Annotated in this window: 399 protein-coding genes, 5 tRNA genes, 1 other RNA gene, 4 pseudogenes and 2 other annotated features (1 of these 411 only partly in view); of the genes and pseudogenes, 50 read left to right on the top strand and 359 right to left on the bottom strand. The window is 49.7% G+C overall.

From position 1 onward, the window contains the following. From JFN88_RS18995 to JFN88_RS18955, 9 genes are all read right to left on the bottom strand, one after another. Positions 1 to 592, bottom strand: the 5' portion of a protein-coding gene (locus tag JFN88_RS18995) for a PHP domain-containing protein (protein WP_199020849.1). The gene continues 263 nt to the left of window position 1, outside the view; 592 of the gene's 855 nt are visible here — the first part of the coding sequence; its start codon is at positions 590 to 592; its stop codon lies off the left edge, out of view. Beyond that, positions 583 to 1,494 (bottom strand): selenium metabolism-associated LysR family transcriptional regulator, encoded by a 912-nt coding sequence (locus JFN88_RS18990; RefSeq protein WP_199020848.1) that lies wholly within the window; start codon positions 1,492 to 1,494, stop codon positions 583 to 585. Before JFN88_RS18990 ends, JFN88_RS18995 begins: the two co-directional genes overlap by 10 nt. Before the next feature lie 197 nt (positions 1,495 to 1,691). Next, entirely contained in the window at positions 1,692 to 2,129 is a 438-nt protein-coding gene (locus JFN88_RS18985) for a hypothetical protein (RefSeq protein WP_199020847.1), read from the bottom strand. A 343-nt stretch (positions 2,130 to 2,472) separates the two neighbouring features. After that, the gene (locus tag JFN88_RS18980; RefSeq protein ID WP_199020846.1) at positions 2,473 to 2,736 is read right to left on the bottom strand and encodes a YlbG family protein; all 264 of its coding nucleotides are present in this window, start codon (positions 2,734 to 2,736) and stop codon (positions 2,473 to 2,475) included. A gap of 40 nt (positions 2,737 to 2,776) precedes the next feature. Then, entirely contained in the window at positions 2,777 to 3,271 is a 495-nt protein-coding gene (locus JFN88_RS18975; RefSeq protein ID WP_199020845.1) for a YlbF/YmcA family competence regulator, read from the bottom strand. Between the two features lie 77 nt (positions 3,272 to 3,348). Further along, positions 3,349 to 5,334, bottom strand: a complete 1,986-nt coding sequence (locus tag JFN88_RS18970; protein ID WP_199020844.1) for a helicase-associated domain-containing protein — start codon at positions 5,332 to 5,334, stop codon at positions 3,349 to 3,351. Continuing rightward, the gene (locus JFN88_RS18965) at positions 5,331 to 7,019 is read right to left on the bottom strand and encodes a DNA repair helicase XPB (protein WP_199020843.1); all 1,689 of its coding nucleotides are present in this window, start codon (positions 7,017 to 7,019) and stop codon (positions 5,331 to 5,333) included. The genes JFN88_RS18970 and JFN88_RS18965 overlap by 4 nt, the downstream gene beginning before the upstream one ends. A gap of 200 nt (positions 7,020 to 7,219) precedes the next feature. Further along, positions 7,220 to 7,657, bottom strand: a complete 438-nt coding sequence (locus JFN88_RS18960) for a CBS domain-containing protein (RefSeq protein ID WP_199020842.1) — start codon at positions 7,655 to 7,657, stop codon at positions 7,220 to 7,222. A 104-nt stretch (positions 7,658 to 7,761) separates the two neighbouring features. Next, the gene (locus JFN88_RS18955; protein ID WP_199020841.1) at positions 7,762 to 8,949 is read right to left on the bottom strand and encodes a M20 metallopeptidase family protein; all 1,188 of its coding nucleotides are present in this window, start codon (positions 8,947 to 8,949) and stop codon (positions 7,762 to 7,764) included. Between the two features lie 247 nt (positions 8,950 to 9,196). Between JFN88_RS18955 and JFN88_RS18950 the strand changes: the two genes are divergently transcribed. Continuing rightward, positions 9,197 to 9,541, top strand: a complete 345-nt coding sequence (locus JFN88_RS18950) for a YugN family protein (RefSeq protein ID WP_199020840.1) — start codon at positions 9,197 to 9,199, stop codon at positions 9,539 to 9,541. Between the two features lie 16 nt (positions 9,542 to 9,557). Beyond that, complete coding sequence (gene ftsW / locus JFN88_RS18945) at positions 9,558 to 10,703, top strand: putative lipid II flippase FtsW (RefSeq protein ID WP_199020839.1); 1,146 nt, start codon at positions 9,558 to 9,560, stop codon at positions 10,701 to 10,703. Positions 10,704 to 10,876: 173 nt separating this feature from the next. On the opposite strand, the gene JFN88_RS18940 is transcribed toward ftsW, so the two are convergent. Next, positions 10,877 to 11,260: an Asp23/Gls24 family envelope stress response protein gene (locus JFN88_RS18940; protein ID WP_199020838.1), complete on the bottom strand. Its 384-nt coding sequence runs from the start codon at positions 11,258 to 11,260 to the stop codon at positions 10,877 to 10,879. Positions 11,261 to 11,481: 221 nt separating this feature from the next. On the opposite strand from JFN88_RS18940, the gene cax reads away from it, so the two are divergent. After that, positions 11,482 to 12,540, top strand: coding sequence for a calcium/proton exchanger (cax, locus tag JFN88_RS18935; protein ID WP_199020837.1), 1,059 nt, complete (start codon positions 11,482 to 11,484; stop codon positions 12,538 to 12,540). A gap of 40 nt (positions 12,541 to 12,580) precedes the next feature. Here cax and JFN88_RS18930 read toward each other — a convergent pair whose 3' ends face one another. The 4 genes from JFN88_RS18930 to JFN88_RS18915 form a co-directional block, all read right to left on the bottom strand. Further along, positions 12,581 to 12,874: an Fpa/YlaN family protein gene (locus JFN88_RS18930; protein ID WP_199020836.1), complete on the bottom strand. Its 294-nt coding sequence runs from the start codon at positions 12,872 to 12,874 to the stop codon at positions 12,581 to 12,583. Positions 12,875 to 13,015: 141 nt separating this feature from the next. Beyond that, positions 13,016 to 13,258, bottom strand: coding sequence for an HPr family phosphocarrier protein (locus JFN88_RS18925; RefSeq protein WP_199020835.1), 243 nt, complete (start codon positions 13,256 to 13,258; stop codon positions 13,016 to 13,018). A 95-nt stretch (positions 13,259 to 13,353) separates the two neighbouring features. After that, positions 13,354 to 14,469 carry an aminopeptidase gene (locus tag JFN88_RS18920; RefSeq protein WP_199020834.1) on the bottom strand — a complete coding sequence of 372 codons (1,116 nt, stop codon included), beginning with the start codon at positions 14,467 to 14,469 and terminating at the stop codon, positions 13,354 to 13,356. 78 nt (positions 14,470 to 14,547) lie between these two features. Beyond that, a complete protein-coding gene (locus JFN88_RS18915) occupies positions 14,548 to 16,494 on the bottom strand; it encodes a sensor domain-containing diguanylate cyclase (RefSeq protein ID WP_199020833.1) in 1,947 nt (648 codons plus the stop codon). 434 nt (positions 16,495 to 16,928) lie between these two features. Between JFN88_RS18915 and rpsD the strand changes: the two genes are divergently transcribed. Beyond that, positions 16,929 to 17,528, top strand: coding sequence for a 30S ribosomal protein S4 (gene rpsD / locus JFN88_RS18910; RefSeq protein WP_199020832.1), 600 nt, complete (start codon positions 16,929 to 16,931; stop codon positions 17,526 to 17,528). 334 nt (positions 17,529 to 17,862) lie between these two features. Here rpsD and JFN88_RS18905 read toward each other — a convergent pair whose 3' ends face one another. Together JFN88_RS18905 and JFN88_RS18900 are read right to left on the bottom strand one after the other, a co-directional pair. Continuing rightward, a complete protein-coding gene (locus tag JFN88_RS18905; protein WP_199020831.1) occupies positions 17,863 to 18,555 on the bottom strand; it encodes a response regulator in 693 nt (230 codons plus the stop codon). Continuing rightward, entirely contained in the window at positions 18,533 to 20,146 is a 1,614-nt protein-coding gene (locus JFN88_RS18900; RefSeq protein ID WP_199020830.1) for an ATP-binding protein, read from the bottom strand. Before JFN88_RS18900 ends, JFN88_RS18905 begins: the two co-directional genes overlap by 23 nt. Positions 20,147 to 20,410: 264 nt before the next feature. Here JFN88_RS18900 and JFN88_RS18895 point away from each other — a divergent pair, with 264 nt between their 5' ends. The 5 genes from JFN88_RS18895 (at position 20,411) to JFN88_RS18875 (ending at position 25,236) form a co-directional block, all read left to right on the top strand. Next, a complete protein-coding gene (locus tag JFN88_RS18895) occupies positions 20,411 to 21,409 on the top strand; it encodes a Bug family tripartite tricarboxylate transporter substrate binding protein (RefSeq protein ID WP_199021319.1) in 999 nt (332 codons plus the stop codon). Between the two features lie 64 nt (positions 21,410 to 21,473). After that, positions 21,474 to 21,926: a tripartite tricarboxylate transporter TctB family protein gene (locus tag JFN88_RS18890; RefSeq protein WP_199020829.1), complete on the top strand. Its 453-nt coding sequence runs from the start codon at positions 21,474 to 21,476 to the stop codon at positions 21,924 to 21,926. A gap of 20 nt (positions 21,927 to 21,946) precedes the next feature. Further along, on the top strand, positions 21,947 to 23,473 hold the full coding sequence (locus JFN88_RS18885; RefSeq protein WP_199020828.1) for a tripartite tricarboxylate transporter permease: 1,527 nt from the start codon (positions 21,947 to 21,949) through the stop codon (positions 23,471 to 23,473). 49 nt (positions 23,474 to 23,522) lie between these two features. Further along, positions 23,523 to 24,944, top strand: a complete 1,422-nt coding sequence (locus tag JFN88_RS18880; RefSeq protein ID WP_199020827.1) for an NAD-dependent malic enzyme — start codon at positions 23,523 to 23,525, stop codon at positions 24,942 to 24,944. Between the two features lie 43 nt (positions 24,945 to 24,987). Then, positions 24,988 to 25,236, top strand: a complete 249-nt coding sequence (locus tag JFN88_RS18875; protein ID WP_199020826.1) for an HPr family phosphocarrier protein — start codon at positions 24,988 to 24,990, stop codon at positions 25,234 to 25,236. Positions 25,237 to 25,457: 221 nt separating this feature from the next. On the opposite strand, the gene floT is transcribed toward JFN88_RS18875, so the two are convergent. Both floT and JFN88_RS18865 read right to left on the bottom strand, forming a co-directional pair. Beyond that, positions 25,458 to 27,008 carry a flotillin lipid rafts scaffold protein FloT gene (gene floT, locus JFN88_RS18870; RefSeq protein WP_199020825.1) on the bottom strand — a complete coding sequence of 517 codons (1,551 nt, stop codon included), beginning with the start codon at positions 27,006 to 27,008 and terminating at the stop codon, positions 25,458 to 25,460. Positions 27,009 to 27,046: 38 nt separating this feature from the next. Continuing rightward, entirely contained in the window at positions 27,047 to 27,577 is a 531-nt protein-coding gene (locus tag JFN88_RS18865) for an NfeD family membrane protein (protein ID WP_199020824.1), read from the bottom strand. A gap of 200 nt (positions 27,578 to 27,777) precedes the next feature. On the opposite strand from JFN88_RS18865, the gene JFN88_RS18860 reads away from it, so the two are divergent. After that, positions 27,778 to 30,927, top strand: coding sequence for a transglycosylase domain-containing protein (locus JFN88_RS18860; RefSeq protein WP_199020823.1), 3,150 nt, complete (start codon positions 27,778 to 27,780; stop codon positions 30,925 to 30,927). Positions 30,928 to 31,035: 108 nt separating this feature from the next. On the opposite strand, the gene acsA is transcribed toward JFN88_RS18860, so the two are convergent. Beyond that, positions 31,036 to 32,763 carry an acetate--CoA ligase gene (gene acsA, locus JFN88_RS18855; RefSeq protein ID WP_199020822.1) on the bottom strand — a complete coding sequence of 576 codons (1,728 nt, stop codon included), beginning with the start codon at positions 32,761 to 32,763 and terminating at the stop codon, positions 31,036 to 31,038. A 455-nt stretch (positions 32,764 to 33,218) separates the two neighbouring features. Between acsA and JFN88_RS18850 the strand changes: the two genes are divergently transcribed. Together JFN88_RS18850 and JFN88_RS18845 are read left to right on the top strand one after the other, a co-directional pair. Then, on the top strand, positions 33,219 to 33,851 hold the full coding sequence (locus JFN88_RS18850) for a GNAT family N-acetyltransferase (RefSeq protein WP_332908508.1): 633 nt from the start codon (positions 33,219 to 33,221) through the stop codon (positions 33,849 to 33,851). A 41-nt stretch (positions 33,852 to 33,892) separates the two neighbouring features. Then, a complete protein-coding gene (locus JFN88_RS18845) occupies positions 33,893 to 35,062 on the top strand; it encodes an acetoin utilization protein AcuC (RefSeq protein WP_199020821.1) in 1,170 nt (389 codons plus the stop codon). Positions 35,063 to 35,087: 25 nt separating this feature from the next. Here JFN88_RS18845 and JFN88_RS18840 read toward each other — a convergent pair whose 3' ends face one another. The 4 genes from JFN88_RS18840 to JFN88_RS18825 all read right to left on the bottom strand — a co-directional run bounded on the left by JFN88_RS18840 (position 35,088) and on the right by JFN88_RS18825 (position 38,216). Next, positions 35,088 to 35,795, bottom strand: a complete 708-nt coding sequence (locus JFN88_RS18840) for a 5'-methylthioadenosine/adenosylhomocysteine nucleosidase (protein WP_199020820.1) — start codon at positions 35,793 to 35,795, stop codon at positions 35,088 to 35,090. Positions 35,796 to 35,889: 94 nt separating this feature from the next. After that, positions 35,890 to 36,894: a catabolite control protein A gene (gene ccpA, locus JFN88_RS18835; protein ID WP_199020819.1), complete on the bottom strand. Its 1,005-nt coding sequence runs from the start codon at positions 36,892 to 36,894 to the stop codon at positions 35,890 to 35,892. 277 nt (positions 36,895 to 37,171) lie between these two features. Further along, positions 37,172 to 37,549 carry a hypothetical protein gene (locus tag JFN88_RS18830; RefSeq protein WP_332908507.1) on the bottom strand — a complete coding sequence of 126 codons (378 nt, stop codon included), beginning with the start codon at positions 37,547 to 37,549 and terminating at the stop codon, positions 37,172 to 37,174. Positions 37,550 to 37,784: 235 nt separating this feature from the next. After that, positions 37,785 to 38,216 carry a VanZ family protein gene (locus JFN88_RS18825; protein WP_199020817.1) on the bottom strand — a complete coding sequence of 144 codons (432 nt, stop codon included), beginning with the start codon at positions 38,214 to 38,216 and terminating at the stop codon, positions 37,785 to 37,787. A gap of 71 nt (positions 38,217 to 38,287) precedes the next feature. Between JFN88_RS18825 and JFN88_RS18820 the strand changes: the two genes are divergently transcribed. Next, entirely contained in the window at positions 38,288 to 38,812 is a 525-nt protein-coding gene (locus JFN88_RS18820; RefSeq protein WP_332908506.1) for a type 1 glutamine amidotransferase domain-containing protein, read from the top strand. Here the strand turns inward: JFN88_RS18820 and ptsP are convergent. The 8 genes from ptsP to JFN88_RS18780 all read right to left on the bottom strand — a co-directional run bounded on the left by ptsP (position 38,809) and on the right by JFN88_RS18780 (position 46,474). Continuing rightward, entirely contained in the window at positions 38,809 to 40,578 is a 1,770-nt protein-coding gene (gene ptsP, locus JFN88_RS18815) for a phosphoenolpyruvate--protein phosphotransferase (RefSeq protein ID WP_199020816.1), read from the bottom strand. The two genes, JFN88_RS18820 and ptsP, sit on opposite strands and share 4 nt — an antisense overlap. Beyond that, positions 40,575 to 42,461, bottom strand: a complete 1,887-nt coding sequence (locus tag JFN88_RS18810) for a glucose PTS transporter subunit IIA (RefSeq protein ID WP_199020815.1) — start codon at positions 42,459 to 42,461, stop codon at positions 40,575 to 40,577. The genes ptsP and JFN88_RS18810 overlap by 4 nt, the downstream gene beginning before the upstream one ends. 124 nt (positions 42,462 to 42,585) lie before the next feature. Beyond that, positions 42,586 to 43,254, bottom strand: a complete 669-nt coding sequence (locus tag JFN88_RS18805; protein ID WP_199020814.1) for a hypothetical protein — start codon at positions 43,252 to 43,254, stop codon at positions 42,586 to 42,588. A gap of 158 nt (positions 43,255 to 43,412) precedes the next feature. Further along, entirely contained in the window at positions 43,413 to 43,832 is a 420-nt protein-coding gene (locus JFN88_RS18800; RefSeq protein ID WP_199020813.1) for a CoA-binding protein, read from the bottom strand. Positions 43,833 to 43,851: 19 nt separating this feature from the next. Beyond that, complete coding sequence (gene aroA / locus JFN88_RS18795) at positions 43,852 to 45,165, bottom strand: 3-phosphoshikimate 1-carboxyvinyltransferase (RefSeq protein WP_199020812.1); 1,314 nt, start codon at positions 45,163 to 45,165, stop codon at positions 43,852 to 43,854. Between the two features lie 34 nt (positions 45,166 to 45,199). Continuing rightward, a complete protein-coding gene (locus tag JFN88_RS18790; protein ID WP_199020811.1) occupies positions 45,200 to 45,565 on the bottom strand; it encodes a fluoride efflux transporter FluC in 366 nt (121 codons plus the stop codon). Beyond that, positions 45,558 to 45,956, bottom strand: coding sequence for a fluoride efflux transporter CrcB (gene crcB, locus JFN88_RS18785; protein WP_199020810.1), 399 nt, complete (start codon positions 45,954 to 45,956; stop codon positions 45,558 to 45,560). The genes JFN88_RS18790 and crcB overlap by 8 nt, the downstream gene beginning before the upstream one ends. Continuing rightward, the gene (locus JFN88_RS18780; protein ID WP_233168055.1) at positions 45,953 to 46,474 is read right to left on the bottom strand and encodes a shikimate kinase; all 522 of its coding nucleotides are present in this window, start codon (positions 46,472 to 46,474) and stop codon (positions 45,953 to 45,955) included. Before JFN88_RS18780 ends, crcB begins: the two co-directional genes overlap by 4 nt. 243 nt (positions 46,475 to 46,717) lie before the next feature. On the opposite strand from JFN88_RS18780, the gene JFN88_RS18775 reads away from it, so the two are divergent. Then, a complete protein-coding gene (locus tag JFN88_RS18775; RefSeq protein WP_199020809.1) occupies positions 46,718 to 47,011 on the top strand; it encodes a hypothetical protein in 294 nt (97 codons plus the stop codon). Between the two features lie 10 nt (positions 47,012 to 47,021). Here the strand turns inward: JFN88_RS18775 and gnd are convergent, their stop codons facing one another. Together gnd and JFN88_RS18765 are read right to left on the bottom strand one after the other, a co-directional pair. Continuing rightward, on the bottom strand, positions 47,022 to 48,431 hold the full coding sequence (gnd, locus tag JFN88_RS18770; RefSeq protein ID WP_199020808.1) for an NADP-dependent phosphogluconate dehydrogenase: 1,410 nt from the start codon (positions 48,429 to 48,431) through the stop codon (positions 47,022 to 47,024). A gap of 178 nt (positions 48,432 to 48,609) precedes the next feature. Next, positions 48,610 to 49,206 (bottom strand): YkzI domain-containing protein, encoded by a 597-nt coding sequence (locus JFN88_RS18765; RefSeq protein WP_199020807.1) that lies wholly within the window; start codon positions 49,204 to 49,206, stop codon positions 48,610 to 48,612. A gap of 290 nt (positions 49,207 to 49,496) precedes the next feature. On the opposite strand from JFN88_RS18765, the gene JFN88_RS18760 reads away from it, so the two are divergent. Beyond that, on the top strand, positions 49,497 to 50,198 hold the full coding sequence (locus JFN88_RS18760) for a YktB family protein (RefSeq protein ID WP_199020806.1): 702 nt from the start codon (positions 49,497 to 49,499) through the stop codon (positions 50,196 to 50,198). 69 nt (positions 50,199 to 50,267) lie between these two features. Here JFN88_RS18760 and JFN88_RS18755 read toward each other — a convergent pair whose 3' ends face one another. After that, positions 50,268 to 51,446, bottom strand: a complete 1,179-nt coding sequence (locus JFN88_RS18755; RefSeq protein WP_199020805.1) for an MFS transporter — start codon at positions 51,444 to 51,446, stop codon at positions 50,268 to 50,270. Between the two features lie 147 nt (positions 51,447 to 51,593). Here JFN88_RS18755 and JFN88_RS18750 point away from each other — a divergent pair, with 147 nt between their 5' ends. After that, positions 51,594 to 53,063, top strand: a complete 1,470-nt coding sequence (locus JFN88_RS18750) for an aminotransferase class I/II-fold pyridoxal phosphate-dependent enzyme (protein WP_199020804.1) — start codon at positions 51,594 to 51,596, stop codon at positions 53,061 to 53,063. An 86-nt stretch (positions 53,064 to 53,149) separates the two neighbouring features. On the opposite strand, the gene nfsA is transcribed toward JFN88_RS18750, so the two are convergent. The 3 genes from nfsA to JFN88_RS18735 form a co-directional block, all read right to left on the bottom strand. After that, positions 53,150 to 53,902 carry an oxygen-insensitive NADPH nitroreductase gene (gene nfsA / locus JFN88_RS18745; RefSeq protein ID WP_199021315.1) on the bottom strand — a complete coding sequence of 251 codons (753 nt, stop codon included), beginning with the start codon at positions 53,900 to 53,902 and terminating at the stop codon, positions 53,150 to 53,152. A gap of 326 nt (positions 53,903 to 54,228) precedes the next feature. Next, positions 54,229 to 54,546, bottom strand: a complete 318-nt coding sequence (locus JFN88_RS18740) for a DUF1292 domain-containing protein (protein WP_199020803.1) — start codon at positions 54,544 to 54,546, stop codon at positions 54,229 to 54,231. A gap of 106 nt (positions 54,547 to 54,652) precedes the next feature. After that, complete coding sequence (locus JFN88_RS18735) at positions 54,653 to 55,219, bottom strand: stalk domain-containing protein (protein WP_199020802.1); 567 nt, start codon at positions 55,217 to 55,219, stop codon at positions 54,653 to 54,655. Between the two features lie 208 nt (positions 55,220 to 55,427). On the opposite strand from JFN88_RS18735, the gene JFN88_RS18730 reads away from it, so the two are divergent. Continuing rightward, positions 55,428 to 56,195 (top strand): MBL fold metallo-hydrolase, encoded by a 768-nt coding sequence (locus JFN88_RS18730; protein WP_233168053.1) that lies wholly within the window; start codon positions 55,428 to 55,430, stop codon positions 56,193 to 56,195. A 154-nt stretch (positions 56,196 to 56,349) separates the two neighbouring features. Here the strand turns inward: JFN88_RS18730 and JFN88_RS18725 are convergent, their stop codons facing one another. Continuing rightward, entirely contained in the window at positions 56,350 to 56,580 is a 231-nt protein-coding gene (locus tag JFN88_RS18725) for a DUF3892 domain-containing protein (protein ID WP_199021313.1), read from the bottom strand. Between the two features lie 401 nt (positions 56,581 to 56,981). Then, positions 56,982 to 57,239 carry a hypothetical protein gene (locus JFN88_RS18720; RefSeq protein ID WP_199020801.1) on the bottom strand — a complete coding sequence of 86 codons (258 nt, stop codon included), beginning with the start codon at positions 57,237 to 57,239 and terminating at the stop codon, positions 56,982 to 56,984. Between the two features lie 174 nt (positions 57,240 to 57,413). Between JFN88_RS18720 and JFN88_RS18715 the strand changes: the two genes are divergently transcribed. After that, positions 57,414 to 57,599, top strand: a complete 186-nt coding sequence (locus JFN88_RS18715; RefSeq protein WP_199020800.1) for a DUF2524 domain-containing protein — start codon at positions 57,414 to 57,416, stop codon at positions 57,597 to 57,599. A gap of 162 nt (positions 57,600 to 57,761) precedes the next feature. Here the strand turns inward: JFN88_RS18715 and JFN88_RS18710 are convergent, their stop codons facing one another. Beyond that, entirely contained in the window at positions 57,762 to 58,391 is a 630-nt protein-coding gene (locus tag JFN88_RS18710; RefSeq protein ID WP_233168051.1) for a YjgB family protein, read from the bottom strand. Positions 58,392 to 58,941: 550 nt separating this feature from the next. After that, positions 58,942 to 59,014: transfer RNA gene (locus tag JFN88_RS18705), tRNA-Val, on the bottom strand. Between the two features lie 336 nt (positions 59,015 to 59,350). On the opposite strand from JFN88_RS18705, the gene JFN88_RS18700 reads away from it, so the two are divergent. Then, positions 59,351 to 59,719 carry a hypothetical protein gene (locus JFN88_RS18700; RefSeq protein WP_199020799.1) on the top strand — a complete coding sequence of 123 codons (369 nt, stop codon included), beginning with the start codon at positions 59,351 to 59,353 and terminating at the stop codon, positions 59,717 to 59,719. A gap of 181 nt (positions 59,720 to 59,900) precedes the next feature. On the opposite strand, the gene JFN88_RS18695 is transcribed toward JFN88_RS18700, so the two are convergent. The 3 genes from JFN88_RS18695 to JFN88_RS18685 all read right to left on the bottom strand — a co-directional run bounded on the left by JFN88_RS18695 (position 59,901) and on the right by JFN88_RS18685 (position 62,782). Continuing rightward, positions 59,901 to 60,791, bottom strand: a complete 891-nt coding sequence (locus JFN88_RS18695) for a sugar phosphate isomerase/epimerase family protein (RefSeq protein ID WP_199020798.1) — start codon at positions 60,789 to 60,791, stop codon at positions 59,901 to 59,903. A 78-nt stretch (positions 60,792 to 60,869) separates the two neighbouring features. Continuing rightward, the gene (locus tag JFN88_RS18690; protein ID WP_199020797.1) at positions 60,870 to 61,727 is read right to left on the bottom strand and encodes a sugar phosphate isomerase/epimerase family protein; all 858 of its coding nucleotides are present in this window, start codon (positions 61,725 to 61,727) and stop codon (positions 60,870 to 60,872) included. Next, the gene (locus tag JFN88_RS18685; protein ID WP_199020796.1) at positions 61,724 to 62,782 is read right to left on the bottom strand and encodes a Gfo/Idh/MocA family protein; all 1,059 of its coding nucleotides are present in this window, start codon (positions 62,780 to 62,782) and stop codon (positions 61,724 to 61,726) included. The genes JFN88_RS18690 and JFN88_RS18685 overlap by 4 nt, the downstream gene beginning before the upstream one ends. Before the next feature lie 152 nt (positions 62,783 to 62,934). Between JFN88_RS18685 and JFN88_RS18680 the strand changes: the two genes are divergently transcribed. After that, positions 62,935 to 63,819, top strand: a complete 885-nt coding sequence (locus tag JFN88_RS18680) for an AraC family transcriptional regulator (RefSeq protein WP_233168049.1) — start codon at positions 62,935 to 62,937, stop codon at positions 63,817 to 63,819. A gap of 16 nt (positions 63,820 to 63,835) precedes the next feature. Here JFN88_RS18680 and JFN88_RS18675 read toward each other — a convergent pair whose 3' ends face one another. The 24 genes from JFN88_RS18675 to JFN88_RS18560 form a co-directional block, all read right to left on the bottom strand. Next, positions 63,836 to 65,602 (bottom strand): sensor histidine kinase, encoded by a 1,767-nt coding sequence (locus tag JFN88_RS18675; RefSeq protein WP_233168047.1) that lies wholly within the window; start codon positions 65,600 to 65,602, stop codon positions 63,836 to 63,838. Then, a complete protein-coding gene (locus JFN88_RS18670; RefSeq protein ID WP_332908521.1) occupies positions 65,599 to 67,206 on the bottom strand; it encodes a response regulator in 1,608 nt (535 codons plus the stop codon). The genes JFN88_RS18675 and JFN88_RS18670 overlap by 4 nt, the downstream gene beginning before the upstream one ends. Before the next feature lie 88 nt (positions 67,207 to 67,294). Beyond that, positions 67,295 to 68,986, bottom strand: a complete 1,692-nt coding sequence (locus JFN88_RS18665) for an extracellular solute-binding protein (protein ID WP_199020795.1) — start codon at positions 68,984 to 68,986, stop codon at positions 67,295 to 67,297. Between the two features lie 75 nt (positions 68,987 to 69,061). Then, positions 69,062 to 69,958, bottom strand: coding sequence for a carbohydrate ABC transporter permease (locus tag JFN88_RS18660; protein ID WP_199020794.1), 897 nt, complete (start codon positions 69,956 to 69,958; stop codon positions 69,062 to 69,064). Positions 69,959 to 69,992: 34 nt separating this feature from the next. After that, on the bottom strand, positions 69,993 to 70,970 hold the full coding sequence (locus JFN88_RS18655; protein ID WP_199020793.1) for an ABC transporter permease: 978 nt from the start codon (positions 70,968 to 70,970) through the stop codon (positions 69,993 to 69,995). Positions 70,971 to 71,178: 208 nt separating this feature from the next. Further along, the gene (locus tag JFN88_RS18650; protein ID WP_233168045.1) at positions 71,179 to 72,897 is read right to left on the bottom strand and encodes an extracellular solute-binding protein; all 1,719 of its coding nucleotides are present in this window, start codon (positions 72,895 to 72,897) and stop codon (positions 71,179 to 71,181) included. A gap of 652 nt (positions 72,898 to 73,549) precedes the next feature. Continuing rightward, on the bottom strand, positions 73,550 to 73,813 hold the full coding sequence (locus JFN88_RS18645) for a glutaredoxin domain-containing protein (protein ID WP_199020792.1): 264 nt from the start codon (positions 73,811 to 73,813) through the stop codon (positions 73,550 to 73,552). Further along, entirely contained in the window at positions 73,791 to 74,957 is a 1,167-nt protein-coding gene (locus tag JFN88_RS18640; protein WP_233168039.1) for a pyridoxal-phosphate-dependent aminotransferase family protein, read from the bottom strand. Before JFN88_RS18640 ends, JFN88_RS18645 begins: the two co-directional genes overlap by 23 nt. A gap of 23 nt (positions 74,958 to 74,980) precedes the next feature. Further along, complete coding sequence (locus tag JFN88_RS18635) at positions 74,981 to 75,382, bottom strand: YjbQ family protein (protein WP_199020791.1); 402 nt, start codon at positions 75,380 to 75,382, stop codon at positions 74,981 to 74,983. Continuing rightward, the gene (locus JFN88_RS18630; RefSeq protein ID WP_199020790.1) at positions 75,372 to 76,139 is read right to left on the bottom strand and encodes a metallophosphoesterase family protein; all 768 of its coding nucleotides are present in this window, start codon (positions 76,137 to 76,139) and stop codon (positions 75,372 to 75,374) included. The genes JFN88_RS18635 and JFN88_RS18630 overlap by 11 nt, the downstream gene beginning before the upstream one ends. Further along, positions 76,139 to 77,299 carry a nucleotidyltransferase domain-containing protein gene (locus JFN88_RS18625; protein ID WP_199020789.1) on the bottom strand — a complete coding sequence of 387 codons (1,161 nt, stop codon included), beginning with the start codon at positions 77,297 to 77,299 and terminating at the stop codon, positions 76,139 to 76,141. Before JFN88_RS18625 ends, JFN88_RS18630 begins: the two co-directional genes overlap by 1 nt. Before the next feature lie 209 nt (positions 77,300 to 77,508). Beyond that, positions 77,509 to 77,865 carry a Rieske (2Fe-2S) protein gene (locus tag JFN88_RS18620; RefSeq protein ID WP_199020788.1) on the bottom strand — a complete coding sequence of 119 codons (357 nt, stop codon included), beginning with the start codon at positions 77,863 to 77,865 and terminating at the stop codon, positions 77,509 to 77,511. Continuing rightward, the gene (locus JFN88_RS18615; RefSeq protein ID WP_199020787.1) at positions 77,865 to 79,001 is read right to left on the bottom strand and encodes an amidohydrolase family protein; all 1,137 of its coding nucleotides are present in this window, start codon (positions 78,999 to 79,001) and stop codon (positions 77,865 to 77,867) included. Before JFN88_RS18615 ends, JFN88_RS18620 begins: the two co-directional genes overlap by 1 nt. Continuing rightward, a complete protein-coding gene (locus JFN88_RS18610) occupies positions 78,994 to 80,064 on the bottom strand; it encodes a phosphoenolpyruvate carboxykinase (ATP) (RefSeq protein ID WP_199020786.1) in 1,071 nt (356 codons plus the stop codon). Before JFN88_RS18610 ends, JFN88_RS18615 begins: the two co-directional genes overlap by 8 nt. 37 nt (positions 80,065 to 80,101) lie before the next feature. After that, positions 80,102 to 81,361, bottom strand: coding sequence for a threonine synthase (gene thrC / locus JFN88_RS18605; protein WP_199020785.1), 1,260 nt, complete (start codon positions 81,359 to 81,361; stop codon positions 80,102 to 80,104). A 19-nt stretch (positions 81,362 to 81,380) separates the two neighbouring features. Then, positions 81,381 to 82,262: a phosphoenolpyruvate mutase gene (gene aepX / locus JFN88_RS18600; RefSeq protein ID WP_199020784.1), complete on the bottom strand. Its 882-nt coding sequence runs from the start codon at positions 82,260 to 82,262 to the stop codon at positions 81,381 to 81,383. Beyond that, a complete protein-coding gene (locus JFN88_RS18595; RefSeq protein WP_199020783.1) occupies positions 82,231 to 83,265 on the bottom strand; it encodes a hydroxymethylglutaryl-CoA lyase-like TIM-barrel protein in 1,035 nt (344 codons plus the stop codon). Before JFN88_RS18595 ends, aepX begins: the two co-directional genes overlap by 32 nt. After that, positions 83,246 to 83,815 carry a thiamine pyrophosphate-dependent enzyme gene (locus tag JFN88_RS18590; RefSeq protein ID WP_199020782.1) on the bottom strand — a complete coding sequence of 190 codons (570 nt, stop codon included), beginning with the start codon at positions 83,813 to 83,815 and terminating at the stop codon, positions 83,246 to 83,248. The genes JFN88_RS18595 and JFN88_RS18590 overlap by 20 nt, the downstream gene beginning before the upstream one ends. Before the next feature lie 11 nt (positions 83,816 to 83,826). Next, on the bottom strand, positions 83,827 to 84,336 hold the full coding sequence (locus tag JFN88_RS18585; protein ID WP_233168038.1) for a thiamine pyrophosphate-binding protein: 510 nt from the start codon (positions 84,334 to 84,336) through the stop codon (positions 83,827 to 83,829). Between the two features lie 57 nt (positions 84,337 to 84,393). Next, positions 84,394 to 85,185 carry an ABC transporter permease gene (locus JFN88_RS18580; RefSeq protein ID WP_199020781.1) on the bottom strand — a complete coding sequence of 264 codons (792 nt, stop codon included), beginning with the start codon at positions 85,183 to 85,185 and terminating at the stop codon, positions 84,394 to 84,396. Positions 85,186 to 85,211: 26 nt separating this feature from the next. Next, positions 85,212 to 86,003, bottom strand: coding sequence for an ABC transporter permease (locus JFN88_RS18575; protein ID WP_199020780.1), 792 nt, complete (start codon positions 86,001 to 86,003; stop codon positions 85,212 to 85,214). After that, the gene (locus JFN88_RS18570) at positions 86,003 to 87,031 is read right to left on the bottom strand and encodes an ABC transporter ATP-binding protein (protein WP_199020779.1); all 1,029 of its coding nucleotides are present in this window, start codon (positions 87,029 to 87,031) and stop codon (positions 86,003 to 86,005) included. The genes JFN88_RS18575 and JFN88_RS18570 overlap by 1 nt, the downstream gene beginning before the upstream one ends. Before the next feature lie 21 nt (positions 87,032 to 87,052). Further along, positions 87,053 to 88,606: a nucleotidyltransferase family protein gene (locus tag JFN88_RS18565; RefSeq protein ID WP_199020778.1), complete on the bottom strand. Its 1,554-nt coding sequence runs from the start codon at positions 88,604 to 88,606 to the stop codon at positions 87,053 to 87,055. A gap of 522 nt (positions 88,607 to 89,128) precedes the next feature. After that, a complete protein-coding gene (locus tag JFN88_RS18560) occupies positions 89,129 to 89,845 on the bottom strand; it encodes a glycoside hydrolase family 73 protein (protein ID WP_199020777.1) in 717 nt (238 codons plus the stop codon). 228 nt (positions 89,846 to 90,073) lie between these two features. On the opposite strand from JFN88_RS18560, the gene JFN88_RS18555 reads away from it, so the two are divergent. The 5 genes from JFN88_RS18555 (at position 90,074) to JFN88_RS18535 (ending at position 93,764) form a co-directional block, all read left to right on the top strand. After that, positions 90,074 to 90,991, top strand: a complete 918-nt coding sequence (locus JFN88_RS18555) for an S-layer homology domain-containing protein (RefSeq protein WP_199020776.1) — start codon at positions 90,074 to 90,076, stop codon at positions 90,989 to 90,991. A gap of 235 nt (positions 90,992 to 91,226) precedes the next feature. Further along, entirely contained in the window at positions 91,227 to 91,895 is a 669-nt protein-coding gene (locus tag JFN88_RS18550) for a PspA/IM30 family protein (protein ID WP_199020775.1), read from the top strand. Positions 91,896 to 92,039: 144 nt separating this feature from the next. Next, the gene (locus tag JFN88_RS18545) at positions 92,040 to 92,441 is read left to right on the top strand and encodes a DUF350 domain-containing protein (RefSeq protein WP_199020774.1); all 402 of its coding nucleotides are present in this window, start codon (positions 92,040 to 92,042) and stop codon (positions 92,439 to 92,441) included. A 20-nt stretch (positions 92,442 to 92,461) separates the two neighbouring features. Continuing rightward, positions 92,462 to 92,968: a DUF4178 domain-containing protein gene (locus JFN88_RS18540; protein WP_199020773.1), complete on the top strand. Its 507-nt coding sequence runs from the start codon at positions 92,462 to 92,464 to the stop codon at positions 92,966 to 92,968. Between the two features lie 19 nt (positions 92,969 to 92,987). Next, positions 92,988 to 93,764, top strand: coding sequence for a DUF4247 domain-containing protein (locus JFN88_RS18535; RefSeq protein ID WP_199020772.1), 777 nt, complete (start codon positions 92,988 to 92,990; stop codon positions 93,762 to 93,764). A 20-nt stretch (positions 93,765 to 93,784) separates the two neighbouring features. Here JFN88_RS18535 and JFN88_RS18530 read toward each other — a convergent pair whose 3' ends face one another. After that, the gene (locus tag JFN88_RS18530) at positions 93,785 to 94,456 is read right to left on the bottom strand and encodes a uracil-DNA glycosylase (RefSeq protein ID WP_199020771.1); all 672 of its coding nucleotides are present in this window, start codon (positions 94,454 to 94,456) and stop codon (positions 93,785 to 93,787) included. A 182-nt stretch (positions 94,457 to 94,638) separates the two neighbouring features. Here JFN88_RS18530 and JFN88_RS18525 point away from each other — a divergent pair, with 182 nt between their 5' ends. Then, the gene (locus tag JFN88_RS18525) at positions 94,639 to 94,899 is read left to right on the top strand and encodes a hypothetical protein (RefSeq protein ID WP_199020770.1); all 261 of its coding nucleotides are present in this window, start codon (positions 94,639 to 94,641) and stop codon (positions 94,897 to 94,899) included. 458 nt (positions 94,900 to 95,357) lie between these two features. On the opposite strand, the gene JFN88_RS18520 is transcribed toward JFN88_RS18525, so the two are convergent. The 29 genes from JFN88_RS18520 to lspA all read right to left on the bottom strand — a co-directional run bounded on the left by JFN88_RS18520 (position 95,358) and on the right by lspA (position 130,684). Continuing rightward, positions 95,358 to 96,056, bottom strand: coding sequence for a cupin-like domain-containing protein (locus JFN88_RS18520; protein ID WP_199020769.1), 699 nt, complete (start codon positions 96,054 to 96,056; stop codon positions 95,358 to 95,360). After that, positions 96,046 to 97,206 (bottom strand): TldD/PmbA family protein, encoded by a 1,161-nt coding sequence (locus tag JFN88_RS18515; RefSeq protein WP_199020768.1) that lies wholly within the window; start codon positions 97,204 to 97,206, stop codon positions 96,046 to 96,048. Before JFN88_RS18515 ends, JFN88_RS18520 begins: the two co-directional genes overlap by 11 nt. After that, a complete protein-coding gene (locus JFN88_RS18510; protein WP_199020767.1) occupies positions 97,200 to 98,456 on the bottom strand; it encodes a tetratricopeptide repeat protein in 1,257 nt (418 codons plus the stop codon). Before JFN88_RS18510 ends, JFN88_RS18515 begins: the two co-directional genes overlap by 7 nt. Further along, on the bottom strand, positions 98,449 to 99,270 hold the full coding sequence (locus tag JFN88_RS18505) for a hypothetical protein (protein ID WP_199020766.1): 822 nt from the start codon (positions 99,268 to 99,270) through the stop codon (positions 98,449 to 98,451). Before JFN88_RS18505 ends, JFN88_RS18510 begins: the two co-directional genes overlap by 8 nt. Continuing rightward, positions 99,255 to 100,217 carry a multinuclear nonheme iron-dependent oxidase gene (locus tag JFN88_RS18500; protein ID WP_199020765.1) on the bottom strand — a complete coding sequence of 321 codons (963 nt, stop codon included), beginning with the start codon at positions 100,215 to 100,217 and terminating at the stop codon, positions 99,255 to 99,257. The genes JFN88_RS18505 and JFN88_RS18500 overlap by 16 nt, the downstream gene beginning before the upstream one ends. A 9-nt stretch (positions 100,218 to 100,226) precedes the next feature. Beyond that, positions 100,227 to 102,131: a B12-binding domain-containing radical SAM protein gene (locus JFN88_RS18495; protein WP_199020764.1), complete on the bottom strand. Its 1,905-nt coding sequence runs from the start codon at positions 102,129 to 102,131 to the stop codon at positions 100,227 to 100,229. Positions 102,132 to 102,614: 483 nt separating this feature from the next. After that, a complete protein-coding gene (locus tag JFN88_RS24880) occupies positions 102,615 to 102,737 on the bottom strand; it encodes a hypothetical protein (RefSeq protein ID WP_269846578.1) in 123 nt (40 codons plus the stop codon). 93 nt (positions 102,738 to 102,830) lie between these two features. Then, positions 102,831 to 104,195 (bottom strand): MFS transporter, encoded by a 1,365-nt coding sequence (locus tag JFN88_RS18490; protein ID WP_199020763.1) that lies wholly within the window; start codon positions 104,193 to 104,195, stop codon positions 102,831 to 102,833. A gap of 412 nt (positions 104,196 to 104,607) precedes the next feature. Continuing rightward, positions 104,608 to 104,696, bottom strand: a tRNA-Leu gene (locus tag JFN88_RS18485). Positions 104,697 to 105,046: 350 nt separating this feature from the next. Further along, a tRNA-Ile gene (locus JFN88_RS18480) sits at positions 105,047 to 105,123 on the bottom strand. Positions 105,124 to 105,155: 32 nt separating this feature from the next. Continuing rightward, a tRNA-Met gene (locus tag JFN88_RS18475) sits at positions 105,156 to 105,232 on the bottom strand. A 118-nt stretch (positions 105,233 to 105,350) separates the two neighbouring features. After that, positions 105,351 to 105,515: a hypothetical protein gene (locus tag JFN88_RS18470; RefSeq protein ID WP_199020762.1), complete on the bottom strand. Its 165-nt coding sequence runs from the start codon at positions 105,513 to 105,515 to the stop codon at positions 105,351 to 105,353. Between the two features lie 211 nt (positions 105,516 to 105,726). Continuing rightward, entirely contained in the window at positions 105,727 to 107,193 is a 1,467-nt protein-coding gene (locus JFN88_RS18465) for an ABC transporter substrate-binding protein (RefSeq protein ID WP_199020761.1), read from the bottom strand. A gap of 137 nt (positions 107,194 to 107,330) precedes the next feature. Next, the gene (locus JFN88_RS18460; protein WP_199020760.1) at positions 107,331 to 108,836 is read right to left on the bottom strand and encodes an ABC transporter substrate-binding protein; all 1,506 of its coding nucleotides are present in this window, start codon (positions 108,834 to 108,836) and stop codon (positions 107,331 to 107,333) included. Positions 108,837 to 108,840: 4 nt separating this feature from the next. Then, positions 108,841 to 109,722: an ABC transporter ATP-binding protein gene (locus JFN88_RS18455; protein WP_199020759.1), complete on the bottom strand. Its 882-nt coding sequence runs from the start codon at positions 109,720 to 109,722 to the stop codon at positions 108,841 to 108,843. Positions 109,723 to 109,725: 3 nt separating this feature from the next. Further along, entirely contained in the window at positions 109,726 to 112,611 is a 2,886-nt protein-coding gene (locus JFN88_RS18450) for an ABC transporter permease (protein WP_199020758.1), read from the bottom strand. Between the two features lie 3 nt (positions 112,612 to 112,614). Then, the gene (locus JFN88_RS18445; RefSeq protein ID WP_199020757.1) at positions 112,615 to 113,739 is read right to left on the bottom strand and encodes an efflux RND transporter periplasmic adaptor subunit; all 1,125 of its coding nucleotides are present in this window, start codon (positions 113,737 to 113,739) and stop codon (positions 112,615 to 112,617) included. Next, positions 113,705 to 114,532, bottom strand: coding sequence for an ABC transporter ATP-binding protein (locus JFN88_RS18440; protein ID WP_199020756.1), 828 nt, complete (start codon positions 114,530 to 114,532; stop codon positions 113,705 to 113,707). Before JFN88_RS18440 ends, JFN88_RS18445 begins: the two co-directional genes overlap by 35 nt. 245 nt (positions 114,533 to 114,777) lie before the next feature. Beyond that, positions 114,778 to 115,425 (bottom strand): orotate phosphoribosyltransferase, encoded by a 648-nt coding sequence (pyrE, locus tag JFN88_RS18435; protein WP_269846577.1) that lies wholly within the window; start codon positions 115,423 to 115,425, stop codon positions 114,778 to 114,780. Beyond that, a complete protein-coding gene (gene pyrF / locus JFN88_RS18430) occupies positions 115,422 to 116,168 on the bottom strand; it encodes an orotidine-5'-phosphate decarboxylase (protein WP_199020755.1) in 747 nt (248 codons plus the stop codon). Before pyrF ends, pyrE begins: the two co-directional genes overlap by 4 nt. A gap of 104 nt (positions 116,169 to 116,272) precedes the next feature. Continuing rightward, a complete protein-coding gene (gene carB / locus JFN88_RS18425; RefSeq protein WP_199020754.1) occupies positions 116,273 to 119,491 on the bottom strand; it encodes a carbamoyl-phosphate synthase large subunit in 3,219 nt (1,072 codons plus the stop codon). Then, positions 119,478 to 120,623: a carbamoyl phosphate synthase small subunit gene (locus JFN88_RS18420; RefSeq protein ID WP_199020753.1), complete on the bottom strand. Its 1,146-nt coding sequence runs from the start codon at positions 120,621 to 120,623 to the stop codon at positions 119,478 to 119,480. Before JFN88_RS18420 ends, carB begins: the two co-directional genes overlap by 14 nt. Before the next feature lie 65 nt (positions 120,624 to 120,688). Continuing rightward, positions 120,689 to 121,966: a dihydroorotase gene (pyrC, locus tag JFN88_RS18415; RefSeq protein WP_199020752.1), complete on the bottom strand. Its 1,278-nt coding sequence runs from the start codon at positions 121,964 to 121,966 to the stop codon at positions 120,689 to 120,691. Positions 121,967 to 121,985: 19 nt separating this feature from the next. Next, positions 121,986 to 122,885, bottom strand: a complete 900-nt coding sequence (locus JFN88_RS18410; protein WP_199020751.1) for an aspartate carbamoyltransferase catalytic subunit — start codon at positions 122,883 to 122,885, stop codon at positions 121,986 to 121,988. After that, positions 122,882 to 123,457 carry a bifunctional pyr operon transcriptional regulator/uracil phosphoribosyltransferase PyrR gene (gene pyrR, locus JFN88_RS18405; protein ID WP_199020750.1) on the bottom strand — a complete coding sequence of 192 codons (576 nt, stop codon included), beginning with the start codon at positions 123,455 to 123,457 and terminating at the stop codon, positions 122,882 to 122,884. The genes JFN88_RS18410 and pyrR overlap by 4 nt, the downstream gene beginning before the upstream one ends. Positions 123,458 to 123,919: 462 nt before the next feature. Further along, a complete protein-coding gene (locus tag JFN88_RS18400; protein ID WP_199020749.1) occupies positions 123,920 to 127,402 on the bottom strand; it encodes an RICIN domain-containing protein in 3,483 nt (1,160 codons plus the stop codon). A 448-nt stretch (positions 127,403 to 127,850) separates the two neighbouring features. Continuing rightward, positions 127,851 to 129,086 (bottom strand): LL-diaminopimelate aminotransferase, encoded by a 1,236-nt coding sequence (locus JFN88_RS18395; RefSeq protein WP_199020748.1) that lies wholly within the window; start codon positions 129,084 to 129,086, stop codon positions 127,851 to 127,853. Between the two features lie 115 nt (positions 129,087 to 129,201). After that, on the bottom strand, positions 129,202 to 130,200 hold the full coding sequence (locus tag JFN88_RS18390; protein WP_233168032.1) for an RluA family pseudouridine synthase: 999 nt from the start codon (positions 130,198 to 130,200) through the stop codon (positions 129,202 to 129,204). After that, entirely contained in the window at positions 130,175 to 130,684 is a 510-nt protein-coding gene (gene lspA / locus JFN88_RS18385) for a signal peptidase II (protein ID WP_199020747.1), read from the bottom strand. Before lspA ends, JFN88_RS18390 begins: the two co-directional genes overlap by 26 nt. A gap of 226 nt (positions 130,685 to 130,910) precedes the next feature. On the opposite strand from lspA, the gene JFN88_RS18380 reads away from it, so the two are divergent. After that, positions 130,911 to 131,633 (top strand): TraR/DksA C4-type zinc finger protein, encoded by a 723-nt coding sequence (locus JFN88_RS18380; RefSeq protein WP_199020746.1) that lies wholly within the window; start codon positions 130,911 to 130,913, stop codon positions 131,631 to 131,633. Positions 131,634 to 131,704: 71 nt separating this feature from the next. Here JFN88_RS18380 and ileS read toward each other — a convergent pair whose 3' ends face one another. The 32 genes and pseudogenes from ileS to JFN88_RS18220 form a co-directional block, all read right to left on the bottom strand. Then, a complete protein-coding gene (gene ileS / locus JFN88_RS18375) occupies positions 131,705 to 134,800 on the bottom strand; it encodes an isoleucine--tRNA ligase (RefSeq protein ID WP_199021303.1) in 3,096 nt (1,031 codons plus the stop codon). Positions 134,801 to 134,890: 90 nt separating this feature from the next. Continuing rightward, positions 134,891 to 135,132, bottom strand: a binding site (T-box leader). A 56-nt stretch (positions 135,133 to 135,188) separates the two neighbouring features. Then, a complete protein-coding gene (locus JFN88_RS18370; protein WP_199020745.1) occupies positions 135,189 to 135,683 on the bottom strand; it encodes a DivIVA domain-containing protein in 495 nt (164 codons plus the stop codon). Positions 135,684 to 135,768: 85 nt separating this feature from the next. Then, positions 135,769 to 136,551, bottom strand: a complete 783-nt coding sequence (locus JFN88_RS18365) for a YlmH family RNA-binding protein (RefSeq protein ID WP_199020744.1) — start codon at positions 136,549 to 136,551, stop codon at positions 135,769 to 135,771. Then, positions 136,548 to 136,814, bottom strand: a complete 267-nt coding sequence (locus tag JFN88_RS18360; RefSeq protein WP_332908505.1) for a YggT family protein — start codon at positions 136,812 to 136,814, stop codon at positions 136,548 to 136,550. The genes JFN88_RS18365 and JFN88_RS18360 overlap by 4 nt, the downstream gene beginning before the upstream one ends. A gap of 11 nt (positions 136,815 to 136,825) precedes the next feature. Further along, a pseudogene (locus JFN88_RS18355) lies at positions 136,826 to 137,282 on the bottom strand (cell division protein SepF). A 2-nt stretch (positions 137,283 to 137,284) separates the two neighbouring features. Next, positions 137,285 to 138,007: a YggS family pyridoxal phosphate-dependent enzyme gene (locus JFN88_RS18350; RefSeq protein ID WP_199020742.1), complete on the bottom strand. Its 723-nt coding sequence runs from the start codon at positions 138,005 to 138,007 to the stop codon at positions 137,285 to 137,287. Beyond that, positions 138,004 to 138,867: a peptidoglycan editing factor PgeF gene (pgeF, locus tag JFN88_RS18345; protein ID WP_199020741.1), complete on the bottom strand. Its 864-nt coding sequence runs from the start codon at positions 138,865 to 138,867 to the stop codon at positions 138,004 to 138,006. The genes JFN88_RS18350 and pgeF overlap by 4 nt, the downstream gene beginning before the upstream one ends. Before the next feature lie 101 nt (positions 138,868 to 138,968). Continuing rightward, the gene (locus JFN88_RS18340; RefSeq protein WP_199020740.1) at positions 138,969 to 139,241 is read right to left on the bottom strand and encodes a YlmC/YmxH family sporulation protein; all 273 of its coding nucleotides are present in this window, start codon (positions 139,239 to 139,241) and stop codon (positions 138,969 to 138,971) included. A gap of 157 nt (positions 139,242 to 139,398) precedes the next feature. Continuing rightward, positions 139,399 to 140,184, bottom strand: coding sequence for an RNA polymerase sporulation sigma factor SigG (gene sigG / locus JFN88_RS18335; RefSeq protein ID WP_199020739.1), 786 nt, complete (start codon positions 140,182 to 140,184; stop codon positions 139,399 to 139,401). A gap of 64 nt (positions 140,185 to 140,248) precedes the next feature. Then, on the bottom strand, positions 140,249 to 140,971 hold the full coding sequence (sigE, locus tag JFN88_RS18330; protein ID WP_199020738.1) for an RNA polymerase sporulation sigma factor SigE: 723 nt from the start codon (positions 140,969 to 140,971) through the stop codon (positions 140,249 to 140,251). Between the two features lie 23 nt (positions 140,972 to 140,994). Then, positions 140,995 to 141,948 carry a sigma-E processing peptidase SpoIIGA gene (gene spoIIGA, locus JFN88_RS18325; RefSeq protein ID WP_332908504.1) on the bottom strand — a complete coding sequence of 318 codons (954 nt, stop codon included), beginning with the start codon at positions 141,946 to 141,948 and terminating at the stop codon, positions 140,995 to 140,997. 499 nt (positions 141,949 to 142,447) lie between these two features. Further along, positions 142,448 to 143,563, bottom strand: a complete 1,116-nt coding sequence (gene ftsZ / locus JFN88_RS18320) for a cell division protein FtsZ (RefSeq protein ID WP_199020737.1) — start codon at positions 143,561 to 143,563, stop codon at positions 142,448 to 142,450. Between the two features lie 16 nt (positions 143,564 to 143,579). Further along, positions 143,580 to 144,821, bottom strand: coding sequence for a cell division protein FtsA (gene ftsA, locus JFN88_RS18315; RefSeq protein WP_199020736.1), 1,242 nt, complete (start codon positions 144,819 to 144,821; stop codon positions 143,580 to 143,582). Positions 144,822 to 145,105: 284 nt separating this feature from the next. Beyond that, positions 145,106 to 145,879 carry a cell division protein FtsQ/DivIB gene (locus JFN88_RS18310; protein ID WP_199020735.1) on the bottom strand — a complete coding sequence of 258 codons (774 nt, stop codon included), beginning with the start codon at positions 145,877 to 145,879 and terminating at the stop codon, positions 145,106 to 145,108. Positions 145,880 to 146,017: 138 nt separating this feature from the next. Continuing rightward, positions 146,018 to 147,301 (bottom strand): UDP-N-acetylglucosamine 1-carboxyvinyltransferase, encoded by a 1,284-nt coding sequence (gene murA, locus JFN88_RS18305; protein ID WP_199020734.1) that lies wholly within the window; start codon positions 147,299 to 147,301, stop codon positions 146,018 to 146,020. A gap of 15 nt (positions 147,302 to 147,316) precedes the next feature. Further along, positions 147,317 to 148,222, bottom strand: a complete 906-nt coding sequence (gene murB, locus JFN88_RS18300) for a UDP-N-acetylmuramate dehydrogenase (RefSeq protein ID WP_199020733.1) — start codon at positions 148,220 to 148,222, stop codon at positions 147,317 to 147,319. Between the two features lie 152 nt (positions 148,223 to 148,374). Next, a complete protein-coding gene (gene murG / locus JFN88_RS18295) occupies positions 148,375 to 149,475 on the bottom strand; it encodes an undecaprenyldiphospho-muramoylpentapeptide beta-N-acetylglucosaminyltransferase (RefSeq protein ID WP_199020732.1) in 1,101 nt (366 codons plus the stop codon). Positions 149,476 to 149,482: 7 nt separating this feature from the next. Beyond that, complete coding sequence (spoVE, locus tag JFN88_RS18290; protein WP_199020731.1) at positions 149,483 to 150,580, bottom strand: stage V sporulation protein E; 1,098 nt, start codon at positions 150,578 to 150,580, stop codon at positions 149,483 to 149,485. Positions 150,581 to 150,626: 46 nt separating this feature from the next. Beyond that, a complete protein-coding gene (gene murD, locus JFN88_RS18285; RefSeq protein WP_199020730.1) occupies positions 150,627 to 152,054 on the bottom strand; it encodes a UDP-N-acetylmuramoyl-L-alanine--D-glutamate ligase in 1,428 nt (475 codons plus the stop codon). Positions 152,055 to 152,163: 109 nt separating this feature from the next. Next, complete coding sequence (gene mraY / locus JFN88_RS18280) at positions 152,164 to 153,126, bottom strand: phospho-N-acetylmuramoyl-pentapeptide-transferase (protein ID WP_199020729.1); 963 nt, start codon at positions 153,124 to 153,126, stop codon at positions 152,164 to 152,166. A gap of 4 nt (positions 153,127 to 153,130) precedes the next feature. Next, entirely contained in the window at positions 153,131 to 154,549 is a 1,419-nt protein-coding gene (locus JFN88_RS18275) for a UDP-N-acetylmuramoyl-tripeptide--D-alanyl-D-alanine ligase (RefSeq protein WP_199020728.1), read from the bottom strand. Beyond that, positions 154,546 to 156,033: a UDP-N-acetylmuramoyl-L-alanyl-D-glutamate--2,6-diaminopimelate ligase gene (locus tag JFN88_RS18270; protein WP_199020727.1), complete on the bottom strand. Its 1,488-nt coding sequence runs from the start codon at positions 156,031 to 156,033 to the stop codon at positions 154,546 to 154,548. The genes JFN88_RS18275 and JFN88_RS18270 overlap by 4 nt, the downstream gene beginning before the upstream one ends. 74 nt (positions 156,034 to 156,107) lie before the next feature. Beyond that, positions 156,108 to 158,048, bottom strand: coding sequence for a stage V sporulation protein D (locus tag JFN88_RS18265; RefSeq protein ID WP_199020726.1), 1,941 nt, complete (start codon positions 158,046 to 158,048; stop codon positions 156,108 to 156,110). A gap of 118 nt (positions 158,049 to 158,166) precedes the next feature. After that, the gene (locus JFN88_RS18260) at positions 158,167 to 160,467 is read right to left on the bottom strand and encodes a penicillin-binding transpeptidase domain-containing protein (RefSeq protein WP_199020725.1); all 2,301 of its coding nucleotides are present in this window, start codon (positions 160,465 to 160,467) and stop codon (positions 158,167 to 158,169) included. A 19-nt stretch (positions 160,468 to 160,486) separates the two neighbouring features. Beyond that, the gene (gene ftsL / locus JFN88_RS18255; RefSeq protein WP_199020724.1) at positions 160,487 to 160,849 is read right to left on the bottom strand and encodes a cell division protein FtsL; all 363 of its coding nucleotides are present in this window, start codon (positions 160,847 to 160,849) and stop codon (positions 160,487 to 160,489) included. Between the two features lie 54 nt (positions 160,850 to 160,903). Then, on the bottom strand, positions 160,904 to 161,854 hold the full coding sequence (rsmH, locus tag JFN88_RS18250) for a 16S rRNA (cytosine(1402)-N(4))-methyltransferase RsmH (RefSeq protein ID WP_199020723.1): 951 nt from the start codon (positions 161,852 to 161,854) through the stop codon (positions 160,904 to 160,906). Between the two features lie 21 nt (positions 161,855 to 161,875). After that, positions 161,876 to 162,313 (bottom strand): division/cell wall cluster transcriptional repressor MraZ, encoded by a 438-nt coding sequence (gene mraZ, locus JFN88_RS18245; protein WP_199021300.1) that lies wholly within the window; start codon positions 162,311 to 162,313, stop codon positions 161,876 to 161,878. Positions 162,314 to 162,552: 239 nt separating this feature from the next. Further along, entirely contained in the window at positions 162,553 to 163,818 is a 1,266-nt protein-coding gene (locus JFN88_RS18240; RefSeq protein WP_199020722.1) for an adenosylhomocysteinase, read from the bottom strand. Positions 163,819 to 163,865: 47 nt separating this feature from the next. Next, on the bottom strand, positions 163,866 to 165,527 hold the full coding sequence (gene bshC / locus JFN88_RS18235; RefSeq protein ID WP_199020721.1) for a bacillithiol biosynthesis cysteine-adding enzyme BshC: 1,662 nt from the start codon (positions 165,525 to 165,527) through the stop codon (positions 163,866 to 163,868). A gap of 132 nt (positions 165,528 to 165,659) precedes the next feature. Beyond that, positions 165,660 to 166,043 carry a DUF3397 domain-containing protein gene (locus JFN88_RS18230; RefSeq protein ID WP_199020720.1) on the bottom strand — a complete coding sequence of 128 codons (384 nt, stop codon included), beginning with the start codon at positions 166,041 to 166,043 and terminating at the stop codon, positions 165,660 to 165,662. A 53-nt stretch (positions 166,044 to 166,096) separates the two neighbouring features. Continuing rightward, entirely contained in the window at positions 166,097 to 167,047 is a 951-nt protein-coding gene (locus JFN88_RS18225) for a ketopantoate reductase family protein (RefSeq protein ID WP_199020719.1), read from the bottom strand. A gap of 255 nt (positions 167,048 to 167,302) precedes the next feature. After that, positions 167,303 to 167,950 (bottom strand): RsfA family transcriptional regulator, encoded by a 648-nt coding sequence (locus JFN88_RS18220; RefSeq protein WP_199020718.1) that lies wholly within the window; start codon positions 167,948 to 167,950, stop codon positions 167,303 to 167,305. 265 nt (positions 167,951 to 168,215) lie between these two features. Between JFN88_RS18220 and JFN88_RS18215 the strand changes: the two genes are divergently transcribed. After that, positions 168,216 to 168,452 (top strand): DUF2626 domain-containing protein, encoded by a 237-nt coding sequence (locus JFN88_RS18215; protein WP_199020717.1) that lies wholly within the window; start codon positions 168,216 to 168,218, stop codon positions 168,450 to 168,452. A gap of 127 nt (positions 168,453 to 168,579) precedes the next feature. Next, the gene (locus JFN88_RS18210) at positions 168,580 to 169,677 is read left to right on the top strand and encodes a coiled-coil domain-containing protein (protein ID WP_199020716.1); all 1,098 of its coding nucleotides are present in this window, start codon (positions 168,580 to 168,582) and stop codon (positions 169,675 to 169,677) included. A gap of 190 nt (positions 169,678 to 169,867) precedes the next feature. Here the strand turns inward: JFN88_RS18210 and JFN88_RS18205 are convergent, their stop codons facing one another. Continuing rightward, complete coding sequence (locus tag JFN88_RS18205) at positions 169,868 to 171,139, bottom strand: ABC transporter substrate-binding protein (protein ID WP_199020715.1); 1,272 nt, start codon at positions 171,137 to 171,139, stop codon at positions 169,868 to 169,870. 278 nt (positions 171,140 to 171,417) lie between these two features. After that, positions 171,418 to 172,755, bottom strand: coding sequence for a PhoH family protein (locus JFN88_RS18200; RefSeq protein ID WP_199020714.1), 1,338 nt, complete (start codon positions 172,753 to 172,755; stop codon positions 171,418 to 171,420). A 132-nt stretch (positions 172,756 to 172,887) separates the two neighbouring features. Between JFN88_RS18200 and JFN88_RS18195 the strand changes: the two genes are divergently transcribed. Then, complete coding sequence (locus JFN88_RS18195) at positions 172,888 to 173,424, top strand: YhcN/YlaJ family sporulation lipoprotein (protein ID WP_233168030.1); 537 nt, start codon at positions 172,888 to 172,890, stop codon at positions 173,422 to 173,424. 96 nt (positions 173,425 to 173,520) lie between these two features. Here the strand turns inward: JFN88_RS18195 and JFN88_RS18190 are convergent, their stop codons facing one another. The 13 genes from JFN88_RS18190 to JFN88_RS18135 all read right to left on the bottom strand — a co-directional run bounded on the left by JFN88_RS18190 (position 173,521) and on the right by JFN88_RS18135 (position 185,436). Then, positions 173,521 to 173,973 carry a pyridoxamine 5'-phosphate oxidase family protein gene (locus JFN88_RS18190; protein WP_199020712.1) on the bottom strand — a complete coding sequence of 151 codons (453 nt, stop codon included), beginning with the start codon at positions 173,971 to 173,973 and terminating at the stop codon, positions 173,521 to 173,523. 55 nt (positions 173,974 to 174,028) lie between these two features. After that, positions 174,029 to 175,090: an LCP family protein gene (locus tag JFN88_RS18185; RefSeq protein ID WP_199020711.1), complete on the bottom strand. Its 1,062-nt coding sequence runs from the start codon at positions 175,088 to 175,090 to the stop codon at positions 174,029 to 174,031. 198 nt (positions 175,091 to 175,288) lie between these two features. Beyond that, complete coding sequence (locus tag JFN88_RS18180; protein ID WP_199020710.1) at positions 175,289 to 175,594, bottom strand: YlaH-like family protein; 306 nt, start codon at positions 175,592 to 175,594, stop codon at positions 175,289 to 175,291. 23 nt (positions 175,595 to 175,617) lie between these two features. Beyond that, the gene (gene typA / locus JFN88_RS18175; RefSeq protein ID WP_199020709.1) at positions 175,618 to 177,456 is read right to left on the bottom strand and encodes a translational GTPase TypA; all 1,839 of its coding nucleotides are present in this window, start codon (positions 177,454 to 177,456) and stop codon (positions 175,618 to 175,620) included. 46 nt (positions 177,457 to 177,502) lie between these two features. Continuing rightward, a complete protein-coding gene (locus tag JFN88_RS18170) occupies positions 177,503 to 177,994 on the bottom strand; it encodes a hypothetical protein (protein WP_199020708.1) in 492 nt (163 codons plus the stop codon). 129 nt (positions 177,995 to 178,123) lie between these two features. Then, positions 178,124 to 178,786 carry a TerC family protein gene (locus tag JFN88_RS18165; protein WP_199020707.1) on the bottom strand — a complete coding sequence of 221 codons (663 nt, stop codon included), beginning with the start codon at positions 178,784 to 178,786 and terminating at the stop codon, positions 178,124 to 178,126. Positions 178,787 to 178,852: 66 nt separating this feature from the next. Then, positions 178,853 to 180,070, bottom strand: a complete 1,218-nt coding sequence (thiI, locus tag JFN88_RS18160; RefSeq protein ID WP_199021299.1) for a tRNA uracil 4-sulfurtransferase ThiI — start codon at positions 180,068 to 180,070, stop codon at positions 178,853 to 178,855. Positions 180,071 to 180,073: 3 nt separating this feature from the next. Further along, entirely contained in the window at positions 180,074 to 181,270 is a 1,197-nt protein-coding gene (locus tag JFN88_RS18155) for a cysteine desulfurase family protein (RefSeq protein ID WP_332908503.1), read from the bottom strand. Between the two features lie 146 nt (positions 181,271 to 181,416). After that, complete coding sequence (locus JFN88_RS18150) at positions 181,417 to 182,109, bottom strand: lytic transglycosylase domain-containing protein (protein ID WP_199020706.1); 693 nt, start codon at positions 182,107 to 182,109, stop codon at positions 181,417 to 181,419. Positions 182,110 to 182,187: 78 nt separating this feature from the next. Continuing rightward, positions 182,188 to 184,113: an FAD-dependent oxidoreductase gene (locus JFN88_RS18145; protein ID WP_233168025.1), complete on the bottom strand. Its 1,926-nt coding sequence runs from the start codon at positions 184,111 to 184,113 to the stop codon at positions 182,188 to 182,190. 170 nt (positions 184,114 to 184,283) lie between these two features. Further along, positions 184,284 to 184,661, bottom strand: coding sequence for a hypothetical protein (locus tag JFN88_RS24680; RefSeq protein WP_233168023.1), 378 nt, complete (start codon positions 184,659 to 184,661; stop codon positions 184,284 to 184,286). A gap of 5 nt (positions 184,662 to 184,666) precedes the next feature. After that, positions 184,667 to 184,879, bottom strand: coding sequence for a DUF1540 domain-containing protein (locus tag JFN88_RS18140; protein WP_199020704.1), 213 nt, complete (start codon positions 184,877 to 184,879; stop codon positions 184,667 to 184,669). Between the two features lie 53 nt (positions 184,880 to 184,932). Further along, a complete protein-coding gene (locus JFN88_RS18135) occupies positions 184,933 to 185,436 on the bottom strand; it encodes a YpuI family protein (RefSeq protein ID WP_199020703.1) in 504 nt (167 codons plus the stop codon). A gap of 183 nt (positions 185,437 to 185,619) precedes the next feature. On the opposite strand from JFN88_RS18135, the gene JFN88_RS18130 reads away from it, so the two are divergent. After that, entirely contained in the window at positions 185,620 to 187,524 is a 1,905-nt protein-coding gene (locus tag JFN88_RS18130) for a S8 family peptidase (RefSeq protein ID WP_199020702.1), read from the top strand. Positions 187,525 to 187,643: 119 nt separating this feature from the next. Here JFN88_RS18130 and rnpB read toward each other — a convergent pair. The 46 genes from rnpB to gpr all read right to left on the bottom strand — a co-directional run bounded on the left by rnpB (position 187,644) and on the right by gpr (position 238,104). Next, positions 187,644 to 188,052, bottom strand: an RNA gene (gene rnpB, locus JFN88_RS18125) — RNase P RNA component class A. 116 nt (positions 188,053 to 188,168) lie between these two features. Continuing rightward, entirely contained in the window at positions 188,169 to 189,284 is a 1,116-nt protein-coding gene (locus JFN88_RS18120; protein ID WP_199020701.1) for a Nif3-like dinuclear metal center hexameric protein, read from the bottom strand. Then, the gene (locus JFN88_RS18115) at positions 189,260 to 190,039 is read right to left on the bottom strand and encodes a tRNA (adenine(22)-N(1))-methyltransferase (protein WP_199020700.1); all 780 of its coding nucleotides are present in this window, start codon (positions 190,037 to 190,039) and stop codon (positions 189,260 to 189,262) included. Before JFN88_RS18115 ends, JFN88_RS18120 begins: the two co-directional genes overlap by 25 nt. Next, positions 190,040 to 190,867, bottom strand: a complete 828-nt coding sequence (locus JFN88_RS18110) for a hypothetical protein (protein ID WP_199020699.1) — start codon at positions 190,865 to 190,867, stop codon at positions 190,040 to 190,042. Between the two features lie 128 nt (positions 190,868 to 190,995). After that, entirely contained in the window at positions 190,996 to 192,117 is a 1,122-nt protein-coding gene (gene rpoD / locus JFN88_RS18105; RefSeq protein WP_199020698.1) for an RNA polymerase sigma factor RpoD, read from the bottom strand. Between the two features lie 18 nt (positions 192,118 to 192,135). Continuing rightward, positions 192,136 to 193,941, bottom strand: a complete 1,806-nt coding sequence (gene dnaG, locus JFN88_RS18100; protein ID WP_233168021.1) for a DNA primase — start codon at positions 193,939 to 193,941, stop codon at positions 192,136 to 192,138. Positions 193,942 to 194,110: 169 nt separating this feature from the next. After that, positions 194,111 to 194,581, bottom strand: a complete 471-nt coding sequence (locus tag JFN88_RS18095) for a YaiI/YqxD family protein (RefSeq protein ID WP_199020697.1) — start codon at positions 194,579 to 194,581, stop codon at positions 194,111 to 194,113. A gap of 125 nt (positions 194,582 to 194,706) precedes the next feature. Further along, positions 194,707 to 195,522 (bottom strand): pyruvate, water dikinase regulatory protein, encoded by an 816-nt coding sequence (locus tag JFN88_RS18090; protein ID WP_199020696.1) that lies wholly within the window; start codon positions 195,520 to 195,522, stop codon positions 194,707 to 194,709. Between the two features lie 21 nt (positions 195,523 to 195,543). After that, the gene (gene glyS / locus JFN88_RS18085; protein WP_199020695.1) at positions 195,544 to 197,625 is read right to left on the bottom strand and encodes a glycine--tRNA ligase subunit beta; all 2,082 of its coding nucleotides are present in this window, start codon (positions 197,623 to 197,625) and stop codon (positions 195,544 to 195,546) included. Then, on the bottom strand, positions 197,618 to 198,505 hold the full coding sequence (gene glyQ / locus JFN88_RS18080; RefSeq protein WP_199020694.1) for a glycine--tRNA ligase subunit alpha: 888 nt from the start codon (positions 198,503 to 198,505) through the stop codon (positions 197,618 to 197,620). Before glyQ ends, glyS begins: the two co-directional genes overlap by 8 nt. 346 nt (positions 198,506 to 198,851) lie before the next feature. Next, positions 198,852 to 199,604, bottom strand: a complete 753-nt coding sequence (recO, locus tag JFN88_RS18075) for a DNA repair protein RecO (RefSeq protein ID WP_199020693.1) — start codon at positions 199,602 to 199,604, stop codon at positions 198,852 to 198,854. Between the two features lie 67 nt (positions 199,605 to 199,671). Beyond that, positions 199,672 to 199,830, bottom strand: coding sequence for a YqzL family protein (locus JFN88_RS18070; protein WP_199020692.1), 159 nt, complete (start codon positions 199,828 to 199,830; stop codon positions 199,672 to 199,674). A gap of 132 nt (positions 199,831 to 199,962) precedes the next feature. After that, the gene (era, locus tag JFN88_RS18065) at positions 199,963 to 200,871 is read right to left on the bottom strand and encodes a GTPase Era (protein WP_199020691.1); all 909 of its coding nucleotides are present in this window, start codon (positions 200,869 to 200,871) and stop codon (positions 199,963 to 199,965) included. 108 nt (positions 200,872 to 200,979) lie between these two features. After that, the gene (locus JFN88_RS18060; protein WP_199020690.1) at positions 200,980 to 201,348 is read right to left on the bottom strand and encodes a diacylglycerol kinase; all 369 of its coding nucleotides are present in this window, start codon (positions 201,346 to 201,348) and stop codon (positions 200,980 to 200,982) included. Continuing rightward, the gene (ybeY, locus tag JFN88_RS18055) at positions 201,345 to 201,845 is read right to left on the bottom strand and encodes an rRNA maturation RNase YbeY (RefSeq protein WP_199020689.1); all 501 of its coding nucleotides are present in this window, start codon (positions 201,843 to 201,845) and stop codon (positions 201,345 to 201,347) included. Before ybeY ends, JFN88_RS18060 begins: the two co-directional genes overlap by 4 nt. Beyond that, entirely contained in the window at positions 201,842 to 204,094 is a 2,253-nt protein-coding gene (locus tag JFN88_RS18050) for an HD family phosphohydrolase (protein WP_199020688.1), read from the bottom strand. The genes ybeY and JFN88_RS18050 overlap by 4 nt, the downstream gene beginning before the upstream one ends. A gap of 23 nt (positions 204,095 to 204,117) precedes the next feature. Continuing rightward, a complete protein-coding gene (locus tag JFN88_RS18045) occupies positions 204,118 to 205,083 on the bottom strand; it encodes a PhoH family protein (protein ID WP_199020687.1) in 966 nt (321 codons plus the stop codon). A gap of 5 nt (positions 205,084 to 205,088) precedes the next feature. Further along, the gene (yqfD, locus tag JFN88_RS18040) at positions 205,089 to 206,282 is read right to left on the bottom strand and encodes a sporulation protein YqfD (RefSeq protein WP_199020686.1); all 1,194 of its coding nucleotides are present in this window, start codon (positions 206,280 to 206,282) and stop codon (positions 205,089 to 205,091) included. Continuing rightward, positions 206,279 to 206,575 carry a sporulation protein YqfC gene (yqfC, locus tag JFN88_RS18035; protein ID WP_199020685.1) on the bottom strand — a complete coding sequence of 99 codons (297 nt, stop codon included), beginning with the start codon at positions 206,573 to 206,575 and terminating at the stop codon, positions 206,279 to 206,281. The genes yqfD and yqfC overlap by 4 nt, the downstream gene beginning before the upstream one ends. A gap of 484 nt (positions 206,576 to 207,059) precedes the next feature. Beyond that, entirely contained in the window at positions 207,060 to 207,554 is a 495-nt protein-coding gene (locus tag JFN88_RS18030) for a YqfB family membrane protein (protein ID WP_199020684.1), read from the bottom strand. A gap of 18 nt (positions 207,555 to 207,572) precedes the next feature. Further along, a complete protein-coding gene (floA, locus tag JFN88_RS18025) occupies positions 207,573 to 208,547 on the bottom strand; it encodes a flotillin-like protein FloA (RefSeq protein WP_199021296.1) in 975 nt (324 codons plus the stop codon). Positions 208,548 to 208,594: 47 nt separating this feature from the next. Further along, positions 208,595 to 209,977 carry an NfeD family protein gene (locus JFN88_RS18020; protein ID WP_332908501.1) on the bottom strand — a complete coding sequence of 461 codons (1,383 nt, stop codon included), beginning with the start codon at positions 209,975 to 209,977 and terminating at the stop codon, positions 208,595 to 208,597. A 263-nt stretch (positions 209,978 to 210,240) separates the two neighbouring features. Beyond that, entirely contained in the window at positions 210,241 to 210,684 is a 444-nt protein-coding gene (locus tag JFN88_RS18015; RefSeq protein ID WP_199020683.1) for a GatB/YqeY domain-containing protein, read from the bottom strand. 15 nt (positions 210,685 to 210,699) lie between these two features. Next, positions 210,700 to 210,873, bottom strand: coding sequence for a 30S ribosomal protein S21 (rpsU, locus tag JFN88_RS18010; protein WP_005547957.1), 174 nt, complete (start codon positions 210,871 to 210,873; stop codon positions 210,700 to 210,702). An 83-nt stretch (positions 210,874 to 210,956) separates the two neighbouring features. Next, positions 210,957 to 211,310, bottom strand: coding sequence for a histidine triad nucleotide-binding protein (locus JFN88_RS18005; protein WP_199020682.1), 354 nt, complete (start codon positions 211,308 to 211,310; stop codon positions 210,957 to 210,959). 25 nt (positions 211,311 to 211,335) lie between these two features. Beyond that, positions 211,336 to 211,947 carry a hypothetical protein gene (locus JFN88_RS18000; protein ID WP_199020681.1) on the bottom strand — a complete coding sequence of 204 codons (612 nt, stop codon included), beginning with the start codon at positions 211,945 to 211,947 and terminating at the stop codon, positions 211,336 to 211,338. A gap of 53 nt (positions 211,948 to 212,000) precedes the next feature. After that, positions 212,001 to 215,852 (bottom strand): helicase-exonuclease AddAB subunit AddA, encoded by a 3,852-nt coding sequence (gene addA / locus JFN88_RS17995; protein WP_199020680.1) that lies wholly within the window; start codon positions 215,850 to 215,852, stop codon positions 212,001 to 212,003. After that, entirely contained in the window at positions 215,836 to 219,402 is a 3,567-nt protein-coding gene (gene addB / locus JFN88_RS17990) for a helicase-exonuclease AddAB subunit AddB (protein ID WP_199020679.1), read from the bottom strand. The genes addA and addB overlap by 17 nt, the downstream gene beginning before the upstream one ends. Before the next feature lie 299 nt (positions 219,403 to 219,701). Beyond that, complete coding sequence (locus JFN88_RS17985; protein WP_233168017.1) at positions 219,702 to 221,057, bottom strand: class I SAM-dependent rRNA methyltransferase; 1,356 nt, start codon at positions 221,055 to 221,057, stop codon at positions 219,702 to 219,704. 42 nt (positions 221,058 to 221,099) lie between these two features. After that, complete coding sequence (locus tag JFN88_RS17980) at positions 221,100 to 221,525, bottom strand: NUDIX hydrolase (protein WP_199020677.1); 426 nt, start codon at positions 221,523 to 221,525, stop codon at positions 221,100 to 221,102. A 342-nt stretch (positions 221,526 to 221,867) separates the two neighbouring features. Then, complete coding sequence (gene mtaB, locus JFN88_RS17975; protein WP_199020676.1) at positions 221,868 to 223,214, bottom strand: tRNA (N(6)-L-threonylcarbamoyladenosine(37)-C(2))-methylthiotransferase MtaB; 1,347 nt, start codon at positions 223,212 to 223,214, stop codon at positions 221,868 to 221,870. A 5-nt stretch (positions 223,215 to 223,219) separates the two neighbouring features. Next, positions 223,220 to 223,993, bottom strand: coding sequence for an RsmE family RNA methyltransferase (locus tag JFN88_RS17970; RefSeq protein WP_199020675.1), 774 nt, complete (start codon positions 223,991 to 223,993; stop codon positions 223,220 to 223,222). Positions 223,994 to 224,065: 72 nt separating this feature from the next. Continuing rightward, positions 224,066 to 224,782 carry a site-2 protease family protein gene (locus JFN88_RS17965; protein ID WP_199020674.1) on the bottom strand — a complete coding sequence of 239 codons (717 nt, stop codon included), beginning with the start codon at positions 224,780 to 224,782 and terminating at the stop codon, positions 224,066 to 224,068. 3 nt (positions 224,783 to 224,785) lie between these two features. Next, positions 224,786 to 225,772 (bottom strand): 50S ribosomal protein L11 methyltransferase, encoded by a 987-nt coding sequence (prmA, locus tag JFN88_RS17960; RefSeq protein ID WP_199020673.1) that lies wholly within the window; start codon positions 225,770 to 225,772, stop codon positions 224,786 to 224,788. Positions 225,773 to 226,025: 253 nt separating this feature from the next. Next, positions 226,026 to 226,238 carry a hypothetical protein gene (locus JFN88_RS17955; RefSeq protein ID WP_199020672.1) on the bottom strand — a complete coding sequence of 71 codons (213 nt, stop codon included), beginning with the start codon at positions 226,236 to 226,238 and terminating at the stop codon, positions 226,026 to 226,028. Beyond that, on the bottom strand, positions 226,235 to 226,381 hold the full coding sequence (locus tag JFN88_RS17950; RefSeq protein WP_199020671.1) for a YfhD family protein: 147 nt from the start codon (positions 226,379 to 226,381) through the stop codon (positions 226,235 to 226,237). The genes JFN88_RS17955 and JFN88_RS17950 overlap by 4 nt, the downstream gene beginning before the upstream one ends. A 160-nt stretch (positions 226,382 to 226,541) precedes the next feature. Beyond that, complete coding sequence (gene dnaJ, locus JFN88_RS17945) at positions 226,542 to 227,663, bottom strand: molecular chaperone DnaJ (RefSeq protein WP_199020670.1); 1,122 nt, start codon at positions 227,661 to 227,663, stop codon at positions 226,542 to 226,544. 116 nt (positions 227,664 to 227,779) lie between these two features. Next, positions 227,780 to 229,612 carry a molecular chaperone DnaK gene (gene dnaK / locus JFN88_RS17940; protein WP_199020669.1) on the bottom strand — a complete coding sequence of 611 codons (1,833 nt, stop codon included), beginning with the start codon at positions 229,610 to 229,612 and terminating at the stop codon, positions 227,780 to 227,782. Positions 229,613 to 229,642: 30 nt separating this feature from the next. Further along, complete coding sequence (gene grpE, locus JFN88_RS17935; protein ID WP_199020668.1) at positions 229,643 to 230,227, bottom strand: nucleotide exchange factor GrpE; 585 nt, start codon at positions 230,225 to 230,227, stop codon at positions 229,643 to 229,645. A gap of 57 nt (positions 230,228 to 230,284) precedes the next feature. Then, a complete protein-coding gene (gene hrcA / locus JFN88_RS17930) occupies positions 230,285 to 231,310 on the bottom strand; it encodes a heat-inducible transcriptional repressor HrcA (protein WP_199020667.1) in 1,026 nt (341 codons plus the stop codon). Positions 231,311 to 231,439: 129 nt separating this feature from the next. After that, a complete protein-coding gene (locus JFN88_RS17925; protein WP_233168015.1) occupies positions 231,440 to 231,928 on the bottom strand; it encodes an N-acetyltransferase in 489 nt (162 codons plus the stop codon). Between the two features lie 130 nt (positions 231,929 to 232,058). Beyond that, positions 232,059 to 233,210, bottom strand: a complete 1,152-nt coding sequence (gene hemW / locus JFN88_RS17920) for a radical SAM family heme chaperone HemW (RefSeq protein ID WP_199020666.1) — start codon at positions 233,208 to 233,210, stop codon at positions 232,059 to 232,061. Between the two features lie 93 nt (positions 233,211 to 233,303). Beyond that, entirely contained in the window at positions 233,304 to 235,118 is a 1,815-nt protein-coding gene (gene lepA, locus JFN88_RS17915) for a translation elongation factor 4 (RefSeq protein ID WP_199020665.1), read from the bottom strand. A gap of 82 nt (positions 235,119 to 235,200) precedes the next feature. Further along, on the bottom strand, positions 235,201 to 235,599 hold the full coding sequence (locus JFN88_RS17910; RefSeq protein WP_199020664.1) for a hypothetical protein: 399 nt from the start codon (positions 235,597 to 235,599) through the stop codon (positions 235,201 to 235,203). Between the two features lie 42 nt (positions 235,600 to 235,641). Next, positions 235,642 to 236,913 (bottom strand): stage II sporulation protein P, encoded by a 1,272-nt coding sequence (locus JFN88_RS17905; RefSeq protein WP_199020663.1) that lies wholly within the window; start codon positions 236,911 to 236,913, stop codon positions 235,642 to 235,644. A gap of 189 nt (positions 236,914 to 237,102) precedes the next feature. Beyond that, positions 237,103 to 238,104: a GPR endopeptidase gene (gene gpr / locus JFN88_RS17900; protein ID WP_199020662.1), complete on the bottom strand. Its 1,002-nt coding sequence runs from the start codon at positions 238,102 to 238,104 to the stop codon at positions 237,103 to 237,105. A 164-nt stretch (positions 238,105 to 238,268) separates the two neighbouring features. Between gpr and rpsT the strand changes: the two genes are divergently transcribed. After that, positions 238,269 to 238,541: a 30S ribosomal protein S20 gene (rpsT, locus tag JFN88_RS17895; protein ID WP_199020661.1), complete on the top strand. Its 273-nt coding sequence runs from the start codon at positions 238,269 to 238,271 to the stop codon at positions 238,539 to 238,541. A 392-nt stretch (positions 238,542 to 238,933) separates the two neighbouring features. Here the strand turns inward: rpsT and holA are convergent, their stop codons facing one another. From holA to JFN88_RS17860, 7 genes are all read right to left on the bottom strand, one after another. Continuing rightward, positions 238,934 to 239,950: a DNA polymerase III subunit delta gene (gene holA, locus JFN88_RS17890; protein WP_199020660.1), complete on the bottom strand. Its 1,017-nt coding sequence runs from the start codon at positions 239,948 to 239,950 to the stop codon at positions 238,934 to 238,936. A 216-nt stretch (positions 239,951 to 240,166) separates the two neighbouring features. Continuing rightward, positions 240,167 to 241,321: an anti-sigma factor family protein gene (locus tag JFN88_RS17885; protein ID WP_199020659.1), complete on the bottom strand. Its 1,155-nt coding sequence runs from the start codon at positions 241,319 to 241,321 to the stop codon at positions 240,167 to 240,169. Next, on the bottom strand, positions 241,318 to 241,866 hold the full coding sequence (locus JFN88_RS17880; protein ID WP_199020658.1) for an RNA polymerase sigma factor: 549 nt from the start codon (positions 241,864 to 241,866) through the stop codon (positions 241,318 to 241,320). The genes JFN88_RS17885 and JFN88_RS17880 overlap by 4 nt, the downstream gene beginning before the upstream one ends. 322 nt (positions 241,867 to 242,188) lie before the next feature. Then, positions 242,189 to 244,861, bottom strand: a complete 2,673-nt coding sequence (locus JFN88_RS17875; RefSeq protein ID WP_199020657.1) for a ComEC/Rec2 family competence protein — start codon at positions 244,859 to 244,861, stop codon at positions 242,189 to 242,191. Between the two features lie 171 nt (positions 244,862 to 245,032). After that, on the bottom strand, positions 245,033 to 245,557 hold the full coding sequence (locus JFN88_RS17870) for a deoxycytidylate deaminase (protein ID WP_199020656.1): 525 nt from the start codon (positions 245,555 to 245,557) through the stop codon (positions 245,033 to 245,035). A 59-nt stretch (positions 245,558 to 245,616) separates the two neighbouring features. Beyond that, entirely contained in the window at positions 245,617 to 246,909 is a 1,293-nt protein-coding gene (locus JFN88_RS17865) for a homocysteine synthase (RefSeq protein ID WP_199020655.1), read from the bottom strand. A 115-nt stretch (positions 246,910 to 247,024) separates the two neighbouring features. Beyond that, positions 247,025 to 247,597 (bottom strand): ComEA family DNA-binding protein, encoded by a 573-nt coding sequence (locus JFN88_RS17860; RefSeq protein ID WP_199020654.1) that lies wholly within the window; start codon positions 247,595 to 247,597, stop codon positions 247,025 to 247,027. A gap of 207 nt (positions 247,598 to 247,804) precedes the next feature. Between JFN88_RS17860 and comER the strand changes: the two genes are divergently transcribed. After that, the gene (comER, locus tag JFN88_RS17855) at positions 247,805 to 248,644 is read left to right on the top strand and encodes a late competence protein ComER (protein WP_199020653.1); all 840 of its coding nucleotides are present in this window, start codon (positions 247,805 to 247,807) and stop codon (positions 248,642 to 248,644) included. A gap of 137 nt (positions 248,645 to 248,781) precedes the next feature. Here the strand turns inward: comER and leuS are convergent, their stop codons facing one another. From leuS to JFN88_RS17760, 19 genes are all read right to left on the bottom strand, one after another. Beyond that, entirely contained in the window at positions 248,782 to 251,217 is a 2,436-nt protein-coding gene (gene leuS / locus JFN88_RS17850; protein WP_199020652.1) for a leucine--tRNA ligase, read from the bottom strand. Between the two features lie 460 nt (positions 251,218 to 251,677). After that, on the bottom strand, positions 251,678 to 252,463 hold the full coding sequence (locus JFN88_RS17845) for a class I SAM-dependent DNA methyltransferase (protein ID WP_199020651.1): 786 nt from the start codon (positions 252,461 to 252,463) through the stop codon (positions 251,678 to 251,680). Between the two features lie 12 nt (positions 252,464 to 252,475). Further along, positions 252,476 to 253,390, bottom strand: coding sequence for a CvfB family protein (locus JFN88_RS17840; RefSeq protein WP_199020650.1), 915 nt, complete (start codon positions 253,388 to 253,390; stop codon positions 252,476 to 252,478). Further along, a complete protein-coding gene (gene rsfS, locus JFN88_RS17835) occupies positions 253,387 to 253,710 on the bottom strand; it encodes a ribosome silencing factor (RefSeq protein ID WP_379168129.1) in 324 nt (107 codons plus the stop codon). Before rsfS ends, JFN88_RS17840 begins: the two co-directional genes overlap by 4 nt. Positions 253,711 to 253,754: 44 nt before the next feature. Further along, positions 253,755 to 254,342: a bis(5'-nucleosyl)-tetraphosphatase (symmetrical) YqeK gene (gene yqeK / locus JFN88_RS17830; protein ID WP_233168013.1), complete on the bottom strand. Its 588-nt coding sequence runs from the start codon at positions 254,340 to 254,342 to the stop codon at positions 253,755 to 253,757. Then, positions 254,332 to 254,919, bottom strand: a complete 588-nt coding sequence (gene nadD, locus JFN88_RS17825; protein WP_199021292.1) for a nicotinate-nucleotide adenylyltransferase — start codon at positions 254,917 to 254,919, stop codon at positions 254,332 to 254,334. The genes yqeK and nadD overlap by 11 nt, the downstream gene beginning before the upstream one ends. 35 nt (positions 254,920 to 254,954) lie before the next feature. Continuing rightward, entirely contained in the window at positions 254,955 to 255,245 is a 291-nt protein-coding gene (gene yhbY / locus JFN88_RS17820; RefSeq protein ID WP_199020648.1) for a ribosome assembly RNA-binding protein YhbY, read from the bottom strand. 82 nt (positions 255,246 to 255,327) lie between these two features. After that, complete coding sequence (aroE, locus tag JFN88_RS17815; protein ID WP_199020647.1) at positions 255,328 to 256,203, bottom strand: shikimate dehydrogenase; 876 nt, start codon at positions 256,201 to 256,203, stop codon at positions 255,328 to 255,330. Positions 256,204 to 256,230: 27 nt separating this feature from the next. Next, positions 256,231 to 257,379: a ribosome biogenesis GTPase YqeH gene (yqeH, locus tag JFN88_RS17810; RefSeq protein ID WP_199020646.1), complete on the bottom strand. Its 1,149-nt coding sequence runs from the start codon at positions 257,377 to 257,379 to the stop codon at positions 256,231 to 256,233. Continuing rightward, on the bottom strand, positions 257,355 to 257,879 hold the full coding sequence (locus JFN88_RS17805; RefSeq protein WP_199020645.1) for a YqeG family HAD IIIA-type phosphatase: 525 nt from the start codon (positions 257,877 to 257,879) through the stop codon (positions 257,355 to 257,357). Before JFN88_RS17805 ends, yqeH begins: the two co-directional genes overlap by 25 nt. A 126-nt stretch (positions 257,880 to 258,005) precedes the next feature. Continuing rightward, a complete protein-coding gene (locus JFN88_RS25025) occupies positions 258,006 to 260,240 on the bottom strand; it encodes a DUF4129 domain-containing transglutaminase family protein (protein ID WP_199020644.1) in 2,235 nt (744 codons plus the stop codon). Beyond that, positions 260,224 to 261,477, bottom strand: coding sequence for a DUF58 domain-containing protein (locus JFN88_RS17795; protein WP_199020643.1), 1,254 nt, complete (start codon positions 261,475 to 261,477; stop codon positions 260,224 to 260,226). The genes JFN88_RS25025 and JFN88_RS17795 overlap by 17 nt, the downstream gene beginning before the upstream one ends. Position 261,478: 1 nt before the next feature. Next, a complete protein-coding gene (locus JFN88_RS17790; protein WP_199020642.1) occupies positions 261,479 to 262,435 on the bottom strand; it encodes an AAA family ATPase in 957 nt (318 codons plus the stop codon). 195 nt (positions 262,436 to 262,630) lie between these two features. After that, on the bottom strand, positions 262,631 to 262,981 hold the full coding sequence (gene spoVAE / locus JFN88_RS17785; RefSeq protein ID WP_199020641.1) for a stage V sporulation protein AE: 351 nt from the start codon (positions 262,979 to 262,981) through the stop codon (positions 262,631 to 262,633). A 1-nt stretch (position 262,982) separates the two neighbouring features. Next, the gene (gene spoVAD / locus JFN88_RS17780) at positions 262,983 to 263,999 is read right to left on the bottom strand and encodes a stage V sporulation protein AD (RefSeq protein WP_199020640.1); all 1,017 of its coding nucleotides are present in this window, start codon (positions 263,997 to 263,999) and stop codon (positions 262,983 to 262,985) included. 1 nt (position 264,000) lies between these two features. After that, positions 264,001 to 264,495, bottom strand: a complete 495-nt coding sequence (gene spoVAC / locus JFN88_RS17775) for a stage V sporulation protein AC (protein ID WP_233168008.1) — start codon at positions 264,493 to 264,495, stop codon at positions 264,001 to 264,003. Positions 264,496 to 264,714: 219 nt separating this feature from the next. Continuing rightward, positions 264,715 to 265,056, bottom strand: a complete 342-nt coding sequence (locus tag JFN88_RS17770; RefSeq protein WP_199020639.1) for an ArsR/SmtB family transcription factor — start codon at positions 265,054 to 265,056, stop codon at positions 264,715 to 264,717. A gap of 148 nt (positions 265,057 to 265,204) precedes the next feature. Continuing rightward, positions 265,205 to 265,702, bottom strand: a complete 498-nt coding sequence (gene infC, locus JFN88_RS17765; RefSeq protein WP_199020638.1) for a translation initiation factor IF-3 — start codon at positions 265,700 to 265,702, stop codon at positions 265,205 to 265,207. A gap of 123 nt (positions 265,703 to 265,825) precedes the next feature. Beyond that, positions 265,826 to 266,548 carry a metallophosphoesterase family protein gene (locus JFN88_RS17760; RefSeq protein WP_199020637.1) on the bottom strand — a complete coding sequence of 241 codons (723 nt, stop codon included), beginning with the start codon at positions 266,546 to 266,548 and terminating at the stop codon, positions 265,826 to 265,828. Positions 266,549 to 267,010: 462 nt separating this feature from the next. Here JFN88_RS17760 and JFN88_RS17755 point away from each other — a divergent pair, with 462 nt between their 5' ends. Further along, positions 267,011 to 267,520, top strand: coding sequence for a hypothetical protein (locus JFN88_RS17755; protein ID WP_199020636.1), 510 nt, complete (start codon positions 267,011 to 267,013; stop codon positions 267,518 to 267,520). Positions 267,521 to 267,738: 218 nt separating this feature from the next. Here JFN88_RS17755 and JFN88_RS17750 read toward each other — a convergent pair whose 3' ends face one another. From JFN88_RS17750 to JFN88_RS17740, 3 genes are all read right to left on the bottom strand, one after another. Then, the gene (locus JFN88_RS17750) at positions 267,739 to 268,986 is read right to left on the bottom strand and encodes an ATP-binding protein (protein ID WP_199020635.1); all 1,248 of its coding nucleotides are present in this window, start codon (positions 268,984 to 268,986) and stop codon (positions 267,739 to 267,741) included. A gap of 553 nt (positions 268,987 to 269,539) precedes the next feature. Next, positions 269,540 to 270,535: a CgeB family protein gene (locus JFN88_RS17745; protein WP_199020634.1), complete on the bottom strand. Its 996-nt coding sequence runs from the start codon at positions 270,533 to 270,535 to the stop codon at positions 269,540 to 269,542. Further along, positions 270,532 to 271,731 (bottom strand): polysaccharide pyruvyl transferase family protein, encoded by a 1,200-nt coding sequence (locus tag JFN88_RS17740; RefSeq protein ID WP_199020633.1) that lies wholly within the window; start codon positions 271,729 to 271,731, stop codon positions 270,532 to 270,534. Before JFN88_RS17740 ends, JFN88_RS17745 begins: the two co-directional genes overlap by 4 nt. Before the next feature lie 248 nt (positions 271,732 to 271,979). On the opposite strand from JFN88_RS17740, the gene JFN88_RS17735 reads away from it, so the two are divergent. From JFN88_RS17735 to JFN88_RS17725, 3 genes are read left to right on the top strand one after another with little or no spacing between them, the layout of a single operon-like run. Further along, positions 271,980 to 272,552: a hypothetical protein gene (locus JFN88_RS17735; RefSeq protein ID WP_199020632.1), complete on the top strand. Its 573-nt coding sequence runs from the start codon at positions 271,980 to 271,982 to the stop codon at positions 272,550 to 272,552. A 15-nt stretch (positions 272,553 to 272,567) separates the two neighbouring features. Beyond that, on the top strand, positions 272,568 to 272,966 hold the full coding sequence (locus tag JFN88_RS17730) for a DUF2642 domain-containing protein (protein WP_199020631.1): 399 nt from the start codon (positions 272,568 to 272,570) through the stop codon (positions 272,964 to 272,966). Between the two features lie 13 nt (positions 272,967 to 272,979). Further along, positions 272,980 to 273,183, top strand: a complete 204-nt coding sequence (locus JFN88_RS17725; protein WP_199020630.1) for a hypothetical protein — start codon at positions 272,980 to 272,982, stop codon at positions 273,181 to 273,183. Between the two features lie 74 nt (positions 273,184 to 273,257). Here JFN88_RS17725 and JFN88_RS17720 read toward each other — a convergent pair whose 3' ends face one another. After that, positions 273,258 to 274,553: a glycosyltransferase family 2 protein gene (locus tag JFN88_RS17720; protein ID WP_199020629.1), complete on the bottom strand. Its 1,296-nt coding sequence runs from the start codon at positions 274,551 to 274,553 to the stop codon at positions 273,258 to 273,260. Positions 274,554 to 274,663: 110 nt separating this feature from the next. On the opposite strand from JFN88_RS17720, the gene JFN88_RS17715 reads away from it, so the two are divergent. Then, positions 274,664 to 275,674 carry a glycosyltransferase gene (locus JFN88_RS17715; RefSeq protein WP_199020628.1) on the top strand — a complete coding sequence of 337 codons (1,011 nt, stop codon included), beginning with the start codon at positions 274,664 to 274,666 and terminating at the stop codon, positions 275,672 to 275,674. An 11-nt stretch (positions 275,675 to 275,685) separates the two neighbouring features. Here the strand turns inward: JFN88_RS17715 and JFN88_RS17710 are convergent, their stop codons facing one another. The 24 genes and pseudogenes from JFN88_RS17710 to fabF all read right to left on the bottom strand — a co-directional run bounded on the left by JFN88_RS17710 (position 275,686) and on the right by fabF (position 317,791). Beyond that, positions 275,686 to 275,889, bottom strand: coding sequence for a hypothetical protein (locus JFN88_RS17710; protein ID WP_199020627.1), 204 nt, complete (start codon positions 275,887 to 275,889; stop codon positions 275,686 to 275,688). A gap of 84 nt (positions 275,890 to 275,973) precedes the next feature. Beyond that, entirely contained in the window at positions 275,974 to 277,509 is a 1,536-nt protein-coding gene (locus tag JFN88_RS17705; protein ID WP_199020626.1) for a 2-isopropylmalate synthase, read from the bottom strand. A 92-nt stretch (positions 277,510 to 277,601) separates the two neighbouring features. Next, positions 277,602 to 277,832 (bottom strand) — a binding site (T-box leader). Between the two features lie 102 nt (positions 277,833 to 277,934). After that, a complete protein-coding gene (locus tag JFN88_RS17700) occupies positions 277,935 to 278,768 on the bottom strand; it encodes a carbohydrate ABC transporter permease (RefSeq protein ID WP_199020625.1) in 834 nt (277 codons plus the stop codon). Positions 278,769 to 278,847: 79 nt separating this feature from the next. Next, positions 278,848 to 279,735, bottom strand: a complete 888-nt coding sequence (locus JFN88_RS17695; protein WP_199020624.1) for a carbohydrate ABC transporter permease — start codon at positions 279,733 to 279,735, stop codon at positions 278,848 to 278,850. 133 nt (positions 279,736 to 279,868) lie between these two features. Continuing rightward, positions 279,869 to 281,251 carry an ABC transporter substrate-binding protein gene (locus JFN88_RS17690; RefSeq protein WP_199020623.1) on the bottom strand — a complete coding sequence of 461 codons (1,383 nt, stop codon included), beginning with the start codon at positions 281,249 to 281,251 and terminating at the stop codon, positions 279,869 to 279,871. Between the two features lie 317 nt (positions 281,252 to 281,568). After that, a complete protein-coding gene (locus tag JFN88_RS17685) occupies positions 281,569 to 283,398 on the bottom strand; it encodes a UbiD family decarboxylase (protein ID WP_199020622.1) in 1,830 nt (609 codons plus the stop codon). 285 nt (positions 283,399 to 283,683) lie between these two features. Next, positions 283,684 to 285,324 carry a thiamine pyrophosphate-binding protein gene (locus tag JFN88_RS17680; protein WP_199020621.1) on the bottom strand — a complete coding sequence of 547 codons (1,641 nt, stop codon included), beginning with the start codon at positions 285,322 to 285,324 and terminating at the stop codon, positions 283,684 to 283,686. 110 nt (positions 285,325 to 285,434) lie between these two features. Then, a complete protein-coding gene (locus JFN88_RS17675; RefSeq protein WP_199020620.1) occupies positions 285,435 to 288,248 on the bottom strand; it encodes a bifunctional diguanylate cyclase/phosphodiesterase in 2,814 nt (937 codons plus the stop codon). A 772-nt stretch (positions 288,249 to 289,020) separates the two neighbouring features. Next, positions 289,021 to 290,184, bottom strand: coding sequence for a multiple monosaccharide ABC transporter permease (gene mmsB, locus JFN88_RS17670; protein WP_199020619.1), 1,164 nt, complete (start codon positions 290,182 to 290,184; stop codon positions 289,021 to 289,023). Continuing rightward, positions 290,168 to 291,718, bottom strand: a complete 1,551-nt coding sequence (gene mmsA, locus JFN88_RS17665) for a multiple monosaccharide ABC transporter ATP-binding protein (RefSeq protein ID WP_199020618.1) — start codon at positions 291,716 to 291,718, stop codon at positions 290,168 to 290,170. The genes mmsB and mmsA overlap by 17 nt, the downstream gene beginning before the upstream one ends. Positions 291,719 to 291,821: 103 nt before the next feature. Beyond that, positions 291,822 to 292,913, bottom strand: a complete 1,092-nt coding sequence (chvE, locus tag JFN88_RS17660) for a multiple monosaccharide ABC transporter substrate-binding protein (protein WP_269846576.1) — start codon at positions 292,911 to 292,913, stop codon at positions 291,822 to 291,824. Between the two features lie 202 nt (positions 292,914 to 293,115). Next, positions 293,116 to 300,273: a glycoside hydrolase family 2 TIM barrel-domain containing protein gene (locus JFN88_RS17655; RefSeq protein ID WP_199020617.1), complete on the bottom strand. Its 7,158-nt coding sequence runs from the start codon at positions 300,271 to 300,273 to the stop codon at positions 293,116 to 293,118. Positions 300,274 to 300,507: 234 nt separating this feature from the next. Next, positions 300,508 to 301,743 (bottom strand): response regulator, encoded by a 1,236-nt coding sequence (locus JFN88_RS17650; protein ID WP_233168006.1) that lies wholly within the window; start codon positions 301,741 to 301,743, stop codon positions 300,508 to 300,510. 35 nt (positions 301,744 to 301,778) lie between these two features. Further along, positions 301,779 to 303,584 (bottom strand): cache domain-containing sensor histidine kinase, encoded by a 1,806-nt coding sequence (locus JFN88_RS17645; protein ID WP_199020616.1) that lies wholly within the window; start codon positions 303,582 to 303,584, stop codon positions 301,779 to 301,781. 20 nt (positions 303,585 to 303,604) lie between these two features. Next, positions 303,605 to 304,615 carry a substrate-binding domain-containing protein gene (locus JFN88_RS17640; protein ID WP_199020615.1) on the bottom strand — a complete coding sequence of 337 codons (1,011 nt, stop codon included), beginning with the start codon at positions 304,613 to 304,615 and terminating at the stop codon, positions 303,605 to 303,607. A gap of 98 nt (positions 304,616 to 304,713) precedes the next feature. Beyond that, positions 304,714 to 304,800 (bottom strand): annotated as a pseudogene (locus JFN88_RS24670) (flagellar biosynthesis protein FliA); the annotation flags it as partial. 5 nt (positions 304,801 to 304,805) lie between these two features. After that, positions 304,806 to 305,444 (bottom strand): ATPase, encoded by a 639-nt coding sequence (locus JFN88_RS17635; RefSeq protein WP_199020614.1) that lies wholly within the window; start codon positions 305,442 to 305,444, stop codon positions 304,806 to 304,808. Beyond that, positions 305,437 to 305,616, bottom strand: a complete 180-nt coding sequence (locus tag JFN88_RS17630) for a hypothetical protein (protein ID WP_199021358.1) — start codon at positions 305,614 to 305,616, stop codon at positions 305,437 to 305,439. The genes JFN88_RS17635 and JFN88_RS17630 overlap by 8 nt, the downstream gene beginning before the upstream one ends. Before the next feature lie 449 nt (positions 305,617 to 306,065). Then, positions 306,066 to 306,767 (bottom strand): RNA polymerase sporulation sigma factor SigK, encoded by a 702-nt coding sequence (sigK, locus tag JFN88_RS17625; protein ID WP_199020613.1) that lies wholly within the window; start codon positions 306,765 to 306,767, stop codon positions 306,066 to 306,068. 162 nt (positions 306,768 to 306,929) lie between these two features. Continuing rightward, a complete protein-coding gene (locus JFN88_RS17620; protein WP_199020612.1) occupies positions 306,930 to 307,670 on the bottom strand; it encodes an NAD-dependent protein deacylase in 741 nt (246 codons plus the stop codon). A 228-nt stretch (positions 307,671 to 307,898) separates the two neighbouring features. After that, a complete protein-coding gene (locus tag JFN88_RS17615) occupies positions 307,899 to 313,172 on the bottom strand; it encodes a glycoside hydrolase family 78 protein (RefSeq protein WP_199020611.1) in 5,274 nt (1,757 codons plus the stop codon). 940 nt (positions 313,173 to 314,112) lie between these two features. After that, positions 314,113 to 315,048: a copper amine oxidase N-terminal domain-containing protein gene (locus tag JFN88_RS17610; RefSeq protein WP_199020610.1), complete on the bottom strand. Its 936-nt coding sequence runs from the start codon at positions 315,046 to 315,048 to the stop codon at positions 314,113 to 314,115. A 371-nt stretch (positions 315,049 to 315,419) separates the two neighbouring features. Further along, positions 315,420 to 316,112 carry a M24 family metallopeptidase gene (locus JFN88_RS17605; protein ID WP_199020609.1) on the bottom strand — a complete coding sequence of 231 codons (693 nt, stop codon included), beginning with the start codon at positions 316,110 to 316,112 and terminating at the stop codon, positions 315,420 to 315,422. A 443-nt stretch (positions 316,113 to 316,555) separates the two neighbouring features. Beyond that, positions 316,556 to 317,791 (bottom strand): beta-ketoacyl-ACP synthase II, encoded by a 1,236-nt coding sequence (fabF, locus tag JFN88_RS17600; protein WP_199020608.1) that lies wholly within the window; start codon positions 317,789 to 317,791, stop codon positions 316,556 to 316,558. Positions 317,792 to 317,933: 142 nt separating this feature from the next. Here fabF and JFN88_RS17595 point away from each other — a divergent pair, with 142 nt between their 5' ends. Continuing rightward, positions 317,934 to 318,791, top strand: coding sequence for a helix-turn-helix transcriptional regulator (locus JFN88_RS17595; protein WP_199020607.1), 858 nt, complete (start codon positions 317,934 to 317,936; stop codon positions 318,789 to 318,791). A gap of 153 nt (positions 318,792 to 318,944) precedes the next feature. On the opposite strand, the gene JFN88_RS17590 is transcribed toward JFN88_RS17595, so the two are convergent. The 3 genes from JFN88_RS17590 to JFN88_RS17580 all read right to left on the bottom strand — a co-directional run bounded on the left by JFN88_RS17590 (position 318,945) and on the right by JFN88_RS17580 (position 321,142). Next, positions 318,945 to 319,964 (bottom strand): HD-GYP domain-containing protein, encoded by a 1,020-nt coding sequence (locus tag JFN88_RS17590; protein WP_199020606.1) that lies wholly within the window; start codon positions 319,962 to 319,964, stop codon positions 318,945 to 318,947. A 359-nt stretch (positions 319,965 to 320,323) separates the two neighbouring features. Further along, complete coding sequence (locus JFN88_RS17585) at positions 320,324 to 320,668, bottom strand: helix-turn-helix domain-containing protein (protein WP_199020605.1); 345 nt, start codon at positions 320,666 to 320,668, stop codon at positions 320,324 to 320,326. A gap of 9 nt (positions 320,669 to 320,677) precedes the next feature. Continuing rightward, positions 320,678 to 321,142, bottom strand: a complete 465-nt coding sequence (locus JFN88_RS17580) for an AraC family ligand binding domain-containing protein (protein WP_199020604.1) — start codon at positions 321,140 to 321,142, stop codon at positions 320,678 to 320,680. A gap of 130 nt (positions 321,143 to 321,272) precedes the next feature. On the opposite strand from JFN88_RS17580, the gene JFN88_RS17575 reads away from it, so the two are divergent. Then, positions 321,273 to 323,204, top strand: coding sequence for a glutaminase domain-containing protein (locus JFN88_RS17575; protein WP_199020603.1), 1,932 nt, complete (start codon positions 321,273 to 321,275; stop codon positions 323,202 to 323,204). 170 nt (positions 323,205 to 323,374) lie between these two features. Here JFN88_RS17575 and JFN88_RS17570 read toward each other — a convergent pair whose 3' ends face one another. The 5 genes from JFN88_RS17570 to JFN88_RS17550 all read right to left on the bottom strand — a co-directional run bounded on the left by JFN88_RS17570 (position 323,375) and on the right by JFN88_RS17550 (position 328,574). After that, entirely contained in the window at positions 323,375 to 324,331 is a 957-nt protein-coding gene (locus JFN88_RS17570; protein ID WP_199020602.1) for a 3'-5' exoribonuclease YhaM family protein, read from the bottom strand. 137 nt (positions 324,332 to 324,468) lie between these two features. After that, positions 324,469 to 326,064 (bottom strand): MDR family MFS transporter, encoded by a 1,596-nt coding sequence (locus JFN88_RS17565; RefSeq protein WP_199020601.1) that lies wholly within the window; start codon positions 326,062 to 326,064, stop codon positions 324,469 to 324,471. 141 nt (positions 326,065 to 326,205) lie between these two features. Next, the gene (locus JFN88_RS17560; protein WP_199020600.1) at positions 326,206 to 326,688 is read right to left on the bottom strand and encodes a MarR family winged helix-turn-helix transcriptional regulator; all 483 of its coding nucleotides are present in this window, start codon (positions 326,686 to 326,688) and stop codon (positions 326,206 to 326,208) included. A 276-nt stretch (positions 326,689 to 326,964) separates the two neighbouring features. Further along, positions 326,965 to 327,426 carry a C40 family peptidase gene (locus JFN88_RS17555; RefSeq protein WP_199020599.1) on the bottom strand — a complete coding sequence of 154 codons (462 nt, stop codon included), beginning with the start codon at positions 327,424 to 327,426 and terminating at the stop codon, positions 326,965 to 326,967. 251 nt (positions 327,427 to 327,677) lie between these two features. Beyond that, positions 327,678 to 328,574, bottom strand: a complete 897-nt coding sequence (locus JFN88_RS17550; RefSeq protein WP_199020598.1) for an SDR family oxidoreductase — start codon at positions 328,572 to 328,574, stop codon at positions 327,678 to 327,680. A 144-nt stretch (positions 328,575 to 328,718) separates the two neighbouring features. Here JFN88_RS17550 and JFN88_RS17545 point away from each other — a divergent pair, with 144 nt between their 5' ends. Further along, on the top strand, positions 328,719 to 329,057 hold the full coding sequence (locus JFN88_RS17545; RefSeq protein ID WP_199020597.1) for a winged helix-turn-helix transcriptional regulator: 339 nt from the start codon (positions 328,719 to 328,721) through the stop codon (positions 329,055 to 329,057). 43 nt (positions 329,058 to 329,100) lie between these two features. On the opposite strand, the gene JFN88_RS17540 is transcribed toward JFN88_RS17545, so the two are convergent. Next, positions 329,101 to 329,424 (bottom strand): urease subunit gamma, encoded by a 324-nt coding sequence (locus JFN88_RS17540; protein WP_199020596.1) that lies wholly within the window; start codon positions 329,422 to 329,424, stop codon positions 329,101 to 329,103. Between the two features lie 467 nt (positions 329,425 to 329,891). Between JFN88_RS17540 and ilvD the strand changes: the two genes are divergently transcribed. Then, positions 329,892 to 331,577, top strand: coding sequence for a dihydroxy-acid dehydratase (gene ilvD / locus JFN88_RS17535; RefSeq protein WP_199020595.1), 1,686 nt, complete (start codon positions 329,892 to 329,894; stop codon positions 331,575 to 331,577). A 148-nt stretch (positions 331,578 to 331,725) separates the two neighbouring features. On the opposite strand, the gene JFN88_RS17530 is transcribed toward ilvD, so the two are convergent. Beyond that, a complete protein-coding gene (locus JFN88_RS17530) occupies positions 331,726 to 333,138 on the bottom strand; it encodes a polysaccharide deacetylase family protein (RefSeq protein ID WP_199020594.1) in 1,413 nt (470 codons plus the stop codon). Between the two features lie 194 nt (positions 333,139 to 333,332). Here JFN88_RS17530 and JFN88_RS17525 point away from each other — a divergent pair, with 194 nt between their 5' ends. Beyond that, positions 333,333 to 334,466, top strand: coding sequence for an AI-2E family transporter (locus tag JFN88_RS17525; RefSeq protein ID WP_199020593.1), 1,134 nt, complete (start codon positions 333,333 to 333,335; stop codon positions 334,464 to 334,466). Here the strand turns inward: JFN88_RS17525 and JFN88_RS17520 are convergent. The 15 genes from JFN88_RS17520 to cymR form a co-directional block, all read right to left on the bottom strand. Next, positions 334,458 to 336,293 carry a peptidoglycan D,D-transpeptidase FtsI family protein gene (locus JFN88_RS17520; protein WP_233168004.1) on the bottom strand — a complete coding sequence of 612 codons (1,836 nt, stop codon included), beginning with the start codon at positions 336,291 to 336,293 and terminating at the stop codon, positions 334,458 to 334,460. The two genes, JFN88_RS17525 and JFN88_RS17520, sit on opposite strands and share 9 nt — an antisense overlap. A 274-nt stretch (positions 336,294 to 336,567) precedes the next feature. Further along, entirely contained in the window at positions 336,568 to 338,709 is a 2,142-nt protein-coding gene (locus tag JFN88_RS17515; protein WP_233168001.1) for a methyl-accepting chemotaxis protein, read from the bottom strand. 414 nt (positions 338,710 to 339,123) lie between these two features. Continuing rightward, positions 339,124 to 340,374, bottom strand: a complete 1,251-nt coding sequence (locus JFN88_RS17510; protein ID WP_199020592.1) for a peptidase U32 family protein — start codon at positions 340,372 to 340,374, stop codon at positions 339,124 to 339,126. A 24-nt stretch (positions 340,375 to 340,398) separates the two neighbouring features. Next, positions 340,399 to 341,343, bottom strand: a complete 945-nt coding sequence (locus JFN88_RS17505) for a peptidase U32 family protein (protein ID WP_199020591.1) — start codon at positions 341,341 to 341,343, stop codon at positions 340,399 to 340,401. Then, on the bottom strand, positions 341,340 to 342,431 hold the full coding sequence (mltG, locus tag JFN88_RS17500; RefSeq protein WP_332908499.1) for an endolytic transglycosylase MltG: 1,092 nt from the start codon (positions 342,429 to 342,431) through the stop codon (positions 341,340 to 341,342). Before mltG ends, JFN88_RS17505 begins: the two co-directional genes overlap by 4 nt. A 283-nt stretch (positions 342,432 to 342,714) precedes the next feature. Next, complete coding sequence (locus JFN88_RS17495) at positions 342,715 to 343,026, bottom strand: DUF1292 domain-containing protein (RefSeq protein ID WP_199020589.1); 312 nt, start codon at positions 343,024 to 343,026, stop codon at positions 342,715 to 342,717. Further along, complete coding sequence (locus JFN88_RS17490) at positions 343,026 to 343,325, bottom strand: DUF1292 domain-containing protein (protein ID WP_199020588.1); 300 nt, start codon at positions 343,323 to 343,325, stop codon at positions 343,026 to 343,028. The genes JFN88_RS17495 and JFN88_RS17490 overlap by 1 nt, the downstream gene beginning before the upstream one ends. Positions 343,326 to 343,333: 8 nt before the next feature. Continuing rightward, the gene (gene ruvX, locus JFN88_RS17485; RefSeq protein WP_199020587.1) at positions 343,334 to 343,750 is read right to left on the bottom strand and encodes a Holliday junction resolvase RuvX; all 417 of its coding nucleotides are present in this window, start codon (positions 343,748 to 343,750) and stop codon (positions 343,334 to 343,336) included. Between the two features lie 38 nt (positions 343,751 to 343,788). After that, positions 343,789 to 344,049 (bottom strand): IreB family regulatory phosphoprotein, encoded by a 261-nt coding sequence (locus JFN88_RS17480; protein ID WP_028561798.1) that lies wholly within the window; start codon positions 344,047 to 344,049, stop codon positions 343,789 to 343,791. 46 nt (positions 344,050 to 344,095) lie between these two features. Continuing rightward, complete coding sequence (gene alaS / locus JFN88_RS17475) at positions 344,096 to 346,729, bottom strand: alanine--tRNA ligase (protein WP_269846575.1); 2,634 nt, start codon at positions 346,727 to 346,729, stop codon at positions 344,096 to 344,098. A gap of 339 nt (positions 346,730 to 347,068) precedes the next feature. Then, positions 347,069 to 348,139, bottom strand: a complete 1,071-nt coding sequence (locus JFN88_RS17470; RefSeq protein ID WP_199020585.1) for an AI-2E family transporter — start codon at positions 348,137 to 348,139, stop codon at positions 347,069 to 347,071. A 207-nt stretch (positions 348,140 to 348,346) separates the two neighbouring features. Next, entirely contained in the window at positions 348,347 to 348,538 is a 192-nt protein-coding gene (locus tag JFN88_RS17465; RefSeq protein ID WP_199020584.1) for a YrzR-like zinc ribbon domain, read from the bottom strand. 12 nt (positions 348,539 to 348,550) lie between these two features. Further along, positions 348,551 to 349,087, bottom strand: coding sequence for a PRC-barrel domain-containing protein (locus tag JFN88_RS17460; RefSeq protein ID WP_199020583.1), 537 nt, complete (start codon positions 349,085 to 349,087; stop codon positions 348,551 to 348,553). 14 nt (positions 349,088 to 349,101) lie between these two features. After that, on the bottom strand, positions 349,102 to 350,256 hold the full coding sequence (locus JFN88_RS17455) for a cysteine desulfurase family protein (protein WP_199020582.1): 1,155 nt from the start codon (positions 350,254 to 350,256) through the stop codon (positions 349,102 to 349,104). 201 nt (positions 350,257 to 350,457) lie between these two features. After that, positions 350,458 to 350,877 (bottom strand): cysteine metabolism transcriptional regulator CymR, encoded by a 420-nt coding sequence (gene cymR / locus JFN88_RS17450; protein WP_199020581.1) that lies wholly within the window; start codon positions 350,875 to 350,877, stop codon positions 350,458 to 350,460. 285 nt (positions 350,878 to 351,162) lie between these two features. Here cymR and mnmA point away from each other — a divergent pair, with 285 nt between their 5' ends. Further along, on the top strand, positions 351,163 to 352,287 hold the full coding sequence (mnmA, locus tag JFN88_RS17445; protein ID WP_199020580.1) for a tRNA 2-thiouridine(34) synthase MnmA: 1,125 nt from the start codon (positions 351,163 to 351,165) through the stop codon (positions 352,285 to 352,287). Between the two features lie 106 nt (positions 352,288 to 352,393). Here mnmA and JFN88_RS17440 read toward each other — a convergent pair whose 3' ends face one another. From JFN88_RS17440 to sbnA, 27 genes are all read right to left on the bottom strand, one after another. Further along, positions 352,394 to 353,752 (bottom strand): hemolysin family protein, encoded by a 1,359-nt coding sequence (locus JFN88_RS17440; RefSeq protein WP_379167587.1) that lies wholly within the window; start codon positions 353,750 to 353,752, stop codon positions 352,394 to 352,396. A gap of 270 nt (positions 353,753 to 354,022) precedes the next feature. Then, complete coding sequence (locus JFN88_RS17435) at positions 354,023 to 355,354, bottom strand: replication-associated recombination protein A (RefSeq protein WP_199020579.1); 1,332 nt, start codon at positions 355,352 to 355,354, stop codon at positions 354,023 to 354,025. A gap of 269 nt (positions 355,355 to 355,623) precedes the next feature. Continuing rightward, positions 355,624 to 357,180: a glycoside hydrolase family 76 protein gene (locus JFN88_RS17430; protein ID WP_199020578.1), complete on the bottom strand. Its 1,557-nt coding sequence runs from the start codon at positions 357,178 to 357,180 to the stop codon at positions 355,624 to 355,626. A gap of 22 nt (positions 357,181 to 357,202) precedes the next feature. Further along, positions 357,203 to 357,559, bottom strand: coding sequence for a hypothetical protein (locus JFN88_RS24665; protein WP_233167999.1), 357 nt, complete (start codon positions 357,557 to 357,559; stop codon positions 357,203 to 357,205). Positions 357,560 to 357,571: 12 nt separating this feature from the next. Next, on the bottom strand, positions 357,572 to 357,886 hold the full coding sequence (locus JFN88_RS24660) for a glycoside hydrolase family 76 protein (RefSeq protein WP_332908498.1): 315 nt from the start codon (positions 357,884 to 357,886) through the stop codon (positions 357,572 to 357,574). Positions 357,887 to 357,989: 103 nt separating this feature from the next. Further along, a complete protein-coding gene (locus JFN88_RS17420) occupies positions 357,990 to 359,051 on the bottom strand; it encodes a glycoside hydrolase family 76 protein (protein ID WP_199020577.1) in 1,062 nt (353 codons plus the stop codon). A 22-nt stretch (positions 359,052 to 359,073) separates the two neighbouring features. Next, a complete protein-coding gene (locus tag JFN88_RS17415; protein WP_199020576.1) occupies positions 359,074 to 359,970 on the bottom strand; it encodes a carbohydrate ABC transporter permease in 897 nt (298 codons plus the stop codon). A gap of 15 nt (positions 359,971 to 359,985) precedes the next feature. Continuing rightward, positions 359,986 to 360,834 carry a carbohydrate ABC transporter permease gene (locus JFN88_RS17410; protein WP_199021285.1) on the bottom strand — a complete coding sequence of 283 codons (849 nt, stop codon included), beginning with the start codon at positions 360,832 to 360,834 and terminating at the stop codon, positions 359,986 to 359,988. A gap of 63 nt (positions 360,835 to 360,897) precedes the next feature. Beyond that, a complete protein-coding gene (locus JFN88_RS17405) occupies positions 360,898 to 362,184 on the bottom strand; it encodes a glycoside hydrolase family 125 protein (protein WP_199020575.1) in 1,287 nt (428 codons plus the stop codon). A 139-nt stretch (positions 362,185 to 362,323) separates the two neighbouring features. Beyond that, positions 362,324 to 363,622 (bottom strand): ABC transporter substrate-binding protein, encoded by a 1,299-nt coding sequence (locus JFN88_RS17400; RefSeq protein WP_199020574.1) that lies wholly within the window; start codon positions 363,620 to 363,622, stop codon positions 362,324 to 362,326. Positions 363,623 to 363,781: 159 nt separating this feature from the next. Next, complete coding sequence (locus tag JFN88_RS17395) at positions 363,782 to 364,897, bottom strand: GntR family transcriptional regulator (RefSeq protein WP_199020573.1); 1,116 nt, start codon at positions 364,895 to 364,897, stop codon at positions 363,782 to 363,784. Between the two features lie 78 nt (positions 364,898 to 364,975). Next, positions 364,976 to 366,304 carry a sodium-dependent transporter gene (locus JFN88_RS17390; RefSeq protein ID WP_233167998.1) on the bottom strand — a complete coding sequence of 443 codons (1,329 nt, stop codon included), beginning with the start codon at positions 366,302 to 366,304 and terminating at the stop codon, positions 364,976 to 364,978. Between the two features lie 220 nt (positions 366,305 to 366,524). Then, the gene (locus JFN88_RS17385) at positions 366,525 to 367,280 is read right to left on the bottom strand and encodes a tRNA threonylcarbamoyladenosine dehydratase (RefSeq protein WP_199020571.1); all 756 of its coding nucleotides are present in this window, start codon (positions 367,278 to 367,280) and stop codon (positions 366,525 to 366,527) included. A 97-nt stretch (positions 367,281 to 367,377) separates the two neighbouring features. Continuing rightward, complete coding sequence (aspS, locus tag JFN88_RS17380; RefSeq protein ID WP_199020570.1) at positions 367,378 to 369,180, bottom strand: aspartate--tRNA ligase; 1,803 nt, start codon at positions 369,178 to 369,180, stop codon at positions 367,378 to 367,380. A 3-nt stretch (positions 369,181 to 369,183) separates the two neighbouring features. Then, positions 369,184 to 370,449 (bottom strand): histidine--tRNA ligase, encoded by a 1,266-nt coding sequence (gene hisS, locus JFN88_RS17375; RefSeq protein WP_199020569.1) that lies wholly within the window; start codon positions 370,447 to 370,449, stop codon positions 369,184 to 369,186. A 1,096-nt stretch (positions 370,450 to 371,545) separates the two neighbouring features. Next, on the bottom strand, positions 371,546 to 371,992 hold the full coding sequence (gene dtd, locus JFN88_RS17370; protein WP_199020568.1) for a D-aminoacyl-tRNA deacylase: 447 nt from the start codon (positions 371,990 to 371,992) through the stop codon (positions 371,546 to 371,548). A gap of 12 nt (positions 371,993 to 372,004) precedes the next feature. Then, positions 372,005 to 374,188, bottom strand: a complete 2,184-nt coding sequence (locus tag JFN88_RS17365; RefSeq protein WP_199020567.1) for a RelA/SpoT family protein — start codon at positions 374,186 to 374,188, stop codon at positions 372,005 to 372,007. Positions 374,189 to 374,507: 319 nt separating this feature from the next. Beyond that, positions 374,508 to 375,020: an adenine phosphoribosyltransferase gene (locus JFN88_RS17360; RefSeq protein WP_199021284.1), complete on the bottom strand. Its 513-nt coding sequence runs from the start codon at positions 375,018 to 375,020 to the stop codon at positions 374,508 to 374,510. Between the two features lie 216 nt (positions 375,021 to 375,236). After that, on the bottom strand, positions 375,237 to 376,802 hold the full coding sequence (locus JFN88_RS17355; protein ID WP_199020566.1) for an AraC family transcriptional regulator: 1,566 nt from the start codon (positions 376,800 to 376,802) through the stop codon (positions 375,237 to 375,239). A 46-nt stretch (positions 376,803 to 376,848) separates the two neighbouring features. Further along, complete coding sequence (locus tag JFN88_RS17350; protein WP_199020565.1) at positions 376,849 to 377,814, bottom strand: FecCD family ABC transporter permease; 966 nt, start codon at positions 377,812 to 377,814, stop codon at positions 376,849 to 376,851. Between the two features lie 35 nt (positions 377,815 to 377,849). Continuing rightward, a complete protein-coding gene (locus JFN88_RS17345; RefSeq protein WP_233167996.1) occupies positions 377,850 to 378,839 on the bottom strand; it encodes a FecCD family ABC transporter permease in 990 nt (329 codons plus the stop codon). Positions 378,840 to 378,930: 91 nt separating this feature from the next. Further along, positions 378,931 to 379,929, bottom strand: coding sequence for an ABC transporter substrate-binding protein (locus JFN88_RS17340; RefSeq protein WP_199020564.1), 999 nt, complete (start codon positions 379,927 to 379,929; stop codon positions 378,931 to 378,933). 135 nt (positions 379,930 to 380,064) lie between these two features. Then, a complete protein-coding gene (locus JFN88_RS17335) occupies positions 380,065 to 381,939 on the bottom strand; it encodes an IucA/IucC family protein (protein ID WP_199020563.1) in 1,875 nt (624 codons plus the stop codon). After that, positions 381,932 to 383,752, bottom strand: coding sequence for an IucA/IucC family protein (locus tag JFN88_RS17330; RefSeq protein ID WP_199020562.1), 1,821 nt, complete (start codon positions 383,750 to 383,752; stop codon positions 381,932 to 381,934). Before JFN88_RS17330 ends, JFN88_RS17335 begins: the two co-directional genes overlap by 8 nt. Before the next feature lie 48 nt (positions 383,753 to 383,800). Then, complete coding sequence (locus JFN88_RS17325; protein ID WP_199020561.1) at positions 383,801 to 385,042, bottom strand: type III PLP-dependent enzyme; 1,242 nt, start codon at positions 385,040 to 385,042, stop codon at positions 383,801 to 383,803. Beyond that, the gene (gene sbnB, locus JFN88_RS17320) at positions 385,033 to 386,046 is read right to left on the bottom strand and encodes a 2,3-diaminopropionate biosynthesis protein SbnB (RefSeq protein ID WP_199020560.1); all 1,014 of its coding nucleotides are present in this window, start codon (positions 386,044 to 386,046) and stop codon (positions 385,033 to 385,035) included. The genes JFN88_RS17325 and sbnB overlap by 10 nt, the downstream gene beginning before the upstream one ends. A 48-nt stretch (positions 386,047 to 386,094) precedes the next feature. Continuing rightward, positions 386,095 to 387,087 (bottom strand): 2,3-diaminopropionate biosynthesis protein SbnA, encoded by a 993-nt coding sequence (gene sbnA / locus JFN88_RS17315; protein ID WP_233167993.1) that lies wholly within the window; start codon positions 387,085 to 387,087, stop codon positions 386,095 to 386,097. Positions 387,088 to 387,315: 228 nt separating this feature from the next. Between sbnA and JFN88_RS17310 the strand changes: the two genes are divergently transcribed. Both JFN88_RS17310 and JFN88_RS17305 read left to right on the top strand, forming a co-directional pair. Beyond that, the gene (locus tag JFN88_RS17310) at positions 387,316 to 388,548 is read left to right on the top strand and encodes an MFS transporter (RefSeq protein ID WP_199020559.1); all 1,233 of its coding nucleotides are present in this window, start codon (positions 387,316 to 387,318) and stop codon (positions 388,546 to 388,548) included. Between the two features lie 24 nt (positions 388,549 to 388,572). Beyond that, positions 388,573 to 390,354, top strand: a complete 1,782-nt coding sequence (locus tag JFN88_RS17305; RefSeq protein WP_199020558.1) for an IucA/IucC family protein — start codon at positions 388,573 to 388,575, stop codon at positions 390,352 to 390,354. A 139-nt stretch (positions 390,355 to 390,493) separates the two neighbouring features. On the opposite strand, the gene recJ is transcribed toward JFN88_RS17305, so the two are convergent. The 5 genes from recJ to JFN88_RS17280 all read right to left on the bottom strand — a co-directional run bounded on the left by recJ (position 390,494) and on the right by JFN88_RS17280 (position 396,409). Then, on the bottom strand, positions 390,494 to 392,893 hold the full coding sequence (gene recJ / locus JFN88_RS17300; RefSeq protein ID WP_199020557.1) for a single-stranded-DNA-specific exonuclease RecJ: 2,400 nt from the start codon (positions 392,891 to 392,893) through the stop codon (positions 390,494 to 390,496). Positions 392,894 to 392,983: 90 nt separating this feature from the next. Further along, positions 392,984 to 393,886 (bottom strand): cation diffusion facilitator family transporter, encoded by a 903-nt coding sequence (locus JFN88_RS17295; protein ID WP_199020556.1) that lies wholly within the window; start codon positions 393,884 to 393,886, stop codon positions 392,984 to 392,986. Between the two features lie 21 nt (positions 393,887 to 393,907). Next, positions 393,908 to 394,816, bottom strand: coding sequence for a protein translocase subunit SecF (secF, locus tag JFN88_RS17290; protein ID WP_199020555.1), 909 nt, complete (start codon positions 394,814 to 394,816; stop codon positions 393,908 to 393,910). After that, a complete protein-coding gene (secD, locus tag JFN88_RS17285; RefSeq protein WP_199020554.1) occupies positions 394,806 to 396,071 on the bottom strand; it encodes a protein translocase subunit SecD in 1,266 nt (421 codons plus the stop codon). The genes secF and secD overlap by 11 nt, the downstream gene beginning before the upstream one ends. Positions 396,072 to 396,154: 83 nt before the next feature. Next, positions 396,155 to 396,409: a post-transcriptional regulator gene (locus JFN88_RS17280; protein WP_199020553.1), complete on the bottom strand. Its 255-nt coding sequence runs from the start codon at positions 396,407 to 396,409 to the stop codon at positions 396,155 to 396,157. 165 nt (positions 396,410 to 396,574) lie between these two features. Between JFN88_RS17280 and spoVB the strand changes: the two genes are divergently transcribed. Beyond that, complete coding sequence (gene spoVB / locus JFN88_RS17275; RefSeq protein WP_199020552.1) at positions 396,575 to 398,134, top strand: stage V sporulation protein B; 1,560 nt, start codon at positions 396,575 to 396,577, stop codon at positions 398,132 to 398,134. 14 nt (positions 398,135 to 398,148) lie between these two features. Here spoVB and JFN88_RS17270 read toward each other — a convergent pair whose 3' ends face one another. Next, positions 398,149 to 398,844, bottom strand: coding sequence for a DUF421 domain-containing protein (locus JFN88_RS17270; protein ID WP_199020551.1), 696 nt, complete (start codon positions 398,842 to 398,844; stop codon positions 398,149 to 398,151). Positions 398,845 to 399,012: 168 nt separating this feature from the next. Here JFN88_RS17270 and JFN88_RS17265 point away from each other — a divergent pair, with 168 nt between their 5' ends. Both JFN88_RS17265 and JFN88_RS17260 read left to right on the top strand, forming a co-directional pair. Next, positions 399,013 to 399,408 carry a TIGR04086 family membrane protein gene (locus JFN88_RS17265; RefSeq protein ID WP_233167990.1) on the top strand — a complete coding sequence of 132 codons (396 nt, stop codon included), beginning with the start codon at positions 399,013 to 399,015 and terminating at the stop codon, positions 399,406 to 399,408. Between the two features lie 177 nt (positions 399,409 to 399,585). Further along, positions 399,586 to 400,458, top strand: a complete 873-nt coding sequence (locus tag JFN88_RS17260) for a phosphatase PAP2 family protein (RefSeq protein WP_199020550.1) — start codon at positions 399,586 to 399,588, stop codon at positions 400,456 to 400,458. Between the two features lie 57 nt (positions 400,459 to 400,515). Here JFN88_RS17260 and JFN88_RS17255 read toward each other — a convergent pair whose 3' ends face one another. From JFN88_RS17255 to JFN88_RS16995, 55 genes and pseudogenes are all read right to left on the bottom strand, one after another. Then, positions 400,516 to 401,391 carry an alpha/beta fold hydrolase gene (locus JFN88_RS17255; RefSeq protein ID WP_199020549.1) on the bottom strand — a complete coding sequence of 292 codons (876 nt, stop codon included), beginning with the start codon at positions 401,389 to 401,391 and terminating at the stop codon, positions 400,516 to 400,518. 324 nt (positions 401,392 to 401,715) lie between these two features. After that, positions 401,716 to 402,024: a preprotein translocase subunit YajC gene (gene yajC / locus JFN88_RS17250; RefSeq protein ID WP_199020548.1), complete on the bottom strand. Its 309-nt coding sequence runs from the start codon at positions 402,022 to 402,024 to the stop codon at positions 401,716 to 401,718. Between the two features lie 15 nt (positions 402,025 to 402,039). Beyond that, on the bottom strand, positions 402,040 to 403,173 hold the full coding sequence (gene tgt / locus JFN88_RS17245; RefSeq protein ID WP_199020547.1) for a tRNA guanosine(34) transglycosylase Tgt: 1,134 nt from the start codon (positions 403,171 to 403,173) through the stop codon (positions 402,040 to 402,042). Between the two features lie 21 nt (positions 403,174 to 403,194). Beyond that, a complete protein-coding gene (gene queA, locus JFN88_RS17240; protein WP_199020546.1) occupies positions 403,195 to 404,241 on the bottom strand; it encodes a tRNA preQ1(34) S-adenosylmethionine ribosyltransferase-isomerase QueA in 1,047 nt (348 codons plus the stop codon). Between the two features lie 9 nt (positions 404,242 to 404,250). Beyond that, entirely contained in the window at positions 404,251 to 406,338 is a 2,088-nt protein-coding gene (locus tag JFN88_RS17235) for a SpoIID/LytB domain-containing protein (RefSeq protein WP_199020545.1), read from the bottom strand. A gap of 46 nt (positions 406,339 to 406,384) precedes the next feature. After that, positions 406,385 to 407,413, bottom strand: a complete 1,029-nt coding sequence (ruvB, locus tag JFN88_RS17230) for a Holliday junction branch migration DNA helicase RuvB (protein WP_199020544.1) — start codon at positions 407,411 to 407,413, stop codon at positions 406,385 to 406,387. A 16-nt stretch (positions 407,414 to 407,429) separates the two neighbouring features. Next, positions 407,430 to 408,038 carry a Holliday junction branch migration protein RuvA gene (gene ruvA, locus JFN88_RS17225; protein WP_199020543.1) on the bottom strand — a complete coding sequence of 203 codons (609 nt, stop codon included), beginning with the start codon at positions 408,036 to 408,038 and terminating at the stop codon, positions 407,430 to 407,432. After that, positions 408,035 to 408,538: a crossover junction endodeoxyribonuclease RuvC gene (gene ruvC, locus JFN88_RS17220; protein WP_199020542.1), complete on the bottom strand. Its 504-nt coding sequence runs from the start codon at positions 408,536 to 408,538 to the stop codon at positions 408,035 to 408,037. Before ruvC ends, ruvA begins: the two co-directional genes overlap by 4 nt. A 132-nt stretch (positions 408,539 to 408,670) precedes the next feature. After that, complete coding sequence (locus JFN88_RS17215) at positions 408,671 to 409,315, bottom strand: BofC C-terminal domain-containing protein (protein WP_199020541.1); 645 nt, start codon at positions 409,313 to 409,315, stop codon at positions 408,671 to 408,673. Positions 409,316 to 409,472: 157 nt separating this feature from the next. Beyond that, on the bottom strand, positions 409,473 to 411,335 hold the full coding sequence (locus tag JFN88_RS17210) for a LysM peptidoglycan-binding domain-containing protein (protein WP_199020540.1): 1,863 nt from the start codon (positions 411,333 to 411,335) through the stop codon (positions 409,473 to 409,475). A 231-nt stretch (positions 411,336 to 411,566) separates the two neighbouring features. Further along, positions 411,567 to 412,430, bottom strand: a complete 864-nt coding sequence (pheA, locus tag JFN88_RS17205; RefSeq protein ID WP_199020539.1) for a prephenate dehydratase — start codon at positions 412,428 to 412,430, stop codon at positions 411,567 to 411,569. Further along, the gene (gene thrB, locus JFN88_RS17200; RefSeq protein ID WP_199020538.1) at positions 412,427 to 413,404 is read right to left on the bottom strand and encodes a homoserine kinase; all 978 of its coding nucleotides are present in this window, start codon (positions 413,402 to 413,404) and stop codon (positions 412,427 to 412,429) included. Before thrB ends, pheA begins: the two co-directional genes overlap by 4 nt. A 46-nt stretch (positions 413,405 to 413,450) precedes the next feature. Beyond that, entirely contained in the window at positions 413,451 to 414,737 is a 1,287-nt protein-coding gene (locus tag JFN88_RS17195) for a homoserine dehydrogenase (RefSeq protein ID WP_199020537.1), read from the bottom strand. Between the two features lie 23 nt (positions 414,738 to 414,760). After that, positions 414,761 to 415,198 (bottom strand): ACT domain-containing protein, encoded by a 438-nt coding sequence (locus tag JFN88_RS17190; RefSeq protein ID WP_199020536.1) that lies wholly within the window; start codon positions 415,196 to 415,198, stop codon positions 414,761 to 414,763. Positions 415,199 to 415,369: 171 nt separating this feature from the next. Further along, on the bottom strand, positions 415,370 to 416,695 hold the full coding sequence (gene obgE / locus JFN88_RS17185) for a GTPase ObgE (RefSeq protein ID WP_199020535.1): 1,326 nt from the start codon (positions 416,693 to 416,695) through the stop codon (positions 415,370 to 415,372). 28 nt (positions 416,696 to 416,723) lie between these two features. Continuing rightward, positions 416,724 to 417,464, bottom strand: a complete 741-nt coding sequence (locus JFN88_RS17180; RefSeq protein WP_199020534.1) for a Spo0B domain-containing protein — start codon at positions 417,462 to 417,464, stop codon at positions 416,724 to 416,726. Between the two features lie 268 nt (positions 417,465 to 417,732). Further along, a complete protein-coding gene (rpmA, locus tag JFN88_RS17175) occupies positions 417,733 to 418,044 on the bottom strand; it encodes a 50S ribosomal protein L27 (RefSeq protein WP_199020533.1) in 312 nt (103 codons plus the stop codon). Positions 418,045 to 418,060: 16 nt separating this feature from the next. Continuing rightward, the gene (locus JFN88_RS17170; RefSeq protein ID WP_199020532.1) at positions 418,061 to 418,396 is read right to left on the bottom strand and encodes a ribosomal-processing cysteine protease Prp; all 336 of its coding nucleotides are present in this window, start codon (positions 418,394 to 418,396) and stop codon (positions 418,061 to 418,063) included. Positions 418,397 to 418,408: 12 nt separating this feature from the next. Continuing rightward, a complete protein-coding gene (gene rplU, locus JFN88_RS17165) occupies positions 418,409 to 418,720 on the bottom strand; it encodes a 50S ribosomal protein L21 (protein ID WP_199020531.1) in 312 nt (103 codons plus the stop codon). Between the two features lie 166 nt (positions 418,721 to 418,886). After that, positions 418,887 to 420,128 carry an Rne/Rng family ribonuclease gene (locus JFN88_RS17160; RefSeq protein ID WP_199020530.1) on the bottom strand — a complete coding sequence of 414 codons (1,242 nt, stop codon included), beginning with the start codon at positions 420,126 to 420,128 and terminating at the stop codon, positions 418,887 to 418,889. A 40-nt stretch (positions 420,129 to 420,168) separates the two neighbouring features. Beyond that, on the bottom strand, positions 420,169 to 421,047 hold the full coding sequence (locus JFN88_RS17155; RefSeq protein ID WP_233167988.1) for a M50 family metallopeptidase: 879 nt from the start codon (positions 421,045 to 421,047) through the stop codon (positions 420,169 to 420,171). Beyond that, positions 421,040 to 422,044, bottom strand: coding sequence for a M23 family metallopeptidase (locus JFN88_RS17150; RefSeq protein WP_199020529.1), 1,005 nt, complete (start codon positions 422,042 to 422,044; stop codon positions 421,040 to 421,042). Before JFN88_RS17150 ends, JFN88_RS17155 begins: the two co-directional genes overlap by 8 nt. 264 nt (positions 422,045 to 422,308) lie before the next feature. Continuing rightward, complete coding sequence (locus JFN88_RS17145) at positions 422,309 to 423,457, bottom strand: FtsW/RodA/SpoVE family cell cycle protein (RefSeq protein WP_199020528.1); 1,149 nt, start codon at positions 423,455 to 423,457, stop codon at positions 422,309 to 422,311. Between the two features lie 7 nt (positions 423,458 to 423,464). Next, complete coding sequence (gene minD, locus JFN88_RS17140; RefSeq protein WP_199020527.1) at positions 423,465 to 424,256, bottom strand: septum site-determining protein MinD; 792 nt, start codon at positions 424,254 to 424,256, stop codon at positions 423,465 to 423,467. A 3-nt stretch (positions 424,257 to 424,259) separates the two neighbouring features. Then, positions 424,260 to 424,922, bottom strand: coding sequence for a septum site-determining protein MinC (locus tag JFN88_RS17135; protein WP_199020526.1), 663 nt, complete (start codon positions 424,920 to 424,922; stop codon positions 424,260 to 424,262). Between the two features lie 138 nt (positions 424,923 to 425,060). Next, entirely contained in the window at positions 425,061 to 425,597 is a 537-nt protein-coding gene (gene mreD / locus JFN88_RS17130; protein WP_199020525.1) for a rod shape-determining protein MreD, read from the bottom strand. Continuing rightward, a complete protein-coding gene (gene mreC / locus JFN88_RS17125) occupies positions 425,594 to 426,460 on the bottom strand; it encodes a rod shape-determining protein MreC (protein WP_199020524.1) in 867 nt (288 codons plus the stop codon). Before mreC ends, mreD begins: the two co-directional genes overlap by 4 nt. Positions 426,461 to 426,746: 286 nt before the next feature. Further along, on the bottom strand, positions 426,747 to 427,781 hold the full coding sequence (locus tag JFN88_RS17120; protein WP_199021279.1) for a rod shape-determining protein: 1,035 nt from the start codon (positions 427,779 to 427,781) through the stop codon (positions 426,747 to 426,749). Positions 427,782 to 427,825: 44 nt separating this feature from the next. Further along, positions 427,826 to 428,515 carry a RadC family protein gene (radC, locus tag JFN88_RS17115; RefSeq protein ID WP_199020523.1) on the bottom strand — a complete coding sequence of 230 codons (690 nt, stop codon included), beginning with the start codon at positions 428,513 to 428,515 and terminating at the stop codon, positions 427,826 to 427,828. A gap of 27 nt (positions 428,516 to 428,542) precedes the next feature. Beyond that, positions 428,543 to 429,151, bottom strand: a complete 609-nt coding sequence (locus tag JFN88_RS17110; protein WP_199020522.1) for a Maf family protein — start codon at positions 429,149 to 429,151, stop codon at positions 428,543 to 428,545. A gap of 60 nt (positions 429,152 to 429,211) precedes the next feature. After that, the gene (locus tag JFN88_RS17105; RefSeq protein ID WP_199020521.1) at positions 429,212 to 429,454 is read right to left on the bottom strand and encodes a DUF4321 domain-containing protein; all 243 of its coding nucleotides are present in this window, start codon (positions 429,452 to 429,454) and stop codon (positions 429,212 to 429,214) included. A gap of 62 nt (positions 429,455 to 429,516) precedes the next feature. Next, on the bottom strand, positions 429,517 to 430,773 hold the full coding sequence (locus tag JFN88_RS17100) for an SPOR domain-containing protein (RefSeq protein ID WP_199020520.1): 1,257 nt from the start codon (positions 430,771 to 430,773) through the stop codon (positions 429,517 to 429,519). 236 nt (positions 430,774 to 431,009) lie between these two features. Further along, a complete protein-coding gene (gene murC, locus JFN88_RS17095) occupies positions 431,010 to 432,398 on the bottom strand; it encodes a UDP-N-acetylmuramate--L-alanine ligase (RefSeq protein ID WP_199020519.1) in 1,389 nt (462 codons plus the stop codon). A 7-nt stretch (positions 432,399 to 432,405) separates the two neighbouring features. Beyond that, complete coding sequence (locus tag JFN88_RS17090; protein WP_199020518.1) at positions 432,406 to 433,743, bottom strand: bifunctional folylpolyglutamate synthase/dihydrofolate synthase; 1,338 nt, start codon at positions 433,741 to 433,743, stop codon at positions 432,406 to 432,408. 22 nt (positions 433,744 to 433,765) lie between these two features. Next, positions 433,766 to 436,426, bottom strand: coding sequence for a valine--tRNA ligase (locus JFN88_RS17085; protein WP_199020517.1), 2,661 nt, complete (start codon positions 436,424 to 436,426; stop codon positions 433,766 to 433,768). 394 nt (positions 436,427 to 436,820) lie between these two features. Continuing rightward, positions 436,821 to 436,955, bottom strand: coding sequence for a hypothetical protein (locus JFN88_RS24875; protein WP_269846572.1), 135 nt, complete (start codon positions 436,953 to 436,955; stop codon positions 436,821 to 436,823). A gap of 14 nt (positions 436,956 to 436,969) precedes the next feature. Then, the gene (locus JFN88_RS25020) at positions 436,970 to 438,385 is read right to left on the bottom strand and encodes a LysM peptidoglycan-binding domain-containing protein (protein WP_199020516.1); all 1,416 of its coding nucleotides are present in this window, start codon (positions 438,383 to 438,385) and stop codon (positions 436,970 to 436,972) included. Positions 438,386 to 438,459: 74 nt separating this feature from the next. Next, a complete protein-coding gene (locus JFN88_RS17075) occupies positions 438,460 to 439,419 on the bottom strand; it encodes an RluA family pseudouridine synthase (RefSeq protein ID WP_199020515.1) in 960 nt (319 codons plus the stop codon). A gap of 16 nt (positions 439,420 to 439,435) precedes the next feature. Further along, positions 439,436 to 440,743, bottom strand: coding sequence for a glutamate-1-semialdehyde 2,1-aminomutase (hemL, locus tag JFN88_RS17070; protein ID WP_199020514.1), 1,308 nt, complete (start codon positions 440,741 to 440,743; stop codon positions 439,436 to 439,438). An 18-nt stretch (positions 440,744 to 440,761) separates the two neighbouring features. Then, complete coding sequence (hemB, locus tag JFN88_RS17065; RefSeq protein ID WP_199020513.1) at positions 440,762 to 441,751, bottom strand: porphobilinogen synthase; 990 nt, start codon at positions 441,749 to 441,751, stop codon at positions 440,762 to 440,764. 12 nt (positions 441,752 to 441,763) lie between these two features. After that, positions 441,764 to 443,323, bottom strand: a complete 1,560-nt coding sequence (gene cobA, locus JFN88_RS17060; protein WP_199020512.1) for a uroporphyrinogen-III C-methyltransferase — start codon at positions 443,321 to 443,323, stop codon at positions 441,764 to 441,766. Then, positions 443,320 to 444,255, bottom strand: a complete 936-nt coding sequence (gene hemC / locus JFN88_RS17055) for a hydroxymethylbilane synthase (RefSeq protein WP_199020511.1) — start codon at positions 444,253 to 444,255, stop codon at positions 443,320 to 443,322. The genes cobA and hemC overlap by 4 nt, the downstream gene beginning before the upstream one ends. Then, positions 444,224 to 444,907, bottom strand: a complete 684-nt coding sequence (locus tag JFN88_RS17050) for a precorrin-2 dehydrogenase/sirohydrochlorin ferrochelatase family protein (protein WP_199020510.1) — start codon at positions 444,905 to 444,907, stop codon at positions 444,224 to 444,226. Before JFN88_RS17050 ends, hemC begins: the two co-directional genes overlap by 32 nt. A gap of 41 nt (positions 444,908 to 444,948) precedes the next feature. Beyond that, entirely contained in the window at positions 444,949 to 445,773 is an 825-nt protein-coding gene (locus JFN88_RS17045) for a cytochrome C assembly family protein (protein ID WP_199020509.1), read from the bottom strand. Between the two features lie 40 nt (positions 445,774 to 445,813). Beyond that, positions 445,814 to 447,223 (bottom strand): glutamyl-tRNA reductase, encoded by a 1,410-nt coding sequence (gene hemA / locus JFN88_RS17040; protein ID WP_199020508.1) that lies wholly within the window; start codon positions 447,221 to 447,223, stop codon positions 445,814 to 445,816. Positions 447,224 to 447,702: 479 nt separating this feature from the next. Next, positions 447,703 to 447,780 (bottom strand): annotated as a pseudogene (locus JFN88_RS24650) (adenosylmethionine decarboxylase); the annotation flags it as partial. 470 nt (positions 447,781 to 448,250) lie between these two features. Next, on the bottom strand, positions 448,251 to 448,841 hold the full coding sequence (locus tag JFN88_RS17035) for a non-ribosomal peptide synthetase module (RefSeq protein WP_199020507.1): 591 nt from the start codon (positions 448,839 to 448,841) through the stop codon (positions 448,251 to 448,253). Positions 448,842 to 449,041: 200 nt separating this feature from the next. After that, positions 449,042 to 449,629 carry a ribosome biogenesis GTP-binding protein YihA/YsxC gene (gene yihA, locus JFN88_RS17030; RefSeq protein ID WP_199020506.1) on the bottom strand — a complete coding sequence of 196 codons (588 nt, stop codon included), beginning with the start codon at positions 449,627 to 449,629 and terminating at the stop codon, positions 449,042 to 449,044. Then, on the bottom strand, positions 449,626 to 451,992 hold the full coding sequence (gene lon / locus JFN88_RS17025) for an endopeptidase La (protein ID WP_199020505.1): 2,367 nt from the start codon (positions 451,990 to 451,992) through the stop codon (positions 449,626 to 449,628). The genes yihA and lon overlap by 4 nt, the downstream gene beginning before the upstream one ends. A 36-nt stretch (positions 451,993 to 452,028) precedes the next feature. Further along, the gene (lonB, locus tag JFN88_RS17020; RefSeq protein WP_379167522.1) at positions 452,029 to 453,741 is read right to left on the bottom strand and encodes an ATP-dependent protease LonB; all 1,713 of its coding nucleotides are present in this window, start codon (positions 453,739 to 453,741) and stop codon (positions 452,029 to 452,031) included. Between the two features lie 126 nt (positions 453,742 to 453,867). Beyond that, on the bottom strand, positions 453,868 to 454,986 hold the full coding sequence (gene ispG / locus JFN88_RS17015) for a flavodoxin-dependent (E)-4-hydroxy-3-methylbut-2-enyl-diphosphate synthase (protein ID WP_199020504.1): 1,119 nt from the start codon (positions 454,984 to 454,986) through the stop codon (positions 453,868 to 453,870). Between the two features lie 150 nt (positions 454,987 to 455,136). Beyond that, positions 455,137 to 456,393 carry an ATP-dependent protease ATP-binding subunit ClpX gene (gene clpX, locus JFN88_RS17010; RefSeq protein ID WP_199020503.1) on the bottom strand — a complete coding sequence of 419 codons (1,257 nt, stop codon included), beginning with the start codon at positions 456,391 to 456,393 and terminating at the stop codon, positions 455,137 to 455,139. A 24-nt stretch (positions 456,394 to 456,417) separates the two neighbouring features. After that, a complete protein-coding gene (gene clpP, locus JFN88_RS17005; RefSeq protein WP_199020502.1) occupies positions 456,418 to 457,005 on the bottom strand; it encodes an ATP-dependent Clp endopeptidase proteolytic subunit ClpP in 588 nt (195 codons plus the stop codon). Positions 457,006 to 457,271: 266 nt separating this feature from the next. Beyond that, the gene (gene tig, locus JFN88_RS17000; protein WP_199020501.1) at positions 457,272 to 458,573 is read right to left on the bottom strand and encodes a trigger factor; all 1,302 of its coding nucleotides are present in this window, start codon (positions 458,571 to 458,573) and stop codon (positions 457,272 to 457,274) included. A 207-nt stretch (positions 458,574 to 458,780) separates the two neighbouring features. After that, on the bottom strand, positions 458,781 to 459,725 hold the full coding sequence (locus JFN88_RS16995; RefSeq protein ID WP_332908497.1) for a hypothetical protein: 945 nt from the start codon (positions 459,723 to 459,725) through the stop codon (positions 458,781 to 458,783). Between the two features lie 239 nt (positions 459,726 to 459,964). Here JFN88_RS16995 and JFN88_RS16990 point away from each other — a divergent pair. Then, positions 459,965 to 460,038 (top strand) — tRNA-Arg (locus JFN88_RS16990). Positions 460,039 to 460,114: 76 nt separating this feature from the next. Here JFN88_RS16990 and JFN88_RS16985 read toward each other — a convergent pair. Beyond that, a pseudogene (locus JFN88_RS16985) lies at positions 460,115 to 461,373 on the bottom strand (collagen-like protein); the annotation flags it as partial.

Below are 461,373 nucleotides of genomic sequence, written 5' to 3'. Positions count from 1 at the left end.
CCGGATGGGCAATGACACTCGTACCGCCCGCTTCACGAATCCATTCCACCGCCTCGAAGGGCGATACTTTGGGCAGATTGGCGTAACCCGGCTTTCCGGAGCCAATCCATTGCTCGAACGCTTCAGAAATCGTTGAGACGACTCCCTTCCCCACCAGTACCGCGGCAATATGCGGCCTGCCGATGCTCTTGCGTCCTTCCATACGTCCGGCAGCCGCAATAACCTCATTCATTGTAATCGGAATGCCGTGCTTCCGCAGAGCTTCCACGATCTGTTCGTTGCGGCGTCCGCGTCCTGTGCCCAGCAGTTCTAGCCGCTGCTGCCATTTCGCATCCCGCCAATCGGCATAATAGCCGAGAATATGGATATCCTTGCCTGAAGCCGATGTGCTGATCTCAATGCCGGGGACTACCGTAATGTTCAATCTTGCTCCTTCAGCCAGCGCTTCCTCCACGCCGCCCATCGTATCATGGTCCGTGATAGCTACTGCCGCAAGTCCCTTCTCCGCTGCCAACTGCACGACCTCGGCCGGTGTTCTCGTTCCATCTGAAACTGTCGTATGCGCATGCAAATCCGCTCGGTCTATAGCCATTGCAACAGATCCCTCTCTCTCAGAAAAGTCAGAAAGGTAACAGCCGAAATCGGAAGGAGAGCGGATTTCAAATAGATGGAGTAGAACTGCCGCTTGAATCGCACATCGGCAATCGGCACTACCGAAATTAGTCCCAACGCAACTTCATGCTTAACCGATGACGCTGAAACAAAGGAAACGCCAAGTCCGGCCTCTACCGCCGATTTGACAGCCCCCGTGCTGCCAAGCTCCATGACGATTTTTAACGATGCCGGGTCAATGTCTCGACTGCGGAGCTCTTCTTCCATGACAAGTCTTGTTCCCGAGCCTTGCTCCCGGAGCACAAAGGGATATTCCAGCACATCGGCGATCTGGACAGTCTCCGCTTCAGCAAGCGGATGACCGGCGGGTACGATCAAATAAAGCTCGTCGCTCATTACCGCCTCCATATGCATATCCGGGTGATTGACAGGGGCCTCGATCAAGCCGAAGTTAAGCTGATGATTGAGAATATCCTCCATAATCTGCGCGGTATTCATGACCTTCATACTAATGGAGATTTGCGGATACTCCTGACCGAAAGGCCCAAGCAGCCGCGGCAGAATATATTCTCCAATTGTCAAGCTCGCGCCCAATTGCAGACGTCCCCTGAGCTGCTTGGTAAACTTGGACATCGAAGAATCCGTCTCCCGTATGAGTTCTATGCTGCGTTGGGCAAACGGCATAAGCGCCCTTCCTGACTCTGTCAGCTCAATCCTTTTGGTAGAGCGAAGCAGCAGCTTCGTGCCAAAATAGTCCTCTAGCGACTGCACCTGCATGGTTACCGCCGGTTGCGTCATATGCAGCGACTGGGCTGCTGCAGAGAAACTGCCCTTTTCCGCCACCGTGTAAAAAATGTGAAGCTGATGAAAATTTAACGCCATCACCCTGTCCCCCTTATGCAAACGCAGCTATGCCAATTTTCAGGTCCGCTGCCAAACTGTTTAACAGATGGAATACTGTTGTTCCCGAGCTTGACCTTCCGCACGCCCCTCTAGCGATTTGAAAAGCACGTACCTAAAAAGCGGTACGTGCTCGCTATGCTCTATATAGCCAAAACGCTGAATCTCTAAGACGGCCTCTACTTGCGCTTGCGGCTATTCTTGATCAAAGTCATCCGCCTAGAGTGGCGAAGCCAGGAATAGTAAGATTTCAGATCCCTTAACTCAATGGTTTCCGACATGCGCCCGAGGAACGTAACCACGATCATCTTGTGCAACGGATTGCCAATTAAATCGGTTTCACCTTCCAGTATAGCGAATTCGGCAACAAATACCAGATCTTCATCAATCAGGTAGACATCCTCTTCGTTCCTGTAATAGGGCTGAACCCGTCCTTGTTTCAAACTTTGCCAAATATAGTCGGCGATATCCTCGAAGCCTGTTTTCTCGCTTTCGATACGGTCTGCCCAACGGATCTTGGCATGGTTCGTGATGACGACATCTGCAACTTTTTTATCACCAAGCACGATATGAAATGACTCGTAAGTATTCCATCTTTCGGTCGTTTTGTCTTTCATCTCGAATCCACTCCTCCCCGGGATCAGCCCTGATTCTTAATAAAATTGTTACTACATATTCTACCATGCCTAAGCAAGATTTCAAATGAAAAAATAATAATTCTGCAATTGGAAACGGTTTTCATGGATTACACCCTAAAAATTACATTTTTTGATATAAAAAGAATAAAGTCAAGGTTGTCCAACCGTTGCAATCCATTGTAATTCAAGTGAAATCAACTGGAAGTGCTTTTAAAAAAACAACTTTTCGCATAGAAACAGAAGCCATTTTTTCATAAGAAAACGAATACATTCTTATATTTTTAGAAAACCTCCCGAACAGGTCGGGAGGCTTGCTCGACGTTTACAGGCTGTAAAACCGGGTTTTGTCCGGTACGTCCGAATTATATTCCGTTTTGATTTCATTGCGGTAAGAACGCTCAATCCGCTTAACGAAGGGCAGCCGCTGAATATTGCGCACCGTATCCTCAGCGCGGTCCGCATTCATGTACATGACGACATAGTGCATCTTCCTCGACATATAATAGACGTTCCCGTACTTATCCAGGGAACGGGCAGCTTTCAAATCATTCACCCAGATAATATAACCTGTCCGTTCTGAAAACACAGCTTCCCTCCGTTCTTGGTTTATTAGGTTAACTAAACGATTAGCCGCAGCCCCCGCTCCCGCAGCTGCAGGAGCCTCCTCCTCCACAGCCCGATCCGACAGATTCGTTGCCAGGCACCTTGATGGTATCCGACACCGAAGAGGCAATGAGATGCGAGATGTCATACAATAGCTGATCAACCGCAGCCTCCGCCTCCTTGAACCGTCTGACGCATTCATGACGATCCAGTTCCCCCTGCAACTGCTTGACCTTGTCCTTCGCCGCATGAAAATCAGGATGAAAGCGTCCGAAGCGCTCACATTCCGTAAAAAAGTCCTTGGCTTTCAGAAACTGCTTGGCAAGCTTCTGCACCTCTTCATCAGCAGCGACAATCGACTTCCAATATGAATAATCGGCAACATCTGCCGAACCAATAATCATGTCTCCGAGCTCGTAAGCGTTCAGAAGCAACCCTGCCATATCCAACGTAGCAACTTGTTCTCCATAGCCAAAAACATCGCTTGGTAAAACGGACGTCTTTTCGGCAGTCGGCATGTATGCACCCCTTCTCAATTATGAAATTGAACTACCCTCCTATCATACCACGAAACGGGATAAATAGAAGAGCCTATTCATTCCTCCGTTGCCGGAACGATGAGCCGCATCTCCTCCCACATCTCCGGGCGCAGCGATATTTCCGACGGCTCGGCCCCATCCTCTTGCTTCAGCCACCCGCTGATTCTCCAGCTTCCTTCCGCCTCATGGAGAGTTGAAGGAATAAAGGACAAAATGGAAGAATCGGAACGCAGCTCTACGGCTGTATGCAGCTCTAGCGCCCGCTCCAGTATTTCCCGCTTCGTAGACGAGTGGTAGGCTCTTAACTGACGCGTCCAGGACGACGGCAACTGCTTTAGGGCCTCATGTGCCTTTATCAGCAGCGGAACCTCGGTATGCAGTGTAAAATGCTTCAATCCCACAGGGTCATAGAACAATCCTGCCTGGGGCTTCGCTGTCTGGGAACGGGATTTGTTCCGGCTTTTGCCTGCGCGTTCCAACTGCTCGGACAACGGTGGTTTGACCGCACAGCAGCCAAGCTGGTCCAGCCCCTTCAGCAGAGTGTTCAGTTGCCGCAGTTCCACCACAAACGTCCGATCGCCAAGTTGCTCGACCAGCAGTTCCCGAAGTGACGGCTCGGAAGCAAGCTGCTGTGCAATTTCGCTTCCGGCGCAGCGAAGCAGCGTTGCCTGCTCAATCTGTACGCTTCCTGCCTGACGGGACCACTCCAGGATGAGAGCGGCTACATTTTCCGGCACATCATTCCCGGATGCATCCCGTAAAAATTGCAGCATTCCTTCCCCTGTCCAGCCTTGCTTCACCGCTTGTGCCGCCTTGGCCTTGGTCATGCGATACACCGTTACAACCCCGGCCTGCACAAACTCCGCAACTTCCTCCAGATGCCAGCGAACATAAAAAGGAACATCCTGGGCAGCAATGATCTCGCAATCCGGCTGGACATAGATCCGTCCCGGCTCCGCCTGAGGAACATTGGCGGCAAGTACCCGCCAGCGAAATACTTCAATTCCATCCTTCGTTCTCCCCTGCTCCAGCCAACCGCATGCCTGAAGAACGCGCAGGCAGCAAGCGAGGCCGGAGAGCATGGCTTGCTGCCTGTTTGAAGCTTGCATGTCTGCATTGGGACTGCTGATGGCAAGCTTGCTCAGCCATGCTGCGGCATCGCCTACCGCGTACCATTTGAAGGGGGCTACATGAAGCAGAGCAGCTGACGGAAAGGCCAAATTAAAGTCCGCAGTCATGTATCTGCTGACAAATAGTGCAGCAAGTTCCCTCTCCCTCACTATTTCGGGCAGATTCAACCACACCTCGCCCGTCTCCGCATTCCAAACATATCCGTCTTCATCCTCTAGCAGCAGATCGAGCGTCAATGCCAAATCAAGCAGAAGCGCAACCGGCTTAGGGTAGTCATCCCGGTAGGCGAATGCCGCTGTCCAGCCTTCCAGATCTCCTTCCTTCATGAACAGCCTGCCTGCCGTTTTGCTAATCACCTTCTTGGGGAGAACCCCCTTGGCATTGAAACGCATCCCTGCCATGACCAATGTCCGCAATCCGTCCAACAGTTTCATGCCTAGTGGAGCACAATCAGCACCCTGCCTATCCGTGATCTGACGTGCCTGCTCTCTGGCAAGCGGCACGGGACCGAACGGGAACAACGCATGTAGCCAGGCTGCAAAAGCATCTCCCGGCAGAAAGAACAGCTCGTCTCCCCATGATTTGCGCACTGCAAATACAATGCCCGCCTGCCTGAGCTCAATCAGCCCTTGCAACAGCTCGGCGCCAGACCAGCGACCCTGAATGGCTCCTGCCTTGCGCAGCCTTTCCTCGTCAAAGGGGAGCGGACCTAACTGGCGTAGCGCCAGTTCAAGCAGAGCGCGGGCTCTTGAAGACAGCTTTGCTGCCGCGGCTGCCAGCACACGGCTGTCAAGCTGCGCTTGACGCCAGCCAAGACCTTCAGAAGCAGCTTCTTCCCATGCCGGGTGGCTGGCAATGAAAGCATTCAGTTCCGATTCGCCGAATCGCAGTGCAATTTCTGCCGTTCTCATGTCACTGCCGCCTTTCCCGGTTCGGTATGGTTGCCCCACATTTCCAACTCATATGAATAGCCCTGCTCAATCATGAACATTTGCCGTTTGAGCGCGAATTCAGTCTCCTTCGTTCCTTCCGTCACCAAACTGTAAAACCGCGCCTCATTGCTCCCTGATTTTGGCCGCAGTATCCGCCCCGTCCGCTGCGCCTCCTCCTGCCTTGAGCCAAAGCTTCCTGAAACCTGAATCGCAACCGAGGCATCCGGAAGATTGACGGCGAAATTGGCAACCTTGGACACAATCAGTACCGACAGCTTCCCTTGCCTGAATTGCTCAAACAGCCGCTCTCTCTCATCATGAGGCGTGCTTCCGGTCAGCATCGGAATTCCGAGCCGGGAGGACAAATGTTCCAACTGATTCAAATACTGGCCGATAATTAAAATCTGCTGTCCGACATGGCGCTCCAACAATTCGCTAATGACATCAAGCTTAAGGGGATTTTCGCTGGCCAGACGCTGTTTGCCTCTTGGCTGTGCCTTGCAATACTTCTCCCGGCAGGCCTCGGCAAGCGGAATACGGATCTCTACACAGGACAAAGCCGCGATCCAGCCTTTGCTCTCCAGTGTTTTCCAGGGCAGGTCGAAGCGCTTGGGTCCGATCAGCGAGAATACATCCTCCTCCCGACCGTCTTCACGGATAAGCGTCGCAGTCAGCCCCATTCTGCGGGTAGCCTGGATTTCTGCAGTCATACGGAATACCGGGGCAGGCAGAAGATGGACCTCATCATAAATAATCAGACCCCAGTTCCGTTCGCTGAACAGCTTCATATGGACGTAATCTTCCTGCTTGGCGCTTCTATGGGTAATAATTTGGTACGTCGCGATTGTAACCGGGCGCACCTCGCGGAGTGCTCCGGCATATTCGCCGATATCCTCTTGCCTTAGGGTTGTTTTGTTCAATAATTCCTGCTTCCACTGTTTCACGGAGATGACATTGGACGTCAATATCAAAGCCGCGCACTTCAGCTTCGCAAGCGCCGCCAATCCCACAACGGTTTTTCCTGCCCCGCAGGGCAAAACCAATACGCCGCTGCCGCCGTGGACGCTGCCTTCCTTATAGAACAATTCCACCGCTTGCTGCTGGTAATCTCTTAACGCCAGTTCCCGGGTGCTGACCTGCAATTCTTCCCCGCTATGGTAACCTGCCAAATCCAGCACCGGATAGCCGATCCGAATCAGTTCCTGCTTGAGCCTGCCCCGGTGCGCGGGACGAATCTCCCACGCATGATCCGAGTCTTTGAGCAGCAGACTATCGCGAATTGCAGGCTTGGCAGCAAGCTCCGCCAATACGATGGCATCGCTTCCCACAAGCAGTATGGTTCCGCCCCGCTGCTCCAGCCGCAGCTGTCCGTAGCGCGCGAACCATTCCACAATGCCCGTTTCCACCTGAACAGGCAGCTCAAAGCGATTATGCCGCTCCAGCACATCCAATATGTCATTCTCCGACAGCCCTGCTGCCGCCGCATTCCATATCGATAGCGGAGTCACTCGATACGTATGCAAGTCCCCTGGCCGTTTAATCAAATCCGCAAATCCGGCCAGCTGCTCGGCAGCATGTTCTCCTTGCGGATGCCGCTTGTCCAGCAAAATTGTGAAATTCGGCTGTATCATGATTGCGCCTGATTGATGTGCCAACGTACTCATCCTTTCCTTTTGTCTTGCTCGTTCATATTTTCGTCCCTCCTAGTGTGGGATTACCCCGGCCATTTTATTCCAAATACGAAAGCACAGGCGCAATTGGGCGGCAAAAAAAAGCCGCCCCGGCAGTTCGGGACAGCTTTCTTCATCACATCTTCCATTATGATTCGCAACGATTACGCTGCTCGGCCAAAAGCCGAGCCGGATTAATGAACGGCTGATGGCTGGTTCTCCTGCTCGGAGATGTGGCTTAGCGCCTCGCCAGCGTTATCGGCAAAAATCTCGCGGATCGCCAGGTCGCCAATAGCAACTACGCCAAGCAATTCACCGTTCTCAACAACCGGCAAACGGCGAATTTGATTGCGCGCCATAATGCGGGCAGCCTCATCCACCGATGTCGATGGCGCAATGGTCTCAATGTCCGTTGTCAACACCTCGGTTACCGAGGTGGAGCCGGAATGCTTCTGGGCATAGCCGCGAACCACCAAATCGCGGTCAGTCACAACGCCAAGCAGCTTCCTGCCTTCCACAATTGGCACAAAACCGATATCATTGTTCTTCATCATGACCGCCAGCTCGTAAATGTTATCGTGCTGGGTTGCTGTAATGCAGTCCGTTGTCATAATTTCTTTTACCGTTCTCATCGCACAGTCCTCCATCGTTGATTTACATGTTTTTCGTACCCAACGATAGCGTGGCCTGCCTCAGTCTTTCTCATACAACCCATATATTTGAATGCCCATGGGATTTAAATCTGAGAACTTGCAAAATCCTCCGCCATGCCGATTAGCAGGTTGGCTGAAATCAGCATCGCATTCTCATCAATATCAAACAGTGGATGATGATGCGGATAGCGGGCCCCCTTCTCCGGGTTGCCTGCTCCTACGAACATAAAGCAGCCTCTGCGCTGCTGCAAGTAATAGGAGAAATCTTCTCCCGCCATAATCAGACCGGACTGCTGCACCTGCTCCTGCGGCAACAGTTTGCCTCCTACCTTGAAGAACCGGGCAATTTCATCCGCGTCGTTCACGACAGTCGGGTATCCTTCCCGATAATCCAGAACACCCTTTCCCCCATACATGGAACAGGTCTGCTGAATCATTTCCTCCATCCGCTGGCGAATCAGCTTCCGGGTGTCCGGATTGAATGTCCGCACCGTACCGCGCAAGTGTGCCGTTTCCGCAATAACATTCGTTGTGCTGCCCGCCTGGAAAGAACCAACCGAAATAACGGCGGGCTCCAGCGGATTGACATTGCGGCTGATAATTGTCTGCAACGCGCTTACCAGAGCACTCCCGATAATAATCGCATCAATGGTCTCGTGAGGCAGGCCCCCATGACCTCCCCGGCCTGTAATATCAATATAAAATTCATCCGGAGCTGCCATGAATGCCCCTGACTTTGACGCCACCATTCCGACTGGCAGCGGCGTCCACAGATGAACGCCATAGATTGCATCCACATTCTCAAGAACGCCTTCCCTGATCATCGGCAGCGCTCCCCCAGGCGTACTTTCCTCCGCCGGCTGGAAAATCAGCTTTCTCGCCCCTGCAAGGGCAGAACGGTGATCCATATAATACTTGGCTATCCCAAGCAATGTAGCGGTATGGGCATCATGCCCGCAAGCGTGCATCACGCCCGGAACAGTCGAGATATAGTCCACCTGCTTCTGGTCTTGGATAGGCAGTGCGTCAATATCCGCACGCAGAGCCACGACCGGTCCCGGCTTTTCCCCTTGAATCAGAACAGTTAACCCGTGCCCGCCTACGCCGACAACCGGCTCACATCCCATCGCCCGAAGCTGTTCTGCGATATAAAGCGAAGTTTGCTTTTCCTCATAGGATAGCTCTGGATGACGATGAAGGTATCTTCGCCAGCCGACCATTGCGGAATAGAGGCTTTGCATGTTTCTGACATCATTAAACGACTCGGTCATCACCGCAAGTCCCCCTTGCCATATTTACACTTGCCCGCCGGCTTCACAGCGCCAGCAAGCTCTACGGCTATTATTTTACCAGAAGACCGTTCTGAAACAAATGGGGAGTTTTCATATCGAACAGATCAATTATTCGCAATACTGTCACCATTGAAGGAAAACCGTGATTCGGGCAGGCTTGCACTGTCAAAGGAAACATACTATCATGATAAAAGAAAACGTTTTGTTATTTGGAGGGGGATTTTCCTTGATTATTGACAATAGCGGTCTGAATGGCGTGACCAGCGATCTGGCCCACCTTGATGAATCAGGCGAAAAGCTTGGATTCGTACGCTGGCAGTGGGATTATTATCGCGCTACATATGATTTGAAGCTGGAAGACAATGCGAATAAACAAGTGTATTTCCTACGCGTCAATACCCGCGCTGTGGAAGGCAAGCTGGAGCAGCCTTACGCCATCTTGCAAATTGAAGCGATTTATATCGGACGAGCTACTTTCCCGCACGGTCTGGAATATGAGTCTCCGGTTCCTCAGCAAATATTGAATATAGCAACGCAGCGTTTACAGGACCTGAAAAAACTTCTTGCGTAGCCTGGGGGTTAACCCGATGAAAAAAACGCAGGGCGCGATCCGGGGCAGACCGGATTTTCTGCTGTTGATCCTGACGCTTCTGCTGGTCGGCTTTGGGCTGGTGATGGTGTTCAGCGCCAGCTCCAATATTGCCGTGGTCTCGGATAGGTATAATCGGGATGCTTTTTACTTTGTCAAAAAACAGCTCCTGTTTGCCGCCGTAGGATCTGTAGTTTTATTTGCACTGATGAATATTTACTACGAAAAATTTAAAACGTGGTTTATTTTTTATTTTATCGGTGTCATGTTCCTGCTTGCGATCGTTCCTTTCGTAGGTAAAGAAATTAATGGCGCAAAAAGCTGGCTCGGATTTGCAGGGTTCGGCATTCAGCCTACGGAATTTGCCAAGCTGGCGATTATTTTATATCTCGGCAGGCTTATTTCAAAAAAAGGCGAAAAGTTTCGCGATTTCAAAAAAGGGCTGCTGCCGGTCATTGTTATTGTCGGATTTGTATCCGGTCTGATTATGCTTCAGCCGGATTTGGGATCTTGCATCATACTGGCGATATGTGCCGGGATTATGATTGTGGCGGGAGGCTCCAATCTAAAGCACTTGTTCTTTACCGGAGTAGCGTTAAGTGTCCTGGTTGCTTTGATGGTCGCCATATCTCTTGCCGCAGACCCGCAATTGGATAAATGGGGCTACCGGATCGCCCGCTTCACCTCCTTTATGAATCCTTTGGATGATATGCTCGGAACCGGTTATCATTTGTCGCACTCCCTATTCGCACTTGGACACGGCGGCCTTGTCGGAGCCGGCTTTGGACACGGGGTCCAGAAGCTGCATTATCTCCCCTATCCGTACAACGACTTTATCTTCGCCGTCATCGGTGAGGAGTTCGGATTTATCGGCAGCGTGCTCTTTCTAGCCTGTTATGTCGCTTTGATTTGGCGCGGACTGCTTGTTGCCATACGCTGTCCGGATACTTACGGAACAGTTGTAGGTGCCGGTATTATAGGGCTGATCAGTATTCAAGCCTTTATCAATATCGGCGGTGTCTCCGGTTTGATGCCGATTACGGGCGTCACCCTGCCGTTTATCAGCTACGGGGGGTCATCACTTCTTATCACCATGGCCAGCATCGGCATTTTGCTGAGCATTTCGCGTGAATCAACCTCTTAGGAATCGGTTAATCCGCGTAACCGATAGACGATATCTCTATTTCAAAAACAATAGCAGCCTGCGTCTGAATACGTCGGCTGCTATTGTTATGAGTGGGGAATATAACTCTGCAAAGCTAAAAACAGGACGCCAACAGTTTGTCCACTCAGCGCCCTGCCTCATACCCCATTTATTTATTTAACCCGAATTTGCTGAATTTCTTCTTGTTCTTCATCTTTGAACAAGACACCTTCTACTTTTACATTGACTTCCACAACATGAAGCCCCGTCATATTCTCTACCGCTTCACGGACATTGCCCTGGAGCACGCGACACACCTCTTGAATCGGAATTCCATATTGTACGATTATTCGCAAGTCTATAGCGGCTTCCAACTGTCCAACTTCGACCGAGACGCCCTTCTGAACATTTCTGCCGCTCAGACGCTTGGCCAAGCCTTCGGATATTCCTCCGGACATCGCAGCAACCCCCGGTGTTTCCAGAGCTGCAAGACCGGCTATAGTAGAAACTACGTCATCTGAAATTCTAATCAAACCTGTATTCAAGTCTTCGGTCATTTGGCTTCACTCCTCATCTTCCATATAATTTCATTGTACTGGATGAACTGAGTGGAAGCAAATCCTATCTTTATGCTGCCGCGCTATCTTTTATTCGCCTTTGTCTGATTCAGATGCGGGTAAAAGTTGATTGCTTAGGGCATAATACCCTCTGCTTATTCCGCAATTTCCGCCGAGGCGCATTATACAATTGGAAATCATACATAAAAGAGGTGGGCAACATGAAAAAGTACGGATTTTATAGCGTAATGGTAGCGATCTTTGCACTGAGTGCAATCAGCCATTACGGAGGGTGGAACGTGATGTGGCAATTTGCACTGTCAGCGCTCGCTATCCTGTTCGTTGCCGGTTTTCTGGGGAAAGCAACTGAAAGTGTCGCCCATTATGCCGGACAACGGCTTGGCGGATTTCTGAACGCGACATTCGGCAACGCGGCCGAACTGATTATTGCGATTTTCCTCGTCAAGGAGGGCCTGTTCGATATGGTCAAGGCCAGCCTTACCGGGGCGATTATCGGCAATCTGCTGCTTGTCCTCGGGCTTAGCGTGCTGTTGGGGGGACTCAAATACAAGCAACAGCATTTTAATATTCAAATTGCCGGTTATAACGCCACCCTGATGATTATGGCAGTCATTGGCCTGTTCGTACCCGCTGTATTCGTGAAAGCCGAGCATTTCTCCGTCGAAAAAGATCATCTGCTCAGCTTGTCCATTGCCGCAATTTTGATTGTATCCTATTTGCTATGGCTGATCTTCTCCATGATTACCCACAGATCGCTGCTCTCGGACGGGGAAGCCGCTGCAGATCACGGGGAAACTCCACCATGGTCCAGAGGCGTCTCGGTTCTGTTTCTTGTTCTGGCCACAATCATGGTAGCCCTCGTCAGCGAGTGGCTCGTCGGGACTCTGCATACATTCACATCGCGCTTTGGCCTATCGGAGCTGTTCGTGGGCGCCTTTGTAATTGCGATCATTGGCAATGCCGCCGAGCATAGTGCAGCCGTCATGATGGCGATGAAAAATAAAATCGGCGCTGCAGTCGAAATCGCCATCGGAAGCAGCCTGCAGATTGCGCTCTTCGTCGCTCCTGTACTGATCCTGGTCAGTACCTTGTTCGGCCAGACAATGGACATTCTGTTTACCCCGATCGAATTGACGGCAATCGCCGTTGCTGTCTTTATCGCCAAATCGATTTCCAAAGACGGAACGACGAACTGGTATGAAGGGGTACTGCTTCTCATGGTGTATATTATTCTCGGGATCGCTTTTTATTTGGTATAGACGAGATTTAAACAAAAAGAGTAGTCTCTCGGCAAAGAGACTACTCTTTTTCTTTAAGGTCCAACGCTTCATACAGATGCGCTAAGTTTCTTTCCAGCCTGCTTAAAATTTGCTTGCCTGCGAATTCCTCGATCAAGCCGGCGCGCACCGCAAAATCGACCTCACGGGAAAAGCCATACATTTGAGTATCCAGCACTTCCTCATATAAAGGGCACTTGCGGGTAGCAAGGTTCTCCATCTGAACCTCGATCAGCAATTCAATTTTATTGGCATCTTCCTCAAGAAGATGCAGCGCCCTTTGATGCATATGCACCATCACATTCGATGAAGACATCGTACTCCCCCTTGTGCGCATTAGTCGCCGTCTTCTACCTTTTATATTAGACGAAATCGTCCCAATACACAAGGTTAAAACAGAAAAGCACCCGCGACCGCGCTTTGCGGGCAGGGTGCTTCTAACTGTACGAGGGCCTTTCTAATCGGCGACTACTGCGATATTCAAATTGTGCTTTGCGAAGACTTCAGCCATAGCAACCTTGGCTTCATCCGCGTCAGGACCGTGAACATGAAGCTCATAGGAATGCCCGCTAACGAGCGTCGTGAACAGGCCTAGTATGCTTTTTACATCAATGTATTTATTCTCTGCTTGGAGAACGATGGAAGACCTGAAACGATTAGCTGTTTGGGAAATGTCTACGATTGCTGCGTTATTGGACATAAAAATCCCCTCCGAATATATTCTTTGAATCTTTCTACATGATACCGTGATTTGGCAATTCGTTCAATGGAATTTTGAACAAAAATGATTGGATGTTATGTCAAATTCTCAGGATTCAGCGGCTCCAGTTCCGGTATTGTAAAGCGGCCATCCTTGCGAATCAGCACATCGTCAAAATAAACCTCGCCGCCCCCGTATTCCGGACGCTGAATAAGCACCAGATCCCAGTGAACGGATGAACGATTGCCGTTATCTGTCTGTTCGTAGGCCTGACCCGGCGTAAAATGCAAGCTGCCGGCAATCTTTTCATCAAACAATGTGTCCTTCATCGGGTGAAGAATATGCGGGTTAAAGCCCAGGCTGAATTCCCCGATGTAACGTGCGCCCTCGTCAGTGTCCAGTATGTCATTCAAGCGCTTCGTATCATTGCTCTCAGCTTTCACAATTTGGCCCTTCTGAAAGGCAAACGAAATATTCTCAAATGTAACACCTGCATAAACACTAGGCGTGTTGTACGTAATGGTGCCTTCAACCGAATCGCGAACCGGCGCGCTGAACACCTCGCCGTCCGGAATATTGCGATGGCCCGAACAAAGCCTGGCCCCGATATTTTTAATCGAGAAGCTAATATCTGTACCCGGCGAAACGATGCGAACCTTGTCCGTCCGCTCCATTAATTCCTTGAGCGGCACCATCGCCTGCTCCATTTTGGCATAATCTAGATTACAAACGTTGAAGTAGAAATCCTCAAATGCCTCGGTGCTCACATTAGCCAGTTGGGCCATCGAGCTATTCGGATAGCGTAGAACAACCCATTTGGTCTTCTTAACACGTTGCTCCAGATGTACGCGATGAACATAAATCTGCTGGTACAAACGCATTTTATCCTCCGGTACACCGGCCAGCTCATTCACATTCTCCCCTGCGCGAATCCCGATATAGGCGTCCATCGCCCTCATCCGATTGAGATCCAATTCGGCCCACAACTCCAACTGCTCTTTGCTGCCATTTATCAGCAGCGAGCGAAGCACTGAACGATCGCTTGTCTCTACGAAAGGGTGCCCGCCGCGCTTGCCAACTTCTTCAATCAGACATTTCACCAGTTCCCGCTCCGAACCAATCATATTGATAAGGACATTCTCTCCAGGCTGGACATCAATGGAATATCCGACAAGATTCTCAGCGAGCTTCTTCAATCTAGGATCTCTCAAAACGCAAGTTCCTCCTAATTCATTCGATATCGTGATGCTGTTCCATCCTATCATGGATTACGCAACATTGCATCTTGCCTAGCCCACTTGCACATGGTTGCGCCCGCTCTTTTTAGCTTTGTAAAGTGCCATATCCGCCCGATAAAATAGCGCTTCCACGCTGACCTTGCCGTCTTCAAAATGCCATTCGGATACGCCGCATGATACCGTCACGCCAGGGTCCGTCTGCGAAGAGACCTGGGTGCGAATCCGCTCGGCAATCCGGTAAGCTTGCCCAGTCGTCACCGAGGGCAAATATACGGCGAGCTCTTCCCCGCCCCAGCGTGCGGCAATATCCGAATCTCGTATGACTGACCGGATAATGCTGCTTACCTGCGTTAGTATTTTATCTCCGATCTGGTGGCCATATGTATCATTGACCTCCTTGAAATGATCGATATCAACGAGAATCAGCGCCCCAAGCTCATCCTGCCGCTGTCTGGCCTGAATTTGCTCATCCAGAAAATGTCTGGCATGGAGTCCGGTCAAGTGATCGGTAATGGCCATGCGCCGCATTTCGGAATGAAGCGACGCGTTTGTGATCGCCAGCCCGATATGTGTTGCGAGAACCTGAAGAAGCTTATAATTGTCATAGGAGAAAAAATGCGGTCTGCGGTGTGTTAGCAAAATGACGCCCAGCACTTCGGCGTGTACAAGCATCGGTGTCGCTATGAGGGAATGTGAACCAGTCAGTGTCATAAATTTGGAGGATACTGCCGTGCGCTCGGAGTAATCGGATACAATCAGTGCTTCCTTGGTCTGCAAAATTTTCCCGCAGAACCCGTAATCTCCATTGAGCCGTTCATGGAGCAACTCCGGCTTATTGCTGGACAACACGATAAATTCATTGTCCTCTTTGCAATATTGCAGCATACAACAGTAATCCGCTTTAAAAATTTGCAGCAAATCCGTTGTTGTAAATTCAATGATATCTTTGAGCTGAAGCGATTGATTGAGCCGCCTCGTCAGCTCATTGATCAGTTGAAGCTCGTTGATTAGCTGATTGGACTGCTCATACAGCTTGGCATTTTCGAATGCCGTACCCGCAGTCTCGGCAAGCATCTCCATATCCGCAAGCTCATCCTCTTCCCATTCCATTCCAACAGTTGTCAACCTAAGCACACCATAAGTTGCCTGCTTGCCGGTAATCGGAACTGCAATCGTCATTCGTCCCTCTTCTTGTCTGAGAGCCGCTTCTCCACTCATAAATGCTACAGCGCATATATCATTCATATCATGCGTGAACGTCATCAGTTGGACGCGGGCATCGGCATGGGAATAGTCCTGCGACAACAGCAACTCCACATTCGAATGCGGATAAAGCAATTCAAGCGTATTCATAAATTCATTAAGCACAGCGACCACATGAATCTGGTCATGCAGCCGTTTGGTTGCCTGCAGCATCGCCTCGCGGCGCGCCGCCTCCTTCTCCGCCGCCACCTGCTCTCGGGTAAGATGCTGTATGTATAAATGCTCCAGATGGCGATGCAAACACGCCCGATAATGGAGCGCACAGCTATGCAAAACAGCCATATCGGAGGCCTCATTGGCCGGCTGAATAAAACCAAATACGGCTGCGCATCCCTGAGTCTGGTCCAGCATGATCGGAACAACGCTCAGACAAGCCTCATAAGCTTCGCCCTCGTACTCGAGGGACTGTAGCATCCGCTCTTGCTTTCCCGATTTGCAGGCTTCCAGCACGACAGGCAGCAGCAGCTTCGCCGTCGTCCATGAACGAGAATCCCACTGCGTATCCGCAGGCTCATGCACCAAGCAGCTTCCCTGCCCGTCAAACAGCATCAGAATTCCCTTTGGAACAGATTCATCTGCTTCCGACCGCCATAACCGAAAACCCTCCTCCAAGATGGCAGGCAAACCCGATTCCGGAAACGCGTTCCCGCTTGTCAGAAAGAACGACAGCTCATGCATCGACTGTTTCATTATTGAATTTGCATCATAATCATGCGGGCGTATCTCTTTCATCATACGCAGCACCCTGTTCCTTTCGTCTTATGCGATCTTCAAAACGGTACAGAGATTACGATCTAATTTATTCAATCATACTTCATTTTCATGAAATTTGCACTATTTTGAATGGTAAATAAAGGACTTTTGATTCACCAGAACCATTTAAATCATGCATTGAATGTCGAATATAATCGAATTTTTTTATAAGCAGGCTTCCCCTTGACATTACTCCCCCGTTTCCTATAAAATTTATAGTTGGATAAAGGGTAAACGGTTTTGTGTCACCCTCATGGCTGCTCCCACAGACAAGCCAGCGGCTGAAAAGCTTGTCTGAAGTCTATGGACTTAATCGTGTCCGATCCTTCCGCTGGAAGGGACGGCCGTTGGAAGCAGCCGGCGAAACAGAGAGCCCCTTTTCAAACATTCCATTTGAAGAAGGAGTTTTTACGAGTATGGCACGTTATACAGGACCTAAGTTTAAATTGAGCCGTCGTCTGGGTATCTCCCTGAGCGGTACAGGAAAAGAATTGAAGCGCCCGTTCCCTCCAGGTCAACATGGCCCGGGACAGCGTAAGAAACTGAGCGGATACGGCGTTCAATTGCAAGAGAAGCAAAAGCTTCGCCACATGTACGGCTTGAACGAAAAGCAGTTCCGCAATCTGTTCGACAAAGCGAACCAACTGAAAGGTATTGCCGGTGAAAACTTCATGTTCTTGCTGGAAAGCCGTCTGGACAACCTCGTGTACCGTCTGGGCTTCTCCAACTCCCGCGCAGGCGCACGTCAATTGGTTGCTCACGGACATATCACTGTTAACGGCAAAAAAGTGGACATCGCGTCCTACACTGTTGCTGTTGGCGATGTAATCGGATTGCGCGAGCGCAGCCGCAGCCTGAAAGCGATCAAAGAAGCGCTCGAAGGCCGCTCACACGTAGCAAGCTATCTGGAGTACAATGACGCAGCTCTGGAAGGCAAATATATTCGTTTGCCTGAGCGTGCTGAGCTGTCTCAAGACATCGACGAAAAACAAATCGTTGAGTTCTACAGCCGTTAATAATATTTGCTTAGAGCAGGCTATCGAAAAGATAGCCCGCTCTTTTTTTGGCTCAACCTAAAAATTAGTGGTTGATTATAGAGGAGATAGCAGCGAAGGGGCAGAGGAATTCTGGAGAAACGAACGTGGTCGCCTTTACAGCCCGATTCCCCCTGCTAACCTCTATCCTATACAGGAATCGGGCTTTAACAGCGATCGGAAGAATCCTCTGCCACGCAGCGTCCCCTCTACCTAGAAGTCAACCACTAATTTTGGTTTTGAGCCCCATTCTCTGAAATAAAAAGATCGCCTCGCATGGCCGTTTGGCTATGCTGGCGATCTTTATTCGTATAGGTCATGAAGTCGCCTTCCGGTATACCCTCTCCGGCCTGCCTACTGTGCCATAAGAGATATCGGCCGCCAGCACTCCCTTCTCGACGAAATACTCCAGATACCTGCGCGCTGTCGTACGGCTGAAGCCGCCATGCTTGCCCAGCTCTTCTGCCGTCCAGACACCGGCAGCCGATTCGATATAAACCATAATTTTTTCGCTCGTAATTTTGTCGATGCCCTTGGGCAAATACGTGTCCTTATCGGAGCGTTCTCCCGTTCCCCACAACAACTGGTCCACGCATTGCTGATCCATCTGCGTGTCGGATTCTTCGTATTGTCTCAGTTGCTCGCGATACTTGCGATAGGCCTTCAGCTTTTCCTGAAACCGCTCGAATACGACCGGCTTGATCATGAAGTCGTATACGCCGCCCCGTATGGCCTCCCGCACCGTATCGAACTCCTTCGCGGCGGTAATGATCATCACATCGGTATGCGGGTAATTCCTCTGGATATGCTGCAGCAAGTCCAGTCCCGACATGTCGGGAAAGTACAGATCAAGCAGCACCAAGTCCGGCATTAGAATATCAAGCTGTTCATGGGCCTGTGCTTTATCCGTCGCAATCCCGACCACCTCAAAGCCCTCTAGCTTCTCCACAAAACGCTGATTGATGCTAGCGATTCGCACATCATCCTCAATGATGACGACCCGTATCATAACTATCCCTCCTTGCCTTCGGAATGGAGACGGTGAATACCGCGCCGCCTTCTTCTGCATTGCGGTATGCGATCGATCCGTTCAATTGCTGTACCGCGCCGTGTACAATGGACAGGCCGAATCCCCTGTTTCCTTCTCCCTTCGTGGAGTAACCAACCTCGAACAAATGGCCCTCGCTGCTTGCAGGAATGCCTTCGCCGCTATCTGCCACCTCGATGCGAAGATCATCTCCTTTGTCACTAAGCCATACGCTGATCCAACGGTCTTCCGAACCCAATGCCGCCAAAGACGCTTCCATCGCATTGTCAATCAGATTGCCCATAATGGCTACCAGCAAGTTGCGGCTTATGGAATCCGGAATATCCTTGAAGGTACTGCCCCTGTTAATGTCGAGCCGCACCTTCAATTCGCTGGCGCGGTTGAACTTGCCGATTAGAATGCCTCCAATGATAGGATCAGGTATTTCCTGAAGAAGAAACTGGATCAAATTCTGATGAATATCCGTCTCATGCGTAATAAGGTCCATCGCTTCCTGATAAGACTCCAATTGAATAAGACCATAGATCGTATAGAGCTTATTCGAATATTCATGAGTTTGGGCACGAAGCGTCTCCGTATACTCCCTCACCTGCATCAGTTCATTCGTCAATCTCAGAAGCTCGGACTTGTTGCGGAAGCTCGATACCGCCCCGACGATGCGATGCTCATGATCGTAAATCGGCAGACGGTTTACGACGACGATATGATCATTGATAATCATCTCCTGATTTTTCTCCGCTTCTCCGGACTGTATCACCTCAAGCAGTCTTGTATCCGGGATGACATCCTGAATATGCCGTCCCGTGACCGATGTCTCTTCCAAAGGATCAATCATCATCGTCGCCGTATGATTGGCAAGCGTTACGATTCCTTCCCGATTGACTGCAATAATCCCTTCATGAATCGTCTCCAGGATCGCCCGTTTCTCCTGATAAAGCAAGCCGATTTCCTTGGGCTCCAGACCGTGCGTCAGCCTTTTCACACTGGAAGCGATCCATATCGCCCCACCGCAGCCTACCATCAAAGCAAGCGCGGCAAAAAAGAGAACTCGATTGCGATAGGACTGAGCAGACTCTTCAATATCCTTCATTAAAATGCCTACCGACACAATGCCGACAATTTCATTCCGATCGTTATAGATCGGTGTTTTGCCGCGCAGTGACGGCCCCATGGAACCGACAGCCTTCGAGATGATGCTCTTACCTTGAAGAACCTGTTCGTTATCGCCGCCCACCATCTCCTTCCCGATCCGATCGGGGACAGGGTGGGCGTAACGGATACCGTCGCGGTTGCCGATGACGATATATTCCGCATCGGTCTCCCGCCGAATTTCTTCCACGACCGGTTGGATAATGGCGGAGGGATCATCCGCCTCAAAGGCTTCCTGAATGACATCCATCTCAGCGACTACTTTGGCCAGCATAAGCGCCGAGGCGCCTATATCCTTCTCCAGTGTATCTACAAGCAATCGTTCAAAGCTGAAGGTCAAGGCAACAATAGTAGAGAACAGCAGAATACCGATGAGCAGGATCAGTCTCGTTTGTAATCGCATACATTTCCCTCCATACTATCAGACTGTCGCTTTGCTTTGTGTTTGATGTTCTTATTGTATGCTACAACGTCTCTGGAACAAAGTGCAAACCGCTGGAATTGCCGTAAATTTTATGAACAAAATTAACCAAATGAACCTTTTTCAACTTATAACGCAATTCTATTCAAGTTCAAAACACGGTGATAGTATGAAATCACTCCGATTTCAGTAAGCGTTTACAATATACTCTATTTCGGGACCCTATTAAGGAGGAAACTATCCATGATGAAACGGAACGTATTAAAAACAATAGCAGCAGCGCTCGTACTCACAGTCAGTTTAACAGCTTGCAGCACCGCCGGCGGCGGGGAATATCCGAAAAAACCCATTACTATAACGGCTCCTTCCGGTGCTGGCGGCGGATGGGACAAGACGGCCCGTTCTCTGGCCAAGGTGCTCTCGGAGACGAAGCTCATTGAGCAAACGATGACCGTCGAGAACAAGCCGGGCGGCGGAGGTACGGTATTTCTAGGGGAGTATGTGGCCAAAGACAGCAAGGACCCCTACAAATTGTTCGTAAGTTCCCCTCCGATTCTTATCAACAATCTGAAAAAAGAAGGCAACAGCCCGTATGGATACAAAGACGTCACGCCGCTGGCACAGATTACGAAGGATTTCGGCGCCATTGCGGTATCAGTTGACTCCAAGTACAACGATCTTCAGTCGCTGATTGATGCCATTAAAGCGGACCCCAAAGCTATAACACTCGCCGGCGGCTCCGCCCCCGGCTCCATGGACCATCTGGTCAGCGTGCTGCCGGCCTTCAAGTCCGGCATCGATCCGAAAACTGTCAAATATCTGTCCTACGATGGAGGAGGCGAGGCTATCGCTGCGCTGCTGGGCAATAACGCTGACGCCATCGGCACGGATATCTCGTCGCTCGGCAGTTACCTTAAAGCCGGCAAAATTAAAATTCTGGCCATCACATCAAACGAGCGGCTTGGCGGCGATTTCAAGGATGTGCCTACAATGAAGGAGCTTGGTCTGGATGCGGAATTCGTCATTTGGCGCGGTGTATTCGGTCCGAAAGGGCTGACCGAAGATCAGCTTGCCTTCTGGGATAAGACGTTGAAACAATTGTCCGAGAATGAAACATGGCAGAAGGAACTTGTGGCGAATGACTGGGCAAGCGAGTACCGCAATAGTGCTGACTTCAAGACTTTCCTGGAGCAGCAGGAGAAAAGCGTGCAAGAGTTGCTGACTGCATTAGGCATGCAGAAATAACTTCGATGAAGGAGAGGAGAGCTGATGTTCTCTTCCCTTCTTTATCCCTACAGGAGGTATCCCAATGAACAGAACGTTTGACCGCTATGCCAGCATCGTATTCCTGCTTCTTGGCATCGGCTTCATGTGGCAGAGCGCAAGCATCAGCGCCACCTCGTACGGAAGCACTGTCGGGCCTAATATATTCCCATTTGGACTGGGTCTCGCATTAGTCCTGCTCAGCATTCGTCTCTTCTACGAGGTGTTGAAAACCAAGCCTGCCGAGCACAAAAAGACCAAACTGGATTATAAAAGTTTCTTCATTATTTTTATTACCGCATTATTATATGCATTTTTTATCGAGTTTATTGGCTATATCATCGGTACCTTTGTCTTTCTGCTCGTAGCGTTCCAAACGATCGAGAGAGGCAAGTGGTTAAAATCGATTCTCATCGCCGGAGTATTCTCCGTTGGTGTCTATGTCATCTTTGTCGTCTTGTTGGAAGGCTCCATTCCGGGCCTCCCATCTTGGCTATGATAAGCATGGGAGGGATTTGAATGAACGTACTGGATTATTTGGCGGACGGATTTATGACCGCCTTGCAGTGGCATAACATTGTTTTTGCCTTTTTCGGCGTCTTGATCGGCACGGCAGTCGGCGTCCTGCCAGGCATCGGCCCCATGAGCGGCGTCGCTTTGCTCATCCCGGTCACCGCCTCAATGACAAGCGGCTTGCCGCCTGAAGCAGCCGCTACCAGCTCCATTATTCTGCTTGCGGGCGTCTATTATGGGGCCATGTATGGCGGCTCCACTACTTCAATTCTGCTCAATACGCCGGGCGAATCCTCCTCTGTCGTCACGACACTGGACGGCTATCAGATGGCGAAGCAAGGCAGAGCGGGCCCGGCTCTGGCCATCGCGGCTATCGGATCATTCATCGCTGGCCTCTTTGCCCTCGTAGCCCTGGTTGTGCTGGCTCAGCCATTGTCCAACGTCGCAATCAAATTTGGTCCGGCGGATTATTTCTCGCTGATGCTGCTCGGACTATGCGCCGTAAGCGGTCTTGCCGGGAAGTCCATTACGAAAGCGCTCATCATGACCGTATTCGGACTGCTGCTCGCCACCATCGGCATGGATACCGTATCCGGCGTGGCGCGCTTCACGTTCGGCATTCCGCTGCTGTATTCCGGCCTTGAATTTCTCACTATTGCTGTCGGCCTCTTCGCGCTTGGGGAAGTGTTCAAGACCATTCTGGAGAAGGACTACAACTCCGGACCCATCTCCAAGATCGGCCGCATCCTGCCTACTAAAAAAGACTTCAAAGATAGCGCGGCTCCAATCGCGCGCGGCTCTATTCTGGGATTCTTCATCGGTATTCTCCCAGGCGCAGGAGCGACGCTTGCTTCGTTCTTCAGCTATATTCTGGAGAAGAAAGTCAGCAAGAACCCTGAGACCTTCGGCAAAGGCAATATCGCCGGCGTTGCAGCGCCCGAATCGGCCAACAACGCCGCATCCGGCGGAGCCATGATTCCTCTGCTTACACTTGGCATTCCGGGCTCCGGTACGACCGCTATTTTGATGGGCGCACTCATCATGTACAACATCCAGCCAGGCCCATTGCTGTTCGAAGAGCATCCTCAGGTAGCTTGGGGGCTAATCGCAAGTATGCTCATCGGCAATTTGCTATTGCTGGCACTCAATATGCCACTGGTGAAAGTATTTGCCAAAGTCATTCAGACGCCGCCCAAATATCTCATTCCGATTATTGTTGCCATTTCGGTATTCGGCGTCTATGCGGTACAGGTCCAGGTCTTCGATCTGATCCTATTGCTGGTCTGCGGTGTCGCCGGCTTCCTGCTGGCCCGCAACGATTTCCCGCTCGCTCCGCTTGTACTCGGCCTCGTATTGGGACCGATGATTGAGAACAACATGCGCCGCGCGTTGACGACATCCAATGGCGATTTTATGATTTTTCTGCAAAAGCCGATGTCTCTCGCATTCCTGATTATTGCCGCGCTGTGGATTGTCGTGCCTATTCTTCTGAAGCGCAGAGGAAAAGAAGTCGTCGTGAACGAGGAAGGCTAACCGCCTGATCAACCAAATACAGATCTAATGACATGCCAAGGAGGCAGACATGAGCACACCTAAACTGGGCGGTAAAAGCGTCATTGCCCGCATTGAAATGAATATCGACGAAGCCAGCTTCGGCCAGGTAACAGCCGCCATCTTTGAGGCCGGAGGCGATATTGTCGCCATCGATGTCATTCAGACCAGCAGCCAAATGACGATCCGTGACGTTACCATCACCGTCATCGACACTATAGATATCGACATCATTACCGAGCGTATCCGCAACATGCCGGGCGTCCGCTTGCTCCATCTGTCAGACCGGACATTTCTGCTTCATCTCGGCGGCAAAATTGAGACCAAGCTGAAAACTCCGATTCAAAATCGCGACGATCTTTCCCGTGTCTACACCCCGGATGTCGCACGCGTATGCATGGCTATTCACGAGGAGCCTAACAAAGCGTTCACGTTGACCGTGAAGCGCAATAGCGTAGCAGTGATCTCCGACGGAAGCGCCGTTCTCGGTCTTGGCAACATCGGTCCTTATGCCGCAATGCCCGTTATGGAGGGCAAATCCATGCTGTTCAAGCAGTTGGCGGATGTCGACTCCTTCCCGGTTTGCCTGGATACGCAAGATACCGAAGAGATCATTGCTGTAATCAAAGCGATCGCCCCCGCATTCGGCGGCATCAATCTGGAGGATATCTCGTCGCCGCGCTGCTTCGAGATCGAGCAGCGGCTGCGCGAGGAGCTGAACATCCCTGTATTCCATGATGACCAGCATGGCACTGCCGTCGTCCTGTATGCCGCGCTGATCAATGCACTGAAGGTCGTCGGCAAATCCATCGAAGGCCTGAAGGTCGTCGTCTGCGGAATCGGCGCGGCGGGGGTCGCTTGCAGTAAAATCTTGCTGTCCGCAGGCGTGAAGAACATTATCGGCGTAGACCGATGCGGGGCGCTTACAGCAGACCAGACCTATGATAATGAGATTTGGCAGTGGTACTCCAGCCAAACTAATCCTGAGCGCCGTTCCGGCACGTTGCGCGAAGTGATTCAGGGAGCGGACGTTTTCATTGGCTTGTCCGCAGGCGGATTGCTGAAGAGAGAGGACGTGCTTAACATGGCAGAGCGGCCGATCGTCTTCGCTATGGCTAATCCGACACCGGAGATTTTGCCGGAAGAAGTCGAGGATATTGCAGGCGTCATCGCGACAGGACGCTCCGATTATCCGAACCAGATCAACAATGTGCTCTGCTTCCCAGGCATATTCCGCGGTGCGCTGGACTGCCGGGCAACCACAATCAATGAAGAGATGAAGCTGGCCGCAGCGGAAGCGATCGCCTCTGCGGTCTCTGACAAGGAGCGGAGCAAGCATTACATCATTCCAAGCGTATTCAATCAACAAGTTGTAAGCGGCATTCGCGATCTGGTTATCCAGGCGGCGATTCGCACTGGCGTAGCTCGCAGAATTCCGAGAGAATATCGTTAGCGGTTGAGCTGTATACCGATTCCATGTAACGGGAGGATTTCTGATGAAAAGCAGTATTCGATCCATCGTGGATATCAACATGATCGCCAATAAATTCACTTCCAGCATCGTACTCATTGTTGGTCCCGATCATTACATTGATGCGAAGAGCATCCTTGGCCTTAGCATGACGCTTTACCGCGACCGAGCCTATCATCTTCAAATCCATGGTCCCGACCAGGCCGAAGCCAAAGCTGCCATGCTCGACGTTTTCGCCAAGCATAATCTGAAAGTCGAGTTCCACGGGGAGTGAGTTAGCTGGTAGCAGGAAGCGAATCTCTGGAGAGACGGGTATGAATGTGAAGCTTGTACAATTCAGTAAAAAGCCTCCCCGCAATCCGCAATGTAAAAAATTAAAAATAAGAGCAGGCTATTGAAAAATAGCCCGCTCTTGTTTTTAAGTTTCCCACCCGCTGAAATCAGCCGTTAGCTTCGTCTGTAGAGCAGCATAGTTTCCAGCAGTCCAGCACTGGCTTACGCTTGGCCCTTGGCCTTGTCATCTTCCGCTATCGGGATAATTGTATCCGACTCCAAAGCCGCGGCGTGAAGCGGCTGCGCATTATAAGCGCTACCGGGCACAGCCTTTCTGGTCAATCCCTTGACCAGTTCCTCCAAATCAATACCTGATACGCTCTTCAGCATCTCCGGCGCTGTCGCCATCAGCGAGGTCACATAGTTGCTCACCCGCGCAGCTCCTTCACCATTGCCGGTGTCTACAACCGTCAGCTTGTCAATGCCCTTGATCGGCTCGGCAACTTTGCCGGCCAGTTCAGGCAGCATCTTCACAATAATATCGAGTACGGCCGCCTCTCCGAACTTCTCGAACGCCTGCGCCAGCTTCTCCTTCGCCTCTGCCTCAGCCAGACCGCGCAGTCGGATGACTTCAGCTTCCGCCGTACCTTTCGCCCGCTCGGCATCGGCCACCGCCAGACCGTCCAGCCGCTTCTGCTCAGCAAGGGCCCTGGCCTCTGCCTCGATCTTGTATTGCAGCGCGTCCGCCTCACGCAACTTCCGCGCCTTATCTGCTTCAGCAGCCTGCTCGACAGCGTAACGGTCGGCATCCGCTTTCTTTTTGACTTCCGCATCGTATTGCTTCTCGCGTCTTAGAATTTCCTTGGCTTCCAGGTCGATCTCTCTTTCTTTGCGTACCAGTTCAATCTTCATTTGCTCTTCAACCACGCTTTGCTGCGCACGAGCCTCATGAATCGAATATGCCTGGTCCGCTTCCGCTCTCGCAGTATCCTGCTCGCGTTTGAATGAGGCAACCTTCAACTCCTTGTCCTTGGAAGCCTCGGCGATATTGGTGTCGCGCAGCAGCTCCGCCTTCTGCCCTTCCTCCTCCGCCCGAGCCTTCTGAATACGGGCATCCCGGACCGCTTCCGCCTCCGCAATCTCGGCATCGCGCTTGACGACGGCGATTCGCGGTTTTCCAAGCGCATCCAAATATCCGTGCTTGTCCCGGAGGTCCTTGATTGTGAAGGATACAATCTGCAGTCCCATCTTCTTCAGGTCTTTCGCGGCCACACCTTGCACCTCCTGGGCAAAGCGGTCGCGGTTGCGATATACCTCTTCGACCGTCATGGAGCCTAGAATAGCCCGCAGATGCCCTTCAAGCACCTCTTGCGCTTCTCCTTTGAGCGCTTCCGTCGGTTTGCCCATGAATTGCTCGGCAGCCGTAGACACATCCTCGATCGCGCCGCCGATTTTAATAATCGCCACCCCATCAGCCATAACCGGAACTCCCTGCTCGGTATACACTTCCGGTGTCGATACGTCCAGCTTGTGGGACAGCAGAGAGAGGAATTCGGCCTTCTGGAAGACCGGCAGTATGAATGCGCCCCCTCCGCGTACAATTTTAATACGGCGTCCGCTGTCGTCCATCAGCGTATTCTTCGAACCAAGGAAGGAACCGGTGACGACCATCGCCTCATCCGGGCTTACCGTTTTGAAGCGGGCCCAAAAGGCAAGTCCCAGGACGACAATTACACCAATTACAATAGCGGGAATTACATAAGCATCTTGCATGAACATTTCTCCTCTCAGCAACACTAATTTCGGGCAAATTAAAGCTCGATTTTGGAAACTAGCAGCGTGCCTTCCTTTACGTCTACGACAACAACCTTGGACCCCATCGGAATCTCCTGGCCGTCAAAGCTCGCGGCTATTTGCCCGGCAACACCCGCAGCTCCGACATTTACGATAACCTCGCCGTATCCAGAGGAAGGGATCGGAACGAGCACCTCCCCTACTTTGCCGCCAAGCTCTTGAATGGAATATCCCGTCGAGTTCTCGCTATTCTCCATTGGCCTAACGTACAAAAAGTAGATTGCAATACCAAGAATAATGGCGATCATTGCGGCCATTATAATGACAACTGTCGTACCTAGCGCCGTATACCGGCTAAGCATCAGTCCCGCGCCTCCGAATATGGTCATTGCGCTAACCAGAGTCATCGGCTGCAGCCACGGCAAAGTATCTCCCGATAAAAAGTCGAGCGCTCCATCCAGCGCCTCACTAATTACGTCCCCGAAAATAACCGTGATCACAGCATAGAGAATTCCACCGGAGAGACAAGACCAGAAAAGAATCTCCACTCGCTTCCGCCCCCTTCCTGCTTTTTTACGATTCCTGCTTCATTACATTCATTATTACGACAATTTCCGTAACTAGTTTCAATAATATCTGCATGTTTTTCCATTGATAAGGAATCGATTACTTTGCTCAAGTGAAGTGCTGTCAATTGGCGATTTATGTTATAATAAGGAGGTTGATTTTAGAGGAGGAGTACATAGTAATGAATGATGACCGTCAAAAACCAACATCCGGGCGCAACGGCTGGCTAACCTTTGGTCTCGTCATGTGGATTACGGTGAAATGGCTTTTCATCTTCGGCCTGACTGCCGGATTGTTCGCAGGCGGCGCAGTGACCGGATATGTAGCCTCGCTAGTCAAGGAAGAGCCGCTTCGCCCACGGTCTGTTATTGAAGAGAAGATTAACGAGAACGTCATCACCGGCTTCGCTTACTTCAGTGACGGAACTCCGATCGGGCAGCTCAGAACCGAAGAGGACAGACGGCTGGTCGAGATAGACAGTGTCCCCAAACAGGTAATCGACGCCTTGCTTGCTGTAGAAGACAACAACTTTGAAAGTCATAAGGGCGTTGATCTTAACGGGCTTGGACGCGCCGTCAAGCAAAAGTTTCTGAATGAAGATACCCAGACCGGAGGCAGCACGCTGACACAGCAGCTTGCAAGACGCGTGTTTTTGAATCTGGATGTTACCGATGCAAGGAAGATCAAAGAGATTTTCCTGTCCTTGCGGATGGAACGATACTTGACGAAGCCGCAGATTTTGACTGCATATTTGAATAAAATGCCTTTCGGCAACGGGTCCAACGGTTATCAGGTATTTGGGATTAAAGCCGCATCCAAAGGTATCTTCAATATAACCGATCTTAATCAGCTGAATATTGCCCAATCCGCCTATTTGGCCGGACTGCCGCAGCTTCCTTCCGTCTACTCCGCTTTTAACGGCAAGGGAGAATTCAACGAGAAGGGCTTTAATCGTGCAATCGAGAGACAAAAGCGTGTACTGGCGCGCATGCTGGAGACCGGTCGGATTACCAATGCGCAATATAATGAAGCACTGAAATTCGAGGTAAAACCGTCCCTGGCCAAACCAGCCAAAAAAGCTTACTCCACTTATCCGTATCTGATGCTGGAGACCGAGCGCAAGGCTGCTGAGGTGCTGCTCCTTCAGAGCCGCAAGGATTTGACCAAAGAGGATCTTAACAAACCAGAAAACAAGGCACTGATTGAAGAGGCAAGGCTGCAGTTGCTGCATGGAGGGTACCGGGTCTATACGACAATCGATCGGAAAGCCTATAGCCTGATGAAGAATATTGCCGCAGACAAAGATAATTTTACGCCGGACTCTGCGGAGAAAGGCGTCGAGCAGATTGCAGCTATGATGATCAATCATAAAACAGGCGCCATTCTTTCAATGCTCGAAGGCCGGGATTTCTATCTGGAGCAGATGAACTACGCCACCCAGATGACTCGGCAGCCGGGATCGGCCATGAAGCCGATTGCCGCGTATCTTCCAGCACTCGACACCGGAAAAATTCAACCCGGCGGCATTATTGACGATGCGCCAATCGTATTGAAGGACGGCACCAAGGGCTTCCACATCCCGAAAAATGCCAACAACCGGTATGACGGCCTTGTGACGGCGCGGGATGCGCTGAACAGGTCGCTCAACCTTCCGGCGCTCAAGCTTTTCCTGGATGATGTAACCATTCCTAAAGCATGGGATTTCACGAAGAAGCTCGGTATTACGACTATTCAGGAAAGCGACTACCATGCTTCCACAGGCGTTATCGGCGGTCTGGCGATTGGAGTGTCGGTTGAGGAATTGACCAATGCTTACGGAGCGATCCCGAACCATGGGGTTTTCAATGACGCGTATATGATCGAGAAAATTACCGATTCGTCTGGCAAAACTGTTTACGAGCATAAGCTGCAGCCACAGCAAGTGTTTTCTGAGCAGACAGCATTTCTCATGACGGATATGTTGCGAACCGTTGTCAGTTCGCCTTCAGGCACAGGATACAGACTGACATCATGGTTCAAAAACTACAATAAAATTCCGATTGCCGGCAAAACCGGCTCCACCCAAAACTATGCAGATGTATGGTTTATGGGCTTTACACCGGATATTACGCTCGGCGTATGGGCCGGCTATGAAAAGCAGGCTCATGTGCTAACCAAAGGCGGCCGCGATCGGGCACGCACCATTTGGGCCAAAATTATGAACGATGTAACCGATGCAAAGCCGGAATGGTTCGCCAGCGACAAGTTCGAACAGCCGGACGGCATTGTTAAGGCAACGGTCTCGGGATATAGCGGCAAAAAGCCGACACAGCTGACGACTGCAGCCGGCAAACTTGTGACCGACTGGTTCAATAAGGAGTTCCTGCCGAAGGAAAATGATGATGCTATCTTAACCAAAGCCTTTATCCGGTACAATGGCGTCAATTATCTTCCGCAGCCAGAGACGCCGAAGGATTTTGTTCAGGAGCAGACGGTGATTGTACGCAAGAAGCCGCTTGATGAACTGATGGAAGAAATACAGGCGGCACAGGCGAAGATGCCTGAAAGCAGCCGAAAACCGCTTAGCTACTACTTGCCGCGCGATGCGAACAATGACGCTCCATCCAAGGTAGACCCACGGAAGGATGACGGCAAGGCGCCATCTGCTCCTACCGATGTCGTCGCTACAGTGGCAGGAAGCTCCGTCAATATTTCTTTTAAAAGTAGTCCGGAAGCGGATGTGGTAGGCTATCGCCTCTACCGCTCAACCGACAATCCGAATGGTTACCAAAATAGTGGAAGCGTCCTGCTAAGCGGTGAAGGCACAACCTTCGTCAGCTCTATGGCAGGAGCAAGCAGATACAACTATTATGTCACAGCCGTTGATGTAAGCGGCAAGGAATCCGTGCCAAGCTCAATCGTGTCTACTAGCGGAATTATCCCGGATAGCCCTAACGAGGGCACCGATGAGCCAGCCAATCCGGGAGACAATCAACCAGTTAACGAACCGGGCACCGAACCGGGCGATGGAACACCGCCTCGCAACAACAGTGAGTCCGGTCAACACCCCGACGACCAACCGGCGAAGGCGCCTTCGGTTCCAAAGGGTCTACATGCCGAAGCAACGGATCTCGGGTTCCGTATTACCTGGGAGGCCAATCCTTCCTCGGACAATGTAACCACATATAACGTCTACTACAGTGAGAACGGTAGAGGCAAATTTACCAAAATCGGCTCTACAAGCCAAAACCGGTTTGAATATGTTTCCCCTGCCGGCTCAGGGTCTTTCCGGATTACTGCCAGCAATGATTACGGCGAATCCGCCACCTCGGCAGTCGTGAAGCTCAACTAAACGCTTGAACACAAACCGGTTCCTATAAAGCCATAACAACATGAAGAAGCTCCTCGGAATCCAGATTCCGGGGAGCTTCTTGTTCATTGCAAGCCGTACTATTCCATATCAGTCCTCAATGGTCGACAAATCTCCTGTCGGAAGATTGAGTTCCCATGCTTTCAGAACGCGGCGCATAATTTTGCCGCTGCGAGTTTTGGGGAGCTTATCCTTGAACTCAATTTCCCGCGGAGCCGCATGCGCAGACAGCCCTTCTTTAACGAATTGGTAGATCTCCTTCTTGAGTTCTTCCGTTTCTGTGAAGCCCTCACGCAAGGAAATAAACGCTTTAATAATTTCCCCCCGGACCGGGTCCGGCTTGCCTATGACACCGGCCTCAGCTACTGCCGGATGCTCCACCAGTTTGCTCTCCACTTCGAATGGTCCTACGCGCTCCCCGGCTGTATTAATCACGTCGTCGATACGGCCCTGGAACCAGAAATAACCGTCCTCGTCCTGGTAAGCGGAATCCCCTGATACGTACCATTCCGGGATTCGGAAGTATTCCTCGTATTTGGAGGAGTTGTTCCAAATCTTGCGCATCATGGACGGCCATGGCGTACGAATCGCCAGATTGCCCATGCGGTAAGGCGGAAGCTTGTTGCCGCTGTCATCCAGAATCGCCGCCTCAACACCCGGCAGCGGCTTGCCCATGGAGCCCGGTTTAATGTCCATGCAAGGATAATTGCAGATTAGCTGGCCGCCAGTCTCGGTCATCCACCATGTATCATGAATCCGCTGATTATAGGCTTGCATCCCCCAACGGACGACCTCCGGATTAAGCGGCTCGCCAACGCTCAGCACATGCCGCAAGCTGCTCAAATCATAAGCGTGGGTAACATCGCTCCCGGCTCCCATCAGCATCCGGAATGCTGTCGGAGCGCTATACCAGACTGTAACGCCATATTTCTGAATGGTGCCGTACCAGTCCTGCGGACTAAATCTTCCGCCGCGCACAACATTGGTTGCGCCATGGAGCCAAGGCGCAAATATGCCGTATGAGGTGCCGGTTACCCAGCCCGGGTCAGCCGTACACCAGTACACATCGTTCTCCTTTAAATCCAGCACAACCTGCCCCGTATAATAATGCTGAATCATCGCATTATGGACGTGATAGACCCCCTTCGGCTTCCCGGTCGATCCGGAAGTGTAGTGGATAAGCAAACCGTCCTCGCGATCCAGCCACTCGATCTGCGTCTCCTCTGATGCAGCGGCCATCGCGGCATGATAAAATGTAATTCCCTCGCCTGCAAGCTCAGGGCCTTCGCCAACAACAATGATATGCTTCAGCGCCGGAAGATCTGAACGCGGGATACGGCCAATTTGCGAAGGTGTGGTAATGATGGCCACGGCCTCGCTGTCCAGGAGCCTGTCCTTAACAGCCGTTTCCATGAACGCTTCAAATAACGGGCCAACGATTGCGCCAATCTTGAGCGCGCCGAGCAGGCTGAAATACAGCTCCGGCGTGCGCGGCATAAAAATAAATACCCGGTCTCCCTTCCCGATACCCAATTGCCGCAGCACGTTAGAGAAGCGATTGGATTGCCGGCTCAGATCAGCAAACGTATACTGTTCATCCCGTGCCGCATCACTATAGTACAGGGCGATTTTATCTCCCCGTCCTTCCGCCACATGCCGGTCCACAGCTTCGTGAGCGATATTTACCTTGCCGGTCTGGCTCCAGGTGAATTGCTTCTCTACTTGCTCAAACTGAAAGCCTGAATACGTTTCCTCGTAGTTTCTCATGTTGGGATCCGATGCTGAAGCAGTCAAGCGTTCCTGATGAAGGTTTTCCATGAATACCATCCTCTCCTGATTCCCTCTGTTTTTGTCAACCGATAAGCCTTTATAGGTCCAATTCTTATAAGTCGGCTTACAGGTTTTTCACTGACCAGCTTGCTTCAAGACGACATAACAAAATGCATATCAGACTGCTGTGCTGCACAGTCAGCATCGCTATGCCCAGAATGCGGTATTTATGCTTGCATTTGCAGATAGGAATACGCTTTCAGAAATTATAAGCACAAAAGCCCGCACCCTGGAGGTCCGGAAGACTGACCCACGGTGAACATAGAAGCCAACTATACGCGGAAATAAGCGAATCGTGCTGCGAACAAATTGGTATACATTGACTTTTTGATTATATCACAGCCTTTTCAGCGCGGTCTATATGAGTCGAACGAATGCTTTACGCCGTCCTTCATTTTTGATACGCTTTCAATAGCGGCTATCAGCAGGAGAGGAGCATTACGGTGGAGCATCTTAAAATCGTACATGAGGTAAGAGTCCCCTTCCCGCAGGGCAGCCTCATTGTGGAAGGGCCCGTCCCGCCGGATCAGCTCAGTCATTATGAGATGCATACGGATCTGGACGCATTCAGGCGGCCGAAGGATCAACATGCAGCACTTGTCGAAATTGCCGAACTGGCAGAGGGCCGGATCATTATTACCCGGGACAAACAAACGATTGTCGGGTATGTAACCTTTCATTATCCCGATGAGATGGAGCGCTGGTCGGAAGGCGGCATGAAGGATCTGGTGGAACTCGGCGCCATCGAGGTTGCCAATGACTACCGGGCTTACGGTATCGGCAAACAAATGCTGCAGACGGCATTTGCCGACGAACAACTGGAAAATGCCATTGTGTTTGCAACCGAATATTACTGGCATTGGGATTTGGACGGGAGCGGCCTGAACGTATGGGAGTACCGATCCATGATGGAGAAGCTGATGAAATCGGTCGACATGGTTTGGTTCGCCACAGATGATCCTGAAATTTGTTCGCACCCTGCGAACTGTCTGATGGTTAGAGTGGGCTGTAAAGTGCCGCTCTCATCGATTGAGCGATTCGACCGTGTCCGCTTCAAACAGCGATTTATGTATTAATGCCGTTACGGGTTAATTGATCAAGGGAGGTTATTTTCAACATGCCTGCTAATGCAGTTCTTGTCCACAATCCGGAAGCGCTGCACTATCAATTTTATGAGGAGCATCCATTCAACCCGCTGCGGCTGACACTGACACTTGATTTGCTGAGGAAATGCGGCGCACTTGAGCAGCGGCAAATAATTAGACCGTCTGCCGCGAAGCTGGAGGAGCTGCTCAGAGTCCACAGAAAAGATTATGTCGAGACCATTTCTCGCCTGAGTGAGAACCCGCCTGCGGATCATTGGGTCGCACTGGCCGGACGATACGGACTTGATTTTGAAGATACGCCCTACTTCCCCGGTATGCACCATGTATCCTCAATCATTGCCGGCGGCTCCCTCTGTGCGGCGGAAACTGTCATGTCAGGCCAGAGCCTTCATGCGTTCCACATGGCCGGAGGGCTGCATCACGCCTTTCCTGAACGAGGCTCCGGCTTTTGCGTCTATAATGACACAGCCGTAGCTATTGCCCATGTCAGAGAAAAGTATCATGCGCGCGTGCTCTACATCGATACCGATGTCCACCACGGCGACGGCGTGCAGTGGATCTTTTATAATGATCCGGATGTATGCACCTATTCCATTCACGAGACCGGCAAATTCCTCTTTCCAGGCACAGGCTTTGTCTATGAGAAAGGAAGCGGCGAAGGTTTCGGGGCTTCCTTCAATGTGCCGATGGAGCCGTATACGGAAGATGAATCCTGGATTGAATCTTTTACCGATACAATTGAGAAGGTGACCGCAGCTTTCAAGCCGGATATTATTATTAGCCAGCACGGATGCGATGCCCATGCCTTGGACCCCCTTTCGCATATCCATTGCAGCATGAACATCTATCGGGAAATGCCAAAGATTATTCATCGGCTGGCGCATCAGTATGCAGGGGGACGCTGGGTCGCTGTCGGAGGCGGCGGCTATGACATCTGGCAGGTCGTTCCAAGAGCATGGTCGCTTGTATGGCTGGAAATGTCGGACCACGCCCTTGCCACTGCGATAGGGCCGCACAGCAGATTGCCGGAAGACTGGGTTCAGCACTGGTCGCAGCAGCATGACGAAGAACTGCCCGAGACCTGGCTGGATGATATGGCCTTGTGGAAGCCGATGCCAAGGCGCGCAGAAATTAGGCAAAAGAACAAGGAGATTGCCCGGATTGCGGTACAGGATTTATGAGTTCTTTTTTATTGCGCTTAGAACTCTATTCGGCTTTCAATCTGGCAACCATCGCTTCGATGATTTGATAGGAATGGTTGGAAGCCTTACCTGTGAATTCGGCAAAATTCACATGGGCAGAGCCGTCGGCTTTGTCGGACATGGAGCGGATGACGACATAGGGGATCGCGTTCAGCCAGCAAACTTGCGCGAGCGCAGCCCCTTCCATTTCCGTTGCGATTCCGCCAAGCTGCTCATACAGCTCTTTTACCGTCTCCCGGCTTGCAATGAATTGATCGCCGGATAAAATTTTCCCAGTGAACGAGCGGCCGTCGAACAATCGTCTGCTTAACTCTTGAGCCAGTTCAACGAGATCAGGGTCGGCGGCAAAATCCGAAATGTCCTGATACGGAATAACCCCACGGGCAAAGCCAAGCGGCGTGACATCCATATCATGCTGCATGCAGCTTGAGGAGATGACGATGTCGCCAATTTCCAGCCGAGGGTCAAGCGCGCCGGCAACACCAGTAAACAATACGCACTCGGCTCCAAGGCCGATCAGCACTTGCGTGCATACTGCAGCATTAACCTTCCCAACACCAGACTTCGCAAAAATGACAGCCTGCCCTTGAAGATTGCCTTGATAGAAGGTCATGCCTGCTTTTTCGGTGGTATGGTCAATCTCGGTATGCTTCAGCAGCAGTTCAATCTCTTCATTCATGGCGCCGATGATGCCAATTATTTGGTAAGCCAATTGTCATACATCTCCTTTCATTTATCGGGTAAGCGGAAAACAGCTTCGCCGTCCGGCGAAGCTGTTTTCGCATATACATGTCAGGCTATGGCGCTTACACCTGCTTGACGGATTGTCTCGTAATCAGTTCGTGAGGCAGAACGACTTTCGCTTGCTCGACGCTCTCCTTCTTCATCAGCTTCGTCAGCAGACGCATCGATACCGCACCGATATCGTACATAGGCTGCGCCACACTCGTCAACTGGGGTCTGACCATGGAAGCGGCACGGCTGTTGTCCACACTGATCACTGAAATATCATCCGGAACTTTAAGTCCAAAGTCCAGAATAGCGTGAATGGCCCCAATGGCCATCTCATCCGTAGCCGAGAATACCGCAGTTGGCTTGTCCGACAATTCAAGGAAATATTTCATCGCTTCAATCCCGGACTCGTATCGGTAGTTGCCGACACGAACCAGGGACTCGTTATAAGGCAACCCCGCCGCTTCAAGCGCTCTCCGATAGCCCTGAAACCGTGCAAAGCCATTGGCAGGGTCTTGCAGCGTGCCGCTAATCATCGCAATAGACGTATGCCCATTCGCAATCAATGATCTCACTGCATCAAACGCCGCCGCTTCGTGGTCGATATCTACGGAAGGGATGACTCCCTGCTCATCGGTTGTCGCGCATAGCACAATCGGAACATTGGCTGTCTTAAAAGCCTGCACATGCTCATCCGTTACTGCCCCGCCCATGAACAACAGTCCGTCGACCTGCTTCTCAAGCAGCGTATTGATGACACGAATCTCTTTCTCTTTGCGCTTGTCGGCATTGCAAAGAATGATATTGTAGTGGTACATATTCGCAATGTCTTCGATTCCGCGAGCAACCTCGGCGAATATCGAGTTCGAAATATCAGGAATAACCACACCCACGGTTGTCGTTTTCTTACTGGCCAAGCCTCTGGCTACAGCATTGGGACGATAGCCCAAACGCTCGATCGCCTCAAAAACTTTTTTGCGGGTTTGCGGTTTTACATTCGGATTATTGTTGACAACCCGGGAAACGGTCGCCATAGATACGCCAGCTTCCCTTGCTACATCATAAATAGTTACCGTCACGATCCTTCTCTCCAATAATTCATATTTTTGAAATACAATCTCATGGCCGAAATCATTGTTTAGAATTTTACATGTCATGAAAACCACAATTTGGGTTTCTGAAAATCCTTATTAAAATTATGATACGACAATTTATTACTTTTCGCAATGTTCGCCGAGATGTTCTTCCAAACAGGAGTACGCAGGTGTCAGATAACGGATGCGCGAACAGGCTCATTTTAGCATGGCCTTAGCATCCCTCCAAGAAAAAATAATCATACCTTTGAATCCCAAAATTCTATGTAAGAATGAAGCGCCGGCTAATTTGGGACAGGCGTTTCTGAATTTCATTCATCCAGGCTTCATCGCCCAGGGATTTGGCGACAATCAATAAATCCAGCAATTTGTTGATTCGGGCATCCAGATGCTCTTCAAGCATTTGCGATTGCAGACGCTTATCTTTGGCATACACCTCTACGAGCAAATCCGCCCATTCGTTCCATTCGTTAAACAAAAAACTCTGTTTATCCGGCTTGCTTCCAAGCTGACCGATGAGGCCCGTCAAATCAGGCTTTACACCGGGAGACACTTCGCTCCGGTTGCAGGCCGAACACGAAAAAATAGGCACATTATCGATTTCCACTTTGCCGGAGTAAACAACCGTGCGCAATTTCATGGTCATTAATTCTCCACAGGAACAACGTTTCTGCAAAATGGTCCACCCTTTCTCTTAATAGCAACATAAATAAAGCTGCGAGGTACGGCCGTCTTAACGACGGATTGGACCTGCTTAGGGAGCGCTTTGCTTGCGCAGCCCGTTAGGCAAATCATCCCGTATTTTTTGCGCTTAAATATGTGTATTCGACTTCTTTTGCATAAACTCCTTCCTCCGGCAGCATAGCAATTTTTAACTAGGGAGCGACTTTTCTCCACATCCGTCGGATGAAAGGAATCTTGATTGCCAGCATCGCAAGCGCTGCTCCGATGGCGTCATTGCGCAGATCCATCATATCAGGAGTCCGGTCATCAACAAAGAATTGGTGAAATTCATCCGTTACACCGTACAAAAAACAGAGAAAGACAATCAGCAGCTTCATTCGCCATGCATCCGCCTTGCTGCCAAAACCATAGTCCATAGCCAGCGCCAATACGAAGTAAGCAACAAAATGTCCCCAGTCAAAGCTCTCCATCCACGGCAAAATGTACTTAAAGATCGGAAGCACGGAGCCTAGTTGCTCACCAGTACGAGAAGATAGCCAAAAAATGACGCCCATCCAGATAAGAGCAGGGAGCCAGCGCAGCATCCGCCGCAGCCCGATCGGGCGATAATCTGTTTTGATCATTTGATTTATGAATTCTCCTTACGCTACAATGAATAAAGAAAACAGTATGTATGATGTGGGAGGGATTTCAAGTGAGTTTGCAAGGTAAAAACGTCATTTGCCTTTTGGATAATGACTTCGAAGATTTGGAATTATGGTATCCTGTTTATCGGGTTCGCGAAGAAGGAGCAACGGTGCTGTTTGCCGGTCCTGAAAAAGGAAAGAAGCATATCGGTAAATATGGCGTGCCTGCGGTAGCAGATTTGTCTTTTGACGAGTTGGACAGCAAATCGATCGACGGTCTGCTCGTTCCCGGCGGCTGGGCGCCGGATATGCTCCGCCGCTACCCGAAAGTTCTGCAGATTGTCCGGGAGCTGGATGCGGATCATAAACCGATCGGCCAGATTTGCCATGCCGGATGGGTACTGATTTCGGCAAAAATATTGAACGGACGCAAAGTCACCTCTACACCAGGCATCCGCGATGATATGGAAAACGCCGGCGCTACATGGCTGGACGAAGCGGTCGTTGTCGATGGAAATCTGATTTCCGCCCGCAGACCGCCGGACCTGCCTCCTTATGGCAAAGCGTTTGTGGATGCGCTCCGTGCCCGCTAATCCATTTGCGCCGGGCTGGCCGCTTGCGGGATTTGCTGTAGTTGATCCACATTTGCATTGAATGTCTCTAACTGATCATAAATTTCCTGACTCGTACGGCATTTCATAATATCGTCCAGCAAACGGCGGCTGTCTTCCTGATTCGTGCGGAGCAGCCGCTCTTTCACTTGCAAAATGGTATACGAGGACATGCTGAGCTCATCTACATCCAAACCAAGCCAGATCGGAAGCGCTCTGGCATCGCCTGCCAGCTCCCCGCATACTCCTACTGGTATTCCTTTTCGCTTGGCTGCGTCTACGGTTATCTTCAGCAAGCGCAGCACAGCCGGATGACATGGCTCATACAGATGTGCAATCTGCTCATTCATCCGGTCCACAGCAAGTGCAAATTGCACAAGATCATTCGTCCCGATGCTGAAAAAATCCACTTCGTCGGCCAGCAAATCCGCAATCAGGACTGCAGCCGGAACCTCTATCATAACGCCAACTTCGATATTTTCATTGAAGGGCAAGTTCTCCTGACGCAGCTCCTGCTTGGCTTCCTCAAGCACCTTTTTCGCCTTTTGCACCTCTTCAACCGATGAAATAAGCGGGAACATAAGCTTGACATGCCCGTAATGGGACGCTCGTAAAACAGCTCTTAACTGCGTCTTGAACAAATCCTGTCTGTCCAATGAGATTCGAATGGCCCTGTATCCAAGAAAAGGGTTATCCTCCTCCGGAATCTCAAAATAGTCCAGTTGCTTGTCGCCCCCGATATCCAAAGTTCTGATGATAACAGGGTGGGAATCGAGCTTCTGCGCGACTGCCTTGTACACTTCAAACTGCTCCTGCTCACTCGGAAAGCTGTGCCGGTCCATATATAGAAATTCTGTACGGAACAGACCGACCTCAACCGCTCCGGCCCGCAGCGCCACCTCAAGCTCTTTGAGCGAACTGATATTGGCCGCAAGCTCAATCGTCTTGCCGTCCGGCGTTACCGGCTTTACCCCGACAAAACGATGAAGCTTTTTCTTCTCCTCCAACTGACTGCTGCGGCGCATTTTGTATCTGTCCGTTACAAGCTTGGAAGGCCGCACGAGCATTTCGCCTTTGGCGCCGTCAATGATCAAAGAATCGCCAGTCTGAATGGGCTCTATCAGCTTGCCCTCTACTCCGACAACAAGCGGAATCCCAAGCGCCCTGGCCATAATTGCCGAATGCGAGGTGGTGCTGCCTGCCAGCGTCACGATGCCCAGCACATGGCTTGGGTTCAGATGTGCAAGCTGTGAGGGGGACAGCTCCTTAGCAACCAGAATGAAGGGCTGAGTGTCCGTAGGCAGTGTAATTTCCGGCGCGCCAAGCAGATGCTTAAGCAGACGATTGCCGACATCCTTGATATCAAGGGCTCGCTCCTTCATATATTCATCGTCGAGCAGATCAAACATCGTCACAAAATGATCGATCGCTTCCTTAACCGCTACCTCTGCAGCTTTGTATTGCCGCTGAATGATGCCCTGCACTTCATTCATGAAGATCGGGTCATCCAGAATAGCCAGATGCGCATCGAAAATATGAGATTCGGCAGTGCCGACTACCTCGCGGAGCTCGCCCTTCATTTGCTCGATTTCATCCTTAGAGGTTTTAATTCCTTCGTAGAGACGGTCAAATTCCTTCGCCAAATCGGTTACGTCTATTTTTTGTTCAGGCACGTCCCACTCCCAGTTCGGAAGCACAAAGGCTTTACCTATTGCGATTCCTGCTGAAGCCCCTATACCTTGAATCATCGTGAATCCTCCCCATTTTCTCTCTTGTTCAGAACAACTGACATAACCGATGCCTGACCTTTTTTGACCGCCTTAAACGGCCCGTAGCTCCAAGAACGCACAGCATCAGGATTGGATATCACCATTGGCGTCGCAAGCGACTTGCAATCTTGTCTGACCTTGTTCAAATCAAATTTGACAAGCAGCTGTCCAGGCTTCACCTCGTCCCCTTCTTTTACAAAGGCATGAAATCCTTTGCCCTTGAGCTGGGATGTATCAATCCCGATATGCAGCAGCACATCAAGCCCCTCCTGTGTCCGAATGCCAAGAGCGTGCATGGTCGGATAAACGTGGACTACTACTCCCTTAACAGGAGAAACCAACTCCCCGCGCTCCGGCATGAAGGCAACCCCCTGCCCAACAAGCTTGCCGGCGAAAATCGGGTCCGGAACTTCCTCCAGCGGAATCATCCGGCCTTGCATTGGCGAGCAGAACGACACCTGGGTTAGGTCGCGCTTCATTACTTTGACCATTTCCTCACGAATCAGCTCGGAATAGGTACCGAAGACGACTTGCACGTTGCCGCTGCCAAGCTTGATTACCCCGGCGGCGCCCAGATTGCGAAGCGCATTGATATCCAGGAGCTTGTCGTTATTCAGACGCAGGCGAAGTCGTGTGATACAGGCTTCCATCTGAACGATATTTTCCTTGCCACCGATCGCTTGCATAATAAGAGGAGCGCGGTACGGAATATCTCCCGCCCATTCATCAAGCTGAGAGCCTTCCTCGCGTCCCGGAGTAGGAATACGGAATCGTCGAATTGCCCAGCGAAACATGACGTAATAGAGTACGCCCAGCACAATACCGATAGGGATCAGCAGCCAGCCGCGGGTCGACAGATGCGCATTAATAACATAATCGATTGCCCCGGCGGAAAATGAAAAGCCATGCAAAATCCCGAGTTCATACGTAATCCACATGACGAGGCCTGAGAGAACAGCATGGACGATAAATAAATAAGGCGCGACAAATAAAAAAGCAAATTCCACCGGCTCGGTTACTCCTGTCAGGAAGGAGGCCAACGCTGCGGAAAAAAACGTCTTCTTGATCTTGGGCTTCAAATCCTCGCGAGCCTCATGAATAATAGCAAATGCAATTGCGGGCAACGCAAACATCATCGTCGGATACAAACCGGCCATAAATGCGCCCGCTGTCGGGTCGCCAGCAAAAAAACGCGGCAAATCACCGTAGACGGTAACGCCAGAGGCCGTCTCATAGCCGCCCACTTGAAACCAGAATACATGGCTGACTAAATGATGAAGTCCGAATACAACAAGAATACGAAGAACGAATCCGAATAAGAACACCCCGAAGCCGCCCGCTGATGCAACAATTTCTCCGAGATGCTCCAGACCGTTTTGAATCAGAGGCGCAATTCCGATCATTAAAATTGAAAACAGCACGGATACGCCGCTCACTACAATCGGCACGCTGCGCGGTCCGCCGAAAAAGTGGAGCCATTCCGGCAACCTGAGCTCCTTCAGCTTCCCATAGCAAAAACCTGCGAACAAGCCGATTAAGACGCCGATCAGAACAGTTGGGCGAATCGGAATATCGCTGTAGCTTCCCGTTATGCCCGTATATATAAACATTCCAGCCAACGCTGCCATTACAGCCGCACCGGCATTGTTGGACATGCCAGAGGCTACTCCGAGAGCAAATAGGTATGGGAGGAAAGAAAACAGCGCATCGCTGGCGGTCGCCAAGTAACCATTGAAAAAAGGAAGTCCGATTGCAGACCAAGGGAGCTGACTGAGACTTAAAAACAGAGCTGCAGCAGGAAGCACTGTCATCGGCAGCATTAACGCCCGACCGACCTGCTGTAAATTGCCCATAATATTCAATTCAAATCCCCCTCCAATCCACATCTGCGTAATAAATCACTATTATCGATGGTAAGCGTTTGTAAGCATTTTGTCAAAGAAAAACAGCGGACCGTTCAAGGTCCGCTGTCTCGCTATTATCGGATTAGAAACGGTTAAAACCGCCTTGTCCGTATTGCGCGTTAATGTTTTGGTTACCGCTTTGGTAGCCTAAGTGTGCCAGTACCGGCCCATCTTGTGCATTAGCGCCAGATGCATTCAAAACAGGGTTTTGCTGCGTTTGAGCATGCGCTTGCTGGTAGCCGCCCTGGTAGTTGTTTGCTTGGTAGCCGCCTTGGTAACCTGCTTGTGCTTGGTACCCGCCGCTATAGGAAGACCCGATGTTGTTGTTGTTTGCGGAATAACCGCCAAAATGGGCAATTACTGGCTGGGATTGGTATTGATTGTTGTAATTTTGCTGCAATTGTTGCGATTGCTGCGCATACGGCTGTTGGGCAATAAAGTTGGAACGGTGCAAAGCATCGTGACCAACTTGGTCACCCAAGTGCGAGAGAACCGGCTGGTATTGCGACTGTGCGCCAGCATAGCTGCGGTACCCGCTTTGGTTCTGTGCGCCATAGGATTGGCCAGCATAATTTTGCTGCTGGTTAGCCTGGTAACCGCCCAGGTGGGAAATTACAGGACCGGCATTGGATTGCGAACTGATTTGTCCGTGGTATTGGGACTGTACATAACCAGCAGGCTGATATTGATTTTGCTGATTGTAGGATTGATTTCCTGCCTGAAACCCTGGCTGATAAGACGAACCGTTCATGTCTTGTCCTCCTCAAAATAGCGGATAGTCTCCACGGCAGCCGAGCTTGGATACCATAGAGCCTCTCTTATTGTCTGAGAACAAGATTGTTTTTATTCTTACTTTTTATGACTTTTCAAAATCGTGGAATTGCCTTTTCGGCGCGTATAACCATCTGCTTATTTCGGCAGTAAAATAGAATCTTCTACCTTGATGCAGCGATCCATAATGACTTCAAGTCCGCCCTTGGACGCAATTTCTGCCGCTTCCTCACTATGGATGCCCAGTTGCAGCCACAGTATCTTCGCACCGATTTGTACCGCTTCTTCCGCTACAGGCGGACAATGCTCGCTGCGTCGGAATACATTCACAATGTCCACCTTAAAAGGAATATCCGCCAAGCTCGAATAACACGTTTCACCCAGTATTTCCTGTGCGTTTGGATTGACCGGAATGATGCGATAGCCTTTCTGCTGCATGGCTTCGGATACCATGTAAGATGTCCGGTCCGGTTTGTCGGACAAGCCAACCACAGCAATAACAGAAGTGTTTTGCAGCAGTTCCTTGATTTTCTCGCGTGAAGGATGTTCGTAAGCCATTATGATTCCTCCTTTAAGATCAAGATTGGGAAGTCTGTATGGATTGGGTCCATTCAACATTCGCGCCAAGAGCCTTGAGATGATCAAAATAGATTGGATAGGATTTGGCTACATGATGGGCATCCAGAATCCGGATTGGTTTTTGAGCCCGCAGGCCGACAATTGTGAGCGCCATAATCACTCTGTGGTCATAGTGAGCGTTGATCTCCACTCCGCCTTCTACACCTTCAGGACGGCCGTGGACAATAATCTCGGCCTGACGTTCCTCCACATTGGCACCTGCTTTGCGCAACTCATTCAAGTAGTCGGTAATTCGGTCGCATTCCTTGTAGCGCAAATTCTCTACATTATAGAATCGGGATGTGCCTTCAGCAAATACAGCAGCCGCTACCATCGCAAGTACCGCATCGGTTGCCGCATCGCCATCAAACTCGACAGCCTTGAGCTTTCCGTTGCCTTGAACATGAACGGTACCATTCGTGTGAGTAAGCGGCGTCTCCATCATTCGCAATACATCGACAATGGCACGCTCACCCTGCTTGCTGTTCTCCGCAAGGCGATGGAGCTTGACATCAGACCGGGTGACAGCAGCCGCGGCAAGCACAGCCGCAGAGCCCGGGTAGTCACCCTGTACACTATATTGCTGTGCTTTGTACTTCTGATTGCCGGCAACCTTGTAGTTCATCAGGTCTTCGCTCGCTTCAATAACGATGCCTGCCTGCTCCAGCACCTCCAGCGTTTGACCGATAACAACCTTGGATTTGAGATCATGCAGCACTTCAATCTCGCTATCCTCAGGAAGCAGCGGGGTCAGAAACAGCAGAGCGCTCAGGAACTGGGAGCTGACATTGCCGGATACCTGAATTTTACCGCCCTTTGGCGCGCCGCCGTGAATCGTAATCGGCAGTTTACCTTCGCGATGGTCAATTTTCACTCCCATTTGCCCAAGAGCCGTAATCAGGTCATCATGCGGACGTTTGCCTAATGAATCCGGATACGTATTCACGAAGGTAACTTCCGGGCAAAGGGAAGCGATCGCCATCAGAAAACGCAGCACCGCTCCGGCATTGCCTACATTAAGTTCATTGACATGACGCGGCTTGCTGCCAAAGCCTGTGATCGTAATTTTCTCGTCATCTTCTTCAATCACAGCTCCCAGATCGCGAAGACAGCGGCGCATGGCGTCACTGTCTTCGCTATGTGCCGGATAGTAGATTGTGCTTGTCCCTTCCGCCAATGCAGCGACGAGCAAATATCTTGTCGTATAGTTCTTCGAGGAAAGAGCCTGAAGCTCTCCCTTTAATTGAGGTGTCGGGGTAACCAGAACATCCATGAACAATCTTCTCCTTCGATATTAAGTATGATGATTACAGAGAATAGCTGATGATTACTCCTGCCCATCCAAGCAAAATCCCGCCGGCACAGGTTAGCAAGAGGTAGCGGGCCAACCTGGAATACTCGCGCTCCCTGGCCATCATCACGGATTGAACCATAAAGGTCGAATACGTCGTATAGCCGCCAAGAATTCCTGTCCCCGCAAATAAATAGAGCAATGGAATTTTCTCCTGAATCCCCAGCCCTATGAGCAGGCCAAGGATAAATGAGCCCGTCAAATTTATCGTCAAGGTCGCCCGGTCGCCGCGCGGCGTACGCTTCGCGTACCAAAGACCTACACCATATCTAAGCAGCGAGCCGATCGCTCCGCCGACCGCAGTAACTGCAAGTTCAAGCATCCGCTTTTCTCCTTCGTGCCGGCTGTGCCAGAAGCCTGTAACCTGATCCGGCTAATGTCAATCCGGCAATAAGCGATAGGATGAAATAGTTGAAAGCAGTCAGCAGATAGCCTTCCTGAATCAACTGAACCAGTTCAAGGCTGAAGGTTGAAAAAGTCGTATACGAGCCGATTATGCCGGTGCCTACAAGCTCTTTCCACAGCCTGGAAAGACCAGGTCGCCTATTGGCATAACCCAGCCATAAACCAAGCGCCAGACTGCCTGTCAAATTGCACAGCAGCGTAGCCCAAGGGAAAGCGCCGGGGCCTGACGGAACAAGCCAAAGGCTCATTCCAAACCGCAAGGACGCGCCAAGCGCGCCTCCGGCTGCAACGGCAAGCATGACTCTCATTGCCGCTGTTCCTTCATACCCAAAATCTGCGCCGCGACCTCCTCAGAGGTAAGCCGTGTCGTATCAACGGTATGATGGACAAAGTCATACGCATGTCTGCGCTCCTCCAGCAAGGCGGTAACCCGCTGCTCGACATTTCCTTGGAGAAGCGGCCTGGAGGTGTCGTTTTTCACCCGGTCCACAATTTTCTCCGCATCAGCAGTAAGAGCAATGACCCAGCCATGCTGCAGCATCGCTTTGCGGTTCTGCTCGCGCAGCACGGCCCCCCCTCCTGTAGCAATAATCTTGCCTCCGTCAGACTCCAGCACCTGGCTTAGAACCTGACCTTCCACCTCGCGGAAAGCCTCTTCTCCGAAGTCTGCGAACAGTTCGCGGATCGTCCGGCCCTGCTGACGTTCAATCTCCGCATCCAGATCGATGCACGGCAGCTGAAGTTGTCTGGCAAGCAGACGGCTGACCGAGGATTTGCCGGTCCCCATAAATCCGACCAGTACAATAGTTTCATTTGTTCTTGACAATCGGGTACACCTCTTATGAATAAGGTCAGCTTGCATCAATCGCTGGACCAGGGCTCACTGCATGAGGCAGTCAGCATTTCCGCAGCCCGGACCAGCCTACTTCCCCATCATATCACAATTTACGCCCCCAATCCTCACTATTTGGACAGGGACGGTATAAAAAAGGCAAATTTGCCGTATGGATATAATATCCATATTATGCCCATAAAGCAAACAAACGCAATGAAAGCAGGTGAATTCAAAATGCACCGTCTATCAGACGATGAGCTTGACCAGCAAAAAATTACCCGTTTCCTCGATCCTTCTCATCCGCTGTGCCGGTCGGATGTCATCTGGATTTTGGATTGGATCAAAAAAAAGGTGGCTGCCGATAAGCCAAGCATGCTTGGTCTATCGCAGCCACTATTGTGGAAAAGCTACTGCCGTTTCGCCGAAGCCTCCATGCTGCTCATACATTGCCAGCGGTTCAGCTACGATGAGACGGACCGGCTGAGGACACTGCTCGCCGAGGCTGTCAGCTCCATCCGCAGTTCCTGATCAGACCGGATTACTCCATCCAGTTGAAGTGGAATGAACCTTCTTTGTCCACCCGCTTGAACGTATGCGCGCCGAAGTAGTCACGCTGCGCTTGCAGCAAGTTAGCCGGCAGACGCTCTGTACGATAACTATCGTAATAGGCAAGGGCGCTTGCGAATGCAGGCACCGGGATACCGGCTGCAACAGCTGTTGATACAACTTCACGCCAAGCGCTTTGGTAGGACTCGACGATATTTTTGAAATAGTCATCCAGCAGCAAGTTGCGCAGCTCCGGATTTTTGTCGTATGCGTTTTTGATGTTTTGCAGGAAGCCTGCACGGATAATGCAGCCGCCACGGAAAATCATTGCGATATCGCCGTAACGCAGGTTCCAGTCATATTCTTCGGATGCTTCGCGCATTTGAGCGAAACCTTGTGCGTAAGAGCAGATTTTGCTCGCAAACAGCGCTTTGCGAACCGCTTCAATAAATGCAGCCTTGTCGCCTGTATAAGCTTGAGCTTCAGGCCCTTTCAGCAGCTTGCTCGCAGCAACGCGCTCTTCCTTCAAAGCAGACAGGAAACGGGAGAATACGGATTCTGTAATGATGGACAATGGAACGCCCAGATCGAGCGAGCTTTGGCTTGTCCATTTTCCGGTTCCCTTTTGACCTGCGGAATCCAAAATGACATCAACCATCGGCTTGCCGGTTTCCGGATCATACTTGGAGAAGATGTCAGCAGTAATTTCGATCAGATAGCTGTCAAGCTCCCCTTTGTTCCACTCGGTGAAAATTTCATGAAGCTCTGGCGTGTCCACGCCAAGAACGTTCTTCAGCAGGTCATAGGCTTCACAAATCAGCTGCATGTCGCCATACTCAATACCGTTGTGCACCATCTTCACGTAATGGCCAGCGCCATCCGGTCCGATATATGTACAGCAAGCATCGTCGCCGACTTTAGCGGAAATTGCAGTCAAAATAGGCTCAACCAGCTTGTAGGCCGACTCTTGTCCGCCCGGCATGATGGATGGGCCTTTGAGCGCGCCCTCTTCACCGCCGGATACCCCTGTGCCGATAAAGCGGAAGCCTTTGGCTTCAAGCTCTTTGCTGCGGCGCTGAGTATCAGGGAAGTAGGCATTTCCACCGTCGATAATGATATCGCCTTCTTCCAGATGAGGAACCAGCTGATTAATCGTATCGTCTGTGCCTTTGCCCGCTTGAACCATGATCAGGATCTTGCGCGGTGCTTCCAGAGAAGCGACGAACTCTTCAATCGTATACGTAGGGTGAAGCTGCTTGCCAGCGGCTTCCTTTATCAAATCATCCGTCTTCTCACGTGAACGGTTAAAAACAGATACAGTGAAACCTCTGCTCTCAATGTTAAGCGCCAAATTTTTTCCCATGACGGCGAGGCCAATTACGCCAATTTGCTGTTTAGACATGTGCTTCCTTCATCCCTTTACATTCTTATTTGCTTGCGCATTTGCACGAATAAGATTATTTTACTCTTTTTATGCCGGAATGAAAACTGTTTTCGTTGTTTTCTTTAAAATGAACAAGGATGCTCCCAGCCAATCGGCTGTCGGAAGCATCCTTGTCAGGTTATCCAGGGGTTCAAAGCTACAGTTCCAACTGCAGCATTTCAATACGCATCGCTGCCAGCCTGCCCTTGGAAGCGGCAATTCCTTCCTCATCCTGCCGAGCCAGCGCCTCGCTTAATACAGACAGCTCATAGTCCAACTCATAGCGTAATACCGGCACACGCTCCTCCGCTCTCTTGGAGCTGAATGCCTCTATGATCTCTTCTACCGTCACAAAAGGTTTACGTTGGTAAATGATTTTATGTTCCATTCCGCTTACCTCCACAAGTCGAATGATTTCACCAAACATAATGTTCTCGATGACAATCTGGCGGTCTTTAATGCGCTTGACAACGGCGTGGCCCCGGGTATCGTTAATTAATTTTTCCAGCAGTTCAGACAGCTTCTCATCTTTAATGGTGTAATCGCCTACAATTTTATAGCGGTTCTGAAGCCGCTGAAATTTAAGCTTCACCAGCTTGCGTCCTGTTCGGATCGAAATGAGAAATTGGGCCTCGGATTCGCTCCAGTAGAGTGAGTAGCCCTCCTGAATCAAATCGCGAATAAAATTCTGGATTTGCCGACGGTCGAAACGAAGCTCCAAGTTGCAATACTCCACTTCATGGCTTTTATTCACGGCAACCCCTCCCTGGCGGTTTGTATGTCTGCAATGACTAGTTGTGTATTATTGACGAAATGTTCTGACAATTTGTTCTTACTATTATCTTATACTTCATCATATGTTATGGCAACTTGGTTTATTGACTATTTTGACAGTTAATTTCGCTTGTCCCTCTGAAATCGGCACAAGGCTCCACTCTCCAAGGCGGTCATTTCCACAAGCAGCAGACCTGTCATTCCTTGCGGCAGCCAGCAGACACTATGCTATAATAGGCACAGCAAACTAACCCAGGGAGGATTCGAAACATGACCCCATCCAAAGTTCATCAGACGTTGCAGACTTTACATATAAGCGAAACGCCGCAAGAGAAGCAGCCGCAGGAAGCCCTCTTTGCCGGTTTTACACAGGAGGACTTTGACGTCTTCACAATTCCTGGCCTCGAGCCGCGCATGGAAGCTCTGATCCGTCTCGTCCGCCCAAAGCTGAATTTGCTCGGAGAGCGTCTGTCGCCTGAATTGTCCGTTCTCTGCGGCGAAGAGATGTTCCCGCATGTCGCCAAGCATGCAAGACGGACCATTAATCCGCCAAATGACACCTGGGTAGCCTTTGCCCATAATAAACGAGGGTACAAGGCGCATCCCCATTTCCAGATCGGCCTGTTTGAATCTCATTTGTTCATTCAGTTTGCAGTTATATATGAATGCAAGAACAAATCGATATTTGCAGATCATGCACAGAACAAGCTAAAGGAGATCATTGATCTTGTTCCTTCACATTATGTATGGTCAAGCGATCATATGATTCCTGAGGGAACACGGCATGGCGATCTGGGCAAGCAGGGACTGGAGACGCTGCTTGCCCGATTGAAAACCGTTAAGGCGGCCGAGGCGCTGTGCGGGCTTCAGCTAGACCGCAACGATCCGCTGCTGCGCGATGGCGAGAGGCTCATCCGCACGATCGAACAGACTTTCCAGACATTGCTGCCGCTTTATCGAATGGCCTTTTAGGCCGAGAAACGACACAACGGGATTGACTGCAAAGCCGGATAAAGGCTCTGCAATCAACCCCGTTGTTATTTAGCGGGCCTCCCCTGCGCCTGCTCTGCGGTCAGCGGCAACAAAGCCGGAAAGCAGCAGCAGCGCAGCCAGCGACAGCGCGCCGGCTACTAGATAAGGCAGCTTTAAATCCAGCACGAACAATGAAGTCGCTACCAGAGGACCGATAATTCGTCCAAGGCTGTCCATGGAGGAGCTAAGCCCTGAAGCAACCCCCTGTCCAACAGTCGTCTTTTGCGTAATGAGCGAGGTGACACAAGGACGGATCAAGGCGTTGCCGATTCCGAATATGGCCAAAAAGACAGTCGCTGTCCAAAGCGTGTGGGCGGTGACCAGCAGGAAAAAGCCTGCGGCTGACAGGAACAAGCCAGCTATAATGAATTTCGGCTCCGATCCCGGGCGTATATACCTCCTGACGACTCCGCCCTGTACGAGCGCTCCGACAATGCCGCAGACAAAGAACATCATTCCCACCTGCCCCGGCGTTACATCAAAGCGCTGCATACCGAACAATTGCAGCGTAGCCTCGAGACCGGCAAGCGTGACCGCTACAAAAAACGCCATTACGTACAAATAGCGTATCGAGCCTCTGAAAGCCTGCCAGCGCGATGGCCGCTTGTCTCCGACTGCCTGGCGCTTCTCCGGCGGAAGCGACTCCTTCAGCCGTGACAGGGCGAGCAAAAAGGTAATGAGCGCAAGAACAGCCGCTGCGAAAAACGGAGCCTGCAAGGAAATCTGGCTCAGCAAGCCGCCGACGCCTGGACCGATCGTGAAGCCCAACCCGATCGACATGCCCACCAGTCCCATGCCTTTCGTTCGTTCCTCCGGCGGAGTTACGTCTGCTACATAAGCAACAATGACTGAAGTTACGGCCCCTGAGAACAAGCCGCCAAGCACGCGCGAAGCATACATTAGAATGAGGCTATCCGAACCGATGCCAAATAAAATAAAGCTCGCTGCGAATCCGACGATGCCGGTCAATATAATCGGACGTCTGCCGATGCGATCCGACAACGCCCCCCAAACAGGCGAAAGCAAAAATGAAACCGCCGAATAAATGGACAGCATCAGTCCGGTATGTCGCTCCAGCAAGCCGGGGTCCGCCGCTTTAATCAGCTCCGGCATGACCGGAATAATAATCCCGAAGCCAATGAACGTCGTCATCAACATCAGCATCACGACAAATAGTGGTTTGTTCATCTGTATTCCCTCCATCGATAATCGTACCATAACTTGTCAACGCATGGAAATGAACAAATCCGTAACAAAATCTGCTTGCATTCCCTCCTGTTTTTGCTATACTCAACCTTGTTTGATTACTTTTATTTTGGAAGGCTGGGTGAATCATTGGACCATACGCAAACCCCGCTATTTAGCGCGTTGTGCAAACATGCGGAGCAGAAACCTGTACAATTTCACATCCCTGGACACAAAAAAGGCGCCGGCAGCGACCCGGAATTCCGGTCATTTATCGGCGACAATGCCCTGTCCATCGATTTAATAAATATAGCCCCATTGGATGATCTGCATCAGCCGACCGGTGTTATTGAGGAAGCACAGAAGCTTGCCGCCGATGCATTCGGCGCGGATTATACGTTCTTCTCGGTACAAGGGACAAGTGGTGCAATTATGACAATGATTTTGACGGTATGTTCACCGGGAGACAAGATCATCGTACCCCGTAATGTACACAAATCCGTCATGTCAGCGATCATATTCGCCGGCGCCCGTCCGGTCTTCATCTCCCCTGCCCGTGATGGCAATCTGGGGATTGACCACGGCATTACAACTCGCTCGGTTCGCCGGGCGCTGCAGCGCCATCCCGACGCCAAAGCGGTCCTTGTCATCAACCCGACCTACTACGGGATCTGCGCCAATCTGAAGGAAATTGTCGATCTCGTACACAGCTACGACATCCCGGTGCTCGTCGACGAAGCGCACGGCGTGTTGATTCACTTCCATGACAAGCTGCCGATGTCCGCGATGCAGGCCGGCGCTGATATGGCGGCAACCAGCGTACACAAGCTTGGCGGCTCGATGACGCAAAGTTCGATTTTGAATGTGCGCAGCGACAGAATTAATGCGCAGCGCGTCAAGACTATTATCAGTATGTTGACGACGACTTCCACGTCCTATATTCTGCTCAGTTCCCTGGATACGTCCAGACGCCATCTTGCGCTGAACGGCTACAAAATGGCGGAGGAAGCTATTGCCCTGAGCCAGTACGCCCGTGTCGAAATTAACAAGATTCCGGGACTGTACTGCTTTGGCGAGGATATTTTGGGCGATGAAGCAACCTACGACTATGACCCGACCAAAGTGTGCGTACATGTACGCCATCTGGGCATCACAGGTTACGAGGTGGAGAACTGGCTGCGGAATCATTATAATCTTGAAGTCGAGCTTAGCGATATGTACAATATCCTTTGTCTCATTACAACCGGGGATGACCGCAGTACGGTCGATATTTTGCTCACTGCCTTAAAAGAGATGTCTGAAGCATACTATCAGAAGAACGAGGCCAAGGAGTTGGTTGTGAAAATTCCGGAGATCCCGCAGCTCTCTCTTACCCCGCGCGATGCGTTCTATGCGGAAACCGAAGTCATTCCGTTCAAGGAATCTGCAGGGAGAATTATTGCCGAATTTATTTATGTGTACCCGCCGGGCATTCCGATTCTGCTCCCGGGTGAAGTTATTTCGCAGGAGAACATTGAGTATATTGTCGACCATGTGGAAGTGGGTCTTCCGGTAAAAGGTCCGGAGGATCGCAGCATTGAGTTCGTGAAGGTAATTGTTGAGGAAGAAGCGATATTCTAGCCCAGGCAAGTTGTTCCACTTCCTATTCGAATTGCAAGGGGCGGTTCCTGAAGTCACTTACGTTGACTAAAGGACCGCCCCTCCTATTATTTCAGTTCAAAACCTCTGCCTAGCAGGAAATCATGCATATGATCACGCTGGTTTTCTCTTTCAAATTTTCTCAGCATCTCCCGTGACCATGTCGTTTCCCGTTCACCGCCTGCTCCCCCGCCTTTGCGCGTAGCATAATAGTGGCTTGTAATCTCATCATAGGTGTGAATTCCTTTCTCCAGTGCGTCTTCACTGTAGGTCTCCTGGTGATACACAGCAGCAAGCGGAAAACGCGGGCGAATATCAGGCTCCTGATCCGGTACGCCGACGCACAGACCGAATACCGGGTAAACCAGTTGCGGCAGCTCGAGCAAATCCGTTACCTCTTGCGGATTATTACGGATTCCCCCGATGTAGACCGTCCCATACCCAAGTGATTCCGCGGCAACTGTTGCATTTTGAGCCGCCAACACGGCGTCTACCGTACTCAGGAGGAGCATCTCGACATTTTGCTTTAATTCTATATCCTCATGCAGTCGGACTGCTTTTCTGATTTTGTTCAAATCGGCGCACCATATGAGGAATACCGGGCTCTCCAGGATTTGCTTCTGGTTTCCGGAAAGTTCGGACAAGCGTTGCTTTCGCTGAGGGTCACGGACTGCCACTACGCTATAGGCCTGAATATTCGAGGAGCTTGCGGCGGCCTGGGCGGCCAAAATTATTTCCTGCAGGTGTGCCTCAGGAACATCAATATTCTTATACTTTCGAATAGAGCGGTGGTTTCTTAACAGTTGGATCGTCTCGTTCATCATCTTTTGCCTCCTAATTTGCCCTTGGAAGTAAAAAACCGGAGACACCAAATAAATTAGCGTCTCCGGTTTGGCCGGTCGTAAACTGTCCAAGTTATCCAAGTTTATTAATGAAGAAATGCTAAACTCAAATTATCATGGGAGCCAGTTGTTGTCAACTATTCACAAGGCAAGCCAGCTCGAAGCGAACTTTCTCCGGTGTAGCGAAATGCCAAGCGTAAGCAGCTTGGCATTTCTTTGATAGGCAAGAGCTTCGTTTCGCGGGTAAAATAAAAAACCGCCCTACCGATGTCCCGGATGGCGGCTACTTGCAGATTGTTATCGAATTACGCTTGAGATTCATTCTCTTGCAGGGCGATTTCCTCGTAAATTTTGGATACACGCTCCCACTCCTCATCGTCTTCGATACCTACGAGGAATGCTTCATCGTTCTCTTCTTCAATGCGGAAAATAATTCCGTCAGACTCCGGATTGTTGCGATCCAAAAGGACAGCATATACTTGCTCTTCGGATTCAAAGGTGAAAACCATCACCATTTCCCGTTCTACACCTTCATCATCGCTAACTAAAAATACATGCTCTTCGTGCTCATGCTCATGGTCATGACCACAGCCGCAATTGTCTCCATGTTGATGTTCGCTCATTGGTTAACCCCATTTCACATTTAAAAATCTTTCACCAACGTATCGTAACATTTTCATGAAAGATGGTCAAACCTCTTTCGTTTACTGAATAAACATTGCAAATTCGTTATTGAGCCGTAATTGTCTTCTCGGAAACGACTGTCCATTCATTAGAAGACACAGGCTTGATGTAGAAACGAATCAAGTACTTGCCCGCGGAGTCAAAATTGTACCGAAAATCTTCAGACCGGAACCAGAAATTATCAGGCTGCTTGCTTGGGTTGACGTCCTGGGCTTGAATAAGCTTCTCGTCCCCCGCAGGATCGGCAATTGCGACCTTAACCCCGTTAATATCCACCTTCAAATTGTCGATTTGAGAGAATACGCTAAATGTGACTCTGCCTTGCTTAACGTTGCCAAATGAATTTTGCCCTTGAAACAGGAACATATGTACATTCGGTTTATAGATGGAAGCCCGCTTGGCGGAATCATCCCATACAACTAATGCCTGCAAGGAAGAAGCAATCTGCCTGAGCGGCAAAAATGTACTTCCTTCCGAAAGCAGGCCAGACTCTTTGGATTCAATTCCGTTAACAAAAACTCTGACTTTCTGTGCAGTGGAGTCGGCGAACAACGCCGTACCGCCAAAAAGTGAAAGCGCCAGTGTAAGAACAACCAGCTTCTTGATCTTCATTATGCCATACCTCCTCCCGTTGTTGCTTGTAAGGTTATACTCTCCAATTTAGGCAAAGTTGCGCAAGTCCCGGCCACTTTTTTTGTTATGATAATCTTCCCTCATATTGAATTGTTTTTTGTAAATTCTAGTGATATAAGCACTTTTTTTTTGACCTGAAAAATGATAAATTGAATAGAAATCTGAATTTGCAGGGGGTCATTAACGTTTGAAACTTCAAATGCTCGGTACTGGGAGTGCTTTTGCCAAAACCTTTTACAACAACAATGCATTAGTCTATGCAAATGGTTATACACTACTGGTGGATTGCGGCATTACGGCCCCAGCTGCCTTGCATTCATTAGGAAAATCTCCCGATGAGATTCATGCACTGCTGGTTACTCATATTCATGCTGATCATGTGGGAGGGCTTGAGGAAATTGCGTTTCGAATGAAATTCCAGTATCAACGCAAACCGCTTCTCTATGTGCCTGAAGTGTTGGCGGTTCCTCTTTGGGAAAATGCGCTGAAAGGCGGGCTGTCACAAGATGAAGGACATACGCTGGAGGATTATTTTGATGTTCGGTTGATGGAGGAAGGGCACGAATACGAGCTTGCACCGGGCCTATGTGTAGAAATTATAGAAACGCCGCATATTCCAAACAAAGCCAGCTTCTCGCTTTATTTGAATCGGCACCTGTTCTACAGCGCCGATATGCGCTTCAATCCTGAGCTTCTGCACAGTCTTGTGGACCAACGCGGCTGCGATACCATTCTCCATGATTGCCAATTTATTAATCCTGGCGCGGTTCATGCCTGCCTCGATGATTTGGTGACCTTGCCGGAGTTCATCCAGCAACGTCTCTGGCTAATGCATTATGCGGACAATCAACCTGAATATATCGGAAAAACGGGGCAAATGCGTTTCATCGAGCAGCAGCGGCTGTATGATGATACCGAGCTTTCAAAATTGAATGTCGAATTCAACGAAGCGTAAATGACTTTGCCGCCCTTTGCCACAATGTTGGCGGTCAGGAGCTGGTTTTTGTGCAGAAAAACAAGCCACCTTTATCGTTCCTGGAGGACGGGTTACGTCCAGTTCAGGCGACAGGGTGGCTTATTTGTGACTTGCAATCGAGACTGGCAAGTGATCAGAAGCGCGGGAGTTGGTCCAGATTGTTCGTTGGATCTCCGTCTGCGTCACCGCGAATGTAGAATTCGCCGTCTCTTCCTTTGAAGCTGTTCACGCCCGCAATGCGTCCAGCCTGTACTTCTTGCAACGCTTCCTGATACTGCAACACGCGGCCGTTTGAGGTTTGAAAGGCGGTTAGGTCTCCGTCACCGTTCTTTTGTACGGCAACGAATCGCTCACGCTGGTCCAGACTTTGATTCGCATTTGCAGCCAAATCGGCATTGGAGGTAGATTGGTTATTGAAGCCAAGATTGGCATCATCCGCTACATTAGTATTGACACTGGAGTTGATATTCACCCCGGCATTGGTCACTGCATTTGCATTTTGGACGGCCTCGTTGTCTGCGTTGTTATTGAAATTGCTCGTTTCGCTGGATTGGTTCGAATTGAAGTTTTGGGTTTGGCCGTTGTTCAGGCTATTGCCCGGGCTGCTGTTCGGAGCATTGTTCGTCATGGTTGTTATCCTCGCTTTCCTGTTGTCTTCTGACATGTCTTCCGAATGACCTGATCGGTCATCCGGATAGTTTGCACGCTTAGTATGGAACATTTTGTATGAAACCATACATGCGGCTTATCAAGCTGTCTAAAGTATTACGGCTGTGTACGCAATCCCCCGCCGGGACGATAAGGCTCAATTGACGATCTGCCAAATGACTGACGGGGGAGCGGCTCCACTATTCCTGCCCGTGTATATACATCACTGGTAACCGATGGTCTTCCATACACATCCTGGATCACAAAAGCTGGTTCAGCCGGGGATGCATCCGTCATCCGAAAGAGAGAAAATGAAAAACTGGCGCAGCCTTCCAGAGACAAAACAGCAAGCAGCAGTACCAAAGGCTTCCACATCTTGCACGCACTCCTGTTCGACATAATTTCCTGCATATGGAGTATTATGGCCGCCGAAAACTTTTCTCAAACCTCAATTCTGGCACATGGGTCTGGCTGTATAACAGTATAGTTTTGATACAAATGCTTATACTATGAATTCCAACCCAGGCCCAAGTTCGAGGAGGAACACCGATGACTGAACGACTGGAGAGCAATTATAATTGCGCCAATGCATCCGAGGATTTGCATGAGCTTCAGCTTTTGCTAAATCAGCTTCCTGCTGGCGGGAAGCTGACACCGGAGCAGCAGGAAGAGGCAAACCGTCTGCATAATCTGATCCATTTTATCAAGAACAAATGCGATATTCCTAACGGGTAATGTCTTCACATGTTCATGTGAAGCGGAAATAAAGCATCCGTGCGGCAACTTACATCCAACAAAATACAGGCGGCGCTTCTTGGAGGAAGCCCGCCTGTTTGTTTTTTCTACCTTAACTGTTATTGTCTGTCGCTAACTGTTATTATCATCGCTCATGCGGGATTATTTCGCCGCTTTTTTCACCAGATTGATATGATCCAAATGAGCAGCGTCATTGAAAATAAATTCAAGCACATAGTCCCCGCGATTGTAGCTCCATTTGATCTGCGATTGTTTGCCGGTTTTGAAGCTTTTGGTCTTATCCGGTTTCCCCCAGTGCTGCTTCAGCATTTTCTCAGTAATGCCGCCAATGTTCGTCTGCCGCTCTACATTGGTGCCAAAGTAACGCAGCTCATGGATTTTGTTCTCTTTCTCTTTATAAGAAACCGCATAACCCGGATGCCCCATATTCGCAGTGTAAACATCAAAATCATTGGCATTCTTGCTGGGTGAATCCGGTTCACCGATTTTCTTTTCCACGTCCTTGCGGGTGCTCACCCCAACGGTCAAGCCGCTCACACCCCCAGGGAACTGACCTTTTAACGCCGGTTTATAAAAACTGTTCAAAGTCTGCAAAGCTTGGGACTCGTCTGTGTCTTTTGCAGTCGACTTGCTGATGGTTGTCATCTTGCTAACAGATGCGGCATTCACCTGGGCAATCCCACTCGTAATGCCTGCAACACCCAAAGCGGCAACTGATAGAAGCAATGCAATACGGGCAGATTTTCTAAGCGGTTGGTAAATTTTCATCATGTTTCCCTCCCGAAATCGCCTTAATTGTTGTTACACTATATTAGACGAATCGGAATGAATAAAGTTGATAGATTTAGTAAAATATTTGGCTCCAAGCGAGAAAATATAATGCAATCCTATAGAAGCTATATCATTTAAATGAATGAATGTGAGGCAAGGCCTGCGTGTGAAAGGTTCTTCCGATCGCTGTTGTTCCCGGTTTTCTTGAATAAACAGTAAATGAATGAGGAAATCCGGGAACAAAGGCGAACGCTTCGCTTCTCCAGAATCCTTTCACACTTCGGCTACCCCGCTTTCATTTCTTTAATTCAAAGTATGTAGACAACGAAAAAGGAAAATATCGGATGAATGTAGGACCCGGGAAATTCATGGGAGCTTCACATTCGCACCAGTTCGGGATATAAAGAATATGTAGATTTTTAAGTTCATCTTTACTTTATATAAAAGCAATATGGTGCCCGCAGGCCTCAACAACGAATGAGGTAAGATTGTACTTGAAATAAACAATTAAACAGCAAAAAACCCTTGATTTCTCAAGGGTTTTCTTCAATGATCTGTAGTGGGCTCGAACCACTGACCCCCACCCTGTCAAGATGGTGCTCTCCCAGCTGAGCTAACAGATCGTGTTAACAACAATTAATACTATATCAACAATTTAATTCAGAGTCAATACTTTCCTATATTTTTTATGCAGAATTAACACTCCAAACCCAAAGGACCCCTTGCCTCTAGCGAGTGAGGGAACATTGCGGGACAAGGGGTTCTTCCGATCACTGTTAAAGTGATACCATTCATTCTATGATAAAGATTTAAGAGTCAATCGAAAAAAGTGACTTTAGTCCTGTTTATTCAATTCGTGTATATTTGAGAGAAAATTCAATTCAAAGTAAGCATACGTTCAGAGCTTGTATAGATTTGTTTGATATGATAACAACATCTATATTCTCTGAGGTGAATACATGCGACATCAAATCGACCCAAAAACACAACTAAAGTACTATTTTCCTGTTAAAGAGCCGATTCTAACGCTAAATATTAATGAACTCAGACGAGCCGCCTACTCCGATGACAATAAAAAAACAGTATCCCTCATGATTGGCGCCCTTCGCAGGCGGCGTTATCTTACGATTGAGGATTTATTGAACACCACCTGGAAAGAATTGGGAAGCATTCGGAATTTCGGAATTACGTGTCAGCTGCTGCTTTTTGATTTTCTTGAGAGAATTTCGGAACATCCTGAATACCTGATTAGCCTTGATGCCTATGAGAGATCGAGAAAGCTCGAAGCTATTAAGGGGCGCTTACGGGAAATGGGTATGATTCTGTAAAAAAACAAGTCTCTATTTTCAATTGAAGAGACTGGTTTGTACTACGTGTTTTATGAAAAAGTGCTAGCTAGACTAGGAATTTCTGTATTGAAAATCCCGTACACGCAAAAGACGCCCCCACACCAGATTCAGTGTTTTTGGAAGCGTCTTTTGTGAAAGACTTTCTTTCCGAAAAGAACATCTACCCTCTAAACTGCTGCAAAAACTTTACTGCCAGTCCGATATCCGCCTCAGGGCTCGTACCGACCTCGCGCTCAATGGTCAGATAGCCCTTGTATCCGATATCATTCAGCGCCTGCAAATAGGCCGGCCAGTCAACGCCGCCTTCGCCCAGCGGCACCTCACGGAAAGCCGCGCCTGTCTCCGCCATGGCTGCAATCTTCTCATGATCGAGCTCCACCTCGTAGCCATAGAAGCCGTACACATCACGCGGATCAATATGGCCAAGCTTAACGCCATCCTTGGCGTGGGTATGAACAATATAATCCTTCAGGGCGTACACGCCCTGTACAGGATCATCCCCCGTCACCATAACCATATTCGCAGGGTCGAAGTTCACGGACACCCCTTTCGAGCCGAGACTGTCCAGGAAGGTTTTCAAATGCGCCGCGGTCTCCGGTCCGGTCTCAATCGCAAAATAGGCGTTCATATCGCTTGCAAAACGGCTCAATTCCTCACAAGCATAATGCATCGCCTCATAAATTTTGCTGTTCGGATCATCGGGAATAATCCCGATATGAGTCGTAATGATGTTCGTCCCAAGCTCCATCCCAAGCTCCATGATGCGCTTGGACTTGTCGATCTTGGCCCGATTTTGCGACGGGTCCTGGAAGCCATGGCCCCCCAAATCTCCAACCAAAGCAGAAATTTCAAGGCCAAGAGATGCGATATAGTCGCGCCACTCCTTTCGCGCGCCCGCGGATAAGCCCGCAGGGTCCAACTCGCCCTGGACCGCATAGATTTGCACCCCGTCTGCCCCAACCTTCTGCGCCTTCTGCAGCCCCTCTTTAACTCCCACCTGAAAGCTGTCTACAATAACACCGATTTTATTCGTAATTACAGGTACGCTCATCACCGTTTGCTCCCTTCCCAATGTAAACCCATGTTGCTAGTATAAATTGAATGAATAACTGATGAGTAGAAAAGCACGCTATACTTCCGCCCATACCCGCTTCACATAATCAAAGCCAAGCTTCGTTGCGACCTTGCAGTCTTCCAAGCCCTCAAATTCAATGGAGATGTAGCCGTCATAGCCGCCCGCCTTGACTGTACGGAGTACAGCCGGAATGTCGATATCCCCGTGTCCGACGATGGCGCCGCGCAACCAGTTGCCGCTCCCAGTAGGGAACCAGCCTTCGCCCGGATTGCGATGGGACGGACGATAGTAAAAGTCCTTCACATGAACCATCGACGCCAAGCTGATATTGTTGGCCACAGCCGCCACCGGATTCTCATCTGCGCACAGGAAGTTGCCGACATCGAGCGTCGTCCTGAAGTTATCGCGGTCCACTGCCCTTACCAGCGCCTGCACCCGGTCGCTATGCTGGACGAAGTAGCCATGATTCTCAACACTTGTCGTAATGCCAAGCGGCGCAGCGTAATCTGCAATCTCGCGGCAAGCCGCTGCCAACTGCGGCAACTGCTCGAGGAAATGTCCAATTGAGGTATTCTCTGTCCAGGCGACATCATGCCGTATGCGCTTGATTCCAAGCGCTGCTGCGACATCGACATCGCGCTTCACCTTCTCGATTTCCGCCTGATAGGCCTCCCCTTCAAGCCCGACGAAATTGGCGCCCACCGCATAGTTGGACAGCTCCAGACCTTTCTCTGCTGCCTGCTTCTTGATCGACTGAATCAATTCATCGTTATCGGTCAGCGTAAAGCCAAGCGGCACAATTTCTACATGTTCCGCTCCAATCTCGGCAATATAAGACAGAACGTCTTCAACGTTCATCTCACCGGTTGATAGCGCCTTGTACAGGCTGTACGTGCTTATTCCCAGCTTCATAGCTTAACCTCTTCTCCCCTGGCTGCCGATTCATAGATGCCGACTAATATTTTCATAATCTCGACGCCATCCTCAACCGGACTGATCGGTGTTTGGCCGTTCAGTATGCAATCGGCAAAGTGGTCGATTTCATTTCTGAAAGCGCCTTCGAAATCGAAGCCCTTATGATCCGTTTGCGGATAAATATTGAGGATCGTATCATGCTGCTCGGTGACAATGACCGTTTCCGGATCAATTTCAAAACCGCCTTTGTCCCCATAGAGCTTAACGCTTCCTTCATTCTCCTTGGCATGCAGCGTAAAGCTGACATCGACGAGGAGCGAAGCCCCGTTCTCGAATCGGATCAGAGCATTGGCCATATCTTCTACAGTGTTGGAACTGCCATCATAATCCGCCGCTTTATAAAAAGACAAATACTTTACATTGGAGCGGTTGCCGAGCTTCTTATACGTATTGGCACTAACCGATACCGGCTTGGGCCGTCCCATCATATACCAGCACAGGTCAATCACATGAACCCCGATATCGATCAGCGGGCCGCCGCCGGATCGTTCGATGTCCGAGAACCATCCTCCCGGGTTGCCGAGTCTTCGTATTGTCGTCGCTTTGGCATAATAGATATCCCCAAATTCACCCTGGTCCGCCAACGAGCGCAACAGTTGCGCATTCGTATCGTAGCGACGCACAAAGCCGACTTGAAGCAGCTTGTTGGAAGCTTTTACCGCCTCCTGCACCTCCAATGCTTCTTCAACTGTGCGGCAAAGCGGCTTCTCTACAAGCACATGCTTGCCTGCCTCCAGCGCGGCAATGCTGATTTGGGCATGCGTATTATTCCATGTACAGATGCTGACCGCCTGAACAACCGGATCGGCGAGCAAATCAAGGTAATTGGTATACACCTTCGATGCGCCGTATTCCTCTGCTGCCCTTTGCGCGCGTTCCTCGTTCAGATCACAGACCGCATAAATTTCCGTCTTCGGATTGCTCTGGTAAGCGTCCATATGAAAAGATGAGATGGAGCCTGTTCCGATCACGCCAATTTGTACAGGTTGCATGGTAGCCTCTCCTTTGTGAATGCTCCGTTTTTTTGTCCAACTTGTATACATACTTTCGTATTATTTCGTATTATAATGAAATCACACGAATAATCCATGAAAAGCCATGCGGTTCATTTGTACAATTGTGCTGACAAAGGAGGAAATGAGAGTTGGAATCCGATGAGTCCTTGCGTGAGCCTATGGATATGCCTGACCCGCATTTTCCGGTCAAGGTCCACCACAACCACTTTGAGCATCAAGGGGAGGTTTTGTTCCGCCATCACTGGCATGAACATCTCGAGTTTCTCTATTTTGTTTCCGGTGAAGCCCTTATTGAATGCGGCTCCAAGCCGATTGCCGCTAAGGCCGGAGAGCTGATTGTGGTCAACAGCAATGAGCTGCATTACGGTGTCAGCCTCTCGACAGATGTGAACTACTATGCGCTCATCGTCGATATTTCCCTGCTGTACAGTCACTTCGCTGGAGCAGCCGAGACGAAGTTCATCACCCCGATTACCCAGAACCGGCTGCTGCTGCACAACCATGTCAAAAACGACCCGTTGGCCTTCTCCAGCGTGCTCGCTATCGTAGATGAGCTGAACCACCGCGAATTCGGTTACGAACTGGCGATCAAATCCGGGCTGTATCAGCTGCTGACCCTTCTCGTAAGAAATCATCTGAATTCCGTCCTGAGTCGCAATGAATACGCCGAGCGCATCAAAAATGTCGAGCGCTTTGCCCCAGTCTTCCAATATATTGAGGACAATTACCAATCCGAGCTGTCAGTAGAGCTTCTGGCGGAAATTGCAGGCTTGAGCCGCTTTCACTTCAGCCGTCTGTTCAAGGAACTGAGCGGACGCACGATCACGGAGTATATTACCGCCGCCCGACTCGATAAAGCAGATGATCTGCTTCGCAACAGCAAGCTGACTGTCTCCGAGGTAGCCGCTGCTACAGGCTTCAACGATATTTATTATTTCAGCCGTACTTATAAAAAGCATCGCCATATCGCTCCTTCCGTCCTGCGCGGCGAAACGGCGACGATCCAAAAATGACCCGGCATCTGCCGGGTCATTCCATTGTCCGCCCTTCCATTCTGCTTACCGGAATTCGAATAAGCACCGTTGTCCCGATTCCGAGCCTGCTGTACATCTGGACACCGTAGGTCGGGCCATAATATAGCTTGATGCGCTGGTTGACATTGCGAATGCCGTATCCGGTGCTCGCACTCTCATCCGGGTCTTCCATCTGCTTGAGCAGATCTGCGTGAATCCCCACCCCGTCATCGATGACTTTGAAATAGATGCTATCCCGCTCGCGGTACGCCACGATCCGGATATGGATGCGGTCTGCACACCAGGCGTGCTCCAACACATTTTCGATAAACGGCTGAATGATCAGCTTGATAGTCGATTTGCCCAATATTTCTTCGTCAATATGGTAGCTGACGCTCATCCGATCCTCATATTTCGTCTTCTGGATGCTGATGTACGCCTTTGCTTGCTCCAGTTCTTCGGCAATCGTCAGAATTGTCCGGCCTTCGTTCAAGGATAGCCGATAAAATTTCGCTAAATCCATTACCATCCGCTGCAATTTGTCAAGTTCCCCGAACTTGGCCAGCCGATTAATAGAAGACAGCGTATTATAGAGAAAATGCGGGTTAATCTGGGCTTGCAGCATATCTAGCTCCGCTTCCTTTTTATCCAGATCGGCGACGTAGACTTTATGAATCAACTCCCCGATATTTTGTCCCATCTCGTTGAGCGCCAGCGATATCTGGCTGAATTCGTCCTGACCCTTGAAGAAAATCCGCTTCGTAAAATTACCCTCCTGGAAGGAATTGAGAACGGAGACGATTTTGCCTACTTTTCGGGAAAAATAATTGGACATCAGCGCCCCTGATACGAAATAAACGACTGTGAACACAAGACAAATCAGGAATGTAAGCAGCTTGACCTCCCTTACATTTTGCTCGAAAATATGATTGGGGATGACCGTAGATATCTTCCACTCAAATCCGGGAATATCATGCTCCAAAATCATGTAATCCTTGTAAAGGGATTTGTCCCAGGGCTGATCATACCGGTAACTAGCATCCCCCGAAGCTTTCACAATACGTTCATTTTCATCTATGATAAAAATCGTCGCCCCGTTGCCAATCTTCGTATAATCTACCGTCCCAAACAAATCCGAGAGCGGCACGCTCATTCGCATGAAGCCAATCTCCTGGATGGTGGTCGTCACTTGCACATTCAGCAGCCTCCGCAGCAAAGAGATCCTCTCAAAGCTAAAATCATCCTCAATTCGCTGCCAGACCATCGTCTGCCCGTATTTTTCCTCCGGATAGTTGCGGTACCATGGCTTGTCTTGAATTCTTGACAGATGAAACAGATCATAGCGGTTCTCATTGGAGCCAAGCGGGTCCTCGTCCTTAAAAATACGATAAACTTCCGGAAAATCCTCATTATGAAAATAAATCGAAAGCCACAGGCGCTGGCTTGTCGCTTCGATATAAGACGCAATTTTGGGCAGCAGATATTTGGTCGTTGCTTCGTACGATAACCAGCCTTGCTCGTAATTGCGAACATGCCGCGCAAGCGAATAATCATAATAGAACAGATCTGAAATCCGAATGATATCGTTGATTTTGTAGGATATGTTGTCGCTCATCTGGGTCAGCGTTCCCTGCACGCTGCTGTTGGTCTGCTCCCGGATGGAATTGAGATAGACGGCATTGGACAGATAACCGATCAGCAGCACAGGAATGACGATAAAAATACAATAGGACAGCATTAGCTTGTAGCCAAACGGCAGGTAACGGTATTTGGGCAACTTCATAGTTTTCTACGGTATTCCAGGGGCGTTTTAGCGTAGTAGTCCTTAAATTGCCGGCTGAAATAAGGAAGGTAGCGGTAACCGATCATATTGGCAATCTCATATACTTTCAGATTGGTATGGAGCAGCAAATCCCCTGCTTTTTCCATTCGGAGTGTTGTAATATAATCGCTGAAATTTGTATTCATCTCCTCCTTGAAAATTTGCCCCAGATAGTTCGGCGAGAACGAATACTGCTCCGCAATGTCCTTGAGCGAAATATTTTCATGCAGCCGCTGCTTCACATCATTGACAATATCCCGGACAAGCTTCCAGTTCTTCTTTTGTTTCTTCGAATGCAGTATTTCTGACAATTCATACACCTGGTACTGAAGCCAGGCATGAATCTCACCAATGGTTTCATACTGGAGCACAACATCCAGTGAATGGATATCTATATTGAGCAGTTGGAACAAATCTTCATTCATCTTCTGCAGATAGGCGTCCAGCTTCATCAGAAGAAAAATGGTGAAGTTCTGTATCGTATATTTGGACCGCATCGTTACTGCCAGTCCATAGAGCTTGTGAAGCTCATCATGTATGCGCACCAGATCATAATTCGTCATCGCCTCGAACAATGAATCGAGTTGGATATCGAGATTCTGAACATCTTTCATTCGTGCAGTTTGGGCCTGCTGATAATGAATAATGGAGCCCTTTCCGTTAAACATTTTATAATCAAGCGCAGCCTTCGCCTGACGATAGGACTCCTTGAGGAACAATACCCCTGTGACCTGATCTCCTACACCGAGAGTGACTGTGACTGGAGCTGGAGTCTCTGCAAATTCCCGGCTAAGCACCTCATGCAGATATTCGGGCTTTACAGCGGATTCAAGCAGCAGCCCAAGCCGCTTGTCGTTCAACCTGCAATATTGCTGAATACCAAGTCTGCGGCAGACAGAGGATAGCGTGTTCCAAAATACCCCCGACATCTTCGCTTCGTCCATGACGTCCTCGGCGCCGCGCTTGATCTTCCAATCATCCCGCTCGGCAATGACTACACGCACAGGCCAGTTCGTCTCATTCAGCTTGTACTCCTCCAGCAACACCTCCAGCGCCTCCGAATTCAAGACGCCTTCGAGCAGTTGAACCAGATACTCATTCTTAATCAGCGGTACCATTCGCCTATACTGCTGCTCTGTCTCCTGCCGCTTGCGCTGCTCATCAAGCTCATCGCGGAGCTTTTTCAGCGATTCAATCAGCTCGTTATCATCCATAGGTTTCAATACATAGCTGCAAGCATTCAAATAGAGCGCTTGCTTCACATAATGAAAGTCCTGATAGCCGCTGACAAAAATGATTTTCAGCTTTTCATTCGTATCCAGCGCTTTGCGTGCCAGTTCGAGACCTGACATATTTGGCATGTGAACGTCGGTGACCAAAATATCAACCGGCTGCCCCTCCAGCAATTCGCTTGCCGCAAACCCGCTGGATACCGCCGCCACGACCTCCATCCCCAGTTCTTCCCATGGAATGAATGTCTGCATTCCCTTCAAATCAAGTATTTCATCATCCACGAGCAGTACCTTATACATCAGCTTCAACTCCAGTTTCGTAATCGCTGGCATATCGGACAACTAGCAATAATTTTCCTCTCATTCAAAAGAAAGGGTATACTATTATATAGTATACCCTTTCCCTGCACAGGCACAATATTTACTTGTTTTCCAACAACGCTTTATTTCTATTCCACGCTTCCGTTCTGAACTCCAGAAGCTGGGAATAGCCGGAAGCTTCTGCATCCTTCTCCGCTTTGTCCAGAATTCTGTCGACATCCTCGTCGCTCTTCGCCATGACAGATTCTGCATACGCCTGGGTGAAGATATCATCAATACGCTGCTTGATAATGCCCAGATCGCTGTCCGGAGCCGGGTCCATATTTACAAACTCGGTTGCATTGGCTTGCGTCTTCCAAGTAATTTCGCTTTGGTAACGGGCAGCCCAGTTTTGCTTATCCGCAGGCAATGTGCTCTCGTACTTCATCTTCGCCGGATCGATGTAGCCGGTGTTGCCGTTCCACATGATCGGGTCTTGATCCTTTTGCAATTGCAGAACTTCTTCCGCGTCGTACTCCGGAGTAAAGTTCGGATACCCATCCGCATCGAAGCCCTTCCAGTTCTTGCCCTCAGGTCCGAAGAAGAGCAGAGATTGGCCTTCAGGACCCGTATACCAGTCGAGGAATGCAAAGATTTTTTCCGGGTCCTTCGCGGCTGTCGTAATGACGCTCACGTTCCAGCCAAGGCTTGTGTACGTGCCCGGGTAAATTTTATTTTTATCCAGCCCCTCTTTATGGATCGGCCAGATCATGAAGTAACCGGAGTTCGGGTCTTTCTTCACCATCTCCTGGTGGGCATTCATTGCAATAACAGTCGGGCTGGCGGAAGCGAATACAGCTACGCGGCCCTGCATGACTTTCTCCTCAATTTGGTCTATGGTTTGTGTAAACGCATCCTGGGAGATCAGACGCTCACGGTACAGCTTGGAAATATATTTCTGGGCCTCACGGAAAGTGTCATCCTTAAACACTGACGTTAACTGGCCGTCCTTCGGAATCGCCCGAAGTGCTGCATTCAGGTAGGAATACAATACATCTTCACCAAAAGCCGTGTACAGTACGCCAAGACCTTGCTGGTCTTTAGCCAAATGCGGCTCGTAAGGGGTAACGCTGTTGCCGTATTTTGCTTTGACAGCTACGAGATAATTATACAAGTCATCCGTTGTTTCCAGCTTCGGTGAACCGAGCTCTTCATAGATTTTCTTGTTGATGACATAACCGGCGTTGCCGTTCGGACGTCCCGTATACCAGTTCGGGAACTGATACAGCTTGCCGTCCTCCGAGCGCAGCATATTCAGGTCCTTGCCCATCCAGGTTTTCAGATTCGGATACTTATCGAGGTAATCGTCAAATGGAACCAGCATCCCCATATCGCGCAGACGCTCCACCTCAGCGCCGCGGTCCATCCAGATGACATCCGGCAGATCGTTCGACGCAATCATCGTACTCAGCTTCTGCTCGTGGTTGCCCCCCGCAGATACCGGCACAATGTTAAGCTTTTTGTTGTCTTTGAGCCATCTTCCAGCTACTGTACTATCCCATGCCGGTACGTCGTACCAGCTATAGTGGCCGTACATGCTGAATTCCAGCGGCTCGGAGCCAAACTCCCATTTTCCATCAGTACTTGTCTGCTCATCGTTTCCTTTATTATCTGAGGTCTTGTTGCCTTCTGTCTGTCCGGTAGCCGGCTGGTTCGTTGTTTTGCCCGTGTTGCTGCTGCATCCAGCCAGCACTGTTGCCAGCACGAGCATCACAGATGCAAGGAGAATCGAAAATCTTCTGGCCTTATTCATCTTCACTTACCCCTCTCTTTACTTTTTTTGTATGTCCAAAGCGATGAATCGCCTTAAACGTAAAGCGGGCGCTACCTACTCCTTCAGCGAGCCAATCAGCACGCCTTTCACAAAGTATTTCTGAACGAACGGATAGACAAGCACAATCGGTAATGTAGCTACCATCATTGTTGCCATAGTCAGCGATTTGGTCGTAATCGTCCGGGCGCTCTCGATCCGCGCTTGTGAAGCGGTATCCAGATTATTGGACATATCCGTTACAATGTTGGCGTTCAGAATTTGCCGGAGCATGGTCTGAATCGGGAGCAGCTTCTCGTTGTTAATGTAGATGCTGGCTATAAACCAGTCATTCCAGTGAGATACCGCGGTGAATAATGCCAATGTGGCAATGACAGGCCCGGACAAGGGGAGTACAATTCTGAACAGAATCCCCCAGTTGCTGCATCCGTCCACCTTGGCGGACTCCTCAAGCCCTGCCGGCAAGCCTCTAAAGAAGGTTCGAAATATAATCATGTTCCATACGCTGATTAGCGCCGGAATGATAAACACCCAGAATGTGTTCATCAGGCCAAGAGAACGGATTAACAGAAAGGTCGGAATCAAACCGCCGCCGAAATACATGGTAAAGATGAAATATACCATATAAACATTGCGTCCGATAAGCTCCCTCTTGGTCATGCCGTATGCCAGGATCGCTGTCATTAGTATCGCTGCGGCTGAACCAACCACTGTGCGCGCTACGGATATGACCATGCCGTTGACAAGTCGCTTGTCATTCAATACAATTTCGTAGTTTTCCAAAGTGAATACCCGCGGCCAAAATGTAACGCCTCCCTTGGATGTATCCAGCCCCAGATTAAAGGATATCACTAGCGCATTCCAGAACGGATACAGCGCGCTGAAGGACAACAAGATGAGAAAGGTATAGATGATAATGTGCATGATTCGGTCTCCGAATGCTAATCGCGTCACTGCAGTTCGCCTCCCCGTTGTTCAATTCTGCCTGCTACCACAGGCTGTTCCCCGATTTACGGGCAAGATAGTTCGCCATGGTCAGCAAACCAATGCTGATGACAGCCTTGAACAATCCTACCGCAGTTGCATATGAATAACGGAAGTTGGACAAGCCTACCCGGTATACATACGTATCAATAACATCTGATACCGGTCGCAGCACCGGATTTTCAGCGAGCAGGAGGATATCTTCGAAGCCAGCGCTAAGCAGGTTGCCGATAGCCAGTATCATGAAGATAACAATGACCGGCATAATCGTCGGAATCGTGATCAGATAAATTTGCTTGAATTTGCTCGCTCCGTCGATGTCGGCCGCCTCATACATGCTTTGGTCAACCCCCGCGATTGCTGCCAGGTAAACAATCGAGCCAAAGCCGATCTCCTTCCACACGTTAGCGGAGATGAGAATGGACCAGAAGTATTCCGGCATGGACATGAAGTTGACCGGATCATCAATGAGGTTGATCTTTTGCAGCAAAATATTGATGCTTCCGTTCTCCGTAGAGAGCATCGATCCGACCAGACCCGCTACGATAACCCAGGACATGAAGTGAGGCAAGTAAGTAATCGTCTGCACGACCCGCTTGAACATCATATGGCGGATTTCATTCAGCATTAGCGCCAGAATGATGGGAGCTGGAAAACCAATCAGAAACTTGAGCAAGCTGATGACAATCGTATTGCGCATGACGGTATAAAACTCCGGCGCATTGAAGAACATTGAGAAATGCTTGAATCCCACCCAGTTGTTCTCAAAGATTCGAGCGCCCGTATTGATCTTGTAGTCCATAAAACCGGTAAGCACTCCATACATCGGCAAATAGGCGAATACGAAGATGAGTATAATCCCGGGCCATACCATGAGTTGTATATCCCATTGCTTCAAAAAGCGCACAACGACATTTTTTTTGCGGCTGGGCTCCGGCTGTGTCGGCGCATGGATCTGCGGCTTAGTTGTTGCTTGCGGCATAGGCATCCTCCTGTAAGATATGGTGTGGCAACGCCCTCGTACGTAAGCCTTTGCCTTTCCAAATATTGATATCTTAATTTTATGTCAGATTTAAGGCCAATTCTATTTGCCAGATCAACAATAATTTATACTTTTCAACGAATTTTCGAGATTTTGTGTAATTTTTAATAACTCATTAATAACATAATAAGTTATGTTTATGTTATATCTAATTTCCAAGCAGCGCTTTATTTTGCTTCCATGCCTTGGTTCTGAATTCCAGAAGTTGTGAATAGCCGGCCGATTCGGCGTCCTTCCCGAATTTATCCAGAATGCTGTCCACTTCTTCATCACTCTTGGCCATAACAGATTGCGCGTAGGCCTGAGTGAAAATGTCATCCACACGTTGTTTGATTATTCCCAGATCACTATCCGGGTCCGGGTCAAGGTTCACAAACTCCGTCGCATTCGCCTGTGTTTTCCATGTAATTTCACTTTGGTAACGGGCAGCCCAGTTTTGCTTCTCCTTCGGCAATGTGCTCTCGTATTTCATCTTTGCCGGATCGATAAAGCCGGTGTTGCCGTTCCACATAATCGGGTCCTGATCCATTTGCAGCTTCGCCACTTCATCGGCGTCATATTCCGCCGTAAAGTTCGGGTACCCTTCCGCGTCGAAACCCTTCCAGTTTTCCCCTTCAGGCCCGAAGAACAGCAGAGACTGACCTTCAGGACCGGTATACCAATCGAGGAAGGCGAAAATTTTCTCCGGGTCCTTCGCCGCTGTCGTGATAACGCTAACATTCCAGCCAAGACTTGTGTACGTGCCCGGGTAAATTTTATCTTTATCCAGACCCTGCTTATGAATGGGCCAAATCATGAAATAACCGGCATCCGGGTCCTTCTTGGTCAGCTCCTGATGCCCATTCATAGCAATGAACGGACTTGCCCCGGCGAACACGGCGACACGCCCTTGCATCACCTTTTCTTCAATCTGGTCGAGCGTTTGCGTGAAGGCATCTTGAGAAATAAGCCGCTCCCGATAGAGCTTGGAAATATACTTCTGCGCTTCACGGAAAGTAGCATCGTGGAATACAGATGTCAAACTGCCGTCCTTAGGGACAGCTCGCAGGCTGGCGCTTAAATAGGAATAGAGTACATTTTCACCAAAGGCCGTGTACAGTACGCCCAGCCCCTGCAAATCCTTCGCAAGATGCGGCTCGAAAGGAACGACCGAATTGCCGTATTTCTGTTTGACCGCCACCAGATAACTATACAGATCATCCGTAGTTTCCAGCGTCGGCGAGCCTAGCTCTTCATAGATTTTCTTGTTAATGACATAGCCGGCGTTGCCGTTCGGACGTCCCGTATACCAGTTCGGGAACTGATACAGCTTGCCGTCCTTCGAACGCAGCATATTCAGATCCTTGCCCATCCAGGTTTTCAGATTCGGGTATTTATCCAGATAATCATCAAAAGGCACCAGCATCCCCATATCGCGCAGACGCTCCACCTCAGCACCACGGTCCATCCAGATGACATCCGGCAGATCGTTCGACGCGATCATCGTGCTTAGCTTCTGCTCATGGTTGCCACCTGCAGATACGGAGAGAATGTTTACTTGCTTGTTCTCTTTAATCCATCTTCCAGCCACTGTACTGTCCCAACCCGGAACGTCGTACCAACTGTAATGGCCATACATCCTGAATTCCAGCGGGTCGGAGCCAAGCTCCCATTTCCCCTCCGCTCCAGACTGTTCCGCGTTCCCGTTATCGCCTGACGGCTGGTTTCCACCTGTCTGTTCGCCGGAAGTTTGGTTTGTATTCGTTTTCAAATTCGTGTTAGCGCCGGAGTTGCTGCATCCGGTAAGCACTGTCGCAAGCATAAGAATGAAAGAAGCGATAATGACCGTCGTTCGTTTTACCTGTATTCCGCTTGCCTTATCATGCATTCTTGCACTACCCCTCTCTTTACAATTGTTTGTTTAAGCAGGATATGAGCATATGCAGCAGTGAATTGAAGACTTTATAATGGAACAATATATTTCCAGGAAGCGCTTCCAATTATAAATCTCCGTTATCTGGAAGTGTGATATTTTTATTGTATAAATTAGTCGCCGTCATTTCTATTGGTCAGATTAACAATAAATGATACTTTTCAACGATTCTTTAGTTTAAAGTATAATTCAGACCGTAAAGCACCCGGACGATTGTGGAATTGATAGGTGAGTTAATCTATATTCGTGTGGTTCCAGGTTATATTATTCAAGATAAATCCCGATATAAAACACAGCTGGACTCCTTATGAAAAGAATCCGGCTGTGTTTATCTATTTACAATTACATTTTCCATCCACTCCACAGGTCGTGCGTGACTTTGACTTTTTTTCTAAACAGTAACACGCCCATACCTACAACAACGATTGCCATAACGGCTAGCCAGATCGGATCAAGAACAAGTGAAGAGAACCCGATGATCGACGTGCCCCCAATTAAAGGCGGCAAAGTACAAGATAATGCCCATAGTCCAAGGTTACACCTCTTACTACAAGTCTGCTCTTTTTTGAACATTTCGTAGGAAATCGCAATATTCAAGTTTAGTTAGTTAATTGTGCTGTCGTAGGTTTTTTGCGTATTTCTCGTTTATATAATCTAGAATATGATTGTTTTCTTCCAGTTTACCAGGAATCAAATAACCCTCATCATCAATTGCCGGGATGAACGGCACACCCATTTTTTCAATGAGTTGTACCCGTTCTGATCGTTCCTTTGGGAGATTAATGTTGATATACGTCACCTGAAGTTCAGTTAAACGTTCCCGCACCGTCTTACAATACGGACAGGTTTCACGTTGATATAATTTCAACACCCGAAGCACCCCTTTGCATAATTGGTTGAATTGCTGCTGCACTGCTTCCTTTTGTAAAAGCTAACCCCATATCGGTTAAAGCGAGCTCGATTGCTCCAAAAACAGTAAAGAGGTCAAGAGAGTCAACTGAGCCAATATGTCCGACACGAAGCATTTTTCCCTTGAACTCTCCTTGCCCTCCTGTTATTGTCATCCCATATTGTGAACTTAAAATTTTGATTAATCGTGAAGTATCAAGACCCGGTGGAGCAATAGCCGTTGTGACTGTATTGCTGCGCCTTTTAGAATCAGCAACAAAAAGTTCAAATCCCAAGGCTTCAAGTCCCTTTTGAGTAGCTTCAGCAATCATTTGATGCCGTTGGTAACAGCTTTCTATTCCTTCTCTCATTAACATTTCAATCGATGTTCTCAAGGCAAAGATTAGAGAAACACCAGGACTTGACGGAGACATAGGATAGAATTTTTTAAATCGTTTAAAGGAGAAATAGTAAGTTTTAGGGTTTATATGCTCTAACCTAAGCCATGCTTTTTTGGAAATAGCTGCAAAGGCAAGTCCTGGGGGCATCATAAAGCCTTTATGAGATGCGGCAAGAGCAACATCAACTCCCCAAGCGTCCATTTGAAAATCATGCGAAAGCAAGCCACTGATGGCATCTACAACAACTAGAACATTTTTATCTCGAAAAAATTTACCTATTTCTTCCACGTTATTCGTAACACCAGTCGAGGTTTCACTGTATACGACGAGAATTCCCTTCACATCAAGGTTTTCATAATAAGCTTTTTCTATATCATGCATATCAACTGAGGTTCCCCAAGGAGAAACAATTTCAACAGTCTCTATTCCGTATACCCTGGCGATATCTGCGAATCTTTCACCAAAATATCCGTTAGAGACGACTAGAACCTTATCTTTCTCTTGAAAGCAATTGGCCACTGCCGCTTCCATGGCCCCCGTACCAGAAGAAAGCATAATAAATACTTCTTGTGTTGTGCCAAATAGAACCGGAAGTCTTTCATTTACTTCCTTCATGACTTCTTCCATATGAGGTGAGCGGTGGTGAATCAATTCCTGTGCCCCTGAGAGCAGTATTTCCTGGGGAACATACGTTGGTCCAGGGGTGGCCATGCGCTGTTTTTTCATAGTGATTATCGCTTTCCCTTCTATTAATTACTGATGAATATGGTACGAGGTGCTGGCTGCAGATCGAAATCAAATAATACGATACGGTGAGTATGTGACACTGCCAGTCTTGAATTTTTATATGGCACCAAAACACTGCTTCCCATGATAGATGACCATACATGGGCAAATCCATTTAAATCATTGGATGTGCGATAATGCGCGTAATCATGCTCTCTGGGAGAAATCCTCTCTAATGCTGCCAATAAATCCTCTACGGCCCCCTCTTCGTATCGCATGCTTATCAGGCCGACTGTACTGCCGACAGCAAGTACTTTGGCGATGCCTTCAGAGGTCTCAAATTTCGGCAAGACACTTGCTATTTGTTCTGTAATATCGTAATGAGCATTAAATCCCTCGGATGCTATCTGAATCTCAACTACCATGGGCTAACCATTCCTCTTTTTGGTTTATCTCATATGGATGAACACCTTCTCGAACTACTTTCTTCATGAGCTCTGCATTTGGATATGAAAGCTGCTGGTACAAGTCTGCCACCCGCTCTACATCATAATTTACCCGTTGAATACTGACCCCTAATTGGCCCGCGTATTCTTCCACGATGGCATATGAAGACTGTGTATAACCATCAAATGTATAGCCCACCCCACCTGGATTAATAATACATTTGCCATCGATGTACCGTAGCAATGGATGGTGGGTATGAGCATAAGCGTACACCGATGCCTGCTTCTTTAGCATGATTCTTTGTCTGAATACGTCAACTGAATCCGAAGGTAAAATGACCTCAAAAGGGTCCTCAGGTGTCCCGTGAAAGCAGTGAATTGATATTTCAGCAGAAAGAGACAGAGAACATTCGAGCGGAAGGGAATCCAGATAAATAAGCTCTTCTTCAGTTAACTGGTTTTTAGTCCATTGTCTTTCAAGATTCATGATCTTAAAATCAGAAGCAGGCACCTCCTCTTCTTTAATACCCCGGGTAATCCATTCATCCGTATTTCCTCTTAGCACCAATGCCGTCGTAGAGCGAAGCAGGTTCAGCACTTTCCGTGGCTCAGGGCCGCGGAAAATTAAATCACCCAGCACTACGATATCACTTATCCCTTTAGAGGAAATATCTTCAAGTACATTCTCTAGGGCAACTGCGTTTCCATGGATATCCGAGATAATGGCCAGTTTCATCAAACTGCACCACCCTGATTAGCAGCCGTCAGTTCCATTTTATCTGACACAAGTTCATCTTTATTACTTAGACTGAAAAACCGTTCAAAAAAAGATTTCTTCCACGTTTTCTCTTGTCCGCCTTCAGAGGTTACGTAGTGTCTCAATACTTCTTGCCCCGAGATCGACAAGTGATCCTGGATCATTTCAACAAAAGGATCATTAAAAATCATTTTTAAGTAGTATAAAGAGTAATAAATGGCTTCTTCAGCAGCAAGCTCCCTTGAACGTTTAGCCAACTCACTCCAATCCAACTGTTCTAAATGTGCTAAAATATATTCACGAACATCACAAAACTTAATTAAATTAATATCTTGGTCAATTTTAACCCATCTCTCATGGCTGGCTTCTTTAAATAAATGAATTGCTAAATGAATTAAGAAGTCGACTGTATTCAGGCAAACTGCTGGAGCATCATAAAGTTTGCTCTGAATTGCACGCTCCTGCAGACCATTCGATGCTATAAAGTTTCTGGTCAAGTCTACATCATAGGAAAAATCTACTCCAATATATTTTGAGAACCCGTTATCTACCCGCTTCATATGAGGATGTAAGTTTCCTGAACGGTCTTTCCACTGAATAACTTCTTCTTCGCTAACAAAAGCAATAGAATCGGAAGCCCAATCATAATGACCCGGTGTATACCCCATAGCTTGCAGCATTCCGGAAACAGCTTGACCTTGGTCTAATGAAATTAGAAAATCCAGGTCATTCGAAATACGAAGGCCTGCATCCTTATATATATTAGGAATAAGCCATGCACCCTTAAGCGGAATAATTTTCAAACCCGACTCGTTTGCCTTGTTTAAAACCATCCTTAATTCCTTGGCCATAAGTTCATTCTTCATTCGATTGCCATGGTACGCATGATTCATTACCTTTTTATATTCCAGCTTAATGGCTTTGTTACTGTCCAGGCGAATAAGATGTGGGGTTACAAGAGGCAGTACTTTATGTTTAATACATAACGCCATAAAATAATCTATAGCAATACCATCTTCCAGAATAGAACAAATTTGCTCTTCATGTTCTCTATTTAAATGAATTCTGGACGCTAAGACCATCAAACGCTGCTCACTTGAAAGAATCGACCATTCGTGATCTTCCGAATTCTGTTTCAAAAATGTTCTTCCCTTCTATATTTCATTTTCTTGTTGTAATTCATGATTATATAAATTGACCATGTTTAAGGCCCAATCCCGCGCTTTATTTAGAGACTTATCAAATCGGGCGATCCAGTCATCCGGATTTACAGAGAAGGATACTAAAAATTCGCTCTCCTTTTCGATCAGCACAAGTTTTGTTAGGCCGCTCCGTTCCATCATTTCCCCTATATCTCAAGTAGGAGACGACCATCAATTTGGGTAACATTATACGTCCGCAGTTTTACTTGTTTATAAGCCAGACATTCACCGGTCTGCACTCGAAACTCCAATCCGTGCCAAGGGCAGGTTACGATCTCCCCCTCTTCTGTCCAATGCAATTCCCAGGTCTTTTTGTCCCTGTAAAGGGTCCCGGAAACTTTCCCTTCGCATAACGGACCAATCTGATGGGGACAAATATTAGGCAACGCATGGTAAGAGCCCTTAATATTAAATATTCCGATAGTACGGCCTTTTACAGTAACTATCTTATGGGTTCCTAAGGGAATATCCTGAGCCGCGGCAACGTCAAAAATTCTTCCCATTAGCTCAGTATCCCCTTTTTATCATGAGAACGCATTCGTTTGCCTTGTCTGTCAATATCAAAGAATGCAAGTGCATTCTCCCCTAAAATTTTCCTTTTTACTTCTTTAGATAATCCGGAGTTCAAAATAGCGCGCGGATGGTCAAAATCATGATGCGGCCAATCCGATGCAAACATCGTTGTATTTTCACCTTCATAGAGTTCAATCACCTTGGCCAAGTCCCCTGGATTTTCCGGCTCTTCAATGGGTTGAGTTCCGTAATAAAAATTTTTAATATAATGACTAGGCGGCTTCTCCAGATGTTGAACATATCTTCGTCGTTCCATATACTCCTTGTCCAGCCGCATCGACATGTAGGGGACCCATGATATTCCACCCTCTATAAAACACATCTTCAAATTAGGATACCGGACTGGAACTCCCGTCTCGATAAGACGCAACATGTTAAACATTAATGACATAGAGTGTGCGAGGGCGTGACGTGCAAACTCTGTTTCAAATTGTTCCAGACCATTAAAGGGAAATGCTGTATTTAATGTCAATACAGAATGAAAAATGACTGGCAGGCCGGCTGCTTCCGCTGCTTCGAAGATAGGGTTATACATTTCATGTCCCCATAAAGTATGAAGGCCTCCGCAAGGCAGATAAACCCCTACAATCCCTTCTTCATCCTTGTATTTATTAATCTCTCTCGCGGCATCAACCGGATCCTGCGGGGCAGCAAGAAGCAAGCCTTTTAGCCCTTCTCTTTTGTCCGCCCACTGATCAACAAGGTATGCATTATAAGCCCTTGCTAAAGCAGCAGCATATTCACGCTGAGGGAACGTTGCAATTAAGAGAAGATTATCAGGGAAAATGATGGCGATATCTATACCGAGTTCCGTAAGCTCTTCCCGGAGCTGATCTGGCGTATTCACCGTTTTTTTATCAAATCCTCCCGGCCAAAAAGGACGATTGCCGGAAAATTGAGGAGCAAAACCTGGAATGTTTAAATATCGACGAGGGACATTAACTATCGCCTCAAGTGCCTTCCTCCAGGGCAAATCACAATAAGGGATCAAGTCCTCAGGCGTTTCATTAATGTGAACATCCGCATCAACAATAAAAAAATCTTCATACTGCCCTTTTTTAATCATGCGAAGGCACTCCTTCGTTTAAAGCGTCGAGGTTTGTTAATATGCCGGAACCTCTGATAGTAAATGCAGGCAACCTGGATGCAGCCTTTTTGCATTCGTCAATCATTCTATTTATGCCAAGTAAATCTTGAGGGACTATATAGTTATTCCATAGAACGGCATCACCGTTCTCACCAAAAATTCTCTCGATGTGTGGCAGCATACTAGCAACGTGATCATTTAAATGAGCTAGCTCACTAGCAGGAGCTGGCTCTAGTTTTGGATACAGAAAGCCCCCAACAAGACAAGTAAAACCAGCTGGTACAGAAGCAAATATAGTTTTGAAGATATCAGGAGGAATGGCTCTTTTATGATCTGTGGACCATAAGCTTTCCTGTGCGGCATGGATGTCTTCTGACAAATTCAGCTTGCCAATAAATTCTGGATACTTTGAGAGTGTGCCAAGACCCAAATGCGGGTAATCCGGCCATCCTGAAGCGTATAGCTGTCCATTCTCGACCCATAAAAAGGTTTTATCGCCACTCATAAATTGGTAGCCAAACTTGCTGACAATTTCTAGTAAAGTAGTAGATTTTCCTGCTCCCTTTGGTCCAATTATTAATGTAGCTCTTTCATCTTTGTAGGCACACGTCGCATGTAACACGACTACCCCATGATTCTCCTCATTTTTCAAAACCAAATCTCGGATAAGTTCAATGAATACTAACTCTTCTGCTTGTGGATTTTCACCTGGGCTTGCAATCAGGATCGTCCCATCATGCTTGTTCATCGCTATATAGGTATTTGTTTTCAGACATTTTAAATATTGAACTTCATTTGATACCACACATTTCGCACGAATAGTAAAGAATTCGGAAGCGCTTTTCCGGAGATACACGTCTTCCCCGGCAGAAAAATCTATATCTTTAAAAGAATCGGTGCTTTTTGTTACCGTAATACTTGCAAGAACGTCATCGTTAGCTCCGTGCTGTATATCAAAATGTGTATTAAAGAAATCAAATACAGAGTCAAGAGATAAGGGCTCCTCAATATAGAAGGAAAGTTTTGAATGAAGAAATGACATCGTATACGTCCTAACGTTTGCCAAAAGATACACCTCGCTATAAATGTTTAATGCTTTCTATATTTAATTTAGATTTAATAAGAGGATTCGCAAAAAGAGAGTTTTCCGTGCATTCTAAATGATATTGCCTTAACACCTCAGTATCCTTAAGTAAATTGCCCGTAAGAATACACACTGCTGTCTCGTCCCGATGAATTTGTCCGGATTCACAGAGTTTTTTGAGTCCGGCAACCGTAGAAGCTGATGCAGGCTCACATCCTATTCCACTTTGATCAATGACAGCCTTGGCATTAAGAATCTCATCATCAGTAACGGATACTGTAATCCCATTGGTTGCATTCAAAGTATTTCTTGCTTTTTTCCAGCTAGGCGGATTACCGATATTTAGTGCAGAAGCCACTGTTTTAGGCTGAAGTTCCGGTTGCAGTTCATTTTTATTCTTACTTATCATCTGATGAAAAGGGCTTGCTCCCTCCGCTTGAACGACTGCGACACGGGGCAGCCTATTGATGAATCCAAGTTCATACAAATCCCCAAGTCCTTTTCCTAGAGCAGATACGTTACTGAGCGCACCACCCGGAACTACAATCCAATCCGGCAATTCCCAACGGAGGTACTGTGCGATTTCATAAATAATACTTTTTTGCCCTTCAATGCGAAATGGGTTAATTGAATTGCAAATGTACAGGCCTAATTCTCCGCTATACTTTTCCAAAAAATCGATTCCTTGGTCATAGGTGCCTTCAAAAGCAATGACTTTAGCTCCATACGAAATGGTCTGCAATACTTTATTTAGCGAAATATTTTTATCTGGAACAAATACATATGACTGACTATTCGTGAGTGAACTATACATTGCGAGAGAGGAAGACGTATTGCCAGTTGAGGTACAGGTAAATTTATCAAGCCCCAGCGATTTGCCATGAGACACCGCAACTACCATGCCGTTATCTTTAAAGGAACCGCTTGGATTTTCGCTTTGTGATTTCAACCATATCTTTTTAATACCAACGTATTGATTGACTCTCTCTATATCATACAGACCTGTATTGCCTTCATTTTTTGTGATAAGGAACCTGTCTTCAAGTTCAGGAAAAATAAGTTCTTTGTAACGCCAAACCCCACTTGCATAGGGAGTCATTCTATCGGATAATCGTTGTTCAAATTTACGTTTCAAATACTCTGAATCCAAAAACTTAAAATCTTGTTCAATTTCTAAAAGTCCACCACAACTACAAGCGTACTTAAAATCACTTATAGAATACCGACTATCACAATCTATACAATGTAACTGCATCGCTCCGCTCCTTAAAGCCTTATTTAAAAGTGACTAAAGTTGAACTGTACTTGTCTTCCTGGCGCCTCATTTCAAACATGCCTTGGAGTTCAAATACTTCTTGCATTGTGGAAATATCGAGCTCCACACCTGCAGTATTGCCTTCTTTAAGGATCCGATCAAACGTTTCTTTCATCGCTTTAATTGAACTACGCAATCCGTGATTTGCATAAATAACCACCTGGATTCCATAATTAGTAATTTGATCTACATCAAGTGTAGGATATGTTGTTGGAACGATAACAATAGGAGCCGATCCGTTATAAGACTCAACAAAAGCGACAATTTCATGCGGGTCCTTTTGCTTGGAATGAATCAGTATTGCATCTGCACCAGCCTCTTCATAGGCATAAGCTCTATTCAGCGCCTCTTGTAAGCCCTGCCCTGCAATTAAAGCTTCAATTCTTGCTATGACTACAAAATTGGGATCCATTTGTGTATCTTTTGCAGCACGGATTTTCCCTGCAAACTCTTCAATTGGAGTCAGTTTTTGGGGCCCATCTACAAAACTGTTTAATTTGGGGAATTGCTTGTCCTCAATACAAATTCCTGCCATACCATTTCTCTCGTATTCCTTTACCATTCTTATTACGTTATTAACGTTTCCATATCCGGAATCACAGTCGCAAATAATAGGAATTGAGGTTGCCTGATTCATTGAAATCGCTGCTTGCAAGTTCTCTGTCATTGTTAAAATATTGGCATCCGGAACAGAATGAGTTGCTGATATTTCAAGTCCGCTTGCCCATATGGCATCAAAGCCTGCTTGTTCCGCAAGTTTGGCGCTCAATCCGTTGTGTGCCCCCATTACACGAATTAATTTTTTTGAATCAAGAAGTTCTCTCAGTGTTTTCGTTTTCATTCCAAATTCCCCCTATATGTTCTATGGCTTTATTTATATAAGAAACGTCTACCTTTGGCGGGCGCAACTTCCCAAGTTCTCGTGAAATTTCTAAAGGATGAACAGATGGAATTTCCTGAACTGACTGGATAATTTTATCGTAAAAATAATAATGGATGTTACTAATACCACAAATAATTTCAGGCGTAGAAATTTTCATCGGTTGATCCAGAACATGATTGAGCACATAGTCAGCCGTCTCAATCGCCGGTTGTACGACATAATTCGTTCCAAAGTGTCCCCAATGAGAAAGGGCACTAACAAATTGCTCTGTTGGTAAATTGCCTGCTCCTCTGGCCATGCCACAAAACGAGGTATCAATATAAGTTGCACCGGAACGTATTGCCTGAAGTGCATTAGCAAAAGCAAGTCCCAAATTATTATGACCGTGGAAGCCCACCGCACAGTGAGATGAATTTTTGATAACAGTAATGTATTCATCTATACATGTTGGCGTCATGGATCCAAATGAATCTGCCAAATAAAATACATCTGCCCCACACAGGGTTGCTTTTTGGGCGATTTTAGCTGCTTCTTGTGAATCAACATAACTTGCTGCCATTAGATTCATACTCACTTGAAAGCCGCGGTTTTTCAAAGAAGCAATATACGGATATACATCCTCTGCATTATGTGGATAGGAGGCAAGGCGTATCATAGAGACTGTACCTGTACCAAGGTCCATCAATTGATCTAACTGGCATACTGAGGGGACTACCATAACTGCAATTTTAGAATGAATCGTTTTGGGGAGTTGTTTCAAAAAATTAATCGTGCAGTCAGACGTTTTACCTTGAAAAGAGGATTTATTACTGCTTGATCCTCCTACATATCCCACTTCAATATAGTCAGCACGACACCCATCTAACCCTTCTATTATTTTTTGTATGGCTTGATCACTGAAATTCCAGTTGTTCAAGTTTCCTCCATCTCGAAGAGTACAGTCAATGAGATGAATACTCATGCTCTCCCCCCTTTAAAGCGACAGAAAAACGAGAAAGAATCTCTTGTGGAGTCCACTCTACCCGCTTTCCAATTTTTTCAGTACGAGGATCAATTTTAATATGAACAAGCAGTGGCCCCTCTGGTGGCAGTGCTTGCTGCCAATCCAAATGACTTTCAATTTTCACTCCGTGTTTATATCCCATAGAAAGCACAGCAGTTGTCATTCCGTCCATTCCAATAGTTCGTTGTCCTCCCGTGCTCTCATGCATGCCGTTATCAAGTACGACATGAACTAGATTGGATGGTTTTTGTTCTCCAATCATTGCCGCGGCACCTAGATTCATCAAAAAAGAACCATCACCATCCAAAATAAGGATTTGCTTCTCAGGATTAGTGACTGCAAGACCAAGTGCGACTGGTGCTGCAATCCCCATGGAACCTACCATATAAAAATGTTCACTTCGGTCCTTAATATTGTATAAATCTCTGCTAATATGCCCACAAGTACTGATCACATACGAGAACGGGAATCTTTCGAGCACGAGCCTGATTGCTTCATCTTTTCGCATTGTATCACTCCTTAAATCTCATCCTTGATAAGTAAGGCAACAGGTCTGCTCGTAGCCTCAATTAGCCCAACGGCCTCAAGAAGCGCCTGTTCAGGTTGATTTTCTGTAAGTTCAATGTGAGGGATTTCTACAGCATCGAGCAGATGTGTCAGTCTCGCCCCTATGATGTCGTGCTCTACTGCGTCATTCCCATAGGCCCCTCTCCAACTGACGATAAGAAGAATAGGAAGGTCATAAATCATATTAAAAGAGGTCAAAACGTTCAAACTGTATCCAAGTCCGGAATTTTGCATCAGAACAGCACTTTTGTGTCCTGAGATAACAAAACCTGATGCAACACCAACCGCAGAGTCCTCTCTTACTGCTGGTATATAACGAACTTGCGAATTTTCATCTTGCTCTAGTAATGAAAACAGTCCTTTCAGCAGGGAACAGGGCACTCCTGTAAAGTGACGATAACCGTTCTCTTTCAAGACAGACAGGATTACCTCTGACATTGTACGGACTATGGGTTGATTCAATGATATTCATCCTCTCTTCAATATTTTGCACTACAAAATATGCACCCGCAAAATTGTTTACCCCCCTGCCCCTTGATATTTATTAGCACCATACATCCAAAACCGGTAGGCCAGATATAAACTCAAAGGCCCGATTACAAGTGCCGTAATACCAAGAATCTTGTTTGTTAATAAACTATCCTCAAATATATAGAGGCTAGGATAATAATTAATCATCGCAAGAGGAATTATCCAGGTTAGAATAATTTGCAATAGCGTTCCATATACAGAAATGGGATAAGCAATAAACTCCTTCAACTTAAAGAAAATGGAGAATAAATATTGTACCCTGAGAAAAATAAAGGATAACGAACCAATTACAATTAATCCCGCCGCTTGTAAGAGCGAACCACTAATAATAGCAAGTAGCAGATAGATGGCTTTATATAGCGTCCAGGTTATATCTGCTTGGGATATTGACCATATGAGGACAACTGAGGAAATTAATATGTGAGCGATATACCCGATATTGAATAAATTTGCGAGAAAGTAAAGAAACGGGGATAACGGCTTGGTAAGATACATATCAAAATTTCCATTCACAATAATCTGATCAAGTCCGACCATTGGTGTATAAGTAAATGAAGCTCCTATTGCATAAGTAAGGAGATTTAAGCTATAGAGGAAGGCAATTTCCGTCCAGTCCCATCCTTGTATCGTATTGAAGTTTTGTAACAGCAACCATATAACCAAGTAATTGGCAGCATAACCTACAACTTGACCAACTACACCGATTGTAAATGCCCCTCGATACTCCATACGGGATTTAATAACTAATGTCACAAAGTATGAAAACAAACGAATGTTCATTAAATACCACCCTTAAATATATTGCCTTATCCGCCTTGTATCACTAATCTCCTGATCGCTCTCCACCAGAGAAGTTGAGCGACAAACCATAACATTAATGCCCACATCGTCCCCTTTCCTATAATCCATACAATCTCATCTATATTTATTTTTTCCATGTATATAGCCGCTGGTATAAATCCTAAAAACTGAAATGGTAACATCTCTGCAACGAATTTCCAACCGTCAGAAAAAAACCATAATGGCAAGAACGAACCCGAAAAGACAGTGATTAATGCAGTAACCATCCAATCTAACGCAAATGTTGTTAAAAACCAAAATGATACTAGGGCAACCAAGTAACCAATTAAAAATGAGATGACCAGAGCTAAAAATAAACTTATGATAAATGCCACAATGAAATAAGGATTTGTGGGGAAAGTAAGTCCGAATAAGAACCATGTGATTAAAATTGTCGGAACGACGGTAAAAATAACTTGAAATATTACATTACCTAGTTGATCCCAAAACAAGAGCAGCGGGTAGTTAATAGGTTTTAACAAATCTAATGTAATATTTCCAGTCTTTAATTTGTCATCTACAACATAAATTACCTTGTTCATTAAAATCATAGAGACAGATGTATTTATAAGAGAGTAGGTAATCATCGTTTCAATATTGATTCCATTCAAAGAACCTGTCCCGAGTAATGCTGTCCATATTGAAACTTGAATAAATACAATGGAAATATTTCCGAAAATTCTTAACCAGACTTCTGAACGATATGCTGTATTGCGAAAAAATGCTTTTTTGGTAATTTCGGAATAGGATCTCATCATTAATAAATCACACTCAACTTCTCTTGTTTGGTCATTTGAGTACTATTATCTTTCTCTAAACTTCGGTAGTACATCCGAATAATATCCTCAATGTTAGAATCCTGCAAAACAAAATCCTTGATCGGATATCTCTTTGAAAGATTTTGAACAAAGTCAATCGCAGAATCCAAACCCTTGTCGATTCTGAAAGTCTTTCTTATGCCAGAATCGTTAACTAACACAGCATTTTCTAATACCACAGCATCTCCTGGATCCACTACAAATTCTATAGTAATTATTTTACTGGCTGACAGATTGGACTTTAATTGCTCAACCGTTCCATCATAAATAAGTTCCCCCTTGTTTACGATCAACATCCTTCCGCATATTTCTTCAATATCCTTCATATCATGAGAAGTCAAGAAGATGGATATTTTACGTTCCCGATTCATTTGCCGAATAAAATTTCTGATGTTATCTTTAGCAATGACATCCAGTCCAATGGTCGGTTCATCTAAAAAAACGATATCCGGATTATGCAGCAGCGCCAGCCCGATTTCCGCTCTCATCCGTTGACCGAGACTTAGTTGTCTTACAGGGCGCGTAATGAATTCTTTAAGGTTCAATAAATCCAAAAAGATGTCCATATTTTTTTGATAATCTTTGTCTTGAATATTGTAAATTCGCCTATGCAGTTCAAAGGAATCTTCAACCGGGAGATCCCACCACAATTGACTCCTTTGGCCGAAAACAATACCGATTCTCTTTGCAATTTCTTGACGGCTCTTATGTGGGACAAGATGATTTACTGTGACTTTGCCTGAAGTCGGGACCAGTATCCCGGTAAGCATTTTAATCATTGTTGATTTACCAGCACCATTTGGACCCAAATATCCAATTGCTTCACCTTGCTCAATAGAAAATGAGATATTGTCAACCGCTTTTACAATTGTATGTTCTCTTGAAAATAAATTTTTTATTGTTCCAATAACGCCTGATGCACGGTTAAATTGTTTATATTCTTTTGAAAGACCCTCCACATAGATCATGAATACATCACCTCACCAATGTTAAACTCGAATTAATGTTGGAGAAAGCCAAAAGCTTTTGTCCGTGTAACCGTCGGAACTAATAACATGATATATTCCACCGTAAATTCTCTCTTTAATAATGATCTTGTACGCTAGTATGCCTTCACGAAAGCTTTTTTTAATTTCAGAAAGCGGGATTTGTACTCGTATCTCTAAATCTCCCGCCTGTTCAATGTTTCCACCATTGCATAAATTAGTCCGTATGACTCCATCCTGTTTAACGAATGAAAACGTATGTAAATCTAAAATATCGCTCTCTATGCAAGGGTCTACCGTATTCAATATAACTTCCCAATCATACTCTGATTGTCCGAGCTCCAGGGGTACATAAATGTTAAAGTTCAAATGGGTTGTATCCACTAGCGGAAGATAATAAAGCTTATAATCGTGTTTATTATTTTGTACATATAAGTATTCTTTGGGGGAAATGGATTCTGAGGTAAGTTCATTTGCATCATATGCGTTTCTTGCATTTTTGGAATGCTCTTCACTGTAGCATATCCTTTTTAAATTTTTGAAAATTTCTGCTTCGCGCTCTGCATTGCTTTTGAATAACCGTTCCTTTAAAGGAGCCTCCCATATTAATGGAAGTCTATTTTTATTTTTAGAATGATCCAATTTACCAGCAATATCTTGTGCTATAGGTTGTCCAAACAGACCATTAAGATCATCAAAAATAGGAATAATAATATCCGACATATTGAAACTGGACGCCTTTTGTAATACTTCGTCCCACTTTATCTTTTGGTTGTAATTTTTTATAAACAACCCTAACTCAAAATACTTCCCTAATTTGGGTCCACGATGGTACCAATTCGCATCTGTATAAATACTTTCAACTAAATGCAATAATGTATGTTCGAGGCTTAATGTCTTAATTTTACTCCCGTTAATGATCAGATACTCATTTTCATCCAAAAAGCGGTTAATATGCTTAGAAGTGATTGTAGTGTGTATATATCGTTGAAGCTCCAGGGTAATGTAATCATTGCCTACCTTTTTATAATATTCAAAGTATTCATGATGGTTCAAATCCTTTAATATTGGGTAAGGCAATATATCAGGGTTATTAAAATCCAAACTATAAATATCTTCCTTCCCGCACGCTTGAAAGTATCCTTTAGCTTTGAGTTCCCTGTCTATCTCCTCTACACTCGTTTCTCGAATAAGTGTATCTATATCCCCGGCCACACGGTAGTACGGGTCATTATAGAGGAGTTGTGACAAGATAATACCTTTCACAAAAATCATATCATTCCCTGTTTCCGAAAGAGCTGACATTTCTTGAATAATATCATGATTTTTTTTTCTTATATCCTCATTCTTTTTTTGAAACAAATTTCGATAAGAATCAGGAATATAATTAAGCAACTCATTGTAAGCCAAATGAAACATCCTTTGTTCAATCGACAAATTATATAATTTTTCCCAGTCTAAACTTTCCGATAGATACTCCTTATCAAATGCCTGGTCATTCAAATATTGAATAGTTATATTTAGCAACAATTCTCTTTCTATATGTTTGATGTCCATTAGCTCATTCACCTCTAATAAAATGACTTTATTTTCTGAAAATTTAGTTTAGGATAGCTGGAACACAAAAAAGCTAACTTCTCGTTCTGCTATCCGATGTTCATTCAAGTTCTGTGGCTTGACGCAGCGGTTGAGAGGTGAAACAATCGTATATAAGGCTTCAAGTAAAACCGAGAACATTATGCACAGGACCTTTTCCTAAATTGTAACGATAAAGGATAATATTAACTATATTCTATTTAATATAACCCATAGTTGCGAACCATTTCTAGTAGTTAAATCAACTAAAAATTATACAAATCAACGAAAGCCCATTTTTATACATAAATTATATTTTTATGAATTTCCCTGAAACTTCATACCTTCTATCAGCATTGTCATCACCAGTTTCATTTACGAATAGGTCTTGCTTTTGCCTCTCTCCTTCACTCCAGATAGGCTGAAACAAAAAAACTGCACCTCCAAATGTTATTGATATCTAACATTTGGAGGGCAATCCACTAGGGATAAGCTAGTGTACGGTCACTTTTTTCCGCCGTCCCCCGCCTGCTGCCGATACATGATCGTCAGAATCCGCCAGAAATCATTGCTCCCGGTCTTCGTATCGAAATAAGGGGCAAAGTATTCCGCCGCATCCTTCGCCCAGCTCGGGGCCTCGATATCCTCTATCCGCCCAAAACGGGCAAGCGCCGCCTCAATCCGTTTAACCCCGTCTTCAAGTCTCGCAAGTCTTTCGTCCTGCTCCAGGTCCTTCGCCACTTTGGCCGCCTCCTCTGCTGCTTGCTGGTCATACCGCTTCAAATTGTACGTTCCAATCAATTGAATCAGCTTGGCCGCATACTGCGGGTCCGTTGCATAACCCGAAGCCTGCAGCCCCTTGGCCTGTCCTTCCAAAGACGTACTGCTGCGCACTTGTTCATACCTCGCATTCTGAAATAGCAACTCCTGATCTTTATAAAAATCATAAACGCTATCATAGGCCCGGAATGCTGCTGTGATGTTGACCGTCACTCCGTTGTAAACCTCCCATGTTCCCTGGTTGACAACCTTTCCGCGCCAATACGCATTGGGAACGCCATTGCCCACCTTGTATCCGCCCAAATTATTCGTAGGCGGAATTTTGCCGCCAGTCTCCAGGATGTTCTGGGCCAGCCTGACTGACGGGAACAATGACGCCCCCTCTTTCCTGACCCGAATCGCAATTGGAGCGAGCAGCGCAATAAATTCCTCTCTTGTCACCGGACTCCCACCTCCTTGCCTAACCCGACTTGTCCGCCTGCACTATAATGTATGAAAACCAGACAAGCCGGCAACGGCAGTTGTCCAACGCTCCATGCCCTTTCTCGCTTAGCCCGCAGGGAAATAGGAAAATGCGACTTTGGTCATGCACAATTCGTGCAACCTTATTTTTCATAAACGCGTCTACAACAATAGCTGCAGCAAAATACAACAAAGAGGTGAACCAGAGTGAAAAGAAAAGTATTGATGGTCATGCTGGTAGCCCTCGCAGGCTTGATCGGCATTACACAGTCTGCCTGGGCCTTCAGCGATACGAAGGGAAGCTCTTACCGGGCGGAAATTGACGGACTCAAGAAACTGGGAATTATTAACGGAGACAAGCACAACAAGTTTAAACCCGGAGAGAACCTGACCAACGCTGAGGCTGTCGCATTAATTGTTAAAGGTCTGAAACTGAATATCGATACTATTCGTTTTATTAAAGCTCCGCTAGTTACAGATTATTACACTAAAGCCAAAGACAACACGTGGTACTCCCAGGCATTCATTATTGCACAGTATAACGGGCTGGAACTGCCTAAGGACATTGATCCCTCCGCAAAAATAAGCCGCGAGCAATTCGCCCATTATTTGTTGAAGGGAATTGAACACCATGGAGCGTACATGTTCCCGGCCATCTACATCAACATTCAAGATGAAAATGATATTGCCAAAGCATATAAAGACAGTATCCAGAAGGTACTAATTGCGAAGATTGCCGCCCTGGATAAAAAGGACAATTTCTATCCGAAAGCAACGATCAAGCGCGGGGAAGCTGCCGGATGGGTATACCGGGCCATTCAATTTGTAGACTCTACTCCTGCCGCACCTGAAAAGCCGGAAACGCCAGCCGACAATCTGAACCTGCGTCATGAAATAAAAGCGGTCAACAAAGAAGTGAATGAAATCAAAATTACAGGAACTGTCGGTCATCCTGGATATGGACTGCGCGTGTCGGACATTCATTTCAAGGATAAAGAGGCCATCATTGAGGTCGAACTGATCCAGCCTGATCCGGACCGCATGTACCCGCAGGTTATTACAGATGTAACCATTTCTACCTATGTAAGCAGCGGGTACAGCATTAAGCTTGTTGCGAAATCCTGATCAGCCTTCGGACATATCCACCAAAAATACAAACAAAAGCGACCCTGACCGGTCGCTTTTTTGGATTCACTCGGCGTATAATGATAGTGAGGCGTTTTTAGTTATATACCAGTAACTACCATCTGTTTAAGTCTGTTGAATCATTTTAAAATTAGATGTTGCGGTTTGAAACCACCGCTTGATCTTGCTCGTATTAATGGTTACAAACCAACAACCCCTTGAGGAGGAACCATCCATGTCAATTTTCAAAAGACTGCGTGATTTGACCTTGTCCAATGTATATGCATTGATCGAGAAAGCAGAGGATCCAATCAAGCTTACAGACCAATATATAAGAGATATGCAGGCAGATCTGGAGGATGCAGAGAAAGCGGTCGCTTCCCAGATTGCCCTGGAGAAGAAATTCAAGCTTCTGTATGAGGATCAAGCAGCGCTTGTAGAGAAGCGCAATGAACAGGCTCATCTGGCTGCGCAGGCGCAGAACATTGATCTCGCCCGCCGCGCGCTGGAAGAAAAGAAGGCTGCCGAGCAGAAAATGAATGAATACAAGGCCAGCTATGATCAAAACAAGGCATCCGCTGACAATCTCCGCGCCAAGCTGGAAGAGATGCGCAAGCAGCTCGTTGAGATGAAGAACAAGCGCGAGACACTGGTAGCCCGCTACAATGCGGCCAAAGCCCAGCAGGAAATCAACAAGGCAATGTCCGGATTCAATTCGGATTCCGCTACTTCCGGTCTGAAACGCATGGAGGAAAAAATGCTTCAAATGGAAGCCCAGGCCGAAGCCAGCAATGAACTGAACACCAAGGAGCGTTCGCTCGATGAAGAGTTTGCCGCGCTTGGCAAAGACAAAGCCGTTGAAGACGAGCTCGCCGCCCTGCTCAAACAGTACGAAAATAAATAATGTGCAACACCCGCGCATGTAAAGCACCGCCGCTTCGGTTCCTCAAAAGCTAACCGACCTTTGAACCGGGCGGCGTTTTTTTAATGCTTTCATATGGCTTTTAAGGTTAAAAACGTATAATCTTATCGATCTGGAGGCTAGATCATGTCATTGATTGATTTATTGCGAATTCCGGTTTGGACGGGGTTTGCAGCTGTCCTATTATTCATTATTATGCTGCTGGACTCGCTGTTTACCCGCTATAGCGATTTTCAGGAAATGAAGTCCGGGAATGTCGCGGTCACGACACGTTTTGTCATGAAGCTGCTGGCCCAGGCATTCATTTTATTCCAATCCATCACCAAGTCCAGCCTGATGTGGGAAGCGTTTCTGATTACGATCGTCTCCTTCGTTGTTTTACTTATTATGGAGTCGCTATTCCGATTCATTTTGGATAAAAGCATCGGCCTGCGGCTGGATCAAGGAATTCGTGAAGGCAAGATCGCTTACGCCCTACTCGCCGGATCGGTCCATATTGCCGGAGCTCTCATCATTGGTGCGATTTAATCAGGAGGTTGAAGCAAACGATGAGCTTATGGAAACGGGTTAAAAATCTAATAGCCAAGCCTGAGCCGGTACAGCAGGAGAAAAGCCCGCTCACCTTAGGCCCTGGAGATGTGTGCGAGGTTTCCCTCGTCACCTATGAGGTCATCGGGAGCGTACAGAATCGCCAGCGCAGTTCAGTCATGCTTACACTGCGCGACGGCGCGCTGATTCGGTATTTATCTATTGAAGAGCGGGAAAATACCGTCTACGCCCTCTATACCCCGATCGACGGACGGCTGGATAACATGCATGAAATCCCGACGGTTCTCGAGCTGGATGACTGCACCTATCATATGGAGGAACAGTACGAAGGCATGACTACAGCAAACGGCAAGACACCATTCCATACAGGCGGAGAACAGTCTGTCTGGCAGTATCAGGCCGATAACTTCAAGCTGCTGCGCATTGAATGGCAGGACGGAAGGTTTATGCTCTATGAGGGAGAGACTATCATCACGGCAGACGTGCGTGTCATTCGGGGACGTTAAAGAGAAAGGAGCGAGTAAGATGAAGTCACTCCTTCATGGCATCAAATATGCGCTAATCTTCAGCTTTTTGTTCCCACTGCTTGCCGGATGCTCGATCCAGGACAATATCCAGGAGCAGTATCCGCTGGAATCCGTGAACGGCTCCGGTTCTCAGACTTCCTATGTGTACCGGGCTGCAAACTCTACTGTACCGGAGACAGCCGATGCCCTGATCAAGCAGCGGAAGCCGCAGGAACAATCGCCGGCAGACAATGAGCGGATGTTTCTTGTCTATGATAAAGAAATCATTCATCTGCAGAGGGATTCCCAAAATTCTGAGGACACACTGGTTGAGGTAGATTCCAAGGAATATGTAAGGCAAAATTACAGTTCCAACTTCCTGCAAGGCTATCTGGTCGGAAGTTTGATCCGCGATTTATTCGATAACGGACGCTATAACGGCGGCGACTACCGAGGATATACATCAAAAGATATCTACAAGCCGCAGAAGGGCAGCTATCGCGCTCCAACGCAGGAAGATAAGAAGAAGGCTCCCCCTGTCACAGTAAATCGTACAGGCTCCATCTTCAAGCGTTCCAAAGACGCTGACACTTCCTTCGATCGCAAGACGCCGCCTGCCGCAACGAACCCTTCCAAGGGGAAAATTACACGCAATACCGATTCTTCCTCCGGCGGCCTGTTCTCCAAACCAAAGGTGGGCAAGCAGCCAGCCTCTTCCGGCAGTTGGCTCTCGAAGCCGAAGATCAGCAAACCGAAGGTCAAAATAGGCAGCGGCCGTGTTTTCCGGCGAAGGTAAACAAGACCACTTGCAAGCCGCTACTCAATCTGCCAATCGATCGGCTGGCTGCCGATCGATTGCAGAAAGGCATTCGCTCTGGAAAACGGACGGCTCCCGAAAAACCCCCGATGCGCGGCAAACGGGCTCGGATGAGCCGAAGCGATAATGCAATGCCGATTGCGATCAATACGAGCCGCTTTATCCTGGGCGTGCTTGCCCCACAGAATAAACACCAGCGGTTTCTCCCTCTGATTGAGCATCTCGATAATCCGGTCCGTAAACCTCTCCCACCCTTTCCCCTGATGCGAATTGGCATTTCCAGCCTGAACCGTCAGTACCGTATTAAGCAGCAGTACGCCTTGTTCCGCCCATGACACTAGCGAACCATGATCCGGAATGGAACAACCCAGGTCTTCCTTTAGTTCCTTATATATATTTTGCAGGGACGGCGGTATGCGGACTCCCTTTTGTACAGAAAAGCTGAGGCCATGAGCCTGTCCGGGACCGTGGTACGGGTCTTGTCCAATAATAATGACCTTCGTATTCCCATACGACGTATGATGAAGAGCGTTATAGATATCATGCATGTCCGGGTAAATCTTCTTCGTTTTGTACTCATGCGCCAGAAAGGTGCGCAGTTCCTTATAATATTCTTGTTCCAGTTCGGCTTGCAGGTGCTCCAGCCAGTCATTGCGAAAAATAATTGCCATCAGAATAAGCCTCCCAAATATTAAGCGCGCCTAATGCTTGAACTTGAAAAAAAAAGTCACTAGTTTTATTATAGTTCATACGCGATTTGGCAACAATAAAACTAGCGGACTTATTGACACATAAGCTGAAAAAAGTTATGCTTACTAAGCATTTGTTAATCTAATTGAATAGGTGGGACAATATGACCTTTAAACCGGTTATAAAAGAAATCGTCGCTTCTGACCGCAATGAAGAGAATGGCTTGCATCAATTCGTTGTAACGCTGACCAATCAAGCTAAATGCCGCTTGTTCTTCAGCAAAAACCCGGATTGGAAAATTATTGGCGTTAACCGCCTGCTCAATATGCCATGCCCGATTTGCCGTAAAGATTACTACTGCAACTGCATGAGCAACTATGCTTCCGATTTCGAACAGCAAATCATCGAGCAGAATCCCCTCTAATCATAAAAATGGAGGCCGCTGGGCTTCTTTTTTTATTTTCCCTTATGTCCTCTTAGATCGTTCTATTTTCCAATTCATTTTTTCTCATTATAATTATTAACCTCCGTTGCAACACTTTGCTTCACATTTCTCGCAACCAATGTATTAGCCTCAAAGTTCTTGTAGGCTTGTTAAGCATGTAACCAATTCATTATTGTTAAAGCAGTGTCGAGTTGAGCTAGTAATTCACTTCGGAAGCTCGCTTAGAGATGAAGTTTAATGGGTAACATCGGAATCGCCGTAGGCGATGGCAAAGCATTCTTTGCTAAAAACTAACCTGCCAAAAGCAAAGGCACCTATATCTCCAGTAGAGAAGGTGCTGCTTTCATTCAGACTATTAACTTGCCTACTCAAACCTCCTGTTGAATCAGTCTATTCAAGGCGAGGCGGTATTAAAATGATCCATGCAGTTATATCGTTTAGCTTATTTCACTTTCATACCAAAAATTTTCACTAATCGAAAAAGTGTTCTCAAGATTTTTCACACTATGCCACCAATTTCTAGGTGTATATAATATTTCTCCTGGTTGTAACAACGTTTTTTGTATCAGGTTTTTATAATAAGCATCGGCGAGCAATTCATCTGATATTTCGATACCTTCTTTTTTGATTTCATTGTAATGATCCGGAGATATAAGAAGCCATTCTTTGCAACCAAAAATGATTCCGTGCCAGTTATGTGTTTGTTTAAAGTCTTGGTGCAGGTGAGTACCTGTCCCTTTTGAGCCTATAAATATCCATTTAAACTTATCATCTATTTTATAACCATGATTAATAGTTTTTTCAGAAAAATAGGCTGGAACATTGTACAATAAGCTGATTTCTTTATTTCCCATTGAATAATATGGCCAATCACAGTACCATTTATCTTTATTCCCTTTCTCAATCATTTGAATATATTTCGACATTTTAATCTGATATGGTTTGTTTATATCTTTTCCTTCTGATTTACGAATAATGATATCTTTCTCTCCGAAATTCTCATCAAGAGTTTCCAACTTATATGTTTTAAACTCCCAGTTGTCAATTAATCCTTCAATAATTAATGGTTTTTTATCAGCATAGGACTTAGAGAAATAATCTATACTTATATCCGAATAGTGCTTTCTATCTACCATTTTTTCCTCCATCATTTATAGGAATAAGGGGATATGAAGAAACTGAAATAGTTGGAGAGCCTTGCGAAACCGGTAAATCATACTTTTCATTCTTGTTACATCCAAAATAAGGATCAAACATCATTAAATCATTAGAGACATTATCAATTCTAGAAATAAAATCAAATTTCGAACCTTTAATGTCAAATTTCCTTATTATTTCGTTAGTAATCTTACCTCCTTTAATATATTTACCGAATGAAGGTCTAATTATGAAATTATGACCTAATGAGCCTCCTCCCCATGTGCCGAAACAGTATACCCCATATTCAATATTTGAAATTATATCTTGAATATCACATTCACCTGCTTCTAAATAGATGACTGACATTCTAGGCATGATTATGTTGGAAAAGATTGTTCTTCTTGCATTTGAACTATGCTTTACTCCCAACTGCTCTGCTGTTTTCTTATCGTACAGCAATTCATTCCATACGCCATTTTTAATAATCTGGGTAGGTTTTGCTTTATTTCCTTCATGATCATACTCATAGCTTCCTCTATAACCTGACAGCAAAGGATTATCATATACGTTTAACTTATAATTTGCCCATGTATGCCCCAGTTGAAATTGGCTTCCTTCACAATATTGTATATAATTATCTGCTTCAGAAGTATGTCCAAAAGCTTCGTGTACCAGTTGTGAAGATAATTCCTGATTTAAAATGATGGGAACATTAATCTCCATTGCAAGATTAGTACCATTAATAGCGGCATATACCTCTTCATATAATTTTGTTTGAATATCACTCCAATGTTGATTACAATCCAAGTAGTTGTGAATACTCGATTGCCAAACTACAGGAATGAATTTATCTACAGCGTCTACTATTATTTTTATCATTAAGTGTAATTCGTCTCTTTTAAAGTCATCACCACTACTAAGATATAAAAAATAAGAAGAAGAGATCATTGTTATTTCATATTTAAATATCCATTTTTCGAAAGAAAACAGACATTGGCTAATCAGGTCGCGGTAGACATCAATCAGTTCTTTAAGGTTATCCTTAGTCAAAAGAGAGTTTGCATTTCCAGTTGTATAAAAGAGGTAATCATTTTCTAAAGAACTGTATTTGCATATGATATTACGATTTAGATCTTGTTTTAACATTTCACTCCTGATAATCCATCGCTTTTAAACGTTTTATATAATACATAATTTTTTTTATATTCTCTGATCAAGCCTAGTTCTTTACAAGATAAAGCAATAATTAAGTAAGGCTCTGCTCTTATTCCAATCTCATCGGCACATTTAATTCCTAAAGCTAAACTTTCTGAAAAATTACCTTGTTTTAGTTCGCATATACTTCTTAGTATTAAACTATGAGTTTGTATGGAATCTGTTAAGTTTCCTTCAGCTAGCAAAAACCAGTGCGATGCTAAGGCATACCTTTTTTGATTCATATATATTAAACCTATGTTATAGGCACTCCAAAAGTAATTCACATTATTCTGTTTGGCTAAATCATAGTATTGAATTGCTAACTCCAAATTTCCAATTCGGGAAAAAAGCAAAGATTTAACTCCCAAACCTGTCCCAGAATAAAACACGAGTACCTTTTCCCAAACTTCTTCTATAATTTCGCTAGTTAAATAGGTTGAATTATTATTTAGCAAATAAGAAATTTTTGTTATGGAATTTGATTCTGTTCGTAATTTTGAGTGATGTACAATATCCATTTCAAAAAAATCTGCAATTTGTTCACCTAAGTAACTATACTTTTCAGGTAAAAATCCGCTAGTAATAGAATACGTCATCGTTGGATCATCTTTCCACGCTTTCCCTAAAGAGAGGAAATATTCCTTAAATTCTTTGACTAAATGTAGCTGTTGCTTATTACTGTTATAAAAAAAATCCAGGTCAATATCTATTAAAGGAGTCTTATTCAATTTTATATGACTTAGATATTTAAGGTTTGTAATTTCGATTTTTAAATGGTTAACAGATAACTCAACGGAGTACTCATTAATTGCAAAAGAACTTAAAACTTCTTCCTTGAACCCCGCGATCAATGAAACATTAGTAATCAATACTTTTTGCAAATCATTAATAGTATAATCATTATTCGGATAGACCCATATTAAATGATCAATAATATTCAATTCTTTTGCAGCATATAAAAAATTATCCAGGCCATAGGGATAGGTTTCATATTCCCTAAACGGCACATCTCGATTTAATTCATTCATGTTTTGATTTTTTTCGGAATAACTTTTTAATATTTTCAGATTTTCTTCACTAATTTTTTTAAAGTCCAAGTGTTGGTCAAAATAAATCACGAATTCATTTTGATATTGTTTTTTAACCCAATAATTTAATAATTCACCATGTTCATTAAAGGAAATCATATTATTAGCCATCTAATAACCCCAACTTGGCCATATTCAAAATGGTAGTATTTAATTGATCTTCGTTTATGTTAAACTTTGTTGTTAATAAATTTCTGATTTCAGCTTTATGAATTAGCAACTCGTTTTTCAGGATTTCTGAAATCAGTTCACTTATTTGACCTTTAATCAAATGTTTTTTTGTAGCAGCATATACATACAATACTTCATCATCTGTTTCAAACTTCTTCAAACTATTTTCTAAAGCTGAAACGATTTTACCTGGATACTTTACTACCGAATAAGAAATAGAACGATTATGAATGATGAGTGGAGAATGTATCCTAAAGTTAGGATTCTTGTTAATAACCAATATGGAGTGAATCGCATTAAGAAATTCATGCTGCAATAATAGCGTATTATAAGGTGATCTATTTATGAAATTTTCATTGCTTAACATGTAATGATAAAAGGCTTCCTCAATGCAAATACCTCTCCCACTAAACGGGATTTCTTTATAGTCCTGAAACCAAATAGATTCAATAAAATCATATAACAAATCATCCATATCGATTGAACTTTCTTTGAATTCTGAAAAAACACCCGGGTAAGCACTTTTTAACCCCCCATTATAATCGATGTTTCCAGAAATGATATTGGATTTAATCGTTTTGGCAGTTGCCATTAGTTCTTCCCTATCAATTGTTTTCAAGTTTTCAATATTGACTTCTGATATATTCATCTCATAAAATTTATCTTCAAGGAATAACTGTCTGTAAGATCTTTCATGTAACAATTTATAAAGTATCTCATCTAATGAATATAACTCATTTATTGTTTTTCCCATTTAGAAACGATCTCCTTCATTCTTTGGTAATTTTTTTGTGACTTGGGAATAAGTATACCTTCATCCGTGTATTGAGGGTCCTCATAAGTGATTGCCTTTAAATTTGGACATTTAGGGAGGAGATATTCCAATAAGTCTATTTGTTCATCTAATAGTATGCCGTGATGCAGATCGCGAAACTTGCCTTTGATTATTTGACATCCAGATAAATGAAATTCAAAACAGTTATCAAAAGGCAGCTTCTCCAAACCGTCGAACATTTTTTCGTGTGTATTCCCAATTAACCATTGATAGCTTAAAATATGTCCGATATCCAGAGTAACGGGTACATTCGTTTCCTCCACTAACTTTTGAAAAAAATCGAACCCATTCATACTTCCAATAAAGAAATTAGTTCCTTCCGTGAATCCTGGAAACTCCACCGAAATTGGTACGTTAATTCCCTCCTTGTATACGTTGATATTATCAATGCATGCTTGCAAGCCTTCATCAGTAAGATATGGCGGGAGTGGAAATGGTACTGACTTTCCTTTGATTGACCATAAACCTAAATCTTCTACTATCCATTTGATATCATATCGTTCTACTATTTTGTTCGTGAAATCAATTATCTGATCTTTTTGATAATCCTCCATTGCTCCCATATTTAAGATTGTTTGATGGAATGCTCTAGCTTCAATATTAGGAACTTCCGCAAACAAACTATCGTATCCTTCAAAATACTCCTCAGCTTTCAGAAAATTTCTGTTTTTAGGTTGAAATGCAAAAAACAAATAATTAAATTCATCCTTATAAGAATTAAAAAAAATTTTCATTTTTGGTGTAATCGAATCACCATGATTTGTTGATACAAATCCAACCTCTTGCCCCCAAGGTAAGTCCATTCCCATACCAAGTCCTAATTTCTTACTAATGTTTGGAAACTTAATTGTATCCTTAGTTTTCATATCTGCCTCCTAATGCATATTAGAATTGACTAATCCATTATCGATAAAAAACTTTTTAATTTTATTTATTTGGTTGGAATGAATTAAAGTCAAAAATTCTTGTTCAGACCCCTTATATGGTATTATATATATTTTTTCCCATAAAAGATCGAGAACTACCCAACCTTCCTGAGTAGAATGAAATACAACCCATGGATTTATGCTTAGTTCAGTCTTTGTTAAAGATTTATCTGCACCTCTTTTTTGAGGAGGTATTTCATCATTTTTTTGCGGGTTTATGTTATTGAACATTTCTATAAATCTGTTCAATCTAGGATCAAAAGTATCTCCATCTGTGTATTCAAAATGGGACCCCATTCTACCCATACCATAATTCAGAAGTTTATTGCCTCTCAATTCCCGCTTATCTTTATTGACATATAATTTATATTTCATGGGATCGTCTGTTAAAAACGTATTTGGTTCTGCAACTAACATTTGCATTACATCTATTCCTATTTTTGAAGCATTTTTTCTTAGAAAAAGTTCAGACTCTTTTACTTCCTCTGGAGTCTCATCAGGAAGCCCTCCCATTAATGAAAGCCTGAGGGGGATACCTGCTTCGTCTAAGTTGTCTATTATTTGTTGATAATTAGCAGAGTTAACTCCTTTATTTAATAGATCAAGGATTCTTTGAGAGTTCGTCTCGTATCCACATGACATAAGGATGCAACCAAGCCTTTTTAATTCCTGACAAAATGCTTTATCTAACAATAAATCCTCTAATCTATTTCTAGTGCTGAATTTAATATAAACGCCTTTTTTATTTAATAATTGAACAGCTTTGACAACTAATTTTAAATTCGTGTTTTCATCTACAAAATTAATTCTATGTACACCATATGTATTTATTATGGCCTCACATTCTTTTGCTATTTGTTCAGCAGTTTTTTGTTGGTATGAAGAGTTCTTCCTGGATCTATTTCCGTATGAACAAAAAATGCATTTACCCCAATAGCATCCGATACATGTAATTAAAGAGAAGTGTATTTCCTCGCTTAAATACTTTTTATAAGGCAATCCAGAAAAATCGGGAACTTTTGCATCTGTAATTTTATAACTAGATTTTGGAGATTGAGATGATTGAGCTGAGAGTTTATTATCTACCCATAATATATCGGGAACTTCTGATTGCTCTGCTTGACCATAAATATATTGAACCAACTTGACTAAAGTTTCTTCACCTGCACTTGTACCTAAAGCGTCAACAAAAACCGTTGAAGACTGTTTATAAATTTGATTAGACCTTAGCATTATTTGCTGTCCGCCAAAAATAATAAATGTAGAAGGCGCTAACTCTTTTATCCATTTAGCTATAATAATTGAAGGGAAAATTTGACTATAATACGCAATCGAGAAACCTACAACTTTTGGTTTATTATCTTCAACATACTGTTTTGTAAGTGTATAAAGCTGTCTTACTCCGAAATCGTTATCATTATTCGTTGTAAAGTTCTGAGCTTCTTCAATCATATCTTCTACAGTAAAGAAATCCTTTTTCAGTATAGAATCTTCCAATAATAATTCTACACCGTTTTTTGCGAATCTCACTGCTCTAGAACTTTTATCATTCACATGGTTATCGGGTTCTTTATTGAATACCAAGTTATCTATCTCATCTTTATATTTTAATAAATACTTAGCTAATTCATTTCTATAGATAAACCTCAAAGATTGCTTACTCTTATTATTTTCAATATAGTTTAAAAGATTATTGCTAGTAAATAAAGAATGAGCAAGATCAATATTTAAGTCCTTTTGTGCAACATCTATGCTATTGGCTTTTAAAAACGAGGTTAGCATAGGTAAGCTTAAATAAGGGAATAGTCTTGCTTCAGTTAATGGTGGAAAGATTAATAAAATATCTTTTTTCATAGTTCTTCCTCTTCATTACTAAAATTAACAACTCAACTCCCTCAAGCATCTGAATAACGCGAGCTTTATGAATAAATTCGGCTTCACCTGCGCGGTCTTGTTCCGAATCCTATTTCTGTTGTATAACGCCGCTTTCTCGCACGTTTCGCTTCGAGAGCGTTTATCACAGGAGCACCTGACCTCTGATTCATGCGAGACAGTGTTCAGCTTTGATGATTGGATGTTTGAACGTAAAACTGAGCGAAGGTATGCTCGTACGCTTTAAAGCTACAGGAGCGGCTCTAGGGCTTTCTCATACTCACGATGGGCTGGGCAGATAAACATTACGGTTGACTTCGGGGTTTTCAGATCACATCATTCTACCATCAATGGAATCACGGATGGAATCGATAAACGTTCTTTCCCAATTTCAAGCAGTGGACGTTGAGTTAATAAAAGTGCTACTACTTAATTTATAGTAGTAGCACTTTTGTCTTTACAAGCTTATTCTTCTTTATCAGAAATGTCTTCTTGAGAAGCTACACTAAATCTAAAAGCATGAAATGCATTTCCTACCTCTAGCTCCCTAGCCTCAATGATTTCTAACTCTTCCAGCTCTTTTGACATAATATCCACCTCCTTTGTCTAATTATACTACACAAAATATGTGTAATATATTTACATAATAGGTCTTTATTATATCATTGTCAATAGATTTGTCTAACTTTTCTGAATTTTCAAAAATCTCTTATCAACCATTGTTGTAAGTACTGCGGATATGATAAGAAAAATAGCGACGCCAAAGACACTACGCAACTCTCGTATTTCTAATGTCGAAGTGCCACCGCTTACCAGTAATCCAATTATTCCAGATGCAAATGCTCCCGTTCCAAATTGAATCATTTGAAAGAGTCCCATGTAAGAACCCGTTTCCTCTTTAGGAACAGATAACATTGCAATTTTATTTAGAGCAGGGGATGCAAAAGTCGAGCCCAAGCCGATACATAAAAAGAACAATACAAACAATATGATGGGATTAATATTTATATTGCTGGTTAGTTGTAATAAAACCAGTCCCGACAAGATCGGTATGAATCCAAAAGTCATTGTTTTCAATGCATTTAAATCAGCTAATTTCCCAGCAAATCCGGCCAATGATATGGCTATTATAGATTCTATAATAATGATTAATCCAATCACATCAGGACTTAATCCAAAATGATCCCTCATTAAACTAGGAATAATCAAAATCATAGCGTTGCTTACCAAAAACAATAGAAATACGCGTATTAATGAAACAACAAAAATTTTATTATTAAAAGCACCTGCTGGAAATATTTTATTTACTTTATTTCTTGTTTCAAGAAATAGTAGCATCGATAAAGAAAGAAGTGCTACCACCAGACTAACTGTTAAAAATATTGAGGAACTTGCTACTAGAGAAAATTGAAAAAAACAAAGAAATAAAACTAATGAAACTGTATTCATGAACGGAATTTGTTTATTTCGATTTCGTTTTCCGTCTTTCGGTAAAATCAAAGTACCCAGCATTAGAGAAACCAGTGAAAAGAGTGTCAAGGCCAAAAAGATATACCTCCAAGAAGTATATTCAACAATTCCTCCCCCCAGTGCCGGTCCTATTAGTGTGGCAGAAGCTAGAGTAGCGGAAAACCAGCCAAAAGCCCATCCTATTTTCTCATCTTTAAATGACTGTCTAATTAGTAGTACTAATGCTGGTACGATCATAGAATCAGAAATAGCCTGTAATGATTGGGCTACCAGGAATATTGCCCAATTAATTGAGAAACCACTAACGATATTAGATAAAATAAACAAAGTTAATCCGAATTGAACTAATTTTTTTGGTCCCACCCGATCCGCTATTGAACCGAATAACGGTAAGCCAGCAGCGAAAAATGAAAAGAATAGGATGTTTCTAATTTGCAATGTAGAATAGTCAATTTTAAAATCAAAAACTAAATCTGGAAAGGCAATTGTAATCATTGATGTGCTCATTACCCCTGCAAATACCGAAATTCCAATCGTTATAATAAGAAATTTTTCGTAGTGTTTTCCTTTTATCATACATATCTCCTTTTTTTAATAATGGCAGTTAGTTGGTTTTTTCATCTCTTTTAATCTTTAATGGTTCAGCTTCCGAATCCATGCTCGTGGAACTTGATTGCTTTGAAAGAAATAGCCCAAGCAGCAGATATTCGTCAAATTGTTGCCACCTGAGAAACGGGTTCATTTTTTGATGTGTGACAATAGATGGTAGTTATTACGCTATTTATACTAACAAACTTCTTAAATGGAAAATATATGCACATATTAGCACTGTGGGATTCTCTTGTCAACCTTTACTTCTATCAAATGTTGTTGCACTTTGATATTGCTCACTGCCATTAAATTCGACCACGATTAGCCAAACCATCCCATAAACAAAAAAAAGCCCCAGCCCACATGAGCTGAAACCTCTTAATTTCATTCATATAAGTGGTGCCGAGGACCGGGATCGAACCGGTACGGTAGTCACCTACCGCAGGATTTTAAGTCCTGTGCGTCTGCCAATTCCGCCACCCCGGCATAATGTGAATGCAGCACATTATGGTTGTGCTTGGCAACACGTTTAACGTGTCAACAAAAAATATCATACCATAAATTAGGGATTCCAGTCAATACTCATATGAAAATTTTCTGCCGCTTCGATTTATATGAATCTGCATTTCTCATCAAATTAAAAACGCCTCTCTTTGACTGCGTCTCTCAGACGAACAATCAAAGCCAGGCGTATACGCTTCATAAGTCAACATTCATCAGCGACACATAGATTATCGAAACATAATTGCTATTCTTACTATCTCTTAAATCCGACCATAAGAATCTCACACTCTATTTATAATAAAAAATAGCCACCACATGCGAATCTAAACAAATGGTGGGCCCTGAGGGACTCGAACCCCCGACCAATCGGTTATGAGCCGACCGCTCTAACCAACTGAGCTAAGGGCCCTTATATAGGGTGACCACATTGACTTGTAAGTTTGGTTGCGGGGGCAGGATTTGAACCTGCGGCCTTCGGGTTATGAGCCCGACGAGCTACCGGGCTGCTCCACCCCGCGTCGTTTACCTCAAAATGTCATCCAATAATGGCGACAAGATAAAATATACCATATTCAAGAACCTTTAGTCAACCCTTTTTCTTTACCAATTTTTTTGGTTTAGGAAATAACGCCTTTCCTAAACCTTGAAGCGAACTCCATACCGCCCTCTGCGGGAACGGAATACCTCAGCTTCGCTAGGGCTGTTATATCCATATATCCACCAGTCATCCTCCATCCTCTTTACCAGGCAGCCCGCCTGAAATTTGGTATCATACAACCTTACCCAATATATCCATTTCACTGACGGTCCCTCCAATACTTGCTTTCTTTAACATTAGAGTACCCTGAAATGTCTCATTCATTTCATTCCGCAAAGTCATTTTTCTTTCAAGCTGAAGGATAGAGGCTGCGCAGCCCGCAGTCAGGGGCGAAATTGTTAAGACAACCTTCGCCCGCTACAGGTACTTTTGCCTTCCAAACTTCTCTTCATCGTCATAGCGTACATCGTACATCTAATGTTCATCCTGAATCAGACCGTACTCATTAAAGCTGAAATGTTTATCCGGCTCCTCCTTGATCCGTTTCAAGCTTGCATTCCCGCTACTCTCCCATATCTCCAGCGCTTCCTTGACAGTCATTTCTCCGCTTATGACTTTGTTGAACAGCTTGAAGCCGGGCAAATAAATCATATCGTAATAATAGTTGAAGCTGGAACTCAGTTGCTCCGTATCCGGCAATGCGGGTTGCAAGCCATAAAAGGCCTCCAAATTGTAGCTCATCCCGCCAAGAGGCCGCGCAAATTCCTTACGAACCATCAATTCGTTGATGCTCCGTGATTTGGTTTTCGCCCATGGCTTCCCGTTCAGCAGTTCAATCAGCCTCCAGGCATCCTTGCTGTTCTGGGCACGCGCATTAATTCCAACCATCATGCCCATCTCTACACCCATCCCAATTGAAGGAGACTGCGAAAAATACGGCACACTGACTACGTCCCAATCCGGAACCCGACTGCCGCCCGCAAGCTCCACATGGCTTGCCGCCTCCGCAAGCTCATTCAAATATGTAAAGTTGGATACCAGCATAGCAGCTCTCCCAGAAAGAAACAAATCGCCGCTATATGGGTTGTAGTCTTCTCCGGCCATCGGCGGGGTGTAAAAATCATTGGTTGCCGGGGAGATTTGATCCTTGTACAACTCCGATACCATCGTCCAGAGATTCTCCCACTGGCTCGAATTGACAAGCATTTTTTCTCTGGATTCGTCTATTAGTTTCAGATCCAACTGCCGGGCCATCGCCAGTACGTCCCGAAAACCATTGCCATTGAACCTGTTCATAACCAATCCGAACACAGGCCACTCTTCCCCCGGACCGGCTGCGCGGCGGGCCAATTGCGTAACTTCCTCCCAGTCCATGCCGTCCTTGGGCGGATCAATGCCGCGTTCCTTGAATATCGTTTTGTTATAAAACAATCCTGCCGCTATAAACGTTGGCGTCAAGGCATACATTTTACCGTTGCCCATCGCCTTGATTCCTTCTCTAATCGCAGGCGCATACCCGACCATATCAAAATGATGACGCTGAATAAACGGATCAAGCTCCTGAAGCAGATTATCTTGAATCAGGGAATAGATGTACTGCGGATCAACGATGACGGCATCTACCGGGTTATCCCCTTCCATAAGCAGGCGCAAAGCAGCATAGGGACTGTCAACATGCTCTCCCGTCAAATAAGCCTGGCCCCATTCATCGAGTACAGGCACAATTTCCACACCTACCTGACTGTTCAACAGCTCGAACGTATCTGTAAAACGCTGACGAAATTCTGTATCGCTTTCTCCTTTATCGCCGTACAAGGTTCCTATTCGCAGCACGCCTTTGCCCGCTTCCATCTCCTCTCCGCCTTTGCTGCACCCGGCAAGCGTCGTAACCAGCACAACTGTAATAACAACCCGTACAGCGCTTTTCAAACGATTCCTCATCATTCCCCCCCTTCCAATGATTGTTCCCATCCTTTCGTGTTCATGGGCAAAAAGACGCCTCGCTCTCTGAGCAGAAAAAGTCTGAACGGAGAGGAGACGCCCTTTAATTCCCATTTACAACATTTTTAAATTTATAATTAATATACTGAGCTGACAACGCCGCCGCCCGCATTGCCGTCTTCAGAAATCGGCTGATCCGGATTTTCCTTCATTTTTTTCAAATTGGCATTGCCCTTCGTCTCCCATTCCGCCAATGCTTCCTTGACGGTCTTCTTATTGTCCAGCACTTGCTGGAACAACTGCTGCCCCGGTTCATTGACGGCCTGATAGAAATACGGATATTTGCTGTACATGTCAGAAAGATTGAACTTGCTTGGCGGAGTCGGCTTCAAGCTGTAAAAGGCTTCCACATTGTAAGTCATGCCGTCAAGCGGCTTCAAAAACTCTTTGCGAGCTACCATCTCATAGGTGCTGCGCGACTTCAGTTTGGCCCATTCCTTGCTATTCATAAACTTGATAAACTTCCAGGCATCATTTGGATTTTGCGCCTTGTTGTTAACGCCCATCAATGTACTCAAGGCAATGCTGCTTCCGATTCCTGGCGCTTCCGGATGCTCCGGCAGGCTGACTACATCCCAGTCCGGCATTTCAAAGCCCTCGGCCGACTGATCCTTGGCGTTTCTCAGATCATTCAGATAATAAGAGTTTCCAATCATCATGGCAACCTTGCCCTGGACGAAGAGATCATCCATAAACGGCACATATTTTCCGTCATTGCTTTGATTCTCGGAATAGATTTTGTACATATCATCGTTGGTAGGGGTAATCTTGTCGCGATACAATCCGACGACCTTGTTCCAGATTTTCTCCCAGCCTTCGGAGTTAACCAGCATTTTATCCAAATTTTCGTCGAACTGCTGCAACTGCAATGGCGCAGCCATTGACAGAGCATCATTGAACGGGTCACTGTAGCGGTTCAGCATCAAGCCGAACACTTTGTTGTCTTCATCCGGTTTGACAAATCGACGCGCCAAATCAATCACCTGATCCCACTGCATGCCGTTCGTTGGAAGATCGATGCCTTCCTGGTTGAACAGCTTCTTGTTATAAAACAATGCGGAAGAAGTAAAGGTTGGTGTCAGCGCATAAATTTTGTTATCTGTGCTGAGCGATTTGATTCCTTCCAGAACAGTAGGCACATAAGCGTCAATATCAAATTTATCCTGCTGAATGAGCGGATCAAGCTCCTTCAGACTGTTCTCTTCAATCAGACGGGACATCACATCCGGATCAGCTACAACGACGTCCACCGGATTGTCGCCGCTAATCAGCTTTTGGAATTCCGCATAAGGATCGGGCTTATCTTGCTTGTCTTCGTCGCCTCCGCGCGCACCGTACATTACGTTGTAGTCATTGGCCTGCACAATTTGAACTTCAATATTTTGATTCATAACTTCAAAAGTATCTGTATATTGCTGACGGAAATAGGATTCGTTGTCCTTGCTTCCATACATGATTCCGATGCGCAGCACCCGATTTTCTGACTCTGATCCGCCGCTGCCCTTCGTACATGCTGCAAGCATGGATGATAACAGCAAAATAGACATGCACACTACAACTGTTTTACGAAATGACTTTCTCATCTCTTTACCCCTCCAATAATTTTGGTGCCGATATAATTATTTTTTCTCCGTCAAATTCCATGGACGCTTTATCTTTAATATTCAGCGCGTTCAAGTAATCCCTTGGAATTTGCATCCGGCCTACTCGGTCAACGACCACATATTCCTCATGGACATGCTGCAAAGCTCCCATGCCGCGAATTTCTTCCTCCACCTGATCCAGATTCGGATTGCGCTTGATAAATTCGGTACTGGTCAGGCCGTCGCGGATTGCAACCACACGATCCACCTTGCCTGCAAGCGACAGGTCATGCGTGACAATCACGATCGTAAGTTCAAGCTCGGAGTTGAACCTGCGGAAAATGTCCATGATCATATCTGACGTCCGGCTGTCGACCGAACCCGTCGGTTCATCGGCAAGCAGCAGCTCCGGCTTGTTGGACAAGGAGATAGCGATTGCCACCCGCTGCTGCTCACCGCCTGAAAGCTGGTGGAGCTTATTGCCCATCCGCTCCTTCAAGCCAACCCATTCGAGCAGTTGCTTCGCATAGGGACGATCCAGCTTGCCGGACAAAATCATCGGCATCTCGACATTCTCAAGAGCGGTCAAATACGGGAGCAGGTTGCGGGCATTGTTCTGCCAAATGAAACCTACTGTATCCCGTTTGTAATGGACAAGATCATCATCGCTGATTTTCAGCAAATCCCATTTGCCTACTTTTACCGATCCGGCCGAGGGGCGGTCCAGCCCCCCGAGCGTATTGAGCAGCGTCGACTTCCCGCTGCCGCTGTTGCCGATAATCGCCATCATTTCTCCTTTGCGGACGGACAGGTTCAATCCCTGGAGAGCAACAACCTCGAGATCGTCAGACTTATAAATTTTCACCAGGCCTTCACATTCGATCACGGCTTAACGCTCCTCTCCCATCTTAACCGCCTGATGTACGCGAAGCCTGCGGATGTGCAGGAACAGCATGGTCGCACCAGCCAGCATCATAAAGGCGACTACGAAATAAATTTGCACGGTGTCCTTCATATCAAACACGATACGGAATGGTGGGACTGACGTGGCTACATTATCGGTCGTCTGCAGGAACGGCAGGAACAGCACGCTGGCAAGCCTGCCAATCAATATGCCGAGCGCGATCGACAGCCCCGCAGTAAATACCTGTTCCAACAGCAGCATGCCGGTGAGCTGTCGCTTCGATAGCCCCATCGCCCTCAGCACCCCGAACTGAACTACGCGACCCGACAGATTGAAGAACCAGTAGAGCACATAGCCAGCCAGCGATACAATTACGGATACGAGGAAGCCGAGGCTTAAGATTCCGAATACACCGCCCCGCGTCGGATGCTTCGCCTGGGTTGCCAATTCAATCCTTACATCCTCTACCGAAGCAAGCTCAACACCTTTGCTCGCCAGTTCATTCATAATCGATCCGGTTTTTACGCCATCCTGAACCTTCAACCAAACCTTGTAAGGAGTCATTGGCACCTGATCATAGATATAATCCAGATTGGCGATAATGAAGGGTGTCTTGTCAGGGTATTGCGTCGGCCAATACGGCAAAATGCCGACAACTACGAACTCGACCATACCGTCAGCCATTCCAGCCGAAACAATGTCATTCACCTTAAGCTGGTATTTCTCCGCTATATTAGAAGGGATAATAGCCGCATGTTCATAAGCGCCAAGCAGGTTCAAATACTGGTACGGGTGCGCCGGGAACAGGTCGTTGCGGAACCAGGCTACCTTCGCAAAGTCCACATTATCTATCCCCATAACATTCCCCTGGCCGATTGAACGGCCGGATACGACGATATTCGCTTTCGCGTTAAGCACGCGTGCCGCGGCTTCTACCCCGTTAAGAGTACGGTATACTTCAAACGGCGGCTCCGAGTAGATCATCTTCGCTGGTCTCTGGTTTTCATTGCCGCCTCCCGGACTTCCCGGATTGCCCCCTGAATTTCCGCCCGAATTCCCATTGTCAGGCTTGCCCGGCTGATTGGGTTTGTTAGGCTTAAGCGGTCTCTCCGGCTGGGCCGGCCATACAGATTCGATGACAACATCGGTACCGTATTGATAGAGCGTGCGCTCCGTGGAATTCAGGTCAATTGTCCGGGCTGCCGAAGCGTTATATACGCCAAGACCCAGCGTCAGAATAAGCAAAATCATCAGCGGATAATAAGCCTTCGAAGAACGCGACAACTGAGCAAGCGTCAAATAGAGCGGCACAGGCAAAAACCGTTTGCCAAGCCAGTTAAACAGCTTCAACAACCACGGGAAAATACGCAGGAAGAACAGTCCCATGGCAAAGATTGCAAGCGCCGGAACAAAAAACAAGAACGGCTGTACGTTCAATTGATCCGTAGTCATCCCGGTTTGGAACGAGATCATCTGGCGCTCGTTGAACAGATACCATCCGTAACCTGCAGCCCCCAGCAGCAGCACATCCAGGAACCAGCGCTGCCAGATCGGGCCGCGGTCGGAACGCGCAAGCTGCTGCTTATAGTTCACGATCGACGAACGGGCATAGATAATGGCCGGTACGACCGTAGCCAGAATCGCCAGAAATACAGCCGAGCCCCCGGCAATCCAGGCTTCTGTAGAGAATCCGACCGGAATCGACTTGCGGTCTACGAAGGTTAGAAAGCCGTTTGCCGAGCCGATGCTCTTGGCCATGAACCATCCGAGCATTGGGCCTGCCGCCATCGCCACCGCGCCAAGTAGCAATCCCTCCAGCAGGTAAATCCAGATAATCTGGCCCGTCCCCGCTCCCCGGCTCCGCAACACGGCAATGTCGCTGCGCTGTTTATCCAGCGACTGCCTGGCGTTCATAGCAATAAAGTAGAAGACCATGGCCAGCATCGGAATCGCGAGCGTAAAGAGCATGGTTTGCAACTGCAAGCTTTGTGTTCTGAAATTCGACAGGATGGAAGCAAACGAAATTTCCACCTTCGTATTTTTCAACATTTGATAGAGCTCAATATTCAAACGCTCTAACGTATTGCTTAATGGCGACAGCTGGCTTGTTTTGATTTCTCGCAAATCAAACGCATAATACCAGTTCGCCGTATGGAGCGGCGCCTTGTATTTGGTCAAGACGCCTTCATTAAAGGCCTTGTTGCTAATTTGCAGCACATTCATCAGGCCTTCCAGACCTTGGTACCAGTAAGGATCAGAAGGGTCCTTAGGCGTATACGCGCCAACGATCTTCACACGAAGCTTCTGACCGCTAACCGGATAAAAGAAGACATCCCCGATATGAATATCGTTGCGGTACATTCCCTCTTCCAATATAACCGCCTCAAGTATTCCGCCGACATCTACAGCAGAACCATTCACCCAACGCCCTTGGGCCAATTCCGCTTTGTCCTCCAGCCCTGTGCTTGTAACAAGCGACAGCTGGCGCTTGCGGCTCGCATCGACCTTTGTCGGGTCCTCCGGTGTAACCTCGGCATTGCGAACGCCGAGCGTCTCAACAAAAGTCTGGTACGGAAAGCCGATTTGCTTCGGAACCCCATCCTTGATGTACGACGAGACAGTATGCAATGAGGCCAGATTCGTTGCTTCGCCTCCTGACGCCTGATATCTCATCAAGAGTGAACCGGCAGGCAAGCCCGTACTTTGCTCCCGGAGCGAGGTAGCGACGACACGCTTCAGAGCGCCGTCGGCATACATCGGAATACTTGTTGCGAATGCCACTGCCAGTATCAATCCCGCCAGCGTGCTGATCGTAAGCCAGCGCGTGTTCCACATTTTGCGAAACAAAAAACGAAATAGCGGCATTCTCATCGATTATCTACCTACAACTTTCTGCCCAGGCTTTAATCCCTCCAGGATTTCCACCTGTGTGGACGTTTGCTGTCCGACAGCAACGTCAACCTCGCGCCTGCCCTCTCCATCCACAACCTGAACATAGGTACGTGAACCGATTGTGCGCAGGGCGGAAGGAGGAATAACGATGGCGTTTTCTTTGCGGTTTGTAATAATTTTAATCGATAATGGCGTTCCCCGATTCAGGTCCTCAGGCATTTTATCCAGCTCCACAATAAGGAAATCCTCAGGTTTCTCGGAGTTATTATTTCCTCCAGGGTTGCCGTTGTTGTTATCGTCCTGCTTCATCGGGAACTGCTTGACCTTGCCTTGGTGCTTGCCGGCATTGTTGATATCGACTTCAACCGGCATGCCGATCGCAATCGAATTCAGCTTATCCTTGGAAACATTCGCAGCCACGAGCAGATGCGTTGTATCTGCAATAATCGCAATCGGATCATAGGATTTGATGGAATCGCCCTTCTTTGCAGTCACGGAAATTACCGTACCTGAGAATGGAGCTGTAAGCTTGGCTTTGGCGATATCGGCTTCCTTGTCGAGAATGTCCTGCTTGGCCTGTTCAAAGACAATAACCGCCTCCTCAAACTCAATGTCGGAAAGCTCATCCCGCTTGCGCAGCGTTTCCTTCATTTGAACTTCCTGGGTGCGGAACTTCAAGCGATCAGACCGCAAAGACTTCTCCATGGCTGTAACGTCGAGTTCCGCAATAACCTGGCCTTCCTTCACATTGTCGCCGGGTTTGACCGCAATGCTTTTGAGCTTCATGCCATCCAGTTGGAAAGAAGCGGTCTCCTCCTGCACGGACAGCAACTTGCCGCTCCCTGTAACTGCAGTTTCCAAAGTTGTTGTAGTAACCGTATACTCCGGTTTTTTGGAAACCTGCGGAGGTGTAATCGGCGGCAAAACCTCCTCATCCTCTTCCTTCGGCAGCAGCGAGCAGCCGCTTGTTACAGCAAGCGCGGCGCCAAGCATCAGCACAAGCGCGGTTCTCATCCATTTGCCCCGCCTTGGCTGGTTCGGGTTCATTTTCTGGGGCAGTTCATCAGATAATTTAGACGAATTTTCCGTCCACCATTTCGTAGACATGGTCAGCAACCTCCAAAATCGTAGGATCATGCGTTGTCATACAAATTGAAACGCCTTCCGTTTGAATAATATTTTTGAATACGGCCATAATTTGGGCGGACATCTGGGAATCCAGCTCGGCAGTCGGTTCATCCGCTAAAAGAAGGCGCGGACGATGCGCAATCGCTTTGGCAATTGCCACGCGTTGCTGCTCTCCCCCGGAAAGCTCGAACGGACGGTGATGCATCCGCTTGCCCAGTCCCACCAACTCCATGACCTCTATCACTCTCGGCTTCCACTGTGCCTTGGGCACCTGGGCCATGCGCAGGGAAAGCTCTACGTTCTCATAAGCGGACAATAGCGGCATTAGAGCAAAGGCCTGAAAAATAAAGCCCATGTCTTTCCTTCTAACCGTAGTTCGCTTGTCATCGCCTAATTTATGAAATGGCTTGTCGTCGAACCAGATTTCACCCTCGGTCGGCTGATCAAGGCCGCCAAGCATATTAAGCAGCGTCGTCTTGCCGGAACCGGAGCGGCCGCGCAGCATGACAAGCTTCTGATACTGCACTTCCATATGTATGCCCTTTAGAACATGCAAAGGCTTGCCCCCAACCTGAAAGGTGCGGACAACCCCCTGTACATTCATTAAAGGACCGCTCGGGACAGGACGGTTTAGCACAAGGTCTCTTGCGGCAGCCGTTTCCTGCTTCACTGCGGATACGTCCGCTTCATCGGAGAGCTCTGCAGCTTCTTTCTCATCCTGATCTGCAACAGCCGCTTGGGCTCCCGCTTTCTCTTTTTTCCACCATTTCATCGTCTTAAGACCTCCCTTCCTGATTCCAGGCATAATGCCGGCTCGGCTGCAACCCGCCATTTTCACAAAAACATGTAAGCTGTATACTCCAAACTTGACTGGAAAATCCATGTTGCAAAAATTAGAGTATTTTCATCTAACATATAGACGATATAGTCAGATAAAAAGTTACGTCATTTGAACGTAAAAAATTATTTTAAAAAACAAGCACGAGCTGCGCAGCCCGTGCCTGTTCGTGATTGCCTTTAGTTGCCGAACGATTGAGGGTCCTCGCGCCATGATTTCAACAGCGCAACATCCCCCTCTTGGATGGTGCCCAGTTCCAAAGCGGCGTCAATCAATGCCGTATAGTTGGACAATGTCGCAAGCGGGATACCTGCTTCATGGAACGCTTCCTCTGCGCGTGCCAGCTGATAGGTGAAGATCGCCACAACGCCTTGCACGTCTCCGCCAGCTTCAGCGACGGCCTGGGCCGCTTTGATGGAGCTGCCTCCTGTGGAGATCAGGTCTTCAATAATGACTACTTTTTGGCCTGCGGCCAGCTTGCCCTCGATCTGATTTTGTTTCCCGTGCCCTTTGGCTTTGTCGCGGATATAGATCATAGGCAGACCCAGCTTCTGCGAGACCCATGCCGCATGGGGAATTCCTGCTGTCGCTGTTCCTGCGATGACATCAGCATCCGGGTACAGCTCCTTGACCAATGCCGCGAAGCCTTCTGCAATGATATCGCGAATCTCGGGGTAAGACATGGTCAGCCGGTTATCGCAGTAAATCGGGGATTTGATGCCGGAAGTCCATGTAAAAGGTTCATTCGGACGCAAAGCGACAGCTTCAATATTCAGCAAGTGCTTGGCAATTTCCTTAGGCAAATTGGCAAGTGATAGACTACTCATCGTTCAACCAGCTCCTTTATAATGGTTTCCAATGCGGTACGAGGGTCAGCCGCAGAGGTAATCGGACGCCCGATTACCATATAATCCGTTCCTGCATCCAGTGCCTGGCGCGGTGTCATAATTCGGGACTGGTCGCCGATGTCGGCTCCGGCGGGACGAATCCCCGGCGTAATGGTTTTAAAGGCTTGTCCACATGCGTTCTTGATCAGTCGGACTTCTTGCGGCGAGGCAACAACGCCATCCAGTCCAGCCTGCCTGGTCAGCTGAGCGTAGCGAACAACCGCTTGCTCCACCGTTCCTTCAATTCCGATCTCTTCATTAAGTACAACTTGGCTTGTGCTTGTCAGTTGAGTGACCGCAATAATAAGCGGACGCTGCAATCCCGTTCCGGCGAGCGCCAGCTCTGCTCCCTCAACTGCTGCCTCCATCATTTTCAGCCCCCCGGCTGCATGGACGTTGAATACATCCACTCCGAGCTTCGCGATGCTGTTCGCTCCGCCTTTAACCGTATTGGGGATGTCATGCATCTTCAAATCGAGGAAAATATGATAGCCGCGCTTCTTCAACCCTTCAATAAATGAAGGACCCGCAGCATAGTAAAGCTGCATGCCCACCTTCAGAAAGCACGGGATGCCATCCAGCTCGCGCAGCAGTCCCTCCGCCGCCTCGGCATTCGGATAATCCAGAGCAACCATGACACGGCTTGCCGCTTCCTCACGTGTTAGCGTGCGCACATTGGACATTCCAAGCCCTCCTTAGTTGTTGACAGAATAGACGGCCTGCCTGCCGCACCCGTCCTCAACAGGAGCGGGTGGCAGCCGGAGGCCGCATGATTTTCAGGTTATGATCAGGATTGCAGTACAGGCATTGCGCGGGAGGAGAAGTTGATGGTCTCCAACATGTTCAACAATGCGCGTACAGTATCCAGTGATGTCATACAAACAACACCGTTCTCAACCGCTTCACGACGAATTCGGAAGCCGTCGCGCTCAGGTGTCTTGCCCTTTGTCAGCGTATTGACGACAAAGCTTGCTTGACCGCCGCGGATCAGATCGAGAATATTCGGCGTACCTTCACTCAGTTTGTTGACGTGAGTTACTCTCAGTCCTGCCTCTTCCAACGCAGTAGCTGTTCCGCCGGTTGCAATGATATTGTAGCCAAGCTGGTAGAAGCCTCTCAGAATTTCAATCGCTTCTTCCTTGTCCTTGTCCGCAACAGTCGCAATAATTCCACCTGTTGTCGGAATTTTCATTCCTGCGCCAATCAGGCCTTTATACAGGGCTTTGGCATATTGAACATCGCGGCCCATCACTTCACCAGTCGACTTCATCTCAGGCGTCAGTGTCGGGTCAACACGGCGAAGCTTCGCGAAGGAGAAGACCGGCACTTTAACCGATACGTACTCGTCTTCCGGCCACAGTCCGTCCGCATAGCCCAGATCGGCCAGCCTTGTGCCCAGAATCGCTTTGGTCGCCAGGTTGGCCATCGGAAGATTGGTGACCTTGCTCAGGAATGGTACGGTGCGGGAGGAACGAGGATTAACCTCGATCACATACACCTTTTCCTTATGGATGACGAACTGGATATTGACAAGTCCGATTACCTTCAACTCTTTGGCGATACTGATTGTAATATTGATAATTTGATCCTTGATATCCTGGGACAGTGATTGCGGCGGATACACTGCAATCGAGTCTCCGGAGTGAACGCCCGCCCGCTCAACATGCTCCATGATGCCCGGAATCAATACCGTCTCGCCGTCGCAGATGGCGTCAACTTCTGCTTCTTTGCCAAGCATGTAGCGGTCGATCAGAACCGGATGCTCCGGATTGATTTTAACCGCTTGCTCCATGTAAGTGAGCAGTTCCTGATCGGAGTAGACGATTTCCATTGCGCGTCCGCCCAGTACATAGGATGGGCGCACCAGTACCGGATAGCCGATTCCGCTTGCCGCATCTACAGCTTCCGACACGGAAGTTACCGTTGTACCTTGCGGCTGGGCAATGTCCAGCTTACGCAGAAGCGCTTCGAACTTTTTGCGGTCTTCTGCCGCATCGATCGATTCCAGGCTGGAGCCGAGAATTTTGACGCCGGCACTGCTTAGCGGAGCAGCCAGGTTGATTGCGGTTTGTCCGCCGAACTGTACAATAACGCCGATCGGTTTCTCTTGCTCAATGACGTTCATGACATCCTCGAAGAACAGCGGCTCGAAGTAGAGACGGTCCGAGGTATTGAAGTCAGTTGATACAGTCTCCGGGTTGTTATTGATAATAACCGCCTCGTAGCCCGCATTTTGGATCGCCCATACCGCGTGAACGGTGGAGTAGTCGAACTCGATCCCTTGCCCGATGCGGATTGGGCCTGAGCCGAGCACCAGCACTTTTTCTTTTGTCGTCTCGGTGACTTCATTTTCAGTCTCGTACGTCGAGTAGTAGTAAGGGGTTGTTGCCTCAAACTCTGCTGCGCACGTGTCTACCATTTTGTACACTGGACGGATGTTTTGAGCGAGACGGAACTCGCGAACCTGAGCTTCGGTTGTATACTCGGCGCCAGGCTGTCCTTCATGACGAAGCTCAGCGATCGAACGATCAGTGAAGCCCATGCGCTTGGCTTTGTAAAGCAGTTCAGCAGTGAATTCCGATGCTTGGCGAAGCTCATCTTCAAACTGTACAATACGCTCCAGCTTGTCAAGGAACCACCAGTCGATTTGCGTCAGGTCCTGAATATGCTGGAGGCTCCAACCACGGCGGAATGCTTCCGCAACCAGGAACATACGTTCATCATCCGGCTTTTTCAGTCGTGTTGCCAGTACTTCATCATCAAGGGTTACAGCTTCTTTGAGATGAATGCGGTGAGCGCCGATCTCCAGCGAGCGAACCGCTTTATGAATCGATTCCTCGAATGTGCGGCCTATTGCCATCACTTCACCGGTTGCTTTCATTTGCGTGCCCAGCTTGCGGTTTGCCGAGATGAACTTGTCGAACGGCCAGCGTGGAATCTTCGATACAATATAGTCAAGTGTCGGCTCGAAGCAAGCATACGTTTGACCGGTTACCGGGTTTACGATTTCGTCCAGCGTGTAGCCGATCGCGATTTTCGCAGCCATCTTGGCAATCGGGTAGCCGGTCGCCTTCGACGCAAGCGCCGAGGAACGGCTAACGCGCGGGTTAACCTCGATGACATAGTATTGATAGCTTTGCGGGTCCAAAGCGAATTGTACGTTGCAGCCGCCCTCGATGTTCAAGGCGCGGATAATTTTCAGGGAAGCGGAGCGCAGCATCTGATACTCGCGGTCAGACAATGTCTGGCTCGGGGCGACTACGATACTGTCACCGGTATGAACGCCAACCGGATCGAAATTTTCCATATTACAGACGACGATACAGTTATCAGCCGCATCGCGCATGACTTCATACTCCACTTCCTTCAAACCGGCGATGCTCTTCTCGATCAAACATTGGTTAATCGGGCTGTAGCGGATACCTGAAGCTACAGTTTCAACCAGCTCTTCTTCATTTGAGCAAATTCCGCCGCCTGTTCCGCCCAACGTATAAGCCGGACGCACAATGATCGGGTAGCCGATTTCGTTAGCAAAATCAACAGCTTCCTGAATCGTCGTTACAATGACGCTCTCCGGTACCGGCTGCTCCAGCTCACGCATCAAATCGCGGAACAAGTCACGATCTTCCGCTTTCTCGATTGCTGTCAGCTGCGTACCGAGCAGCTTCACATTTTCACGCTCAAGCACGCCTGCACGGGCCAGTTCAACCGCCATGTTCAGTCCAGTCTGGCCGCCGAGCGTAGGCAGCAGTCCATCCGGGCGCTCCTGGCGGATAATTTGGGTTACGAATTCCAGAGTAATGGGTTCGATGTAGACTTTGTCCGCCATGTTGGTATCGGTCATGATGGTAGCCGGGTTGCTGTTGATCAGCACAACCTCCATGCCTTCTTCCTTCAATGCCTGGCAAGCCTGTGTGCCGGCGTAGTCAAACTCTGCCGCTTGGCCGATGACAATCGGACCTGAGCCGATAACGAGAATTTTTTTGAGTTCATTATTTTTGGGCATATTGAAGTTCTCCTTTCAACGTCTCCGACAGCTCAGCCTGGCGCGGTTTTTTCGGATTATTGCGTTTATGTTCACGAATCATCTCAATAAATTGATCGAACAGATAGCTGGAGTCAAAAGGTCCAGGCGCTGCCTCCGGGTGATACTGCACGGTGAAGGCTGGATGGACATTGTGCTTCAGCCCTTCGATCGTACGGTCATTGTTATTGATATGGGTTACGGACAAGTCAGTGCCGGCAATGGTTTCTTCAAGCACCGTATAACCGTGGTTTTGCGATGTGATGAAGCAGCGACCGCTTGCCAATTCCTTCACCGGGTGGTTTCCGCCGCGGTGTCCGAATTTCAGCTTGCTGGTGTCGGCGCCACAGGCAAGCGCGAACAGTTGGTGTCCGAGGCAAATGCCGAAGATCGGGTATTCACCGAGCAATTCCTTAATTGTATCTGCTGCATGCAGAACATCTTTAGGGTCCCCAGGGCCGTTGGAGAGCTGAATGCCATCCGGGTTCAGGCGGCGAATCTGTTCTGCTGTTGTATCATGCGGCACGACAACTACATCGCAGCCGCGCTTGGTCAGTTCTCTCAAAATACCGCTCTTTGCGCCAAAGTCCATCAGGACGATACGCTCTTTGTCCCCCGGGCTGGAGAATACATGCTTGGTTGAAGTGCGGTCAACCTGGTCGGTAAGCAGCGGAGCAGCTTTCAGACGCTCAAGCAACTCTGCAACGCTCTCGCTGCCGGTAGTCAGAATCCCCTTCATCGTTCCGTGGTGGCGCAAAATACGGGTAAGCATACGGGTATCGATGTCGCTGATGCCCGGAATTCCGTACTCTTTCAACAGATAGTCCAGAGAATATTGCGCGCGCCAGTTGCTTGGCACAGGCTCATGGCGGCGTACGACAAAGCCATGTATATAGGGACGAACCGCTTCAAAGTCGTCACGGTTGATCCCATAGTTCCCGATCAAAGGATATGTCATGGTTACAATTTGTCCACAATAGGACGGATCGGACAGCACTTCCTGGTATCCTGTAATTCCCGTATTAAATACGACTTCCCCTGCGCTCTCCGTCTGGGCGCCAAACGATTGGCCTGTAAACAAGGTTCCGTCCTCTAACAACAATCTTGCTTGCATGTCATATCACTCTCCTAGTTAACTGTAACTTTATCATTCCGTTATGTTTTCTATCTATAATGCGCTTATTCGGACCAGGCAACCGTACCGTCTACAATCGTCAGTACCGGCCAGCCTTGCAGCTTCCAGCCGCCAAATGGCGTATTTTTACCTTTGGATACAAAGCTTTGCGGGTCAACCTCGCGTTCATTTACCAGATCGATCAGGGTCAGATCAGCAGGCGCGCCTGCTTCCAGACGACCGCTGCTTAGTCCAAATACTCGTGCAGGCTCGCTCGTCATTCGCTCCAGCAAAAAGCCGAGGCTCCACTTGCCGGTTTTGACGAATTTGGTGTACATCAGCGGGAATGCCGTCTCGAAGCCTGTAATGCCGAATGGCGCCAGCAGCATGCCGCGCGCTTTCTCCTCTGCACTGTGCGGAGCGTGGTCGGTTACGATAATATCGATCGTTCCATCCTCGATCCCTTCAATAACCGCTTGTACATCACGCGGCGAACGGAGCGGCGGGTTCATCTTCCAGTTGGCATCCAGCGAAGGAATATCCTCGTCCGACAGAATCAGATGATGCGGGCAAACCTCGGCTGTAACCTGAATGCCGACCTGCTTCGCCAGTCGAATCAGACGTACTGACTGCTCGGTGCTCACATGGCAAACATGATAATGAACGCCTGTCGCCTCGGCAAGCAGCACATCGCGGCCGACATGAATTGCTTCCGATTCATTTGGAATCCCTTTGAGTCCATTCTCCCGTGCGAACTTGCCATCCGTTACCGCAGCGCCTACAACCAGAGAATCATCTTCACAATGCGCGATAATCGGCATCCCCAGCGAATGAGCAAGCGCCATTGCGTCTTTCATCATTTGGGCATTTTGCACGCCGACGCCGTCATCGGTAAATCCGATGGCGCCCGCTTCCTTCAATGCGGCAAAGTCTGTCAGTTCCCGGCCCAGCTCATTTTTTGTAATTGCCGCATATGGCAACACTTTAACTGCGCCTTTGTCTTTTGCCTTGTTCAAAATATATTTGACGGTATCCGGCGTATCCGTAACCGGACGTGTGTTAGGCATACAAGCGATTGTCGTAAAACCGCCCTTTGCCGCCGCCAGCGTACCCGTTTCAATATCTTCTTTATATTCAAAGCCCGGGTCGCGCAAGTGAACATGCATGTCGATCAACCCTGCGGAAACCAGCTTGCCTTGCGCGTCAATCACTTCTGCGCTGCCCGTGTCGGGAAGCTCGGCCGTCAGTTCGGCGATTTGTTTGTTCTCAATCCGAATATGGAGCGTTTGAAGCTCCTTTGTTTCGTTGTCCCATACTTTGCCGTTCACTATCCATAATGACATTGCCGCCATTCCCCTTTCTTTATTGAAGCGATCTTTCAATTACAGCCATGCGCACCGGAACGCCGTTTTGCATTTGCGGGAAAATCCGCGATTGCGGGTGCTCAACCAGCTCATCATCAATTTCCACATTCCGGTTAACCGGTGCAGGATGCATGATGATCGCATGAGGAGCAATCCTTGCAGCCCGTTCTACCGTCAGCCCAAATTGCTGTCTGTACTCCTCTGCGGACTTGATCATGCCGCTCTCATGCCGTTCAAGTTGTACCCTCAGCATCATAATTACATCGGCTTTGAGCGCTTCATCGATGCTAACAATCGGAGCGCCCAATTCGGGAGCTTGCATATTCGGCGGAGCGCAGAAGACGACTTGCGCACCAAATTTGGTGAGTGCCCACAGGTTGGAGCGCGCTACGCGGCTGTGCAGAATGTCACCGATAATGGCGACTTTCAGTCCTTTCAAATCCCCAAACTGCTTGCGCATGGTGTACAGGTCGAGCAGCGCCTGTGTCGGATGCTCGTTATTGCCGTCCCCGGCATTAATGAGCGGCACATTAACCTTCTCGGCCAGCTCGGCGAGTATGCCGTTTGGTTTCAGGCGAATCACGCCAGCGTCAATCCCCATCGATTCAAGCGTGCGCACCGTATCATAAATCGATTCGCCCTTTTGCACACTGGATACCGCTGCGGAGAAGTTCAACACTTCAGCGCCTAGTCTTTTTTCTGCTACTTCAAAGGAAAAGCGGGTTCTCGTGCTGTTCTCAAAAAACATGTTGGCAACGAATTTGCCAGTCAAAACGGGGTTTACTTTTTCCGGATGGCTTTCCCAGTGAGCCGCTCGGTTCAAAATCGACTCTATTTCCCCCCGTCCCAGCTCTTTCAATCCCAACAAGCTTTTTTGTCTGATTTGAGTCAATGTCATCCCGCCTGCCCCCTATGATGTATAATCGTCACCTTGTCACTTCCGTCAAATTCAGTCAGTGATACGTTAATTTCCTCCAGCTTCGATGTCGGTACATTCTTGCCGACGTAATCCGGGCGGATCGGCAGTTCGCGATGTCCTCTGTCAACCAGAACCGCCAGCTGGATCAGTTGCGGTCGCCCGCGGTCCATAAGCGCATCCATTGCGGCGCGAATTGTTCTGCCTGTATAAAGCACGTCATCGATGAGGATGACTTTCTTATCCTGAATCGAGATCGGCTGGCCGCCGTTTTCCAGACAGGCGGTTGATTCTCCAGCCGCCTCTGTCAATCTTCCGTTTTCCCGGTCATCGCGGTAAGAGGTGATATCCAGTTCCCCCACATCAACCGGCTTGCCTTCAATGTCAGCTATCCGTTCGGCAATCCGCTTGGCCAGATAGATGCCGCGGGTGCGGATACCGACGAACAGGCAATTGTCGATGCCTCTGTTCTTCTCCACAATTTCATGGGCAATTCGTGTCAGCGCCCTGCGCATTGCGGTATCGTCCATAATAACATGCTGATCTTGCGTCATTACCTGCTGCCTCCTTCCGGTCATCACAGACGCGAATTTGCAAAAAAGACTCCTTGCGGCGGGCGCAAGGAGTCTGAGGGCAGAAAAACAGCCACCTCGTTCAGGAATTCATAACTAAGCCGCAGCTTAGCCGATTTCTCATTGAACAAAAGAGCTTTCCAACCTGTCACGCTACCTTGTCAGCCTCACGGGACTGCACTTAAAGGTACTACTATTCGATTAAAGAGAATTATGCCACGTTCGACAAAAGATGTCAAGAGTAAGGGGAGGAAAACAGTCCAGGAATCGCCGCAATGCTTGTTCGTGCTTTTACAGCAAGCGACCAAAGTCGCCTACGACGCAAAGAGCGCAAGCTCCAAGGTCGGCTTCACTCCGATTTTACCCTTGGACTCGCGCTCTTGTTTCCTGCCTTGCTCTTGTCCTGCACGGTATTAAGCGATACCGCCCGTTTTGAAATGAAGCTTACGGCTGAAGCTCGAAGCTCCACTTCTGATTGTCTGCGTTTAGCCAATCCCATTGGTGCAAAATTGCTCCATCGCTCTGAGACACGCCCGACACATCAACGACTTTGCCGCTGTGTCTGGCAACAATGCGGAAGTAATTGCCGCCGGCGTCTTCAATTAGCCACTGCTGGTTCGTAGCCCCGGAGTACGTTCGCTGCTGCAGCGCAGCGCCTGAGGATGTAGATGCGCCGCTCACCTCCAGCGCCTTGTTGCTGCTGACGGCTGTTAGCGAATAATAGCCGTTGCCGACCGAGTTCAATCTCCATCTCTGGTTATTCGAACTTCCCCAGCTCCACTGTTGAATCGCTGCGCCATCGGCTGTCGATAGATCTTTCACATCCATCACTTTGCCGCTATGCTTCGCTGTAATGCGATAGACACCGCTGTCCACAAGACTAATCGAATTGACTTGGAATTTCTCCCACAGACCAATCGCCGTCCGGTTGGCGATAAGCGCCGCTGCACCGCCGTTTTCTGCTGCGACATACTTGCTATTAACGCTTGCTAAAAGAGAGATTGTGCCGTCTGAGTTGGACACCCACTGGAATCTCTCCTCCGAGCCGATGCTTGTGCTGCTGGCGATGAGCGAATTTGCTCCGCCGTTGCCTGCCGTGACATATTTGTTGTTCGCTGTTGATTGCAGAGCGATCAGGCCGGAGCCGGCATCGACGACCTTGAACTGCTCGGACAGACCGACGGTCGATTTGTTGGCGGTAAGGGCACTTGCTCCCCCGCTGCCTGCCGAGACGAACTGATTGTTGACTACTGCTTTGAGCGAAATGTAGGAAACAAGCGGCGCCGTTGCGGTCGGTTCCAATGTGAGATTGTTTTTCCACAAGGCGGTGTTGCCAACAATTAGACCGGCCGGATTAAGTAGCGAAGACTGAATATAAAGCTGTGCTTCCTTGCCGGCATTGGCGAACGCCGGTGTATTCCCCACGACCGTCGTATCGAGCTTCAATTGACCGCTGTTCAGCAAGGAGAAGCCCTGGCTGCCGGCGTTTTCAAAATTGCCCAGTTGAATCGCGATCGTACCGGCATTGATGTCAACCCCGTATTTAGGATGACCCCATAAATCTACGCTGAAGAAGGTCGTCTCGCCGCTGAAATTTGGCCCTGTCTCAAGGTAGCGGGTTGTGGCGCTGTCTCCGATTGACACAATCTGCGTGTTGATAAAGTTAAACCCGCCCGTGCCCATGGATTCGAACACAATCGCCTTGGTTGCCCCGTCAATGCCAAGTCCGAGACTTGTGCCGGTTGGGCCCCTGCCGTTCTCATTCACCGTTACAAGCCCTCTTGCGGAACCATAATGGAAATCGTTAAACAAGGTTTGGTTCACAACATCGCCCAGAATCATGAAATCCAGATTGTTGGCCGCATAGGCGTATACCGGGCTGTTGTCGCCAATCGGAGAGTTCGGCCAGCTGCCGAATTTCGATTCGCGTCCTACAGCGAACGCAAGCACATTAAACTGCAGATTTTTCACAGTGCCATTCACCGCGCCCCCACCGATGCGGATCGCGTTTTTGAAGGCATGGCCAGCCAGGGAATCCACATAGTGGTTATCCGTCCTGTTCGTGAACAGATCAACTCCGTTATAAGCGGCGCGCATTCCGACATTTACGATGTAGGCATTGCTGCCTGTCGCTCGAATCATATACGGATAAGGGGAGACATTCAGCGATACGGAAGCGTCCTGCTCCGGGTAGTTGAACGTAAGCCCTCTGACACCGCTATTCGCCGATACACTAAGGAACGGCGTTCCGGTGGCACTGCCGCGTCCTGCGTATACTTCCAGCGTGCTTCCTTGGCCTGTCGGCACTGTGCTGACATCGGACGAGCCCTTCAGCTCAACACCGGAAGGAATCGTCAAATTGCCGAGCACCTTGTACTTGCCGGGCGGCAGGAACACTACGCCGCCGCCGTCGGTTCCAGCCTGATTCAGCGCATTCTGGATCGCGGCCGTGTTGTCCGTAGTCCCGTTGCCAACCGCATTGAATGGAGCATTGGTCACGATGTAAAGAGCCTTGCGCGATGGTTTACGCGTCTCCGGCTTGATCTCCGGAAGTATCGGCAGCGGCTTGACTGTCGTCGCCGTATGGTCAATATGCGTCGCGTAGCGGGAATTGTTTGCGATATTGACAGGATTTGCAAAACGATTGCCGACAAGGATGCCGCGAGCCTCTGTACCGAGCACAACTTGTGGTGCTGCGTTGTTGAAGTCCGAGTTGCTTGCCGTGAACGTACCTCCGTTAATTTGCACCGTTCCGGCAGCAACAGTCCCTTGCTGCATCGAAATTCTCACCCGGGAAGTTGCATCGACTGCGATTGCGTTCACAGCGTTAATGCTGGATGCACTAAGCTGTACCACGCCCTTCGTATTCGGTCCGACGACGATGCCGGACTCGCTTTGATCGATTGTGACTTTGGTGAACATGATGCCGACTTCGTTCACGCTGTCAAATTTTATGGCAGTTTTGTTGCGAATGAAGTTCAAATTATAATGATGCCCATTAGGGTCCGATCCGGGCGTCGTAACGGACGGGCCCCCGAGATACCCGACATTGTATCCGTCAATCGTCACATTGGTCGTGTAGGACCAATCGTTCCGACGCATGACAATACCGGTTCCGTTGTTGTAAATCCACTGTTTGAAAGCTCCGTTTGGTGCAGGCGCATTCGTCAGACCTGAGCCGGACCAATATTCTGGCGCAAAATCTACCCAGTCAATTCGTCCGATATCGACGATATTGTCGAATTCGATGCCGCGGGACAGCGGTGTGCCGTAGACCCCGTTAATAACAGGACCGGCGCCCCCGTTTTGTCTAGAGAAGATGATGCCTGAATAGGCATTGACTAACGTAACGTTCTTGACATTGGCATACTCATTGCCGAAATAATTGGGTTTTCCAATTAGAATTGTAGGCGGATACGCCGTAATCGAATTCGGCAGCTGCTCCGGGTACCAGATCGAAAGGTCCATTACAGCCGACGATGTCACCATCGTAATAAATGGCGTCGCATTCTCGTTGCCGCGACCGGCATAAGCCATTAGAATCGTGCCTTGAATCGGCTGGCCCTTCACAGGCTTGTTCCACTCGCCGCGAATCGTAATGCCCTTCGGAATTTCCAGATTGCCGCGAATGACATACTTGCCTTCAGGAACGAATAGCGTTCCTCCTCCAAGTCTGTCGAGCGAATCAAGCAGATTTTGGAATATTGCCGTTACATCGGTCACGCCATCACCGGTCGCTCCGAAATCCTTTACGTTGTAGGCAGCCACAATCGTATCGGTTGTCGGATATTTGGGATCGATCAATTGCCAGTTCGGCGCAGGATCAGCCGCATGAGCCTTTTGCGCGGTATCCACGGTAACTACGGTTGTGAACAAGAGTGTAAAGATGATGAGGTACTGCCAAGCCTTCCGGTAAAATCGTAACATTGTCTAATTACCTCCTTTTATCAAATAAGAACAACCTACACTCAATGAAGCGCTTACAAAAATAAATCGCCTCCTTCATTCAATTCCAATTTAATCCCGTGATCCGCCGCCTTGCCCATATGCAGGGCAATGAAATCGCTTTCAATAGGCTCAACCTAATCATAATTTTTTTGGCAATGAAAACAATGGGGTAATCCGATATATTATGATGTATTATTGGCTTGTTGGATCATTTTGGCAGACAAAGGGGCTTCGATCCGGTGGAAAAGTTGATAATTACTGATTTACAATCCAATTGCAAAGCAAATAAGCGCAGACGACTTGAGCTCATTTGATGGGCCAAAAGCTTCGTTTCGCAAAAAATAAAAGGCAAAGAGATATTGAGATCCCTTTGCCTAATTTTATATTTTCACCCTTATAAAGGACGGAGAAGGAAGAATCCTTCATCTCACAAACTTAGCTTACGAATACGCTCCACAGCTTTTTCCGTATTCTCGCGGCTTCCGAAAGCTGTCAGACGGAAGTAGCCCTGCCCGCTTTGACCGAAACCTACGCCAGGCGTCCCGACAATATGCGCTTCGGATAGAAGCTTGTCAAAGAACGACCAGGAGTCGAGGCCTTGCGGAGTTTTCAGCCAGATGTAAGGGGCATTGACACCTCCAAATACTTCAAGACCAATCGACTGGAGACCATCGCGAATGATAGCTGCATTGGTCATGTAATAATCGAGAATTTCGGCAATTTGCGCTTTTCCTTCCGGGGAATAGATCGCTGCCGCGCCGCGCTGGGTTACATAGGACACGCCGTTGAACTTCGTCGTGTGGCGGCGGTTCCACAGATCATTAACAATGATAATATTTCCGTTCTCATCGAGAGCCTTAAGCTCGCGCGGAACAACGGTGTACGCGCAGCGTACGCCGGTAAACCCGGCTGTCTTGGAGAAGCTGCGGAATTCAATCGCCACTTCCTTGGCGCCTTCAATTTCATAAATGCTGTGCGGTACATCATCTTCACGGATGAATGCTTCATATGCAGAGTCGTACAATATAATGCTGTTGTTCGCCTTTGCATAGTCTACCCAATGCTTGAGCTCTTCTTTCGTCAATGTCATCCCGGTCGGATTGTTCGGGTAGCACAGGTATATCAAATCTGCTCTGCGCGATGGCAGACTAGGCTTGAACAAATTTTCAGCGCTGCTTGGCAAATAGACAATATTCTCATACTGGTTCGTCTCTTTGTTAAATTTGCCGGAGCGACCTGCCATAACGTTCGTATCCACATAAACGGGATATACAGGGTCCTGAACGGCTACAACCGCGTCCTGGCTGAAAATCTCCTGAATATTGCCGACGTCGCATTTGGAACCGTCGCTGACAAATACTTCATTGGCGTTCAATTCAATACCGCGGGATTTATAATCGCCTTCAATAATAGCATTGATTAGAAAATCATAGCCCTGCTCCGGCCCATAGCCGCGGAAAGAACCAGATTGCGCCAGTTCATCCACTGCACCGTGCATAGCATCTACGACAGCCTGAGGCAATCCCAATGTGACATCCCCGATACCGAGGCTGATAATTTGCGCATCCGGGTTTTCCTGCATGAATTTCGTTCTGCGTTTGGCGATTTCGGAAAAAAGATAGCTGCCCTGCAGCTCTGTATAGTTCTGATTAATTTTCGTCATTTTTCTCACCCTTCTTAGTGAAACATCCTTACTTAAGGATATCCTGTTTTGAGGATGGAAATAATGAAGGATTTAGCGAAAAATTTGTACTATTCGACGTTCATGAGCTCAAATATTACTGCGTGCGTAAGGTTTGCAGTTCAAATGCCATATCCTCTGGAATCGGGCGCTCGAATTCCAAATATTCCCCCGTACTCGGATGGTTGAATCCAAGTACGGCGGCATGAAGCGCCTGCCCTTTCAGCCCAATTGTCTTGCTGCGCCCGTACACTGGATCTCCCGCGAGCGGATGCCCGATATATTTCATATGCACGCGAATCTGATGCGTGCGCCCGGTCTCCAACTGCAATTCGAGCAGACTGTAATCGCCCAGTCTTTCCAGTACAACAAAGTGGGTTATCGATTCTTTGCTGTTGCGACTCGTCACCATGTACAACTTGCGGTCATGCGGGTCACGCCCAATTGGAGCATCGACAGTCCCCTGATCATGCGGCACATTCCCGTGGACAAGAGCAAGGTATCTTCTCGTTACGGTATGCGCTTTTAATTGTTCGGCAAGCGAATGATGAGCAGCATCGTTCTTCGCAGCCATTAACAGTCCTGAAGTATCCTTGTCAATCCGATGCACTATGCCCGGACGAAGCTGTCCGTTAATCCCTGACAGGTCTTTGCAATGATGCATGAGGGCATTCACGACGGTACCGGACGGATGTCCAGGGGCCGGGTGAACAACCATTCCACGCGGCTTGTTAATGACGATCACGTCTTTGTCTTCATAAACAACGTCAAGCGGGATGTCCTCGGGAACAATTTCCGTGGTCTCCGGCTCAGGAATTGTCAGTAGAACCTTGTCCCCTGCAGCAAGCTTCACATTGGCCTTGGAATTTCGTCCGTTAACCAGAACATGGCCTTGCTTGATCCAATCCTGCACCTGGGTTCTGGACACGTCCGCCCCAGCCCGTTCCGTAACAAACTTGTCCAGCCTTTCACCCGCTTGATCATCCACACTCCATTTAATTGTCTGAATGGATGTTTCAACTGCTTCTTCTGTCTCTTTCAGTTCCAATTCCAAATCTTCATTCTTTTCATTAAACGGATTGTTCACTGCCATCATTGCCTTCCTTTTCCTTCTTACTGTCTTCTTTCATGGACAAAATCGTATCAAGCAGAATCAGCCCAACCCCGCACACAATCGCTGAATCCGCAACATTAAAGATCGGGAAAATATAACTGCCAAAGGTAAACTGCAAAAAGTCCACCACTTCCCCGTACAACGCACGATCAAGAAAATTGCCTACCGCTCCGCCCAAAACCAACCCCAACGCAGACAGCAGCATCGGCTTGCCTGATTTGCGATTCACATAAATATACCAGATAATTCCCGCGACAACGATTACGGTAATGATCAGAAAGAATATCCGCTGACCCTCTAAAATACCAAAAGCTGCCCCTTTGTTGCGGTGGGAAGTGATAACAAAAAAGTTACCGATAACGCTGATTTTATCTCCAATTTGCAAATTTGTTGCAATGACCTTTTTCGTAATCCAGTCAACAATGAATACGAGCAAGGCGATCCAGTAATAATAATACGTTTTCATTCGTTCCCCTCCGGCGATTTGCGATTGGCTGATTTTACTAGCTTTTCGACCGCTAGTCATTGCGAACATTGTACCACAATTGCAGCCCGCATCACCAGCTATGGTCCGTGCCCATCTAATTGTCCAATTAAAAGCAAATCCCTGGATAAATGAATTCACTGTTTTCCGTGAACACTACACATATCCGTCATCTTTGGAGTTATTTTCGAAAGGAGTTTGTGTCCGCATGCGCACGATTACCGAACAACAACTATTGGAACTTCATAAGCGGCTGCTGGAGGACAGACAGGACATTGAACAGCGTATTTCTGCCAATACCCACTACGGCCTGGGCGACTCGCTCAGGGACAACACAGGCGAGCTTACTCCGATCGATAACCACCCGGGAGATCTGGCAACCGAACTGTATGATCGGGAAAAAGATATTGCTTTGCATGAGCAGGAAGAACTGCACTTGGCCCGGATTGAAGCCGCACTGAATGCCATTCACAAAGAGGAATACGGCGTCTGCCAGGTATGCGGCAATCCGATCCCTTACGAGCGTCTTGAAGCAATGCCAGATACGTTGTATTGTATTGAACATGCTCCCCGTCAATTTGTATCGGATGCGCGTCCAGTTGAGGAACAGTATTTGGCTTCGCCGTTCGGACGCAGCAGCCTCGATGAACGTGAGGATTACAACGGTTTTGACGGCGAGGACGCCTGGCAAATTGTTGAACAGTGGGGCAATTCCGATTCCCCGGCAATGGCTGAGCATCCGGGAGACGATTATAATCATATCCGCATTGAAGCCGATGAAAATGACGGTTTTGTCGAGTCATTGGAGAGCTTTCTCGCCACTGATATTACCGGCAATCATAAAGCTTTTTACCGCAACAGCCAATATCGCAATTACTGTGACACAGGCGAAGGCGATCTGACGCTCGAATACGGCGAGGATGATCTATAACCATAACAGGCTCCGCTCTGGCCCCTTTTCAAGGGCATAACCAGAGGGAGCCTGCTTTTTTTAAAAATTAGTTATTCAATCGCGATACCGATAGTTCTATCCCCTGCCTGTACCTGCTCCATATCGGATGCATCGCCATAAGCAATGGAATTGACAAGCACATTTTCTTTCAACACATGCTCGAAGGCTTGTGCCGCGGCCAGCAATTCTTCATCCAGCTTCAAGGTGAGGGCAATCCGCTTCTCGATTGGCAGGTCAAGCTTCTTGCGCGTATCCTGGACCGCACGAATAATTTCACGGACCCAGCCTTCCTGTACAAGCTCCGGTGTAATGTCCGTATTCAGCGCAACGGTCATCAGATAACCGGAAGCGGAAGCAAAACCGGATTTAGCCTGTTTCTCTACGAGCAGCTCATCAACGCCGATCTCCAGTGATTCCCCTTCGGCTGTTGTAAAGGTGAAAGAGCCTTTGCTTACAATAGCGGAAGTCTCACTAGAACCAAGTCCTTTCAGATAGCCCTGAATCGGACCGACCTGCTTGCCGTACTTTTTGCCAGCGAGCTTCAAGTTCAACTTCAGAACGAAATCAACAAAGCCGTTGTCATCATTTTGAACAATAATAGCCTTGACATTGATTTCATCCTTGATGATCTCCTCATACTCTGCCAGATTAAAGCTGCGGTCGAGCGACGCGATCAGTTCGGATAACGGTTGTCTCGTTTTGACGCCAGTTTCGTTGCGCACGTTGCGCGCCAACTCAACAATCTGCTTGGCTGTCTCCATATCCCGCTCCAGCGACTCATCAATTGCTGTCTCGTCAGCCTTCGGATAATCGGACAGGTGCACGCTTTGACCGCCGCCTAGATTCGTATAGATTTCATCTGCAATCAGCGGCGCATATGGGGCAATTACACCGGACAGGGTCAACAAGACCTCGCGCAATGTCTGGTAGGCATTGACTTTATCCGCACCAAGTCCGCTTCCCCAGAAACGGTCGCGCGAACGGCGGATATACCAGTTGCTCAATTCGTCCACAAACACTTCAATTGCTTTGGCAGGATTGAGGAAGTCATTGGCGTCCAGACCTTTGCTTACTTGCTTGATCAGCGTATTCAATCGAGACAGAATCCAGCGGTCCAGCTTATTCGCAGAAGGCTTCACCTCATGCTGCGCGGCGTCAAACTGATCAATAGTCGCATAGAGCACATAGAAGGCATGCGTATTGACCAGCGTATCAATGACTTTGGATTTGGCCTCGCCCACGATGCCGCGAGAGAACCGTTTGCTGCTCCAAGGCGCGCTGTCGGCCAGCAGCGCCCAACGGAAGGCGTCTGTTCCATACTCGTTGATGATCTCCCACGGATCGATAACATTGCCCTTGGACTTGGACATCTTCTGCCCATTCTCATCGAGAATATGTCCGGTTGAAATAACGGCTTTGTAAGGCGCTTTGCCCGTATACAGCGTAGATACGGCGAGCAGGCTGTAGAACCAGCCGCGCGTCTGGTCAATTCCTTCACAAATGATATCCGCAGGGAACTGCTCCTCGAATGTTTCTTTGTTCTCAAACGGATAATGATGCTGCGCGAACGGCATCGATCCGCTGTCGAACCATACGTCGATCACCTCGGATGTTCGGGTCATAACCCCGCTTTCGCAATGCGGACATTTCAGATGCACATCATCCACGTACGGCTTGTGTAATTCGATATCCTCCGCCACATGCCCAACTGCACGATTGCGCATATCCTCCACGCTGCGGGGCGCATATTCGCCTTTGCAATCGCCGCACACCCATACGTTGAGCGGAGTCCCCCAGTAGCGGTTGCGGCTGATGTTCCAGTCCACAACATCTTCGAGAAACTTGCCGAAGCGTCCCTCTTTGATATGGCCCGGGAACCATTCAACGGAGTTATTATTGGCAATCAATTGCTCCTTTACTGCCGTCGTTTCGATGAACCAGCTCTCCATTGCATAATAGATTAGCGGTGATTTACAACGCCAGCAGAATGGATAGCTGTGCTCGTAGCGCTCTTTGCTGAACAACAGATTGCGTTCGCTCAGCAATTTCACGATATCAATATCAAGCTGTCCGTCTTTGACAAACCGTCCGGCAAAGTCAGTCACGACATCGGTATACTTGCCTGCGTTATCGACTACATTCAGCATGCCGATCTTGTGCTGGCGGGCAGCCTTATAGTCATCATCACCGTGGGCCGGTGCGATATGAACAATCCCCGTACCGCTTGAATCTGTAACAAAGTCAGCCGCAATAACGACATGCCCGTTCTCTACAGCGGCATAGCTGAATGGCGGCTCATAAGCAAGACCTGCAAGTTCGGAGCCTTTGACAGAGCCGGTAATTTCATAGTCTTCCTTCATGACACTCTCGACCAAGTTCTCAGCTACAATATACGTCTCGCCATTTTTGCTTACTTCCACATAGACCAGTTCAGGGTTCACTGCAAGCGCTACGTTGGCTGGCAATGTCCACGGCGTGGTCGTCCAAGCCAGAATCGCAGCATTGCGGTCCTTCAATCTGAATTTGACGGTAGCGCTCAAATCTTTAACATCCTCATAGCCCTGTGCCACTTCATGGGAGCTGAGTGTTGTCTGGCAATCCGGGCAGTAGGGGCTCACGCGATGTCCACGATACAGCAGACTTTGGCTATGCAGCTTCGCGAGAATCGTCCAGATGCTCTCAATATAGCTATTGTTCAGCGTAATGTATGGATTTTCCATATCTGTCCAGTAGCCGATCGCTTCGGTCAGCTCGCGCCACTGCTTTTCATATTCGAATACACTGGCTTTGCATTTCTTAATAAATTCCTCTACGCCATAGTCCTCAATTTCCTGCTTGCCCGAGATGCCAAGCTGCTTCTCGACGCCAAGTTCTACTGGCAGACCATGCGTGTCCCAACCTGCCTTGCGGACGACCCGATAGCCGGACATCGTCTTATAGCGGCCTATGAAATCCTTGATCACGCGGCCAAGCACGTGTCCGATATGAGGCGCGCCGTTCGCCGTGGGCGGGCCATCATAGAATACGAAGTTTGGCTTGCCTGCCCGATTCGCAATCGACTCCCTGAATGTGTCTTCCTTCTTCCACTTCACCAGCACCTTCAGCTCGCGGCTGCGTGCTTTTTCCTTGACATCCACACGATTCATTGCCATGTCCAAAGCTCCTTTTCCATTATTTATAAAAGACATTTTCCGAGGACAGCAGCAGTTTTTTTACAACAAAAAAAGCCACATCCCAATAGGGACGAGGCCTGCTCGCGTTACCACCCTGTTTCCGGTCCATCTTCACGGTCCGGCACCTTCATCACGGACAATCATCCGTGTTCCCTGTAACGGGGGATGCCGGCAATGCTTACTTGCAAGTTCAGCATTGCTTCTCGGAGAGGATATTCCGCGGCGGCTTGATCATCGGCTTCCAGCGTACACCGACTCTCTGGAGATCAATTCTGCTGCATACTTGTTCTCGTCATCGAAATTCAAGTCATTATTACTACTATTTATACTCTTCCGCAATCCAAATGTCAACCGACACCGGTCACTTGTCCAGATACGCAGCGGTTTCACGGGAAGAATCTTCCAGCGAACTCCAGCCATCCTGACTGAGCAGATCAAGCTGCGCTTCCACAAGCGTACGGAATCTCGCCCGGTAGATGGAAGCCTGCTTTTTCAGTTCCTCCACCTCAAGCGCAACTTTGCGCGACTTGGACAGTGATTCGTTAATAATGCGGTCAGCGTTTTTCTCAGCTTCTTTAAGAATAAGCTGCGCTTCTTTTTTGGAGTTGTTCTTCACTTCGTCGGCTGCTTCCTGGGCTACAATAATCGTTTTGCTCAGCGTCTCTTCGATGTTGGCAAAATGGTTCAGCTTCTCCTGAAGCGCCAGTACCTGATTTTGAAGCTCCTTGTTCTCCCGAATGATGCTCTCGTAATCTTTGATCACCTGATCGAGAAACTCGTTAACTTCATCCTCATCGTAACCGCGCAGACGGCGACCGAATTCTTTATTATGTATGTCCAATGGCGTCAACGGCATTGGCGCACCTCCTAATGAAATAACGATTGGCCTGATACTTCCTGCTATGTGGTTCGACAAAAGCAGATGAAATTCCTGCCGCCTGTCAAATAAATTTGCCTGCCTTCACGCGAATACGGCCTTTTTTCGTCATTCCCTCTACATCCAAAAGCTTGAACCTGCCCATTCCCTGGATTGAAACAACATCACCAGCCTTAAGCAGTTTGGAAGGGTCTTCTGTTTGCTTCCAATTGACACGGCAGCGGCCAGCCTTGATCGGATCGACAATTTTGGCGCGGCTAATGCGATAGACATCACTGCAAATTCCGTCCAAACGCAGCGATGCCACTGTAAAACTCATTTCCTCCAACTGCTGGTTTGCTGTCCGCAGTTGCTCAATCGGCAAAATATCGGTTAATACATGCACGCGATGAACCTGACGAAGATGAAGACAAATAAAATCGGCAATTTCTTCCGCTACAAGATAGTGACAACCGTCTTCACGGACATGAATATCGCCAATCCGGTCCCGCTTGATCCCCAGTCCAAGAATAGCCCCCATGTAATCGCCGTGATCGAGTTCGGACAGCGATTTGTCTTCCGAAGAGACGGACAGCACAACAATACCCGCAGGCTCATGCTCAAGCGGCCTGTAATCAGGAGCAACAATAGCCCGCTTGCGCTCTGCCTCCGGGCTGCCTCCGTCAAACCTTACGGCAACGTCAACATTCCGGTTAACCAATGTATCAAAAATATAAGCTTGCCGCGGATCAAGAAAATCAGTGCGCTTCAGTTCATGCAGCTGGCTGGCGCGCTCCACCCATTCCCAAGCCCGGTCCACAAAAGGCCGCTCATCAGGGTGGAAGTGATCGTATAGCTCGGTTCTCATAAGCCAGGCGCAATAAATTGGAGTACAGCAATTAGCCCCATGGCGACAAAACGGAGAGCAAATACAGCGACGATCGGGGAAATATCGAGCACTCCGCCAATAGGTGGAATGAAGCGTTTGAAGATGGACAGATAAGGCTCCACCAGCTTCCCTAAAAATTGCCCGATAAAGCTTTCCCGAGCGTTTGGAAGCCAAGATAACAGCACATAACCGATAATCATGAACGTGTAAATGGACTGGATCGTATCAATAAAATTTTCCACTTTAACTTAGGTCACCTCATTTTACTGTAATCAATGTTCATCTGCCAAAATTTCGGATATGGTGCCCTGAATTTCCACGGAGTCCGGCGTGCACAAGAAAATATTCGCCCCCAGCTTGGAAATATTCCCGTTAAGCGCGTACACCGTACCGCTCAGGAAATCAAGAATGCGCAGCGCCTGGTCTGTTCTCACCCGCTGCAGATTGACAACGACAGGACGCCTTGAACGCAAATGCTCCGCAATTTCCTGCGCCTCCTCATAAGAGCGGGGCTCATTGAGCACAACACGTACATTTTTCTGGCTGTGAATGCTGACCACGTTATTGGTTCTCGAATTATTTTTACGTGATTCAAAGGGAGTGGTTTCAGCTTCTTGAGAATCCTGTCTGGAGTACTTGTCCTGATCTATTATTTCCTCCACTTCATCCTGCAAGCCAAAGAAGCTCATAAACCGATTCATGACACCCATACTCATTCCTCCTCTTTACCCACTAAAATTGTACCCAGACGAAGCCATGTCGCTCCTTCTTCAACTGCAACCTCAAAATCATTGGACATTCCCATGGAGAGTCCGGTCACCGGCTCATTTGTCGCCGATTGCTGGTTCAACTCATCTCTAAGCTGTCTGAGCCCCCTAAATACAGGGCGCGTCTGTTCAGGTTCCAGCTCATAAGGAGCCATGGTCATCAAGCCTTCAATCTTAATATGTGCAAAGCGGGACAATTCCTTCACGAATGCCGTCAGTTCCTCCGGCGCCAAGCCTTGCTTCGAGTCCTCCCCGGACACATTCACCTGCAAGAAGCAGGGCACGATAATTCCGAGATCCGCCGCTTTTTTGTCAATGGCAGCAGCCAGCGACACACGGTCAAGGGAATGAATATAGGAAAATCGACCGACAACTTCCTTTACCTTGTTCGTCTGCAGGGAGCCGATAAAGTGCCAGATCGCTTGATGAGCCGCCCCCAAGCCTTCATTCTCAGCGAGATCGCGGGCCGCATGCCATTTTTCCTGGGCGTTTTGCCATCTATTCTCTCCCACATGGACGAGCCCTGCGCGAATGACATCCATCGTGGAGGCCACGGATACATATTTGGTTACTGCAATGATATTCATATCATCTCTCGTGCGTCCGCTGCGCTCGCATGCGCGCTTCAGCCGCTCTTCAACGTCTGCGATTCGATGTTCCAGCGTCAAGAGAATGGTTCACCTCTTCCCATGCCAATCCAGCTGGCCATCCGGCCGGTTTTCCCCTGTTCCATCCGGTGGGAAAAGAAAAGATCGGTGCGGCAGCCAGTACACATCTGTGATAATTCGATGCAGGTCGGCAAAATTCCTGCTTTTATCATAATCTGTCGGTTAATTTCTTTCAAGTTTATCCTCGCTCTGCCGTTGGCGTCCGCGATCAGCGCATTCGGAGCCATACTCGCGCCTCCCTCCCGCAACTCCTTCAGAAGCGGTTCTACCTTGCTGATTACCGGTCCATCCACCTCATAGCAGCAATCTTCAATCGATGGTCCGATCGCAGCGAGGAGTTCGGAAGGATGGGAACCATACTGCGCCGTCATCGCTTCCACAGTATGCCGGGCTATCTGTGCAACTGTTCCCTTCCAGCCCGCGTGGGCCAGGCCGACAGCCCGATGGACGGGGTCATAGAAGTACAGGGGCACACAGTCCGCGTATAAAGAGGCCAGCAAAGTTCCCGGCTCATTCGTAATCAGCGCATCGGCATCCAAAATCGCGTCTTCTCTAACGTCTCTGCCGCGGCCTCGCTCGGAGGCGGACACGATATGTACCCTCGCGCCGTGAACCTGCTCCGCACAGGTCCACGATTCAAACGGCCAGCCGAGCGCTTCTGTGACCGCAATGCGGTTGCGGACGACCGTCTTTGAATCATCGTTCACGTGCAGTCCCATGTTCAGCGACTGCCAGGGAGCTTTGCTGAAGCCGCCGTCCCGCCCTGTAAAACCAGCGGTCAGCGCTTCTCCCTCCATCCAAGAAGACAAATAAAACAGCGAAGGACCCTTCGCTGCCTGTTTCCATTGAAACGGTTCCATTATGCTGGCACCTCCACCTCCATGCTGTAGTGCTGGCGTATTTCGCGTATAAGTTCCGATATAACCATACTTCTATTCTAACATAAAATGACGACTTTGGTTTACCTGAGATGCTCGCTGTCCTCAGACACCCGGTAGGTGCGCGACTCCTCGACAAGCACCAGAACGACATCCGCCCCGATTTTGACGATATTGCGCCAGGGAATTACGATTTCGGAACCGCCTCCCAGCCAGCCAAACCTTTTATTATAAGGGACAACGATTGCATCGATTCGACCTTCCCGCAAGTCCAGCTCCAGATCACTGACCGTACCTATTTTTTTGCCGTCGACAATATTGATGACATCTTTCATTTGAAAGGCTGATATTTTCAAGCGCTTTTCACCACTTTTCCGTTCTTTAATATTGCTGCTGTACTTCTATATACTTATGAACAATAGCGGGACGACATGTTATTTGTACGAGATTTTGCCTGATGACCGCATAGAAAAAACCGGCAAAGGCCGGTTTTGGTTTGATGCTCGCAACTTTTCATACTTGCTTGACATGCTTTTGCATTTGTTGGATTGCCGATTTTTCCAGCCTGGATACTTGAGCCTGCGAGATGCCAATCTCATCGGCAACCTCCATCTGGGTCTTGCCCTGAAAAAATCGCATGGATAAAATCATCTTTTCCCTGTCGTTCAGCTTATGCATGGCTTCACGCAGCGCAATCTCCTCAATCCAGGATACATCCTTATTCCTCTCGTCGCTGATCTGGTCCATTACATAGATCGGATCGCCGCCGTCATGGTAGATCGGCTCGAACAAGGATACCGGGTCCTGAATGGCGTCAAGCGCGAACACGACATCCTCCTTGGGCACATTCAGCGCCTCGGAAATTTCGAAGATCGTCGGCTCACGGGAATTTTTATTCGTCAGGCTGTCGCGAATCTGGAGCGCTTTATACGCAATGTCGCGCAGACTCCGGGAGACGCGGATCGGATTGTTATCCCGCAGATAACGGCGGATTTCACCGATAATCATCGGCACGGCATAAGTCGAAAATTTCACATTTTGGCTTAAATCAAAATTGTCAATGGCTTTCATAAGTCCGATACAGCCTACCTGGAACAAATCATCCACGAATTCGCCGCGGTTATTGAACCGCTGTATGACACTGAGCACCAGTCTCAAATTGCCATTGACTAATTTCTCTCTGGCTGCCCGTTCATTTCGGGTTTGCAATGCCGTGAACAGTTCTCTCATTTCAGCATTGGTCAGGACAGGCAGTTTCGCGGTATCCACTCCACAGATCTCAACTTTGTTTCGGGTCAACGTGATTACCTCCCAAGGAGAAACATTAATGTACATTATCCCCTTGGCAACCCTTTTTATTCCTCTAAACCATTTTGTTGAATTCTTTTCTAAGCCGCTTAATAATTCGTTTTTCCAGCCGGGAAATGTAGGATTGAGAGATCCCCAGCAGGTCCGCTACATCCTTCTGCGTCTTCTCTTCGCCGTCTGTAAGGCCGAATCTCAGCTCCATAATCATCCGCTCGCGCTCGCTCAGTTTTTCCAGTGCCTTGTGCAGTAGCTTGCGGTCAACCTGCTCTTCAATATTGCGATAAATCGTATCATTTTCCGTACCCAGCACATCGGAAAGGAGGAGTTCATTGCCATCCCAGTCAATATTCAGCGGTTCATCAAAAGACACTTCGGTCCGGATCTTATTATTGCGCCGCAGATACATCAAAATTTCATTTTCGATACAGCGTGACGCATAGGTGGCCAGCTTGATTTTTTTCTCAGGGTCAAACGTATTGACAGCCTTGATCAGCCCGATCGCGCCAATTGATACAAGGTCCTCGATGTTGATGCCTGTGTTTTCAAATTTCCTGGCGATATAAACGACAAGGCGCAAGTTGCGCTCAATCAGCATGGCCCTTATGGCAGAGTCCCCTGAGGAAAGTTTCGTCAGCAAATATTCTTCCTCTTCGCGGGTAAGCGGCGGCGGCAAGGCTTCACTTCCGCCAATGTAATAAATTTCTTCACTTTTTAATCCGAATAAAAACATAAACCGGTAATAATATAACTGCAGGATCAATTTCCATTTCACAACCATCTTGGCAATTCCCTCCCTCTCTGTCATGCTTCTTGGGACTTCAATTCCGTAGCCTGTTCTACTAATGACGGATGGATAATTGCCTGATAGGCGCCATCTGAAACCAACCTTCCACCATCCAGTCCAATTAACACTTTGAAGGATTCGTAGCTTCGGCCTGCCTGCTCAATGCGGATATGATCCGGCTTCAGCGCAAGCATAAACTGCGTTCCCCGGTTCACCCCGCGATAAGGAATGAGCCGAAGACGATCCTGCCATACACACTGCTCCTCTCCAATGCCGGCAATAAGTTTGTCTACCTCCGCACTCTTGATTTTCTCCAGCCATGAAGGCGGGAAGTCCTCCTGCCAAAGCGAAGCTTCCATCACCATAACAGGGGTGCGGGTCAGTGGATCATACAAATGATTGCCGGTATCAATGAGCCCTCTGCACCGTTTTTCCTGCCCGCCAATATGCACAATGACATCAGCCAAATGATTCAAGATTTGCTCGCGCCGCTTACGTCCATTTAAAACTCCCTTGTACAGGAATAGGGCAAGCGCAAAGGTCACCGCCAAAAAAATCAATCCAACGCGGATTCCATAGCCCTGACCGCCTGTTCGCATAAGCCAGATGCCGTTCCAGACTTCATTGCGGCTTTGCAGCAAATAATAAATGCCGAACATACCTCCTGCAGCGGCAAAGCTGACTCCGTAAAAAGCCGCTACTGCGTTGATAAAGCTCTGAAGGCTGTTGAAGCCAAAAGCAACCCATACCATCAATAGCGAAAGTCCAAACTTTACACCCAGGGTAAAAATAGACGCAAAAGGCGGAACAAACATCAGCACGACATAAGCCGCGCCAATCGCTGCTGCCAAAGCAATGCGAAGCCAGCGTACGGGCACGCCGCGCACCCAGCCTGTCACCAGCAAAATCGCTGCATCCATCAGCAAGTTCAGCAAAAAAACCAAATCGACATATACAACCAGTTCCTTCAACTCCCTGCCTGAAGCCGCTCACTTTAGCCTTGCTGGTTGCCGGCTGCTGACTTTCTTCGGTCAAGTTGTACAAGACCCGGATTGACTTGAACCCAGTATATTAAAATCTTATTTCAATGTCTGTCTAAACATGCCGTCATGACCCCTGTTTTTTTGTCGAGTTTTCATGGGAGGGAAATTTAATCGTTTCTCAGCCAAAATAAAAAGAACTGATGTCTCTTCCGTTTGACATCAATTCTTTAATTCCATGTATGCGAATTGCAAGATTACCCTTTTAGATTTCAACTTTACTTAAGCAGTCCTAGAATTGCCTGCGGGTTTGATTTGCTTGGGCAAGCATCATACTAGAAGCTTCCTCTAGCATTGAGCTTTTTACCAATTTGCAGAATAAGAAATGATTACATTTTTTCCTGAAATACAAAAAAAGACTGCCCCAAAGGGCAGTCCCGGTACTATTTAGAGTAAAAGAATTTAAAAGATTGCCTGATAACAATGGCAATTAACGATCAGAGCGTGGACGGTTTCTCAAGAATGCAGGAATGTCCAGTTGATCGCTGCTTGTATTGTTGCCGAATGGCTTCAGGTTGGATGACGAGGAAGAGCTTGGGCGAGCCTCGCCACTTTCAGCTGGCTGGCCTATGTGACGGCGAACTGGAGCTGCTTTGTGCTCGAATCCTGTTGCAATAACAGTTACCTTGAAATCATCCTTCAAATCTTCATCAATGATTGCACCAAAAATCATATTCACTTCCGGATCGGATGCGGCAATAACGATCTCAGCAGCCTCATTGACTTCGTAAAGCGAAAGATTGGAGCCTCCGGTAATATTCATAATGACACCCCGTGCGCCATCAATGGAGGTTTCCAGAAGCGGGCTCATAATGGCTTTGCGCGCCGCCTCGGCAGCACGGTTCTCACCGCTTGCAATCCCGATTCCCATCAAGGCGGAGCCACGCTCTGTCATAATTGTTTTGACGTCTGCAAAGTCGAGGTTGATCAGTCCCGGTACAGCGATCAAGTCCGAAATACCTTGTACAGCTTGACGAAGAACATTATCCGCTGCCTTGAAAGCCTCCAGCATCGGCGTCTTCTTATCCACGATCTCAAGCAAGCGGTCGTTTGGAATCACAATCAATGTATCGACCTTTTCCTTGAGCGCCTCGATACCCAGTTCAGCTTGTCCGCAACGCTTCCGTCCTTCAAATGTAAATGGACGAGTGACGACGCCCACAGTGAGCGCGCCGCATTCGCGAGCAATCTCTGCAATAACCGGGGCCGCGCCTGTTCCAGTACCACCGCCCATTCCTGCTGTAACGAACACCATGTCCGCACCTTTGAGAGTATTGGCAATCAGCTCTCTAGACTCTTCGGCCGCCTTTTTGCCGACCTCCGGGTTGGCTCCAGCGCCGAGTCCGCGAGTCAATTTGTCGCCAATTTGGAGCTTATGCTCCGACATGGCAAGATGCAGCGCTTGCGCATCTGTATTAACAGTTATAAATTCAACACCTTTTACACCGTTCTCAATCATCCGGTTTACCGCATTGCTGCCGCCGCCACCGACCCCGATGACTTTAATCTGCGCCAACTGCTCCAGATCGAAATCGAATTCCAACATTTCTATTATCCCCCGATCAAATGAATTCGCTAAACATATTTTTTAACCGCTCAAACAGTCCGGGTTTGGAGGGCGCAGAAGGATTGGCTTTCCGATTGCTCGTTTTCTTCGATGCTCCAGCAGGACGGCTTTTCATGTACTTGGAAACATATTGTATCATGCCGACTCCGCTCGTATAAGCCGGATCACGCACGCCAATATAGTCGGGAACCGCAATTCGAACCGAGGATTGAAGCTCAAGCTGGGCCAACTGGAGAACGCCCGGCATAGATACCGCACCGCCAGTAAGAACGTACCCTCCTACCTTATCACCAAAGCCAAGACGCTTAACCTCTTGGAGCGCCAAGTGAAACACTTCCTGCATCCGCGGCTCAATAATATTAGCCAAGTCCACTTGGGAAAACTCTTTTTCCACATTGCTGCCCATTCTCATTACTTTAAAGCGCTGATCGTCGGCTGCATCGTCAATCATTGCACATCCGTATTTCAGCTTGATTTTCTCAGCCTGCTCTGTCTGGGTACGCAAGCCGTAGGAAATATCATTGGTTACATACTCCCCGCCGATAGGCAATGTCGAGGTTGCAGCCAGATTGCCCTGCTCGAAAATAGCGAGCGTACAGGAGCCTGCTCCAATATCAACAAGCACGGTTCCCATTGACTTCTCATCCTTGGTCAAAGCCATCTGCCCCGATGCAAGCGACATCAGAATGACGCCCGAAATACGCAGGTCCGCCTTCTCTACGCAGCGGATCAGGTTATGTATTGCTGTCTTGGCACCGGTAATTACGGTTGCTTCCACTTCCAGGCGCACGCCAATCATGCCGCGCGGGTCTGAAATGCCATCAAGTCCATCGACCAGGAACTGCTTAGGAACAAGTCCGATAATTTCACGCTCCGGGGGCAAGGCTACTACCTTGGCTGCCTGAAGCACACGTTCGATATCTTCTTCTCCGATTTCCCGATCCTCATTGGATACCGCTACTACACCATGATTGGTCTGCAATCCGATATGGTTGCCCTGAATACCCATGTATACATCGGTTATTTGAATACCTACCATGCGTTCCGCGTGATCCACAGCATTACGGATGGATTGCACGGTCTGGTCAATATCTACTATTGCTCCTTTGCGAATACCCTCCGAGTCGGCAGATCCAACCCCAATAATATTAATGGCTCCGTTCGTCACTTCACCAATAATAGCACGAACCTTGGATGTACCGATGTCCAAACTGACGATAATGTCGTTGCTGCTCAACCCGTGGCACCTCCGTTTCAACAGAAATAAGTTAGGTTGGGACTAACACACTGTTCTACATATTCAACGTACTTTATATTATCCCTCTTTTTTCTACAACATTTTTCATCTACAAAGACCTGCCAATTTACGGTAAACACCGCAACGGCAGGTTTGAGGAAGACGAATTCTGCTCCATCTATACTGCAAAATCGCAATTCAGCCGCCATTGGCATTGTTGCAGGGTAAACTCGTCCGTTAAAATAGGTGAAATCCCATAAATAAAATTCTACCATTCTTTAAAGCTATTGAGTAGTCTCTTTTTCATTAGAATCTTCACTTTCTAGGAAGTCTGACTGGTATTCGGAATAAGTATCGGCCAGGAGCATCGTCACCTTGCCAGGCGCTTGCTGCTCGATTACCGCGCTCAGCTTTGGAGCTTTCTCCTTGAGAAAGGATATCGCTGTAATGACCTCAAACTGAGTACGGGTGTAAATTTTGATCCGGTCGGGATAAGCCGTCGAAGGAATCGGGATAATTTCTGAAAAATCGCCAATGATCGCAGGCGGCAATTCACCTAGAACTTTGGTCAATTCTACCTTATACGGGTCCTTGTCCGGCCACTGGGCCAGAACGGGCTTGTCCACAACAAAATCCCTACCCTGCATCGACAGTGTGGTTCCATTGGAGAGCAGCGCTGTAATTTCTCCCTGCGGTGAGAGCTCATATCCGACAGAAGAATATTCTTCAACCTTAATTTGTACTTCGCCGGGAAAGTTCTTCGTGACCGTAGCCTTGCTCACAGAACTCAGCTTCTCAATCCTCGCCTCGATCGTACTGGAAGATGTGCCAAAGAAGGCGTCGCCCACGACTATACCCGAGGCCTCCTCTACTTCAGCCGCTCCGATATACTGCTGCCCGGAAATGCCGATGGATGATATTTTACTGATTGAGGAGTTGAAAAACAGGATCGCCAGCAAAACCGCAAACAGCAGAAAAAGAATAATCAACAGCTTCCTGTTGCCTTTCTTCTTGGACTCGGGCTCTTTAAGCACCGGCATAAATTGCGTTTGTTCCATTGCTTCCTCCTCTACAGGGCAACTTGGAGTGTTATCGTTCAATCCAGGTTCAGCATAAATCCATCCGATTCATAATAAAATAATATATCCGGTCCCCCGTGCCCGAGGAACCGGCTGCTGAATAAATGAAAAAGCTTCTCAACCTGATATGACTTGATTATTAGAGATCGCAGCATAACGCGTAATCCGCGCGCCGAGCTGGTTGAACATCTCTTCGATTTGATCATACCCGCGGTCGATATGATGCACATTTTCCACCACTGTCTTGCCTTTGGCGACGAGGCCGGCAATAACCAGCGCCGCTCCCGCACGCAAATCCGTTGCTTCCACGGTGGTTCCATGGAGTCGCCGCACCCCGCGAATGACCGCCGAGTTGTAATCAACCCGGATATCCGCTCCCATTCTGGACAGCTCATCAACATGCTTGAAGCGTCCTTCAAAGATCGTCTCCTTCATGACGCTGATGCCGTCTGATATGGCAAGCAGCACCATCACCTGCGACTGGAGATCTGTCGGGAAAGCCGGATAAGGGGCAGTCACAACCCGCTCCACCGCACCCGGTCTGCCCGAGCATCCGATCTTTATTATATCACCGTCAGCTATCACTTGAACACCTGCACGCCGCAGCACATGAATCAGCGACGTCAAATGATCCGGATTCGTATTCTGCAAGGTCACCTGTCCGCCTGTAGCCGCCGCCGCCACCATGACCGTCCCTGTCACAATGCGATCCGGGATCACTTTATAGCGGCAAGGAGCAAGCGAGCCAACGCCTTCTATCGTAATTGTATCTGTCCCCGCACCCGTAATCTTCGCGCCCATCTTATTCAGAAAATGCTGAAGATCCTGAATTTCCGGCTCCCGCGCAGCATTGGAGATCCTAGTCGTCCCTTCTGCCAGTACGGCCGCCATCATCAGATTTTCCGTTGCGCCGACGCTTGGAAAATCCAGATGAATATCCGTTCCCTTCAAACCTTCCGTACGGCATACCATACGATTTCCAAACTCCTCGATCTCCGCCCCGAGCGCCTTGAGCCCTCTCAAATGGATATCGATTTTACGTTCCCCGATGGCGCAGCCGCCCGGCTGATAAAGCTGAACCTCGCCGAACCTGGAAAGCAGCGGTCCCATCAGGAAGATCGAGGACCGCATCTGTCCCATAAGCTCCTCTGGAATATGGACGGAATGCAGCGCAGATGTATCCAGCACTACCGTCTGGGCATTGTGCTCAGCCCGGCAGCCAAGCTCGCGTAAAATGTCAAGCATTACCTCAATGTCCCGCAGCTTCGGCACATGGTCAAGAATGACCGTGCCCTCGACCAGCATGCTGGCAGCTAAAATCGGCAATGCGGCATTTTTTGCTCCTTGGATAACAATGGTTCCTGAGAGAGGTTTCCCGCCTTCAATCACCAATTTGTCCAATGTATCACCTCCGATTTACCGCTCACCCACCGCCAATACTTCGGGTACCAAGTCAATTCCGCTGTCTTCCTTGACTTTACGCTGGATATTGGCCATGAGGGAAAGAACGTCTTCAGCCGTCGCTTGGCCGGTGTTGACAATGAAATTGGCATGCATCGTAGATACCTCTGCCCCGCCGCTGCGCAAGCCTTTAAGCCCTGATGCCTCAACAAGGCGGGCGGCATAATCGCCGGGCGGATTGCGAAACACACTGCCTGCGCAAGCCATCTGAAGCGGCTGCGTGCGAAGCCTCCGCTCCTTATTGGCGGCCATCGCCGCGGTTATCTCCGCCTTCTCGCCTTTCGCAAGCTGGAAAGTCGCGCTCACTACAATGCCATTTAGCTCATGCAGTACAGAATGCCGGTAGGCAAACTTCATATCCTCCGGTCCATACTGAACCAATTCCCCTGTCTCCAGTACAATCTCGGCTGATTTGAATACTCGTGAAACATCCGATCCGAGCGCTCCGGCGTTCATATAGACGGCTCCACCGACCGAACCTGGTATGCCTCCGGCAAACTCCAATCCGGTCAACCCTTGTTTCCCTGCCATAACAGACAGTTTGATAAAGGAATAGGAGGCGCCCGCCTCTACCAGATCTTGATCAAAACGAACATCATTCATCCCGTCTCCCAGACGAAGGACTGCCCCGCGTATTCCTTTATCGCTCACTAGCAGATTGGAACCGCGGCCCAGCGCGATCCACGGCATTTTATGCTTATGAATGAGGCGCATGACGTTTATTAGTTCTTCTTTGCTCGCGGGAGCAATCAGAGCATCCGCGGGCCCTCCGATTTTCCAGGTTGTATATTCGGCCAACGGTTCGTTAAGCCTGACCTCGCAGTCGATTGACTGCTTCAATTCATCAATAAAATGTCGCATTGCTGGACCTCCTTCGTGCTGTTATAAGGGTTGCCTGTTTCTAGTATCGGATTTGACAATCGCTTACGCCTAGGGAAGCGATCACGATTATAACGTATCTTATGCCCTCTGAGAGGGGAGTGTGACAATGGCCCATACGGGCTAAAGGGCGGCTACGTTCGGCCGCCCAGTCGTTTCAGCTCGGTTACAATCAGGCTTGCCGATTCCGGCTTGCCGAGTGTAAGCGCCGCTTCCTTCATCGAAGCGAGCCGCTGAGGAGAAGTAACAATAGACGTAATTCTTCGGAACAGATCGTCTCCATTTAGTTCTCTCTCCAGCACCATCTCAGCCGCGCCTGCAACCTCCAGGCTGCGGGCATTAGGCTCCTGGTGATTGTTCGTTACGTTGGGGGATGGAATAAGAATGGAAGGAATGCCAAGCGCAGTAATTTCAGCCAGTGAGGATGCACCCGAGCGACTGACAATCAGCGTTGAAGCCGCCAGTACTTGCGCCATATTATGAATATAAGGAAGCACCTTCAAATTGGAAGGGACATTTTCCCCGGGCAGGCGCTGCTTGGCTTGCTCGTAATAGCTTTCGCCTGTAACAAAGACGAACTGGATATTTGGCAGACCGGACAGCTTCGGAATCATATCGAATACCGCTTCATTGACAGCCCTGGCTCCGCGGCTGCCGCCTACAATCAGCACAATCTTGCGATCGTTGTTCAGACCAAGCGAAGCAAAGCCTTTGCTGCGGTCGGCCTGGACAACCTGGGAAGCGCACGGATTGCCCGTGTACAAGACATGCTTGCCGCCGAACTGATCGATCGAAGCTTCGAAGCTGACCGCCACCCTCCCGGCATAGCGGCTCAAAAACTTGTTCGTCAAGCCGGGAACAACATTCTGCTCATGAATCAGAGTTGGAATGCCCAGCTTGGCTGCGGCGTATACGACAGGACCGCATACATATCCGCCCGTGCCAATAACTACATCAGGCTTGAAACTACGCAGCAATTGCTTGGAGCGGCTTACCGCCTTGAGGAAACGCATAACCGTCTTGATATTATCAATGGACAGCTTCCGTTTGAAACCTGTAATATCCACCGCTTCAAACGGAATATTCTCTGCCGGCACGATCTTGGACTCAAGACCTCTGGTTGTGCCGATATAGAGGAGAGAAGTCCCGGGTATTTCCTGTTGGGCTTGCTTGCCGACAGCAAGAGCGGGATATATATGTCCCCCCGTGCCGCCGCCGGTCAGTACAATTCGCATGGACGCATCACCTCGAATAGCGGGATATATTAAGTAGAATGCCGAGCGCCGTCAGCAGGAGCGTCAAGGATGACCCCCCATAGCTGACAAGCGGGAGCGTAATTCCGGTAACCGGGAACATGCCGATTACTACACCAATATTGATTAACACCTGAACCGCAATAATACCGGTAATTCCTACCGCCAGCAAGCTGCCAAACGAATCCGGTGCGGTAATGGCAGCACGAATGCCGCGCCAAACCACTATCAGAAACAGCATGATGATCGCCATTCCACCGATAAATCCAAGCTCCTCGGCAAGAATCGAAAATATAAAATCAGTTTGCGGCTCAGGCAGATAGTTATACTTTTGCCTGCTCATGCCCAGTCCAAGCCCGACAAGACCGCCGGGACCAATCGCATACAGCGATTGGATCGCCTGATATCCTGCACCAAGCGGGTCCTGCCACGGATCAAGGAAAGCGGTAATCCGCTGCAGCCGGTACGGCGCGGCAAGCACCAGTCCGACGAGACCGGCGACGCCCAACAGCGCAAGTGAGCCCAGATGGGCAAGCCGCGCTCCGGCCGTAAAAATAACCAGCAGCGACGCTCCTACCATTACCGTGCCGGTTCCAAGATCCGGCTGCAGCATAATGAGGCCGAAGGCGGCGCCCATAATTGAAAGAGGAGGCAGCAGCCCTTTCGTAAATGAAGTGATCTGACCCTGCCTGTCCGCCAGCATCTTCGACAGAAAGATGACCATGGCCAGCTTCATAAATTCGGATGGCTGAATGCCGAAGGAGCCAATGCCAAGCCAGCTTCGCGCTCCTCCGCGAACGACGCCGATTCCAGGGATCAACACAAGAATGAGCAGACCGAAGCAGATCAGCAGCCCCGGCTTGGAAATCTTGCGCCAAGCCCAATAATCGGTGTTCATTGTCAGAAACATCGCCCCGACGCCTAACAGTGCAAACAGCATCTGCCTTTTCAAATAATAGAAGGAGTCTCCGAATTCATTAAAGCTCAGTACAGCGCTAGCGCTGTACACCATGATAAGGCCAATCGTCAGAATGAGTAAAATGGAGACGATGAGCCATATATCTGGAGCGGATTTTGACTTGGCCATACACTTCAACACCCTTTGCGTGAGAAAGTAGGGACTTGCCCCCTACTTACAAGGTATGCGCCGAATCTTTAAAAATGCGCCCGCGCTGTTCATAGGAGGCAAACATATCCCAACTTGCGCAAGCAGGGGACAGCAATATCGTATCTCCCGGCTCGGCTATTAAAGCCGCATGACGAACTGCGGCGCGGAGCGTATCATCGGCTACCTCTTCAGGTTCGACGATAATGACGCTTGCTAAACCTGCCAACTCTGCTACACGGGCAAGCTTCTCACGCGTCTGTCCAATCACGACAAGCCCTTTCACCCGCTCCTGGAACAGCGGCAGCAACTCCATGTAATCCGAGCCGCGGTCCAGGCCGCCCGCAATCAGAATAATGCCCCCCTTAAGCGATCTGACTGACATTGTGGTTGCGGTCGGATTCGTAGCCTTGGAGTCGTTGTAGTAGGTGATGCCGTTTTTGATGGAGACCAGCTCAAGCCTGTGCTCTACGCCGCGGAATTCGCGCAGCGGCAGAGCCAGCTTCTCAGCAGGCGCTCCCGCCGCCAGCGATGCGGCAACTGCTGCCAGCGCATTGGCTGCATTATGTCGTCCCGGAATACCAAGCTCACTAACAGCAACAATCTCTTGCAGACTCCCTTTACTGTCCCGGTACACAATCTGCCGGTCCACAGCTTCCGATTCCTCCGGAGCAGTCGGATAAGGCGGTTCCATGTATACGCCCTGCTCCAAACGCTGCGTCAGCGAGAACGGCAGCAGCTTCGCCTGCACAGTTGTCGCAAGCTCGCGGCAGATCGGATCATCCCAACTCAGCACAGCCGTATCTTCCGGCGTCATATTGGCAAACAGCCTCGCTTTGGAAGCAACGTAATCCTCCATGCTGCCATGATAGTCCAGATGGGTTTCCGCCAAATTGAGCAGTACGCCGACTCGCGGCCGGAACGAGCTCGTTCCTTTCAATTGGAAGCTGCTCAGTTCCGCTACAATCCACTGGCTCGCTTCCGCCCGGGTTGCCGCTTCGCACAGCGGCGTGCCGATATTGCCTGCTACAATCGGGGACAACCCGGCCGTCTGCAGGAGTTCACCTATCCAGGTGGTGGTAGTCGTCTTCCCATTGGAGCCTGTAATGCCGATCATGGGAGCCGGAGACAGCGCATAAGCTACCTCCACCTCGGTTACAATCTCGATTCCGAATTGAAGCGCCTGCTGAACAGGCGGAGCCTGATAAGGAATCCCCGGGTTTTTGACGACAAGCGCTGTATGTTCTGTTATTAAATGATCCGGATGGCTGCCGCAGATGACAGTAATTCCTAACGCCTCCAGTTCGCCTGCCTCCGGACTTTGTTCGCGTGTTTTTTTATCATTTACGACCACCTCGGCGCCAAGTGTATGAAACACTTTTGCCGCGCTGACGCCGCTTTTGGCCAAACCAAGGACAACAACCTGCTGTCCGCGGTATAGACTCGGATGATTCATCTTATTCGCAACCCCTTACCTGTTAAACCCGGCTGGCACAAGAGACCTTCCTCTTGCCCAGCCGGGCATCAGCCGATATAAACTTCATACACAAGTTCCCTTGAACCCATTATAACCCTCTGTGCAGGAACAAACCTAATGCGGCGAACAACAGCCCAACCAGCCAGAAGGTGGTCACTACGCGCCACTCCGACCAGCCGGACAGCTCGAAATGATGGTGAATCGGACTCATCTTGAAAATCCGCTTCTTCCGCAGCTTGAATGAACCTACCTGCAAAATTACAGACAGCATCTCAAGCACGAACACTCCGCCGATGACAATGAGCAGCAGCTCCGTTTTAGTCAAAATCGCTACTGCAGCGAGCCCCCCTCCGATTCCGAGAGAGCCTGTATCACCCATGAATACCTTCGCCGGATGGGCATTAAAGACCAGAAAGCCCAGCACGGCTCCAATCATGGCAGCTGAAAAAACGGCTGACTCCGGCTCGGATACATTCATCGCAATAAGCGTAAACGCTCCGAACGCCAGGGCGCTCGTCCCGGACAGCAGACCGTCCACACCATCCGTGAAGTTAACGGAATTGCTGGTAGCGAACAGGATGATGACAACAAATACATAGTAAAACCAGCCAAGATCAAAGCTCCAGTGCGTCCCCGGGACTGTAATTGCCGTACTGTGATGAATCGAGTAGAGCAGCACGCACATCAGAATGGAAAAAAACAGCTGGCCGACAAGTTTTTGTCTGGCTGTCAGACCAAGCGAACGTTTGAATGCGATTTTAATATAATCATCGAGAAATCCGATCAGGCCGAAGCCCAGTGATGCTACGAGCAATATCCAAAAATCGGTTGTCTTGTCTGAAAACTTGAGAAAGCTCAACGTGAGCGCCGTCATAATGATGATGCCGCCCATCGTCGGCGTCCCCTTCTTCTTCAGATGGCTCTGCGGTCCGTCATCGCGAATTTCCTGGCCGAACTTCAGCCTTCGGAGCAGCGGTATGAACAAAGGTCCGATAATCACTGCAAGAAGAAAAGAAACGCCCATTGCCATTAGAATGACCTTCATGTCCATATCCTCACCCCCTCAAGCCTTGTTCCAGCGCGTGGACAATTTGCTCCATCTTCATACCTCTTGAGCCTTTCACGAGTACAAGGTCATTGCCATGCAATTCCCCATGCAAGTATGCAATAAGTTCCGTCTTATCGGCAAAATGCTTTACGTTGTCCGTCCCGATCGCCTCCGCCGCCGCCTTGGCCGTCTCCAGCGACTGGGGACCAAGGGCAACGACGCGGTTGCCCGGATGAATATAAGCGCCAATCTGCCGGTGCAGCTCCGCCTCCTCGGGGCCAAGCTCCAGCATGTCGCCCAGTACAAGCCACTTCGTACGGAATCCGGTCAACTGCTCTACCAGATCAATGGCCGCCCTTACCGCAGTAGGGTTCGCATTATAAGTGTCATTCAGTACGACAGCGCCGTTAGCGGCACGAACGGCTTCAATCCGCATGCCGGTGATTCGCAGGCCAGATAACGCTCCCGCCACACGGGCCGCCGGAACGCCAAACCTTACTCCTGCCGCGATAGCCGCGGATGCGTTGGTCACATTGTGTTTTCCAGGAACCGGGATATGTAATCCAATCAAAGCTTCATCCGTAGCTGTGTCACCACTAACCAAATTAAAACGGGAACCATTGACGGTTACCCTGATATCATCTGCTCTCCATTCATTGCCTGCATCGGTTCCGAAGGATACGGCTTCCATGGAAGCTGCATCTTGAAGCTGCGAAATCCCCTGATGCAACAGCGGCTCATCCCCGTTGAACAGGAGCAATCCTCCAGACTTGAGCCCGGCGGCAATCTCCAGCTTGGCCTTGGCAATGCCTTCTCTTGAACCGAGTTGAAGCAGATGGGCATCGCCGATATTGGTAATGATAGCCGCATCAGGCTGAGCGATCTTTGATAGCAGCTCAATCTCTCCGTAACCGCTCATCCCCATCTCCAGAACAGCCGCCTCGGTATCCTCAGCCATATCCAGAATCGTAAGCGGCAGCCCGATGTGATTGTTCAAATTGCCTGCCGTCTTATGGACGCGAAAAACGGTGGCCAAAACAGCCGCCGCCATGTCCTTCGTCGTTGTTTTGCCGTTGCTGCCTGTAATGCCGATGACCTTCACCGGCAGCTCCCTGCGGTAAGCTGCTGCAAGCTGCTGCAGTGCAGCCAAAGTATCCGGCACCAGCACAAGCGGCCAGTCCTCAAGCTCCGGCGGCACCGGACGGTCCGTCTGCCAGATTGCCCCGGCGGCCCCACGTTCTCTTGCTTGGCGCGCATAATGATGCCCGTCAAAGTTATCGCCTATCAGCGGCACAAACAACCGCCCGGCCTCTATGCGGCGCGAGTCCGTGCTCACGCCTTCAAAGGCAGACGCGGACGCGGCCAATGTTGTCAGACTAGCTTCCTGCAATAGGCCGGGCAGCTCGCCGAATGTTTTTTTTATCACAATCCAAGACTCCTTATCGCTTCTTTAGCTATTAGGCGATCATCAAAATCAACCGTTTGCTCGCCGATGATCTGGTAGGTTTCATGACCTTTCCCCGCAATCAATACTACATCGTCAGGGCTTGCCATTTCAACCGCTTTTTGAATCGCCTGCTTGCGGTCTTCAATCAGCGTATAGCGCTCCGTGGAAATTCCGTCCTCGATCAGTCCTTGCTCAATTTCGCGCAGGATGCCGGACGGCTCCTCGGCCCGCGGATTATCAGACGTCACGATGGTGTAATCTGCATAACGCGCAGCAATTTTCCCCATCAGCGGCCGCTTTGTCCGATCCCGGTCGCCTCCGCAGCCAAATACACATACAATTTGGCCGGGCGCGAATTCCTTCACGGCGCGGAGCACATTATCAAGTCCGTCGGGCGTATGGGCGTAGTCCACAATGACCGCAAACGGCTGCCCGCCATCGACTGCCTCTACGCGTCCCGGTACGCCGGACACACTCTCCAGACTGCGCTTCAATTGCCCCAGCGGAATCCCTTCAATTAACCCTGCCGTGATAGCAGCCAATGCATTGTATATGTTGAACTTGCCGACCATCTGCATCGTAATTTCCGCTTCCCCTTTAAACGTATGAACGATAAAGGAGGTGCCTTTGGCTGTAATCCGGATTTGCGAAGCGCGTACATCCGCTTCTGAATCAATGCCGTATGTAATCACTTCTGCGGATGTCAATCCAGAAAGCTGGCGGCTGGCAGGATCATCCGCATTGAACACCGCATACGACCGCTCGCTTTCCGCCTGAGCGTATTCATTGCCAAGACGGGAGAACAGCAGCCCCTTGGCGGCTGCGTACTGATCCATCGAGCCGTGATAATCCAGGTGATCCTGAGTCAGATTGGTAAAAATCGCTGTGCGATAATGGCAACCCTTCACCCGGCCCTGCTCAAGCGCATGCGAGGAAACTTCCATGACACAGTAGTCGGTTCCCGCTTCTGCCATATGATTCAAGGAGCGCTGCAAATCCAGCGCTTCCGGCGTCGTTCCGGACATCGGGAACACCTGACCCGCGTAGCGCATCTCAATGGTTCCGATTACGCCCGGCTTGCTGCCCGCATCGTTTAAAATTCGCTCGATCAAATAGGTAGTAGTTGTCTTGCCGTTTGTTCCCGTCACCCCGATCAGCTTGAGCCGCCGAGAAGGCGTTCCGAAAAAGGCATTCGAGAGAACCGCCATTGCTTGCCGGCTGTCCTTTACAAGAAGCTGAGGCACTTCCAATGGCAGCAAACGCTCCACTACGAGCGCTGCAGCGCCTTTTGCGATGGCATCGCCGGCATAATCATGTCCGTCTACCGTATGACCCGGCAAGCAAATAAAAAGATTTCCCGGACCTGCCTTGCGTGAATCCGTTTCGATTCCATTTATTATAAGGGCTCCATCCCCGATAAGCTGTGAGGTTAAAAAATGTTCGGATAGCTCATCCAGCCTCATGGTACTGACCTCCTTCTGTATGCAGCATCCAAATCAGGATACTTGATTAATCATTCCGTTAGAATTCATTATTGTCAATGGACGTGATTTCCATCATCTTCTGGAGCAAGATATATGCGGATTGTAGAACCGCGCTCCACTCGCTCCCCGGCCGCCGGCGCCTGTCGGATGACAACATTGCCTGTGCCTGCGGAAGCCAGGTTAAAGTTCATATTCAAATCCTCATACAGCTCCGAGACTGTCTTTCCTACCAGATTGGGAACCGTGACGATCGGCGTATCGCCATAATTGTATTTCCGTTCAATCTGGCCGCTGCGGCGCGGCACGTCCAACGCCACGAGCGCATCCGTCATGATTCGTTTCACGATTGGAGCGGCAACCACGCCCCCGAACTGGATGCCTTTCGGGTTGTCGACCGCCACGTAGACGATCAGCTGAGGGTCATCCGCAGGAGCAAATCCGATAAACGATACAATATGCTCGCTAGCTGAATATCGGCCGTTAATAACCTTCTGGGCAGTCCCCGTCTTGCCCCCGACACGATAGCCGTCAATGAAGGCATTGCGTCCGGTACCTTTGGCAACCACACTCTCCAGCGCTTCACGAACCTGCTTCGATGTCTCCTCCGAGATGACCTTGCGCACCAGGTTCGGCTTGATTTCCTCGACTGTCTCTCCAGTCTCTGGGTTGATCCAGGCCTTGGCGACATGCGGCTGGTACAGATAGCCGCCATTTATCGCTGCAGACACAGCCGCTATCTGTTGAATCGGCGTTACCGATACCCCTTGGCCAAAAGCTGTCGTTGCCAGTTCTACCGGCCCTACCTGGCTTGGTTTGAACAAAATCCCCGAAGCCTCTCCTTGCATATCGATCCCTGTCTTTGTTCCGAAGCCGAAATTACGGATATATTGGAACAGCGTATCCTTGCCCAGTCTGTTGCCAAGGGTGACAAATCCCGGGTTGCAAGAGTTCTCCACTACCTCCAGAAACGTCTGCGATCCATGGCCGCCCCGTTTCCAGCAGCGAAGACGAGCGCCCGCAACCTCTATAGCCCCCGGATCAAAGAACCGCTCATTCTTCAAATCAACCTTGCCTTCTTCAATTGCCGCAGACAGGGTAATAATCTTGAACGTGGAACCCGGCTCATAAGTCATCCATACCGGCAGATTCCGATTGTATACCTCCGGAGTGACTTCGCGGAATTTGTCTGGCTCGAAGGTTGGCCTGCTGCCCATCCCAAGTATTTCACCTGTCTTTGGATTCATGGCAATAGCAAATACACTGTTCGCCTGATGCTGAACCATCGCTTGGTCCATCTCGCGCTCGATTATCGTCTGCACCTTCTTGTCGAGAGTCAGCTGCAAATTCAGTCCATCGCGCGGCTTCTGATACGTATCGCTCGATCCTGGCATAAGGCGGCCAGCCGCGTCGGAGAGAAAGGATACGCTGCCGGAGATGCCCCTTAACCTCTTGTCATAAATCTGCTCGACTCCGGTAAGTCCTTGATTCTGAATGCCTGTGAAGCCGAGTACATGCGCTGCGAGATTGCCGAATGGATATGCGCGTTTGTTATCCTCGGCGACAACAATACCCGGCAAATTCAGATCGCGAATTTCCTGCGCCTTCTCAAGCGTAATCTTCCGGCCTCCGGGCTGAATATTTACAATGAACTGGCGCTTGGTCACCATTTGATAGATTTTCTCTTCAGGCATATCAAGCGCCTTGGCCAGAAGCCGGGCGGTTGTTTCCTTTTCCTTTACCTGCACGGGGATTGCCATGACGGATGGCGAACTGATGTTATACGCCAGCCTTTCTCCATTGCGATCCAGTATCTCTCCCCGCTTGGCAGAGAACGGGATGTTGCGTCTCCACGAATCCTCCGCCTTTTCAGCCAACTCAGTTCCTTTCACCAGCTGTACGTAACCCAGCCTGATAACCAAAGCTATAAAAGCAACGATTGCACATACAAGCACCGTCAGCAGTCTTCTTCTGACCGTTACACTCGATACTCTCACAAGCCTCCCCCTTCCGAAGCAGCCTCATTGCGGTGTTGCTACAATTTCAGCCTATTCGAAAAATCGGGGGGATAGAACAAGCATGACAGGCAGTCAGCACTGACCTGCCTGTCATGGACTAGCCAGGCAATTCCCCGGCCGTCTCACCGTGATCATGACCATCAGGCTTATTCGTACCGCTATTTTGGGGATCCGCATTCTCCACATTAGCGGGGTCATCTCCATGGCCTGTATTTGCGCTCTCCCCGTCCTGCTGATTATCCTCTGGCTGCTCCTTTTCAGGAATACCTTCCGGCGGTTCCAGCTTCAGCTTGAGCACCGTCTCCTTGCCTTGCGTCTCCTGCACCTGCGAGACGACAAAGCCTTCTCCTTCCGTCACACATCTGACGTCAAGCAGCGAGCAAACCTCCAGTACATCCCGCAGCGGCAGCTTGTGCATGTCCGGGATAGCCATTTGCTTGCGTTCTTCAGTTATGAGATAAATACGCTGAGTGCCCGGCACCGTCGTACCCGCCTTCGGAATTTGTTGCAGAACCGTTTTTCCTTTGCCTACGATTTCAAAGTTCAAAGCCCGTTTTTGCATTTCATTCGTAGCCTGTGTAAGTTTCATAGACACGACATTTGGCAGCGTAACGCTTTTTCTGCGTCCCTGCCCTTCCTGCTGATCCGGCTGAACGCTCGGCATGACGCCGAGGTGACGCAAGCTCTTTTCCACAATGCTCTGGAATACAGGAGCCGCTACTTTACCTCCACCGGCATTCGGATCATTCGGTTCGTCAACAACAACATACACAACAATTTTCGGGTTTTCCACCGGAGCGTAGCCAATAAAGGAAACAATGAACTTATTTTCAGAATAACCTTTACCGCCGCTTACCTTTTGAGCTGTCCCTGTCTTCCCTGCAATACGATATCCTTCGATTTGGGCATTGCGGCCTGTACCATCCGATACGACCTGCTCCAAATATTCCCCGACCTTCTTCGAAGTTTCCTCCGAGATGACCTGACGAACCACCTTCGGCTGAATCACTTGCGTCGTCTTCGTTACCGGGTCCTCAATTTGCTTGACCAGGTGAGGTTCCATCAGCCGCCCTCCGTTGGCCACAGCAGCTACTGCCGCCACTTGCTGAATCGGAGTCACCTGCACCTTGCCTTGTCCGTAAGTAGCTGTCGCCACTTCGCTTGGCCAGTTGAAGTCAATTCTCCCCTTTAACTCTCCAGGCTGCTCAATGCCTGTTTTCTCGCCAAAGCCGAAATTGGTAATATAGTTTTTGAATTTTTCCGCGCCAAGTTTTTCATAACCAAGCTTGACGAAGGCGACGTTACTCGAATATTTCAGACCCTGCAAATAAGAGATGGTCCCCCAGCCGCCGCGTTTGACGTCACGGAGCGTAGCTCCCGGAACTTTAATTGAGCCTGAGACATAGGTATCGTCCGGATTGAAAAGCCCTTCCTGCACGGCAGCAGCCAGCGTCACAATTTTGAAGGTTGAACCCGGCTCAATCAACTGCTTGACGGGATGATTGTAAAAGGCCGCCTGATCCTTTGTTTCCCAATAAATATTAGGATTAAAATTCGGATAGCTCGCCATCCCGAGAATCTCCATCGTGTTCGGATCGGCGGCTATCGCCGTAATGCTCTTTGGCTGGTATTTTTGATAAGATTCCTTGATAGCCTCTTCCACATAATACTGGATTTCGGTATTGATGGTGAGACGCAAATTTTTACCATCGACAGCGGGCTTATATTCCACCTCGCCGTCCGCGAGCTGAACCCGCTTGCCGTCCTTTTCATATTTGATATAACCGTCCTGTCCCCGCAATGCCTCGTCATAGAGGGATTCGATTCCGTAAACGGCCGAATCGTTCTTCTGTACGTAGCCAAGCAGATGAGACGCCATATTTTGTTTAGGATAGTAGCGCTTCTGATCGTCTAACAGCGTAATCCCGACATCTTTTTGTCCGGTTTGCTCCCGCAGCTCATCTCGAAATTCTCTGATTTGATCTGCGAGTTCTTTCTCCATCTTCCAGCCTTCATTATGGATTTCACGATTGATGACGTATTCCCCATTATCCCTCTTCGCATTGACGTCGTTGCGCAGGCCTTCAACCGATTTGCCGATTATGGCATGGAATCTCTCCACTACCTTGTCTGCAATATTGAGCTTGTGAAGGACGTTCGGGTTGATCGAGACGGTGTATGCCGGGGCATCCATGGCCAATATATTGCCGTCCCGGTCGGTAATGGTTCCCCGTACAGCCTTCAAGGGTTCCGACGTCGCCCATACTTCCCGGGCCTTGCCCAGCCAGAAATCAGCATGTGCAACCTGTACAAAATAAACACGTATGATCAAAACAAGAAAAAGGAGGGTGATGACCCCTCCCACCAGCAATGTTCTTAGCTTGATTCGTTTCGTCATAGCACCTCACCCTTGTTGATTAATTCACTTTTACAGTAATCGGCTCCTCTGACTGAACCATCCCCTGATCCATCGCTTTTTTACGAATAACCTCCGGGTCGCTAAGCTGCTCCACCTGTTTTTGCAATTCCTTGATATCCGCCGACATTTCAACTTGTTGCCTGTTGAGTTCTTTAATATCCAGATTGATCTGATAGATTTGCGCATACCGGAAAATGATGGCCCCCGCCACAAAGACACAGACTAAAATGGTGAACAGATAAAGAAGCTTTTCTTGAACAGGAATTGATTTGCGGCGGACAACGGTTTGTTTTCTTTGGACTCTGGGCTGCTCAGGCTGTTTTTTGGGCTTGAGTGCCAGATTGCCGTGCATGTAAGCCATTCACTTTCCCCTTTCTATCGATCAAAATGGTTGTATTAGTCTTCTGCATGGAGTCTACAGCTTCTCCGCAACCCGCAGCTTGGCCGAACGGGCCCTCGGATTAAGCGCAAGCTCCTCTTCGCCAGGCACAATCGGTTTGCGGTTGACCAATTTCAATACACCTTGCTGCCCGCATACACACATGGGAAAATCCGTCGGGCAAGTGCAGCGCTGTAAATGCTGGGCAAATATTTGTTTGCAAATCCGATCCTCCAGCGAGTGGAAAGTAATGACTGAAGCCCTTCCACCAGGCGCCAGACAGCGGACAGCCTGTTGCAGCGCTTCCTCTTCCGCCCCAAGCTCATCATTAACAGCAATGCGCAGCGCCTGAAAGGAGCGCTTGGCCGGATGCGGGCCGCTTCTGCGCGTGGCAGCCGGAATCCCAACCTTGATCAGTTCAACCAGCTCTCCGGTAGTGACAATCCGCGCTTTCGCTCTTGCTTGCATAATATGGCGGGCAATGCTGCGGGCAAAACGCTCCTCCCCGTAATCGGCAAGAATGCGGGAAATTTCGCGCTCATCCCATTCATTGACAATTTCCTCTGCTGTGAGCGTTCCCTGCTGGTCCATTCTCATATCTAGGGGTGCATCATGATTATAGCTAAACCCTCTCTCTGCTTCGTCCAGTTGAGGACTGGAGACACCCAGGTCAAATAAAATACCGTCTACCTGGGGAATGCCTTCTTTCACAGGCAAATCCAGTTCCAGCAGCTTGCGCTCCAGTTCCCGGAAATTGCTTCGCACCAGCGTAACCCGCTCCATGTAAGGGGCCAGCCGCTTGCGCGCATTGTCTAGCGCCCAGTCATCCTGATCAAATGCGATCAATTGGCCGCCTTCTCCGAGCCTGGACGCAATCAACTCGCTATGTCCGGCTCCGCCAAGGGTACAGTCTACGTATATGCCGTTCGGCTTGATTGCCAAACCGTCGACTGCTTCCTCCCTCAGCACCGTAATATGTTCAAACACGATTTATCCTCCTGGCCTATCTTAAAAGTTAAAATCAAAGTCAACGAGCTTCTCGGCGATATCATTGAAAGCTTCCTCCGATTGCTGAGAATAGCTTTCCCAAATCAACCTGCTCCAAATCTCAACACGATTGGTGACACCCAGCACGATACATTCCTTCTCCAGCTTGGCATGAGCCAGCAAGTTGCCCGGCAGATTGACCCGGCCCTGCTTGTCCAACTCGCATTCTGTTGCTCCCGAGAAGAAAAAACGGGTAAAGGCGCGGGCATCGGATTTCATCAGCGGCAGTGACTTCAACTTCTGCTCAAGCTGCGACCATTCGCTTTGCGGGTAGACAAACAGACAGTTGTCAAGGCCGCGTGTCACAATGAACGAGGAACCGAGGGTTTCACGGAATTTGGCGGGGATAATGAGTCGGCCTTTGTCATCGATACTATGCTGATATTCCCCCATAAACATCGCGGCCACCACCCTTCTCCCTAAATCCACCACTTTCCCCCACTTGCCACCACTTAGCTTGAATTATTCGCCATACAAAACAAAAATCCTGCTTATATAAGCAGGATTTTTTCAACCAAATTATGGGATCCTATGAAAACAACCAATCAGGCCCTTTTATTAGAAAACTTTCAGAAAGCAAGGCAGCAATGCGAAGACAGTCTGGGATTCGACTCTCAGACCGCTTTGCAGTCCTGTTCTTAATGCTCTTCCCAACTGTCGAGGTAGGATTTTTGCTCATCAGTCAGCTTGTCGATACCCGCCCCGAGCGATTCCAGCTTGAAGCGAGCAACTTGCTCATCAAGCTCGTAAGGCACATTGACGACCTTGCTGCCAATTGACTCATAGTTATCGTTGACATATTTGAGCGACATCGCTTGCAGCGCAAACGTCATATCCATAATTTCCGCCGGATGGCCGTCGCCAGCCGCCAGGTTAACGAGACGTCCTTCAGCCAACAGATAAAATTTGCGGCCATCCTTGAGCTGATATTCTTCAATATTGCGACGAACTGTGCGTTTGCCGGAGCTTAGCGCCTCCAGTTCAGGCTTGTTGACCTCCACATCGAAGTGGCCGGCGTTAGAGAGAATCGCCCCGTCCTTCATGACCTCATAATGCTCTTTGCGAATGACGTCGCGGTTGCCTGTCACCGTTACGAAGAAGTCCCCTTGCTTTGCAGCTTCGATCATCGGCATGACGGCAAAGCCATCCATGTGCGCTTCTACCGCCTTGATTGCATCGATTTCCGTCACGATAACATTCGCGCCAAGACCTTTGGCCCGCATCGCCACACCTTTGCCGCACCAGCCGTAGCCGACCACGACAACCGTCTTGCCTGCGACTACAAGATTCGTGGTGCGGTTAATGCCGTCCCATACAGACTGTCCCGTGCCGTAGCGGTTATCGAACAAATATTTGCAGAAGGCATCATTGACGGCCACCATAGGGAAGTTCAGCGTACCATCCTTCTCCAGCGCTTTCAGGCGCACAATACCTGTCGTCGTCTCTTCTGCGCCCCCGCGCAAGCCTTCAAGCAGATCACGGCGCTCCGAATGGAGAATCGTGACAAGATCGCCGCCGTCATCGATAATCAGGTCCGGCTTCGTCTCCAGCGCTTTAATAATTAGTTCCTTGTACTCGGCAGGGTTCGGATTGTATTTGGCAAATACGGTGATTCCATCTTCCACCAGCGCCGCACATACATCATCTTGGGTAGACAACGGATTGCTCCCTGTAATCGTAACCTCGGCGCCGCCCGCTTGAACGACCTTGGCCAGATAAGCCGTCTTAGCTTCGAGATGGAGGCAAATGACAACTTTCAGCCCTTTGAAAGGCTGCTCCTTCTCAAATTGCTCGCGAATCCGGTTGAGCACCGGCATATGGGCTTTCACCCAGTCAATTTTCAGATGTCCTTCCGGAGCAAGCGATATGTCCGCGACAATGCTTTTTTCTTTTGTTGTGCTCATTATATCTAACCTCCTACAAAATCATAGTAAATGCTGCATTGACACTTCTATAAGTATACGACCCTGTGACCGGGATCATTATTATGAGATTGCTGGAGCAGGTCCCGCAGCCAGTGCAAGCCTGACTGATTCCAGAGCTGAATAAAGTTTAGCACCCGTTCCTGCGGCTTGCCCTGAGGCCATAATTGCAATTGTACCCGCTCCATCTGGCGGAGCGCATCATCATGACGCTTGCTGCGTTCATAATAGAGCCGTGATTTCATAAATTCAAGCTGCTCAAACAGCTTGCTCTGGTTCGTCTCAGCCAGAGCCTGAATATCTTGCCCATATGGAGCTAGCGTCTCAAGAACCGGCTCATACATCGCTGAGAGCTGATCCTTTATTTTATCGAAAGTCTCGTCCATAGGCTGCAGACCGCCCTGGCGGCTTAGCCAGTCTGACTTATGCTGTTCGGCGTTGTGCATCACCGTGTCCAATGTCATGCCGTATCGCTCCATATGCTTTTGCGCTGTCCGATCCACAAATGTAAAAGACAACCGAGGCACCACAATCGGCATATTCATGCCCAGCGCCTTGAATGCATCCGAGGTTAATGCCCAATAGGCAATTTCTCCTGGTCCAAGGACAGTGCCCAAGACAGGGAACAGATAATCCTGCATCAGCGGCCGCGTCAGCACATTGTTGCTCAGTCGCTCCGGCTGCCTGCGCGCCAGTTCCAACAGCTCGTCTGTGCTCAGTTTGACAAATCCTTTGCGGTCTTTGAACTGTTGGCCGCTGCGAAACAGCAGCTGCCGGTCTCCACTGTAGTCCTCCGCTCCGCTGTGGCCTGGCCCGAACAGGAACAAATTCGCCCCATCCGGCGCAACTTCAGCCTGAGCGGAATAACCGTGTTCTGCAAGATACGCTGCTGAACGATTATAGGCTTCCTGAAGCGCCTCATTGCTCCTGACTATACATTCAAACATCGGAGCTTCCAGCCTGCGCAGCGCAGGGTCGTCCGCGTCCATAACGACAAGGCCGTATGGCCCGAACAACCAGGCCAGCAGACGGGCAAAAGTATCGGACAATGTAGCGGCGCCGTCTGTAAATGCGCATAAACGGTCCAGCAGATCAGGCTTATATTCAGAATCCGGCAGCAGCGCTCCCAGTTCCTCAATAGCCTGCTTCCACGCCTCAGGGCTGATTATGCTGCGGCTGACAGATGTTTTTGCGCCCTTGGGGCGTGTCAACTCCAGCTTGCGCAGCTTGGGTTCTTCCGAAACGAGATACGTATGACCGGCTTCTTCCCAGTCATGATCTTCGCCGGCAATCCAAAAAACAGGAATGACAGGAGACTTGAGTTTGTCCCTTGCAAAGGCTGCGCTTTGAATAATGGAAACCGCCTTAAACAGCACCAGCAACGGTCCGCTCCATAAGCCGGCCTGCTGCCCCCCGACAACAACGAGCGCGCCATTGCCAAGCTCGCGGATATGCTCCAGGGCGGCTTCCGACGCGCCATGCTCCCTGTTGTATGCCGACAAAACCTCTGCAAGAGCGGCTCTGTCAGCACGCGGTCCTCCAGCCTGCCGAAGCTCTTCGGCTCTGACTGCCCAGTGGCCATCCTCTTGCCAATGGTAACCGAACTGCCGAAGCACGTTCGGATCTGTCTTATTGATATATGCATCGGTAATAGGCTGACCCGATGGCATATTTAATGTTAACCCACTCATGTCGCTGCCTTACCCTCCAGTCGCTATGTTCCTCTGGTTCTGAATTGATTGTACACAACGGAGGTCGAAACCGTCAAAGCACAAAAATCGTCCCAAAACTGCATAACACTATCGAATTCGACTAAAAACGGCCTAAACTCTGGCAAAGCTCTGGCCAATGCCAATTAGCATCAGTAAGATATACATGGCGCTCATCATAAAGAAGCTCAGCCGCCATACCGCGCGGGTAACCCGCTTGAGATCAAGAACACCCTTAGTGCGATGCTGAAGATTGCCCATCAGTCCCCCGCCTATGAGCAACAGCAACAGGATACCGAAAATGCCGAATGAACTTTTGAACACCATGTCGAACAATACGGCGACGCATCCGATCAGAAGGGCGGTCGTAATGTCCATCGCCAGACGAAACGCTTTCTTTTTATTCCCTGTCGCCGCCTTGGCGCTAAAATAAATGATAAAAAAAGGTATTATAGGAACCGCTGCAAGAAACGCATACGCTTTTACCAACCATTGCATGATAACTCCGCCCCTTTCTGAGTCTAAATCTAAACATTCAGGCTTGGAATTTTCTATTTGCCGCCAAGAGCCTTGACCAGCGAAAGCATCGCAGCATTCAAAGGAGCCGGAAGGCCATATGTCCTGCCCAGCGCTACAAGCCCGCCATTGATGAAATCAATCTCAGTCTCTCTCCCGCTCTGGACGTCACGGAACATGGAGGATTCATTGTGTGCCGTATTCCGGCATACTTCCAGAAGCATGTCCCATTCCTTCCCGCTGCACGTCATGCCTGCGGCATGAACAATATGTACGCCTTCCTCATGAAGCGCTCTCATCAGCTTCAGCCGCACCGGATGCTCAGGAAGCTCGCCGTTCCTTACCTGATAGATCGCTGTCAACGGATTAATGACGCTATTGATTAATAATTTTTGGTAAATCCGGTCATCCAACTGTTTCGACAAAAACGCCGTGATTCCTGCCTTTTTCAAGCTGTTCATCAATTTTTTTTGCAGGGCGCCAACTTTGGCGGAGCCCGCTTCAGCTATATGAATCTGCCCTCGTCCGGTATGATGGACTAACGTTCCCCCATTCTTTGTCAAAGCGCCTTCGGTTGTAATCACTGGGATCACCTCGATGCCGGAAAGCGCTTCTTTCAGCCTTTCAATATGGCCGATTCCGTTCTGCATACAAAGCAGCAGCGAGCCTGCGGGCAGAAGCAGCTTAAGTTGGCGGATGAACTCTGCGTCGATGCTGGTTTGCTTCACGGTCAACCATACAATGTGCTCCTCTGCCTCTGCAACAACTCGCTTTGCTGTCGATATCATGAATGGGCTGGCTTTGACCCGAATCGGCCGCCGGTCTGTCTGTTCCTCTTGGCCTTCGACAAGCATCAGTCCGTTGTTGCTTAGTCTTTCGGCCTGTTCTTTCGAACGCGTCCATAGCAACACGTCCTCGCCCGAGGACGCCAGCCTGGAGGCCATCAGCAGTCCGATTGCGCCCGCCCCTATAATCATATGCTTCATTACAAGCATCCTCTTTTCTTCCGGTATCATTCAGGCTGTCTCTTATTTTAGCAGAAGCGGCACAAAAAAGGGGCTATCAAGTGTAAACGGCTTTGCCGTCTTTAATGGGCAAAAGGGACGTTAATACATTCATATATTTAAAAAAACCGTCCGGAAGTGCGGTTTCCCCTGCAGCTTTCAGCCTTCCGGCTGTTTCTCAGGGAAACCGTACCTTTCGGACGGTTCTTCGTCTTTACATCGCCAAGCAAACGAACGCTACTCGATCCGCTCCAGATTGCCGTTGGCATCCATTTTGAAGCGAGACTTGACTTCTTCCTCTTCATTCATGCTGGCCAGGCGGCGAGCACGGTCCATGATCTGAATCAAAGTCTTGTAATCATCATTAACTGTACGATAATCAATCTGGACATTATTAACCTCTTTGGACAATCTTTCATTATCTACCCGCAGATCAAAAAGTTCCTCGTCCTTATCTTTCAATTCCTTTTCCAGCCCTTTGATATGCCGGGTTAAATCCTGATAGGTTGTTTTCCAACTTCTCAAAAACCGGATGACCGCATCAATGGTAATGGCTTCTTCTGCTGCCGTTTCATTTTTCTCATACGAATGCTGGACTTGCTCCACTGTAACTGCGGATACATGCGGAACTGCCGGGAAAGATTGCTTGCGCAAATAATTCCGTTTTTGCCGTTGCTGCTTTGCCAACTGGATGGCGTCTTCATAGCGTTTGCGGACACAACTGTTCCATCTGAACCCGCAGGCTGCTGACGTTCTGCCGATTCGCTCCCCTACTTCCTCAAATGCCGCCAGCTGTGTACTTCCTTCCCGAATATGGCGCAACGTAACTTCGGCCAGAATCAAATCATCATCGGGACTCCACGCATCTTGTCTGACTGCTGTCATGCTACCAAAACCTCCTAACGTTAAAGGGCCTCCATATATCTTTATGCCCTTGGTAGAGTTCATAGAATCTATCGATACTAAATTGTATTTCCAATTTTCCAAAAGCTCATACATGGTTAGCAGCGAATCCGGTTAAACTAGGGACAATAAAGTTTATGAATTGTCACGTTTCATGGTTTACAGTAGACAACTCGAAAGGTATAATGTTGGATAGAATTGTGTCAAGACTTGCTTAAAAGGTAAGTGCGACAGGGGGGTTGGAATAATGGCACGCATGTTTCGAGTACTTGGTTTTTGGACACTTGTAATCGGACTCATGGCATATGCAGGTCACATGATCGAGATGGCGATCCTGTTCTTTGCCCAGACCGCAGTGTTCGTCCTGCTTGGCTACTTGAATTTCTCGGAAAGAACCTACATATTAATGTTCTGGGGTTACATGATTCTTTCTTTTGCAGGCTTCACGTACTGGTCTGTTTTTGAAATGGGAATGCCGTTCTAAATTCCCCATGACATGTACGTCAAACAGCCGGGCTCCTGCCCGGCTGTTTCTTTATCTGTAGGTGGAAATATTATGGCATTTTGCAGCATAGACTAGTCCCGTCATACTTGTAAAGGGGGAACTGCCAGTGACACGAACTGCCTGGGCTCCTGCCGCTCTTGTTGCTCTATCGCTGCTTGTTTTCTTCTGGACGGTACAAAGCCTGGTCATGATGCCTGCCTTTGCACAGCCTGCAGATGAGCAAACCCGCCGCCTTCTGGAGAAAAGCCTGTCTGTCGTGGAAATCGATAAAGAGATCGAGAGAGTCAACCTGAAAAAGCAAGAGCTGGAGCTGCAATCCGAGCAAAAGACCCAAACGATTCAGGTTCAAGAAGAAATGAAAATCCAGCGCCAAGCGGATGCGGGCCGTGTTTTGAGAGCCTATTATACAGGTGAACGGGATATATTGCTCGGTGCCCTGCTCTCCTTCCGAAAGCTTTCAGATTTCCTTGTCGTCATGGACTATTTTGAATGGATTTTTGCGCGGGACAGGCAGGTTCTTGGCGAATACACGGCACAGCTTGAGCAACTGCAACAGCAACGCCAAGCTCTCGACAACCAGCAGCTCCAGCTTGTGGAGATGGAGAAGCGGCTGCTCCAGCAGCGCGCAAGACTGGCGCAATTGGAACTGGAAATTAACCGGGATCTTGCCGCATCTACAGACAGCGAGCGGATGCGAATGCTTATGGAGGAGTTGAGCAACTATTGGCAGACCGTTGGCCTTACAGAGGTCAAAAATTATTTTCGCGCCCTCTCCAGAGCGATGAAGGAACTGCCCGGGTGGCTCAAAGACAATCCCGAATTTCTGAAAATGAAAGGTTTTGATTACACGGTTCGGGTGCCCGAGGATGCCCTGAATACATTTTTACGCCAGCAGAATGAACTATTCAAAAATTTCGCCTTTGAATTCCAGAAGGACAACATTCAGGTAAACGGGCAGCGCGAAGGACTATCCGTAGCTGTAAGCGGCCATTATACAATTGAAAATGAGCCAAAAAACGCCATACGCTTCCATGTCGATGAACTGCTGTTCAATGGGCTTGCCCTGCCGGATACGACGCGCAAGGCGCTGGAGGAAGAATTCGATTTGAGCTTCTATCCGCAACTGATCGTCAAGCTGATTCAGGCTGAAAATGTGGAAATCCTGGATAAGGAGCTTGTCATCCATTTAAAATTAAAATTATAGTCCCAAGCGTAAACGGCTTTACCGTCCTCGGACTGATAAAGCCTCGTTTCGCGTAGTGAATATAAGCCATTTATAAATGTAAAACTTATAAATACTTATATTTCAAGCGTAAACGGCTTTGCTGTCCTTGGAAGGACAAATCGCCTAAACAAAGAAGTCGGATACTTGTCCGGCTTCTTTGTTTTGTAGTTTACTCCCATTGATCCAGCAATCCGTCAACACCTATTTCCCCGTTCAACCAACGACCCCAAAGCTGCCCGTTCCGGATATACTGCTGATGCCAGTTGGCATCCATTCGAGCTTGCGTAAGCTGCTCGAGCCGCTCGTGAAGCGAAGCTGAGATAGGATCAAGCCTCTTCGCTTCATACGCCGATTTGCGGGCAGGCAGCTTGCCGGAGGAAATGAAAGCAGCCTCCTGATGCAAGGGATCTGTCACATATTCGATCCAGGCTTTGGCCTCCTGCGGCCACTTGGTCTTGGCGGACAGCGTATAGCTTCGTCCATTAAGCCACAGCGGCTGCTCAGACGCCTGATTTTGCACCACCAGCTTTCCCGCATAGGAAGACCAATTCGCGTACAGCTTTGATAATGGCAACACCGCGGACAACAAATTGCCATTCAGCAAATGATCCAGCAGCCGGCTGCTGTCGGCTTCCACCAACAACATTCCTTTCATTCTCATACTATCAAGGTTGCGAAGCAATTCCTCCTGCTTTGAAGGAAGATGAGCCATATTGGCTGGATCGCCGTCTGCTCCTTGAAAAGCGGAAGCCCATACAAGAAGCTCCTTAAGGCTGTCCGGAGCAAATGCAGCCCACTTTCTAGATTCAGGCGTCTTGTTGTTGTCTGCAGCATCGATCGCCTCTGCGAGCAACTCCAATTCGCTTATGTTGTGCGGCAAGGATAAGGGTTCGCCTCCCGCTCCCTTTAGAAGAACAGCGCTCCAGACGGTCAGCAGCGGATCAGCATCCTTGGGAACGCCCCAAAGAAAGCTATTCCACTTCAACGGCTGGAGAAGCCCTGCAGGGACGTCTGAGAAGGTCTCACCCGCGAACATCGAATCTACATTTTTCAAATAGCCGGAAGCGGCGAAATCGATCACCCAGCTGTTATCGAGCAGCATGATATCCGGCGCCTCGCCGAGCAAGGCGCCTTGCTTCAAACGCTCGTATGTATCGCCTGCCGGCAAATTGACCAGCTTCACCTTGATATCGGGATGCTTCGCTGTAAAATCAAGAGTCAGCTTCTGCAGATCAGCAAACTCAGACGAACTAATGGAAACGTTTACATCCATAAATTTAATTATATTTTCATCTGCCGCAGTCGTTTGGTTGACTTTTTCCGGTTCTGCCCCCGTCCACTTGGCGATCCGGTTCGTAGGTCCTGCCGCCATAGGAAAACCTACCACTATGAACAGCATCAGAAGACTCAGCAGCATAATGTAATATCTCTTGCGGGACACCAAGCTTCCCCTCCATCCTTCACGCTTCTGCGGTTTACCCTTATATCTTAACAACAATCCACCGGAATGTCTTGTTAAGTCTCTATTACAAATACAAACTCTGGGCATTCGGACAAGCGTAAACGGCTTTGCCGTCCTTGGACGAGCAAAAACTTCGTTTCGTGGTAAAATATAAGCTCATTTATAGAAGGAACTTTATAAATTCTTATATTTTTACAAAAGGCTGCGCCCCGAACAGGAGCGCAGCCTTTTGTAAAAATATAAGGAGTTGCCTCACATTACAACAAATCGGCCGCGAGTTGGGCCAGCTTGGAGCGCTCGCCCTTCTCGAGCGTCATATGGCCGCTTAGGCCCTGTTCCTTGAAACTCTCGACAATATAAGTCAACCCGTTGCTGACGGCGTCGAGGTACGGGTGGTCGATCTGCTCGGGGTCGCCCATTAGAACAATTTTACTGCCTTCCCCGACCCTGGACACGATCGTCTTCACTTCATGGCGGGTCAGGTTCTGCGCTTCGTCAATGATAATGAACTGGCCCGGAATGGAGCGGCCGCGGATATAAGTTAGCGCCTCGACCTGAATGCTGCCCAGCCCCATTAGTATTTTGTCGATATCTCCTGCTTTTTTTGTATCAAACAAATATTCCAGATTATCATAGATCGGCTGCATCCAGGGGCGCAGCTTCTCCTCCTTCTCTCCGGGCAAATAACCGATATCCTTGCCCATTGGCACAACAGGACGTGCAATAAGCAGCTTCTTGTAACGATGCTCATCCTCCACCTTCAGCAATCCGGCCGCCAGCGCCAGCAGCGTCTTGCCTGTTCCCGCCTTGCCTGTCAGCGTAACGAGAGGCACATCATCACTAAGCAGAAGCTCCAGCGCCATCCTCTGCTGCGCATTGCGAGCCGTAATGCCCCATACGGGATCATTGCTCAGAAACAGCGGCTCCAGCTTCCCCCTGTCCTGGGTAACGCGCAGCAGCGCTGACTTCGAGGTTCCCATTTCGTCTCGCAAAATTACAAATTCATTTGGATGCAGACGTATATTTAAATTCAAATTTTTTACATTTAAGAACCGGTACGTATAAAATTCGTCAATGACGGATGGGTGAACATAAACTGTCGTATAGCCGGTATAGATGTCCGAAGCTTCCACCGTATGGTCCGACAGATAGTCTTCCGCGTGCAGCCCTAGCACATCCGCCTTGATGCGGACAAGAACATCCTTGCTCACCAGAACGATCTGACGCTGCTCCTCTTGCGGCTGATCCTGCTCCTCCAAATAGTAATTGAGCGCAACCGCCAGAATGCGATTGTCATTGGACATGTCGCCAAACATCTCCTGTACCCGGACAAAGCTTCGATGATTCAGCTCAACTTTCAGCAGCCCTCCGTTTCTAAGCCGGATCCCTTCATGCAGACGGCCATCCTCGCGCAATCCGTCCAGCAGCCGGGATATGCTGCGAGCGTTGCGGCCCAATTCATCGGCCAGTCTTTTTTTCGAATCGATCTCCTCCAGCACTACTGCGGGGATAACCACCTCGTTATCCTCAAATGCATAAATGGCTTGCGGATCATGCAGCAGTACATTGGTATCGAGCACGAAAATTTTTGTCATTCGTGAACCCTCCTGGAGCATTTTTTTAGTTTGAGGTAACAAATATTGGCTTGTCGAATTCCCCATACATAGCATCCTTGGCGTCAGGGCAAACTGGAACAGAACCACAATAAGGAAAGGATGGGTGCAAACATGCTCAAACGTTCATTGCTGGCAGCGGCGCTTTGCCTTCTAGTTGCAGGATGCGGCAATGGTACCCGGAACGAAGTATCACCCTCTCCACAGAATAATAGCGGTGTTCGCGCCCAGCAGACTCAACCGCATGGTTTGACTGGGGCAGATAAAAATGGACAGGTAATTGCTCATTTGGAAGCCCTGGCTGAAAGTGTGCCAGGCGTAAATCGTGCCCACTGCGTCATTATGGGCAATCGGGCAGTTGTCGGTATCGATGTGGACGAACATCTCGAACGCTCACGCGTAGGAACGATCAAATATTCCGTTGCGGAAGCATTCCGTAAGGACCCCTATGGAATCCATGCTCTGGTTACAGCAGATATGGATCTATCTGGTCGTTTGAAAGAAATCGGTGCAGATGTCCGGCGCGGCCGACCGATTTCCGGTTTTGCCGAAGAGATGGCCGACATCATTGGCCGAATCGTCCCTCAAACGCCGCGAAATACGGTACCTCCTGAGGACGTAAATACGCCAAAATTGCACAAGAAAATGTAAACAAGCTGTCCAGACTTCTACTACTCTACGCGAACAAAGCGGCTATGATGATTAAGAAATGGAAAAAGAGTATACAAAAAGCCTAGTGAGTGCTCACTAGGCTTTTCGTATTGCTGCAAATACTTGTCCGTCCAGCTTGTCAGCCGCACGTTTATCATAAGTAATTTCAAATTCGGGAATCACGCACAAACGTCCGCCATGGAACATGGCATCCTTTATGCTTTCAATCTTCATCTCATAACAGGCGATCTGAAAAGGAACCGCCTCCAGAGACTCTGTGACACAACTGACATGCCCGTAGAGGGATTGCACAGTCCCTGGCGCAAACAGGGTTACACACACCTCTGGCTTCTCCTTGAGATTCGCAATCAGTCTGGAGCGCGCATCAAGGCCAAAGCGCAGCCTCTCGTTGCTGTCAGGCCAAATCCAGGATATGGCATCTGATGTAGGCGAGCCGTCCTTTGCATCTGCTGTGTGCAGCAATGCGAAAGGGTCTTTCTTCAATTGGTTCAATAGAGAATCGGATAGTACCGTAGTGGTTTCTGTCATCCGCGTGCGCCTCCTTATTGAATCAAGGTTAGCCTGATTATAACATATTTATTCACTACTGTTCCAATGGTTCCTCGGCCTGACGCGCTTTAAGCGCTTCACGAAGGGCAGCCAGGCTTTCCGGGTCCGCATACACATAAGGACTGACCCATTTGCCATCCAACAGCACGGACTCAATCGAACTGCTACCCATGCCGAAGTAGGTCGTCATCATATTTTCGATTTCCTTCGGGTGGATATCGGTCTTGACATTATTACCCACGGCTTCAAGCAATTCGCCTGCCTTTGTAATGCCATCCAATGATTTGATTTTATCCAGAATTGCGGAAATCACCTGCGTTTGACGGGCATTACGCTCGAAGTCGCTGGACTCTCTCGTCTTGCTATTCTTGGATTTGCGATAGCGCACAAAATCCAACGCCTGCTTGCCGTCAAGAATTTGCGGCCCCTTCTTTAAGTTGATGTCCGTGCCGTCCACTGTATCCCACCAGCGCATATCGATGTCCACATCAGCATGAATGCCGCCAAGGGCGTCTACAATATCCTTCAGGGCATTAAAATTGACAACGATCGTGTAATTAATCGGCAAGCCAAGATATTCGCTAAACATTTCCCGCGTCTCACGCCGGGCATAACTGTGGGCCTGTTCATTATCTTTGTTATCCTTTTTGGCTTCCATATAGTATCTGGCATAGTAAGCATTGGCTTTCAAAGATGGAAGTCCTTGCATTTCAATCCTGGTGTCACGCGGGATCGAGGCAATCGTGGATGTCTTCGTCTTGGGACTAAGCGTAACCACCTTGATGACGTCCGTATTAAGTCCTCCGCCCTTCTCACGGGAATCAAGTCCGAGCAGCAGCAATGTTACCGGCTTGACCTTAACAGATTCCTTCTCGGGCACTTCCTCAGCGGTAGTGTTGCCTATGGTCGAAATTACGTTTCGTGTTTGGTTGACCAAAATTCCCAGATAGACAGCTATGCCACATAGCAGTAAAAGCGTAACGATTGCAACCCATTTTCCCCAGCCGCCGCGTTTTTTCTTCTTCGGGGGCTTAGCAGATTTCCTGGAGCGCGCTGCGCTTCTCGACACTCGTGTCGAATCGTTTTGTTCAGCCATTCGTTTTCACCTGTCAATTGTCATATTTCGGGACAGCAGAGTTCACGACTATATGTATGGAGCCTGCTATCTGTCGGATATAAAAGCAAGGCTGCCAAGCCTCGTCCTGAGTGAAGGAGACGGGCAAGACTGAAAAGATGGCGCTGCCGATGTACCGGGCAGCACCGTCTTCAAGAGGCTTGTCCATTTGCCAGGCGATTATGACTTGGCTTCCGGTTCCTGACCAGCAGGTTTGGTATTTCCCTTCCACTTGTCATACAATTGGCGAGCGCGGAGGATCAACATCAACGCAATCGCTACTGCCATACATTGAATAATGGGCAGCTTGTCAATTTGAAGAACAAGCAGTACCAAGGAACCAAGGGCCATCATCAGATACACCAGAATTTCCTTCAAAATCGGGAGTCGTCTCTGGGCCCGGAAAACCTTGTTAAATATATACACAACAGATCCCAAAATTAAGACGTAAGAAACAAGCGGATGGTTGCTAAGCCATGCCTGCATTTTTGCAAAACCTCCCTTTGCTACTAAACGCCTTGCGCGGTTTTACGCTGCTTCTCCGCGCGTTCGCGCTCGCTCTTGTTCAGGATTTTTTTCCGCAAGCGGATGGATTTCGGCGTAATCTCGCAATATTCGTCATCATTCAGATACTCCAGCGCTCCTTCAAGAGAGAACAGTATCGGCGTCTTCATTTTGACTGTATCTTCCTTAGTCGCCGAGCGCACGTTGGTCAGTTGCTTTTCTTTGCAAATGTTGACAACAATGTCGTTATCGCGATTATGCTCACCGACAATCATGCCTTCGTAAACTTCCGTACCCGGCTCCAGGAACAGGGTTCCCCGATCCTCTACAGACATCATGCCGTAGAATGTGGAATTCCCGTTTTCAGTGGAAACAAGCACCCCTTGGTGGCGTCCTCCAACAGAAGAGCCCGCCAACGGACCATAATTGTCAAACGCATGGTTCATAATGCCATAACCGCGCGTCAGTGTCAAAAATTGGGTTCTATAGCCAATCAGACCGCGAGCCGGAATAATAAATTCCAGACGAACCTGACCTGTACCGTTGTTAATCATATTCACCATCTCGGCTTTGCGTGTGCCCAGGCTCTCCATAACCGGACCTGTGCTTTCTTCCGGCACATCGATAATTAAACGCTCGTACGGCTCCATACGCGCGCCGTCAATTTCTTTCACAATAACCTCTGGCTTGGACACCTGAAGCTCAAATCCTTCACGACGCATGTTCTCAATTAGAATGCCAAGGTGCAGTTCACCGCGGCCTGCTACGACGAATGCGTCCGGGCTTTCAGTTTCATCCACACGCAGCGCTACATCTGTCTCCAGTTCTTTGAACAGACGCTCGCGCAGCTTGCGCGAAGTTACCCATTTCCCTTCGCGGCCTGCGAATGGGCTGTTGTTGACCAGGAACGTCATTTGCAAGGTCGGCTCATCGATTTTAAGAACTGGCAGCGCCTCAGGCTTGTTCGGGTCGGCAATGGTCTCACCGATATTAATATCTTTGATCCCTGCTATCGCAACAATGTCCCCGGCGCCCGCTTCAGCGATCTCGACCCGCTTCAACCCTTGAAAGCCAAACAGCTTCTCAATGCGCGCCTGCTTTTGTCCGCCTTCACGCGTCATGACAGCAACAGCCTGGCCTTGGCGGATGACACCGCGATTGACGCGGCCTACAGCGATACGGCCAAGATATTCATTATAATCCATCAATGTCACGAGGAATTGCAACGGCTCCTCAACATTCTCGGTAGGAGAAGGGATATGACTTACGATTGTCTCATACAGAGCCTGCATGTTCTCATCCTGCTGCTCAGAATCAAGGCTGGATGTCCCCATCAGTGCCGAAGCGTACACGACCGGGAAGTCCAGTTGGTCATCATTAGCGCCAAGCTCGATAAACAGGTCGAGCACTTCGTCCACGACTTCCGAAGGACGGGCATTAGGACGGTCAATCTTGTTCAATACAACAATCGGCGTGAGCTGATGCTCCAGCGCTTTGCGCAGTACGAATTTGGTCTGCGGCATACAGCCCTCGAACGCATCAACGACCAGCAGCACCCCGTCAACCATTTTCATAATCCGCTCTACCTCGCCGCCAAAGTCGGCGTGTCCAGGCGTGTCGACAATGTTAATCAGATATTCCTTGTACGTAATGGCTGTATTCTTCGCAAGAATCGTAATGCCCCGCTCCCGCTCAAGATCATTGGAGTCCATGGCGCGCTCCTGAACAACCTCGTGGTCTCTGAATGTACCGGATTGCTGCAAAAGCTTGTCTACTAGCGTAGTTTTACCATGGTCAACGTGGGCGATAATCGCGATATTGCGTAAATTCTCTCTCAAATGCATTCTGGGTGATCCTCTCCAATTTTGAAATTAGGTCCTGGCAACATTGTTACCATTTGGCCCACTTTAATCTCCGTCCAAATACAATCCATGCCCCTGCTGCGATGAGCACCAGCGCAACGAGATAAATCCCCCAGCTCCAGAGCAGCATCATAGCGAAGCTGGCGGCAGTAATTCCGGCCAGCAAAAAGGCAACTACCTGAATGCGGCGCTGGCGGGAGTAACTGAACGTATAATACTCGTAAAGTCCCACAGCTACCCCAAAAATAAAAAACGGCCACAAAAACTGCAGTTGATCCCATCCAAATGCATTACAGTAGATAAACAGCAGTGCATAAGTTGACAGCATGCCACCCGGAATTAGGGCAACAGCCGGGATAATTCGTCCGAAATACAGTACATGCAGCAAAATGCCCGGAATCAGCACAAAAAGAGGCCAGAATACCGAGCCGATAAAGCTGAATACTCCGAGCTTTCCAAACAAAATAACGATGCCCGCAATAAGCATCAGTATCCCTACGGAATATTGGTTTTTGGACATTTGGTTAGCCCCCCCAATCCTGCACCGCCAACCGCATTCACCTGACGAAAGACGACACGTTTTTATTCTAGTTTAATGGAAGCGCAGGGAAAAAACCAGTGTGAAACGAAAATCGATGAAAAAAGAGAATCATGCTGTACGTTTTTTTAATAACGACAACACGATGACAAACGGAATGGACAATAATGGAATCGCTTCTGCTGCGGTGTTCGAGCTGTGAAATAGAAGATGATTCAAGCCCGGATCATGAACAAGCATTTTCCCAGCCGCATAACCGAGCAAGCCTGCTCCTATATAAATCAGGGGAGGAAATTTGCGCAGCACGGCGCCAAGCAGTTGGCTGCCCCATATAATCATCGGGATCGACAGACCGATCCCAAGTATAATCAGGAGCGGCTGCCCCTCTGCGATCGCCGCAATCGCCAGCACATTATCCAGACTCATAACAAAATCGGCTGCTACGATGGTTTGAATGGCGGTGCCAAGCGAAACCGCCTTGCGGATTCCTGAAGGGTGGTTGTCCCCATCCTGGGCATCCCTCAACAGCTTGACAGCAATAATAAACAGCAGAACAGCCCCAGCCGCCTGCAAATACGGAATTTTAAGCAGCGATATGGCTACGAGAGTCAGCACGCAGCGCAGACCTACAGCAGCGGCTGCTCCCCAGAATATGGCCCGCTTGCGCTCGGCAGGCGGCAGATGCTGGCTCGCCATAGCGATCACAATCGCATTGTCTCCGCTAAGCAGCACATTAATAAATACAATTTGAATAAACAAAACGAGACTTTCCATTGGACTCGCCCCCTTCATCACAATTAGATTTATGTTTTACAAAAGGGCGTTATGTCCACAAAAAAATTAAAACCAGTCATCCTCGCCCGCATCCGTTGCCGCACTGCGCTGTGAAGGCTGAATATCCAGCACTTCTGCACCTTCTACCGCCGCCTCCACCATCATGTCCAAATCTGCAAGAATCGACTCAATTTTCTCTACGACCCGCAGGTTGGGATTGGTGCTCGGCGATTTGGGAACAAACAGCGTGCAGCAATCTTCGTAAGGGAGGATAGACGTTTCATACGTATCCAGTTTCTCGGCATAGGCGATAATGTCCTGTTTGTCCATCATGATGAGCGGACGCAGAAGCGGAAGATCGGCAACTCTGCCGATAACATTCAGGCTCGTAAGCGTTTGGCTGGCCACCTGGCCCAGACTGTCGCCGGTAACAATGGCCAGCGCGCCATGGCGCTGGGCAAGCTGCTCTGTAATCCGCAGCATGGCCCGTCGCATCAAGGTGATCATCAGGTTGTCCTTATTGATGCTGGCTAAGGCCGTCTGGATTTCAGTAAAGGGAACCAAATGCAGCTTGATGCTGCCGCTGTAAAAGGACAGCTTGCGAGCCAGCTCAATGACTTTGTCCCGTGCCTGTTCACTGGTGAACGGATAGCTATGGAAGTGGACCGCTTCAATTTCCAGTCCGCGGCGCATTGCCAGCCATCCAGCCACGGGGCTGTCAATTCCCCCCGAAAGCATCAGCATCGCCTTGCCGTTTGTCCCGTAAGGATAACCCCCGGCCCCAGGCATCACCTCGCTGAAAATATAAGCGGCCTCCTTGCGAACTTCCACACGCAACTCAATATCAGGCTTGTGTACATCTACGGAAAGCCACGGATGAGCCCTTAATACAAAGCCGCCGACAAGATTGTTCATCTCCTGGGAATTGTGCTCAAATTCCTTCCAAGCGCGACGTGCAGTTACTTTGAACGTACGTGGCGTTGAGTCAAAAGCCTTCATCGCTTTCAATGAAGCCTCGCGAATAGCTCCGAGCTCCGGCTCGCTTGTAATCACAGGGCTTAACGTAGCGATTCCGAACACGGACTGGAGTCGCTCGCAAACATTCCTGTACGGTTCCCCGTTCAAATGGACATAGATACGACCGTAATCCATAACCGCCTCTATACCTGGATAAGCCGCAAGTGCAGTCCGAATCTGGCTGAACATTCTTTTTTCAAAGCGGGAGCGGTTGCGACCTTTCAATGTAAATTCGCCAAAACGTATGATAATTAAATTATAGTCGATCAATTATTTATGCCTCCTTGCCGCAAGCGGCTCTAACTTCTCAACAACCACTCGCAGCCGATCAATGAGCCGATCAATGTCTTGCTCCGTATGCTCATCTCCTAGACTGATCCTCAGACTGGATACCGCTGCTTCATGCTCACAGCCCATTGCCAGCAACACTCTGCTCGGCTGATCTTTTCGCGAGGAGCAGGCGGATTTCGTAGAAATCACAATCCCCTCCAGTTCGAGAGCATGTACGATAACCTCCGGCTTTAGCCCCGGCAGGCTGCAACTTAGTATGTGGGGAGCTATTGTACCGGATGCCGCGTCGGCCCCATGAATGACAAGCCTCGGCATATCAGCCAGTCCCGAAGCAAGCCTGCTGCGCAGCCGCATCAATCGATTATAGCGTTCGTCTCTGGTTTGCACCGCCATTCTCAGCGCTTTAGCAGAAGCGACAATCCCTGCTACATTGGGCGTACCCGAGCGCAGTCCACGCTCCTGCCCGCCTCCCGACAACACAGGAACAAGCGAAACTCCTTCCCTGACATACAGCCAGCCGCTGCCCTTGGGACCTTGCAGCTTATGGGCAGATATGCTGTACATATCAACTTCCCAGCCTTTCAAATCAGTCGCAAGTTTCCCCGCAGCCTGAACGCCATCGACATGGAACAAGGTTTTCGGGAAGGCTGACAGCAACCGTCCAATTTCAGCGATCGGCTGAATAGCGCCGGTTTCATTGTTTACCTGCATGACGCTCACAAGTATGGTTTGTTCTGTCAAGACTTCGGCAAGTTTATCCACACTTATTCGTCCGTCCGCTTCAACAGGCAGATAAGTGACCGAGAAACCTTCCTCCTCCAATGCTTTAAAGGCTTCGTAGACGGAAGGATGCTCAATAGCAGTTGTGATCAGATGCTTGCCTCTGTGAGAATAAGCCTTGGCAGCCCCCTTTACGGCAAGGTTATTGCTTTCTGTCCCCCCTGAGGTAAATACCCATTCGTCCGCCTTTGTGCCATACAAGTCAGCAGCGAGCTGACGCGCACGCTGTATCAGTTTATCGGCCTCCAGTCCCATCAGATGAATGGAAGACGGATTGGCGTAGTTTTTCAGCATGACCTCCGATAGCGTGCGCACCACCTCAGGATGAGGCGGCGTTGATGAGCAGTGATCAAAGTATAGCATGTTGTGCTTCCCACTTTCGTTTCTATCGTTCAAATTTATATAATCCTGGACGGACATAAGCTGGGGAGGGTTCAAGTCTTGGCCTTGCTGCAAACAAAAGGATCAACGGACTGCAGACGCATAATGCATCCGAGCACGTGATCCCTGGAAAATAATGAGAGCATGAAACACTTAATCGCTTACAGACTGTATAGTCCTCTCGTCGTCAGCACCTTTTGAATGTAATTGCGCGTCTCTGAAGGAAGCTCCTGGAGCCTTTCGACTACATCCTCATCGTTGCGGATACCAAGTCGATCAATTCTGCCTGGACCTGCATTATAGGCAGCCAGCGCCGCCGCTTCATTGCCTTCATACTTGCGCAGCAAATAGGATAAATAACGTGTGCCGCCGTCGATATTTTGCACCGGATCAAAGGAATCCGTCACGCCCAGCCCGCGCGCTGTGCCATCCATAAGCTGCATTAATCCCTTTGCTCCAGATGACGATACGGCATTCGAATTGAAGGAAGACTCATTGTGAATGACGGATGCGATCAAGGATCGGTCTACACCATATTTATAACTAGCCTCGTCAATCAAGGCATCATAATTCGTGCTATCCTGGCGCAGCGTGGTACTCTGTGCCGCTATAGGAGCCCAGTTTGCCGCCGACAACGCCGCAAGCTGATCTTGAATGCTCGCTGCTCCAGTTGCTTCCGCACCTGCTGCGGATGGCTGAGATTGAATCAGTTGGTTCAGCAAGGTTTGAAATAATGCAGTCGGCGAACCGTCCTCTGCAGAAAAAATGTTGTCAGAAGCGGTTTTGTCAAGGTCCGCTGAAGGCATCCATTGCATTTGCAGCCATGTTCTCATGATGCGAGGATCAATGCTCATATCCAAACCTCCGTAGTCTGATCTTCGTTATTATTGTACACGTTTTGTTGTTGTGACACCAGTCTGTCTGCCCTAAACCTATTTGTAGCGAATATTCAGGTAATAATCGATTAAATCGCGAACGAGCATAAACACTTCGCCATTGGTCAAACTGTCGGGATTATCGATTTTTTCAAGCGTCTTCTCTTCCACCCAGCCAAGCTTATGCAATTCATCCAGCGCCTTGTTCTCCGGTGCAGTATGGCCCGTTGCATGGAAAATGATATAGGCCGCTTCATGAAGCGTTAACGGTTGGTTTCTAGGCTCATCGATCCCGCGAATCGCTTCCACCGGATCAACCGGGAACTGCTCCGGATGCTTTGACCGGATCTGTCTCATCATATTGACAAAACGCTGGGGGTTGGACGCTCCGTCCAAATCCCATTCCTTATTGGAATAGCTGCCCGAAGTCAGATTCAGGCTGGCAGCAGCGAGCAAACCTTTGTACGCCTTATGAGTCATATAGGGCGGAGAATTAAAATGCTTCATTGACAAATCCATCCCCTGCTTGGTCAGGCGAGCTCTCAGTTCTTTCATGAGCCGATCAGAACGGGACAGCTCGCGCAGACTGATATGATTCTCCTCAGCCAGTTTGATCGCCGCTCCTGCCGCTTCGCCTGTTGCCATACCCACAGGGATCACCCTGGCGCTCCCGTGGGGCAAAGTATCAAAACTGGCCGATCGGCCGACAACAAGCAGCCTGTCCACTTCCAACGGAACCAGACTGCCGAACGGAATGCCGTATTGCTCCGGGTTCATTAGAATCGTACCGATCTGACCGCTGCTGGTGCTTTGAATATCAATCGCATAGGAGCCATAGGCAATGGCGTCCGGATGGTCACGGTTTTCCATGACGTCAGCAAGCGTCAGCCGATACTCTCCCTTGATGTGTCGCGATTCCCTTATGTACAGTTCGGACGCTGTCCCTCCATAGGTCACATTCTTAAAAGCAGGGAAACGTTTTTTTAAAAATTCAACGATAAGAGGGGCCTCTTGCTGGCCAATCTCTATTCCCCGGCGCACAGATTCCGGGTCAAGCGGATTAATATCAAACAGTTGCATGGAGTTGATGAGCACCGAACCATCATTCTGCCTCCCGATATTTAAGGAGCGCATCTTGACCTTGGCTGGATCGGTCGGCTTGTATTCCCTCGCCTCGTGATAGCCCCAAATGCTCATCCTGTCGATTCTGGCATCGTGATGCCTCCCCATCTCCTCCCACACCTCTTGCGTTATGCCATTAAGCTTGAATACGAGCGTGGCGACCATCAGCGATTTGCGATCTCCGATATCTTCACGCCCCATCGTATAAGGAACTCCCGCGGCAGCAGCAATGTCCGCATCCTGGGTAGCATCGATAACCGCTTTTGCTCCAATTTCTCTTTGATTGCCATCCGCAAGGACAAAGCTGATCCCTGCAACGACCTTGCCGGAAGGGGGCTGCTTCACAATCGGCTTCATCGATTGGACATTCATAAGCAAATCCAGCCCTTGCTGGCGATTCACCATCCGGTAAAAGGCATTGGCCGCAGATACGACATCAAAGGAGGTCCCTTCGACCTGGCTATACCATTCTTGAAAAATGCCTTTATTTAATATATCGGGCTTGCCCAGAAAATTAAACAGTGTTTTTTTTCCCGGCGCGTAATTAAAATCAATGGTGTTTAGTCCGCCTTCTGTCATCAGCCCGCCCAGCATAGTACGGTCTCTGTCGTCTGCCAGCAATACGGTCTGGCCGTTGCGAGCCGCCGACAATGCTGCAGCAATGCCTTCCGGGTCCGTCCCCGTGACGATGACATCATAATGATCTGCAAGGTTTGAGACAGATACTGATTCAACGTTTAGCAAGGACTGCTTCGGATTCGGGTTGTTAAAATCGTGACGGACTTTCTTCCAATACCATACCCCGGTCCATATAACTGCGAGCAGAAAAATAATAAATCCGATAATGGCTAGTCGTTGCAATCGTTTTCGATTGATATTAATGCTAAAAACATCCTTTCTAGCAAAAATTCCCGGGCAGCAGAGAAGCCTGCCACCCGGGTAAATTTGGCTGTAAGCAGCTGTTTTCCGGTATTTTGTAAAAAGAAAGCAATGATTTGCTTTACCGAGTATCCCGTTCGAATAAAGAACGATTAGCTGAATGCGAAATATAAGGGAATCACAGCCAAATGTGTGACCATAGCGATAAACCCCAGCGAAATCGCCCAAACCCCCAATGACCCGCTGCCTTGACGATAAGCCATATAGCCAATTGCCGCTGAAGTAGCGCCTAGCAGAACAGGCCACAAGAACCAGGAAACAATCGCAAAGCATAAAGCGACGATACCAAGCGTCCTGGCGCCCCGGTAATCTCGCTCTGCCTCAACCTGTGCAGACCGCTGCGCAGTTATACGCTTCTGATGAGTAAAATCATACCCCTGAGAAGGAATGGATAACTCGGCTGAAGTCTCGGTATCGTGGCGTTTTCGGTAAGCAAGCAGCTTGCCGTATGACTTGGCTGATTTGTCCATATTGGTCAACTTTTGGGACGGAAGGTATGGCAGCAAGTGACAGAGGAATTCTCTGCCCGGTCATGATGATTGCTGCTCAAACCTTCCTCGGCAAATTCAGTGTCATAATGGGCGCTGGCATGCTGGTCGATATCAATACTAATTTGTTCCGCATTGCAAAGGTTCCCCTGCTTCCAGAATGAACAGTTGGATACGCTGCATTTGACGCCTTGTGGCATCGTCATCACCCCCCGTTAACAAGGTTCCCGTTAACTGTGGGGGCTATCCTTACTTATTTTTGCCGCTGCATGCGTTGCTGCGTCATATAGTCGTTTTCATAATAGGTCAAATCATCCCGAAGCTCTTCATATACATTGGACACGCCAAGTACAATGTCCCTGGCAGGCTGCACGGGCTTGAACAAGAAGCGAATTGCCTCCTGGCCTGTATATGCGTAACGTCCGTCTTCCGAATAACCTTCATTTTTTGGATAAAAATACGCGTTCACACACTGATGATATACCTCATACAAAGCACGCTCTGCGAATTCAGTATCAAAGTTGGGACGTCTCAGTGCGACACCAAGCTTCTCATAAGCTACCTCTGAGAATACAAGCAGATGACGAAGGTCGGATAACAGTCCTTTGTAAAATAGTTCCGCATTTTCCCCCTCTTGCTGCTGGCTGGATAAATCGGATAGTGAATAACCATTCAAAAAACTCTCAAGCTTTTCAATCGATACCTTTAATTTTTCTCTTGCGTCTTCACAAAGCTGCTTCACATTATTCGATGGCATCAGTATCAAAATCCCCTTTCGTCATTGCGAAAACACTTGGTCAACTTCACCAACAACATGGTACCACAAATTACATCGATATGGTACTGCAGATTGACTGGATTTCCGGTATATTTTCACTCATTTCATCTTACCCTAACGATACTTTACCACGAACAAATCGACACGGGAGGACAAACCAACATGCGACGAAAAAAAATGGCCAGGTGGTTCATGGCTTTGGCTGCACTGGCATTAATTATTCATATTGCTCCTATTTTTATCCCCTCTCCATCTGTGCCGCGTCAGACAGCGGAAGCACCCAAGCCGGCTCCCCTTGAGGAGAGAAAATTAAAGCTTGCTTCCTTGCAAAACGACATGGACAAAACCGCAATGCTCTGCCATGCGGAATGCCGCAAGCAAATGACCAAGGCCATTGCATTCACCGGCAATGATCAGAAGCGGCGAGCCTACATCCGTACAATGATGAAAGAACATCCGCATATGGAATATATGAGTTGGCAGGACAATACCGGAAGCAAGCCATATGGCGCCTTGCCTGCGGGAATGTCCGATCATGTAGAACAAGCCAAGGTTGCTGTAAAAAAGGGAAAGGAGTATCATTCAGGCACCTTAAAATTGAAAAGTGGAGCAAGGTACATGGTACTGGCTACCCCTGATCGAAAACATCCGGGCCACGGACTGGTCGGCGTTGTGAAACAGCATATTCTGGATCAGGTGGAGCAGCATCAGCTGCGCAATCTGCGACTTGTTCCTTATCCCCATGAAACGAAATATAAAACCAAGGCTGTTGAGCCGGGAACACTGCACCGTACAGAAGTCCATACAGGCGAGGATAATGGAGATGCCTCCCATTACCATACGAATGAGGTTGTTGTAAGGTTTCATCAGAATCCAAATCCGCAGCATATTCAGCAAATTCGCAAGGAAATAAATGCTGACCACGTGCATAAGCTCGGCTATACTTTCGTCTTCCGTTCCAAATCCATGAAGACCGAAGAGCTTATTCATTATTTCAAAAAAAACTATGATCCGCATTATGTGGAGCCGCATTATTTTTACATGACCAACTGGAAGATGAAGGCTGAACAACAAGAGATTCAGCCAATTATTCCGAATGACGCTTTGTATTCCCAATATCAGTGGAATTTGCCCTCAATCGAAACAGAGAAGGGCTGGAACGTGGAACGTGGAACGAATGAGATTGTTGTCGCGGTGCTTGATACCGGAGTTCAGGCGGATCATCCTGATTTGAAAGGCCAGTTGATGGAAGGCATTAATATTGTGGACAAGAATGCCAAGCCGGATGACGACGTTGGTCATGGCACCCATGTTTCCGGCATTATCGCTGCAGTTGTCAACAACGGCGAGGGCGTAGCCGGCTTGTCCTGGTACAACAAGGTGCTTCCCGTAAAGGTTTTGGATGCATCAGGGGCCGGCACAACTTATTCGGTTGCGGAAGGCATTATTTGGGCGACAGATCACGGAGCCAAGGTCATTAATATGAGCCTTGGCAACTATGCGTCGGCGGAATTCCTCCATGATGCTATAAAGTACGCTTATGATCATGATGTCGTGCTAGTAGCGGCCAGCGGAAATGACAATACAGACCGGCCGGGCTATCCTGCCGCCTACCCGGAAGTATTCGCTGTAGCGGCGACCGATACGAATGGACAACGTGCAAGCTTTTCCAATTACGGAGATTACATCGACGTTGCCGCTCCGGGAGCAAGCATCGCAAGTACCTATCCCGGCAGCCAATATGCGGCTCTGTCCGGCACATCCATGGCCAGCCCCCATGTTGCCGCGCTTGCCGCGCTGATCCGCTCCAAAAATCCGGAGTTAACAAACAAGGAAGTGATGCAGCTGATGCGGGATACAAGCACCGACCTTGGAGCTGTAGGCAAGGATACGTCCTTTGGCTACGGCCAGATTGATGTTGTGCGGGCGCTGAGCGCCGCTGTAGGCGGCTTGCAGCCGGAAGCGAAAGGCTCGCCTGCTCCTGGGGCCAGCCGGTTTTTACTTGGTGACATTACAAGGCTGATCCGGCAAAAACTGAATGAATGGACAGGGCTTTATTCACAATAGCCATAAGCGCTTAAATCTTATATTTTAAAAAAAGGACCATCCGATACATGATCCATACTCATGTTATCAGATGGTCCCTCTTTATAGGAACAACTTGCTTATGCTCAAAATTGTTCGTGACGGAAAGTTTGCCGTAAGCCGGGTTCTGTACCTGAAGTGGTCCGAACGGGAACGACCCTCCCACTGTTAGGCGACAATCATCTATCTAGATTTTCCATTGCTGAAAAATTCAAGCGACCAACCCGAACACGCTTCGGTGCCAAAGCCGCGGCGCGAAGCCGCTGTGTTCTCTTAGGTCTTGCTCCAGATGGGGTTTACCAGCCGTACTGTCACCAGTACCGCTCGTGGTCTCTTACACCACGGTTCCACCCTTGCCTGTGCCTGTACGCGTACAGGCCATCGGCGGTCCGTTTCTGTGGCACTATCCTTCAGCTCGCGCTGACTGGACGTTATCCAGCATCCTGCCCTATGGAGCCCGGACTTTCCTCCCGCAGTCTTAAAGCTGCCGGCGATTGTCTGTCAAACTTTCCGGTGCTTTGCTAGTATACTAGGAATTTGTGCAAAGCTCAAGTCCTGCAATTGAAAATGTTGTTGCCAATTGGGTCGCAATCCGGATTCACTTCAGCTTGGTCCGGCTTGCGATTTTATATAAACTGAAACACTTCGGTCGATAACGCAGAGGCCTCGACTTCTGTAGCATAACCCTTGTCCTCCAGCTTCCGGGCAAGCCACTGCGCTACACGAGGCTTCATCAATTTCTCAATGTTGTGCCCCGGATCGATAATCGCCAAACCCGCTGCCAGCGCATCATGAGCGGTATGGTAATCGATATCTCCAGTCACCAGCACATCCGCTCCGACAAACAGCGCCTTGTTCACATACCTCCCGCCAGAGCCACCTAGAACCGCCACTTTGCGCACTGGTTTATCCAGCTTGCCGACTACTCGTACAAAAGGCACTTCGAACACCTGCTTTACCTTCTCAACCAATTCCTCCAAAGTTGCAGCCTCAGGCATTCGGCCCACTCGCCCGAGTCCGAATGAGCGTCCCTTCAGATCCACAGCGTACAGATCATAGGCCACCTCTTCATAAGGATGCGCCTTGAGCATCGCCTGCACTACCTTGCGCCTGACCGACATCGGCACAATCGTCTCGATGCGCACCTCGGCCACTTGCTCAAGCTTGCCGCGCTCGCCAATAAACGGGTCTGTCCCTTCGCCCGGGAGAAACGTTCCCGTGCCGTCGATATTGAAGCTGCAATTGCTGTAATGTCCGATTTGTCCCGCGCCGTTCTTCCACATTGCCTCCAACACCTGCTTGTGGTGAGCCTTCGGCACGAATACAACAAGCTTGTACAACTGATCATTATGAACCTCTTCCAGATGGTCTCGGCCTTCAAGACCCAGCATTTCGGCCATCCAATCATTAATTCCGCCATCTGCGACGTCAAGATTCGTATGTGAAATGTAGACCGCAATATCATGCTTGATCAGCTTCTCGAACAATTTGCCCGCAGGCGTCGAGAAATCCAGCTTGGCCAGCGGGCGGTAAATGACAGCGTGATGAGCAATAATCAGATTCGCTCCTGCTGCAATCGCCTCATCGACAACCTCATCGGTAACATCAAGCGCAACCAATACTTTACTGACCGGCTTGTTAAGCGTCCCTACTTGCAGTCCGATCTTGTCCCCCTCTACCGCATAATGCTTCGGAGCCAGCTCCTCCATCATCTGAATTACAGTCTGTCCGTTTGCAAGCACGCAAGCACCTCCTTTAACTCATCTCTATCCCGCTGCAACTGCTTGAGCTTCTCTTGCGATTCTGCCAGTTCCGAGCGCTCCATTTGCCGGCTGATTTTTTCCAGCTTTTCAATTTCCCTGTTCCATTTGCGCGCCCAGATACCGTTGGCATCCGGCTTTCGCAGCAGCCAGGGGCCCATCACATACAACAGTTCACTACGAAGAACCTTGGCATAGGCGTTTTCCCAAAAGGACGGATCATAGAGCTGCTTATTGCGAACATCTGCGTCGGGCTCGCGGACTGCGTGCAAGATTTCGTAGGTCTTGCCGTCTTCCTCCAGGATCTCCTCCTCCTGCAAATACCAGCCGTTATTGAAGAGCCATCTTCTCACCAGCTCCTCTCCGACATTCGGCTGAAGCACCAGTTCCTGAACCCCTTCAAGCTTGCCTTGCAGTCTGCCGGCTTCTAAAATGTCCCGGATCAGTCCACCGCCCATTCCGGCAATTGTAATCGTGTCCGCCTCTCCGGGCTGGACTACTTCAAGTCCGTTGCCCTGCCTTACCTGAATTGCCTCTTCCAGTCTTGCACCCGCAACCTGTCTCCGTGCAGCCTCGTAAGGCCCTCCGTTAAGCTCCCCCGCAATGGCGGAGGGAGATTTGCCGCTTTGCAGCAAATAAACCGGCAGCAAGGCATGATCTGAGCCGATATCGGCTACCCGTCTGCCCTGTCCGACAAAATAAGCAATTCGTTCCAAACGATTGGATAAATTCAACATTTAAGCTACCCACGCAATCCATTTTTTTCGTAGGGAGAACAACAATACGCTCCCCAGTGTCATCTTGACCAGCAGTTGCACCTGAATCCAAAGCTGATTGTCCAAGAGCAAAATACTGTAAATTTCCGGCATAAACCATAAAATCGCAGCCATAACGAACAGAATCGCCGATGCTTGCTTTGACCAGCGCTTTACAAACCAGCTTCCCCAGGCATAAAGGAAAGAGGCCGGCATCCAAAACAACTGCACATCATACCATTTGGGAGCCGTTGTATGCTTGTACAGCACCAAAGCGTACACCATGATGGCTGCAATCCACCCGCATAAGTGGAGCAGCGGAATTCTTGCCGAAATGCCATAGGAAATCCAGAATAATGCGCACAGGCCCAGATATAAAAGCTCCCAATTGTGGCTCGACAGTGAATACAGATAAAAGATATAAAGTCCGCCGCCGAGCATGCACATCATTCCAAGCCCGATCAGCGCCAATCCTGAGGCTTCATGGCGCTTCCTCAGCTTCTGTCCTCGCCACAGCAGCGCCCAGGTCCCGAGAGCCACCGTAGCCATTTGCATTGCAGGGTGAAAATCGTTAAAATAAATGACAATACATCCGACCAGGGCAATGACAGCCATAACGCTGAACCATAGTTTGCCACTGGCCTGCTGCAAGGCGGCGGCTGCTCTGCCGTTCCATCCCGATGGAATTCGGTCCTTTGGCTCGTCCACATATAAGTTAAGCAGAAAATTGCAATATTGGTCAGGAAGAAGCTTGCTGCGCTGCCAGTGCTCAATTTCCTTAATAATGACTTTCCGTCGTTCCTGATTCATGATTTACAGTTCCTCCCCTGAAGAATAATAGAAATCTTCAAGCGTAAGCGGGCTGACTTGACGGGCAAAGTTTCGTTTCGCGGAAAAAAAGACCTTGCTGCCGGAAAGCAGAAGGTCCGTTAAAGGCTTTATTCCAGAAAATCCTTCAGACGTTTGCTGCGGCTGGGATGACGAAGCTTGCGCAATGCTTTGGCTTCAATCTGGCGAATCCGTTCTCTGGTGACGCCAAACACCTTGCCTACCTCTTCGAGTGTCCGGGTACGTCCGTCATCCAGTCCAAAGCGGAGTCTGAGCACATTTTCTTCGCGTTCGGTCAATGTATCCAGTACATCCTCCAACTGCTCCTTAAGCAATTCATAGGCTGCGGCGTCAGCTGGTGCAAGAGCCTCCTGATCCTCAATGAAATCACCCAGATGAGAATCATCCTCTTCCCCGATCGGTGTTTCAAGCGATACAGGCTCTTGAGCGATTTTCATAATCTCCCGAACTTTATCTACACTCAAATCCATCTCGTTGGCGATTTCTTCCGGCGTCGGTTCACGACCCAATTCCTGGAGGAGCTGTCTGGAGACACGTATAAGCTTATTAATTGTTTCGACCATATGAACCGGAATCCGGATTGTACGCGCCTGATCGGCGATAGCTCTTGTAATCGCCTGGCGAATCCACCAGGTAGCATAGGTGCTGAATTTAAAGCCCTTGGTGAAGTCGAACTTTTCAACAGCCTTGATCAGACCCATATTCCCTTCCTGAATCAAATCAAGGAACAGCATGCCTCTGCCCACATAGCGTTTGGCTATACTGACTACAAGCCGCAAGTTGGCTTCCGCCAGCCTGCGCTTGGCTTCCGCATCGCCCTTCTCAATCCGCTTGGCAAGCTCGATCTCGTCGTCGGCAGAGAGAAGCGGCACCCGGCCGATTTCCTTCAAATACATGCGCACCGGATCATTGATTTTAATTCCTGGCGGGAGCGCCAAATCATCTTCGAAGTTAAAGTCGTCATGCTCGCGATCATGGTCTTCTACGGAATGAGGCAAGTCTTCGTTCTCATTAACAACTTCAATGCCGATATCGTCCAGCTGCTCAAAAAACTCATCCATTTGCTCAGGGTCCTGATCAAAGGGGGAAAGCTTTTCTACAATTTCCTTATACGTAAGAGAAGCCCGCTTCTTCCCTTGTTCTATAAGCTGCTCTTTAACCAGTTCCAGCTTTTGTTCAGTTTCTAGTTCAGTATGCTGATCATTCGCCATATTCCGACTCCCTCCTCCCTAGAAACGCTCCTCCAGACCTTCGTTCAGCTGTATCTCTAGGGCAATAATCTCAGTAACTATTTGTGCTGCCAGCAGATGGTTGCCAGAACGCTCCGCACGGGTCCATTCTTCTCGCCGCTGCTCAAGCAGACGCAGTTTCTGCTCTTTGCGGATAACCTTTACATAATCATGAAGCAGTTGATCATCAAATGGAGTATCTTCCATCATAAGGATAGATGCTGCTGCCCTTTCAAGACGGTCATCCTGCAACGTAGCAATAAAGCGGCTCACATCCGGACCATTGCCCTGCGCGTAATAAGCGTATAAATAAGCAGCGAGTGCAGCATGATCCTCGACAACAAACGCGTCTCCCAACCGGTCATAGACCATACCGGCGATATCGGCATCCTGCAGCATGATCTGCAGCAGATGACGCTCGGCTTTTTGATAGGCTGGAAGCACCGGCGGGGGGCCAGCTGAACGGCGTTTTTCATTCATACCATTATTCCACGAAAAAGCGTTATTATCCCCATTCGACTTATTTTTTTGCATTTGCTCGCGAACCTGATGACAGTTTTGCTTCAAGGTATCCAGCGAAATGTCAAATTCAAGGGACAGCTCTTTCAGATAAAACTCACGCTCAATCGCGGAGTCATGCTGGGCGATCAGACGAACCGCCTCGATGACGTAATTTTTGCGGCCTTCTTCTTCTACCATTGTATGGCTTTTTCTTGAATATATAAGTCTAAATTTCAAAGGTGATACAGGCTGGCTCATCACTTCCCTGATGAATGCCTCGGGTCCCTTGTCCTTAATGTAATCATCAGGGTCCAGGCCCTGGGGCAGGACAGCAACGCTGGTCTTGAGCCCGGCCTTCTCCAGCATCGGGATCGTCTTGAGCGCGGCCGCTTGTCCAGCCTTGTCCCCGTCATAACAGACGACAACCTCCTGTGCAGCGCGCCGGATAATCTCGACATGCTCTTCTGTAAGCGAGGTGCCCATCGTCGCGACGCCATTGCGCACACCGGCATCCCATGCCTTGATCACATCCATATACCCTTCGAACAAAACGAGCTTGCCTGACTTCTTGATTTCCTGTCTGGCATGGTGGAAATGATAAAGACTCTTGCTTTTATTAAATAATATCGTCTCGGGTGAATTCAGGTACTTGGGCTGTCCTTCACCCATTAAACGACCCGCAAAACCGATGACTTTCCCTTCTCGATCCCATAGCGGAAACATGATTCTCCCGCGAAACCGATCCACATGCCCGGAACCGTCATTTTTGGGCAATAGCAAGCCGCCCCGTTCCATTAGCTCCAGATCATACTCTCGCCTGCTCAAGAAGTTGGTCAGCGTATCCCAACGCTCTGGCGCATATCCGATCATGAAATGGTCAATCAGCTTGTCCGTCAACCCGCGCGATCTCAAATAATCTTTGGCCTCAATGCCAAATTCCGTATTGTTCAAAAGATGATGGTAAAGCTTGGCCGTAAGTTCATGAGCTGCAAGCAAACTGCTGCGATCCCGCTGATACGGAGTATCCGACTGGTGCTCGGAGGCCTCCCAATCTACCGGTATTCCCGCTTCTAATGCAAGCGTCCGAACGGCCTCGGGAAAGGAATAACCCTCCAGCTCACTGACAAACTTGATTACGTCTCCGCCCTGTCCGCATCCGTAGCAATAAAACAGCTGCTTCTCAGGTGTAACGGTGAAAGAAGGCGTCTTTTCCGAGTGGAAGGGGCACAAGCCTTTCATATACTTCCCCTGCTTGACCAGATGGACATACTTCCCGACCGTTTCTACTATATCATTGCGCTGCAAAACCTCTTTAATTACAGAATCAGGAATACCCTTCTGAATCTTAATCACCTTCAGTCAAATATAAGTCCTTCATAAGAACTCGCTTATAATCGGCTTATATTTCCAATAGAAGCAAAGTTTAACAGAGTATGGAACAGCGCTTCACTTCATAGGCATGTATTATTATTCGCTAAAGCTCATCAATCTCCTGCCGCTGTATTAAAACTTTTGTCAGCTTTTGTTGAAACCGGCTCCGATCTTCCGAAGTCAGAGCTTTCGGTCCTTTCGTCTTTCCGCCCGCACGCCGGCGCTTCGCCTGTTCGTGACGGCGCTCCAGAAGAAAATCCATCATATCCCCATCATACCGTTGTCCACGGTTGGACAAAGTGATTGCGCCTTTCCCCAAGGCGATCGCAGCCAATCCGAAATCCTGTGTAATGACGATATCCCCGCGCTTTACATAATTGGAGATGTAAAGGTCCACGGACTGGTCGCTGCGGTCTACTTGAACCGTCTGCACGCCTTCTTCCTGCTGGAGAACATGATCATAAGAAGCAACCATCAGCACCGGTACTTGAAAACGGCGGGCTGTTTCTATGATCTCCTTTTTCACAGGGCAGGCATCGGCATCTACTATAATTGTTGCTACCCTTGGTTCCACTCCTGCATCACCGCTATTTCCGGGTAAACTTTGACACCTTGTTTCGCCTAGAACATAAAGTCATTCATAAAGGTAAGCTTCTAAATGTCTATATTTCGATGAAAAATTCAAAAATCCTGCCAATGCTATTTGATATGCTCCATAATCAGGCTGGCCGTCTCTTCCACCGCACGATGGGAGACATCAATTACGAGACAGCCGATTCGCTTCATAATGCTTTTTGCATAGGCCAGTTCCCGCTCGATTCTCTCTGGCATAGCATAGGAGGCATTATCAGGAAGACCCAACGCTTTAAGACGCTCCTTGCGTATGACATTAAGGTAATGCGTATCAATTGTCAGCCCGATGACCTTGGTATTCGAAATAGAAAACAATTCATCCGGCGGCTTGATTTCCGGTACAAGCGGGACGTTGGCAACCTTGAATTTGCGATGCGCCAAATACATGGACAGCGGGGTCTTGGATGTTCGCGATACGCCTACCAGTACGATATCAGCCTTGCACACACCGCTCGTATCCTTCGCGTCATCATACTTTACCGCAAATTCCACTGCCTCCACCTTCCGGAAGTAGTCGGCATCCAACACATGATTCAGACCCGGCTCATGCCGCGACATGCGGCCAATGCGCTGCTCCAGGCTGCCGATGAGCGGACCTAGCAAATCAACTGCAACCACGCCCAACTCTTCGCTAAGCCGCAGAATGCTGCTTCGCAGATGAGGAATGACCAGCGTGTACAAAATAATTGCCTGTTCGCTCTTGGCCTGCTGCACAACCCGCTTGACGGTCGATTCATCCTGGATGAAGGAATAGCGACGAATTTCAGAGTAGACCGGGTGGAACTGGGCGATTGCCGCCCTGACCACCATTTCCCCGGTATCTCCGGCTGAATCCGAAGCCACATAGATGATCACATCTCTTGATGAAGGTTCATTGCTCATGAATAGCCCTCCTCCGTTTGACTACCACACTAGCTTGGAGAAATCAGCAAGCTTCAGCACATCGCCTGCAATCGCAGCCAAGGTTGCGAGTCGGTTGCGCTTGACAGCCTCATCCTCCGCCATGACCATTACTTTGTCAAAATAAGAAGTTATCGGCTCTCTAAGCGTTGCGAGCCGATTCAGCGCTTCCTTGGCGTCATCTGCGGCAATCGCTTTCGTTACAGCCTCATGAGCCTGTTCCCATGCCCGATACAACTGATGCTCGACTTCTTCCACAAACAATGCAGGATCAGGCGACGCACCCTCCGCCTTGGACGCCAGGTTGCATACGCGGTTGAATGCGTCCGTTGCCAGCTTGAACTCCTCTTTGCCCTCGCCCGTTGCGCTGGCAAATACCGCCGATGCGCGCTCGACCGTGAACCGGAGCCGCTCATAGCCGGCTGCCATAGCCGAATCAATGACATCGTAGCGGATACCATGCTCAGCCAGTACATTTTTCACGCGCAGAGCAAAAAAGTCATATAAATCTTTACGTATTTCCAAACGCTCCCGTTTCATTCCTCTTGCCTCATGAACGTTCAGCGCCAGATCGAACAAATCGCCGAGCGGCAATTTAAAGCCATGAGCGATAATAATCTGCACGATACCCGCCGCTTGTCTGCGCAGCGCATAAGGGTCCTGGGAGCCTGTCGGAATAATGCCAATGGAGAAGCAGCCGACAATCGTATCCAGTTTGTCAGCAAGCGATACGAGCGCTCCCGTCACAGTTCCTGGCGCCGTCTCTCCTGCAAAGCGCGGCTGGTAATGCTCGAATATACCTCTTGCTACCGCCTCGCGCTCGCCTGCCTTGCGGGCATAGTCTTCACCCATTACACCTTGAAGCTCAGGGAACTCATAGACCATTTGCGTTACAAGGTCGAATTTGCAAATTTCCGCCGTCCGGCTTACATCAGCCGCAGTTTGCTCATCCACTTCAAGCTTGCCGGCGAGCGCTTCTGCCAACGCCCGAATCCGGCGCACTTTATCTGCTGTCGTGCCCAAATCCTCATGGTATACGATTGTCTCCAGCTTGGAGAGCGCGTCGCTGATCGCCAGTTTCTGATCCTCGGCATAAAAGAACTTCGCATCGGACAGACGCGCGCGCAGCACCTTCTCATTGCCTTTGGCAACCTGCTCGATGGATGTCCGGTCCCCGTTACGAACGGTAACAAAATATGGCTGCAGCGTACCAGCCTTGTCCATAACCGGGAAGTAGCGCTGATGCTCACGCATCGATGTAATCAGCACTTCCTGCGGAATGGCCAGGAAGGTGGAATCAAACGAACCGAACAACACGTTCGGATACTCAACGAGGAACAATACTTCTTCCAGAAGGTCCTCTTTCACAGCAATCTGCCAAGCCTTTTCCGCCGCCAGCCCGTGAATCTGCTTCAGAATCAGGGCGCTGCGCTCAGCTACATCTGCGATAACATGCTGTTTGCGAAGTTGCTCCACATATTCCGAAGGCAGCGCAACTAAAGTCTCTTCCCCCAAAAAACGATGCCCGCGTGTGGCATTTCCGGTTGTTACGCCTGTTATTTCAAATGGAATAATGTCCGCACCGAACAAGGCGACCAGCCAGCGAATCGGTCTGACGAAACGAAGCTCGTGATTGCCCCAACGCATATTTTTGGGGAAGGACATTGACAGAATAATCGACTTCAATCCTTCTGCGAGCACTTCGGAGGTTGCCGTACCGATACTGCTCTTATTAGCGTAAATATATTCCACGCCCTGCAGTTCCTTGAAGAACAGCTTTTCCGGTTCCACGCCCTGGCTGCGAGCAAATCCAAGCGCTGCCTTGCTCCAGTTTCCCTGGTCGTCCAGCGCGATTTTCCGGGATGGGCCTTTTACTTCCTCGTTAATATCGCTTTGTCTCTCTTCCGCATCGCGAACAAGAACAGCCAGCCTTCTCGGCGTCGCATAGGCACTGATTTCGCCATGAGCAATCCGGGAGTCTCGCAGCCACTTCTCGGTTTTCTCCTTTAGTTGGTTCATTGCGCCGCGCACGAAGCGGGCCGGAACCTCCTCCAGTCCAATCTCCAGCAAAATGTCCTTAGCCATTTTGTACCACTCCTTTCTTCAGCAGCGGGAATCCTAGCCGCTCGCGCTCCTCCAGATAAGTCGCAGCACACGCACGGGCGAGATTTCTAACCCGCATAATATAGCCGGTTCTCTCCGTTACACTGATTGCCCCTCTTGCGTCCAGCAGATTGAACGTATGAGAGCATTTCAGCACGTAGTCATAAGCCGGGAATACAAGGTTATTTTCAAGCGTCTTCCTTGCTTCCTCTTCATACATATTAAACAGAGAGAACAGCATTGCCGCATCCGATGTTTCAAACGTATATTTGGAATGCTCAAATTCCGGTTGCAGGAATACATCCCCGTAGGAAACGCCATCAACCCACTCCAGATCGAATACATTTTCCTTATCTTGAATATAGGATGCCAGACGCTCCATACCGTACGTAATCTCCACCGCTACCGGAACAGCGTCAATCCCTCCTACTTGCTGAAAGTAAGTAAATTGGGTGATTTCCATGCCGTCCAGCCATACTTCCCAGCCCAACCCCCAGGCGCCAAGCGTCGGCGACTCCCAGTTGTCTTCGACAAAACGGATATCATGATGAGCCGGATCGACGCCAAGTCGGCGCAGACTCTCCAAGTACAGCTCCTGAATATTGTCCGGTGACGGCTTCAAAATAACCTGAAACTGGTGATGTTGATATAGACGGTTCGGGTTCTCCCCGTAGCGGCCATCGGCAGGACGTCTGGAAGGCTCTACATAAGCGACATTCCATGGCTCTGGGCCAATTGAACGCAGGAAAGTCATCGGGTTCATCGTGCCCGCACCTTTTTCAACATCATAAGGCTGTACAAGAATACAATTTTGCTCTGCCCAAAACTGCTGAAGCGTTAAAATCATACGCTGAAAATTCATGGCTTCACTCTCCAATTTAAATTTAAATATGCAAGGCCTTCAGCAGACTAGAAACAACAAAAAGCTCCCGTCCCTACATCTGCCTAAACAGACATAGGGACGGGAGCTGTACCCGCGGTTCCACCCTACTTGGCTCTTTTGGAAAATTACAGCCGCATACCGCCCGGCTCCCGCAAGAAACCCACTTTTTTACATTCGTTCGCACTCCGGAGTACCTTTCACTGCAGGCTTGCCCGGGCTTGCACTATTCCCGGTCGCTGATATTAGCAAGTTCCCTAGCAACTACTCTCTCCATCACTGTCCGATATTCAATAATAAAATATCATAGCCAATTTTTATACGGATGTCAAACAAAAGGCTCTCTCTCCAATTGGTCCAAAAAAGCGCGTGATTTCAACTTTAAACCCAGATGGGTATCCATCAGCAGCCGCATGCCTTCTCGCAATTCTTTCTTGGTCGTATCCTTCACCTGGATATTGCCGAGCCTTCGCATATCGAGCTGACGAAACAACCGGAGCAGTTTGTTAAAACCTTCACTTGTCGGCAGCCTCGAAGGGTCTTTGGAGAAGCAGCGGTGGCACAGGAGTCCGCCTAGCCGGTAGCTGAGGGCAAAGGTACCTGTCACTTCCCCGCAGTTGACGCAGGCGCTCATCTCCGGCGCATAGCCGGCAGCCTCAAGCACTTTCATTTCAAATAAATGCGTCACGATCTGCGGGTCTTTTCCCGCTTCCAGACCGGTCAGGCAAGCCTGAAGCTGTTCATATAGATAAGAGCCTGCTTCATCATCCTGGAAGGCCCTGTCTATCAGCTCTACTGCATAGGATGCATAGGCAGCCATAAACAAATTTTCACGTAAAACATGATGAGAATCAATGATCTCACCATGATTTAAAGTGCCCAGACCTGTGCCTTTCTTGAAAAATCCAAACTCGCCCTGTGTAAACAACTGAGCCAGTGAGCCGTAGCGGCTTCTCAGTTTTTTCGCCCCACGAATCATAATCCCTACTTTGCCATGGGTGCTTGTGAGGACATTCACAATCTTGTTGCCCTCGCCATAATCCATACTGCGGATTACGATCCCCTGTACCCGATAAAGCAACAGTCTTCGCCTCCAACCGCCGCTTGCGACAATCCCTTTGCCACTTTAGCTCTCGAGCAAGAACGAATCAAGAGAATGAAGCCTCATCCTCCAGCATTCCTTCCTCGACAGCAGCATCCTCATGCTGCTCTGCATCGGCCTCAGAAAGCCGGCCCATCTCACGATACAGCATAAAAGCATCTACATCACCGGTTTTCATAAAATACGTCCACGATAAATGTCTCATTGGTGTATTCATCCTTTCCCCTGGTCATGCTGCTCAATGGTCATAGGATGTGAAGAAACGGCGGCTGCTATCCTTAAGAAGCGTAGGTAAAAAGAGGGCGGCATAAAATAAAGAATGAATTAAATATGCAAATCAATCATGTCTAAAACCGAGGTCCTTCAAGACGCGATCCTGGTTCCGCCAATCTTTTTTGACCTTGACCCACAGTTCCAGGAATGTCTTGGACCCAAGCAGATTCTCAATATCATGCCGAGCCAGCTTGCCTACTTCTTTCAACAGGGCGCCTTTTTTGCCGATAACAATGCCCTTCTGGGAATCGCGTTCAACATAGATGACTGCGCCGATGTAGACGACCCCGTTATCCTTTACCTTCATATCCTCGATTTCAACGGCAACCGAATGAGGAATTTCCTCACGGGTCAAATGCAAAATCTTTTCCCGAATCAGCTCTGCGCATACGAATTGCTCAGGATGATCCGTAATCTGATCCGCTGGATAATACTGCGGCCCTTCCGGCAAATATTGCACAAGTTGATCCAGCAAGGTTTGTACGTTATTTCCCTGGAGGGCGGAAATAGGCACGATCTGCGCGAAATCATGCAAGCCTTTGTATTGCGAAATGATCGGCAGCAGCGCTTCCGGGTGGATCTGGTCGATTTTATTCAGGCACAAAATAATCGGCGTATCGGTCTGTTTCAGCTTTTCAATAATGAAACGGTCGCCACCGCCGAGTCCTTCCACGACATCAACCAGGAACAAAGCCGCATCTACTTCCTTTAGCGCATTATCAGCAGCACGCATCATAAAATCACCCAGCTTGGAGGTCGGCTTGTGAATGCCTGGCGTGTCCAGAAACACAATTTGTGCTGCATCCGTGGTGTAGACGCCATGAATTTTGTTGCGTGTCGTTTGCGGCTTGTCCGACATAATCGCAATCTTCTGCCCGATAATCTGATTGACCAGAGTTGATTTTCCTACATTTGGGCGTCCGATAATGGCTACAAAACCGGATTTGAATTTGTTCGTATTGTTTGTTGTCATAAAATAAATTACTGCTCCTTTGGAAAAAGTCCGAAGACGGTACGGCGCATCAGCCCCAACCATCGCATCGGACCCTTGTCATCTGTATTTTAACTCATAAAGCATCGGTCATGAAACATGGAACAACAGCTTGTATAAAGGCGGTCCTAAAATAATGACTCCGATAATGACTGAAGCAATCGCCGCAAGCAAAACAGCGCCGGCGGCGGCGTCCTTTGCCGCCTTCGCAAGCGGATGGACAGTCGGCATATGCAGATCGACGGTCTTCTCAATAGCTGTGTTAACGATCTCCAGCACCATTACCAGCACGGAAATGCCTACAATTATCGCCCATTCTACCGCCTGGAGTCCAAGCAAGGCAGCAAGCAGAAATACCACTGCCGCTGCCCCGATGTGAAATCTCATATGGCGCTGCGTCCGGACCGTGAATACAATGCCGCTAACCGCGCAACCGAAACTGCGTAAAAACCGGTTCATGTCCGAACCAGACCCGCTTTCTGCAGCACGGCTTCCTGCTTGGCGGTCATGACAGCTTCGGCTTCCTCATCCTGATGGTCATAGCCGATCAAATGCAGAAACCCGTGTACAAACAGGAATCCCAGCTCCCGCTCGAACGAATGTCCGTAATCCTCGCTCTGCTGTTGCGCCTTCTCAACGGAGATAATAATGTCGCCCAGTATCCCCGAGAATGGGTCAAGCTCTTCTTCGCTTTCCACTTCAAACACAATTTCCAGCTCGTTCTCTCCCTCTTCCAACATAGCAAAGGACAGAACATCGGTCGGTCGGTCAATGCCCCGGTATTCCTTATTAAGCTGGTGAATTTCCGCATCATCGACGAACGTCAGGGCTACTTCCCCCTCCGTAATGCCTTCGGATTCTCCTGCAATCTGCAATATTTGCTCCAGCTTTGCGATAAAGGACTCGGCAATCTCAAGCTTGTCCTGCTCATTATTCCATTCCAACCTCAAACTCATGCCGGACGCTCCTTTGTTTTTACCTCTTCCGGGTATTCAATTCGGGAGTGGAAAATGCCAATCACCGATTCTTTCAGCGACTGGGCAATCTTATCCAACTCCTTCATAGTCAAATCACATTCATTAAATTGATTATCGTCAAGCCGGCCCTTGATAATTTTGTGGATCATGGACTCGACATGCTCCATTGTCGGGTTGCGCAGGCTTCTGACGGCAGCCTCGACACAATCGGCAATTCCGACAATTGCCGCTTCCTTGGATTGAGCCTTCGGCCCCGGATAGCGGAAATCATCCTCCGTGAAGTCCGGCTCGTCTCCGGCCTCCTCCGCCAGCTTCAGCGCCTTGTAATAGAAAAACTTGAGGAAAGTAGTTCCGTGATGCTGCTCGGCGATATCCCGGATCGGCTTAGGAATATTGTATCCCTTCAGCATTTCCACGCCATCTCTGGCATGGGCGATAATAATGGACTTGCTCAGCTTAGGCTCAATCGAATCATGCGGATTCTCAATATTCGACTGGTTCTCAATGAAATAACTTGGGCGTCTCGTCTTCCCGATATCATGATAGAACGAACCCACCCTGCACAGCAAGCCATTGGCTCCAATCGATTCTGCAGCCGCTTCCGAGAGATTGCCAACCATTACGCTATGATGATAGGTTCCTGGCGTCTCCGTAAGAAGCTTCCGCAGCAACGGGTGATTCGGGTTCGACAGCTCTACCAGTTTCAATGCCGACAGAATACCAAACGATACTTCGAAAAAAGGCATCAACCCGACGACTAGCACGGCAGTCAGCAGACCACTTGCAAACGAGAAGCCCACCGTATAGAGCATCTGACTGGAATCGATCGGCTGATTGAACAGCAGCACAGCCAAGGAAGCAATTGATCCAAACAGGCTGACCATAATTCCCGCCTTCAAGATGGTCGAGCGCTGACTCGCTCTGTGAATCGAAAAAACCGCCGCGAACGATACCACGATAAAAACAAAACCAAATTTAAAATCAAAAATCTGACCCTGATGAACATTAAACAAAATACTGCCTAAAGTAGCAAACAGAATCGAACTAATCAGCGCAAGATGAACATCCAGCAGCAATGTAATCAGCATTGCCCCCATGGCGACCGGAGCAAGGAAGCCGACAAAAGTCGTGCTGTTCGTCTGAATCATTGACACAATCAGCATAATAGCAATGTTAAGCAGAAAGATAAGCAGCAGCATAAAAAGTTGGGTATTGCTGTACCGGTGTTTGCCTCCATTCCATATGCCGCTCTCCGAATGGAGCATAAACTGGTGGAGCACAATTGTAAAAAGCGTCGAGAGAATCAGCACACCCAAATGCGGCCAATAGGTCTTTTTGCTTTGCAGCAGTCCAAGTGCCTGAAGGCGGTCATATATTTCCTGGGTAATTTTTTCCCCATCACGGACTACTACATCGCCTTCTTCAATAACAACCTTTGGCGTATTCTCCTGTGCCTGCACCCTGGCCTCATCGGTGGCCTGTTTGTCTGCAAATTTGTTCGGCATAATCGCGTAACGGGCAAGCTCCTGTACAATCTCTCGCTGGGTGCGGTCCGAGAGCAGGCTCGCATTGACCAACTCCGCTACCTTGGTTCGCGCCGTCTCAGCATCCCGCAACTGCTCATTCATCAATTCCTTGACAATGTCGCGGGTAACTTTTTGCATGACGTTCAAATCATCGGCAGACAATTTGGGCAGCTTGTAGTACGTTTCCTCCGGAACATTGTACTGCTGCTCCTTGACTACCTTGGTCATCTCATCCAACAGTGTAGGGTTATAATTATCCGTTGCTCTATTTGTTCTCAAAAATTCATCAATATATTGGCCGTAGCGGCTTGGAATCACCGTACGGTAAATGTCAATCTTATAAGCTTGGCTTACCTGGTCATCCTGATTGATTTGCAAAATGCGCTGGTAGATTTGGTCGACCAGATTCTCATTGCGCAGCGCGACGATGCTGTAAACCGTCTGAACACGGTCAGCAGCTTCCTGCTGCGCCTGCAGTCTGGCCTTCTCATCTTCCCATTGGCGCGGTGCGCGAATGTCCCGGTTGCTAACCTCATTCAACTGAATATTATAGGTTTTGGGCACAAGATGAGAGGAAAGGCTGAAATAGAAAAGCAGCAGAAACAAAAACAGCAGCAGCCAGCGAACACCAGCGCTGTGCTTCCAACCTGATATCCGTGCTGTCTTTGCGTTCGTCCGGTTTGCAACCTGCTTTCGGCTCATACGGCATGCCTTCCTCTCTATTATTAATTTTCCATATCCTTGTTATAAGCCATAATAATTTGCTGAACCAGGGAATGGCGTACCACATCCGAATCGGTAAAGGTAATGAATCCGATTTCCTCAATATTTTTCAAAATGCGGGAAGCCTCAATCAAGCCGGAATTTTTGCCCCGCGGCAAATCAATTTGCGTCACATCGCCTGTAATGACCATCTTGGAGCCAAAGCCCAGACGCGTCAAAAACATTTTCATCTGTTCAGGCGTCGTATTTTGCGCTTCATCAAGAATAATAAAAGAATCATCAAGCGTTCTCCCACGCATGTACGCAAGCGGAGCAACCTCAATCAGCCCTCTCTCGAACGCCTTGGTCGACTGATCCGGCCCCATGACATCATGCAGGGCATCATATAACGGGCGCAAATACGGATCTACCTTCTCCTGCAGATCCCCCGGCAAAAAGCCAAGACTCTCTCCCGCCTCCACAGCAGGCCGGGTCAATATAATACGCTTTACGGAACCCTCTTTAAGAGCTGTTATTGCCAGCACAACCGCCAGATACGTCTTGCCTGTACCCGCCGGCCCGATGCCAAATACAATATCCTTCTTGCGGATTGTCTTGACATAATGGCGCTGGCCGATAGTCTTCACCCTTATAGGTTTGCCCCGGTAGGTCGTCGCAATCTCAGCCTTGAACAGATCAAGCAGTTGATCTGCCTGCAACGTGCGGGCCAGTTCCAGAGCATACATAATATCCCGTTCGGACGGCGAGTAGCCGCCCCGGATCAGCTCCAGCAACACGGTAAAAAGCTGCTCCAGCGATTCAACCTCGGATTCCGGTCCTGTCACTACAATTTCTGCGTCTCTCGACATGATCTGCGACTGTGTCTGCTGTTCGACAAGCTTCAAGTACTTGTCCTGCGGTCCGAATACCGCAAGCCCTTCCGCTGCGCTTAGCAGAGGAATCTTTACAATGTTTGTCTTCTCTGGCAAAAAGCTCATTCTCCTTGCATTTGGACTATGGCTCTTTCTTTGGCTATCGATTGTTCGACTTCAAAAAACACTTTCATATAAACTTTACCATTCTCCGTCTTTTCATGCAAAATATTTTGTTCAACAATCCTCGCATCTTTCCCCGCTTTTTCCAAAACAGCCGCTTTCGCTTCGAGAATTCCTGTCTCCCTAGCTTCTTCTTCCGTCAGCTTGCGAACGTCCTCCCGAACCTCCATCAGCCGCTCCTTGACTCTCCCCAGCGGCAGCGTCCAGTTCCGCCATGCGAGCTGATGCTGCGTCTCCACCGACTCATACCGCTCGAATTCCGGCTTCTCAAAGCCCCATATCTGCAATGTGCGGTTTCCAAGGAGCAGATGCCATTTCGTCTTTGACTCCCCCGTATATACCTTAATCTTCTGACTTAACGGCGACTCGATTTCATAGACATGCCAGACAAGACCGAGTACATCGCCCTTGGCGACAACAGTCTTCGTATTCCCATCATTTCCAATTATCCCGGAAATTAAAATATCCCCTTGTTTTACTTTACGGTTTTTCGCTACTACCGGCTTGCCTTTCTCCGCTTTCACCTCTGTCACCACTGCATCTACGGATGCGACCAGATGACGGGGGCTGTAAAGCGGCAATGGAGGCGGCGTTGTACTTTCCACAACCTCAATTGTCACCTTCGTTCCCTGACGATCAACGCCGATCCAGGATACGCCGGGGAGCTTGGCCACCAGATGTTTGGAGATCGCATCAAGTTCCTTCATGCGGAATGACCATTGAAAGGGATAAACCCCCTCCGCGCGAGCAGCTTGCATAATCTGATCTTTCGTCAGCTTCTCGTTGCCTTTTACCTCAATCGACCATACGAGGGAAGAGAGAATATAAAGACCGGCAAAAAACAAGAAAAGACCGGCCGCAAAAAATTTGCGCCGCTCCAGCTTGCGGAGCCAGAAGGGCAGTCCGCGCCTATGCTTGACATGTATGCGGCAGCCTGTCCGTTTTAAGTGCGGACGAAGACGAAAAAAATCGCCAACCGTCACCTCGCATTCCAATTCCCTGCCCCCTACGCGACGAATCCCCGAAAGTACGATCTTTTGTCTGGTTACTTCATTGACAAGCTCCTCCTGGCGTTCCCCGCGAATGGAGACCGTTACAACACCTTGCAACGCTTGCAGCCATTTCAGATTCATTTGCTTCCCTCCCCTTGTCCATGCAACTGAATGTGGTCAATTTGTCCTTCGATGAATACTTCCTCGGTCCATATCGCTCGAATGACAAGCTCACTGCCGCCAACCTCAAGTTCTCCTTTGCTTAGCGCCAGCCGCAGCCTGTCACTCGTAAAATGGAGCACACCTCTATGATTTTCAATATACAGCTGACGATTCCCGATCATTGTCATGCGAGGCAGGTCAAATACAACGTCCTGGGGCACATCGAGAAGATCGGCTGTTAACTTCCGGATTTTGCGGCTAATGCTGCGCATGGCAGATGAAGTCCCCCCTCCTGTACTTTACAAAATTATGCAAGGAGGAGTAAGAATATGAAGGAAATATTGCCCAAGCGTAAACGGCTTTGCCGTCTTCTGATGGCTACAAGCCTCGTTTCGCGTAGTAATATAAGCCATTTATAAATGTAAAACTTATATATTCTTATATTGGCTCATAACCAAAATTAGTGCTTGACCTCTAGGGGGAAGGAAAGCTGCATGGCAGAGGATTCTTCCGATCGCTGTTAAAGCCCGATTCCTTTATTTCATGGAGATTTGCAGAGGGAATCGGGCTTTAAAGGCGAGTACTACCGTTTCTTCAGAATTCCTCTGCCCCTTCGCTGCTCTCTCCTCTATGTCAAGCACTGGTTTTTAGGTTGAGCCCTTATATTGCAACGAAAAAAAGAAAACGACCCCGTCCGTGGTCAGGACGAAGTCGTTTTCTGTCAAAACATTAAATGATGCGCTATAGTCGTTATGCTTATCTGTGCCGACGTTTCGCTCTTGGTGGACCGAGAATTTCTGCCCAGACAATGGCGCGACGCATCTCTTCCTCCTGGGGCAGGCCTGCCCCAGGTTTAGCCAACTGGTTGGCAGACCGAGTGGATGAAGAGCTTTGCTTATGGAGCGACTCGGCAGCCTTTCTACTGCTTCTAGCCCGCTGCTCCTCACGACGGCTAGCTGCCGTTTGAGCGTGCTGATCCAGCGCGGTTGGCCCAGGTTGGGCCGGAGGATATAGAACAGGCTTCTCCTGAGTCCAATCCCGCTCATCCTGACGATCCCATTGATCGGGATCTGCATGTGTCTCGTGAGTATGCGGCTCGGCCTGGCGACGGGGCTGCTGCCCCTGTCCCCCCCCGCCAAAGGGCGGCATGGCCGCCTTCTTGTTCTTCTTGCCGAAGAAGGAAATCAGAAAGCCAAGCAGAATAATCGCCAGGAACGGATTTTTAATTATAAATTCAAGCAAGGTTTCCATAAAAAATCACCCCGCCATTTATCGAATTTTGTCATCGTCGGAGGAATCACCGGTTTTGCCGATCGTTCCTCTCATCTGTGTGTCAGCCTCGATGTTCTTCATGTTTAGGTAATCCATGACGCCAAGCTTGCCGCTTCTGAGCGCTTCTGCCATAGCCAGCGGCACCTGGGATTCGGACTCTACAACACGCGCTCTCATTTCTACTACGCGCGCCTTCATTTCCTGCTCCTGGGCAACGGCCATTGCGCGACGCTCCTCGGCTTTCGCCTGAGCGATGATTTTATCCGCTTCAGCCTGCTCGGTTTGCAGGTTTGCGCCGATATTTTTACCTACATCGACATCAGCGATATCAATCGATAGAATTTCAAATGCAGTCCCGGCATCCAAACCTTTGTCCAATACTGTGCGGGAAATCAAATCCGGATTTTCCAAAACCTCTTTATGTGACTTGGAAGAACCGTTCGTACTAACGATACCTTCACCGACACGGGCAATGATTGTCTCTTCACCGGCACCACCGACGAGCCGGTCAATGTTAGCGCGGACAGTAACGCGCGCACGAACCTTTACTTCGATACCATCCTTGGCTACGGCCGATACAACCGGTGTTTCGATTACTTTCGGGTTAACACTCATCTGTACCGCTTGCAATACGTCCCGGCCTGCAAGGTCGATAGCAGCAGCGCGTGTAAACTCCAGCTGGATGTTCGCTCTTTGCGCCGCGATCAGCGCATTAACAACACGGTCAACATTACCGCCCGCCAGATAATGGCTCTCCAATTGGTTAATATTAAGACCCAAACCTGCTTTCGTTGCTTTGATCAGCGGGTTGACAATACGTGCCGGCGCAACTCGGCGAAGCCGCATCGCAACCAGTGTAATAATGCCGATGCGGACGCCGGACGCGAGCGCCGAGATCCACAGCATAAGCGGGAAGAAATTCAGGAAAATAACTACTGCAACCAAAATAACAACACCAACTACCAAATACATAATCGTCGGATCTGTCAAGTGTAACCCCTCCTGCTTTATTTTTTGACTTAAACTACTTCACTTACAATCACTCTTGTTCCATCCACCTTAACAACTTTAACTCGCTTGCCGGCGGTGATGAACTCTCCCGAGGTCACAACGTCGACTCTCTCGCCTGCAATGTCAACCGTACCCGAAGGACGGAGCGGTGTCAAGGCGATTCCTTCCAATCCCTGGAGCAAAATCTTGGATTCGGCAGGAATGAAGCCCTCCTCAGAGGTAAGCGACTCCCTCAGAATAAACTTGTTCCAGATGCCGCGCTTCTTGAAAATATAACTGAAGACGGCAACCACTGCTGCTGCTGCGATAACCGCAATGACAAGTGATCCCAGAGTCGCTCCAGTATCATACGAAACCATCACAATACCTCCTACAAGCGATGCAATGCCAAGCATGCCCAGTATGCCGAAGCTTGGGACAAAGAGTTCAACAATGAGCAGCCCAATCCCGACCACAAACAGCAAGGCTGTCTCTAGCCCCGCAAAGCCCGCAATATAATGTCCGAAAAAGTACAAACCGAACGATAGCAGACCAATAAAACCCGGAATACCGAATCCAGGGACGAAAAGCTCAATCGCAATGCCGGCGATGCCCAGTATGAGCAACAAAGTGCTCAGGCCGGGAGCGGTTACAAAGCGGGCTACCTTCTCTGCCAGACTTGGATTGAATTCGATGATGGTGCGTTCATCAAGACCGAGCCACTTCACAGCAGATTCTACAGAATTCGCAATATGCTCGGCATACCCGACTTTAACCGCCTCTTCCGCCGAGAGCGTCACGACTTGTCCCTTGGTGAACGTCTTGTTAAGCCCTTCAATCTTGACTTCGGAGAACGGGTCAGCCATCTTCATGGCTATCTCCGGGTCGCGCCCATTGCTCTCTGCTGCCGAGCGCATTGCGGCGACCCATGCGGACACAATCTTAGGATCGTCAATCAGTGTTCCACTGCCGTCTACAACAGCTGCTGCCCCGATTGTGCTGCCGGGATGCATAATAATTTGCTCAGCATTGAGCGAAATGTATGCGCCGGCTGATATTGCCCGATTTTCCACATAAGCCACTGTAGGGATCTTGCTCGAGCGAATAATACCGCCGATTTCGTCGGCATTGATTATTTTGCCCCCCAGTGTGTCAACAACAAGAATAATCTTCTCTGCCTTCGCCTTCTCTGCCTCTGCATACGCCCGTTCAAGGAACGACTGCAAACCCGATTCAATCGTTTGCTTCACCGGAACGACAAAGACTGCAGTTCCGTGTGATGCCGGAGCGGACGCCTGTTGAGACGTAGAAGCGGCTGCAACCGTAAGCGCAGGAAGTCCAACAATCATCGGCAGTAGCAGCAAAAGCAGCAGCAGACGGAGCAACCAGGGCTTCATATGATGTATTGCCACAGTCTCGTTCCCCCTTTGTTTGCTTGCTAAACAGCTTCATCCCGTTGGTGTCGCAGATGAGCCGCTGCATCATGGCTTATAATTTATAATACGGTATTGATAGGCCGGCGTTTCAGCAAAATCTTTCCTGCTTCATTTTAGTATATCTGCCTTGAAACAATTATAAAGAAAATTTATAAATTTTATATTTTAGAAAAAGCCCGCCACCATTGCGTAGAACGGGTTCTACCCAACAGGGACAGGCTTTTTCAAATCGCATGGAGCTATTGCAGAAATTGCTGTACAAGCTGATTTACTAGTTTACCGTCGGCGCGCCCTTTTACCTGAGGCAATAGAGCGGACATGACTTTTCCCATCTCGGCCTTCGAAGAAGCACCGGTTTCCTGGATGGTCTGCTGTACAATCACTTTGATTTCTTCTTCGGTTAGCTGCTGGGGCAGGTAAACACTAATAATATCTATTTCTGCGGCGAGATTAGTCGCTAAATCATCGCGGCCGGCTTTCTTAAATTCTTGGAGGGAATCTTTACGTTGCTTGATTTCACGACTTAGGATATCAAGCACTTCGCTATCGTCAAGCGGTCTTTTAAAATCAATTTCCTGATTTTTCATAGACGCGCGGACCATCCGAATGGTGGAGAGTTTAAATTTGTCTTGACTCTTCATCGCTTGCTTCATATCATCGTTCAATCGTTCGCTCAGGTTCATTATGGAAGGATCCTCCTAAAACTTTCTCTTGCGCGCAGCCTCGGACTTCTTCTTACGTTTAACGCTCGGCTTCTCGTAGTGCTTGCGCTTTTTGACCTCGGCCAAAACGCCGTCCTTAGCGATGGAGCGCTTGAAGCGACGAAGTGCAGCATCAATTGTTTCATTTTTACGAACTTTAGTTTCAGACACCAGTTTTCCCTCCCTCCAAAACAGACCGTCCAGAACCATTCACGGTTATCAAACTACATTATATGTCAAACTGAAAGCAAGTGTCAACTCACGTTCTCATTTAATAAAGGACCGAGCTTTTTCCCACCCAAAAGATGGAAATGCAAATGAAACACAATCTGACCGCTGTCCTTGTTGCAATTGTTGATCAGACGGTAGCCGGACTCGGCAATGCCCAGCTTGGCCGCAATCTGGCGCGCCGCGGCAAAAATTTCCGCCACGACGGCATCATCCTCATCCGTCACATCATTCATCGTCGGAATATGCTTCTTCGGGATAATCAGCACATGCTCAGGAGCCGCCGGCTGGATATCGTAAAAGGCCAGCACCGTATCGCTTTCAAACACTTTTTTGGAGGGGATTTGGCCCTCGATAATTTTACAGAACAGACAATCCATTATGATACAACTCCTTTACCTTCGGTTATTTTACAGTGAGCTTGTCCGGCTCGTTAATCAGCAGCAAGAGCCCATAGGCCAGATCGACCCAGCCCTCACCGTTCTCCGTTCGCAGCGCGCTCTCCTTGCTGATCTCATCGTAAGGAAATTCCGCCAGCCTGGAGTCGATCTCTGTATACAGTTTCTTCAACTTCGCAACATACGCCGTCTCTTCGGCAGTTAGAGCAGTATCATGGTTCCCGATCAGGCTTAAAGACGCTTCAATCTCTGCAATGAATATCTCGGCTGTACGCTTCTGCCCCTCATGCTCTCCCTCATGCCTTGCCAGCGCTTCCTTGATTAGTTGAGGGAGACCTTGCGCATGCTCAAAGGCAAAACCGATATTCTGCTTGGCTTCGATTCGCTCTGTTGCGCTCGTCCCCTTTTTCAACTGCTCCAGCGATGCAAGCAACGATTGCGCATGCTTCCTGGCATCCCATGCCGCCTTTATGATGCGCTCTCCCGCTTCCATCCGGAACGTTTGGCTGTTCTGGATTTTCGTCGAAAACAACACTACATTCCCCATTATGCTAAAAACAAGCAGCAGCAGCACAATAGGAGCAAACCAGGACCGCTTCGCAGCGGGTTGTTCGTTCATTCTCCAGTCATCCCTTTCCGCCGGCTCATTAGCCGGCTGTTCTGAACCTGTCATCAAAATTGTAATCGAATGCTCCGTGCCCCGTCAAAAAAGAAAATGTAGCATTCGTCAACCTTCCGCCCCAGTATGCTCTCAATTGCCTTCGCATACAACCCAAGCTGGAACCTGTGGCGCTCGGCAGCCTCTTCCCAGCGGTCCTTGAAGATGCGGTCGCTCTTGTAATCCACAAGCACCAGCCCCCGTTCATCCTCGAAGAGACAGTCGATTACGCCCTGTATCAGTATCGGGTCCTCTGCGGCAGCAACATTCAGCTCTCGGGCAGGCTCGCGATAAGTAAAGGGTACCTCGCGCCGCACCCAGCTGGCGCTTCGCATTCGTACTGCAAGATCGCTTCCGAAAAAGTTTAGCAGCGCTGTGCGATCAACCGCCTCCTGCTGCCTTTCAGTCAACAGATCGCGTTTGCGTAATTGTGCAATTTCCGCTTCCAGAGCCGTCTCATCCAACTCCAGATCAAGCGGAAGATGCTGCATAACCAAGTGATTGACTGTACCCCGTTCGGCCCCGCTAATCGTCTGCTGTTCCATAAACCTCGGCCTTCGCAAGCGGAAGCTTGCCGAAGACTGCGCCGCCTCTTCCGACGCGGGAGCGCCTCCGGCGCCAGGGATATTAGTAAAGTTGTAACCGTCCTCCTGCTGCTCCAGCGCACTGTATAGTCGTTTGATCTCGGTAACCGAAGTTTTTGCTGCCAGCGCAGCCGCTTCTTCAAAAGGATACTGCCAGGAGAGGGATGCGAGCGCATCCTCAGCGGCGGACGAAGGCTCCACTTCGCCTACAGGCTGCCCTTGCGATAACGCCTCGCGTTTTGCACGCCGTTCTTCATCAACCCACGGGTCGATGGCCGCAGCGGCCTCCACGGCCAGCAAGGCTGCCGGTGTAATCGAGAAGCGCCAGCCGCTCAGTCCGGGAGCCTCGGCAATGTCTGTCATGAAATGCTGAAGCGCCAGCTCTCCATCCGCTGCTCCCCGCAGGGCGAGCGGCAGCAGCCAGTCCAGATAACGCCTTGCCGCAGCAAGCGAGTAGTCTGGCAGCTGACTTTCTCCAGCAGCCGCCTGGAGACGATCAAGCTGCTTCTGCGCGTCTGCTGCTGTGCCGACCAGATAAAGCTTCTCCTTCGGCCGGGTTAACGCCACGTAAAGCACCCTCAGTTCCTCGGCCAGCATTTCCATCCTCATTTTTTTGCGGATGGCCAGATAGGGCAGACTTGGGTATCCTACCCGTAGCTCCCTGTCCACTACCCGAGGGCCGAAGCCCAGCTCTTTATGCATCAGAAAGGAACCGTTCAGGTCCTGCAAATTAAACATTTTGCCAAGCCCCGCTACGAACACGACAGGAAATTCCAGTCCTTTGCTCTTGTGAATGGACATAATGCGAACAACGTCCTCTTGCTCCCCAAGCGCGCGTGCCGTCCCGAGATCGCCTCCGCTCTCCCGCATGCGGTCGATAAAGCGGAGGAAACGGAACAGTCCCCGGAAGGACGTCTCTTCATACTGCCTGACGCGGTCGTGAAGCGCCCGCAGATTGGCTTGTCGCTGAACGCCCCCGGGCAGGCCGCCCACGAGATCGTAGTAGCCTGTCTCCCGATAAATGTTCCATAGCAAATTCGTTAAGGAGCCTTGTCTGGCATCCTCTCTCCACTTGCCAAGACAAGCTATAAACAAGGACAGCTTCTCCCGGATGGGCTCAGGCAGCAGCAGATTATCGACAGCCTGCAGCACCGCGTCGTAATAGGCTCCCCGCCCTGCCTGGATGCGGATAAGCGCAAGCTCCTCGGCATCCAGACCGAACAGCGGTGACCTAAGCGCGCCTGCGAGCGGGATATCTTGATACGGATTGTCAATAACCCGCAGCAGCGACAGCATCACTTCTATTTCTGTTGCCTCGAAGTACCCGCTGCTCAGCTCCGCATAAGCAGGGATGCCCAAGGCCTGAAGTTCCTCAATCAAAACAGGCGCCCACTGCTGAGTTGCCCGCAGCAATATAACAATGTCCCGCCACTGCATCGGCCGGCTCCGCTTATGTTTGCCGTCATATACGTCAAGTCTGTCCGTCCCCGCCGTTCCATCCATTAGCCCGCGAATTTGCAGAGCGATCCATCTTGCCTCAAGCTGGGCAGTCTGAAGCTCAGCCGCCTCCTCGCGGGCATGGAGTGCACGGGATGCGGTTTCATCCCCATACAATGATTCATCGTCCGTCTCCTCAACTTCCGGGCCAGCTGTCCCTGACCGATCAAGCAGTGTCAGTTCTACTGCGTACGGACTTGCAACACCCGGAGAATCGGATGGCGGATAGGATGCCCCGCAGATCAACTCGGCGCTCCTGTCATAGTCCATCTCCGCCACCTTCTCGCGCATGAGCGCACGGAATACGTCATTGACACCGTCGACGACCTCCTGACGGCTGCGGAAATTGCGTGCCAAATCAATCCGCAAGCCTCCGTCCGCAAGCCCGGTAAATGTCTTGTACTTGTGGAGGAACAGATTTGGTTCAGCCAGACGGAATCGGTAAATGCTCTGCTTCACATCGCCAACCATAAAGCGGTTGCCCGGCGCAGGCTTGGCCAGCAGAGCAACGATCGCTTCCTGAACCATGTTCGTATCCTGGTATTCGTCCAGCAATATTTCGTCGAACTGCTCGCGATACTCCAGGGCTGCCGCGGAAGGAATCGTCAGCTCCGGCGTCGATGCCGTATCGCGCAGAATTCTCAGGCAATAGTGCTCCAGATCGCCAAAGTCCAGCAGGCTCCGCTTGCGTTTGGCTTGCTCATAGGCGCTGCCGAAGTCGCTGACAAGACGCGCCAATTCCTTCATCTGGGGAGCAAGCTGAAGCAGCTCAGCGCTGAATTCCTCCGGCTGTCTGGCGAACAACTCCCCCCTCGTGTCCGAAATAAGCTCTTTGACCTGCTCACGCAGTGCCTTGACCTGCTCTTGCAGCTGCTTGTCATAGCCGTCCCCGCGCAGCGGCTTCAGCTTGCCAAACTGAGCGAGTTGGAAGGAGGCTTGCCAGCTATGCCAGGGCAGCTCATGCACATCGCGCAGCAGCCTCTCGGCCAAAGCCAGATCATCGGCCAGCACGGTCGCATAGGCATCCGGTCCGCCCGGCGCATTCGCCAGCCGGATAGCCTGGCGGATCATGGCGCATGCGCCCTCAAGCTGCAAGCGAATATCTTTGGTCAGGCTGTCCACCCATACGGACTGCGCAAGCTCCCCGGGACCTGCCGAGCGGAACTGCGCGGCGGTCTCTTCCAGCCAGTGATCAGGCCAAGGATGGCTCCGCGAGAAGTCGTACAATTCCAGCACGAGCCGATACAGCGGATCATCGCTGCGCTCCCCGCCGAAGTCATCGGCCAGTCGGATGAAAGGATCATCAGGTTTCGCCTGCTTATACCTTTCCTCGAACAGTTCGTCCAGCACTTCCATCCGCAGCAGCTCCGCCTCGGTCGTATTGGCGATGCGGAAGCCCGGATCAAGTCCGATCAGCGGATAATAGCGACGGATGACGTCCATGCAAAAAGAGTGAACGGTCGTAATTGCAGCCCGGTTAAGCAGTGCCAGCTGCCGCCTCAGATGCTCTGATCCAGGATCGCGATCCAGCGCCTTCTCCAGTGCGAGACGAATGCGCTCCTTCATTTCCGCTGCCGCTGCCTTCGTAAAGGTGGCGACGAGCAGCCGGTCCACATCCGTATCGCTGGAAATCCGGCGGATAATGCGCTCCACCAGCACCGCCGTCTTGCCTGATCCCGCTGCCGCTGCCACCAGAATGTCGCGCCCCTGCGCGACAATCGCATGCCATTGCTCGTCCGTCCATGTGCTGCCTGCCGGTTTTTCAGGTTTAATCACGGGTTCCATACTGCCGTTCTCCTTCCTCTACCGAAAATTCATCCGCCTCCGGGCCGGCCAACGCCTGCCAGACGCTCTCCTTGGAACGCTTGGCTAGCCTGACATAATCATTGCCCTCAAAGAGCGGATCGAATTGGCATACCGGCTTATAGGCGCAATGCGTACACGGTGATTTGCCGCCCATCTTGTAAGGAGCAATCGCCACTTCCCCCTCTGTAATGCGTTTGCCAATTTTGCCGATCGTTCTGCGAACTGATCGTCTCAGCACCTTCCAGTCCTCATCGTTCACGACAGACGAACTGCTGTAGAAGCCGCCTTCTCGCTTCAAGGCAACAGGCAGCAGTTCGGAATATCCGGTGTCCAGTTCCCCGTCCATCAGCTTGACCGCCTCGTCATCAGCAAGCAGCAGTCCCTTGAGCTTGAAGCGCTTGAGCAACTGCTTGCGGGCCTCCTGCGCCTCCAGACGATTAGCCGAACTGAGCAGCGGATTATGCACATGGAAATACAGCACCCCCGCAGGCTTGGCTTCACGACCTAGCCATTGCGGCGAATGCGTAAGCAACACATCCAGATAGGCCAGCATTTGCAGGCTGAGTCCATAAGCAACCTCTTCCAACCGCAGCGCAGTGGAAGAGGACTTGTAATCCAGCACGCGCAGCAACAGCCCCTCCTCTGTCTCGGCAGCATCCACGCGGTCAATTCGCCCGACAAGCTCCAGTTGGCGGTTGCCGTCCAGCGGCAAAACAAGGGCGGGCAACTCCCCCTCACCGCCGAATCCCAGCTCCAGGCCGACAGGCACGAACTGGGCCCTTCGAGCATGCTCGCCGAGGACGATGGCGGCCTGGGCCACAATTTCAGTCAACTTGCGGGAAATATATTCAAATCTGCTGCTGCTCGTCAAAATATTCGATTGCAGCCTTGGCGCAAGCTCTTCGACAACCACCGAGGCTTGCCGGCGGATTTCCCCTTCCGGGGCGCTGCCCCATTGCTCGCCGAGACCGCCCGCAAGCCTGCTGAGGGCAGCATGGAAGAGCTGCCCAATGTCCGGCGCGCCAAGCCTGTGCATTCTCCGCTCGCGCAAACGCAGGCCATGGATCGCAAAATGCTGGAACGGGCAAGATACGAAGCGCTCCAGCCGGGAAACACTGGCCTGCAGTCTTTGCCCGTAAAGCTCCGTTGCCGTTCGCATCGAAAGCGGCGGTTCTTCGTTCGTATATTCAAGCGAAGCCAGCAGGCGTGCGAGGGTTCTGTTCCAATGCGGATGTACGGCAAACCAGTTGTAAATATGCCACCAGCCCTCGTCAATGGCTTGTCCCTGCCGCCATAAACGCAATTGTGCGATCAGATGGGACAAGGCGCGCTGCGGGAGCGCGGCAAATGCAAGCTGTTCCTCCGGCGATTGCCCGGAATGAGGCTCCGCCGCCTCCATCTGGGCCGCAAGACCGGGAAACATCTGAATCAGATCATGGACAATTTCTGAGGGCAGCAGGCTCTTGCCTTCCTCATCCGAGAGTGCATAGCTGACCCATAAATGCCTGCTCGGCCTTGTGAGCGCATGATAGATCAGGAAGCGCTCATCCAGCAGCCGCCGGCGCGCACCGGGGGCCATTCGAATGCCACCCTCTGCCAAACGTTCCCGTTCCTGGTCGGTCAGCAGGCCGTCCTCCTTGATTCGCATCGGCATGATCCCGTCATTTGCGCCCAGCACATAGCAGACCTTAATATTATCCGAATGCGTCCGGTCCAGGCTCCCAACCAGCACTTGATCGAGAGAAGGCGGAATCGAACCGATTCGCAGACTCTCCAACCCGGCCTCAAGCATGCCGCCAAACAGCTCCGCTGTAATTTTTTCCTCTCCTGTCAACTCAACAAGCTGATCCAGCAGATTCATAACGCCATCCCATAGCTGCCGATGCTGTCTGGCGAGCACAAGGTCTCCCCGCAGCGTATCACGATTGCTCCAGCTCTCCAGCCGGTCGGCAGCATCGATGTCCTCCAGCAATTTGAATACGGCTCTGCACATTTCTTGTACATTAACGGCTTTCTTCAACGCTCTGTCGAACTTCCGCAGCGGCTGAACAACTGTCTCCCTGCTCTTCATGATTTCCTGGAATGCTGCCTGTTCCGCTGCCCCCGGCAGTTCCTTCCCTTCCAGGGAATCCTGCACAAGCGGTTTCCACCGCTTGGCATCATTCCATTTGGCGCTGCCGTCAATTCCGGCAGCAAGCGCATAGTTTTCCAATCGATCAAGCGCCTCGCGCGTCAGAGGGCCGTCAATAGGCAGCAGTAATTCGGTCTTGATGCAACGAAATACCGCCTCATATCTCCATCCTTGATTGACCGTTTCGAGCGCAGAACGAATCAGTTCGGTGAGCGGATGCTGCATTGCCTTATCCTTGCGGTCAAGGAAATGAGGAATCCCGCAGTCCTCGAAAACAGACGAAATATAATCGTTGTATACAGTTCCATCCCGTACCATCACGATGCAGTCACGCCAGCGGAGCCCTTCTTTCCTTACGCGCGCCAGCAAGTCTCTTGCAGCCGCCTCTACTTCGGCACGGCGGCTGACCGCGGCATGAAGCGAGATTTCCTCCAGTTCGCCCTGGCGGCTGCCGGCATTGCGGGCGCTGGCGAGCATCGCCGTGCGATGCTGGTAATGACGCTCCAGGTGACTGAGCGCAGGGCGATCATTGAACCGTGCCGGAGGCTTCCCGCCAAGCTGTATCGGCTCTTCCACCTCAGCGGCAAGCTGCTCTGCAAGTCCGATTAATTGCAAACATGTCTGGGCAGAGGAATAGAACATGTCCAGCTCGTGGGGTTTTTGACCCGGAGTGTACAGTCTGTCCAAATTAAGCGTTACGGTCACCCGCGCAGCGTGGAGAACGAGTTGACCGATCACCTCCATCTCCTTGGGGGTAAAGCTTATGTACCCGTCGATCCAAACCTCAGCGCCTTTAAGCAGTTCCGCCTCTTCGCTTCCCTTGCACAGCCAGCTCAAGTAATCTTCGGAATCGATGTATTTGCCCGTCAATTCCGATTCCAGTTCGCTATAAATATGCTGAAGGTCATGGAGCTTACGATCCAGCAAGCTTGCTCCCGCTGCCGTTGCTTCAGCACCAGACTGCCTTATTCCCTGCTGCATCGCCTCTGTTGTAAACCCGTACCGTTTCCACTCACTCATTAGCTCACCGAGCTTCTCTATAAAGCCGCGCTGCCCCGCAGCTCCTTGAAACAACTGCAACCGATCTTCCAAATGATGGACAATTTTATAGAGCAGCATATTTTTCCCGTTCTCGTTAATGGGGGTAAGCGCCGTCCCGCCGATTTCCTGCATGACGCGAAACGCCAGCCTGCGGAAGCTGAGCACCTGTGCGCGAATCGTCCCCTTTACGCCAGCTTTCCCCAACAATGTATATTCCGTCTGGAACGTAGCTTGTTCGGGAACAAGCAAAATTAAAGGCATTCCGTCCGGACTGCCTTCCAGCTTTGCTCTGATCTCGTCCATACAAAAGCTTGTTTTACCTGTACCTGATCGTCCGAGCACAATGCGGAGCGGCATTCGCCATTCCTCCCGTTCCAAATTGATCTGTAAACCAATTTTAACATACTGTTTGCCGATTTTCACGTTCGGTTCAGAACAGACGTTCCGAAAGCATCAAAAAAGAGGAGGCATCTCGCCTCCCCTCATTAGTCCCGAATTCTGTGCTTGCCAAGCGTAAACGGCTTTGCCGTCTTTTGACGGGCATAAACTTCGTTTCGTAATGAAATATAAGCTATTTTATACAGAAAAACTTATAAATTCTTATATTTTGAATCCACCCGGCTGAAACAGCCGGGGTTTGTCCCCCAAGTCCGCTGCTATAGCTTGTCTTTGCTATAAACCTCGAAAATCGCATATTTCAAATAGTGGCCTTCGCTCACGCCGAGCAGTTGCGGATGATCCTTGCCTGCGGCACGCCATTCGATTAGACGCAGCAGTTTCCCCGCATCGGCAGCTGCTGCCTGAATCGTCTCCAGGAAAAGTTCCGGGCGCATATGATAGGAACAGCTGGCCGTAACCAGATAGCCGCCTTCATTCACCAGCTTTAATCCTTGCAGGTTAATATCCTTGTAGCCGCGGACAGCGCCGCTAACCGCCGATTTGGTCTTGGCAAATGCAGGCGGGTCCAGAATGACCACATCAAATGTACGGCCTGCTTCGCCAAGCGGCTTGGACGTGTCCGTCTTGACGCCCTCCGCGCCGCGAGCTTTGCGCTCATCCAGCCCTCTGGCCTGAGTGCGCAAGTATTCAAACGCATCGGCCACCACAAATTCCACCCGATCGGCGAATCCGTTGCGCTCGACGTTGCGCCTGGCTGTTTCAATCGCGTGTTCAGAGACGTCAAGGCAGGTGACCTTCTTCGCCCCGTATTTGCAGGCATGCAGCGTGAAGCTGCCGGTATGGGCGAAGCACTCCAGCACCGTAGCCCCGTCCCAATACGGGAAGGAGACTACTTTTCCATTGGCGTTCACGGGAACAGATTGGCCGTCTCCCACTCCTCCAACCTTTTGCAGGCGAATGCCGCTGCGAATGCCCCATCCGGTCATGAGCGGCTGGATTGCCGACCGGTTTTCCCTCTGATCATAGAAATAGCCGGTTTTCTGACCTTGCACAATATCTACTTCCAGCTTGAGGCCGTTTTCGGTAATCTCAATCAGCCGCGGGCAGTCCCCATAGAGAACCCCCCTACGCTCTTCGAGCCCTTCCAGTCTCCGCACGCCAACATCACTTCGCTCATAGATTCCGCCAGGCGCAAATACTTCAACGAGCGCAGAGACCAGTTCCTCGCGGCGAACCTCCAGCCCAAACGTCAAAATTTGCACCACAAGTACATCGCCAAAGCGGTCTACTGTCAGCCCAGGCAAAAAATCCGCCTCGCCATATACGAGACGGCAATCCCGCGCCTCCTCTGCAAAACGCTCCCGATGCGCTTTGCAGCGTTGGAGCCGCTGTACAAAGAACTCCCGATCCATCGCTTCAATCGGTTGATAGGCGACAATTCTCACCCTTATCTGAGACTGCTCATTCCAGTAGCCAGTCGCCAAATAGCGGCCTTTATGATCGGTTACATCAACCAGCCCGCCTGGCTCAGCCGCTCCTTCAAGGCGGTCAATCTCACTTTCGTATATCCATGGATGTCCTTGCTCCAGCCGCGGCTTGCGATTTTTTGTCAATCTAATCTGCGCTCTCACTTTTGAATCCCTATCCCTTCTATGTTAGACCTGGACCCCAAGCAGCTTCAGCGCGCCGGCCAGTATACGGTCATTATTGTCATAGCCGGATTGTGTCTGACGCCGCCAGGCTTCCTCAGGAGCGAACCACTCTACGCCCCGGATTTCCTCAACCTGGGCTTGCAGTTCTCCGCCTATCGCCTCTACCAGATAATAATGCACCTCTTTATCGACAGTTCCTTTGGTATCGTGATGATAGCGATATTTAATCTGATCAATTGGAGCGATGATTTTCCCAATCAGTCCAGTCTCTTCAACGATTTCACGAAGCGCGGTCTCCTCAATCGTCTCCCCGGCCTCCATTTTGCCTTTAGGAAGTGAAATTTTACCATAGCGGTCCTGAATAAGCTGAACCTGCAGTTCATTGTTCAAGCGCTGGTATACCACACCGCCTGCTGAAATTTCCAACATGAGTCGCCCCTCGTTTCCTATATCTTATGCGCAACAAGGATTTTATCGCTGTTCGCCGCTGGGGCGCACACTCCGATAAAATCCTCGCTGCTTTCTATATAAGTTGAGCGAATGAATGTCAGGCAAGGCCTGCGTGTGAAAGGTTCTTCCGATCGCTGTTGTTCCCAGACTTCTTGAATGAATCGTTAGAGAAGAGGAAATCCGGGAACAAAGGCGAGCGCTTCGCTTCTCCATAATCCTTTCACACTTCGGCTACCCCACTTTCGTTTCTTTTGTTCAACTTATATATATATGCCGGAATTTCAGAAAAATCCTTATCCTTGCAAAATCCCCGGGCATCACCTATTGCGCTTTCGCCAGCGGATTGGAAGCTTCAAGCACACGTACAAGCTGTCCGCGGCATTCATTCACGCCTGCCTCGGTCACCTTTACGCGGCAAAGCTGGCCGACCAGCGATTCGGACCCTTCGAATACAATTTGCAAATAGTTGCCGGAATAGCCCATGACAAAGCCCGTACCCGGCGCCCCCTTATAATCGCGTTCCGGAATGACGTCCAGCACCTGGCCTACGAACTGCTCTGCGTAAGCAAGCTGCATCCGCTCCGACAAGTCGATCAGTTGATGCACACGCTCATTCTTGACTTCTTCATCCACCTGATCCTCCATCCGCGCAGCCGGAGTGCCTGTCCGCTTGGAATACGGGAAGACGTGCATTTCTGCAAAGCCCAGCTCCTCCATGAAGCGGTAGCCTTCCTGAAACATCTCCTCCGTCTCGCCAGGGAAACCGACGATGACATCCGTCGTTATCGCTACGCCGGGCATAGCCTCATGTAGAAGCCTGATTTTCTCGGCGAACTCAGCAGTTGTATATTTGCGGCGCATCCGTTTCAATACCTCATCATTTCCGGCTTGAAGCGGAATATGCAGATGATGACACATTTTATCCGAACGGTTCAGCACTTCGATCATCTTCTCATCGATTTGGCTTGCCTCAATAGAGCTGATGCGAATACGCTCAAGGCCGTCAATCTTGTCCAGGTCCTCCAGCAGGTCGGATAGGCGATAATTCTCCAGATCGTCGCCATACCCGCCGGTATGAATACCTGTCAGCACGATTTCCTTGTAGCCTGCCGCAACGAGCTGCTTCGCCTGATTAATGACGCTGGCAGCTTCCCGGCTGCGGGATAACCCGCGGGACCACGGAATAATGCAAAATGTGCAGAAATTGTTGCAGCCCTCCTGGATTTTCAGGAATGCGCGAGTGCGTTCGGCAAAATCCGGTACATCCAGTTCCTCGAACTGGCGGGTTTTCATAATGTTGCGCACGGCATTGACAGGCTTGCGCTCATTTTGAATTTGCTCAATAAAGCCCATCAGCTTCTCGCGGTCCTGTGTTCCGATAACGAGGTCGACCCCAGGGATCGCCATAATCTCAGCCGGCGAAGTTTGGGCATAGCAACCGGTGACTGCAATAATTGCATCCGGATTGCGCCGAATTGCGCGACGGATAATTTGGCGGCTTTTCTTATCGCCCGTATTGGTTACCGTACATGTATTGATCAGGTAGACGTCAGCGGTCGCTTCAAAATCAACCTGCTCGTACCCTTCATTTTTAAACAGCTGCCAGATGGCCTCCGTATCATAAAAGTTGACTTTACAGCCCAGTGTGTAAAAAGCTACAGATGGCATGGTCTTCATGCTCCTCCCATCTCTTTGGATTCGTACATGAGACAGGTCAGGCCGACCATTGCAGCCGTCTCTGTTCTCAAAATTCTCGGACCGAGTCCGGCCAGCTTCGCGCCGCTGGCTAACGCTTCATCAGCCTCCTGCGCAGTAAACCCGCCTTCCGGTCCTACAACAAGCAAAATCGCTGCTTCCCGTCCGCTGTCATGCGTATGTCGAAATGATGCAAGCACATCGGCTATGCCGCCGCCTGATGCAGCGCCCTCCTTCTCATAGCAAAACAGCACCAGGTCATAATCGGCCATCCGCAGCAAAAGCTGCTTCCAGCTCATAACCTGGCTCACATCGGGGATGATGCTGCGATGCGACTGCTCGGCGGCTTCCTTAGCGATCTTCGCCCATCGCTGCTGGCGCTTCTCTTCCTTCTTCCCGTCATATTGCACGATGCTGCGAAGCGACTGGAACGGTACGAAGGCGGCTGCCCCAATCTCCGTGCATTTCTGGATAACGGTCTCAAGCTTGTCCCCTTTCGGCAAACTCTGCGCTACCGTTACCTTCCACAAAGGCTCGCCGCCCCGCCCGATCTCCGCTATAATATCCGCTTCGGCCGTTCCTGCCACTAGGGTAGTAAGACACGCGTGTACCGATCGACCCAAGCCGTCGCACACGACAATTTCATCGCCGGCCTTCATACGCATCACTTTCAGCAAATGATGCGCGTCATCGCCGGTAATCGTTACTGTATGTTGTCCGAATTGCTCGGGCGCAATAAAATATCGCTGCATGTCGCCAATCCCTCATTCGTTGAAGTTCAAACTTCATCATACACGTTTTATCCCGCATATGCCACATCTAAATTAACGTAAAAACGCAATTACAAACCTCTTCCAGTCCACAGGGGCGAACACCAGCTCCATCAGCGACTGAATGAAAGCGCGAATCGGCACCGATAGGGAAAACAGCGGATCAAGCGTATACATTCGAAGCTGCGGGATAAATACGATCAAGAGAAAGATGAACATGCCCCATTGCTCATGCTGCTCCAATCGAATGCGCTGACGCTGGGGCAGCATATCCTGAATAATCCGATAGCCGTCAAGCGGCGGCAGCGGAATCAGATTGAATAAAAACAGCATCGTATTCATCAAAATCAGATAATAGAGAAAATGGATGACCGCCTTCGTAACGCCGGCATGATCCGTATACAGCCATTCTGCCTGGTTCAGCACATAAACGATCAGGATGCCGATTACGGCAAGCAACAGATTGCTAAGCGGTCCGGCTGCCGAGACGATAATTCCCATGATGCGCGGATGCTTGAAGTGGCCCCGATTGACGGGAACCGGCCTCGCCCATCCAAACCCGGCGATCAAAATAAGCAGTGTCCCGACAATATCAAGATGGGAACGCGGGTCAAGCGTTACCCTCCCTTGGTTATAGGCGGTCATATCCCCGAACTTGTATGCCGCATACGCATGGGCGAATTCATGAACGGAAAAAGCGATCATCAGAACAAGGACGATAAAGGGCAGATCCGCCAACGGATACCATGTCAGTTTCTCCAAAAATTCCATAGGCTACCCTAAAGGCTTGCGGGCTACAAACGCCATCCAGTTATCTTCACGATGAATCTCCACAACTTCAAATCCTGCTGCGCGCAAGCCTTGATCCACTACATCTTCCTTGTTCATGTAAATACCGGACGCTATATAAATACCGCCTGGCTTGAGCGCCGCATAGACATCATCGGTAAAGAGCAAAATAATTTCCGCCAAAATGTTGGCGACGACCAAATCAACCGGAACCGTAACATTCAGTTTTGACGCCGTTTCCGTTCCCGTCTGCTCTGCATTCAGCACGCCAAGAAGATCGCTGAGATGCACCTGAATGCGATCCTCCAGGTGGTTCAGTTGAGTGTTCTCAGTCGCACTGGCTACCGCTACCGGGTCCAGATCCAGCGCCAGCACGCGGTCGGCTCCCAGTTGACAGGCCCCGATCGCGAGAATGCCTGATCCGGTTCCTACATCAATTACTGACTCCCCGCCCTGAATAACTTTCTCCAGCGTCCGCAGGCACAGGGCAGTCGTCGGGTGTGTTCCGGTACCGAAAGCCATACCCGGATCAAGCTCAATAATCTGCTCGCCTTCGCCCGGCTCATAGTTCTCCCATGTTGGCTTGATCGTCAGACGGTCCGATACACGCAGCGGCTTGAAATACTGCTTCCACGCCTCCGCCCAGTCTTCCTCGTCCACTATCGCCGTAGAAATCTTGTATTCTCCCGGTTCAATACCGAACTCTCGAAGCTGGTCAATCGAAACGCGAAGCTGCTGCTCCAGCGCCGCCATATCTGTCCCCTCCAGGAAATAACCCTTGATTTCAGCTTCGCCTTCGGGAATATCATTAAGCGGTTGGTCGTACCATTGTCCGAAAGAGGTATCCCGTTTGCGGTTCAGAGAACCTGATTCCTCAATCGATACCCCGTCTGCATCCAGCTCATGCAAAAAATTCGTAATCATTTCAATCGACTGTTCAGAAGTCGAAATTGTAATTTCATTCCATTTCAAATCAATTTCCTCCTCTAGTAACTTCCAGCCCATAAAGGCGGCCGCTTCGCTTCTCCAGAATCCTTTCACACTCTGGCTACCCGACTTCCGTTTATATATTTTACAACAGAAGCCCTCTATGTACAAAATGGTATTTCAAAAAGACGGCTCCTTGTCCCGATTAACCATCGGATACAAAAAGCCGCCTTTTGCTGGACAGACGCCTGTTATAGAATATTTCCCGCTCACCGATTGCTGCAACAGCCGTCTTCTATTAAGACTGCTCAAGAACGGATTGCTGCGCTTCTCCACCGGTCTGCTCAATTAGATAGAGCGCCCGGTCGATCAGCTCCGGTGTGACGGAAGCCGTAAAGGACAAGCCGTCCTCTGCGCTGGACAAGCCGCTTACCCGCAGCGCCTGAAGCTTCTGTTCCGCCTCCTTGGCTTCCGCTCGCGCAGGGAAGGTGGCTCTGATCTCCGTCATCATTGCTCTGCCCTGCGATCAGCTTCCGCCGCCCGTTCGCGGGCTTTCAGGTCTGCCAAATCCGCTTGCTCCTCGGAAAACTCAATATCTTCGTTTTTGCCGATCGGAAGCTTGCTTTTTTCATTCTGCTTGTAATATTGCGCCATAATGATCTCCTCCAGACATCAAGAATGTCTCTTCATGCCGGAACTCCTCCCTGACCGCTTGCAGCTTTGCAGCGAAGCGTTGCCATCATCCTAGTGTAAACAAAAACGGGCGGAATATGCTCCGCCCGTTTTACTGGAAATTGACCGTATCACTTTAAAATTATTCACCGCGGAATGCCTTTTTCATCCGATCAAAAATGGATTCGTGATGCTCCTGCGGCACTTCCCCTTGCGAACCGGAGAGTTGGCGCAGCAGTTCCTTTTGCTCCTCCGTCAGCTTGGTCGGGGTTACTACTGTTACTTTGACATGCTGGTCACCCTGTCCATAACCGCGCAGTTTCGGCACACCTTTCCCTTTGAGACGGAAGTAAGTCCCCGTTTGCGTACCAGCCGGAATTTTGAGTTTAACCTTCTCGGTTAAGGTTGGAATTTCAATTTCATCTCCAAGTGCGGCTTGAGCAAATGTCAGTGGATAATCGCAGTAAATATCGTCACCATCACGCTCGAAAAACTCATGGGATTTTACCCGAATAACGATGTATAAGTCACCGGAAGGACCTCCGCGAAGCCCGGCTTCTCCCTCTCCGGACAAGCGAATTTGAGCGCCCTCATCTACGCCAGCCGGAATTTTCACATGAATTTTGCGTTGCTTCTTCACTTTGCCTGCGCCATGACAGGTCGTACAACGTTCCTTAATCACTTTCCCCGTACCGGAGCAGTTCGTACAGGCACGACGGTTCACAATACGGCCAAACGGGGTATTCTGAACGACCTCCTGCTGCCCGCTGCCGTGACAGACGCCACAAGTTTCCGGTTGAGTGCCGGGTTTGGCTCCCGAACCGTGACAAGTATCACAGGATTCCGTACGAGGAATCTGGATGTCTGTCTCCTTGCCGAACACGGCTTCCTTGAACTCGATCGTCATCGTATACTGCAAGTCATTACCGCGCTGCGGCGCATTAGGGTCACGGCGTCCACCGCCACCGCCAAAGAACATATCGAAGATATCGCCAAAGCCGCCAAAATCAGCGCCCCCGGCTCCGCCGCCGAAGCCTTGATTCGGATCAACATGTCCGAAGCGGTCATAGGTCGCCCGCTTTTGCTCATCGCTTAGTACATCATAAGCTTCTTTGACTTCCTTGAACTTCTGTTCGGCGTCCGCCTCTTTGTTAACATCCGGATGGTACTGCCTAGCCAATTTCCGGTATGATTTCTTGATATCATCCTCCGAGGCGCTCTTGCCAAGCCCCAGCACTTCATAATAATCCCGTTTCTCCGCCAATCAAAGTCACCCCCAATGAATCATGCCCCATCAAAACCCCATCCGCAACGAAGGTCAAAGTCAAGCCGAGCCTGACTTTGACCTTGCATGTTGTAATGGCTGGTTAAGCTAATGCATTATTTTTTGTCGTCTACAACCTCATAGTCGGCATCAACTACATTATCTTTTCCTTTGGTTTGTCCGCCGGCTTCCCCGCCTTGATCCGCCTGGCCAGCTTGCGCTTGCTCATAGAGCTTCACGGAAAGCTGCTGCACGATTTGAGTCAGTTCTTCGGTAGCGGCATTGATTTCCTCGAGATTGTCCGTTCCAATCGCTGCTTTCAGTTTTTCTTTCGCAGCATTGGCTTTTTCAACCTCACCGGCATCAGCCTTCTCTCCAAGGTCTTTGATTGTTTTCTCTACCGTATATACAAGTTGATCTGCGTTGTTCTTCGCCTCAACCAGTTCGCGGCGCTTGCGATCTTCCTCTGCATTCAGCTCAGCATCTTTCATCATGCGGTCGATTTCTTCATCGCTCAAACCGCTGGAAGATGTGATCGTGATTTTTTGGCTTTTGCCTGTTCCTTTATCCAGCGCGGATACGTTAACGATACCGTTGGCATCGATATCGAAGGTAACTTCGATTTGCGGAATGCCCCGCGGAGCCGGAGGAATGTCACCCAGCATGAACCGTCCAAGCGTTTTGTTGCCGTTCGCCATTTGGCGCTCGCCTTGCAAAACGTGAATTTCTACGCTGGTTTGGTTATCTGCGTAGGTGGAGTACACCTGAGATTTGCTTGTCGGGATTGTTGTATTGCGGTCGATCATCTTCGTAAATACGCCGCCTGCAGTCTCGATACCGAGAGACAACGGAGTAACGTCGAGCAATACGACATCCTTGACATCTCCTGTCAGAACGCCAGCTTGAACCGCTGCGCCCAGCGCTACCACTTCATCCGGGTTAACGCCTTTGTGAGGCTCTTTGCCGGTCAGCTTCTTGATCGCTTCCTGTACCGCAGGGATACGGGTCGATCCGCCTACCAGAACGATTTTGTCGATTTGGCTTGTGCTCAAGCCGGAATCGCTAAGCGCCTGACGAGTCGGGCCAAGCGTGCGCTCCACAAGCGGAGCAGCCAGCTCTTCGAATTTCGCGCGGGTCAGGTTCGTCTCCAAGTGCTGAGGCACCCCGTCTACCATCGTAATGAATGGCAGGGAAATCGTTGTTGTCAGAACGCCGGACAGCTCTTTTTTCGCCTTTTCCGCTGCATCTTTCAAACGCTGAACAGCCGCTTTGTCTTTGGAAAGATCATTGCCGTGCTCTTTTTTGAATTCGGAAACCAGATGATCGATAATGACTTGGTCAAAGTCGTCGCCGCCCAACTTGTTGTCGCCGCTGGTTGCTTTAACTTCGAAGAAGCCGTCACCCAGTTCTAGGATCGAAACGTCAAATGTACCGCCGCCCAGGTCATAAACGAGGATCGTTTGGTCTTCGGACTTCTCCAGACCGTATGCAAGCGCCGCAGCTGTCGGTTCATTCACGATACGCAGCACTTCCAGACCGGCAATTTTACCTGCATCCTTGGTTGCTTGACGTTGACTGTCATTGAAATAAGCTGGAACGGTGATTACAGCCTGGGTTACAGTCTGGCCCAGATAAGCTTCTGCATCTGATTTTAGCTTTTGCAAGATAATCGCGGAAATTTCTTGTGGGGAAAATTCCTTGTCATCAATTTTTTCTTTGTAACTGCTACCCATATGGCGTTTAATGGAAATTACTGTACGGTCCGGGTTAGTGATCGCCTGACGTTTTGCAGACTCCCCGACAATACGCTCTCCGTCTTTCTTAAAGCCTACAACCGATGGTGTTGTACGGTTTCCTTCCGGGTTAGGGATAACGACGGCTTCTCCGCCTTCCATAACCGCTACGCATGAATTCGTTGTTCCAAGGTCAATACCGATTACTTTACTCATTAAAGCTCCTCCTTGTGTATTTGTATATGTTTAGCCGCTTACTTTAACCATTGCTGGACGCAATACTTTTTCTTTGAGTGTATAGCCTTTTTGAATTTCTTCAACCACAATGCCTTCCTCATATTCCTCAGACTCCACTTGCATAATCGCCTGGTGGAAATCAGGGTTGAACGGCTGGCCTACCGTCTCCATCGGCTTCAAGCCCTCCTGCTGGAGAAGCTGGTCGAATTGACGGAAGATCATGTCAACACCCTTGATGAAGGAATCTTTGTCGTCGGAATCCTTGGAGGCGGAAACGGCGCGCTCAAAGTTGTCAATGATAGGCAGCAGTTCAGTAATCAGCTTCATGGAAGCGTACTGGGCAAGCTCTTCCTTCTCCTTTTGAGTGCGGCGGCGGAAATTGTCATAGTCAGCCTGAACGCGCAAAAGACGCTGATGATTGTCATCGGCCTGCTTTTGCAATGCAGCAATGCGCGGATCAACCTCTTCAGCTAAAGGCTCTTCTACTTCCACTTCATCTATAACATCAGCCGCCTGTGCGGTTGCATCCAATTCTTCATTCGTAATTTCAGCTTGTTCTTGTTGCTCGTTGAACGTTTCTTTATTCGTGCTCACGAATGCTTCACCTCCTTAAAATAATCCAGCTTGCTGTCAACACGAGTCAAGGCAGCCTTACTTATACCACTTGCCGTACAGTAAAGCCACGTCCTTGGAAATCACATCCAGCAGGCTGATCACCTTGCCGTACTCCATGCGGGTCGGGCCCAAAATACCGATGGTGCCAAGCGACTGGCCGTCTATGGAATAAGTTGCAGTAATCAAACTGCAATTGTTAATGGCTTCATGGTCATTCTCTGAACCGATCTTTACCTGAATACCGGGAGTCGCAGATACGAGCTTGATCAGCGCCGGCTGTTCATCGAACAGCTCAAGCAGCGTCTTCACTTTCTCAACATCCTTGAATTCAGGTTGAACCAGCATATTTGAAGTCCCGCTGACAAAGACTCGATGTTCCTGCTCACCCGCTATCAGCACATTACCCAATATATCAAGAAACTCCTCATAATGGCCCACATATCTGCCCAGTTCTTGACCAACTTCAGAATATAATCGGGAGCGAAGGCGGGAAAATGGAACTCCAACCAGCTTTTCATTCAAAATTCTCGTCACTTTCTCGATCTCGGACATATCAACGCCGCTCGGAATGGAGACCGTTCGGTTCTCAACATGTCCCGTGTTGGTGACAATAATGGCTACTGCCGTATTCTCATTGAGCGGGACAAGCTGGAAATGCTTCAAGGAAGTATTGAAGGTCTCCGGGCCAAGTACAATCGAAGTATAATTCGTCAAATTGGACAATATCGTGGCCGCATGTTGAATGACCTGCTCCATCTGATTCATCTTATCCGCCAGAAAATGTCGGATACGCTCCAACTCATGCTCGCTTACCTCTCCCAGCTTGACAAGATGATCGACATAATAGCGGTAGCCCTTCGTTGAAGGCACGCGTCCCGCGGAGGTATGCGGCTGCTCAAGGAAACCAAGCTCCTCCAAGTCCGCCATCTCATTGCGAATCGTCGCCGGACTAAAGCCCACGCCGCCCCGCTTGGAAATGCTCCGCGAGCCGACAGGTTCCGCTGAACGGATGTAGTCATCCACGATGGCATTCAAAATCATTCTCTGTCTCTCAGTCAGCAATGGAACCCCTCCCGTCATTCATCTGGATCAAACTGTGAAGCGGCAATCTCGTTCACTTCGTTAGCACTCATTAGCGTAGAGTGCTAATCGTTAATACAAAAATACCAAACCAACTTGAGCGTTGTCAAGTCAGTTCAGTATTTTGAGCACAGCAATTTCATCACAGCGTTCCTGCTTGGGGCAATGAACGCAATCCGTCCAGACCTTCTCGGGAAAAATTTCTTTCTCTACAACATGAAAGCCGTTCTTAATGAAAAACGCTACTTCATATGTTAACGCCATAACTTTAGGCAGTCCCTGTCGCTTCGCTTCTTCCAACAGCTTGCTGATCAGCTTGCTGCCAATGCCCATCCCCTTATGACCTTCCGTGATGCCAAGCGAACGAATTTCGACCAAATCGCTTCCCAACTTGAACAAGGAGCCGCAGCCTACAATCTGTTCATCCAGTTCCGCCACCACGAACGTGTCAATAAGTCTGGAGAGCGCCTGGCGCGACCTCGGAAGCATAATCCCCTTTTGGGCATAACCTTCGATAAGTTCGTATAGTTCATCTACATCTGTTTCTGTTGCTTTTCTGCAGATAACCGTCTGCATCGCTTCTCCCGACTGTATGGACATCCGCTTCGCCTTCCTTCTATAAACAATAACAATATGAATAAATATACATCATAGAGAATGAACATTCAATACTTGTTTTGAATAAATTTGAAGGGACTCCTGTTGCCACAGCAGGCGTCGGTTATTCGGTTCAGCTCAGGAACGCGCCAAAGACTTCATTGCCGAGCGGTACCCCCCTTTCCGAAAGGCGATAACGTTTCTCCGTAGGGCTATATTGCAGCAGGCCGCTACCGATCAGACGGTCGATCGTTTCTCCAAAAACATCTCTTAATTCTATGCCGGGAAACTGGGAATGGAACCGATCCGCGGTCACTCCATCAAGCATTCTGAGGCCAACCATCATGAAATCCTCCATTGCCTCGGAAGGCTCCACTTGCCGCGTTTCCAGACGAGGCAGCTGCTGGCGGGCCGCATCAATATACGGCTGAACCCCCTTGATATTAATATGCCGCTCTCCATGATGATAGCCGTGCGCTCCCGCACCCATACCATAATACGGCTCATTCCTCCAATAAGTCATATTATGGCGGCTCTCGTAGCCCGGAAGTGCAAAGTTGCTGATTTCATATTGATGCCTGCCCGCATTCTTGAGCCGGTTCATAATGAGCAAATACATCTCCAGTTCCTCATCTTCGGAAGGAAGGGGCAGCTCGTCCCTTTGGTACAACGTATGAAACAGCGTATTTTCCTCAATTTTCAGCCCATAGAGCGAGTAATGCGGCAGCTCAAGGGCAAGCGCGCGGCTGACGCTCTCATCCAGTGTCTCCAGCGTCTGATCAGGCAGATTGAACATCAGATCAATAGACAAATTGGTGAAGCCTATGCTTCTCGCATTCTCAATGCTGCGATACACATCGTCGACATTATGAATTCGCCCGATTCGCTCCAGCAGCTTGTTATCAAAGGACTGCACGCCAAAGCTGATCCTGTTCACGCCGCCGTCACGCATGACCTGCAGTTTGTCCAAATCGGTCGTGCCCGGATTGGCTTCCATCGTAAATTCCACCTGCTCAGACAAAGGAAAGTGTCTTTTGACCGCAGATAAAAACAACTCCATCTGAGGCGGTGTGAGAACCGTAGGCGTGCCCCCGCCGACAAATACGGTATCGATCATCTGTGGTTTGATTTGCTCCACGGTCCATTTCATTTCCTGCTCCAGTGCTTCAAGGTAATCCTCTACCGGCTGACCCTTCAGCACAAAAGAGTTGAAATCACAATAAAAACACTTGTTTGTGCAAAACGGGATATGAATGTATAGCGCTCGCGGCGAAGTTGTTATCATCAGCTATCTTTCTCCTCTCAGGTACGCAAGGAGGGGAGAGCAGCGCCCTCCCCTCGTGCTATTCCTACCCTTCCGCTTCATCAGCCAAAAGAATTAATCATCAATTTTCAGTACCGCCATGAAGGCTTCCTGAGGAACTTCGACGCTGCCGACCTGCTTCATCCGCTTTTTACCTTCCTTCTGCTTCTCAAGCAGCTTACGCTTACGGCTGATGTCACCGCCGTAACATTTGGCAAGCACGTTTTTGCGCATCGCCTTGACCGTCTCGCGCGCAATAACCTTCGTGCCGATCGAAGCCTGTATCGGAACCTCAAACATCTGACGCGGAATGAGTTCTTTCATCTTCTCGCAGATGACCCGCCCGCGCTGATATGCGCGGTCGCGGTGAACGATAACGGACAAGGCGTCAACCTGCTCGCCGTTGAGCATAATGTCCATCTTCACCAGATTGGACTTGCGGTATCCCGACACCTCATAATCAAATGAAGCGTAGCCTTTCGTGCTTGATTTCAACTGATCGAAGAAATCATAGACGATCTCGGAAAGCGGAATATGGTATTTGAGTGTGACCCGATTCGTATCCAGATACTCCATATTCTCGAATTCTCCGCGTTTGCCCTGGCATAGTTCCATAATGGCCCCGACAAAGTCATTGGGCACAATAATAGAGGCTTTGACATAAGGCTCTTCTACATACTCCAGCTTCCCGGCCTCCGGATAGTTGGACGGGTTATCGATATCAATGGTCTGTCCATTGGTTAGAGTAACTTTGTAAATAACGCTCGGAGCGGTTGTAATAAGCGGGATATTGAATTCCCGCTCGATCCGCTCCTGGATAATCTCCATATGCAGCAAACCGAGAAAGCCGCATCGGAACCCGAAGCCAAGCGCAGACGAAGTCTCCGGCTCATAGCGAAGCGAGGCGTCGTTAAGCTCCAGCTTTTCCAGCGCCTCGCGCAGGTCATTGTAATCTTGTGTCTCAATCGGATAGAGCCCGCAGAATACCATCGGATTAATGCGACGATAGCCCGGTAGCGGCGCAGGAGCCGGACGCTTGGCCTCGGTTATTGTATCCCCCACTCGGGTATCCTTCACGTTCTTGATACCTGCCACTACAAAGCCTACATCGCCGATCGACAGCTCATCGATGATCGACATCCGCGGCTTGAAAGCTCCTACTTCAATAACTTCAAACTCCGCACCGGTAGCCATGAAGCGGATTTTCTTGCCCGCCTTGATACTGCCGTCCACAACTCGCACGTAAACGATAACGCCCTTGTACGGATCATAGTGGGAGTCGAAAATAAGCGCTTTAAGCGGCTCGTCCGGATCGCCCTGCGGCGACGGAACCTGCTTGACAACCTGCTCCAGAATTTCCTTGATGCCGATCCCCGCCTTTGCGGAAGCAAGCACAGCTTCACTGGCGTCAAGGCCGATAACATCCTCAATCTCCTGCTTGACACGCTCCGGGTCTGCACTCGGCAGATCAATCTTGTTAATGACCGGGAGAATCTCCAAATTATTGTCGAGTGCCAGATATACATTAGCCAGTGTCTGCGCTTCAATGCCTTGAGCAGCATCTACAACGAGCAGCGCGCCTTCACACGCAGCCAAACTTCTGGACACCTCATACGTAAAGTCTACATGCCCCGGCGTATCAATCAGATTCAACAGATACTCCTCGCCGTCGTCGGCGCGGTATGTCAATCTGACCGCCTGGAGTTTAATTGTAATTCCACGCTCGCGCTCCAGATCCATCTGGTCAAGGACCTGATCCTGCATCTCGCGGTTCGATAACGCGCCGGTATACTCCAGTATCCGGTCAGCCAGTGTCGATTTCCCATGATCAATATGGGCAATGATTGAAAAGTTGCGAATTTTACTTTGTCGCTCACGAACGTCTGCCATGCTTAACCCCCACACCAATCAAATGCAATATCCATTCATTATATCAGTAGAATCACTGCCCAGCAATGACCCACAAGACAGATTAGTTCGTAATGGAGTCAAACAAGGACACAACAAACCGAATTCCGCTGCTCGACAGAGACTGCAGTACGCCTGCGGTCTGATCAGCTACGCGGTTGACCGCAGGTTCCCTGTATTCCCCGTAAATGCCGGGCATTCGCTCCTGAATCGGAGCATATCGGCCGGCATTCGACGTTTCCTGCTGCACGTAAGGTCCATATATTGGCTGCCTGGACACAGGGGCAGCGTCCTGCTGATATCTCGACTCCGGCACAAGTCCTGCCACAGAGGAAGCAGAAGGTTGCTTGACAGGGCCGTATACATTCTCAATGCCTGTGGATGCCGTCTCAATGCCAAACACCAATACAATCGCAATAGCGGCCCCGATAATGGCCCATTTAAATGAATGCTTCTTTTTCATCCGCTGCGCTTCCTCCTTTAACATGTAGCTCGGCTTGAATCATCAGGCTGCCGGTTTTGTGTTTACTTTTTCCACTTTTTCAGACCCATAGTAAATTTCCGATACAATCTTCGCCAGCGCATCGACAGTACGATACGATTCCTCCAGCGTGTTGTCTACGCCGCCAACCTCGATCAGCACGCTTTGTTCTGAAAGGGACTGGTTGTATTCTCCGTTGCCGGTAGCTGCTGTTTTCCCCCATACCCCTCGAGAGATGCCCGGGTATTCTTTCTCCAGCGCATTGTGAATTTTAGTCGCGAAAGCTTCATTCTTCTCCCAATCCGGGTTGCGATGACCGATAATGAAAAACAACTGCGCGTAGTCTTTGCCGTTAATCGTAGCTGTCGTATGCTTCCTGCGCTGCGAGTCACGGTGAACATCAAAGTAAAATTTCAGCTGCGGCTCGGCGGCCATCGCACTCTTGACCGTTTCTTTCGAATATTTATAGGATAACTCCCAACGATAGTTTTTAATCGCACTTGAATAATCCGTATTCGAATGGAGGGCGCCAATCCCAACCTCCTCTAGCTTCTCGGCCAATCTTTTACCGACTAAGGTTATATTATCCGTCTTGGAATCCGCATTGTTGTCCCCGACAGCATACCAGGATTCTCTCGGATGAGAGTGATAAATCAGCACCTTTTTTCTGCCCGCATCTGGCGTGCTGACCTCATCCTGCTTCTTGCCGTTATTGCGGGGCGGTTGTGCGGCTACAGGCGGCTTCACCGAATTGCTTTTCCCATTGCTTTTGCCTGCTTCTCCCGTCTTCGACTTGCCATCGCTGTTCCCCTGCTGGTTGGCCGCATCGCCTGCATCAGCTGCAGGCAGGGGCTGACGATCCTTCGGACCCGTATCGGTCTTGCTGCCTGTTCCGGAACGAAGCAGAACCGCGTCATCTGCTCCCAGTCCCGGAAGCTCTGAGGCAATCAAGCTACGCGGATCATGTGGATTGACATTTGTGAGCATCCGCAACATGAAAGCAGCGGTCTGGGTGCCGGAGAAGGCGCCATCCGTATTTTTCTGGCCTTCAAAAGCAGGAATTTCCATACCCAGCATACCGGTGAACATCCCGCTTGAAACCGATGAAGCGAAGCCCTTCATCGAGGACACCGGCGATGTCGAAGCCTGCTGATGAAGCATGCCGCCCAAGCCGGCTGCAATAAAAAAAATCATAGAACTGAAAGATAGCGCTGCAAATGCTTTACCCGTAACAAGAAGCTGGCGAATAGGTTCACTGCTTCCCTGACGAAATAATGTTAAGACCCATCTTTTCATTCGGACATTCCTCCAGCCTTGTCTATCGCTTTACTATCATCCTATGAGTAGAGTCAGGCTGATAGAACTGTCCACGCCTATAAAAAAGAGAGTTGTAGAATTACTAGAGCTTGCCGGATGCGAAAAACTTAAAAAACCTCCTGCAAGCTGAAAAAGGCTTGCAAGAGGCTGCACTGGTTGTCTATAGAGTCAATGCGTGTAAGCCGCAACGTTAGTGCTGTCGACAGCCTGATGAAGCGCGGCGTTAAGGCCGCTGGCAATGATGTTGCCGATGTCTTCAATAAATTCATCGACTTCCTTGGGCGTAACAAGCAGATCATGCCCCATCGGAGACAAAATTTCTCTTACGAGCTCCAATCGCTCATTCTCTTCCATTTGATCGAGCAGTCCGAGAATTTGCCCGGTATTGGAGGTCTGTGACTGGAAATGCTTCTGCATCATCTCAAAGCAGTTATTGACGATCGTGGAGGCGAACATAACGGTAGGGACACCGATTGCGATTACAGGAACCCCCATGATCTCCTCTGTAATTCCGCGCCGCTTGTTGCCGATTCCTGAACCTGGATGGATGCCGGTATCGGAAATTTGGATGGTCGTATTTACCCTTTCGATGGCTTTAGATGCAAGAGCGTCTATAGCCACGATAAAATCGGGCATGGATTGTTCGACGATTCCCTTGATAATATCGCTGGATTCAATGCCGGTTATGCCCAGAACCCCAGGGGAGACAGCGCTGACAGGCCGGTATCCGGGCGCGACATCGTTTGGCATCAGCTCAAAATAATGACGCGTAACCAGAACATTCTCCACGACAATCGGTCCCAGGGCATCGGGAGTCACGTTCCAGTTGCCAAGACCTACAATTAATGCCTTGGCGTTCTGGTGAACGCCGATCCGCTGCAAAAACAACTCGAACTGCTTGGCAAAATGAGTTGAAACCCTGTCTTGCAGACTCGAATCATGTTTGCGTAATCCGGGTACTTCGAGCGTGACATAATTTCCAATCATTTTCCCGATAGCTTGGGAGCCATGCTCATTATCAACGCTCAGGGTTGTAATTCGAATGCCGTTATCATCTAATGTCGTGGCGGAGACGCCAGGGATGACCGCGCCCCCCTTCTCAGCAATTTCCTTGGCCTCAAGCGCAAGGTCTGTGCGGACGGAAAACTGCTTTAGATCCAGATCGCTCATCTGTACTGCACCCCTCATAAAAGAAATTAATTTTAGTGTGCGCCTGTGCGTTTCTTTTATGCGAGGGGGAGAGGAACTATTGCTTTTTGGGATTGCGCATGGTAATATGTTTTAAGTTGTGTTATGTAGACATATAGTTTTTTCCTGTACAGGAGGTGAAAGCCATGCCAAACATTAAATCCGCTATCAAACGTGTAAAAACTAGCGAGAAACGCCGTGCTCTGAACGCTTCTCAAAAATCTGCACTTCGTACGGCAGTTAAAACTGCTGACCAAGCAATCGCTGGCGCTGACGCAGAAGCAGCTAAAGCCGCTCTGATCGTTGCCACGAAAAAATTGGACAAAGCCGTTACGAAAGGCCTGATTCATAAAAATGCGGCTGCCCGCAAGAAATCCCGTCTGGCGAAAAAGCTTAACGCTCTTTCGGCTCAAGCATAAGAACTTCTTCTGCATACATGCAGATTGAAATAGGTTTATGTGAGGGATACAAGCGGTACAAGGAACATAACGTTGCTTGTACCGCTTGTATTTCCGGGAAGAATGCTCACGCTGCTATGAACAGACAAGTCCTGTATCGATTCGATAAGAATCAGTACAGGACTTTTTTTATAAAAAAGAAGGGGCCTTGTTTTATGGGTATAAGTTGAATGAAAGAAACGGAAGCAGGTAGCCGGAGTGTGAAAGGATTCTGGAGAAGCGAAGCACTCGCCTTTGTTCCCGGATTTCCTCATCTACTGCCATTTATGCATGAAATCCGGGAACAACAGCGATCGGAAGAACCTTTCACACGCAGGCCTTGTCTTAGTTAACTGGCGCCCCATCTCTAAACTTCAAGCTCCCATCCTTAGCAAAAAAAGCTCCACGCCGAGCACTTTATCAATTTGCCCGGTCTTCATATGATAATCCAACTCCGCAAGACGGGACAACTCGATTGCCAGACGGCTTGCTTCATAACGGCGCGCCTTTTCTGCCGCCAGCTTCACAACATAAGGATGCAGCCCCAGATTCGACCCGATCTGCTGCGGCGTATACTGGTAGCCCTCCAGTTCCTTGATTTGGAGCATAATGCGAAACTGACGAGCCATCAGCGCCACAATTTTAATCGGTTCCTCCTTGCGCAGAAGAAGTTGCTTGTAAAGCTCCAGTGCTCTCTTGGTCTGGAACGAGGCCATTGCATCCACAAGGGCGAATACATCTTCCTCCACAGAAGGAATCGTCAGTGTATCCGCTTCATTGCGGCCGATCTTCCCGCCTTCCCCGACGTACAGACAGAGCTTGTCCACCTCCTGCGAGATCTGTTGCAAGTTGTGACCACAGCGCATCATAATCAGTTCCGCAGCACCCTCGTCAAGCTCCCGGCCTTGGGTCTGCGCCCGCTTGATCATCCAGCGCAGCAAATCATTGCCTTCCAGTTCCTGAAACATCAGCAGCACATCCAGTTCCTTGAGCCGTTTGACCAGTTTGCGCCGTTCGTCGAGCTTGTCCGCCTGCACAAGAAAAACAATCGTGCTTGTCTCGCAAGGCTCTTTCAAGTAATCAAGCAAGCGATCCGGCTGATGCTCCAGTTTGCTTTCCTTGCCAGCCGCCAGCAGCGTCTGATCACGGATCAGGATAATTTTGCGCGCAGCAAAAAATGGCAATGTCTCGGCTTCCAGAACTGCTTCCTGAATCAAAGTTTCAGCGGTATCGTATTTGACGATCCCCAGCTCTTTCTCTTCCGCATTCAGGAGCTGATCGGTCAAAAAGGTTACAAACTCTTGCATCCGGTAGCGCTCTTTGCCGTACAGAACATAGACTGGCCTTACCTGGCCGCCTCGAATTTCTTTCGTTGCACTCCTCAAATCCATCGCTATTCCTCCTTGCCCGAATACCGCAACAAAGGGATGATGCCGACTCGGCATCATCCCTTTGTCCCTGAATATCTATATAAACATTCACTAAGAGGTCCATGGTCTCTCCTGTTGAATGGTCATACGATTATCAAGGCCACAACGTTTAAGCTTCCTGATGCTATACCATACGCTGGAGTGTTACGATGTGTGCATAACAGGCTCACCCGATTTTTATTGCTTGGCTTCCGTTCCATCTTTGACATGGATCACATAATGCGAGACGTTGCCGTGGCTGTCCTTTACGTCATACCCCAATGTCAGATTGTCATCAGACCAGAGAAGATTGGAAATGACACCTTCCCTCTCCCCGCCCCTGAACAACAGCTCATTGCTGTCCGTACTGTAAATCGATACGCTCTGATCCGTTACAACTGCGCTGTACCGGCTATCAGGGGATACGGCTTGCTGGACTTGCGCAATACCGGCCAACGCCTTTTGGTCGCTGAAGATATCTGCATCAACATTCTCAGGCGGCACAAAACCCATGTCAGGGGCTTCCTGCGAATTTCGATTCGATGCCTCATCCTTGCTGCCGCCGATTTGTCCGGAATAAGAGGGAGAATGCGATCCATTGCCATCTTTTTCGGCTTTCGAATTCTGCTCATGACCTCCCGACGAATTGGACGCTGCCCCATCGGGAGATGATGCCGTCACTCGGGTGACCTGCTTTTTCGAGAGTGATTCCTGATTGGAATCACCCTTGAACGAACGAGCCTGCGGTTCAGTGGCGGGTGCGGATGCGCCGGTCTCTGCCGACTCTACACCAGCCCCTTGCTCCGCGGCATCGGTATTGAAATTCTTGGTCGGCTCATCGGATGCCATGGTTTCCTGCTGTTCCCCATTTTGAGCTTGATTCGTGTCCGAAGCTATAGAATTAGACTGCAAACTGCTATCGGCAACTCCTGCTGCGTTGCCTGCGGCATTGCTGTTCTCCGATGCTGTAGGCAAATTCTGAGGGTTATAGGTCAGCATAAAGATACCGGCTACAAGCCCTGCGGCAATGACACCGCTTAGCGCACGATAACGCTGAAACCAGCTTCTGCCGCTTCTGTCCGGCGTCTTTCTGCGCGGCAGCACAGACTCCTCCGGCTCCTGACGCTGAAGCTCAATCTGCTCAAGCCGGGGCATAATCGCATCGACCAGGCTGTAGGGGGGCGCCACTTTGGGCAAATTCTCCAGTTCAGATGACAGTAGGCTCAAGCGTTTCTGCATTTCGGCACAGTCCGGACAATCTTTCAAATGACTCATCAGAATCTCGGTTTCCCGTTCATCCAGATCCCCGTCCAGCTGTCTTTGCATATAGTCCATCACCTCTTGACAAGTCATCCTCGGACACCACCTTTCTGATAATCATGGAGTAGCGTTTGCAGCTGCTGCCTGGCCCGGAATAAATAAGACTTCACTGTATTCAATGGCAAATCAAGAGAGTCGGCAATTTCATTGTACGAGAAATCCTGCAGATACCGCAGTACGACCACCGCGCGATGATGCTCGGGCAGCTTGTCAATGGCTTCACGTATATCCTTTGCTATATAAGTGGATAATACTTCATCCTCGACATTTTGCTTTTCCTGAAACACCATTTCATGCTCGTCAATCGATACCGTCGGCTTGCTGCGCCGGAATTTGTCAATGCATATATTCGTTACGATTCGCTGTACCCAAGTCTTGAACTGGGCTTTTTCCTCGTAAGAGCCAATTTTGGTGTAAATGCGAATCAGTGCCTCCTGAGCGGCATCCATCGCATCCTGCTCATTGTTCACAATATAATAGGCTGTTCGATATACATGAGTTTCAATCTCGCGCAATAGAGTAATTAGAGCGTCGCGATCGCCCGATTGAGCGGCTCTTATGAGACCAGGCTCTACCACGAAGGATCCCCCTCTCTTGCAACCTTTCAGACGGAAAGGCTGATATGAATGTTGCAGCTTAACTTGCAAATCTTAAAATTTATTTAAAGTTTTCGGAAAAGCGCATATGAAAAGCGCTTCAACCCTATAAAACTTGCATGTTATGAACTTGCATCCTCACTAAGGATAGCAGAAAAACAGCAAAGCGTATAGAGTCGATCCCCTCTCATGATTCAATGAAAATGTTGTAAGCAAACATACGCTTACCGGCCTGTTCCGAAATGCAGAATGGTACGGGGAAGGCGGATGAACAGGCAATAGAAACTGTTTTTAAAGCGCTTCTTTAGTTGGACAGCCTGCCGTCAAGTCCGGTACGCAATTTCATGCTGTTATCCCTAATTTTGATCTGAATTTCCCCATGCTGATCCGTGCGCCATGTGAGAACTTCATGCTTGTCCAAACGCTCTGTCACCGTCGGATGCGGATGACCGTAAGTGTTGGTGCGACCTACGGATATAAACGCCGCGGCAGGTTGCCAATATTGAAGCCATTCCTCCGTTGTCGATGTCCGGCTGCCATGATGGGATAGCTTGAGCAAATCGACAGGTCCCTTGTTCTGCTGTTCCTCCTGCAGTTGATTCAGCAGAAACTTCTCAGATGCCGCCTCCATATCGCCGGCAAGCAGCAAACTCCGCCCGTACAGCTTGAGCAACAGCGCTACACTGCTCCCGTTCTGATCCTTCGCCTCCTTCACCGGCATATGCTCAAGGTCGTTAAAGTTGCACGATGTTCTGGGCCACAGTACTTCCAGCGTTGCATGAGGCTCGATCTTCATTTCTATTCCTGTGCAAGCCCGGTAAACCGGGATGCCCTTGCCAAGCGCAGTCGCCAGCAGCACCCTGGCGTCGGAAGACGGCTTGATGGTCCCGTTCCATACTATTTTTCTGATTGGAATCGTTTCGATTACTGCCTGCAGCCCTCCGATATGATCCGTATCCAGATGAGAAATAACAAGCAGATCGATCTTCTGAACCCCTCTCTTCTTTAGAAGTGGCACCACGACCTTCCGACCGACCTCGAACGGGTCTCTTCGCTCTCTCCATTCCTCGCTGTTCTTGCGAAATTTCACAGTTCCGCCACCGTCGACTAAAATATGCGCGTTTTGCGGAGTACGAATTAATATGGCATCGCCCTGACCGACATCCAAAAATTGCACGACAGCTGCTTTGTCCCAGCGTCCAGGGCTATAAGCATACACAAGCATTACGATGATCAGAACGGCTAGAGCCGCTGCCTGTATGCGCCTATTCCTGAATGTAGTGCGGCTATACCCTGTACCTGTCAGCGTGCCTTTCCCAGTGCCGAGGGGTAAGCCAAGAGGCTGTGTAGGCAGATCAACTGCCGCTCCGTCAATTGAATGATCAGCTTGCTCCTTTGGCCCGGCTTGCTCATCCCGTAGCTGCCTGCGTAACGATGCTGCTGCCGCCAGCAAATAAATGCCGACCAGTACCGCCACAAACCAGACAGCCATCCACCCAATGGATGGAGATGGCCATATAAGTTTTGTGATCGAAATTTGATCCAGAGATTCAATTGTTGTGAACGTAAATGTATTCGTTATCCGTGCGAGCCATGCGGCAGCTTCTCCAAGCGGTTGCCAGATGAGGGATAACAGCAGAGATACTGTGCCCAGGGGCAGGCTAACCGAGCTGATGACAGGCACAAGCAACAGATTGGCGGGCAGTGAGAGCAAGTTGTATGTGTTGAAGTAATAGATCGTCAGCGGGAAGGAAATTAACTCGGCTACGATCGATACGGCCGTCATATCGAGCACCCACCTGCCCCGCTTCCAGTCTGGAAGCGCTCTGCGTAGTCGCGGCACGCCAAGAATCAGTCCTGCGGTCACCAGAAACGAAAATTGAAAGCTGACGTTCTCCAGCATATACGGCTCAACAATAAGCATTGCAAGCCCGGCGAAGGCCAGAATATGCAGACCGTCCTTGAGCATGTGGCGCTTGGCTGCTATAAGGCCAATTACCGCCATTAACCCCGCTCGCGTCACCGATGGCGTCGCTCCGGCAAGCAGCACATAGATGGGGACGGCAACGATCAGCACATTCATCGTGCTCTCTTTCGTCATTCTAAACAGGCGCATCGCCAAAGTCAGCCCATAAAGAAACACGCCGACATGAAGTCCGGAGATGGCAAGGATATGGCTCATCCCAAGTCCGGAAAACTGTTGAAATTGCGCAGGGTCCATGTCTTCTCTCATCCCGATGACAAGTCCCTTCATATAGCCGGCATGTTGGCCCGAATAGAGCCTGTCCAGTCGTTCAGCCAACCATCCTCTCGCCTGGTCGACTGTTCCCAGCATCGCAGGCAGCGTCCAGTTGCTGGTCGTCCGGGTGGAAATCGCTTGCGCTCCCTGCACTTTGAACAGCCAATGTATCCGCTTTGAATGCAGATAGCGTCTGTAATCGAAACCGCCGAAGTTCGTCGCTTCCGCAGGCAACTGAAGCTCCCCCGAAACCTCTATTTGGTCTCCCCGCCTCCATCCTGCCGCAATCTCCCGCTCTTCTTCCTGAAAAAGTTTGACTTGTACCAGCATTCGTTCCTTCATTTCCCGAGGCTGCTTCTCTCTATTCAAGAGAGATACCAAAATGTGGAAACTTGCCCGATCTCCGTCCACCGCAACCGGAGAAACAATTGTACCGGTCAGTTTGGCTCCCGCAGTAAAAGAAGCATCTATCCGCGCTTCCACTGCTTCCCCTGCAAATTCCTCCAGCGCTGTCACGTTTCGCATATCCACAAACGTTCGCTCTCCCACAGCAAGCGCAAAGGCTGCCAGACAAATAAAGGCAAGCCTTCGCCCTGTATAGCCCAATAGTGCCAGCCCAGCCAGAAAAAAAGCCAAGGCAATACCAAGCAGCAGCACGGCAGAACTGGTGAGCGAAGCTGCCGCCGCGCTCCCCGCCACCCAGCAGACAACAAACCATACCAGGGGTCTTTTTGACATCATCATTTCACCTCATTCCAGCTCATCTACACTCCCATATGGGAAGCCAAAGCTGACCTCTATGAACAAACAGCAGCACAAAAAAACACCTCTCATACCCATCCATTGATGTGTAAAGAGGTGCTTCCCCAATTCCATATTCAAATTGAATTTTTCAAGAACGTCCGTTGATCAGGCTTGAACGTCCATCACCGTCTGCGGCGGCGGAGAATAATGATGGAGACTGCGAAACAAAATCCCTTTCTGCTCCATCAGGCGGACAACCTTCTCGCTATCCTTTTTATAAGCACGATGATAAACAATTTCCTTGACTCCGCTGTTTGCAAGCATATTGGCGCAAGTCCAGCACGGCTGGTCCGTTACATATACAGTCGAGCCTTCACGGTGAATGCGATCTGTGAAGAGCAACAGGTTCTGCTCCGCGTGAATGGTGCGGATACAGCGCTGTTTCTTGATGACCTGCTCCTGCCCGCTCTGGTGCTGCAGTTCATATTCCTCGACAATCATGCAGCCTTCCTCCGAGCAATCCGGTGAACCGGAGGGCGCTCCGTTATAGGCGGTTCCCATCAGGTTCTTCCCTTGGACGAGAACGGCTCCCACATGCCTTCTCGGACAGCGTGACCGTGTGGAGGCCATATATGCGATGTCCATAAAATACGTATCCCAATCTTTGCGCGCAGCTTCTTGGCTTGCCATAATCGTTAAACTTCCTTTCCTTACCCGCAGGCCAGCATTCCTGCATATAAATCTTGAACTTAGGCCTGGCTAGCCTCAATCGCCAGCCCGAGCTCATAAATAATATCATCAATGGATTCCGTACCAATCGATAGGCGAATCAGTCCCGGCGTTACTCCGGCAGAAAATTGCTCCTCTTCGCCCAGTTGCTGATGCGTAGTGCTTGCCGGATGGATAATCAGGGACTTGGAATCGCCCACGTTAGCCAGGTGAGAGAACAACTTAATGGAATTGATCAACTTCTTGCCTGCTTCCAGTCCGCCTTTAATTTCGAAGGTCAGAATGGCGCCCTGTCCATTCGGCAAATATGTTTGCGCGAGCGCAAATGAGGAATGGCTGGGCAGTCCGGCATAATTTACCCATTCAACCGCTTCATGCTGCTCCAGATATTCGGCTACTTTCAAGGCGTTGGAGCTGTGACGCTCCATTCTCAGATGCAGCGTCTCTATGCCCTGCAACAGAAGGAACGCATTGAATGGAGACAATGCCGCGCCCATATCCCGAAGCAACTGCACACGGGCTTTAATAATATATGCGATCGCCCCAAGCGCCTCGGTATAAACAAGGCCATGATAGCTCGGATCAGGCTGGGTCAGCCCCGGGAACTTGTCATTTTGCGACCAGTCGAACTTCCCGCTGTCTACAATAACACCGCCGATGGAAGTTCCGTGCCCACCCATAAACTTGGTTGCGGAATGGACGACAATATCTGCGCCATGCTCAATCGGGCGGCACAGGTACGGCGTCGGGAATGTATTGTCGACGATAAGCGGAACCCCGTTCTCATGGGCAATTTCAGCAATCGCTCTCAAATCCGCAACATCGCCTTTAGGATTTCCAATGCTTTCTACAAACACCGCTTTTGTTTTATCCGTAATGGCTTTGCGGAAGTTTTCCGGGTCGGACGGATCTGCAAAGTTTACCTGGATGCCGATTTTAGGCAATGTCGTGGAAAACAGGTTGTATGTACCGCCATAAATACTCGTTGCGGATACGATCTCGTCCCCGGCTCCAGCAATATTCAGGATGGAATACGTAATAGCTGCAGAACCGGAAGCAACAGCGAGCGCTCCCGCGCCGCCTTCCAGTGCGGCTACCCGCTGCTCCAGCACATCGGTAGTCGGGTTCATCAGACGAGTATAAATATTGCCAAACTCTTTTAACGCAAACAAATTGGCGGCATGCTCGGTGTCGCGAAAACCGTAAGAAGTTGTCTGATAAATTGGAACCGCTCTGGACATGGTGGCAGGGTCGATCTCCTGACCGCCATGGATAGCAAGAGTATCAAATGATTGCTTTCTTTCCTCTGTCATCAGTGGTACGCCTCCTTGAATTAACGAAATAGAGTTATAGTGGAATCATTTTCGCTTAACGCTCTCATCGGCGACTGGTGAAAAAAGTCATGCTGGCAAACCTGGTACTATTTTCTCATAATCCGGGATAGACGACAATGCTGTTTTTGATTTTTTCCAGCATTTTCGACCCGATCCCCTTTACTCTGATAATATCTTCGACAGAACGGAATGGGCCATTGCGTTTGCGATCATCTACAATGGCCTGCGCTTTGGCTGGACCAATACCGGGAAGCGCAATCAAATCTTCTGCCTGCGCCTTGTTCAGGTTCAGCCTGCCCTCGGCGTCCACAAGCGGCTCAGCGGGCGCTGATTGCGCGGCACGCTCTGGCTGTGAGTTATCAGTAGTTGTACTGGCGGCTCCCACGGCGCCAGATGAAGAAGCATCGCCTGTGCTACTTGCTGGAGGACTGATCTCCGTGCTTGCAGCTTCTTCTCCACTCGCTTTCTCCAGACCTTGCCCGGATGCTGCAACTGCCTGATTCGTTGCAGCATCCGCTTTGCCAATGAGGCCTGGACCAGATTTCGAGAGCGGTTCATCGTATGCTGCAAGAGCGGCCTCCAGCTGATTGTCCAGACGCAGCCACTGCTCGCTTTCTTCTCCGTTCCTTTCCCATAATGCCATAATGAGCAGCAGCAGCGCTGCCAAAACAATACGGTCGCCGCCGCTTTGGCCTTTACCGCTGTATTCATTTTATTGTGCATCCTCTTCATCCCTCGCCGTCATTGGTTGGATTGAATCACGAAACAACTTTAAACAAAAAGTTTGCAAATATTTGATCATCTCTGCCAAGCAGGCAGTCATAAGGTATTAAGAGCAGCGTATGAAACGCGTCGTGTAAAGGAGGGATTTACAATGAACATCGGATTTATCGGAACCGGAAGCATGGGCAGTCTGCTAATTGATTCCTTTATTCAATCAAAAGCTCTGCTCCCGGGGCAAATCAAGGCAGCCAACCGCTCCTTCACAAAGGTCGAAAGTCTGGCTGCCAGGCATCCGGGCTTGCAGGCTGTTGCTTCGAATCTGGAAGCTGCGGCAGACAGCGATCTTATATTTCTATGTATCAAGCCGCTTGATTATAAAAAGGTACTGGACGAAATAAAGGCCAGCGTGCAGCCGGAACAAATGATCGTCTCGATCACAAGTCCAGTGCTTCTGGCCCAATTGGAAGACTATGTACCTTCTAAAGTAGCGAAGGTCATTCCCAGTATTACAAATTATACACTTAGCGGCGCTTCATTGTGCATTTACGGCAGCCGAACAAGCGAGGAGGATCACCGTAGACTGGAGACGCTGCTAGGCTACATCAGCCAGCCGCTGCGAATCCAGGAACGCTACACCCGCATCGTGTCCGATTTATCCAGCTGCGGCCCGGCTTTCTTCGCCTTTTTGCTGCAAAAATTTGTCGATGCAGCCGTAGAAGAAACCGGCATCAATCACGGTGAAGCCGTAGTTCTTGCCAGCAATATGCTGCTCGGTACAGGCAAGCTGCTGACAGAAGGCGGATTCACACCTTTGGAACTGCAATCCAGGGTATCCGTTCCCGGCGGCATTACCGCCCAGGCGCTCCAGATGCTCGATAACGAGCTGGAAGGTGTGTTCAACCGGCTCGTCCGAACGACCCACGCCAAATATAATGAGGATGTCGAGAAAGTAACAGCAGCTTTCTATGAAGAAAAGATTAAAGGCCCCTGACCTCTCGCATAGCCGTCAAACGTAAGCGTTTCACGCCCGCCGCGCACAGCGGCATCCCATTTGAAAAAGCAGTGTACGCCAACTACGACGTATGCTGCTTTTTCTATAGCCGGTCTGTACAGGCCGAAATGAGTCTACTAAGACACAACGATATTAACAAGCTTGCCTTTCACGGCAATGACCTTGCGGATAGTTTTGCCCGCGATCGCATCTTGAACCTTGGCGGATTCTTTCGCTTTTTCCTCCAAGCCCTGCTCATCCAGATCGGCAGCGACGGATAGGCGCTCGACGATTTTGCCGTTCACCTGAACGACAATTTCAACCTCCTGGTCAACTGTCCAGGCTTCGTCGTATTGCGGCCAGCTTACATAAGAGATAGACCCTTCATGACCAAGCTTATTCCACAGCTCTTCTGCAATATGCGGCGCCACAGGCGAGAGCAACTGCACAAAGTTCTCCATGGCCGCCCGCGGCAGCTCATCGCTCTTGTATGCTTCATTCACAAAAATCATCAATTGGCTAATTGCCGTATTGAAGCGAAGATTGTCGTAATCATCCGTAACCTTTTTGATCGTGCGATGCCACACGCGCTTGAACGCTTCGCTGCCTTCGCCCTCTGCAATTTTCGGGTTAAGCGCACCATCCTCACCGATGAACAGACGCCATACCCGGCTAAGGAAGCGATAAGAGCCCTCTACTCCGTTCGTGTTCCAAGGCTTGGTTGCTTCCAGCGGCCCCATGAACATTTCATACAATCTGAGCGTGTCCGCGCCATATTCATTTACAATTTCGTCCGGATTGATGACATTGCCACGCGACTTGCTCATTTTCTCATTGTTTGTTCCCAAGATCATACCCTGGTTAACAAGTTTGTGGAACGGCTCCTTCGTCGACACGATACCAATATCGTATAGCACCTTATGCCAGAAACGGGCATAGAGCAAGTGCAGCACCGCATGCTCGGCTCCCCCGATATACAGGTCAACCGGCAGCCACTCTTCCTGCTTCTCCTTGGAACAAATCTCATCCTGGTTGTGCGGATCGATAAAGCGCAGGTAATACCAGCAGCTTCCCGCCCACTGCGGCATGGTGTTCGTCTCGCGGCGCGCCTTCATGCCGGTCTCCGGATCAATCGTCTCTACCCAGTCCGTCACGACAGCAAGCGGCGACTCCCCGGTTCCCGATGGTGTAATCTGATCGACGTCAGGCAGTACGAGCGGCAGCTCTGACTCCGGCACCGGCTTCATTGTGCCGTCTTCCAGATGCAAGATCGGAATCGGCTCGCCCCAATAGCGCTGGCGGCTGAACAGCCAATCGCGCAGACGATAAGTCACTTTGCCGGAGCCTTTGCCTTCCTTCTCCAGCCAACTGATTATTGCGGCAATTGCCTCTTCATTGTTCAGACCGTCCAGCAGACCGGAGTTGATGTGCGCTCCGTCGCCGGAATACGCTTCTTTCTCCACATCTCCGCCTTGAACGACCTCGATAATCGGCAAATTGAACTGCTTGGCAAATTCCCAGTCGCGCTGATCGTGTCCAGGCACCGCCATAATAGCCCCGGTGCCGTATCCTCCAAGCACATAATCCGCAATCCAGATCGGCGTTTTCGCGCCATTAACCGGGTTGATCGCATAAGCGCCGGTAAATACGCCTGTCTTGTCCTTGGCCAGGTCGGTACGCTCCAGATCGCTCTTGCGCGATGCCGCCTCCTGATACGCTTCAATAGCCTGACGCTGCTCGGCGGTCGTAATCTTGGCAACCAATTCATGCTCTGGAGCAAGCACGCAATATGTCGAACCAAATAACGTATCCGGCCGGGTCGTAAATACAACCAGCGATTCGTCATGACCATCAATGGCAAAGGTCACTTCCGCTCCCTTGGACTTGCCGATCCAGTTGCGCTGCATATCCTTAATGCTCTCGCTCCAGTCCAGCTCTTCCAAATCCTCAAGCAGGCGCTCTGCATAAGCGGTAATTTTCAGCATCCATTGGCGCATCGGACGGCGGATAACCGGATGGCCTCCACGCTCGCTGAGGCCGTCAATGACTTCTTCATTAGCCAGTACGGTACCCAGAGCCGGACACCAGTTGACCGGAACCTCTGCCACGTACGCGAGGCCGCGGTTGTAAAGCTGGATGAAAATCCACTGTGTCCACTTGTAGTAGTCAGGATCTGTCGTGCTGAATTCCCGGTCCCAGTCATAGGAGAAGCCAAGCGACTTGATCTGGCGGCGGAAATTATCGATATTCTTGAACGTAATGTCACGCGGATGCTGCCCCGTATCAAGCGCATGTTGCTCGGCAGGCAATCCAAATGCGTCCCATCCCATTGGATGGAGAACATTATAGCCTCTCATTCTTTTATAGCGCGATACGATGTCGGTAGCCGTATAGCCTTCCGGGTGTCCTACATGCAAGCCTGCTCCGGACGGATAAGGAAACATATCCAGAGCGTAAAACTTGGGCTTCCCGGCATCCTCGGTCGTTTTGAAGGTTTTATCCTCATCCCAGTAACGCTGCCATTTCGGTTCGATGATAAGGGGCTGATACCCCTGCTGGCGTTCTTCACTCATTTCTAATTGCCTCCTTGATTCAAGCATAAAACGGCTGCCGCTGTTCGGAATTCAGGACAGCTTGCGTCGGACGGCTTTGCCGTCCATTGAAGAAAAAAAGCTTCATTTCCCTTAAAAATATAACCCGTCAAGCGTAAACGGCTTTGCTGTCCCTGGACGGACAAAGCTTCGTTTCGCGTAGTAAATATAAGCCATTTATAAATGTAAAACTTATAAATTCTTATATTTTCAAAAAAACCTCCCATCCTTAGCTCATCAGCTAGGGACGAGAGGCTATTCCCGTAATATCACCCTAGTTTGCACGGACATGCTCTGTCTGTGCTCACTTTACTTACCTTACCGCAAGTCTGACAAGCTTGAGCATCCGTCGCGGCATACGAAGCTGCCGCTGCCGGCGAAGTTTGTCTGATCGATGCCATAGTTAATATTATCTGTATTTTAAAAACAGATGGGAAACATGTCAAGTCCGCGGCTCCTTGAGCGCTGCAAAAAACAGTCGCTCCGTCATCGCATCGGGCGCTTCCAGACGGAAATCACCAAACTGCTCCACCTTGGCAAACCCGGCGCGCAGCAGCGCCCCGGTGAGCCAGGCCGGTTCATAGGCACGCTGAATATGCACCTCATCAATCCGCTGAAACAGTGAATCGCGCTCTGCCCCTTCTCTTGCGAAAATGGACAGATGATGTTCGATTTCACAACGCTGCTCATCAAGCTCACTCGTCCATATGTAGGCGATATCCCGCTCATCGAGAACAAAAGGCTGCTCCACGGCATACCGCTTGAGTTGGCTCGGCGGATGCACATCGAACAGGAATACGCCCCCATCCTTGAGCGAGCGGAAAGTGGCGGCAAACATTGCCTCCACATCCTCCGACTCCGTCAGGTAGTTCAGGCAGTCGCAAAAGGAAATCACGCTGTCTACCTGCTCCGGCAGCTCCCAATCCCGCATATCCTGCTGCAAAAATGTCACCGAGCCGCTCTGCGAGCGAATCGCCGGCTGGTGTCCCGCCTCCCACTTACTGCGTGCGACGGACAACATGTTAGCCGATAAATCTATGCCATAGACATCAAAGCCTGAACGTGCCAGCGGAATGGCAATGCTCCCTGTACCGCAGCCGATATCGGCCACAGACTTCGGCATCCCGTAGCGTTCCCAGCACTGGCGGGCGAAGCTCAGCCATTCCGGGTAAGGCATGTCCTCCATCAGCCGGTCATAGACAGATGCAAATTGTCGATAGGCTCGCATGGCTTGACCTCCTTATGACTGCTGATCCGATCCCTGTCCGGTAGCCGCATCTTCGGTCAGATATGTCCAACTGCCTTCCTGACGCACCCTGCCGTCACGCATCAGTTTGCCGAGCGCACGCTTGAAGGCCGATTTGCTGATGCCGAATTTCTGCTTGATGACATCGGCAGGCGTCTCGTCCGAATAAGGCATCGCTCCCTTCGGACGCTCCTTGAGGAAGTTGAGGATTGTATCGGCATCCTCGACCCGTCCAATCTCTTTGCGCGGCGCCATGGACAGATTGACGCGGCCGTCCTCACGAATGTGGGTAATCCGCGCTTTGACCCGCTCGCCAAGCCTCAGCGTCCCGCTCCGCTCGACTGCCGGAATCATTCCGTAGACGCCAAACCCGACAACTCCGCCGTCCACCACAACAAAAGAGCCCATCTGCAGAGTCTTGGTCACCCATCCCTCAACCCAGTTATTGCGCCATGACTCCGGCGCAGGAAAGACCAATGGCGCAAGGTCAGGCTCGATCGCCGCCTTCGCTACCAACCGCCCGCTCTTGTCATGGGCCAGCTTGACGAATACCTCGTCTCCGCGCTGCGGACGATATTCCCGTTTCTCCGGCAGTTCGGACAATGGCAGCAACAGCTGGCGGCCAAGCCCAATCTCCAGGAAACAGCCCAGGCGCGGATTAATATCCGCTACTTTAAGCCGGGCCAGTTCGCCAAGAATAATCAGCGGCTTACGCATCGTCGCTGCCGGACGGTCCTCCGTATCAAAGAACAAAAACACATCAACCTCATCGCCCGGCTCCGGACGCTGACCGATAATTTCACTGTAATGGAGCAGTACGTCCTGCTCCCCATCCGTCAGAAAGAAGCCGTTTGGCGGTACCTCCCTGGCTACTTTCAACTTCACAATCGTTCCGGCAACAAGACTCATACGAACTCCACAACCTTCGCATCCGACCACAAACGCTCAATATTGTAATAGTCCCGCTCATCGCGGTGAAACACATGGACAACTACATCGCCAAGGTCAACGAGCACCCAGCGCGCAGAATCAAAGCCTTCGATGCCGCGCAAACGGCCGCCTTTTTCTTCGACCCGTTTGCGGATTTCGGTTGTGATTGCCTGTACCTGCGTATCCGAATTACCTTGACAGATAACGAAATAATCTGCCACCAGCGAGATGCCCTTCAAATCCAGGGCCACGATTCGTCCGGCTTTTTTGTCATCAGCCGCTTCTGCGGCAATTTGCATAATTTGATCCGGGTTTAATGTCAAAAGCTCAGCCTCCTAAATATTTAATTCGTATTTTTAATTCCTGCCAACAAATCATTTCGTGCCAGCACCGTTAACGGATATATTTTTTTCTTTTTTTCCATTAAAAAACCGAGTGTGGTATCAAATCCAGCGACGAGCGCTTCATCCAGATCGTTCTCGGCGACACTGCGGATGTCGTCAACACCTGGAAACTGGCGACCCGGTTCGATCAGGTCAGCGAGCCAAACAACCTTCTCCAGCAAGGTCATCCCTTCGCGGCCTGAGGTATGATAGCGGATTGCGCCAAGCACCTCATCATCCTCAACCCCATAATCTCGCCTGGAGATATAAGCTCCGGCATGCGCATGCCATAGCTCCTTGTCATAGTTCAGCACATCCGTGAAGAGGCCTTCCTCGCGGATCGCCGCTTCCATCTTGTCCACTTTCCAAAACTTGGCCACATCATGCAAAATCGCGGCAAGCTCGGCCTTCGCCGGGTCTGCTCCAAACCGGCGCGCCAATATGACTGCCGTACCCATAACGCCCTGAGTATGCACCCAGCGGCGCTCCGGCATTTGCTCGCGTACCGTAGCGATTAGTGTTTCCAGGTCCAACGCCTTACGACCCATACAGACCATTCCTTTGTATAAATTGGAACACCTTGTCCGGTGTCATAAACCGGATTGAACGTCCATCGTGGACACGCTGACGAATATCGGTTGAGGAAAAATCCACCTGCGGCATCTGGCAACGCCGGATGCTGTTTTGCAGAAAATCAGGCAGGCTGTCTGCAAGTACAGGCGTACCCGGACGATCGAGTGCAATAAAGGTGACATGCTGAGCCAGCTCTTCAATCCGGTGCCACTTGGTCAAATCATTGACTCTGTCCGCTCCGATGATAAAGGAAAATTCCCTGCCCGGATAAAGCACTTTCAGCTCGGCAATCGTATCGATCGTATAAGAAATCGTCTCCCGATCCAGCTCAATATCAAGCGCACGAAAATGAGGCTGAAAATCAATTGCCCGGTATACCATCTCCAGCCTCTCCCTCGCGCCCGCCTTGGGAGCATTCGACTTGAGCGGAGGATTACCGGCTGGAATGAACCACACTTCGTCCAGATTGCAAGCCTCCCTTGCCGACTCTGCCGCAAGCAAGTGGCCGTAATGAATCGGGTCAAAGGTGCCGCCCATCAAACCAACCTGAATCAACGGCTTCTCCTCCTTTCCCTGTCCTGAGTCAGTTATGGAAGTTCGATCGTCTTGTGCTTCTTCGACTCCTTGTACAGCACAATCGTTTTGCCGATGACCTGAACGAGTTCAGCGCCTGATCCTGCAGCAAGCTCGGGACCGATCTCCTTCGGATCTTCTCCGCAATTATTAAGCACGGATACTTTGAGCAGCTCGCGCGTTTCAATCGCCTCCTCGATGTGACGAATCAAATGGTCATTCGTGCCGCCTTTTCCGACCTGAAATATGGGCTGCAAATGATGTGCGAGCGAGCGCAAGTAGCGCTTTTGTTTTCCCGTAAGCATGAAGTTGTTTCCTTCTTTCATTATCCGATTTATTCAATTCTTATCCCGCGCGTTCGGGCATTGCAATGTTACTAGAATGCTACTAGGGTTGGCTCCCGCCAAGCGCCTCAAGGACGCAGCTTCTCATTGCCGATACCGGAGCGGGCGTGCCTGTCCAATATTCGAATGCGAAAGCGCCTTGGTAAATAAACATGCCCAGACCCCCATGAACTCGACAACCACGCCCTCGCGCTTCTTGAAGGAAGCGGGTCTCGAGCGGATTGTAGATCAAATCGCTGGCAATGGCTCCTTCCCGCAGCCATGCCGCTTCCGCCGGTATGCCATCCGTATGAGGATACATACCGACACTTGTTGTATTAATAATCAGGTCTGCATCCGCACAAAGTTCAGGAAGTTTGTCCCACTCACCCGCATAAACATCAGCACGGCTACTGAAATCACCTGCCAATTGAACAGCCCGTTCCGCTGTCCGGTTGGCAACTGCAATTGGTCCAACCTTCTCCTGAATCAAGCCGTAAATGATACCTCGCGCCGCGCCTCCGGCGCCAAAAATAAGCACGCGCTTGCCCGCAAGGTCAGACTCGACTTCCTCCTTCAAGGAACGGACATAGCCGATGCCGTCGGTGTTGTAGCCTGTCAGCCGCCCGTTATCATTGACAATCGTATTGACTGCCCCTATCGCAAGCGCGCTGTCATCGATATGATCCAGATGCTGCATCACATCGAGCTTGTGGGGGATCGTGACATTCACCCCTCGAATCCCCATCGCCCTGACGCCCCCGATAAAATTTGCAAGCTGATCCGGGACAATATGAAAAGCTGTATAAATGCCGTTAATTCCTGTCTCCTTAAATGCGCGATTCATCATTAGCGGAGACTTGGAATGGCGGATCGGGTCCCCGATTACCCCATACAATACTGTGTGGCTGTCCACTTTGTTTCCCTGCTGCACCGTCATCCGTTCTCCTTTGCCATGGGCCCCAAATTAGATTAGCGATTCCCGAAGGAGCACCTTTACGCCTTTGGGAAGATGCAGCTCAACTTGAGCGCCTGTCATTGAATTTGCCTTGATCCAGCCAAGTCCTGAGATGAATAGATCATAGTTCTTGCCGCGGGGGATTCGCACCGAATGGCGTGTCCACGCAGGCAGCTCATGAAGCTCAGACTCGTCCGGCGGTACCAGCAATCCGCCGCGGTGCTCGACATATAGCTCATCAGCCCGCTCCAGCTTGGTGCGGTGCACCTTCAATCCTTCGGACAGGTAAATGGTAAAGGATTGACGCTCCCCTTCCACAAAGTCAAAACGCGCGAGCGCCCCGAAAAACAGCGTCTGGCGCGGGTTCAGCTGAAATACAAGCGGCTTGAGCGTCTGTTCGGGCAACAGCGCCTTCAACACGGTTTTCGGCACGATCTCTGTAAAGCGCGAAGGATAAACAATTCCCGGTGTATCAATAATGAACTTGCCGTCATCAATCGGAATGCGGACCGCATCCAGCGTCGTTCCAGGATAGCGGGATGTCGTCAGTTCATTGTCGAGGTCGCTATAATCCCGAATGAGCCGGTTGATCAGAGTAGATTTGCCGACATTGGTCGCTCCGACAACATAGACGTCCCGGCCTTCCCGGTAATATTCAAGTGCTTCGACAACCCGTTCAAAGCCCAGATTGCGCTTGGCGCTGCACAGTACGACATCAACTGTTTTCAGTCCTTGAGCTTTGGCCTGCTGCTGCACCCAGTTGCGCAGACGGTTCAAATTAACGGCTTTGGGCAGCAAATCTACCTTGTTTACAACGAGCAGCACCGGATTGGCGCCGACAAATCGTTGCAGACCAGAAATCAGGCTGCCTTCAAAGTCGAATAAATCAACAATATGAATGACAAGGCTATCCGTAGCCGCAATGCTGCCGAGCAGCCGCAGAAACTCGTCATTATCTACGGCAACAGACGCCGCTTCATTGTAATTTTTAATTCGGAAGCACCGTTGGCAGATCGCCGGCTCCCGTTCTTTTGCCGATCCCGGTATATAACCGAGTTTTTCTTTGTCTTGCGATTGCAGCTGTACTCCACAGCCCGCGCACGAACCGGTGGGGTCAAGCTTCACATACTCTGTCACTTCTGTTCCTCCTTGGGCCATAGCCCTTTTTTACGCAGCCGGGACAACGCCACCTTCTCGATCTGCCGATTCACCCTTGTCATGATGCCTTCATCCTTAAGAGAGATCGGAGCTACAAGTATGGTATACAGCCCCATCCGTCGTCCACCCAGCATATCAGTAAGCATTTGGTCACCGATGACGACTGTTTGCTCCGGATTCAAATCCATCATCTTGAGCGCCTGCCTGAATGCACGGCTGGTCGGCTTGCGGGCGGCATGAATAAAGGGAATACGGAGCGGGTTGGCAAACTTGGCCACTCTGGTCTCGTTGTTATTGGATACGATTACAACCTGAAACCCGCGCTGTTCCACATCTTTAAGCCAAACTATCAATTCCGGTGTCGCCAAAGGGTCCTTGGCTCCAACCAGCGTATTATCCAAATCGGTAATGATGCCCTTAATTCCCTGCGTCTTCAACTGATCCAAATGAATATCATAAATGGTATTTACGATCATGCTGGGAAGCAATCGTTCAAACATTACGTCGACTCCCTGACTAATTTATTGTTCTTTCATAGGACAAACTATACCACAATTGCCGAATTTGTTGCAAAGCAGAAAACCGGCCTCGTCCTAAAATGACGATGCCGGTCTTCGGTTATTTGGCTAAATGCGCTCGCGAACGGTCTTGATCAGCGCGATAAACTGCTTCATTTCCCCTTCGGAGGCAGGTATACCGCTGTATTTTGCTTGTTCAAATTGCCTCAAAACCTCCGTCAGTTCCTGCTCCAGCAGCGCACGCCTGTCTATCCAGGCGGAAAGGCTCTCCCGCGCTGTATCATGTTCAGAGAACGGCAAGCCCTTTCTTTTACCATAACGAAGCAATCGTTCTGTCTCCCAAGCAATCCGCTGGCTCGGGGTGAACCTTCGGAACCGGTAACGGATCAGGGAATCAATAATCTGGCGTCTCCGGTAAATCGCAAACACCGCAAGTCCGGCAAGAATGGCAAGCCCTGTATAACCAACCCAATTGCTATTCGCCGTCTCCTCCTCGAGCTGGACTGTTTCAACATCCGGCGTTGTCTCCGGGATGTCAAGCTGCTGCTGTGTATCGCTCTCAGCCTGGGCGTACGGGAAAGTAAAACCTGCGGTCGGTTCAAACGGAATCCAGCCGTACCCTTGAAAATAAGCCTCTACCCAGGAATGGGCATCCGCATTGCGGACGGTATACGTACCCGAACCGGTCGGATCAACGGTGAATGGCTGCTGGTACATCATCTGATCCAGCGGCAGCACGCCTGGGGCATAGCCCTTGACCCAGCGGGTAGGGACGCCAATAACCCGGCCCATGACAGCAAGCGCGCTGGAATAGTAGTCGCAGTAACCTTCCATAACCTCAAACAGAAAAGCATCCACAAAGTCGGCGCTTTTGCGCTTGGTAATGTCCGGCGTATTGGTGTAGGTAAAATTCGTTTTCAAGTAGTCCTCAAGACTTCTCATTTTTTCATAAGGCGTCCTGGCATCCGCCGTAATCTGGAGCGTTAATTCCCTGACCCTGTTCGGCAATCCCTCAGGCACCTGCAAATACATCTGATTCAACTGGGCGTTGCCAAGAATGGCTTCCGCTTTGTTCAGTCCTTCCTCATCCAGCACAGGGAGACTGGATACGAGGGTGTACGTTTCGGGATAAGGCGTATCCGGGTCTTCCTCCGGCCAGCGCAGCTCCCATGATAACGAGTGCCATGACAGACGGCCCGGCAGACGTTCCCTATCCTCGCCATAACCAATGGACTTGATCTGCTGGATCGGAGCCGCTCCAAACAATACCGGGAACGGGTCTTTACGCACCATTTTGACCGTCTGCGTCACCTCAATCCGTCCCTTGCTGCCATCAGCTCCGTTCTCAAGCGGGAGCAACTGCTCCTTTGACAGGCCGATTAACGAGGGCTCGCGACGCTCGGCACTGGTTTTTCTCCAGCCGTCCCCCGAGTAAAAGGACTTCGTCTCTCCGCGCCAATAGCTGCGGCGATTCGTTGTAATCTCCATAACCGTCGAATAATCAAAGTCAAATCCTCCACCTAGCGATTCATCCTGCCGGCTGTAGCCTGAGCGGCTGTCTCTGGTCTTTACGGAAGGATTGGGACTGCCCTTGTCGCCTACAAACGACGGGACGGAGTGTCCTCTGGACTCCATCCAGACCGTATACGGGTCCTTTAGAATCGGCGCAATGGAAGGCACAAACAGACCAGAGGACATTACAATCGCAATAATCAGCAGCGTCGGCACAAGAATCGAAACCGGGTAGGAGCGAAGATGATTCCAGCTGTCCGGATGCTTGGACTGGAATTGGGTAAAATGATCCGCGACAAGCCATATCAGGCCGAGAAAAATGGACCAGGCGATGTTATCCCATAGCGGCAGCGGCGTAAAGGAATCCGCAATAAGCAGCACGGTCAAGATCATGGCCGTCAACGTAATGATTTGCTGGCGCGTTGCAGCCCAGTTGCTCATCCCCTGATACGCTACCCAGACCATCATGCTAATCCAGAAGTAAGGATGCAACTGATTAAAATTGTAAATTAGCCCGTCCCACCATGACGTGTCTCCCGAAAAAGAGACGCTGTCGAGCGGCGTCCACCTGAACTTGGTGACAACCACATTAATGCCAACTACCAGTACACCCTGAAAAAGCAGACGGAGTATACGCGGCACAGGCAGTAAAATTTCCGTTAGCATTACCGCTATTAATGTACCGTGAACGATAGCAAACGTCTCGTCCCACCAATAGCCGTCGAGTACTTCAAAGCACTGCCAAAGCAGCAGGCCGACAAACAAGAAGGACATTCGTCTGACCCAGCCCTGCGACTTGCCGGCGAGATCGGTTCTAAACGGTATAAGCACGTTGTCCGCCTCCCTCCAGCACTGCAGGAAGCTCCTGCAAGCTCTTCACCTTGTAAAACGACCAGCCTTTGCGCAAAATAAATTGTTGCCACTGCTCATCTGCAGCAGCCGAATCTACTGTACTGTCCATATAGACCAGGCAAGGAACCAGTCCCTTGCGATCCAGCAGCTGCATGGCGCGAATAACCGGCTCACCGCCCTGCGGACTGACGATAATGGCCAGCGAGCCTTGCGGCATACTGCTGTCTGCCTGTTGCAGAGCCTGAAACAACGGAAGCCGGGCATTGGAGGCGACACCGACCAAATGGTTCATGATATCGCTGCGGTGATCGAAAGTTGAGCGGGGCTCCCACAGCTCAGGCTGCAATCCTACCGACACAAAACCCATCGCATTCTCGTTGCGAAGGCCAAAATCGAATAAGGAGGCGGCGGTGGACACAGCAAGCTCAAACAGTTCCGGCCTGTTGTAGACGACGGAGCTACGATCCAATACTACTATGGAACGGGGCATGGCCTCGCGCTCGAACTCCTTTGACTTCCATTTCCCCGTGCGCGCTGTAGCGTTCCAATGAATGCGGGACAAACGGTCGCCGTACAGATAGTCCCTCACGCCATTGATTTGGGTAGTTTCTTTGGAAGAACGGGCCGCGGCAGTATGGGAATAAGGTCCTCTCATTCCCAGGCGCAGCTGGCTCCAACTGCGTATGGCCACGGTTTTGGGAAGAACCCGGAATGAATCTTCAGAGCTGAATTCACCGGTATGCTCAATGAGGCCGAAGATATCCTTGGTTGAACATAATGTCTGAGAAAAATGATAATTGCCTCTTTGCAGCGGCGGAGTCAAGTAATTTACTGTCCCGCTGCGCTTGAAATCCGGCACGAACGATACTTCAAATGGAAGGTCTTTACCGCCCTGTCTGACAAGACGCTCGCGGAGCAGCACATAGGGAATCGGCCAGTAGCCCGGAATTTTCACCCGCAACTGCACCTCAAGACGGCTCCCGGCCGTTAGCGAAGGACTGGCAGAATTGTTGTGCATCACTCTTCGTTCTCCCTGTACCCGCTTGATGCCGCTCCAGCGTCCAAGTCCGAGATACAGCAGCAATACATTCAGGATCAAAAATACCATTAGTGAAGCCTTGCCTCCCTGAAAGAGCAGAAATACAAGCGCACTCAAATAGATGGAGGCGACGACCCACCAGCGGACGTTTGGCGTATGCGTATGAGAGCTGTTCATTTTACCGCTCCAACCGGACCGGAACCTTCGTTTGACCCACGATATCATTCAAAATATCAAGCGGGGTAACTCCGTTAATTCTGGCCTCGGCTTGCAACAGCAAACGGTGCTCCAGAACTGCCGGGACAAGCTCCTTGACATCATCCGGAATCACATATTGGCGATCATCCAGAAAGGCGTGGGCCTTGGCCGCAGCAAGCAGAGACAATGCGGCGCGCGGGCTCGCTCCAAGCTGCACGGCAGCATGGCTTCTTGTCCTTCTGATAATTTGGACAAGGTAGTCTGCTATGGCGTCATCCACATGAATATTCCTGACTTTGGCCTGGAGCCTGACGATGTCCTCGATTGAAGCTACCTGTTCCAACTGCTCCGCCGGTCGCCCATTGTGGTGCAGCAGCAGCATCTGCTTCTCAGTCTGCTCGTCGGGATAACCGAGTGTCAGCTTCATCATAAAGCGATCAAGCTGCGCTTCCGGCAAAATATATGTGCCTTCAAACTCAATCGGATTTTGGGTGGCAAAAAGCAAAAAAGGAACGGGAAGCTCGTGTGTGAACCCGTCCACACTTACGCGGCGCTCCTCCATTACTTCAAGAAGAGCGGATTGCGTCTTGGTAGTTGCGCGGTTAATCTCATCAGCCAACACGATATTGGCCACAACCGGGCCGGGACGAAACTGGAAGGCCTCCTCCTTCGGATGATAGATGGAGACGCCCGTAATATCTGTTGGCAGCAAATCGGGATTGCATTGTATGCGGCGGAACTGGCCCCCTATTGAACGGGCAAGCGATTTAACAAGCTGGGTCTTCCCCGTGCCCGGAACATCCTCAAGCAACACATGACCTCCGGCCAAGAGAGCCGTAAGCAGTCTTGAAATTTCTTTCGATTTACCCAGGATACTGGATTCCAGATTATTTCGGATAAGAGCACAAATTTTCAGATCTTCAATGTGATGGTTCAAGTAAATCCCTCCCGGTAGTAGTTACAGGCCCAAGGCTGTCAGCTATGTATGGAGCAGGATTAGAAAACATCCACAATCAAGTTTAATAGGCATAGCCGCTTTATTATCATTCTACTAGATTGTCAGGGGGGCGTGCATCTTATTTTTTGCCAAAAAAAATTGGAGGATCGTACATATCCTCCAATTTCTTGCGATTTATCCTTTTGGCTTTACAATAAGGGCTGCGAGGAACGAAAATATGATCGCCGCGGAAACACCTGCGCTCGTTACCTTGAATATTCCGGTGATGATCCCGATCCAGCCCACATCCTGCAGTTCGGTAAGCGCTCCGTGAACGAGCGAATTGCCGAAGCTGGTAATTGGTACTGTAGCCCCCGCTCCGGCAAACTTGATCAGCGGCTCATACCAGCCAATTCCATCAATTACAGCTCCGGCCACGACCAATGCCGCCATCGTATGGGCTGGCGTCAATTTCAACACATCAAACATCAGTTGGCCAATTACGCAGATCGCTCCGCCGACCAGAAAGGCCCATAAAAATTGCATGTCATCCTCCTCCTTCTATAGAAACAGCGTGCGCTATACATGGTATGGTCTCTCCCTGCTGATAGGACAGGGGGGACATCAAAGCCCCGGTTGCAACAACAAGTATTCGTTTAAGCTCCCCCTTGCGAACTCGCTTAAGCAGATGACCATAGGTGACGACCGCCGAACAAGCGCAGCCGCTGCCTCCTGCCTGAATGATGTTTTTTTGTTTGACCATGTCATAAATCATCAGGCCGCAATCCGTGAATTCAGTTTTCCCTATCGGAACCCCGTTCCGTTCCAGCAAATCCTTGGCAATCGGGTGGCCTACCGAAGCCAAATCACCTGTGACTATCAGGTCATAATCCTCGGGACTGCGCCCGGTATCCTCGAAATGGGACTGAATCGTATCCACGGCTGCTGGAGCCATTGCCGCTCCCATATTGAACGGATCTGTAATTCCCATATCCACAACCCTGCCTATCGTCGCGCTCGTTATGACAGGGCCGCTGCCTTCCTCCGCGATAACTGCCGCTCCTGCCCCGGTAACTGTATATTGAGCTGTCGGAGGCTTCTGCGAACCGTATTCGGTCGGGTAACGAAACTGTTTCTCCGCTGTGCAGTTATGGCTGCACACGCCTGCCAACACCCGGCGCGCTGATCTGGAGTTCACAAGCATGGCCGATAGTGCCAGCGATTCCATGGAAGTCGAGCAGGCTCCAAACACGCCTAAATACGGAAGCTCCAACTCCCTGGCGGCAAACGTGCTGCTAATAATCTGATTCAGCAAATCACCGCCAATAAAAAACTGCAGTTGCTCCTTGCTCACCCCCGCATTGCGAATGGCAATATCGGTTGCCTGCTCCATCAGCAGGCGCTCCGCTTTTTCCCATGACTTCTGCTGCATATCGAGCTCCGGATGTATCAGATCGAAGCAAGGAGCGAGCGGTCCATCCCCTTCATCAGGACCTACAACCGTAGCGGCTCCAAGAATAACTGGCCTGTTTTCAAACCACCATGTTTGTTTTCCGCGCAGCATCTTAATGTTGCCCCCCCGTACCAAAAATAAGATGCGCTATTCCCACAAAGAAGGCCGCTACTGTACCAAATACAATTACGGACCCGGCAAGCCGGAACATATGACCGCCTACTCCAAGCACTAGCCCCTCACTGCGATGCTCCAGCGCAGCGGAGCACATCGAGTTGGCAAATCCGGTTACCGGAACAGCCGACCCTGCCCCAGCCCATTGGGCAAGCTTATCGTAAACCCCGAGGCAAGTAAGAATCACCGAAATGATTATCAGGACGGCAACTGTCGGATTCCCGGCCTGGGTTTCAGACATTTTAAAGAAATGCATGAACATATTTTGTATAAACTGCCCCAAAACGCAGATAAGCCCCCCGACCAGAAAAGCGCGCAGGCAATTTACTCCGATTGAGCGCGCGGGTTCTCTGCTTTTTGCGAATTGCTTATATTCTTTAGGAGACATCCCTATTTTTTTGTACGGTCCGCGTCCAGCGCTCTTTGTAGCCAAAACTCGTTCCCTCCTTTATAAGTTCAGTTAAGTCCATTATTTGTCGATTTTAGGCAGCTTATGTATGCCAGGATTTTGCAACAGGCTTGATCCGATCTGAACAAAAAAAGCCGACAAAGTCTTAACGACTCTGCCGGCTGCCAACAATATTTGATATCTATATATATTAATATCATTATATAATTTATAAAAAAAATTTTAACCAGCGTCATCAAGAAGTTAATCGCAACTAACCGTCGATAGTGATGGTCCGTCCAATTCTTTCAGTTTTGATGCCTGCGACGGGATTTCCATTACAATTTGCTGGATATAGGGCTTGTCTTCAACCTTTAGTGAATAATAGGTCCACTTGCCTTGACGGCGTTCATGAACGAGTCCGCCAGCCTTCATTTTGCGCAAATGCTGGCTGATACTCGGCTGTGACATGTGAAGGATATCGACAATATTGCATACGCAAAGCTCCTTTTCTCGCAACAAGCCAAGTATGGCAAGCCGTGTACGGTCTCCCAGCAGCTTGAACGTCTCTGCCATTTTATCCAACGTATCTGTAGCTGTATCCATCGTCTGTTCTCCTTCCTTACTAATTCTTTATATTAGCATATCATTATATGATCAAACATTTCAACCATATATGTCTTCCTAAAATAAAGAAGGAGCGCAACGGTTTTACCGTCAATGGGCGGGAAAACCGTCGTTTTGCGCTTAAAACTTATAATGGCAGCAGTTGGACCGCCGCTTGCTTGCCGCTAACCTGAATGCCGGTCTGCTTCTTCCCGTTCTCGGCTAGGTCTTTCACCATCCGCTCCAGCAATTCCTTTGCTTTGGCGCCTTCCTTGCCTTGAATGCGGATTACGAGCTGCACACTATTGCCTGCTGCCAGCAGTTTGGCTGCCTGGCGCAGCTTGGTATCATAATCATGTTCTTCAATATGCGGGGTCAGACGCAGTTCTTTCACCTTCGCTGGATGCGAGCCAGCCGTAGCAGAACGCTTGTCCTCGATTGCCTGCTGCTTGGCCTTGCCTTTGGCAACGAGCTTGCACGGAGGCGGGCTGCTCATTAAGGATGTACATACAAGATCAGCCTTAAGCTCGCGTGCTTTGGCAAGCGCCTCGTCTCTGGTAACAACGCCCAGGTTTTCACCTTGAAGTCCTGTCAATTGAACTTCGGAGACCCGTATTTTTTCATTCATAATTAATGTGGATGCCATCTGCTATTCGCTCCCTTGCCTTTATCGCTGGACAGCAACTGCCTTGCTTATTCTGCCGCACCTATTTCAAATTATTATATCTTTTGTAGCCGTATAAGGGGAAGGGACGTTTCCGAAGCTGAATTACGTTTTTTGCTTAAAATTCCCCACCACATACGAACGGTAGGAATCATTCTGATAGACCAGGCCGTTCAGTTGCATCCCGTACGCACAACCGCCATCAATACCGATCTTGCCGTCCGAGAACCAGATGTCGGGAGAGTCGTGCAGTTCCGCTGCCCGTGTATGGCCGAACACAACGGTCTTGCCTGTCTTGTTCGGTGACCGGTGAAATTCCCCTTTCATATACATAAAATCACGGGGAGGCTGTTCCTTCCAATCCCGAAACTGCGGGTTTAATCCGGCATGGACGCAGATATGCTTCTCATCTTCATAATAAAGCGGCAGCGATTGGAGAAACTCAAGATGTTCTTTGTAATTCCTCTGGATAATCATTCTGGCATCATCTACAAGACATTCGGTGTCTGGACCCACTCCGAAGGGCACATAGCTGCGCAGTGTCTCCATGCCGCCATACTGAAAAAACTTGCTCTTGTCTTCCAGCCCGCCGTTCCATATAAACTCGACCAAGCGTTCATCGTGGTTGCCCTTGAGAGCAATGGCACCGTGGTCATGTACCAGTTCCATCACCCGGTCAACGGTTTCCCTGCTTCTTGGTCCACGGTCCACATAATCCCCCAGCAAAATTAACTGATCCTCTCCAGGGTAGTATTCCGCCACTTCCAACAGTTTGTTCAATTGCTCCAGGCAGCCATGTATATCGCTAATCATCAATTTTCGTTTCATAGTATCCCCCTGTCTGTTGGCTGCTGAAATTTCTGGAGACCTCATTACTTATGCAGCGGCAGCTCTATGCAAAAATTCAAATTGCCCTCCTGAAGTTCCAGCCCATCTTCCAGAGAGCGGTATATTAAGAAAAGCCAAAGTAATGCTCCGGGCATGTTTTATTTTGCTTAGGAAGCGTTACATCATCTGACTGGGCTGCATGAGAGTAAAAGCGGGAGAAAATTGCTTACCTTGCTTACTATTTTAAACAAAATATAACAATTAGATAAACTTTCCCCTCTCATTTTCGTCTATAAAAGTGAACTTCACTTTATTTTCCCAGTGGTTCGTGAAATTTCGATTGAAACATAATAATTGTGGGGTATCATCAGTCATGAGTGAGACACTGAATACGTCAAGCAGGCCACAAACCCCAGATAAAAATTATATCAAAGAAAAATACGGAAATTAAGGGGGATACACATGAAACTCAAGAAAACTCTTGCAATTACCTTAGTTACAGTAGGGATCGCTGTGACTGGATACGTTTATGCGGATAGTCAAACTAAAGTAGTTGAAATTTCTGCACTGCCTGTCACGCATAAGGATTTGAGTGAATTGGAAGATCGCTCAAAATTGATTGTTACTGGTAAGCCATTGGATAGCGAAAACCACGTTGTTAAGGATAAGGATGGATTCATTCAAGAAGGATTTACAATTACGAGTTTTAAAATTGATGATGTGTACTCTGACAAAACGGAAAAAAAGATAAAGAAAGGAGATATTATTAAGGTTGCTGAACCTTTATACATCATTGATAACGGACTAAAACCAGGCCAAACAGAATTCGTTGTTGAAGATTACAAAAAGATGAATCAATCCAATCGCTATCTATTGGTTCTCAAACCGGATGTAAATTATTCGGATTTGAACGTCATTGCGGGTGGTAAAGAAGGGCAATACAACTTGAATGGCACAAAACTGATCCCTTAAAGTTAAACACCTTCAATAGAAAACCCCTATGTCGCTTTACAAATTAGTAACGTATAGAACACAGGGGCTGTAGAACCAGCTTCATATAATGCTCTACTTTCGGAAACGGATCGTAAAAATGGTGCAGCACTTTCCTTCAAGCCTGATTTCACCTGCAAGTCTCCAGTATCATAATCCGATCATCCCCTTTTCTGTTTGTACATAACCGCAGTCTTCGATCATGATGCAACTGACGGCGCGGCATCAAGGCTGACTACCGAGGTTGTCCCCTTCCCTTTCTCGCTTGTATATTCCAATTGTCCCCCAATCGCCTGAATAATCCGAAAGGCTACCATAAGCCCCAGTCCGGTACCGTTCGTCTTGGTCGAATAGAATGGGGTGCCGAGTCTGGTTAATTCCTCCGGCGTCATCCCTTCCCCGTTGTCACTGATCGAAATCTGAATTTTGTCCAAAACCCGCTGGGCATTAATGAATACCTGCCCTCCATTGGAGGCCTCAATGGCGTTTTTGATGACATGGCCCAAGGCCTTCATAATTTTGTAGCGATCTGCCTCCAGCAGTAAAGTCTCTTCTGCTTCGATTTGTAAATCGACGTTATGCATTGCAACAGTTTCCGACATCGTTTGTCTAATATGGTGCAGCATGTCCGCAACCTGAACGATTTCCATCTTTTCAAGCTGAGGCTTGGCAAAATTCAGAAAATCATGGATCACATATTCCGCCCGCTTGAGTTCGGCAAGCGAAGTTTCGATATAGATGCGGTTTTTCCCTTCCACACTTTCAAAGACAAGCTGCAAATACCCCTTTACTACCGCCAAAGGAGAACGGACCTCCTGAGCGACGGAAGATGCCAGATGGCTTGCAAGATTCATCTTCTCTGCAGAGAGAAGTTGTCTTTGCATAAGCTTGGACTTGATCGTGACCTCCATTAAACAGGTTGCCATGACCATCGCTGACATCTCGATCACGCCTGTGATCGCGAGCCGGGACATATTCAGAAAGTCTGGATGCTGCTGTGCGATGGCTACGAACCCATTCACAATAAAGCCGGTTAATGCCAGCCCCGTCGTGATGACCAGCCTTTGCCGCGGCGTCCGCCTGGCAAAACGTGAATGAAATATGGCGGTCGCTACAAGGACAGTCAGTATTCCGACAAACGCCACTTCCCACCCGTCCGTTCCAATCAGATACCTGGTCAGCAAAAAACAAAAAAGCGAAATCCCGCCGGATAAATAGCCGCCGTATAGTAGTGCTATGATCAACGGAATATTTCTTAAATCACCGTCCAGATCATTGATGATGGGATCAGGCAGCAGCATAGAGCAAACAATTGCCAACCCGGCAAGTAGTCCGAGACTTATTTTATAGACACTGTCTTTCACCCGAGTCGATTTGGCCAACACTAGAAACTGGTAGAGCATTACCGGGAATAAAATGGACAGAAAATCCAGTAACAGGTCTCTCATTATAAATCCCTCCGCTCTATTCGATTCGACGTCTTTCCTGATTTTTCCTCCCAAATTGGATGTATATAAATTGAACGAATGAAAACATATGATGGTGTGACACCTCCGTTTAAGCTGCCGCAAAAAAAACAAACAGCACCTGCTCCCGTCAAAAACGGTACACTGTGCTGTTTGCTCTAATTCTTCAGTATTAGCCATCCATCCTTGTCAGGTTAAAACAGTAGGATAAACAGCAGTGCGACCAGTAATACATAAAGCAGTAGGATGAACAGCAGCGCCGCTTGTTTTTTCCCCAATAATATCCTCTCCTATCCTGATCAGACAGTCAGCTCTAACCAGATTATTCGGCTTGCTGGACGATAGTGAGCAGGTTAGGTCATAAGGGGATAACGATATGCAGCTGAATCAGTGATTATTGCCGGATCCGTTGCTTTTTTTATCCGAAGTTTTGGTCGTCGTATTTTTGTTTCCATGTCCCTGCTGTTTCGCCATGATCAATTCCCTCCTTTGTACCCCTATCGTGCGCCGGTTAAAGGAGATTTATGATCGTTCATTAAGCCCATTTTCTTCCCTTGAAACGGTCAAAATCCAGCTTCCCAAAAAGATCGGCAAATCTGTGTTCCCATGTATGCTCCAGCCGCGTCCGCTGCTGTCCAGCACGGGCAACCTTGTCCGCTTCGGCGGGATGGCTAATGTAATATCGCAGCTTTTCGATCAGATCATCTTCATCGCGGTAACCGACAATTTCCTTGTCATACACAAAATAACGACTCATTTCATCAAAATAATGCGTGAACAGCAGCTTGCCCGCAGCGGTCGCTTCGAATACGCCCACTTTTACATTCGTATAGCCTGCCCCTGTGGTTGGAAAATTAACGAGACACGTTGTGGAATGCGCTGCCCGGAACCAGTTCTCTCCGTTTACCGGCCCCATCGTATGATCGGGCCAATTTTTGCCGTAGAGCAGTGTATCAAATTCCGCCGTCAGTCTGCTTGCAAGAGCAATCCGATCCGGCCGGGCATGGCCAATAACGGCGACATCACACTGGAATTGCGGTACCGGGTCCCGTGGCACAAAATAACGCCGGTCTACTGCAAACGGCATAAAGATGATGTTATCGTGCTGATGTTCACGGTACATATCCAGCGCCTGCATAGAGTTGGTCGTATGAAAATCATAATCGGAAGCGTAGTTGACAACGGTGGGAAATACGTCAGGGTCGCTTAAAGTCAGGCCGATTATGCCGCAATATTGCTTGATTTCAGCCATGTCCTCCGCCGAAAATGTTAGGCCGCCCCCGCCGAATAAAATGAGGTCAGGCTGAAAGTCGCGGATTAAGGAAAAGAGCTTGTTCAAACGGACATAGACCGGACCGTTGCCGCCCTGATGCCGGTACGGATTATGCAGCAGCGGTATTTTGCCGGTCAGATTCAGCTCCTGCACCGTACAACCCAGCTCCTCCAGCCCGTTATGAATACTCTTCAAAATTTCATTCACACCAGGGACATAACGGCAAATGTAAGTGATCTTGAGTTCCTCCAGCCTCATTCCAGTCCGCCTCCCTTCCGACGTCTGACCTGTTCCGTTTCACTCAGCAAAATCTGTCTGTTCAGCTTTTCTCTGCTCCGCAGTACGGCCATCTGCGCCTTTACTTTTTCTTTCCAGGCCATCCGGTTTTGCAAAACATTATCCACTGCCGCTATGAGCACAGATTCGGATTGTGCAGCTTCATTGATGGGAATACATAATCCCGGCAGACCTGCTTCACTGAAAAATTGGCTGACCTTCGGATCATACGAAAGTCCGATTGCCGGTGTATCAGCAGCCATCGATATAATCGACGCGTGCAGACGCATCGCGATGGTCAAATCCAAAGTTCCCATAAACTCTAGCAGCTTCATCGGCGTACTGTCCTCATACGGGATGATTGTCACTGCATCCGGCGGGAATTGTGAAGCGAACTCTCTGGCCAGCTTGACCTCCTGCTCACTGCGATTAAAAGTAAAAATAAACAGCTCCGCCTGATGCTGCTGCAAAGTATGCTTTGCGACTTGGGTTAACAGCTTGTAGAAGCGTGCGCTGCCGTCCGGATCATATGCCCATCTTCGCAAGTTCAAGCCGATTCGCGGCTTACGATTTCTGGCCTCCTGAATGTCCGCTTTGCTGATCAGGATGTCCGCGCTTCCATTTATTCCCAAGCTAACAACCGGGTCAGCAGCCAATACGGTCTGTTTGACCCCAACTGACTGAAGCAGCTCCCAGGACCCGGTATCCCGGACCGTAACCGCATCGGCCAGCCCTGAGATCCATCCCGCTGCACGATGTCCTTCAAGGGTAGAGAACGGGCCAATACCGAGTCCGTACAGCACGACACGCTTGCCCAATGTTTTCGCTATAAAAATAGGCGTGCTATAATAGACGATCGCACCGGGCTGCCGTCGCAATGAAGCGGTTGTATGGAAAAGGGATAGGGTGTCAAAACCGTTGTAATCCTGGAAAAGGCCGCCTCCGCCGATAATGACCATATCGCTTCGGGACACGGCCTGCTTCAGTTCCTCCAGGTCGAAACCGAATATTGTCCGGACTGGATGCGAGCCATAGTAGGCTCCGATGGACTTGCTGCGCACGCTGACCGTAATTTCCGCATCGGGTTCAATCCCGACCAATTGATCGATAAGCGCATGCAAAATGGCATCATCACCGGCATTGCCCGCCCCGTAAAAACCGTGGATTAAATATTTCATTATAACCCTGCCCCTCCAATCTAATCCTTCAAAATCAAGATAGTTTATGTAAAGGATGTAGAATCTGCACCGAGCAAATAACCTGCGGCTTTATTTTCCGCTGACTCAGGCTGCCTGATATCGCACGCATACAGGGAGGAGCATTGACCCAATTTAACGGCTTGTGTCCTCAAGTGGTCAAGTGTCCCTTTCTCTCAGCAATTAGGGGAATATGATGATATAAATCTGCAACGGAGGTGCAATCCAGCATGATCAGAAGAAAGAGCAGAAGCAGACTTCGCGTCAATAAACCGGGACGGGGAGCATGCGCAAAATATCGGAAATGCTTGGTTAAAAAACGGGCTTCATCATATACAAAAAGAGAAAAGAAGCGTGGCAATACGATCCACACCCATGCCGTACATGTCAATCCGGAAATTAAAGTGCCAAACGCTTCTCCGCCAACAGTTAACGTCCCCGCACCTGTAGTCAATGTCCCTGCCCCATCTGTCAATATTCCGGCCCCTGTCGTCAACATACCCGCCCCGATTGTCAATGTCCCCCCTTATGAAGCACAGCCCCCTTCTGCAGAAAGCAATACTATACTCGCACTTCGCGATGCGCTTGCCGCCTATGTCGGCAATCCGCTGGGCATTGAATTATTTACTGCCCAGGGAGGTTCGGCGCAGGCAACGATCAAGCGGGCGGGCATAGTGCGTGAGGTGCGACCCGAAGGCCTTGTTATTGTTGAACCAGTGGATGCCATAGGGGGAGAGTATTTATTTTTCCCGCTTCATCAAATTATCGGCTTCCATTATCCGTTTTATCAACAGGTCAATTAGAAGGAGGAATAACAGATGGCAGATATCGTTCTTTTGCGATGCGACAATAATTACGCCAGGAACGCCGCTCGGGTTACATTGTCAAGCAGCAGCAGCGCAGCTCCGTCGATTCTCCTGGGAACCAGTATGGCCGCCGCGCTGGAGCAGTTAACCAATGCCGGATTCAGCATCCAGTCCGGGAGCGCCGATGGAGCCGGATTCAGCTTTACGCTGATCCGCGGAGAGCAACCGGAAAATCCGGGGATTATTGATTATTTCAAGGATAAGATAGGCGAGAATGTCACGATCGAGACGCTTGCGGGTACCGTAGGGGGTACTGTCTTGAATGTGGGAATAGATGTCATCAAACTGCAAGAACCAGCCGGGGATATTTTGCTTGTGCGAGCCGCCCAAATTAATGCCGCGTATCCATAAAGGAGGGAAGGACATGAATTTTGAGCAGTTGCTCTCAGACTACATCGGGCGCCAAATCGAAGTTTTTTTGAGCAGCAATTACTATACGGGCGATCTGCTGTCTACAGGGAACGGGCAGTTTACCATTTTGGTCACTGATCCGTCCTATCAGACGCCGACTGAGCAGGTCACACTTTTTTCCAATCAGGTATCTTTCGTCAGAATATTGGCTCTATAAGTTGCACGAATGAACGCTGTGGAAGAGGAGTTCGGGAACAAAGGCGATGCTTCACTTCTCCAGCTTCCGAAGTCTTAGCGGTGATCAAGCCCTTCAAAGCTGGCAAGCGCCCACAGTTTCCAGGCGGCATAAGCCTTGGCATGCTTCCTCGACATACTGGAGCTGCGCAGCCGGCGATGGTACAGACAATGAGGAAGATATTCCGCTTCATAGCTGCGAAGCAAGCGAATCAACATCTCCATATCTTCATACAGCCTGCCGTAGAACGGGTCCGATTGGCGCCAGCCTCCTTCCTGACGAAGCGTTGATACGCGGTAAAGACGCGGGATAAGAGGGCGGGCATTCTCCAGCAGCTGCCGGACATCCTTGATGGGAGAAGTAACGTGAATTTTCCTGAATAACAGCTGATGAGGGCTGCGCTCCAGCCATTCGCCATAATTTCCGCAGATTAGTGCTACGCTATCTTCGGCACAAACCGCTGCTTCCGCAAAGCGGGCGACTGCATCACAAGTCAGCCAGTCATCGGCATCCAGCTCCAATAGCCAGCTTCCACGCGCAGCAACGAGCGCTGTATTGAGCGATGCCGCCTTGCCTCTATTATGCTCATGCCGTATAACCGTCACGTTATGTGCGAGTGGGACCAGACGTTCAATTGCTGCATCCGTTCCATCATTGGAAGCGTCATCTACCAGGATCAGTTCCCAGGCAGAACTCGTCTGCTTCAGGACACTGCGAATCGCCCACGGCAAATGAGCCGCAGCGTTATAGGCACAGATGACTACAGACAGCAAAGGCTTGCTATGAGGCCGGGGGACTGCTGGAGCTTCAAGCAAAGGCGCAAGCGCCTCCCATTCCTCGCGCCGACGCATCCAGGCGGGAAAATGCCGGGGGGCCGGACGAAAGCTGGAGCTCAGCAACTCAGCCCCCGGGCAGGCCTCACGGATCTGAATATACTTGTCATAGTCTGTATAGTGATTGAAGGGAAGCTCGCTCTCCTCGGCAAAGCCGTTTATTTCTCCGCGCGCTATCGCGTCGGGAGTCCATATCGTGACAGCGTGCGGAATTTCAGGCACCTGGATGTCCCACTGTGCAGATTGCGCAGGCTGAATGCGCAGCCATTTCAATCCTTGCTCCTTCATGAGTGTCAGCCAATGGGAGAGTTCAGTGGAAAAAGAGCGAAGCAGTTCGGCGCCTGATGGTATGGTGAGCATGTAAGGCTCTTCGTTTCTATGCCGCAAGTAGTCGTTCAGCTTGCCGCCGACTGGCTGCGCAAGCGGCACAATCTCGGCCCCGGGCAGCAAAAGTTCAGCCGTTCGTACAGTAAGACGCGCTGCCGGCGTCTGGGTATCGTTCAGCACAAACACAATCATAATCCAAACCCTTTCTGATCTTAAGTAATCGAATTGGTAATGGTTATGCTGACCGGCACTGCATCATACATGAAGCTTTTAAAAACAACAACGAAATGGAGAAAGATAACATGGCGGTCATCTTATTTCCACCGATTATCGACTGGTCGTTTATGAAGCAGCGGCCCCACCAGTTGATGTTCCATCTGGCCCAAGCGGGACACCATGTTTATTTTTGCAATAAATCCATCTCTGTGAGAGAGAACGAACAAATTGCGGAAAGGCTCTTCGTTGTACACAACCATTCGCAATGGCTGCAGGATATATGGCCTTCTATTCGGCAAGGAGCCTCGGGCGGAACTTTGATCTGGTGCTCGCTGCCCCAACTGGCAGAGTCGCTCAAACGGTATCAGGCGGATTATATTGTATACGATTGCGTGGATGAATTTGCGGAGTTGGCTCCGTATGAGCCGCAAATGGTGGAGACTGCGGATTGGATCATCTGTACTTCGGAACGGCTCTATTCAAGACTTAGACGCCAAAATCCGAAGCGGCCGCTTGCGCTCGTACGCAATGGCTATGACAGCGGGATGGGGCTGCATCTGATGGACGAACAATCGTCTACGGAAGCGGACCGCATAGCTTTCGCTGGCGACAGCCATGTCGGCTATATCGGCGCCTGGGCGCCATGGACCGATGCAAATCTGCTCAGACGGCTGGCGCGGCGGCTGCCTGTGGATACCCGCCTCGTTATTATCGGGCCGGAATTTGGCCGCAAGTATGGGCAGGAGACCGACATGCAGTTTTTAGGGCATAAGCCGCATCATGAGCTTCCGATGCATATTCGGCAAATGGCCGTTTTGCTTATTCCATTCCTCCCCTCCCCCACTACACTGGCTACCAATCCGGTCAAAGCTTATGAGTATTTGGCAAGCGGCAAGCCGGTCGTCTCGACCGCATTGCCAGAATGTATGCGGATGCAGCCGCATGTGGATGTATGCCGGTCGGCCGACGAATTCATCGACACGGTTCTGCTAAGGTTGCAGGACCCGGGAGATGCCGCTGCCCGCATCCGCTATGCCCTGGAACATACGTGGGAGGCACGCGTCCGTGAGATCCAGGCGTTTATCCCTTTATTATAAAGCCTTCCCGGCTACAAAAAGGCAACATACAGGGCGAGCAAGATAATGCTGGCTGCTGCAGCCACGACATAAAACATCGTTAATCTCGTCCACTTTTTCCCCATATTTTGCCCATAGGACGGGCTCGCCTTTTTATTCTCCTGGGAATGCCCTATCAAAATCGTAGATAGAACCGCAACAACAATGATGATAAACACAAGAACATAGCTGATCATTCTTAGCTCCCCTTTTGCGTGAAAGCCAGGGAATGCAAGCGTTTCCGCCGCCTTTCTCCTGGCCTGCCGATTCTGGTCTGAGTCCTAATTTTCCTTGGAGGCATCCAGCAGTGCCGCATTGATTCCGTTCAGGAAAGCGAGTGCGCTTGCCTTAATAATATCGGTATCCATGGCGCGTCCCGAATAGGTTCTGCCCTGATATTCCACGCGAATCATAACACGGCCAATCGCTTCTTTGCCTCTGGACAGGCTGTTGATTTTATAATCCTTCAGCTCCACATCCATACCGGTCAGCGTTCTGATGACGCTATAGAGCGCATCTACCGGTCCATCGCCTACTGCGCTGTCTTTGAAAAATTCATTGCCCTTCCTCAGCTTTACCGTAGCCGTAGGGTACAGATCATTCGTAATAACCTGGAAGGAATCAAGCTCATACAACTGGCTGTCGCTAATGTCTATTGTACGATGGTTCGTAACCAGATAAAACACATCGTGATCATATACTTCCTTCTTGGCGTCCGCCAGGACAAGGAACTTTTGGAACAATTGCTCGAAGTCCTCGGTATCTGCGGTTTCGAAGCCCAATTTCTCCACCGTGTTTTTGAAAGCATGACGTCCAGAACGGGCAGTCAAAATCAACTCCATCTTCTCCGCGCCGACTTCCTCAGGAGACATGATCTCATATACATTCTTGTCTTTCAGCAAGCCGTCCTGGTGAATACCAGAAGAGTGCGCAAACGCATTTTCACCCGTAATCGCCTTGTTCACCTGTACATCGAGTCCAGTCAGATGGGTCAGCAGCTTGGAGGTTCTCATCAGTTCCTGTGTTTTGATTCCTGTGGTGCATCCGTAGAAGTTCTCTCTAACCTTCAGCCCCATGACCACTTCTTCAAGGGAGGTATTTCCCGCGCGCTCACCAAGGCCGTTAATTGTAACTTCGACCTTTTCCGCGCCATTCTTGATTGCGCTGAGCGTATTCGCGGTTGCCATCCCCAGGTCATTGTGACAATGTACGCTCAGAACGACTTTGTCATTCAGGTTTTTCAGCCGGTCATTGATTTTGTAAATCAGTTCGCCGAACTGCTCCGGAACCGCATAGCCAACCGTGTCCGGCACGTTAATGATCGTTGCTCCGGCTTTGACGACAGCTTCAATCGTTTTCCACAAATATTCAAAATCCGAGCGGGATGCATCCTCTGTGGAATATTGGACATGCGGCAGCAGCGTTTTGGCATATTTGACCGCATCGACACCCATTTGCAGCACAGCATCCTTGGATCGGTTGAACTTCTTCTCCACGTGAACATTGGAGGTTCCGAGCACGATATGGATAAACGGGTTTTGCGCCAGCTTGATGCTCTCGTATACGGAGTCGATGTCGTTTTTGACGGCGCGCGCCAGCGCAGTGATCGAGATTGTATCTCCTACTGTTCTGACAATCTCTTGTACAGAACGGAAATCCCCCGCAGAAGAAGCGGGAAATCCTGCTTCAATCACATCGACGTTCAGGCGTTTCAACTGCTGGGCGAATTCAATTTTTTGCTGCGTATTCAGCTTCGCGCCCGGTACTTGTTCACCGTCGCGCAGAGTTGTGTCCAATACAATAATTTTCCGTGTCATGGCTAACTCCTCCTAGGCAATGTATAATGTCTATTTTCAAAGCGGAGCTGGTTAAACCCGGAATTTAACCAACAAAAAAACCCCGTCTCTACAATAGAGACGAGGTTTAACCCGCGGTACCACTCTAATTCATTTCATGTCGAAATGAGCTCAATTCGATGGCCAACACCATCTATCCCTGTAACGGTGGAAATCCGTCTTGCCCTACATGATCGGGAAGCTGTTCATAGACGAGTTCAAAATGAACGACACTGCCGCTTCGCACCACCCAACGGCTCTCTGAGAGTACATTCACTTCTACTATTTCTAATCATCACATTTTATTATTGGTTAACGAAATTATAGAGCAGGCTGCTTTGCTTTGTCAACCCGAATTGGACTTTTTTTTCGGGCACTTTGAAAAATAGGCTGGGCAAGCGTTCATCTCATCCCTTCGTTCCCCCCTGTAGACCAAAACCCTTGGACATAAAACGTTGGGAGAGAATGTACATGACGACAGACGGGATCGCATAGAGCACGGAGAAGGCAGCCAGCTTCCCGTAATCGACCATGCCGTACTGTCCGAAAAACTGGTACAGCTTGAGCGCGGCAGGAAATTTCTCCGGCGACTGCAACAGGATATACGGGACAAAGAAGTTGCCCCAACTGCCAGAGAAGGTAAAGATCGCAACTGTACAAATGCCGGGTACCATCAGTGGCGCGACAATTTTACGCATGGCCACGAAAACAGAAGCTCCGTCCACCCAGGCTGCCTCCTCCAGATCGCCCGGAACCGAATCCATGAAGTTTTTCAGCATCCAGATACCATACGGCAGGGAAGAGGCTACGTAAAATAAGATGACGCCCGCGATATTGTCGTACAGCTTGAGACTTAGAAACAATTGATACACCGGGACCATGACGGCTGTAATCGGCAGGGACGTCATGAACAGAATCGTCAGCATGAACGGCTTTTTATATTTAAGCTGGTAGCGGGACAGCGGGTACGCCGCCAGCAGCCCGAGGATTACGACAAGTACGGCCTGGCCCAGCGACATGACAAGTCCGATCAGGAAAGCTCGTTGGTTTTCACTGCTGGCGATGACGTCGATATAGTTGCCCAAAGTCAGATTCTCCGGAATTTTGAGCGACTGCATCGCACTCAGATCCACCGAAGCAACCAGCACCCACAGCAGCGGCAGCAGAAAGGAAATCGCTATCAGGACGAGCACCGTATGCGGCAAAAAGTGAAAAATAAGTTTACGCTGTTTCGTGTTCATAGTAAGTCTCCTTGTTAATCCTGTATCATGAAAATCTGTTGAGCCTGCTTGCATGGCTCCGAGAAAGGTTGAACTTTCATCATTTCATCGAACGGATGTAAAACAGGCTAAGAACAATCCCGATGAGCAGCAACAGCAAGGATATCGCAGTGCCATAGCCGAGCTGATAGTTGATAAAGGCCTGATTGTACATAAAGATCGGCAGTGTCGTCGTTGATGTTCCCGGTCCGCCGCCGGTCATGGCGTAGATCAGTCCGAATACCCCCAGCGTCTGCAGCGTAACGAGCATCATGTTGGTTGTAATCGAGTCCTTTATATAAGGGAGAATGATGCGGGTCAAAATTTGCCAACGCGACGCCCCGTCCACGACCGCCGCCTCTTCGATCTCGCTTGGCACATCATCCAGCGCCGCCTGGAAAATCAGCATAGAGAAGGCTGTCCCATTCCAGATATTCGCCAAAATGATGGTCAGCATCGGCACCGTGAACAGCCAGGTCACCTCAGGCAGGCCAAAGGAAGTAATAATGGCATTAAGCGTGCCGTTATCTCCGAAAAAGCTGTACAGGCACAGGGCGCTGACAATTTCCGGCGTCACCCAGCCAGCAAGGACGATTGTCCCGACAACGCGGCGAAACAGCTTATTTTTATGCTTCATCAACAGTGCAATAAGAAAGCCAAGCACCTGCTGACCGATTACGGCAGAACCGAACAGGAAGATAAGCGTGTTCCAAATGCTGATTCGAACCGCAGGGTCCTGAAACATGCGCGTGTAGTTATCCAGCCCAATAAATTTCAGTTCCCTCGCCGACTCTCCGGTCAAAGCGAGATTGGTGAAGGAATAAAAGAAAGTCAACAGAATGGGATAGATGAAAAACAGCATCATGATTGCGATTGAAGGAAGCAAGAAATAAAGCCATGTATAGGTGTTTCTTTTCCGATGAGGACTGTTAAGCGTCAGACTGCTCATGAAATTGTACTCCTTCCTCAGTCATACCCGGCAGCATGGAGCAGAAATGATGTCAAAGCCGCTTGCCCGGGGCCTGATTCCGGGAAGCCGGGCAAGCGGTATGACAAATGAAATGATCCATGCTAACAGTTGCTTATTTTTCGATTACATTCTGCTCGCCCACAATGCGGGTTACATCCTGGGCATATTTGTTTTGCGCAGCTTCCGGGGAGGTTCCGGTTGCCACCGCTTCCACCATCGTCTGAATTTGGGTTGAGACCTCCGGATATTTGTCCTGCGCCGGCCTGAACTCTGCGTTCTGCAAATACTCCGTTGCAATTTCATTAAATGGCATCTGGGTGTAGCCAGGGTCTTTCGCAACATCCGCCCGCACTGTAATATTGCCTGAGGCCGTGACCAACTTCTGAGAGTTTTCTTTATTGAGCGCATACTTGATAAATTCCCATGCTTCATCCTTGTTCTTCGCATTGCTCGGTATGGATAGCGCCCAGCCCCCAGCCAGCGTAATGGAACCCGGCGTCTGACCGTTGCTTGTCGGCATGGGCGCGAAGCCCAGAACATCCTTATATTCCGGCCAAGGCGCAGCCCCGTTCTCCAGATAATTGCCCGTAATCCAGGAACCGTCCAGCGAAATTGCCAGCTTGCCCTGCGGCAAATATTCACGCGTAGCCGTATTTCCTGCCTGCCCGTTCAATACTTTGGACAACGGCGGCCCCAGCTTTTCCTTGTTTACCGTCTCGATAAAACGAAGCGAATCCAGAATTCCCTGGCTTTTCACAATCCATTTGCCGGTGCTGTCGTCATATAGCCGCCCGCCCGTACCATAGAGCAGCATTTCATAGGTTTGCATGGAGGTGGCTTCACCGGTCGCTTTGCCCATATTCATCCAGATCGGTACGACGCCATCCGCTGCTTTGGTCTTGACCGTTCTTGCCGCATCCAATACTTCTTCCCATGTCTTGGGGGTCCATTCCTCCGGCAGTCCGGCTTCCTTGAAAATTGTTTTGTTGTACCATAATCCTCTGGAATCGGTATTGTACGGCACGCCATAGACTTTGCCGTCGCTTGCTGTTACCCCTTTCTTCATTGCCTCAATGAACGATCCGTCCGTCCAGTCCGGCCAATCCTTCAGCCTGTCGTCAAGCGGCTCCAGAAAACCTGCACTGGCATCCGAGTTCAGAATAAAGGTATCCTCCGTCACGATATCCGGCGCCTTGTCCTTGGATTTAAGCGCCAACGCGATTTTGGCGAAGTAATCGCCCTCCGAAGCCTGAATCGGAGTCGGTTTAATTTCGACATTTTTATCCGGGTAGTTTTTGGACAATTCCATGATCCATTTGTACATGGCGCCTTGCTCCCCGATGCCGTCATCCCGGTACGTAATCGTGACCGTTTTTTTCCCGTTTTCACCTTGTCCACCGCTGCTGCTGCCCGAACAGCCCGCCAGCAAAGAAGCGAAAAGGATAATGGATGCCAGTACAAGCAATACCCGTTTGCCGCTTGTCGTTTTTATCATGTTTCAACCTCCCTGATTTCTACTGCCAGTTTGTCAAACTACTGTAGTGAATGCGCTTACCCAAAGCTTTATAAACATATTTTAAAAGAGCGATTTTTATGGCAAGCTGTTATCAGGCGGGATACGGCAGATGCATTCCTAACAATCGTCCCGAGATATACAGAAAAGTCGCGGACATGCAAGAGTAAACGGCTTGCCGTCCTTTGACGGGCAAAAACTTCGTTTCGCGGCGGAATATAAAAACCCGCAACTGCAGCTGGAAGCCATTCGCTCCAACCGCAGTTGCGGGTTTGCATTTTGCAAAAAATAGATCATCCTTACAGCTTGATGTCCGCAAGGCTCGCTCCCTTGGTGAACAAGCGCTCAATGCGTTTTTCAACCGCCGGATCGGGCACAAGCGGCGGCGCATGGTGGGGCTTGATGCGCGCATCCAAAATAATTTGATCACAGGCCCAATGCTTGTCCTTGTAGTAGCTGTTGACGCCATGGATATCATGGGATGGATTGCTCCGAGTAAAGGCCGCCCACAGAAAATTTTTTAACGTTTCGCCCATGAAAGCCGCATCGTCGCACAGTACAATCAACGGGCAAGACGCCAACTTTCCCCTTGAGGCAATCGCCTCGGCAAGCTGCTCGATATCTTGCCGGCCCTTGCCATACTCGGTGAAAGCCGGTCCCTGAACAGCCACCACACCCGGCATGATGAGACTCACGGCCTCGAAGCCGCGAAGCCCTTTAAGCTGCTCCGGCACTTCTCTGCACAGCTCGCGCTTTTTGCCGCCGCAGGCTGCAAAGACGACTTTGCTGCCCGTATTCAATCCCGTGCCGGAGTAATCCAGCGTGTCAATCGTCGTATTCGTATAAAAATGAATATCCCGATGCAAATCCAGCCGTTCCAGAATATATGTCAGAAAATCGATCTCGTGGTGGGTATCCAGTGGCTGCTCTTCCTCTGCCGCAATGAAAAGAAATTTGGCCAGGCTGAGTTGTCCGGTTCCCAGTATGCGATTGGCGAGCGTCAAAATCTCCGCAGGCTGCTTGGCCTTTTCATATGGCGTGTACCGTTCGCTGCCGATAGCAAACAGAAGCGGATGCACGCCGGCAGCATCAACAGCATGGACTTCTTTGACGCCGGGAATTTCATGCTTGATTGCATCGCCTGTCAACTCATGGATGAGCGCGCCGAACACCGTATCCTCCTGCGGCGGACGTCCGACGACAGTGAATGGCCAGATTGCATTCGGTCGCGCATACACTTTATGCACCTTCATCACTGGGAACGGGTGCGTCAGGCTGTAGTACCCCAGGTGGTCTCCAAATGGTCCCTCAGGCTTCGTATCATAGGGGTGAATCTCGCCTGTGATGACGAAATCCGCATCATTGCTGATACAGAAGCCGTCTGCATAGCTGTAGCGGAAGCGCCTTCCGGCGAGCAGCCCGGCAAAAGCAACCTCGCTTAGCCCTTCCGGCAGCGGCATAACGGCCGACAGCGTATGCGCCGGAGGTCCTCCGACGAAACAGCTGACTTTCAGCGGCTCCCCCCGCTTCACAGCCTTGGACTGATGCACCCCGATGCCGCGGTGAATCTGGTAGTGCAGGCCGATCTCTTTATTCATTTCATACTCATTGCCGCTAAGCTGTACGCGGTACATGCCGAGATTGGAATTCATCGGCCCCGGCTTGTCCGGGTCTTCTGAATAGACCTGAGGCAGCGTCACGAACGCTCCCCCGTCCATCGGCCAATGATGAATGAGCGGCAGATCGGAAATTTGAATTTCCTGCATCGTCGCTGTTCCCCCCTGCGATTTCATTGGGAGTGCCTTCCATGCTCCAAGCGCTGTCTCGATATGTTTAAACGGCTGCTTCATGGCTTTGATCGGATCATTGCGCAGCGCGACAACATTTGTCGCAAGGTCCCATGTCTGACGGAATATAAAGCGGCTCCGTTCCATCGTTCCGAATAAATTCGACACGGCCCGGAACCTGGAGCCTTTCACATTTTCAAATAATAATGCCGGTCCGCCTGCCTCATACACCTTCAAGTGAATAGCGGCCATTTCCAGATAAGGGTCCACTTCCTCACGGATGCGGATCAAATGCCCGTTCCTCTCCAAGTCTATGACACATTGCTGCAAATTTTCATACATGGATAATTTCCTCCAACCCGTTCGTTACACGAACCTGATCCTTCTATTATGCAGCTTTTGGCTGGTGAAAGACAAGGTAGAAGGGGAATTGGTCAAAGAACGTACACTTACAAGGAATTTGCAGCTTCATTTTCCGAAATGTCGACTGCAAATGAGCGCCGACGGAAAAGCCGACTGGTATGTTAAGCTAAACCCACGAGAAATGATGACACTCACAAAAGCCATCCCTTGCGGCTGGTACATCCCCCAAGGGAGAGCTTTTGAAAACCAAAAATTCCTCGAGGTTTACTTTACAAAAGAGGAAAGAAATTTCACCCGATCCCCCATCGGGGGGATGTTGTTGTCCACCAGGGAGATTTCCAGAACAGCCGGCCCGCGCAAATCGCGCACCATTGCCGCAATCGCGTCCCGGTCCAGATCGTCCATCGTTTCTACGCGGTAGCTGGGAATGTCCATCGCCTGCGCCACAGCGGCAATGTTGATCGGCTGTTGTTCAAAGCGCGCATGCGACCGTTTGTATTGCAGTGTATGACCGTGATACACCATGCCGAGGCGGGCGTTGTTCATGACAACGAATAGAATCGGCAACTCGTATTCTTTGGCCGTCAACACTTCCATACCGTGCATGAAGAAGCAGCCATCGCCGGTGAGGCACACGACCGGTCGCTCAGGATCAGCCAGCTTCGCGCCAATCGCCGCGCCGATTGCACTGCCCATCGCGCCAAAATGCACATTGATATCGAAGCTTCCTTCCGCGTGGACATTCATATAACGGATTACATAGGACATGAACTCGCCAATATCAATCGTGTACAGCGCCGAAGCAGGCAAACTATGCTGCAATTTGGTCAGTACATTCCGCGAGCTGTACGCCGCATCGTCGGGCAGACTTTCACGGCTTGGTCGTTCATAGGCTGTCCGCGTCAACCCCAATTCCTGCAATTCATCGATGAGGAACAGCAGGCTTAGATGGATATCCCCCAATATGGGAAGATCGACGGGATACTTGCGATGGAAGACATCCTTATCGAAATCCAACTGGATAAAGTAGCGATCCTTCGTCAAATTAGGGTTCCAGTTGTTCGTAGCCGTTTCGCCTAGACTGGAGCCGATCACTACAATCGCTTGACCATCGCCGTCGTTGATGAGCGCAGAAGCTTGCTCATGACCGGCAAATCCGAACACGCCCGCATGCAGCGGATGGTCGTCTCGCAACAGACCTTTCGCTTGGGGCGTCGTCACGATCGGCCAATCGAGCAGCTCCGCCAGCTCCAGCACGGCGTCGGCGCATTCTCGCGCTCCCTGTCCGGCGAAGATGTAGCCGCTCTTGTGCGCGACCAGTTCGCGCGCCGCCTGACGCACACGCGCCGCATCCGGCACAACAGGCGCTCGCACAGGAAACTCCGGCAACGCTGCGGCATCATCGATATCCGTCAACTGCACATCAATCGGAATCGCCACATGCACCGGCCCAGGGACGCCCGATAGCGCGATGCCGACCGCTTTGGCAATCTCAACGGGCAAGTCCGCGCCGCGCCGCACCGTCACGCTGTATTTTGTAACCGGGCGAAAGATCGGCTCGGCATCCAGTTCCTGTGAAGCATTAAGTCCCACTGTACTCACCGGCACAGCACCGGTTATGAAGAGCACAGGCAAGTGCTCGCGCATGGCGTTGGCAACCCCGGTCACCAGATTGGTTCCTCCCGGACCGCTGCATCCGATGCAGACGCTTAGTCCGCGCGAATATTTGGCATAGGCAGCAGCCATGTAGGAGGCGGCCCCTTCATGTTTGGTAACCACAGGCGTAATTTGCGGAAGGTCGTACAACTCGTTGTACAGACCGTTGACCGATCCTGCAGGGATGCCGAAGACATATTGTACGCCTCCAGATAACAGATAATCAAACACAGCACGCGCAACCTTCATTGATTCATTCCCCCTTCTCAAATTTGACACTTCTGCCGCTGGCGGCAGGTGACAACAACTTAATCAATAGTTATAGTAGGGGTTCATCGAGTACAAGATATGTCTTCAAACTAACGGGTCTTCACGCCCAGCAGCAGCAAGTTGGTCAATTGCTCGGCGGACTGCGGCTTGCCGAAATAGTAGCCTTGCATCGAGGTGCAGCCTTTGGACAACAGGAAATCAATTTGCGCCTGATTTTCCACCCCTTCGGCGATCACTTCGAGCTTCAGATTTTGCGCTAGTGTAATGATTGTCGTCGCGATGGCCGTATTTTCGTAATCAGAGTCGACATCCTTCAAGAAGGAGCGATCCACCTTGAGCGTCGTAATCGGGAACCGTTTCAGATAGCCAAGTGAAGAAAAGCCTGTACCAAAGTCATCAATGGCAATTTTGATACCGGACTCCCTGAACTGCTCCATCGTTTTCAGCGTGCCTTCCGTATTTTTGATGATGATATTTTCTGTCAATTCCAGTTCCAAATCGCCAGGCGACAGTCCGGTTTCCTCAAGGATGCTGTTGACGGTATGCAGCAAATTGCGCTGCTCGAACTGCCGCGCGGAAATGTTAACGGAAACATCCAGATCCTTAAAGCCGAGATTGTGCCACGTTTTCAGTTGTTCACACGCGCCGCGCAGCACCCATTCACCGATTGGGATGATCAGCCCGATTTCCTCGGCAATCGGAATGAACTCCCCCGGCAGCACCATTCCCCGCTCCGGGTGGTTCCAGCGAACGAGCGCTTCGACGCCGGTTATTTCTCCTGTTAGATAATTGATTTTAGGCTGATAATAGATCACAAATTCCTGATGGTCGACCGCGCGATACAAGGCGCTGACGAACTTGACTCCATCCAGCGTCTGCCTGTCCATGCCGGAAGTATAAAACTGATAGTTGTTGCCTGTCAGTTCCTTGGACTTGTACATCGCCGTATCGGCGTTCATGATCAAGCTTTCTTCCGTATCGCCATCGTAAGGAAAGATGCTGATGCCGATGCTTGTCTTGATGAACACCTCATTGCCATTAAGGTTGAACGGGCGCGAGAAGGCCTCCAGCACACGTTCAGCGACAACGATGACTTCCTCCTCGTTTTGCACACTGGGCAGGATAATTGTGAATTCATCTCCGCCCTGGCGCGAAACCGTTGCGCCCTTGCCGACACAGTCGCTTAGCCGGCGCGCCACTTCCTCAAGCAGCAGATCGCCGTAGCTGTGACCAAGCGTGTCGTTGATCATTTTGAAACGGTCGAGATCGAGAAAGAAGACGGCAAGCTTCTCGCCGTGAATCTGGGCGTAGGCCAGTCCCTGATTCAGGCGATCCTTCAACAGCACCCGGTTGGGCAAATTTGTCAAGCTGTCGTAATAAGCGTGATACCTGATTTTCTCTTCCATCAACTTGCGTGTCGTAATATCCTTGAAGGTCACGACATAGCCGACGATGGCTCCGTCTTCCTTGATGGATGAAACGACATATTCAACAGGGAAGCGCGAACCGTCCTCGCGGAAGAACTGCTCATCGGTGTCATACTCCGTGTTGTTATTCTCAATATAAGAGGCAAAATTCGGCTGTTCCCCCGGCTGAAACGACGTAATCCGTTTGAAAATGCCGCTGTAAGACTGATCAATCAGACTCTCCTTGTTGTCATATCCCAGCATGCTGGCGGCTGCCGGGTTGCAAAAGGTGATAAAGCCCTCCCGATCAAGGCCGAATATCCCTTCTCCGGCTGAGTTAAGAATCAGTTCTTTTTCCCGGCTGATGCGTTGCAGCTCTTTCACCGCATTTTCCAGTTCCGTATTTTTCTCCAGCAGCTCGAATGTCCGCTCCTGGATAATCAGTTCCTGCTTCTCCATATAGAGCAAGTTGGACAGTACCGACGCGGTGGTATCGGCAATTGATTGCGCAAGCTGCATGCTTGCCTGGGTATAGCTCCGCTCTTTTCCTTCGAGGTTAACGACAGCAATTGTGCCAAGCACCTGGCCGATGGATACCATAGGCATCATGAAGATGCCTTTAATCCCAAATCTGCGACATGCGTCATGGTTAGGCCGCGGATCAGCCATGACATCAGGCACAAGCACGGACTTCTTCGTCCGGATGACTTCCTGGAACATTTTGTCCTCGCTGTGGTCGATCTTGATTTTGCTATGCGTCTTCATCCATTCTTCTTCTGTCCAGTCGCTGCCCTTGCTGAGCCGGGCCGGTTTGATTCTGCGGCCTGCCAGCGGATCGATGAAATGCGCGCCGATGTTGGAGTTGCCCATCACCCGTGAAATATAGCTGAAGCACTTGTCCAGCACCTCTTGCATTGACGAGCACATCGCCAGGTCCCGAGACACATCGAGCAACAGCTGCTTCTCTGCAATCAAATTTTCTTTGCGCGTCAACTCATTTGAATTCCGAATCGCAACTGCCGCCATATTGATATAAGCTTCCACAGTTTGAATTTCGGACTCGTTCAGATTCATCGGAATGCCGTAATCAAACAGGAATATTAGTCCGAACAATTCCCCTTCGTAGGAAATCGGTCCGACCAACAAAGATTTGATCTGAAACGCGGCGATGGCGCCCTGATCAGGCCGATGATCGACCGAAGTATCGGGGATATAGATCGTTTTTCCCGTTTCGATTACTTCTCTGGCCAGATGATCCAGCTCCGGATTAATAACTTGCATATCGAGCGTCATACCATTGATAAACTCAGGCTTGCCTACAAAACCTTTGAAGGTTCCGTCGCCCTGCGGCAAGTAGATGCCTACGGAATCACAACTGACGATTTCCTCGGAAATGGCGGTCACAACGTGACTCAGCACTTCTCGCAGTTCAAGATTTGTGTTAATCAATTTGGTGATATTGGCCAGGCGAGAATATCTGGTTTGCTCTTTGGACATAGATGCCCCCCTCCCCCCAGTAAATCGCCATTTAGTAGTATTTACACTGGTCTTCTTGTCATTGTATGTCATTCGACAAATCCTCTTTAAATCCTCCTTGATTTTGGATAATTTATGGAATTAATTTCCAATAACGAATTAGAACTATTTCATTTTAAAGAATTGCGCCTATAGTCTTTGGGCCCTTGAGCGGATGTCTCCATACCCGCATTATGCTTCCTCCGACCTTATAACCAGTAGTAGATCGAAAGACAGTTTCTTGGAAAACAATTTTGAATATTTGCTGGAGAACAGCAAGATGGATTGGAAAAAGTATAAATAGGATGCTTATTTAAAAATAGAAAGGGCTCCTTCACGCATACGTGCGAAAATTTCGCCAATGCCTTAGGAGCCCTTGCACATTACCGCTTGTCTAACGTTAAGCCGTCTATTGCTTTCTTGGGATGACGAAAGCTTTGTCCGCTTTATTGAACCTGAGCTTTGGATAAAATTCCACTGCCCCCGACCACGCAGTAATCAGAACGTCCGCATTGTCGATCATGTGCTGAATGCGCCGGAGATCTCCATAGGGTCGTTTCATCTCACACTTGCGGAACACTTCCGCCACACATCTTTTGCATCCTGTACCCGTTCCTCTGAATACTCGATCAACGGCCTTCCCCCAAAAAATGCCTTGAACTGCCCCATTGTCTCGTCCGACTCTAGCTAGACATCCTCAATACCTTTCCAATATCAACGATGCATGCGCTGCTTGGGCGCTTCAAGCTGCCAATCAGCTCGCCTTGTTCCGGTTATAAATATCGAATGCTACAGCTAACAGCAATACTAACCCTTTGATCCCTTGCTGCCAGTCGATGCCAAGGCCGATGAGCGACATGCCGTTGTTCATGACACCCATGACAAGACCGCCAATGATCGCACCTACAACGGTGCCTACGCCGCCGGACATCGAGGCGCCGCCGATGAAGCTCGCCGCGATCGCGTCAAGTTCGAAGTTGACGCCTGCTTTTGGCGTAGCTGCATTCAGGCGTGCCGCGAAGATCAATCCCGCTAACGCAGCTAACACGCCCATATTAATGAAAACATACAATGATACTCGCTTCGTCTTGACGCCGGACAAGCTGGCAGCCTTATCGTTGCCGCCCAATGCATAAACGTGTCTACCAATAACCGTCTTGTTCGTGATGAACGTATAAATCAAAATGAGGAAAAATAAGATGATGAGAATATTCGGAATCCCTTCGTAACGCGCCAGCACATAGATGAAAATATTCAGTACCAGCACCATCGCCGCCACTTTCGCCGCGAAGATGCCAATCGGCGCAACGTCGAACTGATAGCCCAAGTCCGTCTTCCTGATGCGCCACTCGTTCCAGATCAGAATTAGCGACAGCCCCAATCCGATCGCAATGCTCATCAGATGCAGCTCTCCGTTTCCAAGTGGATCTGGTAGAAATCCGCTGCTAATATTGCGGAACGTTTCCGGGAACGGCCCGATCGACTGCCCTTTCAGCACCAGCATTGTCAAGCCCCGGAACATCAGCATCCCCGCCAACGTCACAATGAACGATGGAATCCGCACATAAGCGACCCAGAACCCTTGCCACGCCCCGATCAGCGCACCGAGCGCCAGCGACACAATAACCGCCAGCCAGAACGGCATGCTCCAGTTCACCATCATGATGCCGGACACCGCGCCGACGAAAGCAGCCACCGACCCAACCGACAGATCGATATGTCCGGCTATAATGACGAGAACCATCCCGATCGCCAGCACGAGAATATAACTGTTCTGCAAGATCAGGTTCGTCACGTTCAGCGGTCTGAGCAGAATGCCGTCGGACAGAATCTGAAACAAAATCATAATTAACGCCAGCGCGACGAGCATCCCGTATTGGCGCATATTGTTGCGAAACATCTTAACGAGAAATTGCATCTTCGCTCGCCTCCATTCGTGTCATCAGCTTCATCAGCTTCTCCTGCGACGCATCCTCATGTGCGATTTCGCCTGTTATGACGCCTTCGCTCATCACATAAATCCGATCGCACATCCCGATCACTTCCGGCAACTCCGAAGAGATCAGTAGAATCCCTTTGCCCTCCGCCGCCAGCTGATGAATGATTGTATATATTTCGTACTTAGCTCCGACATCAATGCCCCGCGTCGGTTCGTCAAGGATGAGAATATCCGGGTCAGTGAAAATCCACTTGGAGAGCACCACTTTCTGCTGGTTTCCTCCGCTCAAATTCATCGTCTTCTGCAAAATAGTCGGGGTCTTGATGTTCATTTTCTTACGGAAGTTCTCCACCTCGACCACCTCATGGTTGTCATTGATGACACTGCGGCGGGCTATCTTGCCCAGTTTGGATAGAGTCACGTTTCGTTTGATGTTGTCGATCAGAATCAAACCGTACGTTTTGCGGTCCTCCGTCACATAGGCTATACCGTGCTCGATCGCTGCACTGATCGAAGGAAGCGTAATCTCCTTGCCATTCTTATGCAGACTGCCGCTAATCCGCTTGCCGTAAGCCTTGCCAAAGACGCTCATCGCCAGCTCTGTTCTGCCCGCGCCCATCAGCCCGGCGATGCCGACAATCTCGCCTCTGCGAATAGACAAGTTCGCGCCATCGATTACCTTGCGTTCCTGATACTGCGGATGATACACCGACCAGTTTTTGATCTCAAACAGCGTCTCGCCGATATTCGGCTCCCTGTGTGGAAACCGATGGGTCATATCGCGTCCGACCATTCCCTTGATGATCCGGTCTTCGGTCACTTTATCGCGACCGACATCGAGCGTCTCAATCGTCTTCCCATCGCGCAAGATGGTAATGGAATCGGCCACTCTTGTAATCTCGCTCAGCTTGTGCGAAATCAGAATCGAGGTAAGCCCTCTCTTCTTGAACTCCTTAAGCACTTGCAGCAAGTTCTCGCTATCGTCCTCATTGAGCGCCGCTGTCGGCTCGTCGAGTATGAGCAGCTTCACCTTCTTCGACAACGCTTTGGCGATCTCAACCAGTTGTTGCTTGCCGACGCCCAACTGACCGGCCGGCGTATTCGGCGCTTCTTGGAGACCGACCGTCCTGAGCAACTCGCGCGTCCCAACGATCATATCGCTCCAGTTTACAATTCCGTATCGGCTTTTCTCATTGCCAAGGAATATGTTTTCCGCGATTGACAAGTACGGACTAAGCGCAAGCTCCTGATGAATGATGACGATGCCGAGTTGTTCGCTTTGCTTGATATCTCGAAACTGGCATTCCTGTCCTTTGAACAGGATTTTACCCTCATAAGAACCGTGCGGGTAGACGCCGCTGAGCACTTTCATCAGCGTTGACTTGCCAGCGCCGTTCTCGCCCATCAGCGCGTGAATTTCTCCTTCTCTTACCTTTAAATTGACATTATCGAGCGCTCTTACACCCGGGAACGTCTTCGTGATGCCTCGCATCTCCAGAATAATATCGGTCATAATCGGCCCTCCCTCTCAGATGCGCGATAGCTAATGAAACAGCTTAGTGACAGCCCCGCGAAGGGCCATCACTAAGAATAGAATAACGATCTGTGATTCGTCTCTACTTCAGTTGGTCCGCAGTATAATATCCTCCGCTTACAAGAACGGACTCGTAATTCGACTTGTCAACCGAAATTGGCTCCAGCAAGTAGGAAGGAACAACCTTTTTACCGTTATCATACGTTTTGGTATCATTCACTTCCGGCTCTTCGCCTTTTAGCACCGCATCCGCCATGCTGACCGCTTTATTGGCCAACTCGCGTGTATCCTTGAAGATCGTAGACGTCTGTTCGCCGGCGATGATCGACTTGACGGAAGCAACCTCCGCGTCTTGACCGGTAATGACCGGCATCGGCTTGCTGTCGGAACCGTAGCCAACGCCTTTCAGCGAGGAGATAATCCCGATGCTGATTCCGTCGTAAGGCGACAATACCGCATCTACACGATCCGATGTGTAGTTAGCGCTAAGCAAGTTGTCCATCCGCGCTTGTGCGGTCGCGCCGTCCCAGCGCAGTGTCGCCGTTTGCTCGAACTTCGTCTGGCCGCTCTTCACGACGAGCTTGCCGGAATCGATATATGGTTGCAGCACCGACATTGCGCCATCGAAAAAGAAGTACGCGTTATTATCGTCCGGGGAACCAGCAAATAGCTCGATATTGAACGGACCTTTGCCGTCATTTAGCCCCAGCGTCTTCTCGATGTAGGACGCTTGCAGTACACCGACCTTGAAGTTATCGAATGTAGCATAATAGCTGACATGTTCGGATTTGCGAATCAATCGATCGTAGGCAATGACTTTGATTTCCTGTTTCGCAGCTTTGTCCAGTACAGTAGTGAGAGACTCGCCGTCAATCGCCGCGATGACGAGCACTTTGACACCCTTCGTAATCATGTTCTCGATTTGCGACAGTTGGTTCTCAACGACATCTTCCGCGTATTGCAAGTCTACCTTATAACCAAGCTTCTCGAACTCTTTCTTCATGTTTTCGCCGTCATGCACCCACCGTTCCGACGACTTCGTCGGCATCGCAAGGCCTACATAATTTCCACTGCTGCCGCTCTCACTTCCACTGCTGCCGCTCTCACTTCCACACGCTGCCAGCAGCACTGCTACCAGCGAGATCATAAGAAACATTAAGACCACTTTCTTCATTGTCCGTACCCCTCTCATATTCGTTGGTTATCTATTTCAACACAAGTATACGGGACAATAACAAAAGGGGTCTTTCCAAAAAAACAACCGAATTTATAAAAAACCAACTTAACTCCACTTGCTCCCGGCAGACAGAATTCCAAAAAAAATCGGAGAGACAGTTGTCCCTCCGATGTTCATGTTGATTGTAGTTTGTTGCTGCTTACTTGCCCGCTTTGTTTAGCAAGTTCAAGATTGCTTGCGCGGTTTCAGCGCGGGTGGCTGTTGTTGCCGGAGCGAAGACGCCTTTGCCTTTGCCTTGCATAAGGCCAAGCTCGATCGCCTTGTTCACATCTTGCTTCGCCCACGCGGATATTTTTTCTCCATCTTTCAGAGCGGATGCCGCATCAACTGTTGCCGCAGTCTTGCCATTCCGATACTCATATGCACGTACCATAAGGCTTGCCATCTGCTCGCGCGTGATCTGTGCCTTCGGCTCGAACTTACCGGACGACACGCCGGAGATCAGGCCGGCTTTGTATGCGGCTGCTACGCTGGCTGCATACCAATCGGTTGCCTGTACGTCCGTAAACGTCGTCGAAGTGTTTTCCGTTACCAGACCTAGCGCGTTCACAAGCATCGTGACGAATTGCGCTCTTGTTGTTACACCGTTCGGGTTGAAATCGGTTGCCGATACACCCGTCACGATATGCTTCGCTGCCATCACTTGCAATGTACGATGTGCCCAGTGCGTGTCCGGTACGTCTGTGAATACCTTGTTATATTCGAGCACAGCGAATTTACTGAAGTGTGTCAGGTAAGCTCTGATGCCGTTCTCCGTAACGGTACCGCCAACATATTCCCAAACTTTCGATTTTTCATTGAAGTAGTAGACGCCTAGCAGATCTTTGTCCAATTGGGCCAGATCAACCAGGAACTCGACTACGATCGGCTCAATGAAGTTTGTCAAGCGCGATTCCTTGTCACCGGACTTGATCTTCAGGTTAAGCTCGTAAACTTGACCCGCTTGCTTGAAGTTGCCGCCTTGAGCCGCTTGATCGACAGGTTTCATCGTAATTTCAATGTTGCCTGCTTTCGCGCCGCCTGCCGTCGCCGCCAACTTTTCAAGTACCGCGTTGGGAATCGTAATCTTCACGTTCTCTGCTGCGACTTCCAGCTTGTTCGCACCGATTGAGCTGATCAGGTCGAGCGGGATCGACAACGCTGATTGCTTCGAATCCAGCTTCAAGCTGACTTTGCCTTGATCCGGCTTAATGTCTGAGGGCTTCACAATTTTCACACCGTCAGACGAAGGGTTATTCCCGCTGCCTGCAGCCGAATCTGGGTCGGGATCTGAACCCGAATCAGAGCCTGAACCTTGATTGGGGTTGCTGCTGCTCTGACCGCTGATTGTAATTTCCAGTTCGCCTTTTACGCCGGAGCCGTCATTGGCTGTTGCCACAACCTTGACTTTGCCATTTTTCTTGGCCGTCAACAACCCGCTGACTGATATCGTTGCCTTGTCTGTAGCCGACCCGTCGATGTTGTAAACAGCCCACTTGACTGACTTGTCAGTCGCAAGCTCAGGGGCAACGGTTGCAGACATCTGCAGGGTGCCGCCTTTGGCCTTAATAACATGAGCGGTGCTGGTTACAACAATGTTTGTTACCGCAATCGATTCGTGCCCCGTTAGCGTAAACCTGTGCTTGTAGACGGCCGAATCGTCGCCTGCATGGCCGGCCCTAACCATCAGAGTGTAATCGCCCTGCGTCGGCTTGGGTATGGTGATCTTTCCGTCAAGGCCGACCTTGTTGGCCAGTATATCGTTGGGGCTTGCTCCATACACCGTCACATAACCTGACGCTGCGTCCTGATTCCCGCTGAAATACGAGCCTGCCGGCGCGTCCGGGACGCCTGTATAGCTTGCGGACAGACTTCTTGTGTAGCCTGGTATCACGTAGTAAAGCTCGACATTGGGATCATCGAACGTCGCCAACACTTTGGTGTCGCCGTCTACCCTCGTACTGCCGTCGTGCACGTAAGTTATTTTGCCATCAACGCTCTTTACCGTAGGCATACCGGTCGAAGTGCTCGCCGAGTACATCGGGGAGTCGCTGGATGACGCCGAAGCGGCAGGCCCGCCAGCCTCCACAAACTCGATCGAAAGGAACGCAAAGCCTCCGTTGGGTACATAGATATATACCGAATCCACCAGACCCTTTAGCGGAGTGTCGAAGGTATAGGTCACTTCCCCTGCGTTGCTAAACCAATCGCCGGGACTTTGAGGAAAGCTGAATCTGTTCAGAAGCTCTTTTTCAACTGCTTCAATTTTTGTCGTCGGCCCTGGCGGCGTCCCGATTCCCCTATAGACCTCCACCGGGGCAGTGCCTCCGTCCGCCCTCGTGCCGCTGATTTTCATTGCCGCAGCGCCGTTTCCGGTAAAGGCCAGATTATCGAATCTGATCCAGTCGCCGGCTTCATAACTTACGATCAACTGGCCTGCGTATTGGCCTGAGGTATACACACTCGGGCTGCGCGCTCCGTTGTTATACATGCTGTCGTAATCGCCGCCCCAAAGCTTCTGATACGCGGACTTGTAGCCTTCCGGTACCCCCTGGTAATCGGTTTTGTAGAACAGCGTAAAGTTGAATTTATAGTCGGTGAACAGACCGGGGTATTCAACGTCCTTGATCTCGATGCGACCCTCGGCGTCTGAGCGTACATTTACAACCAAAGTATGGCCGTCGCCGACGATTGTCGCGTCCCCCTTATTGGTCGTAATATTCCCGCCGATTTTTGCAGGGAACGTCACCCTGAGCTTGCCGTCAATCAAGGTCTGGGTTTCAGGCGTCCAAAGCTGCTTAATCGAAACCACCGTCAGATGGCTTGAGCCTACATAATTATTGCCATCCCAGAACTCAACCACATAGACGCCCTCCCCGGGGACATCAGCGGCGCTCAATTTGAGCACGGCCTTGCCATCCGCGTCGATTACCGCGGAGCGTATAGTTGATCCATCTTCTGCGATTAAACGAATTTCGAAGCCTTTATAAGCGGGATCAGCGGTTACTGGGATTCTTGCCTGATAACCCTCAACGATCGTTTTGACGTTCAGTACGGCGTCGACATGTTCCACATCGTAACGCGGCGCTTGATAATAGTCATTCGCTGCTTTTATCGATTCGTCCGCCTTGTTGTCGAAGCCGGTTACGGGCTTCATGGTGTAGCTGTACTCATAGGTCTTTCCTGCGACATTTAAGCGGTAGTCCAAATCTTCACGGGGCTGCGCTCCCCAGCCGTTATAACCACCGACGCCCATTCCCCACGCGTTGATGCGCAGCGTAATCGGCAGATCAGGATCGCCGCCGTTTGCCGCAAGCGCATCCCTTTCAAGCTGATACGGATGATAGTCGCGGCTCGCTCCTGTTTTGTTCAATTGTTCAGGCGAATAATGCAGGGCGTTGAATTCCAGCATGTTCGTACTTGTTACTCTGCTGCCGCCCAGAGGCACCGTTCGGCCGTTGGACTTAATCAGCAGGCCGTCGCCGTCGCCGTCGGTAAGCGCCATCCAGCGCACATCCACCTTATTGCCGTTCTCCTGTACCTGAATATAATCCACAAACTGTTCGGCAACAGTGCTGTTATAGATGCCAACCGGATAGCCAAGCTTGCGATCCACATAAGATTCTTCGGAACCCCGACCATACCAGGCTATATTGTCGAATCCCGGTTTGACAGTCATCATGCTGCCTATCTCCAGGGGTCTGGCGTTATTTCCTGTGAGGCTGCCGTTGAATTCGTAAGTGTAATCGACCTGCACCTCGCCGTTGGCGTAGACCTTGTATACCGTCTTGTAGCTGCCCTTGCGGGCGTTGGGGGCGCCGAGATATCCACTGATGGCGATCTCCTCGAAATCTTTCCCCCCCTCATTAAGCAGGCTGACTTGTTCCACCGTAACGTTATTGCTGGCGGTGCGCCACGCTTCGCGGGTGGATGCGTTGGCATCCCATCCGTAGTCGTTCTCTACAAAGGCGCGCCAGAAGTTAGGCGCGGGGCCTTTTTCCAGAAAATCTTTGCCCTTGTAACTATACTTGGTTATAATGCCAGTCGCTTTATTTATTACAAGGGAGAAGTCATTGTCGCCGTCCACGGTGATGTCGGTTGCCCCATCCACGATGTCGAACGCGCCTGTGCTTGCTGGCGGCTTGGCTGTGCCCCTCTCCCAAGGCTCGCTGTTGAAGTCAACCGGAAGCTGACTCCAGGATACTTCGTAGTTCTGTGTGTCCGCCCAAGCGGGTTGCCCCTTTTCGTAGAAATAAACGTTGAAGAAATATTCCGAGCCTTGATAACTCTCCCAATCCTCCGGTCTGTCAAAAGGCACCTGGAACTGATCCGAAGTGATTGTCTTTTCATCTACGCCTGATGGCGCTGGGCCGACGCTAATCCCGGCTTCCCATACGCCGTCTTCAATAACCTTTCCGTCACGCTGAAGCTCCCAGCGCGCTCCATATTCATTAGTATTTGTAAATAACATCTTATTGTTTACGGTAAACTCACTGCCTTCCTTCAGCGCGGTCACATCGTTCGGAAGGGTCGCAGTTATCCAGCGGTACTGATATTTCATTTCTTCCCATATAGGCTTCAATGCGCGGTCGTTCAATACAATGCCGTTTGCAGTCTGGGAGCCGTGATTGCCACTGTTGGTGCCCATGGTGAAATTAGTGGGCTTGTCGCCCCAGTCGCCGCCGTACCCGTAGAACCAGTTGTCGGGGTGATTGATGTAATCCGCGTCATAAGCGATATCCGGCCGCGGAGTCAATACTCCCTTGTCCGCCCAGTCCCAGATAAAGCCGCCGATCGCTCTCGGTTTATCGTCAAACCCCTTGATATAGGGGTCCCACGCGCCGCCCGCGTTGCCCCGGGTATAGATATACTCACAGATCAAATAGGGTCTGTTGTCGCCACCCGAATTGCTGCCGACGCTGCCCGGACTTGAGTACATGTTGCTGCTGACGGTGGGGTTGCCGTTGACGAGACTATTCTTGTAACTATTATCAAACTCCGCGTGTGTCGCCCGCGTCGTGTCACGCTCATTCGCCCATTTGGTGGCCCATTTTCGGAACTCGTCGCCGCCGCTTGATTCGTTACCCATGGACCAAATCACAACACTGGGATAGTTTTTGTCACGTTCCACCATATTCGCGATACGGTCGCGTATCGCGGGGCCCCAGTTTGGGTTGTTCGAAATATGAAAGCCGCCGCCGTCTCTGTCGGAATGGGTCTCGAGGTTCGCCTCATCCATCAGATAAAGGCCGTACTCGTCAGCCAAGTCGTAGAAGCGCGTGTCCTTCGGGTAGTGAGAAAAACGAACCGCATTGACGTTGCCCTGCTTCATAAGCTTGTAATCCAGGCGAATCGTATCCTCGGTCATGGTGCGACCGTACGTGCCAACGTTCGTCTCATGCAGGTTGGTGCCGTAGAACATGATGCGCGTACCGTTTATAAAGAAACGATCACCCTCAATTTTTATTTCGCGGAAGCCGACGCGCACAGAGGTAGTCTCCTGTATGCTGCCGTCCTTCTCAAGGGTGAGCACCAGCTTATACAGGTTCGGTTTCTCTGCGGACCACAGCTTGGGGTCCCGCACATTAATTTTGAAATCCAAATAGCTGGCCGCCCGGGCATAGTCCTCCGGCGTTAACTGGCTGGTGACCGTATGACCGTTCTCACCCTGCCAATAGACATCGGTCACCACCTGGTCGTTTCCAAGCCAGTTTTTCTTAATTTTGAACTGGTTTGGATCGATCGCTTGGCCAGCCGTCCCGATAACAGTTTCCCCGTCATACAGCTTGGCTGTCAGCTTGAGATCGTCCCGATCATCCGCGCCGAAGTCGCGCAGCAGCGATTTTACGTTGAGGTTCCAAGCGCCGTCGTATTTACCAGCGGTCTCGGGCGTGGTCTTGACCTCAAAGTCGTACAGCGCCACTTTTGGACGCGCGGTTAGAAATACGCTGCGGAATATGCCCGACATGTTGAAGACATCCTGATCCTCCAAAAAGCTGCCGGTCGAGAAACGGAACACCTGAATGGTCAGCACATTCTCAGCCTTGTTCGTCCAGTTTAAATACTTGGTAATGTTAAAGGTTTTGTTTGTAAAGCTATCCTCGGCGTAGCCGACAGACTGTCCATTGACCCAGACGAAGCTGTTGGACTCAACGCCCGCCAGATCAAGCAGGATCTCGCGACCATCCCAGTTATCGGGCACTTTGAACTTGTGCCTGTACGTGCCGACGGCGTTTGTGCCGACGGGCGTTTTTCCGCTGACAGACTTGCCGGTGTTATTCCAGCCATCCTGCTCCCACGCGTAAGGACCCCAGTTTGTATAAATAAGCTTGTCATACTTGAACTTTGGCTTGTTGCCATTGGCCGGGTCGGCTTCCCAGTTTATCTGCCAACTGGACGGGACGTTAATATTATCCCAGCTTGCATCGTCATAACTAAATTGGGTAAAATCGAAAGCGTTTTCAGCGTCCGAGAAAGCGTTTCCACTTGCTGCGGCGCCTAGCCTGTCTGCCGGCCTGGCGGCATAAGAGAACTTCCAGTCAGACGCGTTGACGGTATCAAGATTCATGTAGTAATCGCTTTCCACAGGATTCATGGTATAGCCATCAAGGGCTTTTTCTTCGGTATCATACGGATAGAAATGCGCCTTCGCGTCCTCGCGGTTGACCGCGAAACGTTTTGTCTGCTCGGTCCATTCGTCGCCCTTTACTGCTCCCTCGGTATCCCTCGGGGGTTCCGGAATACCTGGCGGATTAAAGCCGTTAGGGTCGTAGCCGAGTACATCAAATCTGCTAAATAGGCCGTATTGACCTTGTTTAACAATTCTGAATTTCAGTATATAATAACTATCCGGCAAATTGCCGTCAGCAGAACTGTCGAAAATAACGACATCTTCGACAGCATTGGCGCTGTTCGTATTCACGATCTTCTCCGGCCTCACGATGTCGCCGGCAGAAGGGCTTTCTATGTTGGCACCTGATTTCAAAACGGTAAAGGCCATTTCGCCGTGGTTGCTGGCCGTCTTTCCGTACACCTTGATGCCTGTGCCTTTAAATCTGAAAGTAACATAACCGGCCTCCCAACACGACCAATATCCTCCACTATTGACCCAGTTGGATTCGCCCCCTCCCCCTCCAAGCGCTGGGAGATAAGCTTTATAATACTCGCTTTGGTCACTTGTGTGCATATCACTGCCGTCAACGGTCAGCACGTCGCCTGACGCGGACTGAGCCGCCCGCGCCGCCGGAGGCGGCGGGAACAGCGGCAGAACAAGCATCACCGCCATCACCAATGATAGTGTTGACTTGCGAATAGCCATTGTTTTTCCTCCTCTTTTGAATCTAACGTTTTTTACTTACTCGCACCAATACTTACATGCCATCATCAGCATAGCTGCCACATCAAGCTTGCTATGCTGATCCCATTAAAACCGCTTTCAACATTGTCTGTACCCCTCTCTTAGATAGGTTGGTTAGCTGTTCCAAGGCAAGTATACGGGACGATGAAGAAAGCGGTCTTTTCAAAAAAGCAACTGAATTTATAATAATCCAACTTACTGCTCACTAAATGCGTCACCCCGACGATATTGGTTCGGCGACACCCCGACGATTTTCTTGAATGTCGTGCTGAAGTAATGTTGCGTAACATAACCGACTTGACCCGCAATTTCGTGAATCGGCATATCGGTTGAATTGAGCAACTGAATCGCCTTCTCAATACGCAATGCTGTCACCAGACTGACGAAGGGGATTCCCAATTCTTGCTTGACCATCCGGCTGAGATAAACCGGCGATACCTGCAATAGTTTGGCCAACCCTTCCAGTGAAAGATCCGGATCATGATACTCCTCGCGCACATACTGCCGAAGGCGACGAACGACAGGTGAGATTTGGGAATCCTTGTACACCGCGGATTTGCATTCGCGATACGCAGCCGGAACACCCGCCAGATTCCCATCCAGCATAGCGAAGTGTGTGTGTACGGACAACTTCAAATAGGCTTGCACCGCTGCTTCAATATCCTGTGGGATGGAAGCTGCAAGCTCCCCCCATATCAGCACAACGATCAGCCCGGCATGGCCACGGAAGATCACCTTGTCGTCAGCCACAATGATCTCCCCGGCGATATTCTCGATCGCGAACAACATCAGCTGCCGTTCACCCTCACCGAGCAGCGGCTTGTTCACAGTGACTTCCGGCCAGCGGATCACGCCCATCCAATCGGGGCATGCGAGCGGCAACCGCAGAAACTCCAATTGATCCATAATTTCGGCGCCAGTGAGCCCGCCGCCCATCCATTCCAGCCCGAACTTCTCTCTGAACAGCGTAATATTGCGAGCCATCTGTCTGGACGCCTGCCGCAGGTGCACGCTTTGTTTGTACGCCACATCCAGTTGCTTGCCAAGCTCCATCATTACTTTCGCCAGCTCACCCGGACTTGCCGGCTTCAAAATATATTCCTGTACCCCAAGCCGAATTGCTTCTTGCGCATAGGCGAACTCGTCATGGCCGGTTATAATGACAATTCGGCAATCGGGCAAGTTATCGCGCAGATGCCCAATCAGGCGAAGACCATGCATAATCGGCATATTCAGATCAACAAGCGCAATATCAACCTCGTAAGCCTTCCCCATCTCCAGCGCTTCTTCGCCGTCCTCCGCCTCACACACAACCTCCATATTCAAGTTCGCCCAATCGACTGCGTCGCGAATGCCTTCACGAATAATCGCTTCATCGTCAGCGATCATCACCTTCCATCTATGCGCCCCGACCATCTCACCTTGTACCATTCAGACATCCCCCTCTACCGCCACTCACGCACCCTTTACGATTCCGCAGGTAACACGATTGTCACGGTCGTTCCAGCGCCAAATTCGCTATCAATCGTAAGACCATACTCGTCGCCATAGGTCAGCCTAATCCGTTCGTGCACATTCACCAGGCCATACCCTTGCACTTGCGCCGAAGCATCCTCCTCGGGCGCGGTCATACCCGCGCCGCCTGCCTTCGCCAACCCAGAGCGAATACTTTCCAGTTTATCCCATTTAATGCCCGCGCCGTTGTCAGAAACGCGCATCATCAAAAGGCCATCTTCCTCGCTAACCACCAGCGTTATCACGCCCGGTCCTCTTCGCTCCTTGATGCCATGGTAGATCGCGTTCTCCACAAGCGGCTGCAAGACCAGCTTCGGCACATAATAGTGCAAGGCGTCTTGCTGAATTTCTTCTGTGAACGCCAGTTTGTCGCGATATCGAATCCGCTGGATCTTCATATAGCTCTCTACATGCGCCAGTTCCTCGGCCAGCGGAATCCGATCGCTCCCTTTGCTCAGGCCGATTCGGAACAACTTCGATAACGACTCCACCACCTCAGCCACATCTTCGGCGTCGCGCCGGCGCGCCATCCAATGAATGGTATCAAGCGTATTGTATAGAAAATGTGGGCGGATGTGCGCCGTAAGTGTTCTTAACTCCGCTTCCCGTTTCTGCCGCTCCTGTCTTTCTGTCAGGTGGATCAACTTGCTAATCTCGGTAAGCATCCGATTGAAGCTTCTGCCGAGCATGCCCACTTCGTCGCGACGTTCGCCAATATAACGGATCAGCAGATCGCCCGATTCCGCCTTCTGCATGAAGTTCGTCAGTTGCCCGATCGGCCGGGAGATTGAATGGGACAGCAAGTACGAGGCCGCGATCCCGAACAGGCAGACGAGGAAAACGAAGCTGACGATATAGAACTGGATTTCCCGCGCCTCGAATACCGATTCTCTCTTCAGAAATACGCCGATCGTCGTCCAGTTCGTGAATGCGGACTTTAAGTAGATGAATTGTAGTCGATTGCCATCTACCACTTTGGACAGCGTGCCGGAAGGCCCATCTGCTAACCAGTCCGTCGAAATTTCGTGAACAAGCGGTTTCGCTGGGGAGTAGATGCTCTCCCCCTTATCGTCGATCACCATGAGATAGCCGGATTTGCCGAGTCGGACGTCTTTGGCCGCCTCAGCGATGACACGCAGCTTCAGATCGATGAGCGCCACGCCAAGCACTCGCTGGGTGTCCGGGTCAACAATCGCTCTGACGACAGAGACGACTTCGCTATCGCGGTAATTGACATGGCTGAACATATGCCGACCGAATGGATGTCCGACGATTTTGAAAATCCCCTGATTGTCTACCGCTTCTTTGTACCACGATTCGTCTGTCATCCGATATCCGTCTTTTGCATATAACTCGTTGCTAATATACTCGCCGCTATCACTCGCGATCAGAATGCCGGCCACTTCCGAGTAGAGCGTGCTGAACCCTTGCAGAAACTGGCGCGTCTCATAATGGTTCCTCCCCTCTGCCAGCTTCTCATCTCCGGTGCCGTCGAGAAACTGCCGGATACTAGGGTTATTGGACATAAAGTACGTTATATTCTGCAAGTTGCCAACGTAATACTCCAGCGACCGGTTCACTTTGCCAATTAACTGCAGCGTGTTGTCCGTCACTTGCCGCTCTATGATGCTATCGACCGTCCAGTTGATCAGGAAGCCCAGTCCAATGGATGGCAACATCCAGATCAACAAAAAGTGCATGATCAACTTGTATCGAATCGGCCAATCATTTAGTTCCAGCCAGCGTATCTTGTCCATCGCCTCTCACCGCCCGCCAGTCATTTCAAGTAATAATTGGCCACATTATCTTTTGTCACAACCGTGATGCCGGTATCCACATTGACCGGCAGTGGTGAAGCGTCCGCCGTTTGTCCACTGTCCGGACTGATCAGGCCGTGGTGCAGATGGAACAGAAACTGCAGCGACCAGTAGCCCATATTCCATGCCCCTTGTGCCAGCGTCGCCGAGATCGCGCCTTCCCGCACCATATCGAGCGTCACCTTGTCGGTGTCGAAGCCAATCACTTTCACTTCGCTTTGCTTCTGCTCCAGCCTGACCGCATCCGCGACACCTACACCGCCAACCGCGTCCGTGTTGAATATGCCTTTGACCGACGGGAATTGCTTCATAATTTTTGTGGCGGCGTCACGGGAGACGATGCGATCGCCTTTGCCATCCTTGACCGCAACAAGTCGCATATTCGGAAATTCCGAGGAAATCGTGTCCTTGAATCCGTTCGTCCGCTCCTGATGGTTGAGTTGGTTCGGCAATGTCACAACGCCAACATCGCCGCGTTCCCCGATGAGCGACGCCATCGTGCGAGCGGCTGTCACGCCGGCGCTGTAGTTATCTGTTGCCAGCAAGGAATACGCTTTGCTAAGCGGCGCTCCAGAGTCGAACAGCACAACCGGAATGCCGGCATCAACCGCCTTGTCGATGGACGGTGTAAGCGCTTTCGGGTTCATCACTGTTAAAGCGATGCCAGCCGGCTTCTTCGCGATTACCTGCTCCAGCACCGTCATCTGCTCACGTACGTCATATTGGGCCGAGCCCCGATATTCCACTGACACATTGAGCAGCTCTGCCGCATCCTCGAACCCTTTGAGCACGCTCTTCCAATAATCGATTCCGGACTGGAACGTCACCATTACATACTTCTCTTCCAGACTTCCGGAAAGCCCAATCTCGTCCACCCGCTGCCCGGCGCTTCCCTTGCTGTAGAAGAAATTGAGCGCATAAATCGTATACGCTCCGATCAAGAGCAAATACAGCCATGTCCACTTCTTCATCTGGAACCCTCTTTTCGTTCAATAAATCTGTCTAGTTATTATACACACTCAAGAGAAATTAGCTGGTTTTTATTGTTCAACTTAGTGTAGGACGATCCACCAATTGTTCCAATGGAGATCAGATCCTCCAGATCCTCGCCGGTATTGTCAAATTTTTTGACAATGTGATCACGAAACGATGTCAAAAAAACTAAACGAACTCCAACATGCTCGAGCTAGTTTGCTCTTTCCAGTGATTATTCCTCAACAATACGGATCTTTCAATAACTTGCGCCCACTCTGGCAACTCATCAACGTGATACTTTATTGCACTCAAATCCGCTTCAATAATCATTTCACCAACAACTTTACTATTGTCTATGACGACTAAATGATCGATTAAAAACATATTTTGAAGAAGGTTTTTCATACTCGTACCATCACGTCGAATGATATCTTCCGTATCGATATGATGACCACCATTCTTCACACGTGTAGCAACACGCTCAATATTAAGTTGAACATCTCCTAGTCCTACATAGAACATGATGATCTCAAAGCCATGACCCTTCGCTTCTTGCATATGACGGATTACGTTGCCACCTGCTAAAGTCGTTTCGACGGTAAAATCCCACTTATTACGAATACATTCTCTAACTAATCTTATTGCTTCTTTGCCTGCAGATACTTTTCGTTTTTCAGGATTCATATTGTCAATTTTGCGTGCTAATGCATCAGGATCAATATTGATGCTTACCCCAAGTTTATCTACAATTAAGTTTCGAATTGTACTCTTACCACTTCCATTATTGCCAGAAAAATCAAACATTGTAGCATTCACATCACTCATGATGCAAGTCCTGCTTACTCATTCGCACAATCTCACCCGTAGCATACTCTCTAACGATATGACCATCTGTAGTTTTATACACAATGTATGTTCCATTTGCTTTCGCATCTAATTTGGCACGATCGCCCGTTAATCGGATTAATTTAGATAAATCCTGCGTACGATTCATCATTGGTGTCACCGCCTTGATTCAACTTGTAGTTTGAGTATAGCATATAAAAAAGCGTAATTAATAATTACTCTGCTGACCACTATCTTAATACAACACGAAAATAAGAAAAACGCCTGAGGGTGTCCTTTAAGTTCGTACTGCCACTTTTTAGAATACGAAGCAACTGAACGTTAGAAGTTTCCTTACGTTCCGTTGTTTTTTTTGTTTCCTCTATTCTGTATTCATTCCCGTGAATACCTTTGTAATACTCCGGCGTCATAACGCCTTGGCGTACTTCACCTGTAATTCTCCATCTTTAAGCCAGACTTCTCCCTTGTTCGGCTCCATACTCCTACCATACCAAAAATAAAAACGAGGCGGAAGACAACTCCACCTCGAAATTTTATAAATTCTATAATGTCAAGAAAAAAGACGTATCTTCTCGATACGTCAGTCTCAGTCTCTAAAGCTCATCCCTTCGCCTTGTAAAACTCATGATATAGCTTCATTAACGCCCTCTTCTCGATGCGTGAGACATAGGAACGGCTAATGCCAAGCTCCTTGGCAATTTCCCGCTGCGTGCGTTCCTCTCCTCCCGCTTCCAGGCCGAAGCGGCCAACGACAACTTCCTTTTCCCGATCATCCAGAATATCGAGATTTTTATAGATTTTGCTCTTCTCAATTTTTAGCTGCACCTTGTCAACTACGTCATCCGTTTCTGTGCCCAGAATATCAATCAATGTAATTTCATTGCCTTCCTTGTCCGTACCAATCGGGTCATGCAGGGATACATCCTTGCGTGTCTTCTTTAGCGACCGAAGATGCATGAGGATTTCGTTTTCTATACAACGAGCCGCAAAGGTTGCCAGCTTGGTCCCTTTCCCGGCCTGATAGCTTTCAATTGCTTTAATCAGACCAATTGTTCCAATGGAGATCAGATCCTCCAGATCCTCGCCGGTATTGTCGAATTTTTTGACAATGTGAGCAACTAGCCGCAAATTATGCTCGATCAGCAAATTACGGGAATGCTGATTGCCCTCGGCAAACAGCTTCAGATGCTTCGCTTCCTCTTCTTCTTGCAGCGGCTGTGGAAATGCATTGTTTTTGACATACGAAACAAGCAGCGACAGTTGCTTAATGAACATGGCAATCGTCGCGAACAATCCTGGCATGAATCGGCCACCTCCACGCTGTATTACCTGATCAGGGAAAGTTGCAAGATCCCGTACTCAGGCGAACATTGAAGTCTGTTCTTTAGTGTATGTGGGTATGCGCCCATTCGTGCCTGTACGCCGCCGATTGTAACGAATTCTGTTATAACGGGTCTACCGCTTTTACCGAATTATAGCATCCAGCACCTTGCCGATGCTGTCCTGCACCAAAATTTTAGCCAGCCTGTCCATCGGTGTTGCGCTTTTGTTGATAAGCACCAGTCGATCCCCTTTGTACAGCCGAACCAAACCAGCAGCTGGCTGTACGGTCAGCGAAGTACCTGCGACAATCAGCATGTCGGCCTTGCTAATATGCATCGCGGCCCGCTCCAGCACCTCCATATCGAGGCTTTCCTGATAGAGCACCACATCCGGCTTAATAATTCCGTTGCAAATGCTGCAACGAGGAACGGCTCCTCTAGCCTCGACTACCGCCGATAACGGATACGATTCTCCGCAATCCATACAATAGTTCCGGTGCACAGAGCCATGGAGCTCCAGCACATTCCGGCTTCCTGCTAGCTGATGCAGTCCGTCAATATTTTGGGTAATAACCGCCTTCAATTTCCCATCCCGTTCAAGCTCCGCCAATGCCAGATGCGCCTTGTTCGGTTTGGCTTCCGTATAAATCATTTTTGAGGTGTAGAATAGATAGAAATCCTCAGGATGCGCTATGAAAAAGTCCCGACTGAGCATTTCCTCCGGTGCCAGCTTGCGGTTCTCCCGATTATTGAACAATCCTTCTGCCGACCTGAAGTCCGGAATTCCACTTTCTGTCGACGTGCCTGCCCCGCCAAAAAAGACAATCCGCTCACTTTGCTCCACAAGTTGCTTTAATTCGTAGAAGTTAGAGTTTCCATGCATTCTGACTGCCCACCCCTTTTACCATTACTCTAGGTTCTGTCATTGTAACCCATGTTGGCGAACAAAAGCGAGGCACAACTAGGATTCCTGGATTAACGTCTGAAACTAAAATTCTGATTTTTTGAATAATGAATAATAGCCGCTGGATTCCCCCTGATGAGACAACAACTCCCTGCTGTCCCAAAGAGGAACAGCAAGGAGTTTCATCGCGCGATTACTGAATTGGAGCTAGTACCTGCGGTGAAGCTGGATAACATCGCTCCAGTTATTGGTGATGCGGATCGTCACGGTCGCGGATTTCTTGATGCCGTTGCTATACGTAACCGTAAAGACGAAGGTGTAGCTGCCGTCTTGCAACTCCTCCAGTCTGATATTCGCTTCCCGCTCCCCCAAATATCCTTTCCACGAGGCTCCCTGTCTGGTTAAGTCAGTGCTGCCAATCCCCGCAGACTCAGCACGTATACTGACAGCTGATGTCAAGCTGCCTCCGGCAGATGAGGTGGCTGTAGGCACAGCCTGAAGTACAAACCCTTCTCCTGCCCAAAACTGATCCGCCTGTCGCTGCGCTCTCGGATTCCTGGCATTCCATTGAACGCGGCGTGCTTCCCATTCAGGCGTGTGCAAAACCTGTGCTGTCAATGCTAATGGCAAAACCTGAACCGTTTGGACCTCATCCTGCTGATTGGGCGCTCCCTTATGGTCCACTGCCCGCAGACGGATTGTGTACGCTCCCGTCCGGTTTTCCGTTACACTTCCCGGAATGGAGCTATGCTCCGTTTGATAGGTTTTGCTGTAGCCCCCCGGGCCGGATATTTGCCATTCATAGGTCATCTGATCACCATCCGGGTCCACAGATCGGTTCGTGCATATAATCGGATCTCCTTCATATCCCGGATTAGGGGTGCACGTAAAATCCGCTACAGGAGGCCGATTGGTTTCGATGTAGAAGAATTTCCTCTCGCTCCACTCGCCCCATTCGATCCCGTCATGGACGCGTACCTGGACATACAGGTTCATGTTCTCTGGCAAGTCGGAAGTTGGCATCCACTTCAAGACATTCCCGCTTCGCTCTCCAGAATCCAACTGGAGTATGCCGCCATACTTGTATATCCGTACTTGATACTGTGTTTGCCTGTCCACGCTGTCTGCGTCTTTGAACTGCCATTCAAAGGTTGGACGCAGGTTATCAAACTTCGTCGGCTTGCTCTGGTCGACGCTTTCAGGAACCTGGATTTCGGCTCTTGGCTGCCGGTTGATAATATATACTTGCTTGGTCAGCTCTGCGGCAAGTCCTCCCGAATCTTTGACCACCTGACGAATAGCAAAAGTTCCAACGGTGTTGAAACTCTTCATCCATTCCGTGCGGGCATTGCTCTGATAGGTTTCCGAACCGCCAGTCGAGATGTTTTTGATATACCAACCGTGCTCGATGCTCTGACGGTCGCCGTCCTCCATATCGTAGGCCGATGATTCGATTCGCATATCCGTGTTCCGGTAGGTCGTAATCGGTGTTGTAGTAAAGCCCGGAACAGGCGGCGTGTTCGGCAGCGGCGCTTCCAGCCATATCTCTTGCTCATACCAATCCGACCATGCGCCGTACTCGTCTTGGACAGACAAACGGACCGTATAGAGTCCCTTTTTTGTGGGCTTTCTGAGTTGGCCACTCATGCTCTTTCCGTCCGGATCACTGTAGGCCCATTTATATTGCGTAATTCCTCTTGTGCTGCAGTAGTCGATACCGGTTGCTTCTTTGGAGCAGGTTCCCCCCGGGAGCCAGCGGTCCGGGTCATAGCTGGCGTCGGTGTAGCTCAATACAAAATTGTCATCCTGCTTTATCGTGAATAACGCAATCGGCTTGCGGTGAATGATGACCATCTTCGTATAAAGGTCCGATCGTTGCATATAGGAAGCAAAGGCTTCCGAGTCCGGGTACTTGTATCCGGACGGTGTAGGATCATCGACACCTGAATAGGTGATGGTGTACTGCCCGACCTTATCCAACTGGGACAGTGGCTCTTTGAACGTCATCTCATGATATTGGGAACGCCCTGAATAGCCATCCTTGGCATCCAGGAACTTATTCGGTTGGCTATGAACATACGTCCACTCATCCAGTCCCGGTACTTGAGCATCCTTTTCTATATCTTCAAACAAGGTGTTATAGGTCAATTCCTCGCCTACGATCCCGACATCATCGATTTTATTCGGATCAACGATGGGGACGGCCACTTGCAGATTGCGGAATTTCGTTCCCGGCGCATTAAAGAAATAGCCGTAGCTGCCCGCCTTGAAGGTTTTGTCCGTTACATCGAACAGCGGCAGCCCTTGAGAGCGAATTTTAATTTTATCGCGTCGTACAGATAGTTTCATATGCAAAAACTGATCGCCCCTCACACTAATTGGCGCCGATCCCAACGAAGTCCGTTTGCCATTGACTACTTTGACCAGTTCCGCTTTATGATTGTACAGCTCCAGCCGGTACATATTTTGATGGTTCTGCGCGCGGAAGGCAAATCCGGATGGATGCGTGCTGACCGCCATAGACTGCTGGAATTCAAAAGTGAAGTCGGCATCCGCGATGGATGTATCTTTTTTCAGGACTTGTCCCAACTCGTCTGCATTCGTCTCTACCGATACTTGCCCTTTACTGCTATACAGGTATTGTTTGTAATAGGCATTCGGTGTAATGGAGATGTACGATTGATTGTTCCTGATAGATCCCCGTTGTTCAAAATATTTTTCTTGCAATATTACATAAAATTCCCCGTCAGCGCCAAATCCAATATCCTTGATCGAATACTCATAGTTGTCAATATTCCCGCCATCGCACTTATACGTCGTTTGAGGATATTTTTGCAAAGTCGGTACTACCTTAATAAGCGTGCCATCCTTCGCTACAATATGAATTTTGTTGAAGGCATCTACAATATAGGTGATCCCGTCTTGTGAGGTGGCGTAACCGACCCCCAAAAAGTCAAACGTATACCCCATACTTCCGCCGGTCCATACGCCACAAGAACTACCATAGCTGCGGTCCGTCATTTTCTTTTTCTCATAGACGGTATAGGTTTTAGTCGTGTTGGTCAGCTTGTTATAGGTCTCCAGCCTTTCTGTGTAATCATAGGAGTAGACATTGTAATCCCGTTGATAGTTCTCAGATATCTTTATGGATTTGATCGCGACTTCATCATCTTCAAACAGCAATTTTTTCTTTATCGATACCCCTGTAGTTGAATTATAACTGGATTCTTCCAAATCATTTTTCGTTGGAACAGGGCCGCTGCTTACATTGCCTGCAAAAGGTCGAAGGGTTTCGATTTCATACCACTTCAGCACACGATCTACAAGACCTCCGGAAACAACGGTTTCATGAAACCCGATTTTCAGACCATCATCGCTGATCGCGATTCCACCTTTATACTTTCCTCCACCAATTTCAAGGGGAACATCACTTTTACTAGACGTCTCCACTTTTTCAGTCTCATACGTCCAGGATTTCTTGCCATCGGTATCCGTTCGCGTTAAAAAACATTTCCACAAATGCGTATCCTCGTTTTGCCGGTAATATCGACAGGCCGTCTGATACGATCCGCCCAACCGATCATGAATGAGGTACATCTTGTCTCCCGATGTCCTCTGCTTTTCCGAGAAGTATTCTTCTTTTAAATTATAGCTTGACGATATTTCGGTATATGAAATGGAACCAAATACACCACTGAATGTTTTCTTTGACCCGGATACCCCGGAATGCAAATAGGGAATATTGAATAGTTGACCATTACTTGCGTAAGGTTCTTTTCGTTCTTCTTTCGTCATTTCGGCATTATTCGGCGGTGCTTTATATGGCGATTTCCCGTACCGGTTCACCAGGCTATTTGTCTCTTCATCATAACCAAGGTAAATTTCGTTCAGTTTATCGGCTTTGCTCGCAAACGTGGTCGAGCCGACCCAATCATTTTTAAACAAAACAGCAGTAGGCGCAATATTAAAAATATCAAACTCCGGCGGTTCAGGACTATCGCTGGTCAGAGAGAAAGACGTTTGCGGCGCTTCGTTGACGACTTCTATCTCATAAACAGCTTTGTCCTTTAATCCCCAATCCTCCTCGACCTCGATCTGGAAGCGATATTTCCCTACCTTGACCGGATTAAACTTATGCGTGCCATTCAGGAGCAAATTAGTCATTCTTGCCGGCTCTTTATTGAATTTACCGCTGTTATCCGCATCATACCAGATGGTCAGCTCACTGCGAATGATCTCATCTTTGTCCGGGCTATAAGACTTATTGAGAATATCAACCGGTCCACGTAATATTCGTTGAGGAAGCTCGAGTTGTGCAACAGGCGGCCGATCTGGCACGACGTTTATCATGACTTTCGCTTTGTCTTTCGGCAAACTGCGGATGCCCCCACTGTCCGTAACCTCCAGCTCCACGGTTTCTGTCCCCAGTTGGGAATACTTGTCTTGTTTATTCGTCCAGTGATAGTCGCGAATCGTTTTATTCAAAGCTGCGGTGCTGTTCTGCCCATGGATCGCATTCGGCTTTAACGGGCGATTGACGATGACTTCCGATGGCGCTTCAATGCGCGGAATCGGATTCCTGGACACAACTTTGATACTGGTGTAAGCCGTTGACGATGCCCCGAACACATCTCTCATCGTAGCTGAAATGGAATGGGTGCCTGGGCTGCTCATTGTGATGCGATTGTAACCATTTAAATACAAATTATCTTTATACGCCGTAGGAATGGTTTTGAGGAACGTACTGCTTGTCCCTTCGAAATCAAATCCCTCGAAATATAGGTCATCTCCATCCGGGTCATGCGGTGTGGGAACTTTCGGATCAATAATATAGATCATGTTTACAAGCTCCCCTTCCAGAACCTCCTGCAAAGGAATCGTATCCGCCCATGGATAAACGAACCCAATCTGAAATACTGGGGGCCGATTATTTTTCGGGCTGCTTACCACAAGCTGCTTTGGCCCGACCCATTCCGATGTGCCACAACTCGTTGTGACCTCAATGTAGACGTTATGCGTTCCGGCGGCAATGACCGAAGGATATTTATCATAGCTGAAAGTAGATGTAGTGTTTATGCCATAAACCGGATTGGTCACTACACTGCTGCTGCCGCGAACAATTCGGTAACGGTGTGAATAATACGTACACCCACTGACCGAGATTTGCGGTATGAAGTGGAAGGTTTCTCTGAATTCAATCGTTCCCGGGTTGATCCAAAAATCCGAAGTATACTTACCTGAATTATTGGTTTTTTCATAGAAAAAAGACACAAACGCCGTCTTATTGGCGGTTGACAAACTTACGGATGCTAAACTGCCGCTATTAACCGTGTTTTTGTAAGTTGAGTAATCAACGTTGTAGCCTTGAACGGTTCCGTAAGTAGTATTAGCGGTTATCGTCCTGGTTGCCGGGAGTGTGCCAACGACTTCTGAACTTTCATCTGCCAAGCTGTAGCTGCCGGTAGGGCTTGTCCTTACCATATGTCTAATCTTGATTTCTGCTTGTGTTTGAGGCGGAGGACTTTCGATCTTTGTATAGTAAAAGTTAATTCTATGAGTATCGTAACTACCATTGTAATAAATATTAGGAGTGCCCTTTTTAATATTCCCATCAGGAATACCCTCGCTATTTTCTTTATAACCCTCATAAGTGTAGTCCTTATGACTTGGTGGGGTAAGTGGGTAGAGTTTGCCGATTTGCATATCAGATGTTTGAGTAGGTAATACACTCGCTAAGCTTTGGCCATTCGTTGTATAATGCTGCACAATCATCTGGCCTTCTAAGTGATACTCAAATACAACTGGGAAATAGTAACGATATACTTTGGCTCCAGGCGAACAACGAGGCTGTTGCTTCCCGTTTACAGTTACTATTTCAGTGCAGTATTCTGATCCTGTCATGTCCTCATGGCGGTCTATAGTTAACTCACCAGATAAATTAACTTTAAATGTAACACTACTGGTCCCAATACCTGAGATGTTGGACACAATAGGATCATTGACTGATTTGGAAATATACCAAGCAAAGGTTTCATAATCTTGCTGAAACCTAGATTCGTTAAAATACAATTTATGATCTGCGTTAGCGGGATTAAATTTATACACTTTAACATTCGTTACTTTCCGCCCTGGGAAAGAGAAGTTATAAGTATGATAAAGTAAGTCTACGGGAACAACATCTCCCGGGCCAATGTTAGTGAATTGTCCTCTTGTATTACTCCAAGCTTCATAGTACATAAACCCGACTGCGTATCGTTTACTTCCAACAGGATAAGGTTTAATTGCAGCATTCCCGAAATCTGGGGCAGCCTCTATTGTCCTTAATTCACTCCATAGTGGTACAAACGGAGAAATCATTTCAAAAATGAACGTAAGTATTAAAACTAATGGTATTCCTTTTAACCTTCGTTTCACCCGTGGATTACCTCCACTCATTTTTTATTGCAATTAAAGAGTCAGAGCCTAAGTTTATTCCGATATAATCAATATTTTTTAACCAAGTAGTCTCTTTATCGCCATAGTAGTCAATCGGGATATAGTCTAATGTTGGTATTTTTGTGCCAAATTCAGTTGTATATGGACGTTGAAAACGAAAGGAATTACTTTGCATTAAGAGCAGTCCATTTCCCATATTCCCCTTGGTTGATGAGGAAAATCTTATGAAATCCTTGCCATCTGAGCCTGAAGATTTATCCAATCTGTATACAATAATATTATTCCCCATCACTAAAGGAAAATCATCCGTGTTTACTAGTCGCATGGTAGTTTTTTTCTTCCCTCCCGCCCCAAAAATTGTGAGGATTGGAGCATCCTCCGGATAATACTTCAAATAAGGTTTCGCATCCACCGGCGTAATCACATCTTCAATCTTCGGCACATCCTTGCTTCCAATCCACACATATTGATTCAACTGATCCCACTCCACATCGACGCCTAATCCTTCACTAACGGCTCTTAAAGGCACCAGTGTACGACCTCTGTCTACAATGGCCGGCTGGGCCAGCGTTACAGCTTTCCCATTGAAGAACGCCTTGTTCGAGTCCATACTAAGTTTGAGAACTTTATCTCCTTTAGTAACTGTGATTTCTTTTCCATTAACATCCAGCTTGCCACCGATGTTTTCTGCAACGAAACGGATCGGCACAAGAACACTACCCTGAACCATTTTAGGTGGAATATCAAATTTGATACGCCGCGCATCATATAAAACTTCCAGGGATACATCAGTTTTGAAAGTAGTAACCCCCTGCTTGCCAGTATTTCCGGCAATAAGAACCGCTGCGTCCACCATCGGAACTGCAATTCCAGGAAATAAAATTGCTCCTGCCACCATCACAGCCATCAGTTTCTTCATCATCACAAGATCCCCTTTTTATATAAAAATACATTCGTAGTCCGAAATACCCACTAAAAAAAAGCACAAGCCAACAAGGGATATCCTTGTGGCCGGTGCTTCCGACTTATTTGTTGAGTTATCCTATTCCCAGTATAAAAGAGTATATCTATAAATACAACCATTTTATTCTATTAAAAGAGTTCAGTCTATTTATTTATATAAACAGTGTCCACAATGTCAACACACAACAACTCTTGGCGAAGTTACTTGCAACTGAGCAGCCTCCGTGAGCTTCAATTTTTTATTAACCTACCGTTCTTGCAAATATATCCTAGCACAATTACGTGCTCATTCCCAAAAACTCCACCGGTCGGCCAACAAAAGCTTCCCTATCAATCCACCGACAACAGATGCTCGATGAATCCTCCGATTTCCCGCTCGCGGTCAACAAAATGAATCTCCAAAATCCAGTCCCGCAACAGGCCGTTTTTATCCGGGTCACGCATCGGAATGTGGTTATCCGGGTGGATATAATTTTCAACCTCTTCACCTTGTACCTGCTCGTGCGGAAATTCACCGATTAGATGGCCAGCATGAATATTTCCGAATTCCCAGCCATACTTGCGAGCCAACTCGCAGACATAGGCGTATAGCTCACTGCCTGTAATGTCCGGCTTGGACTTGTAATAAGCCTTTCCATCCTCCCACGCCTGGGCGATATCATCCCGGAGCTTGTGCTTGACCGGGTCCTCTCCAAGCACATACGTCCGGCCAAAATCTGCCTCCCAATCCTCAAAGATCGGTCCAAAATCAAGGAAAACAATGTCGTCCTCGGTTACCAGCAGGTCGGGCGGATTCTCATTATAGGGGTGCAAAGTATTTTTCCCCGCGCGCACGATCCGCTTATGCCAATATTTTTTGATGCCAAACATTTCAAAAGCCAAATTGTAAATATCTCGATTGATCTGTTTTTCCGTCGCCCCGCTGCGAATAATGCCCTTCTCCTCAATAGCCCTGAACAATTCTCTGGCCTTGCTCTCCGCCTCACGAAGCGAAGCATAACGTTTCTCTAAAGATGCTTCCAATACTCCACTCTCCTGTTTTTCAAATTTCTCTGGAACTCTATTATATGACAAATATTCACACGATCCAAATTTCAATCAAATTCTCGTTCTAACGAAAGAATGTCAGGCAAGACCTGCGTGTAAAAGGTTCTTCCGAATGCTGTTGTTCCCGGACTTTTTGAATGAATGATAAAAACAACGTAAATCTGGGAACAAAGGCGAGTGCTCAGCTCTCCAGAATCCTTTCACATTCCGGCTTACCTATTTTTCTTTCGTTCAACCTATATAAGATGCCAAACAGAAGAAGCAGAGCTGGGAGCGCTGATTGAAGAATGCCACTTCTCCCAACTCTTCCGCAAGCGGTACGGACAGACCCCTTCGGAATATAGAGCAAGCATGTAGGCCCGGAAATCAAAAAGCCCAAGCAAGCGCAAACAGCTTTGCCGGGCCTATGCTTTATGAGCTTACACCCATTTTTTCAATACTATAACCGCATTATGTCCGCCAAATCCAAACGAATTCGAGAGGCCGATGGACAGCTTCGCCTCTCTGGCCTTGTTCGGTACATAATCGAGATCGCATAGCGGGTCCGGTTCCTCCTGATTGATTGTCGGCGGGATGATTCCTGTGCCCAGGCTTTTGACGAGAGCGATCGCCTCTGCCCCGCCAGCAGCTCCAAGCATGTGCCCGGTCATCGATTTGTTGGCCGTCACCGGAATTTTAGATGCGTAGTCGCCAAACGCTTTTTTGATCGCTGCGGTCTCCGACTGATCGCCAACCCCCGTACTTGTGGCATGTGCGCTGATGACATCAACCTCATCTGGGCGAACATTCGCTTCGCGCATCGCTGCCTTCATCGCCAGATACGGGCCGTGGCCTTCCGGGTGCGTGGCCACCATATGATAAGCGTCAGAGCTTGCTCCGTAACCGACTACCTCGCCATAAATAGTCGCGCCGCGCTGCTGTGCATGAGACAGTGACTCGAGTACCAGAATACCGGCTCCCTCAGCCATGACGAATCCATCGCGACCGGCATCGAACGGGCGGCTTGCTTGCTGCGGCGCATCGTTGCGTGTGGAGACAGCAGTAGCATTGCCGAACCCCGCCAGGGAAATTTCCGTAATAGCCGCCTCCGCTCCTCCGGCAATCATAATATCCGTAATGCCGCTGCGGATAAGCCTGAAGGCCTCCCCGATCGCGGTGTTGCCGATAGAACATGCCGTCACCGGGGACATCGTCGGTCCCATGGCTCCATAACGAATACTGATCATCGCAGCCGCCATATTAGAGATCATCATCGGCACCAGCAGCGGGCTGACGCGGTTCGGTCCTCTTCCCCTTAGCGTTGCTTCCTGCTCCAACAGCGTCTGGATGCCGCCAATTCCTGAGCCCACATAGACCCCCATCCGCTCACGGTCTACCTCGTCCAGGTTCAAGCCGGAATTCGCCAAAGCCTGCTCGGCAGCAGCCATTGCAAATTGGCTGAAGCGGTCCATCCGGCGCGCCTCTTTGCGCCCGAAACGGGCTTCTGCGTCAAAGTCTTTTACCAGACCGGCAATTTGCGATTTATGGGAAGAAACGTCAAACGTATCGATTCGTCCGATCCCGGATTTCCCGGCAGATATGCCCTGCCAAAAGCTGTCGACATCATTGCCCAGCGGCGAAATAACTCCCATTCCGGTAATTACAACTCTCCCCATCTTTATTCCTCCTTGCTATCCTTTGTCGGTCAAGCTCTATATCCCGTATCATGGCACATTCGTTATCCTATTACAAGTTGTTAATTATACGGGTATAATTTATACTAGCTTAGCAACGAAAGCAGATTGGGGAGGATTAGCGATGAACCATCAGGCACGATTGCAAGCATTGTCAGAGTTTTTAAAAGCTCGCCGGGCAAGGCTGCTTCCGCAAGAGGCAGGTATTGCTCCGGGTACGAGACGAAGAACACCTGGTCTCAGGCGCGAGGAGGTTGCCCAACTCGCCGGGGTAAGCACCACCTGGTATACATGGCTGGAGCAAGGACGGGATATCAAGGTTTCTACATCCGTGTTGGATGCTGTCGCCACTGCCCTGCAACTAACCGTGGATGAGCGAAAATATTTGTATGCTCTCGCTTTGGAGACCTCCATGAACGCAAGCTATCCGACTAAAGAGGAGACGACGCAAATTCCAAGCTCCCTTCAGCGGATTCTGCACGAGCTTCGCTCCTGTCCGACAATTATATCCGACCACCGCTGTCATATCGTTGGCTGGAACGAGGCAGCCGCACATATTTTTCTTGATTTCGAACAGATTCCCTTCGATCAGCGCAATATGATCCGGCTGTTGTTTGGGCGCAAGGAATTTCAACGGCTGGCAATAAACTGGGAGCATTTTGCAAGCGGATTTCTCGCGATCTTCCGCGCCTATTACGGACAATATGTGGAAGATGAATGGTATGAGCAGTTCCTTGGGGAGATGAGGGAGCTTCATCCGGATTTCAACCGGATGTGGGAGCAAAGCCAGGTCAGCTCTGCGCCTGAGGTCGTACTTGAATTTCGTCATGCCAAGGCAGGCAAAATGCAGTTTCATCTGACGTCCCTGCAGGTACACGGCAGCTCTGATCTGCGGTGCAGCGTCTATACTCCGGACCCGAATTCGCCTACAGAGACGAAGCTGATGCGACTGATGGAGCGGGACGCTCTCCGCAGCAACTGATGCTTTAAACCGGGAATAACAGTGATCGGAAGAACCTTTCACACTTGCTCACATTCATTCGTTCAACTTATATATGTTAAAAAGACGCCTCCCTGACATTTTGTCACTGTCAGCAGCAGCGCCTTCTTCATGCAGCTTTGCTTGTATGCCGTATTACTGCTTTGGTGAGACCTGTACAATTTGCAGAGATGGACTCGTGTTCAAATCGATAAATTGATCCTCTACATTGACCAGCGGGTGCAGTGGAGCGTGAGGGTTGATGAAAACAATCGTACCTTTCTGCCCGTTTGTCAGCAGCACTTCATGGCTAAGCATGGCCTGCATCATTTTATTGATAAACATTGTGCATATGTGCGGGTCCAGCTGGCCGAATGCATGCTGATTCATCTGCTGCAATGTTTCGTACATCGGAAATGCCTTGCGGTACGGCCGATCCGAGGTAATGGCATGAAATACATCCGCTACCGCTACAATACGGCTGAACGGGACAATCTGTTCCCCATGAAGACCGAACGGGTAGCCGCTCCCATCCTGCCGCTCATGGTGCTGAAGCGCTACAAGAGCGTGCAAATGATCAGCTCCTGCCGTCTTTTTGATCATCTGATAGCCAAGAATCGTATGCCTCTTCATGAGTTCAAATTCCTCGTCCGTCAGCTTGCCGGGCTTTAGTAAAACATCCTCGGGGATGTTTACCTTGCCGATATCATGCAAAGTAGCTGCAAGCGTTAAATTAGGCAGATCCGACTCGGACACACCCACCCAGCGGCCAAGAAGAGTCGACAACACGCCTACGGCAATATTATGCCGGTAAGTATAATCATCTTTGGTTTGCAGAGTGGCAAACAACTCATAAAAATCCGTATGTTCTGCTGTTTGCTGAATTACCGGAACTATCTCCTCGCGAATGGCCTGCATTGGAATCGTTTTCGAATAACGAATGTCTTTAAACATATCCTGGATACAGGCTGTCGTTGAATCAATATGGTCCTGCACGGCGAGTTTCTTTTCTGCTGGCTGTACATCGAAGCTATCGAGATGAATGCCGTGCCGGTCAATCAGTTCAATATGATCTTCAAGCAGTACCGTGCGCGCGGGTGCAATAAATACCCCGTTCTGATTAAACAAATCTCTTCTAAGGCTCATGCCGAGAAAAGCTTTGTTCTGGCTCTCCATTAACCGCATCTCCTCCGTGAAAATGCTTTTCTTAGCACCAAATTACTCATACTCCACGATGATTCAATAGACCTATTTTTACATTCTATTTATATATCGGCAGAACTATTCGTTTTGTTAACAATTGCAAATATAGTGCAACAAAAGGAGAGGGGAATGATTATTTTGTAAATTCGATATTAAATTTAGGGATGTAAAACCCCCTTCTTCTTTTGAAGCAGTTAGCAACATTACTTTAGAACCATTATGTATGCTCCCAAGCTATTTCTAAGGCTTCTACTAGATTAAGTTCGGGTCATCTGGATGTAAGACTTTATATAATTCCAGCAACTTATATACTTCGTGCCCGCATAGAGTGGTTACTTTGCCATTTTATTTTTGCTTTTCCGATATTCCGACGGAGAAACACCGACCACAGCGCTAAAAGCCGAAGAAAAATAATGCTGGTCCGCAAAGTTCAATTTCACGGAGATTTCGTTGATATTGAGTTGCGTGTTCAGCAAATATTGCTTGGCCAGTTCAATTTTATGTTTGCGGAAGTAAGCATAGGGAGTAATCCCATACGTTTCCCGAAACAGCTTGATGATATAATTTTTCGAATAGCCGAGTTGTGTGCACACATCGTTCATATCCAGTTTATTTTCAATGTTCAGGTCGAGGCATAGCTTGATCTGCTCCGCCGCGGAAAGCAGTTTATGCTCCAAATGATTTTTTTAATGCAATACGATTTTCAATAGCATGACGGAGATCTCATCGATCAACCCGGAATAACTCTTATAGCTGGCCGAAGAGAGATTGATGATTTCATTCATATAGGAAAGAATGTTGCAGTGCTTGATGATATAAGTGTCTGCGGGCAAGTAATGCTTAAACAAATAGTCGGCAAAATCCCCGTAAAAGACAATCCAAATCTTAGTCCACGGATGATCTTCACTGGAATAATACAGGTGATCGCTGAACGGAGTCAAAATATATACGTCGTTTTTTTGCGGGTACACGGTTTGGGAGTTAATCTCCAAAACACCGCTGCCATCGATGATGTATTCGAACGAATACAGCTTCTCTCCATGACGTTCAATCCGGTAATTCTTATCACAATACGAAATCCCTGACATCATAACATTCAGCGGAAACCTGGAGTCATACATATGCCAAAAATTATAAATTTCTTCGCGCATGATGATAATCCTCACAATTGTAATGATTTTTTCTATTATTATAACCTTTTCAATATGATAAATTGAACTCATGCAGTACAAATATTTTTTGTACCCTAGCAAATTTAAAGTGAAAACAGGAGGAATCAACATGAATTTGCGCGCTCCAGCTGTTCCGCTCATAACCATAGATCCTTATTTTTCCGTCTGGTCGATGGCCGACAAGCTGAATGAATCGGACACCATGCATTGGACAGGGAAACCTCACCGGCTGATCGGGACCGCTACGATTGATGGCCAACAGTATTTTTTTATGGGCGATGCGCCAAACCTCTTGAAAATGGAGCAAACGAAACTAGACATTACCGCCCTCTCCTCCAGCTACCGTTTTGAATGCGAGGAAATTCAATTAGACCTTACATTTACGACGCCTCTCTTGATGGATGATTTGAAGCTGATGTCCAGACCGGTATCTTATATTCATGCGAAAGTATCGAGCCGTGACGAAAAAAACCATCATGTGACCATTACGATTACAGTAGATGACGAGCTGTCCCAAAATTTAAAATATGAATTTCCAACCGTATACGCCAATCTGAGCCAACCGGGTTTTGCCTGCGGAAGAGTTGGCAGCAAGATTCAGAGAATATTAAACGCTGCCGGAGACGACCTTAGAATCAACTGGGGATACGTGTATCTAGCCTCCAATCATGATCAGGCCTCGGTAACGGCTGTAACCAGTACCAATGAATATGGCACGTTAAACCATACCATAGCGTTATCGATCCCACTGGATACGGAGCTACATGCCGAAGGTCTGTTTGCCGTCGCTTATGACGATATCAAGTCGATTGAATATTTCCACGAGCCGCTCGTTTCTTATTGGAAAAAGGACGGCCAAACCATCGAGGAAGCTATCCGGCAAGCTCTAAGCGAATATGATATGCTTTTCAAGAAATGTGAGCTTTTTTCTTCAAAGCTGGTTCAGGATGCTGCGGAAGCAGGCAATGAGAAGTATGCGGATCTGCTATCCCTTGCCTATCGGCAGGCTGTGGCAGCACATAAGGTTTGTGTTGATCCGAACGGAGATGTGCTTTTTATTTCCAAGGAGAACTTCAGTAACGGCTGCGCCGCCACGGTCGACGTAACCTACCCTTCGATTCCTCAATTTTTGATCTTTAACCCTGAGCTGGTCAAAGGCATGCTGAGACCGATCTTCAAATATGCTTCCATGGATGTTTGGCATTATGACTTTGCACCCCATGATGTAGGGACCTATCCGCTCCTTAACGGGCAGGCATACAGTCACGGGACATGTCCGACTTGGCAGATGCCGGTGGAAGAATGCGGAAACATGCTGATTTGCACCGCTGCGGTCGCACTTGCGGAAAATGATATCTCATTCGCTCAGGAGAACTGGACCCATCTGGAGAAATGGTGCGATTACCTCATCGACAACGGCGTAGATCCGGCTAACCAGTTGTGTACGGATGATTTCGCCGGGCATCTGGCTCATAACTGTAATTTGTCGATTAAAGCGATCATGGGAATCGCCAGCTTCTCCATATTGAATCGGTTAGCCGGAAATGAGGAGAAGGCAGCGGAACTGATCCAGATTGCCGGCTCCATGGTTGAGCAATGGCTGGCTATGGCCGTCAATGAGGACGGGACATTTCGTCTGGGCTTTGACCATCCCGGCTCCTTCAGTATGAAATACAACGCCATATGGGATCGCATTTTCGATCTGCATCTATTCCCCGCAGATACCTTTAAGCTAGAGACGAAAGCCTATATCGAGAAGCACTCCGGCCCTTACGGCCTCATGTTGGATAGCCGCAACACCTACACCAAATCGGATTGGCTGGTGTGGAGCGCCGCCCTTTGTGAAGACAAGGAGGATTTCACAGCCATAGTGGACCGTCTGTGGCTTGCGTATCATGAATCGGAAAGCCGTGTTCCGATGACGGATTTTTATTCAGCGATTGATGCCAAGATGGTAGGCTTCCAAAACCGATCCGTACAAGGCGGATTATTCATCAAAATGCTGATGGACAAGGCTCTTGGAACTATGGCGGAGAAATGAAGGGTTCTGGAGAAACGAAGTGTTGCCTTTAAAGACCGATTTCTTGTCTTTCCAACTATCATCATAGAAATCGGTCTTTAACAGCAAATCGAAAAAGCCTGCCAGTGAACATTTCCCTGACAGGCTCCCCTATAATTATTAGTGCAGCTTGCACATGTAAAAATTTTCAGCTACAGCTTTATTTTATAAATCGCTTTATTCTCCAGCCCCCGGATGAACGGTGTCCACTCCTCGCTGACTGGCATCGTGTCAAGCGCATCCTCAACCATTTGCAGCTTTGCATCCAGTGAGTCTATGTAATGGAGCGCAACCGCCTCCGCTATCTGCGGCTGCACCGGGCTGCCCCATTCCCCAAGATTGTGGTGAGACAGCACGATATGCTGCAAAGCCAACACTCTGGACGATTGCATATCAATCCCGCTATGTATCGCCGCCTCCGTAATCCAGTTCGAGGCCATTGCCAGATGACCCAGCAACTTGCCCTGTACACTATATTCCGATACAATGCCGAGCTGGGCTATCATCTCTTCCGGCTTGGCAATATCATGAAGAATAATACCAGCGCGAATCAGATCGGCATTGAGGAACGGCCGCTGCTTGCACAAGAAATCACCGATCTCCAGCATTCTGACAATGTGGTAGGCAAGTCCGGCATAATAGGCATGGTGATGGGTTTTAGCCGCAGGATAATGCATCAGCTTCTCCCCTACTTTGTCCACACAGTACTCCACCAGTGTCCGAATTTCAGGATCATTAATATCCTTTACAGCCTGATTGATGGTATGGATCAAATCAACTGGGCGAATCGGCGCAGACCGGATAAAATCTGTCAGTGTGACGCCATCCTCCGGCAACGTTTTGCGAATGCGGATGATTTTCACCTGGAGACGCTCGCGGTAAGTTTGGACAATGCCTTGAATTTTGACAAGCCCCATTGGAAAAAAAGTTTCCTTGTCAGTCGGAGACACATCCCAATATTTAGCGGAGATTTGCCCGCTTGCATCACAAAGCACAATATCAAAATAATCTTTGGGCGGTGTATTATTCGTTTGCTTCAACTCGAGCTCCTTCAACAAATAAAACCCGACAAATTCATCCTGGCTGTTGAGCTTGTTTATTTCCGTCACGCCTATAACCCCCTGCATAAATTGGCTGTCAATCGCATGACATCCGAATTTCATAATTGTATCACAGATGCAAGGGGTGTGGGCTTCCAATCTCTTTTCATTTCCCTTTTATTCGATTCGCTTATTCACTTATTCAGTTATTCACGGACCGCATTCGCCTGAACAGCCTGCTGCCGCTCCTTGTCTGACTTGATGCGTCCTTTGCCGACAAGCAAGGCAACAAGAACTCCAAACGCGACAAATGCAAGACCGCTGAGAAAAACAACGGAGAAGGCGCTCGTCCATGCCACCTGAACCAGACTGACAATTTTGGTCTGAAGCTCTCCCGGAATTCCAACCTTCTCGAGCAGCTCAGGCCGGATCAATATGCTGAACAAATCCACGTCGGGATTATTTTCCAAAGCAGTAATCGCCGCGAACAGTCCGGGATCATCTTGAGCCTTGGCGGTTGCGTTCACTACATTGTTCTGCAACTTGTTATTCATAATGGCAGTGAACACGGTGACGCCAATTGTCCCCCCGATTGAACGAAAAAAAGTCGCAGCTGACGTGACAGTGCCAAGCTGTGATTTGGAAAATTCATTTTGCACGGCAATCATCAAGGTCGGCATGACCAGACCCATGCCCAAGCCGAGGATGACCATATTAAAATAAGCGATAAACTGGGTGGTATCTACATTCATTCTGCTGATCAGATAAAATCCGATAGCCGCAATAACCATGCCGGCAGTCAACACGGCTCTGTACCTGACCTTGAGCAGCAGCCGTCCGCCAATAACACTTGCGGCGATCAGCGCAATCATCATCGGCGTCATTGTAGATCCGGCTTTGGTAGGCGAGACCCCAAGAATGCCCTGCATAAACAACGGCACGAAAATAATAGCCCCAAACATCGCAAAGCCAAGCAGAAAACCAAGTCCGTTCGTTACACTGAATACCCGGTTTCGGAACAAACTAAGATCCAAGATTGGCTCCTTCGCCCGCGACTCCAGCAGCAGGAACACAACAAGCAATACCGCTGAGCCGCCGAACAGCCAATAGCTGGTTGCCGAATTCCAGGCAAACTTGTTGCCGCCAAGCGACAAACCCAGCAACAGCAGGACAAGAAACGGCACCAGCGCCGCAATCCCCGCGTAATCGATATAAACTTTATCCAGACGGGCGACGAGTTCGCGGCGCATGCCCGTAAAGATCAAAATGGCAGACAGCAAGCCGAATGGCACGTTGATCAGAAAAATCCAGTGCCAGCTGATAGTATCGACAAGGAAGCCGCCGATAAACGGACCAATAACTGAGCTCAGTCCAAAAATCCCCCCGAACACTCCCTGCCATTTCGCCCGTTGTTCTGCGGTAAAAATATCTCCGATAATCGTCTGCGATAGCGGCATCACCATCCCTCCGCCCAACCCCTGCAAGGCGCGATACATAATGAGCTGCTCCATAGTCGTAGCCGTAGCGCAAAGTGCGGAACCAATCGTAAAAATAATCGTACCGATTAAATATAAATAGCGCCGTCCATATAGATCGGAAAGCTTGCCTACAATTGGAACAATAACGGTTGAAGTAATCAAGTAGGCCGTCGTTACCCAGGCCATAATGGCAAAGCCTTGCAACTCGCCTAATATGGTCGGCATAGCCGTTCCGACGATCGTCTGTTCCAACGCACTGAAGAACATCCCGATAATCAGACCTGTCAACACTACATTTTTGTTAATCCCTTTGCGTTCTGCCATCTTAATTCCTCCGCCGCTAAAAATTTCTCCCAGCTGATAGTATGAGCGATTTCAATCAGAAATAACCGCTGTATGCTTGTAAGCGTACAGCGGGCTTGCCAGTTGCCCTCCCAGCGGGAGTGACAGGTCTGTTCTTTCCCCTTATTCCACAGAGTCAGCAGCAGCTTCTCCGCATCCCCGGCTTCCCCCGGTAGACAGCTTTTCCAGCAATCTCGCGAGTTCCAGGATCTCGTCTTCGGTCAAATTCGCTACCAGTTGCTCCATAATCTCCAGATGTTTATTATAAATCGTATTCACAAGCTGCCGCCCCGCATCTGTAATTTCCAGCATGACAACTCGTCGGTCCTGTTCCCCGCGCTCCCTTACGATCAATCCCTGAGCGATCAAGGCGTCCGCCAGGCCGGTAATCGCCCCGGAGGTTACGAACAGCATTTCAGCAAGCGCCGACGCCCTCTGCGGTCCTTCCTCGGCAAGCTTCAATAAAATTCTGGCCTGCGTCAACCCTAATCCGGCTATATCAACCTTGTTCCATTGGGATAGTTGATGGCTTCGAAGCTGGCGGAACGCCTCGTCCACACGAATCAGCGTTTCGCTGTAAGGGCTGCTTAATTTTTTATCCACCATTGGGCTGCTGCCCCTTTCATACGAAATTTTAGGCTCCTTCTAGTTTAACTTATATTCATACATATTTTAAGCAAATCCTTGGTATTTTTATAAAGATAATCTCAATTCCTTGGGAAACCCAGAGCATCTGCATTCCATCCTGTTTCCGAATGGGGTCCGCCGAAGGCATCCGGCTCAATATCAGGAATAGCCATATCCGTTATCTTCTCCCGAAATAACCAAACAGGCCGGGCAAAGAATCAGCTGGATTCCATACCCGACCTGCTTGTCTATGTATTACTGCGCATCATCCTGTCCGGAAATAACACGGCGTGCAGTAACGTAACGCTTTTCATAATAAGACTCTGACAACTTGCTGATGATAACACCCTTGCTGCTTGAGGAATGCGCGAATTGGCCGTTTCCGACATAAATCCCTGCATGGGAGATGCCTTTGCCGTCTGTATTGAAAAATACCAGATCGCCTGGGCGCAGCTCATCCTTTTCCAGCTTCGTGCCCGTTTCCGCCTGGGTCTTGGACGTTCTCGGCAATTGAACATCATATTGATTGAATATATAAAGTATAAAACCCGAGCAATCGAAACCTTCTGTAGTCGTGCCTCCCCATTTATAAGGCGTTCCCACCACCTGATCAATCGATTCGCTTAATTTAGGTGCCTCTATCGCTGCAAATGAAGTCCCGGCTCCAGCTCCGAAGATCACCGCAGCACCTACTATAGATAAAATAAATTTCTTCAAAAAGCAAGCTCCCTTCGATGATTGATTTGGCGATTTTTGCTACTTTGATAGGCAATATTTCGACTTTTTACTGCTGAATCCTCTATTTTTAACATTAGAATCCTTTCATTTTCGCAAGAGTCCAATTTCGTGCAGTCGAAAATCCGGTTAAATAAAAAAAGACTGATTCCGACTGTTGGGTTCGGAATCAATCTTTATCGTGAACAGCAGTAACGCTTTTATGTTTATGCCCTATCATACATTGTTCAATTCTATGTGGCATTCCATCCGCTTGCATTTGAAGACGCGATTCCATTGATCCAGTCGCCCAGCGTAAGGGGAGCAGCATCCAGCCAAACTGAAGCGCCGGATTTCGCAACTTGTTCGCTGTTCGTATTAATCCAGCTATATAGTCCGGCAAGACCGGCTGCATTATGATCGCCAAGCAACGGGGCAATCGCTCCTTCAAAAGCAGGAACCGGCAAAGAGAAAAATTTGATATCCTTACCGAGCGCCTGGCTGAACCGTTCGGCTATTTCCTTGCCTGTAAGCGCCTCAGGACCGCCCAGTTTAATATGAGTTCCCGCCAATTCCGGACGCTTGAGCGCCTCAACCGTATAAGCCGCCGTCTCATCAATGCTGATCCATGCAATTGGCCGATCCTCTGGTACCGGGTAAGCCAGCGTATCCCCGTTTAATACACCCGGAATCAGGAAATTTTCATAATACAGCGTCGGCTCCAGCACAACAGATGGAATGCCGCTCAGTCGAACAGCTTGAACCAGCTCACGCTTCAGCTCAATTGCCTCGGAATCAGATTCATCCCTGGACAGGCGCAATCCTGTATTAACCACAAGCAGTTTTAGCTCAGCCGCCTTAGCCGCTTCAACGATATGGTTGATATAGACAGTAATCTTGTTGCGGTCAAATTCAACAGGAAGCAGAACAACAGCTTTTTCGGCCCCTGCGAAAACTTCTCTCAAAGAGTCCGCTTGCCCAAGGTCACCTGCAATGGCGTTAATGCCCCGTTCACGCAACTCTTGCGACTTGGCCTCCGTACGCACAATCGTACGAACCGCATACCCTTCGGATAAAAGCCGTTCGGCGACTGCACCGCCTTGCACACCGCCTGCGCCTAATACTACGATTTGCTCCTTTGCTTCACTCATCCCGTTATCTCTCCCATCTATATAAACAACAGCATCCATGTGCTACTATAGGTATAATAACGCGACATGTTCATGTTCGTAAGTACGCACATTAATGTCCTATAGTATCCATTTGGATACCGTGCGGAGAAAGGAAGAAGCATCATGCACAATGAACAAATACTCACTTGTCCTGTTGAAGCAGCCGTGCAGGCTATCGGCGGCAAGTGGAAAATCATGATTCTTTATCATCTGTCCACCAAGGGAATTCAGAGGTTTAATGAGTTGCGCCGCCTGTTGCCGGATGTGACCCAACGCACCTTGACCCGACAGCTTCGCGAACTGGAGGATGACAATCTGATTTTTCGCAAGGTGTATCCAGAGGTTCCGCCAAGAGTGGAATACTCGCTTTCAGAGACTGGAAGCACGCTTATCCCGCTGCTCAACCACCTGGAAGACTGGGGGCTGGCTTTTATGGTGAAAAATGAACAAAAAACAACATGATTAATACTTGAAGCAGGAACATGCTGCTCTCCTGAGGTCACGCTTATTCCTGCCGGAAGGATGTCCTCCGGATCGGGTTATGGATCGCAAGCAGCTTTTTCCCATCAGGGAAGACAGCTTCTATCTGCACCTTATGAATCATTTGCGATACGCCATCCATAACCTGGTCTGCACGCAGAATGCGCGTTCCGTATTCCATCAATTGGGCAACCGTCATCCCATTTTCAGCTCCCTCCAGCACTTCTGAAGTAATCAAGGCTACACTTTCGTAATAATTCAGCTTCACACCCCTTTTCAGCCGACGCCGTGCCAGATCGGCAGCAATGGTTGCAAGCAGCTTTTCTTTCTCACGTTCGGTTAGTTGCATTTTTCACTCTCCTGTTACATCATTGAAATCGTTCTCACCATCCAAAATCGCATTAATTTTAAAAAACTTGCTCCTTACCTCCCATTATACGGAATTGCAAAGAATGAAGTAAGTATTTTATGTTATTTAATATAACATCATTTTCAATTAATTGTAAAATACCTTACATAATAAAAAGGCCATTCTCCAGCTTTTACTTTTTCGACATTACGTGTCGAAAGGTAGCCATCGCCTGTCTGATATGATAAACTCAAAGGTATCCATTATTTTAAAAATACAAGTGGTGAAGCGGGTTTTATTGGCATCTGAGCTATCAGCCAATTGTCCAGTTTCCAGTCTGTATCCCAATTATAACAAGCATGCACAGCATTCTTTTTTCGGTCTGATGACAGCGTTGGCGTAATCCGCCGCTGAATTCAGCCTAACAGCGCTTGCTGATATGCATCTACTACAGAGGAGGTTTTACCATGGCGCAGAAAAAAATGAGATCCGATATGATCAAGAAAGGTTTCGACCGCGCGCCTCACCGAAGCTTGCTTCGTGCAGCAGGAGTTAAAGAAGAGGATTTCGGCAAGCCATTTATCGCAGTCTGCAATTCCTACATCGATATCGTACCGGGTCATGTTCACTTGCAGGAATTCGGCAAAATTGTTAAAGAAGCCATTCGCGAAGCCGGGGGCGTTCCATTCGAGTTCAACACGATTGGTGTTGACGATGGAATTGCCATGGGCCATATCGGTATGCGCTACTCCCTGCCAAGCCGCGAGATTATCGCCGACTCCCTGGAAACAGTCGTTTCCGCTCACTGGTTCGATGGAATGGTCTGTATTCCGAACTGTGACAAGATTACACCCGGCATGATGATGGGCGCGCTGCGCGTTAACATTCCGACTGTATTTGTGAGCGGCGGACCAATGAAGGCGGGTAAAACTTCCGATGGCCGTTCCATCTCCCTCTCCAGCGTATTTGAAGGCGTGGGCGCGTTCCAGGCTGGCAAAATCGATGAAAAGGGTCTGGAAGAACTGGAACAATTCGGTTGTCCGACTTGCGGTTCCTGCTCCGGCATGTTTACCGCGAACTCCATGAACTGTCTGGCTGAGGGACTTGGTCTTGCTCTGCCGGGCAACGGAACCATTCTGGCGGTTGCGCCTGAGCGCCGCGACTTTGTAAGAAAATCCGCGAAGCAGTTGATGGAACTCATCGAGAAAGACATCAAGCCTCGCGATATCGTTACAATTGAAGCTATCGACAACGCATTTGCGCTCGATATGGCAATGGGCGGTTCCACAAATACAGTACTTCATACACTTGCGCTTGCTCATGAAGCAGGCTTTGAATATCCCGTACAACGCATCAATGAAGTAGCTGCCCGCGTACCGCATCTGGCCAAAATCGCACCGGCATCCGATTATCATATCGAGGATGTTCACAATGCCGGCGGCGTATCCGCCATCCTGAATGAGCTGTTCAAGAAAGAAGGCGCGCTGCACGGAGACCGCATTACCGTTACCGGCAAAACGCTCCGCGAAAACGTAGCGGGTCATGAAATTGTCGATAAAAATGTCATTCGCCCGATCGACAACCCGCACAGCGAGCAAGGCGGACTGGCTGTTCTTTTCGGCAATCTCGCTCCAGACGGCGCCATTATCAAAGTCGGCGCTGTAGACGCTTCTGTAGGCGGCTACCATAAAGGACCAGCGATCTGCTTTGATTCTCAAGACGATGCGCTGTATGGCATTGCCAACGGCCATGTCAAGGAAGGACATGTTGTCGTTATCCGTTATGAAGGACCAAAAGGCGGACCAGGAATGCCTGAAATGCTGGCCCCAACCTCGCAAATCGTTGGTATGGGCCTTGGCGCAAAAGTCGGTCTGATTACAGACGGTCGCTTCTCCGGCGCATCCCGCGGCATCAGTATCGGTCATATTTCGCCGGAAGCTGCTGAAGGCGGTCCAATCGCATTCGTTGAAGACGGCGATATCATTGAGCTGGATCTCAACAATCGCAAGATTGAACTGCATATTAGCGAAGAAGAATTCGCTGCCCGTCGCGCCAACTGGAAAGGCTTCGAGCCAAAAGTTAAAACCGGCTACCTGGCTCGCTATTCGAAACTCGTTACCTCTGCCAGCACCGGCGGAGTTATGAAGATCTAATTGCAGATTCATATTTGTATCAAGCTGAAAGCGGGGGTCCCGCTGCCAAGAATGGCAGCAGGACCCCCGCTTCGTGCAATATAATGTTTAACGACCCTTCGGATGATCGGACTTCGTGCTCCTGGCCTGCCATCAAGACAACAAGCCGCTATGGAACGAGTTCCTTAGCGGCTTGATCTTGCCCGTAATTCATTTCCCTTCCCAGCTTCTTCAATCCGGACTTAACATCAGCCGAATTCTGATGCGTGGGGTCCTCCGAGCCCGAGTCGGGGCTATAGCGTCTTTTGAATTCCTCTATGGACATGGCCATAATTTTAGGCGTCAGCGATGACCGTGTAGCATTGATCCGCTGCATCCCCGTCGGATGCAGAATACCAAGCAGCAACTTCAAATAGAACTGTGTCAAACGCCCAAACAAATTCTGAGGAAGCTCCAACACTGTAAAACCAAAACCCTCTGAACCGCGGCTAATGAGGCTAATGCCGTAAATCCCCCTCAGTTCCCGATAATCCGGCCTCATTGCCAGTTGGCTGGCAATGAGCGGCAACGCCTTCTCCACTTCTCTAATCATAGCAATCGCGACCTGAACCAGCGATTTGGACTTATTCATGAGCTTGAAGAGACGCTCATTGTCAAAATGCAGTTCAACGATCTTGTCATGATTGTGGATCTGCCGGCCGTCCTGAAGATGAAGTGTCTTCCCATGATACGGGCGGACACGATAGTAGAACATCCCGCCGCCGTCGCCTACCGGCTCCAGCCGGAACATCAGATGGAACAACCGCTCCCACCCGAGCCAGGCGCTGACAAGCATCCGCTTGACCATCCCCGTCTTTCCAGGCTTGCGGCCAAAGTGGCGATCCGTTAGCTTGATCATCTCCGTTACTGTCACGAAACGGAAGCCGCTCTGAATGCCTGCCTGCAAATACACTTCCAGCGCCTGCAGCATATTGACCGGCGCTTCTCTGTCAGCGCCAAGCGTCACCCCGCTATCATGAAGCAGAAGCACCTCGCCTGGCCTCAGTTTTTTTAGCATGCGTTTGGTCAAGCGCCTGACCCCGACCCGCCGGCGCCAGTCGCCAAACATGGCGGACCATAATATAATTTGCAAATAACCGAGCCTTGAGAAATCAAACAAATTGACAATGCCCCAAGGCGGTCTGTAATAAACCGGTGTTGTTCTGGTCGCTTTCCTGATAATGTCGGAAGTCAGATTGATCTGCCTTCTCACTTCCTTCGGACGCATAAGCCAGTTCGTCTTATGAACATAATTATGAATTCCGATGATATGACCTTCGTCCGCCATCCTCCGCAGCAGTTCTGGATGTTTCTCCGCATGGACGCCTACAACAAAAAAAGTAGCCTTCGCATTGTATTTTGCCAATAAATCAAGCAATAGCGGAGTATATTGGGGGTCCGGACCATCGTCAAAGGTGAGTGAAATTTCATTCTTCACATGCCCTTTCTTGAACACCCGAAAACCAAACGTTCTGCTGATTAGACCCGGGAGAAACGCGTAAAAGGTCAAAATGTAGAATCCCCACAGCATCAAATTCTCCATCGTCTTATCCCCGCCATCTCTAATCTGTCCCTACCAAGTCCAGGGTGAACGTATAGACGCACTCCTATTATTGTAACATAATGAAACAAGGAATAGGCATCTTTTTGAAAACATAGTACAATCAAATTAAGGCCTTATTGTGTGCGCAGCAGCAAAAAGCCTTTTCGATTACATGATGCCGGAGGAGACCGTTCATGCTTACCTTTTACCAGAAGTATTGGCGTACCGCATTTGACATTCTCATGATCGTCCTTACTGTATATCTTATTATGTACGCCTTCAGTTTTATATACCGTATTGCAACACCTGTTATTCTTTCCTTTGTTATCTTTGCCACGATTGAACCGCTGGCCAAAAGGCTGAATAGGCTTGGGATCAGCAAATCCATCGCCTCGGCACTGTCCATTCTTTTTTTTGCAGTCGTAATTGCAGGAGCATTCGTCATTGCCGGAATCATGCTGACCAACCAGATATCCGGGCTGATCGGGTTGATTCCGACGTACCAGGATCAACTCAAAGAGCAGATTGACCTGATCTCAGGTTATATCAGCGAGAAGTCAAACCTCATTCCGCCTGATTTTTTGAAAAGCTCCTCGGAGTTAATTGACTCCATCTCCAAATGGGGAACCAACCTGGCAAAGGGATTTTTAACAGGACTCGTAGGGTTTTTGTCATCCTTTTCCACCTTTATGTTCAATCTTGTACTGGCAGTCGTTTTGGCTTATTTCCTGAGCATTGAAATCAGCGACTGGAAAAAAACAGCTCAAGACAAGACGCCGAATACATTCAAGAAAGCTTTCTTCTTCTTGAAAGACAACGTCTTCGCCGGCATCGCCGCATATTTGAAGGCGCAAATGAAGTTGATCAGCATCACCTTTGTCGTCATTTTGGCCGCGTTGCTTGCCCTTGGTGTCAAAAATGCATTCACGGTAGCTGTTGTATCGGCGATTTTTGACATCTTGCCACTGCTTGGTGTCAGTACCGTATTCATTCCGTGGATCATCTATTTGTTCATAGTGGGCGACACAACGCTTGCAATCTTTCTTACTGTGCTGCTTGCTGTCGTCATCCTTGCAAGGCAAATACTTGAGCCAAAAATTACGGGGGACTCACTAGGCGTATCCGCCTTTACTACTCTTGTGTTCATGATCGTCTCACTGTCGCTTTTCGGGGTAGCTGGCGTCATTATTTCTCCAGTGCTCGTCATTCTAATCAAAGCGCTCTACGACCAGGGCTATTTGCACCAGTGGATTCGCAAACCGATTGGGGAATACGATGATCCGCCGTCCCCTCCGCCAGCAGGAGACAGCGGCAATACATCATCCTGACGGCAGCCCGGCGAGAATATCCATAACGCCGCGAAACAAAGCAGTGGATTGATTCCGGCTTCCCGGAAGCCGATTCTCCGCGACAACCGCTACGGCATAACGAGGAGCTTGTACCGGTCCGTAGCCGACAAACCATTGATGCTCGCGCTCCTTGCCGCTCTGCAGTGTCTGGGCCGTGCCCGACTTGCCTGCAAGCCGCCACTTTGCACCCTGTAGCGAGGCCCCGGTACCATAAGCAACCACATCCTCCATCCCCGCGAGCAAAGCCCGAATTGTAGCCGGAGCCGCTTTACCATAAGGAGAATAGAGATCGCGTACAGGCAGACTGCTCATCAGGTGGCCATTGGCATAACGAATTTCCGAAACAATACGAGGCGCTCTTACCTGTCCGTTATGAAGCAGCGTCACGATCAGATTGGCAGCTTGCAAGGGGGACACCGCGACATCCCTCTGCCCAATGGCTGTCTGGGCCAAGAGCCCGCCATCGCGCTGTTTGGACAGCTCTGCGAATAGTCTGCCTCCCTCCTCCTCCCCAAGCAGCCTGAGCGGCTGTCCCAACGGCTTGAAAGCTTCAACGCTTTCCCAGCCTATCTGTTTGCCCAGACCAAGCCTGTCAGCCGTCTGCATGAATTGGTCGTATTGAAGCCTCTCGCCGATATGGGCAAAGGCAATATTGCAAGACTTGGCCAATGCTTCACGCAGTGTAAGCGTGCCATGACCGCCTTGCTTCCAACACGAGAGACCATATTTGCCATACTCCCCGTTGCAATGAAATACTTCATCCAGACTCGTCTGCCCTGCCTCCAGCGCCGCGGCTTCCGTCACCAGCTTGAAGACTGACCCCGGGGCGATCGCATGGATCGCATGGTTAATCATTTCCCTCCCGCTTGCATCGAGACGGTAGGGATCATATGCAGGCCGTGAAACCATCGCCACAATATCTGCGTTGTTCGCATCCAGCACAACGACCGCTCCATCCTTAAGCCCTTGCTTGTCCACATACATCTCCAACTCCTTCTGCAGCTCAAGATCAAGTGTTGTGACCACCCGCAGCGGGTAATAAGGATTATCTGTCCTTGTGAGGCGCATATCCAGACCGTGAAGCGGTCTGTTCACCCCATCGGTAAAATGTGAAACCGCGACGCCGCCGATGCCTTGCAGCAGCAAATCAAGAGATTTTTCAAGTCCCGCGCCTCCAATCCGATCATTAAGCTTCAGCTTTCCCTGCTCGAGCTGGCTGCTGTACAACGTCTCAAGCCACTCCGGATGCTGACTGATGTAGCCAATCGCATGCATGGCCGAATAAGGAGGCTTATATCTGACATGATAAGGGAGCACCCGGATACCTTCGAGGCGCAGTGAGACAAGTTGCTCCAGTTGCTTACTGGAAAGACGGTAAGGAAGCTTGCCCCCATGCTCATGATAAAATCCGGGTTCTTTTAAGCTGGACAGCCAATTAAACAGCGTTGCCGGATTTGTCTCCAAAATTGCCGCAAGCTTGTCGAGACCGCCGGTTTGTGCCCACAGCTTGTTGCTCACGGGGAACGCTGCCAGTACCATCACCGTTTCGCCTGTAAGAGCGCGCCCTTTCCGATCAACGAAGTCAGCGCGGCCGGTATCGAGAATGAGCCCTCGCTCACGTTGATTGACCGACTGATCTCGATAATGATGCACGGCAGGCGCAGCTGGATAATGCGGCAGCCACTGGAGCCAGGCAAGGCGTACAAGCTGCAGGAGCGCAATAGCGGTCACCGCAAGTCCGAGATAATAGATTCGGCGTCTCATCATTTCCCTTCTTCTTTTGCGAATTACCACGATGTCCTTCATTGCAGTACCCTCCATTCAACAACAGTATTGCCATTAGCAATAGAGGTTAAGCCGAAAGCTTCGTCAGTTGAACTTGAGGGATCGTGCTTCCTTTGAAGTACGATCGTTTCTCCAGAATTTCTCCCCCCTTCGCTGCTCTTTCCTGTCTGTCACGCATTGATTTAGGTCGAGCTGAATTTGTTATATAAAAAAAAGCATGCCCGGCAGGCTCATTATTATCTGTGCCGCGGACATGCTCCCAGTCGCCCGGCTCAACCGGGCAAGCAAACAATGATTATGATTTTGTATTAAAGCGAGATAGCGAACTCTTCAATTCATTAGATACCGCCTCTAGCTTACTCGACAGATTCACGAGCCCTTCGCTAATGCTAAGCTGTTCATTGCTCAGGGAAGCCACCTCTTCCGAAGTTGCCGAAGACTCCTCGGCCACACCGCTTACATTTTCCATGGCTTCGGATAATACGGATTGGGAGCGATCAAGCTGTTGGATGGAATGCGTTGCAGAGTCCAGTCGCTCAACAAATTGAGACATTTGGCCTTGTACCGAGTAGAACAATTGATTGGCTTCCTTGACGGATGCAATCTGTTCCTGGAATACCGGAAAAGCCTCTATCAGCACCTGTACAGTTTCATCGATTTCAAATTGAATCGTCTCCGTGACTTCGCCGACAACATCAATCGATTGACGAGACTCGTCTGCAAGCTTGCGGATTTCATCAGCAACGACCATGAATCCTTTGCCCGCCGCACCTGCTCTTGCTGCTTCAATAGTCGCATTCAAGGACAAAATGTTTGTCTGCTTCGTCAAGCTATTTAGCACTTCAAGAATTTGACGGATAGAGTGGGTGCTGTCCTTCAGACGGTCGACCTTCTCCGTGATGGAACGGGTGATTTGTTCGGCCAAGCCGGTCTTTTGTATTAACGCCGACATGTATTCGGCCCCCTGCTTGCTCGCATTCTCCACTTCTCCGGCCGCCCCGACCATCTGATGGTTCGCTTCAATAACCTGCTTCATCTGGGTGCCAATACCGGAGGTCAAATCCGCTCCGCGCTCAGCTTCCATGGCAAGACTTGAAGCGCCTGTAGCAATCTCTTCTGTCGCAATGGAAATTTCTCTGGCGGAGACGGAGGTCTTTCTCGACGCCTCGGTCAGTTCCCCTGCCGTCTGCAGCACTTGTTGGGCCGACTCATTCGTCTGATTGACGAGCGACGTAATTTTCTCCATCATCTGGTTAAAACTATTGGCCAATTGGCCAATCTCATCCTGTCTCTTGATTGAGGAGCGAACCGTTAGATTGCCTTTCTCCCCATCGACCATCAGATTGCGGATCTGCTTCAATGGCAGTGCAATGAGACGAATGACAAGGTAACCGATCCCGATGGAGAGCAGTATGCCGATGCCAATAAAAGCCCAAGTCAAATCACGAATTTTCTTGGCATCCTTGACAAGCTCGGATACCGGAATTTCTCCGACGAGCTTCCAGTTCATCAGATTGAAGACTTGATGTACAATGAGAACATCGCGACCACCAAGAGCCGTCCGAAAAGCTTTATTGTCAGAATCCTCGGGAAATTGGATAAGACTTGTCTGCCCAATACTCTCCAGCCCTTTAGAAAACACAACACGGTTCTTCTCATCCAGAACCTCGATTCGACTGTCTTCTCCAAGCGCAAGCCCCGCCAGTTTTTCGGCAAGGTCCTTGTACCGGATTTCTATTAATAGCACAAAGACCTTTTCATTGTTAATCGTACTCTTGACAAGACGAGACAAACCAATTACAGGTTCATTCAGTGTGCCACTATAACCATTCAACTGGGTTGGCAGCCACACTGATCGACCATCCGAATTAATTGCATCCTGGTACCACTCTTTATCCTTGGCGCTGGAATAATCGATCTTGACTCCGCCATAATTCAAACCTTTGTATGACTCATCAAGCGGGATGAGATTCGCGGACAAAATCGCCTTACTGCTTACCATCAGCGTCATCAACTTGCTCTCCATCCGTTTGGATGCTTCATATACATTGAATAACGAATCATTTTGTTTCTTCACGATGGGGATGTTATTCTGAATTTCCGGGTCAAAAATCACCTGCATAGAGAGGTCTTCAAAAGATTGGAATAAAATATCCATTTTGCTGACCGCTTCTGCAATCGTCTGCTGACTGAAATCGGCTGCCTTGTTTTCAATGATGGTTTTGGATGTGGAATAGGAAGTCAAGCCGACCACAAGCACGCAAACCAATATGCTGATTAAAATAAGCAGGACAAGCTTCGCTCCTACAGATTTGAACACATTAATTTTGTTAGTATCCAGAAGGTTATAAATTCCTTTCATATCTCTCTTGACATCCATCACCTTGCTTGAATCCTCAGACCTATATTTCTCTTTTAATTTGTCCATGAGTTTCATAACGGGCACCACCATTCATCAATAATCGGAACAGAACATGTAATACTTTTGTTATCGGTCAAAATGCTTAAAAACATAAGAAGTTTTAATAAAATAACGTAAAAAAAACAACATTTTTGAATAAAATTGCATAAAGATGGGCTTTCTAAACGTAATATGAAGTTGCATTAAGTCCATAGACCCAAGCGAAAAACAGCTCTACCGACCTTTGACTGGCAAGAGGAACACTGCCGGGGCAGATGATTCGTCCGATCGCTGTTAAAGCCCGATCCCTTTAAAGGCGACCACTATCGCTTCTCCAGAATTCCTCTGCCCCTCCGCTTACTCTCCTGCCTATCAAGCATTAAACCTTATTATTAAAAAGCCTCATTCTCCAGAAGCGGGAGAATGAGGCTTTTCACTATCATCTTTAATTCATCTGACTTTTTTTCGCATCATATCCATCGGTTTTAACGGATAATCGACCTTCATGCGAATTGTCTGCATAGGATGGCGTGCCGCATCGAGAACAGTACGGGCTTCATCGGTAATCTCCCCCACAATCTGCTTGAAGAACGTTCCTCCCGGTCCGAAAAATTCAACTTCCTGACCCGGCTTGAAATGATTGCGCTGCTGAACGAGAGCCATTCCGCTCGCATGATCATACTCCAGCACAACCCCCGCAAAGTCAAAAGGAGCCGCCTTTTCTTCCGGCTCGTAGATATGCTCGCCAGCCCCCGGCGTCTGAAAGAAGAAGCCCGTATTGAGCGGCCGGTTGGCCGACTTATTGATCTCATCGATCCATTCCTGCTTCAACTCATAGCCTTCCGGGTTGTCAAAATAGGCATCAATCGCCTGCCGATAAGCATTGACCACTGTAGCCACATAGTGAACGCTCTTCATGCGGCCTTCGATCTTGAAACTGTCTACTCCAACCTCAATCAGCTCGGGCAAATGCTCAATCATGCACAAATCCTTGGAACCCATCGTAAACTTATGCTCGTCTTCCGCATTCACCATATCCTGGTCGACAAACAAATCATACTTCCAGCGGCAAGATTGCGAACAGCCGCCGCGGTTGGAGTCGCGGTCAGTGAAGTGGTTGGACAGGACGCAACGCCCTGAGTACGACGAACACATCGCGCCATGGATAAAAGCCTCAATCTCGATATCGACATTGGACTTGATTTCAGCAATCTCTTCCAGTGACGTCTCCCGCGCCAGCACAACTCTCGGAAGTCCTTCCTCTTTCCAGAACTGCACAGCCTGCCAGTTCAAAATCGACTGCTGGGTACTCAAGTGAACCTCCAGCTTCGGCGCTACGCGCATCGCCGTGTCCACAATAATCGGGTCAGCGGCAATAATCGCCGCAATTCCGGCTTCCTCCAACCCTTTCAGATAGTCCTCAATACCGGCCAAATCCTCGTTGTGAGCATAGATATTGGTCGCCACAAAAACCTTGGCACCGTACTTCTCTGCAAAACGAACGCCCTCTTTCATTTCCTCCAGACTGAAATTGTCTGCGTTTGAGCGCAACCCGTAGTGCTGTCCTCCAATATATACCGCGTCAGCCCCGTAATGGACGGCAAACTTAAGCTTCTCCAGATTGCCCGCCGGCGCGAGCAGTTCCGGCCGGTCAAGGCGATGGCGCTTGCCACGGTGCTTGATTTTCGTTAAGGTGCTCATATGCTGTCCCCCTTGCATTGCCCGTTAATAAACCTGTTCCTTGTAGAAAAATCCGAAAGAAAGTTCCCGGGTTGAATCCTGAACCGCACGAATTTCCTCCAGAATCTGTTCGTCGAATTGATACGACTCAGGATTGGCAAAATAGGCATCAATGACTTTGCGATAGGCTCTGACTACAATCTCATTATAGGTTGTCGATTTCAGCAGCCCCTCAATTTTGAAACTGTCTACTCCAGCTTCCATCAGCTCATGGAGACTTTCCAGCATACACACATCGTCAGAACTCATAATATGTGTACCATTGCGGTCCTCATAGATGGGATACCTTTCTTCCTGGCGCTCGACCTCGATCAGATAAAGCCCGCTGTCCTTGTCTGTTACGAGAGAAGACCCCGCTGCGCCGCCATCGTTGCATCTGTAGTCCATATAGCTATTCACCAGACTGCGCTTTGAATGGTAAATATTCGTCATTCCGTGGACCTGGACTTGAACCTCCAGCGAAGTATGGCGCTTGATATCCAGTACTTCATCCAGATTCAGCTCACGCGCCAGTACGAAGCGGCCGGCTCCTTTGCGTCCCCAGTAATTGGCCGTCGCATAATTGGTCGAGGTCATCTCTGTATTCCAATGCAACTGCAGTTGCGGAGCATGCTCTCTGACAGCCATTAATACCGCAGGATCGCCGAAAATGACCGCATTAACGCCTGCATGCGCCAGCCCTTTTATATACTCCGGCAACAGCGTTACTGTCTCATTGTCAATCAGATTATTTACAGCGGCGTAAATCTTGATGCTGCGAGGGCTGGCATATTGGACCGCCTCCGCCAGTTGCTCCAGGTTGAACTCCCCTGCAAGCCGCATGCCAAAACGCGATTCCCCCAGCACAAATGCATCCGCCCCGGCATCGGCCAGCCGCACCAGTTCCGCCATCGATGCTGCTGTTGCCAGCAGCTCAGGTTTAACCGTCAACGCTGTTTCCCTCCGTTCTTCTCATTCGCTTCGCTTTGCTTTTTATATTTCAAATGTTCATTAAAGGTTTTGCTGAAGAAATGGTCTGATGTGCCATCCTTTTTGGTTACATAGTACAAGTAATCATTCTCCTGCGGATAGAGCGCTGCTTCAATCGAAGCCAGACTCGGGCTTGAGATCGGCCCTGGCGGCAGTCCAGCGATGAGATACGTATTGTAGGGACCTTGAATTTCCGTATCTTTAATGAGCAGCCGTTCCTTCGGCTTGTCGAGCATATACTGTACGGTAGCATCAATTTGCAGCTTCATGCCCTTATCCAGGCGGTTATAAATGACCCCTGCCACAATTGGCCGTTCTTGATCATTTACGACTTCACGTTCAATAAGCGAAGCAACTGTCAACAACTGATGAAAGTTCAGTTTGCGCTGCTCAAGCACCGTATCCCAGTCCTCCGGCAGCTTGGCCAGCTTGCGGTCCATCTCCTGCAGCATACGGATCATAATGTCCTTTGCGGTGCTCTCTTTTTTCATCTCATAGGTTTCCGGGAACATATATCCTTCCAGCAGGTGGCGCATCTCAGGCGACGGCACAATAAGCGCAGCTTCGGCCGAATAGGCCAACATTTCTATGGATTCTGCAAGATCAAGGAATTGCTGCTTGTCCACCAGCACTTCGGCGCTCAGTTTATCCGCAATCTGCAGCACCGTATAACCTTCCGGGATTGTAAAATGAATCGTTTCCTCCTTGGCGATATCCCCGCTATTCAGCTTGGAAATGATAGCATCCGGCTCCATCCCCGGAGCAAGCTCATAAGGGCCCGCCTGAAACTGGCTACCCTCGTTTTTGTACCGTAAATAATATTTGAATAAAAAGGCGTTGCGAATAATTCCCTCTTGCTCCAGCACCTCTGCTACCCTGAACGGACTTGAGCCCTTGGCAATGGTTACAAGCTTCGTCGGCCCGGCGGCAGCTGGCTTCAGACCGTTCCATACATACCAGGCAACGCTGGCCGCTGCCAGCAACATCAGGCCCAACAGTGTAAGAATTACCCACAGGGTAATCCGGCCACGTCGTAATGGCGTTTCCACGTTTCTGTTCATCCTCCTCATACCATGATTTTAAAAGTAAAGCTTATCTGATGCTTATCCCAAAAATAGCTGCCGCCGTCTTGTCGACGGGGCAGCCACATTCGCGGTACAGCCCGGCAAGCTTTACAACCTTTCGTACGCAAGCGTAAACGGCTTTGCCGTCCTTTGACTGGCAAAAGCTTCGTTCTGCATAGATATAATAAGCCATCTATAAAGGGAAGTTTAATGATTTCTAAACTTTCAAAAAAGGGCGGTTTGCACCGCCCTCCCGTCAAGCCTTCTATTATTTAGCAGCTTCCTCAAACAGCAGTTCGTCATAAGCCTCGGCGGCTTCTTCCCATTCATCCTCATCATCCAGAGATTCGAGCGTATACTCTCCATCTTCAAGCTGGATGATCCGAAAAAAGGCAAGCTCATCTTCTTTCTTCATCGCGGAAGTCTGCAGGGCTGCATAGAGATTCGAGCCTAGCTGAAACTCAGCGGCAATCCGGTACAGCTCCTCGTTTCCGCTATCTGCAACCAACCCGACCTCGCGACCGTAAACTTCCTGCAACACACGGACCCGCTTGACCTGCGTGGCATCGCTATCGTGCATTAATCTTCATCCTCTATTTCACCAAGCAGCGTATTAAACGTTTCTTCAACCATATTCCATTCTTCCTCATCGTCAATGGTATACAGCTTCAAATCGTCGCCTTCCTCTTCATAGCGGAATGCATACACCTCTTCGGATTCTTCTTCCTCATCGGAGCCGATTGGCACAACCATCATGTATTTCTGGTCAGAACCGTCGACCTCAAACTTCATAACGACTTCGAATTCTTCTTCGTTGCCATCGTCATCCGGAATATAAATAATTTCCGGTTCTTCGAACTGCCTGTCGTCCTTTGTCATCGTAACCCTCACCTTTTCGTTTTAGAATCGAGAAAATTTTGCAAAATGAGTATAGCGGCCATCTTATCAACCACTAACCTTCTTTTCTTGCGGCTGATGTCCGCCTCAAGCAGGGTGCGCTCTGCGGATTTTGTAGTCAGCCGTTCATCCCAGAGGTGAACAGGTAAGTTTAATTTCTCGCGCAATGCTTGCGCAAATGCGATGCAAATTTCGCCACGCGGACCAATTGTACCGTTCATATTCTTCGGCAGTCCGACTACGATTTCACTTACTTCATTTTGGCTGATCAGCTTGGCAATCTCGTCAAGCTCCTGACCTTCCCGTCTTGTCTCGATAATCCCGATCCCCTGAGCTGTCCATTGCAGGGCATCGCTAATTGCAACTCCGATTCTGCGGTCGCCATAGTCCAATCCCATTATACGCATGTATCCGACCGCCTCATTTCACATTCATTAACTAGCCGTTATCTGTGCTGACTCAGATAACTCCGGACGAGCTCTTCAATTAATTCGTCGCGCTCTTTCCTTCGGATTAGACTGCGGGCATTGTTGTGTCGCGGAATATAAGCCGGATCACCCGACAATAAATAGCCAACAATTTGGTTAATCGGGTTATATTCCTTCTCCACCAATGCATCATACACAGACAGCAAAATATCCTGTGAGGATGACGTCAGCTCTTCCGCTTTGACATTAAACTTCATCGTTTTATCCATGGAACTCATCGCCAGCACCTACCTTTCAAGACCAAAGCAGTTTATGCTGCTTCTATCATATCACATTTGCCTGCGAGGAAACCAGTTCTTCTGCAAGCTTAAGCGCATCTACAAGCTTCGACGGGTCCTTGCCTCCGGCTTGAGCCATATCCGGACGGCCCCCGCCGCCCCCGCCGCACGCTGCGGCAATTTCTTTGATCAGCTTGCCGGCGTGGAAGCCCTTCTTCACCAGATCATCCGAAACGGATACGACCAGATTTACTTTTTCCTCCTGAACTGCGCCGAGCACAATAACTGCCGACGACAACTTGCCTTTCAGCTCATCGGCAATTCCACGCAGTGCCTCCATTCCTCCGGCATTGACGGAAGCCGCCAGCAGCGTTACGCCATGCACGTTTTTCGCCTGCGTCTCCAGCGATCCGGCCTCAATGCGGCCGAGTTTCGCCTGAAGCGATTCCTTCTCTCTGGACAGTTCCTTCACTTGCGCATACAACCCCTCAATCCGCTTCGGCACATCAGACGCATTCGACTTGAGCAGCTCGGCAGCCTGCTTTAGAAGGTCCAACTGACCGTCCATATACGTATACGCTTGCTTGCCGGTAACCGCCTCAATCCTTCTGACGCCGGAACCGATCCCGGATTCGCTCAACAGCTTGAACAGGCCGATTTCCGATGTATTTTGCACGTGACAGCCGCCGCACAGCTCGATGCTGTAGTCGCTCACCTGAACGACACGCACGACATCCCCGTACTTTTCCCCGAACAGCGCCATCGCTCCCATAGCTTTAGCTTCAGCAACCGGCTTGCTTTCAATTACAACCGGCGTACCAAGCCAGATTTGCTCATTGACCCGCTTCTCAATCTCCGCCAGTTCACTTTCTGAAATGCTGCCGAAATGAGAAAAGTCAAAACGCAGACGTTCTGCTTGAACCAGGGAGCCTGCCTGATTCACATGATCGCCAAGCACCTGTTTCAGCGCTTTGTGCAGCAAGTGGGTAGCCGTATGGTTCTTCACAATATCCTCGCGAAGCGTTCTGGATACTTCCGCTTTTACCTGCTCACCTGTGCGCAATGTGCCGCTTGTCACCACTGCGTGATGCACATGCTGCCCATGCGGCGCTTTGGATACATCTTCAACTTGAAGTTGAACAGATGCGCCAGTGATCGTACCATGGTCGCTGACTTGCCCCCCGCTTTCGGCGTAGAACGGGGTTTGATCCAGTACGACGAGACAATGGCTGCCCTCCGGGGCAATATCGACCAACTCATTGTCCAGAATAATGGCGCTGATTTTCGCCTCAACTGCCAGCCTAGTATACCCGACAAACTCGCTTTTCACCGTCAGTTCGGAGAGCGCTCCGCCCTGTACCTTCATGCTTCCGACATCCTGACGAGCGGAGCGGGCCAGTTCGCGCTGCGCCTCCATCGCCTGATCAAAGCCTTCCCGGTCAACGGTCAGTCCATTCTCAAGCGCATAATCTTCCGTCAGATCGAACGGGAATCCGTAGGTGTCATAGAGCTTGAACGCATCCGGGCCGCTGATGATGGCGCTGCCCGACTGCTTGGCCGACTCGGCCAGCTTCTCGAGGATGGCCAGACCTTCGGTCAGCGTTGTATGGAAGCGCTCCTCCTCGACGCGGATAATCCGCTCGATGAACTCTCTTTTCTCCACAACTTCAGGATAATAGACACCCATAATATCGCCAACGGTTGCCGTCAGCTCAAACAAAAACGGGCGGTCGATGCCGATATTTTTGCCATAGCGCACCGCGCGGCGCAGCAGACGGCGAATAACATAGCCGCGCCCCTCGTTGCTAGGCTGCACGCCATCCCCTACAGAGAATGCCACCGTACGGATATGGTCGGCAATCACCTTCAATGCAATGTCATGATCCTCCCGCTTGCCATACGCAATGCCGGAAATTTCACAAGTGCGGTCAATGATCGGGCGGAACAGGTCCGTGTCGAAGTTGGAATCTACATCCTGCAAGATGGAAGCGAAGCGCTCCAGCCCTGCGCCGGTATCAATATTTTTATTTGGCAGCGGCGTGTAGCTGCCGTCCTTGTTATGGTTGAACTGGGAGAATACAAGATTCCACACCTCAAGGAAGCGCTCGTTCTCGCCGCCCGGCGTACATTCCGGGTCGGACAGGTCGCCGTATTTGTCCCCGCGGTCATAGAAAATCTCGGTACATGGTCCGCACGGACCTTCGCCGATATCCCAGAAATTGTCCTCAAGTTTGACAATTCGCTCTTCCGGCAAGCCAATCTTCTTGTTCCAGAAATCAAAAGCTTCCTGATCTTCCGGGTATACCGTAACCGACAGTCTCTCCGGATCAAATCCGATCCATTTCGGGTCGGTCAAAAACTCCCATGCCCATGTAATCGCTTCTTCCTTGAAATAATCGCCGATTGAGAAATTACCCAGCATCTCAAAGAACGTGTGATGGCGGCGCGTCTTGCCGACGTTCTCGATATCGTTGGTACGGATACATTTTTGCGAGTTCGTAATTCTCGGATTATCCGGCTTTACACGCCCGTCAAAATAAGCCTTCAGCGGAGCCATGCCTGCGTTGATCCACAACAGGGACGGGTCATTATGCGGTACGAGCGGAGCGCTAGGCTCAATTTTATGGCCTTTGCTTTCGAAGAAAGCAAGCCATTTGGAACGAATTTCACTGGCTTTCATGCGTATCATGCCTCCATAATATAATGTCTGGAAAAACAAAAAGCCCCTACAATATGCAGGGACGAAATCTAAGCTTTCGCGGTACCACCCTGGTTATTGCGCCTAAATCGCGCAATCGCCTTCAGACGAGCGTTAACGGGCTCACCCCGGTGAAGTTCATTCACACTCCGGAACCGGCATTTCAGCGATTCTTCATCCAAAGCAGCCTTCCAGCCGCCGCCAGCTTCAACTTGTTCGAAGCATGACCATGCGGGCCGCTCTCTCTGTAGGATGGGCTTTCGCCTACTTTGTTCCATCATCGTTTTGACGATTATAGTATATCGTCCGGCAGGAATCGTGTCAAATCGTCTTTTTCCGAATGTAATAGGCAAAGATATGCTGCAGGACAACCTTTAGCGCTGCATAAATCGGGACGGCCAGAATCATGCCTATAATACCAGCTACTTGTCCTCCTACAAGCAATACAAATATAATCGATAGCGGATGCATATGCAATGTTCTTCCGACCACCTGCGGGGAAACCACATTACCTTCGAGAATTTGACAAACCGTATTGACGATAATGACCAGCAGCATCATTTTTGGAGATATGGTCGAGGCCACGACCAGCGCCGGCGCCGCCCCGAAAAACGGCCCCAAATACGGGATAATGTTGAAGACCGCGACGAGAACAGCTAGCAGCAGGGCATAAGGCAGCCCGATCAGCCAATAGCCGACGTAGGCAAGCAATCCTACAATAAAACAGACAAGGAACTGACCGCGAATATAGCTCCCAAGCGCAGCATCAATGTCCTTGAACAGCTTGACTGTGTTCTTCCGGTGCTTTCTCGGCACGTAAGTGATAACCGTTCGCTCGAATACATCAAAATCCTTCAGTATGTAAAAAGCAAGGAACGGGATGATAAATGCAACGAACACCACATTTAGCATTTCACCGATGTTGTTGACAAAAGAGGTGACAATTTCGGAAACCCGTCTTTCCATCTCGGTCACCGACCGGGTCAGCCCGCTGCGCACGCCGTCCGGCAGAAAGGAATTGTTGTTCATATTGTCTATAAGGCTTTGGGCGCGCATGGACAGCTCTGGCGCGTGCCGGTTCAGCGTTTCCATCTGCTCCAGCAGCATGGGAATAATATTCATCAACACTACGGCAAACGCACCGCAAAACACAGCATAGATAAGGAGGACAGCAATTGATCTTGGGACCCTGCGGTCGGCAAGCAGAGAAACAACCGGATTGAGAACATATGAAATAATCATCGCAATCAAAAACGGCGCAAGCACTGCCTTTAAAAATACATAGATATGGGTAAAAATCGGCCTGACCTGCATGAGCAAATACAGGACAAGAAGGCCAAGGATGGCATAGACAAGAATGGCGAACGCCTTGTGTTTCATAAATTTGTCCACTGTTATTCGCCCCTTCTGGCATCGGGCGTCCGCACCGTAAGCGGGCGCTCTTTTCTACAGTATATGTAGGAGGTGGACAAAACATCCTTGTCTGATCCTATGATCCATTGCGGGATTCTCGCAATAGCCAGACGCAAGGCAAGGAATAACTTTAAAAAATATTGTATACAAAAAAGACGGCCAGCGGCCGTCTCATTATTCGTATCGTTATGCGTGCATTCCCGGCATTTCTTCCTCAAAGAACAGATCGTCAAGCGAACTGAGCGTTCCGTCTTCTTCTACCTGATACACGGACATTTTTTCTCCGTTTACGGTCAGTTCGATAAAACATCCCCAGCAATAAAATTGATGGGAGCCGATTTTTCCGATATCCTTGGAATTGCAGTTTGGGCATCTCATCTTCATTTCTCCCTAATTTACCGATTCCGAAGTGGCCATATGCTGCAAATCTTCCTCAGCGCGAACCGGTACGAGAATCGCATCCTCCCCAAGTGTAACCTCATCGGGATAATCCGAAATTCTAAGCCATCTGCGCCCTTCTCGAAGATCCGAGATAAAACCATCCGTTAATTCATACCCTACTATTGGTGTACCCATATTTTGGTCAAAATAAACATCCGAGATCCGGCCTAATTGAAAACCTTCCTGTGTAATGACAGGCAAATCCTTTAGACGAACCGCACCGGTCTGGAAGCAGCGTGTGACCTCATCCGCATTGAGCTTGCGCAAGGCCTGCCGATCCGAAATGAGCACCGCATCTTCTCCGCAAGCGACGACCGCATCCCAGAGAAGACCCGTTATGCCGCGGGAGAGCCAGCGGCTGGTTTCCACAATAATGCCTTTCAAAACCCAATGCTCATTGAACCAGATATCTTTGACAACACCGGCTTGCTTGCCGGTTGTATAATCAATCACGGGCTGCCCGATCAAATGCTGTACTTTGATCACTAGTTGGAGGCCTCCTATACTTTACTACGAATACGATTCAAAATGGTTGCAATTTTTTTGACCGCGTATTCGATCTCCTTCAAAGTATTCCCCAAACCAAAACTAAAACGCACAGCGCTGTTCAGACGATCCGGCGGCAAGCTCATGGCCTTCAGCACGTGAGAGCGCTCAAGCGATCCCGACGTACAGGCCGAACCGCTGGAAGCCGCAATGCCCTCCATATCCAGATTCATCAGCAGCGTTTCCGTATCCGCTCCCAGTAGGCTGATATTAAGGATATGGGGCACACTTCTCTCCTTGTGTCCATTGATGACAAACGCAGAACTGCCAAGCTCGGCTTCCAGACCATGAATGAACGTCTCCCTAAGCAGCGAGATATGGCGGTTCTTTTCCTCGAAATGCTCGTCCGACAGTTCGACAGCCTTGGCAAATCCTGTGGCTGACGCTGTATTTTCCGTACCGGCCCTGCGCTTGCCCTCTTGGGAACCGCCAACAATTTGCGGTTGAAATGGTACGGACTTGGCAATATACAATGCTCCGATTCCTTGAGGTCCATTGATTTTATGTGCGGTAAAGCTCATCAGATCAACCGGCAGCTCATGCAGATTCAGCCGGATCGATCCTAACGCCTGCACGCCATCCACATGGAACAGCACCCCTGCTTCACGTGCAACGGCTCCGATTTCGGCAATCGGCTGGATCGTACCGACTTCATTATTGACATACAACAAGCTGATCATTGTTGTATCTTCACGCAAGGCGTTTTGAACCTTCTCGGGCGATATGATGCCGTCTCCATCCGGTTCCAGCAACGTGATGGAATAGCCCTCCTCCTCCAGACGCTTTGAGGTATGCAACACCGCATGATGCTCGGCTGAAGACGTGATCAAGTGGCGTTTGCCGGTATGACGCAGCGCATTCAGTGTTCCCCGCAGGGCGGTATTGTCGCTTTCCGTCCCGCCGGAGGTGAACATAAGCTCCGAGGGATGACAGCCTACAACCGCCGCAATCCGGTCCCTTGCCTGCGTCAAATGACGCTTGGCGGTTCGACCAAAAGAGTGCGTGCTGGAAGGATTGCCGGGAGGTCCCTGATAAATGTCCATCATAACCGACAACACTTCTGGATGAAGAGGCGTTGTGGAAGCATGATCAAAATATATATTTGGCATAGCTGCTCCTTAACGCGCCAACGGCTGCCTGCCTGAGATAGGCGACACCGCTGCACTTTTTTAATCATCAAATGAAACTATAGTGAAAAGAAGAAGAACCTAATAAAACAGACCTTATGCAGCAAGGTCTGTTTTGGATTTACGGAAGATGACGCAAAAGAATTTAGATTTCAGGCATAAGCTCCAGCCATCAGCCGATTCTTAAATATAAAACATGTAACTGTCGGCCTCTTCATGTCCGGTAAACGAGATCAAATCCGCCAGTGTCGTAGAGTCAAGCACGCTGGCAATGCTGTCGCGAATACGAATCCACAAATCACGCTTGGCTGGATCATCTTCCTCGGTAAAGTCCACCGGAGAAATTGGGCCTTCCAAAATACGGATAATATCACCGGAAGTAATCTGCTCTGGCGCCTTCGAAAGAATATAGCCGCCATAAGCGCCACGTACGCTCTTGACCAGCCCTGCGTTGCGGAGCGGTGCGATCAGTTGCTCCAGATAATGCTCTGACAATTGATTGCGCTCGGCAATGCTTTTCAGGGAGATTGGCCCTTCACCAAACTTATTGGCCAGTTCCATCATAATCGTCAATCCATAACGTCCTTTAGTTGATATCTTCAAGGTAATCCCTCTCTTCCATTTGTACATGCGCCTTCAACGCGCTATTTTAATGTAGATGTGTAATCTTCCAAGCTTATCTTGAAGTCTGACTGTAAATCACTGTATTCCCATAATACATCTATGTTAACATATCTGGCCGCTCAATGATAGAATAGCATGACTTTCATGAAAAACTTGTTCAAGCTATGGTACAATAACAAAGAGCTTCATGCAAGTTCATATTACCTTTGAAATCTCGGAGGGTAAAATCCGGGAGTTTATTTATTATAGAGGCGGTGTTAACAAGTGGCAAAATCCAACGCATCAACACGAATTGTTGTCGGGATGTCCGGCGGCGTCGATTCCTCGGTCACCGCTCTGCTGCTGAAGCAGCAAGGGTACGATGTAATCGGCATCTTCATGAAAAATTGGGATGACACCGACGAGTTCGGTCATTGTACGGCTGAAGAAGACGCCCAGGATGTGGCACGGGTATGCGATCAGATCGGAATTCCGTATTACACGGTCAATTTTGAAGAGCAGTATTACGATAAAGTGTTTACCTACTTTCTGGATGAGTACAAGCTCGGACGTACGCCGAACCCGGATGTCATGTGCAATCGTGAAATTAAATTCGGTGATTTCCTAAAAAAAGCGCTTGATCTTGGCGCAGACTATTTGGCAACCGGACACTACGCCCGCGTAGAGCATACAGATGGCGGCTCCAGGCTGCTGCGCGGCGTTGACAGCAACAAAGATCAGACCTACTTCCTGCACGCGCTCCGTCAGGATCAACTCGCCAAAGCAATGTTCCCGATCGGACATTTGCCGAAATCCGAAGTGCGCCGCATTGCTGCTGAGGCAGGACTCGCAACGGCCCGCAAGAAAGACAGCACCGGTATATGCTTTATTGGCGAACGGAATTTCAAGACCTTCCTCAGCCAATACTTGCCGGCTCAGCCTGGCGAGATGGTTGACATTCGCACGGGGGAAGTCAAAGGCCGTCATGATGGCCTGATGTACTACACCCTGGGACAGCGCCAAGGCCTTGGGATTGGCGGGTCCGGGACAGGAGAGCCATGGTTTGTCGCAGACAAAAATCTGGCAACCAATGAGCTGTATGTCGTTCAGGGTGAAACACATCCGAGCCTATATTCGGAAGGCCTGACCGCTACCGGCCTGAACTGGATTTCTCCGAAGCTCTTGCAAGGACCGCTTTCATGCACGGCCAAATTTCGTTACCGCCAGCCGGATCAGGACGTAACGATTACGCTCGGAGAAGATAGCAGCACAGTCGACGTCGTATTTGCCCAACATCAAAAGGCGATTACCCCTGGACAGGCGGTTGTTTTCTATGACGGCGAAATCTGTCTGGGCGGGGCAACGATTGACAAGGTCCATAAAATTGCGCCTGCCACAGTACAATCGTAAATTTTCAGTGGCGCCCTCTTCGCGCCGCAAACAAAAATCATCCTCCTTTTTCGCAAGTCCATGCGAAATTAAGGAGGATGATTTTTGTTGTGCTAAACGGAGCGGTTTAGCCCGTCTCTGCCTGAATATCACCGAAAAACTTCAACGTGCTGTTGTCCCGCATGCGGACGAGAATTCGGGAAATCCGGAGATTGTCTGTCTCTTCGATAATAAAGTCATGTGTATCCATATAAGCGATGGATTGCTGTTTCTTTGGCGGAATCTCAATCTGGGAGTAGACCCAGCCGCCAATTGTGTCATAATCCTCACTGCTAATATCAATATTAAAATAGCTGTTGACCTCTTCAATCAGCATCAAGCCGTTAATGGAGTACGACTGGTCATCCTTCATCTCGACATCTGGACGCTCCTCATCAAATTCGTCCTGAATTTCACCGACGATTTCCTCCATGATGTCCTCCAACGTAACCAGGCCGGAGGTACCGCCGTACTCATCGATGAGAATGGCGATTTGCGTCTTCTTTTTCTGCATCAGCTTGAGCAGGGTGCTAATCTGCATCGATTCGGGCACAGTTGTGATTGGTCTTATGATCTGCATAATGCTGGTGATACTCTTTTCATCGACTTTCAGCATATCCTTGATATGGACAAAGCCGATAATGTTGTCTTTATCCGTCTCGCAGACCGGAAAGCGCGTATGCATCTCTTGCAGAGCAATTTCCTTATTTTCCATAAAAGACTTATTCGTGTACAGGCAGATCATCTCGGTACGCGGGATCATAATCTCCCTGGCATTCGTCTCTGCGAATTCAAAAATATTGTCTACAAGCGTAAGCTCTGTATTATCGATCAGCCCGCTCTTGTGGCTTTCTTGCATTAAAATTCGAATTTCCTCTTCCGTATGCGCGGAATCATGCTCGGAAGCAGGCTCAACGCCAAATCGTTGCAGCAGCCAGTTGGCCGTCCCGTTAAGAAACCATATGAATGGATACATGATTTTGTAAAATAGAATAAGCGGTGCCGCCGTAAGAAGCGTGATTCTCTCCGACTTGCGAATCGCAAGCGTCTTGGGCGCAAGCTCGCCAAGTACAATATGGAGGAATGTAATGATTCCAAATGCAATCAAAAACGCAATCGTATGGATGATGACATCGCCAAGACCAAACCAGTTCCTCAAGTAAGGCTCAATAATTTTTGCAATTGCCGGTTCGCCTACATATCCCAGGCCAAGCGAGGCTAGCGTAATCCCCAACTGGCAGGCCGACAGATATGCATCCAGATTGTTCGTAAGATGAGAGGCAAATTTAGCCCTCCTATGGCCTTCAGACGCAAGGGAGTCAATCCTGCTTCCACGCACCTTGACCATGGCAAACTCGGCTGCTACAAAAAAGCCGTTCAAAAAAACCAGAAACAAAATCAGCAGCGCATTCAATATAAACGGTATTATGGGTAAGGGGTCAGTCAACGATTCCCTGTTCCCGCCTCCCGCCAAGCGGGCCAGACGACAACAGGTGCACCTCCTTCTGGAAATGAAATTATAAAAAAAGTTTATATTAACAGCTTATTCGAAATTGGAGCGCGGCGTCAAATGTACGAAACCGCTCATAATGGATGTTTATTCAAGCAAGGCTCGCCAATATGTGTATTTTCCGGGCGCATTGAACGAATATCGTCCCTAATGGCAGCAGATCAGCCGGATTCGGAGAATTCCCCTTTTTTTACCCGGTATTCACCCTTATCCGTTCCCGCCGTTGCCGTTTGCATGGCTATTGCGCCGCTGCTGGTTTTGACGGACTTTATCTTCCATCCCCTGCCTGGTGGCTTCATAGAAAACACGGGATTTCAGCGGATCGGGCAAATATTGCTGAACTACATGATGGCCTGGATAGTCATGCGGATATTTATAGCCCTGATGCCCGAGTTTCTCTGCACCCCGGTAATGCGTATCGCGCAGATGCAGCGGCACCTCCAGCGTTCCCGATGAAGCAATTGTATCCATGACCTTACCGATCGCAACAGCGGCAGCATTGGATTTCGGGCTTTCAACGGCAAACAGAATCGCTTGGGCGATATTGTACTTCGCTTCCGGCCAGCCGATCTTGTGATAGGCATCCATCGCGGTGACCGCTTGCACCATCGCCTGCGGATTGGCAAGCCCGATATCCTCGCTGCAAGCGACAATCAGACGGCGCAGGAAAGTCATCGGGTCCATGCCCAGCTTCTCCACCGCGTACAGGAACCAGAACAGCGCCGCATCGCTGGAGCCACGCACGCTCTTGTGGAAGGCGGAGAGCACATCATACTGCGTTGACTCGTCGGCACGGACGGTCGGCTTGCGAACCGACTCCTCAGCCACCGCAAGCGTAATATGCACCGTTCCGTCGGGCTGGGAAGGCGTGGTAACCGCTGCAAGCTCCAACGCATTGAGCGCACGGCGAATATCTCCCCCGGCCATCGATGCAAGATGCTCAAGCGCCTCCTCATCCATGCGGATTTGCATAAAGCCAAGTCCTTTGCCTGCATCCGCGAGCGCTCTGCTCATCGCAGTCCTGGAATGCGCCTTGGTCAGCGGCTCCAGTTGGAACAAGGTTGACCGGGACAGAAGGGCGCCATTGACATGATGGAACGGATTTTCCGTCGTCGCTCCGATAAAGATAATAATCCCCTGCTCGACAGCGGGCAGAAGCGCATCCTGGCGCGCCGTATTGAATCGGTGTACCTCATCGAGGAACAGAATCGTCTTGCGCCCGTAGAGCGCCTTATTCGTTTTGGCCTGTTCAATCGTTTCCCGAACATCTTTGACAGAAGCATCGACGGCATTAAGCCTTACGAAGTCGCCTTCTGTTTTCTTGGAGATAATATGCGCCAGTGTAGTTTTGCCGCAGCCCGGAGGGCCATAGAGCAAAATTGACGACACCTGGTCGCTCTCTATCGCCCTTCTCAGCAGCTTGCCCGGACCAACAATATGCTCCTGGCCTATATATTCGTCCAGCGTCTCCGGACGCATCCGGTCCGCCAGCAGCCGCGCCTGCGGTTGTTCGGATTGTTGAAAAGAGAATAGATCCATAGAAACCTCTTTCATCAATATATTCAAATTCATCCGTACCCGTATGGACTTGCCTGATAAAGTCTATTAGAATCAGGACATTTTCCAGTGAAGATCCATCATTCAACGTTCATACTATAATTATATCATATGGTTTACAGCTGCCGCTAACTTGCATCGAAGTCCTATATGATAGCGAATTCGACCGCAAATCGAGTCCGTAAACAAAAAAGCAGGCTCCAGCCCCGCTGTGACAGCGAGGCCGGAGCCTGCGATTTTCCCGTATTCAATTACAGTCCGTACATGGAATCCACATTCAGGAAGTTGCTGTTGCCGAGTCCGGAATTGTAGCCTAGCTCAATTACGTTAGAACCAGCCAGAAGCGGTATATTCACTGTAACCGTATTCCAATTGCCCCAGCCTCCTGTACTGTTGAAGGCCAGGTTGTTGCTTACGTTCACCCCGTTAACCTTTACATAGCGGGATGCATTTCCTGCACCAGCCGCATAACGGAAAGTTACCGCTTTCGTTGAAGCACTGTTTTGATTCACATAAAAGATAATCGCTGTGTTGTTTGTATTCCAGCCGCCTACGTAACCTCTGGAATTATAACCGCTGTATACGCTCTCATTAATCAAACCGCCGCCATTGTTCAGCTTTTTGACTGCGTTTTCAGCTTCGTACACGCCATTTCCAGCGATATAACCGGTGTAATTATCCGGCGGTGTCAGTTGCAGAAGCGATGCGCCCGCTGCTGCGGCAAGGCTTTGGATATAGCTGCTTCCGGTATCACGGGACCAGTCGCTGCCGATAATGCCATCGCTCAGGCGACGGTGATTATATGCCTGCGTTGCGTTCTGCTGAAGGAAGGTCAAGTATTGGGATTGGCCTGCTTCGACACGAAGCCGGTTCAGGTTGCGGGCGAAGATCATCTTGAAGCCTGCTCCGTCATTTTCACCTTCGTACATTAGCGTTTTAGCAGACGTCATCTTGTCGATTACATATTGCGCCGCCCAGTTCGCATTGTTTAAGTAACTGGCGGTTCCGGTAGCCTTATACAAGGAAAGCGCTGCTCCCAGATATGTACCGTAGTTATAGCTGAAGTCCCAATCCTTTATCGTTCCTGCTCCAGTACCTTCCACATGGTCGTTGATCTTAGTTGCAGTTACCAGCTTGGATTGAATCCAGTTATAGATCTGTTTGGCCTTATTTAAAAAATTGACGTCGTTATAGGCGTTGTACAGCTTGACAGCAGTTATGACCATTGGAGCATTGGTGGCCATATTTTTTTGCGCATCGGTCGCTCCCGGAGTATGAATATCTCTGCGCCACCAGATGCCGCCGCCATAGGAGTTATCCCATTCATCAAAAATTTTCTCAAACAGGAAGGTTCCCCGATTCAAGTATTCTACCGTCCCTGTCAGCTCATAGGCGCGCAGGCAAGCAAGCGCCCACCAGCCCAGATCGTCATTGAATTTATTTACCATCATGTTTGGAACTTTTTGGTTGAAACCGGTATAAATATCATCAATCAGGTTGCGGTACACGGTGCTGTTCGTACGCTCATACGCATCCATTACCGTCTCCCACAGTTGAGCGCCCCACCAAAAATCGGTATACAACCCGTTGTCAGGACCGTGCGCATGCTGCTGAATCTGATGGTCACTATTGGTATAAAAATATTTGGCTGAAGAATCATAAAAAACGTTGATAAACGAGTTCATGGAATCGCTTGCATTCGACGCAGTAAACGCAGACGCGCGACGGTTTTCTGGAATAACGACTACGGATGAAACCAACATTGAAACTGTAAGAAGACAAACTGTTGCTACTTTTCCAAATCGCATATACATCCTCCTAAAATTGTGCTTAATTTGTACTTTCCAATTCAGCAAGCGCTTCCAAAATCATCGCCGCACTAAGCTGCACCCTAAGCTGTACCGGCAACTGCGACGGTCTTTCCCATGATGGGCCGGCAAGCCCGCAAGACGCCTCAATCCCCTCCTTCCATAGAATTTCACCGTTTCGCTGCAAAATAGGTCCCCATACTTTCTCCTCAGAGGAATCAGCTTTCATAAGCAGCGTTAAATAGCGGACAAAAATTCCTTTGAACAGCCCTGTATCGTCAATACCCTCATCAGGCAGCAATCCGGTAGCACTGTCTGCAAGCCGCTCTCGTGAGGCAAGGCTTGTGCGTTTCACGTCCTGAATGTAAGCGTTTTCCACAGTGCACGCATATCATTCCAGACCTGCACCGATAAAGACGCCCTGGCAGTATGTAAACGCCCAGTCCTTGTCAATCTCTCCATTACCAAGCCGGTTCATGCCGTCCCACACAAAGCCGCTCTCCGGATCAGCCGAATTGTCCTTATTCCATGCATAAATGCGCTTCGCCCACTCCAGGTCAGCAGCATCGCCGCGACGGCGGAACAGCCTGGCCGCCAAAATGGCGGCCGGGGCGTTAGCCGGCGTGTTTTTGCAGTCAACTGATCTTTCTTCCAGGCCATTTCGCCACCGATATGCTCGTTCCATGCTGTGTTGATATCTGTCCACAAATCAAGCACTTCATCCATGTACCAGCATCCCCGATCGCATCGTAGGCCCGGCTGCTCCGCCGACTTTTTCCAAATTTTCAAACACCCGGTTCGCCATTTGCTCACCTTTGCTCCGCAGCCGCTTCCAGCTTTGCCGCCATCTCCAGCAAAATGACGCCGCTGATCTGCGTGCCAAGCTGAACGATGCCCTCAGGCGCACTTCCCCAACCCGTGCCGAACAGCGTGTTGTCCGCCAGTCTTCCCTGTGACCAGAGCGCTTGCGCATTGATTTGTACAAGCTCAGTCAGGTTCTGAAGCTGGAGCGAACTGTCAAGCGCGGCCAGCGCCGCGTAGCGGACCAGAATTCCCTTGAACAAGCCGGCGTCTCCAGGACCTTCGTCAGGCAGCAAACCGCTTGTTGGATCAACGAGCCGCGCTATTGCAGCAGCAGACGTCCGCGCGATATCCTCCCCATAGGCTGCTTCTTTCGTAATAGTATAAAGCTCATGGGCTGCGCCAATGACAACACCCTGACAGTAAGTGAAAGCCCAATCCTTATCGATTGCTCCGTCTCCGAGCCGGTTCATGCCATCCCATGCAAAACCGCTCTCCGGATCGACCAGATTGTCCTTCAACCAGCGATAAATGCGCTTCGCCCACTCCAGATCCTCCTGATTTCCGAACTGCCTGTACAATCTTGCAGCCAAAATAACCCCGGGAGCATTGGCCGGCGTATTCTTGTAATCAAGCTGGCTCTTCTGCCAGGCAATGCCGCCGCCCATATGGTCGTTCCAGCCAGTCTGAATATCGGTCCATAATTCCAGCACAGCCTTCTTGTATTTCTCCTCGCCAGTAACTGCAAATGCACGCAGCCACCCGATTGCCATCCACTCCATATCGTCATAAAGCTCATTAGGCCATGAGCCGCCGTTACGTTCCAGCAATCCGTCAAAAAGCTCGCTGAGTCTCTGGGAGTAGTGCGTCTCGCCTGTTCGCTCTAGTCCATCTACAAGAGCCTCCACCGCGTGAGCCATCCACCAGTAATGAAAAATCGTATTGCACGCGCCGTTCGGACAAGGCGTTTCAATGTTATACATGCGAATATCGCCATTCCAATAATGACGCTCCAGCGCTGCCTGCGCTTGCTCGGCCCTCTCCGACCAGCTTTGTCCCAGTTGATTCATATCTGCCACTCCTGTTTTGGATTTAACCTTTCACACCGCTAAACGCAATGCCTTGTACAAAATATTTTTGCAGTAATACAAACAAAATGAGTATCGGTAAAATCGCAACCAGCGCTCCAGCCATCATAGGCCCGAAATCCGTCTGGTAATTATACGAGAATGCCTGAAGCCCCATTTGAATCGTATGTTTTGCGGGATCGTTGAGCACGATCATCGGCCACAGGAAAGCGTTCCAGCCCGCCTGGAAGGTAAAAATCCCAAGGGTAGCCAGCGCTGGCTTGGTCAGCGGCAAATAGATTTGCCAGAAGATCCGGAACTCTCCGGCGCCTTCAATGCGTGCCACCTCCATCATGTCATTGGGGAGCGTCAAGAAAAATTGCCGCATAAAAAATACCGCAAAGGTTCCTGAGGCGCCCGGCAAAATAATTGCCCAGAAGGAGTTAACCAGCCCATGACCGCCATTTCCCAGCCAGTCGTTCCCACCTATGAAGGGAATATGCATCAACACATAAAAGCTTGGAATCATGGTGACAACACCGGGAATCATCATCGCTGCCAGCAGCACCCGGAAGAGCGGCTTGTTTAATTTAAAAGACAATTTGGCAAAAGCATAGCCGCTAAGCGAACCAAAGAACAGGTTGGTCACAACGCCCATAACAGCCAGGTATAAAGAGTTGCCGAAATATTTGAAAAACGGCACTGTCGTAAATGCGTCTCGGTAATGCTCCAACGTGAACTGGGAAGGGAGCCATTTGATCGGTAAGGCGAATATTTCATCGTCAGGCTTCAGGGAGGTCAGTAAGCTCCACAAGAAGGGCAAGAACATAGCCAATGAAATAATGCTGGCGACAATGTAAAAAAGGACAGTGCCTAGAGCGCGCTTACGCCGCGCATAAGACTGGATACTTGCTGTGTGCATCACTGTTCACCTCCGTCATACAATAGGCTCCTCAGCCCGTGAAAGTTTCATGTTGATTAATGAAAAAGCTAAAATACAAAGCGCCAGTACAAATGCTTGCGCCGAAGCGTAACCCATATCCAATTGATTGAACCCTTGCTGATAAATCAGGTATACAGGTGTCTTCGTTGCATTGGCCGGTCCACCTTGAGTCAGTACGAAGGCCTGGTCAAACAACTGCAGCGCTCCGATAATTGACATGGTGCTTACAAGGAACGTAGTCGGACGCAATTGCGGCCAAGTAATATAGCGAAACCGGTGAAATGCATTCGCTCCGTCAAGCTTGGAGGACTCGTACAAATAATCCGGTACGCCCTGCAATCCCGCCAAATAAATAATCATGTTGGAGCCAAGCGATTGCCACAGCGTCACCATAATAATGGAAAGCATGGCCGTACTTGTCTCCGACAGCCAAGCCGGACCCGTCACGCCAAAGTAGCCTAAAAATCCGTTAAGCAGTCCGTATTCCGGATGCAAAACCCAAATCCAGACCGTCGCTGCCGCTACAGCGGAGGTCAGCGTCGGCAAATAATTAAGCGTACGGAACAGCTTCACAGCACGGCTTGCCCGATTGAGCAGCAGCGCGATCAGCAGAGATAATAAAATATTAAGCGGTACGAATACGATCGTGTAGTAAAACACATTCAGGAAAGTCTGCCATAACAGACTGTCCCCAACCAGCTTCTTGTAGTTGCTGAAGCCGACCCAATCCATTCGACTTAGCACATCGTAATTCGTAAAGCTTAAATAAAAAGCCATAAACACAGGTATGACCGTAAATATACCGAACAACAGCAGAGTAGGCGTTATGAACAAATAAGCCATACGCGCTTGATGTCCGTGCAGATTACGAGAACGGAACACTGGCGATCATCCTCTCTGATGATTTCATTTATTGACGCGCATGTCGCAAATGTCTAAAACGAGCTCACAATACATCATATTGGCCCAGGAAAACCATTCCCGTGTGAATTCTTCCGGACGATCGGCGTTGAAGCCCTCATGCATCATGCCCTTGCCGGCATCTGTTTGCTCCAACAAATCAAGCAAGCGCAGCTTTTCTTGCTGATCCGGCGCGGTCAATCCCTGCATTGCAAGCGCGATATGCCAAATGTAATGGTGCGGCGTATGCGGACTCCCGATACCTTCGGCTGCGCTTCCTTTGAAGAAATAAGGATTTCCCTCGCTCAGAATAAAGCGGCGTGTGTTCACATAGATCGGATCATCCTCGTCGCAATAGCCAAGATAAGGCAGGGACAACAAACTTGGCACGTTGGCATCGTCCATCAGATTATAGTTACCGAGACCATCCGTCTCATAGGCAAAGATTTTGCCATACTCACGATGCTCCACGATACCGTGTTTCTGGATACCGGCGTCGATCTCGGCAGCAAGCGCCTCCGCTCTTGCTTGAAGTTCTGCGTCCCCAAGCACACTGCTTGCGATCTCGGCCAGGTAGCCAAGCACAACAACCGCAAACATATTGGACGGGACCAAATAACCATACTGGCAAGCGTCATCGCTCGGACGGAAGGCAGACCATGTCATTCCCGTCGGCGCGGTAGGCTCGCCTTTGCCTTCACGCGTAAGCGTATCCGATGGAGGGCAGTCTGACCGCTCAAATCGGTAGCTGGACTGTTCCTCATGGTTTTGCTCCTTAATCCATAATTTAATAATGGCATCTGCGGCTGCTATAAATGTATTGTTAAACTGCGATGTTTGTCCTGTATTCTTCCATACCAGGTAAGCTAGCTGAATCGGATAGCAAAGCGAATCGATCTCATATTTGCGTTCCCAAATCCATGGTGTCATCTCTGTCAGGTCATTCTGATGGCCTTGGCCGCTTGGCGACTCGTTAAATGCGTTGGCATAAGGATCATGCAGAACAAATTGCAATTGCCGCTCCACAATGCCGAGCAGCAGCTTTTCCACCTCAGGGTCCCGGCTTGCCAGCAGCAAATATGGCCGCGCCTGGGCCGCTGAGTCGCGCAACCACATGGCAGGTATATCACCTGTAATGACGAAGGCTGTTCCGTCGCTTTGGCGTTTCATCGTCGTTTCAATCGTGTTGCGAATACAGGTTGCAAACATCGCTTGCGTCTTCGTTCTCTGCGACAGCTTCTCCTGAACCTCTGCAATCCAGCCATCCAGTGCTGTTGTCGATATAATGGTCATATGGTTTCTCTCCTCCGTTAGCAGCTTGTAGGGAGCATGCCAATGTACCGCTGCTCCCTGTGCTGTGTTTTCTCTATGCTTGTTTTATTTCCACTGAACTATTTAGCCATAGACTAATAGCTGCTTGCCTAGGCTTTATTTATTTCAATAAATTGTTATCCTTCAACAATCTGTCTCCTTGATCCGCTGATTTTTTAAGCGTTGTATCTGCATCCTGCTTGCCTTCCAGGAACAATTGCAAGTTCGGAATCAATCCGTCAACTTCCATCACAGAGTAGCCAGGATGCTGCGGTCTGATTTTTGCGAATTCCAGCGTATCCAGGAATGGCTTCCAGCTTGGATCATCTTTAAAGAATGGATCTTCAAGCGCCGGTTTAAAACCCGGGATGTTCAAGCTTGTTTTTGACCACAGCAGAACGTTATCTTTATTGGCCAGCCACCACTTCACAAATTCCCATGCTTCTTCCTTATGTTTGGAACCTTCGGCAATTACAAGTCCGAATCCGCCCATTACGCTTGCCTTATCGCCATTTGGCCCTGCCGGAGGCGGGACAATACCGAAATCAAGGTCTTTGCCGTACTTTTTATACGTACTGAGCATCCAAGGACCCGTGAAATTCATGGCCAGCTTACCCGTTACAAAGGCATCCTGACCTTCGCCAAGTCCTTGCTCAAAGCCAAGCTTATAAGCCTTATGCTCATTCAACAGACGTCCCCACAGACCGAGAACTTCTTTGCCCGCTTCGCTGTTAAAAGCCGTTGCATCTCCTGCATCGTTCAGCATTTTACCGCCTGCTTGCTGCACATACATGCTGAAAAGTCCAGGGTCACCCAGCGACAAACCGGCGACTTCCAGCTTGTTTCCATTCCACTTCGTCAATTTTGCAGCTGCCTGTTCCAATTCTGCCCAATTCGTAGGAGCCTCCAGACCAGCTTCCTTGAACATCGTTTTGTTATAGAACAAAGCTCTCGCATCAACAGTCAAAGGCAGTCCATACAACTTATCCTTATAGGAAAGTTCCTTCAGCGCCTCATCGTAGTAATCGCTTCTGGAAATACCGTCACGATCCAGGTATTCATCAATTGGATGCAGGACATTCTTCGGCGCATACAAGCTTGTGCGCCAACGGTCCCAGAACATGATGTCAGGCGATCCGCCGGATGTAGAAGCTGTCAGAAACTTTGTAATCATGTCCTGTTGCAGTACGTATTTCACGCGAATCTTGTCTTGCGATTCGTTAAAAGCATTAACCATCGTTTCAAATTGCTTCTGGCCTTCGCCTCCCCAGTCACCCCAGAACGTGAGCTCAACTGGTTTGTTTGTTTCTTTCCCAGTACCTTCAGAACTTTTCCCGGTATTCCCACTGCTGCTGCCACAACCTGATAAAAGTCCAACCAGTATGACTCCCACTACAATGGTACTCATCCACTTTTTCATTCAAAAATGCCCCCTGTGTTCATAATTAAGCGTTTGCAAATAATATGTTAAATCTATTATGTTAATATGTCAATATAAATTTATTATTTCAGTTGGTATATCATGAGAATGTAAAAAGCCCGGCTGCACGCCGGGCTTTTAATCGGACTCGTCTACAGTCTACAATGTTGACTCGCCTTTAATAAATTGATGAGGGACAATATTTTGATAAACAACTTCCTGCTCATTCCATTGCTGGTGCAACAAGTCTGCGGCCCGCCTGCCCATGTCAAACTCATTTTGGGCAATATGTGTAAACATATGGTTCCCGAAAGCATTGTGCGGTGAATCAAAACAAACAATGCTGACGTCCTCCGGAATGCTTTTACCCATATTGAGCAACACTTCACGCAGTATAAGCGCCAAATTGTATTCCGCGGCGACAAAGGCTGTCAGCTCCGGATTAAGCTCCACAAACGCACGCACATTTTCAAAATCGATTTTAATATTGCGTTCCTCAAATGAGCGCGGGACGGAGCTGTACAAATTCATCATTAAATATCGGGACTCTAACCGATGGCCATGCCGGAGCAACGCATCGGTATATCCCTGTACCCGATCTTCAATTGTTGATGTGTTTTCAGCTGGCAACGAAATGAAACCAATTTTGGAATGTCCCTGCTGAATCAGATATGTCGTCAGTTCATTTGCAGCCGCGCGGTTATCCGTATACACTGAGCAGGCAGCCAGCCCTTTCAAGTAACGATCGACGAGGACTATGGGTTGCTTGTCCAAAACAAGCCGCAGCAATTCCGGATTGTAATGCTCGCCATGCACCGGAAAAATAATAAAACCGTCTACGCCCAACTGCTGGAACGAGCGAATCGCTTCTTCCTCTTCCGTGCTTTTATCATACGTAATTTTCATCAGCATATGGCACCCGAGCTCCGAGCAACGTTCCTCAATGCCATGAATAAGCCGCAACCCGTACGAATCGGCGAAATCCGGAAGCATCAGCCCGACGAGCTTCCATTTTTGCGGGACGGCTGCGCTCTGCTGGACAGACTGACTGGAATCGGACCAGCCTTCTGCGACGAAGGAGCCTTTCCCCTGTACCCGTTCAATTACCTTGGCCGCGGCCAGCATTTCCAATGCCTTCTTCGAGGTAATGCGGCTTACCCGAAATTGCTCAGCCAACTCTTTTTCAGAAGGTACCCGACTGCCGCTCGTAAGCTCGCCGCTTTGAATCTTGCCCATTAAATAGTTATATATCTGCTCATACAGCGGACCTTCCATCTCGTCCTCCCTTGATGTATCATGATATATCAACTATACCTAAAAAGCTGTTGTTTTGCAATCGGTTTCCAAAAAAAGCTAAAGCTTCAGGATGCCCGAAGTGTGCAGCAGAACAAGCAGCATCAGTATGGGTATAATATAACGCAGCATAAACAGCCAAATTCGGAACCATCTGGCGCTAAGTCCCGCCGCCTCGCCCGCCTGCTTCCAATAATAGCCGGCAAAAATCGTGACGATCAGCCCGCTGACAGGCAGCAAAATATTGGACGTCAAAAAGTCAATCCAATCAAATAATGATTTTCCTAAAAAGCCAAGGTCCGGCCGCATCCCAAGCGATACCGCAAGCGGAATACCGCACAAGAAGCTGATGCCTGCAATCGTCCATACCGCCTTGGTACGACTCCAGCCCCACTGTTCTTTTGCGAAAGCAACAGGCACCTCCAATATGGAGACGGCGGAGGTCAGCGCCGCAATGGCCAGCAGCACAAAGAACAGGCCTCCAAACAGCGTGCCTAGCGGCATCACGGAAAATGCGGCAGGCAAGGCAATGAAAACAAGACTTGGTCCCTCATTTGGCGCAATGCCGAACGAGAAGATGGTCGGGAATATAATCAGACCAGCAATGAGCGCATAGATGAGATCACCCGCCCCTATAGCAAGAGCCGCTGGACCAAGCGACTGACGTCGGTCGACATAAGCCCCATAAGTCAGCAGGATACCCATACCAAGCGACAAGGAGAAAAAGGCATGTCCTAACGCTACCAGCGCCGATTCCGGCGTTAGCTGCGAGAAATCCGGCTTCAGGAAGAACGATATTCCCTCGCCCGCTCCGGGAAGTGTTACTGAACGAATCATCAGCAGCAACAGCAGCACGGCCATAGTTGGAATTAGTATTTTGTTGAAGCGCTCTATTCCGCCAGAGACGCCCTTGACGACAATCCAGCCAATCAGCATCATGGATATGGCTTGCCATACTATCGGCATGTAACCACCGATAAACTGTTTGAATACGCCGCCAAAATCCGTTCCGGCCTGCAAGCTTCCGCTAAAAGCAAGAACCGCATAGTGAAACGTCCAGCCGACGACAACAACATAAAAGCATAAAATTAGAAAAGGCGTAAGAACTTGCAGCAATCCTGCGATACGCCAGCTTCGTCCGCCGCCGCCAAGCTTGGTAAACGAAGAAGCTGCGCTTGCTCGGCTGCTTCTGCCGATCGCCAGTTCGGCAAGCAGCAGCGGCAAACCAACGAGCAGCAAGCAAATAATAAACAGCAAAAAGAACGCTGCTCCGCCGTGTTCACCTGTAATATACGGAAATTTCCATATATTTCCTAAACCTACGGCACTTGCAATTGCCGACAATATAAAGCCACCCTTTGAAAATCGCTCTTCCTTTTGTACTCCCATAGCATAATACACCCCTAGCATTTGTTTCCCACATTCGAGCGCAAACGGCTTTGCCGTCCTTTGACGGGCAAAAGCTTCGTTTCGTGGTGAAATATAAGCTTATTTACAAAGGGAACTTTATAAATTCTTATATTTTCAAAAAAGGCGGCCGCTCTAAAGTAGAGACAGCCGCTTGAGATTCCGATCACAACGTTTTAAACTGGTTGTCTTTAACTCTAAGCTAAATCTTAATACCGTTTTTCTCCAGCAAGTCCTTTACAACCACGCTTACCATAATCAGTCCGGCAACTGGCGGTACGAAAGCATTGCTTGCTGGCGGCTGTTTTGCCTTGCGGATTTTAGGAGCATTCTCTGGAACAATCCGCTCTGTGACATCCTCGCGCGGCTTCATAGGTTCTTCGGTAGAGAAAACAACTTTGACCCCTTTTTTGATACCTTCCTTGCGCAGGCGCTGTCTGACCACTCTGGCAATCGGATCTACTGATGTTTTGGAAATATCAGCTACCTGGAAGCGGCTCGGGTCCATTTTGTTGGCTGCACCCATACTGGAAATGACTTCGATTTTGCGCTCCAGACACTGCTTGATCAGATGAATCTTGTATTCAATCGTATCCGAGGCATCCACTATATAATCCAGCTCATATTCAAACAGCTTCTCATAGGTTTCTTCGGTGTAGAACATTTTAAGCGCAATTACATCACACTCGGGATTGATCAGCTTGATGCGCTCTTGCATCAGCTCTGCCTTCGGCTGTCCTATCGTTGTTATCAAAGCGTGAATTTGCCGATTCACATTCGTAATATCGACAACGTCCTTGTCAATCAAAATGATTCGCCCGACTCCAGTACGCGCCAGCGCTTCAGCCGCGATAGAGCCGACGCCGCCGATCCCCAGTACAGCTACCGTACTGCCCTTCATTACTTCCAGACCCTCAGGCCCGATTGCCAGTTCCGTACGGGAAAATTGATGTAGCATTCATACCGTCTCCTTTCTCTCCCATGCAGCACGTCAGGCCGAGTCGGGAAACTTGGCCTGACGATTCAATCTTGAATTTGCTTTGATCTGCCTTGCCTTACGCTTGTTGCTCTGTTGGCGCGGCCGCAGGCTTCACCCCAGGCTTTGGCACAGTGCGAATATGAAGCTGCTCCAGTTGAGAGAGATCAACCGGAGACGGAGCACCGGACAGCAGTTCGGTGGCGCTTGCCGTCTTCGGAAATGCAATCGTCTCTCGCAGATTGGTTCGGCCCGCGAGCAGCATGACCAGACGGTCAAAACCGAAGGCGATGCCGCCGTGCGGAGGCGTACCGTATTCGAACGCATCAAGCAAGTAGCCGAACTTGTCATGCGCCTCCTCCATTGTAAAGCCAAGCGCATGGAACATTTTCTCTTGTACATCACGTTTGAAAATCCGCATGGAACCGCCGCCTACTTCATAACCGTTCAGCACGAGGTCATAAGCTTGAGCACGGATAGCGCCTGGATCGGATTCGAACAAATGCAGATCCTCGTCCTTCGGACGGGTGAACGGATGATGCTCTGCTACGTAGCGCTTGGCTTCCTCATCCCAGCCGAGCAGCGGGAAGTCGACAACCCAGGCAAATTTGTATTCGGACTCGTTGATCAGGCCGAGGTCGCGTCCGATTTTAAGCCGCAAATTGCCAAGCACATCGGCAACGACTTTCTTCTTGTCTGCGGAGAACAACAGCAGGTCGCCTTCCTCAACGCCAAGACGCTCCGTCAGCGCTTCGATTTCCTCCGGCTTGAAGAATTTGACGATCGGTCCGCGCCATTCGCCTTCTTTCACCGTTACCCATGCCAAACCTTTGCCGCCGTAGCGGGCAGCGAACGGCTGCAGATCATCAAGCTCCTTGCGGCTCCAGCTTGCGCAACCTTTGGCGTTGATTGCTTTAACCACACCCCCGCCTGCTGCAATGCTTGCGAAAACTTTGACGTCACTGGTGGATACGATATCGGTAATTTCCTCAATTTCCAGACCAAAACGCAGATCCGGCTTGTCCGAGCCATATTTGTTCATGGCATCCGCATGACTGATCCGCTGGAACGGTACTGGCAGATCCACATTGACGGTTTCCTTGAACAGCCTTACCATCAATTGCTCCATCAGCCCAAGCAATTGATCCTGGTTCATGAAGGAAGTTTCAATGTCCACTTGGGTAAATTCCGGCTGGCGGTCAGCGCGCAAATCCTCGTCGCGGAAGCAGCGGGCAATTTGATAATATTTTTCAAGTCCACTAACCATCAGAAGCTGCTTGTAAATTTGCGGCGATTGCGGGAGTGCGAAGAACTCCTCCGGATGTACGCGGCTTGGCACCAGGTAATCGCGTGCCCCTTCTGGCGAACTCTTGATCAGAATTGGCGTCTCTACCTCTACGAATTCTTTGCCGTCAAGAAAATCACGGAAAATTTTCGCAGATTTGGAGCGAAGCAGCAGCGTGTTTTGCATTTCCGGACGACGCAGGTCCAGATAGCGATATTTCAGACGCAGCGACTCATCCACTTCCACGCCATCTTCAATCGGAAATGGAGGTGTTTTCGCTGTGTTCAGCACTTCAATCTCTGTCACGCGGACTTCAATTTCTCCGGTAGCCAGATTTGCGTTGAATGTCTCCGGGTCGCGCTCGACGACGTCACCTTTTACAGCCAGTACAAATTCATTGCGGGCACGATCAGCAATTTCCAGCGCCTCACCGGAGAAATCCGGGTTGAATACGATTTGTACAATACCGCTGCGGTCGCGCAGATCAATGAACAATACGCCCCCAAGGTCGCGGCGGCGCTGTACCCAGCCGTTCAGGATTACAGTTTGTCCTACATCTGCCTTCGACAAGCTTCCACAATGATGTGTTTTTAACATGGTCTATACATCCCCTTTAAGTGATTGTATTAATTCATCGGCAAGCTGTGATAAAGCAACCGTGCGCTGCTCCCCGTTTGCCATGTTTTTCAGTGCGATTTCGCCTCGATCCAGCTCGTCATCACCCAAGATGGCCGTAAATCTGGCCTGAAGACGGTCCGCCGATTTCATCTGCGCCTTCATCTTGCGGCCCAGGTAGTCACGCTCGGCAGAAATTCCGCGCAACCTCAGCTCATACAACAAGCCGCTGATTCTTTGTTCAGCCTGCTCGCCCAGTGCAACCAGATAAATATCGATCCGGCTGCGCTTTTCAAGCTCAGCCTCTTGTCCCGCAAGCAGCATGACGGTCCGCTCCAGGCCGATGGCCAGGCCGACCCCAGGCTGGCTAGGTCCGCCAATCTCCTCAATCAGTCCGTTAAAGCGTCCACCGCCCCCGATCGTATCAATGGAACCGATACCCTCCGCCTTGAATTCAAAAGCGGTATGCGTATAATAATCCAGCCCGCGAACGAGCTTCGGATTAATCGTAAACGGAATATTCATCGCCTGCAGATTGCTCTGTACCTGTTCAAAATGAATGCGGCATTCCTCATCCAAGCTGTCCAGTATGGAGGGCGCCCCTTCAAAATGATGCTGATCCGTCTTGCAGTCCAGCACACGAAGCGGATTGCGCTCCATGCGGGACTGGCAGTCTTTGCAGAGCAGTTCGCGCTTCGGCAGCAGGAATGCCAGCAGCTTGTCGCGAAATTGGGCGCGAATCGCCGACGTGCCAACCGAATTGATCTCTACTCGCACCCCTTTGAGTCCCACTTCATTGTAGAAGGTATAGGCCAGCGCAATAACTTCCGCGTCCAGAGCAGGCGAATCCGAGCCCAGCGCCTCAATACCGAATTGGTGGAACTGCCGGTAACGTCCGGCCTGCTGCCGCTCATAGCGGAACATTGGACCGACGTAATAGAGCTTCGATACATCCGGCTCCCCGTACAGTTTGTTCTCTACATAAGCCCGCATAACACCTGCCGTACCTTCAGGCCGCAGAGTCAAGCTGCGGTTGCCGCGGTCGGTAAAGGTGTACATTTCCTTCTCGACAATATCCGTCGTCTCTCCGACCCCGCGTTGAAACAGTTCGGTCGCTTCAAACATCGGCGTGCGGATTTCCCGAAAATTAAAGCGGCGGCAAATATCCCGCGCTTTTTCCTCAACAAATTGCCATTTCTCTGTTGTACCGGGCAAAATATCCTGTGTGCCTGGCGGTTTTTGAAACGCCATGATCGTCCCCTCCAGCCTGATAAAATCAAAAAGACCCCCGCCACTGACCAAACAGTCAGGGACGAGAGTCATCATCTCCCGTGGTACCACCCACATTCCGGTTCTGGAGCCATCACCCCAGTTCCGCTCAAGCGGTTAACGCCCGCTAATCGCATATCGGCTAATACCCTGTCATAGACAGAAAGGTTCGCCGGATGTTCTCCGGGAGGTCTGTTCGCCCGTTCACCATAAGGATGCTTGCAGCCTAAGGCATCCCTCTCTGCATACGTATTGCGGGTTACTTTGTCCCATCACTGAATCGATTGGATATACTGATTATTGATTTTACCTGCAACAACCCGGAAAGTCAAGAATCTTGTGGACCAAGCGTAAACGGCTTTGCCGTCCTTTGACGGGCAAAACTTCGTTTCGAGGAAAAATATAGGCTTATTTATAGGGCTTAAAACCAAAATTAGTGGTTGCCTTCTAATAAGGAGGGAACGCTGCGTGGCAGAGGATTCTTCCGATCGCTGTTAAAGCACGATTCCTTTATAGGATGGGGGAATCGGGCTTTAAAGGCGACCACGTTCGTTTCTCCACAATTCCTCTGCCCCTTCGCTGCTATCTCCTCGATGTCAACCACTAATTTTTTGGTTGATCCATTTATAGAAGGAACTTTAAAAATTCTTATACTTAGAAAAAAACCTGCCAGCATCACAGCCGCAGGTCCAAATGAATGTATATTTAAAAAAGGGGGTCGAATATCATTATAGACTGGGTCTGTTAAACAAAGATGTTAGCCACATTACAGTTCTATTACAAAATGTAAAGCGGTTTCCTTTTCGTTTCTTCCGTTCAATTGATCTCGCAAACGTAAACAGTTTTGAAGAAACAGGGGCCGCTTGCAGACACGCCCCGCGAATCAGCGGCGTCCTTCTGCACTTCCCCGTCGAGTCTGTAGCAGGCGAGCGCCTCTCTGCGCTCAAGATGCAGAAGCCTCCCGGCCCCTCGCAAAACTCCCAGCTCCTTGTCAGATTGACGCATAAGGACCGGTTCACCCCTTCCAAGAGATTGCTCTCCCCTTAGTGTGCACCGGTCCCGGCCTTCTTCATACGGATTATTGTACTTTGCTATCTAAAATTAACGTAACCGGACCCCAGTTTGTCAGCGACACATCCATCATTGATCCAAAACGTCCGGTAGCAACTGGAAGTCCGGCTTCCCTCAGCATGCTGTTGAAGGTTTCATATAACGGCTCGGCCAACTCCGGTCTGGCGGCATTCATGAAATTGGGCCTTCTACCTTTGCGGCAATCTCCGTACAGCGTAAATTGGGAGATCGACAAAACCTGGCCGCCAATATCGGCAATGCTCAGATTCATTTTCCCCTGCTCGTCTTCGAAGATCCGCAGTCCGGCAATTTTGTCCGCCAACCAGCGAGCATCAGCATCCGTATCCTCATGGGTCACGCCGACCAGCAGCACCAGTCCCTGATCAATTTGGCCGACTATTTCTCCGTCAACAGCCACCGAAGCAGTCTTGCTGCGCTGTACTACAACTCTCATGCCGTTCCCTCCCTACTGCATAATGCGCTGTACAGAGTAAACGTCCTTGACCCGCTTAATTTTCTCAACGACAGCCTGCAAATGCTCAATATTCCGAATCAATATCGTCATATGAATCATGGAAATCTTGTTCTTGTCTGAACGGCCCGACACCGCAGCAATATTGGTCTTGCTCTCGGAAACAGCCTGCAGCACCTCATTCAGAAGCCCGCGGCGGTCATGCCCCGTAATTTCGATATCGACGCTATAATTCGCTTCGATCGTATCCTCCCACTGCACCTCGATCACCCTGGCTGCTTCCTCGCCGTCAGCGCCAAGCGGGATGTTCGGGCAATCCAGCCGATGCACAGATACGCCGCGTCCCCGTGTAATGTACCCGATAATCTGGTCGCCTGGAACCGGATTGCAGCAACGTGCAAACCTTACCAGCAGATTGTTCACGCCTTTGACACGGACACCGTGAGTCGGGCGGCTTTTCTTCACTTGGGAAGGAGCCTTCATCTCCTTCATCTCGCTCGTCAGCTCGATTTGACTGGACTCTTCGGCCTCCTTACGCAGCTTCTCTGTCAGCCGGGTAACAATCTGCGCAGCCGTAATGCCGCTGAAGCCGATAGCTGAAAGCATATCTTCAATATCATTGAAAGCGAACTTGCCGGCTACTTCCATCAACTTGTCATCTGTCAGCCAGGCGGATGGCTCCAGCCCCAGACGCTTCAGCTCGCGCTCCAGCATCTCACGGCCCTTGATAACATTCTCCTCGCGCCGTTCTTTCTTGAACCATTGGCGAATTTTCGTCCGGGCATGAGAGGATTGAGCAATCTTGACCCAATCCTGGCTTGGCCCGTAGGAATGTTTGGAGGTGAGAATTTCAACGATATCCCCAGTCTTCAGCTTGTGATCCAGCGGGACGATACGTCCGTTGACCTTCGCTCCGATCGTCCGATTCCCGACCTCGGTATGCACCCGGTACGCAAAATCTAGCGGCACGGAACCGGCCGGAAGCTCGAACACTTCACCTTTTGGCGTAAATACAAATACTAAATCGGAGAAGAAATCCATCTTAAGCGACTCTACGAATTCCGCAGCATCGCGCGTATCATTTTGCAGCTCCAGAATTTCACGGAACCAGGTCACTTTGTCTCCAAGATTGCCTTCGGAAACATGAGTGCCCTCTTTATAGGCCCAATGCGCCGCGATCCCGTACTCACTGGTACGGTGCATCTCCCAGGTACGAATTTGTACCTCTGTCGGCTCGCCATTCGGTCCAATGACGGTTGTATGCAGCGACTGGTACATATTTGTTTTCGGCATAGCAATGTAGTCTTTGAACCGACCCGGCATCGGACGCCACAGCGTATGAATAATGCCTAACGTTGCATAGCAGTCCTTAATATTGTCGACAATGATGCGAATGGCAAGCAGATCATAGATCTCATTGAACTGCTTGTTCTTCTCGTTCATTTTCTTATAAATGCTGTATATATGCTTCGGACGGCCAGAGATGTCCCCCTCAATGGACATTTCCTCCAGCTTCTCATCAATCCGGCTGATGACATCCTCGATATGCTTCTCGCGCTCGGCGCGCTTCTTCTTCATCAGATTGGCAATCCGATAATACTGCTGCGGGTTTAGGTAACGGAGGGCAATGTCCTCCATCTCCCATTTGATCGCGGAAATACCGAGCCGATGCGCAATCGGACAGAAAATCTCCAGCGTCTCGTATGCAATCCGACGCTGTGCTTCCTCAGACTGGAATTTCAGCGTTCGCATATTATGAAGGCGATCGGCCAACTTGATCAGAATAACCCGGATATCCTGGGCCATCGCCACAAACATTTTGCGGTAGTTTTCATTCTGCTGCTCTTCTTTGGAGCGGAATTGAATCTTCTCCAGCTTGGTCAAGCCATCAACGAGCATGGCGCATGTCTCGCCAAAGCGGGTTCTGACTTCCTCCAGCGCGACAGTCGTATCCTCCACCACATCATGCAGCAGGGCAGCGATAATCGAAATAACATCCATTTGCATGTTCACCAAAATATCGGCAACAGCAACAGGATGCAAAATATAAGGTTCGCCTGATTTTCTGATCTGCCCGTGGTGAGCCTGCTCTGCAAAATCATAGGCTTCCCGGATGCGCTGTAATTCCGGCTCTTTTAGATAGGCCGATGCCTTTTCGAGTAACTGCTCAATGCCCATGAAACTTCCCTTTCCAAAATAGAATCCCTTGCAAGCGTAAACGGCTGCGAAATGAAAGACTTCTTATATTTGTCGAGTTTCCTAATATTATGCCCGTAACTATAGGCAAACGTCAACTGTGGAAAGAGAAATACAGTAAAGAGACGTTCGGCTTGCGTGTGCGACATGTCAACACGGAGGTATAAACGGCTTTGCCGTCATTTAACAGGCACTGGCTCCGTTTCACTCTTTCCATATAAAAAAAGACAACCCATGTCAAATCAGACATGAACTGCCATGTTAAATTCAAAAGCATGCAAAAGGGACGCCTTGCTCCTATTTAATAGGTGACAAGGGAAGTCAATGGAATGTCTCCGAGCTTCTTGCGACCGTCCAGATAGGACAGCTCGATCAGGAACGCCGCTCCGACAACGTTACCACCCAACTTGTTGATCAGGTTGATAGTAGTAGCGATTGTACCGCCCGTCGCGAGCAGGTCATCCGCGATCAACACCTTTTGACCAGGGACGATCGAATCCTTGTGCAGCGCAAGCTTATCCTTGCCGTATTCGAGATCGTAGTCAGCCTCTACAGTCTCGCCAGGCAGCTTGCCGCTCTTGCGAATCGGCACGAAACCTACCCCCAGCGCCAGCGCCAGCGGAGCGCCAATGACAAAACCGCGCGCCTCCGGTCCGGCAATAATGTCAATTTCCAGATCAGCCACCTGCTGTCTCATCGCAGCAATAGCCGCCTGATAGGCCGGTCCGTTCTTCAGCAGCGTCGTAATATCTTTAAACCGAATGCCCGGCTGAGGGAAGTCCGGGATAACACGAATGTAATCTTTGAAATTCATTACCTGTCCGCTCCTAATAAATGAAGTAATAGCAGCCTCCACATCATGCACGCTGCTTTTGAAAGCTCTATTTTCAATCTCTACGATCATGCAAAAAACAATACCCGACAACCATCTTAACATCTTTATGCCCACCTGGGCAAACCTGTCGTTATGCCTGCCTGTACCGCGAGCCGTTCATCCCTGCCTGTACCATAAGCAGATGATTGCATGAGGTCAATTACACAGCTCCAGCAGCTTGTCCATAATGTAATGCCGGCCGGAAGGCGTCCAGCTCATCGCAAACCAGTTCTCTACCTGATACACGGCCCCGTCCCTGACAGCGGGAATGCCTGCCCATGCAACCGATTGCAGCAGCCGCTTGTAAATAGTCTCGCTGCCCGCAAGCACATGATGCTTGTGAATAAGCAGCAGTTCTGTGTCCAGTTCAGGCATCGACTCCGGCAACAGCTCACTTCTCCAGCTTGCGGTCACAGCCGGAAGGCCCGGAGACAGTCCAAGCCTTCCATAGATCAGCTCATTCAGCGGATGTCCGCCCGTCCCCTGGATGCCTACCGCACGGTGATTGACCTGAATCAACGTTATTCTGCGCTCGCCCAGACGCTGGCGAAACTCCTGCTTGACTTCAGCTTCCCGGAACACGAGACGGGCGAGTGCTTCCCTAGCTTCCTCTTCCCTGCCGAGCAACCCGGCAATCTTCATGAAATTTCGTCTCCAGTCCCATGATGGCAAATCCATTACTACAGAAGGAGCAATCTCTTTAAGCCCCTCCCTGAAATTTGAATGATATTCATCGGCAATTATAAGATCAGGGGCGGATTGAACCAATCCCTCCCATTGCTTGCGCAAAAATTCCTTATATTCAGCCTGCTCCACACCCGGATAATGAAAAAAATCAACCGCACATACCGGATTCACGCCGATATCATGCAAATACTGTTCGAAGCCAAGGGAAGAAACAACGGCGACCTTCATTTGCTTCCTCCGCGTGTACAGCTTGGGCGGTACACCTACTACACGCTGAAACGTCCGGCTAAAATAAAATTCGCTATTGAAGCCGACGAGCGAAGCAACTTCTTTGACCCGGCTATGGTCCAGACTAAGCAGTTCCTTTGCCTTGTTGATCCGTATTTCATTTAGGTACTCCACCGGGGTCTGTCCCTTTTGCTTGCGAAATAATCCCGAATAAGCGGCCGTATTCATGCCAGCTGCTTCAGCAATCTGCGCGATGCTTATTTTATCGGAATAATGGCGTTCCATATAGGCAATGCTGCGGTCAATCCGATCATCCCCGCGCTGATCTCCCGCAGGCTCGCTCTTGATCAAGCGGTGGATCAGTTGTTCCAACTGAAGCCGAAGCTGCAGACCATCCTTGTCTGCCCGGGCCCGGCTGCTATCATGCATATGTAGAATGGCCTGAAGTATCTGCTCAGGCTGTGCCATACGGACCCGCCCGGGAAGAAATCCACCGGACAGAGAGACGTGGGGGCTGACTGTCATCTCCCCATCCCTCTTAAGGAGCGTCACTGGCTGAAAGAAAACACCGTAATAGACAAAGCCGTCCGACTGATGCGGCAGTTCAACGACCATGCCGGGCACCAGCAAATAAAGCTCCATCGGACGTATTTTGCTCAATACGCCATCCAGGCGAATGACGCCTTCACCTTCCGTTACAAAGCACAAAACATGCACAGTTACCCGGAAGGTGCGCGCACCGCCCCCGCAAGTTCTTTTCCTTACCGAAGAAAAAAGATAAATACCCGATTGTAGACGGGACGTCATCAAAGAATACCACCTGCCTCTAATCCTCCATATTGCGTCTCTACTATTATAACGCAGTTGGCCTTCGAAGCAGCAAGTAAAGCATATAAGGCGCGCCGATCAGAGCAGTAATCAGGCCGACTGGCAGTTCATATGGCGGAATGAGGATGCGGCCGGTCAAATCGGACAGCATGACGAGCGCTCCTCCGAGCAAGGCCGCAACAGGCAGCCGCTTGAGATTGCTGCTGCCGGCCAAATAGGTCGCCATATGAGGAGCCATTAGCCCGACAAAGGCGACCGTGCCCGCCACAGATACGGATGATCCGGCCAGTCCGGCACTGATTAGAATGAGAACAATGCGCGTGGAGTTCAGTTTAATTCCCAGACCGGAAGCGGAGATATCACTAAGCTGAAGCAAATCAAGCCGCCTCGCATACAGCAAAGCTACAGCAAACAAAACGATAATCCAAGGGAAAAGCGACCACACATGATCCCAGGTACGCGCATACAGACTGCCGGCCATCCATATATACGCTTGCGAAACCCGAAATACCTGGGCGACAGTCAATAAATAGGTAATCCATGCGCCAGCCATCGCCGTTATGCCCACACCTGCGAGCAGCATACGCTCCATCGTTCCGCCTTTGCGCAAGGCCAAACTGTAGATGACCGCAGTAGCCGCAAGAGCGCCAAGGAAGGCAACAAGCGGGAGCTGCCGGGTGGGGAAAGCAGGTACAAGAACAAGCACGGTCACTACTGCGGCAGCCGCCCCTGCATTAATCCCGATTACGCCTGGCGAGGCGAGCGGATTGCGTGTCACTACCTGCAAAACAGCCCCTGACAGCGCCAGCCCGCAGCCGGCCAAAAAGCCGGTCCATACTCTTGGCAGCCGGAGCTGCCGGATCGTAAAGGCATAGGTATCGCTTCCCAGGCCCAGAACGGTGGCCCATGCGTCAAGGAACGGAATGTCTCTGTTCCCAAGCGCAACACTGGATAGAAATATGAGAATGTTTAATAGAAGCAACCCGATCATCAAAAGAATCCAACGTCTGTCAGAGAATAAAGCAGCTATGTCGTCCCCCCCTTTCGCTGAACCAGATACAAGAGAAATGGCGCTCCGAAAAAGGCTGTTACGACCCCCGCTGGAACTTCCTGCCCGGGCAGTACGAAGCGCGCCCCGATGTCTGCCGCCACAAGCAATAAAGCCCCGAGCAACGCTGAACATGGCAACGCCCAGCGATAGTCAAGCCCGACCAGAGCCCTCGCCAGATGGGGAATGGCCAGCCCGACAAAGCCGATCGGACCGGCAATAGCAGCCGCTCCCCCGGCCAGCAGCACAATGATTAAAATACATAACGCCTTCATCCACTTCACCCGCTGGCCGAGGCCTTGAGCCATTTCCTCGCCGAGCCGGATAATGTTCATATGGCCGCCAAGCGCGAAGGCGGCGAGCAGGCCGACTGCCATATACGGGAGTACGAACAGGAATAAGGCAAGATCACGTCCTGTGAGCGATCCGGCAAGCCAGTACCTCATAGTATCAAGCGATTGTTCATTTAGAATGAGGATGCCCTGTGTTATTGAAGCCAGCAGCAAATTAAGTGTAGCCCCGGCAAGCACCAGCCTGACTGGAGACCATGCGCTGCGCCCTATGGAGCCGAGCAGAAGGATCAAGCCTCCCGCTGCTCCTGCGCCGAGGAAAGCCGACCAGGAAAACACTTCAAGCGAGGTTGTTCCCAGAACGAAGGAAGCGATGACACAGGCAAGGGCAGCGCCATAGTTAATCCCGAACAGTTCCGGGCCAGCAAGCCCGTTCCGGGTAAGTCCCTGCATCAGGCAGCCCGCCACAGCCAGTGCCGCGCCTACCAATCCGGCAATTAAAGCCCTCGGCAGCCTTACGGTGCGCACAATGAGATGCTCCTGTGAGCCGTCAAATAACCACAAGGCATTCCATACAGTACGCAGCGGAATTTGGACGATTCCAAGCGCCATGCTAGCGGCCATGGCCAGGCCTACGAGTACGAGCAGCAATGCCACTTTCATCAATCTCGCCTTCAATTTCCCTACCTCCAGATGGATAAATATATACAGAAAGATTGAGCCGCCCAACCGGGCGGCTCAATCCGATATGCTCTACTCATTAAACAATTCAGCTTGCAAACAGGAAGGAGTTCAGATCATCGGCAACCTTGTTAACCGCCTGAATGCCGAGCCCGCTCATCCAATATTCCCAGTCTACCGCATGAACATTTTTGCTTTGAACACCCTTCAAATTCGCCCATAAAGGACTTTTCTCCAATTTGGCAAATGCATCCGGCTCCCGGTTGAACCAGAGAATGATATCTCCATCCAGATCTGCGATCTGTTCTTCCGTAGCGTCTTTGGAGAAGCCTTCGCCTGACTGTGCCGCAGGCCGAATAACTCCTGAGTCCTTCATAACGGTTCCTGCGAATGTACCCTCCAGATAGACTTGAATTTTATCCGCCCTTGGACGAATTAATGATACCTCTCTGCCCTTTGCATCCGCAAGCCTGGATTTAATGTCCTCGGTCTTTTGCTTATAAGCCTCAAGCAATTTTTCGGCTTCAGCCTGCTTGTTGACCGTATCGGCATGAAGCTCGAGGTTCGCTTTCCAGGTAACGCCCAGCGTTTCTACAAATACAGTTGGAGCAATCTGCTTCAATTGATCATGAATGGCGTCATGCGTATCTTTATTCCCAATGATAAGGTCCGGCTTTAAAGCGTCTATCGCTTCCAGATTCGGCTCATTGACGGTACCGATATTGGCAATTCCCTCCGTACCCTTCAAGTAGGCGGGATACGGGTCCCCGGCGGTCAAAATCGATGGCGCGCCAATCGGCTTGATCCCCAGTTCCAGCAAATTGTCAAGCGCTCCGATGTCGAGCACAACAATTTTTTGCGGGTTGGCCGGCACTTCAACTTCCCCGTAAGCATCGTTGACTTTGTGGACTTCGGCTCCATAAGCATTCGTGCCGGCCTCGGCCTTATTCCCGCTCGCCTGGGCAGGCGAATTAACGGATTCTGTCTTGGTAGAGCTGCTGCAACCGGAGAGTACCAGCAATATGGATACTACAAGCAAACCTAATACTGTTAATTTGCGGCTGCTATACTTATGACTAGACTGCATTCTCTTTTTCCCCCTGTGATAAGCCAATAATGATAATCATTATTGATGATTATAACGCAACCTTTCTTTCAGTGTCCATGCAGAAAGTTTTTAATTTCATGCACTATTTTATATAGAAGATAAAAATATCCAAAATTATACAACTTGTATGGTATACTCTGCTGCCAAAGGGTTTTCAACCGAATGAATCTGCAATTCCGTATCTGGATATAATCTTCGGGCTGTTAATTTCTCAACACCGATTTTTGTATCAAATAGCTGAAATTGACTGTAGCGCAAGCTATGTTCTGGGAAGCGCTCCTGATAGCGGTTGATAAGCTGGCGCACCATCTGCCAAAACGTTTGTTCCTCGAAGTTAAAATGCTCCCGAAGAAATAGCGCAAGCTCTCCGAGATTAATAAAAAAGAAGGCGTCATGCACAAAATCGCGTACAGCGTCCAGATCGGTCGTCACAAGAAACGAATTGCGGTTGACCCGCTGATGGTATTCCGGCGTGTGGTGCAGCTTGGGCAGATCAGCGGGACTCGCCAGTCCCGCTTCTGCGAATCGGATGCCGTCATGAAAATCTTTCAAGGCCACCCGCACGGGAAGACCGTCCCGGTGGATCAGCATCATATTTTGCGCATGAGATTCCAACGCGATCCCGTAGCCATACAAAAAGTGTATGATCGGGCTGATGCTTGCCTTTAACAACTCGTCCAGCCAATGCGCCAAGCCGAAGCGCTTGATCCACAGGGCAATAAGAGGCTCCCCTTCCGTGTCTACGGCGCATAAAGCGTTGTACGGAACTGCCGATTCTCCGGTGGCAAGCCGCTCATGCAGGCTCTCCCGCCAGATGCAGGATAAAGTTCCATAAGCGCGAGACTGTAAAAGCTCAGGCAAATGGCTGCTGTCATAGGCTACTCCCGCTATTTCCGCAAGCACAATTACGTTGCACTCGTCCCTGAGATAGGCATCTTCCCGGACAATGCCCGCCAGCCAGTCTGAAATGATCGGTGCGTTCTCGACGGTATGGGGAGCGAGGACTCTGCTAGTGGAGGTATTCAAGATGCTGAGCGACAGCTTCACATTGGGTTCAGACACTGCCGTACGGTTCGCCAGCGTCCGAATCGATTGCTGCGCGGTATATCGATCCTCCGAACTGCCTAGCATAATAAGCGTTCTGCGCTGAATGTCTGCAGCCAAGGCAGATGTGATTGTCTCCCGCCATTGCCAAGGATGTACGGGCAGCATAATATAATCATCCGGACTTACACCCGCCTTTTGCAACTTCTCCACAAAGCGGGCAAATGCGGATTCACCCAGCCGAGCCTGATTCCATTGTGCGGTTCCGGGGACCGCATACCGGGAAGAATGACTCGTCCGCGCCGCCTTGCGATGCAGCGCCACCCATAATAAGCGAATCGGAGCGGCAAATTCCGGGCCGTACAGGAGCTGATCCGCTATATCAAAGCCAATGCGCGATTTGTAGCTGGGATGGTATGGATGTCCGTCCATGACCCCGCTCTCCCACTCCTCAAAGGCAAGTCCGTGTAAATCCTGCTTCTCCTGATGCCGCTTGTACTGGGCCACCGTGTCATTAATCAGCGTCTGCTCCAGCTCGATTGCAAAATGGGACAGTCTGCCCGGATCGGCTTCTATGATTGGCGCAATCTCTGCCAGAAACAACGCAAGCGAATCCGCCTCGCCTGCTACTTCCCCACACTCGCGCATAACAGGATGCTTGCCAAGCTGGATGCGCCCGAAATTATGGATGCGGCGCTCCGCCTGGAAGGTATAGATGGCCGGTTTTTGATCGGCGCTCACTCCTTCAATGGTCCAATTGCCTTCTTGATCGCCTGAACCTTCTGTCCAGCCAATTACCTGTTCAAACAGCAACGATTGAATCAATTGGCGAAAAATCCGCCTTCTTACCGCTGTGTAGCAAGGGGAAGCCAGTGCCTCCTCATACAGCTTCCTATCTGCCTCACATAGTGCGAGATCCTCTGAACGTTCGTTGGTTCTATGCATGTTCACGACTCCTTCCTGCAATCATGGGACGGTACTGGAATAGCGGATTGCTGACGGTATGTACACAATCCCCGCTATCATCGACCCGGCGTCTCGCGAGTTGTTCCACTTCAATTTCCGGCGCAAACAGATCAAACTGCTCAAATCGTTCTTTGAACTCAGGGAACTGCTGCTGATAACCGATTATCGTCTCGGCAACAGCCTCCCAGAATCTCTGCTCCGCAAAGCCGTAATGCCGGGAGAGGAAAAACGCCAGTTCCGACAGATTGATCACAAGCAGCGCATCCAGCAGGAAATCCCGCAACTCTTCAGGCCGCTCCTTCTCAATGAATGAATTGCGGTTTGGCCGCTGATGGTTAGCAGGGGGATACTCAATCTTCGGGTATCCGAGCGAATTTGCAAGTGTCGGCATGTATCGAACTCCGTCATGGAAATCCTTCAGCGCAATACGCTCAGCCAGACCGTTCTTCGCGATCAAAATCATATTCTGCGCATGGGATTCCAGAGATGCGCCATGCACGATGAGCAAATGGATTAGCGGTACGACTGACGCTTGAAGCAGGGTGCTCAGCCATTGCTCTACCCCATGCTCTTGAACCCATGGATGAATAAAGGGAACTCCCTCGGTGTCCGTATGCGTCACAATGTTGAATGGATAAGCCTGTTCTTCATTTGTCAAATAAGGATGCAGGCTTTCCCTCCAGATCGCTCCGAGCGAGCCATATATTTTCTGCTCCAGCAGATTGGGGAGCTTGTTATGCAGGTAAGATACGCCCAGGACCTCCTTTAGCAGGACAACCCGATGCTTATCCCGCAAAAACGGGTCTGTTGCTGCAATTCTGCCAAGCCAATCCGAAATCGGTGCCGCATTCATAATCGTGTGCCGGGCCAGAATCCGCCCGGATGAGGTATTGACGATATTCAGGGGCAGCTTGACATATGCCTTGTTACCAGCGGTTCGGTTGGCCAGCGTGCGAATCGACTGCTGCGGACGGTAACTATCCTCCCCTTCACCCAGATAAATCAGCTCTTCGGTCCGAAGCTGCTCTGCGCATTCAACGGCAATGATCCGCTCCCATTGCCAGGGATGGACAGGGAGCAGCACAAAATCCTCAGGCTTGCAGCCTTTCTCTTGAAGCATGGCGTTAAAACGGCACAAGCCGTTTTCTCCAAGCTCTTGCTGCATGAATGCCTCATACGACAGCGATTCCGACATCGCAAGGCTAGCGACAGACCGATAAACCGCTACCCAGATCAATCGGAGATCCGGCTTGAATTCCGGACCGTAAGCTTTATTCTCGCGCAGCGTGAAGCCGATTCTGGATTTGTAGCAGGGATGGTACGGATGGCCCTCCATCAAGCTCCCCTCCCAGTCGTCGTACCCTGCTTCATGATCATCGCCATTCGTCCAACATTCAGCTGTCATCGTATCCTTGAGAAGCGTTTGCTGCACTTCATCGATAAATGCGGACAGCCTCGCTTCAGTCGCCGGGAGAGAAGGCGCAATCTCCAGCAGAAAGCCGGGTAATGATTCCACCTCGGCTGTATGACCAGCCGCAATCCGCACAATCGGCTCCTCTGACAGCCTTATGCGACCGAAGCTTGCCGTCCGTGATGCGCGAAAGCGGTATTCCACCGGCTCGCCGGTCTGACTGTTCCCGTGCAGCGCATACTCCGCCTCGCTTTCCCCCTTAATGTCCGGCTCTGTCAAAATCCGTTCGTACAAAAAGGACTCCAGCAACTGGCGAAATATCCGCCTCCTGACTCGAATCGCCTGCTCCGAGCGCAGGGACGGCCATGAAAAATGATTCATATCTCCACCTCCAAATTGAGCATGTGATGCGTGCCTCCGACCAGCAGGTTAGGGCACAGAAACCGTTGCCGGCTCCAGATAATAGTGAGCAGGATGCGGATGGCTTAGAAAATCATGATGCGAGATCGCCCAGCCATAAGCGCCCGCATACCGAAACAAGAGTATGTCTCCTGCGCGCACCTGCTTGATAGCCACGTCCTGAGCCAGTACGTCCTTTGGTGTACAAAGCTGCCCGACTACCGTTACATTCCCTGCTTCGATCACAGGGCGAGCATATGGATAGTCCCATTCTTCAACGGCAATCACTTCAAACGGATGGCTATGCTGCCAGGAAGACGGCAGCCGGAACTGGTGGGTTCCCCCGCGTACGATAACGTAGTGCTTGCCGTGATTTTGCTTGATATCCATCACTTCTGTCGCGTAATAACCGGCAGCAGCCGTTATGTAGCGTCCGCACTCGAACAGCAGCGTCGTCCCCGGGCGAATACCGCTGCGAACCTCATGCTCCAGCCCGTTGATAAATTCATCCCAGTTAAACTGCTTGTCCAAGTCGGCATAATTCACACCAAGACCGCCGCCTGCGTTCAAATAATTCAGCTTCACATCGTACTTGTCGGCCCATTCTCCTGCAAGGCGAATGTAATATTGAACGAGCTTGATATGCTCGCGTGCATCCAGATTGTTGGATAGCGAGTGAAAATGAAATCCTTCTACCCGCAAGAAAGAAAGCTCCTTCACATGCTGCATCACTTGATCGATCTGCGTCTCATCGATGCCAAACTGGGTGGGCCGCCCTCCCATTGCGAGCGTTGCCGCAGGCAGCGGCCCGCGCAAATTAATACGCAGCAGCACACTCGCCAATTGCCCGTGGCGCTTGGCAATGTCATGAAGCTTATTTAGTTCATGAACGCTTTCAACATGAATCAGGTGAACATGATGCCGCAATGCGCCTTCCAGCTCTTCCTCGGTTTTTCCGGGTCCTCCGAACAAAATTTTGCTATTTGGAGCAGCCTGGCGGATTTTCTCAATCTCCCCCAAAGATGCTGCCTCAAAGCCATGGACAATCGGAGCCAGCGCCTGCAAAATGGCAGATTCCGAATTTGCTTTCACGGCGTAAAACAGTCGGGCAAAATCCGGCAAAGATTGAACACGCTGCTGCGTGGATGCCCGCAAACCCGGCATGTGGTGCAAATAGGCACAAAACGGAGCGGTTTTCTTGTTTTTTTGCTCATGGATGAACGAAATAATTTGCTCGGTCTCCTTTCTGTTCGCTGCCGTCTCTAGAGCCATAGCCGTGTCCCCCTCCCTGCGGACAGCGCCTTTTCATACAAAAATGCGGCGCTCGCAATGTCTTCCACTGCCATTCCCATCGGGTTAAGCACAATGATTTCGTCTTCAGTTTCCCGTCCCGGCCGATCACCGGCCAACACTTGCCCCAGTTCGGCATGAAGTTGTTCTTTGGAAAATTTTCCTTCCAGCACAAGTTGGTTGATCACCTTTTTCTCGCGGTTGGATTGCTCCCAGTCATCCACGACGACCTTATCCACTCTGGTGAAAACGTCCTTGTGCAAATCCATAATCGAAATGTTGCTGACAAATGTTCCCTTGGCCAGCCATTCAAACGGAATATACGGTTCAGCCGCTACCGTAGCAGTGACTAGCACCTCCGCCTGCCTGACCGCTTGCTGCGCTGTCTCTTCCGTCCGCACTTCAACATGCGGGAATTGCAGTCTGATTTCCTGAGCAAGCTGGCGAGCCGCAGCCGCATTCAAATCAAACAAGTGCAGCGTACGGACCAACCCGAATTGCTCAAGCAGCGATACGATCTGCATTTTGGCGATAACGCCACAGCCAATTACAGATACAGAGCCAAACCCTTCTCTGGCCAAATACCGTGCTCCGATAACGGTGACGGCTGCCGTTCGCATACCGCTGATCAGACTGCCCTCCATAATCGCAATTGGGTAATTGGTTGCCGGGTCATTCAGGATGATGAGCGCGCTCGCTCGCTCCATCTGCCGTCTGGCGGGATTGTCATGCTTGCTGCCTATCCACTTCAGTCCGCTTATCGCAATATCACCGCCCACATGGGCCGGCATCGCAATAATGCGATCCGCAATATGCCCGTCTTTGCCGCCCGTTCGCAAATAAGGTTTTAGCGGCTGAAAATAATCTCCTTTGCTGTGAATTGTCAGCGCCTTGCTCACAGCCTCCACATACAGCGCTGAACGTTCTCCACCCAGTTCGATAATGTCCTGCTTGCTCAAATACAAAATTTCATGCCTGTTGCTCATATTATTTCACTCCTGTTCAAAGGTTTATTGCCGGATACAGATGCAATCCTAGACTTCAGTCAGCGCATTTACCCATTTCTCGTCATACACACTATCCAGATACCGTTCTCCGCGATCGGGGAACACGGTGACAACATTCGCAGATGGAGGCAGTGCCGGCACAAGCTGCTGCAAAGCTGCCACGATCGAACCTGACGATCCCCCAGCGAAAATACCTTCGCGCTCAATCAATAACCGGCAGCCTGCCGCCGAATTGCGGTCATCAACATGGATAACCCGGTCGATCTCATCTGGCGAGAACAGTTCAGGTACACGGTTGGCTCCAATTCCGGGCAGTTCCCGGGGTCTTGAAGGCGTCCCGAAGATGACAGAACCTACTGCATCCACCGCTACTACCTTCACATGGGGATGCGCTTCTCTAATTCTTCTGGCCATTCCGAGTATGCTGCCTGTCGTGCTGACAGCGCAGACCAAATAATCGATACTTTGACTGCCCATTTGCTGCACAATTTCGCTGCCCGCCCCGTGATAATGCGCTTGCCAGTTGAGCGGATTGGCATATTGATTAATCCAGTAGGCACGGCTATCCTGATCCACCAGTTCCTTGACCCGGCGAATGCGGGACTGCAGGTAGCTCCCGTGCTCATCAGGCACACTGACCATGTCAATAGCAGCTCCCAGATACGAAATCAAGCGCAGGTTGGTCGCTGTAATTTTCGGGTCAACGACACATGTGAATTTCAAGCCAAAGCTTTTGGCGGCCATGGCAAGACCAATTCCCAGATTGCCCGATGTGCTCTCGACCAGATGTGTATCTTGACAAATAATACCGCTCTTCAAGCCCTGCTCGATCATGTACCGGGCAGGACGGTCCTTCATGCTCCCGCCAGGATTCATCAGTTCCAGCTTGGCATAAACCGATGGACCTCCTGGTCCAAAAAGAGCATTCAAACGAACCAGAGGCGTACGTCCGATACAATCGATAATGCCATTTGCCGTCTCCGCATAGGTTTCTTTTACCTGCACTGCACTGTTTTTCAAAGAAACACACCAGCCTTCTTCGGGATTTATGAATGCCAGAGGATGAGCCTAGAATGATAATCATTTTCAATACGGCATTCGCAAATTATTATGGGTTCCCTTTTTATTCCTGTCAATAAAGAAATTTCAATGGCAAAATTTTTCACTTTGGTAATTGACAATGATAATTATTCTTGATAGTCTTTTAGGCGTCATCATTCTGCATCGGATTCGAAGAGGTGTTGTGAAGTGGAACATGCAAATTTAACGTGGAAAAGAGACGCCGGAATTTTGTGGAGCGGTCGCTTTTTAACCAGCCTGGGACTAACAGGAATCAGCCCCTTCATCCCGTACTACATGGAGACGCTTCAGGCCGGGGGCCCTGAGGCGGTCCTGTTTTGGACAGGCCTTTCCTTGTCAGCCCCTGCTCTCTCATACGCTATTTGTACCCCTCTATGGGGCAAGCTTGGCGATCGTTGGAGCCGCAAATGGATGGTTGCACGGGCTTTGCTGGGCCTTGCGCTGAGCATGCTGCTGATGGCCGTAGCCCAAACGCCATTCCAATTTTTTCTGTTCCGTCTGTGCCAGGGAGCTTTCGGCGGCATATCGGATGCAAGCAGCGCATTCGTCGGCACACATGCCCGTCCCAAGGAACAGGGTCTTGCTCTTGGCCGGCTGGAGCGCGCTTCAGCACTTGGACTGCTGCTCGGCCCATTGCTGGGCGGACTATATGTGAATACGTGGGGCAGCCGCTCGCTGCTGCTGACAACAGCCGCTTTAACCGGGATACTTGCCTTGTATGCCGCTTTCGCCTTGACAGGGACGAAGAAAGCACGTCCCCTCGCTACGAATGACAAACGAAAAGGCATCTTGCCCACCTTCGTCGAGCTGCTAAATCAATCCGCAGTCAGACGTTTCCTTGTCGCAGGCATTCTGTTCAAGCTTGTTGACTTCTCGACATTTGCAATATTTGCGCCTTATATTGCCGGGCAGCTACACTCTCCCGCCAACGCCGCGGCAACTGTCGGCCTGCTGCTTGCCATATCCTCGCTTGGGGAGCTGATTGGCGCGCCATGGTGGGGGAAGCGAAATGATCATAAGCGGCTGGAGCGCAACGTCATCATTGCCAGTCTTCTCTGCTCCGTCTTTCTGATCGCGCACTTCGCGCCATTTGGACTCGTCTGGCTTATTTGCATTCGCTTTCTTCTAGGCTTTTGCTACAGCGCTTTGCTGCAGACGGTCATGCTGTCTGTCCTGCGTTCCTCGTCCGACGAGAATCGGGGCGTTCGAGTAGGCGCCACCAATAGCCTGCTGATGGTTGGTCAATTATCAGGTCCGTCCATCGGTGTCTTCATCGGGGCCCAATTGGGGATGTCGACTGTCTTTCTGGTCATGGGAGGCGTGATGGTGATCGCCGCACTGGTGATTGCTCGCCTGCCTGGCTTAACCCGGCTGCGCAAGACCAAGCTGCCGGTCCATTAATCCACTTTCAGGAGGCTGTATTCTATGTCTGATCCGAAAACGGTATTTCTTGACGCCGCTCCTTCCGTTCATGCGTTGAAAGAAAGCTTTACCCGGCTGCTTAACGCCTATCTTCGCGAGACCGGACAATCTCGTTCTGTCTCCGGCACGTCCCATACAGGCTATACGCTTCGAGCTGAATTGCCTCATACGGGATTCACCGCATACGGCGTACTATACCATGTTTCCTCTGGCGGGCATCATATGTTCGGTGACTTATTTCATATCGAGCATCGGGGACAAAGGCAAGATATCAGCTTGGAGGCGCTAAGCGAGATGCTGGTAGAGGAGATTTCGCATGCGGAATCTGACCCGGCCGCGAGAATGCGAAAGAAGGAGGAACTGGAACGGCTGCTGAGAAACAGCCAACAGCATATGGCGGGTTACTTCTCCCATTTTCTTAAGAAGTTGGACTTTGACCTGGACTTTCGCACTTGCGAGCAACTGCTGCTCGCAGGCCATCCGTTCCATCCGACTCCGAAAAGTCTGGAGGGATTCACTTCCGAAGATTCAAGGACATACTCTCCAGAATATCAGACTTCATTTGCACTGCACGGCTTTGCAATCGCACGATCACATCTTGCTGAGGATTGGCTTTCGCCTGATTCGGCTGGGCATGATGCGCCCTGGATTCCCGAAGCTATAAGACAAGCAGCCCAAAACAAACTTGCACATCAGCTGGATCATTACGCGCTCCTACCTTGTCACCCGTGGCAAGCGAATTATTTACTGTCCCTTTCTCCCATACAGGAGCTGCTTCGCAATCAAATCTTGATCGACCTTGGCGCTACAGGTCCCGTTGTTTACCCAACCTCCTCGGTGCGCACTGTATGGAATGCGGAAGACAACTGTTTTTACAAGCTTTCACTTCATATTCGGATCACGAACTTCATACGCGAGAACAATATGGAGCAGTTGCTGCGCACCCATGATGCTGCAAAAATCGTACAGCGGGTCTGCGAAGAATCCCATCTGCCTCCATTCTTCCGCATCCTGCTTGATAAAGGCTACCGGACCGTGCGCATTCCTGATGCCGATCAGCAGATCAATGATGTGGTCACAGCCGGATTTTCCATGATTATGCGTGAGGCCCCGAATGCTTGCGTTGACCCTGCCCGGCCCCCTTTCGTTATCGCTTCTTTACTGGAAATTCCTCCGGGCGGAAGCAAGCCTTTCCTGTTCCGCGCCGTGCTGGAAAGCATGAATGGGGCACAGCCCGACTGGTTGCTATGGTTTCAGAAGTATTTGGATATTGCCTTGAAGCCTGTACTTGACTTGTTCACTGGGAAAGGAATCAGCCTGGAAGCCCATGTGCAAAACTCAATGCTGGGGTTGGAGGGGGGAATGCCGTCCGTCTTTTATATCCGGGACCTGGAAGGCATTAGCGTCAACCTGGATTTAGCCCGGACCAACGGCTGGATCGGCACGCTCGTAGATGAGGATAGCCCGGTGCTGTACAGTGAAGCGGAAGCGCGGAAGCGCTTAAAATATTATTTCTTTGTCAATCATCTCAGTCATTTGATTCAGCGGCTGGCAATCTGCAGCGGACATGAGGAGCAGTCTTTCTGGCTCGCCGTCCGCAAGACGCTGCAGCAGATGATAGTGCAAGCAGAACATGCCTATTTATCAATAGTTCTGAATGATTTGCTGGAATCAGACACGCTTCCGGCCAAAGCCAATCTGCTCAGCCGCTTTCACAAGCGCGGGGAAAAACCTTTATATGTCGATATCCCGAACCCGATTAAACATGCGGCCCTGACTTTATAAATGGCTCAAAACCAAAATTAGTGGTTCACCTCTGTGGGAGGGAACGCTACGTGACAGAGGATTGTTCCGATCGCTGTGGGTTGCCACTGAAGTCAAAACCATGACTTCGGGCAACCCTGTAGGTTTACTTCCCCCGGATTTAGACAGATTTGATCTGTTTGTTAATCCAGGCAGATAAATCAGCAGCTGCTGCAAACAGCAGGCGGTTCTCTTGAATTGCCTCCTGTCCCGCCTGATACGCGGAGGACTCCGAGAGTTCACGCTTGCGTGGAGCAGGATTGACCTTTATCCCCCCTTCACGGACCGCTATGAATTCCAGTTCCTCAAATACACCAAGCATCAATGCCACGATGTCGGTCGCCCAGCCGATGCGAACGCTCAGCCGCGCGGGAAGCTCCGTATCATTCAGCTCTTCCACGGACATCTGTCTCAGAAGCTGATATACTTTCCCGAAATGCTCGCGCTCCGGGAAACCGGCCCGATGTCTTCTGTCAATGCTGTACAGAGCAGTTACTGCTCCAAGCTCCCGGCAATATCCGATCGTGTCCGCCAATTCTGCGGCAGAAGGCGGACAATGAAACAAAATCAGCTCCCGGCAGTATTCAGGCGCACTGAACGTCTGATAATCCTTGAATACGATGCGCGGCCCCTGCTGTGGAACAGCTTGCTCGGCAGCGGCTGCCGACTCGGCAAATGCCTGGCCTTCCCGCAACAGAACGATAATGGTGTCCTCTGCGGATAGCTGGCGGCTGCGATCCTTAAGCAAACGTTCGAGCGTCTCTTCGGGGTAACGATCATTACGGTAATCAAACAGTTGAATCTGCTCAACTTTTAAGTCTGAAAGCATCAACTGCGGCTTGCGGCTGCCGTTCCATTCATTGACCGACAATTCTCCGATTACATCCGCTACAGCGCCGGCTCCAAGCCGGCCGGCAATCGCACCTTCACCGAAGCCAACAGCCTCCAGACGCTTGCCCTGTTGCTGGAGCGTGAGCCGCAGATGCCGTCCTTCCTTGCCCATCGCACGGGCTTCCTCAACCACAACCTCTCGCAGCAGCATCCGCGGCTTCGGATTGCCGACGCCAAACGGCTCCAACAGTTCAAGCTGCGCAATGGTTGACAAATCGGCTTCTTCCAGCAGGCATTCGCCGTCAATCTTCGTCCGTCGCTGCCATTCATCCGCCGTCAGCCATTCATCCGCCAGCACCCCGAGCCTTCGCTCCAGCTCCGGAAGCTGGTCACGATGCAGGGTCATCCCCGCGGCAGCCTGATGTCCGCCGTAATGCATCAGCAAATCATCGCATTCCCGCAGCGCGCGGTACAGGTCGAATCCGTCAATGGAGCGGGCCGAGCCCTTGCAAATGCCGGTTTCGGGGTTAATACCGAATACCAGAGCCGGTCGATACTGCTTCTCGATCAGCTTGGAAGCCACGATACCAATAACGCCGACGTTCCAGCCTTCTTTGGCAGCAACAGTGACAGTCGGGCGTTCCGGCATTTCGCCTGCTGCCGCCCTTTCTTCAAGCTGCTGCTCGGCCTCCTGTATTATTCCCTCCACCATCTGCTGGCGCTCCTTATTCAGCGCATCCAGCCGGACTGCCGCCGCGAGCGCCTCTTCCGCATTTTCCGTTGTCAGCAACTGAACAGCCAGATCCGCATGAGCGAGCCGCCCGCTTGCATTAATCCGCGGAGCCATGCCAAATGCGACCTGGGTCGAATTCACATTCGCCAGCTCAATGTCTGCTACCTCGGCGAGCGCCCGAATGCCCGTGTTAGAAGTTGCCGCCATTTGCTTCAACCCCTCTCTAACGAGGCAACGGTTCTCCCCCGTCAAGGGCATCAGGTCGGCAATGGTGCCGATTGTTGCAATCTCTGCCCACTCAAGCGGCGGCCTTCCGAGCAGCGCCTGCCCGAGCTTGAAGGCAACTCCAGCTCCGGCAAGCCCCTTGAACGGATATGGACAATCCACCTGCTTGGGATTGATAATTGCAACCGCGTCAGGCAGGGTCTCAGGAGGCTCGTGGTGGTCAGTTACAACGACATCAATATGTAAGGATCGGGCATAAGCGATTTGTTCCACAGCACTTATGCCAGTATCGACCGTTACAATCAGAGACACTCCCGCCTCCGCAGCCTTCTCAATAGCCTGATTGTTCAGTCCGTACCCTTCCAGTTGACGGTGGGGAATGTAATAATCAAAGTTCAACCCGAGCTTGTGAAAGAGATGAATCATCAATGAAGTGCCGGAAATGCCATCAGCATCGTAATCGCCGAAGATACGAATGTTCTCGCCCCGGTCCTGTGCCAGGCGAATCCGCTTTATCGCCGCATCCATTCCCTTTAACAGGAATGGATCATGAAGCTCCTCTACCCCACCGTACAAAAAAGACTTTGCCTGCTCCAGGCTGGTCACGCCTCGCTGAACGAGAAGCCGCGCCATTAGCGGCGGCAAGCCAAGCTCCGCGGCCAAATGCTGCGCCGACTGCACCAGCTCATAATTATCCGTTTCTAGTATCCATCTCGTCTTTGGACGAATCATTCCACTACTCCCTCCGTTTCTAAAGAACAAAGCGGCTGTACCCTCAGATTGCGCTTTACTGAGAGTACAACCGCCTGTAGCTTGCGACCGCTATTGGAGCAACGTTGGCACATGCTCCTGGTTCGGATCATAATTCGATTTGTAAGGATAGCCCGGATCGTAAGGGTCGACAGATACCGCAACTTCGGAAATATGAATAAACCGCTTCATGACGAGTTCCTTGACCCGCTTGGCAATTTCCTGTCCTTCAAACACCGATATGCGGGGATTTACGCTAATGCGCATCTCCAGACGGACATAATGCCCATGCTCTCGGGCGTTCAGTTCCTCAATCGTAATGACGCCTTCAATACGCTGAATGAACTGCATAAATTCCTGCGTATCCTCCTGATGCGCCTCTCCTCCAAGGACCGGAGCAACCTCGCCGGCAATAAGACGGTAACCGCAGACTATAACAATTAACGCTACAAGAAAGCCGGCAGCGGGGTCCAGATAATAAAGGAGCGGAATTCCAGCCAACTCCCCTGTCAGCGAAGCTCCGATACCCAGCAACGTAAGCAGCGAGGCCAACAGTTCGAGGCGGCCTTCCCTGATTCGCAGCACCCACCACTTCACAAACAAGGCTCCTGTGGCTACAGCCAATGCCGACCAATGGGGCGCGTGATCAACTCCGTTCACCATAAGGCGGAAAGAAGATATAGCCAGCTCAAGACCTACGACAAGCAGCACGACGGTTACAATCAGGCTTGCCGCAAGCTCAGCCTTGCGCAAGCCCGGCATCCGGCCTGCTGAAGCGCTGCGGCTTCTTCTGCGGAGCCCCAGCAGCGCTGCGGAGCTTAGAGCTGCTTCTGTAGCGCTGCGGACCGCATCGGCGAGCAATGCCGCACTGCCGGACGTCCCGCCAACGAGCGCCTTGATCAAAGCCAACGCTGCATTGCCCAGCAAACCGCCGCTCGCTGTTTTCTCCGCCGTATCATGCCGTTTGTTTCCCATGAGACGCCCCCCTTAAGATCCTTAAGAAGTTGTCGCTGGCGTTTTTTGCGCCGATTTTGGCTTCGCTTTGCTACGCAACGCAAGCCAGATCGGGCTCGCAATAAAGATTGAAGAATAAGCTCCCGCAACAAGTCCAATCAGAATTGCAAGGGAGAACAAGCGAATCGATTCGCTTCCGAAAATATACAAGGCCAATGCGCCGAAAATAACCGTTACAACGGTATTGATGGAGCGCGTCAGCGTTTCCCAGATACTCCGGTTGACGAGGGCAGCCAGATCAGCAGGAGACTTGATTTTGGCAAAACGCAAATTTTCTCTGATCCGGTCAAAAATTACAATCGTATCGTTGATTGAGTAACCGATAATGGTCAGCACCGCAACGATAAAGGTCAGGTTGACTTCCAGCCGGAAAATCGAAAAGACGCTGATAACAATGAACGCGTCATGCACGAGGGCAATTATCGCCGCAAGGGCAAAGCGCCATTCAAAGCGGAAGCTGATATAAATCAAAATCCCGAGGCTCGCGAGCGAAAGCGCCAACAGTGCGTTGAATTGAAGCTCTCGGGCCATTTGCACGTCCACCGTATTGATTTCCATCGATGCGTTCGGGTCCAGCTTCTCTGTAATGCTGGCCTTTAATTCTTTCTCTTGCACATCCGTCAAAATATCATCAAATCGGATCGATGCCCGGTCTGCGCCTGCTGTCAGTGTATAATGACCGGCATTTTTCTCAGCGAGGAGCTTATCGATCTCATCCTTAGCTACCGGCTTGGACAGCACGATATCCACGTTGGAGCCTGCACGAAAGTCAACGCCATAGTTAAAGCCGACAAAGATCAATGAACCGATACCGAGCACCGTGATAAGAATGGAGAAGTAAATAAAGTATTTGCTGCTTTTAATAAAGTCGAATTTTGAACTATAACGCACGAATATCACTCTCCTTCACGCCGAAAAAGCCAGGTTTAGTCACTAGACCGCTGCGGATCAACAAGTGGAGAAGCAATCTGGAGTAAGCGACGTTCGTAATAATACTTACGATAATGCTCATAATCAGAATGACCGCAAAGCCCTTGACGGAGCCTGTCCCGATAAAGAACAGTACTGCACCGGCAATAATGGTTGTCAAGTTGGCATCCATAATCGTCCGGAAAGAGTTTTTGGACCCGGCTTTCAAAGAAGACAGTAAGCTCTTGCCGCTGCGCATCTCTTCCTTGATCCGTTCGAATGTAATAATGTTGGCATCAACCGCCATGCCGATCCCGAGAATAAAGGCGGCAATACCAGGCAAGGTAAGGGTCGCTCCCATCAGGTTAAAGCCAAGCAGCAGCAGCCAGATATACGTAATCAGGGAGATGCTGGATACGAGACCAGGCAAACGATAGAAAACAAGCATGAACAGCAGTACAAGAATTGTTCCCAGCGTTCCGGCAAATACCGTCTGCTCCAGAGAAAGCTGACCGAGTGTCGCGCCAACGCTCTGTGTATACTTCTCCGTAAGCTTCAGCGGGAGAGCGCCAAGGTTGATCGTATCGGCAACCTTCTTCGCTTCTTCACGCGTGTAGTTCCCTGTTATGGAAGCTTTCGTGTCGTTAATTTCGAATGTTACCCGAGGCGCGGACAATACAGTCTCATCCAAATAAATCGCCAGCAAATTTCTTCCTTCAGGAAGCTTGGAAATTTCGCGCGTTACTTCTGCGAACTTGCTCGCACTATTTAAGGAAATCGAAATTTCCCAACCGCCGAGCTGATTCTGGTAGATGGTTGCCCCGTTCTGCTTAAAGTCGCTGCCAACAAGTTCTACCTTACAATAGTCGTTGTTTTGTTCGCATCCTCGCATACTGCGGAAGGTCAGCTCAGCCGGCTTCTTGAGAATATCACGAACGACAGCCTCATCCGTTACGCCAGCAATTTTAACACGAATCCGGTTTGTGCCTTCCGGTGTAATTTCCGGCTCAGCCACACCGGTGCTGTTGGCGCGCTGTTCCAGACTTCTCGCAGTTTCACGCAAAGCATCCTGGGTAATCTTCCCGCCCTCGACAAGCGGCTCGGCTTCATACAGAATTTCAAATCCGCCCTTGAGGTCCAGTCCGAGCTTTACTTGCTGAACTAAAGACGGGCTGGTCACCGCGATTACACCCAGCGTAACGACGATGATCAGCACTAATGCAAGTATTCTTTTCATAACGCCCTAAATCCCCCTTATGTTCTCAATAGTCCTATTATAGCGATGCGAGAAAAACGAGTCAAAAAAAAGAACCCGTTTCTCTAAAAGTGGGTCCCGCGGAAAGCGTTAAGTGTCATAAAATTCATAAACGCCGTTACCTTGAGCGACAAAATATCATTCACGATCTGATGTAGCGCAGGCTGTCCATGCTTATGATACTTATTGCTGACACATTCCCAAATCTGTTCTGCCGTCACGTGCTCATAGCCGACCAGATGAAATTCCTCCGCCTTGCTCTCACACAGCGTCTCAATCCAGCCCTGTAGTTCCTCCTCTGTCAATGCACGCTCCTCCATACGTTAGATTAACCTCCTGCGCATGTTGATGCTTACTCAATTCGCCACGCTATGTCAAAACTCCTGCTTGCAGAAAATCATTCCTGATTTGACATGGAAGCGGACATGCGTTGCATATGTTGTACAAGAACGAACAACCTTCTGCAGAAAGACGAGGGAAGCAATGTGACCAAGCAAACGTTTATTAAAGGGGCCATGATTTTATTGGCAGCAGGCATACTAAATCGTCTTCTCGGTTTCATTCCGCGCATTGCACTGCCCCGGATTATCGGGGCCGAAGGTGTCGGACTGTATCAGCTTGGCTATCCCTTTCTGATTGTAATGATTACGATCATTACAGGCGGAATTCCGATTGCAATTGCCAAATGGACGGCAGAGGCTCAGTCACAGGGAGATACGGTTCGGGTCAAGCAGATTTTCAGGACCGCCCTTGCTTTAACAAGTTCTTTGGCCATACTTTTCACGGGACTGTCCCTGCTCCTTGCTTCGTGGATTACGACCCATATCCTTACCGACTCCAGAGTTTACTACACCTTTATCGTCATGACGCCGATGCTGCTCATTACAGCCGTTTCCGCAGTATACCGCGGTTACTACCAGGGCAAGCAAAATATGGTTCCTACTGCGCTTTCCCAAACTGTCGAAACCATATTCCGAATTGTATTTGTGCTGCTGTTTGCCAAGATCATGCTGCCGTGGGGGGTAGAGTGGGCGGCCGCAGGCGCCATGCTCGGTGTCGTCGTAGGAGAATTGTTTGGCCTGTTCGTGTTGTTGATCCAGTTCGCAAGGGACAAGAAGAAAGAGGAGATTGCGGCTTTCGGAGATTCCGTGTCCAAACCCGAAACGGCCAAGCCTGTGCTGGGTCGACTGCTCGGACTTTCCGTTCCGGTTACGCTGAGTAAAATGGTAGGCTCCCTGTCTTATCTGCTGGAATCGATTCTGACTGCCAGGAGCCTGGCGCTGGCAGGTATTGCAACCGGCATTGCTACCGCACAGTATGGTGCGCTTCAAGGGATGATTATTCCAATTGTATTGCTGCCCACCGCCCTCACCTACTCGCTCAGCGTGTCCTTGATTCCGTCTCTGTCAGAAGCTGCGGCTAAGGGAGATCGGCTGACCATTCACAAGCGGCTGCATCAATCCATGCGGCTATCGCTTGTTTGCGGAGCGCCGTTCGTCGTCATCATGGCGCTGCTCGCCGAGCCTATTGTCCGGATTTTGTACCATCATGCGGACATTGCGCCCATGCTTCAGTTAATGGCTCCGATTGCCATTTTTATTTATATGCAAGCTCCGCTGCAGGCAGCTCTGCAGGCGCTGGAGAAACCCGGCACTGCGCTTTTGAACACGTTTATCGGGGCAGCAGTCAAAATCATTCTCATTGTTCAGCTCGCTTCCAATCCCAGTTTCGGCATTTACGGCGCTCTCATTGCAATTAACGTCAATACAGTATTGGTCACGCTGCTTCATTACATTAGTGTCCGCAGATTGACCGGCTTCCATATGAAGCTGCTTGATTTCATCAAGGTCGGAGCAGCTATGGTTATTATGGGAGCAAGTCTCAAGTGGACACTGCAGATTGAATGGTTGACCCGGGAATGGCAAAATGTGCTGGCCGCCTGCGGCGCCGGCGCCCTCGTCTACTTGCTGCTGATGGCCATAACAGGCATTGTGAACCGGGATGACCTGTCTCGCCTTCCTTTAATTAGACGGTGGCTTGGCTGATAAACAGGCTACGCCTAGCGGAGCCTCTGGCCTCCCGTGTCCACATACAAACGCCCTTTATGGTCAATCGTGCAAAGAAAGACCGATTTCGTATCCGCAACCTGATGCTTTTTTAATTCATTTTTCAGCCAAAACCAGCTCCGATTCAATTTTTGCAAATTTTCCTCCTGCACTTCTCCGTCCATGATTAACGGTACCGGCAAATCTTCAAACCGGTAGTTTGGAGGAAACTGAAAATCCGTTTTGGCGAGGTACTGCCCCTGCTCTTTCTTAATCACAGACAGCTTGCCGCTGGTTTCCAGAATTGCGAATTCCACGTCTGCCAGACGTACCATGTCCTTCTCCCGAAGCTGCACCAGCAAATCATCGAAATTGTAGCGCTGCTTTTTCATTTCATCACGGTTCAGTTTCCCGTTTTCAATCAGAATGCTCGGCTTGCCGTCGAACAGAAGCCGCATTTTCCTGCTTTTCATAATCATCCAGGCGATTCCGATCTGAAGGATCATTAACACTGCGATCGGCAATAATTCTTCTGCCAAAGGCCTCTTTGTATCCTCAATAACAATAACGGCAATCTCCGCTATCATGATTGAAATGACCAAGTCAAAAACGGTTAGCTTGCCAATTTCCCGCTTGCCCATCAAGCGAAGCACCGCATATACGACAAAATAGATCAGAATGGTGCGCAGTATAATCACCATGTATTCCATCACGGCAGCCCCCCTTACCGTTATATTCATCGACGTGTGGATAGTTTTGCCGCTGCAAAACCACAACATACAAACTTGATATAATTGAAAAATTGGAAACAGACCCAAGCGGTACTATTTCCCCGAGCTTGACCATATTCTGATAGCAAAGCTGAAAAGGAGAGTTGAATGATGAATTCCGTAAAAAAAATTGCCCGCTTTCACATTGCTTCCCCCCTTTTGTCCGGTTTGATTTATGCGTTTATTTGGCTAGGCATCGGGACATTGATTTTATCGCTTCTGTTGTTTTTTAGCTCCTTGCAGGAGTCATCACTGCCTAATTATGCTTATGTGATTCACGGATTTTGCAGCCTGTTGGGAGGCATTGTCGCAGGGAGACGCTCCACGAGACGAGGCTGGTATCATGGAGGACTAACTGGTCTGGCTTACGGACTGATTGTACTGCTAATCGGCTTTCTGTCTCTTGATCAGTCATTGAACAGCCATAATGCATCTGTCCTTGCCCTTGGCCTGCTTGCCGGGGCGATTGGGGGAATGACCGGAGTAAACACCAGACAATCGTAAAGCGTATAACACGTTTTTGGAAGGAACGGCGGCGGCTTGCACAAGGACCCAGAAATACCCATGGAACAATATTATCTTGCTTAAATATTGAATGAAAAGCTGAAATCACACTCTCCCTTATGCTATACTGTCAATTGCTACTGCTTTTCGGCTCGCTTTTAAGGGGGGAGTACAGAGATGGTTTTATTTCATTCAATGGGTTCTGTGTCTTTGTACACATTCCTTGCTGTAGTTGCTTTGCTCGCATTGGGCACCTTCAGCAATCCAATTCGAGTTGCTTATTCTTTTGTTCGGCAGCTGGTTACGTCCAGAATGTATCTGCTCCACGTTGCAATGGTCGTATTCATATTGTTTCTGAACAGTGTTGAAATGAAGATTGAGCAAAGAATGACATACAATTATGATTTCACCGGCGTCATTTATTCTTTTGAGAAGGGCTTTGTCGCAGGGGTGCAGTCTCTGTTCGAGAATCCTGTTCTCACCGTCATTTTGGGTTTTATGTATATCGTTGTGTTTCAGTCCCTATTGCTCTCATCGCTGGGCATTTACTCATTTGAAGGCAGATACCGGATGTTCTATGCAACCTGCTACGCTATCATGATCAACTACTTGGTTGCCATCCCGTTCTATCTGTTCTTTCCGGTGAATGAGGTGTGGTCTTATGACACCAGTGTCCGCTTTATTATGCTGGATGTTTTCCCGTCTTTTGAAACCCAGTATCGAGCATTGTCCGGATTGGATAATTGTTTTCCCAGCCTCCATACGTCGATTTCGGTGACGTTGGCCGTGCTCGCCATACGATCGGGAAACAAACGCTGGGCCTGGTTTACCGGCATTAGCGCTGTTCTGATTATATTCGCAATCTTTTATATGGGCATCCATTGGCTAAGCGATATGTTGGCGGGAACAGTGCTTGGATTGTTGGCTTCTGCCGCTGGTCTTAAATTAAGCGCCTATACAGCAAGCCGCAATACGCTGGCGGATTCAAAGGCAACATCGAAGCTGGTCAAACAACCTGCTTACGATACCAAACGGTCGCCCGAAGTCTAAACAAAAACAAACGGGATAAGCAGATGAAACCGATAACGCCTGCTTATCCCGTTTGTTTTATTGCAGACGCTCAGCATCCGCATTATGAGAATAAAACTGTTGTTCTTTCTCATAATCATAGGTAAATTCATTCGTTTGTGAATACGAAGTTTCATTACGATATTCGATACTGCGAATCCAGCGGCGGATCATTGCATTCATCCCATCAGCCGCCTTGGTCGGAAGCTGATGACTCTCCCCTTTAAATACCAGTACATCATTGTTGGGCAGATTATTCTCCAATATCCTTAGGTAACGTTTGAAACCCCAGTCTTTTTTTCCGTATAGCAGCAATACTGGATTTTTAATATCTTTCAGTTGCTCCGTGCAGCTGTAAGCCAGACTGTAGCGATAATATTGGTGGATATTAGTTCGATTTCCTCTCCTGGCTTCCCGGAAGAGATTGCGGAAAGTTTGACGCTGGTCTGCATTGCCCCATGTAATCCCGAGCATTAATACCTTCATAGCAGCCCCCCATCGAGACAATTGGGCGGCAATCTTGATTCGCGAGCGAAGCACCCAGTCGCTGGCCTCAGACATAGCGCTTGCCAGAATCGCACCGGCAAAACGTTCAGGATAGGCAAGAAGCGTCTGCAGCACGACAGTCCCCCCTGTAGAGTAACCGCAAATATAGGCCTTCTCAAGGCCAAGCCGATCCATAAGCTGCTTGATATCTTCAGCGATAAGGCGATACGAAATCGGCACCAGCGACCTTCCGCTTTGTCCGTGGCCCCGGATATCAAAGGTAACGACCTTGAATTCATCCGAAAGCTGCACCTGCTGATACCGGAAATTTGCTCCTGTAAGAAGCGGGGGATGAACAAAAATAATCGGGATGCCTTCCCCTTTGACCGAGTAATGAAGCACAGTTCCGTTAATATTTTCCAGTTGCATTACCCTCGCTCCCTTGCTGCTTATTCATTCACCAACAGCTTTCCCACAGAGTCAGCAGAATATAAGGGAGCAAGTGCAGAACGCTGCGTGGCAGAGGATTCTTCCGATCGCTGTTAAAGCCCGATTCCTGCATTTAATAGAGGTTTGCAGGGGGAATTGGGCTCTAAAGGCGACCACGTCCGTTTCTCCAGAATTCCTCTGTCCCTTCGCTGCTCTCCTCGATGTCAACCACTCATTTTTAAGTTGAGCCTTTAAAAAAGAACGTTTATAAATTTTAAAAAAACGGCCAGGCTATTGAGCCTGACCGTTTCATTCGCAACTTCCTTACTCAGAAGCTGCCGAGGTTTGTGAAACATTGTTAATCGAACTGCGATCGAATGTCAATTTCGTTGCATCATTTACACGCAGAACGACGATATCGTCTGTAATTTCTTGAATCGTGCCATGCAAACCGCCGATCGTGACAACTTTGTCGCCTTTCTTGAGCTGGTTCAACATAAAATTGCGTGACTTTTGCTTTTTTTGCTGCGGGCGAATCAACAGGAAGTAAAACACTGCAAACATAAGGATGAATGGCAAGAGCATTCCCCAAATGCCGCTTCCTTGTCCTGCTGCATCAGCTGCTAACCACATCGTATTCCCCCCTCTCTAGAATCCTTTCTCATTATCAAAAAGGCCGTACTGGGCAAAAAACTGGTCGCGAAAATCTAGCAGTCTGTCCTCGGCTATTGCCTGTCGCACGTCCCTCATGAGCTGAAGCAAAAAATGCAGGTTGTGGTATGTCGTCAAACGAATACCAAACGTTTCATTTGCCCTAAGTAAATGACGTATGTAAGCTCTGGAGTAATTTTTGCACGTATAACAGTCGCACTGAGGATCAAGCGGACCAAAATCCTCAGCATACTTGGCATTCCGGACAACCAGCCTGCCGCCGCTTGTCATCGTTGTCCCATTGCGGGCAATCCGCGTAGGCAGCACACAGTCGAACATATCAATTCCGCGAATCGAACCTTCCAGCAACGCATCGGGTGAACCGACTCCCATCAGATAGCGCGGCTTGGCAGCCGGCAACAATGGAACGGTGTAATCCAAAACCTCGTACATGAGCGGTTTTGGCTCCCCGACACTTAGCCCTCCAATAGCATACCCCGGGAAATCCATGGAAGTCAAATCCATTGCGCTTTGCTTGCGCAAATCTTCGTACATGCCGCCTTGAACGATGGCAAACAGCGCCTGGCGATCTGAATTGCGGTGTGATTTCAGGCAGCGCTCGGCCCAGCGCGTTGTCCGCTCCAGCGACTGCTTGACATAACTGTGCTCAGCAGGATGAGGTGGGCATTCGTCAAAGGCCATCATAATATCCGACCCAAGCGCATTTTGAATTTCCATAGCTTTCTCCGGTGAAATAAACAGCTTGTCTCCGTTTAAATGGGACCGGAATTCTACGCCTTCTTCGGTAATTTTGCGCATATTGCTCAAGGAAAAAACTTGAAATCCGCCGCTATCCGTCAGGATCGGACGGTCCCAGTTCATAAATTTATGCAGTCCCCCCGCTCGCTCAATCAGCTCATGTCCCGGGCGCAAAAACAAATGGTAAGTATTTCCTAAAACAATATGTGCGTCCATCGCTTTTAATTCCTCAGGACTCATTGTTTTCACAGTTGCCTGCGTCCCTACCGGCATGAAAGCCGGCGTTTCAATGACGCCATGCGGTGTATGCAGACGGCCCAAGCGGGCTCCGGACTGCTTGCAAGTTTTTATTAATTCATATGTTATCGTCACAGTTCACTCTTCCAATCCTGTTCATAAAATAAACATGGCATCGCCAAAGCTGAAAAACCGGTATTTTTCACGAACCGCTTCAGCGTAGGCTTGCATGACATAATCCCGCCCAGCCAGTGCGCTCACCAGCATGACCAGCGTCGACTTCGGGAGGTGAAAATTCGTCACCAACGCATCGACCAGCTTGAATCCATAGCCCGGGTAAATAAAAATATCGGTCCAACCGCTGCACGCTTCAAGCTCCAGGTCGGCAAACCGCCCCGCTACTGTCTCCAATGTGCGTGCGGAGGTCGTTCCAACGGCTATAATACGACCGCCGTTCTGTTTGGTTTCACGAATCAGCCGGGCATTGGCCTCATCCAGTTCGAAATATTCCGAATGCATGACATGATCCTCTATCTGATCTGCTGACATTGGACGGAACGTACCCAGTCCTACGTGAAGCGTTATATAAGCAAGCCTGACGCCTTTGCGCTGCAACTGCTGCAAAAACGCTTCCGTAAAATGCAGGCCAGCTGTCGGTGCTGCCGCAGAGCCTTGCTGTTTGGCATAGACCGTCTGATAACGCCCCTTATCCTCCAGCCTTTCATGGATATAAGGCGGCAGCGGCATTTCCCCAAGCTGATCCAAAAGCTCTGTAAAAATACCCTCATACTCAAAAGTTACAATACGCGCTCCCATATCCCCTTCTGCTTCAACCGTTGCTTCCAGCAGCGGCGCGCCGTCTCCACGGTCGCCAAACGCCAGCTTCGCGCCAACTTTCAGCCTCTTCGCCGGCTTGGCGAGCGTCTCCCAGCGGTTCCCTTCAAGCTGTTTGAGCAGCAGAAGCTCGATTCGCGCTCCTGTATCGGGCTTTACCCCCATCAGGCGAGCCGGCAGCACCTTCGTATCATTCAATACCAGTGTGTCTCCAGGCTGTAAATAATCAGCCAAATCGGTGAATTGCCGGTGTTCTACCTCTCCCGTCTCCCGGTTCAGAACCATCAGCCTCGAAGCTGAACGTTCTGCCAGCGGAGTCTGCGCAATCAGTTGCTCCGGAAGCTCAAAATCAAACCAATCCACATTCATCTTTAGGTGTCATTCCTTAACTATAGTGATATCTTTATAATAGTATTTCAAAATAGATTGATAGTCATACCCTTGTTCCGCCAAGCCTTTGGCGCCGTACTGGGATAAGCCCAGTCCGTGTCCGAAGCCTGTCCCTGTAAATCGGTATGAGGTGGCTTTTGTCGCTGTTCGAATCGTACCTGATCCGTTCATGACAAAAAAGTTCTCGCTGTTCAAAGCCTTCGTCTGTCCGTCAGCCCCGACCACATATAATTGCTCTGTGCCAGAGCGTTCTTTTTTTGCATCGCCTCTGCCATGAACCGTCACTCTGGCCGTCTCATCCACCTCAAAGCGTGTGCTTGGAAGGCCACCCAGTGCTGATCGCAGCATATCTGGATAGCGGATATCCACTGTCTTGCCGTTGATGCTGATTGCAGTCACACGCCCGGATGGGCCTGTTGCAGTCACCTTAAGCGATTGAATTGAACCGCTGATCGGGGTCTGTACCCGTGCTTTCAACGATTCGAGCAGTTGATCCGAGGTAAAGGGCCCTCTGACCCAGTTGTTTTCATTCGATTGGACAACCTTCTCCAGTGCAATTACATTCGTCCCCGAATCAGCCTTAGCTACCGGATTGACGTTAGTCTGAATGAGCGGGATCGGTCTTATATTCGTCCCGTTCTCCTTGATGCGCATAATCGCGCTGCCGGCTGCCGTCTTCTTGCCTGTATCCTCTAGAAGGTCTTCCCGCACATAACCGACTTTGCCATTTGGCAGCGTAACCCGGTACCAATAATAAAGACCTTTCTCAGATACATCGTCAGGACTTTTCACCGATTTTAGATAGGCAACATCATTGCCCCAAATTTCCTTGCCGTCCGCCGTCATTCCTCCCGCATTGGACGAAAACAGCGCTTCAATCACTTTGCCTTGATAGGTCAGCACTTCCCCTACGGTGGCGTCCACTGCCTGAATGGTCGAAGCGGTCTCCCTGCTCGTTCCTTCATAAACCTGGCTGAGCGTGCTGTCGACGACATTTGCGATCTGGAATCCTATTCCTTGGTACCTTACGTAGCTTCGAGCGGCAACTGCCTGTGCCTTGAGCGCCTCGGGGTGCCAGGATGCCGGCATCTCTCCCCCTACAACCGCGTACAGATAGTGATCTATCGGCAGATCATTGATAACCGCCAGTTTGTCGTTAAACGAGCTGAGCTCAAAGCTGCCGCGGTATGTTCTCTCGGAACGCTCGGACAGCTTGATCGTGCTGTCCTCGGCCGTAGTTACCCATGCCTTTGCATCACCACCCGGGACAAGAAACAACGATGCCGCCGTTCCGGCTTTTTTGGAGACGGTATAATCGTCGCGAAGCTGCAAGTAGGCATCCGTACCGGCAACAGCCAGCTTGCCAAACACCGCTTCGGCCTTTGCCCTGATTGGTCCAAGTCCAGCCTGGCTTGTCTCAGCCCCAACATGAATATAGTATTGAAGCGGACTGACGCCCTGCGGCTTTTTCAAGGCGATATAGGCATCGACCCCTGCAGAGCCGGCGTCAGCCAGAACCTTTCTCGCCTCGGCCAGTGATGCATAAGGACCTGCCTCCAGATGGTAAGGACCCATGATCGAAATTTTGTTCTGTCCAAGCAGCTTGGTCAGTACAGCATTGCCTCCCCACTTGGCTGCGCCAGCCTTAGCCTGCGCCTCCGTGGCATAGGAGCCTTCCGTAACCTGATAAATGGTCTTGCCAGACTTGCTGGTAGAAGTCAGCAAAGCCGCATTCGTACTCTGCTGTAAAACATTCAGCCAGCTTAATGCAGTTTGAAAATCAGCCGTCTCTCCAAGCTTTACCTTATAATCATCCAACGTAAAACGGGCCAGTCTCCCCGGCTCTACCGTTGTCCAAGCTTCAGCGCCTGAAGGATTTCTCATCCCAACCGACAAGGGCTGGGTGCCGCTTAATGTGACAGCAGGCATAGTTGTCGTGTATTTGCCCGGAAGATTCAGATAGATGCCTACCCGAACATTCTCGGCGGCTGCCGCAGACCGTTCCCCGGCAGGCCATATCGACAGCATGACCGCTATTGCAACCGTTGCGGCCAGGACTGACGTGAACTTACGCATAATCAGCATGCCTCCTTAACGATTCATCCCTGTTCGAGAGCTAAGTTTATCCTCCTGTTTCGTCACTCCCAGATGCTTCCCCCGGCACAGGCAACCCCAGATGGCGGTATGCTTTCGGGGTAACGACACGGCCGCGGGGAGTGCGCTGCAGGAAGCCGATTTGCATGAGGTAAGGCTCATACACATCCTCAATCGTCTGCCCTTCCTCGCCGATTGTAGCGGCAATCGTATCCAATCCTACCGGTCCTCCGCGGAAGCTTGTGATCATCGCTTGCAGCATTTTGTGGTCGATCTGATCCAGCCCTCGCGGGTCAACCTGAATGAGCTCCAACGCTGAGGAAGCCAGCTGGTTCGTAATAATCCCGTCTCCGCGCACCTGGGCGAAGTCCCTGACCCGCTTCAGCAAGCGGTTGGCGATCCGCGGCGTCCCTCGGGAGCGCAGCGCAATCTCCTCCGCCGCCTCGCCAACCATCTCGACTTCCAAAATATCCGCAGCTCTGGAGACGATATAGGCAAGCTCCGGCACCGTATAGAACTCCAGGCGGCTCATAACGCCAAAGCGGTCGCGCAGAGGCGCTGAGAGCAATCCTGCCCTTGTCGTGGCTCCGATCAGTGTGAACGGCGGCAAATCCAACCGCACCGAGCGGGCGCTCGGACCTTTCCCAATCATAATATCTAGCGCAAAATCCTCCATTGCCGGGTACAGTACTTCCTCTACAGTCCGATGAAGCCGATGAATCTCGTCAATGAACAGCACATCGCCTTCCTGCAAATTCGTCAGAATCGCTGCCAGATCGCCTGCCCGCTCGATAGCCGGCCCTGAGGTCGTCCGCAAATTGACGCCTAGCTCATTAGCGATAATATTGGAGAGCGTCGTCTTGCCGAGCCCTGGAGGGCCGTACAGCAACACATGGTCCAGCGCCTCCTTGCGCAGCTTGGCGGCTTCAATATAGACTTTCAAATTCTCCTTCACACGTGACTGGCCGATATATTCAGCTAAATACCGGGGGCGCAAGCTTAACTCAACCGCCTGATCATCCATCATCAGATTGGCGGATATAATTCTTTCATCCATTCTGCCTTACCTCCCGTCAGCCCTTAAATAGCCATTGCAGCGCACGCTTCATCAAAGAATCGACCGATTCCTCAGCCGTCACCGAATCCTTCAGCCCCTGCCAGGCCCGATCAAGCTCAGCTTGCGTATAGCCAAGCGCTGCAAGCCCCTCCCGTGCCTCGCTCCACGCAGAAGGGCCTTCGCCTGCGCCCGACACCTCTGCAGCAGCGCGCAAACTTGTCTCCACCGTAGCCCCGAGCTTGTCCTTCAGATCCAGCACCATCCGCTGCGCCGTCTTCTTGCCTATCCCGGGCAGCTTCGTCAAAAAATTAAGATCCTCCTGCTGAATGGCCGCCACAATTGTCTCCGGACGTCCACCAGCAAGTACGCCGAGCGCAACCCGCGGGCCGATGCCGGATACGTCCAGCAGCTTGCGGAACAGCTTCTGCTCCTCCCGGGTAGCAAAACCGAACAGGTGAATGGCATCCTCCCGTACATGATGATGCGTATACATGGTAACCGGCTCATCACTGCGCTGAAAAAAATACGGATTTGGCGTGAATACGCGGTAGCCGATATCACGCACATCTACAACAATATATTCCGTCTCCCAATGGACAACGGTTCCTCGAATGAAATCGATCATTTTCCTAGCACCCCGTTAATTTTATTCACCAGTACAGCAGAGTGCGCATGGCAAATTGCAACTGCAAGGGCATCGGCCACATCATCAGGCTTGGGAACAACCGACAGCTTAAGAAACATCTTCACCATCTCCTGAACCTGCCGCTTCTCCGCCTTCCCGTAGCCGACCACAGCTTGCTTAACTTGCAGAGGTGTGTACTCGGCTATCGGGACGCCCCGCTGGGCTGCCGCCAATATGATGACGCCGCGAGCCTGACCAACGGCAAAAGCCGTCGTCACATTGCGGTTAAAAAACAGCTTCTCCACCGCCATGGCGTCCGGCTTATAACGGTCCAGGAGCGCGCAGGCCGAATCGTAGATCTGTAAAATCCTTGTCTCCTGAGGGGTATGGGCTTCCGTCTGAATGGCTCCGTACTGCACTGGAACCAGCTTGTTCCCTACCTTGTCGACAAATCCGAATCCGGCAATTGCTATGCCCGGATCTATTCCTAGTACACGCAATACGTCCTCTCCTATCATACAAAGCACTATGTACACAAAGCTATCTATCATTATAGCAAATGTTCGTACGAATGAGAACAAGCGCCGAAAAAAACGGACAATACCGCTAAAGCAGCATTGTCCGTTTTCGAGTTAATAACTTCTTTTCATGGCCCCTCTACTGGCGGGCTCTCTGACCGCAAACTCACTGTATGCGGAAAGCATGCTGTTGTAGTCGTCAAGGTCATTAATTTTAATCCCGTCAGCCAGCGCCTGCACCTGTTCCTTTGGAAGGCTGCTTTCCATATAGCTCATATCGAGCTGAAAAAAGGTGCGCATGACTTTTTCTTTGGCTGGTGGACCATCGAACAGCGACAGGTTGCCGTCTTTATCCAAACTCATGAAAGCATGTTGCTTGCATGCATCGGACAAATCTTGAATGTACTCGACCATAACCACTTGTGCTTGACCATTCAAATGGGCTGTCCATGCCGGATGCTTGCCCAGCAGCTCTATGATTGAACGGACATTCATCCTCCCAAGCTGGCTGAACTCCTCCCCGCATACATATTCCTTCTTAAGCAGTACTTCCAGTTCTTCGTGTTGATTCTGGAGCGCTTCAATGAGGCTGGCGGGGGCGTAATTATAATCCTCCATCCGAAGCTCAGCAGCTGTGGAAGCTTGCGGCGCAGCCAGCAGCGGCAGGAGCATAATAAGTATCCCGCCTAAAGTCCATAATGGCTTTCTGCGTTTGCGCAGCCGTCTCTTGAGCTTTTTCCATAAGCTGAATTCCATCATACGGATGTCCCCTTTTGTTTTTTTGTAGCATCCCCCCGGGGACTGGGGATTATGCACAGAACTGGAACCCGTCGCAATGCAAAATTAAGAGGACATGACAAATCCCCCGCACGTATTATGAGCGTACGGGGGTCAGTCGGGTTGTGGATTACACCTGCTATCGATTGATCCAGGGGTGGTTTTTCCGCGAACGCGAAGATTCACGGGATGAACTGGAGGACGTTGAAACACTTCGCACGGCTGCCTTTTTTGGCGCTTTGCTTTTGCGCTTGGGTGCAACGGCCGCTTTTACGGTACTGGTCGCGGCATTCTCCTGCTCATCCGTTCGCTTGTCACCGCCGCAATTGCATGGCTTCTTATGACCCGCTGCCGACTCCTTCACCGGATAAGAAGAATATGGACTTACAGAAGCTCCTGCATAATAACCTGGTGCCGGATAGTTCCATCCTTCCGCCGGACTCACCGCTGTATCAAAGCCCGGGAAACCTCCCTGTGCATGGGTGTAAAGCGCCGGGTGGGAAGAGTAACCATAGCCTCCGGCTGGATAAGGATAGGCTTCTGTGGACGCTCCCCCAATTTGCGATGGATAAGAATAGTCTCCATATGGTGAAGCTGCATATCCGCCGTCTGGGAAAGGACTTGTCGCAAATGGCGAATAGCTTCCCCAGACGTCCGCATGAGATGCATGCGGCCATTCATGCTGATACGGCGACTGTGAAGGCAGGAACGATGACGAGTAGGCCTGGGGGCCATAGTAGACAGGTGCAAGTTGAGCGGGTGAAATGTTAGGCGGCTGATTCGGCGTTACGCTCGATGGCGAGACGTTCGGTGCTGAATTAGGTGATACGCTAACAGGCGAAACATTTGGCGCTGCGTTCGGCGCTACGCTTGACGGTGAGACATTCGGCGACCAATTTGGCGTTACGCTTGACGGTGAGACGTTCGAAGACCAATTTGGTGTAACGCTTGATGGTGAGACGCTCGGCGACCAGTTCGGCGTTACGCTTGATGGTGAGACGCTCGGCGACCAGTTCGGCGTTACGCTTGATGGTGAGACGTTCGAAGACCAATTTGGCGTTACGCTTGCCGGAGAGGCATACGACGACCAGCTTGGCGAGACGCTCGACGGTGAGACATTCGGCGACCAGTTCGGCGTTACGCTTGATGGTGAGACGTTCGGTGACCAGTTCGGCGTTACGTTTGCTGGCGAGGCATACGATGACCATTTTTGCGATGTGCTTGCTGGAGAAACATTTGGAGAAATATTAGGCACGACATTTGCCGGTCCGATATTCACATTGACGGAGTGCTGCTGAACCGCATAACCATGATGGGTTACTGCCGGTGAGACGATCTGGGGTATCTTCGGCAACGGATAAGAAGTCAGCGCTTCAACCGCCGGAATTTCCTTTTGCTTGAATAAATCAGCACTCGGCGTTTTTTCTATATGAACAGGGGCTTCCTTTTTCACTTCTTTTATTTCTTCTTTTTTCTTTTCTTTTTTCTCGACTTCTACGCTCTTAACCTTTTCTGGAAGCGGTGTTGGTGTTGGAACTGCAATTGGCGCAGTTTCTTCCTTCTTCGACTTCACAATTTGCTCTGTCGATACCTTTTGAACGGCGGTGTTGGGTTTTTGATTTTCGCTTTGAGTCGACTCAGGCCAAACCTTTTCCCCTGAGCTTTCTTTGGGAATGTTGACTATTTCCCCGACAAGCAGCGCATTCGGGTTTTTAAGCTGCGGGTTGGCCTTGATTACTTCATTTAGGGAAACGCCCCATGCCTTGGACAGCTTCCAAAGCGTATCCCCTTGCTTAACGACATGCTGATGAAGGATTTCCACTTCATTTGGCTTGTGAGGAGTTGTAGTTACGGCAGAAGGGATCTTCACCTTAAGTCCAACATCAATTTCGTTGGGATTTGCAATTCCCGGGTTCAGCTTAATGATTTCATCGAGTGGCACCCCGTATTTCTGGGAGATTGTATACAGGGATTCGCCTTGCTTGACAACATGGATTTTCACTCGCATTAACCTCCTATCACGTTCTAGGCTTGCAGGACATGAATCGACACCTGCTGACCATTGATCTTTACATCCTATGCAGCGGATAGGCCAATGTCCACTAAACTGTAAAAAAAATCCCGCAGACTTGGTCTGCGGGATGGACAAATGTCCTGGGTTAGTCGATTTTCACACCGTCTACTTCTACAATTTGACGGAATTCCGACACAGCCATTAGTCCTTGCATCTCCATTATTTATAGGAAAAGCTGGGATAAGAGCCAAGAACGCGGATTTGACACCCGATCGCTTCAATCTCACTGATTGCGGATTGCAAAAGCACAGATTCAATCGGCATTTCAATATCAATGGTGAAATAGTAATTGCCAAGCCGTTTCTTCGTCGGTCTGGATTCAATTTTGGACAGGTTAATGCGCCGCCATGCAAAAGCCGACAGCACCTGGTGCAGGGCACCCGGATAATCCTCTGGCAAATGAATCACAACGCTTGTCTTCCTCACGTCAGAGACGCGAGCCTCAAACGGCTTGCTGCCCACAAGCAAAAATCTTGTATAGTTATTGCTATGATCGGTCACACCTTGAGACAATACATCGAGCCCGTGCAGCCTTGCTCCCGCCTGAGTGCCGATAGCAACCCAGCCCGCGCCCCGATTCTCTTTCACAAGCCGGACCGCCTCCACAGTACTGCTGATCTGCTCCAGTTCGGCATGAGGCAGATGCTCCCGCAAATATTGGGTGCATTGGGCGAGCGCAACCGGATGGCTAAGCACCTTGACGATCCGCTCTCTAGCGAGCGTTCCGTCGGGATGCTTCAATTCATCGCTGTGCCCAATCAAATTCTGAATAGAGGGGTACACCCACTCTGCCTGAATCGGCAACTCGACCTCATTAACCAGCCAATCCAGATGCAGGCTTACCGAACCTTCTATCGTATTCTCAATTGGAATGACGCTGTAATCGGTCTTCCCTCCGGCAGTGGATAAAAACACATCTGCGATCGGCTTGTAATAGTTCCATTTCACCTCGGCTCCTGCAAACAAATATTGTGCCGCCTCGTCCGAAGTACTGCCTTCTGGTAATAAAGCTACGCTTATCATGCCTTTACTTCTCCTTTAATCCACTCCATGAGTGAAATCTCTCCGGTCGGTCCGTCCAACCACTGCAACTCAGGTCCAGTCAGGCAGGGCTTCAGCCAAACAGACTTCGCCTCGACCCCTTCATTTCCCAATGTATCCAGCAGGAAGCGCTCTAATTCATCTTTGCGTTGGCTATCTGATTCGATCAGCGCCAGCAGCGTCGGTCCGGCTCCGCTTAATGCAGTTGAGATTGCCCCGTGTTCTCCCGCATCACGAAGTATCTGCGACATTCCCGGAATAAGCGCCGCCCGGTATGGTTCGTGTACACGGTCCTTCATCGCATAGCGAATCAGGTCGATTCTCCCGGATGCAAGCGCGGCGACAAGCAGAGAGCTGTGACTGATATTGTATACCGCATCCTGCTTGCTATACTGCTGCGGCAGTGCGTGACGAGCCTTCTCGGTCGCCAAATGAAAATCCGGGATTGCGACGAGCATATCAATTCCTGCAGGCGGCTCCAGACGAATATGGTCGACCCGATCCCCATCCCAGGCAGCAACAATAATGCCCCCGAACAACGATGCGCCCACATTATCCGGATGACCTTCCAGACGAGTGGCGATGGTAAACAATTGCTGCTCCGTTAGTGGGAAGCCTGCCAGCGCATTAGCTGCGACCAGCGCGCCGACAATTGCCGAGGCGCTGCTGCCAAGGCCGCGAGTCAACGGAATATCGCTGTACATGGCAATGTTAAGCTCCTGCTCCGGCAGTCCCGCTTCCTTGAATACAAGCTGGGCCACTTTATAAAGCAAATTCGATTTATCCCGTGGAATGGATTCCATCCCGTTCCCAAGCAATTCAATTTCTGTCTCTTCATCGGCGATAGACATATCAATCCATGCATAAAGAGATAGCGCCATTCCAAGCGTGTCAAAACCTGGTCCCAAATTTGCTGTGCTGGCCGGAATTTTTACAATAATCCGACGGTTATCCATGTGTGTTCTCCTTCCAAAAACATCATCCACGTCCGCCCGGCTTAGCTTAACCTTCTACACGGTAGACGCTCTTCACTTTGCGAATGACATCAAGAGATTCAAATGCATGAAGCACTCTTTTCATGGCTGCTTTATTCGCATCATGAGTAATGACGATAATTTCCGCATCCGGATTGTTAGGATTCGGCTGTTGGAGTACGGACTCCAAACTAACATCGAATTCAGCGAATACCTGTGTAATGCGGGCGAGCACGCCTGCACGGTCGTCCACGTGCAGCAGCAGAAAATATTTATTGGAAATTTGCTCGTCTGTTTTCAGCTTTTTCTCCTTGTATGTGCCGACCGCGTGCTGGCCATTGATGCCCAAACGCAGGTTTTTCACTACTGCCACAAGATCGGCTACAATAGAGGTAGCCGTCGGCAATTCGCCCGCTCCCGGACCATAGAACATCGTCTCTCCAACCGCCTCGCCATATACGTACACTGCATTAAATACGCCGTTTACGGAGGCAATCGGATGCGTATTCTTCACCATGGTCGGCTCTACGGTCACGCTGATGAAACCATCCTGGCTGGTGGCAATACCGAGCAGCTTCAGCTCATAGCCCAGTCGCTTCGCATACGCGATGTCCTCGCTGCTGACTGCGGATATGCCTTTTGTACTCACATCCTCCAGAGCAACGTCCGTGCGGAAACCAAGTGTAGAGAGGATCGTCATTTTACGCGCCGCATCCAGCCCCTCCACATCGGAGGTCGGATCAGCCTCGGCGTAGCCGAGCTGCTGCGCTTCTTTCAGCACTTCGCTGTACGAAGCGCCTTCCTGGCTCATTTTCGTCAAAATATAGTTCGTTGTGCCGTTCACAATACCCATAATTTTTGTAATGCGGTCTGAAGAGAAGCCTTCAATCAGCGTTCGGATGATTGGAATTCCGCCTGCTACGCTCGCCTCGTACAACACATCACAGCGATTCTCCCCTGCCTTGGCAAGTATCTCCGGACCATGCAGCGCCATCAGGTCCTTATTGGCCGTTACGACATGCTTGCCGCGAGACAAAGCCTCAAGAATGTATTCCTTCGTATTCCCAATGCCGCCCATCACTTCTACGACAACATCAATCTCGGGATCATGTACAATATCGTAAGGATCTTCCGTCAGCTTGGACGAATCAATTTGAATCGAGCGGGCTTTGCTTTTATTCTGCACCAAAATTTTCTCAATGACAATCGGCGAGCCAGTCTGACTTTGCAGATCATTTTGATGTCCTTCTACAATACGCACAACGCCTGTTCCTACAGTTCCCAGACCCAGCAGACCTACCTTTACTGGTTTCATTCGCTCTCCTCCAACCTACTATTCTATCCCTGCCCGATCACTGATGCCCGGCTTACGCCATCCTGGGCGCGAATCGATTGCAACAGCTCGGTAAGTGACTTATTCATTAATGCCGTATCCACCGTAATCACTACATTGGCAAGCCCTTGCAACGGAATGCTCTGGTTAATCGTCAGGACATTCCCCTCAAAACCTGCCACAAGGCCAAGTACCTTGGACAATATACCCGACCGGTGCTGCAAATCCATAGAGATGGTGACGATTTGTTCACGGTCCAGTTGGTCAAAGGTCGAAATGGCATCCTTATACTTGTAAAAAGCGCTGCGGCTCAGTCCAATCCGCTCTACGGCCTCATTCACAGTTGCCGCTTCCCCTTTGCGCAGCATCTCTTTCACCTGAATTGTCTTGACAATACCTTCAGGCAAAATATCTTCACGAACGACATAATAACGGTCTGCCATCAAACCGTCCTCCTGTAAAAGACAAGTGTATAACTATAGTGGACATTATATCGCAAACCCGTGAGTCCCGCAATAGGTTGTTTTGGGCATCACAGCAAAAAGGCATTCTCCCTAAGAGAATGCCTCCCTTGTATATAAGGCTCGGTATTAGCTTTCGGCTGTTGCCAAGGCCTATTCGAAAATGTAGTCGCTGCCTTCGAAGAACTCAAACGCGAAGTCACCGATCCGCACCAGATCCCCGTCCTTCGCACCAGCTTTGCGTAGCGCACTATCGACACCCATCTTGCGCATGATACGGGCAAAGCGCATGACCTCATCATAAGAATTCAAATTGTGGCGCTGCATGAACTTTTCGATATTCTCGCTTTCCACCACGTATACATCTTCTTCAATGTGAATCGTGAAGTCAGCCTCATCTTTCCTCTTGCTATACTTGAATACCTTCCGCTCTTCCGTCTCTTTGACTTCCTCTACTAGCGGCGTCTCTGGAATGGCATCGAGCATATCAGCCGCCTTGTACAGCAGCTCCTGAATGCCTTGTTTGGTCAGCGAGGAGATCGGCACAATCTCATATTCTCTGTCTCCATGATGCTCCTTAAGCTGCTGCTTGAACATCTCCAGGAAGTCTTCCGCATCAGGCATGTCCATCTTGTTGGCGGCAATGATTTGCGGCCGATCAGCAAGCTTCTCATTGTATTGAACGAGTTCCTCGTTGATTTTGATCCAGTCTTCATAAGGGTCTCTGCCCTCAGAAGCCGCCATATCCACAACATGGATGATGACGCGAGTCCGTTCGACATGACGCAAAAACTCATGACCGAGGCCAACACCTTCATGCGCCCCTTCGATCAGTCCCGGCAAATCCGCCATTACGAAGCTGCGCATATCGCCCACATCGACCACGCCAAGGTTCGGGGTCAGGGTCGTGAAATGGTAGGCGCCGATTTTCGGCTGTGCAGCCGAAACGACAGACAGCAGCGTCGATTTCCCGACGCTCGGGAAGCCAACCAAGCCAACATCCGCCATGACTTTCAACTCCAGCGTAATCCAGCGCTCTTGGCCCTCTTCTCCATTCTCCGAGATATAAGGCGCCGGATTGCTTGGCGTTGCAAAACGCATATTCCCGCGTCCGCCGCGTCCGCCTTTGGCGACAATAATCTCCTGACCCTGACGCGTCAAATCCGCAATAATTTCATTTGTATCCTCATCGACAACAATAGTACCCGGTGGAATCCGGACGATCATATCATCCGCACCCGCGCCATGCATTCCTTTTACCTTGCCTTTTTCCCCGCGCGGGGCTTTGAAATGCTTCTGATAGCGGAAATCCATCAGCGTGCGAAGTCCCTCGTCTACACGGAATATGACATTCCCGCCGCGCCCCCCGTCTCCGCCGGCAGGTCCGCCCTCCGGAACATAAAGCTCTCTGCGGAAGGAGATGAGTCCATCCCCACCATTACCGCCCTTTACGAAAATTTTCGCTTTATCTACAAACATGCTGTTCCTCCATTCAAGTCCAAAAAGCTTATCCCTTCGAAAATTCTACCATGCATTTCACATTCTTCATAGTCATGTCGCTATCTGTGCGGCGTAAAGGACTTTCCGCAATCAGATTATTGATCTTCTCCATCGTTTGCCGAGTCATGTCAGCCTCACCGTCATAAGTGAATTCAACTTCCAGTGCTTCCCCATGCTTCCTTATCATAACCTGTAATTCAACTAGATCGGTTTTGATGGCTTCGGCCTCTTCCCGGTAAAGCTCAATCAGGCCGATAAGCACCCGGGACAGCTGTTGCCCGCCTGCCGAGAGATGAGCAACGTTCACTTCCCCCTCCACGCTTACCCTGGCATGGAACGCAGAAGCGATCGTGCGAAGCGACTGAATATAAAAGACAAGGGCCGGATCACCGAGCTTGGAGTTGGCGCTTTCTCCGCTCATCCGTTCCCTGATCCTATCGACGAAATGGGTCACCTTGTCAGGCTTGTTCATCCGAATATATCCGTATAAGACCTGCAAATCATTCATCCAATCATGTCGATGATGATTCAAAGTCTGAATCGATGTTTCCTGCAGATGGCGGGTGATGCTCTCTAGTTTCTTCGCTTGTTCATTTCTGTCGAGCTTCACAATCCAATAAGCTGCAGCAGCGACCCAGACGACAAATAAGAGCAGCGTCCAAAAATGTCCCTCCCATAACCATAGCGTAACCGCAGGAATGATGACTGATACTGCTGCGGCAATTTTCAACGATTGTATGCAAATCATCTCCCATCTTATAAGTTGATTACTCCCAGCCTTTTACAGTATAGCATGGCCTCGGACAAAGTTCATCCTGAAAGCTGCACGGGGAAAGCTTACCCCGTAGCGTTCCCCCGCCTCCCTGGAAGCGTAAACGGCTTTGCCGTCCTTTGACGGCAAAAACTTCGTTTCATGGTGAAATATCAGCTCATTTACAAAAGGAACTTTATAAATGCTTATATTTTCAAAAAAATAACCCCGGCCCTTGACAGGACCGGGGTTACGTTCAAGCTTATTAAGCTTCAACAGCAGCAGCTACTGCTGCGGCTGGAACCGGATATACGCTCACTTTCTTGCGATCACGACCCCAACGCTCAAACTTAACTACGCCTTCGATTTTTGCATACAAAGTGTCATCTTTACCGATGCCTACATTGTTGCCTGGGTGGATCTTAGTACCGCGTTGGCGGTAAAGAATGCTTCCTGCGGTTACAGTTTGACCGTCCGCACGCTTGGCTCCAAGACGCTTGGAGTGACTGTCGCGTCCGTTCTTTGTCGAACCTACCCCTTTTTTCGATGCGAAAAGTTGAAGATTAAGTTGCAACATGGGTATCCCTCCCTTTTTACAATAATTGTTCCCGAATGACCACATAACGGCCATAGGATTGTTGTATGCTGTCCAGCATAACGACCATTGATTCAAGCAAGAGCTGTACCTTGGCATCCTTGTCAGCATCTGCTTCCTCGGGCACATCGGAACTCAGCCATCCGTCCTTCATGGAGGCCGGAAGTTGAACGCCTGCAAGTGCTTCGACCGAGTTCACAGCTCCTACCGATACGGCGGATACACCGGCACATACAATGTCTTTGCCACGGTCTGCAAAATTAGCATGTCCCTCAATGGAAAAACGCATAATTCGGCGGTCCGGGCTTCGTCTTACAATATAAACCGATATCATAAGAAGTACCTCTTAAGCCTGGATCTTGCCAATCGTTACTTTAGTGTAAGGTTGACGATGACCTTGCTTGCGACGGTAGTTCTTTTTCGCTTTGTATTTGTAAACGATGATCTTTTGTCCTTTACCGTGTTTTTCCACAGTAGCGGATACGCTCGCGCCAGCAACCACAGGGGTTCCAGTCACAAGACCTTCACCTTTGGATACTGCCAATACACGATCAAACGTTACACTGTCGCCTTCGTTCACTTCGAGCTTCTCGATATAAAGAACATCGCCCTCTTGAACTTTGTACTGCTTGCCGCCAGTTTCGATAATTGCGTACATAGTTGGTGCACCTCCTCATGTCCAAGACTCGCCTAATTCAGGTGGCCGCAAATTGCTCTGCCGCGCTTCAACCCGATCGGAGCGGTTACAGCACATGTATAGCCAAAAGCACTAGACACATACTAGAAGAGTTTATCACAACAGTGTATAGTTTTCAAGTGCTGTACTAAAAACTGCGCAGCAGTTTTCCTTTGCCCTGACAGGCGCCGCATGTTTCATAGAGCCTGCTCTCGACGTTTTCTTTTCCTTTTTTGCGCGTCATCTCCAGCAAGCCAAGCCTTGTCCAGCCGACCACATGGCAGGTTGTCCGATCTCTGGCGGTCAGTTTCTCCAGCTCACGCTTCACCTGCTCACGATGCTCCTCCAGCTCCATATCGATAAAATCAATAATGATGATGCCGCCAGCATCCCGGAGGCGCAGCAGCCGGGCAATTTCGAACGCAGCCTCCATATTCGTCCTGAACACGGTGTTCTCCAGATCAAGATGACCGGTATACTTGCCGGTATTCACATCGATTACGGTTAGCGCTTCGGTCTGCTCCCATACAAGGTCGCTGCCGCTCGGAAGACGAACCCGCTTGCCGAACGCGGATTCAAGCTGATCCTGCACCCCGAACTTTCTGAACAATTCGGCGTCGTTATGGTTGTAAAAGCGAATGCGGCTCTTAAGCTGAGGCGCCATCAGACTGGCATGACGAACCGCCTCCTCGTATTGCTGTCGACGGCTAATCCACACTTCGTCCAGCTCCGCATTCAACAGGTCCCTCACCATCCGCTGCATGAATCCGGCTTCGGAATGCAGCTCGGCCGGCGCCTCTGCATCGTTTGCCCCTGAGCTGATCTCCCGCCATTCAGACCTCAGTTGAAGCAGATCATCATGGAGTTCCTGTTCACTTATCTCAGAGGCGACCGTACGAAGAATAACACCTTCCTCGTCGGTCTTGAGCCTGCCTGCCAATTGCTTCAACCGCTCTCGCTCCTGCTCAAAGCCAATCTTTTTGGAAACGCCGATATAACCTGCAAGCGGCATGTAAACGAGATAGCGCCCGGGGAGAGCGTAATGCGTTGTCACCCGTGCGCCTTTGCCGCCAAGGGCTTCCTTGCTCACTTGTACAATCACTGTTTGCCCAGGCTTGACCAAGCTCGCAATGGGCGGCTTTTCCTTGGGCTGCTGCTCCAGATGAGGCGGAAGCAGATCATCCACATACAGAAAAGCGTTCTTGCCCTGTCCGATATCGACGAATGCAGCCTGCATGCCTGGGAGTACATTAACAACACGTCCCTTATAAATATTGCCTACTAGATGTCTGCCTGTCGTTTCTTCCATATAAAATTCTGTTAACTGTCCGTTTTCCAAAACCGCCGTCTGCGTCAATTGCTCCTGGCAGCGAATCAGCATTTGCTTCATAGAACACCAATCACCCGCTTTTTTGGTTGCTGAATCCATTTTACCTAAAAAGCTCCGCGACTGCACTTCCAGGTTTTCCATGCATCAAAAAATTGCTGACTACCTGCTCCTCCGGCAGCACGGTTACAACCGAACCCTTCATTCCCATAACATAAATCAGGTGATATTTCTCCTTGACCAGCCGCCGCAGCGTGCCCTGAATAGTATGATGTCCGGCAACAACAATCGGCTGGGCAAGCTTTTCCCGCTCCCTGTATCGATCCGCCCAACCTTCCCTGTGCATTAAAAACCGGACAAAAATAAAAGGGATATTGCGATGATAGCTCCAGTTGGAAGCAAACAGGAAAATGCCGATTGCCAACAGGTTTACTTGAATTCCCCCGTCGTTCATATAAGGAAGCAAGGAATAGATGATCATCAAAGCGCTGGCGAGCAGAGAAATACGGGCTCCCCATACGAGCGTAACATGGTAAGGCAGGCGACAGCTCATCCACGCTTGTACAATTCTCCCCCCGTCAAGCGGAAGTACTGGCAGCAGATTGAATAGACCGATCATCAAATTGGCTTGAATCAGGTGCGAGGCCCATACTGGGGTGATCAGACCGAGCTCTCCCAGCGCCCAGGCGGTCAGACCCATCCACAGGTTTTGCAGCGGGCCAGCCAGCGCAACAATGATTTCCTCCCTGGCTGGCAGATAGCCGGCCTCCTCTGTCTCAGCAACACCGCCGAATGGAAGAAGCTTGACTTCCCGAATTCGCCAGCCAAAGCCTCTGGCAGCGAATACATGGCCCAGTTCATGCACGAATACAAGTGCGAATAAGGTAAGCAATTCCAGAAAATAGCCAGTGATGACTGAAGCCATCATGATCAGAACAAACAAAGGATGGACAGACCAGCGAATGCCAAGCAGCTTATTCAAATGCGATCACTTCCGCAGGATCGACATAATGGTCGTTTTCCTTCACGGCGAAAAACAGCAGGCTGGAGCTTTCGGCTGTCCCCGGCTTCACGCTGCCAATTGTATCCCCCGCTTCTACCCAATCATTTTGAGCGACTGAAATTTCCGAGAGCTGCCCATAGATGGTCACCCGCTTGCCGCTATGCTGGATGACCACCGTATGCTCCGGCCCATTGCCGGAAACAAGCAGCACTCTTCCGGTCTGTGCGGCGTAGACAGCTCCTCCTTCTGATGATGATGCGATTTCCACCCCGTTTAACAGTTCTGCGAAGCTGCGGACAATAATGCCGTCCGCTACAGGCAATACGGTGCTTTCCTTAATACTTCCGCTCGCCTTCTGGGCCTGCGGCTGCCTGTCCCCGAAGATGGGAATAAAAGCGGGAGAACCGCTGAATGTATTCTCATACCAGACGGCAACAGCCTCAAAGTTCATATCTTGCGTCAGGGCATCCCGCACCAGGCGTTGACCTTCAATAGCCCATGGCCTGTCCAGATGAAACATACCCCATACCCCGGCAAACAGGATCAGGCTAAGCATCAACTTCATCAGCAGTTCCTTGCGCAAAATCGAATAATTTGGGCCAACATCATTCGGCGGTCCGCCCCCGGCAGTTGAGGGCATTTCATAAGTCCGAGGGGTCACCTCCCAGTTTCTCCAGCCGCCTCCCTTACTCTTCCACATGCGCTCGGGGTCTCTCACGTTTTCCCCGTCTGCGGAAGACAAAATATTTTGGTCAGGCTTTGGCTCTGGTGAAACTCCGTTATTTGCCGAATGCCTATGCTCCTCAGTTGAGTGAACAGCTGGTCGAGAAGAATGGACTGCACGCTGGCCATCCTTACTCTTCCACTTTTCATTATGAGGTTTTATTCCCGCTGGCCCGCCCCCCGTCATATCTGTTTGCTGAATGTTGCGCATCCGTTCCTGGCGGCGCTGCCTGATTGCATCTTTGATTTCCATATCGTGGCCCCCCAAATTATTCAACTCAGAGTATGTACCTGTTCCTGACAGTTTGTATACTCATTTATATGATAGGAAGGGCTTGTTTATGAGAAATAACAGCTCTCGTTCGCAGCGTTTCCTCGCCAGAGGTTCAAGACGGATTGAAGCAAGCGTAACCGGCTTTGCCGTCCTTTGACGGGCAAAAACTTCGTTTCGCGGAGAAATATAAGCCATTTATAAAAAAAAAGTACTGCCCTTGAACTTGCAGGGCAGCACTTGTAATCAATCCAGTTCGTATTTCTCCTGATGCGCTTTAATGCTGAACACGAGGCCAATACACATCATATTCAGAATAAGGGAAGTTCCTCCGTAACTAATAAACGGCAAGGTAATACCGGTAATGGGCATAAGCCCAATCATCATCCCGATATTTTGGAATATTTGGAAGACGTACATCGATACGATTCCGATAATGATATAGGAACCTCGCCGGTCATAGCACTGGAAGGCGATAATAATCATCCTGTATATGAGCAGGAAATACAGCAGCAACAGCACCGCTGCGCCCTGAAATCCGAATTCTTCTCCGATTACGACAAAAATGGAGTCCGAATACGGGTAAGGAATCATTCCACGCGTTTTGGACTGGCCTTTCATATAACCATCACCGGTCAGTCCGCCCGAGCCAATGGCAATCCGCGATTTATCCGATTGATATTTCGCAGCGTCGCTTGCAGTTTCGGGATTAATGAACGTATTGATCCGCTCATACCAGTGGATTTTTTTCTTCTCCATTAGATAATCTTTAATCTCTGTATTAAAAGTGTTAAACAAGCTGACAAATAACACGAGGGAAGCGACCACAATAACAAGTCCGATCAATACATGCAAATACTTGACATTGCCAATCCACAACATGCCAAGCACAATGAAAATGTAGATGATAGCGTTCCCCAGGTCAGGCTGAACCATGACAAGCAGAAAGGGAACGAATGTAATCAGCCCAATAGGGAGCAAATCTCCCAAAAACGTCAGTCTGTCTCCTTGCCTTCGGCCCATAAATACTGCCAGTACAATAATCAGGAGCGCCTTCATGAACTCTGCCGGCTGAAAAAGCAATCCGCCGGGCAACTGGAACCATCCTTTGGCCCCATTAATCTCTATTCCGAAAAAGTAGACTCCGGCAAGCAGCCCAATACCCAGGACATAGAGATAAATCCAGCCTTTCATCAGCAAGCGGTAGTCAATGAATACCGAACATATAATGACCAGAAATCCGAGAGCGAAAAACAGCAGCGTCCTGATATCGTAGTTCTCATACCGCTCCCCAAAACCGACAGTCGCACTGCGGACAATAAAGAAGCTAATAATCATAAGCAAAATCAAGATGATTATTATGCTCCAGTCGAGCTTTTTCAGTTTGTTTAGCAAGGGCTTATCATCCTATCCCTAAAAACTTCCTGAAGCGTTTGAATACACCGCTCTTGTCTTCAAGCGACATGAGCGGGACCATATCCCCCAATATCCGTCTGGCAACGTTCCGATAGGCGATAGCCGCTTTGGAAGACGGGTCCATAACCGTAGGTTCGCCGGTATTGGCAGCCTTGATGACTTTTTCATCATCAGGGACGATGCCGAGCAGATCAATGGCCAGCACCTGGCAAATTTCATCGATGTCCAGCATATCTCCGCTTTTGACCATCGTGGGACGGATACGGTTAATGATCAATTTAGCCGAGATTTGCGATTGCTCCAGCAGGCCGATGACCCGGTCCGCATCACGGACAGCTGCATTCTCAGGTGTTGTCACGACAATCGCTCGGTCAGCACCGGCAATCGCATTTCGGAACCCCTGCTCGATGCCCGCCGGACAATCGATGATGATGAAGTCAAATTCCTGTTTGAGCTCCATGACGATATCTTTGACCTGCTCTGGACTAACCGCATGCTTGTCTTTGGTTTGCGCCGCGGGGAGCATATAAAGCTCATCAAAGCGCTTGTCCTTCACCAACGCCTGATTGAGCCTGCATCTTCCCTCCGCAACATCAACCAGATCGTATATAATCCGATTTTCCAGCCCCATCACCACGTCCAAATTTCGCAGGCCGATGTCGGTATCTACCATACATACCTTTTTGCCCAACAGAGCAAGCGCTGTTCCGACATTGGCGGAGGTCGTCGTCTTCCCTACTCCGCCTTTCCCTGATGTAATTACTATCGCGTCTCCCATGCCCTACACTCCTTTAAACACGATCGGATCTTTGCGTAAACGGTATAACTGCGTAATTTTATCGATCTGCATTTGGCCTTCCTTCAAACAGGCAAACTCCATTGCAGCATCCCCAGATACCCATTCATCTGGCGGACGGCTGATGACCCCGGCAATTCGAAGCTGGGTAGGCTTGAGCAGCGATGCCGCAATGATGACATCCTGTCTGCCGTCCACTCCGCCGTGCGCCATACCCCGGAGCGCTCCAAGCACATATATATCGCCCGTACAATATAAAGTTCCGCCCGGGTTAACATCGCCCATAAGCACCAAATTGCCATCATGTTCATAGGTTTGTCCAGAGCGAATAATACCGGATATAATTTTCAGCTCGACAGCCTCTTTGTTCTGCGCGGTCTCCGGCACTGCCGATTCTATTGATTGAACAAGCAGATTCCCACGCTGGCGAATCATGGTTCGAATCTGTTCCTTCTGTTCATCTGTCACCAGGCGATTGCCAAGCTTGACATGAATATGAATGAGCGGACCGGTCAATACTTGCAGGTGGGTTTTCTCCAGCTTGTTTTGAAGTTCATCAAGCAAAATTGAAAACTCGCATTGATCGTCAAACAGGAAGAGCAGCCCCTCCTTGACTCCTTTAATTGTAATATGCTGCTTCTCCGTCACGAACTTCCCACCTCCACCTTAAACAATTCTTTCCGCAGCCTTTGGAATCCTGCTTTTACTTTTTGTTAAATCGAGAATTCCTTTTGATTACTTTCCCGAATCTACTGAAATTCCAATTCCCTGTTGGCCGACTCAGCTTTATAGCTGGGCTTGCTCGTTCTCTTCTTTTGAGTTTTTGCGAAAAGCTCCTTCAAACCATCGCCGTGCCGGTATATACAAGATCAAGGCAAAGATCAACTGTAAAAACAGACTCGGCAAGATATGATGGGTTAACGCCCAGACATAAGGCTGTTTGTTAATTTGAAATACGGTATAGACCATAAACACCACCGTATCCAGAAGCAAACAACCCATGCCGATTACGGAGATGGCTGTCAGCATCGGTGGACGCCTGTACTCCAGCAGCAATCCGGCCAAATAACCACAAAGTCCCATGGAAAAAGAATGAATCCCGATAATATGGCCATAAAACACAATATCTTGAAGCATTCCGAAGGCAAGGCCAAGAAAAAGCGCCACATGCCTGCCAGCATACATTGCAGCAAACAGCACAAACACGAACACAAAATGCGGGATCAGCCTGTGCGTCCACCCAGTAGGAATAAGCCAGGTTACGATTGTCCCTTCCAGCAGGAACAGGAAAAACATAATCAGAATAATCCAATGAAGCTTCATTCTTTCTGGCCCTCCGCTTCAGGATCCGGGACCTTTACAACCAGTACTTCTCTTAATTTGTCCAGTTTGGCCGAAGGCTCAATATAAGCGGTATAGGTCAGACCGAAATCCCCTACCTGCTTCGATTTGACCTTGCCGATTTCAATCCCCCGCGGGAAAACAGAGCCGAGACCGGACGTGATCACCATGTCCCCTTCTTGCAACGGGTCATCCTCGGCAATTTTGCTCATCATCAGCTGTCCTGTCTCGCTGTTGTAGCTCTCAACAATCCCGAACGAATCTTTACCGCTTACCGTAGCGGAGATCTTCTTGGAACCGAAAGAAGATTGCGCATTCAATTCGGTGATCGGCATGACCGTGGAAGTAATCGGGGAGACTTCGCTAACAAGGCCAACCAATCCGTCAATCGTGATTACCGCCATATCCTTTTGAATTCCATTTTTCGAGCCGCGATTGATTTTAAACGTTTTGTTATAGGCGTCAGGATTCGCGGCAATTACCTGGGCAATCAGATATTCATAATTATTTTGGTTTTTCTGCGCTTCTGTGAATTGAAGCACGGATTTATAGTAATCATTATCTTCCTTCAAATAATTATAAGTGCTCCTGTCTCTCGCATAACGGGCAACCGTAGTGCGGAGTTGCTCATTCTCTTCATAGAGGTGCCGCATAGTCCGAATATCCTCAAACAAGCCCGCCATATAACCAGCGGGCTTGTAAAGCCAGGATTGCAGCAGTGCTACGGAGTCATTAATAAATTTTTCTGGCCATGACAGGTTTTTCCGGTCACTAAGGGAAAAACCCATAATCGCCACAAAAAGAATCAGCCCGATCAACATCAGGAACAATCTTTTATTCCGCATAAACTTGAACAGCTAAATCACCCGCCTACTTCATCATCCGTTTTCCTTTTTCCGTAGTACGGCTGTCCCGGTCATATAGGTCCCAAATAAAACCGCCAACTCTCCTACACTAGGAACTAAATAAGTTTAATGAATGACTTCCGAATAGGCCGTGTGAAAGGTTCCTCCGATCGCTGTTGTTCTGTGAACAAAGGCCATCGCTTCGCTTCTCGAGAATCCTTTCACACTCTGGCTACTCGACTTCCGATTCTTTCGTTTAACTTATCTAAGTGCTGGCAGTAGCCTGCTATTTTTTAAAGCGGGAGGACGAGCCATTTCTGGATTTAAACAAGTGAATATTATCTAGCGCCCTGCCTGTTCCAATCGCTACGCAATCCAGCGGATTCTCTGCTACGATAACAGGCATGCCAGTCTCTCCGGCCAGCAGCTTGTCCAGATTGCGGAGCAATCCGCCCCCGCCCGTCAGAACGATTCCGCGGTCCATAATATCAGCTGACAGCTCCGGCGGACATTTCTCCAGTGTAACCTTTACCGCATCCACAATCGCATTCACGGTATCCGACAACGCCCCGGTAATTTCATCCGATGTAATGGAGATGGTCTTCGGCAAGCCGGTAACCAAATCTCTTCCGCGGATTTCCATAGCTTCCTTCTTGTCCGTTTCCAGGGCAGAGCCAATCTCCATCTTAAGCTGTTCCGCCGTGCGCTCCCCGATCAGCAAATTATACGTACGCTTGATATACTGAATGATCGCTTCATCCATCTCGTCACCGGCAATTCGGATCGAGCGGCTGGTTACGATACCTCCAAGCGATATAACCGCAACTTCAGTCGTTCCGCCGCCGATGTCGACGACCATGCTGCCAGTCGGCTCCCAAACCGGAAGATCGGCACCGATCGCCGCGGCGAACGGCTCTTCGATTGTATAAGCCTCTCGTGCTCCCGCCTGCTTGGTTGCATCCTCAACAGCGCGTTTCTCTACCGCAGTGATGCCGGATGGCACGCAAACCATAACGTTCGGATGGCGCGGAAACAGTGAACGTTGCTTCTGGGCCTGCCGAATAAAATATTTAATCATTGTAGAAGTGGTCTCAAAGTCAGCAATAACGCCGTCCTTCATCGGTCTCACAGCACGAATATTTCCCGGCGTACGGCCAATCATTTTCTTCGCCTGTTCGCCAACAGCTTGGATCGTCTTGGTATCCGTACGGAGGGCGACTACAGAAGGCTCACGGACTACAATGCCTTTTCCTTTAACATAGACGAGTGTATTTGCCGTTCCCAGGTCAATGCCCAGATCTTTTGTAAAGCCACCAAACATGTTAATCTTCCTTTCTGTCATCACGACAATACCTCTTAATTATATTACATGAAACCCTGCTCCTTCAAACTTGTATATTGAAGGTCGCCGATTACAATATGATCGAGTACATCAATGCCTACCAGTTCGCCCGCTTCAACGAGCCGCTTGGTCATTTGGATATCCTCCGGACTTGGAGCCGGATTCCCGCTCGGATGATTATGTACGCAGATGATCGAAGCGCTGCTGCACTTGATCGCCGCTCTGAACACTTCTCTGGGATGCACAAGCGAAGCGTTCAGCGTTCCCACAGACAGTGTCTCCTCCGCAATCACGCGGTTTTTGGTATCGAGAAACAGACAGACAAAATGCTCCTTCTTCAAATACCTCAGCTGCTCCATCATATGATCCGCGACATCTTTAGGACTGCGAACCGTCATTCTCTCCTCTTGCGTACTTCTTGAGAGACGACGTCCAAGCTCAATTCCTGCCTTAAGTTGGAGGGCCTTGGCGGTGCCAATCCCTTTTATTTTAGTGAGTTCTTCAAGACTCATATCAACAAGATTATGCAAACTTCCGCACTCCCGCAGTATGCGCGCAGCCAAATGGACGGCCGACTCCTGCCTTGTGCCTGTACGAAGCAAGATAGCGAGCAATTCGGCGTGACTGAGCGCCTGCGCTCCATTTTGAACCATGCGTTCTCTAGGTCGGTCTTCACTCGGGACGTCACGCATGACTACAGATTGTATATGCATCGCTTTCCCTGCCTTCGGCAAATAAATTTAAATGACTTGGATATCAAACTCCAGCAGCATGTCCGACAAGAGCGACAGGGACAAACCTACAACATTGAAATAACAGCCATCGATGTGATCGACAAGCGTAGCTCCAAGTCCCTGAATCGCATAGGCTCCAGCCTTATCCATTGGTTCCCCTGACGCGACATACCGCTCGATCCGTGAGGAGTCGAGCGGCTTCATGTGAACACGAGTTGCCAAATGGGATACGACCTCACGCGAGGTTAGCAAGTCAACACAGGCAATAGCGCTATACACTTCATGTATTCTCCCCTGCAAATGCCCCAGCATACGCCGGGCATCCGCTTCATCACGGGGTTTGCCCATTACTTCTCCGTTCAGCACAACAATTGTATCAGCACCGATAATCAGGCTCCCTTGATGATCCTGCTTGTCCGAGGCAAGAAGCTCTCTGACTGCTCTGGCTTTGCGGAGCGAAAGCTGCTCTACAATCTTCGCCGGAGACCAGTCATCCGGTGTACTCTCATCGACATTAGAAGCCATGATTTGCACTGGAAGAGTTAAATTTAACGATTGCAGAAGGGATTGACGCCGCGGAGAAGAGGAAGCGAGAATGATTTTTTGCCTTTTCATTCAGCCATCTCCTTAATTAGCTCAGCCACACTTCCGGATGGTGTCCGGAAAAGCCGGCTTTTACATTTTGCGATACAGCCATATAGCTGCACCCGCAGTCAATATGCTTAGCAGACTGACCTCAATCTTTAAAGTCAGATCATAGCTGAAAACAACCAAATCCGCAGCCGGAGACCATGTCAAATTTGTCGTTCGCGTAAGAAAAGACAGGCCTGGCACTTCTTTGAGCCATTGCGCAAGCAAAGATCCCCCGACCAGACCCAATCCGATAAACAGTAGAAGCAACCAACCGTTTTTCTTCATCTTCCAACTTCCCTCGCCATATTTTGACACCTGAATTCAATTATACGTTGGTTAGTGAGCTATTACAATGTGCGAATACTCCCAATCCAATCTTTTTGCGCCAGAACAGCCTCCATCAACTCACTTTGGGCAGTCCACATATAAGAGCGGGCAGGGTTTTTATCAAATTCTCCCAAGGCCGCTGCAATCGTCTGCAGGGATTGAACCATCTGTTCAAAAGATTTTTTTCCATTCTCAGGCAGTTGCTGCTTGAGCTTTGCGGCAAGGCCCGTCCATTTCTGATGAATCGTTTTCCATGGGGAACCGTCAAAGCGCTGAGGCTGCTCCTTTTGAAGCTGTTCATTCGTCACGCTGCTGAACGTACTTATCAACTGGTCGGTCTCTAATAGAAAATTTTCCAGAAGCGCACTGTCCCCCTGGAAAGCAACTTCGGTAAGGGCAGGGACCGTCAGCCGGGAAATGTATACATTCAGCCCGTCAAGCAGTTCCGCAAGTTTGGCGGCCTCAGCTTTGCCGCTGGCGATTCCCGCATAGACGCGATATTTGTCCACTGAGCTGGAAGCCGCGGCCACTCCGCGCTGGTCAAGCTGGGAGAGTGCTGTCTGCATGCCTTCCTGGCTGCTGAACACTCCATATTGGAGTATGTAATAATTTGTTTCCGGGCGATTCAGTTGAACCGCAGTTTTTGGAGTCTCGTTTTCCGCATTCTCCGGGCCGCCGATTACAGACGCAGGTCTGTTAACAGATGGAGGGGCAACCGGAGTCGGTGGATCGGACACAGCGAGTATCTTCGCTTCGTTGTTCTGCCATGCATTTTGTCCGGCGAATAAAGAGAGAATCAGATAACCGAACAAAGCTCCCGTAGCAATTGCTCCAGTAACCGAGACTGCAACCTTGAACCAGGATGGTCCTTTATCCGTATGCCGAATCGAAGGGGAATGCTCATCCTTAACATCAATGATGATTTTCCTGCGTCTATCGGAGATTCTTTTGTCAATCCGGCCTGGAATTCGGGAGAGATATGAAGATTCACTTGTTATCTGTTCCCCCAAATCTATAGGAGCCGGCGCCCTGCCGTCCGCTTCCCGAATAAGCGCTCCCAGCGCTTCGGGGTTATCCTGGAAGGGGCTTTCAGAGGAGTTGCTCTTTTCCGTAAAGGGAAACTCCTCATGATAGCGGGAAACTGCCGAATGGCCATCCTTCACTAAATTCTCTTCATTGCCGACAAGCGAAAATTCCGATCCGGGTGTTTCATTCCGGCCCTGCTGCGCATTTCCCTGATTATCAAAGCGAAAGGTAATCCGGGCTTTTGAGTTCATCCCACTCTCTCCTTGTCCTGTGTCATTCTACTACATTCTATGAGAGAAGGGAGAGATATATGATTTTTTTAATAGTTTAAAAATCTCTCATTTTCTCAAACGCTGGCCCTCCCGCCTCCTGTATAAATATATAAACAGCGAATGAAGGTCGAGCAGGGCCTCCGATTCAACATTGTTTATATTAAAAAAATCTGCAAAGGGAGCTGCTTCGCGCAATTTCCCTTGCAGATTTCTGATTAAACAATGTTTCGCAAATGCTTGGCCAGTTGGTCGGATGTTTTCCAAATGTCTCCAGCACCCATCGTAATGACCAAATCCCCGCTTGCTACATTTTCTTTCAGATATTCAAGCACATCTTCCTTGTTCGGAATATAAGCGACGTTCGGGTTGCTGTTGGACCTGATCATCTCAACAAGCCGTCCCGAATTAATCCCTTCAATTTGCTGTTCTCCTGCCGGCGAGTAGATATCGGTAATAATAACCTCATCTGCCTCCCCGAAGGCTCTGCTAAACTGTTCCAACAGGAAATAGGTCCGGGTATAGCGTTGCGGCTGGAATACGGCTACGATTCGCTTCCCTGTAGCCTTCGCTGCACTGATCGTCGCCTGAATTTCAGTCGGGTGATGGGCATAATCATCAATAACCAATATATCATTGACCTCGCCAAGCACCTGGAAGCGCCGCTTGGCTCCCTTGAATTGCGATATGGCGGCTGCAATAGCATCAAACTCCACTCCCGCACTCAGACAGGTAATAACTGTGGCAAGCCCGTTATATACGTTATGAAGACCCGGTACAGACAGCTCAATTGCGCCCAGTTCTTGTCCGTGTCTGACGACATTGAAGCTTACTTTGCGATCGCCGAGCTGAATTTGCTCTGCTTTATAGTCCGCATCGCTGTCAATGCCATACGTAATCAATTGGCCCGCTTTCTTGATCTCTGCCTGGGACAGCAAATCGCTTATATTTTCATCATCTGCACAGACGATTGCCTGACCGCCTTGCTTCACTTGTCCCAAAAATTGCGCATAAGCCGCTTTCAAATTATTGAAGTCTCCATTGTAATTTTCTAGATGGTCAGCTTCAATATTGGTGACAACAGCTATCGCAGGATGGTACTGAAGGAAGGAGCCGTCGCTCTCATCCGCCTCGGCGACCACATAATCTCCCTTGCCCGCCTTGGCGTTGGTGCCTACGTTAACAATTTCTCCGCCAATAATGTAGGTTGGGTCTTGCTCGCAGGTTTCCATCACGAGCGCAATCATGGACGAGGTCGTCGTCTTCCCATGCGCGCCTGCTACGGCAACCCCTTTGCGCGCATTCATCAGCTTGGCAAGCATCTGGGCGCGGTGGAGAATCGGAATATTCAAATTTTCAGCTTCTACCCTTTCCACATTGTCTTTAGACAAGGCAGTCGAATAGACGACCAGATCCGCCCCCTTTACATGAGCGGCCTCATGGCCGATATAGATGCGGGCTCCTTTGGCTGCGAGCTTTTCGGTGAGCTCCTGTTTGGCGACATCCGATCCGGTTACTGTATAGCCCATCTCCAGCATTACTCTGGCAATGGCACTCATTCCATAGCCTCCAATGCCGATAAAATGGACATGTTCTGCTGTATTCAAAGAAGTTTCACCAACCTTTTTCAGTGTCCGTAATGTTAAGCAAACGAGCGCGCACATCGGATATCAGATACAAGGTACCGGTCACAACTCCCAGGTCATCTGACTCTGTCGCTTCTCGCAGCCGCTGGAGCGCAAGCTTCCAGTCCGGTTCAACGATAAGCTCAAACTCGTACTGTTCCTTCATCTCGGCAATAAGAGAGGCCAGCTCGGAAGCAGCCATCCGCTTGCGAAAATCCGGTTCGGTCACTACAAGCGTATCAACTAGTGGTAGTATATGCCGCAAAGTATCGCGATGATTCTTATTTGCCAGCATTCCCATCATCAGGCGCAGCTTCTTGTAGGCGTAAGTTTCCTTCAAAGCAGCTGCCAGTGCTTGCGCCCCTTCCGGATTATGCGCTCCATCCAGTAATATTCTGGGGTTTGATGATATCATTTCCATCCGTCCTGGCCATGATGCATAGCGCATCCCTTTTAAAAGGTCTTCATCCTCAATGACTAGGGCATAATACTGCCTCAGTACTTCGAGTGCCATAACGGCCAGAGCGGCGTTTTTACGCTGATGAGCGCCTGTCAATGTAATCGCAACCGGTTCAATTGTGCGAAACAATCCTTCAAAGCGGAAGCTCTGCTCCTCCGTTCCGGCTGACAGCGCAACCTCCTTGAATTGCTCATCAACCAAATACAAGGTTGACTTTTGAGCTTGAGCAGTTTGACGAATAATTTCCCTGACTTCCGGCTGCTCAGCTGTACTGACTACCGGAACGCCTCTTTTAATAATGCCTGCCTTCTCACGCGCAATCTCGGCAAGTGAATGGCCCAGAATATCCATATGATCATGACCGACATTGGTAATGACCGAGATAACCGGGTTTACTACATTGGTAACATCCATTCTGCCGCCAAGTCCCGTCTCCCACACGACATAATCCGGGTAAGTGACACGGGCGAAAAACAAGATAGCCAGTGCCGTCGAGACTTCAAACATCGTTGGCGAGCCGAGCTCCGTAGCGGCAATTTCTTCCACAAGAGGCTTCAGCTCATTGGAGAGCCGAAGCAATGTCTCTTCCTCAATATCCTGGCCGTTATATTGAAATCTGTTCGTAAATTTGGTTATGTAAGGGGACGTAAAGGTCCCCACGTCATAGCCGGATTGAATGAGTGTGCTGGTCAAATAGGCGCAGACCGACCCCTTGCCGTTCGTTCCGGCCACATGGATAAATCTCAATCGGCGCTCCGGATGATCAAGTTTATCCAGAAGCAGTTCCATTCGCTGCAGACCAGGGCGAATTCCGAACGGAATCAGCCCTTCAATCCAGTCTCTGGCCTCTTGATAGGTTTTCATCATCGTCGTCAATCCTCTCTCACCGTTATCCGCGCAGCTCGGAAATTCGGGCCAGCACCTTGTCGCGCTTCTCTGCATAGTCTTGCATTTTCGCGCGCTCTTCCTCAATAACCTTGGCCGGCGCTTTGGCAACAAAGCCTTCATTGGCAAGCTTCTTTTCCACGCGCTCAACCTCGGAATTCAAGGTTTTGAGTTCCTTTTCAAGACGGATTATTTCCTGAGAAATATCGATTAATCCCGCTAAAGGAAGATACAGCTCGGCTCCTGTCACAATAGCGCTCATTGCTTTATCAGGCGCAGTAACAGCAACAGAGATTTCCAGGCTGCTCGTTCCGCAGAAGCGGCTGATATATTCTTCGTTTCGAGTCAGAATAGCAAGAACAGCCTCATTGGACGGCTTCACCAGCAGTTCGATCTTTTTGCTCATCGGTACATTGACCTCTGCACGGATATTGCGGACAGCGCGAATAATATCCATGAGCAGCTCCATTTCCTTGGCGGATTGCGAAGCTTCGAGCGCCTCATCATATACAGGCCATTCTGCCAGCGTAATTGTCTCACCCTGATGCGGCAGATGCTGCCAGATTTCTTCACTGATGAACGGCATAAACGGATGAATCAGACGCTGCGTGCGGTCCAGCACGTAAGCAAGGACAGACTGGGTTGCCCGCTTGGTCTGCTCATTCTCCCCGTAAAGGCCAAGCTTGGCAAATTCAATATACCAGTCGCACAGATCATCCCAGATAAAGTTGTACAGGACGCGACCGGTCTCCCCGAATTCGTAGCCGTCAATCAGGCGGGTAACCTCCCGCACGGTTTCATTCAGGCGATGCAGAATCCAGCGGTCCGCGGTACCCAATTCAACCGCAAGATCGATGTCCTCTGCCGTCACACCCTCCAGATTCATGAGGGCAAACCGTGATGCGTTCCAAATCTTGTTGGCAAAGTTGCGGGCCTGCTCCACCTTATCCCAGTTGAAGCGCAAATCTTGACCCGGTGTGCTGCCTGTCGAAATCATAAACCGCATCGCATCTGCGCCGTATTTTTCAATTACTTCAAGCGGATCGACGCCGTTGCCCAGGGATTTGGACATTTTCTGACCGTTCGCGTCACGAACCAGGCCATGAATTAAAACATCGGCAAACGGGTTCTTGTCTGTAAATTCAAGGGCAGTAAAGATCATCCGCGCTACCCAGAAATAAATGATATCGTAACCGGTCACCAGCACGCTGGTCGGGTAGTAACGCTGCAAATCCGCTGCATCATCCGGCCAGCCAAGTGTCGAGAATGGCCATAAACCGGAGCTGAACCAGGTATCGAGTACATCTTCATCCTGACGAAGGTTGGTCGATCCGCATTTGGAACAGGCTTCGACAGCATCATGGGCAACATGCAGTTCCCCACACGCCTCGCAGTACCACGCAGGAATCCGGTGTCCCCACCAAAGCTGGCGGGAAATACACCAGTCGCGGACATTTTCAATCCAGTTCAGATAGATTTTTTCAAAACGGTCTGGAACAAATCGCACGCCATTGCCGGACTTCTGGATTTCAATCGCTTTCTCCGCCAGCGGCTTCATCGCTACAAACCACTGGGTGGACAAGTAAGGCTCCACAACTGCTCCACTGCGCTCACTGTGTCCGACCTGGTGCACGTGTTCCTCGATGTTGACACATACGCCCTGTTCCTGCAAATCTTTGACGAGTTGCTTTCTGCAATCCATCCGATCCAGACCTTTGTATGGGCCTGCCTCATCATTCATCGTGCCTGTCTCGTCCATTACAATAATTTGCGGCAGCTGATGGCGCGTGCCTACCTCGAAGTCATTCGGGTCATGGGCAGGTGTAATTTTGACCGCGCCGCTGCCAAAATCCTTCTCCACATACTCATCTGCAATAACCGGGATTTCTCGGCCAGTCACCGGCAGAACGAGCATTTTGCCGATCAGATGCTTATAGCGTTCGTCCTCTGGATGCACAGCAACAGCCGTATCGCCCAGCATCGTCTCCGGGCGGGTCGTTGCAACTGTAATTTTGCCGCTCCCGTCCTTAAGCGGATACTCAAGATGATACAGCTTGCCTTGCATTTCTTTATATTCAACTTCAATATCGGACAATGCCGTACGTGCTGCAGGGTCCCAGTTGATGATTTTTTTGCCGCGGTAAATCAGACCCTTTTGGTACAGGCTGACGAATACTTCGCGGACCGCCTTGGACAGCCCTTCATCCAATGTAAAACGCTCTCGGGAATAGTCGAGGGACAGGCCCATTTTGGACCATTGGCTCCGAATCGTGCCTGCGTACAAATCCTTCCATTCCCATACTTTCTCTAAAAACTTCTCACGCCCCAAATCATAGCGGGACAGCCCTTCCTCACGAAGCTTCTGTTCCACTTTGGTCTGTGTCGCAATTCCGGCATGGTCGGTACCCGGCAGCCACAATGTATCATAGCCTTGCATCCGTTTGGTGCGGATCAAAATATCCTGAAGGGTAAAATCAAGCGCATGGCCGATATGCAGCATCCCCGTTACATTCGGAGGAGGAATAACAATTGTATACGACTTTGCATCGGGACGCTTGCCCGCTTCAAAATACCCCCCCTCTACCCAATAAGAATACCATTTTTGCTCCGCAGCCTTCGGATCATAAGTCGTAGGCATCGATGCGCTTTGCTTTTCTTCGCTCATACTTCATACCTCCATAACAGCAACATTGTAAAATAAAAAAAGCTTCCCGCCCCAAAGGACGAGAAGCTATGCTTCCGTGGTACCACCTTTGTTTCGCTTGTACTCTGGCGGCCTGTCAAAACACAGAGATTGCAGCCTTCCAAATGAAGGTCAGGTTGACCGTCCAGGGCTGCCAAACGACACTTTCGTACAGATAACGGCTGCTACCGGCCTCAGTTGGCATACTTTAGCCTGGCTAAGGCAACTCCGGGGCGACAAATAACAGCTACATCCTGCAAAACCTCACAGCTGGTACAGGTTCCACTCTCTGAAGGCATCGCTGCATTATTCCCCTTCAACGTTGATAACGAATTGAAATCATTACAATATATAATACCTTTCTTGACCAGCTTAGTCAATGCCCCTGGGCAGCGTCCCACGCGCCACTCGCCTGACTGCGGCAGTACCGGCAGATGAAGCGGCTCATGTCTGCAAATACAACAAGCGGCTCCGTCTCCCCTCCGGGTAACGAAGCCGCTGTTGCGCTCATTCTCTTCCATTGAACTATTGAACTTGCGGGATATATAAAACCTGTCCTTCATTGATATGCTGATCTGCAAGCCTGTTGTAGAGTAGGATTTCACGTGGATTGAGCTGATATCTGCCGGCAATTGTCTCAAGAGTTTCCTCCCTTTGAACAATGCAAATGCGCAGTTTGCGGAACTCTCTCTCATCCCCCTGATTGTTGAGGAACAACTTCTTCCATTCCACTTCCTCCCCGGGATCGATTCGCTTCTGTGCGTTCTCTTCTTCCAGGGATGCCTCCTCCTGCTGTTTGGCCAGCGCTTTGGCCTCCTGCTCGCGCTTGTTGGAATGAAGCAGGGAACTGAGCCCGAAGCTGTTGCTTTGCGATTCCTTGCCGGAAAATGCAATCTTCATCTCCGTCTTGGTCACTTCGGCTACCGACGGGGCCTCGTTTAGTACAAGCGGCTGTGATGTATCTGTCTCCGCCTCGTCATACTGGGCTGCCAACTCGGTAGGCTGGGCTGTCACGGACACCGCTTGTTCCGCTTCCTCCAGCTCCGATTGAGTCTGAATTGAGTCCGATTCCCTTCCAAAAAACGGGTCGGCTCCTTCTGATATTACTTCTTCCTCGGCAGCATTATCCAACGATGTATAGGCCGCCGCTTGCGCTGTTTCCCCCACCAGCTGACGCTCGTCCTGTACAGGCAGCCCTGGCCACGCTGCGGTCGCATTAGTACTCGTCACTTGCTGCGGCGGAACTGGAGATTCTCGCAGACGTTCCGTACGCACAATGGACGGCTCGAAGCGCTGCAATGGGGGCGCGACAAGCGGCTCCGAAGCCTTCCCGGGGGCAGACAAAAACGGCGGGAAAACGTCTGTTTCCGGCAACTGTGGCTGCAGCAGACCTGCCAGCTCATAAGGTTCGGATTGGGCATGAGCAGCTTCCCATTCAGGCTGGACAACTGCCCATGTCTCTTCTGGCTCGCGCTCCAGCAACAGCGCTTCCTCCGGTGTTTGTTCGATCCGGTGGACAACTGTAATCGACTCCTCGTCCCAGACATTTGAATCCGGCGACACACCACCAGCCTGTTCGATTTGCAGGCCTCGCAAAGACAGGACTCCAATAATGTTCAAGGTTTTCGTATTGAGAATATCGACATCAAAGTTGTCAATCTCAACCGAGATATCCTCTACCCTATGCACACGGTTCAGCGGCAGGGTAATTTCTACAGGAATCAAATGTTCCAAGGTGTGCTTGGTTCTTACTTCTCCCTGTCCGTCATATACGCCTGCAAGCAACAGATTACCCCGCAGTAAAATCTGTTCCCCGTGGCTAATAACTTGAATATGCGGCGTCAGCTCGATCTCATCCAGTTCTCCAATACCAGCGACATCTTCTGATAAATGCACCCGTTCATATACATCAAAACGAAGTCCATTCGATGAATTGGGCACGCTTCATCCTCCCTTCTCTACTCCTAACAATTTCATTCACTATCATTTATATGGTTTAGAGAGGGAGAGCATGACTATGAATTTTGGAGCGGCCTGAATTGCTGTTCTGCCCGAACAAACCAATTGGGGGAGGGACAAACAATATCTATCAAGCGGCCCGTCCAAGGATGAGCAAATTGCAGATGGCAGCCATGGAGCGCCTGTGTAGAGAGTACCTGCCCGCTTCCACCATATAGCCGGTCCCCGATCAGCGAATGCCCAATATGACTCAGGTGCACACGAATTTGGTGCGTGCGTCCTGTTTCCAACCTGATGTAAACAAGCGTAGCGCCTTTGTAACGCTTGGCCACCTCGACATGCGTGACCGCGTGTTGTCCGGTCTTGGATACGAGCCGCCTGGATGTATGATGACGATCACGGCCAATCGGCAAATCAATGGTAAATTTCTCCTCGCGCACCTGACCTTGCACAAGCGCCATATAGTCCCTTTGAATTTGCTTTTGTCTCATCGCTTCGTCCAGCTTCCACTGGGCGTAATCGTTTTTGGCGTATAGCACAGGACCGGATGTATCTTCATCCAGACGATGAATATGGCGGAGATGGGCAGATTGCCCTGTCAAAACGGCATGGCGCAGTACGGCTTCGTCCAGAGTTCCTGTCTGTCCTGCTTCTGAAGGATGAACAGGCATGCCTGCAGGTTTTCCTGCAACCAGACAGTAATCATCCTCATACAGAATTTCCGGCCCTTCCTGATCCAGCGAGGCCATCGCCGTCATATAGAGCGGATGACTGCTTGTATCGTAATCATTGAACATTTGCAGCATCAATTTATTGCGGGTCAACTTGATGCCTCCAACGGAGTAGAGCCGGTTGAGCCATTTCTCCGGGAATTGGCGTAGTGAGATCAGCCATTGCCGCAAATGAAAGGGGCTATCCCCCAGTTCCTTCAACTCCTGCGCCAACAGAGAAGGGAGCGGCCATTCCAGCCACTCCCCCCTGCGCACAGCGTGGTCAACATTCAGCTCGCGCTTCATTGCTTCACCCCAATGCTTACAAACGGCTAAGCGCAAGTTCATGCGCAGCAATCGTCTGATCGATATCCTCTTCAGTATGTACGGCCGAGACGAACAGGCCTTCGAACTGGGAAGGAGCAATGCTTATGCCCTGGTTCAACAAGCTGGCGAATACGGCTTTGAATTGATCCAGATCCGCCTGCTTCGCCGTATCGTAATTGATGACATGGGTATCTGTAAAAAATGGGCAGACCATAGAGCCGACACGGTTAATGGTACATGGGATGCCGTATTTCCGGGCATTTTGCTCCAGTCCCTGATGCAAGCGCACAGCCAGTCTCTCCAGCTTCTCATATACTTCCGGCGTCAGCAGCTTCAGCGTTGTGTAGCCTGCCGCCATGGCGAGCGGATTGCCTGACAGTGTTCCCGCTTGATAGATTGGTCCACTTGGCGCCATCATCTCCATGATCTCCCGCTTCCCGCCGTATGCGCCAACCGGGAGGCCTCCGCCGATGACTTTTCCCATGCAGGTCAAATCCGGTGTCACGCCGTAAAGCCCCTGCGCGCTGTTATAATGAACGCGGAAGCCCGTCATCACTTCATCAAATATAAGCAGGCTGCCGTACCGATTTGTCACTTCACGCAGACCGGTCAGGAAACCCGGCAGCGGAGGAACAACGCCCATATTGCCGGCGATCGGCTCTACGATTACACAGGCAATTTCCTCTCCAAACCGCTCGAACGCAATCTTGACGGACTCCAGGTCATTATAAGGAACTGTAATCGTATGGGCTGCTACCGATTCTGGTACTCCCGGGCTATCCGGCAAGCCGAGCGTCGCCACGCCTGACCCGGCTTTAATGAGCAAGCTGTCCGCATGCCCGTGATAGGAGCCTTCGAATTTCAGAATCTTCTGCCGCTTCGTATATCCACGCGCCAGACGAAGCGCGCTCATGGTCGCTTCCGTGCCTGAATTAACCATGCGTACAATGTCAACAGACGGCATCCGCTCGACAACAAGCTCAGCCATCGTCGTCTCCAGCTCCGTCGGAGCGCCGAAGCTCGTTCCTCTCTCGGCTGTACGCTTCAATGCCTCTACCACCTCAGGATGAGCGTGACCCATAATGAGAGGTCCCCACGACAAAACATAATCAATATAGCTGTTGCCGTCAATGTCATACACGCGCGAGCCTGCCGCACGGTCTACGTATACGGGAGTCAAGCCTACGGATTTAAAAGCGCGTACCGGAGAGTTCACTCCCCCGGGGATTAGCTGCTTGGCCTTCTCAAACGCTGCTTTGGAGCGTTCGTCCGACCGGACTTTCTGCTTTGCGTTTGCGTCCATCACTCTCACACCTTTCGTTTATTTCAACCAGCCTGCCGCATCCTTCGCATGGTAGGTGATAATTAAGTCTGCGCCCGCACGCTTCATGCTGGTGAGCAGTTCAAGCACGATCGCCTTCTCATTGATCCAGCCATTTTGGGCCGCAGCTTTCACCATCGAGTATTCCGCGCTGACATTATAAGCCGCAACCGGCAGATCATAATTTTCCTTGAGCATTCGAATAACATCCATATATGCAAGCGCCGGCTTCACCATGAGCATGTCCGCACCCTCTTGAACGTCAGATTCCGCCTCGCGCAGCGCCTCGCGCAAGTTAGCAGGATCCATCTGGTATGATTTGCGGTCACCGAATTGCGGCGTAGAATGAACCGCATCACGGAACGGGCCGTAGAATGCGGAAGCATATTTTACAGAGTAGGACATAATCGGAATGTGTTCAAATCCGGCTGCATCCAGTCCTTCACGGATCGCATGGACAAAGCCGTCCATCATATTGGAAGGGGCAATAATATCCGCTCCTGCTTCCGCTTGGGAAACGGCTGTCTTCACAAGCAGCTCCAAGGAAGCGTCGTTGACAATCTCTGCATTTCCTGTGCGCCGATCATGCTCGACTACGCCGCAATGCCCATGATCGGTAAATTGGCACAGACAAGTGTCAGCAATGACAACGAGCTGAGGAGCCCATTCTTTGACCTTGCGGGCCGCTTGCTGCACAATTCCATTATGATCATAGGCCGACGTACCGATCGCATCCTTCTCGGCCGGTACACCGAACAGCAGCACGGCTTGCAAACCGGCGTCTACAACCTCCCGAACTTCTTCCTCCAGACGATCCAATGAAAAATGATAGACGCCCGGCATGGAAGGAATCTCTTCTTTCTTGTTGATTCCCTCGGCAACAAAAATCGGATAAATAAAGTCATTCACTGTAACATAGGTTTCTCGGACAAGATTGCGCAGAGACGCATTGCGCCGCAATCTCCGGTGTCTTACAACAGGAAAGCTCATAGCTGATCCTCCTCACTGTGATCTGGTTTGGCTCCGGTAGGCCGCTACTGCACGAAGCAATCCGGCAATTGTAGCTTCCTCCGGCTCAATATGAACAGTCAGTCCCGCCTCACGGGCGGTTGCCGACGTAACAGGACCGATAGAGGCAATAGCTGCCCCCTCCATCAGCTTGAGCGGTTCGGCTACACCTTCCAGCCTGAGCCGTTCAAACAGGTTTTTGACAGTAGACGAACTTGTAAATGCAATGATATGAATTTGCTTGTTCTCCAGCAGCTCAACAACATTATCGTCTCCGCCTTCGCCAATTACTGATTCGTAGACATCAATCTCAACTGGAATCAGCCCGCGGGCTTCAAGCTCTCGCGGCAATACCTCACGGGCAAGATCGCCGCGCGGCAAAAGCACCTTCTGGCCGGCTTCCAGCTTACCCTCAAGATCATCCAGCAGACCTTCCGCCTGGAACCGAAAAGGCAGTACATCCACCTGCAAGCCAAGCTCCCCCAGCCGTGCAGCTGTCTTCGGACCAACGGCTGCAATTCGCGCATTGTGAAACCGCCGGATATCAATATTCAGCTTGCGTATCCACCCAAAGAAAAAATCAACACCGTTGATGCTGGTGAACATTAACCAATCGTATTGCTCGGCAACAGACAAGGCTTCTTGTATAGAGGCTACAGTCCGTTCATCCTCTGGCTCCCGCAGCTCAATAACCGGGTACTCTACCGGCTCTCCGCCCAGCGTCTCAATCTCATCGGCAAACTCGCTTGCCTGTGCTCTGGAACGGGTTACAAGGACTCGTGTTCCGAACAAGGGACGCTGCTCCACCCATTTCAGCGCCTCACGCTGCCGTACCACTTCACCGACGACGATAACGGCAGGCGGCTGAAAATCAGCTTCCTTCACTTGCTGCTCGATCGTCGCCAGCGTGCCTACCAGCGTTTCCTGCTCGACCCTTGTTCCCCAGCGGATCAGAGCGACCGGCGTATCAGGACTTCTCCCGTGCTTGATAAGCTGACCTGCAATATAGCCGATCTTGGCTACTCCCATCAGAAAGATCAGGGTGCCAGTCGCATTGGTAACCTTGTCCCAATAGATGGATTGGTCCAGCTTTTCCGGACTTTCGTGTCCGGTAATGATGGAAAGCGATGAGGCTAAGTCCCGATGCGTAACCGGAATGCCCGCATAAGCGGGTACCGCTATGGCTGAGGTTATGCCAGGGATAATCTCGTATTCAATACCATGTTGTCGCAGCAGTTCAGCTTCCTCGCCGACACGACCGAAAATCGTGGGGTCGCCGCCTTTCAATCGGGTCACCGTCTTGCCTTCCAGCGCCAAATCCACAAGGAGCTGGTTAATAGCTTCCTGCTTCATCGTATGGCGGTCCGGCAGCTTGCCGACATAGACTTTTTGTGTACCCGGTTTCAAATGCCGAAGCAGACGCGGGCTTGCAAGTCTGTCATAGACAACGACATCGCTTGCCTTCAGACAGTCCAATCCGCGGATCGTGATCAGCTTCGGATCACCCGGCCCAGCGCCTACCAGGTATACCTTCCCCTTATCCAACACGCTCATCCCCTAACCTGCGCCAGAATCTCTTCCGCTCCCCGTTCACATAAAAGCTCCGCTACTTTGACACCAAGCGCAACCGGGTCTGTGCCGGAAGCCGCTTCTTTAAGCAACACTTTGCCGTCAGGCGTGCCCACGGTACCGATCAATTCGATCATATGTTCATCCTTCATAACGGCATACGCTCCGATCGGAACCTGGCAGCCTCCGTTCAAAGTCCCGAGGAAGCTACGTTCCGCGGCCACTGTCCGGGCAGACAATGGATCATTGTAAAGCGACAGCAGATGGCGGACAGCATCATCTTCTTCCCGGCACTCAATGCCGAGCGCCCCCTGTCCGACAGCAGGAATGCAGAGCTCTACCGGAATATAGTCCGATATTTTATCTGTCCAGCCCATCCTGGTCAAGCCTGCAGCAGCGAGTACAATCGCATCAAAGCCCTCCGTCTCCAACTTGCGGATGCGCGAGTCAATATTGCCTCTTATCCATTCAAGCTGCAAATCGGGACGCGCATGCTTGAGCTGGCACGATCGCCGCAGACTGCTGGTTCCGACCTTCGCCCCATGAGGCAAGTCATAAAAGCCGAGTCCATTGCGGGTCACCAGACAATCCCTTGGGTCTACTCGCACAGGGACCGCTCCATTCATCAGTCCGTCCTGGAGTTCATGAGGCATATCCTTCATACTGTGAACAGCAATATCGATTTCCCGATCCAGCAGCGCCTGCTCGATCTCTTTGACAAACAGTCCCTTGCCGCCAACCTTCGACAGTGTGACATCGAGAATCCGGTCTCCTTTGGTAACAATCTTGCGAATTTCGAAGCTTAATCCCAATTGATGTCGGTCGTTAATGTTTTGCAGCGCGTCAATAACTTGTCCTGTCTGTGTCAAGGCGAGCGCGCTCTGCCTAGTTCCCACTATAATTGTCCTGCTGCCCATGCTGGACGCCCCTTTCTATTACCTTCTGCTCAAGTTCTTTTATATAAAGCATAAACCGGTTTTCATTAAAGTCTTCCATATCTTCCGGCGGCGGGTATTGAACAGCCTCCCGCAGCAGTTCGCGACGCAATCCGACATCGGGTATCACACGACCAGCCAGTTCGCGTAACCTGCCCAGCCAGTCCACATAAACGCCAAGCTCCTCACCGAAGGTCTTATCCAATTGCTCCTTGATCTGTCCGGCATAAGCCGGGCTCGCCCCAGAGGTCGATACCGTCAGTATCAGAGGCCCGCGCCTGAGAACAGCCGGAAGGATGAAGTCGCCTGCTTCTCCTTCATCCGCTACGTTGACTGGAATCCCCGCCCGTCTGGCTTCTTCTGCAATTCGGGCATTAATATGTCTTTGGTCAGTCAAAGCGAAGACAAGCATCGCTCCTGATAGATCACCCGACTCATATTCTCTTGCCAGCAAACGGATGTCCCCCTGCCGGGCCAGCTCCGCAAGCCGTGGCGTTACTTGAGGAGCTGCCAGCACAACGTCTGCTCCCGCCTCAAGCAGCCCGCGAACCTTGCGCTGTGCAACAGAACCGCCTCCGGCCACCAGACAGCGGCGGCCCTTCACTTTGAGCAATACCGGATAATAGGATTCCACGCATACGCCCCCTGATCATTTCCTATCCGCCTTTATTAACTTCAAGACAGCCAGTTATGGAATCTGGACAATGAATTCAAGAATAGATTAGAAATAAGAATTGTAAACGCCGCAATGTTCCAAACCGAGGTTTTATATCCCGGCTTCTGGCGCATGGTACGGTGAAATAAATAGATAAAATAAAAGATAACAGCAACCGTTGAAGTAAAGACCTTAAAATCCAGCAGCAAGAATGCCTTGCCCTCTACAATAATCGAGGTTACCCCTACAGCTAGTGACAATACGAGCAGCGGAATACCGATGATCGCCGTCCGGAAAATATAACGCTCGATGTTCTCCAGACTCGGCAGACGTCTTACGCTAACTGACCACTTCTTCCGTTTGAGCCTGCTGTGCAGAAACAGATACATGCAACAAAAAATAGCACTGATCGTAAAAACGGCATATGCGCAAATGACAAGACTGATATGCAAATACAGTAAGGTTAGCGCAAGGTCGTGGGTTGCCAATGGGATAAATGATTCCGGGCGGCTAATCAGATTCAAGACCAACACAACAAAACCGATAACATTGATGAAAAAAACCAAATACTCAATCCTGAAAAACCGGCTCATAACTAGTGAACTGGTTACTAGCATCCAAGAGAAGAAAAATAAATATTCAAACAACGTGAAGACATCGGAATGTATGTGCAGCAGCAGCTTGAAGATCAGATAACCAGTCTGCAGCAGCCAAACGAAAATAAGCAGCCCTGTGCCTATCCGTTTCGCTCTCCGACTTGCATCCGCAACATCGGAGAAATAAAACAGCAGGCTCAGGGCATACACATAAATCATGATGTCATATAACATATTTTTTGTAATCATAGGCGCCTCCCGAATGTTTGCGCCTGCCTTAAGCCTTACCCTAGGTGACTGCGGCAGCCATACCGTTCACGGCAGACTGCGACGGTCGGGCATTGCCTTGAGCAGTAGATTGCGACTTTAATCCATGTTTTGACGCAACTGCTTCTTGGTCCGCAAGACGCTCAGCCAATTTGGCTTGTTTCAGCGGCTCTTCGAGGGCAAACAGCTTGACGAACAAGTCCATCGCCTCGTCAGACCGCTTGTCATCCGCCATCTCCTTAATCCGTTGAATCGGATCAGACAACAACTGGTTGACAATGCTCTTAGTCAGCTTGCGGATAACCTTTTGCTCACGCTCATCCAAGTCGGGCAGCTTGTTCATCATGCTCTCCATCGTTTCATCATGAATGAAAGCTGCTTTTTGCTGAAGCGTGCGAATTAACGGGATAACATCCAGCGTCTTGTACCATTGCTTGAAGCTGCTCATCTCCGATTCAATCATGGCTTCAATCTTCTGAGCCTCTTTGCGCCGTTGCTCCAGATTGTTCTCCACAATGCCCTCCATGTCGTCAATATCATACAAGAACGTATTGTCAACGGACCCTATAGCAGGGTCAAGATCTCTCGGCACTGCGATATCGATTAGGAATAATGGCCTTGAAGCCCTACGCTTCATTGCCTGACTCACTTGCTCTTTTGTCAGCACATAGCCTTCCGACCCTGTAGAACTAATCACAATGTCGACATCACGAAGCAGCGAGACTGCCTCTTCCATCGATCGGGGCTCGCCATTGAATTTGGACGCAAGTACTGCGGCTCTATCGTATGTGCGATTCGCCACGATTACCCGGCTGGCGCCGTTGGCGTACAGATGCTTGACCGTAAGCTCGCTCATTTTGCCCGCTCCAATAATCATTACCGTCTTGTTGTTAAACTGGCCAAAAATCCGCTTGCTAAGTTCTACAGCAGCATAGCTGATCGATACTGCAGTTTCTCCGATCATCGTCTCGGTATGAGCGCGTTTAGCAAGTGTGACGGCTTGCTTAAACAACATATTAAATAACGTGCCAGTCGTTTGCTGCTCCTGAGCAAGCAAAAACGCATTGCGCACTTGTCCCAATATCTGCGTCTCTCCGATTACCATTGAATCTAGGCCCGATGCGACCCTCATCAGATGTTCAATTGCACGGTCATCCTCGTACATATATAAATGATTGGTAAACTCAACACGCGGGAGCTTGAACCACTGCTCCAAAAAACTGCGGATATGATGCCCGCACAAATGATGCCGATCTACAACCGCATAGAGTTCCGTCCGGTTACAGGTCGCAACGATGACACATTCCATAATGCTTTCAGTCTGCTTGAACTGCTTAAGTGCCAGCGGCAGCTCTTGGTCGGAAAACGCAAATTGCTCCCTTACCTCAACCGGCGCCGTCCGATGGTTCAGACCAACCACAATAATGTGCATCTGCAATCACCTGCCTCGTCTAAGATTCTAGAAACATTATAGCATAGTCGATATAACTGTACTTTTCCATTTATGAATAAAGTATGAACCATCCCTACTCTAGTGTGAGCGGACAGGCGTCTGCTTATACTCTACTTTTACGCAAACAAGCGTAAACATCTTTGCCGTCCTTTGACGGGCAAAAACTTCGTTTCGCGGAGAAATAGAAGCCATTTATAAAAAGAAAAGTTTATAAAGGCTTATATTTAAATAAAGCGCTTGATCAGATCCCAAGCAGAGCATAGGACAAATATAAAAAGCCATGGGGACCCCATGGCTTCGTCAAAATATAAGGAAAGTATAACATTCATCCCTATACAGTCTTTATATTCTACACGAGCACGGCCGCTGCCCCCAACCTAGGGCGCCGGCAATCGGTCACTTAGAAACAAAACATATTAAACCGTCTTTAGCTTGACTCCTAAGAGGTTCTTCCACTAGATATGACTTTCCAACAGCAAGACCAAGACCGTCGCCCCTTGAGGCTCAAACGGTTTGGCTTGAACTGATAGCACGGTTTCTGTTCAACGAAAATAAAAATAACATCTATCGCCCGGAAATGCAACAGTTTTTTAGGAATAGGATTCGATTTTCTCCAAATTCCTCCGCCCCTCCGCTCTCTCAAGCGTAAACGGCTTTGCCGTCCTTTGACGGGCAAAAACTTCGTTTCGCGGAGAAATAGAAGCCATTTATAAAAAGAACGTTTATAAAGGCTCAACCTGATAAATTAGTGGTTGACATCGAGGAGATAGCAGCGAAGGGGCAGAGGAATTCTGGAGAAACGAACGTAGTCGCCTTTAAAGCGCGAGTCCCCCTGCTAGCCTCTATCCTATAAAGGAATCGGGCTTTAACAGCGATCGGAAGAATCCTCTGCCTCGCAGCGTCCCCTCCACCTAGAGGTCAACCACTAATTTTGGTTTTGAGCCTTTATAAATGCTTATATTTTAAAAAAATACCGCTCAAAAAGAGCGGTAAGGTCATTTCAATATTAGGCTTCAAGCATGAACAACTGCCGGGCATGTTCGCGAAGCAGCTCATCAATAGCCGTGATCTCTTCCATCCGCTTCGCCTGGTTGCGCAGATCGAGCAACTTATTAATGGCGTTCTGAATGAAAGCAATTTCCTGTTCGATGTTCAGGTTGTTGAATTGCTTTTCCAGTTGCCCCATCGTGTTCTTCGACTCGTAGACAAGATGGGTCTTGTTTTTGGAGAATTCAATTATTTTGTGGACATCGCCGCGAACATAATAATAGACCATCGTATAAGTAGGATAAATACGGTTTACGATTGCATCTCCCTTGAACATGGAGACTGCTTTGCGCATCGCATTCGTCAATTTTGGATATACCAAACGGCAGGAAAGCTCACCTACAAAGAGGTCTTCTTGTCGCTCAAACGTCAGGCGAATCTCCTCTTTGCTTGCATCGTCCTCCAGAACCAGCTCCTGATTGCCGCCGTCCAAGACGCGGACTTGCATACGAATATGCGGGTCACCGAAAAATCGGACAAACCTGGACATCTCGTCTTCTGTTAACTCCAGACGGGCTTTCACATATTCTGTGGCTAACCGCTGAGTCATACAATCTCCTCAATTCTTTAACTTGCACAAATAGAATCACTTTCTGCCTGATTCTAATTATACGCGATCCAATCGTAATCTGCCCGCCGCTGATTCCTTGTTTTTTCGCATATTTCAATAAAAACCTTAAAAACTTGCGATGAGTCCGAGGAATTTTCCTATATTCTCACTTTTCGGATGGAAGTTACCGACTTATTGCCTTATCCGTTAATTTTTTCTTCAAGAATCTGCCATAGCTCTTCGCGGCCGATTCCCTTCTCCGAGGAATACATGATTACCTTATCTCTCGGGTCAGCCTCCAGCGTCTGCTTGACCACCTTCAGATGCTTATCCCACTTGCTGCGCGGAAGCTTGTCCGCCTTGGTAGTCACGATCGTGACCGGAATATTGAAATGCTTCAGCCAGCCGTACATGAGCTGGTCATCCTTGCTTGGCGGATGGCGCAAGTCAACAATGAGCAGCACCATCTTCAGCGGCTCACGTTCCTTCAAATAGGTCTCGATCATGACTCCCCATGCCTGACGCTCCGTCTTGGAGACCTTGGCATAGCCATAGCCCGGGAAATCGACCAGGTAGACCCTATCATTGACCCGGTAATAGTTAAGCTGCTGTGTCTTGCCCGGTTGCGAGCTGGTACGAGCCAAAGCCTTGCGCATAATCAGATTATTAATCAATGAAGACTTCCCGACATTGGAACGCCCCGCCAGAGCAATCTCTGGCAAGGCGTCCTCAGGATATTGATGCGGCTTGACCGCACTGATGACAAATTCGGCTTGAGTTATTTTCATTCTGATCTCCCTGTTTGTACGGCAGATGCGCCTTCAGACGCTCCCAGAAGCGCGTGGTTGAGCACTTCATCCATGTGCGATACCGGAAAGAAGTTCAGTTCGCTGCGCACGCTCTCAGGGATGTCACGCAAATCCCGTTCATTGTCTTTCGGCAATAATACTTTGCGAATACCGGCGCGATGGGCGGCAAGTGATTTCTCCTTTAGCCCGCCAATCGGCAATACCCGTCCACGGAGCGTTATTTCTCCGGTCATTGCCACTTCCTTGTCCACAAAACGTCCTGTAAGCGCAGAAATCAACGCTGTTGCCATTGTAATGCCGGCTGACGGCCCATCTTTCGGAATTGCACCCTCCGGAATATGAATGTGGATATCGTTCTTTTCATGGAACTGCGGGTCAATCCCAAGTTCCAGCGCCTTGGAGCGCGTATAGCTGAACGCCGCTTGGGCTGATTCTTTCATGACGTCTCCCAGCTTCCCTGTCAGGGTCAGCTTGCCGCTGCCCGGCATAACCGTGACTTCAATGACCAGGGTGTCGCCCCCTACCTCCGTCCAGGCCAGACCAGTTACCGCCCCGACCTGATTTTCCGATTCAGCCATTCCGTATCGGAACTTCGCTGGCCCCAGCCATTCCTTGAGCTGATCGGAATCGACGTTGATCGGCGCTTTTTCAGGATCGGTGACTAGTTCCTTTGCGGCTTTGCGGCAAATTGCAGCAGCCTGCTGTTCCAGGTTCCGGACCCCCGACTCCCGTGTATATTCACGAATCATTTGCAGCACTGCGGGCTCTTCAATAATGAGCTGATCTTCCGCAAGACCATGCTCGCGCTTTTGTTTAGGCAGCAGATAGCGCTTGGCAATCTGGGTTTTCTCCAGTTCCGTATAGCCCGGGATGTTGAGAACCTCCATCCGGTCCAGAAGCGGACGAGGAATATTGTGAACCACATTCGCAGTCGTAATAAACATGACATTGGATAAGTCAAAAGGGGCTTCGATAAAGTGATCACTGAACGTGTTGTTCTGTTCAGGGTCTAGTACCTCCAGCAGCGCAGAGGCCGGGTCACCCCGAAAATCCATGGCCATCTTGTCAATCTCATCCAGCAAAAATACCGGATTCCGAGTTCCTGCTGTCTTCATTCCCTGAATGATTCTTCCGGGCATTGCCCCGACATAAGTTCTGCGGTGGCCTCTAATCTCGGCTTCATCCCGGACGCCGCCAAGCGAGATGCGAACGAATTCGCGTCCCAGCGATTTGGCGATAGAACGGGCCATGGAAGTCTTACCGACACCCGGCGGTCCGACAAGACACAAGATAGGTCCTTTCAACTTCTGAACTAGCTGCTGAACGGCCAAATATTCGAGCACACGTTCCTTCGGCTTTTCAAGTCCGTAGTGATCCTCGTCAAGAATAGCCTCCGCACGCTTGATGTCGAGATTGTCATCCGTCCGCTTCTGCCAAGGCAGGGACAGCAGCCAGTCAATGTAATTGCGGATAACGCCGCCTTCAGCAGAAGTAGAAGGCATTTTCTCCAGACGGTCGATCTCTTTCTCGATCTTCTCCCTGACCGAATCAGGCACACCGGATTCCGCGAGCTGACTGCGAAGCTCCTCGACCTCTCCGGCGCGTCCTTCTTTTTCGCCCAGTTCCTTCTGAATCGCCTTCATCTGTTCACGCAGATAGTATTCCTTCTGGGTCTTCTCCATCTGCTTCTTGACGCGCTGGCTGATCTTGCGCTCAAGCTCCAGCACCTCACGCTCATTATTCAAAATATCGAGCAGTTTCTCAAGACGATCCCTTACCGCCACAGTCTCCAGGATATCCTGCTTATCCTTGATCTTCAAGGAGAGATGGCTTGTGATGACATCAGCCAGCCGTCCCGGCTCATCAATATCGGATACAGCGGCAAGCGTCTCCGGAGTCACCTTCTTGGACAGATTAATGTAATGCTCAAACTGGGTCAGTACGGTCCGCATTAACGCATCAATCTCCGGGTCGCTCGTCTCTTCCTCCGGCAATTCTTTCACATTGACTTCATAGAACTCTTCATTAGGCAGATAATCGGTAATCTCCGCCCGCATAACACCTTCCACCAGCACACGGATCGTTCCATTCGGCAATTTAAGCATCTGCCGGACACGGGCAATTGTCCCGATTCGGTATATATCCTCCTGGCTCGGCTCCTCAATATTAACCTCCGATTGCGAGCAGAGCAAAATCATATGATCATCAACCATCGATTTCTCCAGAGCACGAACCGATTTCTCTCGGCCTACATCCAGATGGAGCACCATGCTGGGATAAACAAGAAGCCCCCGTAAAGGCAACAGGGGCAAACGACGGGCTTTCCATTTGCCTGGCACCAAACCAGCACCTCCAATTGTCTGTCTATCCCTATTTTATCATTCTGCGGAATCTGCCTGCAAATAAGATACCCCTGTTGGCGCAAAAATTTCATTCGGAACCGCAGTCGTATCGATCTCCGCCACCGAAAATTTGCGCCCAGGCAGAGCGTACCGCAGCACTTCGTCAATATGATCTGCCGGAATGACTTTCAATCCCTGCAAATCCTCAAATATGGCCTGCCAATTCTCTCTCGGGATAATAACGGTCTCCGCTCCCGCCTGGAACGCAGCCTCTACCTTAGCCAGCACACCGCCCACCGGCTTCACATTGCCATGGATACCAACCTCTCCTGTCATCGCAAGCTTGTTGTCAATCTTCTCGCCGGTAATGGCAGAAGCGATCGCAGTCGCCATTGCGATTCCCGCAGATGGCCCATCGATCGGCGTCCCGCCCGGGAAATTAATATGCAGATCGAAATTATCGGGCTTCAGGCCAATTCTCCGCAGCACAGTCAGCACGTTCTCCACAGAGCCTTTGGCCATGCTTTTTCGGCGCAATGTCCGTGAACCCCCACCAAGCTCTTCTTCATCCACGACCCCGGTAATCGTATATTTCCCACTTCCTGCCTGTACCGGAATCGCGCTCACTTCAATTTCCAGCAATGTTCCCATATTAGGCCCGTATACCGCAAGACCATTGACAAATCCGACTTGAGGCTCTGCCGGCACCTTGCGATCCGGACGAGGAGGAATCTGGCTGCTGTTGACCACCCACTCCATATCGCTGGCGCTTACGCCTTCACGGCCTTCTGACAAGGCAAGCCCTGCAGCCAGTTGAACCACATTGACCGCCTCGCGCCCGTTGGTCGCATACCGCTTGACAACTTCAATGGCCTTTTCATCCGGCTTAAACCCGACCTTGCGGACAGCGCTTGTCGCAATTTGACCGATCTCATCAGCCAGCAATGGGCGGAAATAGATTTCCATACAACGAGAGCGAATTGCCGGCGGAATCTCCTGCGGCGAGCGAGTGGTTGCGCCCACTAGACGGAAATCAGCAGGCAGGCCGTTCTGGAAAATATCATGAATAAACATCGGAACATTACTATCCTCGGAATTGTAATAGGCGCTCTCCAAATAAACCTTGCGGTCTTCAAGAACCTTTAATAACTTATTCATCTGAATCGGATGCAATTCTCCGATTTCATCAATAAATAAAATCCCGCCATGGGCTTTCGTCACCGCTCCCGGCTTAGGCTGCGGAATACCGGCAACTCCCATCGCTCCAGCTCCCTGATAAATCGGATCGTGAACAGATCCAATCAAAGGATCGGCAATTCCCCGCTCGTCAAAACGCGCTGTCGTCGCGTCGATTTCTGTAAATTTGGCATCCTGCATAAATGGCGAAGCCGGATTCTTTTTCGCTTCTTCCAGAACAACTCTGGCTGCAGCCGTCTTGCCGACGCCTGGGGGGCCATAAATAATGACATGCTGGGGATTAGCGCTGCATAGCGCAGCCTTAAGGGCACGCAGACCGTCACGCTGTCCAACGATGTCTTGCATGGACTGCGGGCGAGTCTTTTCGGCAAGCGGTTTGGTTAAGGAAATGCTCCTCAACTTCCGAAGCTTATCCATCTCTTTCTTGGATTCTCTATCCACCGCTGTCCGGTTCGTCTTTTGATTGCGGAGCAAATTCCAGAAATACAATCCGATCACGATGGCAAAGAATACTTGTATCAACATGACCACTACACCAATGTTCAAATTCATTGCTGTCACTCCTCCCTGCATGGTAAACAATTCTACTACTTGGTAGTATTGCCCCCTGCGGGTTGGAATAATCGTGGCCGCAAATAAAAAACTCCGGCCCCGCAGCGGCGGAACAGGAGTCAAGCCCTAGGATTGGTGGGCATGAAGATGCTTGTCGCGTCCCGGAATTTCGCCGGTCTCCTCAAACACCCTCACAATTTCGTCTATTTCTTTCTTTAACTCGTTTAACAGCTCCGCCTCAGGTACCTTGCGAATCATTTCGCCGTAACGGAACAGCATTCCTTCGCCTCGCGCACCTGCGATGCCGATATCCGCTTCCCTTGCCTCACCGGGACCGTTAACCGCACAGCCGAGTACAGATACCTTGATTGGAACTTTAATCTTTGAAATATATTCTTCTACCTCATTGGCGATAGAGAACAAATCAATATCAAGCCGTCCGCAAGTCGGACAAGATACGAGCGTCGCCGCATTGGAAATAAGACCAAATATTTTAAGCAGTTCGCGCGCTACCTTGACTTCTTCAACCGGGTCGGCGCTCAGGCTGATACGAACCGTATTTCCGATCCCCATCGCCAGCAACGCACCAATGCCCGCCGAGCTTTTTATCGTACCGGAATACAAGGTGCCTGCCTCGGTAATGCCCAAGTGGAGCGGGTACTTGATTTTCTCTGCCGCCATCCGATACGCTTCAATCGCCATCGGAACATCAGAAGCTTTAAGCGATACAATAATATTATGAAAGTCCAGTTCCTCCAAAATACCGATATGAAACAGTGCGCTCTCGACCATTGCTTCCGCTGTCGGATAACCATATTTCTCAAGCAAATGGTTTTCAAGCGATCCTGCATTTACACCGATACGGATCGGAATGCCTTTTTCTTTGCAAGCTTTAACGACAGCTTCGACCTTTTCCCTACGGCCGATATTGCCCGGATTAATTCGAACCTTGTCAATTCCATTCTCAATAGCAGCCAGCGCAAGCCGGTAATCAAAATGAATATCCGCTACAAGCGGAATCGAAATTCGCTTCTTGATCTCCTTGATGGCTTCAGCAGCCTCCTTGTTGTTAACGGTTACCCGTACAATCTGGCAGCCCGCATCTTCCAAACGCAGTATTTCCGCTACTGTAGCTTCAACATCCGCTGTCTTCGTCGTACACATGCTTTGAATGATGACTTCATTCGTACCGCCGATCGTCAAATTGCCAACCTTGACCGGTACTGTGTCTGTGCGCAAATACATCGGTTATCTCTCCCATCCAAGCTTCAAAAAGCTTCCCCTGTAGTTGACCGCAGCTCTATATGAGTAAAAAGTCAAAGTCCACCCGCATAGCTGAAGAGCGCCCAAGCGGACGCCTTCAGCTATGCGGGTGGTGCAAGGTTACCTTGCCGTTTATGCGCTCTCTTCTTTTTTCTTGCCTTTCTTCAAAGAAAGCTCCGGCATAATCTTCTCTTGAACAACTTTCTCGGTAATTACGCATGTATTCACATCGTCACGGGAAGGAGCTTCATACATGACATCCAGCATCAGCGATTCAATGATCGCTCTCAAACCGCGCGCGCCTGTGTTCCGCTTGATTGCTTCCTTGGCGATGGCTTCAAGCGCCCCGGCTTCAAAGTCAAGCTTGACATTATCCATCTCAAGCAGCTTCTGATATTGCTTCACAAGCGCATTTTTCGGCTCGGACAAAATCCGTACCAAAGCTTGCTCATCAAGCGGCTCCAGGCTGGAGATGACCGGCAGACGGCCAACAAACTCCGGAATCAGACCGAACTTGAGCAGATCCTCCGGCAGCACAAGCGACAAATATTCGCCAGCTTTCAGATCCTTTTGTCCTTCACCAGCAGCGTTAAAGCCGATAACTTTCTTGCCGATCCGGCGCTTGATAAGCTGCTCCAGACCGTCAAAGGCTCCACCGCATATAAACAAAATGTTCGTCGTATCAATCTGGATAAACTCCTGATGCGGATGCTTTCTTCCGCCTTGAGGAGGAACGGAAGCAACGGTGCCCTCCAAAATTTTCAGCAGCGCCTGCTGCACGCCTTCACCAGAAACGTCACGGGTAATCGACGGATTCTCGGATTTACGCGCTACTTTATCAATTTCATCGATATAAATAATACCGCGCTCCGCTTTTTCAACATCATAATCTGCCGCCTGAATCAGCTTGAGCAGGATGTTCTCGACGTCCTCACCTACATAGCCGGCTTCCGTCAACGAAGTTGCATCCGCAATTGCAAACGGTACATTCAATATTTTTGCCATCGTCTGCGCAAGCAGCGTTTTGCCGGAGCCAGTGGGACCGACAAGCAAAATATTGCTCTTTTGCAGTTCTACATCTTCAATCTTGCTTTGGGAATTAATCCGCTTGTAGTGATTGTATACCGCAACGGACAAAGACTTCTTCGCCTGCTCCTGACCAATAACATATTGATCCAGAATTTGGCGAATATCCATCGGTTTCGGGATATCCTTCATATCAAGCTCTTCTTCATGCCCCAATTCCTCTTCTACGATTTCCGTGCAAAGCTCGATACATTCATCACATATATATACGCCTGGACCGGCGACTAATTTACGAACCTGGTCTTGAGACTTCCCGCAGAAGGAACATTTAAGTTGTCCCTTTTCATCGTTGAATTTAAACATCTGCTCACCCCTTCAAATTCAGTATTAAAGCGCCGTACTCGAAACGACTTTGTCAATCAGCCCGTAAGCGAGCGCCTCATCAGCGCTCATAAAGTAATCCCGATCCGTGTCACGATCAATTTTCTCATAAGGCTGACCTGTGCGATCCACATAGATTTCATTCAGCTTCTTCTTGGTGCGAAGAATCCAATCCGCGTGAATTTTAATGTCTGCGGCCTGTCCCCGTACGCCGCCAAGCGGCTGATGAATCATGACTTCACTGTTAGGAAGCGCGAAACGCTTGCCTTTGGCTCCAGCCGTTAGCAGCAATGAGCCCATGCTTGCCGCCATACCGACGCAAATTGTAGACACATCCGGCTTGATATATTGCATTGTATCATATATACCCATTCCGGCCGTTACAGACCCACCCGGAGAGTTAATGTAGAGATGAATATCCTTCTCAGGATCATCTGCAGCCAAAAACAATAGTTGTGCAATGATGAGATTGGCGACATCATCATCAATAGCGCTTCCCAAAAATATAATCCTGTCTCTGAGGAGACGGGAGTAAATATCGTAGGACCGTTCTCCACGATTGCTTTGCTCAACTACGATAGGTACAAGATTCATGCGACCAACCTCTTTTCGTTTTGGGAATGATTCGTTCCTTTTCATTTTAACATGTTCGGAAAGGGATGTCATTTTTCCGCTAGTACAGTATACGTCGGGCGAAAGCAATTTAATACGGCGCATGGACAAAGGACAAGCAAGTATGTATTTCAAAAGGTAAAACCGTTATGTATTGAATATCCCATGTACTCATGGTGAATACTCTTATAGTTTGAAATAAGGCACGTATCTAAGAAACGTGCCTTACTCATCTGATATCTTCTATGTTATGCGACTTCAGTTACAGTCTTGCTGTTTTCAAGCAAAAATTGAATCGTTTTGCGAAGTACGAGATCGTCCTTCAGGTTCTCAATGTTGCCGTTGCGGGTGAAAATTTCGCGCAGCTCTTCAGCAGGACGGTTGTAAGCTTTGGACAGGTTCTCCAGTTCGGCCGTTACGTCCTCTTCGCTTACGGAAATGTTCTCTTCCTTCGCGATTTGCTCCAACACCAGGTTGTTGCGTACACGCTTTTCAGCGTCAACTCGCATTTGACCGCGCAGAGCAGCCTCGTCTTGACCGGAGAATTGATAGTACAGATCCAGGTTCATACCTTGGGAACTCAAACGGTTTTCAAAGTCCTTCAAGATAAAATCTGTTTCCGCATCGATCATAACTTCAGGGATTTCGATTTCAGCCGCTTGGGACACTTTATCAACGACTGCCACTTCACGAGCCTGTTCGCCAGCTTTTTCCTTTTGAGTTTTCAGACGCTCAGCCAAGTCTTGCTTGAACTCGTCCAAGGTGTCAAACTCGCTGACATCTTTTGCAAACTCATCATCCAATGCAGGAAGGCTCTTACGTTTGATTTCATGCAGCTTAACTTTGAACACAGCCGGTTTGCCAGCCAGATTCTCAGCGTGGTATTCCTCAGGGAAATTCACTTCAATATCCTTGAAGTCACCGATGTTCAAGCCGACGATCTGTTCTTCAAAGCCAGGAATGAAGGAGTTGGAGCCCAGTTCCAGGGAATAGCGCTCGCTCTTTCCGCCTTCAAATGCTTCACCGTCTACGAAACCTTCAAAGTCGATAACGGTGGTATCTCCGTTTTGAGCTTCACCTTCATCAATGACAACGAGCTCGGCATGACGCTGCTGCAGACGCTCCAGCTCAGCGGAAATTTCCTCTTCGGTAACTTCCAGCGAAGTTGCAGGAACTTCAATACCTTTGTAATCGCCCAGTTTAACTTCCGGCTTAACCGTTACTTTTGCTTTGAATTTGAACGTTTCGCCAGCAGCGAATTGTTCTACGTCAATATCAGGACGGTCAACCGGCTGTACACCAGTTTCTTTCAAAGCTGCGGAATAAACGTCTGGCAGCAGGATATCGATTGCATCCTGATACAGACTTTCAATTCCAAAACGTTTTTCAAACATGGACCGTGGAACTTTACCTTTACGGAATCCCGGTACATTTACCTTTTGAACAACTTTTTTGAACGCCTTGTCCAATGCTTCTTTAACTTGCTCCGCTTCAACCTCGACACTAATCTCGACGAGGCTCTTTTCTATTTTTTCCCAAGTTGCTTTCATTTTATGCTTTCCCCTCCAAAATTACGCTTTCTGGTCAATTCCATAACTCGAAATAACTCCACGATTGAAACTGCATTTTGAAATTCAAAATGCTGCCTTATTCAAGCAGTTGGCGGGGGTTATGAAATTGAGTCATCCGCACATATTTCCGTTCATAAACCATTCCATTATAAACAACATCTCAGCTTATTTCAAGGCTCGAAAATCTCATTCCAGCCTTTCCCCTGCCTCATTTACTTCACGCATCATCTTGCATGCCTGCTCATAGCGAAAACGAAGCGTCTGGGTAATACCATATGTATCGCGAATTTCGTCATCATCCGCCATGCCGTATGTCGAAATCATCAGGGTCAAATGCAGGGCTGCCGCGAAGCAGTCGATCATGTCCCCGTCGCCTTCCAGCATCCACTCATACAGTGAAGTCCCGTATATAAATTGCAGACATTCCTTCCATACTTCGCGGGCAAAATGCGGCAGTGTAGGATCGAATGATTCCGTCACCCGCTCCACCCGCTCGAGAACCTGAGTAACCGGTTCCGGGAAATCATCCAACGACAGCGGCGTAACACTAATATCCAGCTCGACCTTTTCCGACATCCTTGTCAGCGCAATAAGACCAGAAGCGCCGCGCTTGCGAAGACATTGCAGAGCCTTGAACTGCAGTACAGGATGAAGCTGATTTTCCAGAAGCCAGCTCGTAATTTCGGCATCCACACCGGGGTCCCGAAGCAGCGCCGCCCGCTCTAAAGCCAGAATCTGCTGATCCATCATGGGATGGTTCTTCATTATATAGAGAACCTGGCGAATATACGATTCATCCTGCTGGCCGGGATCAAGCGCCTGCCGACGCAACTTATCCTCTTCCGCTTCCTGAGAGACAGGTACCTCTTCTCCTGCCGGGAAGGCCATATCGAGCCAGCTTAAAAGACTTTGCCATTCCTCGTAATTCCGCTCATCCTCCCCCTGGCAATGGAGCAGAAATTTCAGAAGCTCCTTCGCATCACTATACTGCTCGGCTTCGAGCATGCGGGTTAATTGAATTTGATAGTGATCCAGCATATTCGGAAAAAGGTATACGTTGTCCGAATGAGAATCACCCTGAGGTAGTTTGGAATTTGTAATGGTAACACCGCCTTTAGTCCGAAGGTACACAACCGTTCATCATTTACGCCATCATTATAACATATCACCTGTTAAAGAGAAAAATAGCGCAGTAATTGATTTTTTAATCTCTGCATGCTATTATTGTTTAGCTGTCTGAGCAAGAGCAATTAACCGTTTTCAGATGGATTAAAACTACGAAGTCATTTTTAAAAAATAGTGTTGCTATTATGTCAACACCGTGGTATGATATTCCATGTTGTGTTTTTGAACCAAATATTTTTGTGCATGTCCCAGTAGCTCAGTTGGATAGAGCACTCGCCTTCTAAGCGAGTTGTCGGGGGTTCGAATCCCTCCTGGGACGCTTTTTCATGGAAAATTATAGAGAAATTTCAAAACGCACAAACCTTGCACTTTCCAAGGTTTGTGCGTTTTTTGAGTTAACCGACTACCAGAGCACCTGTGAAGGTCGTTCCCCCGACTGCAGTGGCTGTTCCAACCGTCGTCAAAGCAACCAATTGATAAATAACAGTACCTGTTCCAGGATTGCTGTCCACATGGTTTACATTTTGTGTCGTATACGAGCCATTTCCGGGACCACTGTTATTCGTACTGTAGATTACAGTTGCCCCACGCAATATTTGCAACTCTATAACGGTATTCCCTGCTGTATTCAAAAAGCCGACGCTGCCGGTAAGCCATACTCGTGATCCTGTCGTTACGCCAGTGAAAGTTATCGTCTGTAGCGTTGTAGCAATTGCTGTAATTGGAATTGTGGTACCACCTGAGGTATTAGGACTATTTACAGATGCTAAAAACTGATGAATCGTCCCTGTACCTGTGGGACCAGTTACTCCGGTTGCTCCTGTTGGGCCTGTTGCTCCGGTTCCCGTAACCCCTGTTGAACCCGTTGGACCTGTTGTTCCGGTGGCTCCCGCGCTTCCCGTTACTCCTGTTGAACCCGTCGGGCCCGTTAATCCGGTGGTTCCTGCGCTTCCTGTTACTCCTGTTGCTCCCGTCGGGCCTGTTGCTCCAGTGGTTCCTGTCACTCCAGTTGCTCCCGTCAAGCCTGTTGCTCCGGTACTTCCCGTGCTTCCCGTAACCCCTGTTGAACCCGTCGAGCCTGTTGGGCCCGTTGCTCCGGTGGTTCCCGCACTCCCCGTGACTCCTGTTGCTCCTGCGCTTCCCGTCACTCCCGTTGAACCCGTCGAGCCTGTTGCTCCGGTACTTCCCGTGCTTCCCGTAACCCCTGTTGAACCCGTCGAGCCTGTTGGGCCCGTTGCTCCGGTGGTTCCTGTGCTTCCTGTTACCCCTGTTGAACCCGTTGGGCCCGTTGATCCGGTGGCTCCTGCGCTTCCCGTCACTCCCGTTGAACCCGTCGGGCCTGTTGCTCCGGTACTTCCCGCACTCCCCGTGACTCCTGTTGCTCCCGTCGGGCCTGTTGCTCCAGTGGTTCCTGCGCTTCCCGTTACTCCCGTAGAGCCTGTTGCTCCAGTACTTCCCGTGCTTCCCGTAACCCCTGTTGAACCCGTGGAGCCCGTTACTCCTGTCGGACCCGTCTGGCCCGTTGCTCCGGTGGTTCCGGCGCTTCCCGTTACTCCTGCTGGACCCGTCGGGCCTGTTGCTCCGGTGGTTCCTGTGCTTCCCGTTACTCCTGTTGAACCCGTTGGGCCTGTTGCTCCGGTGGTTCCTGTGCTTC

This window comes from Paenibacillus roseus, from assembly GCF_016424485.1.
Classification (GTDB): Bacteria; Bacillota; Bacilli; order Paenibacillales; family Paenibacillaceae; genus Paenibacillus_D; species Paenibacillus_D roseus.
The sequence above is the reverse complement of the archived record's forward strand: the minus strand, read 5'-3'. Positions and strand labels throughout refer to the sequence as shown.

Bases quoted from the DNA above. Each gene is read 5' to 3' on its own strand.
- JFN88_RS18990 (WP_199020848.1), bottom strand. From the start codon at position 1,494: ATGGCGTTAAATTTTCATCAGCTTCACATTTTTTACACGGTGGCGGAA.
- JFN88_RS18985 (WP_199020847.1), bottom strand. From the start codon at position 2,129: ATGAAAGACAAAACGACCGAAAGATGGAATACTTACGAGTCATTTCAT.
- JFN88_RS18975 (WP_199020845.1), bottom strand. From the start codon at position 3,271: ATGCCGACTGCCGAAAAGACGTCCGTTTTACCAAGCGATGTTTTTGGC.
- JFN88_RS18970 (WP_199020844.1), bottom strand. From the start codon at position 5,334: ATGAGAACGGCAGAAATTGCACTGCGATTCGGCGAATCGGAACTGAAT.
- JFN88_RS18965 (WP_199020843.1), bottom strand. From the start codon at position 7,019: ATGAGTACGTTGGCACATCAATCAGGCGCAATCATGATACAGCCGAAT.
- JFN88_RS18960 (WP_199020842.1), bottom strand. From the start codon at position 7,657: ATGAGAACGGTAAAAGAAATTATGACAACGGACTGCATTACAGCAACC.
- JFN88_RS18955 (WP_199020841.1), bottom strand. From the start codon at position 8,949: ATGACCGAGTCGTTTAATGATGTCAGAAACATGCAAAGCCTCTATTCC.
- ftsW (WP_199020839.1), top strand. From the start codon at position 9,558: ATGAAAAAAACGCAGGGCGCGATCCGGGGCAGACCGGATTTTCTGCTG.
- JFN88_RS18940 (WP_199020838.1), bottom strand. From the start codon at position 11,260: ATGACCGAAGACTTGAATACAGGTTTGATTAGAATTTCAGATGACGTA.
- cax (WP_199020837.1), top strand. From the start codon at position 11,482: ATGAAAAAGTACGGATTTTATAGCGTAATGGTAGCGATCTTTGCACTG.
- JFN88_RS18930 (WP_199020836.1), bottom strand. From the start codon at position 12,874: ATGTCTTCATCGAATGTGATGGTGCATATGCATCAAAGGGCGCTGCAT.
- JFN88_RS18925 (WP_199020835.1), bottom strand. From the start codon at position 13,258: ATGTCCAATAACGCAGCAATCGTAGACATTTCCCAAACAGCTAATCGT.
- JFN88_RS18915 (WP_199020833.1), bottom strand. From the start codon at position 16,494: ATGATGAAAGAGATACGCCCGCATGATTATGATGCAAATTCAATAATG.
- rpsD (WP_199020832.1), top strand. From the start codon at position 16,929: ATGGCACGTTATACAGGACCTAAGTTTAAATTGAGCCGTCGTCTGGGT.
- JFN88_RS18905 (WP_199020831.1), bottom strand. From the start codon at position 18,555: ATGATACGGGTCGTCATCATTGAGGATGATGTGCGAATCGCTAGCATC.
- JFN88_RS18900 (WP_199020830.1), bottom strand. From the start codon at position 20,146: ATGCGATTACAAACGAGACTGATCCTGCTCATCGGTATTCTGCTGTTC.
- JFN88_RS18895 (WP_199021319.1), top strand. From the start codon at position 20,411: ATGAAACGGAACGTATTAAAAACAATAGCAGCAGCGCTCGTACTCACA.
- JFN88_RS18890 (WP_199020829.1), top strand. From the start codon at position 21,474: ATGAACAGAACGTTTGACCGCTATGCCAGCATCGTATTCCTGCTTCTT.
- JFN88_RS18885 (WP_199020828.1), top strand. From the start codon at position 21,947: ATGAACGTACTGGATTATTTGGCGGACGGATTTATGACCGCCTTGCAG.
- JFN88_RS18880 (WP_199020827.1), top strand. From the start codon at position 23,523: ATGAGCACACCTAAACTGGGCGGTAAAAGCGTCATTGCCCGCATTGAA.
- JFN88_RS18875 (WP_199020826.1), top strand. From the start codon at position 24,988: ATGAAAAGCAGTATTCGATCCATCGTGGATATCAACATGATCGCCAAT.
- floT (WP_199020825.1), bottom strand. From the start codon at position 27,008: ATGCAAGATGCTTATGTAATTCCCGCTATTGTAATTGGTGTAATTGTC.
- JFN88_RS18860 (WP_199020823.1), top strand. From the start codon at position 27,778: ATGAATGATGACCGTCAAAAACCAACATCCGGGCGCAACGGCTGGCTA.
- acsA (WP_199020822.1), bottom strand. From the start codon at position 32,763: ATGGAAAACCTTCATCAGGAACGCTTGACTGCTTCAGCATCGGATCCC.
- JFN88_RS18845 (WP_199020821.1), top strand. From the start codon at position 33,893: ATGCCTGCTAATGCAGTTCTTGTCCACAATCCGGAAGCGCTGCACTAT.
- JFN88_RS18830 (WP_332908507.1), bottom strand. From the start codon at position 37,549: ATGAAATTGCGCACGGTTGTTTACTCCGGCAAAGTGGAAATCGATAAT.
- JFN88_RS18825 (WP_199020817.1), bottom strand. From the start codon at position 38,216: ATGATCAAAACAGATTATCGCCCGATCGGGCTGCGGCGGATGCTGCGC.
- ptsP (WP_199020816.1), bottom strand. From the start codon at position 40,578: ATGATTCAAGGTATAGGGGCTTCAGCAGGAATCGCAATAGGTAAAGCC.
- JFN88_RS18805 (WP_199020814.1), bottom strand. From the start codon at position 43,254: ATGAACGGTTCGTCTTATCAGCCAGGGTTTCAGGCAGGAAATCAATCC.
- JFN88_RS18800 (WP_199020813.1), bottom strand. From the start codon at position 43,832: ATGGCTTACGAACATCCTTCACGCGAGAAAATCAAGGAACTGCTGCAA.
- aroA (WP_199020812.1), bottom strand. From the start codon at position 45,165: ATGGATGTTCTGGTTACCCCGACACCTCAATTAAAGGGAGAGCTTCAG.
- JFN88_RS18790 (WP_199020811.1), bottom strand. From the start codon at position 45,565: ATGCTTGAACTTGCAGTTACTGCGGTCGGCGGAGCGATCGGCTCGCTG.
- crcB (WP_199020810.1), bottom strand. From the start codon at position 45,956: ATGAGAGTCATGCTTGCCGTTGCAGCCGGAGGCGCGCTTGGCGCGTCC.
- JFN88_RS18775 (WP_199020809.1), top strand. From the start codon at position 46,718: ATGCACCGTCTATCAGACGATGAGCTTGACCAGCAAAAAATTACCCGT.
- gnd (WP_199020808.1), bottom strand. From the start codon at position 48,431: ATGTCTAAACAGCAAATTGGCGTAATTGGCCTCGCCGTCATGGGAAAA.
- JFN88_RS18760 (WP_199020806.1), top strand. From the start codon at position 49,497: ATGACCCCATCCAAAGTTCATCAGACGTTGCAGACTTTACATATAAGC.
- JFN88_RS18755 (WP_199020805.1), bottom strand. From the start codon at position 51,446: ATGAACAAACCACTATTTGTCGTGATGCTGATGTTGATGACGACGTTC.
- nfsA (WP_199021315.1), bottom strand. From the start codon at position 53,902: ATGAACGAGACGATCCAACTGTTAAGAAACCACCGCTCTATTCGAAAG.
- JFN88_RS18740 (WP_199020803.1), bottom strand. From the start codon at position 54,546: ATGAGCGAACATCAACATGGAGACAATTGCGGCTGTGGTCATGACCAT.
- JFN88_RS18735 (WP_199020802.1), bottom strand. From the start codon at position 55,219: ATGAAGATCAAGAAGCTGGTTGTTCTTACACTGGCGCTTTCACTTTTT.
- JFN88_RS18720 (WP_199020801.1), bottom strand. From the start codon at position 57,239: ATGTGGAAGCCTTTGGTACTGCTGCTTGCTGTTTTGTCTCTGGAAGGC.
- JFN88_RS18715 (WP_199020800.1), top strand. From the start codon at position 57,414: ATGACTGAACGACTGGAGAGCAATTATAATTGCGCCAATGCATCCGAG.
- JFN88_RS18710 (WP_233168051.1), bottom strand. From the start codon at position 58,391: ATGATGAAAATTTACCAACCGCTTAGAAAATCTGCCCGTATTGCATTG.
- JFN88_RS18700 (WP_199020799.1), top strand. From the start codon at position 59,351: ATGCGACATCAAATCGACCCAAAAACACAACTAAAGTACTATTTTCCT.
- JFN88_RS18695 (WP_199020798.1), bottom strand. From the start codon at position 60,791: ATGAGCGTACCTGTAATTACGAATAAAATCGGTGTTATTGTAGACAGC.
- JFN88_RS18690 (WP_199020797.1), bottom strand. From the start codon at position 61,727: ATGAAGCTGGGAATAAGCACGTACAGCCTGTACAAGGCGCTATCAACC.
- JFN88_RS18685 (WP_199020796.1), bottom strand. From the start codon at position 62,782: ATGCAACCTGTACAAATTGGCGTGATCGGAACAGGCTCCATCTCATCT.
- JFN88_RS18675 (WP_233168047.1), bottom strand. From the start codon at position 65,602: ATGAAGTTGCCCAAATACCGTTACCTGCCGTTTGGCTACAAGCTAATG.
- JFN88_RS18670 (WP_332908521.1), bottom strand. From the start codon at position 67,206: ATGCCAGCGATTACGAAACTGGAGTTGAAGCTGATGTATAAGGTACTG.
- JFN88_RS18665 (WP_199020795.1), bottom strand. From the start codon at position 68,986: ATGAATAAGGCCAGAAGATTTTCGATTCTCCTTGCATCTGTGATGCTC.
- JFN88_RS18655 (WP_199020793.1), bottom strand. From the start codon at position 70,970: ATGCCGCAAGCAACAACTAAGCCGCAGATCCATGCGCCGACACAGCCG.
- JFN88_RS18650 (WP_233168045.1), bottom strand. From the start codon at position 72,897: ATGCATGATAAGGCAAGCGGAATACAGGTAAAACGAACGACGGTCATT.
- JFN88_RS18640 (WP_233168039.1), bottom strand. From the start codon at position 74,957: ATGAAAAAACAGCGCATGGCCACCCCTGGACCAACGTATGTTCCCCAG.
- JFN88_RS18635 (WP_199020791.1), bottom strand. From the start codon at position 75,382: ATGGTAGTTGAGATTCAGATAGCATCCGAGGGATTTAATGCTCATTAC.
- JFN88_RS18630 (WP_199020790.1), bottom strand. From the start codon at position 76,139: ATGAAACTGGCCATTATCTCGGATATCCATGGAAACGCAGTTGCCCTA.
- JFN88_RS18620 (WP_199020788.1), bottom strand. From the start codon at position 77,865: ATGGGAAGAATTTTTGACGTTGCCGCGGCTCAGGATATTCCCTTAGGA.
- JFN88_RS18615 (WP_199020787.1), bottom strand. From the start codon at position 79,001: ATGATTAAAAAAGGGCAGTATGAAGATTTTTTTATTGTTGATGCGGAT.
- JFN88_RS18610 (WP_199020786.1), bottom strand. From the start codon at position 80,064: ATGTCATTTCTTCATTCAAAACTTTCCTTCTATATTGAGGAGCCCTTA.
- thrC (WP_199020785.1), bottom strand. From the start codon at position 81,361: ATGCAGTTACATTGTATAGATTGTGATAGTCGGTATTCTATAAGTGAT.
- aepX (WP_199020784.1), bottom strand. From the start codon at position 82,262: ATGAAAACGAAAACACTGAGAGAACTTCTTGATTCAAAAAAATTAATT.
- JFN88_RS18595 (WP_199020783.1), bottom strand. From the start codon at position 83,265: ATGAGTATTCATCTCATTGACTGTACTCTTCGAGATGGAGGAAACTTG.
- JFN88_RS18590 (WP_199020782.1), bottom strand. From the start codon at position 83,815: ATGCGAAAAGATGAAGCAATCAGGCTCGTGCTCGAAAGATTCCCGTTC.
- JFN88_RS18580 (WP_199020781.1), bottom strand. From the start codon at position 85,185: ATGAACATTCGTTTGTTTTCATACTTTGTGACATTAGTTATTAAATCC.
- JFN88_RS18575 (WP_199020780.1), bottom strand. From the start codon at position 86,003: ATGATGAGATCCTATTCCGAAATTACCAAAAAAGCATTTTTTCGCAAT.
- JFN88_RS18570 (WP_199020779.1), bottom strand. From the start codon at position 87,031: ATGATCTATGTGGAGGGTCTTTCAAAAGAATATAAACAATTTAACCGT.
- JFN88_RS18565 (WP_199020778.1), bottom strand. From the start codon at position 88,606: ATGGACATCAAACATATAGAAAGAGAATTGTTGCTAAATATAACTATT.
- JFN88_RS18550 (WP_199020775.1), top strand. From the start codon at position 91,227: ATGTCAATTTTCAAAAGACTGCGTGATTTGACCTTGTCCAATGTATAT.
- JFN88_RS18545 (WP_199020774.1), top strand. From the start codon at position 92,040: ATGTCATTGATTGATTTATTGCGAATTCCGGTTTGGACGGGGTTTGCA.
- JFN88_RS18540 (WP_199020773.1), top strand. From the start codon at position 92,462: ATGAGCTTATGGAAACGGGTTAAAAATCTAATAGCCAAGCCTGAGCCG.
- JFN88_RS18535 (WP_199020772.1), top strand. From the start codon at position 92,988: ATGAAGTCACTCCTTCATGGCATCAAATATGCGCTAATCTTCAGCTTT.
- JFN88_RS18530 (WP_199020771.1), bottom strand. From the start codon at position 94,456: ATGGCAATTATTTTTCGCAATGACTGGCTGGAGCACCTGCAAGCCGAA.
- JFN88_RS18525 (WP_199020770.1), top strand. From the start codon at position 94,639: ATGACCTTTAAACCGGTTATAAAAGAAATCGTCGCTTCTGACCGCAAT.
- JFN88_RS18520 (WP_199020769.1), bottom strand. From the start codon at position 96,056: ATGGTAGATAGAAAGCACTATTCGGATATAAGTATAGATTATTTCTCT.
- JFN88_RS18515 (WP_199020768.1), bottom strand. From the start codon at position 97,206: ATGTTAAAACAAGATCTAAATCGTAATATCATATGCAAATACAGTTCT.
- JFN88_RS18510 (WP_199020767.1), bottom strand. From the start codon at position 98,456: ATGGCTAATAATATGATTTCCTTTAATGAACATGGTGAATTATTAAAT.
- JFN88_RS18505 (WP_199020766.1), bottom strand. From the start codon at position 99,270: ATGGGAAAAACAATAAATGAGTTATATTCATTAGATGAGATACTTTAT.
- JFN88_RS18500 (WP_199020765.1), bottom strand. From the start codon at position 100,217: ATGAAAACTAAGGATACAATTAAGTTTCCAAACATTAGTAAGAAATTA.
- JFN88_RS18495 (WP_199020764.1), bottom strand. From the start codon at position 102,131: ATGAAAAAAGATATTTTATTAATCTTTCCACCATTAACTGAAGCAAGA.
- JFN88_RS24880 (WP_269846578.1), bottom strand. From the start codon at position 102,737: ATGTCAAAAGAGCTGGAAGAGTTAGAAATCATTGAGGCTAGGGAGCTA.
- JFN88_RS18490 (WP_199020763.1), bottom strand. From the start codon at position 104,195: ATGATAAAAGGAAAACACTACGAAAAATTTCTTATTATAACGATTGGA.
- JFN88_RS18465 (WP_199020761.1), bottom strand. From the start codon at position 107,193: ATGAGGAATCGTTTGAAAAGCGCTGTACGGGTTGTTATTACAGTTGTG.
- JFN88_RS18460 (WP_199020760.1), bottom strand. From the start codon at position 108,836: ATGAGAAAGTCATTTCGTAAAACAGTTGTAGTGTGCATGTCTATTTTG.
- JFN88_RS18450 (WP_199020758.1), bottom strand. From the start codon at position 112,611: ATGAGAATGCCGCTATTTCGTTTTTTGTTTCGCAAAATGTGGAACACG.
- JFN88_RS18445 (WP_199020757.1), bottom strand. From the start codon at position 113,739: ATGTCTACGAAATGGTGGACGGAAAATTCGTCTAAATTATCTGATGAA.
- JFN88_RS18440 (WP_199020756.1), bottom strand. From the start codon at position 114,532: ATGAAATGGTGGAAAAAAGAGAAAGCGGGAGCCCAAGCGGCTGTTGCA.
- pyrE (WP_269846577.1), bottom strand. From the start codon at position 115,425: ATGAGTAGTCTATCACTTGCCAATTTGCCTAAGGAAATTGCCAAGCAC.
- pyrF (WP_199020755.1), bottom strand. From the start codon at position 116,168: ATGTCCAATGTGCGCACGCTAACACGTGAGGAAGCGGCAAGCCGTGTC.
- carB (WP_199020754.1), bottom strand. From the start codon at position 119,491: ATGCCCAAAAATAATGAACTCAAAAAAATTCTCGTTATCGGCTCAGGT.
- JFN88_RS18420 (WP_199020753.1), bottom strand. From the start codon at position 120,623: ATGCAAGCAAGATTGTTGTTAGAGGACGGAACCTTGTTTACAGGCCAA.
- pyrC (WP_199020752.1), bottom strand. From the start codon at position 121,966: ATGTCATTATGGATAGTGAACGGCAAAGTATGGGACAACGAAACAAAG.
- JFN88_RS18410 (WP_199020751.1), bottom strand. From the start codon at position 122,885: ATGACATTGACTCAAATCAGACAAAAAAGCTTGTTGGGATTGAAAGAG.
- pyrR (WP_199020750.1), bottom strand. From the start codon at position 123,457: ATGACGCAAGATCAGCATGTTATTATGGACGATACCGCAATGCGCAGG.
- JFN88_RS18400 (WP_199020749.1), bottom strand. From the start codon at position 127,402: ATGTTACGATTTTACCGGAAGGCTTGGCAGTACCTCATCATCTTTACA.
- JFN88_RS18395 (WP_199020748.1), bottom strand. From the start codon at position 129,086: ATGACGAAAATTAATCAGAACTATACAGAGCTGCAGGGCAGCTATCTT.
- JFN88_RS18390 (WP_233168032.1), bottom strand. From the start codon at position 130,200: ATGATGGCAGTGAACAATCCGTTTAATGAAAAGAATGAAGATTTGGAA.
- lspA (WP_199020747.1), bottom strand. From the start codon at position 130,684: ATGAAAACGTATTATTATTACTGGATCGCCTTGCTCGTATTCATTGTT.
- JFN88_RS18380 (WP_199020746.1), top strand. From the start codon at position 130,911: ATGCGCACGATTACCGAACAACAACTATTGGAACTTCATAAGCGGCTG.
- ileS (WP_199021303.1), bottom strand. From the start codon at position 134,800: ATGAATCGTGTGGATGTCAAGGAAAAAGCACGCAGCCGCGAGCTGAAG.
- JFN88_RS18370 (WP_199020745.1), bottom strand. From the start codon at position 135,683: ATGCCGTTGACGCCATTGGACATACATAATAAAGAATTCGGTCGCCGT.
- JFN88_RS18365 (WP_199020744.1), bottom strand. From the start codon at position 136,551: ATGAGAACCGAGCTATACGATCACTTCCACCCTGATGAGCGGCCTTTT.
- pgeF (WP_199020741.1), bottom strand. From the start codon at position 138,867: ATGGAACCGTTTCAATGGAAACAGGCAGCGAAGGGTCCTTCGCTGTTT.
- sigE (WP_199020738.1), bottom strand. From the start codon at position 140,971: ATGGTTGTGAAATGGAAATTGATCCTGCAGTTATATTATTACCGGTTT.
- ftsZ (WP_199020737.1), bottom strand. From the start codon at position 143,563: ATGTTGGAATTCGATTTCGATCTGGAGCAGTTGGCGCAGATTAAAGTC.
- JFN88_RS18310 (WP_199020735.1), bottom strand. From the start codon at position 145,879: ATGGAACAAACGCAATTTATGCCGGTGCTTAAAGAGCCCGAGTCCAAG.
- murB (WP_199020733.1), bottom strand. From the start codon at position 148,222: ATGCGACATTTTATTGATGAATTGAAGCAGTCAATCGACTGCGAGGTC.
- murG (WP_199020732.1), bottom strand. From the start codon at position 149,475: ATGCGAATTGTACTGACCGGCGGCGGCACGGGGGGACATATATATCCC.
- spoVE (WP_199020731.1), bottom strand. From the start codon at position 150,580: ATGGCCAAGTCAAAATCCGCTCCAGATATATGGCTCATCGTCTCCATT.
- murD (WP_199020730.1), bottom strand. From the start codon at position 152,054: ATGAATCATCCGAGTCTATACCGCGGACAGCAGGTTGTTGTCCTTGGT.
- mraY (WP_199020729.1), bottom strand. From the start codon at position 153,126: ATGGACATGAAGGTCATTCTAATGGCAATGGGCGTTTCTTTTCTTCTT.
- JFN88_RS18270 (WP_199020727.1), bottom strand. From the start codon at position 156,033: ATGAGGCTGGATGAGCTATCCGAACATTTTTTAACCTCACAGCTTATC.
- JFN88_RS18260 (WP_199020725.1), bottom strand. From the start codon at position 160,467: ATGACGAAACGAATCAAGCTAAGAACATTGCTGGTGGGAGGGGTCATC.
- ftsL (WP_199020724.1), bottom strand. From the start codon at position 160,849: ATGGCTTACATGCACGGCAATCTGGCACTCAAGCCCAAAAAACAGCCT.
- mraZ (WP_199021300.1), bottom strand. From the start codon at position 162,313: ATGTTTATGGGGGAATATCAGCATAGTATCGATGACAAAGGCCGACTC.
- JFN88_RS18240 (WP_199020722.1), bottom strand. From the start codon at position 163,818: ATGAGCACAACAAAAGAAAAAAGCATTGTCGCGGACATATCGCTTGCT.
- bshC (WP_199020721.1), bottom strand. From the start codon at position 165,527: ATGAGTGGGTTAACATTAAATATGCCATCGGGTCAGCCTATTACCGAT.
- JFN88_RS18230 (WP_199020720.1), bottom strand. From the start codon at position 166,043: ATGCAATGGTTGGTAAAAGCGTATGCGTTTCTTGCAGCGGTTCCTATA.
- JFN88_RS18225 (WP_199020719.1), bottom strand. From the start codon at position 167,047: ATGAAGCATATGATTATAGGGGCGGGCGCAATCGGACTGCTGATGGCC.
- JFN88_RS18220 (WP_199020718.1), bottom strand. From the start codon at position 167,950: ATGACAGCAGTCAGACAAGATGCGTGGAGTCCCGATGATGATTTGATT.
- JFN88_RS18215 (WP_199020717.1), top strand. From the start codon at position 168,216: ATGGCACGCATGTTTCGAGTACTTGGTTTTTGGACACTTGTAATCGGA.
- JFN88_RS18200 (WP_199020714.1), bottom strand. From the start codon at position 172,755: ATGACAAAAATTTTCGTGCTCGATACCAATGTACTGCTGCATGATCCG.
- JFN88_RS18195 (WP_233168030.1), top strand. From the start codon at position 172,888: ATGCTCAAACGTTCATTGCTGGCAGCGGCGCTTTGCCTTCTAGTTGCA.
- JFN88_RS18190 (WP_199020712.1), bottom strand. From the start codon at position 173,973: ATGACAGAAACCACTACGGTACTATCCGATTCTCTATTGAACCAATTG.
- JFN88_RS18185 (WP_199020711.1), bottom strand. From the start codon at position 175,090: ATGGCTGAACAAAACGATTCGACACGAGTGTCGAGAAGCGCAGCGCGC.
- JFN88_RS18180 (WP_199020710.1), bottom strand. From the start codon at position 175,594: ATGCAGGCATGGCTTAGCAACCATCCGCTTGTTTCTTACGTCTTAATT.
- typA (WP_199020709.1), bottom strand. From the start codon at position 177,456: ATGCATTTGAGAGAGAATTTACGCAATATCGCGATTATCGCCCACGTT.
- JFN88_RS18170 (WP_199020708.1), bottom strand. From the start codon at position 177,994: ATGTCCAAAAACCAATATTCCGTAGGGATACTGATGCTTATTGCGGGC.
- JFN88_RS18165 (WP_199020707.1), bottom strand. From the start codon at position 178,786: ATGGAAAGTCTCGTTTTGTTTATTCAAATTGTATTTATTAATGTGCTG.
- JFN88_RS18150 (WP_199020706.1), bottom strand. From the start codon at position 182,109: ATGAGCATTGATCCTCGCATCATGAGAACATGGCTGCAAATGCAATGG.
- JFN88_RS24680 (WP_233168023.1), bottom strand. From the start codon at position 184,661: ATGGACAAATCAGCCAAGTCATACGGCAAGCTGCTTGCTTACCGAAAA.
- JFN88_RS18140 (WP_199020704.1), bottom strand. From the start codon at position 184,879: ATGCCACAAGGCGTCAAATGCAGCGTATCCAACTGTTCATTCTGGAAG.
- JFN88_RS18135 (WP_199020703.1), bottom strand. From the start codon at position 185,436: ATGCCATCGAATAATGTGAAGCAGCTTTGTGAAGACGCAAGAGAAAAA.
- JFN88_RS18130 (WP_199020702.1), top strand. From the start codon at position 185,620: ATGCGACGAAAAAAAATGGCCAGGTGGTTCATGGCTTTGGCTGCACTG.
- JFN88_RS18115 (WP_199020700.1), bottom strand. From the start codon at position 190,039: ATGTTGAATTTATCCAATCGTTTGGAACGAATTGCTTATTTTGTCGGA.
- JFN88_RS18110 (WP_199020699.1), bottom strand. From the start codon at position 190,867: ATGAATCAGGAACGACGGAAAGTCATTATTAAGGAAATTGAGCACTGG.
- rpoD (WP_199020698.1), bottom strand. From the start codon at position 192,117: ATGGCGAATGATCAGCATACTGAACTAGAAACTGAACAAAAGCTGGAA.
- JFN88_RS18090 (WP_199020696.1), bottom strand. From the start codon at position 195,522: ATGAGCAATGAACCTTCATCAAGAGATGTGATCATCTATGTGGCTTCG.
- glyS (WP_199020695.1), bottom strand. From the start codon at position 197,625: ATGGCTAAGGACATTTTGCTGGAGATTGGACTGGAGGAGGTTCCGGCC.
- glyQ (WP_199020694.1), bottom strand. From the start codon at position 198,505: ATGAATTTTCAGCGTATGATTTTAACGCTTCAGCAGTTTTGGGCAGAG.
- JFN88_RS18070 (WP_199020692.1), bottom strand. From the start codon at position 199,830: ATGAGACATTTATCGTGGACGTATTTTATGAAAACCGGTGATGTAGAT.
- era (WP_199020691.1), bottom strand. From the start codon at position 200,871: ATGACAACAAACAATACGAACAAATTCAAATCCGGTTTTGTAGCCATT.
- JFN88_RS18060 (WP_199020690.1), bottom strand. From the start codon at position 201,348: ATGAACCGGTTTTTACGCAGTTTCGGTTGCGCGGTTAGCGGCATTGTA.
- ybeY (WP_199020689.1), bottom strand. From the start codon at position 201,845: ATGAGTTTGAGGTTGGAATGGAATAATGAGCAGGACAAGCTTGAGATT.
- JFN88_RS18050 (WP_199020688.1), bottom strand. From the start codon at position 204,094: ATGAGCCGAAAGCAGGTTGCAAACCGGACGAACGCAAAGACAGCACGG.
- yqfD (WP_199020686.1), bottom strand. From the start codon at position 206,282: ATGAATCTGAAATGGCTGCAAGCGTTGCAAGGTGTTGTAACGGTCTCC.
- yqfC (WP_199020685.1), bottom strand. From the start codon at position 206,575: ATGCGCAGCATTAGCCGCAAAATCCGGAAGTTAACAGCCGATCTTCTC.
- JFN88_RS18030 (WP_199020684.1), bottom strand. From the start codon at position 207,554: ATGGAAACCTTGCTTGAATTTATAATTAAAAATCCGTTCCTGGCGATT.
- floA (WP_199021296.1), bottom strand. From the start codon at position 208,547: ATGTATTTGGTAGTTGGTGTTGTTATTTTGGTTGCAGTAGTTATTTTC.
- JFN88_RS18015 (WP_199020683.1), bottom strand. From the start codon at position 210,684: ATGAACCTGAGCGAACGATTGAACGATGATATGAAGCAAGCGATGAAG.
- JFN88_RS18005 (WP_199020682.1), bottom strand. From the start codon at position 211,310: ATGGATTGTCTGTTCTGTAAAATTATCGAGGGCCAAATCCCCTCCAAA.
- JFN88_RS18000 (WP_199020681.1), bottom strand. From the start codon at position 211,947: ATGAACGAACAACCCGCTGCGAAGCGGTCCTGGTTTGCTCCTATTGTG.
- addA (WP_199020680.1), bottom strand. From the start codon at position 215,852: ATGGAACCCGTGATTAAACCTGAAAAACCGGCAGGCAGCACATGGACG.
- addB (WP_199020679.1), bottom strand. From the start codon at position 219,402: ATGCCGCTCCGCATTGTGCTCGGACGATCAGGTACAGGTAAAACAAGC.
- JFN88_RS17980 (WP_199020677.1), bottom strand. From the start codon at position 221,525: ATGTTGGAAATTTCAGCAGGCGGTGTGGTATACCAGCGCTTGAACAAT.
- mtaB (WP_199020676.1), bottom strand. From the start codon at position 223,214: ATGCCATCTGTAGCTTTTTACACACTGGGCTGTAAAGTCAACTTTTAT.
- JFN88_RS17970 (WP_199020675.1), bottom strand. From the start codon at position 223,993: ATGCAGCGATATTTTATTGCGCCCGAGCAATTCGGACAACATACAGTA.
- JFN88_RS17965 (WP_199020674.1), bottom strand. From the start codon at position 224,782: ATGGAATTTTTGGAGAAACTGACATGGTATCCGTTGGCGGATCTGCCC.
- JFN88_RS17955 (WP_199020672.1), bottom strand. From the start codon at position 226,238: ATGATGACGGAGATCAGAGCCACCTTCCCTGCGCGAGCGGAAGCCAAG.
- JFN88_RS17950 (WP_199020671.1), bottom strand. From the start codon at position 226,381: ATGGCGCAATATTACAAGCAGAATGAAAAAAGCAAGCTTCCGATCGGC.
- dnaK (WP_199020669.1), bottom strand. From the start codon at position 229,612: ATGAGTAAAGTAATCGGTATTGACCTTGGAACAACGAATTCATGCGTA.
- JFN88_RS17925 (WP_233168015.1), bottom strand. From the start codon at position 231,928: ATGTCCATACAGTCGGGAGAAGCGATGCAGACGGTTATCTGCAGAAAA.
- hemW (WP_199020666.1), bottom strand. From the start codon at position 233,210: ATGATAACAACTTCGCCGCGAGCGCTATACATTCATATCCCGTTTTGC.
- lepA (WP_199020665.1), bottom strand. From the start codon at position 235,118: ATGGCAGACGTTCGTGAGCGACAAAGTAAAATTCGCAACTTTTCAATC.
- JFN88_RS17910 (WP_199020664.1), bottom strand. From the start codon at position 235,599: ATGAAAAAGAAGCATTCATTTAAATGGGCCATTATCGGGGCCGCTATT.
- JFN88_RS17905 (WP_199020663.1), bottom strand. From the start codon at position 236,913: ATGAAAAGATGGGTCTTAACATTATTTCGTCAGGGAAGCAGTGAACCT.
- gpr (WP_199020662.1), bottom strand. From the start codon at position 238,104: ATGAGCGATCTGGATCTAAAGCAGTTTTCCGTCCGCACAGACCTTGCG.
- rpsT (WP_199020661.1), top strand. From the start codon at position 238,269: ATGCCAAACATTAAATCCGCTATCAAACGTGTAAAAACTAGCGAGAAA.
- holA (WP_199020660.1), bottom strand. From the start codon at position 239,950: ATGGATTTGAGGAGTGCAACGAAAGAAATTCGAGGCGGCCAGGTAAGG.
- JFN88_RS17885 (WP_199020659.1), bottom strand. From the start codon at position 241,321: ATGACTTGTCAAGAGGTGATGGACTATATGCAAAGACAGCTGGACGGG.
- JFN88_RS17875 (WP_199020657.1), bottom strand. From the start codon at position 244,861: ATGTCAAAAAGACCCCTGGTATGGTTTGTTGTCTGCTGGGTGGCGGGG.
- JFN88_RS17870 (WP_199020656.1), bottom strand. From the start codon at position 245,557: ATGGCAAGCCAAGAAGCTGCGCGCAAAGATTGGGATACGTATTTTATG.
- JFN88_RS17865 (WP_199020655.1), bottom strand. From the start codon at position 246,909: ATGACAGAGGAAAGAAAGCAATCATTTGATACTCTTGCTATCCATGGC.
- comER (WP_199020653.1), top strand. From the start codon at position 247,805: ATGAACATCGGATTTATCGGAACCGGAAGCATGGGCAGTCTGCTAATT.
- leuS (WP_199020652.1), bottom strand. From the start codon at position 251,217: ATGAGTGAAGAACGCCAGCAGGGGTATCAGCCCCTTATCATCGAACCG.
- JFN88_RS17845 (WP_199020651.1), bottom strand. From the start codon at position 252,463: ATGCGAGCCTATCGACAATTTGCATCTGTCTATGACCGGCTGATGGAG.
- JFN88_RS17840 (WP_199020650.1), bottom strand. From the start codon at position 253,390: ATGAGTCTTGTTGCCGGAACGATTGTGAAGTTGAAAGTAGCCAGGGAG.
- rsfS (WP_379168129.1), bottom strand. From the start codon at position 253,710: ATGCAAATTGCCGCAGAAGCGGCTGATGACAAAAAAGCCGGACGAATC.
- yqeK (WP_233168013.1), bottom strand. From the start codon at position 254,342: ATGGGTCGTAAGGCGTTGGACCTGGAAACACTAATCGCTACGGTACGC.
- yhbY (WP_199020648.1), bottom strand. From the start codon at position 255,245: ATGCTTACGGGAAAACAAAAGCGCTACTTGCGCTCGCTCGCACATCAT.
- aroE (WP_199020647.1), bottom strand. From the start codon at position 256,203: ATGACGGTGCAGCAGGGAAACAAAGTGGACAGCCACACAGTATTGTAT.
- yqeH (WP_199020646.1), bottom strand. From the start codon at position 257,379: ATGGCCCAAGGAGGAACAGAAGTGACAGAGTATGTGAAGCTTGACCCC.
- JFN88_RS17805 (WP_199020645.1), bottom strand. From the start codon at position 257,879: ATGTTTGAACGATTGCTTCCCAGCATGATCGTAAATACCATTTATGAT.
- JFN88_RS17795 (WP_199020643.1), bottom strand. From the start codon at position 261,477: ATGAACAGCTCTCATACGCATACGCCAAACGTCCGCTGGTGGGTCGTC.
- spoVAE (WP_199020641.1), bottom strand. From the start codon at position 262,981: ATGCAATTTTTATGGGCCTTTCTGGTCGGCGGAGCGATCTGCGTAATT.
- spoVAD (WP_199020640.1), bottom strand. From the start codon at position 263,999: ATGCTGCGCGGAAAACAAACATGGTGGTTTGAAAACAGGCCAGTTATT.
- JFN88_RS17770 (WP_199020639.1), bottom strand. From the start codon at position 265,056: ATGGATACAGCTACAGATACGTTGGATAAAATGGCAGAGACGTTCAAG.
- infC (WP_199020638.1), bottom strand. From the start codon at position 265,702: ATGGCATCCACATTAATTATGAATGAAAAAATACGGGTCTCCGAAGTT.
- JFN88_RS17760 (WP_199020637.1), bottom strand. From the start codon at position 266,548: ATGAAACGAAAATTGATGATTAGCGATATACATGGCTGCCTGGAGCAA.
- JFN88_RS17755 (WP_199020636.1), top strand. From the start codon at position 267,011: ATGAAACTCAAGAAAACTCTTGCAATTACCTTAGTTACAGTAGGGATC.
- JFN88_RS17750 (WP_199020635.1), bottom strand. From the start codon at position 268,986: ATGAGAGACCTGTTACTGGATTTTCTGTCCATTTTATTCCCGGTAATG.
- JFN88_RS17745 (WP_199020634.1), bottom strand. From the start codon at position 270,535: ATGAGGCTGGAGGAACTCAAGATCACTTACATTTGCCGTTATGTCCCT.
- JFN88_RS17740 (WP_199020633.1), bottom strand. From the start codon at position 271,731: ATGAAATATTTAATCCACGGTTTTTACGGGGCGGGCAATGCCGGTGAT.
- JFN88_RS17735 (WP_199020632.1), top strand. From the start codon at position 271,980: ATGATCAGAAGAAAGAGCAGAAGCAGACTTCGCGTCAATAAACCGGGA.
- JFN88_RS17730 (WP_199020631.1), top strand. From the start codon at position 272,568: ATGGCAGATATCGTTCTTTTGCGATGCGACAATAATTACGCCAGGAAC.
- JFN88_RS17725 (WP_199020630.1), top strand. From the start codon at position 272,980: ATGAATTTTGAGCAGTTGCTCTCAGACTACATCGGGCGCCAAATCGAA.
- JFN88_RS17720 (WP_199020629.1), bottom strand. From the start codon at position 274,553: ATGATTGTGTTTGTGCTGAACGATACCCAGACGCCGGCAGCGCGTCTT.
- JFN88_RS17715 (WP_199020628.1), top strand. From the start codon at position 274,664: ATGGCGGTCATCTTATTTCCACCGATTATCGACTGGTCGTTTATGAAG.
- JFN88_RS17710 (WP_199020627.1), bottom strand. From the start codon at position 275,889: ATGATCAGCTATGTTCTTGTGTTTATCATCATTGTTGTTGCGGTTCTA.
- JFN88_RS17705 (WP_199020626.1), bottom strand. From the start codon at position 277,509: ATGACACGGAAAATTATTGTATTGGACACAACTCTGCGCGACGGTGAA.
- JFN88_RS17700 (WP_199020625.1), bottom strand. From the start codon at position 278,768: ATGAACACGAAACAGCGTAAACTTATTTTTCACTTTTTGCCGCATACG.
- JFN88_RS17695 (WP_199020624.1), bottom strand. From the start codon at position 279,735: ATGAGCAGTCTGACGCTTAACAGTCCTCATCGGAAAAGAAACACCTAT.
- JFN88_RS17690 (WP_199020623.1), bottom strand. From the start codon at position 281,251: ATGATAAAAACGACAAGCGGCAAACGGGTATTGCTTGTACTGGCATCC.
- JFN88_RS17685 (WP_199020622.1), bottom strand. From the start codon at position 283,398: ATGTATGAAAATTTGCAGCAATGTGTCATAGACTTGGAGAGGAACGGG.
- JFN88_RS17680 (WP_199020621.1), bottom strand. From the start codon at position 285,324: ATGAAGGTTGCGCGTGCTGTGTTTGATTATCTGTTATCTGGAGGCGTA.
- JFN88_RS17675 (WP_199020620.1), bottom strand. From the start codon at position 288,248: ATGTCCAAAGAGCAAACCAGATATTCTCGCCTGGCCAATATCACCAAA.
- mmsB (WP_199020619.1), bottom strand. From the start codon at position 290,184: ATGCAATTTCTCGTTAAGATGTTTCGCAACAATATGCGCCAATACGGG.
- mmsA (WP_199020618.1), bottom strand. From the start codon at position 291,718: ATGACCGATATTATTCTGGAGATGCGAGGCATCACGAAGACGTTCCCG.
- chvE (WP_269846576.1), bottom strand. From the start codon at position 292,913: ATGAAGAAAGTGGTCTTAATGTTTCTTATGATCTCGCTGGTAGCAGTG.
- JFN88_RS17655 (WP_199020617.1), bottom strand. From the start codon at position 300,273: ATGGCTATTCGCAAGTCAACACTATCATTGGTGATGGCGGTGATGCTT.
- JFN88_RS17650 (WP_233168006.1), bottom strand. From the start codon at position 301,743: ATGGTACAAGGTGAGATGGTCGGGGCGCATAGATGGAAGGTGATGATC.
- JFN88_RS17645 (WP_199020616.1), bottom strand. From the start codon at position 303,584: ATGGACAAGATACGCTGGCTGGAACTAAATGATTGGCCGATTCGATAC.
- JFN88_RS17640 (WP_199020615.1), bottom strand. From the start codon at position 304,615: ATGAAGAAGTGGACATGGCTGTATTTGCTCTTGATCGGAGCGTATACG.
- JFN88_RS17635 (WP_199020614.1), bottom strand. From the start codon at position 305,444: ATGAGTGATGTGAATGCTACAATGTTTGATTTTTCTGGCAATAATGGA.
- JFN88_RS17630 (WP_199021358.1), bottom strand. From the start codon at position 305,616: ATGATGAATCGTACGCAGGATTTATCTAAATTAATCCGATTAACGGGC.
- sigK (WP_199020613.1), bottom strand. From the start codon at position 306,767: ATGCCAGGATTGTTCGCGACGATTGCCATGTTCATTAAGCAACTGTCG.
- JFN88_RS17620 (WP_199020612.1), bottom strand. From the start codon at position 307,670: ATGCATGGAAACTCTAACTTCTACGAATTAAAGCAACTTGTGGAGCAA.
- JFN88_RS17615 (WP_199020611.1), bottom strand. From the start codon at position 313,172: ATGGTAAGGACAAGCCCTACCGGCAGCTACAGCTTGGCAGATGAAAGT.
- JFN88_RS17610 (WP_199020610.1), bottom strand. From the start codon at position 315,048: ATGATGAAGAAACTGATGGCTGTGATGGTGGCAGGAGCAATTTTATTT.
- fabF (WP_199020608.1), bottom strand. From the start codon at position 317,791: ATGGGGAGAGTTGTAATTACCGGAATGGGAGTTATTTCGCCGCTGGGC.
- JFN88_RS17595 (WP_199020607.1), top strand. From the start codon at position 317,934: ATGAACCATCAGGCACGATTGCAAGCATTGTCAGAGTTTTTAAAAGCT.
- JFN88_RS17590 (WP_199020606.1), bottom strand. From the start codon at position 319,964: ATGGAGAGCCAGAACAAAGCTTTTCTCGGCATGAGCCTTAGAAGAGAT.
- JFN88_RS17580 (WP_199020604.1), bottom strand. From the start codon at position 321,142: ATGCGCGAAGAAATTTATAATTTTTGGCATATGTATGACTCCAGGTTT.
- JFN88_RS17575 (WP_199020603.1), top strand. From the start codon at position 321,273: ATGAATTTGCGCGCTCCAGCTGTTCCGCTCATAACCATAGATCCTTAT.
- JFN88_RS17565 (WP_199020601.1), bottom strand. From the start codon at position 326,064: ATGGCAGAACGCAAAGGGATTAACAAAAATGTAGTGTTGACAGGTCTG.
- JFN88_RS17560 (WP_199020600.1), bottom strand. From the start codon at position 326,688: ATGGTGGATAAAAAATTAAGCAGCCCTTACAGCGAAACGCTGATTCGT.
- JFN88_RS17550 (WP_199020598.1), bottom strand. From the start codon at position 328,574: ATGAGTGAAGCAAAGGAGCAAATCGTAGTATTAGGCGCAGGCGGTGTG.
- JFN88_RS17545 (WP_199020597.1), top strand. From the start codon at position 328,719: ATGCACAATGAACAAATACTCACTTGTCCTGTTGAAGCAGCCGTGCAG.
- JFN88_RS17540 (WP_199020596.1), bottom strand. From the start codon at position 329,424: ATGCAACTAACCGAACGTGAGAAAGAAAAGCTGCTTGCAACCATTGCT.
- ilvD (WP_199020595.1), top strand. From the start codon at position 329,892: ATGGCGCAGAAAAAAATGAGATCCGATATGATCAAGAAAGGTTTCGAC.
- JFN88_RS17530 (WP_199020594.1), bottom strand. From the start codon at position 333,138: ATGGAGAATTTGATGCTGTGGGGATTCTACATTTTGACCTTTTACGCG.
- JFN88_RS17525 (WP_199020593.1), top strand. From the start codon at position 333,333: ATGCTTACCTTTTACCAGAAGTATTGGCGTACCGCATTTGACATTCTC.
- JFN88_RS17520 (WP_233168004.1), bottom strand. From the start codon at position 336,293: ATGAAGGACATCGTGGTAATTCGCAAAAGAAGAAGGGAAATGATGAGA.
- JFN88_RS17515 (WP_233168001.1), bottom strand. From the start codon at position 338,709: ATGAAACTCATGGACAAATTAAAAGAGAAATATAGGTCTGAGGATTCA.
- JFN88_RS17510 (WP_199020592.1), bottom strand. From the start codon at position 340,374: ATGAGCACCTTAACGAAAATCAAGCACCGTGGCAAGCGCCATCGCCTT.
- JFN88_RS17495 (WP_199020589.1), bottom strand. From the start codon at position 343,026: ATGCACGATAGCGATGCCACGCAGGTCAAGCGGGTCCGTGTGTTGCAG.
- JFN88_RS17490 (WP_199020588.1), bottom strand. From the start codon at position 343,325: ATGACAAAGGACGACAGGCAGTTCGAAGAACCGGAAATTATTTATATT.
- ruvX (WP_199020587.1), bottom strand. From the start codon at position 343,750: ATGCGTATAATGGGATTGGACTATGGCGACCGCAGAATCGGAGTTGCA.
- JFN88_RS17480 (WP_028561798.1), bottom strand. From the start codon at position 344,049: ATGAGTTCCATGGATAAAACGATGAAGTTTAATGTCAAAGCGGAAGAG.
- alaS (WP_269846575.1), bottom strand. From the start codon at position 346,729: ATGAAAGCCAGTGAAATTCGTTCCAAATGGCTTGCTTTCTTCGAAAGC.
- JFN88_RS17465 (WP_199020584.1), bottom strand. From the start codon at position 348,538: ATGAGATGCCCAAACTGCAATTCCAAGGATATCGGAAAAATCGGCTCC.
- JFN88_RS17455 (WP_199020582.1), bottom strand. From the start codon at position 350,256: ATGCCAAATATATATTTTGATCATGCTTCCACAACGCCTCTTCATCCA.
- JFN88_RS17435 (WP_199020579.1), bottom strand. From the start codon at position 355,354: ATGGATCTATTCTCTTTTCAACAATCCGAACAACCGCAGGCGCGGCTG.
- JFN88_RS17430 (WP_199020578.1), bottom strand. From the start codon at position 357,180: ATGCGATTTGGAAAAGTAGCAACAGTTTGTCTTCTTACAGTTTCAATG.
- JFN88_RS17420 (WP_199020577.1), bottom strand. From the start codon at position 359,051: ATGAATCAACTGGGACAAAGCTGGTCGGAGAGGGCCGAGCAAGCGCAG.
- JFN88_RS17415 (WP_199020576.1), bottom strand. From the start codon at position 359,970: ATGCACACAGCAAGTATCCAGTCTTATGCGCGGCGTAAGCGCGCTCTA.
- JFN88_RS17410 (WP_199021285.1), bottom strand. From the start codon at position 360,834: ATGGCTTATTTGTTCATAACGCCTACTCTGCTGTTGTTCGGTATATTT.
- JFN88_RS17405 (WP_199020575.1), bottom strand. From the start codon at position 362,184: ATGACCATTATATCGACAACAGCACTGGATGGCTGGATTGCAGAGGTT.
- JFN88_RS17400 (WP_199020574.1), bottom strand. From the start codon at position 363,622: ATGAAAAAGTGGATGAGTACCATTGTAGTGGGAGTCATACTGGTTGGA.
- JFN88_RS17395 (WP_199020573.1), bottom strand. From the start codon at position 364,897: ATGGAAGGTCCGCTGTATGAGCAGATATATAACTATTTAATGGGCAAG.
- JFN88_RS17390 (WP_233167998.1), bottom strand. From the start codon at position 366,304: ATGGGAGTACAAAAGGAAGAGCGATTTTCAAAGGGTGGCTTTATATTG.
- JFN88_RS17385 (WP_199020571.1), bottom strand. From the start codon at position 367,280: ATGCTACATCAATTTTCCCGTACGGAACTGGCAATCGGGCCTGAGGGT.
- aspS (WP_199020570.1), bottom strand. From the start codon at position 369,180: ATGTTAAAAACACATCATTGTGGAAGCTTGTCGAAGGCAGATGTAGGA.
- hisS (WP_199020569.1), bottom strand. From the start codon at position 370,449: ATGGCGTTTCAAAAACCGCCAGGCACACAGGATATTTTGCCCGGTACA.
- dtd (WP_199020568.1), bottom strand. From the start codon at position 371,992: ATGAGAGTTGTAGTACAGCGCAGCAAGACTGCTTCGGTGGCTGTTGAC.
- JFN88_RS17365 (WP_199020567.1), bottom strand. From the start codon at position 374,188: ATGGGCATTGAGCAGTTACTCGAAAAGGCATCGGCCTATCTAAAAGAG.
- JFN88_RS17360 (WP_199021284.1), bottom strand. From the start codon at position 375,020: ATGAATTTCAAAGATTACATTCGTGTTATCCCGGACTTCCCTCAGCCG.
- JFN88_RS17355 (WP_199020566.1), bottom strand. From the start codon at position 376,802: ATGACGTCCCGTCTACAATCGGGTATTTATCTTTTTTCTTCGGTAAGG.
- JFN88_RS17350 (WP_199020565.1), bottom strand. From the start codon at position 377,814: ATGATCGGGTTGCTTCTATTAAACATTCTCATATTTCTATCCAGTGTT.
- JFN88_RS17340 (WP_199020564.1), bottom strand. From the start codon at position 379,929: ATGCAGTCTAGTCATAAGTATAGCAGCCGCAAATTAACAGTATTAGGT.
- JFN88_RS17335 (WP_199020563.1), bottom strand. From the start codon at position 381,939: ATGCATAGAACCAACGAACGTTCAGAGGATCTCGCACTATGTGAGGCA.
- JFN88_RS17330 (WP_199020562.1), bottom strand. From the start codon at position 383,752: ATGAATCATTTTTCATGGCCGTCCCTGCGCTCGGAGCAGGCGATTCGA.
- JFN88_RS17325 (WP_199020561.1), bottom strand. From the start codon at position 385,042: ATGGCTCTAGAGACGGCAGCGAACAGAAAGGAGACCGAGCAAATTATT.
- sbnB (WP_199020560.1), bottom strand. From the start codon at position 386,046: ATGAGCAACAGGCATGAAATTTTGTATTTGAGCAAGCAGGACATTATC.
- JFN88_RS17305 (WP_199020558.1), top strand. From the start codon at position 388,573: ATGTCTGATCCGAAAACGGTATTTCTTGACGCCGCTCCTTCCGTTCAT.
- recJ (WP_199020557.1), bottom strand. From the start codon at position 392,893: ATGATTCGTCCAAAGACGAGATGGATACTAGAAACGGATAATTATGAG.
- JFN88_RS17295 (WP_199020556.1), bottom strand. From the start codon at position 393,886: ATGGGAAACAAACGGCATGATACGGCGGAGAAAACAGCGAGCGGCGGT.
- secD (WP_199020554.1), bottom strand. From the start codon at position 396,071: ATGAAAAGAATACTTGCATTAGTGCTGATCATCGTCGTTACGCTGGGT.
- JFN88_RS17280 (WP_199020553.1), bottom strand. From the start codon at position 396,409: ATGGAGGAGCGTGCATTGACAGAGGAGGAACTACAGGGCTGGATTGAG.
- JFN88_RS17270 (WP_199020551.1), bottom strand. From the start codon at position 398,844: ATGGAATACATGGTGATTATACTGCGCACCATTCTGATCTATTTTGTC.
- JFN88_RS17265 (WP_233167990.1), top strand. From the start codon at position 399,013: ATGATGAATTCCGTAAAAAAAATTGCCCGCTTTCACATTGCTTCCCCC.
- JFN88_RS17260 (WP_199020550.1), top strand. From the start codon at position 399,586: ATGGTTTTATTTCATTCAATGGGTTCTGTGTCTTTGTACACATTCCTT.
- JFN88_RS17255 (WP_199020549.1), bottom strand. From the start codon at position 401,391: ATGCAACTGGAAAATATTAACGGAACTGTGCTTCATTACTCGGTCAAA.
- yajC (WP_199020548.1), bottom strand. From the start codon at position 402,024: ATGTGGTTAGCAGCTGATGCAGCAGGACAAGGAAGCGGCATTTGGGGA.
- queA (WP_199020546.1), bottom strand. From the start codon at position 404,241: ATGAATGTGGATTGGTTTGATTTTGAGCTTCCGGAGCAACTGATTGCG.
- JFN88_RS17235 (WP_199020545.1), bottom strand. From the start codon at position 406,338: ATGCGTAAGTTCACGTCAGTCCTGGCCGCAACGGTTGCAATAGCGGTC.
- ruvB (WP_199020544.1), bottom strand. From the start codon at position 407,413: ATGGATGAAAGAATTATATCCGCCAATCTGATGATGGATGATCAGGCG.
- ruvA (WP_199020543.1), bottom strand. From the start codon at position 408,038: ATGATCGATTTCATTCGAGGAACCGTTGTCCATTGGGAGACGGAATAT.
- JFN88_RS17215 (WP_199020541.1), bottom strand. From the start codon at position 409,315: ATGATGGAATTCAGCTTATGGAAAAAGCTCAAGAGACGGCTGCGCAAA.
- pheA (WP_199020539.1), bottom strand. From the start codon at position 412,430: ATGATAAGCGTAGCTTTATTACCAGAAGGCAGTACTTCGGACGAGGCG.
- thrB (WP_199020538.1), bottom strand. From the start codon at position 413,404: ATGGATAACCGTCGGATTATTGTAAAAATTCCGGCCAGCACAGCAAAT.
- JFN88_RS17195 (WP_199020537.1), bottom strand. From the start codon at position 414,737: ATGAAACCAGTAAAGGTAGGTCTGCTGGGTCTGGGAACTGTAGGAACA.
- JFN88_RS17190 (WP_199020536.1), bottom strand. From the start codon at position 415,198: ATGGCAGACCGTTATTATGTCGTTCGTGAAGATATTTTGCCTGAAGGT.
- obgE (WP_199020535.1), bottom strand. From the start codon at position 416,695: ATGTTTGTAGATAAAGCGAAAATTTTCGTAAAGGGCGGTAATGGTGGG.
- JFN88_RS17180 (WP_199020534.1), bottom strand. From the start codon at position 417,464: ATGATTTGCATACAATCGTTGAAAATTGCCGCAGCAGTATCAGTCATC.
- rpmA (WP_199020533.1), bottom strand. From the start codon at position 418,044: ATGTTGCAACTTAATCTTCAACTTTTCGCATCGAAAAAAGGGGTAGGT.
- JFN88_RS17170 (WP_199020532.1), bottom strand. From the start codon at position 418,396: ATGATATCGGTTTATATTGTAAGACGAAGCCCGGACCGCCGAATTATG.
- rplU (WP_199020531.1), bottom strand. From the start codon at position 418,720: ATGTACGCAATTATCGAAACTGGCGGCAAGCAGTACAAAGTTCAAGAG.
- JFN88_RS17160 (WP_199020530.1), bottom strand. From the start codon at position 420,128: ATGAAGCAAATGCTGATTCGCTGCCAGGAGCAATTGACGCAGACGGCG.
- JFN88_RS17150 (WP_199020529.1), bottom strand. From the start codon at position 422,044: ATGGAAATCAAAGATGCAATCAGGCAGCGCCGCCAGGAACGGATGCGC.
- minD (WP_199020527.1), bottom strand. From the start codon at position 424,256: ATGGGAGACGCGATAGTAATTACATCAGGGAAAGGCGGAGTAGGGAAG.
- mreD (WP_199020525.1), bottom strand. From the start codon at position 425,597: ATGAAGCTTCATTGGATTATTCTGATTATGTTTTTCCTGTTCCTGCTG.
- mreC (WP_199020524.1), bottom strand. From the start codon at position 426,460: ATGCGGAATAAAAGATTGTTCCTGATGTTGATCGGGCTGATTCTTTTT.
- JFN88_RS17120 (WP_199021279.1), bottom strand. From the start codon at position 427,781: ATGTTTGGTGGCTTTACAAAAGATCTGGGCATTGACCTGGGAACGGCA.
- radC (WP_199020523.1), bottom strand. From the start codon at position 428,515: ATGCATATACAATCTGTAGTCATGCGTGACGTCCCGAGTGAAGACCGA.
- JFN88_RS17110 (WP_199020522.1), bottom strand. From the start codon at position 429,151: ATGAAAAGGCAAAAAATCATTCTCGCTTCCTCTTCTCCGCGGCGTCAA.
- JFN88_RS17105 (WP_199020521.1), bottom strand. From the start codon at position 429,454: ATGAAGAAAAACGGTTGGTTGCTTCTACTGTTTATCGGATTGGGTCTG.
- JFN88_RS17100 (WP_199020520.1), bottom strand. From the start codon at position 430,773: ATGAACTCAAAAGCCCGGATTACCTTTCGCTTTGATAATCAGGGAAAT.
- JFN88_RS17090 (WP_199020518.1), bottom strand. From the start codon at position 433,743: ATGATGAAAACCTATCAAGAGGCCAGAGACTGGATTGAAGGGCTGATT.
- JFN88_RS17085 (WP_199020517.1), bottom strand. From the start codon at position 436,426: ATGAGCGAAGAAAAGCAAAGCGCATCGATGCCTACGACTTATGATCCG.
- JFN88_RS24875 (WP_269846572.1), bottom strand. From the start codon at position 436,955: ATGAGCGCAACAGCGGCTTCGTTACCCGGAGGGGAGACGGAGCCGCTT.
- JFN88_RS17075 (WP_199020515.1), bottom strand. From the start codon at position 439,419: ATGAAGCGCGAGCTGAATGTTGACCACGCTGTGCGCAGGGGGGAGTGG.
- hemL (WP_199020514.1), bottom strand. From the start codon at position 440,743: ATGGACGCAAACGCAAAGCAGAAAGTCCGGTCGGACGAACGCTCCAAA.
- hemB (WP_199020513.1), bottom strand. From the start codon at position 441,751: ATGAGCTTTCCTGTTGTAAGACACCGGAGATTGCGGCGCAATGCGTCT.
- cobA (WP_199020512.1), bottom strand. From the start codon at position 443,323: ATGAGCGTGTTGGATAAGGGGAAGGTATACCTGGTAGGCGCTGGGCCG.
- hemC (WP_199020511.1), bottom strand. From the start codon at position 444,255: ATGGGCAGCAGGACAATTATAGTGGGAACTAGGCAGAGCGCGCTCGCC.
- JFN88_RS17045 (WP_199020509.1), bottom strand. From the start codon at position 445,773: ATGATTACAAAAAATATGTTATATGACATCATGATTTATGTGTATGCC.
- hemA (WP_199020508.1), bottom strand. From the start codon at position 447,223: ATGCACATTATTGTGGTTGGTCTGAACCATCGGACGGCGCCGGTTGAG.
- JFN88_RS17035 (WP_199020507.1), bottom strand. From the start codon at position 448,841: ATGACTCAGCGGTTAGCCACAGAATATGTGAAAGCCCGTCTGGAGTTA.
- yihA (WP_199020506.1), bottom strand. From the start codon at position 449,629: ATGAAAATAACTCAAGCCGAATTTGTCATCAGTGCGGTCAAGCCGCAT.
- lonB (WP_379167522.1), bottom strand. From the start codon at position 453,741: ATGAATTTGAACATTGGTGTAGTGGTCATGTTGATACAAGTATTCTTT.
- ispG (WP_199020504.1), bottom strand. From the start codon at position 454,986: ATGTATTTGCGCACAGACACAGTACCGGTCAAGGTTGGCAATTTGACG.
- clpX (WP_199020503.1), bottom strand. From the start codon at position 456,393: ATGTTTAAATTCAACGATGAAAAGGGACAACTTAAATGTTCCTTCTGC.
- clpP (WP_199020502.1), bottom strand. From the start codon at position 457,005: ATGAATCTTGTACCTATCGTAGTTGAGCAAAGCAATCGTGGAGAACGG.
- tig (WP_199020501.1), bottom strand. From the start codon at position 458,573: ATGAAAGCAACTTGGGAAAAAATAGAAAAGAGCCTCGTCGAGATTAGT.